A 461,373-nucleotide genomic window follows, 5' to 3' on the forward strand; every position below is an offset into this window, starting at 1 on the left:
CACCGCAAGTCGGTCGCGGACCTGTTGTCCTCGCCGGGTGTTCGGCACATGCGCGACAACGGCCGCGTCACCGAGACCATCGGCGGCCAGCAGGTCGTGGTCACGCCCAACGGCGCCCCGCAGGTGAGCCTGCTCGGCCCGTCCAACAAGGTCGACGAGCAGCGCACGGGCACCGCGCCGTCGTCGGTCATCAACAAGGGCAGCGACATCACCGCCGCCCTCGGCATGGCCGCGGGCATGGACACGAGCGACTTCCAGTGGTTCCTCGGCCTGTTCAGCGACTTCGCCAGCCAGCGCACCGGCGGCTACACCCGCGGCAACGAGTCCGCGGTCGAACGCAACGCCACGCAGCCCGAGCTGGTCTACCAGGTCACCCGCACGCTCGACGTCGCGGTCGGTGCGAACGCGCCCACCCAGGGCACGGTCACGGAACTGGTCACCATTCCCGTTCCCGTGGCGCGGGAACTCGGTTTGCCCATCCCGCAACACCTCTCGCCGACAAACTCCTCGCCGCGCACCGCGGGCAACCAGCCCTACCGGATCGGCACCGACGACATCACCGCCGTGCCGCGCAAGAACGACATCGTCACCTTCATCACCAACGGGCTCGACCAAACGGGCCAGGACGCGGTCAACGAGAAGTTCGACAGCGACCCCAAGACGGTCACCGCCCTCTACAACGCGCTGCACGGCGGCGAGGAGGTCAACTGGATCTCCGGCGGCTTCCAGCACACCCTCGAGATCTACGCTTCCATCACCCCGCCCGCCGGGAGTTTCCCCTCCGGGCAGGCGAAAGCGACCGTGCAGGACCACGCGACCTCGCAGCGCAGGCGCAACGACCAGCTCAGCCGCAACGCGCGTCTCGGCCTCGGCTTCGAGTTCCGGCCGATCTTCAAGGACCGCCCGTCCGGCAAGCCCGAGGGCGGCGGTACGCAGTCGTCCGCGCTGCCCAGGTTCGTCGTCTCCGGCACCTGGGAGCGGAGCCGCGCGTCGATCGTCGGCACCAACGGCCGCGACGGGCGCGTCACCGCGTACGGCGGCGAGTACCGGGGCTTCGACGGCACCATGGAAATCGTCGTCGTCCACCGGCAGACGGTGGAGCCCAACTGGTTCCGCCGGGTCTTCATGGGCGGCAAGATGACCCTCGGCCCCAACTCGGCCGACAGGCTCACCGAACCGACCGCCGCCGAAATCACCAACGCGCTCACGCAGAACGTCAACCTGGCCGCCAACACCCCGCAGCTGAGCAAGCGCACGTTCCACAACGCCGTCACGGTGTCCGCGCCGGTCGACAAGTTCGCGTGGTCCGACCAGCCGGTCACGGCGAGCACGATGACCCCGGGCCTGTTCGTCGGCACCCCGCCCGCGTTGGCCAACGGCACGGTGGTGGTCGACCCGGAGCTGTTCGGCGAGTTCGCGGGCATCGAGCACGTGCGGGTCACGCAGAACAGCGTCGACGCACTCGACATCGTGCTCGCCAAGAGCGTGGAGACGCTGCCCGTGCCCGCCCCGCCGCCCAACATGCCCGCGCCGGTCACCCGGCGTTCCCCGTGGGCGGGCGGCATGTGGCCGTCGTGGGGCACGCGCACCGTCACCGAGACCAACCGCGGCGGTGGCCTGCCGAACCGGCAGATCCGCTACAAGCTCTCCAACCTGACCCGCCCGGGCACCGCGGCGGCCAACGCGGTGCGCGGGTTCGTGTCCCAGGTCGGACGGCGCGGGTTCAGCGTGCTGGGCCTCAACGGTGAGGTCGGCGGCCCGCACAAGCTGGTCGAACCCGGCCGGTTGACCGACATGAACGGCTCGTTGTCCGCCACCGCGGCCTATTCCGCGCCGCGCGTGGTCGATGTGCGCAAGGACGGCCAGTTGCAGCGCAGGCAGGACGGCGACCTGGTCGTGAACAACACCAAGCACCGCCAGTTCGGCGCCGAGGCGGAACTGGCCTTCGACGCGATGCCCCGGCGCGTGTCGCCGTGGGGCGCCCGGGTGCGGATGGTGTTCGGCGGGAACAAGCGCTGGGGCAGGGGAAAGACGAGCGAACTCACGCCCGGTGGCCGTCAGCTCTACAACTACAAGGGCCCGACGGTGTGGGTGGCGATGGACGTCCGCTACACCTACACCGGCGACGTCAACATCCGCAACAGCATCAAGACCGCGACCACGGAAACCGTGCCGGTCACCGTGGACGAGCCGGATGGCGTGCTCGTGCAGCTCCCCGCGCGCACGGCGGCCGAGCTGTTCACCCAGAGCGGCCTGCCGGTGCCGCCGGAGATCACGGCCGTGCTGCCGAACGCGCCCGCCCCCACCGGCGCGACGCAGCACCTGATCAACGGCGGCCCGGGCTACGTTTCCCACGGCACGACAACGGTCTTCAACTCCCGCATGCACGGGCCGGACCCGCTCGTGGGCGCGCGGGCGCGGCTCGACGAGCTCGGCGTGACGGGCAAGTGGCAGCGGGACGTGCTGGAGCGGCTGACGGAGCTGTTCGGCAGTCCACGGGGGATGTTGTCGCTCAAGGACGTGCTGAGCGACAGCGGCATCGTGTCCATCCCGAACAACGACCCGTTCTACCAGGACGTCGTGGACATCCGGATCGTCGCGACGCCCACGGCCCAGCCCGCGCCCCCCGCGGTGGTCCGGCCCGCGTCGCGGATCACGCCGCTGGTGCCGAACTCGCAGACCACCTACTCCTACATCACCACCACGAACGCCCAGCAGAACACCGGCTCCTACCAGCTCTCCGCCGGGTTGCAGACCGACGCGCTGCACCGCACGGCCGCGCCGCGCACCACCAACCCCGACGGTTCGGTCACCGTCGGTCCCGGGTCGAAGCTCGGCATGTTCGGCGCGCTCACCGGTGTCAGCAGGCAGGTCGCGGAGTCGGAGGTCGCGCCGGGCAGCAAGACGCTCAAGCCGATGCGGCTGCTGACCTTCGACCAGCTCGACCGCGCGTCCCACGACGTCACGTACTCGCTGGAGATCTCCCGCGTCCGCACCCCGCTGCCCGCGGCGGACACGATGACGCTCAACATCACCCGGTTGTTCAACCGCAGTGACATGGCCACCACGCCGGTCACGGTGAACGGGTCGGTGGACCTGGTCGCGCCGGACCCCCGGTCGTCGCCCGCGATGACCGCGCCGACCACCGCGCCCACCTTCGACGTGCTGGCGCAGAACCCGCTGAAGCTGCCGCCGACCGACGCCAACCACGTCCAGCAGCAGACGCTGGACCCCGATGCCCAGTGGCACATCGAGTCCATGGGTTCGGACACGGTCAAGGCGATCCGCGAGGCGGTCTTCGCGCAGATGTCGAACCAGCCGGTGGGGAACGGGAACAACCTGCCGCGCAACAACTTCACCACCGCCGCCGCGAACCGGTCCACCTACACCAACAAGGGCACGACGTCGGAGTACGCGCTGCACTCGCTGACCACCGGCACAGCCCTGCACAACGGTGGCTGGTCGCTGTTCAGCGGCCCCACGTACACGACGAGGGGGATCGTCGGCGCCAAGCACGCCCTGTACGACGACCTGGTCGACCTGTCGATCGCCGGGCGGTTCGTGCCGGGCACGTTCCGGCAGGTGCAACTGCCCGGGGGCGGCGGCAAGGTCGACCACGGCCGGGAAACCGAGGACGTCAGCCTGAGCGGGTCCTCGCGCACGGTCACCTGGACGCGGGGCATCACCGCGGCCGGGCAGGGCGGCGGCACCGTGCTGAACCCGAACGACAAGCTGACACCCGGCCCCGCGAACCTGTCGACCGCCCCGACCGCCGGTACCGACAGCGGCATCGCGAACCCGGACGCCAGGACGAACGGCCGGTTCGACCTGACGGTCGAGTCGCAGGGCGGCCGGTCGTACCTGTTCGACGTGACCACCGAGTTCTTCGTGGACGTCAAGCCGCGCAACACGAACTGGGTCCCGGCTCTCGGCCGCAAGATCAAGGGTTGGTTCGGCGGCGGCACGACCCCGCCGGGCACGGTGAAGGTCACGACCACCGACGACGTGCGGGTCCGGGTGTGGGAGGCGGACGCGCTGCGCGAGGGCCTGATCACCATCGCGGACGTGTGGACCGGCACGAACACCGCGCCGCCGACGGGGTTGGGGATCACCCGGGCCGGCGACGGGGCGACCCTGCACCCGAACGGGACACCGGCGCCCGCACCGCCCGCGCCCGCTGTCGTCGGTCGCGACGACCAGGGCCGGACCCTGCACGTGGCGCCCGGGGTGGCGCTGAACCAGGTGGTCGACTTCGTGGCCGGGTTGGGGCTCGACGTGCGACCGCACAACTTCACCGTGCCGAACGGGAGTGCTTTCACCGCAAGGGACATCGCCGACGGGGTGGCGGCGCGGACGGCGGCGCCGGACATCCAGCAGCCCGCCGTGCGACCTGATCCGGTGGTGCCGCCGGAGGGCGCGCCCCGGCCGGTTCGGGTTCCGCCGACCACGTCGAACCTCGGCTCGAGCTCCCGGACCGGTGGGCTCAGCACGGTTCAGGAGGACCAGGCTTGGGAGGCGGATCCGAACAACGCCGGGAGCAGCCAAGGGATCCCGTTGCGCCGGTTCGGGGTGGACGAGGTCACCGGCCCGTGGGCACCGTCGACGCCGAAGGCCACCCCGACGTCAGGTCCGGGCCCGGCGGACGGCCCGCGCGGGACGAAGCGCTCTCGGGACGACTTCGAGGCCGACTCCGGTCCGGTGACCCAGCCCGAGCCGCCCGGTCCCCGTGCGATCCGGGACGTCCTGGCCCCCGCCACGCCGTCGGAAGTCCACGCCCTGGAATCCGTGGTGCCGCCCGGAACCCGCTTCAGCGACCCGAACACCTGGGTGGACCTGGTCAACGGCGTCCGCTCCGACCCGGGCCGCGACATCAACTGCGTGGACGCCGTGGTCTCCTTCCACTCCACCTACCACGGCGTGCCCCGGGTGGCGGGCATCGGCACCCCCGGCCAGGCCCCGCGCGGGGCGGTGACGCAGGCGGCGGAGTGGACCTCGTACGCGCCTGAGTTCATCGGCACCGGCCCCCAGGCGTTGGCGGAGGTGATCGAGCGGGTCACCCGCGCGGGCCACGGCGCCGACGCCATGGTCATCGCCTTCGGCGCGGGCGGCGGACGGGGACACGCGTGGAACGTGGTCAACCACGAGGGCGTGGTCTCCCTCGTCGACCCCCAACAAGGCACGATCGTCCCCGCGACCCCCGACGCCATTCCCAGCCTCGGCCGGGTGCACGCGATCCCACTGGACGCCCAGAACCGTTTCATCCCGGGCGATCCGGTACCGGGCGCACCCCGCGGCCTACCCCACGGCATCGCGACCGACTACGCGTCACTATCCACTTCGGACAATCCGGATTGGCTGTCCCACGTGGACGAGGTAGGCGAGGAACTGGACACGGCCCTCGAATCCGCCGACGACACCCCAGGCGCGAAGGAGCGCGCGGAAGCCCTGGCCCGCCACCTCCGCACCGCCGACGCCCAACGCATGCGCGACCTGGCCCGCCGCGGCGAACCCATCCCCCTGCTGGGCACCGACATCGTCATGGACTTCACCGGCGGCCGCTACCGAGTCATCACCGACGGCCCGGTGGACGCGGGCTTCATCGCGGAGATCGCCGCCGCCATCGGCACGTGGAACATCATCGCCCTGGTCATCGGCTCCGACGCGGAGGAACCCCGGGTCCTGGAGTTCCCACCCCGAGGCCGCCCCTTCCCCCCGGCCTCGGTCGAAGACCCCGACCCGGACAACGAGAACCCGACCTGACCCACAGCCGGAGACCTCGCTCACACCTGCCTGCCGGCAGGTGCGAGCGCCAGGCCGACCTGATGCCGCTCGCTCGCGCAGGGGTCCCCCGCCAGGGGCACCCCTATTTCTTCAGTCTATTCGGCGCAATTGGTCACTGGGGTGGTCGTGGTCGGCCTGTGGACAACTCAGGTCTCGGCGTCGCCACGGAGTTGGTGGCAGGAGCAGCCGAGGTCCTGGCCGTGGCTGTTCTGCTCAGGAAGGCAGGCAGTTGGCCTCGCTGAGCAGTGCGTCGCGGCTGTGGTGCCGGGGAGGTGGTGGCTGAGGCCACCGAAAGTTCACCGACGGTGGTGAACCGCCGGGGGCCGCCCGGCCGTGTGGTGGGTGCGGGGCAGGTGCCCGGCGGGAAGTTCCGGCGAGGAGGGTGTCGTGGCGGTCGCGGTGGAGCGGGCGGGGCACGCGGTGGTCGTGCGCGAGCCGGGTGCGGACGAGCAAGCCGTGGCGTACGCCGCCGCCCTGGCACCGGAGCCCGACCGCACGTCGGTCGTCGTCGGGGAATCGGCGCGCGAGGCCGTGTCGCGGTTGGACCCCTGGGTCGTGGCCGACCTGGACGACCACGTCGGACCCGCGATCCGCCTGCACACCCCCGCCCACCCCGCCGACGGCGTCGTCCCCCTCGCCCGCAGGCTGGCCGACCGCCTCGGCATGGAGGTCACCGCCCCCGACGGCGACCTCGTCACCCTCCCCGACGGCCACGCCTTCGCCCCCACCGGCTGGACGACCCACGGCGACGACGAACCCCGCCCCGCGGGCAAGCGCTTCCCCGAGCCGCCGTGGCAGGCGGACCTGCCCGACGACCTCCCCGCCACCGTCGAGGAGATCCCGGTGGGGCTGTGGATCCGCGCCACGACCGCGCCCCGTCCCGCCGACCCCATCCGGCAGGCGGTCCCCGACCCCGACCGGCCCACACTCGTCGTCGGCGCCCCCGGTGAACCCACCCCCACACCCCGTGCCGTGGCCAACGTCCTGCGCCGGTTCCCCGACGACGTCCGCGTGCGGACCGTCCTGACCCACTACGGCGAACGCGACGAGGTCGACATCGCCCAGGCCGTGGCCTTCGAACTGCGCGCCGCCGTCCGGATGCGGCACGGCGCCCCGGTGCGGCCCACGTGGGAACCGTTCGTGGTGGAGAGCGTCTACCGGCCCGCCTGCGCCCCGGTGGTCGACCGCTGGTCCGCCCCGGTCACCGGCCTGGCGCAGACGGCCCCCGCCCGCTACCGCCTCGCCCCCGGCTGGTCCCTCGACGTCATCGCCCGCGGCCTCCTGGCCCGCCCCGACACCACCGTCCTCGACGCGGCCCTGAACACCCCGACCGGCCCCTACCCCGAACTGCTGGTCGCGGCCGACGAGCTGCCCGCCCCCGTGTTCGACGCCCTGTGCGCCCTGGTCGCGGACCTCCCCGCCGACCTCCGCGCCACCCTCCTCGTCATCGCCGCCACTCCCGGCGCGGTGAAGGCCACCCGCGCCCTGGCCGAACGCCTCAAACCCCCGACGAAGTCCGAACGCGCCCCGTCCACCATCACGATCGACCGCGACGGCGTCCTTTCCGTCATCGAACTCCCCGACGACGTCGACCCGTCCGCCACCGCGCGCGTCAGCCGAGATCAGGTGGCGGCGCTCGAGCGGACGCCGGGCGACCCGGCGGTCACCACTCGGGTGCGCCAGGAGGAAGCATCCGCTGCCAAGGAGTTCCGACGGTCGTTCGAGGCGGCAACCGGAGCGCGTTCGACTCGGCTCGGCGATCAGCTCGCTGTCGCCCCGGCCACCACTAGGGGCAGCCAGGCTCCGCTGCCTCCCCTGCACCGGAGGCCGAGCGAGCCGCCCGCCACGCGGGTGCGCCGGGAGGAAGCGGCCCGGAGGTCGACCGACTCGGAGACCGCCACCCGGGTGAGCCGGGACCAGGTCGTGTCCTTGACCAGGGCCGAGCCCGCGCCGCCGGTCATCGAGCCGTTGCCCGACCTGCCGCAAAGCCCCCAGCGTCCGCCGACCGGGCTACCCCTCGTGACCACCGCCAAGTCGGCGGCGCCGACCACCAGCGCCCCGCCGCCCCTCACCGAGACCGCCTCCGCCACCGCGGGCGACGTGTTCACCCCGCGTCCAGTGGAGGTGAAACCTCCCGTCCCGACCAAGGCGCCCGCGGTCACGGCAGCCCCGACTCCCACGAAGGTGCCCAGCGTCGTGCCCGCCGGGGCCGTGAGCACCGAGGCGCAGCGGCGGCAGGTCCGTGCCGCGCTCGGCACGCGCTACGACTCGGCCACCCAGGCGGTCGTCCGGCTGCTCGCCGAGCGACCGGGCCTCAGGGCCGCGGGCGAGCACGCCGCGCTGGTGACCGAACTCGCCGTCGTCCGCGTGTTCGCGGAGGAACCCGGCAGCTACGACACCGCCTTCCACACCTGCCTCGCCGCGGGCCTCCGGCGGTTGCCGACCTGGCGCGGCGTCGTCGTCCGGGGCGCCGAGCGGGGCGAACGGCGCGAAGGGGAACTCCTCAACCTCCCCGAACCCATGCTCGCCGTCGCCACCGTGGGCGCCGCCGTGCCGGGCGACGTCGAGCTGCTCATCTGGAGCGCTACCGCGCGCAGGCTCGACGGGCTCCTCGACGACGACCGCGGGCACGACGTCGTCCTCCCCGCCCACACCGCGCTGCGGGTGCTGGCCGTGGAGGCCGATCGCGTGCTGCTCGCCGAGGACGGCGCCCCGGTCGAGCGGGCCCTCACCGCCCTGCGCGCCGCGGCCGAGGCGCGCTCTGCCGTCGAGATCCCGCACCACCCCGACGCCGCGCACTGGTTCGGCGCGCTTCCCGCGGCGTGAACCGCACCCCAGGTACCGAGGAGAGCCGATGAGCCAGCGACCCCCCACCCCCACCGAGCACGCCGTCGCCGATGTCCGGCGGGTGGTGGCCGGTGTCGACGAGCGGCAAGGGCTCCTGGACTACCTGGGCGGCAACCCCCACCGCCCGGACACCGACCAGACGGGAGCGCCGGGATGGCTGGACGCGTGAGCGGGACCCGGTCCGTGCTGGGCGTCTCCGCCACCGACGCCGACTGCTTCCGCACCATCAACGACGCCATCGCCGCCGCCGTCGACGGTGACGTCATCTCCGTGCGGCCCGGCGTCTACCGGGAGTCCGTGGTCATCGAGCGGGAGATCACCCTCTCCGGCGCGGGCGCGGCGGGCGAGGTCCGTATCGAGTCGACCGGCGAGCCCGCGCTGAACCTGGCCGCCGAGCACGCGTCGGTGTCGGGTGTCGTCATCGCGCACCGCGACGGCGAGGTGGCCGTCGACCTGCGGGCCGGGGCGCTGCGGATGGAGGAGTGCACCGTCGCCGCCGAGTCCGGCGTCGCGGTGGCCGTGCGCGGCGGCGCCGAACTGTTCGGCCGCGACTGCGTGGTCACCAACCCCGGCGGCGCGGGCGTGCTGGTCTTCGACGGCGGCGGCGCGGAGCTGCGCGGGAGCGAACTGCGCGGTATCGCCACCACCGCCGTGGTCGCGCGGTCCGGCGGCGCGCCCCGGCTCATCGACTGCGTCGTCACGGAATCGGCGGGTGCGTTCCTCGCCGCGGACGGCGGTGGCGGCACGCTGCGGGACTGCCGCATCAGCCGGATCTCCGGGCCCGCCATCGTGGTGGAGGAGAACAGCACGCTGTCCGTCGGCAGCACCACGCTGTCTGAAGTGGACGCTGTCGGTGTGCTCGTCGGAGCGGGCTCGACGCCGTCCCTCCACGACTGCGTCATCGACCGCCCCGGCGCGCAGGGGATCGTCTTGGTCCAGGGCGCCACCGCGACCATCGAGCGCACCCAGGTCCGCGGCGCGCGTGGCCACGGCCTGCACATCCTCGACGGCTCGCGGGCCGAACTCACCGACTGCGCCTTCACCGACTGCGGCCTCGACGCCGTCCTGGTCGGCGGTGGGGGATCCGCCCGGCTGACCAGGTTCGCCGCCACCGGCGGCGCCGGAACCGCCGTCACGGTCGAGGAAGCGGGCGAGGTCGCCCTGGTCGAACCCCGGGTCGAGCGGGCCAAGTCCGCCGGGTTGCGCGCCCGGGGCAACGCGCGCCTGCTCGTCGAGGGCGGCTCGGTGCGCGAGTGCGCGACCGGTGTCGTCTGGGAGGGCGCGGCGTCCGGTGGGATGACCGGCTGCGTGGTCGAGGGCAACTTCGGCGACGGTGTCGTGCTGCGTTCCCAGGAACAGGTCGACGTGCGCGGCTGCCGCGTCGAGCGCAACCGGGGCAAGGACATCCGCGACGAGTCCGAGAAATCCACAGTGGACTCGGTGGCGCCCGCGGCGGGCATCCCGGCGCCGCGGCACGCCGAGTCCGGCGCCATCGCGGACCTGCTGGAGGAACTCAACGGCCTGGTCGGGCTCGACGGCGTCAAACGCGAGGTCGAGACCCTCGTCCGGCTGCACCAGATGGCCGAACGCCGGGCCGCCGCCGGGCTGCCGTCGCCCCCGCTCGGCCGCCACCTCGTGTTCACCGGCTCCCCGGGCACGGGCAAGACCACCATCGCCCGCCTCTACGGCCGGATCCTCACCGCGCTCGGCGTCCTGCGCACCGGTCAGCTCGTCGAGTGCGCCCGTGCCGACCTGGTCGCGGCCGTTGTCGGTGGCACCGCGCTCAAGACCCAGGAGAAGTTCGACGAGGCGCTTGGCGGAGTCCTGTTCGTCGACGAGGCGTACACGCTCTCCGCGGGCTCCGGCGGCAGCGGTCCCGACTTCGGCAGGGAGGCCATCGACACGCTGGTGAAGCTGATGGAGGACCACCGCGACGACGTCGTGGTCATCGTCGCCGGGTACACCAACGACATGCGCGCCTTCCTCGCCGCCAACCCCGGGCTCTCGTCGCGATTCACCCGCACCATCGAGTTCGCCGACTACTCCGCGCCCGAGCTGGTGACCATTGTGGAGGGACTGTGCCGGGCGCACGACTACCGGCTGGAGTTCGAGACCCGCGCCGCCGTGCACGCCTACTTCACCAAGCTCCCGCGCGACGCGTCCTTCGGCAACGGCCGCACCGCGCGGAAGGTGTTCGAGGAGATGGTCGGTCGCCAGGCGTACCGGCTCGCCGAAGACGAGGAAGCCTCACCTGTGGCCCTGACCCGACTGCTGCCCGACGACCTCGGTCCGCTGCCGGGCAGCGGGGTCGGCGCGGGCGCGGGCCGCGTCGACGAGGAACAGGTGGAGCGGTTGCTGTCCGAGCTGCGCGGACTGGTCGGACTCGATGACGTCAAACAGGAAGTGGCCAGCATGGTCGACCTGCTGGCGTCGGCCCGCAGGCGGCAGGAGGCCGGTCTCCCGGTACCGTCGCTGAGTCGTCACCTGATCTTCGCCGGGCCGCCGGGTACCGGTAAGACGACCGTCGCCCGGCTGTACGGGTCGGTGCTCGCGGCGATGGGGGTGCTGGCGCAGGGACAGGTCGTCGAGGTCAGTCGCGCGGACCTGGTGGGGGAGTACATCGGGCACACGGCCAAGCGCACCACCGAGTCCTTCGACCGCGCCCGCGGCGGCGTGCTGTTCATCGACGAGGCCTACACGCTCTCCAGCCGCCCCGGCGGCGGTCAGGACTTCGGGCGGGAGGCCATCGACACGCTCGTGAAGCTCATGGAGGACCACCGCGACGAGGTCGTGGTCATCGCGGCGGGGTACGCCGACGAGATGACCGGGTTCCTCGCCGCGAACCCCGGTCTGTCGTCGCGGTTCTCCCACCACGTGCACTTCGCCAACTACACGGCCGATGAACTGGTCACCATCGTCAGCCAGCACGCCACCAAGATCGGTTACGAGTGCGCGGCCGCCACCGTGGTGTCGCTGCGCGAGCACTTCGCCACCATCCCCCGGCACGCGTCCTTCGGCAACGGCCGCTACGCCCGCCAGGTGCTCGACGAAGCCGTCACCCGGCACGCCCGCCGCACCCGGTCCATCCCCACGCCGACGATCGCAGACCTGTGCGTTCTGTTGCCTGAGGACATCCCCGCGGCGAGTCCCTCGGGCAAACCACCCGGACAGCGGTGAACGCTTGATGTGACTATCGGGCAACGGTCCTGCTCCAGGGGGAGGAGCTGGTCCACACCAGTCGGAGATCCGGATAGAGTGCCGTACCGGAGCGGGCGGCAACTCCTTTCGGGAGAACTTCATGGGCTACGGCCTCGGTATCGACCTGGGCACCACCTTCACCGGGGCGGCGGTGGCGAAGGGTGGTCGCACCAGCATGGTCTCGCTGGGGCGGCAAGCGGTCGTCGAGCCGTCGGTCGTGTACGCCGGGGTGGACAAGGCGTTGCGCACCGGTGACGCCGCGGTGGCCGCCGGGGGTGGGGAACCGCACCGGCTCGCGCGGGGGTTCAAGCGCAGGCTGGGAGATCCGACGCCGTTGGTCGTCGGCGGCGCGGCCTACTCGCCCGCCGCGCTGCTGGCCGCGCAGCTCAAGGACGTCCTCACGCGGGTCACCACCACCCTCGGCGGCCCGCCCGAGTCGATCGTGCTGACCTGCCCCGCCGTCTGGGGCCCCTACCGGCGCGAGCACTTCGACGAGGTGCCCCGCCTCGCGGGCGTCACCGGCGCCGTGCTGGTCACCGAACCCGAGGCCGCCGCCACCCACTACGCCGCCGAACGAAGACTCGGCGACGGGGAACTCGTCGCCGTCTACGACCTCGGCGGCGGCACCTTCGACACCACCATCCTGCGCGCCAACAACGGCGGCACCGAGATCGTCGGCACCCCCGAGGGCATCGAACGCCTGGGCGGCATGGACTTCGACGAGGCGCTGTTCGCGCACGTCGACGCCGAACTCGGCGGCGCGCTGTCCGCATTGGACCCGACGGACGAGTCCGCCGCGGGCGTGCTGACGGCGGCGCGGCTGGAGTGCGTGCGCGCCAAGGAGTCGCTGTCCATCGAGCCGGACGTCATCATCCGCGTCGGCTTGCCCGATGGGGCACGCGAGGTCATGGTGACCCGGCTGGCCTTCAACGACATGATCCGGCCGTCGGTCGAGCTGACCGTCGAGGCGCTGCACCGCACGATCGCCTCCGCCGGGCTCACCCCGCGCGACCTCGCCGCGGTGCTGCTCGCGGGCGGCTCCTCCCGGATCCCGTTGGTGGACCAGGTGGTCTCCGCGGCGTTCGGACGTCCAGTGCGGACCGGTCTGCACCCCAAGTTCACCGTCGCGCTCGGGGCCGCCGCCATCGCCGCGCGCGGGTTGAGGGCGCCCGTACCGCCGCCGCCACCCGCTCTGCGAAAGCGCTTGCGCGCCAAGGTTTTGGTCCCGCTCGCCGCGGTAGCGCTCGTCGGTGTCGGGATCGCCGTTGTGGCAAGCGGCGGCGAACCCTCCGGCCCACCCGGCGTGGACGCCGCGGTCCAGCCCTCCCGGCCCGGCGCGAGCCTAGACAAGCCCGCGGTGGTGGGCAGCGTCACCGGGTTCGGCAAGCGACCGCGCGGCGTCGCGGTCACCGTCGACGGGTCCAAAGTGTACGTTCCAGGTGGCGCGTCGAACTCGATCGCCGTCGTCGACCGCGCCACGCGCAAGGTCGTGCGCACGATCAGCACACCGGCGCCCGCGCAGTACGCCGTCGTGGTCCGCGACAAGGTGTACGTCACCCTCGACACGCCGAGCAACGCCGTCGCCGTCATCGACACCACGCGCGACGAGATCACCGCGACGATCCCGGCGGGCCACGCCATGTTCGCCCCTGGTACCGACGGCTACCGCGTCTTCATCCCCGACCACGACGCCGGTCAGGTGCTCGCCCACAGCGCGGGCGAGCCGACCGCCGCGCCGTTCGCGAACGTGCCCGAGGGCCCGCGCGGGGTCGTCGTCGCCGACGGCAGGCTCTGGGTGGTGAGCGCCGAGGCCGGGCAGGTGACCGCGCTCGACGCCGCCACGCGCAACGTGCTCGGCACCGTCGAAGTGGGCGAGGGCGCGGTTTCCCTTGCCGTGGCGCCCGATGGGGAGACCTTGTACGTGGTCAACAACGACGCGGGCACGGTGCTGTTCGTCGACGCCGACACCTACAAGGTCACCGACACGGTCAAGGTCGGCGGCAGGCCGCTCGCCGTCGCCACCGCCCCGGACGGCAGGCACGCGTACGCGGTCAACAACGCCGACGGTACCGTCACCGTGATCGACACGCTGTCCGCCAAGGTCACCGCCACCGTGCCGGTCGGCAGGGAACCGTGGTCGATCGCGGTCACCCCCGACGGCGCCGAGGCCGTGGTCGCCAACGCCGACTCCCTGTCGGTGCTGCGCGTGGGCAGCGAGCGGTGAGGGGTAGGGATATCCCTACCCCGGTCGGGGGTTGGCCCCGTTGCCCGAGCCGGTCGCGCGCGAGCACGATTAAGCGATGAACGGCATCAGGCGGGACGTCCGGCTCCGCCCGGTCGACCCGGGCACCTGCGCGCTGCGCCGGGGCCTGGAGCGCGACCTCAACGACGGGCCCGCGCAGCGGGTGGCCGCGCTGTCGGTGGAACTGGGCCTGTTCGCCGCCGACCTCACCGACCCGGCGCTCGGCGCGCGCGTCGCCGGGTTGCAGGCCGCGCTGGCGGTCGTGCTGGCCGAACTGCGCGAGATCGGCGGCGCGCTGTACCCGCCGGTGCTGGCCAGCGACGGGTTCGAGCCCGCGCTGCGCGCCGTGGCCGAGCGGCACGGGCTGGCCATCGCGGTGCGCGGCGAGCAGGTGGCGCACCTCGACGCCGACACCGCGGACGCGACCTGCCTCGCGGTCGCCGACCACCTCAGGTCCGTGCCACCGGAGACCAAAGTGGACGTTCAGGTGCGGGCGGCGGCGGGCGGCGTGCGGGTCGACGTGACGGAGGAGCGGGTGCGGTGCGGGTAGCCATCGCCGACGACGGGGCGCTGTTCCGCGAGGGGCTCGTCATGCTGCTGCGCGCCGCCGGGCACGAGGTGGTCGCCTCGGTCGCCGACGGCGACACCCTGGTCGAGCGGGTCAGCGCCGACCCGGTCGACGCGGTCGTGCTCGACATCCGGATGCCGCCCGAACCCGACGGCGGCCTCGCCACCGCCGAACGCCTGCGGGCGCTGCGCCCGGAAACCGGGATCCTGCTGCTGTCGCACTACGCCGAGACGCACTACCTGATGCGGGTGCTGGAGATCGGCACCGAGGGCATCGGTTACCGGCTCAAGGAACGCGTCGCGGGCGTCCAGGTGCTCGACGACACGCTCACCCGGATCGCGGGCGGCGAGATCGTCATGGAACCGTCGCTGGCCAAGCGGTTGGTGCAGCGGCCCGCCGGTGGTGGCGGCCCGGTCGGCACGCTGACCGAGCGCGAGCACGACGTGCTGCGGCTGATGGCCGAGGGGCGCACCAACGCCGCCATCGCCAAGGAACTGTTCGTCTCGGCCAAGGCCGTGGAGAAGCACGTCGCGGCCATCTTCGGCAAACTCGACCTGCCCGGCGACCAGACCGTGCACCACCGCCGGGTCCTCGCGGTGCTGGCCTACCTGCGGGCCGGCCGGGTCGACGGGTAGCGGCGGGGTGGCGCGAGGGCCGGTGGCCGCGCTGGTCCGTGAACTCGCCGAGAGCACGGGACTCGGCGCCGTCTACTACACCGAGGGGCCGGACGGTCTGTCCGTCGCCGCCGCGTGGCCGGAGCACCCTTCCGGCCCGGTACCCGGTGTCGCGGTACAGGTTCCCGGCGGTGGGGTGCTCGTGCTCGTCGCGGTCTCCCTGGGGAGCGCGGACATGGACCGCCTGCGTCGGTTCGCGGATCGCATCGCGCTGGCCGCGGCGGGGGAGCGGCTGCGCGCCGAACAGGACCGGCAGCGGTCGCGGACCCGCGCGCTGGAACGGGAAGTGCTGACGGCCCGGGAACGCCTCGTCCACGTCCGGGACCTCGAGCGGCGCCGCATCGCGGGCGCGCTCACCGGCGTGATCGGCCGCGACTTCGCCCAGCTGCGCTCGCGGCTGGAGGCGGGAGAACTGGCGGAGTTCCGGACGACGCTCGACGACGTGATCGACCGGTTCCGCACCGTCGTGCGGGGCGTGCACCCGGCGATGCTGCCCGAGCGCGGACCGCTGGCGGCACTGGAGGAACTGGCCGCGACACTACCGCGCCCGGTCCGGTTCGCAGGCGACCTCGGGCGCCGAGCGGGCTGGGAGGTCGAGTCCGGCCTCTACCACGCGGCGGCGGCCGTACTGGCACTCCTGGCCGAAAACGCTTGCGTCCAGCCGGTCCAGGTCTCCTGTTCACGCGAGGACGGGCTCCTGTCACTGACCTTTGTGGACCCTTCATCCGCGGTGGTGGACCTGCGATCGGCACTCCGCGACGACGCCGCCCGCCTGTCAGCCTTCGGCGGAACCCTGGAAACCTGGGACGAAGGCGGAACCGCGACCATACGAGTCCGCCTGCCGGAACGTTTCGACGTCGCCGCAATAGAGCCCGTGGGCCTACTCGCCCGGGTACGTGAAGTCGTGGCCGCCGGTGTGCGCGCGTCGGTGGCAGGATGGTCGGAGCTCGCCGAGCTTCTGGACCGACCGCCGGTGGTGGCGTTGGTGGGCCCGGGAAGCACCGCCGCGGTCGAATCACTGACCGGCCACGAAGTACTACGGCACCTGACCCTGACCGACACCCCGGCGGAAGCCGACGTCGTGCTCGCCTTGGACTCCACTATGGACTTGGTTCACCCGACCGTGAGCCACGTAGACGACCCGTCACCCGCCCTACCGGACTTGCTGTACCGGCGAGTGGTCGACCGAGCCGACCTACTAGCAGCCCGCGGGGTGTTGACGGCGGCACGCCAAACCCCCCAACCGGAGCCGCTGGCCCGCCTGCTGGACCAGGTACTGGCAGACGCACACGAGCTGGTGGAACTGGACCTGGTCGACGCCCTGGAATCCGGCACCACCGCACTACACGCCCTGACCACCGAAGCCCTGCGACTCCTGGGCGCCTCCGGCCGCGCCCCCCACACCCGCCTGGGCCTACCCCGCCACGCCCCACCAGCAGACATCCGCACCGCCGCGGCCACAGCGACCACGGCGTGGCGCACCCACGCGGGCAACCCGGCGCTGAGCACCCGCGCACACGAGGCGTGTTTGACAGTGGTACGAACCTGCGAAGGCTTGGCGATGGGTTAGCGGTCGCGCGGCCCGGCCCGATGTTCCCGATGATCATCCGCGCGCCTTCCGCGCCTGGCCGCCGGTCGTTCCTCGGTGGTGGTGGGCCGATCGGTCATCCCGCCCGCTACGGCGTGTCCGACGCGAACAGGCCGGACCGCGCCGCGGACTTTGTGCGGGTCGCGCACCGGCAACCCCGTGCCACGGCACCGTGTCCGGGCGCCGGGGACCGGTTCGGCGGGAGTGCGGCGGACCTGGGCATAGCTCGTCAGGGAGCGCTCAGTCTGCCGATGCTGATGGCGCGTCTTCCCCTCGGGGACTCGGAATCTTGCCAGGACACCGCACTAGGCAGGGGACCGATCCCGCTGTCCGGCCCTGTCGCGGCAGGCGGTCGCGGTCTGGGACGCTCCTCGACCCAGGTCGACCGGCGGCCTATCGCCGTATGGTCCCGACGGCCAGGCGTCGGGTGCTGGAGGTTCCATGCTCGGTGTTCCCGATGATGGCAGCCGCGCCCTCTGCCGGGGTGCCGAATCCCCGGGCTGTCCCACTGGGCTGCGAGACGGGCTCGCGGCGGTTCTGGCAGTGCCTTGACCCGCGGCGATTGGATGGTCTCACCGGGCGGGGTCGCAGTGGCCCCGCCGCGCACCAGGAGGTGGATCGTGTGGTGGAGCGGGCATAAGAGATCGGCAAGGGGAATGCTCCCCTTGCCGATCCGGGTCCTGCCTGGCCTAGTCCGTGCCGAACTCCATGGCCGCCCGGTCGAGGGCGTCCGGGGTGTCGTCGGCCCCGCCGTCGGCGGCGGCGATCTCGGCGGCGCCGCCCGGGGGCAGCTCGCCGATCAGGCCGTCCCACGGCGTGAGCTGGCCGTGCGCCGCGTACTGCTCCAGCTTGCTGCGCGAATCCGCGATGTCCAGGTTGCGCATCGTCAGCTGGCCGATGCGGTCGTCCGGGCTGAACGCCGGGTCGCCGGTGCGCTCCATCGACAGCTTCTCCGGGTGGTAGCTCAGCAGCGGACCCGTGGTGTCGAGGATCGAGTAGTCCTGGCCGCGGCGCAGGCGCAGGGTGACGCTGCCGGTGATCGGGAAGCCGATCCACCGGTGCAGGCTCTCGCGCAGCATCAGGGCCTGCGGGTCGAACCAGCGGCCCTCGTAGAGCAGCCTGCCGAGGCGGCGCCCCTCGCCGTGGTACATGGCGATGGTGTCCTCGTTGTGGATGGCGTTGAGCAGCCGCTCGTAGGTGATGTGCAGCAGCGCCATGCCCGGGGCCTCGTAGATGCCGCGGCTCTTGGCCTCGATGATCCGGTTCTCGATCTGGTCGGACATGCCCAGGCCGTGCCTGCCGCCGATGGCGTTGGCCTCGTGCACCAGGTCGACCGGGGAGTCGAACTCGCGGCCGTTGATCCGCACCGGGGTGCCGTGCTCGAACTCCACGGTCACGTCCTCGGTGGCGATCTCCACCTCGGGGTCCCAGTACGCCACGCCCATGATCGGGGAGACGATCTCCAGCGACGTGTCCAGGTGCTCCAGCCGCTTGGCCTCGTGGGTGGCGCCCCAGATGTTGGCGTCGGTGGAGTACGCCTTCTCCGCCGAGTCGCGGTACGGCAGGCCGCGTTCCACCAGCCAGGCCGACATCTCCTGCCTGCCGCCCAGCTCGGTGACGAACGCCCGGTCCAGCCACGGCTTGTAGATCCGCAGGCCCGGGTGCGCCAGCAGCCCGTACCGGTAGAACCGCTCGATGTCGTTGCCCTTGAAGGTCGACCCGTCGCCCCAGATGGACACGTCGTCGGCGCGCATCGCCTGCACCAGCAGGGTGCCCACGACCGCGCGACCCAGCGGGGTGGTGTTGAAGTACGTCTGCCCGCCGGTGCGGATGTGGAAGGCACCGCAGGCGAGGGCGGCCAAGCCCTCCTTCACCAGCGCCGCGCGGCAGTCCACCAGCCGCGCCCGCTCCGCGCCGTAGGCCAGGCCACGGTCCGGCACCGCGGCCAGGTCGGGCTCGTCGTACTGGCCGATGTCGGCGGTGTAGGCGTACGGGACCGCCCCGCGCTCGCGCATCCACGCCACGGCGACAGAGGTGTCCAACCCGCCGGAGAACGCGATACCGACTCGTTCACCGACCGGGAGTTCACTGAGGACCTTCGACATGCGCCAGAGCCTACGGTCGGTGCTCGTCCCCGGCGCGGGAGGGTCCACAAGACGCGGCCACCCGCGCGCACTCCCGCCACACCGCCGCGCACGTGTCCGGGTCGGTGGCGAAAGCGGGCCATTCGGTCGGCTCGCCACGGCGGTCGTAGTAGCCGCCAGCGCGCCCTTCGACGCCCGGGTCCGTGGCCAGGAACACGCTGGAGCGGGACGCGCGGGCGATCGCCGCCGGTCCGGAGAACACCGGCAGCAACAGCTTGAGCAACGGAGCGAACGGCCGGACGGCCAGTGGGAAGGAGGTGGTGGTCAGCGCGCGGTTGCCAGGGGTGTAGCCGTGGCCGGGTTAGGCGGCGTTGATCGTGGCCGCGGTCGCGGGGACGCGCCGGGCGAGGTCGCGGGTGAGGGCGAGGACGATCCGCTTGGTGTGGTTGTACTGCGTGTCGAGCACGCCGGTGTAGGACTTCTCGCCCTGCGGGTTGGCGAGGTCGACGCGGCCCTTCGGGACGCCGCCGGTCAGGTTGATCACCCGACCGGGGCCCGCAGAGCAGCTCGAGGGTGAGCAGGTACGGCGCGACGACGTTGGCGGCGAACGAGGTCTCCACGCCGTCCTCGGTCAGCTCGCGGCGGGGCCGGTTGGCGGCGGCGTTGTTGACCAGCGCGTGCAGGGTGCCGAGGCGGTCGGTCACCTCGCGGGCGAGGCGGCGCAGGTCCCGCTGCCGGGTGACGTCGGCGATAAGTGGGTGCACGTCGTCGTTGCCCGTGTCCCGGGCCGGCTCCTCGGCCGCCTCCGCCGCTCGGCCCGGGTGCCGTCCCACGACGAGCACACGCGCCCCAACCGGGCGAGGGCCCGCGCGGTCTCCTTGCCGATCCCGCCCGTCCCGCCGGTCACCAGCGCGGTCTTGCCGTCCATGGTCGCCTCTGTGTGTCACTCGGTGTCGACTTCGGCATCTAGTGTCCGAAGACACACTGGGTGGCGTGGACGGGTTGCGGGACCGGACCAGGCGGGCTGTGCGGGCCGACCTGGCGGAGCGGGCGATGGTGCTGTTCCGTGAGCGCGGCTTCGACGAGACGACCGTGGACGACATCGCCCGGGCGGCGGGCATGTCCAAGCGCAGCTTCTTCCGCTACTTCGCGACCAAGGAGGACGCCGTCCTCGGGCTCGTGGACGAGTTGGGGGAGCGGGTCGTCGAGGACATCCGCGCCCGCCCGGCCGACGAGCCGCCCTGGGAGTGCCTGCGACAGGTGCTGCGCCAGTCGGAGGAGCGCATCCGAACATCAGCCGACGCCCTCCGGCTGATCGAGTCGACCCCCGCGCTCCGCGCCGCCCACCACGGCAAACGCGATCAGACCCGGGCCCTGATCGCCACCGCGCTCCGCGACCGGCCGGGCTCGACCCTCGCCCCTTTCGCCGCGGACCTGCTCGCCACCGCGGCGGGCGCTGCTCTGGACGCCGCCGCCCGCGAATGGCTCCGCACCGGCGGCACCGCCGACCGCGCCCACCTGCTCGACCAGGCTTTCGCCGCGCTGCGCCCCAAGCTCGCCTGAGTCGCCCCGCCCCGCCGCCGCGCGGAATCGCGTCCACTCGTAGTGTCCGCGATGTGCGTGCGGCCCACCGCGCAGCGCTTCTGTTTTTACCGGCATCCAGCGAAGGGCCTGTCTTCGCGGTCATCGACGCGACCATGGACAACCCGTCCGAATCTCCACGTTCTGATCGCCGAACGTCGCCACCAACGGCCGGGCAACTACGACCCGTTCTTCCCGTTCGGGGTGTCTGGCGCGTTCACCGGTGCCGCCACGGTGTTCTTCGCGGTTTTCGGCTACGACGCGATGAGCACGGCTGCGGAGGACTCCAAGGACTCGGTTGGCACGACTGATTCACCGTCACCACCGGCTTCTCCGACGGCGTCGCCGCGACCAACGCGACCGTCAGCGCCACGACCTTGAACGGCACTACGCAGCTGTTCACCACTGCCCCCGACGGCCGCGTGATCTCGACCTTCTGGTCAACCGACACCGCCGCCAACGGTGGCTGGCACGACTGGTTCGGCATTCCCGGCGGCACCGGGAACGGCCTGGTCCGCATCTGATCACCCCAAGCCCGGAGCGGGTCCAGCAGCTCCGGGCTTTCCCCATCCCAAGGCGAGCAGCGCCGACTATCGCGGCAGGCGTTGAGCCGATCCGCGCGGCGCACCCGGTGTCGATTCCGGGTGAACCCGCCGGTTTCATGCCAACTCTGGTTTGCATGTGCTTGGCCGCGCTATCATGGTGGGGTCATGGAGACCGAAGGCGTTCCCGGGGACGAGTTGGGCCAGGTGCTCGCCACGCTGGCCAACCCGCACCGCATGCGGGTGATCGCGGCGTTGGCCGGGCGGCGGGAGTACGTCAGCGGGCTGGCCCGCGAGCTGGGCATCAGCCGTGCCCTGCTCCAGGTGCACCTGCGCAAGCTGGAGGCGGCGGGCCTGGTCGCCTCGACCCTGGAGTTCTCCGCCGACGGCAAGTCGCTGAAGTTCTACGAGGTCGTGCCGTTCCGGTTCGTGCTGACGCCGGAGAGCGTCACCGCGGCCGCGCGCACGCTGGGACCCGCTGGGGGAAGGGAAGACTGACGTGGAGGTTCGCGACTGGCAGGAGGTCTTCGGCGTCATCGGCGTCTTCGTCCTGCTCACCTGCGTGATCACCGTGACGATCTGGCAGGTCGCCGTGACGGCGCGGGCCAAGGCCGCCATCGCCCGCGAGGCCGCCTACCAGGACCTGGCCCAGCGGTCGGTGCGGGCGCAGGAGGACGTGGTCCGCGAGCTGGTGGAGACCCGCGAGCAGCTGGCCGACCTGCGCGCCAGGATGGGCGGCGTCGAGCACGTGCTCCGCGAGGTCGAGTAGCCCGGGATGCGGTCCGCCGGAAGTCGAGTAGCTTGACGGCATGGCCGCATCGGACGTTCAGTACGACGCGTTGGCGCAGCAGTACGAGCGCGCCAAGCACATCCCGACCGGTCTGGCTGAGCGGGCCACGCTGCTCGCCGCCCTCCCGGACCTGACGGACCGCTCGGTGCTGGACGTCGCCTGCGGCACCGGCTTCTACGCCCGCCTGTACCGCGACCGCGGCGCCACCCGGGTGGTGGGCGTCGACTCGTCGGCGGAGATGGTGGCCCACGCCCGCGACGTCGAGGAGCGCGAGCCGCTGGGCATCGAGTACCACCACCTCGACGCGACGAGCCTGCCCGTGCTGGGCTCCTTCGACGTGGTGACCGCCGTGTGGCTGCTCGGCTACGCCGCCGACCCGACCGCGATGGCGACCATGGTCGCGAACCTGCGGGCCAACGTCGTCCCCGGCGGCCGGGTCGTGGTCCTGGTGCCGAACCCCGACGTCGACTGGGACGTCATGGACGGGTACTTCCGCTACGGCTACGTCGTCCACCGATCGGGCGCCGACCGCGTCCCCCAGCCGGTGACCGTGCACGTCCTCGGCGACCCGCCCTTCGACTTCGACTCCTTCTTCTGGCCCCCGGGCACCTACGAGACCGCCCTGGCCGAAGGCGGCCTGACCGGCATCTCCAGGCACCCCACCGTCATCCCCGCCGACGACCAGTCCGAGGCGTTCTGGGAGCCGCTGCGCCGCAGCCCCAGCTTCGCCGTGTACAGCGGCACCACCTGAACGTGGTAACCCGAGTGGGTGAAACTGGCTGCGCAGTGTACAAGCCTTGGGGTGCAAGAGATCGCAACCGCGGTTGCGCGACGGGTGCGGCTCGGGGGCTGTGCCGGTGTGGCTCGAGACAAGGCCCCGCCGGCCGGGCAACCTTGGTGGTGTGACCGCAGCCACCCCGACCCGGGAGCCCAGGATGACCGAGACCGTCCTCACCGCCCTCCGCGACATCGCCGACGAGTCCGTCCTCTTCCACAGCGGACTCTGGGGCGGCCCGAGCGGGTACCGCTGGGCGTCCGCCGAGGGCACCGCGTCCGGGCACGTGCCCCAGTGGGAGGCCGACGCCATCGCCCTGCTGGTGCGCCGCGGGCTCGTGCGGATCGAGAAGGCGGCGGGCGCCCAGGACGACCGCGTCCGCCTCACCACCCGCGGCGCCGGGATGCTCGACTACGCCCTCGCCGCCTGACGGCCCCTCAGTGCGGGAAGACCCGCCGCGGGCGGGTGGTGACCTTGTACCGGTGCTCTTCGATGATCATGGCGACCTCCACCATCGTCCCCGTGTCCCGCAACCGATCCAGGTAGCCGACCGACGCGGCCAGCAGCATGAGGTCGACCGAGAAGTACACCCCCATCAGCGGGTTGACGAACAGCTCGCTCCCGCCGGTCCGCTCGGTGATCGGCACGTTCCCGAACTCCCCGCGCAGCGCCGCCGCGATCTGGCCGTTCACGATGCTCGGCCGCGTCGGCGTCGACGCCGCGGCATCCGCCACCGCCGCCACGTAGTCGCGGGCCTCGGTCGAGTTCGACGGGATCGACAGCGCCCCCAGGTACCCGCCGACGCGGTCCAGCGCGGCGAGGTTCTCCAACACGTGCGAGTGGCAGACGCCGTGGTAGAAGTCGATGCCGAAGCCGAGGGACGCCACCAGCTTCTCGACGCCCGCCAACTCGAACACCGCCGCCAGGCTGGTCATGTCCTCCTCCGGCGTGCCGACCCCCGCCTCGTCGCCGCGCATCAGGATGTCTGTGCCGCCGTCGACCAGCACGACCGCGTCCACCTCAAGGTGCTCCACGAGACGCCGGTATGCCTCCGCCAGCGGGCGGACCCCGACGCGGGAGAACGCGTAGACCGTCGACGGCAGCCCGCGCCCGGCCAACCAGCGCGCCAGCGTGCGCTCCGGGAAGTACGTGTCGCTGCCCGCGCTCTCCGGTCCGACCGCGGCCACCTCGGGCGCCAGCCAGTCGTCGAGGTCGAGGCGGCTCAGGTCGCTGAACGCCAGGTTGGCCAGGTGTACGCGCTTGCCCAACCCGCGCAGCGCCGAGGCCAGCGGCAACCCCGCGTAGACGTCGAACCCGCCACCGGCGCCCGCCACCAGGACGTTCGACGCGTTCGCGAGCCGGCTGAACAGGGGCGGTTGGGCCAGGGAGAACATGCGGAGATCATATGGTGATCCGCCCCGCACCCAAGCGCTTCCGCCCCCAGGCCGGGCAGACTCGGGGCATGCGACTGGGGGGAAAGTGCGGTGTGGTGGGCGCGAGCCTGCTCGTCATGGTGTCCGCGTGCGGACAGGCGTCGGCGGCGTCGGACGGGGGAGTGACCTCCCGCGTGCCACAGCCGAGCGCGGTGGCGTCCGGGTGCCCGGCGGAGGGCGTGCGGATCACGCGGACCTCCTACGACGGCGCGATGGGGCTGCGGCTCGCGGGCTTCGAGATGGCCAACTGCGGCACCGAGCCCTACGAGGTGCGCGGCTACCCCGACGTCCGCCTCTACGACGCCGACGGCGAACCGGTCACCGTCGAGGCGGGCGGCGGTTCCCTGGGCATCGCGGTGCTGCCCGACTTCGACGCGCCGCCCACGACCGTACTGCTGCAGCCGGGCGAGATCGCGTCCACGGCGCTGTTGTGGCGCAACCTGGTCACCGACAGCACGGTTGACGCCACCCTCGCCGAATCCCTCGACATGGCGCCGCTGGCGGGAAGGTCCTCCCAGCACCTCACCGCGCACATCGACCTCGGCAACACGACGAAGCTCGGCGTCAAACCGTGGGTCGAGGAGGCCAGGTCGAACCGGTCCGCCCCGGACGAGTCCACTTCCAACAAGGCCTAGGCGCGGGCCGGGTCTGCCGGACAGCGGCTAGCCCGGGACGAAGCCCTCGACCGTGGTGCCCGTGCCGAGGGCGGAGTCCACGCGGAGGGTGCCGCCGAGCGGGGTGAGGCGCGTGGTCAGGTTCGCCAGGCCCGTGCCGGTCGCGGTCGGTTCGAAGCCGGGACCGTTGTCGGACACGGAAAAGCTCAACCCGGCCGCCGAGCCCCGCAACCGGACGTCGATCGACGCGCCCACCGCGTGCTTGTGCGCGTTGCCCACGGCCTCCAGGCACACGAAGTACACCGCCGTCTCCACCGGCGCCGGGTAGCGCGGCAGGTCCGCCGCCAAGTCCAGCCGGACATCGGTGTGCGTGCCGAGTTCGGCGCCCAGCGCCGCGGCCAGGCCGTCCGCCAGCGGCTCCGGCAGCACGCCCGCCGCCGTCCGCACCAGGGTCGCCTCGGCCGCGTCGAGCCGGGGCCCCAGGTCGGCCGACGCGGGGTCGTGCTCGGCCAGCGCGACCGCCAAGCGCAGTGCGACGAGGTGGTGCTGGGTGCCGTCGTGCAGGTCCCGCTCGACGCGGCGCCGCTCGGTGTCCATCTCCGCCGCGGCGCGCCAGCGGGTGTCGGCGAGTTCGGCCGCCGCCTCGGTACCCGCGCGCCGCAGTTCGTCGACCGACAGGGCCAGCCGCACGAGGTCCGGCACCGGTCCCAGCGCGTCCGCCACCGCGCCCAGCCGCCGCGCCGGTCGCACCCGCAGTTCCGCGTGCTCGTCGAGGCGGGCCCGGCTCCACGCGCCGGTGCTCTCCGCGCCCCAGCGGTGGGTCACGCCGTCGACGACCAGCTCGCACTCGGCCGCGCCCAGCGCCGCGCCGATCGCCTCGGCGACCAACGCGGGCCGGGGGGCCCGGTCGGCGACCAGTCGCGCCACGGCGGCGAGCACCGCGTCCGCCCGCTCCTCGCGATCTCGTTGCCGCACGGTCCGAACGGTACCGCTAGACGCCCCGGCTGCTCACGACCGTGACCTGGTCGATCTTCCATTGACCGTCCAGGTTCACCACGACGTAACGGTGCTGCTCCTGGATCGCGCGGCCGTCGGTGAAGACGTAGTTGACCGTCGCGTTCACCACCGTGCCCGCGTCCGCGACCACGTTCGACGTCTTGACCGAGGTCACCGACGCCCAGAACCTCCGGTAGCTGTCCATGCCCTTGGCCGGGTAGCCCTGGAACCTCGGGGAAAGCCTGCTCCACGCCTGCTCCACGCCGCCGGGCATCATGGCGTAGTAGTCCGCGACCGCGGCCTGCTTGGCCTGCGGGCTGTCGTCCGCGGGCCGGTTGACCGGCGGCGCGGCGGGCGGTGCCGTGGTGACCGGCGGGTTCGCCGTGGGCACGGGCTGCTCGGTCGTCGCCTGCGGTTGGGTCGACTGCGCCGTCGTCGGCGCGACCGTCTCCACGGTCGTCTCCACCACCGTGGAGGGCGCCGCGCTCGGCGTGACCGTCCCGGCGTCCTGCTCGCCGCTGCCGCGCAGCGCGACCGTGAACAGCACGCCCGCCACGGCGATCAGCAGGGCGAGGGTCGCGACGAGGTAGGCGGTGCGCGGACGCTGCCGCTCCGGCTCGACGGACGGCAGGTCCGCCGTCGCGGCGTCGACCGGCGCCCCGGTCGGGCCCGCTGCGAGTTCGTCGCGGACCTCCGCCATCGTCGGCCGCGCCTTCGGGTCCGAGGCGAGCATCCGCTCCAGCAGCGGGGTCAGCACACCGGCGCGGGTCGGCGGGTTGTGCTCACCGGTGGACACCCGGTACAGCAACGCGATCGGGTTGTCGTCGCGCCCGAACGGCGGCACGCCCTCGGTCGCGGAGTAGAGGGTGGCACCGAGGGAGTACACGTCCGACGCGAACGTCACGGGTTCGCCGCGGGCGATCTCCGGCGCCAGGTACGCGGGGGTGCCGCGCACGGTGTTGGTGACGGTCCCGGTGAGCGTGCCCGAGACGTCGATGGCGAGCCGGGAGATCCCGAAGTCGGTGATCTTGACCTGTTTGCCGCCGACTCCCAGGAGCACGTTGCCCGGCTTGACGTCGCGGTGCACCACACCCGCCTCGTGCGCGGCGGCCAAGCCCTCCGCCACCGCGGCGCCGATGCGGACGACCTCTGCCGGGTCGAGCGGCCCCTGCTCGGCCAGCACCTCCGCCAGCGTGGTGGAGGGCAGGTACTCCATGACGAGGTACGGCGCGTCGTCGGAATCGCCGTCCTCGGCGACGTCGAAGACGGTGATCGCGTGCGGGTGCTGCAACTTGGCGGCGATGCGTCCTTCCCGGACCGCCAGCTCGCGCACCCGATCGGCCTCGGGGCCGGGTGGGGTGCGCAGCCGCTTGAGCGCGACGGTCCGGTGCAGGCGCTCGTCGTAGGCCTCCCAGACCTCGCCCGCCCCACCGCTGCCGAGCCGGGCGACCAAGCGGTAGCGGCCGGACACCAGGTCCCGCTCGGAAGCCCGTTGCTCTGTCACATCGAGGTAACTTACCCGAACGGGCGATGTCTGAAACGCAATCAGTTGTGGGTCATGCCCGGCGTGTTGTTGTGCGTCATGCCGGGGTCGGTCCCGGCGGAGGCCGGGGAGGCCAGTACCGCGCCGGTGACCAGAGCGGCGGCTGCGAGCAGGGCGGCGATGATCGAACGCTTGGTGCGCATGGGTTCTCCGTCGATCGGCCGCGCGGGCCGGTGCGGCCCGGGCGGGCTCGTGCACGATGGTCGGGCGGTGCCGATCGTGGCGGGGGCCGACGACGGGGCGGGGAACGTACAGTGAACGCCTGGCCAAACCCAGTGGAGGAATCGCTCACCCACAGTGGTGAACCGGTCAACTCCGCTGCGCCATTGGGCTCATTCTTGCTGTACACCCATTGTTTACCTGCGATTCACGTCCATATCCTGCTTCGATGCCCGTTCCGCTCATCGGTCGCACCGCCGAGCGGCGCCGCCTCGACGCCGCGGTCGACGGCCTGCTCGCGGGCCGCGGCCGGGCGCTGCTGGTGGAGGGCGAACCGGGCATCGGCAAGACCGCGCTGACCCGGGCCGCCGCCGACCGGGCCGCCGGGCTGGGCGCACCGGTCCGCTGGGGCAGCGGCGACGAACTCGGCAAGGCCCTGCCGCTGCTGCCGGTCCTCGACGCGCTGCGCGACGACCGGGACCCGCGCCTGGACGCCGTGGACCGGTTGCTGCGCGGGGAGACCGGCGCGGCGGATCCGGTCGCCGCCGCGTCCCGCCAGCTGCTGGCGCTGGTCACCGACCTGTGCCGGACCGGGCCGCAGGTGCTCGTGGTCGACGACCTGCAGTGGGCCGACCGCGCGACCGCCGCGCTGTGGTGCGGGCTGGCCCGGCTCGCCGGGACGCGGCCCCTGCTGCTGGTCGGCATCGCCCGCCAGGTGCCGCGCAGGGACGAGCTGGTCGCGCTGCGGCGCAGCGTCGAACGGTCCGGTGTGCTGACCGTGGACCGGTTGTCCGACCGGGCCGTGGCCACCCTCGTCGGCCAGCTCGCGGGCGGCCGACCCGGCGACCGGCTCCTCGCGCTGGCCGACGGCGCCGCCGGGAACCCGCTCTACCTCACCGAACTCGTCGACGCCCTGCGCCGCTCCGCCGCACTCGTGTCCGCGGCGGGGCGCGCCGAGCTGACCGGCGACCCCGCCCCCGGCTCACTCGGCGCGGCCATCGCCCACCGGCTCGACTTCCTGGCCGAACCCGTGCGGGCCGTGCTGCGCGCCGCCGCCCTGCTCGGCGTCGAGTTCGACCCCGCCGACGCCGCCGCCGTCCTCGGCACCCGGGCGGGCGACCTGGTCGGCGCGCTCGAGGAGGCCCGGGCCGCGGGCGTGCTGCGGGAGAGCGGTGACCGCCTGGCGTTCCGGCACCCCCTGATCCGCTCCGCCATCCACGACGACGTGCCCGCCGCCGTCCGCGCCGTCCTGCACCGCGACGCCGCCGTCGCCCTGGCGGGCTCGGGCGCCCCGATCCGCCGCGTCGCCCGCCAGTTCCTGCGCGCCGTGGAACTCTCCGACACCGCCCACCTCGACGCGTGGTCGACCGCCTGGCTGGCCGACGCCGCCCCCGCCCTCATCGCCCAAGCCCCCGCGCTGGCTGTGCGGCTCTTGGACCGAGCGCTCCGCGACACCGGCCTCTTGACCGCCCAAACCGAGTACTGCCCGAGCGAGCAGCCGGTCGCCGAACCGGTCCGCGCGGCCCATCGGGGCCGCCCCACCGCCGAGCACCCAGGAGCCGCCGTTGACGGCGGTACCGCTCGGGCGGCCATTGGGTACCAGGCGTCTGCGGAACGGCTTCCGTTCCCTGCCGACGCGGCAGATCCGGCGACTGCCGGTTCCCGACCGAGCGAGCAGCCCGCCGCCGAACCGGTCCGCGCGGCTGATTTAGATCGCTCCGTAGCCGAGCTCCCGGGCGCCGCCGCTGACGGCGAGGGCGGTACCGCTCGGGCGGCCACCGGGTTTCAGGCGTCCGCGGAACGGCTTCCGTTCCCTGCCGACGCGGCAGATCCGGCGACTGCCGGTTCTCGACCGGGTGAGCTCGCGGCTGCCATCGGCCGTGACGGCGGCCAAGCGCAGACCGAGTGGGTCGCTGCGGGTGATCCGCTCGACCGGGGGCCGAACGACTCCACGGCTGCTGCCGCTGTCCGCGCGACCCCCACCCACCGGGCGGGCGCCGCGCAGACCGCCGCGAGCGCCCTGGCCGCGCGGCTGGCCGACGCCCGGTACCGCACCGGTGACCACGCGGGCGCCGAGCAGGTCGCCGCGAGTGCCCTGGCCGTCACCACTGACCCCGAGCTGGTCGTCGACCTGCACTGGACCCTGGCCCAATCCCGCGCCATGACCGGCCGCGCCGCGCTGACGCTCACCACCCTCGCCGCCGCCGCCCCCGGTCTGCCGCCCCGGCACCGGGCCCGGCTGCTGGTCCTCACCGCCCGCGCGCACCGCGACGTCGGCGACGTCGACCGGGCGGGCGCGGTGGCCGCCGAGGCACTGGCGTGCGCGGGCGACGACCGGTGGACCGTGGGGTGGGCGTTGCACGTGCTGACCGTCGTCGCGGTCATGCGCGGCGACTGCGCCACCGCCCTCCCGCTGTTCGACCGGGCGCTCGCTGTCACCGCCGCCGACCCCGCGCTGCTGGACCTGCGGCTGCTGCTGCAGATCAACCAGGCCGTCGCGCTCGGCGACCTCGACCGCTACCCGGAGGCCGTCGCGGCCGCCACCGCCGTCCGCGCGCTCGCCCAGGAGTCCGGCGGCCTGGTCCGGCTGGCCCAGGCGCACAGCGCCCTCGGTGAACTGCTCTTCGACGTCGGCCGCTGGGACGACGCCACCGCCGAGGTCACCGCCCTGCCCGACGAGGTCAAGGACCCGGCCGTGGCCTGCTGCGACCACGGCGTGGCCGCCCTCATCGCCTTCCACCGCGGCGACCCGGACGCCGCGGTCGGGCACCTGGCCGCGGCCAAGCCCCTGGCCCGCCACCTCGGCAACCGGGTGGTCGGCTCGCTCGCCCTGGCCCGCGCCCTGGACCTCGAACGTCGCGGCGCCGCCCGGCGGGCGCTCGCCGCACTGCTGACCCGCCTGTCGGGGCCCGAGGAACTGGAGGAGATGGAGGACCTGCTCCCGGAGACCGTCCGGCTGGCGCTGGACCTGGGTGACCCGGGGGCCGCCGAGTACGCGGCGGGTCTGGCGGAGAAGATCGGGCCACCGGTCGCCCACCGGCGGGGCGCGGCACTGCTGTGCCGGGGCCTGATCAACGAAGACGTCACCTTGGTGGCTGCCGCCGTGGAGCACTTCGCGACGGCGGGCCGCCCGCTGGCCCGGGCCCGCGCACTGCACGCGGCAGCGGTGCTGTTCGCGAAAGCCGGGGACGCGGTCTCGGCCCGAACCGCGTTCACCGCGGCCGACGACGTGTACGACACGCTCGGCGCCACCTGGGACGCGGCTGGTCTGCGCGCGGCGCTGCGCCCCCACGGGATCCGGCGCGGCCCCCGCGCCCGACATCGCGCGGAGCGCTCCGGGTGGGGCAGCCTGACGCCGACCGAAGTGCGGATCGCCGCACTGGTCGCCGAGGGCCTGTCGAACCCCGCCATCGCCGCGCGGCTCGTGCTGTCGCCGCGGACGGTCGCCACGCACGTGTCGCACATCCTGGCGAAGCTGGACATGGCCTCCCGCACCGAGATCGCCCGCGAAGCCGCCACCCGCTTCCGCGAGTCCGGCTGACGGGGCCCGCCGCGCACGGCGGACCCCGCGTCCTCACCGGTCCTCTTCGCTCCGCGTCCCGTGCCGCCTGCTCCACAGCGGCGCCGCGAACCAGAGCCCGGCGAACCAGGTGATCGTCCCGCCGGAGAGCCACAGCGCCTGCCTGGTGCCCAGCACCACGTCGAGGATCAACAGCAGCGACGCGCCGAGGGACAGCATCAGGAAACCCAGGCCGCACAGGGTGAACCACCCCGTCGCCGCCACCAGGTGCCGCTTGAGCCTGCGCCGGAACACCAACCGGTGGAACGGCGCGGGCGCGATCAGCAGAGCGGTGGCCGCGGCCCCCAACAACAACGCGATGACGTAGATGTCCCGCTGGAACACCGATATCTCGGCGAAGCGCGGCGTGAAGGCCAAGGCGAGCAGGAAGGCCAGGAGGAACTGCACCCCGGTCTGCGCGACCCGGACCTCTTGCAGCATCTCGCCGTAGTTGCGGTCGAGGCGCTGCCTGGGGGTTTCGGTGCGGGGTTCGGGGGTGGGGGTGATGTCGGTGATCATGTGTGTGCTCCAGTCGGTCGAACTGGAACCAACTCTGCTCGCCACGCCGCGCGGAGACATCGGTCCACTGACGGATGTCCGAAGCCCCGGCTCACCCCGTCCGCGGCACGAAGATCAGGAAACCCGGGAAACTCGGACCCGCGAGTTCGCGGAACTCCGCCGGGAACCGTTCGTGCGCGGTGGGCGCCGGATCCGGCTCGCTGATCACCTCGATCCGGAACCCCGCTGTGGCGAAGGTAATCGGTCATCGCGCGCAACGGCCGGTCCCAGAAGCGCATCGAGACGGTGTGGCCGCCCGGGGTCCACTCCTCCGTTCGCTCCCCGATCGCGGAGTAGTCGGGGCGGTCCCCGGCCAGCCGCCGCATGAGGTGGATCGCGAAGGGGTGTTCGACCGAGACGAGGAGCCTGCCGCCGGGCACCAGGATGGCCGGACGGAAAGCCCCGCGGTCAGCGGCGGGGTTCGTGGGTGATGTCGACGACCATGGCCTCCGGGATGGTGATCGCGGCGTCGTCCCAGTCGTAGTCGAGGAGGGTGTGGACGTCGACCACGCCGTCGATCTGGCGGGTCAGCGCGTCGGCCACGGTGGCCCAGCTGCGGCGTTCCACCCGACCCTCCAGCGTGACGATGCCCCCGGCCAGGGTGATCCGCACGCCCTCCGTGCCGATGCCCAGCCCGCGCATGAACACCTCGTCCGCGATCTCCGTGAGGATCTCGGAGTCGGGGCGGCTGAACATCTTCAGCAGGTCCGACCGGCTGACCACGCCGAGCAGGCGGGCATCGGGGTCGATCACGGGCAGTAGCTTCACCCGGCGGTCGACCATCATCCGGGCGCCATGCGGAATGGTGGCCTCCGGGGCGATGGTGACCGCCGGTGACGACATCAGCTCGCCCGCCGTCGTGCCGCGGGCTCGGACCCGCTCGGCGTGGCGGCGCAGCAGCGCGGAGATGGCGTGCGGCCGCTCCTGCACGCTCTCCTTGGCCAGCAGGTCGGCCTCCGACACCACGCCCAGCACCCGGCCGTCCTCGTCGAGCACCGGCAGCGCGCTGACCGACCGCGCGGCCATGAGCCGCACCAACTCGGCGAACCCCGTGTCCACCCGCGCCGTCGCGGGGTCGCGGGACATCACTTCGGCGATCGTGTGGTGCCGCATGGTTCCTCCTCAGGTGACCGGGCCGCACTCCAGGATTACCGCCCCGCGCCGGGAACACACCGGCTGGGGCGGGAATCCATCCGACCGTGGCACGGTTTTCAGCGGAGCCAGCGATTCCGGCCGACCAACCGGGCCCACCGGCGGCCCAGGCCCCACGTGTCGCCCGCGGCCAGCACGGCGAGGACGACCAGCGCGGCGGCGTAGACGACGTGGTAGTCGACGAGCGGGTTCGACGACCGGGTCAGCTCGCCGACGTCGGTGTGCCGCGCGAGCGGCCACTCGGCCACCCACATCAGCGCCATCATCAGCGTCCCGCTCACCGCCGCGATCCGCAGGCCGATGCCCAGGACCAGGGCGAGGCCGACGCCGAGCAGACCGAGCATGAACAACGCGTCCGCGACCGGGTTGCCCGCGATGCCCCGCAGCGCGTCGGCGAACGGGCCGTGGTCGAGTCCACTGAGGAATCCCCTGGTCGGCGCACCCCCGTCGAACCAGCCCTTCCCGCCCGGGGTGGCGTAGCCGAGCCCGAACGCCTTGTCCAGGAAGGCCCACAGGAAGACGAATCCCAAGAGGACTCTCGTGACGGCGAGCACCCGGCCGCCCACCGGGCCGTTCGTGGTCGTCGGGGTGTGTTCGCGGATCGTGGGGCGGGTCTTGGTGACCATCGGAGCCTCCTCGGGCTGTCGCGTTCCCATGGTGGTCCCGACGCGGGGGCGTTGTCCGGTGCCCAAGGTCCCGTCCGGGCGGGCCCAAAGCGATCGGTGGGGTCCGCGCCGCGCGGGTAGCGTGAATCGTGTCGAACCGTCGAGAGGAGACACCCGATGAGTGAGCAACTGCCCGTGCTGGTCGCCGTCGACGGGTCCGAGGAGTCCGACGCGGCGGTGCGCTGGGCAGCCGAGGAAGCCCTCCGGGCGGGGGTGGGGTTGCGGATCGTCACCGCGTACCCGTGGCCGATCGGTGGCTACCCGCAGACCGTCGTCACCGTCGACCAGATGCGCGACAGCCTGCGCGCGCAAGCCGTCGAGCGGCTGGCGCACGGGCGGGAGGTGGCCGAGCGGGACGGGCTGGAGGTGCACACGTCCGCCGTCGAGGGACCGGTGGTGCCGAGCCTGGTGGAGGTAAGCCGTGACGCTCGGCTGACGGTGGTCGGCTCACGCGGCCTCGGCGCGTTCGAGGGCATGGTCCTGGGGTCCACGGGCGTCGCGCTGGCCGCGCACGCGCACAGCCCGGTCGTAGTGGTGCGCGGCGAGGTCGACACCGACGCGCGCAAGGTCGTGGTCGGCGTGGACGCGGAAGAGGACGCCGCCCTGGAGTTCGCCTTCAAACACGCAGCGGCCATCGACAGCACGGTCGTCGCCGTCCACGCGTGGAGCGAGTCCCTGGTGGAAATCGCCTACCTGGGCGAGTTCAGCGCGGTGGACTGGACCCCGCTGGGCGACCGCGCGGGTGAAGACCTGGCCAAGCGCCTGGCAACCTTCCGCGAGCGCTACCCGAACGTGCCGGTGGAACAGGTGGTGGACCGCGCCCGAGCCACCCGCCTCTTGTTGGACAACGCCAAGGACGCCACCCTCCTCGTCGTAGGCACCCGAGGCCACGGCGAGTTCACGGGCCTGATCCTCGGCTCCGTAGGCCAAGCCCTCATCCGCCACGCCCCCTGCCCGGTAGCCATCATCCGCCCCACCACAAGTTGATCACCACCGAGTTGATCACCGCAGTCCGTCCTCCGTCCCCCATACCCCGAAGTTGTCCACAGGCGACTCCTGACCACTCCGATTCGCCCGCCGCCGCGACTACTGTTGTAGACAAGGGGTTCCCCTTCGCGGGGGACCTCTTGGGGCCGTTGGAACGTGCTCTGGTGGAGGTCGTATCGGCGGCACTCGCGGATAGCGACGGCGGGAGGCTCGCATCCCGCTGGCCTCGGGTGGGGGTGTGAGCTACCAGGTTTCGTCGAGGGTGTGGTCGCGGTGGAGGAGGATCTCGGCCCAGACGACCTTGCCGTCCGCCGTGGGCCGGGTTCCCCAGCGGGTCGCGAACGACTCGACGATGTGCAGGCCGCGGTGGTGTTCGTCGGTGGGGGCCGCCGGGATGGGGTGCGGGACGGTCGGGTCGCGGTCGCCGACGCCCATGGCGAGGCGGCTGCGGTCGGCGTGCAGGCGCAGCGTCGTGGGGCGGCCGGTGTGGCGGACCGCGTTCGTGACGAGTTCGCTGGCGATGGTCACCGCCCGGTCGACCAGCGGACCCAGCCCCCACGCCGCCAGGTGCTCCGCGGTGAACCGGCGCGCCGTGGCCGCCGCGGCGCTGTCGGTGGTCAGCGGTAGTGTCGCGACGCGGCGGTGGGTGCCGGTGTGGTGGACGTGCAGCACCGCCACGTCGTCCTCGTGCCTGCCGCCGGTCAGGTCGGCGATGAGGGCATCCAGGGCAGAACCGTCGGGCGGCATCTCGGCCAGCCCGCGGACGAGCGCGTCCACACCGTCCGGCAGGTGCCCGCCGCGGGTCTCGACCAGCCCGTCGGTGTAGAGCACGAGCCGCGAGCCGGGCGGGAAGGCGACCTGCCGCTGCGTGAACACCGTGCCCACCCCCAGGGGCATGCCCATCGTCTCGGCGATCAGGCGGGCCGCGCCGTCCGGGGTCAGGTGCACGGCGGGCAGGTGGCCCGCGCCCGCGAACGCCAGGGTGTCGTCGGCCGGGTCGTGCACCGCGTACAGGCAGGTGATGAAGTCCGCGTCCGGGGTCGCCATCGCCAGCTCGGACGCGTGCCGCAGCACCTCCGACGGCGGCAGGTCCAGCAGCGCGTACGACCGCACCGCCGTCCGGATCTGCCCCATGACCGCCGCCGCGGCCACCCCGCGCCCGGCCACGTCGCCGATGACGAACGCGGTCCGGCCGACGGGCAGCGCGATCACGTCGAACCAGTCGCCGCCGACCTCGGCGCCGGTCGCCGCGGGCAGGTACCGGGACAGCACCCGCAGGCCGGGCGTCTCCGGGATGGTGGGCAGCATGCTGCGCGCCAGCTCGGTGGCCATGGTGCGCTGCCGGGCGAACAGCCGCGCGTTGTCCAGGGCGATCGCGCTGTACCCGGCGATGCCCTCGGCCAGCGCCTCGTGCCGCCCGGTGAACCGGCCCGGCTCGGGGTGGCCGAAGAAGAAGCCGCCCAGCACCTCGCCGGACGACGGCGAGACCACCGGCACCGCCAGGTAGCTGCGCACCGGCAGGTGCCCCTCCGGCATGCCCCGGTACGGCGGGTTGTGCCCGTAGCGCTCGTCCGCGGTGATGTCGGCCGACCGCACGGTGCCCACGCCCTTGAACGTCGGCGCGAACACCCCGGTGTTGCGCGGCATGGGGAACCGCTCGAACGCCGACCGCGGCACGCCGGACAGGGTGAACAGCGTGTACGACTCGCCGTAGTCGTTCACCAGGTTGTAGAAGAACGCCCCGAACGCCGCCCCGGTCGCCTTGGTCGCGGCGTCGGTCGCGTCCTGCACCAGGGTGTCGATGTCGAGCTGCGCGGTCAGCCGCCGCCCGACGACCTGCAACGAGTCCACCAGGTCCGCCTCGGCCCGCAACCGCGCCACGGCCTGCTCGAGCGCGGTCGCCTGGCGGCGCGACGCCTCCTCCAGGACCGCCAGGTGCGCCCGCACCGCGTCCCGCTCGGCGGGCAGCGACGCGTCGCCGCGGAAGTGCGCCAGCAGCCCGACCCGCACCCCGATCGACACCGCCTGGAACTGCTCCGCCGTCTCCGCGGGCACCGCGACCCGGGAGAACAGCAGCACGCAGAACGCCGTCCCACCCGGCAGCACCCCACCGAACCCGACCACCGACGCGATCCCGTGCTCGACGACGAACCGCTGGTCGGGCACGAACGCGCTGCCCAGCGCGTCGGGCACGTGCACCACCCCGAACCCGCCCGAACCCGGGAGGGGCCCGGAGATGACGTCGTCGATGGCGAGGCCGAGCCTGCTCGCCATGGCCGCCACCATGGGCAGGGTGCTGGGGGAGGGCACCGGGATGATCCGGCTCCACCGGGCCGTGCCCGGGTCGTTCCACGCGGGCAGCTCACCCGCGCTCGCGGCCAGGACCAGGCAGCGCGCGTCCGTCTCGCCGTGGTGGCGGGCGACGTGGGCGCGCTGCCGCGGGGTCAGCTCGGCGTGGTCGCGGGTGGTGTAGAGGCGCACGAGCGGCAGCACCGGGGCGCCTGCCGCGTCGGTGAAGCTGTCCCGCAGGCCCCGCACCAGCGACTCGACCGCGGCGGCGAAGTCGGGCGCCTCCTCGGCGCGGCGCCGCAGGTCGGCGGTGGTGCGGACCATGTCGGAGAGCCCGAAGCGGGCGATGTCGTAGGTCCGCGCGTCCGGTCGGCTCACCGCGAACCGGCGCCGTCGTCGCCGGGCAGCGTGGCGCGGATGGTGAAGAGGCGGTCGAGGGCGGTGGCGGCGATGGTGGCGGCCACCTGGGGGCGCGGCCGGGCCAGGGTCAGCGAGCCGCCCGCCGCCGCGGCGGACTTGTGCAGCCGGACCAGGGCGCTCAGGCCGCTGGAGTCGCAGAAGGACACGGCGGCCAGGTCCAGCACCACCGGGCGGGCCGACTCCGTCAGCGGGGTGGCGACCCTCAGCAGGTGCGGGGTCGTGCCGAAGTCGAGCTGGCCGTCGACGACCACCACCGCGGCGCGGTCGGGTCCCCGCTCGTCCACCGTGATCGTCAACAGCTCCGGGTCACCCAAGGCAGGCTCCTTCCGCGAGCGTGGCCCGGAGATCGTAACCGCGCGCGGCCCGGGTGTCCCGCGGCACAGCGGGGTTGACGGCGGGGGCGGGGGTCCGGATACTCGGTGTCACTATGGTGATCTGACCTCGCGTCCTGCCCGCGTCCGCGGCGTGTTCCCCGTGCTCGTCAGTCGGGGGAACCGGTATGCCCGGCGGGCCTTCCGCACGATTTCAGCGGACAGGTGTCGTATGTCAACCCTCCTCGCGCATGACCTCGTCAAGATCTACACCGACCGGCGAGTCCTCAATGGAGTGTCACTGTCGGTCGCCCCGGGGCGGCGCGTCGGCTTGGTCGGCGACAACGGCGTCGGCAAGTCGACGCTGCTGCGGCTGCTCGCGGGCGTCGAGGCGGCCGACTCCGGCAGTGTCGCCAGGCCACCGGACTGCGGGTTCCTGTCGCAGGAACTCCCGTATAGCGGCAAAACCACTGTCGCGGGGGTGGTCGCGGATGCGCTGGCCGACGTGCACGCGGCACGTGCGCGACTTGACGACCTCGCCGCGCGCATGGCGACCGATCCGGAAGCGCCTGCGGCGTACGGGGATCTGCTGGAGTGGGCGTGTGACCACGACCTGTGGGACGCGGATCGCCGTGCGGACAGGGTATTGGATGGTATCGGACTGGCCTCTGTGGACAGAGAGCGGCCGATTTCGGCTTTGTCCGGCGGTCAGCGCTCCCGACTGGGCCTGGCGGCGCTGCTGATCCGCAGGCCGAGCGCGCTGCTGCTCGACGAACCCACCAACCACCTCGACGACGAGGCCGTCGCGTTCCTGGAAGAGCAACTCGCCGCCCTGCCCGGCGTGGTCGTCCTGGCCTCCCACGACCGCGTCTTCCTCGACGCGGTGTGCACCGACATCATCGACCTCGACCCGTCCCGCGACGGCGTCACCCGGTTCGGCGGGGCCTACACGGACTACCTGTCGGCCAAGCGCGCGGAGCGGGCGCGGTGGGAGTGGCAGTGGGCCGAGGAGCAGCGGGAACTGGTCGAGCTGCGGGAATCGGTCGACGTGACGGCCCGGGCCATCAACCACAACCGGGGCATCCGGGACGGCAACAAGATGGCCTTCGGCCTGCGCGGCAACCGCGTCGAACAGCAGATCTCCCGCCGGATCCGCAACGCCCGGCACCGACTGGACGAACTGACCCGAACCCAGATCGCCGAACCCCCGGCCCCCTTGCGATTCGCGGCGGACCTGACCGGCCAAACCACTTCCGACCACCCCGCGATCTCCCTGCGCGACGTCCACCTGCCAGGCCGATTGCGCGTCCCGGAATTGGAAATCACCACCTCCGCTCGCCTGCTGGTACGCGGCGGCAACGGCGCGGGCAAGTCGACGCTGCTGGCCGTACTGGCGGGCAGACTGAAACCCGACCACGGCGCGGTGACCCGAGCCGACGACGTACGGGTGGGCCTGCTCGAACAGGACGCGGTATTCCCAACCCCGACCCGCACCCCGCGAGAGCTGTACCAGCGGACGGCAGCCGAAGAAGCGATCCCCTTGGTGCAACTGGGTTTGCTGGCCGAACGCGACCTGGACCGCCCAGTGGGCCACCTCTCGGTCGGCCAACGCCGCCGACTGGCCCTGGCGTTGTTGATCGCGAGCCCACCGGAAGTCCTCCTACTGGACGAACCGACCAACCACCTCTCCCTCGCCCTGGCCGAGGAACTGGAGGAAGCCCTCCACACAGCCCCCGGAGCCGTCGTGATAGCCACCCACGACCGCTGGCTCCAACGCGGCTGGACCGGCCCGGAACTACACCTCGCCGACGGCGAGGTCGTAACCGCCACCGCTTGAGGGGTGCGCGAGGTAGAGGTCGAGTTGGCCTGCCGCGCGCAGCATGGCCAGGGAGCGGGTGGTCAGGGATTGTTGCCAGTCCGCCAATGCGGAGGACAGGGCGTCGGTGCCGCCTGCCGTGCGGATTTGGTGGATGACGGTGGCGACGCGGTCCAGTGGGTAGCCGCCGCGGCGGAGGAGGTGGGTCAGGTCGGCGTCGCGGGTGTCGGTGGGGTGGTAGAGGCGATGGCCGGTCGGGGTGCGGGTCGGGGTGAGGATGCCCGCGCTCTCCCAGTTGCGCAGGGTCGCCGGGGTGACGCCCAGGCGGTGCGCCAGTTCGCCGATCGTGCGCGGGCTGCCCGCGGCGAGCGGGGTGTGGGGGAGGTGCGCGATGGCCTCGCGGACCGACGCGAGGGTTTCGCGGTCGTTGAGGAGTTGGGTGTGGCCGCGGTCGATGAGCGTCAGCGCGCGGTCCAGGTCGTTGTCGTGGACGGCGGTCATGACCTGTCCCGCCGCGCGGTGGCCGTGGGCGGGGATCAGGGCGAGGTAGGCGCGTAGGGCTGCCGCGTGTCGGGGGGTGTAGACGCGGTAGCCGGTGGGGGTGCGGTCGGCGGGCGGGAGGAAGCCGTCGCGTTCGTAGTTGCGGACGGCCTGGGTCGAGAGGCCGTGTTCGCGGGCCAGGTCGGCCGGTCGGAGGGTGCTCACTGGTTTGAGACTTTTCCGGGTGTTTGCGAGGTCGAGAGCGTGAAACTGTCAACTGCTGTTTCAAGGATACGGTTGAGACCCATGACCCAGCGCATCCAAGACGTCCTGACCCCCACCTGCGAGCTGCTGGCCCTGGGCGAACCGACCCACCAGGAGGCGGCCTTCCCCATGGTCCGCAACGAGCTGTTCGCCCAGCTCGTCGACCTCGGCTTCCGGTCGATCGCACTCGAAACCGACCGGGTCTCCGCCGTCGCCGTGGACAACTACGTCCGCCACGGCGTCGGCAGGCTCGACGACCTCACGCGGTCCGGCTTCACCCACGGCTTCGGCGCGATCGACGCCAACCGCGGCCTGGTCGCGTGGATGCGCGACCACAACAAGGACCTGCCACCGGCCGACCGCCTGTCCTTCCACGGTTGGGACATCCCGACGGAGAACTTCACCGCGCCCAGCCCGCGGCCCTACCTCGCGCACGTCCGCGACTACCTGGGCCTCGACATCGACATCCCCGGTGACGACGACCCGTGGACCCGCACCGAGGCAGTTATGAACCACGCCGAGTCACCCGGTGCCACCCCCGAGGCCGACCGGCTGCGCGAAATCGGCGGTGCACTGCTCACCGCTCTCGACGCCGGAACCCCCGACCAGACCGCCACCGCCCGCTGGGTCGAGGCCAGGACCCACCTCACTGCGGGCCTGGGCCTGCTGCGCTACCACCGCCAGTGCGCGCAACCCATCGACGACCAGGACACCCGCGTCGCCCGGCTCATGGCCACCCGCGACGCCCTCATGGCGCGGAACCTCCTGGACATCCACACCCTGGAAGCCCGCCGCGGCCCGACCCTGGTCCACGCGCACAACCTCCACCTGCGGCGGAACCCGGGCACCTACGGGAACCACCCCTTCGTCGGCGCGGGCGCCATCGTCGCCGCCCTCCTCGGCGACCGCTACGCCTTCATCCCGGGCAGCCTCGGCCGCGGCGCCACCCTCGGCCTGGCCGAGCCCGCCCCGAACACCTACGAGTCACACCTCCAGCCCCGCGTCGACACCTGGGGCCTCACCACCCCCGACCTGCCCGCGTCCGCGCAGACCCGAACCGACACGACCCCGCGCATGGGCTACTTCCCGCTCGAGCCCGCCACCTTCGACCCCGCCGACGCCATTCTGCACATCAGCGACACCGGCGCCGTGTAGGCCACGGCCCGTTCCGCTCAGAGCAGCGTGCTTGGCGGCAACACACGCTTCTGTGATTACCTGGCTACGCGTTGAACTCTCACAGCGACTGGCGTGCCTGCCTGCCGCCGTATCCGGGCGCCCCGACGGAAGTCGGCATGGCCCACCGGGACTCACCTTCGTCGCTCCAGCGGTGCATCCCGCGCGGGGCTCGGTGAGCGGCGTGTTCGGCCAAGTCCCGATCCGGCATGGCCCATCCAGTCGACCGCCGCGTGCCAGTCTCCCGCGACCCCGCCATCGCGCGACGGCGACAGCGGGGTCGGCGGGCGGCTCAGGGGTAGTGGCGGGGCGTGTAGACCACCTGGCCGCCGTCCGGCTTCGTGACCACCCGCGTGCGGGAGGAGCCGACCAGGACGAGGCAGCGCATGTCGACGGTGGTGGGGTCCAGGTCGGCCAGGCGCACGACGCGGATCGACTCCTCCGGCCCCCCGACGTCTCGGCCGATCACCACCGGGGTGTCCGGGGCGCGGTGGCCCAGGAGGATGCCGCGCGCCTCGCCCAGTTGCCAGGTGCGGGACTTCGACGCCGGGTTGTACAGCGCGATCACCAGGTCCGCCGCCGCCACGGCGGCCAGGCGGGCCGTGATGACGTCCCACGGCTTGAGCCGGTCCGACAGGGACAGCACGCAGAAGTCGTGCCCCAGCGGGGCGCCGACCCGGCTGGCCACGGCCTGGGCCGCGGTCAGGCCCGGCAGCACCCGCACCGGCACATCCGTCCACTGTGGATCTTCCGCGACCTCCAACACGGCCGCCGCCATGGCGAAGACGCCCGGGTCGCCGGAGGACACGACCGCTACTCGGCGGCCGCGGCGGGCCAGGTCGAGGGCGAACTCCGCGCGTTCGGCCTCCACCTGGTTGTCCGAGGCGTGCCTGCGCTGGCGCGGGTTCACCGGTACCCGGTCGAGGTACGTCTTGTACCCCACCAGGTCGTCCGCCTCCGCCAGCGCGGCCACCGCCTCCGGCGTCATCCACGGCCGACCCGCCGGACCCGTGCCGACGACCACGACCTCGCCCGAGCCAGAGCCCAAAGCCGGGCCCGAGCCGGAGCCGGATTCCGAGGCCGAAGCCGGGGCGGAGTCCGAAACGGCGTCGGCAACGGCGTCCGAAACCGAGCCCGGAGCCCCAGCGGCGGCGGGCGCTGTGGTGGAGGACAGCGTGGTGAGGCCGTCGTTGCTCGGGCTGGTGAGCATGGCCAGCGAGAAGTACGGCACCGATTCCGGATCCACTTCGGACAGCGGCAGACTGCGCCCCTCGCCCCACGTGGCGCGTTCCACGTAGAGGGCGCGCTCCAGCTTCCCGGCGGCCTCGAAGGCCGCCCGGACCTTGGTGAACGTTCGGCCCAGCTTCAGCACCGCGGCGGAATCCGCGCGGGTGAGGTGCTCGGTCAACACCTCTTCCGGCAGGGTACCGGGCAGCACCGACAACACCTCCTCGCCTTCCACAAGCGGCTTGCCCAGCACCGCCGCCGCCGCGCTCACCGACGTCACACCCGGCACGACCTCCGTCGGGTACCGGTCGCACAGCCGCTTGTGCATGTGCATGTACGAGCCGTAGAACAGCGGGTCGCCCTCGGCGAGCACCACCACGTCCCGGCCCGCGTCGAGGTGCGCGGCCAGGCGGGCGGCCGCGTGCTCGTAGAACTCGGCCATCGCGCCCGCGTACCCGCCCGGGTGGTCGGTGGTCTCGACCGTCAGCGGGTAGACCAGGGGTTCCTCGATCTGCCCTGCGCGCAGGTACGGCGCGGCCACACCGCGCGCGATCGAGCGCCCGTGGCGGGCCGAGTGGTACGCGATGACGTCCGCCGCGGCGATCAGCCGGGCTGCCTTGACGGTCACCAGGTCGGGGTCGCCGGGGCCCAGCCCGACGCCGTAGAGGGTGCCGGTCACTCGTCCTCGCTCGCGATCGCGTTCACCGCGGCCACGGCCATGGCGCTGCCGCCCCGCCGCCCGCGCACCACCAGGTACGGGATGCCGCCGCCGTGCGCGGCCAGCAGGTCCTTCGACTCCGCCGCGCCGATGAACCCCACCGGCAGGCCCAGGATCGCGGCCGGTCGCGGGCCGCCCGCGTCGATCAGGTCGAGCAGCGCGAACAGCACCGTCGGCGCGTTGCCGACCGCCACCACGGCGCCCTCGAGCCGGTCGCGCCACAGCTCGACCGCCGCCGCGCTGCGGGTGTTGCCGAGTTCCTCGGCCAGACCGGGGACGCGCGGGTCGCCCAGCGTGCAGACGATGTCGTTGTCCGCGGGCAGCCTGCGCCGGGTGATGCCGGAGGCCACCATCTGCGCGTCGCACAGCACCGGCGCGCCCGCCAGCAGCGCGGACCGGGCCGCGCGCACCACATCGGGGGCGTAGGCCACGTCCTCGACCAGGTCGACCATCCCGCAGGCGTGGATCATGCGCACCACCACCCGCGCCACGTCCGCGGGCAGCCCGGCCAGGTCGGCCTCCGCCCGGATGGTGGCGAACGACCGGCGGTAGATCTCCGCGCCGTCCCGGATGTAGTCGGTCACCGCTGCTCCTGCCTGCCCAGGGCGACCGCCGTGGTCACCCGCTCGCCGGACACCGCCCGGCCGTCGACGAGGTAGCCGTCCTCGGTGGCCACCACGTCCAACACCTCTCCCACCGGCCGCCCGCACCGCCGCCCGCAGCCCGACCAGTGCACCGGGCCGCCCGGGGCCGTAGTGGCCAGCGCCATCGCGCGCACGTCGGCCAGCGCCTTGCGGCACTGCGGCTGCCCCGCGCACGCGGTCACGCCGACACCGGGCGCCGACGGGTCGGTGAGCAGTCCCAGTTCCGCCAGGCCCGCGCCGTCGCCGCTGACCACCAGGCCGCGCCACGGCGTCAGCACCACGTCGCGCCCGGTGGCGGCGAGCGCGCGCGCCTGCGCGGCGGTGAGCCTGCCCAGCGGGATAGCGACACCGAAACCGGGTTCGCCACCGGCGAACACCACGGGACCGATCGGACCGGTGGTCGACGGACGTCCCGCCCGCACCCGGTCGGGGCGGAGTTCGCGGTGCGTGGTCGCCGCGACGCGCCGCGCGATCTCCCGAGCTCGATCGCCCAGTTCCGCGACCCGCCACTGCCCGTCGCGCACCGCCAGGAACTCCCGGGCGCAGGCGAGCGCGACGGCGACCACCTCGTCGCGATCCGCGCGCAGCCCGTGGTCCACGCCGCCGAGCAGCACCGCGTAGCGGAAATCCGGCCCGCGCCGTCCACACAGTCCGGAACTGTCCACAGGAAGCCGCTGTCCCGCCCGGTTGTCGGTGGGCCCCGATAGAATTGCCGTGCGCTGTACCGCTGTTTTCTGGTTTGCTGGATGTGGCACCACGGTCCCGGTCGTCCGGGAATCGGACGTCGGCGAACCGCCGAACGGGACAGCGTGGTCGCCTTGGTCGCGTACGGGAACGGCTCGGTCACCGAGGGCAGCCTCGGGTGCTCGTGCTTCCTCGACGACGACCGGGGAACCCGCGGTCGGGGGTCCGGGGAGTGGACCCACCGCGCGGGGTGAGGGGGATGACAGGTGCGCGGCCGCGAGGCGGGCGCCCGGCTCAGCTGCCGGGGCGTCGCCGTCGGGGACCGCGCCTCGTGTGGGGGTGACAGTGATGGTGTTCGTGATGAGTGGATCAGGTCGGGGGGACGCGTCCGCCTCGGACGACTCCGCCGGTAAACAGGTGGCGCCCGCCGCCCCGGTCGCGTTGGCGGGCAAGGGGAACGCGTCCCCGCGAGGCTGGACGGATCGCGTGGTGGGGGGTGTTTCCCTGCTCGTCGCGCGGGCTTCGGGGGTGTCGCGCGGGCCCGGGTTCTCCTGGTAGCGCGTCGGGTGTGGTCGAGCAGTCACTGCGACCTCGGCCACACCCGGCGGCTCCGCCCCGGTCGGCACTGAGAGGACGGTCACGTCCGCGCCGAGCCAGGCCACGTCCCCGCCGCCGTCGTCCACGCAGAACAGGAACCGACCGGGCAGGTCGGCCAGCTCGGGCGCCGCGCACAGCGCCGCGTCCAGCTCCCGCGCCAGGTCCGGCGGGCCCAGCGGCGAGGCGACGATATTGCGCACCTTCTCGTGCGCCGGGGAGGGGAAAAGTCCGGCCGCCGCCAGCGCGGCGGCCAGCTCCAGCTCGGCTCCTTCTGGCAGCCCGCGGATCTGGAGGTTCGCGCGGGAGGTCGCCTCCAGCGCGCCGTCGCCGAGCGAATCGGCCAGCTTCGCGAGGACGGCCAGGTGAGCGGTGGTTAACCGGCCGCCGGGCACCCGGATCCTGGCCAAACCGCCGTCGGCCGCCCGGTGCACGTCGAGTGCGCCCGGGCAGGCGTCGGCACCTGAACGGCGCAGCGGTGAAGGCTGGGAAGCGGCCACCCCTGGAATATAGGGTGAGCCGGAACGAGCGATGGCACGCGGAGGAAGCCGGTGTGAGTCCGGCGCGGTCCCGGCAGTTGGCGGGAGGGCGGGTCGGCAAAGATCAGCCACCGGGGAGCGGACCCGGCCACGGCGCGAGCCGGAAGGCCGAGGGAGCGGTGATCCGGGAGTCAGGACACTCCGGCCACCGCACCCACGACCCGGGGCGAGGACCCCAGGAAGGGCCTCATGATCCTGCTCTTGTCGACCTCGGACACCGACCTGCTCTCCGCTCGCGCGAGCGGGGCCGACTACCGCCTGGCCAACCCGGCCCGGCTGCCGTTGGACGACCTGCCCGGCCTGCTGGACGGCGCAGACGTCGTCGTGGTGCGGCTGCTCGGCGGCCGTCGCGCGTGGGAGGAGGGGCTCGACGCGCTGCTCGCCGGGCCGCGCCCCGTCGTGGTGCTCGGCGGTGAGCAGGCCCCCGACGCCGAGTTGATGGAGTGCTCCACCGCCCCGGCGGGCGTGGTGGCCGAGGCGCACCGGTACCTGGCGTTCGGTGGTCCGGACAACCTGCGTGAGCTTGCCCACTTCCTGTCCGACACGCTGCTGCTGACCGGCACCGGCTTCGCCCCGCCGGTCGAACTGGCGCCGTGGGGCCACTTCGAGCGCGCTCCCCGCAACACCGAGGGGCCGCGCGTCGGCGTGCTCTACTACCGCGCCCACCACCTCGCCGGGAACACCGCGTTCGTCGCCGCCCTGGCCGACGCGGTCGAGGACGCGGGCGGCGTCGCCGTGCCCGTGTACTGCGCGTCGCTGCGCACCGCGCCCCAGGAACTCCTCGCCGTTCTGGGCACTCTCGACGCCCTCGTCGTCACGGTCCTCGCCGCGGGCGGCACGCTGCCCGCCGCCGCGAGCGCGGGCGGCGACGACGGCGCGTGGGACGTCGGCGCGCTCGCCGACCTCGACATCCCGATCCTCCAGGGCCTGTGCCTCACCTCCGACCGGTCGGCCTGGGAGGAGAGCGACGACGGTCTGTCGCCTTTGGACACCGCGACCCAGGTGGCGGTGCCCGAGTTCGACGGTCGGATCATCACTGTCCCGTTCTCCTTCAAGGAACAGGACCGCGACGGCCTGTCCGTCTACGTGCCCGACCCCGAGCGCGCCGCCCGGGTCGCGGGCATCGCCGTCGCGCACGCCCGCCTCCGGCACACCCCGCCCGCCGAGCGCCGCGTCGCCCTCATGCTCTCGGCCTACCCCACCAAGCACTCCCGCATCGGCAACGCCGTCGGCCTCGACTCCCCGGTCAGCGCTATCCGCCTGCTCAACGCACTACGCGACGCGGGCTACGACCTCGGCGCGGAAGACGCCCTTCCCGGTCTCGCCGCGGACGACGGCGACGCGCTCATCCACGCCCTCATCGAGGCGGGCGGCCAAGACCCCAACTGGCTCACCGAGGCCCAGCTGACCGGCAACCCCGTGCGCATCGGGGCCGCCGAGTACCGCGCCTTCTACGACACCCTCCCCGCCGACCTGCGCGAGTCCATGGAGGAGCACTGGGGACCGGCCCCCGGCGAGCTGTTCGTCGACCGCTCCCGCGACCCCGAGGGCGAGATCGTGCTCGCCGCGCTCCAGGCGGGCAACGTCGTGCTGATGGTCCAACCGCCGCGCGGGTTCGGCGAGAACCCCGTCGCCATCTACCACGACCCGGACCTGCCGCCCAGCCACCACTACCTGGCCGCGTACCGGTGGATCGCGGGCACCTTCGGCGCGCACGCCATGGTCCACCTGGGCAAGCACGGCAACCTCGAGTGGCTGCCCGGCAAGAACCTCGGCCTCTCCGCGTCCTGCGGCCCCGACGCCGCGCTCGGCAACCTGCCGCTGATCTACCCGTTCCTGGTCAACGACCCCGGCGAGGGCACGCAGGCCAAGCGCCGCGCGCACGCCACCCTCGTCGACCACCTCGTCCCGCCCATGGCCCGCGCCGAGAGCTACGGCGACATCGCGCGCCTGGAGCAGCTGCTCGACGAGCACTCCAACATCGCCGCCATGGACCCGGCCAAGCTGCCCGCGATCCGCGCGCAGATCTGGACCCTCATCCAGGCCGCCAAGCTCGACCACGACCTCGGCCTCGACGACCGACCGCACGACGCCGAGTTCGACGACTTCCTGCTGCACGTCGACGGCTGGCTCTGCGAGATCAAGGACGTGCAGATCCGCGACGGCCTGCACACCCTCGGGGACGCCCCCACCGGCCCGGCCCGGGTCAACCTGGTCAACTCGATGCTGCGCGCCCGCCAGATGTGGGGCGGGCAGGCCGCCGCGCTGCCCGGCCTGCGCGAGGCCCTGGGGCTCAACGAGGACGGCTCCGAGCGCCGGACCCGGGTCGACGAGGTCGACGCGACGGCGTTGGCGCTGGTCCAGGCCATGGAGGACGCGGGTTGGGGCGACGCGCGTCCGGTCGTCGAGTCCGTGCTGGGTCGCGCGGACGAGGCCGTTACGGAGGTGCTGACCTTCGCCGCCACCGAGATCGTGCCGCGCCTGGCCCGCACCACCGACGAGATCGGCCACGTGCTGCACGCCCTCGACGGCGGCTACGTCCCGGCCGGTCCCAGCGGTTCCCCGCTGCGCGGCCTGGTCAACGTGCTGCCCACGGGCCGCAACTTCTACTCCGTCGACCCGAAGGCCGTGCCGAGCAGGCTCGCCTGGGAGACCGGCTCGGCGATGGCCGAGTCGCTGGTCGCCCGCTACCGCGCCGACACCGGCGAGTGGCCGCGCTCGGTCGGCCTGTCGGTGTGGGGCACCTCCGCCATGCGCACCTCGGGCGACGACATCGCCGAAGTGCTGGCGCTGCTGGGTGTCCGCCCGGTGTGGGACGAGGCGTCCCGGCGGGTCAGCTCGCTGGAGGTCGTGCCGCTGGCCGAGCTGGGACGGCCGCGCATCGACGTCACGGTCCGCATCTCCGGGTTCTTCCGCGACGCCTTCCCGCACGTGGTCTACCTGATCGACGACGCCGTGCGCCTGGTCGCCGGGCTGGACGAGTCCGAAGAGGACAACTACGTCCGCGCGCACGCCACCGCCGACGCCGAGCGCGGCGAGCGCAGCGCCACCACGCGCATCTTCGGGTCCAAGCCCGGCGCGTACGGGGCGGGTCTGCTGCCGCTGATCGACAGCCACAACTGGCGCGACGACGCCGACCTCGCGGAGGTCTACGCGGTCTGGGGCGGTTTCGCCTACGGCCGCGACCTCGACGGCGTCGCGGCCCGCGCGGACATGGAATCGGCGTACCGGCGGATCAACGTTGCCGCGAAGAACGTCGACACGCGCGAGCACGACATCGCCGACTCCGACGACTACTTCCAGTACCACGGCGGCATGATCGCCACGGTCCGCGCGCTCACCGGCCGCGCGCCCGCCGCGTACATCGGCGACAGCACCCGCCCCGAGTCGGTCCGCACCCGCTCGCTGGCCGAGGAGACCAACCGCGTCTTCCGCTCCCGCGTGGTCAACCCGCGCTGGATCGAGGCCATGCGCAGGCACGGCTACAAGGGCGCGTTCGAACTGGCCGCGACCGTCGACTACCTGTTCGGCTACGACGCCACCACCGGAGTCGTCGCGGACTGGATGTACGACAAGCTCGCCCAGACCTACGCGCTGGACGAGGAGAACCGCAAGTTCCTCACCGAGTCCAACCCGTGGGCCCTGCACGGCATCGCCGAGCGGCTGCTGGAGGCGGCCGAGCGCAAGATGTGGGCCGAGCCGGACCCCGCGACGCTGCAGGCGTTGAAGGAGCTGTACCTGCAGGTCGAGGGCGACATCGAGGCCGGGAGCGAAGAACGCTAACCAGCCAGTGAAGGCATCCGAACTGGTCCCGCCCACCCGCGGCGGGCCAGGCTCGGGGGCATGTCACTGCTGGTACCGCTGATCACCCCGTTCACCGCCGACGACCGCGTCGACACCGCCGCGCTGGCCCGGCTGGCCCGCGAGGTCCTCGACGACGGCGCGGACGGCCTCGTCGCGCTCGGCACCACCGCCGAGGCCGCCACGCTGACCCCGGACGAGCGCGCCGCCGTCCTGGAGGTCTGCGCGGCGGCGGGTGCGCCGCTGGTCGTCGGCGTCGGGTCCAGCGACACCGCCGCGACCGCCCGCGCGCTGGAGGCCCTGCCCGCGGGCGTCACGGGGGCGCTGGTGCCGGTGCCGCCGTTCACCCGACCGTCCCCCGACGGCGTCGTCGCCCACTTCGCCGCGATCGCGGGCCTGGTTCCCCTGATCGTGTACAACGTGCCGCAGCGCACCGGCACCGTCCTGTCCGTCGAGACGCTGGCCCGGCTCGCCGCCATCCCGGGTGTCGTGGGCCTCAAGCACGCCGTGCCCGTCCTCGACGCCGACGCCGTCGCGTTCCTCGCCGACCGGGAGGACTTCGCCGTCTACGCCGGTGACGACGTCCTGGCGCCCGCGCTGCTGGCTCTCGGCGCCGACGGCGGCATCCTGGCCTCGGCGCACGTCCACACGCGCCGGTGGGCCGACCTGGTCGGCGCGTGGCGGTCCGGCCACCAGGCTCGCGCGCTCGGTCACCGGCTGTCCCGGCTCGCCGCCGCCCTCTTCGCCGAACCCAACCCGGCCGTCATCAAGGCCGTCCTGCACGCCGAGGGCCGTATCGCTACACCTGCCGTACGGCTGCCGTTGCTGCCCTCCTCCTCCGAGGCGCTGGCGCGCGTGACCGCCGAGACGGCCCTACCGTGGCCGCGGGAGGGGTTGACCGCGCTCCGCGCCGGGTAAGACCCAGGCGACTGAACGCACCGAGGAGGGTTGGGTTGTCCAACGACGTCATCGAGCTGATCCTGGCTGACCACCGCCGCTTCGAAGACCTGTTCCGGAAGCTGCGGGACAACTCCCAGGACCGCCCGGCCGCACTGCGCGAGCTGGCCCGGCTGCTGGTCGCGCACGCCGAGGCTGAGGAGTCCGAGGTCTACCCGGCGCTTCGCCGATTCCACGACGTCGACGACCACGAGGTCGAGCACGGCGCGGAGGAGCACGCCGAGGGCCACCAGGCGCTGCTCGCCCTCATGGAACTCGACGGTCCCGAGTCCGACGACTGGGACGACAAGCTCGAAGAGCTGGTGAAGGCGATCAACCACCACCTCGACGAGGAGGAGCGGACGATCCTCAACGCGGCCCGCGACACCGTGCCCGAGCAGCGGCGCGCGGAGCTGGGCGCGAGGTTCGTCGAGGTGCGCGACGAGCGCGTCGCCGCCGGGTGCGGGGACCTCGCGCACGTGCGTGAGCTGGTGGAAGCGACCAAGGACCGCGTGGACTGATCTTGAGGAAGGACGTGGAGCGATGATCCTGCGCAGGCTCGCCCGGCCCATGCTCGCCGCCATCTTCATCAGCGGCGGCATCAACGCGCTGCGGTCCGCGGAGGCCCACGCGGAAGCCGCGAAACCGCTGCTCGACCCGCTCGCCGAGCGCTACGGCGACAAGCTGCCCGGCCAGGTGCCGACTGACCCGGTGACGCTCGTGCGCATCGACGGCGCGGTCAAGGTCGGCGCGGGCATCGCGCTGGCCCTGGGCAAGTTCCCCCGGCTGGCGGCGCTCGCGCTGTCCGGCAGCCTGGTGCCGACCACGCTGGCCGCGCACCGGTTCTGGGAGGAGAAGGACCCGGCGGTGCGCCAGCAGCAGCAGATCCACTTCGTGAAGAACGTCAGCCTGCTCGGCGGGCTGCTGATCGCGGCCGTCGACACGCACGGCAAGCCGTCGGTGGCCTGGCGGGCGCGGCGGGCCGGCCACGACCTCGGGGACTGGATCTCCGACACCGGTGGCCACGTCGGCCACGCGGTCGCCGTCGCGCCGCGCAAGGCGCGCAAGGCCGTGGTCGGGGTGCTGCCGGGCTGAGGCGGGAATCACCGGGAGCGGCTGGTTGTCCACCTTGGTGGATAGGTTTGTGCCAGTCGCTCCCTGGAGGTGTTCGTGACCGTGCCCGCCGAGTCGGCGATCCGCCGTGCCCTGCGCCGCGCCCGCGACGGTGTCGCGCTGGACCGGACCGAGGCCGAGGTCCTGCTGCACGCGCGCGGTCCGCACCTGGCGGACCTGTTCGACACCGCGTCGCGGGTGCGGGACGCGGGCCTGGTCGACGCGGGACGACCGGGTGTGATCACGTACTCCCGCAAGGTGTTCATCCCGCTGACCCGGCTCTGCCGCGACCGGTGCCACTACTGCACGTTCGCGACCGTGCCGGGCAGGCTGCCCGCGTCGTTCCTGAGCCCGGACGAGGTGCTGGAGATCGCCCGCCAAGGCGCGGCGCTGGGCTGCAAGGAGGCGCTGTTCACCCTCGGTGACCGGCCGGAGGACCGCTGGTCCGCGGCCCGCGAGTGGCTGGAGGCGGCGGGCTACCCGGACACGCTGTCGTACGTGCGCGCGATGGCGATCCGGGTGCTGGAGGAGACGGGACTGCTGCCGCACCTGAACCCGGGTGTGCTGGGGTGGCAGGACTTCCAGCGGCTCAAGCCGGTGGCGCCGTCCATGGGGATGATGCTGGAGACGACGTCGACGCGGCTGTGGTCGGAGCCCGGCGGGCCGCACTACGGGTCGCCGGACAAGGAACCGGCGGTGCGGCTGAGGGTCTTGGAAGACGCCGGGCGCTCGTCCGTGCCGTTCACCACCGGGGTGCTGATCGGCATCGGGGAGACCCTGGCGGACCGCGTCGAGTCGCTGTTCGAGATCCGCCGGGTTTCCCGCCAGTACGGCGGGATCCAGGAGGTCATCATCCAGAACTTCCGCGCCAAACCGGACACCGCGATGCGCGGCATGCCGGACGCGGAAGCGGAGGAACTCGCCGCGACCGTCGCTGTGGCCCGGGTCGTGCTGGGTCCGCGCGCCCGCGTCCAGGCACCCCCCAACCTGATCGGCGGCGAGTTCGACCTGCTGGTGCGCGCCGGGATCGACGACTGGGGCGGCGTGTCGCCGCTGACCCCGGACCACGTGAACCCCGAGCGCCCGTGGCCGCAGATCGAGACCCTGGCGGAGCGCACGGCGGCGGCCGGGTTCCGGTTGGCGGAGCGGCTGACGATCTACCCGGAGTACCTGCGCGAGCCGTGGCTGGACCCCCGGTTGGCGGCCCACGTGTCGGCGTTGGCCGATCCGTCGACGGGGTTGGCCGTCGAGGACGCCCCGGTGGTCGGGCGGCCGTGGCAGGAGCCCGAGGTCGCCCTGGTGGACTCGGGTCGGACCGACCTGCACGCGTCGATCGACACCGTCGGCCGCACCGCGGACCGCCGGGACGACTTCGACTCCGTCTATGGTGACTGGGAAGAACTACGCGGCCAGGTCGCCGCCCCCGCTTCCGCGGTCGGCTCCGGCGGCGCCATCCGCCCCGAATTCCTCACCGCGCTGCGCCACGCCGAGAGTTCTCCCGCCGGACTGTCCGATTCGGACGCGTTGACCCTGCTGTCGGCGGGCCCCGGCCCCGAGATCGAGGCCCTCGCCTCCTTCGCCGACGCCCTGCGCCGAGACGCGGTCGGGGACGAGGTGACCTACGTCGTCACCCGGAACATCAACTTCACCAACGTCTGCTACACCGGCTGCCGCTTCTGCGCCTTCGCCCAACGCCGCACCGACGCCGACGCGTACACGTTGTCGTTGGCGCAGGTCGGCGCCCGAGCCGAACAGGCCTGGGGCGTCGGTGCCACCGAGGTCTGCATGCAGGGCGGGATCCACCCGGACCTCCCGGGAACCGCGTACTTCGACATCGCCGCCGAGGTCCGCAAACGAGCCCCGGGCCTGCACGTCCACGCGTTCTCCCCGATGGAGGTCGTCAACGGCGCCTCCCGGACCAATCTGTCCATTGAGGACTGGCTTACCGCCGCCCGAGAAGCAGGCGTGGACTCGCTCCCCGGCACGGCCGCCGAAATCCTCGACGACGACGTGCGGTGGATCCTGACCAAGGGCAAACTCCCCACGGCCACGTGGATCGAGGTCGTCACCACGGCCCACCGTCTGAGCATCCCGACCACATCCACAATGATGTACGGCCATGTCGACACCCCGGCTCACTGGGTGGCACACCTCAAACTGATCGCCTCCCTCCAGTCGGAAACCGGCGGCTTCACCGAGTTCGTCCTGCTGCCCTTCGTCCACACGAACGCGCCCCTGTACCTGGCAGGAATCGCCCGCCCCGGCCCCACCCACCTGGAAAACCGCGCCGTCCACGCCCTGGCCCGGATCCTCCTGCACGGCAAGATCTCCAACATCCAAACCAGCTGGGTCAAACTGGGCGACCAGGGAGTGGTCGACGTCCTCCGCGGCGGCGTCAACGACCTGGGCGGCACCCTCATGGAGGAAACCATCAGCCGCATGGCGGGCAGCGACAACGGCAGCTACAAAACCATCGCCGACCTCGAAGTCCTGGCCACCGCCGCGGGCCGCCCCTCCCGCCAACGAACCACCACCTACGGTGAAGTCCCACCCGAACGCCGCACCACTGCCCTAAACCACGACGGTGTCTGGCGCCCGACCCTGCTGCCGTTGACAACGTAACGCCGTACGGGACCGCCGCGATAAGTTGATCACGCCCGGCGGTCCCGACCTCCTCACCCGGTTGTTCCCCTACGGCGTGGTGGTCGCGGTCACCGCCGTACTCCTCTTCGCCACCCGGCGCTTCCTGGGTGAATACCTCAAGAAGTCCGGGGCCAGTGCCTTCGAGCGCTCGTCCCGCTGGTACTCGCGCCGGGCCAAGTTCGGCAGGCGCCTGGCCAGCCGCTACGCGGAGGTGGTCGAACAAGACTTCTCCCGCCACGCCATGGGCTTCGTGATGGACGCGGTGGTCGACATCGACCAGGGCAAGTCGATGCTGCTGAAGAACTCGATGCTGGTCTGGGCGCGCCAGGTCCGCGCGGGCCGCGCCGCCAAGGTGCCGGTCTTCCTCGAACTCCACCGCTGCACCGGGTCCACCGACACCCTCGTTGACCTCATCGTCGCCGAGCGCGCCCGGTCCCGGGTCGACCGGGAGGGTCGCCCGGACCGCATCCGGGACCTGACCCTGCGCGGCCTCCGCGACGGCGCCTTCGCGCTGTTGCTCGACGGCCTCGACGAAGTGGGCCGCGACGACCGGCAACGAGTCTTCGCGGCCCTGCTCGACATCGCCCGCGAGTACCCGGGGTGCCAGTTCATCGTCACCTGCCGGGACGTGGTCTACCAGGGCCAACCGATGGGCGCGGGCTTCGCCCACGTGGTCCGGGTGGCCGAGTTCGACGACGCCGCGGTCATCCGGTTCCTGGGCAATTGGCGCGGCCTGGCGGACCGCGCGGAGGTCGCCGAACTGTTCACCAGCCTGCGCAACAACCCGGCGCTGATGCGCGTGGCGCGCAGCCCCCTGCTGCTGACGATGATCGCCTACCTGCACACCGAGGTCTTCACGAAATCGGGCAGGCGCCTGCCCACCTCCCGCTCGGCCTTCTACCAGGAGGCGATCACCCACCTGCTCGGCCGCGACACCGACCTCGGCCGCGCCGGTTCCCTGGCGGTCTACGAGGTGGGGGAGAAGCTGGCTGTGCTGCAACAGGTCGCGCTGCGGTCGATGGTGTCCGCCGACCGCCTCACCATCACCCGCCGCGACCTGGAGGCCACCACCAGGGAACTGCTGCCCGACCTCGACCTCGACGCGGGCCTCGCCAAGAACGTCCTCGACGAGATAGTCACCCGCAGCCAGATCATCACCGCCACGGACAAGAGCCGCACCGCCTACACCTTCCGCCACCTCACGCTGCAGGAGTACCTGGTCGCCGCCGAACTCGCCGGTGCCCCGGACGACCTGTTGGCCCACTACGCCGCCGATCCCCCGGCTTGGCGGGAGACGGTGAAGCTCTGGTGCGGCACCACCACCCGCGACTGCACCAGGGTCGTCGCCGAGATCTTCGGCGCCGCGGACCCGGCTCGGCGGGTTCTGGCCCTTGAGTGCCTCGCGGAGGCCCAGCGCGTCGACCACGACTTCGCCGACCGGGTGATCGAACACTTCGCGGGCAGCCTCGGGCAGGGGGATCCCCATCGAGAGGCCATCATCGCGGCCCTCGGTTCGGTCGCGGCGGACAGCCGACCTCGGGGTCGGCGGGTGATGGCCCTGCTCTCCGACTTGGCCGCGGCCGGTGGCCGGGCCAGGGTGGACGCCATGCTCGCCCTCTCCGCCTCCGGGCGCGTGGAGGCCGCGCACACCCTGGGCGGGAGCGGGCGCGGACGACGACGCGCGAGCCGCGTTGCGCGGAATGGGGGAGTTGGCGTTGCCCGCCCTGACCGCCCAGGTCACCCGGGGACAGCTCTGGGCGGTCGACGACCTCGCGGTGGTGGGCACCCCCGCGGCGGCGGACGCGCTGGTGCGGGTGATCTGGACCAACGACTGGACCGCGCACCGCGCGGCCTGGCGACTCGCCGAGTTGATCAAGGCCCCGCTCATCGAGCGGCAACTCGGCCTCTGCACACCGCCCGCGGCAGCCGAGCCGCGGATGACCTGGGTGTGGCAGCCGTTCGCCGCTGGGCGCCACGACCCCCTGCTGGTGATCTGCGGTCGGATCGCGGACCTGGTGCGCGCGGCCCCGCCCGGTCCGGAGGAGATCAGCGCGGACCAGCGCCTGGCCATCCCGATCGCGGTCGATTCGTTGCGCCGCAACCAGGGTGACAACGGGCAGCGGCCGACCGGAGACGACCACCGGCGCTGTGTCGCGCTGCTGGACGATCGGGTGAGAGCGGCCTTCGACCGGGAAACTCGCGGCCCGATCCCCACCTCGGAGATCAGGATCGCGGACTGGTCGAAGACGCGGGACACCAGGCCGCCAGGCGGGGGCGCGCGGGTCGCCGCGTTCCTGGTCCTGGCGCTGTTGGGCGCAGCGGCCGGATTCCGCTTCCTGGCGAACGTCAGCGTCGACCCGGCACTGGGTCCACTGTGGTTGAACTACCTGTTGCTCGGCGTTGGTGTGGCCGCCGTCCTGGGCGCGACCAAGATGAGCGGGATGCACATGTTCTCCCGACTCCTCCTCCTGACAGGCATGGGCGCCCTCCCGGGGCTGTGGCTCGTGGCCATCGTCGAGGGGGAGTACAGCCACGCGCTCGCTGGGGTCTCGCTCGCGACGGTGGCGATGCTGGTCACCGCCGTCGTTCTCCTCCTGGAGGCGGAAGAGCGGGAGCTGCCCCGGTTCAACGTGTTCCGCAGGTGCTTCGACGCGGCCGAGATCCAGGTAGGGGACCGGACCTCGGTCATCGGCGACTGAGTCAGGCGGGTTTGGCTTCCGGGCTCTCGGTGGAGAAGGTGATCACCACGCACAGGGCCAGGGCCGTGACGTGGGCCACCAGGAGCGGCCAGCTGACGCCGAGGGGTTCTTCCTCCGCCGCCGGGAAGATCAGCGCCACCAGGTCGTAGACCGTGAAGCCGAAGAAGGCCAGGCCGAGGATTTCGGCGAAGATCCGGCGCAGCGGCGGGTGGAGGGCGGCCACCAGTGCGAACGCGCCGAAGGCCAGGTGAAGGACGGCGGCCAGTGGGTTGCCGAAGGCGCCTACCGTTCCGTCGTCCGAGGCGCCGGGCATGATCGTGGCGCCGGTGGCGTAGGTGATGATCGCGATGGTGATCAAGCCCGCCGCGAGGAAGAGGCACTCCGCGGCACCCGCGACCGGGTGGGCTTGGTGGTGGCGCTGGGTGGGGACTAGTCGGAAGTGGTGGGCGTGGGTCGACATGGCTCCTCCCGAGGTGTGCTCTGGCTCACCCCGGCGTACCCGGCCCCGACCCGCGCAAACTGCGACCGCGCCGGCGGCGCTGGCGGCGCGGTGCACGGATCGATCTACTCTCCCGCCGCCTGCCAGCCCAGCAGAGCCGCGCCGACCCGGCCCGCGTCCTGGCCAAGGGCGGCTCGGACGACCTCCGGTCGCCGCTGGAACTTGAGGCGGCTGAGGAGTTCGTCGCGGACGGGCCCGACGAGAGCTTCACCCGCTTCAGCGACACCGCCGCCGATGACGATCACCGCGGGGCCGAACAGGGTGACCGCCATCAGCAGGGCGGTCGCCAGGGCGTCCACGGCGTCCCGCCAGACGGCGCGGGCGTCGGGGTCGGTCGCCAGGAGCGCGGCGACTTCGGCGGCGTCGGCGATGGTGCGGCCGGTGCGCTCGGCGTAGCGGCGGGCGAAGGCGGGCGCGGCGGCCAGCGTCTCCAGGCAGCCGCGGGTGCCGCAGCCGCAGACCGCGCCACCCGGGTCCACCACCACGTGGCCGATCTCACCCGCGTAACCGGACGCGCCCAGCATGCGGCCGTCCACCTGGACCGCCGCGGCGATGCCCGTGCCCAGCGGCAGGAACAGCGCGTCCGCGGCGCCCTTGCCCGCGCCGACGGTGAACTCCGCGAGACCGCCCGTCCGCACGTCGTGGCGCACCAGCAGGGGCACGCCGGTCGCCTCGACCAGCCGGTCGCGCAGCGGGACGTCCACCCAGCCCAGGTTCACCGCCGCCCGCACCAGGCCCAGGTCGTCGTCGACGATGCCGGGCACCGCGATGCCCGCGCCCACCACGTCGTGGCCCTCACCGAGGCGGTTGACGAGCTCGGCGATCTGCGCGACGTCGACGGTCTCCCCGGTCCGTCTGGTCGGCTCGCGCAGCACCTCGACGGCGCGCAGGTCCCGGTCGACCAGTGCCGCCTTGATCGAGGTGCCTCCGACGTCCACGGCGACCACGTGCCGCTCCGCTGTCATGCGTTTCCTTCCCCTGAGGCCGGTCAGTGCGCTCGAATCTGCTCGCACGCGCCACGAATACTGCGTGATCGGTCAGCCGATGCCAAGCCTGTCGGTCGTTGAATGTGCCTCGACGGGGCGATACTTTGCAACGCCGCGCATGCGCGCGGGGAACGCGGAGGTGGCGACGGGTGGACCGGTACGAGCGGCTGAGCGCGCTGCTGGACATGCTCGGTCAGCGCGGCAAGGTCGACGTCGACGACTTGGCTGGCGAGCTCGACGTGAGCTCGGCGACGATCCGCCGTGACCTCGACCACCTCGCCGAGCAGCAGTTGCTCACCCGCACCCGCGGCGGCGCGGTCGCCAACAACGTCGCGTACGACCTGCCGCTGCGCTACAAGACCGCCCGGCACGCCTCCGAGAAGGAGCGCATCGGCAAGGCCGCCGCGGCGATGGTGGCGCGCGGCGGCGTCGTCGGCCTCAACGGCGGCACGACCACCACGGAGATCGCCCGCGCCCTGGCCATCCGCCCGGATTTCAGCCAGACGGATGAACCGGCACTCACGGTGGTCACCAACGCGCTGAACATCGCCAACGAACTCGCCGTTCGCCCGCACGTGAAGATCGTGGTCACCGGCGGTGTCGCGCGGCCCCAGTCGTTCGAGCTGAGCGGCCCGCTGGCCACCCGGATCCTGGACGAGATCACCCTGGACGTCGTGTTCCTGGGTGTCGACGCGATCGACCCGCTGCACGGCGCCTACGCGCACCACGAGGGCGAGGCCAGCATCAACCGCCTCATGGCCGAGCGCGCGCGGCGGGTGGTGGTCATCGCGGACAGCTCGAAGCTGGGTAGGTACGCGTTCGCCCAGATCTGCCCGGTGTCGGCGGTGCAGCTGCTGATCACCGACTCCGCCGCGCCCGCCGACGCCATCAAGGCGTTCCGCGACGAGGGTGTCGAGGTCCGCACGGTCTAGTCGGCACGGACACCTGTGCCCGGTGAGGATGCCTCCGGCCCCCGGAATCAATTTTGCCGGCGCACCGACAGAACCGGAGGATCGACGGCGGGGCTGTGCACAACTCGCGGTCTTGGGGCGAGAGGGGCGGGGTGTGGTCCGATCAGGGCCTGGGGGCGGGGTTGCCGCTGGTGGGTGAGGTCGGCGAGGCGCGGGGCGGCTCGATCGGGTGAGCGGCCACGGGTGCCGCGCCGAGGTCGCGTCGGTGGTGGGGTGGTCGTTCAGCCCGGGTCGACGGCGGCGGTGCGGATCTTGGACATCGCCGCGCCCACCGAGGTGAGTTCGTCCGGGGACAGCACGTCGACGACCAGGCGGCGGACTTCGAGGACGTGGTCGCGGGCCGCGGCCTCCAGGACGGCGCGGCCCTTGTCGGTCAGCGAGGCGTGCACGCCCCGCCGGTCCTCCGGGCAGGCCGAGCGGACCACCAGGTCGGCGCGCACCATCCGGTCGACCGTCTGGGTGACGCGGGCCCGGGAGTGGCTGACCTGCGCCGCGAGCTCCGACATGTGCAGGTGTCCCTCGGACAGGTGCACCAGGATCTCGTACTCCGCCAGCGTCAACCCGTGGGTGTCGCGCAGGTGGCGGTCCACCCGTGCGAGTAGTCGACCTGCGCCCTCGACCAAGGCGCGCCAGGCTCGTTGTTGCGCGGGATCCAGCCACGGTGTCACCACCGCAGTCTAGGCACCCCGGGCCACTTGTTGACACGACAACTACGGCGGGCTAGGGTTCGACTAGTTAAGCCATTAACTACTTGGAGGACACGGTGAGCGATCAGGTCAAGGTCGCGGTCATCTACTACTCGGCCACCGGCAGCGTGCACGCGCTGGCCTTGGCCGCCGCCGACGCGGCGACCGGGGAGGGCGCCGAGGTCCGCCTGCACAAGGTCCGGGAACTGGCCCCGGACGCGGCGATCCAGTCCAACGAGGTCTGGGCGGCGCACGCGGAGCAGACCGAGTCCGTGCCGGAGGCGTCGATCGACGACCTCGAGTGGGCCGACGTCATCCTGCTCGGCAGCCCGACCCGCTTCGGCCTGCCCGCCGCGCAGGTCAAGCAGTTCATCGACCTCGCGGGCCCGCTGTGGGCGCAGGGCAAGCTGGTGGACAAGATCGCGTCGTCGTTCACCTCCACCGGCACCGCGCACGGCGGCCAGGAGACGACGATCACCGCGATCAACAACACCTTCTACCACTGGGGCGCCATCATCGTCGCGCCCGGCTACGCCGACCCGATCCAGTTCAAGTCCGGCAACCCCTACGGCACCAGCCACATCTCCAACAACGGCGCCAACCCGCCGGGGGAGACCGAGCTGGCCGCGATCGCCTTCCAGGCCCGCCGCGCCGTCCAGGTCGCCGCCCGGCTCAAGCGCGGAACCCAGGCGTGACGCTCTCCGGCACCCAGGTCGGCGAACTCGCCGCCGCCCGCGACCGCCTGCGGACCGAGCTGATGGTGGCGCGGGCGGACCGCCCCGCCAGCACCGCGCGCGGCATCCACCACACGGCGCTGCTCTCGGGTGACGTCCGTCGGACGGTCGAGTTCTACCAGGGCGTCCTCGGGTTCCCGCTGACCGAGGTGCTGGAGAACCGCGACTACCCGGGGTCCACGCACTTCTTCTTCGACGTGGGCAACGGCAACGCCATCGCCTTCTTCGACCTGCCCGGCCTCGACCTCGGCCCGTACGCCGAGGTGCTGGGCGGGCTGCACCACCTCGCGGTCTCCCTGGAGCCGGAGCAGTGGCACGCCGCCCGCGCCCGCCTGGACGCGGGGGGCGTGCCCTACCTCGAGGAGAGCGGCACGTCGCTCTACCTCACCGACCCCGACGGCGCCCGCATCGAACTCATCGCCGACCCCCTCGGCGAGATGTACGGGGAGAAAGTGACATGACGGCTGTGATCCCGGGCGTCGACCTGCGCCGCGCCACCGACCGCTTCGCCACCGACATCGGCTGGCTGGACTCCAAGCACTCCTTCTCCTTCGGCCGCCACCACCACCCCGACAACACCCACTTCGGCCTGCTGCTGGTCAACAACGACGACGTCGTCACCCCCGGCTCGGGGTTCGAGACGCACCCGCACCGGGACATGGAGATCGTCACCTGGGTGCTGCGCGGCGCGCTGGTGCACCAGGACTCCGAGGGGCACAACGGCATCATCTACCCGGGCCTGGCCCAGCGGATGAGCGCCGGGACGGGCATCCTGCACTCGGAGAAGAACGACTCCTGGCGGCTCTCCGGCGGCCCGCGGCACGACGACCCGGTCCACTTCGTCCAGATGTGGGTGGTGCCGGACGAGGCGGGCAAGGCGCCCGGCTACGAGCAGTTGGAGATCGACGCGGAACTGCTCGGCGGCGGCCTCGTGCCGGTCGCGTCGGGGATGGCCGAGCACGCGGGGGAGTCGGCCATCACCATCGGCCAGCGGCACGCCGCCCTGTACGCGGCCCGGCTGGCCCCCGGCGGTTCGGTGGCGTTGCCGGACGCGCCGTTCGTGCACCTGTTCGTCCCCCAGGGCGCGGTGACGCTCGAGGGCAGCGGCCTTCTGTCCACAGGGGACGCCGCCCGGATCACCGCCACCGGCGGCCAACGCGTGACCGCCGGACCCGAAGGCGCCGAGATCCTCGTGTGGGAGATGCACGCCACACTCCGGATCGGCTGAGCCCGCGCGTGGGCGGCACCCCCTCCGCCCACGCGCTTCCCCTTATGCGGTGGACGTTCTCCACACCCGCCCCCTAGCGTTCGCCCCATGACAGAACGACGCGCCATCCTCAGCGGCTCGACCTTCGAGGAACGGATCGGCTACGCCCGCGCCGTGGTGGACGGCGACCGGGTGCACGTGTCCGGCACGACCGGCTTCGACTACACCACGATGACCATCGCCGACGACGTGGTGGCCCAGGCCGAGCAGTGCCTGCGCAACATCGCCGCCACGCTCACCGAAGCGGGCTGCGGCTTCGCCGACGTGGTGCGGGTCCGGTACCTGCTGCCGGACGGCGCCGACTTCGAGCCGTGCTGGCCGGTCCTGCGGGAGTGCTTCGGGGAGGTCCGCCCCGCCGCCACCATGTTCGTGTGCGGCCTGATCGACCCCCGCGTGAAGATCGAGATCGAGGTGGACGCCCACCGCCCCACCGAGTAGCCCGCGCCGATCGCTGTCCGCTCCGGGCCATGTGGATAACTCGCGAGTAGCGGAGTGTGGGCGCGCTGACGGGGGCGGGTTCGGGTTAGCCGAGGAGGTCGATCAGCGGGGCCAGGGTGGCGCGGTGCATGCCCGGCGTGCCCAGGGCGATCTCGTTCGCCTTGGCGCGTTTGAGGTAGCGGTGGGCTGGGTGTTCCCAGGTCATCCCGATGCCGCCATGCAGTTGCACGCATTCCTCGGCGGCGCGGACCGCGACAGTGGCGCAGAGGGATTGGGCCAGGGAGACGGCCACGGCGGTGTCGACGCCGGTGGTCAGGGCGTCGGCGGCGTTGCGGGCGGCGGCTCGGGCCAGCACCAGCTCCTGCCACAGGTCCGCCAAACGGTGCTTCACCGCCTGGAACGAACCCACCGGACGCCCGAACTGGACCCGTTGGCGCACGTACGCGACCGTCGTGTCGAGGCACCACTGCGCCACCCCCACCTGCTCCGAAGCCAGGATCCCCGCACCGACCAGCAGGGCCCGCCGGACGGCGTCCAGGCCCGCGAGTCGGGTACCGGGGGCGGCGGAGAACTCCAGGTCGGCAACCGGGCGGGTCTCGTCGAGCGACGGCACGGGGGACACCCGCACATCGGCCGCCTCGACCAGGTACAGCCCGTTGTCGGCGGGCACCAGGAACCGGTCGGCCGCCGCCGCGTCGGCCACGCTCCGGATGGACCCGGTCAGGCCCCGCACCCCGACGACCGCGCCCCACGACGACAGCGGCACCGCCAGCACCGGCGTCCCCGACAGCGCCAGCCGAACCTCCGGTGTGTCCCCCGCGTGCAGCAGCGCCGCCGTGGCCAGCACCGCGCTGCCCAGGAACGGCACCGGCGCCACCGACGCCCCCAGCTCCTCCGCCACCACGGCCACCTCCCGGTAGCCCGCCCCCTGCCCGCCCAGCCCCTCCGGCACCGGCAGCGACGTCACCCCCAGGCCGACCAGCTCCCGCCACAGCCCCGCGCCCGCGCGGGCGGTGAGCAGGGCGCGGACGCTCGAGCGCAGGTCTTCCTCGACCTCGCTGTACCGCAGGTCCGGCTCGGTCATCGCGGGAGGTCCTTCCACGGCAGGTCCTTGTCGGCCCGGGGTTCGGCGGGCAGCCCGAGGACGCGTTCGGCGATGATGGTGCGCAGGATCTCGGAGGTGCCGCCCTCGATGGAGTTGCCCTTGGCGCGCAGGTACCGGTAACCGGCACCCCGCCCCAGGTAGTCGACGTGCGCGGGGCGGCGCTCGGTCCAGTCGTCGTAGCGGAGGCCGTCTTCGGCGAGCAGTTCGACCTCCAGGCCCGACAGGGCTTGGGCGATGCCCGCGAACGCCAGCTTCATCGCCGACCCCTCCGGGCCCGGCGACCCGGTCCGCAGCCGGATCCCCGCCAGCCGCAACGCCTCCGCGCGCACCCACAGGGCCACCAGCCGGTCGTGCAGGTCCGGGGTGCGGCGGTCGGGGTTGTCCCGCCACGTCCGCGCGACGACACCGACCATCCCGCCCTCGCGCGGCACCGGCCTGCCGCCGATCGCGACGCGCTCGTTCATCAGGGTGGTACGCGCTACCCGCCAGCCATCGCCCACGTCGCCCAGGCGGTCCGTGTCGGGGACGCGGACCTCGCTGAGGAACACCTCGTTGAACTCGGCCTCGCCGGTGATCTGGCGCAGGGGGCGCACGTCGACACCGGGGGCGGTCATGTCGCAGACGAAGTACGTCAGGCCCGCGTGCTTGGGCACGTCGGGGTCGGTGCGGCCCAGCAGGATCGCCCACCGCGCGTTGTGCGCGGACGACGTCCACACCTTCTGGCCCGTCACCACCCAGTCGTCACCGTCGCGGCGCGCCCGGGTGGCCAGCGCGGCCAGGTCGGAGCCCGCGCCGGGTTCGCTGAAGAGCTGGCACCACACCTCCTCACCGGTCCACAGTGGACGGAGGAACCGCCGCCGCTGGTCCGCCGTGCCGTGCGCGAGGATCGTGGGGGCCGCCATGCCCAGCCCGATGCCGATGCGCCGCGGGTCGTTGTCCGGTGCCCCGGCGGCCGAAAGCGCCGCGTCCACCTCCCGCTGCGCCTCGCGCGGCGCGGCCAGACCGCCCAGGCCCTCGGGGAAGTGCACCCACGCCAACCCGGCGTCGAACCGCGCGCGCAGGAACGCCGCGCGGTCGGTGGTGGCCGGGTCGTGCGCGGCCACCAGCGCCGCCACCCGGTCGGTCCACTCGCTCATCACGCCTCCAGTTCAGGGGACCAGCAGGACAACGGCCTCCGCGACGCACCCCGGTCGCGTCGACCCCTCGACCTCGACGGTGTAGGCGAACACGGCGATCACCCCGCGCCGGTCCGCCGCTGCCGACCGCAGTTCCACGCCGACCCGCACCCGCGACCCGACCCGCACGACCCCGGGGAACCGCACCTTGTTCAGCCCGTAGTTGACGCCCATCGAGAAACCCGCGAACCGGTAGACGCCCCGCCCGAGCGCGGGCAGCAGCGAGAGCGTCAGGTACCCGTGCGCGACCGTGCCGCCGAACGGGCCGTCGGCCGCCCGCTCGGCGTCGAGGTGGATCCACTGGTGGTCCCCGGTCGCGTCGGCGAACGCCCGGACCCGCTCCTGGGTGACCTCGACCCACTCACCGAACCCCAGGTGCGTCCCGACCGCCGCGGTGAGCGCGGGCAGCCCGTCGAACACGATCACGGCGTCAGTCCCTCGGCCCGCCCGCGACGTAGATTACCTGCCCCGACACGAACCCGGCCTCCTCGCTGACCAGGAACGCCGCGACCGCCGCCACGTCCTCCGGCTGCCCGATCCGCCCGACCGGGATCGCCGCCGCCGCACCCGCCTTGAAGTCCTCGAACGGTATCCCAACCCGTTCCGCCGTGGCCGCGGTCATCTCCGTCTCGATGAACCCCGGCGCGATGGCGTTGGCCGTGACCCCGAACTTGCCCAGCTCGATCGCCAGGGTCTTGGTGAAGCCCTGCAGCCCCGCCTTCGCGGTCGCGTAGTTCGACTGGCCCCGGTTGCCGAGCGCGGACGTGCTGGACAGGTTGACGATCCGCCCGTACCGCTGTTCGGTCTGGTACCGCTGCACCGCCCGGGTCATCAGGAAGGCGCCCCGCAGGTGCACTCCGATCACCGAGTCCCAGTCGTCGTCGGTCATCTTGAACAGCAGGTTGTCGCGCAGGATGCCCGCGTTGTTCACCAGCACCGTCGGCGGGCCGAGCCGCTCGGCGACCTCCGCGACCGCCGCCTCGACCTGCTCGGCGTCGCGCACGTCGGCGCCCACCGAGATCGCCGTGCCGCCCGCGGCCTCGATCGCGGCGACTGTCGCCGCGCCCGCGTCGACCGTGAGGTCGACCACCGCGACGGCGAACCCGTCGCGCCCCAACCGCACGGCCACGGCCGCGCCGATCCCGCGTCCCCCACCAGTCACCACCGCGATCCGCCGCGCCACCGCTCACCTTCCGCCTGGTCCGGACCTCATCGAGCAAGCACCCGGAACCTACCGCCGGAGCGGGGTGGTGGGGTAGCGGTTCGCGGGAGGAAACTCACCAACCGGGTGGCCCCGGTTGTTCCCCTAGGGGGTCGCTGGCTCGCCTAGGGGACCGACCCAGGTCGAAGATCCGGGTTGAGACCTGATTCGCCGGGGCCGCCGCGCTGACAACCTTCTCCCCAACACACGTTGAGTCCATTTCGTCCAGTGGGGGGAAATCCACTATGGCTAGGCAGATGTTCACCGTGCGGGTCGCGAGGTGGAGTGCTGAGCACCCCTGGCGATCCATCGCCGCGTGGGTGGTGTTCGTCGCGTTATGCATCGGCGTTGGGGGCGCCGCGGGGACCAAGACGGCCGACTTCGACGACAACGTCAAGGGCGAGTTGGCGGTCTACCAGCAGATCGTCGACGACGCCGGGTTCGACCGGCCGTCGACCGAGAACGTGCTCATCACCGCCCGCGAGGGCACCCTCGACCCGGCCGAGGGCGCCGCGGTCGCCGCCGAGGTCCAGCAGCGCATGGGCGCGCTGCGCGAGGTCGCGAAGGTCAGCGACCCGGTCCCGTCGCCCACGGGCACTGCGACGCTGGTCAGCGTCGACATCGCCGGTGACCGCGACACCGCGGACGAGCGCGTGCAACCGCTGCTCGACGCGACCGCCGCGGTCCAGGCCGCGCACCCGGACCTGCGGGTCGAGCAGGTCGGCGGCCAGTCGCTGAAGAAGGCGCTGTCGGACACCGTCGGCAAGGACTTCCAGCGGGCCGAGCTGATCAGCCTCCCGGTCACCCTGCTGATCATGCTGGTCGCCTTCGGCGCGATCATCGCCGCGGGCGTGCCGGTGCTGCTGGCCATGTCCGCGGTCGGCGCCGCGATCGGACTGTCCTCGCTGGCCTCGTACCTGGTCCCGGCCTCGGACAACACCTCCAGCATGATCCTGCTGATCGGCATGGCCGTCGGCGTGGACTACTCGCTGTTCTACGTGCGCCGCGAACGCGAGGAACGGGCCAAGGGCCGCACCCACCTCAGCGCCGTCGAGGTCGCCGCCGCCACCTCCGGTCACGCGATCGTGGTCTCCGGCATCGCCGTCGTGGTCGCCATGTCCGGCATGTTCGTGGCCAACGACGCCATCTTCTCCTCGATGGCCATCGGCTCCATCCTGGTCGTGCTGGTCGCCGTGCTCGGCTCCATCACCGTGCTGCCCGCGCTGCTGGCCAAGCTGGGCCGCTGGATCGACAAGCCGCGCGTCCCGCTGATCTGGCGGCTCGCCGCCCGCTCCAACGGCGAACCCCGGGTGTGGAAGGCGATCCTGCGCCCGACGCTGCGCCGCCCGGCCGCCGCGCTGCTGATCGCCGTGCTGGGCCTGCTGGCGCTGGCCTACCCGGCGCTGTCGATGAAGCTCAACTCGCCGTCCGAGGCGGACCTGCCGCGCAGCATCCCGATCATGCAGTCCTACGACCGGATGACCGAGGCGTTCCCCAGCACCGGCGCCGTGCACGCCATCGCGGTGCGCCTCCCGGCGGACAAGGTGGCCCAGGGCGAGGCCGCGGTCACCGCACTGACCGACCGGATCAAGGCCGACCCGGCGTTCGCCCACGACCGCGAGCCGGAGGTGACCCGGGCCAAGGAGGGGCGGATCGTGCTGATCAGCGCGCCGATCCCGGTCACCGCCAACGACCCGGCCGCCGACTCGTCGCTGACCTGGCTGCGCACCACCGCGCTGCCGCAGACCATCGGGACCGTCGCGGGCGCCGAGTTCGCCGTCAGCGGCCAGACCGCGGGGGAGAACGACTTCGTCGACTCGATGAACGAGTCGCTGCCGTGGGTGATCCTGGTCGTGCTGGTGCTGACGTTCATCATGATGACCTGGACGTTCCGCGCCCCGATCATCGCGCTGTCGTCGATCGCGCTGAACATGCTCTCCGCCGGTGCCGCCTACGGCGTGCTGGTCCTGGTGTTCCAGAACACCTGGGCCGAGGGGCTGCTCGGCTTCACCTCGACCGGCGGCATCACCGCGTGGCTGCCGCTGATGCTCTTCGTCGTCCTGTTCGGACTGTCGATGGACTACCACGTGTTCGTCGTCAGCCGGATCCGCGAGGCGCGGCTGGCCGGGCTGGACAACCGCGCCGCGGTCGCCAAGGGCATCACCTCGTCGGCCGGTGTGGTCACCAGCGCCGCGGTGGTCATGGTGGGCGTGTTCTCCGTGTTCGCCACGCTGAGCACCATCGACATGAAGCAGATGGGCGTCGGCCTGGCCACCGCCATCCTGCTCGACGCCACCCTGATCCGCGCGGTCGTGCTGCCGTCGCTGATGGCGGTGCTCGGTGAGCGCAACTGGTGGACGCCGCGCTTCCTGCGCCGCGAGGACGGGCTCGTCCCGGTGTCTGCGGAGGAGGAGACCCGCCAGCTCGACCCGGTTGGCTGAGTCCACTTCGGATGTCCGATCCGGACAGAGGAACGCCCCGCTCCGATGAGGAGCGGGGCGTTCGGCCCGTGGTGGGAGGAATCGGGCTCCCTCGTGGTTACCGGTGCACGTGGCGACGGCCCTTGACACCGGAAACCAGTGCCACGCCGATCGCCGCCAGGCCGACCTGGAACGCGATCTCGATCCAGTCGATGCCGTCCGTGGTGGCCACCCCGACGGCCCGCGCCAGCGCGGTGCCCAGCAGAGCCGCCACGATACCGACCACGATGGTCAGCCAGATCGGGATCGACTGCTTGCCGGGAACCACCAGGCGTCCCAGGGCGCCGACGATCAATCCGATGATCAGCGCGGTGAAGATGCCGGTGACGGTCATGACCTCTCCTAGCCTGTCGGTGGGGCCCCTATGGGTCTCGCTCACCCGGTAGATACCCCGTTTCGCGGGCACTCACGCATGGGCCAGGTCACGGTTCGGCGGCACGGTCCCGACCGGACACGCCCCCACACGTGTCACCAGCTCCGGAGCGCCTCCGCCGTGGCGGTGTCGGCGGGGAAGAACGACTCGATCGCCAGTTCCGCGACGGTGATGTCGACCGGCGTGCCGAACGTGGTGACCGTGCTGATGAACGCCAGGTCCCCGGTCGGGCCGCGCATCCGCAGCGGGATCACGACGTCGGCGGTGTGCGGGTCCAGGTCCGACACGGGGTCGTCGCACGGGTACGCGACGAGTTCGTCGTGCAGGTCGGTCAGCGCCGCGTCGGCGGTCAGCGCGATCTGCGCCCGCAACCGGGCCAGCAGGTGCGCCCGCCACGCGCCCAGGTTGGCGATGCGCGGCGCCAGGCCGTCCGGGTGCAGGCTCAGCCGCAGCACGTTCACCGGCGGCACCAGCAGCCCGGGCGCCACCCCCGCCAGCAGCGGCGCCAGCCCCGAGTTGGCGTCCAGCAGGTGCCAGCCGCGGTCCACCGCCACCGCCGGGTACGGCTCGTGCCCGGTCAGCACCTGCCGCACGGCCGCGCGCACGGCCACCATCCGCGGCGAGTCCAGCGGCTCCGCGCCGAACACGGGCGCGTACCCGGCGGCCAGCAGCAGGTGGTCGCGCTCCCGCAGCGGCAGGTCGAGGGTGTCGGCGAGCAGCAGCACCAACTCCCGGCTGGGCGCGGACCGACCGGTCTCCACGAAGCTCAGGTGCCGTGCCGAGATGTCCGCGCGCAGCGCCAGCGCCAGCTGGCTCAGCCGCCGCCGCTCGCGCCACCCCCGCAGCAGGGTGCCTACCGAGCTCTCGCGGGAAACCGACCGGGTCATGCCTCCACACGCTACGGGCGGCCCGATCGCCGGGCGATTACCCGGGAGGTAATCCAGACTGGTGGGCATGCGCTACGCCGACCGCGCGGAGGCCGGTCGGGTGCTCGCCGGGCACCTGGCCCACCTGCGCCGCGCCGACCCGGTGGTGCTGGGCCTGCCGCGCGGCGGGGTCCCGGTGGCCGCGGTCGTGGCCAGGGCGCTCGCCGCCGAGCTGGACGTGGTGCTGGTCGCCAAGGTCGGCGCCCCCGAGTCCCCGGAGCTGGCCGTCGGCGCGGTGGGGGAGGGCGGGGTCGAGGTGCGCGCCGACCGGGTGCTGCGCCTGCTGGCACTGTCCTGGTCGGACGTGACCGGTGTGGCCGAGCGGGCCCGGGCGGCGGTGGCCGACAAGGCCGCGCGGCTGCGCGGTGGCGCGCCGCCACGCGGGTTGGTGGGCCGGGTGGCGGTCGTCGTCGACGACGGGGTGGCGACCGGGTCCACCGTCGAGGCCGCCATTCGGGTGGTGCGCGGCCTGGGCGCCGCGTGGGTCGTGCTGGCGGCGCCGGTGGCGCCCGCGTCGACGCTGGCGCGCCTGCGCGAGATCGCCGACGAGGTGGTGTGCCCGCTGGCGCCGCGCGAGTTCACCGCCGTCGGTGCCTTCTACGACGACTTCACCCAGGTCACCGACGCTGAGGTCCGCGCGCTGCTCGATCGCTAGCGCCGCAGGGCGAAAACCGTCTCGGTTATCGCTTTCGTTCACCGGCTTGACGATTGCTCGATGGTGACCCCGGAGTCGGCCACGGCGGGCCCCAGCAGCTCCACGATGCGGTGCAGCGACGCGGGCGGGTTGCGCAGCACCAGCCTGCTGTCGCCGGGCAGCGTGCCCGCCGCGCGCAGCAGGGTGATCACACCGGACACGTCGATGAAGTCGAGTTCGGCGAGATCCAAGTGGACGTCACCCGAGGCCTGGCGGCACAGCGCCAGCAGCAGCTGCTCGAAGTCCGGGCGGGTCCGCAGGTCGGCGGGACCGGTGAACCGGGGTGCGGGGGACGGGTCCACGCTCGGCGCGGACACCGGTGGCTGCTCAGCGATCGCGGCCACCACCCCGGGTGCCGCGGTACGGCTCGGCGGTCGGGTTCGCGCGACGGGGCGACCTCGTGTTCTGGAGCACGGCCAGCCCTCCCAGCGCCGTCGGAACCGAGTGGACGGGAGCCTACGCGGCCCCGACGGCGCTGTCCTGAGGTCCAAAGACCTCACCCGAGCGGCGCGCCCAGGTCGTACACCGTCTGACCGCCGATCGTGACCTGAGCGAAGTTCTCCCGTACCCAGCTCGCGATCTCGCCACCCCCACCGCGGCCACCGAAACCGCCGCCACCGCCGCCACCACCGATGTAGTAACGAACCTGTCCGGACGCGACATACGCCTGGAACCGCGCCAGCGTCGGGGCCGGGTCGCCGCCGTTGAAGCCGCCGATCGCGATGACCGGACGACCCGAGGCCAACTGCAGTTGCGCGGCGCCCTGCGACCCGGTGCTCGCGGCGGCCCACGTGCCGGTCGTCTCCCGCAGCGCGGCAACCAACTCGTCACTCACGGTACCCATACCGGGACCCCCTATGCCGCCGCGACCTTGGCCGGAGGGACCCGAAACCGGGATCGATCCCGCGTGCGGGGTCGACGCGGTGGCCACGGTGAACATCGCCGTCGCGCCGAAAGACGCCACCAGCGCGGCCACCGCCACGCCCGCCGCCGCCCGCCGGAACCGGTGCGCGCCCACCGCGACGGCGGTCGCCGCGAGCACGCCCGAGACCGCCACGACCCAGCGCAGCCACGGCAACCAGTCACCCGTCCGGTCGAGCAGCGCGAAGCCCCAGATGGCGCTCACCGCCACCATCGCGGCCAGCACGACCCGCGCGGGCCGGTGCTCGCGCCCCTGCCACAGCCCCGCCGCGGCGACCCCGACCAGGGCGGCGGTTCCCGGGGCCAGCGCGATGGCGTAGTACGGGTGCACCGTGCCCTGCATGAAGCTGAACACCAGACCGGTCACCACGGTCCAGCCGCCCCACAGCAGCAGCGCGGCCCGGGTGCGGTCCGTGCGCGCCGCCCGGCGGGTGAACCACAGCCCGGCGACCAACCCGATCAGCGCGGCGGGCAGCAGCCAGGACACCTCCTGGCCGAACGCGGCGCCGAGCATCCGGAACAGCCCGGTCTCCCCGCCGAACGACGTGTTCCCGCCGCCCATCGGACCGCCACCACCGCCGCCGTTGCCCGCGCCGCCCAGGATGCGGCCGAGGCCGTTGTACCCGAGCGCGAGGTCCAGCTCCGTGTTGTCGGTGGAGCCGCCGATGTAGGGGCGCGAGTCGGCGGGCCACAGGTCGACCACGAGCACGTACCAGCCTGCCGACACCGCTACGGCGACCGTGGCGCCCAACAGGTGCAGCGCGCGCCGCAGCGGCGAGGTGGGCGCGGCGACCGCGTAGACGAGCGCGAACGCGGGCAGCACCAGGAACGCCTGGAGCATCTTGGTCAGGAACCCGAACCCGATCGCCGCGCCCGCCAGCGCCAACCACCACGGATTGGCCCGCTCGGTGGCCCGCACGACGCAGTACGCGCCCGCGACGAGCAGCAGGACCAGCAGCGCGTCGGGGTTGTCGAAGCGGAACATCAGCGCCGCCACCGGGGTCAGCGCCAGCCCGGCCCCGGCCAGCAGACCCGCGACCGGACCGGACCAGCGGCGCACGGTCCGGTACAGCAGCCACACCGACGCGACGCCCGCCAGCGCCTGCGGCAGCAGCAGACTCCACGCCGAGAAACCGAAAACCCTTCCGGACAGCGCCATCAGCCACAGCGCGGCGGGCGGCTTGTCGACGGTGATGACGTTGCCCGCGTCCAGCGACCCGAAGAACAACGCCTTCCAGCTCTGCGTGCCCGCCTGCGCCGCGGCGGCGTAGAACTGGTTCGCGGTGCCGGACGCGCTCAGGTCCCACAGGTACAGACAGGCGGTGGCGGCGAGCAGCACCAGCGCCGACGGCAGCTCCCAGCCGGGTCTCCGCGCGGCGGCGGACGCGCGCGCGGCGGGCCGCTCCGGGGCGGCGACCGCGGTCATCGCGCGCCCTCCAGCACCGGCTCGTCGGCGCGGCGGAACACCCAGCCGCGCAGCAGCAGGAACCGCAACACGGTCGCCAGCAGGTTCGCCGCGACGAGCACCACGACCTCGGTCGTGCCGCTGGGCGCGGTCAGGCCGTGCAGCAGGGCCAGCGCGCCGCTGGTGAGACCGAGGCCGAGGGCGAACACGAGCAGGCCCTGGAACTGGTGGCGGGCGGCGCCGCCCGCGCCCCGCACACCGAAGGTGAGCCGCCGATTGGCCGCGGTGTTGGCGACCGCGGTCACCAGCAGCGCCACCAGGTTCGCCGCCTGCGGGCCGGTCTGGCCGCGCAGCAGCACGTACAGCAGCAGGTAGGCCAGCGTGCTGACCACGCCGACGGCGGCGAAGCGGACCAGCTGCCGCAGCAGTCCACTGGGGACGCCGGGCGGGTCGGGGGTGATGGTGCCCCGGGCCAGTTGCGCGCGCAGCTCGGTGATCGGCAGCCGTCCGGTGGCCAGGCCGCGGCCGAGCCGGGCGATGCCGCGCAGGTCGGCGACGGCGGTCGAGACGATGTCGACCCGGCTGTCCGGGTCGTCGACCCAGTCCACCGGTACCTCGTGGATGCGCGAGCCCGCGCGCTGGGCCAGGACCAGCAGCTCGGTGTCGAAGAACCAGCCGGTGTCGGCGACGTGCGGCAGCAGCGCGCGGGCCACGTCGGCGCGGATCGCCTTGAACCCGCACTGCGCGTCGGAGAACCGGACGGCGAGGGTGCCGCGCAGGATGAGGTTGTAGCAGCGGGAGATGAACTCGCGCTTGGGACCGCGCACCACCCGGGCGCCACGCGCGAGCCTGCTGCCGATCGCCACGTCCGAGTGCCCGGAGATGAGCGGGGCCACCAGCGGGGACAGGGCGTTGAGGTCGGTGGACAGGTCGACGTCCAGGTACGCCAGCACCTCGGCGTCGGAGGCCAGCCAGGTGGCGTGCAGCGCCCGGCCGCGACCCTTCTGCGCGAGCTTGACGGCCCGCACCCCCGGCAGTTCCCCGGCCAGGCCCTCGGCGACCGCCCAGGTGCCGTCGGTGCTGGCGTTGTCGGCGACGGTGATCCGGAAGCGGTAGGGGAAGTGCTCGCGCAGGTGCGCGTGCAGCCGCCGCACGCACGGCTCCAGGTCGCGCTCCTCGTTGTGCACCGGCACGACCACGTCCAGGACGGGGGCGGGACCGGTGGTGCGCACGGGACCGCGCGGGTCGGTCTGGGTCGCTGTCATGGTGCCGACGATCGGGGTCCGCGCTGGGTGGGTCGTGTGATCCGCCTGTGCGGGAGCTGTGCGGGTCATCGGCTCAGGTCGTACAGGGTGACCCCGCCGACGGTGGTGGACTCGTAGTTGGCGGCGACCCACTTGGCGATCTCCCGGGACGCGTCGCTGCCGGAGTCGCTGTTCATGAGGGTGCCGCCGATGAACCAATGCACCTTGTGGTCGGCGACGAGCTGCTGGAACCCGGCGAGGGTGGGGGCGGGGTCGGTGCCGTTGAAGCCGCCGACCGCGAAGACGGGGACGCCCGCGGCGAGCTGGTACCCGGCGGCGTTGTTGGAGCCGACGACCGCGGCGGCCCAGGTGTAGTCGTTGGCATCGGTGGCGAGAAGCGTCGAGACCTCGGCACCTGGGGTCGGGGCACCCAGGAGCCCGCCCATCCCGCCGCCCCGGCCGCCCGTGCGCGGTCCACCTTGGCCGGGACCGCCTTGGCTCGCGGGTCCGACGGACGGGAGGGCGCCGGAATGGGTTTGCGCGGCGGTGGCGACCGAGTACGCGGCGGGTGCGAGCAGCGAGATGACGACGGCGAAGGCGGCGACGTACCGACCGGCGGACCAGGGGAGTCCGGGGAGCAGCAGGATGAGCACGGCGGCGGCGAGGGCGCCGAACATGACAACCGGTCGCAGCCAGGGCAGCCAGTCGGATTCCCGGGACAGCAGGAGGGATTGCTCAACGGCCGTAGTCGCCACGGCGGCGGCCAGCAGTCCCGTGGCGGCGGGGTTCGACCGCGCGCGCCAGGCGGTGACCGCGCCGATCCCGACCAGCGCGCCGATGGCGGGGGCGAGCGCGACGGCGTAGTAGGGGTGGATGATGCCGTCCATCAGGCTGAAGGTGGCGCCGGTGACGACCAACCAGAGCCCCCACAGCAGCAGCGGTGCCCGCGTGCGGTCGGTGCGCGGGGCCCGTCGGGTCAGCCACAGGCCGGTGAGCAGGGCGAGGAGCGCGGCGGGCAGGAGCCAGGCGATCTCGCTGCCCATCTCGGAGCCGAAGAGCCGCGCCCAGCCGGACTCGCCCCACCCGGCGCCGCCGCCGACGCTGCCGACCTCGTCACCGGTCAGCCTGCCCAGACCGTTGTAGCCGAGGGCGAGTTCGAGCACGCTGTCGTTCTGCGAACCGCCGATGTAGGGCCTGCTGCCCGCCGGGACGAGCTCGACGACCAGCACCCACCACCCACCCGCGACGACCATCGCCCCGAGCGCCGCCCCGAGGTGTGCGAGGCGCTTGCCGAGCCCGGTGGGGGCCGCGATCAGGTAGGCGAGTCCGAGCGCGGGGAGCACGAGGAAGGCTTGGAGCATCTTGGTCAGGAACCCGAAGCCGATGAACGCACCGGCCAGCACGAGCCATTTCGGACTGGCCTTTTCCAGCGCCCGCACGGTCGCGTAGGCGGCGGCGGTGAGCAGCAGGACCAGCAGCGCGTCGGGGTTGTTGAAGCGGAACATCAACGCCGCCACGGGAGTCAGCGCGAGCGTCGCCCCGGAGATCAGCCCGGCGGTGTGCCCGGACGTCCGCTTGACGGCGGCGTAGAGCAACCACACCGCGCCAACCCCCGCGAGCGCCTGCGGAACCAGCACACTCCACGAACTGAGCCCGAAGACCCGCACCGAAAGCCCCATGACCCACACCGCCGCGGGCGTCTTGTCGACGGTGATCCCCCCGGCGCTGTCGGTCGCCCCGAAGAACCACGCCCACCAGCTCTCCCCACCGGCCTGCGCGGCGGCGGAGTAGTAGGCGTTGGCCCAGCCGGAGGCGCCGAGGTTCCAGAGGTAGAGGGCTCCGGTGCCGAGGAGCAGGAGGGTGAGGGAGATCCGTTGGGGGCGGAACCGCCGCCCGGGAACCCGTTCCGCCACGACCACATCGGAGCCGCGCTCCGCCACAAGTGCCATACCGCAAACACTCGCGGCCCTGACTGGGCAGACAATATGTCCACCCTGTGCCATGGCTGTGCTCCCGGGCTCAGGCCGCCGCGGGGAGGCGGACGGTGACGACGGTGGCGCCCGGTGCGCTGTCCACTGTGACCTCACCGTGGTGGGCCTGGACCACGGCCGCCACGATCGCCAACCCCAGTCCCGTGCTGCCCTGCGCGCGCGACCGCGAACTGTCCCCGCGCGCGAAGCGTTCGAAGACTTCCGGTTGGAGTTCCTCGGGGATGCCCGGGCCGTCGTCGGCGACGGTGAGGACGGCGGTGCCCGCGTCCAAGCGCAAGGTCACCGTGATGGTCGTGCCCGGGGGAGTGTGGGTGCGGCCGTTCGCCAGGAGGTTGGCCAGGACCTGGTGCAGGCGGGCCTGGTCGCCGACCGCCTGGACCGGTTCCTCCGGCAGGTCCATGCGCCACTTGTGTTCCGGGCCCGCGACCGTGGCGTCGCTGACGGTGTCCAGCACGAGGCGGGACAGGTCGACGGTCTCGTAGAGCAGGGGGCGGCCGGAGTCGAGGCGCGCCAACAGGAGCATGTCCTCCACCAGCGTGGTCATGCGCTTGGCCTCGGACTCCACACGGGACAGCGCGTGGGCCACCTCCGGTGGCACCTCCGCGTCGCGGCGGCGGGCGAGTTCGGCGTAGCCGCGGATCGCCGCCAACGGGGTGCGCAGCTCGTGGCTGGCGTCGGCGACGAACTGGCGGACGCGGGTCTCGCTCGCGTGCCGCGCGGCCAGGGCGTTGCCGATGTGGCCCAGCATCCGGTTCAGCGCCGAGCCGACCTGACCGACCTCCGTGCGCGGATCGGTGTCCGCCTTGGGAACCCGCACCGACAGGGCGACCTCGCCGCGGTCCAGCGGCAGTTCCGCGACCCGCCGGGCGGTCGCGGCCATGCGGTCGAGCGGGCGCAGGGTCCGGCGCACGATGAGCACACCCACGACCCCCGCCACGGTCAGACCTATCAGCGACACGCCGCCCAGCACCAGGCCGGTGGTCCACAACGTGTCGTTGACCATGTCCAGCGGCAGACCGGCCACGACGACGGCGCCCTGGGGGGTCGGGAACGCCATCAGCCGGTAGTCCCCGTAGTCATCGAGGCCGCGGGTGCGCGCGCCCTCGTTCACCGGCAAGGAGGTGAACGTGCCGTACAGGCTCTCCGGGATCGCTTCCTGCTCCCCGTACCTGGTCGACCGCTGCGCCAGGGTGACCTTGCCCGCGCTGATGACCACCCGGATCGCGCCGGGTGCCTGACCCGGCCCCCGGGGGGAGTCCGGACCGTTCATGCCGCCGTTGGGCGGCCGGAAGCCCTCGACGCTCCTGATCGCGCCGACGCCCGCGTCGGCCAGCTGCTGGTCCAACTGGTTCACCAGGAACGCCCGCAGACCCACGATCGTCACCACGCCGATCACCACGCACACCATGCCCAGCAGGGCGACCTGCTCGGTGATCAGTTGCGCGCGCAGCGAAAGCGGGCCGCGCTTACCCCGCCGGTTTGAGGACATAGCCCGCACCCCGCATGGTGTGGATCATCGGCTCCCGGCCCGCGTCGATCTTCTTGCGCAGGTACGAGATGTACAGCTCGACGATGTTGGCCTGGCCGCCGAAGTCGTAGTTCCACACCCGGTCGAGGATCTGCGACTTGCTCAGCACGCGGCGCGGGTTGCGCATCAGGAACCGCAGCAGCTCGAACTCGGTGGCGGTCAGGGTGATCGCCTCGCCCGCGCGGAACACCTCGCGGGTGTCCTCGTCGAGGGTGAGGTCGCCGACGACCAGGGACGCGCCCGCGCCCGCCTCGGTCACGCCGGTGCGGCGCATCAGGGCGCGCAGCCGCAGCACGACCTCCTCGACGCTGAACGGCTTGGTCACGTAGTCGTCGCCGCCCGCGGTCAGGCCCGCGATGCGGTCCTCGACGGAGTCCTTCGCGGTGAGGAACAGCACCGGCAGCGAGTCGACCTCGGCGCGCAGCTTGCGCAGCACCTCCAGCCCGTCGAAGTCGGGCAGCATCACGTCGAGCACCACGGCGTCCGGTTTGAACTCGCGCGCGGTCCGCACCGCGGTGGCGCCGTCGAGCGCGGCGCGCACCTCCCAGCCCTCGTAGCGCAGGGCGAGCGTCACCAGCTCGGCCAGCGTCGGCTCGTCGTCGACGACGAGCACGCGGACGGGCAGGCCATCCGGCCTGCGCAGCTCGGGACGGGACGCGGCGTTCACGGTCATGCCCCCGATCGTGCCGGTCGCCCGTGGGCGGTTGCTGTGCCGATCCTGTGTATCACCTGTGCGCCCGACCGTCCTGTCGGGTTCATGGTCATAGCCGGCGCCCAATCACCGCACAGGGCGCGCACAGGGTCGGTGCCGATCGTTGGGTTACCGGCGGCACGGTGCCGCGGGGACACCAGGAGGAACGATGGCCGAGCAGACGACCGGACAGCACGACGCGCCGACCGGGCAGCCGGGGGAGTCGGGTGCCTGGGGCGCGCCGGCGAGTTTCGCGCCGCCCGCGGGCAAGCCGCGGTGGACGTGGCAGAAGACGGCCGCGGCGGCGGCGATCGCGGCGGGCATCGCGGCGGCGGGCGGGTTCGCCGTGTACGCGGCCAGCGGCGCGACCGCGGACAGCTCGAACAGCCGCGGCGGGCCCGGTGGCATGGGCGGGATGGGCGGCGGCATGGGTGGCCGCGGCGGTGCGGGCGGACTGATGAACGCCCTGCACGGCGAGTACGTCGTCGCGGCCGAGGACGGCAGCTACCAGACGAAGGTCATGCAGACGGGTGAGGTCACCGCCGTGAGCGACACCTCGGTCACCGCGAAGAGCGCCGACGGCTACACCAAGACCTACACGATCGACTCGGATACCGTGAAGTCCGCGATCGAGAACGGCGACACCGTCACGATCGTGGCTACCCCGTCGGGGGGCACGGCGAAGGCGGACTCGGTGTCCGAGCGCGGCACGGGCGGCGGGCCGGACGGCGGCATGGGCCCGGGCGGGGCGGACGGCGGACAGCAGGGCGTGATGCCGCGCCGTGACGACACCGACAGCGCTCCGCCGACCCAGTGACCCCGACGGTGGACCCGGCTACTTGTCGACCGGGTCCACCACCTTCGACGCGGCGGTGATGATCGACCACAAGGGACTGCGGGTGCGCTCGTAGTAGACGCGGCGGTTCGCGGGCTCGCGGTGCTCGGTCAACATGCCGAGGTCCACCATCCGGGTCAGCTCGACACCGCACGCGCTCTGCGCGATCACCGTCTTGGGTGGCTCGGACTGGAAGAACCGGGGCCCGGCGTGCTGGTGGATCCACAGCGCCAGCCGCAACCTGCTCGGCCGCCCGAACATCAGCCGCCCGACGTCGCCCGCGTCCATGGTGTGCTCCGAATGAGTCGTAGGCAGTATCCGGTATCAAGATAGCGCGGGTGGGTGGGGGAGATCAACAGGAGGTGTGGGTAGGTGTCGTCGCGCGGGTAGGAGTGGCGGCAGGAGTGGGGGTGGCAAGGGCGGGCGCGGTGGCGGGAGCAGGCGGGGCGGCGGGAGCAGGCTGGGTGGTGAGAGCGGGAGCGGGCGGGGTGGCGGGAGCGGGCGGGGTGGCGGGAGCAGGCGGGGTGGCGGGAGCAGGCGGGATGGTGGGAATGGATGTGGTGGCAAGGGGGCGTCGGCGGGAATGGATGCCGTGGCCGGGCCGCTGTCGTGGTGTGGCGCCGCCTCGTCGCGCGGCCCGCGTGGTTCAGCGGGCCGGCGTGCCGTGACCGGGCGGCGTGCCGTGGCTCGGCGCAGACCCATGCGGCGGTCGCGGCGGGAAGGGGGTGCGGCGGCAACCGACGCCGCAGTCGTGGCAGCCGAAGGGCTGCCGCTGTCGTTGTGGGGCGAGGCGTTCGGACCGGGCGTCCGCACGCGCACCTGACGGATTGTGGGCGGGCAGTCCACGTTGCCCGGAGCGCGACTTGACTACCTCACACCGCGCGGGCGGAACTGGGCGCTGATGCGCGGTCCCACCGGCTTGCGGGTCTTCGGGATCGCGTGCTCCCAGGTGCGCTGGCAGGACCCGCCCATCACCAGGAGGTCGCCGTGGGACAGGGGGAAGCGCAGGGACTCGCCGCCGCCGCGCGGGCGCAGCAGCAGGGGGCGGGTCGCGCCGAGGGACAGGATCGCGACGAGGGTGTCCTCGTGGGCGCCGCGGCCGGAGTTGTCGCCGTGCCAGGCGACGCTGTCGCCGCCGTCGCGGTAGTGGCACAAACCGACCGTGGCGAACGGGATGGGGTAGTGCGCGGTCAACGCCTCCCGCGCGTTGACCAGCGCGGGGTGCGGCAGCGGCGCGCCCTCGGCGTAGAACTTCAGCAGCCGCGGGACGTCCACGACCGCGTCGTACATCGCGCGCCGTTCGGCGTACCACGGAACCTCGCGCACGAGGGTGTCGAACAGCGCGTCCGGCTCGGGCAGCCACCCGGTGAGCACGTCGACCCACGCCCCGTGCGCGAGGTCCGTGCGCGCCGCGCGCGCGAGCGGGACCGGGCCGGGCTCCGGGTCGCGGAAGTCCAGCGCGCCTTGGAAACCTGTGGTCATGTCCACATGGTACTCGAACACCCGTTCGACGGGGTGGGGTTGTGCCGGTCTGGCAGACTGTGACCCGGCGATGGCGTGCGCCGCGAGCCCGCCGGTGTCGGTCTTGTCGTTCACCCACCGGGGTTTGTCGCCGCCGCGTTCGGGGTACCCGTTGTCGCCGCTCGAGTTTCCGCCGCCGAAGATCCGAGGTTGCCCCATGGCCACATCTGTCGCGCCGACTCCCTTCCCCACCGCCTTCGACCGTCCGCGTCCCCGGCGCGCCGCCACCGCCGCGGTGCGCCCCGCCACGCCCGTGCGGATCGGCCTGCGGCTGCGGTCGGCGATCGAACGGGTGCTGCCCGCCATCACCGCGCCCACCGCGGCGGCCGAGCTGCGGGCCGGGCTCGCCTGGACGGCGGCCTCCGGGGAGACCTGCCGGATCACTCGACCGGTCGATGAGGTGCGGTCGGCGATCACCGCGCTGCGATCGGGCGACGTCGACACCGCGCGCACCGCGCTCGACCACGCCCTGGCCGCGTTGCTGGAGGCGCCGACGCTGCCCGCACCCCGCCCGGCGACGTCGTTCGAGCGCCGTTCGATCTAACCGGGTTCATCCGGTCGAGTGGACCCTGCGTCTCCGAGTTCAGCCCCCGGCGCCCGAAGGGGCAATCTCAAGCGACTGGCTCAACGAAGCGCCGGACAACCAGGGAGACGTCCATGACCCGACAACTCGACGCGCTGCCGTATCCCGGAATCCCCTCCCCGGGGCTGGAACTGCGGCGCGCGGTCGACTCCGCACTCGCCGCCCTGCTCACCCCGCCCACCGCCGCGGCGGCCCGCGCACTCGCCGACGACCTGCTCGGCGCGCTCGCCCGGACCGCCGCCGCGGGCGACACCTGCCTCGTGCTCGCCGCGGCCGAGGCCGTCGGCCAGGCCCGCGCCCACCTCGTGGCCGGGCGCGGCGTCGAGGCGCGCGCGTCCCTCGTCGCCGCCCGCGGCCTGCTCGACCGCCGCGAACGGTGATTGCCCGGCGGGCGAACCGGGTACTGAGGTCCCTGTGACGCACTCCGAACACCACCGCCCGGACGGGACCGACGACGCGACCGTCGCCGCGGTGGGCAAGCTGACCGAGGCCCTGGAAACCGTCGAACGGGCCCGGGGTCACCTGTACTCCTTCCACCAGCTGACCGGCTCCGCCGATTTCGACCTGGGCGACGCCGCGGAACTGCTGGAAAAAGCCGGGCACCACCGGGCGGCCGACCGCGTGCGCGCGGAACTGGTCGGCCGGAACGTGCTCGAGGGCCGCTGGACTTTCCAGGTGGTCGAGGAATACGACGACGGCTACTACGGGGTCGTCAAGGCGGCGGAGCGCGACATCAGGAATGAACTGGTGGCCGGGCGCAGGCACGTGTACGAGGCGGAGCTGAAGGAAGCCCGCCGCACGCACGGTCGACCCGGCCACGAAGCCACACCCCACCAGGCGGTGTCGAACGAAGCCACACCCCGGGAGTAAGTCCCCACTCCGTGGACGGCCCCGCCTCCGCGCGGGGCCGCCCTCCTCCTGGGATTCGAGCAGGGCACGCCTCCGGCCCAATGCCACTAACTTACGGAGCATCGTTGCAGGTCAACGGCATCTTGAGGGTGCCGTGCGAGAGGCAGGCGGCACGTGCGACGACGCCCTGCGGCACACCATAGTTCCATGGCCCGCATTGGGGCATCGAGCGAACACGCAACCCACTGTCGCAAGTGGACTTGATCCGAGTGTTCCAGAGGTCGATCGCCAATCGCTTAGACCGATACTGGCCAGCGAAAACGCGCTAAGTTAGTGGCATTGCGCCTCCGGCCCCCGGAATCAATTCTATCGGCGGGTGCCGACATCTACCGTCGAGTAGTGATCTTCCTGTGGACAACTCCGGGGCGGTCGCATACCCCGTGGCATACCCCGTCGCGGGGGTAGGCTGCGGCCATGGGGAGCATCCCGGTGGTCGACATCGGTCCGCTGCGCGACGGCGACGGCCGCGCCGTCGGGGCCGCCATCGGTGCGGCGTGCCGGGAGCACGGGTTCTTCCACATCACCGGCCACGGCGTCGACGACGGTCTCCAGGCGGACCTCGAACGCCACAGCCGCGCCTTCTTCGCCCAACCCCTCGCCACCAAGCTGCGCGTCGCCATGCCCCTCGCGGGTTCCGCCTGGCGCGGGTACTTCCCGCCCGGCGGCGAACTCACCTCCGGCGTGCCCGACCTCAAAGAGGGCTACTACTTCGGTCAAGAACTCCCGGTCGACCCGCGTCCGCTGCATGGCCCAAACCTCTTCCCCCAAGAGCCAAGCGGACTCCGGGAAACCGTACTGGCCTATATGGACGCTCTTACCGACTTAGGCCAGGTAGTCCTACGCGGCATAGCGCTCAGTCTTGACCTGGACGCCACCTACTTCGAAGACCGCTTCACCGCGTCTCCCTTGACCCTCTTCCGAATCTTCCACTACCCCGCGCAACCGGCGGGCACCGCCGGATGGGGAGTCGGTGAGCACACCGACTACGGGTTGCTCACCATCCTCAAGCAAGACCACAACGGCGGCCTGGAAGTTCGCGCCCCCGCAGGGTGGGTTTCCGTCGACCCGATCCCCGGCACGTTCGTCTGCAACATCGGCGACATGCTCGACCGGCTCACTGGTGGCACCTACCGCTCCACTCCGCACCGCGTACGGTCCGGGGCGCGCGACCGGTTGTCGTGGCCCTTCTTCTTCGATCCCGCATTCGACGCGGACGTCACCCCGGTCGCCGACGCCGTCTTGGCCGACGGTCCGCGTTGGGACGGTGTGAGCCCTCACGAGTTTCGCGGCACCTACGGCGATTACCTGCTCCACAAGGTCGGGAAAGTCTTCCCCGACCTGAACGAAGGACTTCCGGACTAGCGAGAGGCACACCCATGGCCCTTGTCGACCACGCGCGGATACCCCTGACCTTCGGGCCGTCCCCCGTGCACCCGCTCGCGCGGCTGAGCGAGCACCTGGGCGGGGCGGCCGTGTGGGCCAAGCGCGAGGACTGCAACTCCGGGTTGGCCTTCGGCGGCAACAAGGTGCGCAAGCTGGAGTACCTCGCCGCCGAGGCCGTCGCCACCGGCTGCGACACGCTGGTGTCCGTCGGCGGCGTGCAGTCCAACCACACCCGCGCGGTCGCCGCCGTCGCCGCGCGGCTCGGGTTGCGGTGCGTCGTGGTGCGCGAGTCCTGGGTGGACTGGCCGGACTCCGTCTACGACCGGGTCGGCAACCCGCAGCTCACGCGGCTGCTCGGGGCCGAGGCGCGGGACGTGCGCGGGGAGTTCGGGCTGGACGCCAAGGAGAGCTTCCTGCAGGTGCTCACCGAACTCGACCTGCGCGGCGGCAAGCCGTACCCGATCCCCGCGGGCGCCTCGGACCACCCGCTCGGCGGGCTCGGGTTCGCCCGCTGGGCCGAGGAGCTGGTGGCCCAGGAGCGCGAGCTCGGTGTCCGGTTCGACACGATCGTCGCCGCCACCGGGTCCGGCAGCACCCAGGCCGGGATGGTCGCCGGGTTCGCCGCGCTGGGGGAGCGGCGGCGCGTCATCGGCGTCGACATCACCGGCAAGCCCGCCGACAGCCGCGCCGTGGTCGCCCGCGTCGCCCGGCGCACGGCCGCGCTGCTCGGCGTCGAGCGGGCGCTGGACGAGGACGAGATCGTGGTCGACGAGCGCTACCACGCGGGCGCCTACGGCGTCCCCGACGAGGAGACGCTCTCCGCCATCCGGCTCGGCGCGCGGACCGAGGCGATGATCACCGACCCGGTGTACGAGGGCAAGTCGCTGGCCGCCCTGGTCGACCTCGTCTCGACCCGTGAGATCCCGGCCGACGCCACCGTCCTGTACGTCCACCTGGGCGGACAGCCCGCGATCAACGCCTACAGCGCGGTCCTGTGACCAAGGCCCCCGGGCCCGCGAGTTGGTCAAGCCCGCCGACCGCGCCACGGCTACGATCTGGCGACTGAATTCCCGCCGGTGAGCGCGATGGAGCAGGTGTGCATGGATGCTGTCGTGGCATCGCAGGACGTGGTGCGCGTCCTGCTGGTCGAGGACGACGCGGGTGACGCCCTGCTCGTCGAGGAGTTGCTCGCCGAGGTGTCCGCGCCGATCCAGCTGACCAGGGCGCACAGCCTGGGGGAGGCCCAGCCGCTGCTGGCCGGGCAGGACTGCGTGCTGCTCGACCTCGGCCTGCCCGACGCCTCCGGGTTGCAGGCGCTGCGCAGGCTGGAGCAGGCCGCGGGAGACGTGGCCGTGGTGGTGCTCACCGGCCTCGCCGACGAGCAGCAGGGCGTGGCCGCGGTCGCCGCGGGCGCTCAGGACTACCTGGTCAAGGGGCAGGTCGACGGCGACCTGCTGAGCCGGGTCATCCGCTACGCCGTGGAACGCGCGCGCACCGAGGAGATCCAGCGGCAGCTGCACGAGGAGCGGCTGTACGCCAAGGAGAAGGCCCGCCTCGAACGCGGCCTGCTGCCCAAACCGGTGCTCTCGGACCCGCGCCTGGCCCGCGACTTCGCCTACCAGCCCGGCAGGCAGCGGATGCTGCTCGGCGGCGACTTCTACGACCTGGTCGAGGCCGACGACGGCACCGTGCACGCGGTCATCGGCGACGTCTGCGGCCACGGCCCCGACGAGGCCGCGCTCGGCGTCCACCTGCGCGTGGCCTGGCGCGCCATGGTGCTGGCGCAGCGCCCGGTCGAGGAGGTGCTGTTCACCATGCAGCGCATCCTCGCGCACGAACGCCACCTCGACGGCCTGTTCGCCACCGTCTGCATGCTCTCGGTCGCCCCCGACCGCCGCACCGCCCGGCTGCGGCTGGCCGGGCACCCGCCGCCGGTGCTGGTCACCGCCGACCGCGCCGCCGGGCTGCTGTCCGCGCCCGTCGGCGTGCCGCTCGGGGTCACCGGCAAGGCCGACTGGCCCGCCGCCACCGTCGAGCTCGGCGAGTCGTGGTCGGTCCTGCTCTACACCGACGGCCTGATCGAGGGCAGGCTCGACCGCTCCGCCGAGCGGCTGGGCCCGACCCGGCTCGCCGACCTGGTCGGCACCCTCGCCGGGCACCACCCCGACTGGCGCGCCACGGTCCTCGACGACCTGATCCGCGAGGTCGTCGACCTCAACGCGGGCGACCTGACCGACGACGTCGCCGCCATGCTGCTCACCCGCCTACCGGAAGGTCCGAATGCCTGACGAGGTCGCCCCCCGCTGGTCCCGCAGTCGTCGCGGCGCGCGCTGGCCGCTGCGCCGCTGGCTGACGCTGGCCGTCGGGCTCCTCGTCGCGGTGTTCGCGGGCGCGGTGGTGGCGGGCTCGCTGGCCATCGCGGGGCTCTCCGACGCCCGCACGACCATCGTCGACCGGATCGACCCGGCCGTGCAGGAGGCGCTGCGGCTCGACACGGCCCTGGTCGACCAGGAGACCGGGCTGCGCGGGTACGCCCTCACCGCCAACCCCGAGTTCCTGGCGCCGTACACCTCCGGCGTCGACCGGCAGGGCGCGGCGATCGGCCGGTTGCGCCAGATCATCGTGACCCGCACAGACCTGCTGGACCGGATCGCCGCCATCGAGACCGAGGCGCAGCGGTGGCGCGCGGACTACGCCCAGCCGACGATCGCCCGCATCCAGGCCACCGGGGCGCTGGACGCGGCGGGCACCGAGGACGGCAAGCTGCGCTTCGACGCGGTGCGCGAGGCCGTGGCCGGGCTGCAGGCCCAGCTGGACGCGGCGCGGGAGGCCGGGCGGGCCGACCTCGCCTCGTCGGCGAACACCCTGGTGTGGGTGTGCGTGGCCATCGCGGTGGTGCTGCTGCTGGTGTTCGTGCTGGTCACGATCGTGCTGCGGGCCGCGGTCGCGGGCCCGCTGGCAGGCCTGGCCCGCGGCGTGCGGCGGGTCGCCGACGGAGACTTCCAGCACGAGCTGCGGGTGACCGGCCCGCACGAGGTCACCGAGCTGGCGGGCGACGTGGACTCGATGCGCCGCCGGATCCTCGACGAGGTGTCCGTGCAGCGGCAGATCAACGCCGAACTGGACGCGCGCACCGAGGACCTGAAGCGGTCCAACGGCGAGCTGGAGCAGTTCGCCTACGTCGCCTCGCACGACCTGCAGGAGCCGCTGCGCAAGGTCGCCAGCTTCTGCCAGCTGCTGGAGCGCCGCTACAAGGGGCAGCTCGACGAGCGCGCCGACCAGTACATCGGCTTCGCGGTGGACGGCGCGAAGCGGATGCAGGTGCTGATCAACGACCTGCTGGCGTTCAGCCGGGTCGGCAGGCACGCCCGCGACCGGGAGCCGGTGCGCATCGCCGACCTGGTCGCGCAGGCCCGCGCCAACCTCGCCGAGGCGATCACCGACGCGGGCGCGGAGGTCGAGGTGGGAGAGCTGCCGACCGTGCTGGCCGAGGCGCCGCTGCTGACCGCGGTGTTCCAGAACCTGATCGGCAACGCCATCAAGTTCCGCGGCGCCGAACCGCCGCGGGTGCGCGTCGAGTCCGAGCGCGACGGCGACACCTGGCTGTTCACCGTGACCGACAACGGCATCGGCATCGAACCCGAGTTCGCCGAGCGCGTGTTCGTCATCTTCCAGCGGCTGCACGGCAAGGACGCCTACCCCGGCACGGGCATCGGCCTGGCCATGTGCCGCAAGATCATCGATTACCACGGCGGCCGGATCTGGCTGGACCCGGAGCCGGACGCGGCGGGCACCCGGTTCCGGTTCACCCTGCCGGTCATGACCCCGGCTACCCTGGCCGAAACCGAACGCGAGAGAGTCGAGACATGACCGGACCCACCGACATCAAGGTCATCGACGTCCTGCTGGTCGAGGACGACGACGGCGACGTGCTGATGACGCGGGAGGCGTTCGAGCACTACAAGATCCGCAACCAGCTGCACGTGGTGCGCGACGGCGAGCAGGCCGTGCAGTTCCTGCGCCGCGAGGGCCAGTACGCCGACGCCCCCCGCCCCGACCTGATCCTGCTCGACCTCAACCTGCCCCGCTTCGACGGCAGGCAGGTCCTGGCCGAGATCAAGGCCGACGCCGAGCTGCGGCTGATCCCGGTGGTCGTGCTGACCACCTCGGAGGCGGAGGAGGACATCCTGCGCAGCTACGAGCTGCACGCCAACGCGTACGTGACCAAGCCGGTCGACTTCGACCGCTTCATCGAGATCATCCGCAAGATCGACGAGTTCTTCGTGACCGTGGTCAAGCTGCCCCGCTGAGGTTCGCCCGGACCAGGCGTGATCACCTCGGGTGACCGCGGCGTCAGCCGAGCGCGCTATTGCCCCACCCTCCTGCCGGACTACGGTCGACAGCCGTGCTGGAAGAACCCCGCGGAATCACCACGGACCCGCCCGACGACCGCTTCGTCGTGTCGAAGCGGCGCGGGGACGAGTGGTTCCCGGAGTTCCTGGCCCAAGAGCGGGTCGCCACGCGGATCGTCGACGGCTGCCCGCTGGTCCTGCCGAGGCTGTTGCAGACCGCCGACTACGCCCGCGCCGTGCTGACCACCAAGGACGACCTCGACGCCTGCGTGCGGGCCAGGTTGGGGCGCCAGTCGGTGATCACCGGCGCGGACGGGCCGACGCCGTACACCGCGTACCTGTACTGGACGGTGTTCGAGCGCCCCGTCGTGCCCGCCGCCGCGATGGCCGCGCAGGCCAGGCACGTGGTCGCCCTGGCCGCGCGCGACAACATCACCATCCGGGTCCTGACCCGCGACAGCGGCTACACGCCGCTGCTCGACGGCGCGTTCACCTACCTGGAGTTCCGGGCCGCCACCCCGGTGACCCAGTTCGAGCACCTGACCTTCGGACTGGCGTCCTGGCACAGCCGGGTCATCGGGGGGATCCGGGACACCCTGGAGGCGGCCGACCGCGCCGCGCTCGACGCGGCCGCGTCGGCGGACTTCATCACCCTCGTCGCCGAGAAGTGGGACCGCCAGGCCTGAGCGCGTCAGCGGGTCGCGCGCGGCGTGGGGGCGGTGTTGGTGGTGGGGCTGGAGCCGAAGGCGCCACGGGTGCCCAGCCTTCGCGGGCGGTGCCTGCGGTGGGGCTTGTCGTGGTCGTCGGTCGCCGTAGTGGTGGGGACGCGGGGGCGGAGGCTGGCGGCGAAGCAGGCGACCCCCACCCCGCCCAGCAGGGCGGCCATGACCGTCCACAGGGTGGCCGACATGTGGGTGGCCACGGCCGCGCACGCGGCGGCGCCCGCGATGGCGAGGAAGCCCTCCAGGAAGTACTTGCGCACGTTGACCACCGACCTCCCGCTCGTTCTCACCGGTGAGGTACCCGTTCTCGCCGACTTCACGCGCGCCCCGGCCACCCGATCGCGGGATCCACTGTGGAGAGTGGTCACGCTGGCGTGTTGTTGGTCGCGCTGACGCTGATGCTCTGCGACACCCCGTGCACCCCCTTGGGCCACACGGTGTAGGTGTGGGTGGTCTTGCCGGGCGTGGTCTCGCACGGGAACGACAGCTCCAGCTGACCCGAGGCCGGATAGTCGCTGCCGTACGAGCCGTACATCGACGGGCTGTCGACCGAGACCGCCGCCCCCTCGGCACCGGTCACCTTCCACGCGATCACCACCGGCGCGCCGGGCGACGAGAACGGCGCCCCCGGGCTCGCCTGGACCGGGCACGCGGGCTTCTTCACCACGGTGAGGCTCACGACCTTCGCGCCCGTGGACGCGGGCTTGGTCGTGGTCGTAGTGGTGTCCGTGTTGTTCTTGCGCGTCGTAGTAGTGGTCGTCGCCGTGGTGCGGTGCGTGGATTTGTTGCTCGCGTTGGCTTCTGCGGTGTCACCGCCCGCGGACGGTTGCGCGGTAACGGTTTCCGTCACCGTCGACGGCGATTTGGTCGTGTTCGGGTCGCCACTCGCGTCCGCGGTGCGCACCGTCGTGCAGCCGACCGCCCCCACGGCCAGAACCGCGCCCAATAACAGCCCCTTGACCACATTCGCCCGCATTGTCCCCACCCGTCCCCGTTAGCTGTTTCTCTCACGCACAGAGACGCGGGGCCAGGGGGAAGGTTGCTGCTTGTGGTCGTCGCCGAGATCACCAGGCGGCGGGCGCGTAGTCCTTGAGGAAGCAGCCGCGGATGTCCTCACCGGCTTCGCCGCGCACGATCGGGTCGTACACCCGCGCCGCGCCGTCGACCAGGTCCAGCGGGGCGTGGAACCCCTCGTCGGCCAACCGCATCTTCGTCGGGTGTGGACGCTCGTCGGTGATCCAGCCGGTGTCCACGGCGGTCATCAGGATGCCGTCGGCGGAGAGCATCTCCTCAGCGCTGGTGCGGGTCAGCATGTTCAGCGCGGCCTTGGCCATGTTGGTGTGCGGGTGGCCGGGGCCCTTGTAGGCGCGGCCGAACTGGCCCTCCATCGCCGAGACGTTGACCACGTACTTGCGCCGCGCCGCGGCCGCGGCCAGCGCCGGGCGCAGCCTGCTCACCAGGATGAACGGCGCGGTCTGGTTGCAGAGCTGCACCTCCAGCAGCTCCATCGCGTCCACCTCGTGCACGCGCTGCGTCCAGCTGTTCACCGGGTGCAGGTCCGGCACCAGCCCGCCCGCGTCGATCGCCGTGTTGTCCGCGATCCGCGCCGGGCTGGCCGACCCGGCGGTCAGCGCGAGCGCCGTCAGCGGGTGCACGTCGTGCGTGTGCGCCTCCACCGCGCCCACCAGGGCAGCCGGGTGCGCGGCGCTGGCGCGGCCGAGCGTGAGCACCTCCGGCAGCGGCCCGGGCGGCAGCGGCGCCGCCTCGGCGTCGGCCAGCGGCGCGTACGCACCGGGCGACCGCCGCACGGTCTGCGCCGCGTTGTTGATCAGGATGTCCAGCGGCCCCTGCGCGGCCACCGCGTCGGCCAGCTCCACGACCTGCGCCGGGTCGCGCAGGTCGATGCCGACGACCCGCAGCCGGTGCAGCCAGTCGGCGGAGTCGGGCATCGCGGCGAACCGGCGCACGGCGTCGCGCGGGAACCGGGTGGTGATCGTGGTGTGCGCGCCGTCGCGCAGCAGCCGCAGCGCGATGTACATGCCGATCTTGGCCCGACCCCCGGTGAGCAGGGCGCGGCGCCCGGTCAGGTCCGTGCGCGCGTCGCGGCGGGAGCGGTTCAGCTCCGCGCACGGCGGGCAGAGCTGGTGGTAGAAGGCGTCGACGACGTGGTAGCGCTGCTTGCAGGTGTAGCAGGAGCGGGCGCGCAGCAGCGTGCCCGCGCTGGCGCCGGGGGTGGCCGAGACCAGCGGGATGCCCTGGGTCTCGTCGTCGATGCGGTTCGGCGCCCCGGTCGCGGTGGCGGCCGTGACGGCCTCGTCGGCCGCGGTGACCGCCGCCCTCTTCGCCGCCTTGCGCCGCTGCCGCACGGACTTGTAGATGCCCGCTGTGGCCCGGCGCACGGCGACGGCGTCGGGGTGCTCGGTGGGCAGGTCGTTGACCTCGGCCAACACCGCCAGACAGGCACGCATGCGCTCGGGGTCGATCCCGGGCCCGTACTCCTCGTCCTGGTCCGCCGCCGTGTCCTGAACCGCTGTCATGCCGCACTGCCCCCTGGTCGGTGAAACCCCATCACTGTAGATGCCGCCGAGGTGGTACCCATGCCCCGGGACCGACGAGGGGAGTGGCCGTGACCGAGGTGCGGGTGGACCGGGTGGGCGGGGTGGCGGTGCTGACCGTCGACGCGCCGTCGCTGAACCTCTACACCGCCGAGCTGCACGAGGACTTCGCCCGTGCCCTCGACGCCGTCGAGGCGGACCCGCCGCGCGCGGTGCTGGTCCGGGCCGAGGGCAAGGTCGTAAGCGGCGGGGTCGACGTGGCGCTGTTCGCGGCTCGGGGTCGGTCGAGGCGGCGCGGGCGCTGTTCGACACCATGATCGAGCTGCCGAACCGGATCGCGGCGCTGGACTGCCCGACCGTGTTCGCCGCGCACGGCCTGTGCCTGACCTGGGCGTTCGAGGTGGCGCTGGCCTGCGACCTGATCCTGGCCGCCCGGCAGGCCCGGTTCGGGCTGGTGGAGCGCGTCATCGGCCTCACCCCCACGATGGGCGGCACCCAGCGGCTGGCGGCCCGGGCCGGGGTGGGGCGGGCGAAGGAACTGGTGCTGACCGGCGACAAGTACGACGCGGACACCCTGGCGGGGTGGAACGTGGTCAACGAGGTGCTGCCGGAGGACGGGTTCGCCGCGGTGGCGCTGTCGTACGCGACGCTGCTGGCCGAGGGGCCGACGCGGGCGCACGCGGCGACCAAGCGGGTGATCCGGCACTTCGAGGCGGGCGGGGTGGGGGAGGCGAACGCGCGCGTCGCGGGGATCGCGGCTGACCTGTTCGCGACCGAGGACCTGCGGGCCGCGGTGGCCTCGTTCCTGACAGACGGACCGGGCCGGGCCACCTTCACGGGCCGCTGAGCCGGGTTGGCGCGTCCGGCCCCGGAGCCCGGCTGTGGTGCTCGCGGATGCTGAGCCGTTCGGATCGGCGCGAGCTGCGCGGGCCGGGCGGGTTGATCTTGGCATGCCTCCGGCCCCCGAAATCGATTCTACCGGCGGCTACCGACGATTCGGCGCGGAGATGATCAAGGCTGTGGACAACTCGGTTCCGACGGGCGCGGAGAGGGCGCGGGGCGCAGTGGCGCCTCGGAGCGGTGGGGAGTGGGCGGTGCGCGTGGGGCAGGCAGTGCTGCGGGCGCGGTCAGAGAGGGGAAGCGCGGTGGTCGGGCGACATGCGCGGTGAAGGTGGGTCAGGGGCGTTGAGGTGGTGGGCGTGCGGTGAAGGCCGTGTTCGGGGAGACGCGAAGTAGGTGAACGGGGACGGATGCGGCCGGGCGATGCCCTGAACGCCGCGTCGAAGGGCGGGCGCGAGTGGGTGCGGCAGGGGGCCGGACAGCGCGAGGGCCGCCGTCCCCGGGAGTGGGTGCGGCGGCCCCGACGCGGGTGCGGCTCAGCCCTCCTGGAGCTCGGCGAGCGCCGCCTTGACCTTCGACAGCTCGGCCTCGAGCTCCTCCATCCGCGCCCGGTGCTGCTCGCGCGCGGTGTCGAGGACGGTCTCGATGGCCTTCGAGATGTCCTCGTGCAGCTCGGCGGCGGCACGGGACACCGCGGCCGCGGGGACCGTCAGGCCCTGCAGCAGCCGCTTGCCGCCCTGGGTGAGCTCGGCCTGCCACTCGCCCTCGGCGGTGCCGGTGACGGTGAGGGTCAGCTCCACGGTGCGGGTCTTCTTCGCGGTGCTCTGGGTGCGGGGCGCCCTCGGCTTCTTGGCGGGTGGCGCGGCCTGCTCCTCGGCCGCCTCGGGCTGCCCGGCCTCGGGGACCAACGGGGCGGCCGCCGAGGTCTCCGCCTGCTCGTTCTCAGTCTCGGTGGACAAGATCCACTCCCTCTCACGACGCCTGGTGAATCCGCTGAATTAGAACACTCGTTCGCCTGTTCGACGCGGCCGGGGCAGGCATAGTCGATCGTCACCTGATCGGGCGTACCTCCCGTCAGGAGCCGAACCCGCAGGTCAGCGCCGTCTGATACTCGGGGGGTGACCACGGTGGGATGGGATTCGGAGATCCAGCGGCTCGCGGCGGTGCGCGCGCTGCGGCTGCTCGACACACCGCGCGAGGAGCGCTTCGACCGCATCACCCGGCTGGCGCAGAGACTGCTCGGCGTGCCCATCGCGCTGGTGAGCCTGGTCGACGTGGACCGGCAGTGGTTCAAGTCCTGCGTGGGCCTCGAGGGGGAGAGCACCCCGCGCGACGTCTCCTTCTGCACGCACGCCGTCGCTGCGGGCACCCTGCTGGAGGTGTTCGACGCCACCGAGGACCCCCGGTTCGCCGACAACCCGCACGTGCTGGGCGACCCGTACATCCGCTTCTACGCGGGCCAGCCCATCGCCGCCCCCTCCGGCCACCTGGTCGGCACGCTGTGCGTGGTCGACCGGGTGCCGCGCAAGCTCACCCCCGCCGCCCGCCAGGACCTGCGCGACCTGGCCGCCTGGGTGGAGCTGGAGTGCACGGTCGTGCAGGCCCAGCAGTGGGAGACGACCCGCAGGGACTTCGTGTCCATGGTCAGCCACGAGCTGCGCACCCCGCTGACCTCGGTGAGCAGCTCGCTGGAGATGATCCTCTCCGGCGACTTCGGCGAACTCGACCCCGACATGCGACCCCTGGTCCAGATCGCGGCCCGCAACGCCGAGCGCCTGGTCCGGCTGTCCACCGACGTGCTCGACCTGCAGCAGATGCGCCGCGGCCAGCTGCGGCTGCGCCTCGACGACATCGCGGTCATGGACGTCATCGAGTCCACGGTCGCCGCCGTCGCGCACGCCTCGCTGGAGGCCCGGGTGCGGATCGAGGTGGTGTGCGCGGACCAGGCGTACCTGCGCGGCGACGCCGACCGGCTGGTCCAGGTGCTGACGAACCTGCTGGCCAACGCGGTGCGGGTGTCGGCGGCCGGGTCGCGCGTCGAGGTGAGCTGCGAGCTGGTGGGGCAGTGGGCCACGATCGCCGTGCGCGACTCGGGGCCGGGCGTGCCGCCGGAGCGGCTGGAGGCGATCTTCGAGCCGTTCGTGCAGTTCGACATGCCGGTGCAGCGCACGGCGGGCAGCGCGGGCCTCGGCCTGGCGATCACCCGCGGCATCGTCGAGGCGCACGGCGGCCGGATCACCGCGTTCCCCGCGGTCGGTGGCGGCAGCGTGTTCGAGGTGATGCTGCCCGCGAACGGCCCGTCCGACGACAAGCCCTGGTGGTAGCTACTCGGTGTCCCTGAGCACCGCCCGCGCGGCCCGCCTGCCGGACACCAGCGCGCCCTGGATGGACGGGGTGTCGCGGTGGTCGCCGCACACGTAGATGCCGTCGCCCAGGGCCACCGGCTTGCGCAGCGACCCGTTGGCGACCGGGAGGGCGTGCGGGACGCGGTAGGTGCGCACGTGCCGCCACGCGCTCGTGTCCTGGTGGTACAGCTTCGCCAGGTGCGCCCGGACGGCCTCCTCGCCCGGGTCGTCCGGGCCGATCGAGGTGGACGAGACCAGCACGCCCCGGGGCGCGTACTCCGGGGCGGCGTTGGTGAGCACGACGGAGTTGGCCACGGGCCCGCGCCGCTCCGCGTCCACCACCAGCGCGCCGTCGGCGACCGGCGGGAAGTCGGCCAGGTGGTAGTGCGTGACGCAGCCGCGCGTCGGCGTGTTCGGCACCCGGTCGCCGAGCAGCGACGCCGCCACGTGCCCGCCGACGGCGACGACCACCGACCGGGCGGTGACGGTGCCGAAGTCGCCGGTGACGCGTCCGGGGGCGACCTCCCGGATCGGGTAGCTGTACTGCACCGAGTCCGCGGGCATGCCCGCCGCGAGCTGGTCGGGGATGGCCCGCATGCCACCCGCGGGCACGCCGATCTCGCCGCGCGCGAGGCTGCGCACCACGAACTCGGCGAACCGGCTCGGCACGGTCAGGTCGGGGTCGAGGAAGACACCGGAGAGCAGCGGCCGCACGAACCGCTCCAGCACCGGCCCGGTGATGCCGTAGTTGGCCAGGCGGACGCGGAACGGGCGGTCGTCGCGGCCGCGCAGCGTGCGGGCGGAGGCAGCGGCCAGGGCGGCGGCGTACGCGCCGAGCATGGCCTTGCGCGGCAGCGAGCCGATCGGCGCCCTGAGCGTCTCCCGGAACCGGGCGGGCAGCCTGCGCGGGTCGGCGACGATGTGCAGGCCGTCGCGGTCGCTGACCAGCACCGCGGGCAGGAACGGCCGCAGGCGCAGCGCGTCGATGTCCAGCAACTCCCGGGCGGCCGGGTAGGCGGCGTTGAAGACCTGGAAGCCGCGGTCGAGCAGCAGCCCGTCCACCCGGTCGGTGCGGACCCGCCCGCCCGGGGCCTCGTCCGCCTCGACCACGACCACCTCGCGGCCCGCGTCGAGCAACGTCCGCGCCGCGGCCAGCCCCGCCAGCCCTGCCCCCACCACGACGGTGTCGGTTTCGATCGCCACGGGCGCAACCGTAGTTGAGCGGTGTGGTCCGGGTGGCCGTCGACAGGCCACCCGTCCGGGGCTCACGGCAGCGCGGCGACGATCTTCGCGGTGTCCTCGGCGGAGAGCCGCAGCCCGAAGCGCTCGCGCAGCAGGGCGGGGACCTCGGCGTCGGTGACCTCCGAGCGCTCCTCGGCGCCGTCGGGGCGCACGAGGGTCAGGACCCGGTCGTTGAGGTTGAGCCGCCAGTCGTCGGTGATCCGCCCGAGGTAGACGCGGCCGACGAACGGCGAGCGCGGGTGCGTGGAGATGAAGTGGTTGGCGACCACGACGTCCACCTGGTGGTGGGGCTCGTCGGTGAACCGGTAGAGCGGGAACCAGTGGTCGACGCGGTGGCGGGCGAGCAGCCACCGGCCCGGCGCGGGTTCGCGGGTGACCCGGTAGCGGGTGCCGCTCTGCACGACCTCGGCGCCGTCGACGAGCGGGACCGGCTCGGTCGGGCCGTCGTTGCCGAAGCCGACGTCGGTCAGGTAGGTCCCGCCGTCGAGGTGGACGAGCAGGGTCATGTGGGTGCGCGGCCGGGGCCGGGGCGCGTCGAGGTCGGTGCGGGCGATCAGGCGGGTCACGGTGAACCCGAGCCGCTCCACGGCGGCGCCGTAGAGGAGGTTCTGCTCGTAGCAGTAGCCGCCGCGCCCGCCCCGGACGAGCTTGGCCTGGATCGCGTCGAGGTCGACGTCGACACCGCGGCCGAGCACGACGTCCAGGTTCTCGAACGGGAGGCTGAGCGCGTGCGCGCGGTTGACCCGCGTCAGCGTCGCAGGCGACACGGGGAGGTCCCCGGTCACCCCGATGCGCTCGAGGTACGCGTCGAGATCGAGCCGGTCACTCTGCCATTCGTCCACGTGCGTCCCCCAACCCAGTGACAACCCATACCTAAAGTAGTGATCCTGGGCCGTGGTGCCACCAATGGGCGACGCAGATCTCAGGTGGGCAGCGTGATCCGGATGCGGCAGCCGCGGGACGAGTCCACCACCGCGATGGTGCCGCCGTGCAGGTCCACCACCCAGCGGGCGATGGACAGGCCCAACCCCGTGCCGCCGCCCCGGGCGCGCTCGCCCCGGGTGAAGCGCTGGAAGACCAGGTCGCGCTCGGCCACCGCGATGCCCGGGCCGTCGTCGCGGACCTCCAGCAGCACCCCGGCCTGCGAGCGGGCGGCGACCAACCGGACCTCGCCGTCCGGCGGGCCGTGCCGCACGGCGTTGTCGACCAGGTTGACCAGCACCTGGTGCAGCCGCTCCCGGTCGGCCACGACCAGCTCGGCGTTGTCCGCGACCCGGGTGCTGAACCGCGCCGAGCGGCCCGCCGCGACCGCGTTGACCTTCGCCTCGGCCACCACCTCGGTGAACAGCTGCCCGACCGCGACCGGCTCCTGGTCGAGCTGGTGGGCGCCCGCGTCGATGCGCGAGAGGTCCAGCAGTTCGGTCACCAGCCTGCCCAGCCGCTCGGTCTGCGCCAGCGCGGTGCGCATGGTCGCCGGGTCGGCCTCGCTGATGCCGTCGACCACGTTCTCCAGCACCGCCTGCAGCGCCGCGATCGGGGTGCGCAGCTCGTGCGAGACGTTGGCGATCAGCTCCCGGCGGTGCCGGTCGGCGGCGTCGAGGTCGGCGCTCATCTGGTTGAACGCCCGGCCCAGCTCGCCCACCTCGTCTCGGGCGGTCACCCGGACCCGGCGCGAGTAGTCGCCGCGGGCCATCGCGCGGGCCGCCGCGGTCATCTCGCGCAGCGGCCGGGTCATGCCGTGCGCCAGGATCTGCGAGACGACCAGCGCGCCGACGATGGCGGTGATCGAGGTGTTCGTCGGGATCCAGCCGATCATCAGCCAGAAGTAGGACAGCCCGGCGCTGCCGGAGAACACCAGCAGGATGCCCAGCTTCAGCTTGATCGAGCGGACCGGGTCGAGGGGGCGCGGCAGCCAGTCGGCCAGGGTGCTCAGCCGCGCCCGCAACCCGCTCACTCCGGCACCTCCAGCGCGTAGCCGACACCGTGCACGGTGCGGATCAGGTCGGCGCCCAGCTTGCGCCGCAGCGCCTTGACGTGGCTGTCGACGGTACGGGTGCCCGCCGCCTCGCCCCAGCCCCAGATCTCGGCCAGCAGCCGCTCGCGGGGCTGCACCGCGCGCGGCCGGGCCGCCAGGTACGCCAGCAGGTCGAACTCGATCGGGGTCAGGTGCGCGGGCGTGCCGCCCCGGCGGACCCGGCGCTGCACCGCGTCCACCTCCAGGTCGCCGACCACCAGCGGCGCCCCGGCCGGGTCGGCGTGCGCGGCCCGGTCCACCCGGCGCATCAACGCGTGCACCCGCGCCACCAGCTCGCGCGGGGAGAACGGCTTGGTCATGTAGTCGTCGGCGCCGACGCCCAGGCCGACCAGCAGGTCGGTCTCGTCGTCACGCGCGGTGAGCATGAGCACCGGCACCGGGCGCTGCGCCTGCACCCGGCGGCACACCTCCAGGCCGTCGAAGCCGGGCAGCATCACGTCGAGGACCACCAGGTCGGGCCGGTGCTCGGCGGCCGCGGCCACCCCCGACGGGCCGTCGTGGGCCAGGTCGACCTCGAACCCCTCCGCGCGCAACCGCGCGGCCACCGACTCGGCGATGGTCTGCTCGTCCTCGACCACCAGCACCCGACGCTTGTTCCCCATGGGTGGTGACTGTAAGCAATCGGTGTGCGTTTCGGTGGTGTCCGGTGTGAACGTTGTGTGGAGGTGCACAGCTCACCGGGCACGGGGAAACCGGGATGAAGCGCACCGGGGGCATTGCCTACGCTGGTAGGGAGATGAGCAGCACAGACACCAGCGCGGGCCCGGCCGACCTGCGCGCCGCCCTGCCCGACTTGACGCTGCGCGACGAGCAGCGGCTCGGCCGCAGGCTCGAGGGCCTGCGCAAGACCCGCGACCCCAAGCGCAGGCAGGCGGCCCGGGAGAAGATCGCCGAGGAGATCGAGGCCGCCAAGCGGCGCGTCGACGCGCGGCGGGCTTCCGTGCCCGAGCTCAAGTACCCGGAGGAGCTGCCGGTCAGCCAGCGCCGGGAGGACATCCTCGCGGCGATCCGCGACCACCAGGTCGTCATCGTGGCCGGTGAGACCGGCTCCGGGAAGACGACCCAGCTGCCCAAGATCTGCCTGGAGCTCGGCCGGGGGATCCGCGGCTTCATCGGGCACACCCAGCCGCGCCGGATCGCCGCGCGCACGGTGGCCGAGCGGGTCGCCGAGGAGGTCGGCACGCCGCTGGGGGAGACCGTCGGCTGGAAGGTCCGGTTCACCGACCAGGTCGGCGACCGCACCCTGGTCAAGCTGATGACCGACGGCATCCTGCTCGCCGAGATCCAGAACGACCGGCTGCTGTCGGCCTACGACACGATCATCATCGACGAGGCGCACGAGCGCAGCCTCAACATCGACTTCCTGCTCGGCTACCTGGCCCGGCTGCTGCCCCGGCGCCCGGACCTCAAGGTCGTCATCACGTCGGCGACCATCGACCCCGAGCGGTTCTCCCGGCACTTCGGCGACGCGCCGATCGTCGAGGTCTCCGGCCGCACGTACCCGGTGGAGGTGCGCTACCGGCCGCTGGTCGACCCGGAGGACCCCGACGCCGACCCGGACCGCGACCAGACCCAGGGCATCCTCGACGCGGTCGACGAATTGTGCGCCGAGGGGCCGGGCGACGTCCTGGTGTTCCTCTCCGGCGAGCGCGAGATCCGCGACACCGCGGAGGCGTTGTCCGCGCGGAACCTGCGCGGCACCGAGATCCTGCCGCTGTACGCGCGGCTCTCCAGCGCCGAGCAGCACCGGGTCTTCCAGGCGCACAGCGGTAGACGGGTCGTGCTGGCCACCAACGTCGCCGAGACGTCGCTGACGGTGCCGGGCATCAAGTACGTCGTCGACCCCGGTACCGCGCGGATCTCCCGGTACAGCAACCGGCTCAAGGTCCAGCGGCTGCCGATCGAACCCGTCTCGCAGGCCTCGGCCAACCAGCGCAAGGGCCGCTGCGGCCGCACCTCCGACGGTATCTGCGTCCGGCTCTACAGCGAAGCGGATTTCGAGTCCCGGCCCGAGTTCACCGACCCCGAGATCCTGCGCACGAACCTGGCGTCGGTCATCCTGCAGATGAGCGCGGCCGACCTCGGCGAGATGGCGGACTTCCCGTTCATCGACCCGCCGGACCGCCGCCACATCGCCGACGGCGTGCAGCTGCTGCAGGAACTGGGCGCGCTCGACCCGGCCGAGAAGGACCCGGCCAAGCGGCTGACACCGTTGGGGCGCAAGCTGGCCCAGCTGCCGGTGGACCCCCGGCTGGCGCGCATGGTCATCGAGGCGGACCGCAACGGCTGCGTCACCGAGGTCATGGTGATCGCGGCCGCACTGTCCATCCAGGACCCGCGCGAGCGGCCGCAGGAGAAGCAGCAGGCGGCGGCGGAGAAGCACGCCCGGTTCGCCGACCCGGACTCGGACTTCCTCAGCTTCCTGAACCTGTGGGAGTACGTGCGGGAGCAGCAGAAGGAGCTGTCCGGCAACCGGTTCCGCCGCCAGTGCAAGGCGGAGTTCCTGAACTACCTGCGGATCCGCGAGTGGCAGGACATCCACTCGCAGCTGCGTCAGATCGCCAAGCAGCTCGGGATCACGCCGAACGACGTGCGGCCCGACCCGCGCAACATCCACATCGCGCTGCTGTCGGGTCTGCTGTCGCACATCGGTTTCCGCGACCCGGCGGGCAAGGACTACTTCGGCGCGCGCAACGCCAAGTTCGCGGTGTTCCCCGGCTCGGCGCTGTTCAAGAAGCCGCCGCGCTGGGTGATGGCGGCGGAGCTGGTGGAGACCACCCGGCTGTGGGCGCGGATCGCGGCCCGGATCGAGCCGGAGTGGGTGGAGCCGCTGGCCGAGCACCTGGTGAAGCGGATCCACAGCGAGCCGCACTGGGAGGCGCGGCAGGGGTCCGTGGTGGCGACCGAGCGGGTCACGCTCTACGGGCTGCCGATCGTCGTGGACCGCAAAGTCCACTACGGACGGATCGACCCGGAGATGTCGCGGGACCTGTTCATCCGGCACGCCCTGGTCGAGGGCGACTGGCAGACCCGGCACCACTTCTTCCGCGACAACCGAGCCCTGCTGCGCGAGGTGGAGGAGCTGGAGCACCGCGCCCGGCGGCGCGACATCATGGTCGACGACGAGACGCTGTTCCGCTTCTACGACGAGCGGATCCCGGCGGAGGTCGTGTCGGGGCGGCACTTCGACACGTGGTGGAAGAAGACCCGGCACGAGCAGCCGGAGCTGCTGAACTTCTCCAAGTCCATGCTGGTCAACGACACCGCGCGGGACATCAGCGAACAGGACTTCCCGGACACGTTGCGGCAGCAGGGGTTGTCGCTGCCGCTGAGCTACCGGTTCGAACCGGGCCGCGCCGACGACGGCGTGACGGCGCGGGTGCCGATCGCGGTGCTCAACCAGCTGTCGGGGGACGGGTTCTCGGTGCAGGTGCCGGGGCAGCGGGAGGAAGTGGTGACCGCGCTGATCCGGTCGCTGCCGAAGCCGCTGCGCCGCAACTTCGTGCCCGTACCGGACTTCGCCAAAGCCGTTGTGGCGCGGTTGAAGGAGGCCGAGGAGTCGCTGCCGGACGCGGTCGGGCGCGAGCTGCGGGCGCTGACCGGTGTGGTGATCCCGCGGGACGCCTGGCAGCTGGAGTCCGTGCCGGACCACCTGAAGACCACGTTCCAGATCGTCGACGGCGACCGCACCCTGGCACAGGGCAAGGACCTGGGCGCGTTGAAGGAGCAGCTGAAGTCGCAGCTGCGGGCCTCGCTCGCCGAGGCGACGGTGGACCTGGAGCGGCGCGGCCTGACGTCGTGGACGATCGGGACGCTGCCGAAGGTCGCCCGGACGGAGCAGAACGGGTTGGTCGTCACGGCCTACCCGGCACTGGTCGACGAGGGCCAGTCGGTGGCCGTCCGGATGCTCGACACCGAACCGGACCAGCGCGCCGCGATGTGGACGGGAACCCGGCGGCTGGTGCTGCTGATGGTCCCGTCGCCGGTGAAGCACGTGGTGCGGAGCCTGTCGAACCAGGCCAAACTCGCGTTGTCGCACAACCCGCACGGCGGAGTCCCGGCCCTACTGGCCGATTGCGTCGAGGCGGCGGCGGATTTCCTGATCACGCGGGCGGGCGGGCCCGCGTGGACCGAGGCGGACTTCGACCGGCTCAAGGAAGCGGTGCGAACCCGGCTGAACGAGACGACCGTCGAGGTGCTCGACCGGGTCCGCAAGGTCGTGATCGCGTGGAACGACGTGCAGAACCGGCTTTCCCGGACGAAGGGCCCCATCTTCGTGGAGCCCTTGGCGGACATCCGCGAGCAACTGGCTGGGTTGATCTTCCCGGGATTCGTGGCGGCGACCGGTGTGCGGCGGCTGGGCGACGTGGAACGGTACCTGCGCGGTATCGAGCGGCGGTTGGACAAGTTGCCGGAGCGGCCGGATCGGGACCGGACTTGGATGCACGTGGTGCAGGACCTGGAGGACTCGTACCACGAGGCGGTGGAGCAGTTGCGGCCCAGCGCGCGGGATGCGGAGGTCACCAGGTCGGTGCGGTGGATGATCGAGGAACTGCGGATCAGCTACTTCGCGCAGACGTTGGGGACTCCGGGATCGATTTCCGACAAGCGGATCGTGAAGGCTATCCAGCAGTTGAATCCCTGAGGTGTGCTGGTCCTTGCCGCCTGGGAGGATTCTGTTGGTGCGGAGTTGTCCACAGAGGCTTATTCACGCCCCGGGATGATCACCCCGATGTAAGAGGCGGCGGCCCGTTTGAGAGAATTCAGTTACCACACATTATTCTCGAAAACGGACCGCCTCCATGTATCATGCCGCCGGCCTCACTCGGGACCGTGTCGAGGAATTATGTGCCCTGATCGGCGAAGCGACCGGGGAGTCGGTTCGCCGGTGGCCGCCGGTTCTGGGTTTGTACCGCTCCGTGGTGGTCACGTTGGCGTACTTGCGGCGGAATCGGGTTCAAGCGGAGTTGGCGGAAGCGTTCGAGGTGTCACAGCCGACGCTCGGTCGGGCGATCGCGGCGGTGACACCATTGTTGGCCGGCGTGCTCGAACAGTGCGTTCCCGCGGCCGACGATCTCGACGACCGCAACTCCCCCATAGTGGACGGGACACCGCTGCCGTGCCGGTCATGGGCTTCCCGCCCGGAGTTGTCCTCCGGGAAACACCGCACGACCGGGCTCACCGTCCAGGTCGCGTACACGCCGGACGGACGTCCGAGATGGGTGTCGGATCCTAGGCCGGGATCCCGTAACGACATCGTCGGCCTGAACGCCTCGCGGGTTCTCGACGGACGAGAGCCCAGCACCTGGCTCGGCGACAAGGGCTACATCGGTAGCGGTATCCTGACCCCGATCAGAAAACCCAGAAACCGAGAACAACCCGACTGGGAAGTGGAGTTCAACCGACACCACAACTCCATCCGTGTCGTGGTCGAACGCGCCATCGCCCAACTCAAAAGACGGCGTGTTCTCCACACCGACTACCGGCGTCCCATCGACACTTTCACCGACACCATATCGGCCGTTATCGCCCTCTACTTCTACGCCGCTGAATAAGCCTCACAGGCTTGATCGTCTTCGCGCGGTTCTGTCGGTGCTCGCCGGTAGAGTGAATATCGGGGCCGGAGGCGTGCGTTGATCATCTTGTGGTCTGCGCGGTGCCGGTTGGGATCGTGGCTGGGTTGATCGGTCCGGCTGTTCGCGGAAAAAATGTGGGGCCTCGATTGAGTGAACTTGCTTTACGCGGGGCCCCTACGAGCCTGCGGTGGGGAAGAGCGGTGGGATGGGCAAGCCCACCCCACCCGCGGTAGAGCTTGGCAGGCTCGTCCCCCCACGCAAAGCAAGTCCACCCAATCAAGGCGTATAGCGGGGGCGCGTTGCGTTCGGTGGGGGAGGGGATCCTGCGGCGGTTTCGGGGTGGTTCGGAAGGAAACGAAACGGCCTGAGATGTGGTGGGGACCGTTGCGTGGGGCGGGGTTGGGTTTCTGTGGTGGTTTCGGGGTGGTTGAGGAGAAGCCGAAATGGCCGGAGGGGTAGGGGCGCGTTGCGTTCGGTTGGGGCTGGGCTCAAGCGGCGGTTTCCGGGGATGGCTTGTGAGGGCGGGACAGGTGGTCTGCCTGCTGCCGTGAGGGGGATGAACTCGTCGCCCGAGTGGAGATCGTGTTGTGCGGGCGGGGAAATCAGCTTATCGGCGGACGTGCAGGCGGACCATCGTCCCCGTGGCCGGGGTGGAGCGGATGCGCACCAGGTCGCACAGCTGGTTGGCCAGCCACACGCCCCGACCGCCCTGGACCGAGGGGAGGGGGGCGACGCGGCCGACCATGGGGTCGGTGATGTGGCCGCTGTCGGTGATCTCGCAGACCAGGGACTCGCCCTCGGTCCACAGGCGCAGGGTGCCGCGTTCGCCGCCGTGGCAGATGCTGTTGGTGACCATCTCGTTGGTGGCCAGCGTCAGGTCCAGCGCCCGGCCGCGCGGGAGGCCGAACTGCCTTGCCCGCACCGCCACCAGGTCCCGCAGTTCGGGCAGGTCGTCGAGGCAGAAGTGGACCATGTCGCTCACCTCGCCCGGGTCGGGCAGCGGGGTGGTGAACAGGTCCAGCGCGTACTCGGGGTCGTACGCGCCGGGGACGTGCGCGCCGCCGAGCAGGCACGGGTGGGTGCGGCGCGCGGTCGCCATGACCGACGGGGGCACGTCCGCGTCGAAGGCGCAGCGCAGCGTCAGGTTCGCGGCGTCGGCGAAGGCCAGGTTGATCAGGGCCTCGTGCAGCGCGACCTCCGCGAACTCGTCGGCGGTGCGGCCCAGCCAGGCCGATTCGCCGATGCCGCGCACCCCGCGCCCGTCCGCCTCGGCCAGTTGCGCGCGGACCGCCGGGATGAGCCGGGCCGGGTTGCGACCGATCTCCACCACGTCGAGGAAGTGGACCTCCTCGGCCCGCGCGCCCAGCGCCTCGCGCAGCAGCTTGGCGGGGTGCGGTGGCAGCACGGCGAAAACGGACTCACCCGCCAGCAGGCCGTCGCGCACGAAAACCGCCGCGCCGTCGACGAAGGAGGACGGGTCGCGGTAGACCAGTGCCTCGTGGGCGAACCCCGGTGCGCTCATGCGGTCACGTCCTCGAACCTGGAATGGGGGCGGTGTCCTCGCTCTCCAGGACGCGGAGGGCCCGAGCCAGTTCCGACCGCCCGCCGATGAGGCCAGTCACATACCGGGCCGAATCCTACCCTCGCGCCACGCGCGCGGCGACCGCTCCGCCGCCACTGCCGCGTGGTGAACACCAACGGCCCAAGGGGGTTGTCGGTTAACCGGGAACCATACTCCGTCCTATGTGGACTGATCGATCCCGTCCACCACCAGTCGTGCGCGGTCGGGGTAGAAGCAGAGCAGTCCCGCGATCTTCTGGCTCTCCGCGAACGGGGCCGGGTAGCACCACACGAGATCGCGGTGCGTGACGCCGTTTACCACCGCGTCCAGGTACGTCGCCGTCCCCTTGTACGGGCACATCGTCGTGGTGGCCGACGGGCGCAGCAGGTCCAGCCGCGCGTCCCGCGCGGGCAGGTAGAAGCGCGGCGGCAGGCCGGTCTCGAACAGGACCCTCGGCTGCCCGCTCTCCGCCAGCCGCACCCCGTCCAACTCGACCACGACGTGCCGCGACGAGGCCAGCACGTCGACCCGGGTGCACGGGTCGCGCGCGTGGACGTACACCGGTTCGTCCTCCTCGTACCACTGGTCCACCGCGCCCCAGTCGACCCCGACGAGCCCCGGCAACCCGGGCGAGGTCCGCACCGCCCCCGCGGGCAGCAGGTCCGCGCGGACGTCGGCGTCGGGGAACCAGTACGCCGGGTACGGGCGGTCCACCCACACCAGCCGCACCTCGGCGGAGTCGACGACGTACGCGCCGCCGAGGGTGGCGCGCACGTGCTTGGGGGAGCGCTCCACGCGCCGCGGCTGGTCCACGCCCCGACGCTACCGGCCCGGCGAGTGGCCTCCGCCCCGGTGCCGTGAAAGGTTCTGCCCATGGTCATCTCCCTTGCCCCGCGGCCGCGGCACCGGGTGAGCCTGGACGACTGGCTGATGCTGGCGCTCGCGGTCGTGGCGGTCGGCCTGCTGGCCTACCGGGTGTTCTGGCACCCGCCCGCGGACACCGCCCGGCTGGTCGTCTGGCTCGACCGCGGCCTGTGCGCGGTGTTCGCCGTCGAGTTCGCCTGGCGGTGGGCGCGAACGGGGTTCAGCCGTCGCTTCCTGTGGGTGAACTGGTACGACCTCGTCGGCCTGATCCCCCTGACCCACCTGTGGCTGCGCGCGTTCCGCCTGCTGCGGGTGGTGCGGATCGGCGTGCAGCTCGCCCGCGTCCACCGGCCCGTGGACCGGTCGGTGGGGGAGGAGTTGGCGCACCGGGCGATGGCGCGCTTCGGCGGCGTGCTGATCGACGTGATCAAGAAACCGCTGACCGTGGCCGTGCTCGAAGAGGTCGTGTCGGTGCTGCGCACCGGCCATTACGCGCGGAACATGGCCAGCGCGCTGGAGGAGAACCGGGCCGAGATCCGCGCCATGGTCCTGGAGAAGATCCGCGACGACCCCCAGGCGGGCAGGCTCCGCAGGCTGCCCTTCCACGACGAGATCGTCGGCGCCGTCACCGACACCACGCTGCGGGTGGTGCTGGAGATGCTGGCGGACCCGCGCACCGACGAGCTGATCTCGGACCTGCTGCGGGAGAACATCGACCAGATCCGGGAGGCCGTGCGCACCGACGCGCACAAGAACCTGCCCGACCCGTCGCCGCCGGACCGACCGGCGCCCGCGTGAGCGTTCGGGCAGGTGGATCTGCCCGAACGAGCTCCACCGGATCGCGGGCCGGGTGCGTGAAATCCTGACAGAATCCCTCCGGTGATGATCTCCGACTTAAGCGCGGACCCCGCCTTCGACCTGGACCCCGGGGTCGTCCACCTCAACCCCGGCGCGTTCGGCGTGGTCCCGCGCGCGGTGCTCCGGGCGCGGAACGGCTACCAGCGCAGACTCGAGGCCAACCCGACGCGCTTCCACCGGGTGGAGCTGTTCGACCTGGTCAACCGGGCCCGCGCGGCCGCCGCGGGGTTCCTCGGCACCGACGGCGTGGCACTGGTGCGCAGCGCGTCGGAGGCGATCGCCACGGTGCTGGCGGCCATCCCGTTCGCCGAGGGCGACGAGATCCTCACCTCCGAGCACGCCTACCAGACCGTGCTGTTCGCCTGCCGCGAGCGCGCCCACGTGCGGGCCGCGCCGTTCCCGCTCGACGCCGGGCCGGACGAGGTCGCCGCCGCGTTCGTCGCCGGGCTGCGGCCGACGACCCGGCTCGTGGTCGTCGACGCGATCACCTCCGCGACGGCGCTGGTGCTGCCGGTGGCGAAGGTGGCGCGCGTGTGCCGCGAGCGCGGGGTGCCGGTGTTCGTCGACGCCGCGCACGTGCCCGGCCACATCGACCAGCGGCCCGCCGACCTCGGGGTGGACTTCTGGGTCGGCAGCTTCCACAAGTGGGCCTACGCCCCGCGCGCGGTGGCGGGGCTGTACCTGGCGCCGCGGTGGCGGGAGCAGGTCAAGCCGCTGGTGCCGTCGTGGCTGCACCCGAGCGCCTTCCCCCGCTGGTTCGACCACGCGGGCGGCGACGACTACTCCGCCTGGCTCGCCCTGCCCGAGGCCATCGACTTCTGGCACGACGCGGGCGGCTGGGACGCGGTCACCCGCAGCGCCCTCCTCCTCGACCGCGGCGTCCGGCTGGTCGCCGACGCCATCGGCGTGCCCGGCCCCGTCACCCCGCGCCACGCCCCCCTGATGCGGCTGCTGCCGCTGCCCCGCCACTGGGCCCCGGACGTCGCGGGGGCCCGCGCGCTGTACGAGGAACTGAGCACCCGCCACCGCATCGAGGTCCCGGTGGTCCGCTGGCGGGACGACCCGTACCTGCGCATCGGCGCCACCATCGTCAACCGACCGGCCGACTACCAGGCCCTCGCCTCGGCGCTGTCCCAACACCGCTCGCACCTCAGCCGAACCAGCTGACGCGGCCATCTCGCGACTCGGCTGCCCCGCCACCCGCCCCGGGGCGCTGCTGCCGCGAACGCGATTTCGCATGACGCCCGCCCAGCCGGTGGCCGCGAGGCCCTCCCGACCGGAATGCCACGGCCGGCGCCGAGGAACCGAGCAGAACGCGGACCTGAGGCCCGCGCGGCTGTCGTGTCCGCGCGGCAGGTGGCCACCGCGGCGTGCTTGAGGTCGAGCTCGCCCGTCGCGGTCGAGGAGCTCGGACCCTTGGTGAACCGGCGCCCGGGCCGCCCAGCCGCGGCGGCGTCGGCTCAACGCCGCCGCGAAACTCGACGGATCCAACCGGCCGCCGCCTCGTCACCCGGCCGCCGTGAACCCGTCGTCGCACGACCCGCACCCGCCCAATGCCCGGCGAGAGGTCCCCGGGACCGGAGAACCCCCTGGTCTCAATTCTCTCGCGGCGCGGCCGGTGATCGGCGGTCCTCCGGCGGGCCTGTGGACAACTTCCGGAGATGTGGACAGCGGTGTCGGAAAGCGCGTCGAAGGGCGGACTACTGGACCTCGCTGTCCGGTGGTGGGATGCCGAAGTCGCCGCAGGCGGGCTCGACTTTGTCCACTCCGGACACCGCGCGCAGGGTTCGGATGGCGCCGGTGGGGGCCGAGCCGGTGATGGTGCCGATCTCCGCGAGCACGTGCTCCACCCGCAGGCCCGCCGCGGTCAGGTCCGCGACGACCTCCGGCAGGCGGGACGCGGCGTCGGCCGACACCACCACCAGGACCGGTTCGCTCACGGGGATTGGACCAGGCCCGCGCCGACGTCCGTGCTCGGCAGGGGCAGCCTGCGGGCGGACTGGGACAGGCGGGCCCACAGCTCCCACCCGCGCGCGCCGGTCGCCTGGGCGATCAGCGCCGCGACGCCCGCGACGTGCGGGGTGGCCATGCTGGTGCCGCTGATCCGGTTGTAGTTCTTCGGCCGCGGCCACGACGAGTACACGTCCAGGCCGGGGGCCACCACGTCCACCGCGCCGATCTCGTCGACGGTGCCGCAGGAGAACCACGCCAGCGCGGACGCCACGTCGATGGCGCCGACGGCCAGGACCGACGGGCAGTTCGCCGGGTGCCCGACCGGCCAGATGACGCCGTTCTGCCGCTTCGAGTCGTTGCCCGCCGCGGCCACGATCAGCGTGCCCTGCGCCAGCGCGCGGTTGGCGACGGTCTCCCAGGTCTGCGAGTACGGCGTGCCCGGCCGCACCGTGGCGCCCAGCGACATCGACACGATCTGGCAGTTGTTCGACACCGCCCACGCGATGCCCGCCAGGATGCCGCCGTCGGTGCCGGAGCCCTGGTTGCTGAGCACCTTGCCCGTGAAGATCTCCGCCTTGTACGCCACGCCGTACCCCGGGCCCGTGCCCGGCTCGCGCGGACCGGCGGCGCTGCCCACGCAGTGCGTGCCGTGCCCGTGGCCGTCGTCGGGGGACTCGCCGGGGACGAACGAGATCCGGGTGACCGCGCGGCCCGCGAAGTCCGGGTGCTCGACGTCGAAGCCGGTGTCGAGCACCGCGATCCGGATGCCCTCGCCGGTCGCCGCGCTCAACTGGGCGCGCACGGCCTGCAGGCCCCAGGTGAACCGCGACTCGTCGGCGCCCGCGGGGGCGGCCACCTCGGCGTCCGGGGCCTCGGTGCTGATCGCGTACACCCGGCGTTCGGCCTCCAGCGCCACGATCGGGCCGGGTTCGTCGACCGCGCGGGCCAGCGCCGCGGCCTGCTCGGTGTCGGCGTCCACCACCGCGACGCCGAGCCGGTCGTAGACCAGGTTCTCGGCACCGGCGAAGTCGACCCCCGCGGCCTCGGCGGTGCTCGCGGTGCTGATGCCCGCGACCCGGCGCAGCTCGTGGGTACCGGCGGCCACCGCGTCGTCGGCCAGCAGCACCAGGTACCGGCCGGTCGTCTCGGTCTCCGCCGGGGAGTCGTCTGGGGTCGTTCCTGGCTCGGACATCGCATCCGCCCTTCGTCGCGGCTAGCCCACCTGAAAGTGTGATCGCAACCCACGCTTGGGTGTAACGCTCATCACACTTTTGCCGTAACTGCGACCATCGGGTGACAGGGGCCGGATCTGTTCCCGGCGGTCCACCCCGTGGCACACCCCGAAGTGGTCGGCCCGTGCGTTTACTGTCGGAGCATGCAGACCTGGCAATCCCACCCGGTGCCGCGGGTGGAGGGCACACCGCGCCCGCTGCGGTTGTTCGACACCGCCGCGGGCGAGGTCCGGCCTACGGCCCCCGGACCGACCGCCACGATGTACGTCTGCGGGATCACCCCGTACGACGCCACCCACCTCGGGCACGCGGCCACCTACCTGGCCTTCGACCTGGTGCACCGGCAGTGGTTGGACAACGGCCACGAGGTCCACTACGTGCAGAACGTGACCGACATCGACGACCCGCTGCTGGAGCGGGCCGCGCGCGACCGGGACGACTGGGTGGTCCTGGGCATGCGCGAGACCGCGCTGTTCCGCGAGGACATGACCGCCCTGCGCGTGCTGCCGCCCCGGGAGTACGTCGGCGCGGTCGAGTCCATCCCGGAGATCGTCGAGGCGGTGGCGAAGCTGCTGGCGGACGGCGCCGCGTACCGCGTGGACGACCCGGAGTACCCGGACGTCTACTTCGACCACAACGCCACCGGCCGCTTCGGCGGCGAGTCCAACTACGACGAGTCCACGATGAACCGGTTCTTCGCCGAGCGCGGCGGCGACCCGGACCGCCGGGGCAAGCGCCACCCGCTCGACGCGCTGCTGTGGCGCTCGGCCCGGCCGGGCGAGCCCAGCTGGGACAGCGAACTCGGCGCGGGCCGCCCCGGCTGGCACGTCGAGTGCAGCGTCATCGCGCTCAACCGGCTCGGCATGACCTTCGACCTGCAGGGCGGCGGGTCGGACCTGATCTTCCCGCACCACGAGTACAGCGCGGCCCACGCCGAGGCGCTGACCGGCCAGCACCCGTTCGCGCGGCACTACACGCACGCGGCGATGATCGCCCTCGACGGCGAGAAGATGTCGAAGTCGCGCGGCAACCTGGTGTTCGTGTCGCGGCTGCGGGCCGACAAGGTCGACCCGATGGCGGTCCGGCTGGGCCTGTTCGCGGGTCACTACCGCACCGACCGGGCGTGGACCGACCAGGTCCTGGCGGACGCCCAGACCCGACTGGCCACGTGGCGGGCGGCCGTGGTTGCACCGGCGGCGGCCGACGCCCGACCGCTGGTCGCGGCCCTGCGCGACCACCTCGCGAACGACTTGGACACCCCGAAGGCGCTGGCCACGGTCGACGCCTGGGCCGCCCGCACCCTCGCGGGCGGCGAATCGGACGCGGAGGCCCCGGCCTTGGCCCGCGACGCGATCGACGCCCTGCTCGGCATCGCGCTCTGACGCGGGCGGTGGTGGCGGTGCCTCGGGCGGAGGTGCCGCCACCACCGACGAAGTGGCGATGCCTGCCGAGCGGGCGCTGTGGATCGACGCTGTCGCGTGGACGGTCGTTGGCTCGTGGCCATCACGCGGGTGGGCGGGGCATCGGCCTTGGCATTCCCCCGACCGGCGCGACCCGATGGCGCGGCGCGCGTGCCTCCGGCCCCCGATATCCATGCTACCGGCCGGGGCCGACAGTGCTCGGCGGAGATGATCATGCCTGTGGACAACCGCCGGGGGTGTCCACAGGGGAGTGGTCCGGGGGAGTGGTCCGGAGGGGAGGGCTACGGCCCTTCGGGGGCCGGATCCGGTTTGCGGGGGCGGTGCAGGGCGAGGGTCAGCGGGGCGTTGACCGCGACCAGGGCCGCCGGGATCAAGAAACCCAGGGCCGGTTCCGCTTGGTACAGCGGCGTGAAGGCCAGCGGGGACACCGCCGCGCCGGTGAAGCGGAGGGATTGCACCACCGATACCGCGCCCGCGCGGTTCGGGCCCTCCCCGCCGAGCACCAAAGCGTTGACGCCCACCAGGACCAGTTGGGCGGTGATGCCCGTCAGTGCCCAGAGGACGGTCACCGCCGGCAGCCACGGCAGGGTGCCCACCAGCGCGATCGGCACGGCGCCGACCACCGAGCCGATGAGGACCGCCCGGCGCGCGCCGATGCGGTCGATGGACCTGCCCACGTACCTCGCGCTCAGCAACCCCACCACGCCGAAACCGGTCAGCACCAGGCCCCTGGACGCCGCGCTCAGGTTGAAGACCTCTTCGGCGCGCAAGGCCAGCAGGACCGACATGCCGCCCAGGCACGCCCAGCCGACCAGGGCCAGCCAGCCCGCGCGCAGGACCGAGGGGCGCCAGGCCGAGCGCAGGGTGGCGGTGGTGCGCTGCCGTTCGCGCATCTGCTCCGGCAGGCCCGCCATGGCCAGCGCCAGGGACACGACCGCGACGCCGACGAAGGCGACGCGCCAGTTCACCTCCGCCGCCACGCCGCCCAGCAGTGGGGCGCTGGTCTGGCCCGCCGCCTGCAGCGAGGCGAACAGGCCGAGGGTGCGGCCCAGGCGCTCCGGCGGCGTGATGGTGGCTATCGCGGCCAGCAGCAGGGGCGTGGTGAACGCGTTCGCCCCGCCCTGGACGGCGCGGGCCGCGAGGAACAGCGGGTAGTCACCCGCCACGGCGCACAGCAGCGACGCCGCGACGTACACCAGGTACGCGACGCGCACGCTGCGGGACGCGCCCCAGCGCGCGCCCAGGGTGCCCGAGAACAGCATGAGGGCCGCGAACGGCACCAGGTACGCCGTCAGCGAGTACGACGCCACCTGCGGTGACACGTCGAAGTCCCGGCCGAGCTCGGGCAGCATGGCGGTGGTGATCCCGCCCGCGAACGGACCGAGGAAACCACCCGCGTAGAGCGCGGCCAGGGTGAGGCGGGGGTTCACACCCCGGTCGGGCCGGGACCCGGGCCACCGCGGCCCGGGCGGCGCCTGCGCAGGTAGCGCTCGAACTCCGCGGCGATGGCGTCACCGCTGGTCTCGTTGAGGGTGTTCTCCGCGTCGCCGCGCTCCTCCAAGGCGCGCACGTAGTTGCGCACGTCCTCGTCCTCCTCGGCCATCTCGCTGACCGTCTGCTGCCACTCGTCGGCCTGGTCGGGCAGCGTGCCCAGCGGCACCTCCACGTCCAGCACCTCCTCCACCCGGTGCAGCAGCGCCAGCGTGGCCTTCGGCGACGGCGGCTGCGACACGTAGTGCGGCACCGCGGCCCAGATCGAGATCGCGGGCACGCCCGCGCGCACGCACGCGTCCTGCAGCACCCCGACGATGCCCGTCGGCCCCTCGTACCGGGAGCGCTCCAGGCCGAAGCGGGCCGCGGAGGTGGCGTCGTAGGCCGTGCCGGTCACCGGGACCGGGCGGGTGTGCGGGGTGTCGGCCAGCAGCGCGCCCAGGGTGACCACCGTGGTGATGTTCAGGTCCTCGATGTGGCCCAGCAGATCGGCGCAGAACCGGCGCCAGCGCATGTTCGGCTCGATGCCGTGCACCAGCACGACGTCCCGGTTGGACCCCGGCGGCCTGCACAGGTAGAGCCGCGTGGTCGGCCACTCGACCCTCCGGCTGACACCGTCCACCATGCGCACCGTCGGGCGGGTGACCTGGAAGTCGTAGTAGTCGTCCGGGTCGATCTCCAGCAGCGGGCTGGCGTCCCAGGTGAGTTGCAGGTGCTCGATCGCGGTGCTGGCCGCGTCCCCGGCGTCGTTCCATCCCTCGAACGCGGCCACCATGACGGGGTCGACGAGGTGTCTGGGCTCCGGAGCGGGCTCGTCCAGAGGTGTCGGCTCGGGGGTGGGCAGGTCGGTCACCGGGTTAGCCTACGGCCCGGCTCGGACAGGCGGAGATCGTAGGCTGGGGACAGGCCGGTGCGGCCCGCTACGCCGATGGCGAACCGGGCAAATCGGGTGAACGCGAAACCTGGGGGAACACCTTGACCGGACCGTCCACTGCGGATGGCCTGCCCGCCGCCGTGCTCTGGGACATGGATGGCACGCTGACCGACTCCGAGAAGCTGTGGGACATCCCGCTCTCGGAGTACTCGCTCAAGCTGGGCACACCGCTGGGTGACGACACCCGCACCGCGATGATCGGCTCCAACATCCCCACCAGCATGGCGCTGCTGTTCGGCCAGGTCGGCCGGGTGCCGACCCCGGACGACATCGACGAGGCCATGGGCTGGATCAACGAGCGCATGGTCGAGCTGTTCCGCACCCGCCTCGTCATGCGGCCCGGCGCCCGGGAGGCGCTGCGGCTGGTCCGCGACACCGGCGTGCCCACGGCCCTGGTCACCTCCACCGAACGGCACCTGACCGAGGTGGCGCTGGACACCATCGGCCGCGAGTTCTTCGACGTCACGGTCTGCGGCGACGAGGTCGACGGCCGCAACAAGCCCCTGCCCGAGCCCTACCTCAAGGCCGCCCGCCTGCTCGGCGTCGAGCCGACCCGCTGCCTGGCCATCGAGGACTCGCCCACCGGCACCGCCGCCGCCGAGGCCGCGGGCTGCGCCGTGCTGGTGGTGCCCTGCGAGGTCGCGGTGCCGGAGGGTCCGGCCCGGGTGCTGCGGTCCTCGCTGGTCGGCTTGGACGAGGCCCTGCTGCGCGAACTGGTGGCGGTGTCGGCGAGCGCGGGCGCGGGTGGGAGGATCGGTGCTCGTGAAGACCTTCGATGAGCTGTTCGCCGAGCTCACTGACCGCGCCAAGAACCGGCCCGAGGGGTCGGGCACCGTCGCCGCCCTGGACGCGGGGGTGCACGCGCAGGGCAAGAAGGTCCTGGAGGAGGCGGGCGAGGTGTGGATCGCCGCCGAGTACCAGAGCGACGCCGAGCTGTCCGAGGAGATCTCCCAGCTGCTGTACCGGGTGCAGGTCCTGATGCTCGGCCGCGGCCTCACCCTCGACGACGTCTACAAGTATCTGTGACTAGCCCTTCTCGGGCTCCCGCTTCCGGACCATGAGTGCTTGGGCGCCGCGCGCCGCGGCGCCCTGTTCGTCGTGCAGGGTGGATAGCGCGAGACCGGTCCCGGAGGGGCCGAGGATCGAGTGCGCGTCCAGGCCGATCCATTCGCCGACCGGGTGCCGGGTGAGGTGGACCGTCAATTCCGTGTTGATGAACCACCATTCCCGGGGGTCCAGCGAACCCGACGCGCCGCTGCCCGAATCGGCGACCGTGAGCAGCCGCTGGAGACCGGTCGGCGTTTCCCCGGGCACGAGCGGCACCAGTTGCCGCGCCCATATGGTGGCCGGGCCGGGCTCGCCGAGCGAGCCCTTGAGCGAACGCCATTCCAGCGCGTCCAGGTAACCGGGTCCCCACCCCTCCGGCCGCGAAATCGGCGTCCCGGATTCCGGCGGGGCCAGCGGCGGGACGTCGTCCCCGGTGGCGACCGCCGAGGTGTCCGCCGTCGCGACCCGCCAAGCCGCCGCGCGGGCGGCCACCCGGTCGTTCGCCCGCAGTTCGGCGCGCAGCAACTCCACCGACCGCCCCGGCCGCTCGATGGCGGCCGTGACCTCCACGTCGGCGACCGGCACCGGACCCAGGATCTCCACCGTGACCCGGGTGATCAGCGTCGGCACCGCTGACGGCAGCGCCTCCAGCGCCCGGGCCAGCAGCGCCGACGGCGGCCCCAGGTGCTGGCTGCGCGCCGTCCACGGACCCGCCGTGTGGGTCGTGGACCAGTACCGGTCGCCCCCAAGGGGCTCGTAGAACGACACTGCGACATCTCCTCCCACCACCCACCCCCGCTTCCCCGCCCGGCTCGGCAGGTCCGGGGCGCCCACGCCGGTGGGCGACTCGGTCAACGGTCAGTCGGCCCGGTCCAGTGCGCTCTCCTCGCCGGGGTCCGGTTCCGGCCAGCCCGGGTACTCCGGGGGCGTGCCGCCGAACTCCGGACAGTGTTGCTGGTACGAGCACCAGTCGCAGAGCCTGCCGCGGTTCGGGCGGAAGTCGCCGGTGCGGCCCGCGCGCAGGATGGCCTCCCAGATGGCCTCCAAGGTGCGCTCGAACCGGGCCAGCTCGGCCTCGTCCGGGGTGTAGGCCAGCGACTGCCGGTCCGCCAGGTACATCAGCCGCAGCTGCCGGGGCACCTCGCCGCGCAGCCGCCACACGGCCAGCGCGTAGAACTTCATCTGGAACAGCGCCTTGGCCTCGCCGATCTCGCGCGGCGCGGCGCCGGTCTTGTAGTCCACGACCCGGATCTCGCCGGTCGGGGCGACGTCGAGGCGGTCGATGTAGCCGCGCAGCAGCACCCCCGACGGCAGCTCCGTCTCCACCAGCAGCTCGCAGGCCTGCGGCTGCAGCCGCCGCGGGTCCTCCAGCTCGAAGTAGCCGTCGATCAGCTTCGACGCCGACGCCAGCCACTCGCCGGGGTCCTCGCCCTCGGCGAAGATCTGCCCGAACTCCGGCCGCTCGGCCAGCAGCGCGTCCCAGGTGGGGGACAGCAGGTCGTGCGCGACCGCGGGCACCCGCTCGCCCGCGGGCAGGCCGAACAGCCGCTCCAGCACCGCGTGCACGACCGTGCCCCGCACCTGCGCCTTCGTCGGAGTCTCGGGCAGCCGGTCGACGGCGCGCAGCCGGTACAGCAGCGGGCACTGCTTGAAGTCCCCGGCCCGCGACGGCGACAGCGCGGGCCGCCGCCGCGCCTGCCTGGGGGCGGTGGCCTGGTCGGTGCCTGCCTGGTCGGTGCCTGCCGGATCGGTGCCGGACTCGGCCGTGGTGGTGTCGGTGCTGGTCGGGGCGGTACCGGGAACGGGGACCATGGTCAGCACAGTAGTGACCACCACCGACACTCCCGCCCGGGACACGGTCACGCCCCGTGCCGGACCCGTGCTACCACCCGACCGGCCTGCCAGGCAGGATCACCCGAACCCCACAGCGACACCGTTACGCTGTGCGAGGTGTCGACCGACCCGCCCACCGCGCACGGCGGCGGCCTGCTGCTGTTCCGCTACAGCGGCGTGCCGGTCGTGCTCGCCCACTCCTGGTGGCTGGGCGCGCTGGCCGTGGTCGTCTTCTACGCGCCGCTGGTCGGGTCGCTGCTGCCCGGCGCGGACACCACCACCTCGATCCTGCTCGCCGCCGCGTTCGCCGTGCTGCTCGGCGTCTCCGTGCTGGCCCACGAACTCGGGCACTGCGTGGTCGCGCTGCGGCTGGGGCTGCCGGTGCGCAGGCTGCGGCTGTTCCTGCTCGGCGGCCTCGCCGAGATCTCCCGCACCCCGCGCCGACCTGGCCACGAGGGCGTGGTCGCGGCGGCCGGTCCGGCGGTGTCGATCGCGCTGGCCGGGGCCTGCGGGTTGGGGCTGCTGGTGATGCCGTCCGAGGGCCCGGTGTGGCTGCTGGTCCTCGAGTGCGCCTTCGCCAACTCCGCCGTCGCCGTGTTCAACCTGCTGCCCGGCCTGCCGCTGGACGGCGGCCGGATGCTGCGCGCGGGCGTCTGGGCGTGGACCGGCAGGCGCGGCGCGGGGACCAAGGCAGCGGTGGTCGGCGGCTGGGCGGTCGCCGGGCTGCTGGTGCTGTGGGCGCTGTGGGGCCTGGCCGAGGCCAGCCCGGACCGCTGGCTGCGGCTGGGCGTGTGCCTGCTGACCGCGTGGTTCGTCGTCGCGGGCGCCTCCGGTGAGCTGGCCGCCGAGCAGCGCCGCTCCTGGCCCGCGGGCCTGACCCTGGCCGACGTGGTGCGGCCGGTGCTGCAACTGCCCGCCGAGAGCCCGGTCGCCGACGCGCTCGCCGCCGCGGCCGGGCGCGGGGTGGTGCTGGTGCGCGCCGACGGCGTGGCCGCCGGGCTGCTCGACGAGGTCGCCGCCCGGGCGCTGGCCGCGCGTTCCCCGTTCTCCCCGGCCGAGCAGGCCGCCGAGCCGATCCGGCCCGAGTCGGTGCTGCTGTCGTCGGAATCCGGCGAGGACATCGCCGAGCGCGTGCACGAGACCCCGGCCTGGCAGTTCGTCGTCGTCGACGACGAGGGCCGCCCCTCCGGCGTGCTGCACCGCGAGGACCTGAAGGCCGCCCTGCGGGCCCGCGGCGCGGGCTGACCCGGGTGCGGTGCCGGGCACCGGCCTCTGCGACGATTCCCCGTCGGTTGACGGAGCAGGTGGAAGGCGAGGCGCGGGTGTCGGCACGCAAGGTCAGCGGTCCCTTCGAGGCGGGGGACCGGGTGCAGCTCACCGACCCCAAGGGCAGGCACTACACGCTGGTGCTGACCGCGGGGGAGAAGTACCACACGCACCGCGGCGCGCTGGCCCACGACGACATCATCGGGCAGCCCGAGGGCTCCATCGTCAGCTCGGTGGCGGGCACCGCCTACCTGGCGCTGCGCCCGCTGCTGTCGGACTACGTGCTCTCCATGCCCCGCGGCGCCCAGGTCATCTACCCCAAGGACGCCGCCCAGATCGTCATGCAGGGCGACATCTTCCCCGGCGCGCGGGTGCTGGAGGCGGGCGCCGGGTCCGGCGCGCTGACCTGCTCCCTGCTGCGCGCGGTCGGCCCCACCGGCACCGTGACCTCGTACGAGATCCGCGACGACCACGCCGAGCACGCCGAGCGCAACGTCCGCGAGTTCTACGGCGAGCACCCCGAGAACTGGACCCTGGTCGTCGACGACCTGGCCAACCACACCGGCGAGGTCGACCGGGTCATCCTCGACATGCTCGCCCCCTGGGACGTGCTGCCGATGGTTTCCACCAACCTCATCTCCGGCGGCGTCCTGGTCGTCTACGTCGCCACCACGACGCAGCTGTCCCGGGTCACCGAGGCGCTGCGCGAGCAGACCTGCTGGACCGAACCGCACGCCTGGGAGACCCTGATCCGCCCCTGGCACTCCGTCGGCCTCGCCGTCCGCCCCGAACACCGGATGATCGCCCACACGGCGTTCCTCATCACCGCCCGCCGCCTCGCCGACGGCGTCGTCACCCCGCGCCCCCAACGCCGCCCCAGCAAGGGCTAGACGCACGGCGCCCGGGTGACCACACGGGTCACCCGGGCGCCGGGCACGTCAGGTCAGCGGGAACACCAGGTCAGAGGGTGACGCACCAGCCCTTGGACCCCTTCTGGAACACCACCGGGAAGCTGATCGGGTCGGTCCCGCCGAAGGTCACGTTCAGCGGCACCTGCCCGGTCGCGTTGTCGGCGTAGACCGTCGGCTCACCGGCCACGGTCACCTCGCCGCCGTTGGGCGCCACGCTCGTGTAGAGGATGCCGGGGTCGGTGCCGTCGCAGGTCAGGCCCTTGGCCGCGGCCTCGTCCTTGGCGTTGACCGCGTCCGCGTACGCCTTGCCCGCCGCCTTCAGGTCGGCGCCGCCGCCACCCGAGCCGCTCGAACTGCTCGGCTCCTCGGAGGGCTCCTCCGACGGCTCCGACTTCTTCGTCGTCCGCGTCGACTTCTTCGTGGTGGTGGTCGGTTCCTCGCTGCTGCTCTCGCCGCCGCCCGCACCGCCGCCGGGGTTCGCCGAGGTGGAGCCGCTGTCGCGGGTCATGAAGTAGATGCCGACGCTGGCGCCGCCCAGGACCAGCACGACGATGGCCACGATCGCCACGATCTTGCCGACGTTGCGCTGCGGCGGCTCGCCGCCGGGGCCGCCGAACCCGCCCTGGTAGTAGGGCTGCGGCTGGCCGTAGGGGTCCTGGCCGTAGGGCTGCTGGGGCTGCTGCCCGTAGCCCTGGTACGGCTGCTGCTGCTGCTGGCCGTACGGGTCGGGCTGCTGCTGGTAGGGGTCAGGCTGCTGGTACGGCTGCTGCTGGCCGTAGGGGTTGGGCTGCTGACCGTACGGGTCCTGCCCGTAGGGCCCCGGCTGGTTCGGTGGTTGGGTCATTGCTCCCAGGCTCCCCTGACTCCTCAACGTGTCCCCGGTCGGTTTCCCACCCGGGACTCCTGTACCCGACGGGCCGCCCCGACGCGGTGACCCGGTCAGGCCGACGCGGCGTGGACATCCGGGGAGGATACGCGGCCCCCACCGGCCCCTTTGGGGGTGTGACCCGCGGACCGCCCGCGCGCGGGGCCGCTCAGCGCGGCTGCTCCCCGCAGAACCGCCAGCGGCCGTCCTCCTTGACCATCTTGATCTCGATGTGCGCGTTCTTGGTGCGACCGCCCTGGTCCAGCACGAGCGCGATGCGCGCGGTGGCCTTCTCGCCGTCCACCTTGGGCTCGCCGTCCGCGCGGGCCGTGACGTCGTAATCGGCCAAGCCGCGCTCGAGCTCCTCGGCGGTGGTGCCGAACCTGGTGCGGTACGCCTCGCACGCCTCGGCCAGCACGTCGTCGAAGTGCTTGGCCTCGTAGGCACCCATGTACATGTCCCGGACGGTCTCCGGGCCGCTCGCGCGCTCCGGCTCGGGTGGGGCGCCCCGGTCGCGGCTGAGGTAGTAGACGCCCACCCCCGCGCCGACCACGAGCACCAGCGCGACGGCCGCGATCAGCAGGACCCGGAGAGCGCTCCGGCGGCGCGGTGGGGGTGTGGCACCCGGGTACCGCGGGTCGCCATCGATCGGCGGGGTGGGGGGCTGCGGGGGGTGCGTCATGTGGCCTCGGCTCCCTCGCTCGGGTCGTCCGGCGGGCCGCCCGCCGCCGCACTGTTCTGGCGCCCGCCCATCCTATTGGCCCAGGTACCCGCCGCCGCGTCCGACCACGGGTCCGGTGGCGGGCACCGCCACCGGACCCGACCGGCTCAGATCCCGATCCGCTCCACGCACCAGGTGTCGCCGGACTTCTTCAGCCGGGCCCGGGCGGTCTGCTCCTTGTCCTCGACCGTGATCTTGATCTCCGCGATCGCGCTGTCGCCGTTCTCGGTGACCTTGTCCACGTGCACGTTGGTGAACTTGGGGGTCTTCTCGGAGTCCACCTGCTGCTGCGTGACCTGGTCTTCCTTGTCGCACAGCAGCTTGTTGTAGGCGTCCGCGTCCTTGTCGCCCAGCGCCGAGGCCACCAGCTCCGCCGTGCCCTGGGCCGAACTCGTGCTCCCGCCGCCGGTCAGCACCAGGATCAGCGTCACCACCACGGCGATGACCACCAGGCCGCCGCCCGCGAGCAGCAGCGGCTTGCGGTTGGTGCGCGGCGGCTGCGGGTAGGGCTGGCCGTAGGGGCCGTAGCCCGGCCCCGGGGGCTGGCCCTGGCCGTACTGGCCGGGCTGCTGGGGGTAACCCGGTTGGCCGTAGGGCTGCTGCCCGTACGGCTGGCCGCCCTGCGGGGGCTGCTGGCCGAACTGTCCGGATGGTGGGAACTGGTCGGCCGGGGGGACCTGGCCCGCGGCGGGGTCCGGCGCGCCCGGCTGGGGCTGGGGCGGCAGCTGCGGGTACGGCGCGAACTGCGTCGGGTCCTGGCTGCCACCGGGCTGCGGCTGCCCGAACGGCCCCGTGCCGGGTGCCTGCCCCGGCTGCGCGGGGTATCCGCCCTGGTCGGGGTGGGGGCCGGGCTGCCCGGGCTGCTGCCCGTACGGGTCCGGTTGCTGCGGTGGCTGGGTCATCGTCCCCCGGCTTTCTGGCTGCGGTGGGTGGCTTGAGGGGTACTGCTGGGCGCGCGCGGTCGGCCTAGTACACGGACGCACCGTAATGGCCGGCCGGTTCCCGCCGGCACCGGGATGGCCCATTCGGTGCCGCCGTTCCGGTGTTGCACTTCGGTGACACGCGGGTTCCTGGCCGTTCATGCTCTGTCCTTGTCGGTGATCGCCGGTACCGTAGGGGTACGAGTTCGGGAGGAGGTGCCGACGTGCAGCACGATCGTCCCGGCAGTCGGCCGGAAAACGCCGACGGTGAGCACGGAGGCTCGGCGGACCAGGGGCGCGAGCGCCCGGATCGGTCCGATGCCGCGCAGATCCGTTTCCTCGAAGAGGAAGTCGCTCTGCTTCGCCGGAAACTGACGGAATCACCACGGCATTCGCGACTGCTGGAGCAGCGGCTGGCGGAGGCGTCCGAGCGGGTGAGCCAACTCACCGAGCGGAACGCCAAGCTGGTCGACACGCTCCGGGAGGCGCGGGGCCAGCTCCTCGCCCTGCGCGAGGAGGTCGACCGCCTCGCCCAGCCGCCCAGCGGCTACGGCGTGTTCCTCGAAGGACACGAGGACGGCACGGTCGACGTGTTCACCGCGGGACGCCGCATGCGGGTCTCGGTGTCGCCCGCGGTGGAGGGCGAGAGCCTGCGCCGCGGCCAGTCGGTGCGCCTCAACGAAGCCCTGACGGTGGTCGAGGGCGGCGGCTTCGAGCGCACGGGTGAAGTGTCCACACTGCGCGAGCTGCTGGTCGGTGAAGGCGAGGAGGTGGCGAGCCGGGCGCTGGTCGTCGGGCACGCCGACGAGGAGCGCGTGGTCTGGCTGGCCGACCCGCTGACCGCCGCGCCGCTCAAGCCCGGCGACTCGCTGCTGGTCGACGCCAAGTCCGGCTACGCCTACGAGCGGGTGCCCAAGGCCGAGGTCGAGGACCTGGTGCTGGAGGAGGTGCCCGACGTCGACTACGCCGACATCGGCGGCCTGTTCCGGCAGATCGAGCAGATCCGCGACGCCGTGGAGCTGCCGTTCCTGCACAAGGACCTGTTCGCCGAGTACGAGCTGCGCCCGCCCAAGGGCGTGCTGCTCTACGGCCCTCCCGGCTGCGGCAAGACGCTCATCGCCAAGGCGGTGGCCAACTCGCTGGCGAAGAAGGTGGCGGCGGCGCGCGGCGACCAGGCCCCGAAGGACGCCAAGTCCTACTTCCTCAACATCAAGGGCCCCGAGCTGCTCAACAAGTTCGTCGGCGAGACCGAGCGGCACATCCGGCTCATCTTCCAGCGGGCCAGGGAGAAGGCCTCCGAGGGCACCCCGGTGATCGTGTTCTTCGACGAGATGGACTCGATCTTCCGCACCCGCGGCAGCGGCGTCTCCTCCGATGTGGAGACCACCATCGTCCCGCAGCTGCTGAGCGAGATCGACGGTGTCGAGGGCCTCGAGAACGTCATCGTCATCGGCGCGTCCAACCGCGAGGACATGATCGACCCGGCGATCCTGCGGCCGGGCAGGCTCGACGTGAAGATCAAGATCGAGCGGCCGGACGCGGAGGCGGCGCGGGACATCTTCTCCAAGTACCTCACCCGCAACCTGCCGATCCACGCGGACGACCTCGCCGAGTTCGGCGGCGACAAGTCCACCTGCATCGACGCGATGATCCAGCACACGGTCGAGCGCATGTACGAGGAGACCGAGGAGAACCGGTTCCTCGAGGTCACCTACGCCAACGGGGACAAGGAGGTCCTGTACTTCCGGGACTTCAACTCCGGCGCGATGATCCAGAACATCGTGGACCGGGCCAAGAAGGCGGCCATCAAGTCCGTGCTGGAGACCCAGCAGCCCGGTCTGCGCGTGCAGCACCTGCTGGACGCGATCGTCGACGAGTTCGCCGAGAACGAGGACCTGCCCAACACCACCAACCCGGACGACTGGGCGCGGATCTCGGGCAAGAAGGGCGAGCGGATCGTCTACATCCGGACACTGGTCACGGGCAAGAACCAGGAGTCCGGCCGGGCGATCGATACGGCCACCAACACCGGCCAATACCTCTGAGTGCCCCACCCCGTCCCGCGCGGACGGGCGGAATGGACAGTGCACAGTGGCCCCCGACCGACCGGTCGGGGGCCACTGGCCGTTCGGTCGGTTCTTTTCCCCCGCTTCCCCTTCGCACATTTCTTTCGGGCGGGGAAATGACGGAGTGCGCGGGAAATCGGTCGGCGGAACCGGTTTCGGAGAGTGACCGCGGCTGGGCGAGCCCCCGGAGCGGGGAGGGGCGCGGTCACCGGTACGGTCCGAGTCGATCACCCGGAAGAGTCGAGACGAAGGACGACCGTTGCGACGCGTCCACGCCGCCGCCATAGCCGCCATTCTCCCCGCCACCCTGGTCGCGGCCTGCTCCAACCGCCCCAACGACCTCTACACCTACTACGACGACCCCACCGCCACGACGACCACCGCGGACGCGCCCCAGCCCGCCGCCATCGCCTCCACCCCGGCCGCGGCCCCGACCTCGACCGCGTCGAGCTCGGAGGGCCTGGTCGCCGCCGCCGCGCTGACCCCGGCGGACCTGGCGGAGGAAGAGGTCACCGCCGCGCCGGACCAGCCGGTGGAGTCGTGGGAGCTGCCGTGCGCGGTCACCGTCGGCGCGGGCCGCGACGCGGGGACCGCGACGGCGTGGCGGTACGCCAGCGGCGCGGAACTCGTCCAGTACGTCGCGCACACCCGCGAGGCCGTCTCGGCGACGGCGGCCATCAAGGTGGACAAGGCGCGGTGCGAGCGGCGGCCGTCGACCTCCTCGGCACCGACCTCGACCCCGGCTGCCCCGTCCGGCTACCGCCTCGACCAGCCCGCCGCGCTGCCCGAGTTCCCCGGCGTGGACGCCAAGGCGACCTGGTGCGCGGGCACGGCGAACCGGGCCACCTGCGCCGTTGTGCTGGCCAGTGGCGAGGTCGTCTCGGCCGTCGCCGTGACCGCGTCCAGCGCGAGCCGCGCCCGCACCGCGCTGACCCGCGTGTCGGCGAAGGCGTACGCGGCGCTCACCCGCGACGCCTGAACCACTCCTCGACCGCCAGCCGCCCGTCCGGCACGAAACCCCACGACGGGTCCGCCAGCCGGGCCCGCAGCTCGGTGAGCGTCAGCCACCAGCCGTCGGCGACCTCGGACTCCTGGTGGGTGATCGGGCCGTCCCAGCGGGCCTCGTAGGCCCACAGGTGCTCCCGCACGGGCGGGTCGGCCAGTTCCATCGGAAGGGTGAACAACGGCGTCAGCGGCACGCCCGAGATCCCCAGTTCCTCGGCCAGTTCCCGCTGCGCGCACACCTCGACCGGCTCGTCGGCGGCCACCACGCCACCGGCCCAGCAGTCGTGCAGGCCGGGGTAGACGTCCTTGCTCTCGGTGCGCCGGTGCACGTAAACCCGCTGGCCGTCGCCGGAGAGCACGAGCACCGACGCGCACGCGTGCCACAGGCCCTCCGCCCGCATCCGGTCCCGGGGCACCGCGCCGATCCGCGCGCCCGCCGCGTCGTAGAGCGCCACTTGTTCCACGCCCGCCACGTTAGCCCCCGGTGAGCGGTACGTGTCCCGGCGAACCGGACGGTTCCCGCCCCGTAGGCTGGGCGCATGCGGCGGATCATGGGAACCGAGGTCGAGTACGGCATCGCGGTGCCGGGCGACGCGACGGCCAACCCGGTGTTGACATCGACCCAGGTCGTGCTGGCCTACGCGGCGGCGGCGGACATCCCCCGCGCCCGCCGGGCCAGGTGGGACTACGAGGTGGAGTCGCCGCTGCGCGACGCGCGCGGCTTCGACCTCGGGGTGCCCGGCATGGCGCCCACCGACCCCGACGTCGAGGACCTGGGCGCGGCCAACGTCATCCTCACCAACGGCGCCCGCCTCTACGTCGACCACGCGCACCCCGAGTACTCCGCGCCCGAGGTCACCAACGCCCGCGACGCGGTCATCTGGGACAAGGCGGGGGAGCGGGTGATGGAGGAGGCCGCGCTGCGCGCCGCCACCGTGCCCGGCCAGCCCCGGCTCCAGCTGTACAAGAACAACGTCGACGGCAAGGGCGCCAGCTACGGCACCCACGAGAACTACCTGATGGCCCGCAGCACCCCGTTCGTGTCCGTGATCGGCGGCCTGACCCCGTTCTTCGTCTCCCGCCAGGTGGTCTGCGGCTCCGGCCGGGTCGGGCTCGGCGCCTCCGGCGAGCACGCGGGCTTCCAGCTCTCCCAGCGCGCCGACTACATCGAGGTCGAGGTCGGCCTGGAGACCACGCTCAAGCGCGGCATCATCAACACCCGCGACGAGCCGCACGCCGACGCCGACAAGTACCGCAGGCTGCACGTCATCATCGGCGACGCGAACCTGGCCGAGACCAGCACCTACCTCAAGGTCGGCACCACGGCGCTGGTCCTGGACATGATCGAGAGCGGGGTGCGCTTCGACCACCTCAAGCTCGCTGACCCGGTGCGCGCGGTGCACGTGCTCAGCCACGACCCGACGCTCAAGGCCACCGTGGAGCTGTCCAACGGCCGCAAGTTCACCGGCCTGGACATCCAGCACGCCTACCACGAGATGATCGCCGAGCACCTGGACCGGGTGGACGTCGACCGGGTCCAGCTCGACGTGCTCAGCACCTGGGGCGAGATCCTCGACGCGCTGCGCCGCGACCCCATGGAGTGCGCCGACCGGCTGGACTGGCCCGCGAAGCTGCGGCTGCTGGAGGGCTTCCGGGCCCGCGACGGCCTGGCCTGGTCCTCGCCCCGGCTGCAACTGGTCGACCTGCAGTACTCGGACGTGCGGCTGGACAAGGGCCTCTACAACCGGCTGGTGGCCCGCGGCTCGATGAAGCGCCTGGTCACCGAGGAGGAGGTGCGCGCCGCGGTCACCAACCCGCCGCTGGACACCCGCGCCTACTTCCGCGGCCGCTGCCTGGAGCGCTACCCGAACGCCATCGCCGCGGCGTCCTGGGACTCGGTCATCTTCGACCTGGGCCGCGAGTCGCTGGTGCGCATCCCCACCCTGGAGCCGCTGCGCGGGACCAAGTCGCACGTCGGGGCCCTGCTGGACGCGGCGAACACGGCCGAGGAACTGGTCGACGCGCTGACCGGCGCCGCCCGTCGCTGAGCGCGACGCCCGACGGGCGGAGATTCGATCTTGTCCCCGGCGCGGCCCGCGACGAACAGGGGTTCGGCTGGGTAGTGTTCGTGGCAGGGCCAAGCCAACACCGGGAGGCGACATGTCCCAGGAGCAGACGCAGCGGCAGGGCGGCGGCGACGGCGACGACGGCGTCGAGGACAGCACCGCGGCCGGGCAGGAGCGCCGGGAGAAGCTCGGCGACGACACCGACGCCATCCTCGACGAGATCGACGACGTCCTCGAGGAGAACGCGGAGGACTTCGTCCGCGCGTACGTGCAGAAGGGCGGCCAGTAGGCGCCCCGCGCCACACCGGTCGAAGATCGCGTCCGCCACCGACAGGCAGGATTGACAGCAGGTATGGAAAACACCCCGTCCCGCGGGCAGTGGGCGCCCGGGCTCCCGGCCGCCTACCTGACGGCGGGCACCTCGTCGTTCACCGACTTCCTGCGCGCCCAGGCCCCCGAGCTGCTGCCCGGGGGTCGCGGCGCGGGTGACCAGCGGCCGGTGGTCGCTGGCCAGCGCTCGGCGGTGGACGCGGTCCCGCACGGAACGACGATCGTCGCGCTCACCTTCCCGGGCGGCGTGCTGATCGCGGGCGACCGGCGGGCCACCTCCGGCAACGTGATCGCCCAGCGCGACATCGAGAAGGTGTTCGTCACCGACGACTACTCGTCGGTGGGCATCGCGGGCACCGCGGGCCTGGCCGTGGAGATGGTCCGGCTGTACGCGGTCGACCTGGAGCACTACGAGAAGATCGAGGGCGTCGGGCTGTCCCTGGACGGCAAGACCAACAAGCTGGCCAGCCTGGTGCGCGGCAGCCTCGACATGGCGATGGCAGGCCTGGCCGTGCTGCCCCTGTTCGTCGGCTACGACCTGCACGCCGAGGACCCGGACAGCGCGGGCCGGATCGTCAGCTTCGACGTCACCGGCGGCCGCTACGAGGAGCGCGCCGGGTACCACGCGATCGGCTCCGGTTCGGTGTTCGCCAAGTCCGCGCTGAAGAAGCTCTACCGCCCCGACGCCGACCGCGAGACCGCGCTGCGGGTGGCCGTCGAGGCGCTCTACGACGCCGCCGACGACGACTCGGCGACCGGCGGACCGGACCTGGCGCGCCGCATCTACCCCAGCATCGTCACCATCACCGGTGCCGAGGGCGCGGTGCGGGTGTCCGAGGACGAGGCCGCCGCCGTGGCCGCCGCCGTCGTCGCGGCCCGCGCCGAGCACCCGCGCGGCTGAGCCGTGCCCCCCGAAGCCCCGTCGCCAGACCCGAATGAGCCTGCCGTGAGTGAGGAGCCCGCCCCGTGACGATGCCGTTGTACGCCTCGCCCGAGCAGTTGATGCGCGACCGCTCGGAGTACGCCCGAAAGGGCATCGCCCGGGGCCGCAGCGTCGTCGCGCTCAAGTACGCCGACGGCGTGGTGTTCGTCGCGGAGAACCCGTCGGCGACGCTGCACAAGGTCTCCGAGATCCACGACCGGATCGGCTTCGCCGCCGCGGGCCGCTACAGCGAGTACGAGAGCCTGCGCCGCGGCGGCATCCGGCACGTCGACCTGTGGGGCTACTCCTACGACCGCCGCGACGTCTCCGCCCGGCAGCTGGCGAACGTGTACGCCCAGACCCTGGGCACCATCTTCACCGAGCAGGTCAAGCCGATGGAGGTGGAGCTGTGCGTGGCCGAGGTCGGCGCCACGCCCGCCCAGGACCAGCTCTACCGGCTCACCTACGACGGCTCGATCGTCGAGGAGACGCAGTTCCTGGTGATGGGCGGGCAGACCGACCCGATCGTCGCCTCGCTCAAGGACAGCTACGCCGACGCGCTCGCGCTGACCGACGCCATCCGGGTCGCGGTGAAGGCGTTGGGCGCGGGCGCGCCCAACGGTGCCGCGGACGGCCCGGCGCTGGACAAGCTGGAGGTCGCGGTGCTGGAGCGCACGCGCCCCCGCCGCGCGTTCCGGCGGATCCAGGGTGCCGCGCTGACCGCGCTGCTGCCCCCGGTCGACGCCGAGCCCGCGAAGCCGGTCGAGGACGTCGAGCTGCCCCCGGACGGCGCGGGGGGCTGAGCTGCCAGGAAACCCCCGAGAAATCCACTGTGGACTTGGTCTCGTCCGCAGTGGATTTTTTCGTCTACGGGTGCATTCTTGGTTTACCGGGATGACCCGCCCACTCGTGGTGATCATCCGTCTACGCCTGGTGGCCGACCCGGGCGCGGAGGCGCTACCCGCCGGTTCCACACGCCGCGTGGCGAAAATGTGCCTTTCTTCCCAGCGGGGTCCGCGGGGTTTGCATAACGTGGCGTTAGCGGGCATAACTCAGATGTGAGTGAGTTGGAACTCCGTCATCTGCGCGTCATCCGCGCGGTCGCCGACGCGGGCAGCCTCTCCAAGGCCGCCGTGCGGCTGGGGGTCTCCCAACCGGCGCTGACCGCGCAGCTGCAACGCCTGGAGCGGCGCATCGGCGGCCTGCTGTTCGCCCGCACCGGCACCGGCGTGGTGCCCACCGACCTGGGCGACTACGTGCTGGCCGCCGCCCGCGTGCTGCTCGACGAGGTGGACGAGCTGATGGCGGGCGTCCGGGCCAGGACCCAGGCCGCCACGCTCAGCGGGCAGGTCCGGGTGGGCGGTCCGCCGGGGCCGATCGTGCCGCTGCTGGCCACCGCCATCGCCGACCGGCTCGGCGGTGCCGAGGCGTCCATCGACATCGACATGCACCCGGCGGAGCTGGTCCGCAAGGTGCTCGACCGCAAGGTGGACTTCGCGTTCCTGGAGGAGAACCCCGGGTTCCGCACCCCGCTGCCACCGGGCTTGCTCAGCCGCGTCGTGCTGCGCGTCCCGCTGTTCGTGGCCATCGCCGAGGACCACGAGTTCGCGGGCAGGCGGGAGATCGCCCTGGCCGAGCTGGCCGGGGCCAACTGGGTGATGCCGCCGGTCGCCGAGGGCACGGAACAGCTGGCGTTCACCCGGGCCTGCGCCGCCGCCGGGTTCACCCCGACGATCAAGCACCAGCTGTCGGACTCGACCACCATCCGCACCCTGGTCCAGAACGGCTCGGTCACCCTGGCCAAACCCGTGGCCAGGGAGAACGGCGGCGTGGTGATCCGGGCCCTGGAGGGCGCCCCGCTGCGCCAGGAGATGGTCCTGGTCTGGCACGAGGAGAGCGCCTTCACCGGCGCCGCCGACCACGGCCCCGACGCGCTGCTGCACGCCTTCGGCCAACTGACCGACACCAACCCGCTGTTCGCGCGGTGGTGGGCGGAGTTCGGCCCACCCGAGTCCCGCTGAGCGGTCACACCCCTACGAAGATCAGCGTGCCGATCGAGATGAGCGCGACCGGCAGCGCGAAGCGGCCCCAGCGGGCCAGCGCCCGCGCCACCGGCGGCCTGCTCGCCAGGAACCAGCCGAGCGCGCACCAGACGGCGGTACCCGCCAGGAAGACGGCCGAGTAGCCCGCCATCCCGCCGATCCCGGTGACGGCGAACACCGGCACGTACACGCTGATGTTGTCGCCACCGTTGGCGAAGGTCACCGCGGCCACCGCGAGAGCACCCGCGCCGCGGTCGGGTTCCTCCTCCTCGACGTGGGGCCTGCCGCGATCGCACCACAGTTGCCAGGCCGCGCGTCCGCCGATCATGAGCGGCAGCAGGCCCAGGACGGGAAAGACCGACTCCGGCAGCAAGCCCGCACCCAGCGCGCCGACGATCGACACGGCCAGTATCGCGCCCATGCCCAGGAACTGACCGACCACCACCCGCCACCCGGCCGCGCGGTCACCGCCCGCGCGGCCGAAGTACAGCGCGAGCAGCAGCAGGTCGTCCACGTTGGTCACGACGAACATGCCCGCCGCCTTGCCGAGCAAAGCCAGGTCCACGGCGGCGGACCCTACCGGCCACTACCCCCGGTAGATCGACAGGGCGCCCGGCTCCGCGCGGAATTCGAAGCGGTTGCCGAGGGGGCCCACCTCGCCGTCGGTGGCGATGCGGCGGTTGCCGTCCAGCAGCCGCACGTCCAGCGAGCGCACGTCCCGCTGCCGGTACACGTGGCTGGTGGACAGGGTCCTGGTCAGGGTGCCGATGACGAACCGGGCCCGCGAGTACGGCACGTCCGCGCGCAGGTAGCGGACGTCGAGCAGGCCGCTGTCCAGGGCCGGGCGCCGGGTCGGCGCGAAGCCCTTGGGGGTGTAGGTGCCGTTGCCCACGAACAGCATCCACACCAGGTGCGGCTTGCCGTTGAGCGCCAGCCGGATCGGCTGGGCCGAGCGCAGGCTGCGGATCAGCGCCACCGCGCCCGCGGGCCACTTGGGCCACCCGAGCGACCCCAGCTTCTCCCGCATCCGCACCATCTCCGGGTAGCCGCCCAGGCTGGCGGTGTTGACGAACCACCGGTGCTCGGTGCCGTCCGCGCCGGTGATGGTCACCCCGCCCAGGTCGATGCGCTGCCCGGTGCCCTCGTCCACCGCGGCGACCGACTCGCCGACGGACTCCACGCCGACGTCGCGGGCGAAGTGGTTGAGCGTGCCCGCCGGGATGAGCACCAGCGGCAGCTTGAACTCCGCCGCGACCGTGGCCACCGCCGCCACCGTCCCGTCGCCACCGGCGACCCCGACCGCGCGCACGTCGTTGGGCGGTGCGCTCAGCTCCTCGGTGAGCTGCGCCACCAGGTCGCGGCCCGGTTCGGAGTAGACGACCGTCGCCTTCGGCCAGTGCGCGCGGATCTCGTCGCCGGGGTCCACTCCCGACACGCCCGAGTTCGGGTTCACCAGCACGAGCAGCCCGTCGCCGCCCTCCAGCGCGGGCAGCGCGGCGCCCTGGGCGGTGTGCGCGGGCCCGTCCACGGTGCGCGGCCACCAGTGCCGGGTGGCGTACGCCGCGCCCGCGCCGATGGCCGCGCCCGCCGCGATGTCGGTGGGCCAGTGCACACCGGTGTGCATCCGGGAGTACGCCACGGCCGCCGCCAAGGGGGCCAGAGCGATGGCCGCAGCCGGTGACTCCATGGCCACCGCCGCGGTGAACGCCACCGCGGAGGCCGAGTGCCCGGACGGGAACGACGAGCTGGTCGGCCGCTTGGTCAGCCTGCGGTGCTCCGGCAGCAGCTCGGCGGCCGGTCGCCTGCGCGGGAACAGGTTCTTGCCGACCAGGTTCGCCGAGGTGCTGGCGAACCCGATGGCCGCGACACCGCGCAGCGCGGCCCGCCGGTTGCGGCCCTTCACGCTGGCCAGCGCCGCCGCGACGCCGAACCACAGCAGGCCCTTGTTGGCTGAGCGCGACAGCTTCTTGAGGGCCTCGTCCGCGCCCGTGCGCGGCAAGGCCGCCGAACGCCGCATCAGCTCCTGGTCGAACCGGCCCACCTGGCGGCCGGTTCGCCGGACATGTCCGAACATGATCGTAGATTCAACCCGAAACCCGACCCGTCCGCCGCGCGGGCCGTCCCTGGTGAACGCCCGGTTACCGTCCGCTCGATAACGGAATGTGGACCACCCCGAACGGCGCACGGTCCTGGGAGCGCTTTGCGCCTACGCTGAGAGGATGCAGCGGCGGATCTTCGGCATCGAGACCGAGTTCGGCGTGACCTGTACGTTCCACGGACAGCGGCGGCTGTCGCCGGACGAGGTCGCGCGGTACCTGTTCCGGCGGGTGGTTTCGTGGGGGCGTTCCTCGAACGTGTTCCTGCGCAACGGTTCACGCCTCTACCTGGACGTCGGATCGCACCCGGAGTACGCGACCGCGGAATGCGACGACCTCGTGCAACTGGTCACCCACGACAAGGCGGGGGAGCGGATCCTGGAGGACCTGCTCGTCGACGCCGAGCGCAGGCTGGCCGACGAGGGCATCGGCGGTGACATCTTCCTCTTCAAGAACAACACCGACTCGGCGGGCAACTCCTACGGGTGCCACGAGAACTTCCTGGTCACCCGGGCAGGCGAGTTCTCCAGGATCGCCGACGTGCTGTTGCCGTTCCTGGTCACCCGGCAGCTCATCTGCGGGGCGGGCAAGGTCCTGCAGACCCCGCGCGGGGCGGTGTACTGCCTCTCGCAGCGCGCCGAGCACATCTGGGAGGGCGTCTCCAGCGCCACCACCCGGTCCCGGCCGATCATCAACACCCGCGACGAGCCGCACGCCGACGCCGAGCGCTACCGGCGGCTGCACGTCATCGTGGGCGACTCGAACATGTCCGAGAGCACCACGCTGCTCAAGGTCGGCACCGCGAACCTGGTGCTGGAGATGATCGAGGACGGGGTGCAGTTCCGGGACTTCAGCCTGGACAACCCCATCCGCGCCATCCGCGAGATCAGCCACGACCTCACCGGCCGCAAGCCGGTGCGGCTGGCGGGCGGGCGCGAGGCCTCGGCGCTCGACATCCAGCGCGAGTACCACGCCAAGGCCGTCGAGCACGTCGCCCGGCGGTCCCCGGACCCGATGGGCACGCGGGTCGTGGAGATGTGGGGCAAGGTGCTGGACGCGGTGGAGGCCCAGGACCTGTCCCGGATCGACCGCGAGATCGACTGGGCGATCAAGCACCGGCTGGTGGAGCGGTACCGGGCCAAGCACGACCTGGACCTGTCCAGCCCGCGGATCGCGCAGCTCGACCTCGCCTACCACGACATCCGCCGCGGCCGGGGCATCTTCGACCTGCTCCAGCGCAAGGACCTGGTCGAGCGGGTCACCGACGACGGCGAGATCGAGGCCGCGAAGGACACCCCGCCGCAGACCACCCGGGCCAAGCTGCGCGGCGACTTCATCGCGGCGGCCCAGCAGGCCGGGCGGGACTTCACCGTGGACTGGGTCCACTTGAAGCTCAACGACCAGGCCCAGCGGACCGTGCTGTGCAAGGACCCGTTCCGGGCCGTGGACGAGCGCGTGGAGCGGCTCATCGCGTCGCTGTAAACCTGTTGCTCGCGGGCGGGCCGGGTCGGGACCATCCCGGCATGGCCCGCCCGCTCTTCACGCCCGCGACCCGTCCCCCCGAACTGCTGGTGGGGGAGGGCTTCGAGCTGCGGCGCAAGACCCCGGACTCGGCCGCGGACCTGGTCCGGGTCGTCGCGGAGGCGCGCGAGCACCTGCGGCCGTGGATGGCGTGGGCGCAGGGGGACTACGACCTCGGCGCGGCCCGCGAGTACCTGGCCGCGATGTCGCGGTCGTGGGAGGCGGGGTCGGAGTTCGAGTACAGCCTGTTCGTCGGCGGGGAGCTGGCGGGCGGGTGCAGCCTGATGGCCCGGATCGGCCCCGGCGGCTTGGAGGTCGGCTACTGGCTGCACCCGGCCCACGTGGGCGCGGGCCTGGCCACCCGCGCCGCGGCGACCCTGGTCGAGACGGCGTTCGCCATGCCGGACGTCGACCGGGTCGAGATCCTGCACGACACGGCGAACGAGCGCAGCAGACGAATCCCGCGGCGCCTCGGCTTCCGCGAGGTGGCCCGCGAGCCGCAGACCACGGAGCCGCTGAGCCCCGGCGAGGACGGCATCGACATCCGCTGGCGCGTGACCCGGTCGGAGTGGCGCGCCCGCACGGCCTGACGTCCTGATCACCTCCCCTGGGTCGTCATGCTCAGTGAGCCATGTAAGCAAAATCAATTATCGGCTATCCAGATAATGGGTATGGGTGGAGGTGAGGAGGAGTGGTCGGGTGGGGGCGGTGGTGGGTAGACGGCGGTGTGCTGTCGGAGGAGGTGTTGTGGCGGTTGGGTGGGTGGTGACTGCAAAGCGCCATGAAGACGGGGATTTGACTACTCGGCGTCACTTGAACCCCACCCTTCGAAGTTGTCAGGATTTCGCACGTGTGTTCGGGTGTGGCGGGTGTCGGTCGCGGGAGCTGGGGCGTTATGGTGCGCGGGTGTCCGTCGCACGCGCCGAGCGCCTTGTGAATCTGGTGCTGTGCCTGCTGTCCACGCGCCAGTACCTCAGTGCCGAGCGGATCCGGGGCATCGTGCCCGGGTACGCCGACGCCCCGACCGACGAGGCCTTCTTCCGGACCTTCGAGCGGGACAAGACCGAGCTGCGGGAGCTGGGGATCCCGCTCGAGGTCGGCCGCACCTCGGCGTTCGACGCCGTGGACGGGTACCGGATCGCCCGCCGGGACTACGAGCTCGGGGAGATCGACCTGGAGCCCGACGAGGCCGCCGCCGTGGCGCTGGCCGTCCGGCTCTGGGACTCCCCGGAGCTGACCGGCGCCGCCCACGGCGCCCTGCTCAAGCTCCGCGCGGCCGGGGTCGACGTCGACCAGGCCGCCCCCACCGTGGTCGAGTCCAAGGTCCGCACCACCGAACCCGCCTTCGGCCCGCTGCTCGCCGCCGTCCAGGCTGGGCAGGCCGTCGCCTTCGACTACCGCCGCCCCTCGCCCGCCGAACTGCGCGAACGGGTCCTCGAACCCTGGGGCGTCGTGTCGTGGCGCGGTCGCTGGTACGTCGTCGGCCACGACCGCGACCGCCGCGCGCCCCGCTGCTTCCGCCTCTCCCGCGTCGTCGGCGAGGTGCGCAAGCTCGGCAAGCCCGGGGTGGTCCGCAGACCGGACGACGTCGACCTGATGGCCTTCGTCGCGAACACCAACACCGTCGGCGGTGAGCCGCCGCAGGCCGCGCCCGCGCTGCTCTGGGTGGCCGACGGCCGCGCCGCCGGGTTGCGCAGGCGCGCGAAGGTCGTCGGGGTCCGCGAGGTCGACGGCGTCCAGGGCGACCTGATCGAGATCGACCTGCTCTACCCGGACAGCGCCGCGACCTGGATCGCGGGCTACGGCGCGGACGCGCTGGTGCTGGAGCCGGAGATCCTGGCCAAGTCGGTGCGCGAGCGGCTGATCGCCGCGGCGGAGGGGGCGTTGTGACCGCGGCGCAGGAGCGGCTGCCGAGGCTGCTGGCACTTGTGCCCTACCTGCTCGCCCACCCGGGCGTGCGGATCGACGACGCCGCCGATGACTTCGGGGTGCCCGCCAAGCAGCTGCGCAAGGACCTCGAGCTGCTGTGGATGTGCGGTCTGCCCGGCTACGGCCCCGGCGACCTCATCGACATCTCCTTCGACGAGGACACCGTCACCGTCGCCTTCGACGCGGGCCTGCGCAAGCCGCTGCGGCTCACCGGCGCCGAGGCCACGGCCCTGCTCGTGGCGCTGCGCGCGCTGCTCGACGCCCCCGGCGTGGCCGACGCGGACGCCATCCGCCGCGCCGTGGCCAAGATCGAGGCCGCCGCGGGCCAAGCGCGCCCCGGCGGCGTCGCGGTCGGCCTGGGCGTGCGGGAGGGCGAGAGCGCGGCGCGGGTGCGCGGGGTCGCGCAGTCCGCGTTGCAGTCGCGCAAGGCGCTGCGCATCACTTACTACACCGTCTCCAAGGACGAGGTCACCGACCGCGTGGTCGACCCGATGCGGGTGCTGATCGTGCAGGGCCGGGCCTACCTGGAGGCGTGGTGCCGCCGGGCCGAGGCGGTGCGGCTGTTCCGGCTCGACCGCGTGGACGAGGTGGAGGTGCTCGACGAGCCCGCCGCCCCGCCGCCGTACGCGCGGCCCATCGACACCACCGACGGCCTCTTCCAGGCCACCCCCGACCAGCGCTCGGCGGTCCTGGTGCTGCACCCGGACGCCCGCTGGGTCGCCGAGTACTACCCCGTCGAGGACGTCGAGGAACTGCCCGGGGGCAGGCTCCGGGTCCGGATGCGCTACTCGGACACCTCGTGGATCGTGCGGTTGCTGCTCGGCATGGGCGGTGACGTGCGGGTTGACGAGCCCGCGGAGCTCGCGGCGACCCTCCGCGAGCAGGCTGCGGCGGCGGTGCGGCGGATCGACCGCCACCTCGCGGACATCTGAACACCACTTTTCCCATGCCCGTGGCTCTGTGCCCGGTTACCCACCGGGAGGTAGAGTCCGCTCGTGCCTTACCTGCCGAGTGCGGCGCTGCTCCTGATCGGGTTCGCGCTGCTGGGGTTCTTCCTGGCGCGCACCGCGCGTGGGCTGGGCCGTACCCGTGCCGTCCTCGCGGCAGCGAAGGGCGCGTTCGGTGCCGAAACAGGGCTGCTGCGTGCGCGTTCCGCCGCCGTGCGGATAGCGGTGGCTGATCGAATGCCCGCGCGTCGCGTAGAATCGGCGGCGCGAGGCGAGACTGGAGGACGGTCGTGAACCTGGGTCCATGGGAAATCCTGATCATCGCGGTGGTGGTCGTGCTGCTCTTCGGCGCGCGCAAGATGCCGCAGATGGCGCGGTCCCTCGGGCAGTCGATGCGCATCCTGAAGGCCGAGACCAAGGGCATGCGCCACGACGAGGACGGCAACGAGGTCGCCGAGAAGGCGCAGCCCGCCGCGGCGCAGGCGCAGCTCAACGCCGCGAAGCCGGAGCAGACCCCCGAGCAGATGCGCGCCGAGATCGATGAGCTGCAGCGGAAGCTGAACCAGCAACAGGCGCAGAAGAACGCGGGCTGAGAGAGGTCCGGTCCCCACGGTGGCTGGCGAAGAAGCCCAGCGCCGGGTCGGTGGCACTCGTCGAGAGCGCCGCAGGTTGCACAGCCGTCGGCACAACCCCGACGGCACGATGTCCCTGCGCGATCACCTCTACGAGCTGCGCAACCGGCTCGGCTGGGCAGCCCTGTTCATCATGCTCGGCAGTGTGTTCGGGTTCATCTGGTACGCCGTGCCGATGGGTCCCGTCCCCTCGCTGGGCCGCATCCTGCTCGACCCGTACTGCGCACTCCCCCCTGAGGTCCGGTTCTCCCCGAACGGCAAGTGCCAGCTGTTCCAGTCGCAGCCGTTCGAGGCGTTCATGGTCAACTTCAAGGTCGGCGTCGCTGCGGGCATGGTGCTGACCGCGCCCCTGTGGCTGTACCAGGTGTGGGCGTTCATCACGCCCGGCCTGTACGCCAAGGAGAAGCGGTTCGCCTCGACGTTCGTGGTGTGCGCGTCCCTGCTGTTCATCACCGGCGGCGTGCTGGCGTTCTTCGTCATCCCGCAGGGCCTGTCGGTGCTGGTCAGCTTCGGCGGCGACACCTTCATCACGGCGCTGAGCGCGAGCTCGTACATCTCGTTCGTCCTGGTCATGCTGTTGATCTTCGGCGTCAGCTTCGAGGTGCCGCTGCTGATCGTCATGCTGAACCGGGTCGGCATGCTGACCTACGAGCTGCTCAGCAAGCACCGGCGCGGGATCATCTTCGGCTTGTTCGTGTTCGCGGCGTTCGCCACGCCCGGCACGGACCCGGTGTCGATGGTCGCGCTGGCGGTCGCGATGACGGTGCTGGTGGAGTTCGCGATCCAGCTCGCGCGGGTCCACGACAAGCGCAAGGCGCGGCGCGAACTGGCGGACGACCCGTCGGCGGGCCTGTCCGACGACGAGGCCACGCCGATGACCTTCCACACGGAGCCGGTGGAGCGCTCACCGCTGCCGGTGGATACCGTCGTCGGTGACTCGACACCGGAGAGGCCTCCGGCCGACAAGCCCGAGAAGAGCGGGTTCGACGACGTGACGTGACCTGACGGCCCGCCGGGTCGGATCGGTCGAGATGACCGGTTCGGCCGGGCGGGAGTTGGGTTCATGGGCGTTCGGGCCGCGCTGGCGGTGCACCCCGGTTCGGGCCACGGCGCCGCCGCGCGCGCCGCGGCGGAGGTCGAGGCGCGGATCCGCGAGGTGGCGGACCACCTCACGGTCGTCGCGGCCGACACGGTCGCCGAGGCGCGGTCGCTGATGGTGCGGGCCCGGGACACCGGGCTCGACGTCCTCGTGGTGCTCGGCGGCGACGGCTCCGTCCACCAGGGTGTGCAGTTCTGCGCCGACCACGACGTCGCCTTGGCCGTGGTGCCCGCCGGAACCGGCAACGACCTGGCGCGGGCCCTCGGCGGCCCCGTGGAGCCGCTGGCCGCGGCGGACGCGGTGGCGGCGGCCATCGCCTCGGGCGCGCGGCGCCGGATCGACCTCGGTCGGGTCGCGGGCGGGCCCTGGTTCGCCAGCGTGCTGTGCGCGGGCTTCGACTCGGCGGTCAACGAGCGCGTCAACCGGATGCGGTGGCCGCACGGCAGGCGCCGCTACGACCTGGCCATCGTCGCCGAACTGGCCCGGCTGCGGCCTCGCGAGCTGGGCGTCGAGACCGAGACCGAGCGGCTGGAGCTGGAAGCGACCATGGTCGCGGTCGGCAACACCCGCTTCTACGGCGGCGGCATCCCCGTCTGCCCCTCCGCCGACCCCGCCGACGGGTTCCTCGACGTCACCCTGGTCGAGCGCGCGAGCAGGCTCGACCTGCTCCGGATCCTGCCGACCCTGCGCACCGGCGACCACGTGCGGCACCGCTTCGTCCGCACCCTGCGGGCGCGCCGGGTCGAGCTGGGCCCGGACAACGGCTGGGTGGCCTACGCCGACGGTGACCGGATCGGGCCGCTGCCCGCGGCGGTGGATTGCGTGCCGGGAGCCGTCGAACTGATCGGCTGAGGCACCGGCGGCAGGCACATCTCGAAAAGATCGCGCGACGGCTGTCGGGGTGATGTGGAAGTCTTGGGGACGTGTCCGCCAGTTCCCCCCACTCCGGGGCCGACCAGCACGAAACCGAGGGGCGCCCGGTCAGTCCGGCCGAGGCCTACTCCGCGGCCCGGAGACGATCGGCCAACCCCAAGCTGGCGGAGTTCACCGCCGAGCTGTCCTTCGACCTCGACCCCTTCCAGGCGAACGCGTGCGCGGCGCTGGAGGACGGCCACGGGGTCCTGGTTTGCGCGCCCACCGGCGCGGGGAAGACGGTGGTCGGCGAGTTCGCCGTGCACCTCGCCCTGTCCGAGGGCCGCAAGTGCTTCTACACCACCCCGATCAAGGCGCTGTCGAACCAGAAGTTCGCCGACCTGACGGCCCGCTACGGGCCCAAGGCGGTCGGGCTGCTCACCGGTGACACGGCCGTCAACGGCAACGCGCCCGTGGTGGTCATGACCACCGAGGTGCTGCGCAACATGCTCTACGCGGAGTCCGCCGCGCTCGAGGGGCTCGGCTACGTGGTCATGGACGAGGTGCACTACCTCGCCGACCGCTTCCGCGGCGCGGTCTGGGAGGAGGTGATCCTGCACCTCCCGGAGTGGGTGAACCTGGTGAGCCTCTCGGCCACGGTGAGCAACGCCGAGGAGTTCGGCGAGTGGCTGCTGGCCGTGCGCGGCGACACCACCGTGGTGGTCGACGAGCACCGGCCGGTGCCGCTGTGGCAGCACATGCTGGTCGGCGGCCGGATGCTGGACCTGTTCGCGGGCGAGGGCCCGGACGGCGAGGCGCGGATCAACCCGCACCTGGTGCGCCGCACCGAGGAGGTCGGCCGGGTGCACGCGCCGTGGCACAACCCGCGCGCCAAGGGCGGCCGCGCGGCCGGTCCCCGGGGGCCGCGGTTCAAGCCGCCGTCGCGGGTCGAGGTCATCGAGCGGTTGGACGCCGCCGGGCTGCTGCCCGGGATCGTGTTCGTGTTCAGCCGCGCGGGCTGCGAGGCCGCGGTCGCCCAGTGCGTGCGGTCCGGGCTGCGGCTCAACTCCGAGGACGAGGTCGCCGAGGTGCGGCGCGTCGTCGACTCCAAGACCAGGGACCTGCCCGACGCCGACCTGACGGTGCTGGGCTTCTGGGAGTGGCGGGAAGCGCTGGAGCGCGGGTTCGCCGGGCACCACGCCGGTCTGCTGCCCGCGTTCAAGGAGACCGTGGAGGAGCTGTTCGTCCGCGGCCTGGTGAAGGCGGTGTTCGCCACCGAGACGCTGGCCCTGGGCATCAACATGCCCGCCCGCACCGTGGTGCTGGAGCGGCTGGTCAAGTACAACGGCGAGGCGCACGTCGAGCTGACGCCGGGGGAGTACACCCAGCTCACCGGCCGCGCCGGGCGGCGCGGCATCGACGTCGAGGGCCACGCCGTGGTGATCTGGCAGCCGGGCGTGGACCCCAAGCAGGTCGCCGGCCTGGCCTCGACCCGCACGTACCCGCTGCGCTCGTCGTTCCGGCCCGGCTACAACATGGCCGTCAACCTGGTCGACCGGCTCGGCGCCCGGCAGGCACGTGAGATCCTGGAGCAGTCGTTCGCCCAGTTCCAGGCCGACCGGTCGGTGGTCGGCCTGGCGCGGCGGCTGGAGCGCAACCAGGAGGCGCTGGCGGGCTACGCCGAGTCGATGACCTGCCACCTCGGCGACTTCACCGAGTACGCGACGCTGCGCCGCAAGATCTCCGACCGGGAGAAGTTCCTGTCGCGGCAGAACAGCGCGGTGCGGCGCTCGGAGGCCGCGCGGTCGCTCGAGGCGCTGCGCAAGGGCGACGTCATCGCGGTGCCCGCGGGCCGCCGGTCCGGGCTGGCCATCGTGATCGACCCGGGGCTCGACCCGATGGGCGAGCCGCGTCCCCTGGTGGTCACCGAGGACCGCTGGGCCGGGCGGCTGTCGGTGTCGGACTTCCCGGCGCCGGTCACCGCGCTCGGCCGGGTGCGGCTGCCCAGGCAGGTCGACATCCGATCACCGAAGTCCCGCCGGGAACTGGCGGCCACGCTGCGCGCCACCGGCATCGAGGTGCCCGCCCGCGAGCGGCGCCGCTCCGGTTCCGACGACGACGCCGAACTGGCCGCGCTGCGCCGGGCCATGCGCGCGCACCCCTGCCACGGCTGCCAGGACCGGGAGGCGCACGCCCGCTGGGCCGAGCGCCACCACCGGCTGCTGGCCGAGACCGAGCAGGTGGAGCGCAAGGTCGCGGCGACCACGCACTCGCTGGCCCGTTCGTTCGACCGGATCCGGGCGCTGCTGGCCGACCGCGGCTACCTGGCGCCGGGCACCGGGGACCAGCAGGGCGAGCAGGTGGTCACCGAGCACGGCAGGCGGTTGGCCCGGCTCTACAGCGAGTGCGACCTGCTGGCCGCGGAGTGCCTGCGGCACGGCGTGTGGGCGGGGCTGGGCCCGGCGGAGCTGGCCGCGGTGGTGTCGTCGCTGGTCTACGAGGCGCGCCGGGACGGGCCGATCGAGGCGCGGGTGCCCGGCGGCGCGGTCACCGACGCGTTGACCGCCACCGCGCGGCTGTGGGCCGACCTGGAGTCCGACGAGCGCCACCACCGCCTGGAGGACCGCACCCGCCAGCCGGACGCCGGGTTCGCCTGGACGGTCTACCGGTGGGTGCGCGGCGAGTCGCTGGAGAAGGTCATCACGGCGGCGGACTCGGCCGGTCAGGAGCTGTCGGCGGGCGACTTCGTGCGCTGGTGCAGGCAGGTGATCGACCTGCTGGACCAGATCCGGGACGTGGTCGCGCCGGGCGACCCCGTCGGCAAGGCCGCGGGCGAGGCGGTTCGCGGCATCCGGCGTGGCGTGGTGGCTTTGGCCACCGCGTGACCCGGTTCGGTGGGAACATCGGTGGGAATCCAACGGGTAAGACACACCGACCGGGTTGGGTGTGGCGGTGCTGTCAGACTGTGGTTGGATCGCGCCCAATGGTGTGCAAGGCGGCGGTACCCCTATTTGGCGGAGGCGTGAAATGAGCAGCCCCTACGGGCCGTCCGGCGGGCAGCAGGACCCGCAGCAGCAGTGGGGCCAGCAGCCCTACGGCGGACCGCCCACCGGGACCCCGTCCGGGGGTTTCCCCGCGCAGGGTGGACAGTACGGTGCCCCCGGGTACGGCCAGCAGCCCTACGGCCAGCCGGACCCGAACCAGGGCTACGGTCAGCCCGATCCCAACCAGCAGCAGTACGGCCAGCCCGACCCCAACCAGGCGTACGGGCAGCCGGACCCGAACCAGCAGTACGGCTACGGCCAGCCGCAGCCCACCCAGCAGTACCCGGGCTACGGCCAAGACCCGAACCAGGGTTATGGCCAGCAGCAGCCGTACGGCCAGTTCCAGCAGCCCGGCTACCAGGGGTCGCCGCCGGAGGAGAAGAAGCGCGGCGGCGCGTGGATCTGGATCCTGGTCGCGGTGCTCGTCGTGCTGGCGGGCGCGGGCGCGGTGCTGGGCTTCGTCACCCCGGGCTTCCTGAACAAGAAGGTCTTCGACAACGCGGCCGTGCAGACCGGCGTGAAGTCGATCCTGACCGAGAAGTACAGCATCGAGAACGTCGACTCGGTCACCTGCCCGGCGAAGCAGGAAGTGAAGAAGGACAACCACTTCACCTGCGACGTGGTCATCTCCGGTGAGAAGCAGACGGTGAACATCACCGTCCGCAACGACAACGGCGAGTACGAGGTCGCCCCGCCGAGCAGCAAGTAGCGGGCGACCACAGAGGACGGACGGGCACGGGCGCGCGGGTCGGAAATCGACTCGCGCGCCCGTCGCGTTCGAGGGCACGATGCCCGGATGGGTGACATCGAGATCCGCCGCGTGCCCGACGCCGACCTGCGCGCCGCCGCGACCCTGTTCCGGGGCGCCGTGCACTACGCGCCGCCCACCGAGCAGGAGTGGGAGTGGGTGGCCGACTCGTACGAGCCGGGCCGCACCTGGGGCGCGTACGCCGACGGGCGGCTGGTCGGCACGACCATGGCGTGGTCGTCGGACCTGGTCGTGCCCGGCGGGCGGGTGTGCCCGATGGCGGCGGTCACCCGGGTCGGGGTCAGCTCTGATTTCCGCAGGCGCGGGGTGCTGCGCCGGCTGATGACGGCCCAGCTGCGGGAGTGCGCCGAGCGCGGTGAGCTGTTCGCCGGTCTGCGGGCCACCGAACCGGGCATCTACGGGCGCTTCGGCTACGGCGTGGCGTCCCGGTTCGTGAAGTACGCCTTCGACGCCCGGCAGACGAGCCTGCGGCCGGAGGTGCCGTCCGGTGGCGAGGTGCGGATGCTGGACATCTCCGTGCCGGAGGCGGTTCCGGCGGTGGTGTCCGCGATCTACGAGCGGGTCGGGCGGGGCCGCGTCGGCACGATGGCCAGGCCGCCGCAGTGGTGGCGGCTCAACTACGACCGGCCGTTCCGGGCCGGTGAGTTCCTGCGCGTCGCGGTGCACCGGGGTCCCGACGGCGACGACGGTTTCGTCGCGTACCGCACCACCGCGGGCAGTCCGGGCGAGGGCGCGCGGGTGTCGGTGGAGGACGTGGTGTCGGCGTCCCAGGAGGTCGCCAACGCGCTGTGGCGGTACGTGCTGGGCATCGACCTGGTGGCCGAGCTGGTGTTGTGGGCGCGGCCGGTGGACGAGCCGGTCCCGGCGATGCTGGTCGACCCGCGCGGGATCACCGCGACCGAGATCCGCACGGACCTGTGGGTCCGGCTGGTGGACGTGCCCGCGGCGCTGGCCGCGCGCACCTACGGCCCGGGTTCGGTCGTCGTGGAGGTCGATGACCCAGTGCTGCCCGCCAACTCCGGGCGCTACCGGGTCGGCGCGGACGGTGCGGTGCGCACCGAGGAGCCCGCCGAGATCGCCGTGGACCTGGAGGTGCTCTCGATGCTGTACCTGGGCGGCTGGCGGGCGGGCGCGCTCGCGGGCATCGGCCGGGTGCGCGAACGGGTGCCGGGCGCGGCGGCCAGGGCGGATGTCGTGTTCGGGACGGCCGGGGAGCCCTGGAGCGGGACGTTCTTCTGATCGGGTTGGTCCGGCTGCGCGTTGTTTGCGCGGCCGTTCGAGTGCTCCTTGGTGTCGTGGGAGGCGCAACCGGGGTAACCGCAAGCGAATCCGCCGTCCCGTGATCTTCGCCAGACCTAGCCTTCGGCTCGTTGTCCACAGACACGGGCAGGGAGGTCCCTCTATGCGGGCGAAGTTCAGACCCGGGGCTTGGTTAACCGTGACGGCGCTGGTGGCCGGTGCGACGGTGGGGGTCGCGCCACCGGCCATGGCGGAGGTGGTGGGCGCGGGTACGCCCGGCGCCGTCGCGGGTAGTTACATCGCGGTGTTCAAGGACGGGGTGGCGGCGGACTCGGACCGCTTGGCGCGCAAGTACTCCGGGACCGTCACCCACCGGTACGACCACGCGCTGCGCGGGTTCGCCGCGAAGCTGGACGAGCGGTCGGCGCGGCGGCTGGCCGCGGACCCGGCGGTGGCGTACGTGCAGCAGAACCGGGTGGTGCGCAAGGCCGACGAGCAGGACCGGCCGTCGTCGTGGGGGCTGGACCGGATCGACCAGCGTTTCGGCCCGCTGGACCACACGTACCACTACTCCACCAAGGCCACCGGCGTCACCGCCTACGTCGTCGACACCGGCATCCGGATCACCCACGACGACTTCGGCGGGCGGGCGGTCTGGGGCACCAACACCATCGGCGACGGCAAGGACGAGGACTGCGACGGCCACGGCACGCACGTCTCGGGCACCATCGGCGGCACCGAGTACGGCGTGGCCAAGGGTGTGAAGCTGGTCGCGGTCAAGGTCCTCGACTGCGACGGCTCGGGCACCAGCGAGAGCGTGGCGGCCGGGCTGGACTGGGTGGCGGCCAACCACGTCTCCGGCCCGGCGGTGGCGAACATGAGCCTCGGCGGGGACGCGCCGGACCTGGTGATGGAGAACGCGGTCAAGCGGGTCATCGCCGACGGCGTGCTGGTGGCGGTCGCGGCGGGCAACCAGGACGAGGACGCCTGCCGGCATTCACCCGCGCTGGTGCCGGAGGCGTTGACTGTGGGCGCGGTGAACGACGGCGACCAGCGCTCGTCGTTCTCCAACTACGGGTCCTGTGTGGACCTGTTCGCGCCGGGGGAGTACATCTGGTCGGCCAGTTCGGGCTACAACCAGGACTTCGACCTGCTCAGCGGCACGTCGATGGCGACCCCGCACGTGACGGGCGCGGCGGCGCTGCTGCTGGCCCGCGACCCCGGGCTGACGCCCGCGCAGCTCTCCGCCGGGATGCTGATCGACGCGACCAAGGACGTGGTGACCGACCCGCAGGGGTCGCCGAACCGGCTGCTGGTCGTCAACACCGGGTACCGGCCGGGGTACCCGTTCGTCAACGACCCCGGGGTGCGGGCGGGTCGCGTGGGGACGCCGATGAGCACGCAGCTGTCGGTGGTCGGCGGCACGGCGCCGTACACGTGGACGACGACCGCGCTGCCGCCCGGTCTGACGCTGAACGCGACTACCGGGCTGATCTCGGGGACCCCGACCACGACCGTGGTCAACCGGTCGGTGAGCGTGACAGCCAAGGACAAGAACAACCGCACGGGTGCGGTGACGTTCCGGATGTTCACCACGCCGCCGGGGTGGCAGTGCTCGTCGAAGGGGCAGAAGTTCCGCAACCCCGGGTTCGAGGACGGCCGCGAGGTCGGCAACGGCTGGGACAAGAGCCGGACCCTGCTGATCACCACGAGCTCCGGCGACGACAAGCCCCGCACGGGCACCTGGGCGGCGTACTTCGCCGGGGCGGGTTTCTCGTGGGACGACTCGCTGTCGCAGGAGGTCGCGATCCCGGCGGACTGCCCGTACACCACGTTCTCGTTCTGGGTGCGCACCACGACCGCGGAACCCGCGTCGTCGGGCCCGGTCGACACCCTCACGGTCACCGCGGGCACCAAGCGGCTCGCCGTGATCTCGAACCTGGACGGCAAACCGGGGTGGGTGCAGCGCACCTACGACGTCGGCTCGATGGCCGGGCAGACGGTGCGGTTCTCGTTCTACAGCGGTGAGAACGACGGCGGCCCCACCGCGTTCGACCTCGACGACACGGCGTTGAACGTCAGCTAACCCAGGGCCTTGAGCAGCCGGTCCACGGCCGAGCCGAGGGCCCAGCGCTCCTGCAGGTGCCGCACGCGGTCGAGGTCGACGGCGTGCGGCACCTCGGGTGTCCCGGTCGCCTCGATCTCGATGTCCGTGGCCACCCGCACCACCAGCGGCGCCTTGGACAGGTAGTCGGCGTCGGCCTCGAAGGCCAGCCGCACCTTGGGCGGGACGTCCTTGGAGCCTGCCTGGGCGGCCTCGACGAGGGCGGCGAGGGAACCGAACTTGGTGATGAGCTTGGCGGCGGTCTTCTCGCCGATGCCGGTGATGCCGGGCAGGCCGTCGGACGGGTCGCCGCGCAGGACGGCCATGTCGGCGTAGGCGAGCCCCTCGGCGGGCAGCCCGTAGCGGTCGGCCAGTTCCTGGGGCCCGACCACCTCGGCCTTGGCCCACCCGCGCCCGACGTAGACCACCCGCACGGCCGTCGGCTCGTCGCGGACGCACTGGAACAGGTCGCGGTCGCCGGTGACGATCTCGACGGCCGCCCCGGCCTCGCGGTGGGCGAGGGTGCCGATGACGTCGTCGGCCTCGTAACCCCGCGCCTGGGCCGTCGCGATGCCGAGGGCGTCGAGCAGGTCGAGGATGATCGGCACCTGCGGGGTCAACGTGTCCGGCACGACCTCGACATCACCCGCGGGCGCCTCCTCGGCCACCCGCTGCGCCTTGTAGCTGGGGATCGCCTCAACCCGGAACGCGGGCCGCCAGTCCGCGTCCAGACAGGCCACCAACCGCCCGGGCCGCCGGTCGGCGAGGATCTGCGCGATCATCCCCGCGAACCCCCGAACCGCGTTGACGGGCACACCGTCGGGCGAGGTCATCGACTCGGGCAGCGCGAAGAACGACCGGAAGTAGAGACTGGCCGAGTCCAGGAGCACAAGTGGTCCACTCACAACAGTGAGCCTCCCACACCCCTCCGACAGCCCCCACCAGCCACGCCGCCCCGGACGGGCCACGGTGCGCCGGCCGGAATTCGTCGGCGAGCGGTCATGGGCGTCGCGCGTGGTCACCCGGCGCGTCTCCCCGGTGTCAGGGCAACGCACCAGCGGAGGCGTCATGACCGACGAAGTGGCATCCAGTGGCTCTGCCGGGGGTTCACCGAAATCGGAGCCAGATCGCCCACCCGTCAACTTCTCCCCGCTCGGTCTTGTCGGAGGTATCGCCAGTACCGTGTCCCTGCTGGCGAACTCGCTGGCCAATTCGGTTGTCGCGTTGCTCATTTCGCTGGTGGTGGTGTTCGCGTCGCTCTTCGCGCTTCTACATCTCTACCGGCGCGACCCGGCGCACTACACGAGTTCGTGGCGAAACGTCTGGCGGGTGGTGCTGGACCTGGGGCTGGTCGCGACCACCCTCAGCACCACCCTGCTGGTGACGGCTCAGCCCGCCACCTCGTCCGGCGCGTCGAGCCGGGCAACGGCGACCGGAATCGTCGCTCCTGCGGACGGTCAGGCGGTCGGCAGGTGTGTCGGTGTGCTGGCGAATGCCATTCCGAAGGCGGGCGAGAAGATCGCGTTCGGAGTGGGGATGATGCGTCCAGACGGCATCTTCCACTACATTTCCCGGGAAGCGATTGCGGAGGGCGGCCAATGGAAGACCGGTGCCCCTCTCGTGCTGGGGACATCGGCGGACGAGGCTGCCTACGTCCTGTTGTACGTGTATTCCATCCCCGGCGACCGCCGGATTTCGGACTTCGTGTCCCACGGCGAGCCCGAGGCGCTCAGCGTGGAGCGTCTCCGGGCGGAACGCGTGACGCCCCTCGCGAAGGTGGTCGTGCACCGCCTCGGCGACGGCACCGGCTGCTCCTAGTCCCTGCCGGGAGCGGGCCTCTGCGGACGCGGTGTCCGTGGTCGGTGGGCCTTGTCGCTGCTTTTGCGGCTCAAGGACGGGGTGGGGGCTCGTCCGAACGGCCGTGGCTGGTGGGACTTGTGGGCTTGGTGGGGTGTGGGTGGGTGATTTGCTCGGGTTGACGGCCGGGAACCGGGGGTGGTCCGGCAGTTGTCCTTGATCGTGCCTGCCGGGTTTGGTCTGTTGGACCCCGGACGCTTTTCGTTGCGGCAAGGGGGAGTGGTGAGTCGGGGTCCGCTGATTGCCTTGCTCAGCGCCAATGCGCTGTCGTTGTGCGGGTCCGCCATGTCGGTGCTGGCGGTCCCGTGGTTCGTTTTGCAGACCACCGGCAGCGCCGCGAAAACCGGGTTGGTCGCCGGGGTCGAGATGGCGGGCACGGCCGCGGCCGCGCTCCTGGGCGCCCCCTTGGTCGACCGGCTCGGGCGCCGGGTGAGCTCGGCGCTCTCCGACCTCTGCGGCGCGGCCGCGGTCGGCGCCATCCCGTTGCTGTGGGCCACCGTCGGCCTGCCGTTCGGCGTGCTGCTCCTGCTGACCGCACTCGTCGGTCTGCTCACCTCACCCGGCACCATGGCCCGCGCGTCGATGATGCCCGCGCTCGTCGCCCGCGCGGGCATCCCCGCCGAACGCGGGGCGGGCGCCTACGACGGCGCCTCCAGGGGCGCCCGGATGCTCGGCGCGCCACTGGCGGGCGTGCTCATCGCGGGCTTCGGCCCGGGTGCGGTCCTGATCATCGACGCGACGACCTTCGTGCTCTCCGCCGTCCTGGTCGCCGCCCTCGTGCCCTCCTCGCCGGGTGGCCGCGCCGCCACCGGGTACCTGCACCGGTTGCGCGGCGGACTCGACTACCTGCGCGACGACCGCCTCATGCGGGCCATCCTGTGGCTGCTGGTCCTGCTCAACCTGCTCGACGCCGCCTGGATGTCGGTGCTGCTGCCCGTCTACGCCCAGCAGGTCTTCGACAGCAGCGTCGCGCTCGGCCTCATGCTCGGCTTCTTCGCCGCGGGCGGGCTGGCGGGCACCGTCGCGTTCGCCTGGATCGGCGCCCGGCTGCCCCGCAGGCAGACGTTCCTGCTGGCCTTCCTGATCAGCGGCGCGCCCCGGTTCGCCGTCCTCGCCGTGCAGACCAGCCTGGCCACCCACCTGGTCGTGCTGACCCTGTGCGGAGTGGCGGTCGGCGCGCTCAACCCGATCCTGTCGGTCACCCAGTACGAACGCGTCCCCGACGAGATGCGCCCCATGGCCATCGGCGTCCTCAACGCCGGTGCCCTCGGCGGGATCCCCGCGGGCGCCCTGCTCGGCGGACTCGCCGTGGAGACCGTCGGCGCCTACTCGACCGCCGCCGCCATCGGCGTGCTGTACCTGGTCATCACCGCGATCCCGTTCGTCCTCCCGGTCTGGCGCGGGCTGGACCGCGCCGCGGTCCCGGCGTCGGCGTGAGCGGGACAACGCGCCCGGGGGGCGCGTTGTCCCTTGTGGAGCTAGCGGAAGGCGACGGGGACGTCGCCCTGTAGACCCCACTGGGTCGACGAGGTGGTGCCGGAGGCGCTGTCCTTGACGTACCAGACGCCGTTGGACGGCCGCCAGACCGTGTAGTCGTCGCGGGCGTCGTCGGTGAAGTCACCGGAGACCGGGACGTCGCCCGCGAGGCCCCACTGCGTGGCGGTGGTGTTGCCGGTGGCGCTGTCGTAGACGTACCAGACGCCGTTGGAGGGTCGCCAGACGGTGAAGTCGGCGCGGCCGTCGCCGGTGTGGTCGCCGGGGACGGGGATGTCGCCGACCAGGCCCCACTGGGTGGCGGTGGTGGCGCCGGTGACGGCGTCCTTGACGTACCAGGTGCCGTTGCTCGGGCGCCAGACCACGTAGTCGGTGGCGCCGTCGCCGTTGACGTCCTCCGCGGCGGGCACGTCGCCGCCGGTGCCCCACTGGGTCGACGACGTGGCGCCGGTGACGCTGTTCTTCACGTACCAGACCCCGTTGGAGGGTCGCCAGACCGTGTAGTCGCCGCGCCCGTCGTTGGTGTAGTCGCCCGCGGCGGGCACGTCGCCGCCCAGGCCCCACTGGGTGGCCGAGGTGACGCCGGTGATCCGGTTCTTCACGTACCAGACGCCGTTGCTGGGCCGCCAGACCGTGTAGTCGCTGCGGCCGTCGCCGGTGTAGTCGCCGCTGACCGGGACGTCACCCGCCAGCCCCCACTGGCTCGACGCGGTCACCCCCGACTGGGTGCGGCGGTACCAGGTGCCGTTGGACGGCCGCCACACCACGAAGTCGTTCTGCACGGCCGTCGTGCCGACCTCTTCCGCCGCCGCGGGCGCGCCCGTCAGCGCCACCGCGCCCGCCACGAGGGCCAGCGCGCCCGCCACCGAGATGGATCTGAGTCGTCTCATTTCTCGCTCTCCGTGCTTATCGCCGGATGTCCGGTGAATCCGGACGGCACGAAGATAGGGGCGCGGGAGTCTCGGTGGGCCACGGTCGAAATGCCCTAACACCACCGTGTCCGCTGATTCCCCCGAATATCGCAGCGGTGGCGCACACCCTGTTCCCGGTCGCTGCCTCAACCGGGTGGGGTGGGCGGCCGTCCGTGATGCGGTGTCTTTCCTCCCTGGTGGGCGGATTTGATCACCCACTGTGGACTCTTGATCGGCTCCCGTGATCCGCTCACCGGTCCTTTCCTTGGGGATTCCGCAATTGTTGCGGTGACGGAGATACTCCGCGATCGGGTCGATTAGGCGGAATCCCGCCCGCCTAAAGGGTCGTGCGCTATTTTGCCCCTATCGCCGAATGTGACACCGCTCCACTGTGAATTCCCGTTTTCCGCGACGAGAGGAACACCCGGTGCGACTCCCCGCCAAGACGTATCTCCCGGCCGCGCTCGGACTGGTCGGGGTGACCCTGCTGGCCCTGCTGGTGCCGTCCGCCACCGCCGACCCCCGCGCCACGGGCGCGGCCGACCTCGCCGCGAGCACCCCGAGCCCCGGCAACCCCGACCCGACGGTCCCCACCACGTCGAACCCCACATCGACCTGGATCCCCAACACCACGTGGGCACCCAACCCGCCGTGCACCACTACGACCACCCCGACCCCGCCGCCGCAATCCGGCCCGACCGGCCCCCGCCCGACAGCTCCCACGCTGCCGCCGACGACCCCCACCGCGCCCACGCTGCCCCCGTCAACCCCGACCTTGCCGCCGTCGACCCCCACCCTGTCGACGACCACCCCGCAGTCACCGACGGTAACCAGCGTCCCCCACCCGCCGGGTGAGAACATCGCCCGCGGCGGCTACGCGGCCGCCTCCTCGAGCTTCCCCGGCTACCAGCCCGCCCGCGTCAACGACGGCAACACCGACACCGCCCTCAGCTGCCTCACCAGCTGGACCAACGACGCCGCCCAACCCGTCACCGACTTCCCCGCCTGGGTCTCCGTCCGCTGGTTGTCCCGCCGGTCGGTGAGCCGTGTCGTGCTCTGGACCACGGTCAGCTACGAGCTGCGAGACTTCGACGTGCAGGTCCTGAACCCGAGCGAGACCTGGTGGGACACCGTCGCCACGTACAACTACAACCGGGCGACCCTGCTCACGGTCCGGTTCACGGCCCGCGAAACCCGCGGCGTCCGCGTCCTCGCCAAGGTGGGCCCCTCCCACCAGCCCGCCTTCGCTCGGATCAACGAGATCCAGGTCTTCAGCCGCTGACCCCCGTGGCACCCGACCCCGTCGGGTGCCGCTGTCCCACCGATCGACCAACGCCGGTTCCCGTGCCGAGGCCCGCTCGGTCGTGCCCCGGGTCCTTGGTTGGTTCGCTGGTGGCGGTTCACCCGTGCCCGGGCCTTCGACCGTTGCCGGGCCGCGCACCTCTCGTGCGCGGCCCGGCAACGACCGTCTAGGCCTCGGGCGCGGTGTCGCCGCGGGCCTTGCGGCGCTGCTCCTCGGCACGCTCACGGCAGCGGCGCAGGAACTCCTCGTCGGACGCGGCGTCGGTGGCGGCGAAGCGGCCGGGCCGGTCGTACTCCGGGAAGGACGATGCCTGCCGTTCGTACGCGCCGCGCGAGCGGTACACCGTCGGGCGTTCGGTTTGCGGTCTGCCCGCGACGAGCCAGAGCACCGACCCGACCAGCGGCAGGATCAGCACGATCAACAACCAGCCTATCTTGGGCAGGTTCCTGGTCAGCCCCTCCGGTGTGGTGATCACGTCCACCAGGCAGAAGATCCACAGCCCCATGGTGAACAGGCCGAAAAGGCCCCCGAAGTACAACATCGAACATCACCCCCATGATGGATAGCGCGGCACATCGTAGGGCAGGCCCACGCACCCCCGGCCGGCGGTTGCCGGTCGGGAGCGGCCGAGGGGCTCTCCAGGTGCGCGCGGGTGCAATCGGCCGTTGTGGCCCGACTCTTGTGAGTACGAGCACAACCCCCCGGCGCACCCTTGGAGGCCACGATGACCGAGAACGAGATGTCCGCCCTGCGTGACGTGGCCGACCGCGCCGTCCTGTTCCACGCCGGCGTGTGCGGCGGGCCGACCGGCTACCTGTGGGCGTCCGCCGAGGGAAGCCCCGCGGGCCGATTGCCCCAGTGGGAGGCCGACGCCCTCACCCTCCTCGTCCGCCGCGGCCTCGTGCGCGTCGAGGCCAAGGCCGGTGCCACCCGCCCGGACCCGGTCCGCCTCACGCCGACCGGCGCCCGCCTGTTCGCCGCCTGAGACCCACCGTCGGGCCGGTGCCCCTCGCGTCGGGGGCGAGGCGCACCGGCCCGACGGTCCACCAACCCAACCCACCCCCACACCTCCCCACGAACGGTGACGTACGGTCACCTGCCTTACCGGGCCAACCAGCCGCTACTGGCACCCGGTCCGCTTGCCGGCAGATCGGGCTCGGCCCGTTCAAGCACGTCGCCCGCCGGACCTCCGCCCGACCCGCCGCGGAAGCGGCCTGTCCAGCCGATCGCGGAGCCGTGCTCGATCAATCCCTTGGTGCCGGGTCGACCGGCTCGCCGCCGGCCCTCGGTTCGCCACTCCGTGCGGCCGCCCCCGCCCAACGCGGAGCCCTGCGCGATCCACCCCTTCCTGCACCGGCTCGCCTGCCGGTATCTCCGCCCTGCCGGTATCTCCGCCAAGCCCGCCATCCGAGCGCCTGGCCCAGCCACTCTCGCGATGGCCCTCGGTCTTGTGCCGGGTCCACCGGTTCGCCGCCACCACTCGGGCGATTAGCCCTGTCCATCACGGGCCCAGCTCGGTCTCTCTTCTTGTTCTGTGGCTCGCCCGCCGGTATCTCCCAAGTCCGCCGCGCGAGTGCTTGGTCCAACCAGTCGCGCGGTGGCGGTCGGTCCTACCCTTCGTGTGCCGGGCCCGCCGGTTCACTGCCGGCGGATCGTTCTGTTGCCACCGGGGTGGCTGGCTTGGCCGATCGTTGAGGCCATGGTCTGCCCGTGCTGTTCGTGTGTCGGGCCTGGCGACCCGCCGCAGGCCCGGTCGTCCAGCTCGCTGGTTGAGTGGCCAGTCAGCTGATCGCGTGGTCGTGTTTCGTTCTGGGCTATCGGTTCGCCGCGGCTCTGTCGTTCTGTCTGCCGCTCGGGTGGCAGGTCTATCCGATCTCGGGGTGGCGGTCGGTCTTGGCTGCTGCGCGTAGGTTCCGGCTCGGTTCGCTCTGCGAGTGGGTGGTGGCCTGCTCCGAACGTGGCCGGTTGGCCGGAACCGGTGGACCGGAATGTCGTGCTGGGTAGTTGGTCTGGTCCATTGTGGCTACCGTCAAACCGCCTACCGTGTGAACGTGGTGGGGTGGTTCTGTGGTTGGTGGGGTGGATCTGCTGGAGGGTGCTTGCCTTTGGGGGCGGTCGACCCGGCCCGGCGATGAACCACTGGGGCTCGGTTCGCCGGGACAGGTCCGGCCACCTTGGCGGGGGCGGTGCACCCCGGTCGACACAGCGGGGCGGTGTCGCGTCGACCGGGGGCTCCGCTACGGCCCGACCACCGGATGGGGGTAACTCAAGGGGCGCGGTGGTCGAACCGTTCCCGACCACGACAGGCGTGGCCGGGGGTCCACGCCGTACCCGCCGCCGGGCTCTCCGACGTCGTTGGCAGAGAGCTCGGCGGCGTGGTCGTGGCGGCCGTTGGTGGCAGGTCGTCGACCGCCGGGCATGCCCGCGCGGCGGCTGCCGACAAGTTGCCGCACAACCGGTCCGCGCACGGGTCCGTGCGATCACCCGATGACCGCCGGGAGGCGGGGCATCGACCGAATCCATGGTGATCGCGGCGGTCTGGACCACGGCACGCGCTCGGCCCGACGTGGTGGTTGAGACCGGTTCTCGAGGTCCGTGTGCAGCGGACCCCGGCCAACTGGTCCAACCAGTGGTCCGGCCACAGCCGGACCACGGCGATCGAGCCGACCACGCGGAAACCGGTTGGTCTGCTCACGAGCCGGGTCGATCGCGAACCGCGTGGTCGGGACGGTCACGGGTCTTGTGCGCCGGGCCGAACCCGAGGCTGCTCAGCGGTCGTTCGAGGTGGGGGACGGCGGTCTGGACCACCGCTTGGGCGCGGGTGATGGTGTGTGGCGGCGGCGCGCACGGGTGTGCTCCGGTGTGCCGCAGGCACCCTTGCCGATCGGCTCGCCCTGCCCGGGTGTCGGCTCTTGTCCTCCTTTCGCGGTCGGTCGTTCGAGTTCCGAGGTGAGCAGGAAGTACTGCTGCGCCACGACCCACACCGTGCAAGCGCCCCCGCGCAGCCCGCGGCCGCACAGCGGGCACCGGCCCCGGTGGTCCGGGCGGTGCAGTGCCAGCAACGCCCGCCACGACGCCGACAACCTGCTCACTTCCACGTCGGCCAGCGACATCCGCGAGCTCAGGTCGCCGCGGGCCACCACGGTGTCGAGCCGGTCGAGGTGCGCCACCGCCGCCCGCCAGATCGCGTCGCGCCGCCCTCGGGCGCGCCCGGCCCTCATGAGCCCGACCTGACCGACGGCCACAGCCGCGGCCGCAGGTCCGGTGGGATCAGGTCCTCCAAGCGCACGTCACCGCTGACGGCGAGGTCGGCGGCGGCGCGGAAGCGGGCGCACGGCCACTTCTCGGTCGAGCACAACGGGCAGATCATCGGGCGGTCACGGGTGGGGAGGTGCGCGGACAGCTCGTCGACGGCGGTGGACACCGTGCCCACGGGGCTCTCCACCGCCACGATCACCGCCCGCGTCTCTCGCCTCATGGTCATCTCGTCTCCGTGTCGGGGGTTCCCGGTCGGTGTGGGGAGTTTCCGGTTGCGGTCCCTCGACTTTGCGGTAGCCGGGCGGTGTCCGGGAAGCGGCAGACCCATCGCCTTGACCGATCGCTGCGGTGATCGGCGGGGCCGATCGGTTTGACCGATCGGTCCAGTGCGTCGGGCCGATCTGCCTACTACCGTGGCGGAAGACCGGTCTGGAGGACACATGAACGTCCTGCCCATCCCGCACCCGATAGACCCGGCGACCTGGGAGCGGCCCGCGATGCGGGACGCGCTCGCCCGACGGGACATCGGCGAGGTCTTCCGGCTGTTGGGGACCAGCGGGGTGTCCCAGCGTCGCATCGCGGCGCTCACGGGGCAGAACCAGTCCGAGGTCTCCGAGATCGTGAAGGGCCGCCAGGTCCAGTCCTACGACGTGCTGGCCAGGGTCGCCGAGGGGTTCGGCATCCCGCGCGGGCACCTGGGCCTGGCGCACACCGACGACACAGCCTTCCGCCCCGTGGGGCGGCAGACCCCGCTCGGCGGAAAGGAAGATGACCCGATGGAGCGTCGCGCCTTCCTCGGTCTGGTCAGCAAAGTGGTGGTGGGTGCCGGTCTCACGCCCGCCGAGCACGACATGCTGTCGATCTCCCCCATCGATACCCCCACACCCCGGCGCGTCGGCACCACCGACGTCACCAGATTGCGCGCGCTCACCGGGTCCCTGCGCGCCTACGACGCCGCGCACGGCGGTGGCTCCTGCCGCGACGCCATTCTCGCCCACACCCGCTGGGCGGAATCGCTGCTCGACGCCACACACGCCGACCACGTCCGGCCGGAACTGCTCTCCGCCGTGGCTGAGGTGAAGACCCTCGCGGGCTGGGCGGCGCACGACCTGGGCCGCCCGACGGAGGCGCGCCGCTACCTGTTGCAGGCGGTGCAGGACACGCAAGCCGCGGACAACACGGGCCACGCCGCGATAGTGCTCTACCACCTCGGGCGCGTGCCGCTCGACAACGGCGACCCCGGCGACGCCCTCAAGGTGTTCCAACTCGCGCAGATCCCCGCGAAGGCGTCGCGCTCCGCCGCGACCGTGGCGCTGCTGCTGGCCAACGAGGCCCTCGCCTACGCCTCGCTCGGCGACCCCGGGCAGGCGATGACGGCGCTGCGCCGCGCGGAGGACGAGTACGCGCACGCGACGGACCACGAGCAACCGGAGTACCTGGAGTTCTTCGACCAAGGCGCGTTGCAGACCCACATAGCGCGCACGCACACCATTCTCGGCCTCACCGACCCGACGCACCGGGTCGCGGCCATCGACCACCTGCACGACGCGCTCGCCCAGGCGCCCGCCGACCGGTGCAGACAACGCGCGTTCAACCTGTCCTGCCTGGCCACCTGCACCCTCGCCGAGGGCGACCTGCCCGCGGGGGCCGCGATCGGCCGGGAGGCGTTGGACGCCATCGCGGGTCTGCACTCCCCACGCCTGCTGGCCAGCCTGCTCCCACTGCACGCCCAGGCCCGGCGCCACCCCCACCACAGCGACCTCCGTCAACTCGCCCACGATATCCACCGCCTCCGCACGGCCGTCTGATGTCCTTTGTGCACTGACGCGTCGCCGCGCGCTAGCCCGCCCGCCGGGCCCGCGCGTCGGCCTCCCGAGCCGCGTGTTCCAGCCTGTCGCGGTAGTCCCGCCACCAGTCCGGGTCGCCGCCGGGCATGTTGTCCCGGTCCACCTGCAGGCCGACCGCGCCGTCGATGGTCTCGCGCAGGATGTCGGCGTGGCCCGCGTGCCGCTGCGTGTCGACGATCATGTGCACGAGGACGCGGTGCAGGCTGGTCTCCGCGCGGTCGGGGGACCAGTGCGGCACGCGGCCGAGGGTGTCGAGGTCGTTGGTCGCGATCGTGACGTCCGAGTGCGCGGTGACCGCCTTGTAGAGCCCCACGATGTCCGCGCGGGTCTCGTCCGGCGTCGCCCACATGTCGGCGTTGTCCTCGTACTCCTCGGTGAGCCACGCGGGGCCGTCGAACGGCCTGCCGAACGTGGCGCCGAAGTACGCGGACTCGCACGCGGCGACGTGCTTGACCAGACCGAGCAGGTTCGTGCCGGTGGCCGTCATGGGGCGGCGGACGTCGTACTCGGACAGCCCGTCGAGCTTCCACAGCAGCGCGTCGCGGCCGTCTTGCAGGTATCGCTGGAGATGTGCCTTCGTCTCGTTCATGTTCGAAGCGTCCCACCGGGCGCCGACACTTTTCCACAACGTATCGGTCACGGTGCCTGTTCAGTCCTCAGTGGATAGTCGTTCGGCGGGTCCGCTCGATGCCTTCATCGTGGGGATCCGCGTTGCCTTGTCACCCGGTCGAGTGGACCTTGGCCGCGGAACGCCCTGATGGGTGGCAGCCGGACCCGGAACTGTCGGTGCCCTCGGCCACCCTGGCACCAACGAAGACGAAACGAGTTGGGGGAACCCATGACCATGACCAAACCCCGAGCCGGGGCCAGACGCGCCGAGCCGCTGGCGGAGCTGTCGGCGCCGTCCTGGTTCGGCCACGCCGACGAGGTGATCGGCGCGAGCCTGGGGAAGTTGTTGCGCTCCCTGCCCGCCGCGATGGCGATGGTCGGCCGCACCGCCTGGCGCGCGGACCGGCGCGCGGTGCTGCTCGGCTTCGGCGCGCAGGTCGTGTCCGGGCTGGTCACCGCGCTCGGCCTGCTCGCTGTCACCGGCGTGCTCACGTCCCTGTTCGTCGCGGGGCCGACACCGGACCGGCTCTCGGCGGCCGCGCCGTCCCTGGCGGTGCTGGCGGCCGCGTACGCGCTGCGCGGCGTGGCTGATACGGCGGTTTCCGCGGCCACCATGCGGTTGCGGCCGAAGGTGCGCCACCAGGTGGAGCGGGACCTCGCCGAGGCCATCTCGCGGATCGACCTCGTCACCTTCGACGAACCCGACTTCCACGACGACCTGGCGCGGTCCCGCCACGGCGGCATGGACGCCGTCGACACCGCCACGCTCCAGGCCGTCGCGGTGGTCGGCGGGCTCGTCTCGCTGGCGTCCACGGCGGCGACGGCGGCGTTGCTGCACCCGTTGCTGCTCCCGGTGTTGCTGCTGTCGGTGGTGCCGGAGACCTGGGCGACGGTGCGCACGGCGCGGTTGGAGTACGAGTTCGTCGCCACCATGATCGAGACCCGGCGGCGGCGGTCGCTGATCACGGACCTGCTGGCGTACAAGGAGTCCGCCGCGGAGGTCCGGGTGTTCGGCGCGCAGCCGTTCCTGCTGGACCAGCACGACCGGCACTCGCGCGTGATGGAGCGCGCGCAGATCGAGTTGGGGGCCAAGGAGACGCGGGTGGCGTTGGCGGGCCGCGCGTTGTCGGGGCTGGGGATCACGCTCGCGTACGTGACGTTGGGCTGGCTGCTGTACACGGGCGCGACGCCGCTGGCCGTGGCGGGTGCGGCGCTGTTGGCGATCCGCACGGTGCGCGCGTCGTTGACGCAGGTGGTGCTGGCGGCCAACCGGTTGTTCGAGAAGTCGCTCTACATCTCGGACCTGCTCGCGTTCTTCGCGCGGGCCCGGCGGCGCACGCCCGAGGTCACGGGCCGGTCCGCGCCTGTCGACCCGGAGGTCGTGTCCCTGCGCGGGGTGTCGTTCACGTACCCGGGTGCTTCGCGGTCCGCGCTCGCGGACATCGACCTGACCATCCGCCGGGGAGAGGTGGTGGCCTTGGTGGGGGAGAACGGCTCCGGCAAGTCGACACTCGCCAAGGTGCTGGCCGGGCTGTACCAACCGACAGCCGGGGCGGTGTGCTGGGACGGGGTAGACCTGTCCACGGTCGACCGGGGTTCGGTGGCGGACAACGTCGCGGCGGTCATGCAGGAGCCGACGCGGTGGCCGCTCACGGCGCGGTACGCGGTCACCCTGGGGAGGCCCGACCGACCCGACCCAGGGGACCGGTACCTCGACCAGGTCGCACGGGACTCGGGTGCGGACGCGGTCGTCGACACGTTGAGCGACGGGTGGGACTCGTTGTTGACCACGAGGTTCCGCAACGGCCACGACCTGTCCGGTGGGCAGTGGCAGCGCCTCAGCGTCGCCCGCGCCCTGTACCGCGACGCGCCGATCCTGATCTGCGACGAGCCGACAGCCGCACTCGACGCCCGCGCGGAGGCAGCGGTGTACGAGTCTTTACGCACACTGCAATCAGGGCGCACGGTCGTCCTCATCACCCACCGCCTGGCATCGGTCCGCCACGCCGACCGCATCGTCGTCATGCACCACGGCCGCGTCTTGCAGGTGGGCACCCACACTGAACTGATGGCGTCCAACCCCCACTACGCCGACCTGTACAACCTCCAAGCCGACTCTTACCGCGACGACCCGGCAGGCGAATCGGCACTCGGAGGGCAGACAGTGGCCTGAGGACGACCCTGTCTTAAGAGAGCGCCGCTATGCCGGGACTCGCGTAGTGGCGCGTGTGTGCGGTAGGTGGTGGCGGACTAAGACCGTGTCCTATATGGCGATTTTGAGGAGTCGTTTCCAGCGGAGCATGGCGGCGGTAAGGTCGAGGTAGGCGAGGTGGTTGCGTGGAAGCCTTTCGTGGCACGGGGAGCAGTCGTCGGTGGCCGGTGAGCCGGGACGGGGTGCGTTCGATGGCCCAACGGTGTCGGCCCAGGCGCTGGGAGGACTCGACGCCTTGGCGGGCGATGCGCACCCCGATCCGCTTGCCTCGTAGCCACATGAGCGGTGTCCAGCAGTACCCGGGACAGGTCGATCAACCCGGTCTCACCCGTTGTGTCGAGCACCGCTCGATGCGGACGAGCCCACACCCGCCCGAGCCCAGATCACGAACCTGCGGCGCACCGTCGACGTCGACGCCCTGAAACACGGCGGCAACGCCCGCCACGCACACCCCGACACCAACACCTACACGATCGCCGCGAACACGTCCTCATCATCGATGTTCTGCGTCCCACCACCTTGCGGGCGCACTCCCGAGGGCGGCAGCAACGGCCGCGCCACCTCCCACGACCCCTCCGGAACGATCCACGACCACCGACCCTCAACCATGATCAACTCACGGCGTGCCGCCACGTAGGACGCGGTCTAAGACCGTGTCCAACATCGTGGTGTGTCGTTGAGTTGATCATGGGTTCTTGAGGGATCGTTTCCAGCAGAGGATTGCCGCGGCCAGGTCGAGGAAGGCCAGGTGGTTGCGGGGATGTCGTTCGTAGCGGGGTGTGAGGCGGCGGTGGCCGGTCAGCCACGACATGGTGCGTTCGATGGCCCAGCGGTGACGACCAGTCGTTGGGAGGAGTCGATGCCGCAGCGGGCGATGCGTGCCAGGATGCGGTGGCGGCGCAGCCAGTTCCGAACCTCGGCACTGTCGTATGCCTTGTCCGCGTGGAGTTTGCGGGGTTTCCAGTGTCGACCGCGGTCGGGGCGGTGCCGCGACAGCAGGGCGGTGATCATCGGTTTCAGGCCGTCGATGTCCGGGGTGTTGCCACCTGGGACAGCGGTGACGAGAGGCATTCCGGTCCGGTCGGACAGGATGTGCACCTTGGTGCCGGGTTTGCCTCGGTCCACGCATTCTCTCCAGGATTTCCGGTGCAGGCGCGCGAACACCTCGGTCCTTGCCCAGATCGTGAACCGGCGGTGCGCCGTCGACCTGGCCGCGCCGAAACACGGCGGCAATGCTCGCCACGCACACCCCGACACCAACACGTACACAATCGCGGCGAACACCGCCTCATCATCGATGTTCCGCACCCCACCACCCCGCGGCCGCACCCTCGCCGCGGGCAGCAACGGCCGGGCCACCTCCCACCACCCCTCCGGAACAACCCACGACCACCGACCCTCAACCATGATCAACTCAACGACGTGTCGCCATGTAGGACACGGTCTAAGGCGGCGGTCAAGGTGAGAGGAGCCCGTGTCTCATTCAACGTGGTGGCAGCTCGTTGGGATGACTCGTCGGTCGGCTTTGGATCGTCCTGTTGGGATTGTGGGCCAGCGCAGCCGCTGTCTCACGTAGCCGTGTCCGGGGGTGCCGTCTCCGGGTCGGTTGTGGGCTGTTCCACTGTGGAGGAAGTGTCGACGGCGGGGAGGGTGAAGACCATGCGGGTGCCCGGGGTGTGGGCGGTGTCGAGGTGGATGGTGCCGCCGTGGTGTTCGATGATCTTGCGGCACATGGCCAGGCCGATTCCCGTGCCCGGGTAGGTCTCCTTGGTGTGCAGGCGTTGGAAGATGGCGAAGACGCGGTCGGCGAATTGCGGGTCGATGCCGATTCCGTTGTCGGTCACCGAGAAGGTCCAGTGGTCGGCCTCGCGGGTCGCGGAGAGGTGGACTTCCGGGGCGGTGGTGCCGCGGAACTTGACGGCGTTGCCGATGAGGTTCTGGAACACCGAGGTCAGCAGCGGGGACTCGCCGCGGATGGTGGGGAGTGGGTCGATGGTGACCGTCGCGCCCGCGTTCTCGATGCTGTCCGCGAGGTTGCGGGTGGCCTGGGTGGCCAAGGTGGTGGCGTCGAGGTCGCGGTGCTTGGTGGTGTGCCTGCCGACGCGGCTGAAGGCGAGGAGGTCGTTGATCAGGCCCTGCATGCGCTTGGCGCCGTCGACGGCGAAGCCGATGTACTGGCGGGCGTTGTCGTCGAGCTTGTCGGCGTAGCGGCGCTCCAGCAGCTGGCAGAAGCTCGCCACCTTGCGCAGCGGCTCCTGCAGGTCGTGCGAGGCGATGTAGGCGAACTGCTCCAGTTCGGCGTTCGACCGCTCCAGTTCGCGGCGCGTGGCGTCGAGTACGGAGTTGCGCTCGTTGGCCTGGTCGAGTTCGTCGACGATGCGCCGCCGCATCGCGTCGACGTCGTGGCCGAGCGAGGCGATCTCGCGCGGTCCCGCCACGGTGACCTCGTGGCCGAACTGGCCGTCGGCGACGCGGCGCACCTGGTCGGTCAGCCTGCTCAGCGGGCGCACGACGGTAGTGGTGAACGAGATGACCGCGCCTACCACGACCACCAGCAGGGTGCTCAGCGCGATCACGCAGGTCAACGCCAGGCGGGAGGCGGAGTCGTTGAGCGCGCCCCTGGCCTCCGCCCTGGTCACCTCGATGTCGCCGACCAGCCGCGACAGGGCGGCGCGGACGTCGTCGAACCGCTGTCGCCCGGTCTCGGCGGTCGGGACCGGGGCGCCGCTGCCCACGGCCGCGATGGCCGGGTCGGCGTAGTCGGCGCGCCACCGGTTCAGCGCGCGGTCGACCCCGGCCAGGTCCTCGCCCAGGTGCGGGATGTCGGTGACCGCCCCGGCGACGAGGTCGCGGGCGGCGCGGTAGCGGGCGAAGCCGTCGCCGTACGGGATCAGGAACTCGTCGCGGCGGCTGAGCACGAAGCCGCGCAACCCGGTCTCCTGGTCGACCGCCGCCGTCTCCAGTCGCTGGGTGGTCACCACCGCGGGCCCGATCCGGTCCAACAGCCGCGCCCGGGCCGTGCTCAGGTCCGCGATGGCGATGGCGACCCCGACGATCGACCCGATGAGCACCAGCACGACCACGACCGACGCCGCGACCCACCGCTGCCGCAGCGACCACCGCCCCTGCGCGACCTCCGGTACCGGCGGCACCCCCACGGACTCCACGACTGGCGACTCGTTCATCGGCTCCGACTCCCCGGGCGGACAGGTTCGGCATAGTTGATCACGCGAACGGCACCGCCGCCCGCACCGTCGCGGGATCGTAGTGCCACGGGGCGCGAGGTGCGCCCGCGTCTGCTGGGTGGCGGGCCGGACTGTCCGGTTGCGACGGTGCCGGGCCGGGTATTCCCTGGTCGTCGCCGGCGGAAGGAGTCGACCATGCGCAACCGGGCGCGGTTCGCGGCGCACCCGATGCTCATCGTCTTCCCACTGGGACTGCTGGTCACGGCCGTCGTCCTCGACGCGCTGCACTACGTCACCGGCGGCCACGACTTCGCCGTGTCCGGCGCCTACACCACCGCCGCCGGGGTCATCGGCGGCTCGTTCGCCGCGATGTTCGGCTGGGTCGACTGGTTCTCCATCCCACCCGGCACCCGCGCGCGGCGGGTCGGTCTGCTCCACGGGCTGATCAACGCGGCCATGCTCGCGCTCTTCGCGGTGAGCTGGATCCTGCGGCTGAACGAGGGCACCTGGCAACCGACCGGCACCTCGGTGATCCTGGCCCTGGTCGGCCTCGTCCTAGCCGTCCACGGCGGCTGGCTAGGCGCCGAACTCGTCGAGCGGCTGGGTGTCGGCGTCGACGAGGACGCCGGTCTCGACGCCGCCAGCCCCCTCAAGCACACCGCCCGGCCGTCTCCCCGCCTGAGCGGCACCTGACGGGGCTAGCCGCGCGCCGGATGGAGAACTCGCCGCAGAGCGCTCGAACGTCTTGATCATGGGTTCGAGCTGCGGATGTGGGCGCGGGTCGGATAGATGATCTTGACGAGGTCGGCCCTCGGCCCCCGACTTCCATGCTAGTGGCGCGCACCGACAAATCGGTGGGTTGATCTTGGGGGCCTGTGGACAACTCGGGGACGCGGTGAGGCTAGGTGGCCGTGGGGAGTTCGACGCGGACCAGGGCGCCCGTCCCGTTGGGTGGGTCTTCGAACCGGACGGTGCCGCCGTGGGCGGTGATGGTGTCGGAGACGATGGCCAGGCCCAGGCCGGAGCCCGGTAGGGCTCGGGCGTGGGGTGAACGCCAGAAGCGGCCGAAGACGAGCGGCCGGTCCGTGGGCGGCACCCCTGGCCCCTCGTCCGCCACGGTGAGCCAGCCGGGGGCCGAGCGGACCGTGATGCGGGTGTCTTCGGGGGTGAACTTCACCGCGTTGTCCAGCAGGTTCAGGACCGATCGCTCCAGCGCTACCGCGTCGCCGACCACCGTCCACGGGCGTACGCGGACGTCCAGCACGCGGTCGCCCGCTCGCACCGCCGCTCGTTGGACCGCTCGGTCGATCACTTCGGCGACCGCCACGGGTTCGGCGCTGAGTTCTCGTTCGTCGCGGGCCAGGACGACCAGTTCGCTGACCAGGTCGCCGAACTCGCGGGCCTGGGCCTGGATCCGGTCCAGGACCCGGGCGCGTTGGGCCGGGACCAGTGGTCGGCCGGTGCGTTCGCTGCGGACCAGCAGGTCGATGTTCGTCCGCAGGCTGGTCAGGGGGGTGCGCAGTTCGTGGGCCGCGTCGTCGACCAGGGCTCGTTGGCGGCGGCGGGACTCGGCCAGGGCGGTGGTCATCCGGGTGAACGCGCGGCCCAGTCGACCTACCTCGTCACGGCCTGACACCGCCACCGGGGTGGTCAGGTCCTCGGTGCGCGCGATCTCCTCCGCCGCGCTCGTCAGGCGTGCCATCGGGGCCAGTGCGCCGCGGGTCAGGAGGGCTCCGGTAGCGGCGACCATGGCCGCGCCCAGTACCGAGACCACGATCAGCACGTTGCCCAGGTTGGTCAGCGTGTTTTCGATCTCGACCAGGTCGCGGCTGAGCAGCAGCACCTCGCCGTTGCCCACCGGGTGCAGCAGCACCCGCACCCGGGCCCCCGAGCGGGTCACGCCGTCGCGCAGGCGGTCGGCGCCGCCGTCGCCGTCGCCCGGTTCGGTCACCACCGCGTCGGCGCGCGATGGCGCGCAGGTGGTGCCGTCGGCTCGGAGCAACTGGATGTCGCGCATGAAGCTCTGCGGGTCGCCGCCCGCGCACAGCCGGTGGAAGTCCGGCCGCGGCGGTGGTGGCGCGGCCGGCGGGGGCAGCCGACCCAGCAGCGTGTCGTCCACCTGGGCACGCAGGTTGTGCCGGGTGGTGAGCCACACGACGACGCTGATCGCGGCGATGGCCAGCGCCATCACGCACGCCGTGCCGAGCGCGATCCGGGTGCGCAGCAGCAGCCGCCGCTCACCGGTCACGGCTGCGTGCGCAGGATGAAGCCGACACCGCGCACGGTGTGCAGCAGCCTGCTCTGCCCGCCCACCTCCGTCTTGCGCCGCAAGTAGCCGATGTAGACGTCGAGGTTGTTGGTACCGGGGTCGCGCCCCCACACCGCCCGCTGCAGGTGCGCGCGGGTCAGCACCCGGCCCGATGCCTCCAGCAGCACGGCCAGCAGGTCGAACTCCGTCGGTGTCAGGTCGATCGGCCGACCGGACCGGCTCACCTCGCGGGTGTCCAGGTCCAGCCGCAGGTCGTCGCACTCGTGCGCGCGCGGCGGCCGGGCCGGGCCGCGGTTCTGCTTGAGCAGCGCCCGCACCCTGGCCAGCAGCTCCTCCAGCGCGAACGGCTTGACCAGGTAGTCGTCGGCGCCCGCGTCCAGGCCGGTCACCCGGTCGCCCAGGCTGTCGCGGGCGGTCAGCATCAGCACCGGCATCCGCTCCCCGGCCGCGCGCAGCCGACGGCACGTCTCCAGCCCGTCCACCTCGGGCATCATCAGGTCGAGGATCGCCAGGTCCGGTCTGCGCGCGGTCAGCACCAGCCGCAGCGCCTGCGCGCCCTCGGCCGCGGTCACCACCTCGTAGCCCTCGAACTCCAGGCTGTGCCGCAGGCTCTCCCGCACGTCGGGGTCGTCGTCCACCACCAGCAACCGCATGCCATCGCCCTTCTGCGTGGCTTAACAGGCTACTGATCGACCGGCGGCGGGCGGAGGGGGTGGTTTTGCCACGGGGGACTGGGATGGGCTCTCACGAATCTCTCAGCGGGTGCCAAGGCCGTTCTCATGCGGTCCGGGCCACCGTGAGTGACGACCGGTCACGATCCGGCAGAACCAGGACGGCAGGGAGACATCGACGTGTCGGTGGCGGCGAGCCCGGGACGGCCGAGGGCGGGGACCCCGCCGGTGCTGTCCACAGTGGACATAATGGTACCGGTGCACAACGAGGAACGCGCCTTGCCCGGTTGCGTTCGGGTGCTGCACGAGTACCTCACCGAGCACTTCCCACACGACTGGACGATCGTGGTGGTCGACAACGCCAGCACCGACGGCACCCGCGCGGTCGCGGTCGACCTCGCGGTCAGCCACGACCGCGTCCGCGTGCAGCACCTCGACCGCAAGGGCCGCGGCCTGGCGCTGCGCGAGTCCTGGGGGGCGAGCAGCGCGGACGTCGTCGTGTACATGGACGTCGACCTCTCCACCGGCCTCGACGCGCTCGCCCCGCTGGTGGCGCCGCTGCTCAACGGGCACTCCGACATCGCCATCGGCTCCCGCCTCGCGGCGGGCGCGCGGACCGTGCGCGGCCCCAAGCGCGAGTTCGTCTCCCGCTGCTACAACAGGGTCGTCCGGCTCACCCACGGCGCCCGCTTCTCCGACGCCCAGTGCGGTTTCAAGGCCGCGCGCACCGCGGTGCTCCGCCCGCTGCTGGACCGGGTCCGCGACGACGGCTGGTTCTTCGACACCGAACTGCTCCTGCTGGCGCAGTACAACGGCCTGCGGGTGCACGAGGTCCCGGTGGACTGGGTCGAGGACGTGGACAGCCGGGTCGACGTGGTGGGCACGGCGCTTGCCGACCTGCGCGGCCTGGCTCGCGTGGCGCGCGCCAAGGCCACCGGCGCGGCCCGGGTCCCCGGCCTGCCCACCCGACCGGCGCCCAGCGCCGCGCACCCGGACGCGGTGCTGGGCCGCCGCACCGGCGCGCTCTCCTGGCAGCTGCTGTCGTTCGCGGCCGTCGGCGTGGTCTCCACCGTCGCGAACCTCGCGCTGTACAGCGCTTTCCGGCTCTGGTGGCCGGTGCTGGTGGCCAACCTGGTCGCGCTGGTGCTGACCACCCTGTTCAACACCGAGGCCAACCGGCGCTACACCTTCACCGGAACCGTCAAGGGCCGCGGCCACGCCCACCTCCAGGGCTTCGCGGTGTTCGGGTTGTACTACGCGTTCACCTCGGGCGCGCTGCTGGCGCTGCACCACGTCGACCCCAACCCGCCGCGGTTGCTCGAACTGGTGGTGCTGCTGGTGTCCTCGGTGCTGGGCACCGCGGGACGCTTCCTCCTGCTGCGCGGCTGGGTATTCCGCGCGCGTCAACGAAAAGGATCGACGATGAAGGACGAGTCATGACCGTCACCACCCCCACCGAGGCGCCGCAGCCGGACGAGGCCAGGCCGGTCGCCGAACCACCCGGGGAACCCCGGCGCGCCCGATGGGCGGTGTGGACGCTCGTGGCCGTATGCGCGGGCGCGGCGGTGCTGTACGCGTGGCGGATCGGCGCGGGGCAGATGGGCAACACCTACTACGCCGCCGCGGTGAAGTCGATGACCCACGGGTTCGGCAACTTCCTGTTCGGCTCCTTCGACCCGTACGGCGTCGTCACGGTGGACAAGCCGCCGATGTCGTTGTGGCCGCAGGCGATCTCGGTGCTGATCTTCGGTTTCCACGGCTGGGCGCTGCTGCTGCCGCAGGTCGTCGAAGGCGTGGCGGCGGTGTTCCTGCTGCACCGCGCGGTCCGGCTGTGGGCGGGGGAGAAGGCGGCGCTGCTGGCCGCGCTGGTACTCGCGGTCACCCCGGTCACCGTCGCGATCAACCGGGACAACAACCCGGACACCCTGCTGGTCCTGCTGCTCGTGGCCGCCGCCTACGCGTTCACCCGCGCGATCAAGTCGGCCGACAGCGGCGCCCGCACCCGCTGGTTGCTGCTGTGCTCGTCCTTGATCGGCTGCGGCTTCCTGACGAAGATGTTGCAGGCGTGGATCCTGGTGCCCGGACTGGCGGTCGCCTACCTGGTGTTCACCGCGGTCCCGTTGCGGCGCAGGCTGTTCGACCTCGCCGCGGCGGCGGTCGTGCTCGTCGCTTCGTCGTTCTGGTGGCTGGCGGCGCACGCGCTGTGGCCGGGCCGCAAGCCCTACATCGGTGGCAGCACCGACGGTTCCGCGTGGGACCTGGTGATCGGCTACAACGGACTCGGCCGGGTGTTCGGCGGCAGTGGCAACATGTCGCCGGGCGCCGGTCCACCGCCGGGGTTCGACCCGGGGAACGCGCCCGGTGGCGGCCCCGGCGGTCCGGGTGGCGGGCCGGGGTTCGGTGGGTTCGGCGAGACGCCCGGCGCGGGCCGGATGTTCAACGACTCCGTCGGCGGCCAGATCTCCTGGCTGCTGCCGCTCACGCTGGCGATCCTGGTCGGCGTGGTGATCTTCGCCGTGGCGCGGCGCACCACGGGAACCCCGGCGGAGCGCGCGTTGTGGGTGCTCTGGGGGAGTTGGCTCGTAGTCACCACGGTTGTGTTCAGCTTCGCACAAGGCATCTGGCACCCGTACTACACGACGATGCTCGCACCGCCCATAGCGGCCATCGTCGCCGTTGGCCTGCGGTGGTTGTGGCGTGTTTACCGCGACCCGGAAGGATTCGGCTGGACGCTGCTGCCGCTCGCCGTGGCCGGAACCGCGATCTGGGCCTCGGAATTGTCACTGCGCGCGAACTGGAACGGCTGGACGTCGTGGGCCGTTCTGGTGGTGGCCGCCGTCGCGGTCATCGGGTTGGTGGGCGGTCGGTTCGTGCCCGCGTTGAGCGGTCCTGGGCTCGCCGCGGGACTGCTGGCGTTGCTGCTGGTGCCGGTGGTGTGGAGTGTCGGAACGGCGGTGCAAGCGTCGGGGAACGGGGTGATGCCCGCCGCCGGACCGTCCGGTGACTTCGGTGGCTTCGGGATGCGCGGCGGTCCCGGTGGTCGCTTCCCCGGTGGAGGTGGCCCCGGCGGACAGTTCCCGCCGGGAGGCCAATTCCCCGGTGGTGGCCGGTTCCCGGGGGGCGGCATGCCCCCGGGTGGACCGGGCGGCGGTCAGGTTCCCCGCGGCCAGTTCGCGGGTGGTCGCTTCCCCGGTGCGGAGACCGGACTCACCGCCGAGCAGCGCAAGGTCCTCGACTACGCCAAGCGCAACTCCGGTGGTGCCGCGATCACACTGGCGGTCAACGGCCCGTCGATGATGGCCTCTAGTTTCATCTTCGGCAGCGACGAGGTCGTCATCGGTATGGGCGGCTTCATGGGCGCCGACAACGCCCCGTCGGTCGAGCAGTTGCGCACCTGGTCCGCCGACGGCACCCTGCGCTACGTCCTCGGTGGTGGCGGTGGTTTTCCGGGGGGCGGCCGAGGCGGACCCGGTGGTCCGGGTGGGTTCGGCGCCGCGACGGGCAGGCAGCAGTGGATCGACCAGAACTGCCGCGAGGTCCCAGCGACCGAGTACGGCGGCACGACCGCCCCGACCGAGTCCGGCGGCTTCTTCGGCGGCGCACAGGGTCTCTACGACTGCGCGCCCAGGTAGCCGGAGGGCGGGTCCCGGTCGACGCCGGGACCCGCTCAGCGGCAACTGGTGAGTCTGCGCTCCACCCGGTGCGCCGCCGCCAGCAGGTCGGGTTCACGCAGGTGGTGGGCGCGCGCGTTGGCCGAGTCCGGCCCCAGGCGGGACAGCATCTCGGTGAACCGGTCACGCAGCGAGACGCGCGTGCCCCGGTTGTCCACCGTCTGGTCCGCGTAGGTCAGCGCGTCCGAGACGGGGGAGTCCTCGTACGGGTAGGTCGCCATCTGGCGACCCAACCCGAGGAACGGCGCGGTGAAGCGGGCGCCGGAGTGGTGCGCGACGAGTGCCGCGATCCGGTCCGGCCAGCCCGCGCGGGTCAGGTACCGGGCGCCGTCGATCGGGTGGAAACCGGTCTCCACCAGGTCGGGCGCGTAGCCGATGTCGTGCAGCCACGCGGCGCTGACCAGGACGGACCGCTCCGCCCGCGACACCGTCACGGCCAGCTCGGCCGCTCGTCCCGCAACCGCCACGGTGTGCCGCCAGCGGTTCCCGAGGGAACCCAGCAGCGCCGCGGCCAGTTCCGCCGCCCGGGTGGGCCCGGCTTCGTCGTACACCGCACCAGCCTGACCGGCCCGGCCGACGCGGTGGCGCACCGGTCGTGAACGGCACCGTCCGACCGCGTGAACCCGGCCCCAACAACAGTTCTTTCCCAGTCCGCAGTGGACCTTCAGTCGAGCAGTCCCGAGATGATGTCGGCGAGCGCCTCGCGGTGCCGGTCCGCGCGGGCCACCGTGGCCCACTCGGCGGCCAGCGAGGTGATCCGGGGGAACCGCGCCGGGTCCAGCTCGGCGAACACCCGCCGCAGGTGCTTGGGCTCCCCGGCCGCGGCCTGGCGACGGGTGCGCTGGTAGCCGATGTGCAGGTCCCCGGCCGTGTAGTACCAGATGACGCGGTAGGCGTAGACGGCCCGCTCCGGGGACAGCCCGCACGCGATGGCCGCGTCGAGGATGTCCTCGACCAGCCACAGCGCGGACGGCGCCGCCAGGTCGTCGGTGGCCAGCACCTCCACCACCCACGGGAACCCGGCCAGCAGCTCGTACATCGTGGTGGCCGCGGCCAGCAACCGCGCGCGGGGCTCCGCGGGCAGCTCGGGACGGGGCAGGTCGCGGGCGTACTCCTCCAGCACCAGCATCAGCAGCTCGTCCTTGTCGCGGACGTGGTGGTAGAGCGCCATGGGCGTCGACGACAGCTCCTTGGCCAGGCGGCGCATCGAGAGCCCGTCGACGCCCTCGGCCGCCACGATCCGGGTCGCCGCCGCGGCGATGGCCTGGACCGACAGCCGCGCGGGTCGCCCGACCTTGCGCTTGCCCGCGTCCTCGCCAGCCATGGTCCCCCCTCGACCGGCCAACCCTAATCCCCTGTCGCGCGCCCCCGCCCGCGCGGACCCCCAGGACCGCGCGGGCGGGTCACGCGTCCACCGCCGTCCGAGACGCGCGCGGCAGCACGACCGCGCCGACCACCGCCGCCGCGAGCAGGCAGGCGCCCGCCAGGACCAGGCCGACGCCGTAGCCGTCGGTGGTGGCGGAGACCTCCTCCCGGCCGCCGGTCACCGCCACCTGCGCGGTCACCAGCGCGGCGAGCCCGATCGCGCCGCCGATCTGGCGGGCGCTGTTGAGCAGCGCCGACGCGGTGCCCGCCGCGTGCCGGGGCAGGCCACCGGTGGCGGCGGCGGTGAGCGGCACGAAGCACAGCCCGATGCCCAGCCCGGTGGGGACCGACGGCGCGAGCACGGCGGCGGCGACACCGCTGTCCGGGCCGATCGCCAGACCCAGCCACAGGAACCCGGCCGCGGCGAGCAGGCCACCGGCGATCAGCAGCGGCCGGACGCGCACCCGGCGCAGCAGGCGCGTCGAGGCGGCGATCCCGATCACCACGGCCAGGCACATCGGCAGGAACGCCAACCCGGCTCGCGCGCCCGGCAGGCCGAGGACCTGCTGCAGGTACAGCGACACGAAGTAGAACGCCGCGAACTGGCCCGCGCACAGCAGCAGCATGAACAGGTTCGCGCCCGACACCGAGCGGTGGGCCAGCAGTTCCAGGCGCACCAACGGCTCGGGAGCACGGCGTTCCCACCACGCGAAAGCGATGAGCAGCGCCACCGCGCCGGCCAGCGTCAGCAAGGTCGTAGTCGACGTCCACGGGTGGCCCTCGGTACGCGTCACACCCAGGATCAGCGCGCCGACACCGGCGGTGGCCAGCACTGCGCCGACCGCGTCCAACCGCCCTCGCACGCCCGCGAACGCGCCCGGGGGCACCGCGCGCACGGCCAGCGCGACCACGGCCACCGCGAACGGCACGTTGACCAGCATGACCCACCGCCAGCCCGCGTACTCGGCGAGCAGGCCGCCCGCGAGCACCCCGAGCGAGCCGCCCACCGCCGACACCGCCGCGTAGACCCCCAGCGCCCGCGCCCGCTCCGGGCCTTCCCGCTGCGTCAGCGTGAGCAGCGCCAGCGCGGCCGGTGCCATCAGCGCCGCGCCGAGTCCTTGCAGCGCGCGGGCGCCGATCAGCTGCCACGGGTCCCGCGCCAGCCCGCCGACCAGCGACGCGGCGGCGAACACGGCGGTGCCCAACACCAGCAGCCGCCGTTGCCCGAACACGTCCGCGGCACGGCCGCCGAGCAGCAGGAACCCGCCGAAGAACAGGGCGTAGGCGTTGACCACCCAGGGCAGTGCGGACGGGTCCACGCCCAGGCCCGCGCGGATGGCGGGCAGGGCCACGTTCACGATCGACATGTCCAGCGTCGCCATGAACTGCGCCAGGGCCACGGCGGCGAGCGCGCGCCCTCGATCCGGATTCCCCACGATGGCATCCCCCATGATGCTCGGCAGTTTGTATACGCGTATACAATCATGGTCGCGCGGTCGTCGTCCACCACGTCAGCCGTGCCATCTGACAGAAGCCGGCCAAACGTCAGCCCGATCGGGTGGTCGTTGCCAAGATCGCGGATCGCGGGCCGTGTTCTCCATACCCTGGAATCCCCGGCGGTTCAGGAGTGGACGGTGGAACAGGACCGAACGGTCTCGAAGTCCGTGTCGCGCAACGAGATGACCGGTGTCGTGTACGGCACGGCGATCCAGGCCGCCCATCTCACGCAAGTGGGTGGCGACCAGCACCTGTACTACGACGACGGCGTGCCCGCGCAGCGGCGCGCGGTACCGGGACGCGTCGAATCGGACTGCCCCTACCCGGGTCTGGCCGCATTCGGACCCGAACAGGCCGCGTGGTTCTTCGGGCGGGAGCGGGTGGTCGCGGACCTGGTGGCGCACCTGGACAGCAGGCAGACGGCCGGTGGCGTGCAGGTCGTGGTCGCGCCGTCGGGTGCCGGGAAGTCGTCGGTGCTGCGCGCCGGGCTGCTGCCCGCGTTCGCCCGCGGCGCGGTGCCCGGTGCCAGGCGGCCGTCCGTGGTGCTCACCCCGACCGCGGAACCCATGCGCGCGTTGGCCGCGCACATCGCCGCGTTGACCGGATCCGGCTCGCTGCCGGACAACCCGGCCGACTGGGTGTCCCTTGTGGACTCGGTCCGTCCGCTGATCGTGGTGGACCAGTTCGAGGAGCTGTTCACGCTGTGCCCGGACCTGGCGCAACGCCGGGCCTTCATCGAACTCCTGGTGCGGCTCGCCGCCGCGCCGAACCCGGCCGCGCTCGTCGTGTTCGGTGTCCGGTCGGACTTCTACTCGGCGTGCGTGGACCACCCCGAGCTGCGCGTCGCGTTGCAGGACAAGCCGCTGGTGATCGGGCCGATGGCGGAGGCCGAGCTGCGGCAGGCCATCGTGTTCCCGGCGCGCGCGGCCGGTCTGCGGGTCGAGGACGGGTTCGTCGAGGTGCTGTTGCGCGATCTCGGCGCCTCGGGTGGTGACTACGAGGCCGGTCGGCTGCCGCTGCTCGCGCACGCGCTGCGCGTTGGTTGGCAGCAACGCCACGGTCACCTCCTCACGGTCCGCGGGTACCAGGACACCGGCGGCATCCGGTACGCCTTGGCCACCTCCGCCGAGCGCGTCTACAGTGGACTCGATCCGGCCGGGCGGAACGCCGCCGCCTGGCTGTTCCCGCGCCTGGTGCGCGTCGGCGACGGCACGGAAGACATCCGGCGCAGGCTCTCCCGCGACGAACTGCTCTCGATGAGCATGGACCCGGCCCGCGTGGCCGCCGTCGCCGACGCCTTCACCCAAGCCCGGCTGCTGACCCGGCGCGCGGACACCGTCGAGATCACCCACGAGGCCCTGCTGCGGCACTGGCCCCGGCTGCGCGGCTGGCTCGACGCCGACCGCGCGGGTCGGTTGCTGCGCCAAGACCTCGAGGACGCCGCCGTCGCGTGGGTTCGCGGCGGGCGCGACGGCGCGTTGCTGTACCGGGGAAGCAGGCTGGAACAGGCGACCGGGACCCACCCCGGCGAGCTGAGCGCGACCGGGTGGGCGTTCCTCGACGCCGGGGTGCGGGCGCGGCGGCGCGCGAGCGGGCTGCGCACCGCGGTCATCGCGGTTCTGGGCGTGTTGGCGCTGGTGGCGTCCGGCGCGGCGGTGTGGGCCGCGCAGAGCAGGCAGGACGCCGTCGAACAGCGCGACCTCGCCGTCTACCGGCGCGTGGTGTCGGAGGCGGACCGGCTGCGGCCGGTCGACCCGTCGCTCTCGGCTCAGCTTTCCCTGGTGGCGCACCGGATGCGCCCGAGTCAGGACACGTACTCGCGGCTGGTGGTCGCGGGCAACGGGCCGTTGTCCACACCGCTGACCGGCCACACGGATGGCGTTTGGGGGCTGGCCTTCAGCCCCGACGGCCGCACCCTCGCCTCTTCGGGGGCGGACCAGACGGTCCGGCTCTGGGCCGTCGGTGATCCACGGCGCCCGGTCGCGCTCGGCGGCCCGCTGATCGGGCCGGAGGGGCAACTCGGGTCCGTGGCGTTCAGCCCCGACGGCCGGGTGCTCGCGGCCGGGAGCTCGGACGGCAAGGTCTGGTTGTGGGACGTGTCGAATCCGGCCCACCCGGCCCGCCTCGGCGCACCGCTGGCGGTGGCCACCAGGGGAGCGGTGCCGGTCGCGTTCAAACCGGACGCGCCCGTGCTGGCGACCGGCGGCGCGGACCACCGCGTGTTGCTGTGGGACGTCGCCGACCCGGCGCACCCCCGGCCCGCGGGTCCGCCGATCGCGGCGCACGACGGGCCGGTCGGCGCGCTGGCGTTCGGCCTCGGCGGACAGGCGCTGGTCACCGGCGGCGACGACGGCGCGATCCGGCTCTGGCGCGTCGCCGACCCGGCGGCACCCGCGCCGCTGGGCGGGGTGGTGATCGACAAGAACGTCCGGGTGACCTCGGTGGCGTTCAGCCCGGACGGGCGCCTGGTCGCCACGAACGGCGACACCAAGCTGCGCATGGTCGACGTCACCGACCCGACCGCGCCGCGACCGCTCGCGGAATCGCCGCCGCGCCACACCAACGCGGTCAACGGCGTCGCCTTCAGCCCGGACGGCGCGACGGTCGCCACCGCCAGCACCGACCAGTCCGCTCGGCTGTGGAACGTCGCGGACCCGGATCCACCTGTCGCGGTGGGGGAACCGTTGACCGGACACACCCGCGCGGTGCACACCGTCGCGTTCGGACCGGGCGGGCACACGCTCGCCACGGCGGGTGCGGACCGGGTCGTGCGGTTGTGGGACCTGCCGCCCAGTTCCCTGGACGCGGGTCTGGGCGTGGTCGCGTCGACAGCCGTCAGCCCGGCGACGGGGATGCTGGCCACGGGTGGCGTGGGCGGTGGGGTGCGGCAGTGGTCGATGACGGAACCCGCCCAGGTCCGGCAGGCGGGGCCACCGCTGAAGGGGCACACGGAGATCGTGTACGCGCTCGCCTACCGGCCGGACGGTCGGGTTCTGGCGTCCGGCAGTCAAGACCACTCGATCCGGCTGTGGGACGTCTCCGATCCCGTGCACCCCAGGCAGTTGGGGGAGCCGGTCGTGGGGAGCGAGACGGTTTACACCTTGGCGTTCAGCCCGGACGGGCGCACGTTGGCCTCGGGGGCGGGCGACGACAGCGTCGCGGTGTGGGATGTGGCAGATCCGTTGCACCCCAAGGTTCTCCGGTCGATCACGGAGCACAGCAGTCCGGTGTACACGGTCGCGTTCAGCCCCGACGGGCGCACGCTGGTGTCCAGCAGCTTCGACAAGTCCGTGCGGCTGTGGGACGTGTCCGACCCGGCGCGGCCGACGGCGCTGGGGGAGCCGTTGGTGTACGACTCGCCGGTGTACGCGGTCCGGTTCAGCCCGGACGGTCGGATCCTGGCGACCGGCGACTACTCGACCGTGCGGCTGTGGGACGTCACGGACCGCGCGCGTCCCGTGCGGCTGCCCGAACCGCAGGCGGGGCACACCGACACGATCTTCACCATGGCCTTCAGCCCGGACGGCCGCACGTTGGCCACGGGCGGTTTCGACCAGGCGGTGCGGTTGTGGGACGTCTCCGACCCGCGCGCGCCGGTGTTGTCGGAGGAGTCGCTCGGCGGCTACGGCGCGGGCGTGCTGTCGGTGTCGTTCAGCGCGGACGGGCGGACGCTGGCGACGGGGAGCATGGACCGGACCCTGCGGCTGTGGAACCTCGACGTGGTGGGCGATGCCCGTCGGGTCTGTGACACCACCCGCGGCACTCTGACCCCGGACAGCTGGCGCGCGCACGTCGGCGAGGACGTGCCGTACGCGCCGCCCTGTCCGTGACGGTACCGAACGGTACCGTTGTGGGTGCTATCCTCGTCCGATGCCGACCCATGCCCGCGAGCGCCTCCTGCGCGCGGCGCAGGAACTGTTCTACGCGGAGGGCATCCGAGCCGTCGGCGTCGAGCGGCTGTTGACGGTGTCGGGTGTCGGCCGGGCGTCGTTCTACCGGCACTTCGCCAGCAAGGACGACCTGGTCGTCCTCACGATCCGAACCTTCAGCGACACCTGGCTCGCCTGGCTGTCCGACGCCGTGGCAACCCGCGGCGGTCCCCGCTGACCGTGTTAGACGCCCTGGCGGAGCGCTTCGTGGCCGATGACTACCGGGGGTGTGCCGCCATTCACACGATGGTGGAGTCGGCGGATCCGGAGAGTCCGGCTCATCAGGTCGCGGCCAGGCACGAACTGGCCACGATCGCGTACCTCCGTGACCTGCTGGTGGCGGCTGGGTACAACGATGCTGATGGCCTTGCTGAGACCCTCAACCTGTTGGCGGATGGAGCGATCATTACCGCTATCCGGCTGCGGAATGCTCGTCCTGCTGAAATGGCCAAGGGCATCGCTGCCGACCTGTTGGCCCGGGACAAGGCGGGTGCTGCTTCCGCCGGGCAGTGAGTTGTCCACAGGCTCGCTGTTGATCTTCCGGTTCTGTCGGTCCTTGACCTCAAGGAGTCGATGCGCCAGGCATGAGATGATCTCGGGGATGAGTGATCAGAGATCATGCTGTGGCGTGTGGTGTTGAGTTCCGAGGAGCGGGAAACGATTTCGCGGGAGTTGAGAGCGAGGCGGTCTTTCAGGTTTATCGGGCGGGCGCTGGTGCGGCGTCATTCGGTGATCGCTCGGGAGGTAGCCCGTACTGGTGGGTGGCTGGCTTATCGAGCGGTGAAGTCGGGGAAACGCGCTGCGGCGATGCGTGCCCGACCGTAGTCGCGCAAGTTGGAACGCGCGGGCGGGTTGCGGGCCATGACGCACAAGGCTTTGCGATCCGGGTCGCGCGAAACGTGTGTCACCGTGACGGAAGCAGCCTCGACATGACCTGATCGTGGGCATGGTCAACATCGGCGAACGCCCGAAAGAGGACGAGGACCGGGCCGTGCCCGACTTCCGGGAAGGCGATCCAATCCTCGGGTCCGCGTGCAAGTCTCAGATCCCGACCCTGGTGGAACGCCAGACCCGGTTCGTGATGCCACCGGCGAACAAGATGACAACAACGAACTTCTGGTCAAACACCGTGTCGCAATGACCCCTTGAGGTCAAGGGCCCCTACGAGCCTGCGGTGGGGCAAGAGCGGTGGGGAGGGGCAAGCCCACCCCACCCGCAGGAGAATTTGGCAGGCTCGTCCCCCCACGCAAAGCAAGTCCACCCAATCAAGGCGAATGGTGCGGGCGCGTTGCGTTAGGCGGGGGGGCTGGACTCAAGCGGCGGTTGTGGGGTGGGTCCGGTGTTGCCGCGTTGCGTTGGGTGGGGCTGGGATCCTGCGGCGGTTGTGGGGTGGCCGGTGCTCGACCGTGTGGGAGCGGGATCCGTTGTGTGGGATTGGGGGAGTGACTCCCTCCCACTTCAACATATAGCGCACTGGGGGGCTTGTGGCAAGGGCTGGGTTGTGGTCCAGAATTGCCCGCCGTAGTGGTTGGGGCCTGTGGGTGTGGGGGTGTGCTTAGTGGATGGGCGGTTCATGTTCGACGTGGTCATTGTCGGGGCTGGTCCGACCGGCTTGATGTTGGCGGGCGAGTTGCGGTTGCACGGTGTGCGCGTGCTGGTGCTTGATCGGGACGTGGAGCCGACGCCGGTTGTTCGGGCGTTGGGGTTGCATGTGCGCAGCATCGAGTTGATGGATCAGCGTGGTTTGCTGGACCGGTTCCTTGCCCTCGGGACCAAGCATGCGGTGGGGGGATTCTTTGCGGGGCTTGGCAAGGGGTGGCCGGAGCGGCTCGACACCAGTCACTCCTATGTTCTTGGTATTCGGCAGACTGTTATTGATCGGTTGCTTGCCGAGCGTGCTGTTGAGATGGGTGCCGAGGTTCGTCGTGGTGTTGAACTCGTTGGGCTCACTCAGGATGGCGGGGTTGCGGCTGAGCTTGCCGATGGGACTTGCTTGCGGGCTCGGTACCTCGTTGGTTGCGATGGTGGTCGTAGCACGGTTCGCAAGCTCGTCGGTGTGGACTTTCCCGGTGAGCCCACCACCGTGGAGACGCTGTTGGGGGAGATGGCCATCGCGGAGTCGCCGGAGGTGGTGGCTGCTGTGGGGGCTGAGGTTCGCAAGACGCAATCTCGGTTTGGGACCATGCCGCTCGGCGAGGGGTACTACCGGGTCATCGTCCCGGCGGACGGGGTGGCGGAGGACCGTGCGATCCCGCCGACCCTCGACGACTTCAAACGGCAACTCCACGCTTACGCGGGAACGGACTTCGGTGTCCACTCCCCGCGCTGGCTGTCCCGGTTCGGTGACGCCACCCGTCAAGCCGAGCGCTACCGGGTGGGCAACGTCTTCCTGGCGGGCGATGCCGCGCACATCCACCCGCCCACCGGTGGGCAGGGGCTCAACCTCGGCATCCAGGACGCCGTGAACCTCGGGTGGAAGCTCGCCGCGGCGGTCGCGGGTTGGGCGCCGGACGATCTGCTCGACACCTACCAGGCCGAACGCCACCCGGTGGCCGCGGCCGTGCTCGACAACACGCGGGCGCAGATGCACCTGATGTCGACCGATCCCGGCCCCCAGGCCGTGCGGCGGCTGTTGGCGGAGTTGGTGGACATCGACGAGGTGAACCGCAGGCTCATCGAGAAGATCACCGCTCTCGACATCCGGTACGACCTCGGTGAGGGCCACGACCTGCTGGGCAAACGCCTGCGGGACGTGACGCTCAAGACCGGTCGTCTCTATGAGCGGATGCGCGGTGGTCGGGGTCTTCTGCTCGACCAGACGGGTGGGCTTCAGGTGGCGGGCTGGGAGGACAGGGTGGATCACGTGGCGGAGGTGACCGAGGAGTTGGACGTGCCCGCGCTGCTCCTGCGGCCGGATGGTCACGTCGCCTGGGTCGGTGGCGACCAACGGGAACTCCAGGTGCACCTGACCCGCTGGTTCGGCGCCGCCACGTGACCGACTCGAGCCGGTCGTCGTGGCAGGAGGGGGTCGACACCGCGGTGTGACCGGGCGGTGGCGGGTGTCCGAGATCGTCCGGCTCGGCTGGTGCGGTCGCGTGGTTCGGCGATCAGACCGCGACCGCGCAGGTGTCCGATGCCGAGCCGCCGTAGACGCTGACTATGCCGGTCTTCCCGTCGGCGTAGAAGCGGGTCATGATGCCCGCCGGGTGGGAGCCGAAGAGGAGGGGGCCGAGTACCGGGGCGACTTCCGCCTGGTGGGCCTCGTCTCCCTCCTCCGGGATCACCCACAGGGAGCAGGTTTGCGGGGTGACGTGTTCCTGGACGACGCTCGTCCCCACCTCCGCCGCGGCGGTCACCGCCGACTCCCACTCGCCGGGGGCGGTGTCGCGGCCGATCATGACCTGTTCACCACTCATCCCCAGCCCCGCCTTCAACACCAACCGCTCCTGAGTGTCCACTGTGAAGCGGAGCAGGTCTACCTCGCGGTCCTCCCAGGTTGTTCGGCGGTCGGTCAGGACTCGGGTCCACGGTAGGTACTTCGCGACCAAGGCGCGTTCGGCGGTGGTCATCCACGGCCGTCCTTCCGACAGCAGGCCCATGGTCACCTTGCTCGACAGGAAAGTCGACGTCTGCGTGCCCACCAGCAGGCACCCGTGGTCCAGCGCCTCCTGCACGGGTGCCATGTCGATCCCCAGGCCCTCCCAATCCGGGATGGTGAAGTTGCGCAACCCCACCCCGTACCGCGACTCCGGCGCGCAATCCCAGGCTCCGTGCAGATCCTCGGGCTCGAAGAACCGCGCGTGCAGGCCCAAGGCGCCGAAGTACTCGGACTCCAGGTCGAAGTACCGCGTCGACGACACCCCCTGGTCCCGCGCACTTCCGACGATCGCCACCCTCGGCGACACACCGAGTTCCACGCACAGGTCCCGGAACATCGCGGCCCGGGCGCCGAACGGGCTCAACCCGTCGATGCCGTAGAGGTCACGCCACACCGCCATCCGGCAGTGCGTCTCGATCGGACCGCCCAGGGCGCCGCTGACGTTGAACTCGAGGAACTTCGGGCCGTCCGGGCCGATCACCACGTCCGGGCGGGCCACGCGGTCGGCGTAGCGCTCCTCCAGGAGTTGGTCCGCCACGAACAGCCGGTGCTCGCTCTCCGGCATCCGGTACGCCTTCAGCCGACCCTCGGTCGTGTCCGCCGTCTCCAAGGCCGTGCGCCGCACCAGGTCCAGCAGTGCCGAAGCGGCGCGGAACAGCTCGGCGTGGGAGGCTCGGGGCAGGGCGATCGGGGCGGCGGGGAGGAACGGCTGGTACGGCCAGCCCGTGTCGCGGATCTCGTAGTGCAGCCGCTCGCGGATGACGGGGGCTGGTGCCGTCGGCGCGAAACTGTAAGCTCCGAACCAGGGGTGCGTGGTCATCGGTGAGCACTTCCTTTGCAAACCAACGTGAAGGGGCGGGCATGACGCTGCGGCAGGTGGGGGACGACGAGTTCGTCGAGGAGCACGGGGGCGACTACGAGGACTTCGAGCCCGGCATGGTGATCCGGCACTGGCCCGGTCGGACGCTCACCGAGACCGACAACACCTGGCTCACCCTGCTGACCATGAACCAGCACCCCCTGCACTTCGACCGCGCCTACGGCGAGGGCGCCGAGTACGGGCGGATCCTGGTCAACAGCGGCATCACGCTGTGCCTCGTCGGCGGCATGACCGTGCAGGCCCTCTCCGCGCGGGCCGTGGCCAACCTCGGGTGGGACCGGGTCCGGCTCAAGGACCCGGTCTACGTCGGCGACACCCTCTACGCCACCAGCCGGATCCTCGGCAAGCGGCTCTCGAACTCCCGGCCCGGCAACGGGATCATCACCGTCGAGACCACCGGCACCAAGTCCACCGGTGAGACCGTCATCGTGTTCGAGCGCTCGTTCATGGTCCGCTGCCGCACTCACCCGGACGCCTCGTAGAGCGCCGCCGCGGCAGCGGTGTCCTCAATGGCCATACCGACACCGCGGAACACCGTGGTGCCAACGGGTCGATCCGTCACGGTGCCCAGGTCGTGCAGGTCCGCCTCGGTGATCAGGCCGCGGGCCAGCGCGGCCCGCACCTCACCGGCGTCCTCGACCGCCGCGGCGCGCTCCTCGACCACGACGAAGGCCGCCGCGAGCAGCGCCGGGTCGACCTCGACGGCATCCTCGTGCGTGCCGCCGATGACGTTGACGTGCGCGCCGCGCGCCACCCAGTCGGCCGCCACCAACGGTTCCGAGCCCGAGGTCGACGTCGCGGTGCAGATGATCGGGGAGTCCACCACGGCGTCCCGCACCGAGGCGCACACCGACACCGGCAGGCCGTGGCTCTCCCGAACCCAGGACGCGAACTCCCCGGTCCGCGCCGGGGTCCGGGAGAACACCCGAACAGTCCTGATCGGACGTACGGCCGACACCGCGTTCACCAACGCCCTTGCCTGAACTCCAGCCCCGACAAGGGAGAGTTCGTCCGCACCCGGGTCCGCGCACACCCGCGTGGCCAGGGCGGCGACCGCGCCGGTCCGCACGGCGGTCAGTTCGGCGCCGTCCAGCAGCGCGGTGATCCGGCCCGTCACCAGGTCGGTCAGCACCACGACACCGTGGATCAGCGGCAGCCCGCGCGCGGGGTTGTCCGGTGTCAGCGTCGTGATCTTCACGCTGCCCACCCCGCGACGCTCCCACACGGCTGTCCCGGCCAGCAGCTGGCTGTCACCGTGTTCGACGACCGTCCGCGACGGCGAGCGAGTCGCCCCCGCCGCGAGGTCGGCGAACACCTCAGCCAGCGCGTCGACCACCCGCAGCATCCGCTTCGGACCGGACATCCGCGCGGCGGTGACGGTGGTGGTCACGCGACCTCCCGGCGGCCCAGCTCGGCGACCACGTCCACGATCAGGTCCTCCTGGCCCGCGATCGCCTGCCGCCTGCCCAGCTCGAAGAACACGTCGCGGGGGTCCACCCCGGCCCGGCCCGCCGCGTCCAGCACCTGGTGCTTGAAGCCGGAGAACACCCCGGCGAGCCCGCTGACGATGCTCAGCGACCCGGTGACCGGCGGCGCGGGCATCAGCTCGCGCTCGGCGAACTCGGCCGCGTCGAGCAGGCCGTAGAGGTCGATGCCGGTGTCGAAGCCGAGGCGTTCGAGCACCGGCACCAGCACCTCCAGCTGGGTGTTGCCCGCGCCGGCGCCGAAGCCGCGCGCGCAGCCATCGATGATCGTGGCCCCGGCCTGCGCGGCGGCGACCGAGTTGGCGACCGCCATGCCCAGGTTGTTGTGCCCGTGGAAGATGACCGGCACGTCGACGGCGGCGGCGATCGCACCGATGCGCGCGGACACGTCCGGTGGCAGGAAGTTGCCCGCCGAGTCCATCAGGCCGACGGCCCGCGCGCCGTAGCCGACGGCCGCGACGGCGTGCTCGGCCAATTGGTCGGGGGAAGCCATGTGGCTCATCATCAGCACGCAGTGCCCGTCCGCGCCCTGTTCCGCGAGGAAGCCCAGGTGCCGCTCGGCCAGCGAGGTCTCGGTGCAGTGCACCCCGATCCGCACCACGTCCGCGCCGTGCTCGAGCGCCCGGTGCAGGTCCGTGGACGTGCCCCAGCCGGGCAGCATGAACACGCCCATCCGGCTGTGCCGCAACGCCTCCCGGACGGTCGAGAGCATCACGTCGTCGCTCACGGCGGCCCGCCCGACCTGGAGGGACGACGCCCCCAGCCCGTTGCCGTGGCCGACCTCGACCACCGGCACACCGGCCGCGTCGGCGGCCTCGGCGTACCCGCGCAACGCGGCGACGTCGAGCTGGTGGCGCACCGCGTGCTGCCCGTCGCGCAACGTGGGGTCGTGGATGATGACTCGGTTCATCGGTGCACCCCCGGTTCCCTGGACCACGCGTGACAGGCCGTGTGTTGATGGGCGGATATCGGCTGGCGGCGCACTGCCGAGCGGTGGATGGCCATCCGGGTCATCGGTGCACCCCGGTTCTCGCGGAGCGCGCCAAGCGGCCCGCGTGCTGCTCGGCGGCCAGGATGGCGGCCGCGTTGATGATGTCGAGGTTGCCCGCGTAGTGCGGCAGCACATCGCTGTTGGCGGTGACCTCGACCGACACCACCACGCGGTCGCCGGTCACGGTGCAGCCCAGCACCTCGTAGCCCGGCGCGAAGGTGCGCACGGCCTTCGCCGCCGTGGACACCGCGGCCCGGACCTCCTCGACCTCGGCGCCCGGGACGATCGCGCGGACGGCCGTGCGGAACGTCGCGGGTGGGACCGCCGGGCTGATGTTGAGGATCGCCTTGGTGTCGCGCACCCCGGTGAACTCGCTGAGCGCCTGGCGGGTGGTGGCCACGTACTCGTCGAGGTTGATCCGGGTCGCGCGGCCCGCGATCGTGCTGGCCACGGTCGACACGGCCTCCAGGTACTCGACCCGGTACCGGCCCGCCAGCGCGTGCGCCACCGGCACCGCCGCCTGACCGCCGCAGCTGACCAGGCTGATGTCGGCGCACTCCGGCACCCCGGTGACCGTCGGCACCACCATCCGGCCCAGCTTGCTCGGCGTCAGGTCGACCAGCAGCGTGCCCAGCGGCTCCAGCAGCCGCCGGTGCTCGGCGTGCGCGGCGGCGCTGGTCGCGTCGAACACGACCGCGAACCGCTCCGCCGCCAGGATCGCGTCGACGCCGTCCGCGCTGGTCGGGCAGCCGAGCCGGGCCGCGTGCCGCAAGCCCGCGGACTCCGGGTTGCGCCCCGCCACCAGCGCGCAGTCCAACACGGGCGACCGGAGCGCCTTGTGCACCAGGTCCTGCCCGATCGCCCCGGTGCCGAGCACCGCCACCCGCACCGGCGCCACGAGGTCCGTGGCCGGGATCTCCACCGCCGTCACCGCGCACCCCCGCGCCGTCCGACCGCACCGTCCCCATCCGCCGGAGCGATCCGGTCGACCGTCGTCCACGTCGTTCTCACCGCGCACCCCCACGCTGCTCGACCACGCCATCTCCCCCCAGCAGTGCGGTCCGCGCACCTCCGAACCGCGCTGTCCACGCGTCTCCCCGCACCGCCGTCATCTCCGCCAGCCGGGCGAAGGGCGGGCCGACCATCGCGCCGTCCAGCACCGCCACCCCGCCGCCCGCCGCGTGGACCGCCTCCGTCACGCGCCGCGCCCTGGCCAGTTCCGCCGGGTCCGGGCGCAGGGCCGCGTTGATCGCGGGCAGCTCCGCCGGGTGCACGGTCGCCTTCCCGTGGAAGCCCAGCTCCCGGATCCGGGTCAGCTCGTCGGCCAGCACGTCCGGCGCGGACAGCCGGAAGTTGGCCGTGTCCACGCACGCCTTGCCGTGCCGCGCGCAGGCCAGGGCCATCGCCTGGCGGGCGGCGAGCATCCCGGCCCAGGTGATCTCCACGCCCAGCGTCGCGGCCAGGTCGGCCGAGCCGAGGACCAGGCCGTCGGCCGCCGCGGTGATCGCGTCGAGGTCGGCCAGCGCGGCGACGGTCTCGACGGTCACGTAGACCTCCGGCGCGGCCCCGGCGCCCGCCAGGGTGTCGCGCAGCAGGCGCACCTCGACCGCCGACTCGACCATCGTCATCACCACGAACCCGGGCCGCACCGCCGACTCGGCCAGCAGCACCAGGTCGTGGACCGCCTCGACCGTGCCCAGCGGGTTCACCCGGACGGCGACGTTCTCCGGTCTCGGCGCCTTCGCCAGGGCCGCGCGGCACACCTCCCGCGCCGCCGCCTTCTCCCGGGGCGGCACCGAGTCCTCCAGGTCGACCAGGTGCACGTCCGCGTCGTACGACCACGCCTTCACGACCCGGTCCAGCGACAGCGCCGGGGTGTACAGGACGCTGCGCGGGATGGCCCCGGTCACCGCAGCACCCCGCCCGGCACCTCGTCGGCCAGGGTGACCGCGTCGGCGCCGACCTCGACCAGCACCCGGCACAGCGACCGGATCTGGTCGACCGTCTGACCGGCTCGCATCATCACCCGCAGCCCGGCCGTGCCGCGCGGCACGATCGGGAAGAACACCGGCGAGACGTAGAACCCGGCCTCGAACACCCGCCTGCCCGCGTCGATGACGGCGTCGTCGCCCATCGGCACGACCCGGATCGGGAACTCCGCCCCCGACTGCGCGGTCCGCACCAGCGAGTCGAACAGCTCGATGTTGGCCGCCAGCCGGGTTTGCCGCGTGACCAGCTCCGGCGTCCGGTGGATCGCCGCGGACGCCAAGGACGCGCCGACGGCGGCGGTGTTCATCGGCTGCGAGTAGCTCAGCGCCCCGGCGAACCGCTCGATCACCCGCAGCACGGACTTGTCGAAGCCGTCCAGCACGATCGCCGCGCCGCTGGTGCCGAACGCCTTGTTGAGCGTGGCCACGGTGACCGTGCGCGCGTCCTGCAGCCTGCTGTTCTCCCGCACGTACCCCATGCCGCGCTCGCCGTAGGCCGACACGGAGTGCGAGTCGTCGAAGTAGACCAGCAGCCCGTACCGGTCCTGGAGGTCGTTGAGCTCCTTCACCGGCGCGTACCCGCCGAGGCTGTCGGCACCGTCGACGACGTAGCAGACCCGCTCGTAGCGCTTGCACATGTCTTCCAGGAAGCCGAGGTCGTGGTGGGCGCAGGTGACCACCTCGGTCTCGTCCGCGCACGCGGGCTTCGCGTTGGCCATCGACACGTGGCAGTACTTGTCGAACACCATCAGCGGCCGGGTCCCGTCACCGAGGTGCCCGGACGCGACCAGCGGCAGCAGTCCCGCGCTGGCCACCCCCGCCGAGATCGCGGACACCACGTCGGCGTCCCACAGCTCGCCCAGCGACGCCTCCAGCTCCAGCAGCGCCGGGATCTGCACGCGGCTGCGCGGGATGCAGTGGTCGAGCACGCCGAAGCGGCGCAGCGCGGCCACCGCGCCCTCGATCACCTCGGGGTGCGAGTCGAGGTCGAGGTAGGAGCAGCAGGTGAAGTTGACGAACTCGTGCCCGTCGGCGGTGCGCAGCAGGCCGTCGTCGAGCTCGGCGACGATCCCGGCGAGACCGTTGCGCTCGGACATGTCCCAGAACGCGTTGCCGATCCCGACGGCCTTGTCGTTGTCCCGGTACCGGTGCGGCGGGGTGATCGACTCGCGCCCGGTCACGACTGCGACTCCGCGGGCTGGTAGTTGTAGACGCCCTTGAGCTTGCGGTAGAGCGCGGTGTAGAGCGCGACACCGAGCACGTACGGGCGGCGCAGGATCTTCGTGTCGCGCAGCCAGAAGTTCATGTTGATGTTCATGTCGGCCAGCGACTCCGCCTGGTGCCACCAGCCCAGCGGCAGGTACAGCATCTGACCGGGCTCCAGGACCAGCTCGCGCCGCTCGGCCAACCGGCCCACCAGCTTGGGGAACCGCCGCGCGTCGACGTTGTCGAAGTCGAACGCCTGGGACTTGTCGCCGAAGCCCTTGCGCAGCGAGCGCGGGTAGTAGTCCCACGACCCCGGCGGCGCCAGCACGAACCGCTTGCGGCCCTCCAGCGCGATGTTGAAGTTCTCCAGCTCGTCGAAGTGGCTCTGGGTGAACACGCCCTTGTGGCTGATCCACAGGTTCGCCGCGTTGAGCGAGCGCCGGTAGTCGAACAGCTCCCCGGCGTCGAAGCCCAGGATCGCGTTGACGTCGGCCGGGTTGTTGCGGATGTTGGACACGATCCGGTTCCACGTGCCCGGGTCGGTCAGGTACCGCTCGTCGGCGAAGAACTCGCGCAGCTTGATGTCGCGCGTGGTCCAGCGCGCGGAGTTCTGCTTGTCGCTGGGCTCGGTGAACAGCGTCACCGACATGTCGCCCAGCCGCTCCGCGACACCCTCGCGGCCCAGCCCTTGGACGCTGTCGGGCAGCGTGATCACCACGGGCACGTCCGCCCGGATCAGCGCCTCCCGGCCGAACGCCAGGAACTCGTCGAAACCCAACCGGGGCACCGGGACCCCGCCCAGTTCCTCGGTGACCGGCTCAACCGACTCTGTTGTGCTCATGGTGTTTCCCTCACCTCTCCACGACCGAACCACTACCCGCGGGCACGTCCCGGGTGCCCGCGTGCAACGCGGACTGGCCCAACAGGCTCAACGCCAGCGCGACGACCCCGCCGCCGACCGCGGCCAGCGCCGCGTGCGACGAACCGCCGGACTCGGCGAGCCGCCCGCCCACCGCCGTGCCCGCGGCGATGCCGAGCGCGCCCGCGCTGCTCAGCCACGAGAACCCCTCCGACAGGGAACCCCTGGGTGCCAACGACTCCAACAACGTGCTACCCGCGATCAACGACGGCGACAGGGCCACCCCGGCCACCACCGCCAACCCCGCCATCGCCAGGGACGACCCGGCGAACGCCAGCGGCACCGTGCCCACCGCCACCGTCCCGGCGGTGATCGACAGCAGCCGGGCCTGCGACAGCCGCCAGTCCACCGCCCCGTACACCCCGCCCGCGACCAGGCTCCCCACCGCCGTGAGCGACAGGAACACCCCGGCCATCCCGGGCGACCCCTGCTCCTTCGCGAACGCGACCATGGTCACGTCCACCGCGCCGAGCAGGAAACCCAACCCCGCGTAGGCGACGATCAACACCTGCACGCCGCGCACCGCGATCGCCCGCCGCGGCCCGCTCGGGTCGACCGGCTTCACGCCGGGCTCGGACGGCTTGTGCAGCGCCAGCGCGATCGAGCCCGCGGTGGTCAGCACGACGCACGCCACCAGCCCCGCCGCCGGGTGCGCCGCGGTGGCCAGCGCCGTGGCCAGCAGCGGTCCCAGCAGGAAGATGGTCTCGTCCAACATGGACTCGAGCGCGTACGCGGTGCGCAGCCCGCCCTGGTCGACCAGCGCGGCCCACCTGGCCCGCATGAACGACGTCAGCGACACCGACGAGCAGCCGGTCACCACCGCCGCGACCACCAGCAGCCACAGCGGCGCCCGCAGCACCGCCGCCACCAGCAGCCAGACCAGGCCCAGGCCGTGGCCCGCGCACGCGAGCAGCAGCACGCGCCGCTGGCTGTGCCGGTCGGCCAGCCGCCCGAGCACCGGGCTCGCCAGCCCCTGCGCGACCAGCAGCGTCGCCGCGACCACCCCGGCCTGTCCGAGTGAACCGGTCGCCGCGGACACCAGCAGCAGGCAGGCCAGCGAGCGCATGGCGATGGGGAAGCGCCCGACGAAGCCCCACAGGCCCAGTGCCGCGGCCCCGGGCGAACGCAGCAACGTCGAATACGCCAGAAAGCCGGATTTGGCGCCCCCTGCGGACACAATGCTCCTGTTCTGTGAATACTGGTAATGCCCCGCCGAAAGGCCGAACCGCCGCGCTGCTCGCTAAACGCGGCGACGCCGGGTCACGCTAGGCGGGCTCCCACCTGCTGTCAATGCCCCAAACGCGCCGCGACCCGGGGCTGAAAGGCGCAACCGGGTACGCATTCCGGTATCGCGTTTCGCCGCACGGACAAACGCGAGAACGGGTCGGGTCCAGGGTGCGTTCCGCCCATATTCCACCTCCGGGAAAGCCGCGTCGATCAACCACGATACCCATTACCCCGCCGGGTCGCTTTGTGGTCATCGTGTGGCCAAGGTGGACCGTTAGGGTGGACGGTGTGATCCGGACCGCACTGGGCCGCCGTTCAGCCGGTGGTGTGGTGACCGAGGTGGACAGCCGCCCGCGCGGGCGCCCGAAGGGGCGGGATCAGGCCACGACGGTGGTGCGGCCGTCGCGCCAGACGACCAGGCCGGTGCGGTCGGGCCGGGTGCGCAGCCAGGTGGCGGCGTCGCGGCCGTGCGCGTAGGCGGCGGTGGCGTCGATGTCGGCCCAGGTGAGGGTGTCGGCGACGACGGTCACCGAGGCGACGTCGGCGGGCGGGCGGCCGGTGCGGCCGTCCACGATGTGCTCGCCGCGGTGCGCGGTGCCGGAGGTCGCGACCGCGCCGGAGCGGATCGGGATGACGGCGATGATCTTGCTGGGGGAGCGCGGGTCCTCGACGCCGACGCGCCACGGCGCGCCGTCCGGGTCGAGGGTCCGGCAGACCAGGTCGCCGCCTGCGGAGAGGCAGAAGCCGGTGTCGGGCAACGCGCGCAGGTGCTCGGCGGCGCGCTCGGCCGCCCAGCCCTTGACCACGCCGTTCGGGTCCAGCACGGACTCGCCGTCCGGGCCCGGGCGCCGGACGCGGAAGGCGCCGCCGGAGTCGTGCTCGGCCCACTCGGCCAGTCCGAGCACCTCGGTGACCTCGGGTGGGCAGTCCACCGGGCCGATCTCGCCGCGGCCGAGGCGGGAGATCACCGAGTCCACGCGGAACGTGCTGAACACGCGGTCCACCTCGCGCAACTCGGCCATCACCGCCGCCCACGCCGACCGCGCCGACGCGTCGTCGGTGTGCGCGCCGCGCAGGGCGAGGCTGATCGGCATGCCCATGACGTGCTCGACGTAGCGCTTCGAGTCCGGTGTGGATGGTGCCATCACAGCCCCGCCTCGTCGAGCGCGCCCTGGAGGGACTCGCGGTAGCCCTCGCTGGTCACCGTAGCGCCGCTGACCATGTCGATGTCGGCGCTCTGCGCGTCGAGCGCCTCCTCGGTGAGGATGGGCAGCGCGCGGGCGTTGATCTGCTGGTCCTTGCGGTTGGCATCGGGGGACTGGAGCACGGTGACCGCGGTGACCTTGTTGTCCGCCAGGGTGATCGCGACCTGCACCGCACCCCAGCGGGTCTGCGCCACCGGACCGGTGACCGTCCGGCCACCCGACGACGTGCCGACCGCGACCACCTCCGAACTCGCGGGCAGCGCGGCGGAGGTCGAGGTGTGGTAACCGAAGAGGAGCACGAGGACGGTGAGCGTGCTCAAACCCCACATGACGACGCGTTTCATGACCTCACCACTCGAAGTGCTCGACGTGCAGCCGCGCGGCCGGGAGCCCGGCGGCCTGGACCGTGCGGCACACCAGCGCCGCCCACGGCGCCGGACCGCACACGTACACGTCGTGGTCGGCGATATCGGGTACCAGCGCGCGCAGGACCGCCAGGTCGTCGAGCCGCGCGACGCCGTCGCCGAGCCAGGAGTCGTGGCCGCGGCGGTGGCCCGGGAGGGGCACCACCCGGAGCCCGCGTTGCCGGGCCAGGTCCTGGAACTCGGTCTCGAAGAGGGGGCGGTCGGTGAACCGGTGCAGCACAACGGCTTCGCCCGGCGCGTACGCCATTCCCCCGGCCAGCGCGCGCAGCGGCGCGATGCCGACACCCGCGCCGATCAACGCCACCTTCCGACTCGCACGGGCGCGTTCGGTGAGCCTGCCGAAGGGGCCTTCGAACAGGACCCGGGTGCCGGGTCGCAGCTGTGCGACGCGGATGCTGTTGTCGCCCAACGCTTGCACAGTGATGCGCAGGCCGCGGCCGTCGGGCGCGGCGGAGAGGGAGTACGGGTTGCCGCGTGTCCAGCCCTTCCGGTCGAGGAACCGCCAACCGAGGAACTGACCGGCCTGAGCCGGGAAAAGGCGCAGGTCCCGTCCGGTGAGGTGCACCGAGTACACGCCGTCGCCCTCCGGCACCACGGCGCTGACGCGCAGCCGGTGCCGCAGGTTCCGCGTGATCGGGACCCCTAGCCGCCAGACCAGCACCGCGCCGACGGAGGCGCCCCAGAGGGACCACCAGAACACCGTGGTCGCGGTGGAGGACAGGAAGTCCTGGCCGGTCCACAACTGGTGCGGCAGCGCCAAGCCGACGCCGAGGTAGGCGTAGAGGTGCAGCAGGTGCCACGACTCGTAGCGGATCTTCCGGCGCGCGGCCTTGACGCTGGTCACGGCCGTGAGCACCAGGCAGACCGTGCCCGCGAGCGCCAGCAGCATGCCCGGGTACTCGGTCACCAGCTGCCAGGACGTCGCGGGTGTCTCGACCAGGTCGCCCGCCGCGTAGCCCCAGGTGATCAGGACGACGTGGGCCAGCATGAGGTTGACCGAGGTGAACCCGACGACGCGGTGGTGGCGGACGAGGCGGTCCTGGCCGAAGGCGCGTTCGAGGACCGGGACCCTGGCCATCATCAGGACCTGCGCCAGCAGCAGCACGGACGCGACCAGGCCGGTGAGGCGACCGAGGGAGGTCAGGCCGGACTCCCACTCCGCCAGCGCCCCGAGGCCGCCGCCGGTGGTCCACCAGTACGTGACCAGCAGCAGCGCCGCCCACAGCGCCGAACCGGCGGCGATTCGCACGCCGCGGTCGACACCCGCGGGCGAGGTCGTCGGGACGGTCGCGGGCAGCGTCGGCGGTTCGGTGAGGGCGGTCACGGGCGGTCCTTCCGGTCGACTGCCCCTACCGTCGCCGACGGTTCTGGGAGCGCGTTGGGAGCGACCTGTGCGTCCGCTGTGCGTGGGAGCGGACCGGTGAATGGCGGGATTTCCGCGGTTTTGTACGCGAATGCGAACTGGACAAAAACGGGACGGGCGAGTCTTCCGCGTGGCCGGAAGGTTGCCCACACTTTCGGGTGAATATTGCGCCTAGGGGTGGGCGGAGCGCGGTCGTCTCCGGTATTGATCTTCAAAAAACTTCGTGACATCGCCTGGTCCACTGGCATTTCCCCATGCCGCCAGTGGACTACCGGCGCTCCACCCGATGGGGTGACAGTCAGGCGTTTCCCGGTCTGGGTAAAGTACGCGTGTCATTGCGAGTCGCTTCTCGGTACTCCCACCGTCCCCCCGTTCTCCGCGACCGTTCGGCTCCGCGAAGGAGCGATTCGTCGCAGACTCGGCGGTCGGTTGGAAAACCGCGTGGGGCTTCCTGCATGATTGCCGCGAGGGCGGGATGGACGTGAAAGTGCGGCTCCCCGGTAGGCGCCGGGGAGCCGCACGTCCAGACCGGCCCGCACCTCTGGACCGAGTGTGAAGCGAACAGGAGGCACGAACCAAGTGGTGACCTTACAAGTGTGCGCGGCCGACGAGCCAGGCAGACACGGTCATCTCCCCGGCCGGGGGGAACGCGATCACCCGGTCGGCAGCGGCGGCCGGACGCCGCTCGTGCTCATCGAGTTGGACGGGCGCGGGAGTCGGTCGCCGGAAACCCCGGCGCGGCCGGACAAGGCGGCCGCGCGGCGGCGCGCGGCGGCGCGCGGCGCGGTACGACTTCGCCGTCACCATGGTGTTCATGGTCGCGGTGCTCGGCGCGGTCCTGCTGCTGTTCCACGTGCTGGCCCCGGTCGCGGTGCCGACCGTGGGAGTGGTCGCGGGCGTGGCCTTCGTCGGGGAGTTCGTCCAGCAGTTCCGACGCAGGCGCGTCACTCCCTGAGGGAAAACCTTTCCGGGCAAGGGAACGCGCCCGGGAGGCGGGGGCGGAGGCTGATGATGCTGACACCAGCCTCCACCCCCTGTTCGGAGACGGCGGCCCGCCTGGTCCGGGAGCACCTCGCCCCGGCGGGCCGCCGTTGCCCTGCACGTGATCATGCACGTGCAGCACGGTCTTCCAGTAAACGACAGCTGTTCGCGATCGGTACCGATCGCCACACGATAGTGTGGATCTTGCCGCGTGCACCTTGCCCGCGGGCGTCTCAGTCGTCGGTCGCCACCCAGAGCACGCCGCGGCTGTGGGGCTCGGTCGTGGAGTAGGCCTGACCCGCCGCGGAACCGCGTTCGTTGGTGTACTCGGGCGATTCGTAGCCGGTTCCGGGCAACAGGGGCAGTTCGGCGATCCGCCCCGAGGGGGACCAGCGCACCGTGCGGGTCTCCGTGCGGTCCGGGTTCGTCGAGGTCCCCACGGCCGCACCGGATCCGTTGATGGCGTTCGCGGTCGCCCAGTCGTCGCCGGGGAGCGGCGCGAGTTCGGTCGGTTTGCCCGATCTGTTCCACCGAAACGCCTTCTGGTGGCGGTCCTCGAGACCTTGCCCGCTCCCGAGGGTCTCGCCGCGCGCGTTGACGCCCCAGACGTACGGCCACTCGAACCCCTCCGGCTCGAGGACGGTCACCGTGGTGGCGTCCTCGCGCAGGTTCCACCGAACCGCGGCGCTGCGACCGTTCGGGAGGCCGACGCTGCCGTAGGCGAACCGGCCGCGGAGGCCGCGCAATTCGGACCCGGTCGCCCACGACGGCACCGGCAGCGCGGTGGGCGTGCCGTCCGGGCCCCAGCGGACAGCGGCGGACGGGGCGCCGGTCGCGCGCTTGCGCGCGGAGAAGCCATAGGCCACGCCGTCGTCGGTCAACCCGGTGACCGAGCTGTGCTCGTCGCCGGGCAGCGGCTCGAGTACCTCGATGCCACCCGCCGGGTCCCACCGCACCGCGTGCCACGGGTGGGCCGGGAGCCGGTCGTTGGTCGCGAAGCCGCCCACCCACCCGCTGTCGGTCACCCTCATCGCGGCGGTCTCCGGGAACCCCGGTGCCCCGGGCAGTTCGGTCACCCGCCCGTCGAGATCCCACCGCGCGGGTCGCTGGACGAGCGTGGCCTCGCTGTAGACCATTCCCGCACAGGTACCTTCGTTGTTGATGCCGTACGCGTACCCGGCGTCGGCGTCCTCGGGCAGCGTCAACCGGGTCAACCCGCCATCGCGCCCCCACCGCACCGGTATCGTGTCCCACGGGTACTCGTCCGGTATGAGCACCCCGACCGCCATGTCGGAGTCGTTGAGCCCCGTGACCCGACTCACCGATCCCGGCGTCTCCAACGCCACAACCGTGAACCCGCGCGCCTCCGCGCCCGCGGCCACCGCCGGGATCGACACCGAGAGCAACAAACCGACAGCAGTGCACACCATTCCCTTGCGCAGCAACATATCTCCCTCCCCGGTACGCCCCGCGCAAGTGTGCCGCCCCGGCGTGCGCGCACATCAGGGCCATGCGGCTGTGACCTGTCCTCGGTTCCACCGGGACGGGACAGCGGTGTGCCCTCCGCTCACCGGTGGGTCGGCAGCCAGAGCTCCGCGCGGCTCCAGAAGCGGTCCCCGTCCGCGAGGTAGCCCTGCCCGGCTATCGCGCCCCGGTCGCTGATGTGGAAGGGGGTGTTCGTCGTCGTGCCGCGCAGCGTCGGCAACCGGGTGGGGGTGCCCCCCGGGTTCCAGCGCACGGGTTCGAAGTTCTCGTTGGTGTAGCGGTATGACTGGCCCACGGCGGTGCCCGAACCGTTGATGGCGTACACGTACGTGTCCAGGTGGCCGGGCAGCGGTGCCGGCGTTGTTCACATCCGCGACCGCGCTCCACACCCCTGGCGTCTCAAGGCCGACGACCCGGTACCCGCCCACCTCGGCCGCCGCGGGCACGGCGGTCAGCAGGCAGAAGACCCCGCAGAGCACGATCGTCCGATACGCACACGACCTCCCCGATCCCGACGCCCGCCCCCAGCCTGTTGCCCCGGCGGCGGGCCACGTCAGGGCCGTACGGCCGCGACACCGCTCACCAGGTGACCGGCATGGTGTAGAGCCCGTAGATCGTGGCGTCGTCCTTGTACGGCAGCTCGTCCGCCGGGGTGGCCAGGGCGAGGGTGGGGACGCGGCGGAAGAGGGTGGCGAAGACGGTCTCGAGTTCCAGGCGGGCGAGGTTCTGGCCGAGGCACTGGTGCGGGCCGTAGCCGAAGGCCACGTGGTGGCGGGCGTCGCGGTGGACGTCGAAGGTGTCCGGGTCGGGGAAGGCGGCGGGGTCGTGGTTGGCGGCGTGGCCGACGGCGAGGACGCCCTCGCCCTCGCGGATCGGGGTGCCGCCGATCGCCAGGTCCGCGGTGGCCACGCGGGACAGGGCGCTCTCCACGACGCTGAGGTAGCGCAGCAGCTCCTCGACCGCGCCCGGCACCAACCCCGGGTCCCGGCGCACGGCGGCCAGCTGGTCCGGGTGCTCCAGCAGGGTCATGGTGCCCAGGGAGATCATGTTCGCGGTGGTCTCGTGGCCCGCGATCAGCAGCAGGGTGGCCAGCGACACCAGCTCGGCGTGGTCCTCCGCGCCCGCCGCGCGCTGCCGCCGGACCTGCCTGCCCAGCAGGTCGTCGCCGGGGTCGGCGGCCTTGGCGGTGATCAGCCCGCTCAGGTACTCCTGCAGCTCCCGGATCGCCCGGTCGCGGTCGTCCGGTGCGGTCGACCGCCGCACGACCGCCGCGCTGCGCTCCTGGAAGAACACGTGGTCGGCGTAGGGGACGCCGAGCAGCTCGCAGATCACCAGCGACGGCACCGGCAGCGCCAGCGCCGCGACCAGGTCGGCGGGCCGGGGACCGGCCAGCAGCGCGTCGACGCACTCGTCAACGACTCGCTGGACCCGCGGCCTCAGCTCGCGCATGCGGCGCACGGTGAACTCACCCAGCACCGCCCGCCGCGCGGGGCCGTGCTCGGGCGGGTCGAGCGACAGCATCGGCACCCGGTCCCGGAAGGTCAGGTTCGGCTTGGCGCGCAGCAGGAACGGGAACCCGGGGGCGCGCCGGTCGGAGCTGAACCGGGTGTCGGCGAGCAGCGCCCGCACCTCCGCGTAGCGGGTCACCAGCCACGCGGGCTCGCCGTTGGGGAGCCGCACCCGGGCCACCGGCTCCCGCTCCCGAAGCCGCGCGTACTCCGCCGACGGGGTGTACGGGCAGGTCCGGGGCACCGGAACCGCCAGTAGGGTCTCGTCGGTCACGTCGGCCATCGCCCGCCCCTCCACCTCGACTGAACCACTCACGGTAATCGGGCGGTGGCTCCGCGTCTACATCGGCTGGTCAGGGGGCGGGTAGCCGGAACGCGGCGGTCGCCTCCGCGACGGTCGCCGTGGTCGCCAGCCCGCGCTCGACCGGCCCGACGGCGTCGATCGGGTCCTGGACCCGCAGCAACCGGGTGAACCCGAGCCCGGTGACGTTCTGCCAGGCGGTCGTGACCTCCGCCGCGCCCGGCCACGTGATCGACGCGGGCCTGCCCGCGAGCCCGGCCGCCGCGTCACCGGTCGACACCGCCTCGGCGACCTGGTGGGTCAGCCGCCGGGACAGCGGCCCGGCGGCGGCCAGCGACACCCGCACGTCGAAGGCGCGGTCGGCGTAGCGGTCGACGGCGTCGGCGAACAGCGGGACCGCGGCCGCGGCGAAGTCGTCCGGCGCCCGCCTGCGGCCGAACACGCTGCCCGTCGGCGAGGGGCCGGAGCGGGACAGCTGCCGCAACCGCTCCGTGTGCCCGGCCAGCAGCGACTTCAGGTCGTCGTCGACGCGGAACGGGCGCAAACCGGTGGAGACCAGGACCGGCACCGGCTGCGCCACCAGCTCTGTCCACAAGCGACGCCACGTCATCGGCGTCGAACCCCGCCACGGTGTCACGGCCGCGATCCGGGGCGCGTCCGTGTCGCCGCCCGCGCCCGGCCGGGCGCTGATCGTCTTGCCGATCTCGACGATTCCGTTGGGGTCCAGGGGAAAGGGCAGGAGAATGCGCTTCAGGTCCGACTCGGCGGTGATGACCGTTGCGGTCAGCCCGGGTGGGACGCGGTCGGCGATCCGGGACACCAACTCGGCGGCTCCCGGCGCGCGGACCAAGAGGTAGGTGTCCACGCGGTGCTCACGGGGGTCGGTGACGTGGCGCAGTTCCAGCCGCGCGCCAAGGCAGGTCTCCCAGAGCGAACCCAGCCAGTCCGCCTCGGTCAGCTGCTCGGTCGTTCGTTCGGTGAGGACGTCCGTGCCACCCGCGCGCGCGGCCAGTCCGGTCGTCGCCGCCGAAACGTCCGGAGTGGATACCCCGGCCCTGGTGAGCACCAGCCCGGCGATGCTGTCGTCGTCCTCGGTCGACACCACGGCGACGCCCATGAGACCCCCTCGCGACCCCGGGCTCCGCAACGCCCGGATCGCCCTTGAGGTCGCGACGCGGGTGGCCGCTGTTACCCGTGATCGAGAACTTGTCCGATCACGACCATCCCACCCGCCGGGCGGCTCGGTGAACGCCGAGGGAGCGAGCGGAAAGGATGACCGACCGGTCCGGTCGGCCCGCACCGACCCACAAATGGTCCTTTGTGGACATATTTGGCCCGTGGCGAACCCGCGGGTGTGGCCGCGGCGAGATCGGTAACCCTGTTCTTGTCGACCGGGGCCCGGTGGCGACCGTTCGATCGCCGAGTACTTGCGCGAGCGGCGCGCCGGAGCTACCGTGACTGAAAGGAGTGTCTTCACTACTCTGAGTGTCGAACGTGCCGTGTTCGGGGATCACGACGAAGAGAGGTGCGGGGATGGTCGACCGTTCGAACAGCAGCACCGAGAGCGACGTGGAGCGGCTGAGGCGGGGCGAGGCGGCGGCGCGGATGCGGCGCGCCGACCGCAACGCCCCCGACCGCTCGCGCCGCATGTCCGATGTGGAAGCCGTGCGCTGCGGGGTTTGGCCGCCGCTCAACTGGGTCCGGTGAGTCTGGGTCCGGTGAGTCTCGGTCCGGCGGGCGCCGCATAGCGAAAAGCGCGGTCTCGGCCAAGCCGAGACCGCGCTCGTTCGGGTCCGATGTGGACTCAGTCGTCGGCCAGCACCGCCTCGATCTGCCCCATGGCCCGCCGCAGGCCGTCCTCGATGCCCATCTCCGACAGCTTCTCCAGCTGCTCCACCGAGGCGAAGGTCGTCACCGACACCACCCGGGTGCCGCCGCCCGCGGGGGAGAGGGTGACCGAGGTCCGCGTGGCGCCCATCGCCTCGATCGGCTGGCCGGCGTCGTCGGCGAAGCCGTCCTCGAACTCCAGCCCGGTGGGCGGGGTCAGCGCGGTGATCTTCCACCAGCCGTGGTACTTCTCGCCCTCCGGGCCGCTCATGTAGTACGCCGACCGGCCGCCGACGGTGAAGTCGTGCCGCTCGAAGGTCGCGGGCCAGCCCGGCGGCCCCCACCACCGCTCCAGCCGCCGCGGGTCCGACCACACCCGCCACACGCGCTCCACCGGCGCGCCGAACTCCGCCTCGAACGTCAGCGTCAACGCCTCGATGTCCTTGTGCGAGTTGATGACCACCATCACGCGTCCTCCTTGTCCTCGTCCTCGGCCAGGATGTCCTCGATCGCCAGCGCGCGGTGCCGCCAGATCCGCTCGTACTCGTCGAGCAGTCGCGCGGCCCGCCGCAGCCCGTCGGGGTTGCCGGACACCAGCCGCTCCCTCCCGTGCCGCTGCTTGCCGACCAGACCGGCCCGCTCCAGCACCGCCACGTGCTTCTGCACCGCGGCGAAGCTCATGTCGTACTCCCGGGCCAACTCGGTCACCGACTGGGCCCGCCGCAACACCCGCGACAGCACGTCCCGCCGCGTCGCGTCGGCCAACCCGTGGAACAGCCGGTCGATCTCGTCCGCAGTCGCCTTATCTACAACCACATGGTTGTACGTTAGTGCCGTCCGGTGGTTCGCGCAAGTGGCCCACCGACCCTGCGGCGGCGCGCCTGATCGGGCCGTTCCACCGGGTGCGCGGGCGTTCGCGGTGGGCCGTAACGGGTGCGCGGACCGTGCGATGTACCGGGCGACTCGATCTTCGGCGGAGGGGTGGCGCGTGGCTTTGTCGCCAGGGGGGTTCCGCGACGGGTTCGCCGAGCTGGCGGACAACGTCGAGAAGCACATCCACGGCAAGCCCGACGCCGTGCGGCTGGCGCTGGTGTGCTTCTTCGCCGAGGGCCACCTGCTGATCGAGGGCGCGCCGGGGGTGGCGAAGACGTCGTTGGCCAAGGCCATCGCCGGGTCGGTGCACGGCGGTACCGCGCGCCGGGTGCAGTTCACGCCGGACCTGCTGCCCACCGACATCACCGGCGTCGACGTGTTCAACGAGCAGACCCGGCGGTTCGAGTTCCGCCCCGGTCCCGTCTTCAGCAACGTGCTGATCGGCGACGAGATCAACCGGGCACCACCGCGCACCCAGGCCGCGCTGCTGCAGGCCATGGCCGAGCGGGAGGTCACCGCCGGGCTCACCACCCACCCGATCGACCCGCCGTTCTTCTGCGTGGCCACCCAGAACCCGTACGAGCACCAGGGCACCTACCCGCTGCCGGAGTCGCAGCTCGACCGCTTCCTCATGCGCATCCGCATCGGGTACCCCGACCCGGTGGCGGAGAAGGTGATCGTGGCGCAGGGCATCGCCAACGGGCACGTGCTGCCCGTGAAACCGGTGCTGTCCCTCGACGAGGCGCGCCGTCTGCTCGCCATGCCCGCCACCGTGGAGGTGAACGAGCCGCTGCGCGACTACCTGGTGGGGATCGCCGCCGCGATCCGCGCGCACCCCAAGGCGCTCGGCGGCATCAGCCCGCGCGCCACCATCGCCTTGGCGCGCGCCGCGCAGGTGGTCGCCGCGGCCGCCGGACGGCCCTTCGCGGCACCGGGGGACGTGAAGGACGTGGCCGTGCCCGTCTTGGCGCACCGGCTGCCGCTGAGCCCGGCCGCCGCGCTCGCCGGTACCTCCGCCGAGGACGTGCTCGCCGAGGTGCTGGACGCCGTGCCCGTACCGAGGCGAACCGGGTGAGCGCCCGGCCGACCGGCGCGGGCTGGGCCACGGGCGGCACCGCGGGTGTCCTCGTGGCCCTCGGCGTGCGGTTCGACTACCCGGAGGCGGTCGCGCTCGGGTTCTGCGCCGCCGCCCTGCTGGCGTTTTCCTCGGTGTGGCAGGCGGTTGGGGCCCGGATACGGGCCACTCGCGTGGTCGAGCCGAACCGGGTCACGGCTGGCAGGTCGGTGGAATGCCTGCTGCGGGTGCACAACGCCGGTTCCCGCACGGTTCCCGCGCTTGAGGTCACCGAGGTGTTGGACGGGCGGGAACGCCGGTTCGCGCTGCCGCCGTCGCGCGGTCGGTCCACTACCCGGGTCCACGGCTATCACCTGCCCACCGACCGACGCGGCGTGTACCGGCTCCCGCCGCCGGTGCTGACGGTCCACGACCCCGCCCGGCTCATCCGACGCCGGTTCGCCACCGAGGGCGACACCGTCATCCACGTGCACCCCGATCACCACCCGCTCACCTCGCCGTGGCCCGGCGGCGAACGCCTCACCGTCGACGGCGTCGCCGCGCGGCCGCGTGGCACCGGGATGGCCTACTACGGCCTGCGCGAGTACGTCGTCGGCGATGACAGCAGGTACATCCACTGGCCCGCCACGGCCCGCATCGGCACGCTCATGGTGCGCCACCACGGCGTGCTGGACACACCGGGCCTGTTCGTGCTGCTCGACACCACAAATCTTGCCGTGGGGGAGGAGTTCGAGGACGCGGTCCGCGTTGCCGCGTCCCTCGCGGTCTCGGCGCTGCGCGCGGGTGCCCGGCTCACCCTCTGCACCACCGACCTCGGCCACGTTCCCGATCTCGGTGCCACGCCCGAGGCGCGGGTGACGGCGGTCCTCGACTTCCTGGCAGGCGTCGAACCGTCGGAAACCGTGCGACCGCCGAGGTTCCGTGCTCCGGGCGCGGAGACGGCGACCACCGTCGTTGTCACCACCGGGCCGAATGCCGCACTCAGTCCGGGGGCTTTGGTCGTGCGGGTAGATCCCGACACCACAGGCCCCGAGGTCGATGGCGTGCTGACGGTGGCGTCCAGCGCGGACTTCGCCGCCAAGTGGAACAACCGGTGACCGGCGCCCGCGGTGTCGCCGCCGACCTCGGGCTGGGGCTGCTCGCCTTGGTGCCGTCGGTGGTGCTGTACCGCGGGTTCTTCGAGTCGGCGGCGTACTGGCCCGTGGCCGCGGTGGCCGGAATCGTGGGAACGGGTTGTGCGGTGGCGGCGTTCGGGTGGCGGTGGTCTCCGCTCGTCAAGGTCTTGTCGGCGGTCGCGGGGTACGTCGTGGTGGTCCTGCCGGTCGTGCTGCTCGCTCGTGGCGGTGAGCCGTGGACGTGGGCCGGGGCCGCTCGTGAAGTGGCGACGGGGACCGCGCGTGGGTGGGTGACGGTGCTGTCGGTGGGATTGCCCGCCCCGGTCGATCACCGCGTGCTGGTTCCGTTGGCGTTGGTCACGTTCCTGGCCGCCTACGCGTCGGCCGGGCTCGCGATCGGGTCGCGTTCGCCTGTGGCGCCTGCCGGGCCGCCGGTTCTGGCGTACGGGATCGGGTTGGTTGTGGTCGCCACGGTGCCGGGGACGTCCCTGGGGCTCGCCGCCGCGCTCGCGGCTGTCGTGCTCGCGCAGGTCCTGTACCGGGCGCGGCCCGCGTCCGAGGTGTCGGTCCGCTGGGGCGCGGTCGCCTGCGCCGTTGTGGTGGTGGCGGTCGGTTCCGGGTTCGCGGTCCGCGCGACCTCGGTGTTCGGCACCGGTGCCCTCCGCGCCGACCCGCGACCGCTGGACCTGCGGGCCGCCGAGACGCCGCGCGTGCTCACGCCACTCGCCGATGTCCGGCCGCAGACCGATCTCGACCCGCCGCGGCCGGTGTGCGCGGTCACCTTGGCCGCTGACGCGCCCGGGCTGCCCGGTGTCGCCATCGCCGTGCTGGACCGGTTCGACGGCACGATCTGGACCACCGGTGGCGAGTTCCGGGCCGCCGGGCAGCGGCTGGCGGGTGCTCCTGGCGGCCCCGCGTCGCGTCGGGTGAACGCGCGGATCACCGTGGCGCGCCTGCGGTCCCCGTTCGTGCCGGTGCTCGGCCAACCGGTCCGGCTCGACTTCCCCGGTGCGCGCGCGGCTGTCGGTTTCGACGAGGCGTCCGGTTCGCTGTACTCTCCGGACATCGCGCGCGGCGGAGCGGTGTACGACGTCACCGCCGAACTGCTGTCCGCCGACCCGCCAAGCCGTGCGGTCCGCCCCAGCGAGAACCCCGACGACGAGGTCTACCGGAGGCTCCCGCCGGGACTTCCGCCCGTCGTCCGGCAACTCCTGCACGAGGTGACTGACCCGGAGCCGACGCCGACCGGCAAACTGGCCGCTCTCAACACCTTCCTGCGAGGGCTGCCCTACAACCGCGACGCCCGACCCGGGCACAGCTACGCCGACATCGCGCGCGTGATCGCCGCCCGCCAGACCGACGACGACGGGTACGCCGAACAGCACGCCGCCGCGTTCGCCGTCATGGCCCGCGCGCTCGGCTACCCGGCCCGAGTCGTCGTCGGCTACCGGATCCCCACCACCGCGGGTGTGCACCTCGTATCCACAAAGGACGCTACCGCGTGGGCGGAGGTGCGTTTCCCCGACGCCGGTTGGGTTCCCTACGACCCCACCGACCCGACACGCACCGAGCGCCGCACACCGCCGCGCGCGGTGTCGAACCCGACCCCCGCCGACGAGCCAGGGCCCCCGGACCTGGCCTCTGCGGCGAACCGCCCCGAGTCGCCACATCAGGACCAGCCGCCGGGTGCGCCGTGGTCGGTGGTCGTGGCGACGGGTGCGGGTTCGGCGGTGTTGGCGGCCGCGCTGGTGGTCCTCGGCGCGAAGTCGTGGCGCAGACACCGGCGCAGGCGCCGCGGCGACGACGCCGACCGGGTCATCGGCGCGTGGGCGGAGTGCCTCGACCTGCTGACGGAGTTGCGCGTCCCGGCCGCCCGCCACCGCACACCGGGGGAGGTCGCCTCGGACGCCGTGACCGCGCTCGGCCCCCGCGTGGCGCCCCTCGCCGACCTCGCCGAGGCTGCCACCGCCGCGGTCTTCGGTCCACGCCACCTCGGCCCCGACGACGTCCGGCTGGCCTGGGCGACTGAGCGGGGACTGCGCCGCGCGCTGTACCGGGGTGCCCGCCTGCCGCTGCGGCCGATCAACCGGCTGAACCCGCGTCCACTGCGCAAGCGCTGGCGGTACTGATGCGCGGGACGCCGACCAGTGCTCAACGGGCCGTCGCCTTGGCCTGCCTGACGGTCCTCGCGGCCGCGGCGGTGATCGCGGGCGCGGACCCGGCGCCGCCGGTCGTCCGACCGGACCTGTTCGCGGGCAAGGTGTGGCTGCCGTCCCGGGCGGTGGGCCAGGCGACGCTGGTCGACGGGGTGGCGGTCCAAGTGGTGGCCGGTGTGCCGGTCGCGGGCGTCAACGGCAGCTTCGACACCGACCAGGTCGGCGGCGACGGCTACGCCTTCGACGCGGCGACCGGGCAACTCGTGGGGATCGACGGCGCCACGCGCGAGAAGCGGGCGACCAGGTTGTCCGGCCGCGCCACGGATCTCCGCTACACCGCGACCGGCGTGTTCTCGCTCGACCGCGAGCGGGGCGTGCTGCGGGCACTGGACCGCCACACCCTCCAGCCGACCGGCGACGCCCTTGCCCTGCCCCGAACGGTATCCGCCGACACCACCGACGACCGGGCCCTCTGGGTAGCCGACGGCTCCGACGGTTCGATCACCGCGTACACGCTCGGCGCGACGGGCCCGACCGGTCGCCGGACGGAGCACGTGTTCCCGGGCGAGCGCTCACCCCGCCTGACGTCAGCTCAGGGCGCGCCGGTCTTGGTGGCGGCGGGAAGGGCGATGTTGCTGACGTCGACCGGTGCCGTGGCCCGGACGCTGTCGGTCGAGATAGGTGCGGGTGACGTGGTGCAGGGCGCGGTGGACGCCCCGGCCTTCGTGGTGGTACGCGGCGGGTCGCTGACGGTGTGCGATTTCGAGGCGCGCGCGTGCGGCCCGGAGATCGCGGTCGGCGCGCACGGGTCGGCGAAGCCGGTTCTGCTGGGCGGCAAGGTCTTCCTCACGGACGGAGACGGCAACCGCGTGCTGATCGCCGACACCGCGACGGCATCGGTCAACCGGACGGAACCGCTCTCCGACCACGTCCGCCGCTTCGACCTGGTGGAACACGACTGGATCGTGTACTTCAACGACCCGGAGACCCGATTCGCGGGGGTCATCTCCCCGGACGGAACGGTCCGGAGGCTGGAGAAATACCAGGACGACCCGCCCGCCACCGCTGTGACACCGGGACCGACCCCCACCAGCGCGGGACCGACCACGCGCACCGGACAACCCGGTACCAGCACGGGGAAACCGGCCCGCGCGCGGACGACGGGTGGCACGATGGCGGAGTCGATCAAGCCCTCCGGCCCGCGGCTGCCGGAGTTGCGGGTGGAGGAGATCGTGACGAACCCGGCGACCCCGGAGGTGCTGGTGCCGGTGGCGTTCAGCGCACGCGTGACGGGGGCGCCGACCGCGTGGCGGTGGACGGTGTCGAAACCCGACGGGACAACGGAGGCGACGAGCACGGGGGCCGAGTTCAGCCACTGGTTCAGGTTTGTGGGCAAGTACCGGGTCAGCCTGGCGGTGAGCGCGGGGAGCCGGAGGGACGAGCAGACGGTCACGCTGATGGTGATCAATCCGCCGCTGCCATTGCATTGTGGGGACGTGGTGCGGCAGAGCACGGTCCTGCGCGCGAATCTGACCTGCGAAGGCCCCGCGCTGACCATCGGCGCCCACGACGTGTTGATCGACTTGGACGGCCACACCGTCGTGGGAGACATCAAGGTCGACAACAACGACGGCTCGGTCTTGCGACGGGGCACAGTGCAAGGCCAGATCAAACTGGACGGGGCAGGCGCCCGGATCGAGGACTTGACACTGATCTCGCTCCAGGTTTCCGGTTCCGATACCCGGGTCACCCGGAGCCGCGCGGAGCACATCTCGATTGTGACCGGCGGAAGCGACTATCGGATCTCTGATTCCGTGATCACCGGCAGCTTCTCCGCAGGAAGTTCGAAACCTTCGGTCGGTGAGATGGTCGGTTGTGAGCTGATCGGTGCGCATGTCGGGTTGCCCGGACGGACTCACTCCGTCTTCCGTAGCAACGTCTTCCGCTCCGCTACCGTCCTGCTCAGCCAGTCAGGTGGTACGGAGATCACGAACAACATCTTCGACGCGAGCACGGTCGAGCTGAGAATCAGCAGCGGTGTCATTCTGGCCGGTAACTCCTTCGGTGGTGCGGATGTAGCGGTCACCATTGACGCGTCCCCAGCCCAAGGCATCTTGATCGAGCGGAACACCTTTGAAGGCAACAAGGTCGGCCTCCATTTGGGGAGTTCCGTCCCCCAAGGCTTGCGGGAAACCAGGGTTTCCGGGAACCACTTCGAAGGCAATGGTGCTGCCGGGGCGACTGTATCGCTGGGCAGTCCCGGACCGGAGTCGATGACCATCGAGGGCAACACCTTCGTCGGCAACGGTCACCGGTCCGATGGCCTGGTTGACCGCCACGGCCTTGCCATCGATGACGGGCTGCACATCGACACCGAGGTGGGCGGCGGGGTCGAGATCGCGAGCAACTCAACTCGCAACAACGCGGATCACGGGATTGAGGCGCCGCGCGGCGCGGTGGTCGATCTCGGGGGGAACACCTCGTCCGGTGACCCGGCGGGGTGTACCGGGGTGGTGTGCCGGTGAACCGAACAACCAGAGGAGGGTGAGCGTGGCGCTGGTCTACGTGCACGGGATCGGCAACCGGCTGGACGGGGGGTATGTCGAGGCACAGGAGCTTCGGGACGGGTTGTTCCGGGGGCACCTCGTGTCGACCGCCTTCCCCGAGCGGCCGGACACCCGGATCCTCTCGCCGTACTGGGGTGCGCACGGCGGGGCACTCCACTGGGGCCTGGCCAGCGCCGACCTGGACGGCATCGAACGCCTCGGCGGATCCGACGACCTCGCCGAGTCGATCGCCGCAGGCGGCGAAGGCTCCGCCGAGGCGCGGCTGCTCTCCATCGCGCGCACCTCCCTCCCCGACGCGGTCGACGCCCTCTACACCGTCGCCGAGGACACCGGCGGCACCGAGGACGCGATCGGGTTCGCCGCCGCGGTCCTCGACTACACCGCACTACGGGAGTCCCTGTACCCCGACTCCCCGGAAACCGAGCGCTACCCGTGGCTCGCCGAGGTCCACGACGACCTCGCCCTGGTCGACCGACTCGTCGCAGAGGTCGGGCCACCGGCCGACGACGAGGTCGAGACACTCGGCGGCCTCAGCACCGTCCGCGAGTGGCTCGCCTCCGGCGCCAACAGGCTCCGCCGCGCGGCGGTCACCGCGGTCACCGTGCCGCCCGTGCACCTGTTCCGCCGCCACCTCGGCCCGTCCATCGCGCGGACCTTCGGCGACGTCCTCGCCCACCTCGCCCACCGCGGCACCCCCGACCGGCCCGGGCCGATCGTCCAGGTGGTCGCCGACGCCGTCGAACGCGCCGCCGCCGACGGGGGACCGGTGATCGTCGTCGCGCACAGCATGGGTGGCAACATCGTCTACGACCTGCTCAGCCACTTCCGCCCCGACCTCACCGTCGACGTCCTGGTCACCGTCGGCTCCCAGGTCGGCCTGTTCGAGGAGCTGAAGCTCTTCGCGGCCAGCACCCCCGCGAGCCCCGTCGTGCCCGACAACATCCGCTCGTGGATCAACGTCGTGGACCGGGCCGACCCGCTCGCGTTCCGGGTCGCTCCGATCTTCGACCGCGCCACCGACTACCTCTACCCCTCCGGCGCGGTCTGGGCGCACGCCGCCTACCTGCGCCAGCCCCACTTCCACCGGCGCATCGCCCACCGCGTCGCGGAGGCACTGGCGTGACCTTCTTCGACCAACCGGGCGACGGCCCGCGCACGCACGCACTCGTCATCGGCGTCGGCCGCTACCCGCACTGCGAACCGGGCAGCGGGCACGCCCACCTGGAAGCCGCGCTGGCCCGCCGGTTCGGCGGCCTCACCGCGCCGCCCGCCTCGGCGGTCCGGGTCGCCGAGTGGCTGGTCACCGCCCAGCGCGCCGACCCCATCGCGCCGCTGGGCAGCGTCGAACTGCTGGCCTCCGACACCCCGGGCACCGACGCGCCGACCTTCGAGGCCGTCCGCGCGGCCTTCGACCGCTGGTACGCCAGGTGCGACTCCCACGAGGACAACGTCGCCCTGTTCTTCTTCAGCGGCCACGGCTGCGCGGGCACCCACCAGTTGGCCCTGCTCGAAGACCTCGGCGCGGTCTCGCACCGGTTCTTCGCCAACGCCATCGACATCGACCGGTTCGTCGACGCCATGGCCAAGTGCCGCGCCCGCACCCAGTGCTTCTTCGTCGACGCCTGCCGCACCACACCACCCGAGCTGCTCACCATGTCCGGTGTGGACACCAATGTGTTGTTGCAGCCGAGCGTGCACCGCCGGGCGCGGGAGATGTGCACCATCTTCGCCACCGAGCCGCAAACGGAAGCGCTGGGTGTGGCAGGCGGTACCACGATCTTCACCGAGGCCCTGCTGGCCGCCCTGGACGGCGCCGCCGCCGTGCGACGCGACGCCACCGGACCGTGGTGCGTCGAGACCGGGCGGATCGCGCCCGCCGTCAACAGCCTGCTGGCGTGGCAGGGCGAACGGCGCCAGCGCTGCTCCCCGCGCACCGAGGGCACCGGCAGCCAGATCCGCCAACTGCCCGCGGACCCCCGGGTGCCCTTCCAACTCGGCTGCGACCCCAGGGAAGCGCTGGGCGTGGCCGAGCTGTGCCTGCGCGACCCGCGCGGCGGACCGGAGCAGCGGCGCGGCCCGCGACCCGCGCTCTGGCAGGGCACCGGGACCGCGGGCATCCGCACCCTGTGCGCCGAGTTCCCCGGCGGCGAGTACGAGCCGACGGTGGAGTACTTCGCGCTCGCCCCACCGCACCTGCGCTTCGACCTGCCCGTGACGCGCCGGGAGGAGCACCATGGCCACCGCTGAGCTGCGCTACGCCGACGAGCACGCCCTCCCCGGCGCGGTCGTCGGCGCGGTCGAGGTGCTCGACGAGCACCTCGCGACCGTGGCCGCCACCGTGGTCCGCGCGGACCACGCGGTCCCGGTCGAGCTCCCGCCCGGCCGGTACGTGGCCCAGGGCTGGCTGCCGTCCGGGGAGCACGTGCGGGCGTCGTTCGTCATCTCCGCCCCGGGCGACACCGCCGCCGTGGCGCTGCGGCCTCAGCACACCGAGCCCGACACCGACCCGGTCGTCCCCAGCGACGGCTGGCTGCGCGGCTGGCGGTACACGGGCCGGGTCTGGCAGACCGGTGTGGACGTCGAGGTCGAGGGTGTCGTCGCGGCGACCGCGTCGGTCGTCCTGCGCGACAGCCGGAGCCCGAGCCACGCGCTCCAGGTCGGCGGCCAAGGTACGTCGCTGATCACGGTCGTGCCGCCGGGCACCACCGTGTGCGTGGAGGCCGCGCTCGACAGCGGGTGGCGGGTGCGGCTCCCGGCCGGACTGGACGCCACCCTGCTCGGCTACCTCGACCGCGGCGACCTCGCCGCGGCGCACACCGTGGCGGCCGAGGCACTGATCGAGCCGCTGTCGCCTCTGCGGGCCCTGGTCCTGGGCTACTACCTGGTGCGCGCCGAGGACGCGCGGGCCAGGTCGTGGGTCGACGACCTGCTGTGGGCCCAACCGGACTCGCCCGACGCCGCCGTGCTCAACGCCTGGCTGTGGCGCCGCGACCTCGCCGTCGAGCCAGCCGAGATCGCCGCCGAACTGCGGCGCGCCGTGTCCTGCGGACCGCCGGTGCTCGCCGGGGTCCTGCGCCTGCTCGTCGACAGCCTGCGCGCGACCGGGCAGGTGGACCGGGTCAAGCGGATGGCCGAATACCTCGGCGCCGCCGTGGCGGGTTCGCTGACCGCGTTCACCGGCCGCTCCCCGGGGTACCCGGAAGTCGCCCCCGAAGGCGCGGACCGGCTGGGCTTCCGCGCGCGGCCGCTGACGACCTACCCCGAAGGTCCCCCGTCCGGCCTGTTCGGCTCGGCGGCTCCGTTCGGGAACGGAGTCCCCTTCGGCAACGGCTTCCCCAATGGCGTCCCCTGGGCACCTGAAGGGGTCTTCGGTGGGGCCTTCGCAGGTGCGGAGGAGGCGGCGGACGAGGAGACGGACATCGACCTCTCCGCGTACCTGGATGACGACGGCTCCGCCGCGGCGCGGCTCCCCGTATGGCACGAGGTCGACGCCCACACGACCGAGATCGACGACGAGCTGTCGCGGCCGCGGGTGACCATCAGGTCCAACGGTCCGCATACCGCGCACCTGGACCTGTTCGCGCCCAACGGTTCCCCGCCACCGAACGTCGTCGTCGCCTTGAGGGTCGATGACGTGCAGCACTTCCTCGGCACCTTCGACGCCAACGGCCGGTGCACCCTGTCGTACCTGCCGAACGGCCGCTGGGCGCTGGCCCTCCTCGACCGCGCGGGGCCGGGTGCCCCGCTGCCCGTGGCGGACGCGCCCGCGGTCGTCCGGGCGGCCCAGGAAGACGAGCAACCGGAAGTCATGCGCGTGCTGCTCCCGAACACCACCGGGACGCTGGTGCTGAGCCAAGATCGCCTCGGCCGCCACACCGCCGAACTCATCACCCACGCCTTCCGAGAGCGGTACCTGGGGATCGCCTACCGGGCGGTCGACCGGTCCCCACGTTTCGCGCCGTTGGAGAACTCCGCGCGAGTGGGGGAGACGATCAGCTGGTCGGTCCCGCTGCCGGGCTTCGACCCCCGGTCGCCGTGGTACCTCGTCCCCCGTGGCGCGGTGTGACCGGGGCCGCGCTCGCGGAGTTGGACCGGCTGCTGGCCGGGCTCACCGCCGGGCGCTCGGACGCGCCGACCCCGGGTCGGCTGCGCGCCCGCATGGTGCGGGGGCTGTGGTGGCGGGTGTGCGCGGAGGCCGCCACCGCCGACCCGGCGCGGCTGCGCGCCTGGTACGCCGACGACGACCCGATCACCGGTCTCTTCGGCGAACACCCCACCGACCCGACCAGGTCCGCCGCCCGCGCCGTCGCGGCGGTCGCGCTCGCGGCGGCCGGTGAGCACGCCGCGCGGATGTCCGCCGCCGAGCACTGGGCGGGCACGGGCGTGCTGACCGGGACCGAGGCCATCCCGCCGACCGACCTGTTCCCGCGCACCGACCTGCCCGCGCCGGTCCGCGCCGTGCTCGGACCCCTGACCCGGCGCGCCGCGTCACCCGCGGAGGCGTACGCGGTCATCGCCGCCGTGCTGATGGCCACCGACCCGCCCCGGTCCGCACCGCGGCCGGTGGCGCTGCTGTTCGACGCGGTGGGCACAGACCCGGGGGCCACCGGCACCCTCGAACTCACCGTGCTCCCGGGTGGCCCGCCAGGGCTGTACCCGGACCCCCGGACGATGGCCTTCCTGCGGGTGGACGCCGACTTCGCGCCCTCCGCCGCGGCGGCCTGGCGGCGGTACGGCCGCCCGGGCGACTGCGTGCTGTGGTCGGTGGCCGTGCACGACACCGAGGACCTGCCGCGCATCCACGGCGGCTCCCTCGGCTTGGCGTTCGCCGTCGCGCTGGCCGACCTGCGCCGCTCCCGCGCGGCCCGGTTCGTGCTCGCGCACGACTCGTCCTGCGCGTTGACCGGCACCGTCACCGCCGACGGCGCGGTAGGCCCGGTCGGCGGCCTCGATGGCAAGTTCGCCGCCGCGAAGCGCCGGGGGTGGCGGGTCGTCGCGCCGTCGGACGACCGGGCGGGAGCCGAGTGCAAGGCGGCGGGCACACGCGTCCGGTGGGTCGACACCGTCGACCAGGCGTGCCGCGCGTCCCGCCGCGCCGTGCGCGGGGTGCTGGTGTCCTGCCTGGCCTTCCTGCTCGTGGCGACGGGCGCGGTCGTCGCCGTGTCCCGGATCTCGGCGGAACGCGCGGCGGCGTCCGAACACCTGCGGGACCGGGTGGTGCGGAACCTGCTCGCGGACGCGGACCGCCAGCGGCCGCTCGACCGCGAGGGCGCGTTGCGCGCGGGCTTGGCCGCCGTCGCGCTGCGCGACGACTCCTCGACGCGCGCGGACCTGACGGCCAGCCTGGTGACCGATCGGCCGGTCACCAGGTTCATCGAGGGGCGGGAAGCCGTGTCCGCCGCGGCATTCGGTCCACAGGGGACGATGGTGACCGGCGACGACCTCGGCGTGCGCTTGTGGGACGCGAGCCGGGTCACCGCCCCCGCGCTGCGGCGCGTGCTGTCCACCGGGACGAGGTCGACGGCCGTCGCGATCTCGTCCGACGGACTGCTGGCCGCGGCCCTGCTCGAAGACCAACCGGGCAGGCGGTACGCGCGGCTGTGGGACACCAACGGGGTCGACGACAACGGACGCGAGGTCGAGGTGCCGCCCGGCTGCGCGCCCGTGTCGTTGGCGGTCGCGCCCCGCGAACGCGTGCTGGTCGGTTGCGAGAACGGCACCGTCGCGCTGTCCGACGGCGCGGGAGCGCGTCCGCTGCCCAAGGGGCACAAGGGTTTGCGCTCGGTGGCGTTCGGCGCGGACGGCGCGGTCGCGGTCGTCGGCGCGGACGACGGCCTCGCGGTGTCGGACCTCGCCGACCCGCGCGCGCCCCGCGACATCACCGGTACCTACACCTTCGGCAACGACCCCAGGGCAGAACCGTGGGGAGTGCGCGCCGCGGCGGTCTCCGCGGACGGTCAGACCCTCCTCCTCGGCGGTCAGGCGGGCGAAGCCCAGGTCCTGCGGTCGCGCGGTACGCGGCGCGAGAAGGAGCCGAGTCGATTGACCGTGGTGGACGTGCCCGAGGTGGTCTCCGCCGTGGCGCTGAGCGCGGACGGGACGATCGCGATCACCATCGGCATGCGGACCGGGAAGCGCAAGGGCGTCGCCCGCGTCTGGCGCCGGTCGGACGACCCCACCCGGGGCTACGTGCCGGTGCTGGCGCTGGACCGGCACGACGACGCGGTGCTGTCGGTGGCGGTCAGCCCGGACGGCCGGATGGCGGTGACCGGCGGTGCCGACGGTGCCGCGGTCCTGTGGGACCTCTCCCTCGACGGCATCGTCGAGAGCAGCCAGACGACACCGCGCACGTCGGGGGAGGGCGGGCGGCGGGAACGGGAAACCTGCCACGCGGCGCAACCGCTCTGCGTGCTGGTGGGCGCCGACGGGCAGGCCGTGCTGTGGGACGTGACCAGCCCCGGCTCCCCGCGGCGCGCGGCGGGCCTCGCCCGCGGCGGCGCGATCGCCTGCTGCGTGGCGTTCGCCCCCGTCGAGCCCGTGGTCGCGGTCGCCATGGCGGACGGCAGGGCGGTCCGCTGGGACGTGCGCGACCCCGACGAACCCGTCCAGCTGCCCGACATCCCCACGGCAGCGGCGGAATCCACCGCTGTCGCGTTCCTCGGCCCCACCGTCCTCGCGATCGGGTCGAACGACGGCGCGGTCGCGCTGTGGGACCTCACCAACCCGGACCACCCGACCCGCCGGACGGTGATCCACTCGGCGGCGCACGCGGTCAGCGCCCTCGCCTACCACCCCCGGTCCGCTGTCCTCGCCGTCGGTCACGCGGACGGGGCGATCACCCTCTACGACGCGCGCGACGTCGCCGCCCCCGCGCGGCTCGGCGTGCTCCCCCAACGCGCTGGTGCCGTCCTCGACCTGGCCTTCCACCCCTGGGAACCGACCCTCGCCGCCGCCGACGCCAGCGGCAACGGACCCACCCTCTGGGACGTCACCGACCCCGCGAGCCCGGTCGAGTCCGGCAGGCTCGACGGGCACACCGACATCGTCGAGTCCCTCGCGCTGCACGCGGGCACCGAGCTGGCCGCGACGACCAGCCAGGACGGCACTGTGATCATCTGGAGCCTGCGCGACCCCCGGCGCCCGGTCCGCCTCACCCGCCTGGCTGGTCACACCGGCACCGTCCACACCGCCGCGTTCGTCACCGACGGCACCACGCTGCTCACCACCGGTGGCCCCACGACCCTCGCCTGGGACACCGGCGAGATCGCGGGCATGGCAACGGATCCGGTGTCGGCCGCCTGCGCCAAGGTGACCCGTCCGCTGAACCGCCAGGAATGGGAGTACCGCGTCGCCGCCGAATTTCCCTACCGGCAGAGCTGCTGATGGTCTTTCCGGGCGGGGGGAAGCAAATCACGTTGACCGCGGTCGGGGGCGTGAGTCAGGATATGGGTGTTCAAGCGACAGGGGAGAGGGTCATGAGCGCGGTGCGACGACGAGTGCAAGGCCGTTACTCGGCGCTTGCCGCCGTTGGCGCGCGCCGACAGCAGGCCCGCCGCTGTGGCTTCCTCCCGTGACGTGAGTCGCGTCCGGTGTGGAGCCGCCCGTCGGGAAACCGACCCGGGCGGTTTTTCCTTTGGGCTGCCGATTTTCTGATCGGCGTCTCATTTTGCCCTTGTAGCTCAGTGGATAGAGTGCCGCGCTACGAACGCGGAGGCCCAGGTTCGAGTCCTGGCAGGGGTACGTCCCATTCCCGGTTGGTGTAGTGGCAGCACGGCGGATTTTGGCTCCGCTCGCCCAGGTTCGAACCCTGGACCGGGAGCGCGCGAGGGGGCTCACCGCGGATGGCGGTGAGCCCCCTCGGCGGGTCAGGCGCCCAGCAGGGCGCGGATGCGGTCCGCGCCGACGGCCAGGAGCAGGGTGGGCAGGCGCGGGCCGGTGTCACTGCTGACCAGGAGCCGGTACAGCAGCACGAAGAACGCGCGCTGGGCAGTCTTCAGCTCCGCGGTCGGCGCGGCGTCGAAGGTGAGGCCGGCCTGGAGCTTCGGCACGCCGTAGACCAGGGTCGTCAGGCCCGCGAGGGACCAGTGCTCGTCCAGGCCGTCCAACAGGACGCGCAGCGACTCGCGCTGCGTGTTGTCCAGGCCGCCCAGCAGGTCCGCGTCCGGTTCGGTGCGGACGTGGGTGCGCTGCTCGGCGGGCATCCTGGTCTCCACCCAGGTCTGCGCGCGGTCCAGCCGGGGCCGCAACTCCTCCAGACCGGACAACGGGTTCTCCGGCTCCAGGTCCCGCGCGATGCGCAGGGTCTGGGTCGGGTCGCCGGTGGTGACGTCCACAATGGACGCCAAGGTGCGGTACGGCAGCGGGCGCGGGGTCTGCGGCAGCGGGCCGGCCGCGGTGCGCACCGAGCGGTCGTGCGCGGCCAGCTCACCGGCCTGCGCGGTGCCGTCGGCCACCTTGCGGCGCAACGTGTCCCACTCGTCGTAGAGGCGGTGGATCTCCTGGTCGAAGGCGATCTTGAAGGACTGGTTCGGCTTGCGCCGGGCGTAGAGCCAGCGCACCAGCGGGGCCTCCATGATGGCCAGCGCGTCCGCCGGGGTCGGCACGCCGCCCTTGGAGCTGCTCATCTTCGCCATGCCGCTGATCCCGACGAAGGCGTACATCGGGCCGATCGGCTGGGCCGCGCCGAACACCTCCGCCACGATCTGCCCGCCGACCACGAACGAAGACCCCGGCGACGAGTGGTCCACACCGGACGGCTCGAACACCACGCCCTCGTGCGCCCACCGCATCGGCCAGTCGACCTTCCACACCAGCTTGCCCCGCCGGTGCTCGCGCAGCACGACGGTCTCGCCGTGGCCGCACGCGCAGGTGTAGGCCAGCTCGGTGGAGTCGTCGTCGTACGCGGTGACCGTCGTGAGGTCGCGGTCGCACACCGAGCAGTACGGCTTGTACGGGAAGTAGCCGCTCGACCCCGCGCCGTCGTCCTCGCCCGCCGCGCCGGAACCCTCCACCGCCGACTTCTCCGCCTCGTCGGCGTCCTCGGCGGGCGCCTTGCCCCGGCCCTTGGTGCGGTACCGGTCGAGGATGGCGTCGATCTTCCCGCGCTCCCGCATCGCCAGCAGCGTCTGCTCGACGTACGCGCCCGAGGTGTACTGCTCGGTCTGGCTGATCGGCCGGTACTCGACCCCCAACTCGGCCAGCGCCGCCACCATCGGCGCCTTGTAGTGCTCGGCCCAGTTCGGGTACGCGCTCCCCGGCGGCGCGGGCACCGACGTCAGCGGCTTGCCGATGTGCTCGTTCCACGCCTCGTCGACCCCGGCGGGCACCTTGCGGAACCGGTCGTAGTCGTCCCAGGACAGCACGTGCACGCAGTCCAGCCCGCGGCGCCGGATCTCGTCGGCCACCAGGTGCGGGGTCAGCACCTCCCGCAGGTTCCCCAGGTGCACCGGCCCGGACGGGCTCAACCCGGACGCGCACACGATCGGCTTGCCGGGCGCCCGCCGTTCGGCCTCGGCGATGACCTCGTCTGCGAATCGTGAGACCCAGTCGGCCTCAGGGCGCTCTGCCACGGGAAAAGCCTCTCCAGATGCGTGCGGTGTGGGACCAATTGTCCCGCAGCAACCCTCGCCCGCCGCGACCGCCCCTTACAGTGCGGCCCATGACCGAACGACCGCCGTTCCTGGTGCGCCTCGACGCCGGGATGAGCGACCTGACGTGGTGGATCCACGCGGACTCCCCGGAGCAGATCGCGCAGACCCTCGCCGAGGTCGAGGTGCTCACCGACGCGCCCGCGGGCGATGTGCCGGAGGCCATCGCCTTGGCCGACGTGGGCGCCGTCCCCGCCCTGGCCCGGCTGCGGGAACAGCGGGACCGGCAGCGGGCCCGCCCCGAGTTCGGCGCGCTCCTCGGCCGCGAGCGGGTCTACCTGAGCCAGCGCGACGAGGAGTGCGGAGACGACGGCACCTACCTCGTGGAGGTCGACAGCGGCGGTTGGCGCCTGCGGCAGGTGGGACGGCGCCCCGACGGCGCGTCCTACCGGACCGGGCCCGACGACTGGGCCTTCAACTTCCGCCAGGACCTCTACGACCCCGACCTGGTCGAGGACGAGATCAGCGCCGAGGAGTTCGAGGAGGCGTGGGCGGGGGCGTCGCCCGGTCCGGGGCCTGACCCGTTCGGGTGAGCCCCGGTGCCGCCGGGGATGACCGGCGGGGGAGCAGCGGCACCGTCGCGAACATCAGCGCGCCCGCCGCGAACAACCCCTGCCGCACGCCGACCAGGCTCGCCAGCAGCCCCCAGCACACCGTCAGCGCCGCGATCGCCAGGCCGCTGGAGATGGACCACGCGGACAGGACCCGGGCGACCCGGTCGGTGTCGGTCTGCTCCAGCCGGACGGTGACGCACAGCGGGTTGAACACCGAGATGCACGTGATCAGCCCGAACTGCAGCCCGAGCACCAGCAGCAACCCGGCCGTCCCCGGCGGGGTGAACGCCAGCCCGACCGGCCAGCAGACCCGCAGCACCCCGGCCGTCCGCAGCACCCGGTGCGCCCCGAACCGCGCGACCAGCGGTTTCACCAGGCGCGCGCCCAAGAGGCCGCCGAGGCAGGGGAGGCCGAGCGCGAGGCCGTAGTGCACGGGCGTGAAGCCCAGTTCACGCAGGAACAGGGTGGCGAACAGCGGCGCCGTGGCCATGATCAGGCCGTTCACCAGGGTCATGTTGAGGAACAGCGGCCGCAGGTACGGGTGCCGCAGGATGTGCCGCCACCCGACCCCGATCTCGGCGAGGGTGAGGCGACCGGCGCGCGGCGTCGGCGTGGGCTCGGCACGGCCCATGGCCCGGACGCACAGCGCGGACAGCAGGTAGCTGACCGCGTCGGCGACCGTGGTGGCGACCGGCCCGAACAGCCCGATCGCCGCCCCGCCGACCGGCGGCCCGAGCGCCGTCGTCGTCCAGGTCGTCGCCTCGAACCGGCGGTTGGCGGTCAGCAGGCGCTCCGGCCGCACGACCGCCTTGAGGCAGGCGCCGCTCGCCGCGCCGAAGACGATGTTCGCCGCGCCCACCGCCACCGCGACCACCACGAGCTGAGTGAAGGTCAACCACCCCAGCGCGTACGCCGCGGGCACCGACGCCACCGCCGCGAACCGCGCCAGGTCCATGGCCACCATCACCGGCCGCTTCCGCCGGAACTCCACCCACGGCCCCAGCGGCACGGCGACCAGCGCCCCGACCGCCCGGCCCGCGGCCGCCAGCAGCGCCAGCTCGACGGTCCCGCTGCCCAGCACCAGGATCGCGATGAGCCCCATCGAGTCCAACGCCACCGTCGACCCCACCGCGCTGACCGTGAACGCCGCCCACAGCCACCCGAACTCCCGCCCCATCCGCCCCCCAGCGCTCGTGTGCACCGGGTGATCCTGCCGCCCCGCCCGCGCCGGGGTTTTGCCGGGTCCGCGCGCGGAATCGAAGATCTTCGGTAAATAGGATTGACGCCCGTTGGTGGGTGGGCAATGATGAGCACATCAAACCGAACGAGGAGTGAGTCATGGCGAGCAAGTGGCGGGGAGAAGCGGGGCGGTTTATCGCCGTCGCGAACTCCCGCACGTGCCCGATGGCCTGGTCCTCGATCCGGCATGCGGTCGTGATCAAGGCCATGACCTGCGCGGACTCTCCGCCCTGACGCCGATGAGCGTCTAGGAGACGGATGAGCCGCCCCTCGGAGAGCCGAGTCGGGCGGTTTTTGTTTTCCCGGTCAACACAAATCGGCGAGCTTGGGAAGCGGAACGGACTCCAAACCCGTGTCCCGGGGGTTCGACTCCCTCCGCCGGTGCTCGGCGCTGCCCTTTTTCGGAAAGGTGCGGCGTGTTCATTGAAATCTGCATAGCGGAGCACAGACTATTTCCCATGCGCTCGTCTCGGTCGTCGTTCGGGCGGTCGACGCGAGCAGGGGCGTGGCGCGGGGTGACCCGTGTCCGCCACAGGTCGCTAGCTCAATGGTCAGAGCAGTCGCCTCTTAAGCGACGGGTTCGGGGTTTCAGTCCCCGGCGACCTACTGGCCCCGGTGCGCCGGGGCCGTGCGATGTCCCCCCACGGGGTGTGGGGGACTGCTTCGGAGGCGGCCCGTTGCGCAGGCGAGGGTTACTCCATCACTTAAATGGGCAGGTCGCGGGTTCGAATCCCGCCCGAGCCGCCACCTGGCTCGGTAGCTCAGTGGCCAGAGCGGCTAAACCTTCACCGACTCCATCTCGGGCCTCCTCCGAAGCGCGCGCACCGTCGCCAGACGGCAACTTCCTCGACAGAGCGCACCGACTACCCCCGCTCCCGTTGCGAAGCCCACGGTTACTTCGCTTGGAAATCGATCACAGCCGTGCGCACCCAACGACCTCGGGAGCACCGAGTGACCCCGCTGCGAAGCCGAACGGTTACTTCCTGAACAGAAGCCCAACCGTACGGCGCCAACCACCTCGGGAGTCACGACCGGCCACAGCAGGCCACCGGGTTCCCCCGACACGAAGAGAACAGCCATGCCCAAGTTCAACCTCCGACGCGCGCGACCGGCGCCGACCTCCCCGGTCACCGGTGAGGCGGTCGCGTCCGGTCGCACCTTCGAGGGTGGCCCGGGCTACGTGCGCGACACCCGTTCCGAGCTGTTCCTGCTCGCCGTCACCAACATGGTCGGTGAGCACACCTACTACGAGTCCGCGGACCGCCGCGACACCCGCTACGCCAACCTGGTCCGGGCGGCGGCACTGTCCGATCCGGACTGGACCGCGCAGTTCCTGCGCTGGCTGCGCACCGAGGCGAACATGCGCACCGCGTCCCTGGTCGGCGCGGCGGAGTTCGTCAAGGCGCGGCTGGACGCGGGCGTGCGCGGTGGCCCGGTCACCAACCGCTCCGTGATCGACTCCGTGCTGCGCCGCGCGGACGAGCCGGGTGAGCTGCTGGCGTACTGGACCGCGCTGTACGGCCGGGCGCTGCCCATGCCGGTCAAGCGCGGTGTGGCGGACGCGGTCCTGCGGCTGGGCACCGAGTTCAACTACGTGAAGTGGGACTCCGAGGGCCGCGGCTACCGCTTCGCGGACGTGCTGAACCTGACCCACCCGGGTGACCGGAGGGGCAGCGCGCAGCGCATCCGCGGCCAGTGGCAGCACGACCTGTTCGGCCACATCGTCAAGCGGCGCTACGAGCCGGGCCTGGCACCGCCGGAGACCCTGCCGCTGCTGACCCGCCGCAAGGCGCTGTTGGCGCTGCCGGTCGACGAGCGCCGACAGGTGCTGGAGAACCCGGACCTGCTCGCCGAGGCGGGCATGACCTGGGAGGCACTGGCGGGCTGGCTGCAGGGCCCGATGGACGCGGCGGCGTGGGAGGCCGTCATCGGGTCCATGGGTCTGATGGCGCTGGTGCGCAACCTGCGCAACTTCGACGAGGCAGGCGTGTCCGACGAGGTCGCGGCGCGGGTGGCCGAGCGGATCTCCGACCCCGAGCAGGTCGCGCGGTCCAGGATGCTGCCGATGCGGTACCTGTCCGCGTACCGGGCGGCGCCGTCGGCGCGGTGGGCGTGGCCGCTGGAGCGGGCGTTGACCCACTCGCTGGCGAACGTGCCGACCCTGCCGGGTCGGACCCTGGTGCTGGTCGACACGTCCGGTTCCATGCACGTGCCGTTCAGCAAGGACGGCACCCTCGCCAGGTGGGACGCGGCGGCGGTGTTCGGCATCGCGCTGGCGAGCCGGTGCGCGTCGGCCGACGTGGTGTCCTTCTCCGACGACTGGCAGGGCCGCCCGCCGAGCCGCGTGTTCCCGCCCCGCAAGGGCGAGTCCCTGCTGCGCGCGGTCGACCGCTGGCGGAGCGACGGCTACTTCATCGGCGGCGGCACGGAGACCGCGGACGCGGTGCGCGCGAACTACCGCGCCCACGACCGGGTCGTCATCCTGACCGACGAGCAGGCAAGCGCGGGCGACGTCGACAAGGCGCTGCCCCGCGACACCCCGCTCTACACCTGGAACCTGGCGGGCTACCAGTACGGCCACACCCCCAGCGGCGGCACCAACCGCCACACCTTCGGCGGCCTGACCGACCAAGCCTTCACGATGGTCCCGCTGCTGGAGGCAGGCCACAACGCGAGCTGGCCGTTCTGACGCGGTGGTCATCCCGGCAACGGGATGACCACCCGGCGGACGGCCGAGGGGGACGCGCCGGTGCGCAGGCGATCCTTGCAAGATCGCCGTGGAGGGTTCAACACCCTCGTTCTCCACGTTTCCCGCTGACCGAACCCGTGGCCGCCGTCAGTTCGGCGCCGACACCGGCAGAACCCGTTTGGCTATGGACGTCAACTTCGCTTCCACCAGGAACACGTCGACCCGGTTGAACACCGGTATGGCGATTTCTCGCGGTCCCCGCGGGTTCATCGGCGTGAACTCCTTGATTCGAACGACGACGCTCCCCGCGGGCTTCTTCTGCTGCTTACGTGTCACCCACGCACTGGTTCCGGTCCCAGGATTCGCGACCAACCTTCCCCTTGCCCTTGACGCGTGCGTCAAGGCTTACCGTCCGGGCTGGAGAGGGTCGAGGTCGGGAAGGGGAAGCCATGAGCGTCGCCGTGCACCGTGAGGTGCGGTTGGTCGGTAGGCCGCAGGGGGTGCCCGGGCCCGAGCACTTCGCGGTGGTCGAGGTGCCGGTGCCGTCGCCCGGCGTGGGGGAGTTGTTGGTGCGGAATCGGTTGATGGGGGTTGCCGCGGCGATGCGGACGCTGATGGGGCCGGACGTCGGGTTGCCGATGCCGGGCTACTCGCCGGGGTCCGTGTTGTGGGGGCCCGCGTTGGGGGAGGTCGTTGAGGGGGACGGGTTCGAGCCCGGCACCCTCGTCGCCCACAACCTCGGGTGGCGTGAGTACGCGGTCGTGCCGCGAGATCAAGCCCGGGTGGTTGAGCCCGGGTTGCCGGAGGCCGCGCACCTGTCGCAGGTGTCGACGGCGTGGTTCAGCGTCGAGCGCGCGGCGCGGGTCCGGGAAGGCGACACCGTTTTCGTGACGGGTGCGGCGGGTGGCGTCGGCACGCTGGCCGGGCAGTTCGCCCGGGTACGCGGCGCGGGGCGGGTCATCGGGAGCACCGGGTCCGCGCACAAGGCGCGGTACCTGGTCAACGAGCTGGGGTTCGACGGCGTGGTACTCCGTGGCGCCGAACCGATCGAGACCCAATTGCGCGCACAGGCGCCCGAAGGCGTCGACGCGGTGATCGACAACGTGGGTGGTGAGCACCTGGTCGCGGCACTCGCGGTCGCTCGGCGCGGCGCGCGGATCGCGCTCGTCGGATCGCTGTCCACCCAGGTGGGCGGCGGGTTCAGCGCCCCGGTGCGGATCGACGCCGCCAGCCTGATCCTCCGGAGCATCACCCTCACCGGCTTCTCCGGCGCCGACCACCTCGACGCCCGCGCCGAGGCCATCACCGCGTTCGCCGCCGCCCTGCGGGCGGGCACGGTCGTGTTCCCGCATACCCGGTTGTCCGGCCTCGACCAGGCACCGCGCGCACTGTGGGAACTGCTTGAAGGCCGCCACACCGGTGCGGTAGTCGTGGAGGTGTGAATCGAGGGATGCGCATCGGGGACGCGGCCGCCGCCGCGGGCCTGACACCGCGCGCGCTGCGCTACTACGAGCAACGCGGCCTGGTGGCGGCCCGCCGGACCCCGTCCGGTCAACGCGAGTACGACGAGGCCGACCTGCGCCGCCTGGGCGCGATCCGCGAACTCCTGGCCGCGGGCCTGACGATCGCCGACGTCGAGGCCCTGGTCCGACTCATCGACGACGGCCCCCGGGAGTGCGGGGCCGCCGTCGCCGTCACCGCGGGCCGCCTGGCCGACCTCGACGACCGCATCGCCCGGCTGACGGCCACCCGCACCCGGCTCGCCGACACCCTCGGTCACCGGTTCGCCGCCCTGATGGGCCACCTCGCCGATCCGGTGACCTGACCGCGCGTGGCCCGGTGGCCACTGGGAGCTCATATCTCCCGGGCGCCTGGTTCGACCCCAGGACGCGCGACTCTCCGCTATGCCCCGACCCGGGCCGTCTCCTCCTGGGACTCGGGTGTCTCCGCCTTCCACAAGGGATACCGCACGCCCACGGCCCGGTTGAACACCGCGCCGAGCACCAGCAGCACCACCACACCCAGCAGGATCAGCCCGAGTTGCTTCGGCGTGTGCAGCACCCCCAGCGCCACGATCAGCGTCGTGGCCCCGGCAGGCGGGTGGGGTAGACGCGACAACGCCATGCCCGCGCAGGTCAGCGTGAGCGCCATCGTGGCCGCGCCCGCCCGCGCCCAGTCCATGTGGGACAGTGCGGCCTCGGTGTGCCAGAGGCCGAACGCGGTCAGACCGGCCGCCCCTGCCGCCACACCGATGAGGTGGCCCGCCAACGTATTGCGCGGGCTCGCCGCCGGGTGGGTGGGGGTGGCGAACAACAGGTACGCGGTAGGCCCCAGCGACGGGAACAAGAGGGGTTCGCTGGTACCCACCGCCAACCCGGCGATCGCCAGGGTGACCAACAGCGCGCCGAACCCGCAGCGGGCGATCACGCGTCGTCCCAGCCGCGGCGGGGCGCTCGGGCGGCCAAGCGCCGGTCGTCGCGCGACCGGTAGACCACGTACGGGCGCGCCAGGTAGCGGACGGGCGCGCTGAAGGCGTGGACCAGGCGGCTGAACGGCCACAGCATGAACAGCGCCATGGCGAACAGGGCGTGCAGGCGATACGGGAGCGGGACACCGTCCATCAAGGACGGGTCCGGTTGCAGGAAGAGGATTCCCCGGAACCACGGGGAAATCGTCGCTCGGTAGTCGTAGCCACCGCCCAGGCCGTTGGTGAGGACCGTGGCGGACATGCCCAGCAGCAACGTGCCGCCGAGGGCGAGGTAGGTCACCCGGTCGTCCGACGTGGTGGCGCGGCGGACGGCCGGGGTGCGCAGGCGGCGGTAGAGCAGGACGCCGAGTCCGGCGATGGTCGCCGCGCCCGTGACCGTGCCCGCGGTCAGGGAGAGCAGGTGGTACAGCTCATCCGGCACCCCCAACCACCGGGTCACCGACGCCGGGACCAGCAGGCCCGCCACGTGCCCGCCGATCACGAACAGCAGTCCGAAGTGGAACAGCGGACTCCCGATCCGCAGCAGCCGGGACTCGTGCAGCTGCGAACTCCGGGTCGTCCAGCCGAACCGGTCGTGGCGGAAGCGCCAGGTGAGGCCGAGGGCGAACACCGCGATCGTCAGGTAGGGCAGTACCGCCCACAGCAACACGCCGGTCATCGGTGTGACTCCGCGAAGGTCGGGTAGCCGAGCAGGACGGGTTCCAGGCCGACCCGCTCCACCGGCGCGGCTCGGGGGACGGGGGTGGCGTCGTCGCGTTCCGGCACGTCGCGCAGCACGTCGGCGACCACGGCCGCGTACGGCGTGCCCAGTGCCACGAGGTTGCGGTGCAGCATCGCCACCGACGGCCGGAACCTGGTCAGCAACCGCTGCGAACCGGTCAACGCGGCGAACTCCAACAGAACCGGGAGGTAGTCCGGCAGCTCGTCCGGCGCGAGCGCGTAACCCCGCTGCCGATACTCCGCCTTGATCGCGGCCAGCGAACCGCCGCGGTTGCGGGTGTCGCCGTCCGAGTACCACGTCAGGTGCAGGCACCGGTTCGCCTTGGTGTCGAACACCTCCACGTAGTGCCGTGCCGCCGCTACGGGCGAAATACCGTCCACATAGTCCAGAACGGCCTCGACCCCGGGCGCCGACACCTCCGCCAGACATCGCCGCAGCAGCGGCACCTGCGGTATGAGGTCATCGGGGTAGTGCAGGCAACACGACGCCAACCGGTGCCGCAGCCGAGTCTTCCGGTCCACGGGTCACCCCTTCCCCGGCAGCGTCGGGAACAGCCCCGAGGGCCGCTCGTCGTCCCGCCAGGTGAACAGCTCCGTGCGGCCGTCCAGCATGCCCGGGCCGCCGTAGGTGTCGAGGCTGCACGTCGTCGCGATCCCCTCCAGGTCGTGCGCGCGACCGATCCCGGAGGTCGGGATCACGTACCGGTCGGCGTACTTCGCGACCGCCAGCAACCGGTACATCGACTCGATGGACTCCGCTGTCATCCCCACCCGCGACGGCCCCCGGGGGTCGTGGGGCTCGCCGAGGTTGATCGACCGCATGTGCGACCTCATCGCCGCCAACCGCCGCAACGCCAGCCGAACGGGTTCCTGGTCGCCCGCCGTGAACAGCCCGGCCAGGTAGTCCAGGGGGATGCGCAGCGTGTCGATGGCCCCGAACAGGTTCCCGGCGTCCTCGCCGTCGAAACCGGTGCCGGACAAGGCGTCCACGACCGGCGACAGCGGTGGCACGTACCAGACCATCGGCATGGTCCGGTACTCCGGGTGCAGCGGCAGCGCCACCCGGTGCCGCATGATCAGCTCGTACACCGGTGACCGCCGCGCCGCGGTGATCCAGTCGTGCGGGATCCCCGCCCGCTCCGCCGCCGCGGCGACCTCGGGGTCGTGCGGGTCGAGGAACACGCCGAGTTGCGCCTCGTAAAGCCCCTGTTCGTCCGGTGTGCTCGCCGCCGCCGTCACCCGGTCCGCGTCGTAGAGCATGACCCCGATGTACCGCAGCCGCCCGACGCACGTCTCCGCGCACACCGTCGGCTCCCCGACCTCGAGGCGCGGGTAGCAGAACGTGCACTTCTCCGCTTTGCCCGTCTTGTGGTTGAAGTACACCTTCTTGTACGGGCACCCCGAAACGCACATCCGCCAACCACGGCACTGGTCCTGGTCGACCAGCACGATCCCGTCCTCGGACCGCTTGTACATCGCGCCCGACGGGCACGACGCCACGCAGGACGGGTTCAGGCAGTGCTCGCAGATGCGCGGTAGGTAGAACATGAACGACTGCTCGTACGAGAACTTGACCTCACGCCCCAGTTTCCGCACCACCGGGTCGCCCGCCGCGTGCTCCGGACCGCCGCCGAGGCTGTCCTCCCAGTTGGGCCCGTACCGGACCTCCGTCGGCGCGCCCGTCACCGCCGACACCGGCCGCGCGGTCGGCACGTCGTCGCCCAGCGGCGCCTCGGTCAGGTTCCGGTAGTCATACGTCCACGGCTGGTAGTAATCGTCCAATTCGGGCAGATCGGGGTTGGCGAAGATGTTCAGGAGCTTCTTGAGCCGACCACCGGCCGCCGGTTTCAACCGGCCGCGCTTGAGCGCCCAGCCGCCCTTCCACTCGTCCTGGTCCTCGTACCGGCGCGGATAACCCTGCCCCGGCTTGGTCTCGACGTTGTTGAACCAGGCGTACTCCACACCGCCCCGGTTGGTCCACGTCTGCTTGCACGTGACCGAGCACGTGTGGCAGCCGATGCACTTGTCCAGGTTCATGACCATCGCCAGCTGCGCCATGACGCGCATCAGTAGTCCACCTCCTGCGAGCGGCGGCGCAGCACCGTGACCTCGTCGCGCTGGTTGCCGGTGGGGCCGTAGTAGTTGAGCGCGAAGCTGAGCTGCCCGTAGCCGCCGATCAGGTGCGTCGGCTTGATCTGCAAGCGGGTCAGGGAGTTGTGGATGCCACCGCGCTTGCCGGTGGTCTCGCTGCGCGGCACGTTCACCGTGCGTTCCTGCGCGTGGTAGAGGTACACGGTGCCGGTGGGCATCTTGTGCGACACGATCGCGCGGGCCACGACCACGCCGTTGCGGTTGACGGCCTCGATCCAGTCGTTGTCCGACACGCCGATCGCCGCCGCGTCGGCCGGGCTGATCCAGAACGCCGGGCCGCCACGGGACAGCGTCTGCATGATCGGGTTGTCCTGGTACTCGGAGTGGATGGACCACTTCGAGTGCGGCGTCAGGTACCGCACGGTGACCTCCGGGCCGTTGGGGCCGATCCGGGGTTCGCCGAAGAGCCGGTGCAGGTCCAGCGGCGGCCGGTAGACGGGGAGCTGCTCGCCGATCTCGGCGACCCAGTCGTGGTCGAGGTAGAAGTGCTGGCGCCCGGTGAGGGTGTGCCACGGTTTGAGGCGTTCGACGTTGATGGTGAACGGCGCGTACCGGCGACCGCCGGACTCGTCGCCGGACCACTCCGGGCTGGTGACCACCGGCGCGGGCCGCGAACGCGTGTCGGCGAACGTGACCCGGTGCGCGCGGTGGTGCTCGACCAGCGGCCGCAGCGGCTTGCCGACCCGCTCCTCCAGCCACCGGAATCCCTCGTCCGCGATCCGGCCGTTCGTGGTGCCGGACAGCGCCAGCACGGCGTCGGCGGCCTTGCGGTCGGTGTCCAGCAGCGGGCGGCCCGCCGCCGGGCCGGTGCGGGCGACGCCGTTGGACTCACCCAGCCAGGCCACTTCCGGGGCCACCTCCGCCGTCCACCCCTTGGTCGTGACGCCGAGCTTGTCGACGAGCGGACCGAGGGTGGACAGCTTCGCGGCGATGGCGGTGTGGTCGCGCTCGACGACGGTCAACACCGGGAACGTCCGCCCGGGAACGGGTTCGCAGTCGCCGTCCCGCCAATCCCGCACCACACCGCCGGGTTGCGCGATTTCGCCCGGGGTGTCGTGTTGCAGCGCGGTCGCCACGACGTCGCGCCGCGTGCCCAGGTGCGTCTCCGCCAGCTCGCTGAGCTTGCGCGCGATGGCGTGGAAGGCGTCGAAGTCGGTGCGGGCCTGCCAGGGCGGGTCCACGGCCGCGTTGAACGAGTGCACGAAGGGGTGCATGTCCGTGCTGGACAGGTCGTGCTTCTCGTACCAGGTCGCGGCGGGCAGCGTCACGTCGGCGAACAGTGTCGTGCTGGTCATCCGGAAGTCCAGCGCCAGCAGGAGATCCAGCTTCCCCTCCGGTGCCGCGTCCCGCCAGCGCACGTGCCGCGGCCGCTGCTCGGGCGGTGTCTCCTCGGCGCGCGGGTTCCCGTCGGCGCCGAGCAGGTGGCGCAGGAAGTACTCGTTGCCCTTGGCCGACGAACCCAGGAGGTTCGCCCGCCACACGGTCAGCACGCGCGGCCAGTTCGCCTCCGCGTCCGGGTCCTCGCAGGCGAACCCCAGCTCGCCGGAGCGGACCTGGTCGAGGACGTGCGCGACCGGGTCGCGGCCCGCCCGTTCCGCCTCGTCGGCCAGGTCGAGCGGGTTGCGGTCGAAGGTCGGGTACGACGGCATCCAGCCCAGCCGCGCCGAGTCGGCCAGGCAGTCGGCGACGCTGTCGCCCGCCAGCGCGCCCGCCGAACCCGGCCAGGTCAGGGCGTCGGTGGTGAGGCGGTCGTAGCGCCACTGGTCGGTGTGGGTGTACCAGTAGCCGGTGCCGATCATCTGCCGCGGCGGCCGCTGCCAGTCGAGGCCGCCCGCGAGGGTGGCCCAGCCGGTGAGCGGGCGGACCTTCTCCTGGCCGACGTAGTGCGCCCAACCGCCGCCGTTGCGGCCCTGGCAGCCGGTGAGCAGCAGCAGGGTCAGGAAGGCCCGGTAGACCAGGTCGGAGTGGAACCAGTGGTTCGTGCCCGCGCCCATGATGATCATGCAGCGGCCCTTCGAGCGGACCGCGGTGTCGGCGAACTCGCGGGCGATCCGGGTGATCCGGCCCGCGTCCACGCCGGTGAGCCGCTGCGCCCAGGCCGGGGTGCCGGGGGAGTCCGGGTCGTCGAAGCCGGTGGCCCAGGTGCCCGGCAGCCCGGGGCGGGACACGCCGCGCTGGGCCAGGAGCAGGTCGAACACCGTGGTCACCGCGCGTCCGGCGATCCGCCGCACGGGGACGCCCCTGGTCACCGCGTCGCCCCGGCCCTCGGGGTTGTCGAAGCGGGGGAGCAGGACCTCGGCGGTCTCGGACTGTCCGGTGTAGAGGGTCAGGCGGGGCGCGCGGCCCTCCAGGTCGAGGTTCCAGCGGCCGGGTTCGGCGGTCCAGCGGAAGCCGAGGGTGCCGTTGGGGGCGAAGGGCTCGTCGGTGGTCTTGTCCAGCAGGACCGGCTTCCACGGCCCGTCGGGGGACGTGTCGCCGAGGTCGGCGGCGGTGAGGAACTTGCCGGGGACCAGGGTGCCGTCGCGCTCGTCGAGGGAGACCAGGAAGGGCAGGTCGGTGAAGCGGGTGACGTAGTCGGTGAAGAACGGGACCTGGTCGTCGACGAAGCACTCCCGCAGCACGACGTGCGCCATCGCGATGGCGACGGCGGCGTCGGTGCCCGGGTGCGGTGCCAGCCACTCGTCGGCGAACTTGGTCGCGTCCGAGTAGTCCGGTGAGCACACCACGACCTTCTGGCCCCGGTAGCGCGCCTCGGCCATGAAGTGCGCGTCCGGGGTGCGGGTCACCGGGACGTTGGAACCCCACAGCACCAGGTACGCCGCGTCCCACCAGTCGGCGGACTCCGGCACGTCGGTCTGGTCGCCGAACACCTGCGGCGAGGCGGGCGGGAGGTCGGCGTACCAGTCGTAGAACGAGAGCATGGGCGCGCCGATCAGCGCCATGAACCGGGAACCGACCGCGTGCGACACCATCGACATGGCGGGGATCGGGGAGAACCCGGCGATCCGGTCGGGACCGTGGCGGCGCAGCGTGTGCACGTGCGCGGCGGCGACCATCTCCACCGCCTCGTCCCACGTGACCCGCACCAACCCGCCCCGGCCCCGGGCCCGGTGGTACGCGCGGCGCTTCATCGGATCATCCACAATAGACGCCCACGCGCCGACCGCGTCGTCGTGCGCCCGGCGGGCCTCGCGGTACATCTCCACCAGTACACCCCGCGCGTACGGGTAGCGCACGCGCAGCGGCGAATAGGAGTACCAGGAGAACGAAGCGCCGCGCGGGCAACCGCGTGGCTCGTACTCGGGGCGGTCCGGTCCGGTGGAGGGGTAGTCGACGTCCTGGGTCTCCCAGGTGATGATGCCGTCCTTCACGTAGACCTTCCACCGGCAGGACCCGGTGCAGTTGACCCCGTGCGTGGACGGCACGACCTTGTCGTGGCTCCAGCGGTCGCGGTAGAACGCGTCGCCTTCGCGACCGCCGCGGTGGTAGGCGGTGCGCAGGTCGGTCGAGACCTCGGCGGAGGTCAGGAACCGGCCCGCGGCGAGCGGCAGATCGCTCGCTCGATCCCCCGCGGACCCGATGTCCGCAATGCCCGGAAAAGCCGCGCACATACGTGTTCCTCCCCGACTAACGAGATCCGATGGCGCGAGTTGAACCTATTGAACTCTTCGAGAATACGCCAATCCAAGGGCGATGTGATCCACGACACGTCATTGCCATTCACTTTACTTGTCCATTTTGGACTGTTGGCTGCGAGCTTGGGATCAAGGATTGTGCCTGATCTCCAAAAGTTCACTCGATTCGGGGAAGTGGTGATTGTCCACCGTTCCCCTATGGTGAGAGAACCGACGAGAAAAGGATGGCCCGCCCATGAGCGCCGACGCGCGTTTGTTGGTACAGGCGGCGGTCTGGGGCGGTGGCGACAACCGCGTCGCGGTGCTGCTCGTCGAGGGGCGCGGCGGATCGGCTCCCGCGCTCACCGCCGCACTGCTCAACAGTGGCCTGGTCCTGGTCACGGAACTGGACCGGGTGGCGCTGCCCAGGGCTCGCGGGTGGCGGGTGCGGGTGGCCCGCGACCGCCGGGTCAGCGTCACGTGGCCGTTTCGCGGTCCATTGCTGCGCGCCGCCGACCTGGAGCTGCCCGGCGTTTGGCGCTGGGCCGCGCGGGAACGCGGTGCGGTGGTCCTGTTGGCCGGTTCGCGTTTAGGGCTCGCCGAATCGGACGCCGGGCGCAGACGGGAGTTGTTGCGCGTCGCGGCGGAGAGCGGAACCATCGCGGGCGCGGCCGTGCCATTTGTCGAATTTGATCACGGAAAAGAGGTGGCGTGATCGCGTTAACGGTGAATAGGACCTGAACGGGGATCGCGGGCGCCGCTGAGCGGTGTCCACAACCGCTCGTTGTGTGCGACGCGTGTCTTTTGTTTGACGCCGCCGCCCACCCGGGGCTGCAATGGGTGCACGACCCGTTCCGCGGCCACCCCGGGAGGTGCCGGTTGTCCTCGTTCGTCCACCTCCACGTGCACACCGAGTACTCGATGCTCGACGGTGCCGCGCGGGTCGGCCCGCTCGTCGAGGAGGTCACCAGGCTCGGCATGTCCTCCGTCGGCCTGACCGACCACGGCAACCTCTACGGCGCCGACGAGTTCTACCGGCGCACCACCGCCGCGGGCGTCACGCCGGTCATCGGGATCGAGGCGTACGTCGCGCCGTCGAGCAGGCACCACCGCAAGCCGGTCTTCTGGGGCGGTCGCGGCTCGGCGGGCGACGTGTCCGGCGGCGGCGCGTACACGCACCTGACGATGTTCGCCGAGAACGCCACCGGACTGCGCAACCTGTTCCGGCTGTCGTCACTGGCCAGCATGGAGGGCTTCTACCGCAAGCCGCGCGTCGACCGCGAGCTGCTCGCCGCGCACGCCGAGGGGATCATCGCCACCACGGGCTGCCCGTCGGGGGAGGTCCAGACCAGGCTGCGGCTCGGGCAGCGGGCGGAGGCGCTGCGGGCGGCGGCCGATTACCGGGACATCTTCGGCGCGGGCAACCTCTACCTCGAGCTGATGGACCACGGCCTGACGATCGAGCGCGCGGTCCGTGCCGACCTGCTGTCACTCGGCCGTGACCTCGGCCTGCCGCCGGTGGCCACCAACGACTCGCACTACGTGTCCCGCGAGCACGCCGACGCGCACGCCGCGCTGTTGTGCGTGCAGTCCGGCAAGACCCTCGACGACCCCACCCGCTTCCGCTTCGACGGCGACGGCTACCACCTCAAGCCCGCCGCCGAGATGCGCGCGTACTGGGACCCTGAGGTGCCCGGGGCCTGCGACAACACGCTGCGGATCGCCGAGCGGGTGCGGCCGTACGACGACGTGTGGCGGCACCGCGACCGGATGCCGGTGTACCGGGCACCCGAGGGGCACGACGTGGACTCGTGGTTGCGCGCCGAGGTCGAGCGCGGCCTGCGGTGGCGGCTGCCGGGCGGCGTGCCGCCCGAGTACACCGCTCGGGCGGCGTACGAGGTGGACGTCATCACCGGCAAGGGCTTCGCCGCGTACTTCCTCATCACCGCCGACCTGATGAACCACGCCCGCGAGGTCGGCATCCGGGTCGGCCCCGGCCGCGGCTCGGCCGCCGGGTCGCTGGTGGCCTACGCCCTGGGCGTCACCAACCTCGACCCGATCGCGCACGGCCTGCTGTTCGAGCGGTTCCTCAACCCCGAGCGCACCTCGATGCCCGACATCGACATGGACTTCGACGACCGCCGTCGCGGCGAGATGGTCCGCTACGCCACCGAGCGCTACGGCGCCGACCGGGTCGCCCAGGTCATCACCTTCGGCCGGATCAAGACCAAGGCGGCGATCAAGGACGCCGCGCGCGTGCGCCTCGGGCAGCCCGGGTACGCGGTGGCCGACCGGATCACCAAGGCGCTGCCGCCGCCGGTCGCCGCGCGGGACATCCCGCTGCGGGGGATCACCGACCCGACCCACGAGCGGTACCCGGAGGCGGCGGAGGTGCGGGCGCTGATCGGGGCGGACAGCGCGGTCGCGGGGATCGTGGAGACCGCGCGCGGCCTGGAGGGCCTGGTCCGCAACGCCGGGGTGCACGCCTGCGCGGTGATCATGTCCGCCGAACCGCTGCTCGACGTGATCCCGCTGTGGCGGCGCGACGACGGCGCCGTGATCACCGGGTGGGACTACCCGTCGTGCGAGTCCATCGGCCTGCTGAAGATGGATTTCCTCGGCCTCCGCAACCTGACCGTGATCGGCGACGCCATCGCGAACGTCGAGGCCAACCGGGGCGAGACCATCGACCTCGACACCCTGCGCACCGACGACCCCCGAACCTACGAATTGCTCGCCCGCGGCGATTCCCTCGGCGTGTTCCAATTGGACGGCGGCCCCATGCGCGACCTGCTGCGGCGACTGCGGCCGACGGGTTTCGAGGACATCACCGCCGTCAACGCGCTCTACCGGCCGGGCCCGATGGCCATGAACACCCACAACAACTACGCGGACCGGAAGAACGGCAGGCAGGCCGTCGAACCGATCCACCCCGAGCTGGCCGACCCCTTGGCCGACATCCTCGCCGAGACCCACGGACTGGTCGTGTACCAGGAACAGATCATGCAGATCGCCCAACGCGTCGCGGGTTTCTCCATGGGCCGCGCCGACGTCCTGCGCCGGGCGATGGGCAAGAAGAAGAAAGAGGTGCTGGAAGAGGAGTTCACCGGCTTCCGCGACGGCATGCGCGCGGCGGGTTTCTCCGAAGGCGCGACCCGGTCACTCTGGGACACGATCCTCCCGTTCGCGGGCTACGCCTTCAACAAGTCCCACGCGGCGGGCTACGCGCTGGTCGGTTACTGGACGGCGTACCTGAAGGCGAACTACCAGCCGGAGTACATGGCCGCGCTGCTGACCTCGGTGTCGGGCAACAAGGACAAGTCGGCGGTCTACCTGGCCGAGTGCCGCGCCCTCGGTATCCGGGTGCTCCCGCCGGACGTCAACGAATCCGCACCCCACTTCGCCGCCGTCGGCCCCGACATCCGGTTCGGCCTGGGCGCGATCCGCAACGTCGGCCTCCCCGCCGTGGAGTCGATCATCGCGACCCGCCGCTCCCAAGGCCCCGCCACCTCGTTCGCCGACTTCCTGACCAAGTCAGAACTGTTGTGCTGCAACAAGAGACTGGTCGAGTCATTGCTGAAATCCGGCGCCTTCGACTCTTTCGGTCACACCCGGCGTGGGTTGTCGATGGTCCACGAGGAGGCGGTCGACGCGATCGTCGCCTTGAAGCGACGGGAGGCCGAGGGGCAGTTCGACCTGTTCGTGGCGGAGTCGCCGTTGGCCCACCTGCGGATCGACCCGGAGGAGTGGCCTCGTGATCGGCTGCTCGCCCAGGAACGGGAGATGCTGGGCCTATACGTGTCCGGGCACCCCCTGGACGGTGCCGAGTCCGTCCTCCGCCGAGCGGCACCTCGATCATTGGGCACGGTGCTCGCCGACCCGCCCAGATCCGGAGACCTGGTCATCGCGGGCCTGCTGTCCTCCGTGGAGCGAAAGGTGACCAGAAAGGGCGAACCCTGGGCGGTTGCCGTCCTGGAGGACTTGGACGGTAGCGCGGAGGTGTTGTTCTTCCCCCGCTGCTACGCGGCCGTCGCCGCCGACCTGGTGGAGGACACTGCGGTCGCCATCAAAGCTCGCCCGAACCGCCGCGAGGACAAGATCTCCTTCTTCGCCGCCGACCTGGCCCCCTTGGCACTCGAACCGCCACTAATCCTCGAACTGGCTACAATGGACACCCGGAGCGTCCTCCAACTCCGCTCAACCCTCCGAGCCCACCAGGGCCACACCCCGGTCCACGTCCACCTCACCACGGGAACGCGCCCCATCCCACTGGCCTTGGACGACTTCCCAGTGGCGGTGACCCCGGCACTCTTGGTCGAACTCCGCTCCGTAGAGGGCATCCGCATCCACCACCGGCGCTGACCGAACGGCTATTCGGAGACCACCGCACCCCGCAGCCCGCATCGCAGGACTTCCCAACCGTTCCAGGGGACCGTGCGCCCTCGACGGTCGTAATGCGCCCCACAGTTCTCCAGCCAGGCGGCGAGCGCGTCCAGGTAGTCGGGGAGGGTGAGGGTGTCCCAGTTCGCAGGCGACCCATCGGACCACTCCGCGCGCAACGCCCGGATCGCGGCAACCCGCCGGCCCCTGTGTCGGATGGCGGAGGCTGAGGGGCAGCCGAGAACGCCGCAGTCGTCATCGGGTCGGCGATCCCGTGCTCGAAGGCGTAGTGGAAGCGCACGTAGTGCATGCGCTCGAACACGTCGTAGGAGTCCCGACCCAACCGCACCGGCTGGTCACACCGACCACAGATCAGACCACCACTGTCCTCAGCCACCAGCACACCATCGCAGCCCACCCCGCAGACCCCGAGCCGTTTTCACACACGCGCCCCCGCTCGGGCCGGGTTGTCCACAGCCTTGATCATCTTCGCTCGGAATTGTCGGACCCCCTCGCTAGAATGGATATTGGGGCCGGAGGCACGCGTTGATCATCTTGCCGCCCTTCCTGCCCAGGCACACCACCCACCCCGGGAACCTGCGCCCGAATCCCAGGCACACCCAACGCACTTCCCTCCGAGCCACCCCCCCCGCGACCGCCGCAGAAGCCCAACCCACCACTCAACGCAACGTGCTCCCGCCACCCAGTCCAGCAATTTCGTTCCTCCTCGCACCCACCCCTCAACCGCCGCTTGAGCCCAGCCCCCCACAGAACGCGACGCGCCCCCACCATTCGCCTTGATTGGGTGGACTTGCTTTGCGTGGGGGGACGAGCCTGCCAAGCTTTCCGGCGGGTGGGGTGGGCTTGCCCATCCCCACCGCTCTTCCTCACCGCAGGCTCGTAGGGGCCCCGCGCAAAGCAAGTTCGCCCAATCGAGGCCTCCCAGCTTTTCCGCGAACAGCCGGACCGATCAACCCGGCCACGACCCCGACCGGCACCCCGCAGACCACAAGATGATCAACGCACGCCTCCGGCCCCCACTATCCATCCTAGCCAGGGCGAGCGACAGAACCGGAAGATCAACAGCGAGCCTGTGGACAACTCGAGGGCAACCAGCGGCATCCCGATCGGCCGCCCCGCTCGCCCCCGCGAACCCGACGAGGGCGGTGTCGGCGAGGAGGCGGTGGGCGGCGACGATCCAGCGATGATCAAGTCCAGGCCTCCGGCCCCCGGTATCCATTCTAGTGATGGGGACCGACAGTTCCGAGCGAAGACGATCAAGCCTGTGGACAAGTGTTGGTGGGGCGGGGAGGCCGGCCACGCGGTAGCAGGCAGTCGGACGACGAGAGGCTTGACCAACGCGCGGGATCCAGCGAGGTGCAAGGCGAGATCCGGTCGGCGAGCTGGAGAGGTGCCAGGAGCCTTCTAAGCTCTTGGTCGCAGGCTCGAGTCCCGTCTGGGAGTGGGATCGGAGCGTGGGTCCGGGCCGGTACGCAGCGGCAACGGCCATGCCGAACGATCCACGCTGGATGCCCGAGTTGTCCACAGGCTTGATCGTCTTCTCCGAGGAGTGTCGGTAGGCCCCGGTAGAATGGACATCGGGGGCCGGAGGCGCACCTTGATCATCGCCGCCAACCCGATCCCCACTGCTCAACGGCGCAGGAACTCGCGATCAGCGGTGGGCAGCCACACCTCCGCCGGGTTGTACGGCCGGAACCGCGTCCGCACGTGCGTGATCAGCCGAGGCAGCGCGGTGTGCGGGTTGCGCCGGTGCCACAGCAGCGACCACGGATACGCCGGTCTCGGCGGCGCCACCGCCAGCCGGACCACGCCGGGATGGGTCGGGACCTGGCAGCGCTCGCCGATGAAGCCGATGCGGTCGGTGGTCGTGCCGATCTCGCGGACGAAGTGCTCGTACCCGAAGTCCGGGCCGGTCGTGTCGATCCGCATGCCGAAGGCCGCGCCCGCCGCGTCCCAGAAGTCGGCCCATTCGCTGTTGGGGGCGTTGCCGGGCATCCACGCGGTGGCGCCCGCCAGCTCCGTCATGGTGACCCGCTTGCGCCCGGCCAGCGGGTGCCGCGCGCCGACCAGCACCACGGCGGGTTCGAGGAACGCCGGGATGCTCGCCAACCCGTCGTCGGCCAAGGGGCTGGTGACCCGGGCGAAGGCGGCGTCGACGGTGCCCGCCTTGAGGGTGGCGCGGGCCGCGCGCAGGCCGTTGGAGGTCACCACGTCGACGGACAGGCCGGTCGTGGTGGCGTAGAAGTCGCGGATCAGCTCGGCGCCCATGAGCCGGGTGTCGAGCACGTCGACGCGCAGGGGGCGGCCGTTGCGCAGCGAGCGGGTGGCGCGGTCGGCGGTCGCCAGCAGGGCGCGGGCGTGCGGCAGGAACACCTCGCCGTCCGGGGTGAGGTGGGTTCCGGAGCGGTGGCGCGCCAACAGGACCGCGCCCAGGTCGCTCTCCAGCTTGGCGACCCGCTTGGAGACCGCCTGCTGGGTGATGCCCATGTCCACCGCCGCGTCCCCGAAGTGCCGGTTGTCCGCCACCGCGACGAAGGCCCGCACCGCGCCGAGATCCAGCTCTGCCACCCGCGCAGCCTACCGCGCCGACCCGCTATTCCACTGTGGACTGTGTCAACCAGGCGCGCAGCGCGACGGCGAGGTCGCCGACGGTGTCCGCGCGGGCCGTCCCGTGCGCGGTGAAGTACGCGATCACCGCCGCCGCGGCGGGGGAGTCGCGGTCGCAGCGCGGGCAGAGCCCGACGGTCCGCGAGCCGGTGACCCGGTGCCCGTCCGCGCGGGCGAACGAGTGCGGGACGCGGGCCGCGCACACCAGCTCGCCCGCGCACCGGTGGCACGTCAGGTCCGAAACCAAATCCACTTCGCATTCACCGTTCATAGTGCCGCGCAGTCGACCGCGGGCCCGGCGCCGCCGTCCAACAAGCGACACGCGCCGCGCACAACCCACCGTTGTCCCTCACCCGGGTGGGTGGGTCACGATCGTGGGGTCGACGCGCGTCCCGGCGTCCGCGCAGAATCGGAGTCTGTCCGCACGCGACACCGAGGAAACGGAGAACAACCAACATGCGCGGCATCCCGGCACTCCTCGCAGGCGCCACCGCACTGGCCGCGAGCGTGGTGTCCCCCCAACCCGCCGCGGCCGCTGTCGGCGACTTCAGCTACTACACGACCGCGGGTCAGGTCACCCTGATCGACCCCCCGGACGGCTCCTGCGACCCGCTCCAGGACCTGTGGCTCGGCCAGATCATCGAGAACAACACCAACTCGACGGCCCTGCTCTACTCCGTCCCCAGCTGCGCGGGCAGCCCCCAGGTCATCCCACCCAACGGCTGGCTCCGCACCTACCGCCCCGTCCGCGCCGTCCTCTTCGTCCCATCCTGACCCCGCGGGTCGCCGCTCACGCTTCCCTGTCGGATCCGCCGGAGATCGACGCCTTCCCCCTAGTGGACGGCCACCTTGCGCTGATCGCCCACGAATAACGCTGAGATGGCCCCCGCGCGCAGCCCGCGGGACATGATGGGGCGTGGCGTTTACGCGGTGGCGCGGAGCGAGCGGGCGCGGGTGGATTTCACCCTGGACGTGGCCGAGGTGCAGTCGTTGCGGCGGGAGGTCGTGACGCGGACGGCGGTGGCCAGCGGGCTCGTCGTGGTGGAGGTCGTGGGGCTGGTGCTGGGGGCGGCGCTGGTCGAGCGGGCGCCCGGGGTGCTGGTCGGGTTGGCGGTGGTGTCGAGTTGTTTGTGGCTGCTCTGGCTCGACCACGCGATTCACGCGCAGAAGGTGATGGCCTACCTTGAGGCCGAGCTGGCGCCCCGACTGAGCCAAGTCGCCGGGCGGCCGGTGCTGGGGTGGGAGAGCTACCGGTACCAGCTCGACGGCTCCGGCTCCGCCCGAACCCCCCGCTCACCCGACGGCCGGGGCATCGAGCACACCTTGCGGCCCGAGTGGCACAGCCAAGTGCTGTTCGGCCTCGCGCCGCTCGCGCTCGGGGCCACCTACGCGGTCACGAGCCACAACGGCTCGATGTGGCTGGCGGGCCTCGGTGCGTAGGCAGTGGTGTGGATACTCGCGCTCGTGCGATTCCGCGACTACCTCAACAACGCCCGCGCGGTCCGGAGAGCCATCGTCGCCGCGGCGGTGTGCGGGCCGGTAGCCAAGGATGTGTCCAATAAGGACTGATGTGGCGGTCGAGCAGCAACGACCGCACGCCGAGCCGACGCCGGGCCTGGTTGTCGGACAGGGAATCGACGATGACGGCGGCGCCCAACCACCGGGCGCCCGCCGCGGTGACCAGGCTGTGCGCGCCCGCCGCCTGGCCGCCCGTCGCGATCCAGTCGTCCACCAGCAGCACGCGGTCCGCCGGTCCCACGAGTCGCCGGGGGAAGCCGAGGTGTAGTTGGCGGTCGCGGTAATCCGGTGGCGTCGTGCACCGGTACCAGGCGTCGCTGTCGCTGAGTTGCCTCGGGTCTTTGCGCACCTCGACGAATCCGATACCCAGCGCCGCCGCCACGAGGGGGCCGATGATGAACCCCCGGGACTGCAACCCGAGCACCACGGTCGGCTCGGTGTCGGCGAACAGGCCCGCCAGCGCCGGGCCGAGGTCGCGCAGCAGGTCGGGGTCGCGCCACCAGCCGGTGAGGTCGGCGAAGACGGAGTCGTCGGTCCGGTCACCGCGCCAGGCGAACCGGTCGCGCAGGCGCGTTCGAAGCTCAGGTGACACCGGGCCAGGGTGCTGCGGCGGGCCTGGTAGGTCAACCGAGTTCGCGGTGGGTACAGCGAGAGGGCGTCCCCGGGCATTGACGGCGCCGGTCGCCGGACCCTAGCGTCGTCACCCTCGGTGAGGAGGGGCGCGGTGGTGGCTGGCTGGTGGGACCTCGACGGGGCCGAACGCGCCCGGCGGGTGGGCGAGGCGGCGGCGCAGGCCCGTGGCTCGGCGCACGGCGACTGGATCGAGGTGGCCAAGGACCTCGCGCCGGGGGAGGGGGTCCTCGCGGGAATCCCCTTCTCGGTCAAGGACAACATCGACGTCCGGGGATTCCCGACCACGGCCGGGAGCAGGCTGATCGACGATTCCCCCGCGGCCGTCGACGCCGCCGTGGTCAGCGCTTTGCGGGACGCGGGCGCGGTTGTGCTGGGCAAGACCAACCTGCACGAGCTGGCGTTCGGCATCACCAGCAACAACGCGGCGTTCGGGCCGGTGCGCAACCCCGCCGACCCGACGCGGTCGGCGGGCGGGTCCAGCGGCGGCAGCGCGGTGGGCGTGGCGCTGGGCGTCGTGCCGTTCGCGCTGGGGACCGACACCGGCGGATCGGTGACGATTCCCGCCGCCTACTGCGGTGTCGTCGGGTTCCGCCCGACGACCGGTCGGTACCCCGGTGACGGTGTGGTGAACCTGTCGACCAGCCGCGACACCATCGGCATCCACGCCCACGCCGTCCTCGACGTCCGCGTCCTCGACGAGATCATCACCGGCGACCGCGGCGCTCCGGCGTCCCTGGAGGGGCTGCGCATCGGCCTGCCCCGGCACCGGTTCCTCGACCTGGAACCGGAAATCGCCGACCGCGCCGCGACCGCGGTGGCCGCTCTGGAACGCGCTGGTGCCGTGCTGGTCGACGTCGAGCTCGACGACGACGTCTCCGGCGACGACCTCGTCTTCCACGAAACGCCGCGCCTGCTCGCCCGCCGCACCGGGATCGCCCCCGCGAAGTGGCCCAAACACATCGCGTCCCCCGACGTCCGCGCCATCATCGCGCGCATCCTCGACTCGCCGATCACCGCGGACGCCTACGAAGCCGCCCGCGCCGCCCGCTGGCGCCTCCGCCGCGACTACTCCGACCTCTTCGACCAGGTGGACCTGCTCGCCTACCCCACCTCCCCGGTGCTCCCGCCCCTTCTCGGCCAAGACGACACCATCACCCTGAACGGCCGCGAACTCCCCGTTTTCCCCACTGTCACCCGCAATGTCAGCCCCGGAACCGTCGCGGGTCTGCCCATGATCTCCCTGCCCGTCTCCGCGACCGCAGGCATCTGCCTCGAATCCCGACCGTTCACCGATGCCCGCCTCCTCGGTGTCGCCGAGGTGGTGCAGTCGCTGCTTTCCTAGGCGCGCAAACCGATCCGGCTCAGCACAGCTCGAAGCGACTCCACCGGGCTGTCCACTCCGGCCTGTGTGCGCCACGCGACGAAACCGTCGGGGCGGACAAGGACGGCGCCGGACGGGGTCACGCCGTAGGTGGCGGACCAGTCCGGGATCGGCGGTTGGTGGATCTGGAGCCGCAGGGACTCGGCTGCTTCCCACCAGGGTGCTGCGTCGGGGCCGACGACGAGGGTGAACCCCGGGCCGTAGTGGTCCAGAGTGGACTCTCCGTGGCCGAGGTTCACGTGCGGGGCGCGGGTTCCGGGGGTCGCGGTGAGGTGGTGCGGGTCCAGGAATGGTGTGTCCGTCGCGGATCGTTCCTCGATGACAGCGGCCGAGTGGTAGCGGTAGCCGAACATGACGGCGTTGTCGTCGTGGATCCGGGGCTCGGTGTCGCCGTCGAACCACCGGCGCAGGCGGGCCAGCGCCTGGTCCATGGTGTGCAGGGCGACCGGGCGGCGTTCCTGCTCGTAGGTGTCCAGCAGGGCCGGGTCGGCCTCGCCGCGCAGGACCGCGGCGAGCTTCCACGCGAGGTTGTGCGCGTCGTGGATGCCGGTGTTGCCGCCGAAGCCGCCGGTCGGGGGCATGACGTGGGCGGCGTCGCCGACCAGGAACACGCGCCCTTCGCGGAAGCGGTCGGCGACCAGGGCAGCCGACTGCCAGGGCAGGGCGTCGACGAGGTCGACCTGCGCGTCAGCGCGGCCCAGTGCGGCTTTGATCAACTCGACGCATCGGTGCTCCGGTAACCCTTGGCTGTCGCACGGCACGGTCATCATCCACAGTCCGTTGGCGCGCGGGATCAACGTTGCGCCGGTGTCCGTGATGATGCACGCCGTGACCTGCCTGCCGCGCAGTTGCGGCGCCACGTCCGTCTTGAACAGCACGCTCATCCGGTGCTCCAGCACGCCTGGGCCGCTACGCCCGATGCGCAACGTGTCCCGGATCCGGCTTCGCGTGCCGTCGGCGGCGACGAGGTAGCGGGCGTGCACGGTGTGGCGCGCACCGTTGCTCCGGTCCTCGACGACCGCGCGCACCCCGTCGGCGTCCTGCTGCCACTGGATGAGTTCGGTGCCGAAGCGCGTCTCGGCACCGGCCCGGACGGCGTGGTCGCGCAGGACCGGTTCGAGCTGGTCCTGGTCGCAGGTCGTGTGGGTGCTCGGGCTGAACGCGGAGATGTCCGCGTCCCACGGCGTCGGCAGCCAGTTCACCTCGTCCGCGGCGAAGTTCGCCGCGCGGCCGACACCGCCGAGGCGCTGGTGCTCGGTCGCGGCCCCGGCGATGGCGGACTCGGCACCCGCGCTCCGGTACAGCTCCATCGACCGCGCGGAGACGCCGCGGAAGCGGAAGTGCCGGGACGTGTCCGGGTGCCGTTCGACCACCAGGCAGGCGACGCCGTGGTGGCTGAGGAACACGGCGGTGGACAGGCCGTTGAGGCTGCCGCCCACCACCAGGACGTCGGTCGTGAGTTCCACCGTTCCCCCTTAGTTCATTGCTATGAATCATTCACTGCCATGAACTATACACGGTGGCCTATCGTTGTGCGCATGACCGCTTTCCTGCTCGCCCAGCTCGGCGCCCACGCGGCCGACCGCTTCGCCGAGCGCATCGCGCCGCTGGACCTGGCGCCGCGGCACGTGGGCCTGTTGCGCTGGATCGCGGCCCACCCGGGTGCGAGCCAGCGGGAGATCGCCGCGGCCTTCGGCGTGCAGCCGAGCCGCGTCGTCGTGCTGGTCGACGAGTTGGAGCGGCGGGATCTCGTGCAGCGGCACCAGGACCCGGGGGATCGGCGGAGTCGGAGCGTGCGGCTCACGGAGCGGGGGGAGCGGATGCTGGCCGAGGTGGGGCGGGTGTTCCTCGCGCACCAAGCGGACCTGCTCGCGGCGCTGACCGAGGAGGAGAGCGCGGTGCTGGGGGAGTTGCTGGGGAAGGTGGCGGCGGCGCGGGGGCTGACCGACGGGGTGCACCCGGGGCACGCGGCGGCCGACTCCGGGGCGTGAGTAGATCTTGGTGACGCCTCCGGCCCCCGGAATCCATGCTACTGGGAGGGGCCGACAGTCCGGAACGAAGACGATCAAGCCTGTGGACAACTCGGGTCCGAGCCGAGCCGAGCTGGGTCGAGCCGGGTCGAGTTGAGTTGAGCCGAGTTGAGCCGAGTTGAGTTGAGCGGCGCAGGGGCGGTCTGGCCGGGCCGGGCCGAGTTGAGCTGGGCGGGGCAGGGCAGGGCAGGGCCGAGTCAAGTTGAGCTGGGCTGGGCAGGGCAGGGCAGAGTCGGGCCGGGCCGAGCAGGGGCAGGGTCGAGCGGGCACGGCCGCGCAGGGGCGGTCTGGCAGGGCGGGGTCATGAGGAGTTGGGCGGGGTCGGGCGGAGTCGGGCGGGGCATGCGGTGTGGGCGGGTCGGGCGGGTCGGGTGGCGCTGGTCAGGCGTCGTCGGCGCGTAGGGAGCGGATCATGCTCCGCAGGATTCGGGACGCGGCCGATCGCTCGGCGTCGGTCATGTCCGCCAGCATCCTGACCTCGACGGAGCGGACCGCGACGGTGGCCTTCTCCAGGCTTCGGCGTCCGCGCGGTGTGAGTCGCGTCGGAAGGACCTTGCCGACCGGGGCCGCCGCGGGTCTGGTCACGTAGCCGTCTCGTTCCAGGGCTTGGAGCAGGACGTTCATCGTCTGCCTGGTCACGAACGCGCCCCGCGCGAGGTCGGAGTTGGACAAGCCCGGTCGTTGTGCCAGCAGTTCGAGGCAGGAGTAGTGCGTCACGTTCATCCCGAGCGGCCTCAGCACCTCCTCCATCGCCACGCGCAGGGCGCTCGACGCCTCCTTCAGCAGGTAGCCCAGGGACGTGTCCAGGTCGATGCCCGCGCCGTCTTGACTCATGTCAGCATTCTGACATAGCTTGGTCTGTGTCAGAAGACTGACATGAAAGAGAGGATGCCCGCGATGCCCGTCACCGGACCCGACTTCATCTCCCTGCAAGCCCGCGACCTCGACGCCTCACGCGCGTTCTACGAGCGGTACCTCGGCCTCGTCCGCTCGCCGGTCGGACCGCCGCACGCCGTCGTCTTCGACACGAAGCCGATCGCGTTCGCGCTCCGCGACGTCGTCCCCGGTACCGACCTCGACTCCGCCGCCCACCCCGGGGTCGGCGCCGCGATCTGGTTGCGCGCCACGGACGTCCAGGCCATCCATGACGCTCTCGCCGCCGACGGCCACGCCATCGTCGCCGAGCCGATCGACGGCCCCTTCGGCCGGACGTTCACCTTCGCCGACCCCGACGGCTACCGGATCACCCTCCACGACCGCGCCTGACCGGCGGTCGCTCAGTCCCAGGTGAGGGGGAAGCGGGCCGGCCCCCGGGTGGAGACGCCGCGCTTCCAGTCGATGGGGGCGTCGGCGGCGCGGAGGCCGGGTAGGCGTCGGAGGAGGGTGCCCAGGGCCACCTGCAGTTCCATCCGGGCCAAGGGGGCGCCCAGGCAGTGGTGGGGGCCGTGGCCGAAGCCGACGTGACCGGTGCCCGCCCGGGTGAGGTCCAGGTGGTCGGCGTCCGGGTAGACCGACTCGTCGCGGTTGGCGGAGGTCAGGGCGGGGAGGACGGCCTCGCCCGCGCGGACCAGGACGCCGCCCAGTTCGACGTCTTCCGTGGCGTAGCGGGGGATCCCGCCGCCGACGCCGAGGGGGACGAACCGCATGAGCTCCTCGACGGCCTGGGGGAGCAGAGCGGGGTCGGCGCGCAGTTTCGCCAGCTCCTCGGGGTGGTCCAAGAGGACGTAGACGAAGTTGGGGATCTGCGACGCGGTTGTCTCGTGGCCCGCGATCAGCAGGCCCATGGCCAGCGAGACGAGTTCGTCCTCGGACAACCGGTCCTCTTCGTCCCGTGCGACGACCAGGGCGCCGATGAGGTCGTCGGTCGGGGTTTCGCGGCGTTGGGCGATCAGGCCCGCCATGTACGCCATCATCCGGTCGGTGTGGTCGCGGACCTCGTCCGGCGTGTACTTCGTCGTCGACAGGAAGGCGTCGGACCAGACGCGGAAATCGACGCGGTCCTCGAAGGGGACGCCGAGGAGTTCGCAGATCACCGTGATCGGCAGGGGGAGCGCGAACAGGTCCACCAGGTCGGCGGGCGGACCGGTGGCGATCATCTCGTCGACCAGCCGGTCGGCGATCTCCTGCGCGCGCGGGCGCAACTGCTCGACGCGGCGGACGGTGAACGCCTTCATGACCAGCCTGCGGAGGCGGGTGTGGTCGGGCGGGTCGAGGCTCAGGATGCTGCCGGGCGGGTTGAGGTGCGGGCGCAGCCGGGGCTCGTCGCGGCCCGCGCTCGCGGCGCGGCTGAAGCGCGGGTCGCCGAGGACCGTCTTGACGTCCTCGTAGCGCGTGGCCATCCAGGCGGGTTCGCCGTAGGGGAGGCGGACGCGGATCAGCGGGTGCTCGGCGCGCAGCCGGTCGAACAGCGGCTCGGGGTCCAGCCGCTCGGGTTCGCTGAACGGGTAGGTCACGGGGTTGGTCATCGTCATGGTGACTCCTCGCCACGTGGAGACTTGTCCGTTTGGTTACGTTCAGTACTCAGACGGTTGTCTTAGGCCACCATAGCGCGGTTACCCCCACCGGCGTCTTGCGGCGGTTTCGGCCCACGCTCGCCCCGGGAGGGCCAAGATGACCGACATGAGCACCGAGACAATGGCGTCGACACGGGGTTCGGTGAGCGCCATGGACGGACGTCCCTCGCCGCGCCGCGGCCAAGCCGAGGCGACCCGCGCGCTGCTGCTGCGCACCGCCGAGCGCCTGTACGCCGAGCGTGGCCTGGCCCAGGTCTCCAACCGCCAGATCGTCGAGGCGGCCGGGCAGGCCAACAACTCCGCCCTCACCTACCACGTGGGCACGCGGACCGACCTCATCCACGCCATCACCCACGCGCACGGCCAGCCGATCGCGCACCGCACCAGCGAGATGGTGCGCGCCGCCCGCGGCAGCGCCGACCCGCGCGTGCACGTGGCGAGCCTGGTGCTGCCGTACACCGAGCACCTGGCCACCCTCGGCACGCCGAGCCACTACGCGCGGTTCACGGCCCAGGTCACCGCCGACCCGGCGTTCGCGGGCGGCATCCTGGCCGACCCGCTGCTGGCCCCCCACTTCCAGGAGGGGTTGACCGCCGTCTGGTCGCACGTGCCGGACCTGCCCCCGGCCGAGGCCGCTCTCCGCAGCCAAACCGCCCGACTGGCGATCATCCACACGTGCGCGGAACAGGAGCGAACCGCCGCCGAAACCGGCACCCCCGCCGACTGGCTCCTCATCGGTCACGCCCTCACGGACGCCGTGACCGGCCTTCTCCTCGCCCCCCGGCACACCCCGGGAACCTGACCCGATCGCACCCGCGCGATCCGCGCCGCGGTGGTGGACGCGGCAGCGGCGTGCGCTGGGTTTCAGCGGGTGTGGCTAGGCCTCTTCGGTGCGGGTCCAGGTGACGACGAGTTCCTTGCGCTGCCCGAACCGCTCCAGGTGGGAGCCCAGGACGTGCTCGACGCGGGCGATGCCCTCGGGGTCGGTGCCGGTGGCGGTGAGGGTCAGGACGCCGTCGCCGATGATGACCTGGCCGGTGGTGTCGGCGATGGTGGTGGTCGAGGTGGGGCCGTCGGTGCTGAACTCGATCTTGCGGCTCAGGTGGGCGACCAGCTGCTTGGCGTAGCGCTCCGGGCTGTCGGTGGCGACGTCGGCGCGTGAGGTGTAGGTCGGCAAGGGGATGTCCTCCAGGCATGGCGGATGGGCTTGTTCGTTCAGCTTCACCAGGTTTAGGTGAAACCTCAACCAACCCGGCCTGTGGCTTGGGTCATACGGATCGTGCACCGACCGCGCGGAAGCCGCACGCGGTCACGGTGTGCCGATCGCGGTAAGAGGGTCGGTCCTGGCTGCCCGGCGCGCGGGCCAGAGCGCGGCTACTACGGCGAGCACGACCATCCCGGCCAAGGACAGCGCGATGACGCCGTAGGGGACGGTGAGATCCCACAAGCGTTGACCGAACATCGCGTGCTGCAGAACGGCCCCCACGACCAGACCGACCACAACCCCCAGCAAGGCGCCGAAGAGCGAGATGACAACGCTTTCCGCGCGGACGGTGTCCCGGACCAGCGATCGCCGGGCGCCGACAGCGCGCAGGACCCCGATCTCCCGCGCGCGCTCCATGACCGACAGCGCCAACGTGTTCACCACGCCGAACACGGCGATCACGACGGCCAGGCCGAACATCGCGTACATCAGCGCGAACGCGGCCCGCTGGGCGGCGATGCCCTGGGCAGCCAAGCCCTCCCGGTCGGTCACGGTCACGTCCGGGCGCCCGGCGAACGCCGCCGTGACACCAGCCCGCGCCGCCGCCGGGTCGGGGCCGGTGGCGTAGATGGAGGTCTGCCGGTCGCGGATGGACCGGGGGGCCAGCGCGACGTCGTAGTAGATGCTCGCCTGCAACTCCGTCGCGTCGTAGATGCCCACTACGGGACGGGAAACCGGATGCTCCGAGACGAGCGTCACGACGTCCCCGAGGCCGAGTCCCAGCATGTCCGCCTGGTTCCGCGAAATGACCAGGCCCGCCCGTAGATCCGCCACCCCGGCGGTGATCCTCGGCGTGAGCACCGTGCCCAGCGCGTCCGGTTCGATCGCCGACGCCTTCCGCTCCGTCTCCCCACCCGCGTACCGGACGCCGACGACCACCTCCCGGCTCGCCGCGACCGCGGACACCCCCGGGGCCGACGCCACCGCGGCGAGATCGCGGGGCGTCAGCACCGCGCCGGGAGCGGGCTGCGCGACCGTCGTCGACGGCGGCACGGTGGCCAGGGTCGTCGACGCGATCAGGTCCGTGAACGTCGCGCCGACCGTGCCGAACGCGACGACCAGCCCCAGGCCGACGGTGATCGCCGACGCCGTGCTCGCGGTCCGGCGCGGGTCGCGGGCGGCGGCGCGCACCCCCAACCGCCACGCCGGACGACCCCGCGCGGGCAAGCGCCGGAACAACGCCGATGCCATCACCGGAGCCAGCAACAGCACCCCCGTCGCCCCCACGAGCGCCGCTCCGATCCCCACGAGCCGAGGCAGCGTCTCCGCGCTCGGGTCCGCCGTCGCCACCACCGCCACCACCGCGGTAGCCACCAGCGCGAGCCCCACCACCGTCCGCCCGAGCACGACGCGCGTCGGCTCCACGGCGTCCGTGCGCAGCGCCGCCACCGGAGGCACCTTCGCCGCCCGACGCGCTGCCCCGTGCGCCGCCGCCACCGTCACCAGCAGAGCGAGCCCGTATCCCAGGGCGATCGCGGTGAACGACACCGAGTAGGTCATGTCGTCACCCGGGCGCATGGCCGCCAGCACCAGTGGACCGAGACCCACCCCGAGCCCGCAGCCGACCGTGCCACCGGCGAGACCGAGCACCACCGCCTCGCCCACCACCGCCATCCGCACCTGGCGGCGCTTCGCCCCGACTGCGCGCAGCAGGGCGAACTGGCGGGTCCGCTGCGTGATCAGGATCGTGAACGCGTTGGCGATGACGAACAGGCCGACCAGCAACGCGACCACCGCGAACGGCAGCAGCGTCGCCCGCAGGTCCGCCGCGTCCTCTCGGGCCTGCGCCCGCCCGGCTTCCGCCACGTCGGCGCCCGCGCGGACCGCGGCACCCGGCGCCGCCTGCCGCACCCGCTCCAGGTCCAACCCGGGCCCGGTCAGTTCCACGCGGTTGACTTCGCCCAGCAGCACACCTGGACCGTCGAACGCGACCGCGGGTTCGGGGTCCTCGTCGCGCGGCCCGAGCGGCGTGTAGTCGAACACGCCGGACACCTCGAAGACCCGACGGCGTCCCTCCGACAGCAGCACCTCGACCTTCGCGCCGACCGCCACCCCGAGGGACCGGTCGACCGCCACCTGCTCGGGCCCCACCGGGCGCCGACCGGCTGGCAGGTGGAACCGCGGCGAGTCCGACCACGTCGTGCCTGCCTGGTCCAGCGCGGTCTTCGTCGATATCAGCTTCCCGTCGCGCCCCAGCGGCCCCGCGCGCCCGACCACCACCTCGTCTACCCGCACCACCCCCGGCAGCGCCCGCAACGCGTCGGTGGCCACCGGCCCACGCACGACGGCACCCACGTCGTCGCGCGTCGTGGCACCCGCCAGCGTGGTCGCCACCGAGTCCGACACCACCCAACTCGCCACCGCGGCCGCGACCCCTAGCGCGATGGACAGCAACGTCACGACCAGCCTGCCGCGGTGGGACAGCAGGTCCCGCACCATCGCCTTGCGCATCAGCGCCGCTCCAAGGCGCGCATGCGGTCGATGACGTCGTCGGGGGAGGGCGCGCGCAGTTCGTCCACGACGCGACCGTCGGCGAGCAGCACCACCCGGTCGGCGTACCCCGCCGCCACCGGGTCGTGGGTGACCATGACCAGCGTCTGCCCCAGCGCGTCGACGCTGCCGCGCAGGAACCGCAGCAACTCGCCCGAGGTCGCCGAGTCGAGCGCCCCGGTCGGCTCGTCGGCGAACACCACGTCCGGGCGGGTGACCAGGGCGCGGGCACAGGCCACCCGCTGCTGCTGCCCACCGGAGAGCTGGCTCGGCCGGTGCCGGACGCGGTCCGCCAAGCGCAGCGTCCGGATCACCCGGTCCAGCGTCTCCTGATCGGGCGAGCGGCCCGCCAGGTCGAGGGGGAGGGTGATGTTCTCCAGCGCGTTGAGCGTGGGCAGCAGGTTGAACGACTGGAAGACGAAGCCGACCCGGTCGCGGCGCAGATCGGTGAGTCGGTCGTCGGGCAGACCGGTCAACTCGGTGTCACCCAGCCAGACCCGGCCCGCGCTCGGGCGGTCGAGCCCGGCGGCGCAGTGCACCAGGGTCGACTTGCCGGAGCCCGAGGGGCCCATGATCGCGGTGAACCGGCCGCGTTCGAACGCGACGTCCACGTCGTCGAGCGCGACGACCTCGGCGTCACCGCCGCCGTAGCGCTTGGTCAGGCCCGCCACCCGGACGGCGGCCGTGTGTCCATCCATGATCACCAGCGTGGTCGGCGGTCGGGGCGGGCGCGTCGGCCGGACGTCGACGGTCGCGGTATCGAAAGTGACGGCCCGGGCCCTACCGGGGACGGATGTCGGCCGGTCCGCCGATCACTAGCCTGGGCGCCGTGTCCAGGTCGAGGGGGATCGAGCCGGTCGTGCTCGGGGCGGTCGCCGTGCTCGGCTGCTTCCTGCCCCGCGACGCGCCCAGCCGCCACATGTGGGAGTGGGCCGGGATCGGCACTGTGCCGCCGCTGGTGTCCTCCGCTGTCCTGGCGGCGTTGTGCCTGGTGGCGTTCGTGGTGCGGCCGCGGTGGCCGTTGTACGTGGTGGCGGCGGTGGCGTGGTCGCTGCGCTCGCTGTGGCCGCCGTTGGTGGTGGCGTCCTATTCGGCCGCGGTGGGCGCACGGCGACCGGGACACGTGTTCGCGCTGACCGTGGCTGGGACGGCGCTGGCGGTGCTGCCGGAATACGTCGGCGTCGGGGTATCGGACCTGCCACCGTCGATGCTGGTCACGTCGTTCGGCAGTGCCGCCCTGTTCGTGTGGTTGCCCGCCGCGGTAGGGTTGTGGGTGTCGGCGCGGCGGCAGGCGGTGGCGGCCGCGCTGGAGGCCGTGCGCCGTCAGGCCACCGAGTTCGCGGAGAAGGTGCGGCGGGTCAGGGGCGCCGAGCGGGCTCGGATCGCGCGTGACCTGCACGATGTGGTCGCGCACCGGGTGTCGCTGATGGTCCTGCACGCGGGCGCGCTGGAGGTGAACGCCCGGGACCCGGAGACCGCCGACGCCGCCGGGCTGATCCGCTCCACCGGCCGGGAGGCGTTGTCGCAGCTGCGGGACGTGCTCGGGCTGCTCAACGCGGACGACGAACCGGGGGAGCGCCGACCGGCCGCGACCCTGTCCGATGTGGACGAACTGGTGGCGCGGTCGCGGGCGGCGGGGGTCCCGGTGACCCGGCGGGACGAGGGAGAGCCGCGGGACCTGCCGTTGGTGGTGGAACACGCGGGTTACCGGGTCGTCCAGGAGGCGCTGACGAACGTGCACAAGCACGCGGGTTCGGCGGAGACCGAGGTCGTGCTGCGGTACTCCGCGGCGGCGTTGGAGATCGAGGTGGGCAACCGCGCGGGCGAACCCGCGGACCCGCTGCCCGGCAGCGGACTCGGGTTGGTCGGCCTGCGCGAGCGGGTCGAACTCCTCGGGGGCGAGTTCACCGCGGGGCCGCGACCGGACGGGTTCGTGGTGTCCGCCCGGATCCCGGTGCGCGCCCGGTGATCCGACTGCTGCTCGTGGACGACGAGGAACTGGTGCGGGCGGGGCTGCGCATGATCCTCACCTCGGCCGACGACATCACCGTCGTGGCTGAGGCCGCCGACGGCCGCGCGGCGCTGGACGCCGTCGCCGCGCACCACCCCGACGTCGTGCTCATGGACATCCGGATGCCCGGCGTGGACGGGCTCACCGCGCTCACCGAGCTGCGTCGCGCGGGGAACTCGGTGAAGGTCGTCGTGCTGACCACCTTCGACCTCGACGACCACGTCCACCACGCCTTGTGCGCCGGGGCGTCCGGGTTCCTGCTCAAGGACGTGCCTCCCCGCGACCTGATCACCGCCGTGCGCACGGTGGCGGCGGGCTCGGCGATGCTCGCCCCGACGGTGACCAAGCGGCTCATCGCGGCGTTCGCCGAGCGGCACCCGGCCCGCGCGCGCGAGGCCCGGCACCGGCTCGCCGTGCTGACCGACCGCGAGCGGGCCGTGGTCCGACTGGTCGCCCGGGGCCTGCCCAACGCCGAGATCGGCCGCGACCTGGCGATGAGCGAGGCGACCGTCAAGGCCCACGTCAGCCGCGCCCTGGCCAAACTCGGCATGACCAACCGGGTCCAGGCCGCGATCCTCGCCCACGACGCGGGCCTGGACGCCTAGTGCCGCATCTCGGAAGGTTGACCCGTTGATCGGTGTGGTGGTCCGGGCTGGTCCTCTCGTGTCGAGCGGGTGGTGGTCGTGGGTGTTCGTCCGGGGTGTTGGTCGGGTCGTCGTCCACACTGCGCGACCATCCGCCCGCCGACGGCCGGGCGATCCGTGTCGACGAGTTCGGGCCGCTCACCCTCGCGCCCCGCAAGGGGCACGGCATGGCGACCGAGTGGACCACTGCGGCGATTGCGCGCCACCTACAACCGACGGCACGGCGTCACGCACCTGCTCGCCGCACTCGACCTGACCACGGGGCTACCTCACCCTCAACGGCTCCGATCACCACAGCCACCCCGAGCAGAACGCCGCGATCGCGGCCTACATACGCCGACGCAACGCCCGAGCCAGACCCAAGACCGGCCTCGCCACCGACTCACCCATCCGCACCGGGACCCACTACCCGATCAAGGTCGCGTGACGCGGCACTAGCGGTCACCGCCCAGCCGCGGTTTCGCCTCGAGCCGACGAATCTTCGCCACTGCACCCGGATTGGTGCGCCGCTCCTGCCGTTGCTCCGTCGGTTCCGTGCGTCGATGCGGCATCGTGGCGATCGACGTGGGTCCGAGGGGCAGGCCGCGTGAACCGTGAGCCCACAACGTGAAACCCGAGCCGGGAAAGCGGTTGCGGGAGCGGCGGGTGACGGTTACCCGGGCTAGGTCGGGACGCAGACGCCGGTTCGCCAGGCCCAGGCGGCGACCTCGACGCGGTTGCGGGTGCCCAGTTTGCGTTGGGCGTTGGACAGGTGGGTCTTCACCGTCGCCTGGGTGACGTGCAGGCGCGTGGCGATCTCCTCGTTCTGGTGGCCCTTGGCGACGAGCCGGACGACGTCCAGTTCGCGTTCGGTCAGCGGTTCGGTGGGGTCCGGCTCCGGGGTGGTCTCCGTGGTGCGGCTCGGGGCGAGGTGAGCGAGCAGGCGCACGGTGACGGCGGGGGAGACCAGCGTCGTCCCGGCCGCGGCGGCGCGGACGGCCTCGACCAGCAGCGCGGGGGACATGTCCTTGAGCAGGAAGCCGCAGGCGCCGTTGCGGAGCGCGCGGTAGACGTACTCGTCGAGGTCGAAGGTGGTGGCGATGAGGACGTTGAGCGGGGCCCGCACCCCGGCGCCCGCCAGCAGCCGGGTGGCCTCGAGACCGTCGAGGTGGGGCATGCGGATGTCGAGCAGGCACACGTCCGGGCGCAGCCTGCGGGCCTCGTCCACGGCGGCGCGGCCGTCGGCGACCTCGGCGACGACGGTCATGTCGGGCTGCGCGGCGAGGATCATCCGAAAGGCGGAGCGGACCATGTCCTGGTCGTCGGCGATGAGGATGCGGATGGTCACGGCGCGCTCACCATGGCCGGGAGGACCGCCCGCACCCGCCAGCCGTCGGTGGTCGCCCCGGCGGTAAGGCTGCCGCCCACCGCGGTCACCCGTTCGGTGAGGCCGACAAGGCCGTGCCCGTCCTGGGGCCGCGGCTCGTCGGGCTGGCCGCCGTCGTTGGTGACGCTGAGTTCGAAGCGGCTCTCCGGTCCGGGGCGGGCCACGATCTCGACGCGGGTCGCGGTGGGGGCGTGGCGCAGGACGTTGGTCAACGACTCCAGCACGACGTGCTGGGCGGCGTTGACCGTCGGGTGCGGGAGCATCAGATCGGCCACCCCCGGGTCGAGCGCGGTGGTCGGGGTCGGCCCGGCGAAGCCCGCGACGGCGGCGGCGACGACCTCGGTCAAGGTGGTCACGGGGTGCTCCGGGGCCTTGCCACGCATGACCGTGACCATGGTGCGCATGGAGGCCAGGGCGCGGGAGCCCGCCTGCTCGATACCGGCGAGCATGGCGTCCAGGTCTTCCGGGTCGGGTGGCACGCCCGCCGCGGTGACGTAGCGGACGGCCTTGGTCTGGGCGACGATCGCGGTGACGTGGTGGGCGACGAAGTCGTGCAGGTCGCGCGCGTAAGCCAGGCGCTGGGCCTGGCGGGCGAGCTCGTAGGCGTCCGCGCGGCGCCGGTCGTGCAGCCGCAGGTACAGGCCGAGCAGGCCGATGAACCAGATGCCGACGCAGAGAATGCCGATCAGGACGCCCTTGTGGTGGGTCTCCGCGGGGTCCAGCCGCAGGGGCAGGGTGGCGATCACCGTGGCCAACCCGAACGCGAACCCCGCCGCGCGCAGCGGCGCGCACTGCACGATGACGCGCGCCAGCAGCCAGTACAGCGCGGCCGCCTCGATCGTGCCGAACGTGTTGTCCGGCCGCGCGGAGACGAACAGGCAGACGGTGGTGAACGTCCCCGACGCGCCCACCACCGTCAGTACCTGACCCGTGCGCGCGGTTGCCGACATCAGGGCCAGTGCGGGTAGCACCCCGCACACCACGAGCCCCACCCCGATGGGGACCGTGGGCGCGGACAGCCCTTCGATGATCAGCGCGAATCCCGCCGCGGCCAAGACGACCGCGATCGTGATCCGGATCCACACCTCTCGCACACGGCCAACGCTACGGCGACCAGTGGTGCCCCCACCTCCTTCTTTCGGCTGACCCTTGGCGAGTGACCGCGGCGTCCTCAGCGGGCCCGGCGCCGGGCCGCCGCGCCGGGATCGGGGGAGAACAGCAGGTGGCGGGGCGGTCGGCGGTGTCCGGTGTGGACTGCCTCGCCTCATTCGATCGGTCGAGTGGACGGTTGTCCCGGCCGGGTGGATCGAGTCCCGGGTGCGCGTCTCGGCCATTCGGTTGAGTCGGGCCTCCGAAGATCAGCGGTGTGGAGGAGGTGGCGGGACGGCGGGCCGGTGGATGCTCGCCAGGCACAACCGAAACGACACGGGGGAGCGGATGAGTGACGTGGTGGCCGAGGTGCACGACCTCGGGAAGGTGCACGGCGGCGGATCGGCGCGCGTCGTGGCCCTGGACGGGGTGACGGCCGCGTTCCGGAAGGGGGAGTTCACGGCGGTCATGGGGCCGTCGGGGTCGGGGAAGTCGACCCTGCTGCACTGCCTGGCCGGGTTGGACACCCCGACCTCGGGTGCCGTGCGGGTCGGCGGGACGGACCTGTCCACCCTCGACGACGACCGGCTCACCCGGCTGCGGCGGGAGCGGATCGGGTTCGTGTTCCAGTCGTTCAACCTGGTGCCGACACTCACCGCCTGGGAGAACATCACCCTGCCGCTGACCATGGGCGGGGTGCGACCGGACCGGGACTGGGTCGAGGGGATCGTGGCCGCGGTCGGGCTGTCGGACCGGCTGCACCACCGGCCCGCGGAGCTGTCCGGCGGGCAGCAGCAGCGCGTGGCCTGCGCCCGGGCCATGGCGACACGGCCGGACATCATCGTGGCCGACGAACCCACGGGCAATCTCGACACCCGCTCCGGCGCCGCGGTCCTGGGCCTGCTGGCCGGCTGCGCGCGCCAGTGGAACCAGGCGGTCCTCATGGTCACCCACGACCCTATGGCCGCCGCCCACACCGACCGCATCCTGTTCCTCACCGACGGCAGGCTCGCCGACGAGATGCCCGCGCCGACCGCGGACCGCGTGCTCGACCGCATGCGCGACCTCGACCCGGAGGCGGCTCATGGCTGAGCTGTGCCGTCCACCGGGTTCGCGTTGTCAGGCGGGGGAGTGATGATGAGGTACGCGGTAAGGGCCGTGGTGGCGGCCAAGGCGCGGTATGTGTTGCCCGCCATCGGGATCGTGCTCGGGGTGGCGTTCGTCGTGTCCGCCCTGGTGTACGGGGAGGCCGTTCGCGCGATGGCCGAACGGGACGCGGCGCTGGCGGACGTGTCCGTCGAGGTCGGTCCCGATCGGACCGAAACTCCACTCGACTCGGCGTTGGTGCGCAGGTTGGCGCAGGTGCCCGGGGTCGCTGGTGTGCGGCCGATCGCGCGGGGTTGGGCGTTCCTGGTCGACCGCGAGGGCGGTACCGACCGGGCGGCGGCGACCAACTACCTGCCGTCCCGACACACCCTCGACGCCGGGCAGGCTCCCCAGGGCGCCAACGAGGTCGTGCTCGATGACAAGGCCGGGTACTCCGTTGGTGACCGCGTGCGGATCGTGGTCAACGGGGTTGTCCGCGATGTTCGGGTCTCGGGGACCACCGCCGCGTCGCGGTCGCTCATCGTCCTCGACACCGCGACCGCGCGGAAGGACTTCGCGGCGGCGCCGGACGCCTACACCGAGGTCGACCTCGTGGCCGCTGCGGGGACCTCGGAAAGCGCGCTCCTGGCCGCGGTCAAGGAGGTGTTGCCGGATGAGTTCGGTGCCGTGTCCGGGACGGAACTCGCCGCGTCCGCGCAGGCCGACGCGGAGAAGATCACCGAGATCCTCCTCGGGTTCGCCGCCATCGCGCTGTTCGTGGCGTGCTTCCTCATCGCCAACACGTTCACCATGCTCTCCACCGCGCGCGCACGGGAGAACGCCCTTCTCCGGGCGATCGGCGCGTCCCGGCGCGCGGTCTTGCGGCGGGTGCTGGCCGAGGCCGCGGTGCTCGGGGTCATCGCCACGGTTCCCGGCTATGTCGTCGGCATCGGGGGAGCCGCGCTCCTGGGGAATCTCTTCTCCGACGGACCGCCGCTGCAAGCCCTGGCTCTGACGCCGATTCTCGTGGCCCTGTGCGTGGGGCTCGGTGTCACGGTCGTGGCCGCCTACCTGCCCGCGCGTCGCGCCGCCGCCATCCCGCCGATCGCCGCACTCCGCACCGGGCTGCCGGTCGACCAGCGGAGTCTCAACCGCAGGTCCGTTGTGGGCGCCATCAGCACGGCCGCCGGTCTTGCCGCGATCTGTGCCACGCCCCAGACCTGGGAGCTGATCTACCTTGGCGCGCCGCTGCTCATGCTCGGCCTCATCGCGCTCACCCCGTGGCTCGGTCTGCGCCTCACCGCGCTCATCCGGCGTCCGCTGACCCGGCTCGCCGGGCCACGGGCGACGCTGGCGGTGGAGAACGCCCGCCGGGTCCCACGACGGACCGCGGCCACGGCCAACGCGCTGATGGTCGGCTTGGCCATCTGCGCCGCCGCCACCGTCCCGCTGGCCTCGCTCGCCGCCGAGGCGGAGCGGGCCGCCGACACCGGGGACACCGCCGACCTCAGGATCACCCCGGTCGACTTCGCTGCCCTGGCACCCGACACGGCTGCCCGGGTCGCGGCGGTGCCCGGGGTCCGGCTGGTGTCGCCGGTCGGGAACGCCCACCTGGACCTCGGGGGTGGGCGGGCGCTCGACGCCGCGGTGGTCGACCCGGTGAGCCTGCCCCAGTTCGTTCCCGTCACCGTGCGCGCCGGGGTGTTAGGCAGTCTCGACCACGCCATCGCCGTCACCACCGAGACCGCGACGCGACGCCAGTGGGCTGTTGGTACACGGGTTTCCACGTACACCGTGGCCGCGATCGTGGACCTGCCCGCCGGGTTCGGGCACGACGCGTTGGTCGCGAGTGATCCCGACGGACAGCCGCCCGCCTCGATCCTCGTCCGCGCCGATCCGGGCCAGGCCGACGCCGTCCGCGACCGGATCCGGGCCGCGCTGGACAACCCGACGGTACGGGTGCACACCCGCACCGAGTACCGCGAGGCCGCGGCCGAGCCGTACCGGCGGTTCCTCGGGATCCTCTACGCGCTGCTCGGCGCCGCCGTGCTCATCGGCGCGCTGGCGGTGGCCACCACCATGACAATGTCCACAGTGGAGCGAACCAGGGAGGTCGGGTTGCTCCGCGCCATCGGTATGACCCGCGCCCACGTTCGCGCGGCGTTCCGGTGGGAGTCCGTCGTGGTCGCGCTCCTCGCCGCCGTTGTGGGGTTGCCCGCCGGGGTGCTGATCGGCTCCTCCGCCGTCTGGGGACAGGACAGCGTCGCGCTGGCGATCCCTTGGCCGACGCTCGGGTTGTTCGTAGTGCTCACCGCCATCATCGGCGTGGTCGCAGCAGCGTGGCCAGCCTGGCGAGCGAGCCGGTTACCCGTGCTGGACGCCCTGCGCTCGGACACCGAGTGAACGAGCGGGCGCGCGCCGGGCGCCTTACCGCGGTCCCGACCATGGTCGCGGTGGACGGGGGCGACGATGGCGGGCCGGTTCTGTGGCGGGTCGTTCGGTAGCGGGTCGGGTGTGTTCCGGCGCAAGCCGATCGACCGGATCGAGGGCGAGCCCGGTGGCGGGCTGACCAGGTCGCTGGGGCTGTAGCAACTCACCGCGATCAGGGTGAGCGGCATCATCGGCGTGGGGGTGTTCTCGCTGGCCGGCACGGTCGCCGACAAGACCGCCGGGCCCGCGGTGGTGCTGTCGTTCCTGATCGCGGGGATCGCCAGCGCCGCCGCCGCATTCTCCTACGCCGAGTTCGCGGGCCTGATCCCCCGGGCACGGGCAGGGTCGGCCTACACCTACGGCTACGCGGTGCTCAGCGAGATCGTCGGCTGGTTCATCGGGTGGGACCTGCTGTTGGAGTACACCGTGATCGTGCCGGTCGTGGCCATCGGCATCAGCGGATACTTCTCCAACACGCAAACGCGGGATCCATCCCCACTCGGAGTATGACGCTCCGTGGGCCCGCACCGTACTGGCACTCCTACTCCTACGATGCTGTCTCGGCAGCCGCACCTCCGAGGTCCTGCACGCCACGGGAGGCGACACCACCCGCACCTACACCTAGCCCGCCGCCGGGCAACCGCGACGGAACAGCCTGACCCAGGTCAGCACCACGAAGACCGGCCAGCCCACCGCAACCGACTCCTTCACCTCACCCACCTGGGTGCCCGGGAGTACGACTCGACCACCGGCCGGTTCGTCTCGGTGGACCCGGTGCTCGACACGTCGAACCCGCAGCAGATGCAGGGCTACACCTACGCCAACAACAACCCGGTCACCTACGCCGACCCGTCCTCTCTTCGTCGATTGCGGTTGCCCATCCGACAAGTACGGCGCCGACAACATCCTCTACGAGGCCAATGGCAACATACCGCTCACCGCCCAGGACGCGGCCAGGTTGCTCGCGGTCAAACAGCAGAACCGATGGCAGAAGGCTGCGAAAATATCAGGTAAGGTGGCAAGCGGAAGTCGCCAAACTGCTCCAGGAGTGCACGAAACTCAGCTCGAAGTGCCCCGCCTCCGCCAGAAAAGCTAAGTCCAACGCCGCTGCTTCGAGACCCCGATCCCGCCCACCACCATGAAGGACGTCGTCGCTTCGTGGGCAGGCATCCCCAGGGTGATCCTCGACTGGACCACCCCGATCTTCGACGTCGCCGACTGTGTCGACGATCCCGGGGCCATCAGTTGTGCGGCGGCTGGAGCGGCCTTCCTCCCAGGTGTGGGCAAGCTGCTGGGCGAGGGCGGCAAGAAGGTACTCGAAGCCAGCGAAGTGGTCGCCGAGGACACGATCAAGGCCGATAATGTTCCTGCGGTCAAGCTGCACTCCGATCGAGTAAAGGGAGCGGAGTCGGCGACCATCGACTCTCGTAAACTCACTGAGTATGCGCTCAACCCCGATCACCCGGTCGGTGGGAATAAGGCCAGAGTGTTCGAGAGTGCCCTTGGCTTCAACCTCTCGAACGCCGACGACCTCATGAACCAGTTGAAGCGCGGAGTGCTCGAGAACCCCGCAGTCGCAGGTAAGGCGGATCAATACGGCTCTCGGTGCACCGTAGAGATTCCTGTGGTCGGTCCGAAGGGCAACGGTAGGGTGGTCACTGGATGGATGGTGCCCGCCAACGGAGGTCCGACGACCTCGAATACCTTGTTTGTGAAGTGATCATCATGTTCAGACAGCTTGATGTGGTTCGCATCAAGACGTCCTCGCCAGAGCATGGCCTCGACGCGGGCGCCCGTGGTGTGGTCGTGCAAATCTACGAAGCTCCGGGTCTCGGATACGAGATCGAAGTCGCCGATGAGGACGGACGTACCCGCTACCAGGGGGCCTTCGCGCCTGAGGACCTTGAGCCTTGGTGACATCTCGATGAAGCCGAGCGCCTGGTAGTCCGTGCCACGCCGGTTCGTCAGAGCCGCCCGCCTGTCAGAAGTTCATCGACGGTGGGCGGCTCCGGCGCGATCGGCGCCTTCGGCCCGGATGTGGGTGAGTTGCTGAGGTGGAAGGTCTTGAAGGCGCGGGCAAGGCCGCAGGGCGGTTGATGAGGCCGCGGGCAAGGTCGACGAGGGTGCCGAGGGCGAGTCCATGGCGGCGCGTGGTGGGCGGCCTCGACCGTCGATGACATCGACCGACCTGGTGGCGAGCTGATCGGCCAGGCCGGGAGCATGGCGTCGATCCGTGAGGTCAAGGGCGGCATGGCCGAAGCCGAGGCGATGTTCCAGCAGTTGGCCCGAAACGGTACCGGGGTGGCCCAGAACGACGATTTCATTTGAGTCAAACTGGACGATGGTGGAATCGTTCAACTCCGCTGGGTCATGTCACGGAGTCCGAACTCCGCGGCTACCATTGATGTGAATATCGCGGGCCTGCCCATCGAGAAGGTGAAGTTCAACCCATGATCGAGTCGGAGTTGATAGCGGTGATGTCCGTGGTCGTGGACATCAGTCGAGAACTCGAGGACGATCACGTCGAGCTGTGGAAGCTGCCCAAGAACCTCCGCGCGGTGTTGCCTTCGGCCGATGACGATCAGATCCAGGGGATCACCCGCGCCATGCTGATCGCCTTACTGGACAGCAATGTGGTACTGGGCGATCTCAGTGGCAAAACCGGACTGTTCGAGCCATGGCCCGAGCCCGTGGCGTCGATTGACATCGCGATGGCGATGTGGCGTGACCTAGGACGTGATCCGAACATAGGCGATGTGGCCTGGCTGTCGCGACTGCCCAGAGCTGATTGAGAACATCTTGAACGCACGGCGCGACCACAACCTGACTCGGCTTGAACTCGGCCGCTTTCCTGCCTGTAGAGCTGAACGTCACCGAACCGAGAGGGCGTGGGAATGAACACACCCATGGAGGCGACCCGGTCCGCGGTCGCGCAAGTATGGCAGGGCGTGCTGGACGGCACCATCAGCCGCGACGAAGCCCACCGGTGGGCCGCGCCGTGGGTGGAGGGCGATTCAGGCGTGGAGGATCCGATGACCAACTCGGGCTTGCAGCACTTGCACGGGTTCGACCTGGTGTGGGTCGACGACGCCCGTACAACCGTCCGGCACGGTGGTGGCGGGCTACCCGCGCATACGCGGACGGATGTCCAGCAGGCGTTCGCGGCCTGGCGCACGGCTTGCGACAGCTATGACGCCGACCCGGCGGGGTACCTCCGCCGGGTGAAGGCGGCGGCGTTGGCTGCCCTGTCGGAAGAGTCGCGCTGACCGCGGCCGCCCGGGACGGATCCAGTCTCTCGACTCGCCGGTCACGCGAACCGGCTGCGAGATGAAGCGAAGGCTGCCGGTTCTGCGAGGCTGCCACCACGTGGGAGATAGTCGATGACTGTCAAGGGCGTGTAGAGCGGGGCGACGGGATCATGTCGCGCCAGACTGTCAACAACCCATGTCAGTTTCAGACTCGGAGTGTGGCACTCCGTGTTGGGATGGTCATCACCGAATTGTTGGACCTGCTCGGTGTGCACCGTGGATGCTCGGGGCGCCCGGTACCGAGGGCGCCGATGAGGGCGCCGGGCAGCTACGTGGTGAACCTGTTCGCCGCGCTGCTGTGCCTGCTGATCGCGTTCGTGCTCAACCAGGGCATGAAGAACGCCGCGCGGTTCGAGACGGTTCTGGTCTACCTCAAGGTCGCGGTGGTGCTGTTGGTGATCGTGGTCGGTGTCTTCCACATCGACGCGGGCAACTACGACCCGTTCTTCCCGTTCGGGGTGTCCGGCGTGTTCACCGATGCCGCCACGGTGTTCTTCGCGGCGTTCGGCTACGACGCGATGAGCACGGCTGCGGATCACCTTGTTGCTGGGTGGCGCGGCGGCGGTGATCGTCGGGTTCCTGCCGATCGGGGAGGCGGCCGAGCTGACCGACATCGGCATCCTGCTGGCGTTCGTCGTGGTGTGCGTGGCGGTGGTCGTGTTGCGGTACAAGCGGCCCGACCTGCCGCGCACCTCCCGGACCCCGGGGATGCCGGTGGTGCCGATCGTGGGTGTGGTGTTCTCGCGGTGGCTGATCACGTTCCTCCAGGTCGAGACCTGGCTGCGGTTCGTCGTCTGGTTCGCGATCGGGCTGGTGGTGTACTTCGTCGCCTACGGCAGGCGGCACTCCGCGCCGGCCCGATCGGCTGCCGAGGACGAACAGGGCACCGCCGAGCAGTTGTAGCGCGACCATGCCGACGATCGTCGTGCGGTCGCCGAGCGCCGCGTACGCGACGCCGCCCGCGACGAGGCCGAGCATGCCGCCGACCAGGATGATCGCGGAGATCAGGGACAGGGTGTGCGTGCGGAGGCCGGGTGGGACGCGGGTGAGTTGCACGGCTCCCGCCGGGCCGTTGGTGAGGCCGTTGAACACGCCCGCCACGCCGAGGCACGCGATGAGCAGGGTGGGTGTCAGGTCGATGAGGAGTACGCCGAAGAGGAGGGCCTGCGCCAGTTTGCCCGTGGTCGTCAGCGGGATCAGCGGGTAGCGGCGGACGGCGCGGGTGGCGGCCAGGCTGCCGACCAGCGCGCCGCCGCCGAAGGCGCTCAGCGCCGCGCCCACCACGGTGACGTCGCCGCCGAAGCGGGTCGCGGCGAGGACGGGGATGCCGACGAACAGGGTCTGCCAGGCCATTTCGGTGAGCACGGTGGCCGCGGTCCAGCAGAGCAGCAGCCGATCCGCGCGCAGGCAGCGCCAGCCGTCGGCGGGTTTGGTGGGTGCCGTCGGGCGCGGCACCGGGGCGGGGACGCGGCGCCAGAGGATCGCGGCGGTGGTCAGGTGGGCCGCGGCGGCCAGGTAGAGCACGGACGGGGTGCCGAACAGGGTGATCAGCGCCGCCGCCAGCGGGGGACCGGCCAGCAGCGCGGTGCGGACGGCGCCCTGGAGCAGGGAGGTGGCGCGGCCCAGGGCGATCTCGTCGGTGCCGATCAGGTCGGCGACGATCGTCTGCTGCGCGGCCAGGTAGGGCGCCGTGCCGACGCCGATCGCGAAGACGAGGGCCAGCAGGACGGGGAAGGCGAGCAGGTCCAGCGAGTGCAGGGTGGCGATCGCGGTGACGAGCCCGGCGCGGCTCAGGTCGGCGCCGATCATCCAGCGGCGCGGGCCGACCCGGGCCGCCCACCCGCCGCTGACCACGCCGAGCAGGGCGATCGGCAGGACCTGGGCAGCCAGCACCCAGCTCATCCGCGCGGGGGAGCCGGTCGAGGTCAGCACCAGCCACGGCAGCGCCACCAGCGCCAGCTCGGCGCCGGTGGTGGCCACGACCTCGGCGGTGAGCAGGGGGCGCAATCCGGGGGTCGACACCGAGCCAAAATAACACGAGCGCTCGTTTTAGATAGCTGATCGCTCGGATAGGCTGTTCGCATGCCCCGCACGACCCCCGAGTACGCCGAGGCCCGGCGCGTCCAGGTCCTCGACGGCGCCCGCCGCTGCTTCGCCCGCCACGGGTACGAGGGCACCACCGTGCGCGTGCTGGAGTCCGAGATCGGCCTGTCGAGCGGGGCGATCTTCAACTACTTCCCGAGCAAGCTGGACCTGTTCGTGGCCTTGGCGGAGCAGGACACCGCCCGGATCGCCCGGCTGTGGTTGTCGGGCGGCCTGCGCGCGGTGGTGGAGACCTTCGCCGAAGTCGGCCAGGAACTCTCCGGCAGCTACCTCGAACTCGGCCGCCGCGTCTGGTCGGACCCCGAGTTCCGGGAGAAGTGGGAGACGCGGGGCGCGGAGCTGGCGGCCGCCATCGATGAGGGCATCGCCGCCGGGGTCCGCGAAGGCCGGTTCCGCACCGACATCCCCGCCGCCGCCCTCGCCGACTTCGCCACCATCGTTCTCGACGGCTTCATGCTCCGCATCCGCATCGGCGGGCTCCCCGCCCACCGCGAACAGCTCTACGTGCTGTTCGAAGACGCGCTCGCCGCCCTGCGCGCACCCGTGAGCTGACCGTCGCGGCGGTTGGTGGTGGACGGGCGGAGCGGCTTCGGCGTGAGTCCACACAGGACTAATCCGTGCGTTGTCACACCTGGGATCTCAGCACGTCGACCTCGCAGCCCGGCGCGGCCGGGTCGAAGCCGTGCTCGAGCAGCCAGCGGACGCCGAGCTGGCAGCGCGCGGACCGCCACCCGCTGATCACGTCCAGGTCGACGTCGGTGCCGTAGCCCTCGATGACGTCATCGAGGTGTTCCCGGTGCCCCGAGGTCAAGGAGGCCAGGTCGAACAGCGGATCGCCTTGGCGCGCCTCGGACCAGTCGAGCACGCCGGTGACCTCGTCGCCGTCGACGAACACGTGGGCGAGCTGGAGGTCGCCGTGGGTGAACACCGGCGTCCACGGGCGCAGCGCGGCGTCGGCGATTCGGCGGTTGCGCGCGACCAGGTCGGCGGGGAGCACGTCGTTCGCGACGAGCCACGCGCACCCCTCGTCGAGGTGGGCCGCGATCTCGTCGAGGCTCGGGCCGCGACGCCTTCAGGAACACGTCGCCGACGCGCAGGGTCGCGCGCTCGCGCTGGGCCACGACGACCTCGACCTCCGCCACGCCCGCGAGTATCGCGGGCCTGATCACCCGCTGTCGCGCGGGTTATCGCCGCCGCGGTGGTCGGAGGAACACCGTTCGCCGTCGGGGCTTGCCGCATTCCGTCTCCCGCACCCGATCTACCAGGCGGTTTCAGCCATACCCACGGTACGCCGGGGTCTGGCGCGTTCTCTCCATGCCGACCGCGTGCCGACGCGGGAACTGGGGGGAACGAAACCGATGCTGCGAATACACTTCGACTCCGACGACCTGGCCAGGGTGCGGGTCGCGGACGCGCCGGATCTGCTGTGGGAAACGCTGCTGAGCCTGCACGTGCTGCAGGGCACGATGGGCGAGGTGGTGTTCGGGGCCTGGCGCTCGCGGGTGCGGGGCAGGCTGGACCAGTCGGTGCGGATGCTGATGGCGTTGACCCCGCCGCGCGGGTACTCGCCGGACTTCCTCACCCCGTGCACGGGCGCGACCGAGTTGGCCGCGGCCGTCGACGCGCTGCTGACCACGCCGAAGTCGGCGCTCTGCACCGACCTGACGCTGCTGGCCTGCGAGCAGCGGCTGCCCCCGTGGGCGTCGTCGCTGGCCCGCGGCGACGTGGACACGCTCAAGGAACTGGGCGCCGCGCTGCGCCGGTACCACACCGTCGCGCTGGAACCGCACTGGTCCGCGATCTCCAGCCAGGTGCGGGCCGACCGGCTGCGCCGCGGCGAGGACGTGCTGCGCGGCGGCGTCGAACGCCTGCTGGCGACCCTGCACCCGTCGGTGCGGTGGCGCTCGCCGGTGCTGGAGGTGGCCTACCCGGTGGAGCAGGAACTGCACCTCGGCGGGCGCGGGTTGCTGCTCGTGCCGTCGATGTTCTGCTGGCAGGCGCCGATCACCCTGCTCGACCCGGCGCGCCAACCCGTGCTGGTGTACCCGGTCGAGCGCAACCCGAGCTGGTCGACCGGCGTCGGCGGCGCGCGGTCGACGACGGCGCTGCTGGGCCGCACCCGCGCGGCCGTGCTGGAGGCCATCTGCGGCAGACCCGAGCTGACCACGACCGAACTGGCCAAGGAGGTCGGCATCTCGCTGGCGGGCGCGAGCCAGCACGCGACGGTGCTGCGCAACTCGGGCCTGATCACCACGGACCGGGCGGGCGGTACCGCCCGGCACCGACCGACGCCGTTCGGGATGACTTTGCTGACCGTCGGTGCCACGTGACCCGAAAGGGTCGTTGTTCGTTCCCCTGAAGGGGCGGCGGTCTCTCGGGTCGTGACTGCCTACCCTGGAAGCACAGGCGATCGGGCGGGGGCGCGCGCGTGGTGGACGGGGATGGATCGAGCGGGGACGGGACCGATCAGGCGGGCCGGGCTGGACCGACTGACCGGGCCGGGGACGGCGCTGGAGTGCGCAACGAGCTGAGCGGCACGGTGGTGGGGCAGGCGATCCTGGCGGGCAGCCTCACCACCGTCGGCGGCGACCAGCACCTGCACTTCACCGACGGCGTGCACGAGCTGCGCCGCGTCCTCCCCGGCGCCATCACCCGCGACTGCCCCTACCCGGGGCTGGCGCCGTTCGGGCCGGAGCAGGCCGAGTGGTTCTTCGGCCGCGACCGGCTGGTCGCCGACCTGGTGCGCCGCCTCGACCGGCGGTGCGCCGACGGTGGCCCGCAGGTCGTGGTCGCGCCGTCCGGCGCGGGGAAGTCCTCGCTGCTGCGCGCCGGGCTGGTGGCGCGGCTGGCTCGGGGCGCGCTGGCGGGCTCGGACCACTGGCGGACGCTGGTCTGCACCCCCACCGCCACCCCGCTGGCCACGCTCACCGCCGCGCTGGCCCAGATGACCGGTGCCACCGTCACCGACCCGTCCGAGTGCGTTGCCGCGCTGCGCGAGGTGGTGCCCGACGGCGACCGGGTCGTGGTGGTCGTCGACCAGTTCGAGGAGCTGTTCACCCTCTGCGCCGACGAGGACGAGCGCCGCGCGTACACCGACCTGCTCGCCGAACTGTCCCAGCCGCCGATCGGCCTGGTGGTGCTGGGGATCCGGGCCGACTTCTACGCCGACTGCGCCGACCACCCGGCGTTGCGCGCGGCGCTGCAGGACGCGCCGCTGGTCGTCGGTCCCATGTCCGTGGACGAACTGCGCGCCGCCATCCTCTTCCCGGCCCGGTCGGTGGGGATGATCGTCGACGAGGGCGTCGTCGAGGTGCTGCTGCGCGACCTCGGCGCGACCGACGACCGCTACGAGGCCGGTCGGCTGCCGCTGCTGGGCCACGCCCTGCGGGCCAGCTGGCAGCACCGGTACGGCACCCGCCTGACCGTGCGGTCCTACGAGATCACCGGCGGCATCCAGCACGCCATCGCCCGGACCGCCGACGAGGTCTACGAGAGCCTCACCGAGGCGGAACAGCGGTTGACGCGGTCGCTGTTGCTGCGACTCGTGCGCATCGGCGACCGCGAGGAGACCCGTCGACGGGTCCCGCACACGGAACTGGCCGCCCTCGCGGACCCGGCCGCGGTGGCCCAGGTCGTCGACGCGTTCACCCAGGCCCGGCTGCTGACCCACCACCAGGAGACCCTGGAGATCACCCACGAGGCGCTGCTGCGGCACTGGCCCTGCCTGCGCCGGTGGATCGACGGTGACCGCGCGGCCCGGCTCACCCGCCAAGGCGTCGAGGAGGCGGCGACGGCGTGGGTCGAGCACGACCGCGACTCGGCCATGCTGCACCGCGGCAGCCTGCTGGACAACGCCGTCACCTGGGCCGCGACGGCCGAGCCGGACGAGCTGAGCCCCCTGGCACGGGATTTCCTCCTCGCGTCCAGGCGCTCCCGGCGGCGCACCACCCGCGTCCGGACCACCGTCATGGCGCTGCTGGCGGTGCTGGCGGTCGTCGCGTCCATCGGCGCGGTCACCGCCTACGACAAGGCGGCCGAGGCCGAGGAGCAGCGGGACCTGCTGCGGTACGGGCAGGTCGTGACCGCGGTGGGCGACGCCGAGAAGGTCGACACGGCACTGGCCGCGCGGCTCGACCTGGTGGCCCACCGGATGAAACCCGGACCGGACACCGAGACCCGGCTGATCAACGCGGCGGGCTACTTCCCCCTGTCGGCGCCGCTGGCGCCGGAGGTGAAGTTCACCGGCGCGGTCGCCGTGCACCCCGGTACCGGGCTGATGGCCGCCGCCACCGACGACGACAGCGTGCGCCTCTGGGACCTTTCCGACCCCCACAAACCGCGTCCGGTCGGCTCCCCCCTGCGCGGCCTGGAGTTCGGCCGCACCACGCTCGCGTTCCGCCCGGACGGCAAGGTCCTGGCCATCGGTGGCAAGTACGGCACCAGCTACGCGATCCGGTTCTACGACGTCTCGGACCCGACCCGCCCGCGCGCGCTGGGCGCCCCGGGACCCGCCGCCCCGCAGGAGTTCGGGCGGGTCACCCCGGCCACCGTGGAGCGGATCACCACCATGCGGTTCAGCCCGGACGGGCGGATGCTGGTCACCGCGGCCGTGCACCCCCAGGGCACCGAGCGCGCCGCGCTGGTGCGGTTGTGGGACGTCAGCAACCCGGAACTGCCCGTGCTGCTGGTCGACCCGGTCGCGGAGGAGTCGGGGGACGTGAACGCGGTCGCGTTCGGCTCCGGCGGGCGGCTGCTCGCGGCGGCCGTGCAGGGTCAGATCCGGTTGTGGGACCTGGCGGACCCGCGGAACCCGACGCCGCTGGGGACACCGCTGGGCGGCGCGGAGACGGTCTACGCGTTGGCGTTCGGCCCGAACGACCGCTACCTGGTCAGCGGCGGGGACAGCCAGGTGGTGCGGTTGTGGGACCTCACCGACCCGGCGCGCGGCAAGCCGTTGGGGCAGCCGCTGCCCGGGCACTTCCGCGGCGTGGTGTCGATGGCCATCAGCCCGGACGGGCGCGCGCTCGTGACGGGTGGCGCGGACGCGGTGGTGCGCCTCTGGAGCGTGGCCGTGCCGTCGGCCGTCACGCCGCTGGCGTACGCGCCGGGGCACGCGAACACGTGGGTCGACTCGGTGGCGTTCGCCCGCGACTCCCGGACCGTGGTGAGCGGGGGCGTCGACGGGGTGCGGGTGTGGGACATGCCGTCACCGTGGGTCACCGGGGCCACCAACGGGGTCTCGAACTCGATGAGCGCCATGGCGTTCAGCCCCGACGGGCGGTGGCTGGCGACGGGGACCGTGGGGCCGGTCGTCCGGTTGTGGGACGTGGCCGACCGCGGCCGTCCGGCCGTGGAACTCAAGGGGCACACCGAGGAGGTCTGCGGGATCGCCTTCGGCGGCACCCTGCTGGCCACCTCCGGCGGCGACGAGTCGGTGCGGCTGTGGGACGTGTCCGAGCCGACCCGGCCGAAGGCGCTCGGGCCGCTGCTGGGCCACGGCTCCCGGGTGTGCGCGCTGGCGTTCAGCCCGAACGGCCGGGTCCTGGCGTCGGGGCGTGAGCACATCCAGCTGTGGGACGTCGCCGACCCGGCCCACGCGGTCGCGCTCGGGTCGCCGATCGACGTGCAGCGCAACTACGTCAACGCGGTGGCCTTCAGCCCGGACGGCCGCCTGCTCGTCGCGGGCGCCAAGGACTCGACGATCCGGGTGTGGGACGTCGCCGACCCGGCGCGCCCGGCAGCGCTCGGGGGACCGGTGGTGGGACACACGGACGAGGTCACCGACGTCGCGTTCAGCCCGGACGGCCGCACCCTGGCGTCGAGCGGCAAGGACCGCTCGATCCGCTTCTGGGACTTCACCGATCCCGCGCACCCCCGTCCGCGGGGAGCCCCGCAGACCAACCACACCGGACAGGTCAACTCCATCGCCTTCAGCCCGGACGGCCGCTTCCTGGCCTCGGGGAGCACCGACATGACCGTCCGCCTGTGGAACGCGGACGACCCGTCGCCCTACGGCCTACCACTCGGGGGCAACGTGCTCAGCGTCGCCGCGGTCGCGCTCAGCCCGGACGGCCGGTGGCTCGCGTCCGGCGCGGACCAGACGGTGCGGTTGTGGGACAGGGACGTGGGTCACGCGTTCGACCGGATCTGCCCCAATACCAAGGGGGTGCTGACCCAGGAGTCGTGGAACCGTTCCGTCGGGCCGGGGGTGGACTTCCTGGACCCGTGCTAGCCGGAGAGCAGGTTGACGGCGAACACGGCACCGCAGGCGATCACCACACCGATCAGCGCGACGATCGTCGAGTCCGGTGTGGACCGCGCGGCGAAGCTCATCGCGGCGAAGATCCCCGCGCGCGCGATCGCGGGCGCGCCGACCCGTTCCCCTCTGCCGAGGCAGCCGCAGACGACGGAACCCTTGGTGTTCAACAGGACTGTGAGGTATCCGGCGAACACGACGTAGAGCAGCCCGACGGCGGTCAGCGCCCCGGGGATCGGGGCGCCGAACACCGCCGCGGCACCGGCGACGCCGAGTACCACCTGCGCGACCTCGATCAACGCCGCCGCGGCAGCCCCCCGCGCCCAACGGGGCGCGACGTCGTGTGCCGCCAACGCCGACCGGAGCGGGGGTCCCCACAACACCCGCCGCGCGACGGCCAGTACCAGCAGGAGGCAGCCCGCCAGCGCGAACCCCGCCACGATGATCACTGCGGGCATCCGACCGAGGTGCTGCCCCGCTTCGGCGTACCCGCGCCAGTTCCCCGCATTGGCCGAAGATAGCAAGGCTCCGTCCCGGTCGACCTCGGTGCTCGCCAGGGCGGCCGACTCGCCCGTGGATGCGCGGAAACCGCGCCGTGGAAACGACTTCACTCGATCAGACCAGTCTCGGTCGGTTGACACGCGATCACGCTCCTGGTTCAGTCTGGGTACTCGTGAATCACTGTGAATCACCGGGTTCTACGCGTTAGGGGGCGGCACATCTCAGCGCTCGAACGCGGGTCAGCGCGCCATCTGGTAGCGGAGGAGTTGAAACGCCTGCGGTCGCGGTCCGGGCTCTCCGGTCGTGAACTCGGCAAGCGGATCGGCATCAGCCAGTCGAAGGTGTCCCGGATCGAGTCGGCGGTGAGCCTGCCCACGGTGCCGGAGGTCGAGGCTTGGGGCACGGCGGTGGGGGTGACTCCCGAGGGAGTGCGCGGGCTGGTCGAGTTGGTCGACCGCGCTTTCCGGGAGGGTCGGTCGTGGCACACCGCGCTCGCGGGCCGAGCGCACCTGCAGGATGAGATCCGGCAGCGCGAAGTCGCCGCGACGCGGGTGGCGACGTACCAGCCGTCCGTCGTGCCGGGTCTGCTGCAGACGGCGGACTACGCGCGCCGGGTGTTCTCGTTGCCGTCGGCCCACTACGACGACGAAGCGCTGGCCGCGGCGATCGCGGCGCGGATGGACAGGCAGTTGGCGATCTACCGAGGCGGCAAGCGGTTTGATTTCCTCATCACGGAAGCAGCACTGCGCTGGCGCCCGGGCAGGCAGGAAGACCTGCGCGCCCAATGGCATCGTCTCGCCTCCATCAGCACGCTGGACAACGTGTCACTCGGTGTCATCCCGCATGACCAGGAGGCGGTGACAACCTATTCACACTCATTTGTCATCTATGACGACGAAGAAGGTGGTTTCGTGACGGTGGAAATGGTGCACGGCCCGCTGGTCCTGGAGGACGACGCCGACGTCGTGGCCTACCGCGAACGCTGGTCGTTGCTGTGCCGCATGGCCTTGTTCGGTGACCGGGCGCGGGACTACCTGGCGACTCGCGTCGGCCAGGCAGTCCCGGCGCCGTCCGCGGACTAGCTCAGGCCGAACTCGCCCGCCAGCACCCCGTACAAGAACGCCACCCACTCCATCCTGGTGAACCACAGAACCGGTCCCGCCGGGTTCTTGGAATCGCGCACCACGACCCCGTTGTCCGCCATGGCGACCTCGACGCATTCGCCGAAGCTTTCGCTGAACGTGCTCTTGCGCCACTCGTATGCGTTGTTGTCCATGGCTTCTCCTTCGTTTCGGCGACCTGTTATCGCCGTTGGTGACAACCATGGATTGGGGGACTGGGTGGGTTGATGGGTGCGGAACGCCGTCAGGTGGGCATGGTGGTGGGTGTCCAGGTGGGGACGGATCCGGAACCGAAAGGAGGACCGCTGGAAATGACTCATGGTTCGACCGGCGCCAAGGAGTCGGAACCGATTTTCCGGCTCTGGGACGAGGTAGGGATCTTCCGCGACGGCGTTCGGGTCGGCCCCGAGCGGCAGTTGGAGCGCCGGCTGTTGGCGGCTTTGCTCCTCGAGGGTCGGATCCCGAGAGGTGGGGTCGTCGATCGCGTATGGGACGATTCGCCCCCGGCCAGCTCCGCGGGCGAGTTGTCGAAGTTCAACTCGAACCTGCGCACGCATCTCGGAAAAGCCTGCCGCGGAGCGAAGTTGGACACTTCGGGCGGCATGTGCCACCTGCTGGTTCCGGACGACAGCGTCGACCAGCGCCGCTTCACCCGGTTGGTCAGGAGCGCCCGATCATTCGGCTCGGCCTCCCCTGAAGGAGTACGCGGCGCTTGGCCGCTGCTGGTGGAGGCGTTGGACCTCACCGCAGGCGCACCGCTGGGCGGTCTCACCGGCTTGCGTGTCGAGACCCAGCGGCAAGCCATGAGGCAGGAACGGTTCGCCGCCGAACTGCGCTTCGCGCGGACCGCGATCGAGCTGGGCAAGTCCGAGGAGCACCTCGCCCTCGTACGGCGCCTGGCGCGCGAGTCGCCGGAGAAGCCCGAGGTCACCTGCCTCGCGATGCGTGCGCTGTACCTGACCGGTCGGCAAGACGAAGCGAACATCGTCTACCACGCCCACCGGGAAATCCGAGACGAAGTGACCGCGTCTCCGCCGAGCCGGGAGGTCCTCGATATGCAGCAGAAGATCTTGACTGATCACCCGAGCCTGCGCCCGATCGCCGACGAGGCGCCTGGCTCCACGTCCGCGAACCGTGAACTCGTCTTGGCCTTCATGCCGGAGGCAGGCGATCCGGAGGCGCTGCGCGAACCGGTCGCCGAGGCGTTCGCCGGGCGGCGGATCGATGTGGACGTCGCAGACGGGGCGCTGCTGTGCGTGGTGCCGTCCGAAACGGAAGCGCTGGACGCCGTGGGCGTGGGTCTCGACCGGCTCTCCGGCCGGTTGGCGCACCGGGTGCGCGTGGGTGCCGCGTTCACCGACCGCCGCCGCGCCATCGCCCTGGCCGAATCGGAAACGGCGTTGCGCGTGCTGTGGAACGCGGCGTCGAAGTCGCTCGTCGTCACCGTTGCCGAGGAGCTCTACCGCATGGTCAACCGCTACGACACCGGCGCTTACCGACCAGCCGAAGACGGGACCGGTGGCTGGATCCGCGTTCCGGGCTACTCGATCCCGCCGGGGCCTGACCAGCGTGTGCCGCCACGCCCGGACCAGGCGCGAGGACCCATGACCATCGCACCCACGATCATCCTCAGCGGCAACTCCCGAATCGACAACCAGAGCATCGGGGACGTCGTCAACAACAACCACTACGGCAACGTCATCAACCTGCCCGGGGGAGGCCCCCGATGAGTTCCGACGGCGCCACCGAGGGTGGGGCACCCGCAGCCGACCAGCAGGCGGCGAGCGCTGCCGCTCCAGAGGGAGACGGTGGCGGCGCGGGCAGGGAAGGCGAGCAGGCGTCGGCGGCCAGGGATGAGCCGGAGAGACAGCAGTTCAGCGAGGCGTACGAGCGCGGGCGGAAGCTGACCGCCGACGGACCCATGGCGTTCATCCGCGACTCGGTCGTGGAGGACATGCACATCGGCGACCGCAACACCTACTACACCTTCGCCTCCGGTGGCCGCGCTTTCCGTACCGGTTCGGTGCGCAAAGAGGTCCTGGACTGGGTACGCGCTCGCTACACACCGGTTCGCGGGTATTCGCGCATGCTGGCCACGTTGCGCGAGCGCAACGTCCTGGTGTTGTACGGGCGCCCGGACACCGGCCGCGCCACCACGGCGCTGCGCCTGCTGGACGAGGTGGTCTCGGGGAAAGTCTCCCGCTTCGACAGCGGCAAGGGCCTGTCCGCCTTGACGGAGCAGAGCTTCACAGCGGGTGATGGGTACATCACCGAGATCCCCCGCGCTGCTGTGGCCGATTTGACCGAACTCGAACTCGACCGCGTTCACGACATCGCCATCGAACAGACGGCTTACCTGGTGGTGATCTGCGGCGATAGTGACCTGGATCAGGCCATGACGGCTCCTGCCGACTTGGAGGTGTCCGCGTTCGATCCCTCGGTGCCGCGCGATGCACCGGACGACACCGACGACGTCTCCGAGGTACTGGGTGGCTACGCGATCGTGTGCCCACCGCCGGAGACGACTTCCCTGCTGCGGAGCCACTTGATCGCGGAGTTGGCCGAGGGCCCGGATGTCGTCGACCCGCTGCTGGACCGGGTGTTCGTCGAGCGGAGACTGCGCGATGCCATAGGTCCGGCGCCGCTGCCCTGGGAGACCGCGCGGATGGCCAAGCTGGTCGCCCAGTGGCACCGGGGCGAGATCGACCTGCCGGAGGTGGAGACCAAGGCCGCGCAGCTGCTGCAGGAGCAGGTGGCGGAGTGGTTCTCCTGCCTGTCCGACTCCTCGTCACCGCGCAGCGCGGAGTTGCTGCGGATGACCGCCTTCCGGATCGCGCTCGCGGTGTTCGACTCCTCTCCGTACGAACTGGTGATGGACGCGGGCAACCGGCTCGCGAAGCTGCTGTTGGAACGGACGGGTGAGACCGGCAAGAAGGAGAAGGGAGCGCTGGTCGTCGACAACCACGCCATCACGCTGCCCGCCTCCCGTGGGCGCATGTACGAGGGCGGCCTGACCTACGGGGTCGCGGTCATCCGGGAGGGCTTCGCGCGGTTCACCGACGACCGGTTCCCGATCACGTTGCTCGCCAGGCTCTGGCGGCACCACCACAACATGCATGATGTCGTACTCCTTTGGCTCAAGGACCTCGGAACCGACGGCCGCCCCATGGTGTGGGTACGGGCAGCGCAGGCGACCGGGCTGTTCTGCTCGTTGTCGTTCGTCAAGGTCTTCGAGAAGACGATCTTGCCTTGCGCGTTGGCCGAAGGTCGGGGACACGAGCGGGAACGGCAGTTCGCGGCGGTCGCGCTCGATCACGCCGCCCGGTCCCCCCGGATAGCCGACGTCGTCTACGAGCGGTTGCGTTCCTGGCGCCGCCAGGGTCCCGAGCCACTCCGGTACACCGCCGCCATGGCGCTCCGCTATGACTTGGGGAAGCAGGACATCTCCCGTGCGCTCGAGGAGCTGCGGGTGTTGGGGACGCCGTCCGAACTGCGCCCGGTGCTGGAGGATTGGCAGGACTCCGCGCTCGTCGAGGTCGCGGCGGGAAGCCTCGCGAACCTGCTCGCGTTCGGCGCGGTCAAGCCGGTGCTGGCCAAGCTGGCCGAGTGGAGCGGTGGCGACCGGCAGAGCCTGCGCGAGTTGGCGCTGCGGGCGGTGCTCGAACTGGTGCGACTCCGGGGATTCGACCTCACCTACCTGGACCGCTCGGCAGGCCGCACCGATCACACCATCGGCAACCGGCGCGCGCAGTGGCCGCTGTTGCTGGTCCTGAGTGCGCGGGACGGCGCGCTCACCGGCCTGATCGTCGAACTGCTCATCTGGGCGTTGCGGGGACGCCGCGGTGACGTGGTGGCGACGAGCCTGCTGCGCACCTGGTTGCGCGCGGTTGAGCACGACGCGGCGTGCCTGGTGCCGATCGTCGACTTCCTGCCGCACCTCGTGCGGGACCACAGCGACACCCGGCGGCTGCTGCACGTGATCAGCAGGCTGCGCCACGACTGGTGCGACCCGCTCGACGACGTCACCGCCACCGCCCTCGAACAAGCCATCACCGCTACCCGAACGGAGCAGGAAGCCTCATGACACGCCGCTTGGTCGACACCGACCGCGATGACGACGCCCCGGTGCGCGAACCACGTCCGCGGGAGTCCGGACCGGGGACGGACCGCCCTCGCGGCAAGGCGCGATCCCCGCGGCCCAGCGCGGCCGACGGGGTTCGCTTACCGGGCAACGACTTCACGCCCGTGGTCCGGGAGCAGCCGTTGAGCCAACGGGACCTTCTGGCCGTGCGGCTACCGATCGATGCGCGCTTGGCGCGGGTGTTCGTGACGCGCGCGGGTGAGAACCTGCTGTTCCCGCCGGAACGCCAACCCACGAAGGGGGAGCTGCTGTGGCGGCGCGCGCGCCGGGTGTACGAGGTCGACACCGGGACCCACATGACCCACATCGAAGCCGAACTCCCCAGCCGGGGTGATCGGTTCGCCTTCCGCGCGGTCATCGATCTGCGTTGCCAGGTGGTGGATCCGGTGCTCCTCGTCACGAGCGGGGTGCGTCGCCTGCGCGAGATGGTGGCGCCCGCGCTGCTCGCCCGGCTGCGGGCCGTGACCCGGGGGTTCGACATCGCCGAGGCACACCGCGCCGAGGACGCCGCCACGCAGGAGTTGGGCAGCGGCCCGTTGGGAGGCGAGTACGGGGTGCGGGTGGAGGTGTTCATCCGCTTCGCGCCGGACGCCTCCTCGCTGGAGCACGCCGCCGTCCAGCGCCGGGTGGAGCAGTTCCGCGAGATCATCGCGGCGGGTGACTTCCAGCAGTTCGCGCTCCAGCTCGCCATGCGGCCTGAAGACATCGGCGCGGTCGTCGAGAAGCTCGCCGACGAACGGGACAGCAGCCGGGCGGCGTTGTTCGACTTCGTCACCAAGATGCTCGAGTCCGACGCCTTGGAACGGTGGCAGGTGGAGGAGCAGTTGCAGTCCGTGCTGAAGTGGCTAGCCGAGTCGAGCCACAAGGTGCTCACGGGGACCGACGAGGCCAGGTCCGTGTCCTTCGGCACCGCGTCCTTCGGTGACAAGCGAACCGGTGTGCGGTGAGCGATGGTCCCGCGCTGCTCACCACCTTCCTGCTGACCACCGGCACCTGCGTCGTCGTCAAACCCGCCCTGCTCGGGGCGTTGCGCCTGACGAACCGGTTCGTGTGCGGCGGGTTGCTGATCGCCTGCGCCTTGTTGACGTTCCCCGAATACGCGCTCAGCTCGACGATCAACCAACCCGACCGTCATCCTCCGCGCATCGCCTATGCCTACAGTGACGCTGTCGCGTGGATCGTCGCGGTGCTCGACCGATTGACCGCGGCACTCCTGCGCGGCGTCGAAAACCTGGTTCGCGCCATCCCCGCTCCGGGGTTGGCGCTCGCGGCGGAGGTCGTTTCCGTGGTGGTGTTCCTGATCTGACACCGGACACAGTGGAGGGCAAGGCGAGTCGCGGGCCCGCCCTGTTCACTTGCCCGCACAACTAGACTTCGCTGACGCGCGGTTCATCCCGGTTTTCCGGTTTCCGGTCGCCCGTCGGGTTCCCCATTCACCAGTCGGTGGTGTTCACCTCGGGTGAATGGTGGATGAATGTTCTTGTTCCGCAACGGGTTCGTCGCCCCGGGTGCGGTTTTCCCGCTGGCGGACGGGGTGTGTCCGACTGCGTGCTCGGCGTGAACGATCACAGGTCGGCGGGTGGGAACGAACTGTCGTTGTTCCGCGTGGAAACCCCGCGCAACGGTAGTGGGCGAGCCGGTCCGCAGTTCCCGGCCCGTGACCGGCGGGTTTGTCCCGTTTCCTTCCCTGCAAGGAGAACACTCGTGGATCGGACATCCATCAGGCGCTGCCTGCCCGGCGTGGTGGCGGTGGCCGCCGCGTTGGGCGCGGTGGTCGTCATGCCGTCCGCGGACGCGGCCACCGGTGACCCGGCGGCCCTTCCGCACGGCCTGATCAAGACCGTGGACCACTACCAGGTCAAGGAGGTCACGCCGGTGCGGGCGCCGCTCGACGCGGCCCCCTTGGCGGCGAAGAAGCTCAACTTCACCGAACAGGTGCAGCAGCAGGACCAGTGGTGCTGGGCCGCGACCGGCTCCAGCATCGAGCGGACCCTCGGCGCCACCGTCTCGCAGGCCGCGTTCTGCGCGGCGGGCAAGGGCGGCTCCGGTGGCTACTGCCGCAACGAGGGCGCTGAGATCCCGGAGATCGTGCGGGCGTTCCAGGGCACCGGCTTCAACGCCCAGGACGCGGGCGGCGCGATCAGCTTCGCCTCCGTGCAGAAGCAGATCGACTCCGGCATCCCGCACCTCACCGGCATCTACTGGACCTCCGGCGGCGGCCACGCCAACGTGATCTACGGGTACGACGCGACCAACAAGTCGATCATGGTCGGCGACCCGTGGCCCTCGTACCAGCGGTACCAGACCTGGGCGTACACCCAGTACCGGTCCAACGCCCGGTTCCGCTGGAACGACACCGTCGTCAACATCGCGAAGCGATAAGGGGCGACGGTGCACACCTGCCGGAAGCTGGTCACCCTGACGATCGTCACGTTGATCGCGGTGTTCTGCTGCGGTGCGGCCTCCGCGCGCGAAGGGGTGGCGCGCCCGTCCTCGGCGGAGTACGCGGCCGCGCTGAACGCCGCGCGGGACCCGTCGGCGATCGGCTTCGCGAAGACCAACTTCCGGCAGGTCACCGGCGCCGACCCGGCGTCGGTGACCGTCGCCGACCACGGGGTCGCCGCCTACGTCCTCAACCCGGACTTCGTCCGCGGCGACGCCGACGCCCCGGCGGGCGTGCTGCAGTACATCGCGGTGACCGCCACGGCCGACAACGGCACGCGCGCCACGCTGCGCGCGACCCCGGACGCCCCGGGAACCTGGGTCGTCGGCAGCGTGTTCTCGGGGGATGACGAGGACGTGATGAGCAAGCGGCTGTCACCGGACTCGGTGCTGCTCAACGAACCCCAGATCAACGGGTGGTACGAGCTGCGGCCGACTGGGGTGGTGCTGTTGCAGGCGAGCCTGCCGCAGAACCCGGTCGGCGCCCTGATTCCGCTTGCCGAGTACCAGAAGCAGGTCAACCACCGGTACGGGGACAAGTTGCCGGGCTCGGACTACGAGAAGCGGAAGGGCATCGGCTTCGACCGGACCCCACCGGCCGAGGGCTGGTCCACCGCCGCGGTGGTACTGACCACAATCGGCGCCGCCGTCGTCCTGGCCGCCACCTTCTTCTTCTGGCGCCGCCGCTACCTCGCCCGCCACCGGGCCAGCGCCACTCCCACCGAGTAGCTCGACTGGTCGGTGGAGCCGCCTCCGTGACCTCTTCGATGGTTGCCTTGAGGTGCCCGCCGACTGCTGTCCTGGCCGCTACGGACGTCATGCGACCGTGCCGCTGCTGAGAATGACGGCTGAGTTGGCCGACCCCGCCGCGAGTGAGCTGCCGAGTTCGCCTGCGTTCTCAACGGGCACGGCTCACGGTCTACCGCGAAGGCGCTGCGGTTTGCCACATAGGCGTCAGTCGAGCTTCTGGCCGTAGACGTGGTCGACCGCCAAGGTCAGCAGGACTCGGCGGTCGGCGACCATGACCTCGCGGTACTCCGCCCAGTCCGGGTGCTCGCCCGCGGCCGCTCGGTAGTAGTCGACCAGGGCTTCCACCTCCGGACCGTGTGGGTCGGTGCCCGGGCCCGTCACCGTCACCGTGCCCTCCGCGGTGGCCCAGGACAGGCCGTTCGCGCTGGTGACCTCCAGGGCCGCGCGTGGGTCTCGGCGGAGGTTGGCCGTCTTGGCGCGTTTGTCCGTGGCCGAGATGTAGATGATCCCCGCCGCCCGGTCGTAGTACGGCTGGATCGGGGACAGTTGGGGGCGGCCGTCCGCCTTGATGGTGGCCAGGACGCCGATGCGGCTCGACGCGAGCAGGGCGTGCGGGTCGAACGTCATGCCCCCATCCTCGACCCTCACGCCGTGTCAAGGTCAAGGGTCGCCTGTGGATGGACCACCGCGCACTGTCGGACCACCCCGCTAGCCTTCTGCTCGTTCACCGAGACAAAGGGGCAGGAGGGGACCGTGGGCTGGCTCGACGCCGCGGCCGGGTACCAGGTGCGCGTGGGGGAGAACGGGCGCGTGCAGTGCCGCAACGCCAAGGGCAAGGTGCTCGGCGCCGTGCCCGCGGCGCTCAAGGAGGACCCGGAGGTGGTCCGGCTGCGCCAGCTGGTGGAGTGGCTCGACCGGCACCGCGCGGAGTGCCTCTCCACAGTGGACGACTGGCTGGTCCGCTCCTTACCGGTGCCCACGACCCTGCTCGCCGAGGTCTGGCCCGACACCGCCTGGTCCGACGCGCTGCGCGACCTCGTCGTCACCGCCGGTGCCGAGACCGGTTTCCTGCGCGACGCCGACCCCGAGCGCGGCGTCGGCCTGGTCAACCTCGACGGCGACACGGTCTGGCGCCACCCGGAGACCGTCTCCATCCCGCACCCCGTGCTCCTCGACGACCTCGACGACCTGTGCGAGTTCGCCGCCGAGCTGGGCGTCGAGCAGCGCGCCCAGCAGCTGTTCCGGCAGACCTCCGCGCGCCCCGCCGAGCCCCCCGCGGGCGACCACGTGAGCGACTACGCCGACGGCCGCTTCGAGCAGCTCAACCACGCCATGGCCCGCTGCCGCGCGCTCGGCTACCCGGTGCGCGGCGGCGACGCCGTCTACTCCGCGTACGAGGGCGGCGAGGTCGTGCAGGCCCGGTTCTGGATCGGCGCCGACTACCCCGAGGGCGAGACCTGGACCGGCGACCTGCGCTGGGTCCGCGCCGACGGCACCACCATCCCGCCCGCCGAGGTCGGGCCGGTCGCCTGGTCGGAGGGCATGCGCATGGCCGCTTCCGTGTACGCGGGCCGCGTCGTCGAGGAGGTGGCCGCGTGAGCAACCACAGTGTGAGCGCCGACAACGCCCTGCTCGCCGCCGGTGCCGTGCTGCCCGAGACGGACCTGCCCGGCGACGACCGCGACACCCTCGTCGCCCGCCGCTACGCGCACCCCGGCCTCGACGACCGCGTCGTGGTCCGGCTGGTGCCCGCCGTGCTCGGCGCGGCCGAGGACCTCACCTGCGAGTACCTGGGCTTCGACGCCCCCACCCGCACCGAACCGGTCGGCACCGCCAAGCGCGCGGCGCTGGGCTTCCCGGCCTGGGCGCTGATCCACGACCCGACCAACGCCCACCACGCGCTCGCCCTGGTCAAGGAGATCGAGCGGTTGGCCCGGGTCGCGAAGTCCCGGGCGGGCGCGGCCCGCGAGGGCTTCACCGAGCTGGCCGACATGCTCGGCCGCGCCGCACCGCACTTCCTGCCCACCTTCTTCGAGGAGGCGGGCCGGATCTTCCTGCGCCACGGCAACACCACGTACGCCACCAGCATGTTCGGCAAGGCCCGCGAGGCCGAGGAGGTGCACGGCCTGGCCGTGGACCCGGACCGGGTGCGCGCGGTCTTCCTGGAGTTCGCCTTCGCGGGCGCCCTCTCGGCCAAGGCGCTCACCGCGTACGCCAAGGACCTGGCCCGCCGGTACCCGGCCGAGGAGGCGTACGAGCAGTTCCACACCCTCTGCGTCGAACGCGTCCGCGGCGGGCTCCCGCCGCACGCGGGCATGCCGGAAGACCTGCGCAGGCTGGCCAAGGCCGCCGGTCGGGACGCGCGCGCCGAGGACGAGCGCACCCTGCGCGGCGTGCTCGACGCGTCGGCCATCGGCCGGGCTGCGGGCACGTTCTGGAAGTCCTACCGCGCCGTGCTCATCGCCATGGCCACCGCGGACGCGGAGCTGCGCGCCCGGCTGCTGGAGTTCGTCCCGGTCCAGACCGGCGCGCTCGACCTGTGGCTCGACATCCTCGGCTCCAGCGGCGCCACCGCCGCGCTGACCGGCCCGGTCGACCCGGCGGTCAGGACCACGCCCGCCGCGTGGCTCTCGGCCGTGATCACCACCCGCAACAGCGGCTGGGGCCGGGTCCCGCGCTCGTCCGGGCTGCTCGACCTGGTCACCGCCATGGTCGACCGGCTGACCGCCGACGCCGCCCCGGTGTCCGGCCCGGGCCGCTGGCGGGACCGCGAGATCGACCTGACGGACCTGCTCTACCACCACGGCATCCCGATCGCCGACCCCGAGCACGACTACCGCAACCCCGATGTCGACGACTGGCTCGCCGACCCCGGTCCCGGCCGCCGCGACCTCGTCGCGCTGGCCGCGCACGAGCCCGCCGTGCTCGGCGAGGGCGTGGTCCGCCACCTGTTCAGCCAGTCCGGTGACGACAACCTGGCCCGCCCCGAGACGGTGCGCGAGGTCCTCGCCGTGCCCGGGCTGCGCACCGCGCTCAACGCCTGGCTCACCACCCACGCGGGCGCGTTCGCCGCGGCGGGCGGCGGCGCGAGCCTGGTCGACCTCGGCCGCAACCTGCGCGAGCTGGCCGTGGTCCGGCTGCCCGAGGTGTTCGTCGACCAACCCGGTGCCGCCGTCGACGTGGCAGGCGTCGACGTCGCCGCCGCGCTGCGCCGCACCCTGCGCGCCGGGTTGTTCGACGAGCTGGGCTGGCCCGCGCTGGAGGAGGCGGTGTCCCGCTTCCCCGCCAAGGCGCGCGAGGACCTCGCCGTGCGCGGTGAGGGCTGGCCCGCGCTGGTGCTGGGCGTCAAGGACCACTTCGTCGTGGTCGGCCCGGAGGGCGTGCTGGCCGAGCACCACGCCCAGGTGCCCGCGAAGCTGCGCCACCACTGGCACAACGACCTCGGTGTGGCCTGGTACGACGGCACGCTGCTGGTCAGCTGGTTCGGCGAGGACGAGCGGTACGGCTACTGGAGCGGCGACCCGCGCCGCCACCACGAACTCGGCGGCGGCAACCCGTGGCAGGTGCGCGAGTTCCACCCGTCGATCCCGATGCCCGACGGCGGCCGGTTCACCGGCAGCCGGGTCGTGCACCCCGGTGACACCGCCGTTCCCGTGCCGCGCACCGCGCACGGCGACGGCCAGTCGGTGTGGTCGGGCGAGTACCGCAGCACGTCGTCCGGCGGGTCCTGGGTCTGGCACGAGATCGACCCGGCCACCGGCGAGAAGGGCCGCGCGGGCGTCCCCGCGTTCCTCGACGACTTCGCCGCCGACGGCGCCACCCTGGACCTGCGCAACTGCGACCTGCGCCCCACCACCCCCGGCACCGAGGCCAGCCCGCTGGGCGCGGCGGGTGGGCTGCACGGCTGGCGGGTCCGCCAGGAGGCGGACGGCACCTGGACCGGTGAGGGCATCGACGGCCGCCGGGCGACGGCCGCCCAGGTCGTGGTCGGGATGGTGGACGTGCCCGGCGCCCGGCTCACCATCGCCGAGCACTACTCCGGCCCGCACCTGCTCGACGCCGACGGCGTGTCCGTAGCCGAGCTGAGCGCGTCCGGCAGCCACGACGACTTCGCCGCGGGCACCCCGCTGATGCTGTCGTCCGCGTGGTGGCACGCGCTGCGGCCGCGTGACGAGGCCGGGTCGGCCGCCCTGCGCGCGGTCAGCCTGGAGTCGGCCCGGGAGATGGTCGAGGCCGCGACGGCCGAGATGCCCGCGCCGGACGGCAGGCTGGACTGGCGCGACCTGGACCGCGACACCGACGTCAACCAGGTCACCTACGACCGGTTGCAGCGCGGCGACTACACCGCGCTCGACAAGGCGGTGCTGGCCGCGCTACCCGGCCTCACCCACCCGGCGCTGCTGGCAGGCGTGGTCGGCGTCGTGCGCCGCGCGGCCTGGCTCGGGCTCGCCGTGCGGGAGTTCGCCGAGTTGGGCGCCGCCGCCGAGCACGTGACAACCCCGGCCGCGGCCAGCGGCACGGCGGTCACCGAGGGCGAGGTCAAACTCGCGCTCGACTGGGTGCGCGCGGGGCGCAACGACGACGGCTCCCAGGCCCGGTCCACGCTGCCCGCGCTCCTCGCCGCGCTGCGGTCGGCGGGCGAGCGCACGGCGGGCGGGGCCGACCTGCCCGCCGAGGACCTGCCCGAGTGCGACAGCGCCGAGCGCTGGGTCGACCTGGTGCCGCACCTCGGCGCGGTCGCCGCGCGCGCCGCGTCACCGCTCACCCCGGACACCGAGCGCGCCGCGCTGGCCGAGGTGCTGCGGTGGACCGCGGACAGCGGCCTGCTCGACGGCGCGGGCCACTGGCGCGTGGTCGTCGTCCAGTCGCCGAAGGAACGCCCGGCCCGCCGCTTCCAGCTCGTCCCGGTGGCCGACGGCTTCTTCACCTCGCTCGCGGGGAGCTGGTGGGGCCCTGGCCGAACCGGCACGGGCTTGCAATACACCCGGACAGCGGGGGTCTTCGCCGCGACCGGCGACTGGACGCTCAACCACCACTACGACCTGTCCGACCGGATCGACGGCGCCTGGGTCACCCGGTTCCTCGACCTGCTGGCCGAGCGGGGCCCGGCCCAGTGGCGGCCCGAGGCCGTGGCCGACCTGGTCGCGCGCACCGGCATGAGCACCGCCGACGCCGCGTACCTGCTCGCGGGCACTCCGGGGCTCTCGCGGTGGGGCGCGTCGTTCATCAGCACCGCGGACCGCGCCGTGCTGGGTCTGTCGCAGACCGGTGCCAAGGCGGCCAAGGAGCGCATGCGCCAGCTGAACGACCCGCTGCGCCGGGCGCTGACCGCCGCGGCGGCACCCGTCGACCCGGAGGCGCTGTGGACCACGGGGCCGGACACGACCGCGGTGGCCGCGGTGTGGACCGAGCGGTTCGGCGCCGTGACCCCGGTCGAGGACAGCGTGCTCCTCGACGCCGCGAAGCTGGTCCCGGTGCGGGGTTCGGCGGCGTACGTCACCGCCGTGCTCAGCCCGACCGCCTGCGAGTGGTTGACCACCGACGCCGAGTACCGGCTGGAGGACCGCAGGCTCGTCGCCAAGCACAAGGGCGGCTTCGACGAGTCGGACCTGTACGCGGTGGCCGTCGTCCTGCTGTGGCTCGCCCAGCGGCTGCCCGCCGGGTCGCCGCACCGGGCCGCGCTCGGCGAGGCGCTGGCGCTGGCCAGGCAACGGGTCGCGCACCCGGACTTCGCGATCGACGTCGGCGGCTGGCTCGACCCGGAGGAGGTCCAGGCGCTGGGCCTGGAGCCGCGCACCGAGGTGGGCAACGCCAAGTACCGCGACTGGCTCGGCACCTACTTCGACGGCCACCACCAGCGGTTCTACCTCTGGCCCGCGCGCATCGGCCCGCACGACGGCGACCTGCTGTCCGCGGTCATGGAGGTGACCCACTCGCACACCATCGAGGAGACCCTGGCGCTGCTGGCCTCCGACGGGCTGACGGCGGCCTGCGCGGTGGAACCGCTCGCCGAGGCCGACATCTACCACCAGGACCCGACGCGGTCGGTGCCGCACCTGGTCGAGGAGGTCGCCGCGCGGCACGGGCTCGACCCGGACGCCGCCGCGCTGTACCTGCAACTGCTGGCGCTGCCCGACCCGACGGACGCCAACGTCGCCCGCTGGACCGGGTGGAAGCCCGCGCGGCTGCGCAAGGCCCGCGCCGCCCTGGCCGAGTCCGACCTGGTGATCAGCGCCAAGCGGGCCCGGGCAGGACGGTCGCTGTTCCTGCCCGGCGGCTGGCTCGCGCTGTCCGCCCCGCACCTGCCCCTGGAGACGTGGAAGACCACCATGTTCGGCTTCGAGGCGCACCCGATGATCATGGTCGTCGCCCGGGAACCCGTCGCCGAGCTGTTCACGCGCGCCTGGCGGCGGGTCCTCGACGGCGACGCGCCCGCGTACGAGAAGCTGGAGACGGGGCGGAAGCGATGACGGTCAAGCAGGCACCGGGTCGGCAGGTCGACCCGGCGGAGGACGCGTACCGCGACGAGTTGGCGTTCCTGGCCGCGTACGACGACGGGCCCCGGCCGCCGGGGTGGCGGCTCACGCCGCGCGCGGTGGTCACGTTCGTCGTGGGCAGCGACGCGCTGGCCCTGCCGTCCCCGGTGGACGGTCTGCCCGCGCGGCTGGCGATCAGCCCGAAGTTCGTCGGCGAGCGGGCGCTGGTCGAGCGGGCCGTGATCACCCTGGCGGGGGAGCGCGGGCTGCTGCTGGTCGGCGAGCCCGGTACGGCGAAGTCGATGCTGTCGGAGCTGCTGGCGGCGGCGGTGTCGGGCAGCAGCCAGCTCGTCGTGCAGGGCACCGCGGGCACCACCGAGGACCAGCTCCGCTACGGCTGGAACTACGCGCTGCTGCTCGCCGAAGGCCCGAGCCCGCGGGCGCTGGTGTCCTCGCCCGTGCTCACCGCGATGCGCACCGGCGGGGTCGTGCGCGTCGAGGAGGTCACGCGCTGCCTGCCGGAGGTGCAGGACGCGCTGGTGTCGATCCTGTCCGACCGGCGGATCGCGGTACCGGAGCTGTCCGGCACCGACGACGCCACCGTGCACGCGGCCCCGGGCTTCACCGTGATCGCCACGGCCAACCTGCGCGACCGCGGCGTGTCGGAGATGTCGGCGGCCTTGAAGCGCCGCTTCAACTTCGAGGCCGTCGGCCCCATCGGCGACCTGGCCGCCGAGACGGCGCTGGTCCGCAGGCAGGCCACGGCGGCGCTGGAGCGGGCCGCGGCCCCGTTCGCCATCGACGACGTGGTGCTGGAGGTCCTGGTCACCGCGTTCCGCGACCTGCGCGGCGGGGTGTCGGTGGAGGGCTGGGCGGTCGAGCGGCCGACGACGGTGATGAGCACCGCCGAAGCCGTCTCCGTCGCGACCTCCCTCGGCCTGGCCAACGCGTACTTCACCGCCGACCGCGACCCCCTGTCCCTGCTGCCGGGCCACCTCCTCGGCGTCGTCCGCAAAGACGACCCCACCGACGCGGCCCGCCTGTTGGCCTACTGGGACAGCACGGTCCGCCGCCGCGCCGAAGCGGGCACCCACACCTGGCGCCGCCTCTGGGACCTCCGCGATGTCCTCGAAGCCTGACCCCGCACCGGCTGCCGGGTTGTCCGAAGTGGACAATTCGGCAGCCGCGGCGGCACACCGCTCGTCTGGCGGTGCGACCGGCCAGGGCGCGAGGTGGCGCGCGGGCGACGACACGGGCCTGTTCCGACCGCTCGGGCAGGCGCCGGTCACCAAGCAGGTGTGCCGGATCGCCCTCGCGGATGGGCGCACCGAGCAACGGTTCCCCGAGTGGGGAACCCCGCCGACCTCCGATCTCACCGGCGAGGCCACCGTCTTCTGCCAACAACCCGCACAGGTGCCGACCGGGCCCACGCTCACCCAACCCGTCACCGGGTGGGCGCGTCGCGGACCGAGTGGCGGCCGAGCGGAGTCGGCTGAGCCGGTCTCGTCGAGGCTTGATGGGCTTTCCGGCGGGCGGGGTGACCGAGGCATGAGGTTCGGCGCGGGCAGGGCGGCCGGGCTGGAGCGGTCGGCCGCGCGTGCGGTGCGGGTCGGTCGGCGTGGACGTGCGGGGTGCGGGGTGGTCTCCGGTCGAGGGCCAGTGCTCGGCGCGGCTCCGGGCCGGTCGAGTTGGGACATGGCAGGCCGTCTGACCGGTGGGTCGGTGGGGTTGGGGGCTGGGGCGTGAAGGCCGAGACGGACATCTCGACGGTGGACCGGGTGGTGGCGCACCGGGAACCGTTCCTGATTGGGGTTCGGCATCATTCGCCTGCGGTGGCTCAGGTGGTGCCTGCCTTGTTGGGGGCGGTGGAGCCCGAGGTGTTGTTGGTCGAGTTGCCCGAGGAGTTGGGGGAGTGGTTGCCGCACCTGGCCGATCCCGGGTTGGCGGCGCCGGTGGCGTTGTCGGGGGTGGCGCGGGACGGGAGTGGGCTCGCGTTCTACCCGTTCGCCGATTTCTCGCCGGAGTTGGCGGCGATTCGGTGGGCCTTCGCGGCCGGGGTGGAGGTGCGGACGTGTGATCTCCCCTTGGCGTTGCACGGCGCCGACCGGGGAGAGCCGGAGTCGACAGCCACGCCGTTGGCGGATGCCTTGCGCGGCAAGATGACCGGGCGCGACGAGGAAGACCTCTGGGATCGGCTGGTGGAGGCCGCCGCGCCGGGGCAGACACCGGAGGCGATTCGGCGGGCGGCGCTCTACGTCGGGTGGGCGCTGCGCGCGGATGGTCGGGTCAGTGCGTTCGACGAGCGGCGTGAGGCGTGGATGCGGCGGGTCATCGCCGAGCACGCCGGGCGCCGCACGGCCGCGGTCATCGGCTCCTACCACGCCGCCGCGCTGCTCCAGCCCGCCGCGGAAGTGGAGGCGGTGGCGAACGGCTCGGACATCGTGACTTCCCTTGTCCCGTATGCCTTTTCGATGCTGGACGCGCGTTCCGGCTACCCGGCGGGCATTCGCGACCCCGAGTGGCAGCAGGCCGTGTTGCAGGCGGACGGGGATCCCGCGGCCGTGGAGGCCGCGGCTGCCGCGGTCATCGTGCGGATCTGTGCCAAGGTCCGCGAGTTCGGCCACCCGGCAGGCCCGGGGGAGGCACGGGAAGCGTTGCGGTTGGCCGTCGACCTCGCGCGGCTGCGGGGGCTGCCCGCGCCCGGACGCGGTGAGGTGGTCGAGGCCGTGCAGACCGTCCTCACCCACGCCGAACCCCTCGGCCGCGGCCGGGTCGTCGCCAAGGCGGCCGGGGAAGTGCTGGTCGGCAAGCGAACCGGCGGACTCGCGCCGGGGACGCCCCGGTCGGGGTTGGCGCCGTCGGTGGAGGAACTGCTCCACCGGGTGCGGTTGCCGGGCCCGGGCAGCCGCGACCCGGCCGATCTGCGCCTCGACCCGCTGCGCTCCGACCTCGACGCGGAACGCGAGGTGACGCTGCAGCGGTTCGTGCTGCTCAACATCCCCTACGCCGAACCGACCGCCACCACCGGCGTCGGCGGCGGCGACGCCATCACCACCCGCTGGACCGCCGCGTGGACACCGGCCACCGCCGCCACCCTGCCGGTCGCGGGCCTCTGGGGCCCCACCCTGCCGCTGGCCGCCGCCGGGCGACTGCGGGCGCGGCGGGCCGAGCGCGACGGGCACACCGCGCGCGACGTCATCGCCGACCTCGCCGCCGCGGCCCGCTGCGGCTTCCCCGACCTGGTCGCCGAGGTACTGGCCGACGCCGCGACCGTGCTGCCGACGTCGGCGAGCCTGCCCGACCTGCTGGCCGCCCTCGACCTGCTCGATCGCCTGCGCGCGGGCCACCTGCCCGGAGTTGGCGCCACCCTCGTCGACGACGACCTGACCGTCCGGCTGGAAACCGCCGCCGTCGCGCAGGTCGAGGCGCTCGCCGGGTCCGAGAGCCGCGACGACGCCCGGTCGCTGGTCGAACTCGGCCAGCGGCACGACACCCACGGCACCGGACTGCGCCTCGCGGCGGCCCTGCGCGACCTCGCGGAACGGGGCGCGCCGCTCATCGCCGGTGCCGCCGGTGCCACCCGCGTGCTCCTCGGCCTGCTGCCCCCGGCCGAGTTCGGCGCGCGCGCCGCGTCCCTGCTGGACACCGCCACTACGACGCCCGGTCGCCAGGCCCTGCGCGGTTACCTCACCGGTGCGCTGGCCGCGGCCGGTCCGCTGCTGGAGACCCCGGAGGCCATCACCCCGCTGGTCGACCGCGTGATCGCGGTGACCGACCGCGACTTCCTCGACCGCCTCCCCGCGCTGCGCGGCGCGTTCGGCACCGTCGGCCCCATCCCGCGCAGGCGAATCGCCGACGTCGTCGAACACCACACCGGCACCCGCGTCGACCCGACCGTGACCCACGACCCGCGGGTGCTCGCGCTGTGGCTGGAGGCCGAGCGCGACGCCCTGGCCACGCTCGCGGCCCACGGACTCCAGGCGCCCGCGCTCACCGACACCCTTGCCGTGCCCGGATCGCCGACGCCTCCACAGTCCACATCGGACATCGCGCCCGCCGTGCGGTGGCGGCTGGTGCTGGGCTCGCGCGACGACCAGCTCGACGGCCGGTCCCGGCGCTACGCCGCCGCGCTGGACGAGCTGTACGGCGCGGGAACCGGGGAAGGTGCCGCCAGTGCAGGGATCGGGGGCGGTCGCGGGCTGTCCTTTCCGGACACTCGTGACTGGTCGGAAGAACTCGCCGCGCTGTTCGACGACCGCGTCCGCGAGGAGGTGTTGGCCGCCGCGGTCGACGATGGCCGGATCGACGCGGCGCTGCACCTCGACCCGGAGGCGGTGCGGCCGTCGGTCGACCTGCTGCGGGCCGTGCTGTCGCTGGCGGGTGGCCTGTCTGAGTCGGCGCTGGCCAAGCTGCGGCCGCTCGTCGAGCGGATCGTGCGCGAGCTGACCGCGGAACTCGCCGTCCGCCTGCGCCCGGCGCTGACCGGCATCACCACACCGTTGCCCAGCAGGCGCCCGGGCGGCGGCCTCGACCTGCGCCGCACCCTGCGCGCGAACCTCGCCACCGCCCGCAGGCAACCGGACGGTCGGGTGATCGTGCTGCCGGACCGACCCGTCTTCCGCACCCGCGCCCGCCGCTCCAGCGACTGGCGCGTCGTCCTGGTGGTCGACGTCTCCGGGTCGATGGAGTCCTCGACGGTCTGGTCCGCGCTGACCGCCGCCATCTTCGCCGGCGTCCCCGCGCTGACCACGCACTTCCTCGCGTTCTCCACCGAGGTCATCGACCTCACCGACCACGTCGCCGACCCGCTGTCGCTGCTGCTGGAGGTCCGCGTCGGCGGCGGCACCGACATCGCGGGCGCCCTGCGCCACGCCCGCACCCTGGTCACCGTCCCCGAACGGACCCTGGTCGCGGTGGTCAGCGACTTCGAGGAAGGTGGCCCGGTCGCCCCCCTGCTCGCCGAAACCCGCGAACTAGTGGCGGCGGGCATCACCACCCTCGGCTGCGCCAGCCTCGACGACACCGGCACCGCCCGCTACAACGCGGCCACCGCCCAGGCCCTGGCCGCCGCGGGCATGCCGGTGGCCGCCCTGAGCCCCCTCGAACTGGCCCGCTGGGTGGGGGAGAAGGTGCGCGGATGAGTTCGGGGACGGAGGACCGGCGCTTGTCTGGTGGTGCGGGCATCGTGGTGGTCGAGGCGGAGGAACCGCGTGCCACTCATGCTTTCCGACGGGGTGGGCTGGATTTCGGTGCTGGTGGCCGTGGTCCGGCCGTCCGCGCCTGCTCGTTGGAAGGTGCGCGGATGAACTTGGCGTCCAGGGGGATGGCGGACCGGCTCCTGCCTGGCGGTGCGGGCGCCGTGGTGGTTGAGGCGGCGGTACCGCCTGTGACCTGTGCTCTCCGGCGGGGCAGGCGCGCGGTGGGCCGGACTCTGGTGGCCGCGGTCCGGCCCGCGCTCGGCGAAGGGGAATGAGGATGAGCCAGGTCCCGCAGGTCACACCGAACGTGCCGCCTGCCGTCCTCGACGAATTGCCGCCCCGGTTGCGCAAGCGGGTCGACGCGGCGCTCGATCGGGTCAAGGAGTGGGTGATCACCCGGGACGGTGATACGGCCCAGGCGGTTCTCGACGCGGACACCACCGTCACCTGGGTGTTGCGTGGTGGAACGCTCACCGGCGCCGACGACCTGACCTGCAGTTGTCTCCTGGCGCCCAAGTGTCTGCACCGCGCCTTGGCTGTCGCCACCGCGCCCGTCGCGCTCGGTGGACCGGAGCCGGAAGCCGAGGTCGGCGCCGAACCGGAGGCTGTCGACGAGAGCGCGCGGGCCGACGAGGTCGCGGCGGCGGGTGCGCTCTGGGCGGCGTGTGCGGAGGTGTTGCGCGTCGGCGCCACCGGGAGCGGGGCCGTGGTGCGTGGCGAGGTGCTGCGGGCCGTGCACTCCGCGCGGGTCGTGGGGCTGCACCGGGCGGCGGCCGCGGGGGTGCGGGTGGCCACCGGGCTCGCCGACGCGCGGGCCGGGTCCGGGGAGTTCGACCGGGCGGTCCTGGCCGAAGACCTGGCGGAGGCCATGGTGGTCTGCCACGACCTCCGCACCGGCACCGGTGACCTCACCACCCTGCGCGGCACCGCCCGACGCGAGTACCGGCCGGTCGGGTCGCTGCGGCTGTACGGGTTGTGCACGGAAGCGGTCGTCACCTCCTCCGGGTACGCGGGCGTCGTCACCTACCTCGCCGACGACAACGGCACCCTCTGGACGGTCCTGTCCCTGATGCCCGGCGGCCCCGAACGGGTCGCCATCGCCGCCGAGGGCCCGGTCGCGATCGGCGAGTCGGGCTTGACCCACCGCGCGCTCGGGAAGTCCGGGCTCCTGCTCTCCGGCGCCACCGCCTCCCCGGACCGCAGACTGGGCGCGGGCAAGAAGGTCCGCGCGGTCTCCGCGAAGGGCGCCGCCTGGACCGACCCACCGCTGGACGCGCTCTGGGCGACGCCGTTGGCCGAGCAGGTGGAAAGGGCCTTCGCCGCCGACCCCGCCTCCGGGGCCGACCTCCTCTTCCTGACCGGCACGGTCCTCGACGCCACCCCCGCCGCGCTCCGGCTCCAATTGCCCACCACCGTGGTCAACCTGGTTGGCGACACCACCTGGGCCCGGGACAACCTGCGGCTGCTGGCCGACCGCCCCGGACTCGAACTGCGGGTCATCGCCCGCCTCGTCCCCGACCGACCCGAGACGGCCACCGCCCTCGCCGTCCTCGGCGACCTCGCCACCCCCGGCCCGATCGACCTCACCCTCGACCGCCTCCAGCGATCCCACCTACCCGCCGCGCCTGCCGAATCGGTGCCGACCCTGCCCACGACACCGGTTGGGACGGATACGCGGGCCGAGTCCGCCCTGCCGACCGAACCGGCTGTGCCTGCCGTGCCGGCGGAGTCGGTGGAGCTTGCCGCGCAGGTCGAGCTTGCCCAGTCGGCTGAGCCTGCCGCGCCCGCCGAGCTTGCCGCCTTGGTGGAGCCTGCTGCGCCAGCTGCGCCCGCCGAGCTGGCAGAGCCGGTGGAGCTTGCCGCGCTCGCTGAGCTTGCCGCCCTGGTGGACCATGCTGCGCCGGTCGAGCTTGCCGTGCCGGTGGAGCTTGCTGCGCCGGCTGAGTCTGGCGGGCTGGCTGAGCCTGCCACGCCGGTCGAGCCTGCTGGGTCGGGTGAACCTGCCGAGCGGGTGGAGCTTGCCGAGTCGACTGAGCTTGCCGCGCCGTTGGAGCTTGCCGGGTCGGCGGAACTAGCTGCGCTGGCGGAGCCTGCTGGGTCGGTTGAGCCTGCCGGGTCGGGCGAACCCGCCGAGCGGGTGGGGCTTGTCGCGCTGCCTGCGCCTGCCGAGCCGGCGGATCTTGTCGGGTCGGTCAAGCCTGCTGCGCCGGCTGACTCTGGCGGGTTGGCTGAGCGTGCCATGCCGGTCGAGCTTGTTGAGTCGGTTAGGCCTGCCATGCCGGTCGAGCCTGCCATGCCGGTCGAGCCTGCCGGGTCGGGTGAGCCTGCCGGGCCGGTCGGGACCTTCGCGGTCGTCGAGGACGCGGTGCCTGCCGCCGCGCCCGTGTTGCGGGCCGCGTCGACGCCTGCCGGTTTGCTGGCCGCCGTGGTGTGCCGTGTCGTGGTGGGTGGGCGGGCGGTGGTCGCGTTGCCTTCGGCCGGGCGCGATATCGCCGCCCTCAGCCGGATCGGGCTCACCGGTACCGCCGCGCTCCTCGACGCCCTCGTCGGCTCCGCGCGGGATCGCGGGCGGGACCACTTCGGGCGCGTCATCACCGACACCGACGACGCGTTCCCCCTCGCCTGGCTCGCGGCGGCCCTGCACGCCAAGGGGTTCGCGTCGGCGGTGGTGCGCCGTGGGTGGCTCGACGAGCCGGACGGGGGCTAGTCCGGGCTCGCGGTGCGTTGGTGGCCGTCCCAGGTGAAGCGGGCGGTGGTCACCGCGTCGTCGCCGTCGGTGGCGGTGATGAGTTGGTGGATGGCGATGCCGTCCAACTCGCGGTACTGGCACCACTCGTGGTCCGAGGTGAGGACGAGGTCCAGGTCCAGGGCGGCCAAGAGGCCGAAGACCTGGCCGCGGTTCACCGTGTCCACGCCGACGAACACCTCGTCCAACAAGATCACCCGGGGCGCTTCGGGGACCGCCTGGTAGTGGGCGGCGACGGCGGCGAACAGCGGCAGGTGCAGCGCGATCGCCTTCTCCCCACCGGAGAGGGCGCCGTGCAGGCGCTTGGTCAGCACCTGCCAGCCCGCGCCGTTGGCCCGGTCGAGCTTGACCACGAACTGGTGCCAGCGGGTGTAGTCGAACACCTCCGCCAGCTGCTGCTCCCAGCTCGCCGCGCTGTCGTTGCGCCGGGCCAGCTCCACCTGCTCCCGGAAGAACCTGTGCAGTGCCTCCCGGTCCTCGTCGGACAGTGAAACCGGGTTCTTCAGCAGCAGGTCCCGCGCGGCGCGGGTGCCCGGTGGCTGGTCGGTGGCCACGTCCCAGACCAGTCGCACGGCCACGTTCGACGCGGTGCGCACGAGTTCGAGCCGCGCGTTCATCGCGTCCACCAAGTCGTTCGCCTGCCGGATCCGGTCGGCCAGGTGCCGTCGGGTGTCGCCGGTCAGGGTGCGGTCGAACAGGTCGCGCTCGTGCTCGGTGATGTTCTCCCGCGCGCTCACCGCCTCCCGCTCCAGCAGCGCCGACAGCTCCGCCGCGCCGATCCGGGCGCCGTCGACGACCGCGGTGAACACCGCCACCTCGTCCCCGGTCTCCACCTCCAGGTCCGCGCGGTCGCCCAGCCGGGCGCGGCAGGCGTGCAGGGTCTCGGTCAGCTGGTGCAGCGAACTCGCCACGTTGCGCGGCTCGTGCGGCACCGTCGGCCAGTGCGCGGCCAACCCCCGCGCGGCGTCCACGGCGGGGCGGACGGCGGCGGTCGTGCCCAGCGCCTCCCGGAACTCCACCGGCGCGCCCGCGTCCTCGGGGAACGTCCCCGCGCACAGCTCCCGGAACCGCTGGGCCCGCGCGGTGCGGGCCGCGCCCGCCTCGTCCCGCGCACGCGAGTCGTCGGCCCTGCGCTGCCGCAGTTCCCCGAGTTCGCCCGCCAGCGCCTGGATCCGGGTCGTGGCGGCGCGTTCCTCGACGCGCCACCCGTCCCGGTCCGCCCGCAGTCGGGCCAACCGGTCCAGCAATTCCCGGTACGGCGCGTCGACCGACTCCCGCGCCGCCTCGTGCGTGGCCGAGAGCCGTTGGTGCGCCTGTTCGGCCTCGACCGCGACGCCCTCCCGCTCCGCCGCGTCGGCCGCCGAGCGCTCCGCGACCTCCGCGCGTTCGGCGGCCGTGGTCTCACGCACCCGTGCGGCGTCGTGGTTGTCCACCCACACCTCGGCGAGGTCGCGGAACCGCTCCACCAGCTCCGCGACGCGACCCAGCGCGTCCCCTTCGGTCGGCAGGCCGTGTTCGGCGGCCAGCGCGGCGAGGTGCCGCAACGCCTCCGCCACCTCGCCCTCGGCGTCCCGCGTCGCCACGACCGCCCGCGCCACCGCGTCGTCGCGCGCCCGGGTCAGGGATTCGGCCTGGCGCAGTCGCCGCGCGCACTCGTCGACCGCGTCGTGCGCCGGGCGCGCCTCGCGCTCGGCGTCCAGCACCGCCGTTCTGGTGTCCAATTCGGACAGACGAGACGCGGTGGCGACGAGTTCGGCGTCCACCTCCGCGAGTTCGGCGGTCAACTCCGCGATTCGCCGCTGCCTGGCCAGCTCCCTGGCGTGCGCGCCGATGTGCTCGGCCCGCGGCTTGTGCCAGCTGCCCGTCAACGGCCCCAGTCGCCAGGCGCCGCCGGACGAAATCGCCGCGATGTGCACCGCGTCGAGCGCGATGACCTCCAGCAACCGCCGCACCGCCTCGGCGGGCACCGCGCCGTCGGACTCCGGGACCAGCACGTCCGCCAGCGAGCGCCCGGGCGCGGGCGGCAGCGACGACGGTTCGGCGAACGTGTCGTGCCCCTCGACCTCGCCGTCCGCGCCGACCCAGGCGTCGAGCAGACCGGCTGCCTGCAACGCCGCCTCGATCGGGCCGTGCGTCGCCGGATCGGTGTCGTCGGCGAAGCGCACCAGCCGCCACAGCGGCGCGCCCACGCGCCCCGCCCGGTCGGCGGTCCGGGTCGACGGGGGCGCGGGCGGTAGGTCCCGTTCCCGCGCCAGCCGCTCGACCTCCGCCGCCAGTTCGTCCTTTGTGGACAAGAGGGTGTCGCGTTCGGACTCCGCCACCGCGGCGGCCCGCGTGATCTCCCGGGACACCGCGGCCGCGGCCTCGATGACCAGCCGCAGCACCGCCGACTCCGACTCGACCGCGTCGGCCAGCTGCTCCGGGTCGGCGAACCGCAGCTCCCGGCAGTCCCGCGCCCACCCCACCAACCGCTCCGCCAACACCGCGGCCTGTTCGCCGTGCTCGTCGCGGCGCTCCCGCTCGACCCGCGACGCACCGGTCAGGGCCGTGCGGGCCTCGTCGAGCTGCCGCTCGTGCATCAGCCGCCGGTCCACCGCGCGGCCGTGCCCGGCCAGCGCCGCTCGCACGGCGTCGATCCGCGCGAACCGGTTCTTCACCGCCGCCCGCAGCAGCGGCTTCGGCTTTCGGTCCAGCGCGTCGGCCAGCTCCGCGTGCGTACCGGACATCGACGCGCGCGCCGCCGCCTGCCGCGCCTCGACCAGCAACCGGTCCGCCTCGGCCCGCTGCGCGCCCGCCCCTTGACGTGCCCGCTCCGCCGCGTCCGCGTCGAGTTCGGCCGACCGCCGCGCCCGCTCGGCGACCTGGCGCTCGCGCGCCGCCTGCCGCGCCGCCCCGTCGACCCGGTCGCGGAGCTGGTCGAGTTCGCGGCCCCGCTTGTACTCCTGGCTGTCCCGGATCCCGTCGATCGCGCCGTCGGCGGTCAGGACCCGTTCCGACAGCAGCTCCACCTCGGACTCCGCCGCGGCCCGCGCTGCCTCGATCCGCGCGTACGCCTCCTCCGACGCGCTCGCCTGCCTGCTCAGCCGGTCCACCTCGGCGGTGGCCGCGACCAAGTCGGCGGCGGCGGCGCGCAGCACCCGCCGGGCGTAGGTCCGTTGCCGGGCAGCGAGTTCGCCTGCCGCAGTGACCTGCTCGTCGAGCCGCACCAGCTGCTCGCGCTGGCGGTCGAGCCGTTCGAAGCCCTCGGCCAGCTCCGAGATCTCGGACTCGCCCAGGGGTGGTAGGGCGGCGGAGAGCAGCTTGGAGAGCATGCCCGGGTCCAGGTGTTGCGACAGCTTGGGCATGCGCAGCTGCAGCAGGGCGGTGATCAGCGAGTCGTACCGCTGCGCGCTGATCCCGCCGAACAGCGCCGCCCGCACCGCCGCCCGGTAGTCGCCCGCGTTGCCGTGCAGGGTGCCGCGCTCGCCCAGTGCCCCGGTCAGCGCCTGCCGGGTCAGCGGCTGGCCGGACGACGTGGTCAGGTCCAGGTCGGTCCCGACGCGGCGGTCGGTGGTGAAGTAGTCGGCGTGCACCTGGGTGGTGTGCTTGCTCGCCTGCAACCGGGCGCCGCAGGTGAACCACGCGCCGTCGCGGCCGAACTCCAGCCACACGTAGCCCACGCGCGTGGTGCCCCGGGCGCCCTCGCCCATCAGGTTCCAGTGCATGGTGCGCTCGCTGGTGCCGAACGTGGACAGCCGGTTGGCCCGCAGGTTCGCGTCGAACAGGAACGGCAGCAGCAGCTCCAGCGCCTTCGACTTGCCCGTGCCGTTCGGGCCGCGCAGCAGCAGCCTGCCCCGGTGGAACTCGAACACCTCGTCGTAGTAGCGCCAGACGTTGAGGATGCCCGCGCGCACCGGGTGCCAGCGCGTCTCGTCGGACTCGTCCGGCCAGGCGACGGCCGTGGGCAGTTCGGTCACGGTCACGTCCGGTCCTCGCTGGTCCTGGTGCCGGAGAGGGCGTAGCGGTACCCGGCGGGCCGCGCGGTCACCACGCCGCCGTGGTGGGTGACGAGGTCGAAGGACACCAGCACGGCCAGCGCCTCCCGCACCAGCGCGGCCGGGCCGTCCTCGCCCTGGTACGCCTTGGCCCAGTTCGGATGCGCGCGCAGGACCTCCGCCGCCGTGGTCGCCAATCGTTCCTCCGTTGTCGTGCCCGCGGTGTCGGCGGCCGTGATCGCGTCGAGCAGCAGCAGCGCCGCCACCTTCGCCGTGCCGGAGTCGTCGGGGAAGCGGGTGTCGGTGGCGATGCCGTCCGGGTCCACGAACATGATCCCGTCCGCGCGCTCCTCCAGCGCGAACCCGCCCTGCTCGGCGGCCTCCCGCAGCAGCCTGCGGCCGGTCGGCGAGGCCAGGTAGGCGCGCTGCTCATCGGTCAGGTCGGCGAGGTGGACCACCGGGTCGTCGACCAGCCGCCGGAACACCGAGTGCCGGTGCCACAGGTTGCGCCGCGCGTCGGTGGTGGTCTCGGACTCGGTGCCGTAGCGGCGTTCCCGGGAGATCTCCGCCAGCAGCTCGGGGAACCGGGACGCGATCCGGTTCGCCGCCGCGCGCCCCGGGTCGGCGGACTCCCCGGTCGCCACGCGCGACGGGCCGACCGGCGCGGCCAGCAGCCGCATCAGCAGCGCCGCGTCCACCCGGTAGAGCACCTTCGCCTCGGTCGAGTCCACGAACGCCTCGGTCGCCCCGTCCAGCACCTCCACCGCGCCCAGCCGCTCCAGCAGCGTCAGCGCGTCGGCGAAGGCGCGCCGCTCCGCGCGGGCCGCGGTGTCGAACCGGGGCAGGTCCGGCTCGGCGGCGGTGGCGTGCACGACCCGGTCGGCGAGCAGGCCGATCGTGGTCAGCGGCACCGCCAGCAGCTCCGCGGCGATCACGCAGAACAGGCTGTAGCGGCGCCGGTCGAACGCCGCGCGCCCCGACCGGTCGCGGCGCGCGGGCCGCGTCGGGTCGGCCCGGGTGCCGACCTTCGCCAGCCGCGCGTACCCCAGCCGCGGCTCGACCAGCAGCGACCAGCCGCAGTAGCGCTCGAACCACTCGGCGACCATCCGGTGCCTGCGCCGCACCACGTCGAAGCCCTCCGGGTCGGCCCGCTCGGTGACCAGCGGCGTGGCCAGCAGCAGCCGGATCGCGCGGGCGATCTCCTCGCGTTCCCTGGCCGCGGCCAGGTTGCCCAGCGTGCTCACCGCGCCCGCCGCCGCTGCCGACGACCGCCACCGGCCTCCACGGCGGTGATCTCGACGTTGTAGTCCGGACCGGAGAACACCCCGTGCGGGGTGCGCAGCCGCGCGGTCGCGTCCGTGGCGGGTGGCCGCAGGACGATCTCGACGCGGCCGTCGGCGGTCACCGCGCGCCGGGCACCGGAGCTGTCCGGCGCGGTCGACAGCGCGCGGCCGAGCAGGTCGAGGAAGCGGGTGAACACGTCGTACGGCAGCTCGCCGATCCGCGACAGCCACACCGGGCCACCGGTGTCGAGCATGTCCCACGCCGCCTGCACCTCCAGCTCCTGCCGCAGCGCCTCCCGGGCCCGCTCGGCGCGGATCTCGGCGACGTCGCGGACCCGGCCGGTGCGGGTGAACCGCTCGGCCCGCCCCGACGAGCGCAGCAGCGCCGACACCGGGACCGGGTCGCTGCCGCGCCAAGCGGCGGTGCTCGCGTGCAGGTCCGGGTCGGGGTGGAGCAGGTGCGCGTGCCGGGCCGAGGACAGGCCGAACGCCGTCGACCACAGCCGGTGCAGGTCGTCCTCGGTGGGGGCGTGCGCGAACCAGCGGGCCAGCTCGCGGAAGTCGGCGGCGGCGCTGCTGGCGCGGCGCCGCGACTCGGTGATCCGGTCCAGCACCTGCAGCAGCGTCACGATCGCCCGCCGCGCCTGCCGGTGCAGCCGGTTCACCCTCGGGTCCGGGCCGTGGAACCAGTTCCGCAGGCCGTCCCAGCGGGCCCTGCGGTGCGCCAGCCACGGCGGGCCGGGGTCGCCGTCGCTGACCGGCGGCAGCTCGGCGCCGTGCAGCGCGCGGTGGTGCAGCAACCCGAGACCGAGGTCCTCGACCAGGTCGATGCCGGAGCGGATGGCGTGCGCGCGCTGGTCGAGGTTGATCAGGAACTCCTCCAGGTAGGCCACCGTGGCGGCCTTGACCTCCCGGAACGTGGCCAGCTCGGCGCCTTCCGCGCGCAGCAGCCGGTGCAGCTCGGCGGTGAACCGGGTGGTGTTCGACCGCAGCGCGTCGAGGTGGCCCTCCAGCTCGGTGAGCGCGGTGAACACCTTGCGGTCGGTGCCGGGGGAGCCGGTCAGCAGGCGGTGCAGCTCGCCGAGGCGGTCGGCGATGGCGTCGAGCACGGCGGTCTGCAGGGCGCCCGTCGCGGTGAGCACCTCCATCGCGCGCACCGCGCCCGCGAAGGCGGCCTCACCGCGCTTGGTCAGCGAGTACTGCAGGTTGCGGCGCTCGTACTCGCGGGCCGTGCGGTAGTTCTCGGTGTGGTTCTGCACCACGTCCACGAGCTGCCACGCGCGCAGCTGGTCCAGCGCGGCGGCCAGCGCGTCCTCCGTCGGCTCGCCCAACCAGCCGACGGACCGCAGCCCACCGAGCACGTCGTCGAGGCCGAGCGCGGTCTCCATCCGCTCGGTGGCGTCGGCGAACACGGTGAGCACCGCGGTGTGGAACTCCGCCGACTCGCCCGTGGTGAACCGGAACATCTCGGGCGGGACCCGCACCCGCTCGGACGCCCCACGTGCGGGGTGGTGCTCCACGCGACCTCCGTTCGGACCTGACCGCGCTGTTCATCTCCGCGCGGGCCCCGGGTGTTTCGTCAACCGGCGTCGATCTCGTCAAGTAGGACGGTCGCCACCCGTTCCTCCGGCACCGCGACACCGCGCGCGGTGAGCGCGGCGGCGAGACCGGGGTCCCAGGGCGCGTCGGTGACCCGTCCGACCGGGGGGCCGGTGGGGCCGACGGCGGCGAGGTAGTCGGCGGTGGTCATCCGCCAGGGGACCGCGCCGGTCCGGGCCATGACGTGCGCGGCGATGCGGAGGCCCTCGCCGTCGAAGTCGCCGTGGTAGCGCAGGGTGTGGCCGGCGTCGGCGAGGAGGCGCAGCAGTCGGATCGCGGCGCCGTTGGGCCAGCCGGAGACGCAGACGATCGGCGGGCAGTCGCGGCCGAAGCGGGTCAGGGCCAGGGCGAGGACGGTGGGGTTCTCCACTGTGCAGACGGTTCGTGGTGGGCCGTTGAGGTCCGCGGCGGCGCGGAGGTGGCCGAGGGTGAGGCAGGCGGCTTGACCGGCGTCGGCGCAGGCGCGCAGGAGGGTGGCGGTCAGGTGCTCGTCGGTGGGGCGGAGTCCGGCGGCGAGGACGGTGGAGGACAGTTCGTCGTCGGCGACGCCTGCCTTGGCCCAGAGGTCGCGGCGCGCTTGGGCGTCGTTCGGTGGGTCGACGGTGTGGATGGCGGCGAGGGCGCGGAGGACGAGGGTCGAGTGCGCGGTGCCGTCGTCGAGGGCGTGGGGGTCGTGCAGGAGTTCGTCGGCGAGGGCGGGGAGCGGGGTGCCTGGGGCGGGGAGGTGGTCCAGCACGCGCAGGACGGCGTCGAGGCGTGTGCGGGTTTGTGCGATGGAGCCGTTGACCAGCCCGGCTTGGCGGACGGCGCGCGTCCAGTCGTGGAGGGCGGGTTGGGCGGTCACGACGGGGTGCGCGGCCAGCCAGGCCCAGAGGTCGGCGACGTCGTCGCGGCGTTGGGCGCGGTTGGCGAGCGGGCCGAGGAGGTCGGTGACGAACTCGCTGGTGGTGCGGCCGGTGGCGGCGCGGATGGCGGTGTCGAGGTCGTTGAGCGGGACCGACGGGGTGGGGCCGGGGAGGCGGTCGGCGCCGAGGAGGTCGGCCAGGGCGGATTGCTGAGCGGGACTCAGCGGACCCAGCCGGATCCGCGCCACGGCACGTCCGGAGGACAGGCGGTGGTGGACGGATTCCCAGACGGGGACGAGGTCCCGGGGGAGTTCGCTGTTCACCATCGCCGATCTCGCGCCGTGGGGGACTGGGGAACCCAACCTAGCAAGGGGGAGAGAAGACTGGGAACAGCGTGCTGACCGTGCCCGGCCGGGGTCGCCTGTCCGTGCCCGGTTGCCGGGCGGTTCTGTTCGCTCGGCGTGGCGAGGGTGTGGTGGCGGAGAAAGGAAAACCGGGCGCGGACATGGTGGCCGCGCCCGGTTTCCGGTCGGATCTGTTCGCTCAGTGCGTTTGTCAGCCGGTGAAGCCGACGGTGATGCGGGTGAAGTCCCAGTTGGGACGGTCCCGGTTGACGGCCCAGAAGGACAGGCGGCCGATGTGGTTGGCGTTGGACCAGTCACGGATCTGGGTCCAGATCGCGGTGGTGGTGTTCTCGTTCGAGTCGCTCATGTTGTTCATGCCGGAGATGCCGACCTTGGCGTAGGCCTCGGCGTCGGTGAGGCCGAAGACCGACTTCACCTTGTCCTTCAGGCCGTTGGTCGACTTCACCGTGTTGCCGTACATGTCGGCGCCGCCGCCGAAGTTGAACGGCATGATGGTGAAGTTGTCGATGTCGGCGTTGAGCACCTTCGACTGCTCGATCAGCCGGTTGCCCCACGAGTTCGGGCCGGTGTTGAGCGTCGGGAAGGTCAGGATCGTGCGCAGACCCGGGTTGTTCTGCTTGACGATCTTCAGCGCGGTCAGGATCCGGTCCTGCACCGCGGCGCTCTCGAACTCGTCGGTGTTCTCGATGTCGACGTCGATCGCCTTGAGGCCGTAGGCGGTGATGACCTTCTGGTACGCCCCCGCCAGCGCCTCCGCCGTCGAGCAGTTCGGGCCGAGCTTGTTGCCGCTCCAGCCGCCGATCGACGGGACGACGTCACCGCCCGCCGCGCGGATGGCCTTGATCGCGGACTCGTCGGTGCCGCCGAGCAGCGGTCGCTGGCTGTCCCACGCGGGGTTGCAGCCGTTCTGCGCCAGGATGAACGCCATGGTGAACCACTTGACGCCCGTGGCGCGGATGACGTCCGCGGGCGCGGGCGGGTTGCCCCAGCCCAGGTAGAGGTACGGCGCGGCCTGGATGAACCGGCCGGGGCCGGGGCCACCGCCACCCTCGGTGGTGGTCGCCGTGACCGGCGCGGACGCGGGGGACAGGTTGCCCGCCTTGTCCTTGGCGCGCACGGTGAAGCGGTACTGCGTGCTCGCGGACAGGCCGGTGACGGTCGCGCTGGTGCCGGTCACCGAGGTGGTGGCGCCGCCCTCGCGGATCACGTCGTAGCCGGTCACGCCGACGTTGTCGGTCGAGGCGTCCCAGGACAGCGACACGCTGTTCGCGGTGGCGCCGGTGGAGCGCACGTTCCCCGGGGTGGTGGGAGCCTGGGTGTCGCCGCCGGGACCGCCGCCGGGGCCGTCGAGGCTGAGGTCGTCGGCGTAGTAGGTGCCCTGGCCGTACCAGCCCTGCACGTACACCTCGGCGGAGTTCTGGCTCGCCGCGGTGGTGAAGCTGATGGACACCCGGGTGTAGTTGCCCGCCGACGACGTCCAGGTGGACGTGCCGCCGTTGACGCCGAGGTACACGAAGTTGCCGCGCAACCACCCGGAGAAGGTGTACGCGGTGCTGGGCTGGACCGCGACGGTCTGCGCGCAGCGGGCGATGTTGCTGCCGGACGCGGCACCGGCCAGCGCGTTCGAGCCGCCGTGCACCGGGGTGGACACGATGGACCCGGAGCCGGCCGCGCAGTTCCAGCCGGAGAGGGTGCCGGTCTCGAAGTCGGGGTTGGTGAGCAGGTTGGCCGCCTCGGCCGTGCCCGCCGCCATCACCACCCCCGCGGTGGCCAGCGCGGCGGCGCTCAGACTGGCGAGCAAGCGATGTCGGGTACGCACATGGACTCCCGGTGCGGATCAGGGGGACGGCAGGGTGCGGCCCGGACCGGTCGCCCGCCGGGGACACAGCGCGGAATTGGTCCAGACCATAAGCGGATTGAAGTGCACCCCCGCCGGGGTGTCAATAGCCCACCAGACGTTGTCCGCACTGGGAACATGGCAACAAACAGCACCGTCGAGACACTTGACGAACGGGTCGACGCGGCGGTCTACCGGAGCGCGTCGGCCAATTCCGTTGGTGTTCCGGTGAATCGCGGCGCGGGCGCGCCGAGCGCGGCGGCGAGGTCGGTCAACGCCTGTTGTTCATCGGTGGGAACGTGGTAGCCGATGATGCGGAAGTCGAGGGAAACGCCCGAATCCCGCGCCTTGTCCGCGACGGCGCGGTGCACGGCGGATTGGTCGGTCCGGCAGCGGTCGACGCCGCGGGTGGTGACGAGCACGATCCGGTTCCGCTCGCTGCCCGGCAGCGGGAACCAGCTGTCGAAGTCGTCGATGGCGGCCAGCAGCCCGCTCTCCAGCGTCGCGGCGCCGCCCGGGGCCAGGTTCCGCAACTGCTCGGCGAGGAACTCGGGGCTGTCGCCGTTGACCATGAGCGAGGTGTTCGCGCCGTCGCACGGGCCGCTGAAGCCGCGCAGGGAGAGGTACTCCTCCTCGCCAGCGTTCCGCGCCGCCGCGCTGACGGCGTCGGCCACCCCGACGAAGTCGGCGCTGATGTTGCTCACCGAGGTGTCGACGACGAACGCCGTCCGGCTGTCCGGGCGCTGCAGCCACGGTTGGGCGGCCGCGCTGATGATGAGTACCGCGAGCAGCGGCGCCCAGCGTCGGAGTTTCACCCCAGATCTCCCCATGGCGCCGAGGATAGCGGTGTCACCCTCGGCGACGGCGTTTTCCGGGCTTGGCGGCGGCGGTCTTTCCGCGACTCGTGGGTTTCGGTTGCGGCTTCGTTCTCGGTGTTGTCGTCTGCGGTTTCGCCGGGGTGCGGCCGCGGGTGCTGTTGGGGGTGCGGCCGCGGACGATGCCGATGAAGTCGTCGATGGGGTCGGTGGTGCCGTCCTCCAGCCAGGACAGGGCGACGGTCGACTGGGGGGCGTCGGTGAGCGGGCGGTAGGTGAGGTCGCGGCGGTGGTGCAGGCGGGCCAGGGACTGGGGGACGACGAGCAGGCCGACGCCGGCGGCGACGAGCTCGATGGCGTCACCGGTCGTATCCGGACGGTGCAGCGCCGCTTGGCCCGGGGGACGCTCCCAGCCGAGGGTGTCGTCGTGGGGGTGCAGGAGGACCTCGTCGACCAGGTCCGAGGTGGACAGTTCGTCGGCGTCGGCGAACAGGTGGCCCTTGGGCACGACCACGACCGTGACCTCGGTGTACAGCGGGATGGCGTGCAGCCCGTCGCGGTCGGTCGGCAGTCGCAACAGGACGGCGTCGACCCGCCCGTCGCGCACCAGCCCGGCCGCGTCGGCCGCCGCCACCTGCGTCAGGTCCAGCGGGGCGGCGGGGAAGCGCTCGGTCCAGCCGGTCACCCACTTGGCTGGCGTCACACCCGGGACGTACCCGAGTCGGAAGGGGGCGGGCGCGTCCGGGCTGGTCACGGACCCAGGTTACTGGGCGTGAGCGGATGGCCGCCCGGTACCCTCGCCCGCATGACCTCGCCGCGCAAGAGCAGCCAGACGATGAAGCCCGCCACCGCGGCCAAGAAACTCGGCGTGTACCTGGAGGCCACCCCGGCGGAGTTCCGCGACGGCGTGGTCTCCCGGGACGAGCTGAACGCCCTGCAGACCGACCCGCCCACCTGGCTCCGCGACCTCCGCCGCGACGGCCCCCACCCGCGGCAGGTGGTGGCCGCGAAACTGCGCGTGTCGATCGGTGGGCTGACGCGGGCCGGGGTGACGGAGGCGTTGACGACGGAGCAGATCGAGGCGATCAAGACGGAGAACCCGGATTGGTTGCAGCGGGAGCGGGCGTTGCAGGTGGAGGTCCGCAAGGAGGAGACCCGCTTGCGCGGGGCCCGCAAGCCGGACTGAGGTCGGGCTCGCCGGCTGCGTGGTCAAGCGGCTCGAGTGGTCGCTGGGGACCGGTCTGAGCGGGGCGGGCTGTGGCTTGTTGATGAGCCCGTGGTCGCGGTGGTGAAAGTCCGGTTTGGTCGGCGTCTCGCAACTTCGCCCCCACCGAGCGTGGCGTCTGGTCGGCCACGAGTCGGTTACTACGGCCCCGATCTGTGCGACGCCCATCTCGCTCTGGGGCGATGCCATCTCGATTGGTCGGTAGATCGCGCCATCGCGGACAAATTGCTCAATTGTTGAACAATGCGATCGGCGGGGTTGTCCACATGGCGCCGACCTGTCCACAGCTTCTTCGGTCACCGCCGAAAGACCTTGCTCCCCCACTAAGGGATGTCACGTAACTGATCTTATGGTTGGCGGCTCGGGTAATTCTTGGCCAGCCGGTGAGGGTGAGGTTGTGGAGGTGGGCGATGTCTGAGGCGGTGTCGCGCAGGGTGTGGGCTGCGCGGCGGTAGTCGCGCAGGATGGTCCAGTTCTTCATGCGGGCCAGGGCGTGTTCGGCGCGGGCCCGGATCGAGCGGTGGACGGTGTTGAGGTCTTCCTGCCAGTCGGCGAGTTCGCCGCTGTCGCGGGGTTTGCGGTAGGGCCCGATCACTTCGGGGTTGCCCTGGTAGCCGCCGTCGGCCATGACGGGGCGGCCGTCGAGCACGTCGGCGATGCCGGAGTCGCGATAGACGGTGCAGTCGTTGCGGTTGCCCGGCTTCGGCTCGCCGGTGGCGATCACCAGGCGGGTGTCGGCGTCGATGGCGACCTGCGGGTTGGTCGAGTAGCGGTGGTTCTTCGACCTCGCGGCGAGGCGGTGGTCGCGGGTGGGCACCCGGGTGCCGTCCACGATCGCGACCTGGCCGACCCCCGAGGTGGGTTGGGGGCCGTGTGTGGTCTGAGCGGGGTTGGCGGGAACAGTGTGCGGGGTTGGCGCGAGTCGGGCTCCGGTGGCGTTCTGGCTGGTAGGACATGTGGTCGACGAGCGAACTGGGCTTGTTGGGGGGGCGCGCCGCGCGACTTGGGACCGAGCCGTCCGCCGTGAGTTCTGGAGCCTCCGGTGGACGGCTGTCGGTCTTCGGTCGTGTTCGGTTGTCCCTCGCCCGGGACGATGTCCCGGGCGAGGGAGTGGGGGCGAGTGGGGTCAGCCGGCGCGTTGGGGGGTGTCGGCGGTCAGCAGGTAGGCGATGGTGCCGCTGATCAGGAGGCCGTGGTCGTGGTGGTCCACGGTCATCTCGCCGCCTCTGGTCTGGACCCGGATGGGGAACGGGAGTTGCCAGACGGTGTTCGCCACGTAGGCGGCGCCGCCCACGCCGGTGCCGCAGGCGAGGGTTTCGTCCTCCGTGCCCGGTTCGTATGTGCGAATGGCGATGTGGTCGGCGTGGCGTTGGACGAAGTCCACGTGCAGGCCTTGGTGGCCCAGGTGGGCGGCCAGTTTCTCGTCGAAGCGCAGGGTGGCGCCCTCGCGTTTGACGTCTACGGCGGCCAGGTCGGGGACCTCCACCACCAGGTGGGGTAGGGCGCTGAAGACGAACCAGCGGTCGGCGTCCACCTGCTGGAACTCGCGGCCTTCGCCGAGGGCTACGCGGACCTCGCCGCCCGCGGCGGAGACCCATTTCGGGCCGTCGTCGGTGGCGACGAAGTCCTGGTCCGCGGGTAGGTAGCCGCGGTCCACGCAGTACCTGGTCAGGCAGCGCAGGGCGTTGCCGCACATCACCGAGTGCAGGCCGTCGCCCTCGAAGTAGGTCATCTTCACGCCCGCGTCTACAAACGACAGGAAGGCGATGCCGTCCACGCGGATGGCGGTGAAGGTCTGGCAGATCTCCTTGGCCAAAACACTGTCCACATCGGACCGTTCAAGTCCGCTGCGGTCGGTGTCCACGACCAGGATGACGTTGCCGTTGCCGTGCATGAGCGCGAACACGAGCCCGTCCAGCCCCACACCGCGCACCGCTCGGCGGCGCAGGCGGTCGTGGTCCGAGGCGAGCACCCGCGGGTCGACGTCCATCGTTTGCCCTTTCCCTGGGAGTGGCGGCTAGAGCGGTCGGGCCGGGATGCCGCGCCAGCCGCTGGTGTCGGGCAGCACCTCGCCCTTCATCACCAGCGAGTCGGCGTCGAGGAACGACCCGGCGGACACCTCGGCGTCGTAGAGCACCACCGCGTGGCTGCCGACCGTCGAACCCGCCGACGCCTTGGAGTACGACATCTTCATGACCCGGTCCTCGAACAGGTGGGTCTGCAGGTCCGCCTCTTCGCCGACCGCCGCGTCGTCGCCGACGCGCACCAGGTCGAACTCGGTGAACGACACCGTGTTCAGCCACACCCGGCGCCCGACCCGCACGCCGAAGAGGCGGACCAGCGGCACGATCCACGGCGAGCCGACGAAGTTGCCGATCAGCCGCGGCACCGCCACCGCCTCGTACAGGCCGGTGATCAGTTCCGTGCCGCGCACCCAGGTGCCCCAGTACGGCTCCGTGCGCGGCCGGTACACCCGCATGACCAGCCACTTCAGCACGACCACGACCACCGTCTCGGCCAACCCGACGCCCAGGGTGATCGCCGGGAGCATGGTCACCAGGACGAACGGGGAGAAGTGGCCGAGCAGGTAGACCATCGCGTAGATGCCCGCGAACGTGCCCGCGGTGGTCAGCATCGTCGGCAGGAACACCCGGAACAGCTCCAGGAACAGCCGCACCGCGACCATGGTCGGCGTCGGCCGGTAGGTGAACTTCTCCGGGAAGTCCTGGCTGGTCTGCCTGCGCGGCAGGAAGAACGACGGTGAACCGAGCCAGGTCGTCTCCGGGTCCATCGGCCGGTCGGCGGGCGGCACCGACATCACGCCGAGCAGGCTGTTCGAGCCCATCCGCGTGCCGCCCGGCACCAGCGCCACGTTGCCGATGAAGCTGCGGTCGGACATCTCCGCCATCCGCAGCGCCACGAGACCGCGGTGGTGCACCGGCGGCGACACCAGGATGCCCGCGGCGAGGAAGCACTGGTCGCCCATGGTCGTCATGTCGACGTTGATGTGCGTCGGGATGGCGATCTCGCACCACTTGCCGACCCGCAGGCCGAGCCCGCGCAGCAGCGGGATCGCGTAGAGCGTGCAGAAGATCGTCCGGACCTGGGCGACGACCATGTCCAGCAGCCGGTGCGCGAACCACAGGCGCAGGCCGAAGAAACCCTTGTCCGAGTAGATCCCCGGCCGCGCCCGGAACAGCACGAGCCGCTTCAGCGCGGTCAGCACCAGGCACGTCGTGAACACGAACACCGGGCCCGCCGCGACGGCACAGCCCACGATCCACCCGACCGTGCCCTGGTTGATCCCGTAGAAGATCACCGCGCCGCTGGGCACGAGCAGCGCCAGCGGGAGGACGATCAGGAACAGCAGACCCACGAGGTAGCCGAACAGCACGGTGACCGGCCAGCGGCGGGTGTCGGCGCGGTCGGCCATCTCCCGCAGCTGCTGCGGCATGGCGGGCAGCTTGCGCAGCGGCGAACCGATCCAGTGCTCACCCCCGGGGACCCGAGCCCCCGCGTGCACCAGCGACTGGTGACCCACCGTGGCGTTCGCGCCGATCTCGGCACCGGCCATGACCGCGGAGTTCGCGCCGACGTGCGCGCCGTCGCCGATGCGCACCCGCGCCAACCGCAGCCAGCCGTGCTCCACCGCGTACGTCTCCACCCGGGCCCGGTCGCCGATGCTGACGCCGTCGCCGATCTCGACGAACCGCGCCAGCCGGATCAGCGGGGTGGAGAGCTGGCAGTCGCGGCCGACCTTCGCGCCCATGAGCCGCAGGTACAGCGGCAGCAGGGGAGTGCCGGACAGCAGCGCCAGGGGCGCCAGCGCGGCGACCCTGGCGTGGAACCAGAACCGCAGGTACGTCCGGCCCCACAACGGGTACCAGCCCTCGCGGACCCGCAACATGACCAACCTGCTGGCGATGATCGGCAACCCGAAGCTGGTGAACAGGAACCACGCCACCCAGACCGGGATCAGGACCCCCAGGCTCGCGCTCTCCGCGCCGAGGACCGCGCCCGACGAGGCGCCCTTCGCCCGCACCGTGACGACGTACGCCAGGGCCAACACCGGGGAGGCCAACAGCGCCAGCCAGGTGTAGAGCAGGACCATCTGCGCCACACCGCACGCCCACACTCGCAACCCGGAGTGCTTGCGCGGCTCGGGCTTCGCGGTGTCCACGGCCGTGTCCTCGGTGGGCGCGGCGGTGGACTCGACGTGCTGGGCGAGCGCGCGGACCGTGGGGTTGGCGTAGAGGTCGCCCATCGCCAGGCCGCGCAACCCGGGCAGCGCGCGCAGCCGGGAGACCACGCGCGCGGCGGTCAGCGAGTGACCGCCGAGGTCGCAGAAGAAGTCCGCCTCGGCCGAAACCTGCTCGACCTCGAGGATCTCCGACCACACACCGGCCAGATCTGTCTCAAGTGGACCCTCTGGTGGGACGTGTGGTCCCGTGTTCGCGCCCAGTGGCGGTGACGTGGGGGCGGGCAGCGCGGCGCGGTTGACCTTGTCGGCGGCCAGCAGCGGGAAGCTGTCCAGTACCTCGAGGTAGCTGGGCACCATGTAGGGCGCCAAGCGCCTGCGGAGGGTGGCGTGCAGGCGGTCCCGCAACTCGGCCTCGTCGGCGTCCGCGACGGACAACGTGAGGTAGGCGACCAGGTTCGGCACCCCGTCACGGTCCAAAGTGGTCACGACCGCGTTCTCGACGGCCTCGTCCTCGCGGATCACCTGCTCGATCTCGCCCAGCTCGACCCGGTAGCCGCGGATCTTGACCTGGGTGTCCATCCGGCCGAAGAACTCGTACTCGCCCGCCGGGGTGCGGCGGCCCAGGTCGCCCGTGCGGTAGACGCGCGGCACCTCGGCGCGGTCGCGCTCGACGGGGTTGGTGACGAACCGCTCGGCGGTCAACTCCGGGCGGTTGAGGTAGCCGATGCCGACGCCGGGACCGCCGATGCAGATCTCGCCGGTCTCGCCCTCGGCGACCTCACGCAGTTGGTCGTCGAGGATGTAGAACCGGTACGTGGGGAACGGTGTGCCCAGGGTGACCGGCTGGTCGGCGACCAGTTCGGCGCAGCTGGAGGACACCGTGGTCTCGGTGGGGCCGTAGCAGTTGAGGATCCGCCGGTCCGGCCCCGACCACTTGCGCACCAGGTCCGGCGGCATCGCCTCGCCGCTGACCAGCAGGCAGCGCACCGTCGGCGGCACGTTCTCCACCGTGGTCAACAACGTCGGCACGCTGCACAGCACGGTCACGCGGTGCTCGGTGAGGAAGTCGGTGAGGCCCTGCCCGAAGCGGCGGGCGTCGTTGGGGCCCGCGACGAGCGCGGCGCCGCCGACCCAGGCGGGCCACATCTCCTCGAGGTGGAAGTCGAAGCTGATCGACATCCCCTGGTAGACGCGGTCGTCGCCGGTCACGCCGTAGATCGGGGTGGCCACGTCGAGGAAGTTGACGATGCTGGCGTGCGAGATGGCCACGCCCTTGGGTTTCCCGGTCGACCCCGAGGTGTAGATGATGTAGCACGGGGTGTCCGGGTCGATCTCCAGGTCGAGCCGGTCGCCGGAGCGCGCGGCGATCTCGGCCGCGGACTCGTCGAGCGCGAGGACCGGGCAGGCGAGGTCGGCGGTGCGGTCTGCGGCGCCGGACCAGGTGACCAGGTGGGTCAGGCTCGCGTCCTCGGCCATGAACCGCACGCGGTCGGCCGGGAAGGACGTGTCGATGGGCACGTAGGCCGCGCCCGCCTTCATCACGCCGAGCAGCGCGACGTAGGTGTCCGTGCTGCGCCGCAAAAGGATCCCGACGTTGTCGCCCGGGCGGACACCGCGCTCGCGCAGCAGCGCGGCCAGGCGGTTCGCGGCCCGGTCGAGCTCGCGGTAGGTCAGCCGCTCGCCGTCGCACTCGACGGCGGTCGCGTCCGGGGTGCGGTCACAGGTCAGTTCGAAGCACTCGGGGAGCACCCGCGCCCGCGTGCTCCCCCGCTTGTCGAATACCGCAGTCCGACCATTTGCGCTCGCCATATTCCGTCCTTTGACCAAACACGTCGGGCCGGTGCCCGTGCCACATCGTCACGACGCTCGAAATAACTGGCGGAGTCGCCACTGGAGGGTCTACGCGTCGTGGGAACGACACCAAATTAGTTCGGGTACCTATGGGTTGCTACCGCCGTACGCGCGCCTGGCTTGAGCTGAAGGCAGGACATAATCGCCGAACATAATATGTGCCGATGTAGGCGGCCGATCGCGGCCGGGATGCGAAGTTTCCTCCGATCGTAGGGCGTTTATCTGTGAACATTCCTTCTGTAGATGTGAACGCACCGACAATCGGCCGGGTTCAAGTGGGTGACGTGGAATGGAAAACTGTTTATGAAAGAATGTCGCTATCGGGCCTTTCGGCGATCGGCACGGGCACCCGGCGGCCGGTAGGATGACATCGCATGACGCATTCGCCCACTGTCGCGTGGGGTCACTGCGGCGTTCGAGTGACCCGGCGTTGCGACATCCGAGTGGCGGTCGACCGGTGAGCGAGGATTTCACCGTCAACGTCGTCGTCTTCCGGCTCCGCGCCCCCGCCGGTGCGGTGTTCGCCAGCACCCCCACCCGCGACGACGCCGCGATCCGCCGCGCGTGGCGCAGCGCCACCCGCCACCGCCGGGTGGACCCCACCGAGGTCGTCGCCGTGCACAGCGAGTGGGAGCCCTCGTCGGCCGACAAGGACTACCTCGCCACCACGTTCCCCGCCGCCCACTGCACCCACCGCTTCCCCCGCCCCACCGCCGAGGGCTGGGACCAGGCCTTCGCCCGCGCCCGGCACGCGGTCGCGGAGGTGGTCCGCCTGCGCGCCGCCGACCGCGGCGCCGAGCTGCTGCCGCTGCTGTGGAGCAGGTCCGCCCCCGCGTCCGCGGCCCTGTCGCGGCTGCCGCACGCCCCGCTGGTCCCCGGCCGGGTAGCGGTGTCCCTCGCCTGGCTCGACTGGGCGGGGGCCCCGGCCGCGCCCGACCACGTCACCACCGACGACTACGACGAGATGGGCGCACCGCCGTTCGCCGAACTGCTCGCCACCGCGGGCCGCAACCTGACCCAGGGCCTGCGCGTCGACACCCAGCACTCAGACCATGGCGACCTGCTCACCCTCACCCGCCAACCGCGCCTGGCCGCGTCGGCGGTGGCGGTCGAGGGCTTCCACGCCCGCATGGCGCGCCGCCTCGCCGACGACCGGCTCGTGGTCGGCCTGCCCACCCCGGACTACCTCCTCATCGCGGGCGCCCGCTCCGACTGGCTGGACCTCATCCGTGAAGAGGTCCTCACCACCACCCCCCGTGCGGCGGATCCCCTACTCCCCACGGTCCTGCTCGTCGAACCCACCGGCATACGCGTGGTAGCCGAGCGGATCGGCTGAGTAGACCCGCGCTGTCGTCCCTGCCCGCGAGGCGGTGTCGAAGCCGTCGGACACGGGTGGTCGGGAGTCAATCGGTGACTAAGAGTCCCCGAGCGTTCACCCCGGGGCTAAGGTTGGTGTAACGCGGCGGCCGAATGGGCCTATTACCTGCGGTGTAAGCACCAAACGAGGGGGCGGGTACCGAGTGACGACGGCCGAGTGGACTGTGCGCGTTCCCACCGAGGGGAGTGTCGAGCTCCCACCCGATTCACGGACGATGGAGGCCATCGGTCGCAACCACTCGTTCGAGACGGCGCTCGCCGATCTGGTCGACAACTCGATCGACGCCGACGCCACGAACGTCCTGATCCGGTTCGTACGCGACCGGGGCCGCCTGTGCTCGCTCTATGTCGTGGACAACGGGCGCGGGATCGCCCCGGATCGGATCGACGACGCGATGACCGTGGGCGGTCGCCGTGCCTACGGTGACGCCGACCTCGGGTGGTTCGGGTTGGGTCTCAAGGCGGCTTCCTTCAGCCAGGCCCGCGAGCTCACCGTGCTTTCGCGGGCGCCTGGCGCGCCCGCGGTCGGGCGGCGTTGGCGCCTGGACGAGGCCCGGACCGGTTTCCTCTGCGACGTCGTCCCGGAGCTCTTCGCCGATCGGGAACTCGCTCAGGACCGCGGCTTGCCCGCTACCGGCGGAGGCACCATCGTTCGCTGGGACCAGGTCGGTGGGTTTCCCGCCACCACCGATGAGCGCCTCGTCGAGCGGTTCGTCACGCAGAAGGTCACCACCGCGTGCAACCACCTCGGGCTGGTCTTCCACCGCCTCATCGAGCGCGGACGCGTCACCATCGCCTTCGACGTCCACGAGGCGGGTTCCGCGGCTTCCACCTCTCCGGTCACCGTGGAGCCGATCAACCCGTTCCACTACCACCGCACCGGTGCCACTGGCTTTCCCAAGGATCTCAACGCGACCGTCGACGGCCGCTCGCTGAGCTTCCGCTGCCACATCTGGCCACCGCGCTCGACCGCTCGTCAGTTCAAGCTCAACGGCCGCCCCGCCGACCACCAGGGGATGTACTTCTACCGCCGGGACCGACTCCTGCAGCCCGGGGGGTGGGAGGGCGTCCACGCGCCCCACCCGAAGCTCCAACTCGCCAGGGTCGAGGTCGAGATCGACAGCGACGTTGAGGCATTCTTGCGGATGAACCCGGAGAAGTCGCGGGTCCAGGTCCGCCCGGAGTTCGGCCAGGCCTGTGAGTCGGCCCGTGCCGACGACGGGAGCACCTTCGCCGACTACTTCTACCAGGCCGAGCAGGTCTACCAAGCGGGAAACAAGCGCCGGACGAGCCGCAAGCCGATGATCCCCCCGGGTCGTGGGTTCACCCCCGGGCTCAGGGACACACTCGAGTCGGAGATCGAGGCGCTCAAGGCCGACCCGGTGGACATCCGCTGGCGGGATTTCGACGACGACCAGTTCTTCGACATCGACAGAGATGAACAGACGATCTGGTTGAACAAGCGGTATAGAAAGATGCTGCTTGGTGACCGCCACGGCGGTCTCAACGACCTGCCGCTCATCAAGACGCTGATCTACCTGTTGATGGAGGATGTTTTCCAGGGCGAGTACCTCGGCTCTCGCGACAAGGACAACATCGAGCTCTGGAAGTCGGTACTGACCACGGCCGTGCGGGCGGAACGACGGTGACCGCCACGCCGCGTCCTGAGCGGCACCTCGTACCTGGACATCTCGATCGAGTTCTAGCCGAGGGCGTGCCGTATCTTCGGCCCATCGCGGGCGATCCGCCTGCCTGGCTGTTCGTAACCCCTTCATCAGGCCATATGGGTCTACGGGTGCATGTGCCGGAGATCGAGTCCGCGCCTCCCACTCGCCTGCGGCACGTTGTCAGCCGTGTGACCCACCACGGCGAAGGGCGAGCCTTTGAGGTCGTGGTCACCGTCCCCGCGCTGTTCCAGGCCGCGTATCCGTTGCTGTGCTCGATCGCTGACCGGGTCCAGCTCGATGGGATACGACCCGCCGACGCCTTGGCGCTCACACTGCGCGAGTTCGCGGCCCTGCTCAGACGCGAAGACGCCTTCCCGAGGGAACGTGAGATCGGACTGTTCGGGGAACTGCTCAGCCTCGCCGGGCTTGTCTGCACAGAGGGCGTGGCGGCCGCACTAGCCGCTTGGCGGGGGCCGGGGCGCGAAGAGCACGACTTCGGACTACCGGGGCATGACCTGGAGGTGAAGACCACCAGTGGTGAGCGGCGCACACACTGGGTCGAATCGTTGACCCAGCTTGTGCCTACGCGGGACCGGCCACTATGGCTCGTCTCACACCAGCTCACCCAGGCGGGGGTCGGGACAGGTGCGCGGTTGCCCGAGCTCATCGGGCGGGTGCGTGGCCTCGTCGGGGCCGGTGCCAGCCGCGACGACCTGGAGTCCGGTCTGGTTGCTTGGGGGTGGGACGACGACTTGACCGATCGATGCGAGACCGGGTGGACCCGTCGCACCTCGTCGGCGGTGTACTCGGTCGATGAGTGCTTTCCCCGGCTGACGCCGGATTCGTTGGCGAGCGCGGGTGTCGCGCTCGATCGACTGGCCGAGGTTCGCTACCGAGTCGACCTCACCGGACTCGCCCCAATCGGCCGTCCGGCGCGGTCGCTGGCGGCCGCTGCGGATTTCGAGGAGGGATGATGACGATGTCCGACTCCATGGCGAAGTCCTATCTGGCAGCCCTGGACGCCATGAACCGCTCCGGTCCACGTGATTTGCGACGCAACGCGTTGGTGCAGGCGGAGGAGTTCGGTAGCGACATTGAGGTCTCCGACGCGGCGCTCCGCGCCTACCTGGCCGCCTCGTCGGCCTCGGACGACGAGCTGCGCAACGAGTTGCACATCAAGCTGGCCAAGTGGGACAACGCCCGCCCCGAGGACGCGGACTGGACCGCGGGCACGGGCGCCAACACTCCTGAGCGCCGCGCGGTGGTCCTGGCCAAGCTCGGTGTCGAACTGGAGACCGCCCAGTTGTTCGGCTCGTTGTTCCCGGTGCATGGCGGCGACGGCACCGTGGTGATCGCCAAGGAGTGGAATCCCTGGTACAGCGAGGAATTGATCCGCGCGCGTGACTTCTATTGGAGTCACTACGCCAACCACCTGCGTACTCGGCGGGGGTGGGACGAGCGCGCGATCACCAGCCTGCACAACGCGACCCGTCACGTGGTCGAACGACTCAGCGAGCCCACCCGGTCCGAGCCCTACCAGGCCAAGGGATTGGTCGTCGGGTATGTCCAGAGTGGCAAGACAGCCAACTTCACCGGGGTCATCGCCAAGGCCATCGACGCGGGCTATCGGCTGATCATCGTGTTGACCGGTACGACCAACATGCTGCGTGAGCAGACCCAGCGCCGGGTTGACATGGAGCTGGTCGGTCGGGAGAACATCCTGCGCGGCGTGGATATCGACAGCCCCGAGGCGCTGGCCGCCGTGGACTACCAAGAGGACGAGGACTGGCGGGACGGCAAGTTCGTCGAGCATGGCTGCAGGCCCGCCGACGTCGGCAAGCCCGACATCCACCGGATGACCACTCGCCGGTTCGACTACCAAAGCCTGCGACAGGGCATCTCGGCCCTGGACTTCGATCGACCGCACCGGAGCAAGCCGCTCAACCACCCCGATAACCTGCTGGCCACCGACGCCCGCCTGATGATTGTCAAGAAGAACGGGCCGGTGCTGACCAAACTGGTCAAGGACCTCAAGAGGATCACCGCCCGACTGCACCAGATCCCAGCGCTGATCATTGACGACGAGTCCGACCAGGCCTCGGTGAACACGACCAATCCCAAACGCTGGCAGGCGGGGAAGAAGAGCCGGACCACGATCAACCGATTGATCTCCGAACTGCTCGGCATGCTCCCGCGCGGGCAGTACGTCGGCTACACCGCGACCCCGTTCGCCAACGTCTTCATCGATCCGAGCGACGCGCAGGACATCTTCCCTAAGGACTTCCTCATCTCGTTGGAACGTCCGCCCGGCTACATGGGCGCGGAGGACTTCCACGACCTCGATTCAGACGTCCCACTCGTGGACCGGACGTTCGAGAACTCGAAGGAGCGGGCTCATCTCCGGCTCGTCGACGACCCGGACTCCGACGGCGACCTGCGCCGGGCAATCGACATCTTCGTACTTGCCGGTGCTGTGAAGCTCTACCGCCAGGACCGTGGCTACCCCCGGTTCAAGCACCACACCATGTTGGTCCATGAAGCCATGCACACCGACATCCACAGGACGACGGCCGAGCAGATCCGGCGGATCTGGGACGAGGCGGGGTATTACTCCTCGGCCAGTCATGCAAGATTGCGCGCCGCGTTCGAGAACGACCTGTCACTCGTCTCGTCGGCCTTGGTCGGCGAACTGCCCACTCCGGCGGCGTTCGAGGACCTGATCCCCTACCTGGGAGAGGCCACGCGTCGGATCAGTCCGGCGGGCAACCCGGTGCTTGTGGTCAACAGCGACCAGGATATCGAGCAGGATGAGGTGAACTTTGACCACTACTCGGTCTGGCGGATCCTGGTCGGCGGCAACAAGCTCGCCCGGGGATTCACCGTCGAGGGCTTGACCGTGTCCTACTACGTCCGTGCGGTGAAGAACGCCGACGCGCTTATGCAGATGGGTCGGTGGTTCGGTTTTCGCGAGGGCTACCGCGACCTGGTTCGACTGTTCCTCACTCCCGATCTCAGGGACGCCTTCGAGTCGGTGTGCCTGGACGAGCGGAGTTTCCGTGAGGAACTCGAACTCTATGCCGCGGCCGACGAGGATGGTCGCCCGAGGCTCACCCCGGCTGAGGTTCCGCCGCTGGTGAGCAGTCACGGGATCCGTCCAACGACCGCAGCGAAAATGTACAACGCGGTACTGGTCGAACGCCGTGGCGGCAACATCAGTGGCAACATCGAACGCAGTTCCGGCTACCCTCCGATGAGCGAGAAAGCGGTGTTGGAGCGCAACGTTGACGCTTGCGTACCGCTCATCGCTGCTGCCTCGGAGCTGGAGACCTTGTCGGATAAGGGAAAGCCGTCTTTCGACGCGTTGATCGGTACGGTGAGTCACGACCGGATGGTTTCTGTGCTGGGCGAGCTGACCTGGGCCACGCCATCCACGTTCGCGCCTGATCTGGAGTGGATTAGAAAACTGGGCCCCGATGTGATCACGGACTGGCGCGTGATCCTTCCGCAGCAGAAGAGGGGCAGGCGGGCCAGCCTGCGGGCACAACGACCTGTGAGCTTGCACGGACGCGCGGTGGACAGCAATGACAAGGTACGTGGCAACTCGACCAGCGCGCACCGTGAGGTGATCCACAATCTCGAAGTCGGTGCCACGACGGGCAAACTGATCCTCTATCCGGTGGTGGACCGGAAGCGGGAGATGGTCGCGGGAATCGTGGAGAACGACCCGCCCGGTGTCGTGATGGCGGTTGTCTTGATGATGCCCCGCACCGTGTCGCGTTTGGCGAAGACGAAGACTTCGGGCGTGCTGCAGTGGCGGACTGTGGATTCGAGCAAGCCGCCGTACGCCCTGGTCGATGGCTGACGCCGCGGTCCGGACAGGTGCCTGGTCACCCTGTGTCGTTGATGGGACCACGGTCGGCGGTGCGCTAGGCTCCCGCCGACGCCTGAAAGTATGGAGACGAGACGATGACCGACCGTACCTCGGTGGAACTGTTCGCCGGGGGTGGCGGGCTGGCGATGGCGGTGCACAAGGCGGGCTTCCGCCCGCTGTTGCTCAACGAGTTCGCTCGACACGCGTGCGACACGCTCTTGGCGAACAACATCGAGCTGCGTGGTGAGGAAGAGCGGATACCGGAGCGTGGTGACAAGTGGCCACTCGTTCCCGGAGACGTGCAGGACTTGAAGATGGGGTACCTGCAAGGCAGGGTCGACGTCCTCGCGGGTGGGCCACCCTGTCAGCCGTTCAGCCTCGGAGGGGTCGCCAAGGGTGACGAGGACAAGCGGAACATGTTCCCGGAAATGTTCCGAGCGGTTCGTGAAATCCAACCCAAGGTCGTGATCTGCGAGAACGTCAGGGGGCTGCTCCGCGCGTCGTTCAAGCCCTACTTCGACTACATCGTCCGTGAACTGGGGTTGCCGTTCCTGGAACGTGATCCGGAGTCGAGCTGGGAGTCTCATGACAAGGCGCTCCGCGAGACCGAGATCGCGTCGGTTGACCCGACCAAGCGGTACGACGTGGTCATGACCCCGGTCAACGCGGCGGACTACGGCGTCCCGCAGATCCGCAACCGAGTGATCATCGTGGCGTTCCGGGCGGATCTGGGCGTCGACCTCGACACGTTCAAGGCACTGATCCGACCGACGCACTCCGAGGCAGCCCTGCACGGGTCGATCCGTGACGGCCGGTACTGGAAGCGCCATCCCGGGGTACCCGATCACGTCCGCGCTCGTGTTGAAGCAGCTCTCCCGGATGTACTCCCCGGAGTGAACCCGGATGACGGGTTGTTGCCATGGCGCACGTTGCGTGACGCCTTGAAGGGTGGGAAGGGCGAGAAGAGCTTGCCTGATATCCCCGAACATCGCCTCGATCGGCAAGAGTTCGACGAGGAGAAATACACCTACCACGTCGGCTGGCCTGATGCGCGGATCTACCCCGGCCACACGCCCAATGTGCTGGACCGCCCAGCGAAGACGGTCAAGGCGGGCGTACACGGTGTTCCTGGTGGGGAATCCGTGATGCTCACCGACGAACTGGTCAAGGATCCGACCAGCAGCCCGGACGGCTACCGCTACCGGCACCGGTACATGACCGTGCGGGAGACCGCGAGGGTGATGACGTTCCCCGACCGCTGGAAGCTCAGCGGACCGCGCGGTGAGAAGATGCGCCAGCTGGGCAACGCGGTGCCCGTCGCGCTCGGGAAGGTGTTCGCCGACGCGGTGGCCAAGTGCCTGGACGGGGTCGCTGCGGAATCGTGAGCGTCGGTGACCGGGCATGGAAGCCCAAGCCAGGTCGTACCGCAGCCGAGACGATCGCCGAACAGGACCGGGCCGCGGGCGGCAGGCACCTCCGGATGGTCGATCTCGGCGCGGATCGCTACGCGCGAGCGTCGGTCGACCTGCGGGTGAACCGGTCCGACTCGGAGGTGACCGCTCGCTTGCGCTGGTCGAACCGGGGCAAGGTGCACACCCATGATCTCGGAGTGGTGCCCCATCCCACCCGCGCTCGCAACCTGGTCGAAGCCTGGACGATGGCTCGTAGAGCTGGACTCGTCACGCCCGAACGGTTGCCCGAAGGGTCGTGGGCGTCATCCGCGGGTGTGCGTGCCTCAATGCGGGGAAACCGCGGCCGTGACACCGCTCCGGAGTTGGCTTTGCGTACCCTCTTGCACGCCCGCGGACTGCGGTACCGGGTATCCGCCCGTCCTTTGCCCGGGTCTAGGCGCACTGCCGACGTCGTCTTTCCCAGAGCTCGCGTAGCGGTCTTCATCGATGGTTGTTATTGGCACGGTTGTCCAGAACACCACCGGCCGTCGACGGTGAACTCGGCTTTCTGGCGAGACAAGATCGAGGGCAATCGCAGGCGTGACGCGGAGACGACCACCCTGCTGGAAACCGCGGGGTGGTCCGTCATCCGGGCTTGGGAACACGACGACCCGAAGGTGACCGCGGACCTGGTTGAGGTCGCGGTGCGTGCTCGGGCGACCAATGGCTAGGGAGGCATGGTGGCGAAGGAGAGGTTGCCCGCAGCGGTGCGCGAGGCCGTCTGCCGTGAACTGTACCGGCAGGTGGTCGAGTTAGACTGGGAGTCTTTGAAGGACTCGCAGCGGACCGCACAGTACTCCCGCTGGGTGGATGACGCGGCGATCGGTGGTGAGTTGGCCGACTACCTCACCGCCGAGGGGATGCGCGTGTGGTTGAAGGACGGCCCGATGAAGGAGTACATGCGCGCGCTCGAAGGGGTTGGGCAGTACGCGCAATACGCGACGAAGCGGTTCGTCGACATCGGTGAGACCATCCGTGAGGCGTTGGGCCCACGGTGGCGCACCGTGCCCGGGACTCTGGCCGAGAAACCAATGCACGTTGACATCACTGACGGTGACGCCGAGCGGTATGTGTGTTGGGGGCAGCCGCACACGTTCCGTGACCTGCTCTGGGCGGCGGTCGGCAAAGCGATCGACGCCCGGGTGCCGCCCTTGATCCTTGTCGTACTGCGCGGTGGCAAGACCTTGACTTCCGGTGAAGAGGTCTTCCAGGACAAGGTCGCCCAACACTGTGGGCTTGATCTGATTAGGGTCACGCGCCACTTGGTAGACCGGGTCTGAGAGTCGCGAGCATCCGTTTGAGAGCCACGCGAACGACATCGTTCCTGGACCGGTGAGATGATCCCGCCATCACCGGATGAAGGGGAGTGGCTGATGTACGACGAGCGAATCGGGGAGTTCCTCGAGCGGTTGGCCGATCGGGTGCCCGCGCCCGGGGGTGGGGCTGCCGCGGCGTTGCAGGTGGGGTTGGGGGCGGCTTTGGTGGGGATGGTGGGGCGGTACTCGTTGGGGGAGAAGTACGCCGCGCACCGGGATGTGGTGGAGCGGGTGGTGGGGGAGTCCGATCGGCTGCGCGTGGCGGCGTTGCGGTTGGCGGAGGAGGACGCGGTCGCGTTCGGGGCGGTGGCGGCGGCGTACGGGTTGCCGAGGGACGGTGCGGAGGCGAAGGCGGCGCGGTCGGCGGCCATCGCGGAGGCGTTGGTGGGGGCTGGACGGCCTCCTGTGGCTGTGGTGGGGGTGGCGCGGGAGGTTGTGGGGCTCGCGGAGGAGCTGCTGCCCATCGGGAATCGCAACGTGATCACGGATGTGGCGGCGGCGGTGGAGGCCGCTCGGGGCGCTGCCGCGTGCGGGCGGGTGAACGTGGAGATCAATCTCGGGGGGATCAAGGACGAGGCCGCCCGGGCGGAGTTGGTGGCGGGGTGCGCCGATGTGGACGAGATCCTCGCCCGCTGCGACCGGGTGACCGCGGCGGTGCGCGAGCTGATCGCGTGGTGAGTGGAATCATCGGCTGAGCCTGCGGTGGAGTTCCGCGGCGTTGCGGACTATGTGGCGGCAGGGCGCCGCGACTTTGTGTTGTGGGCTGTGTGTTGTGGGCGTTCGCGGGTGGAAAGGGTGTTCTGGTGAGTGCGCTGGTGTTGTCCGGAAAGGAACTGGCTTCGGCGATTCGGGCCGATGTCGCCGAGCGGGCGAGTGCGTTGGCCGCGGCCGGGGTACCGCCGCGGCTGGTTGTTGTCGTGGCGACCGCGGACGAGGCCAGTGCCTGGTATGTGCGGTCCATCGCCAAGGCGGCGGGGAAGGTCGGGATTGTGTGCGATGTCGTCGACCTGGGGCCGGACGCGACCGCTGAGGTGATTCGGGGGCGGTTGGGGGAGTTGTCGGCAGATCCGGCCGTGCACGGGGTGATTCTTCAGACGCCGTTGCCTGAAGGGTGTTCGGTGGAGGAGTTGGCGGGGGATATCGCGTTCGAGAAGGACGTGGATGGGGCGAATCCGTTGTCGCTGGGGCGGTTGGCGGCCGGACTGCCCGCGTTCGCGCCCGCCACGGCCGAGGCCGTGGTGCGGTTGCTGGAGCACCACGAGGTCGAGCTCGCCGGGCGGCACGTGGCGGTGGTGGGACGGTCGACCGTGGTCGGGAAGCCCGCCGCGCACCTGCTGCTGGACCGGAACGCGACCGTCACCGTCTGCCACTCGCGCACGCGGGACCTGGCCGCCGTCACCTCGACCGCCGACGTCGTGGTGGCCGCGGTGGGCCGGGCCGGGCTGATCACGGCCGCGCACGTGGCCGCGGGCGCGGTCGTCGTGGATGTCGGCACCAACCCGACGGCCGACGGCGGCCTGGTCGGCGACGTCGACGTCGCCTCGGTCGACCACAAGGCGGGCGCGGTCACACCCGTACCGGGCGGGGTCGGTCCGGTGACCACCGCCCTGCTGCTCCAGCACACCGTCCAGGCGGCGTCACACTAGGTCGGACCTGATGTCCCGCAGGAGTTCCCGGCGGCACTCGTCCAGGTAGAAGTGTCCGCCCGGGAACACCCGCAGCCGGAAGTCCGCCGAGGTCTGCACCCGCCACTCGCGGATCTCGTCCACGGGGGTGTAGGAATCCTCGCGGCCCGCGAAAGCCGTGATGGGGAACGACATCGGCGGTGTCGGGCAGTGCCGGTACCGCTCCACCATGGCCAGGTCCGCGCGCAGCGGCCGCAGCAGCGGGCCCAGCAGCCGCCGGTCCTCGGGCACCGCGTCCGCGATGGAGTCGAAGGCGCGGCGGGCGGCGGCGAGCAGTTCCTCATCGGACAGACCGCGTGCCCGGAGCCGGTGCGGGGACGGCAGGTGCGGGGCCGGTCCGGCCGAGACGAACAACCGCCGCGGTGGCCGACCGCGCGCGGCGAGGCGGCGGGCGACCTCGAAGCCGACGAGCGCGCCCATGCTGTGGCCGAAGATCGCGAAAGGCCGGTCGGCCAACGGGAACAGCGCCTCCGCCGCCTCGTCGGCCAGCTCGGCCACCTCGGTGGCGGCGGGTTCGCCGAAGCGCGATTCCCGCCCCGGCAACCGGACCGCCAGCGGGTCCAGCCCCTCCTCCTGCCACCGGTGGTACATCACGCTTCCCTTGCCCGCGCCGGGAAAGCACAGCAGCAGTATCCCCCTGGCGGGCGCCCGGCCCACCCACGGCGTCCCCGGGACGCACACCCGCCAGTCCAGGTCGCCCAGGGTGTCCGCCCTATGCACGGCGAACCCCGGCCGCGGGCGGGAAACCCGAGCACTGACAACCGCGTGCACGCGGCACGAAACCCATGGCGGCGAACACCTTCGACCCCCAGACAATCCCCGTGATCCCCCGGCGACAGGTGCTCGAACCCCCTCGCACCCGTGCCCCGCTTTCCGAAGTTACCACAGCCCGCAAGGCTCGCCGGGGCGTTCGCGCGCCGCCACCGGTATGGCGGCGATTATTCGGAGAGCGCCGAACGGCGCGGGCGAATCGACCGGACCTCGACCGGTACGCCGCCTTTCGGCCACATCGTGGCCACGCCGACGGGCTGGATCGGTGGCCCCGACAGCGCCAGGTCGGTGCCGCGGGCCAGCTCGGCGATCAGCGCGCGCAGCTCCAGCTCGGCGAAGGTGAACCCGATGCAGTGCCGGTAGCCGCCCCCGAAGGGCACCCAGCTGTACGGCTCCGGCTCGCGGTACCCCGGCGCGGACTTGTCCCAGCGCAGCGGGTCGAAGGCCAGGGGGGCGTCCCACAGCGACGGCAGGCGGTGCGTGACGTACTGGGAGTAGAGGACCTTAGTCCCGGCGCGCACCACGTGCCCGCCGAACTCGAAGTCCGCCACCGCCGTGCGGCCGGTCAGCACGCCCGGGGTGTAGAGCCGCAGGATCTCCTGGATGGTCCAGCCGACGTACTCCATCGACTCCAGGTGCGCGTGCGTCAGCTCCTCGTCGCCCGCCACCTCGGCGACCTCCGCGCGCACCCGCGCGTACACGTCCGGCCTGCTCAGCAGCGCGTACACCGCCCAGCCCGCCGCGGCGCTGCTGGAGTCGTAGCCGGAGGCGATCAGGCTGATCACCTGGTCGCGGATCTCCAGGTCGCTGAGCCGGTCGCCCGCGTGCGTGCACGACCCCAGCAGCGCGTCGAGCACGTCCGCCCGCTCGCCCGGCTCGGCCCGCCGCTGCTCGACCTCGGCGCGCACCAGGTCGTCCACCCGCCGCCGGGCCGCCACCGCCCGCCGGTACGCGGTGCCCGGCAGGTCGCGGTCGAACCGCAGGAACGGCGACCGGTTGATGTACTTGAGCGCGGTCTCCAGCTCGCGTCCGATGTGGTCGGTGTGCTCCTGGAGCCGGTCGCCGAACAGCGACCGGATCGCGATGCGCCGGATGCACGACCGGATCGCGGTGAACGCGTCGACGGTCTGCCCCGGCGGCCACGCGGCGAACATGCGGTGGATCTCCTCCACCATGATCGGCACGTACCGCTGCAACCGGCGGTAGGCGAACGCGGGCTGCACGAGCGAGCGCCGCCTGCGATGGTCCGTCCCGTCGCTCACCACCATCGCGCAGCTCCCGACGACCGGAATGAGCAGGCTGAGCACGTCCCGGGACAGGAACCGCGGGTTCTTCGGCGAGTCGTCGAGCAGCAGCTTGTTCGCCTCGGCGCCGAACATCATCACGTAGTGGTTGGACCCGAAACCGAAGTCGCACACCGGTCCGTACTCCTGGTGCAGCCGCAGCAGCGCGTCGTACGGGTCGCCCAGCAGCCCCTTGAAGTACTTGAGGTGGCCCAGTGGTGTCGGGCCGGGCAGGCCGCGCATCACCGGCTCCCGCGGTGCGGCAGCCGCGGCAGGCCCAGGTCGTCGTAGAGCGCGCGGACCAGGGCGTAGCGGCGGGCGAAGGTCTTGACGTCGTTGAGCCGCCCGTTCCAGTACACCGCCACTACGAGGTCGAACAGCGGGTCCACGAGCAGCGTCGAGGTGTTGCCGCCCGCGTGTCCGTAGGTGCGGAAGGAGCAACGGCGACCGAAGACGGACGGCAGCGTCATAATGCCAAGCCCATAAGGGAAATCCGTGTCGCAAATGGACTTCCGGGGCGTTCCGGGCCAGTGCGTCGACGTCAGCGCCTCCACGGTCGCCGACCCCGCCACCGCCGTGTCCCCGTGCTTTCCGCCCGCCAGCAGGACATCCCCGACCACGCGCAGGTCGCTCATCGTGCCCCACACGCCCGCGCCCGGCAGCGGCAACGCGCTGACCAGGTTCATCGTCTGGAGCCCGGCCTCTTGGTCCGCCGCCGCGCGCACGGTGACCCGCTGCTCCGCGGGCAGCGACCAGTCCGCGCCGAGCGTCGCCGTCTTCAGCCCCAGTCGGTCGAACATCGAACGGTAGCTGTCGCCCGAAGCGCTACCACCGACGGCCGCGAGCAGCCTGTCGAGCACGAACCAGTTGGTGATGGCGTTGTAGCTCATCGACGTGCCCGGCAACGTCCGCGTCTCGGCGCTGCGGATCACCGACCACAGCAGGTCTTCGACGTCCTCCCACGAGTTGATCTGCGCACCCGAGGGGTCGACGCTGGTCAGCGGCTCCGGCAGGCCGGTGGTGTGGGTGAGGAGGTCCCGCACCCGCACGGCTTCCTTGCCCCCGCCGACGAACTCCGGCAGCACCTCGTGGACCCGCGTGTCCAGTCCGATCGCCCCGGACTCCCACGCCGCCGCCAGCGCCAGCGCGCCGATCGGCTTGGACGAGCAGGTCCACGGCACCCGGGTGTCGGTGGTCAGCTCCCCACCCGCGCCGTTGTCGCCGACGGCGAGGTCGACGACCTGCCCCGCGTGGCTCACCGACAGCTGCACGCCCGTCTGCACGCCGCGGCCGATCTCCTCCTCGAACAGCCGCCGGACGGTGTCCAGGTCGAGTCCCGCGCGCACGGTCATGGCCGCGTCCCCACTCCGGTGGAAGAGCTTCTCGTAGGCGCCGCGCAAGGAGACCGTGTCCCAGCCGTCCGTCAGGTCGGCCTCGGCCCGCGCCGACGGGTGCTCGGCCATCTCGTCGAGCCAGGCCAGCACGGCGTACTCGCCCGCGGGCAGCGCGCCGAGCGCCGTGTCCGCAGGCGCGCCGCCGGCGACCGGCGCGGCGAACTCCTCGTAGGACGGCGCCGCGCTCACGACGGCGACACCATCGACCGCACGGCCGACTCCAGCGCGCCGAAGGTCGCGAACGTCTCCCGCACCAGCAGCTCCTCCGGGAACTGGGTGCCGAACGTCTCCTCGATGTCCACCACCACCTCGATCGCGGTCATCGAGTCGAGGCCGAGGTCGGCCAGGGTGACCGCGGTCCAGTCACCGTCCGGCGGCAGCCTGCGCAGGTGCCGGGTGAGCACGTCGGCGAGCGCGTCGGACGTGGTGCTGGGCAAGGGTGAACCGGTCATGGTGCTACCTCCCGCGGCGCCCCGCGTCCCCGGCGAGCACGCGGAACCCGATGTAGGGCACGGCGGACAGCTCGTCGGCGGTGAACGCGGTGGTGTTCTCGAAACTCTCGGGGTTGCGCACGGTGTAGGCGCCACCCTTGATCACGCGCGACCCGACCGCGGTCGCGTCCCGGTCGGCGCACCACTCGAAGACGTTGCCGGTCAGGTCGCGCACGCCGTACGCGTTCGGTGGCGTGGCGCCGACGGGACGCGGCCCGGTCGCCGACGGCGGGGCGTAGACCTGCCGGTCGAACACGTCGCCGAGCGCCCAGCGCGACCCGAGCGACCCGCCCGCCGCGTACCGCCACTCGGCGGCCGTCGGCAGCCCGCACGGCCTGCCGACCTGCGGGGAAAGCCAAGCGCAGTAGGCGAGGGCACCGTGCCAGGTGACACCGGTGGCCGGGAGCGCGCCCAGGTCCTCGTCGAGCACGACCCCACCTCCCACCGCGCGCAGGCCGGTTCCGGGTTCGGCCGGGAACCCGTGCAGCCGCGGATCGGGTGCGTCGCGCAAACCCGAATCCACGAGATAAAGCCAGTACTGGAATACCGTCGTCGGCACCACGGCGAGACCGAAACCGGGGGAGTCCGCCCCTTCGGGCAGCGTTCCGGGTGGGATCTCCGCGAATTCGGGTAGTTCGCGCCGGGTGTCGGGTATCGCGCTCACCGGGGCATCGCCACCCGGAAGCCGTAGACCTCGCACTTGGTGTCCTCGAAGGCCGCGAGCCTGCTCGACGGTCCCAGCTCGGCGGCCGGGTCGATGAACGAACCACCGCGCACCACGCGGAAAGCGCCGCGCTGCGCGCCGCGCGGGTTGCGCTGCGGCGCGGACCGGTACGGGCCGTACCGGTCGTGGCACCACTCGCGCAGGTTGCCCAGCATCTCGTGCAAGCCGGCGCCATCGGCGGGCAGGCTGCCCACCGGCACCGGGCCCGGGCTGCCCGGCGGGAAAGCACCCGTGCCGAGCTCACCCGCGCGCAGCGCCCGGCAGGCCGGGCTCGCGTCCGCGCTGTTGCAGGCGGCGGGATCGGGGGCGCCCGCGCGGCAGGCGGCCTCCCACTCGGCCTCGGTGGGCAGGCGGTAGCCGTCGAGGTCGAGGTCGGCCGTGCGGGCGGTGACGTCGTAGACCGCTTCGCGGCCCTCGGTGCGCGACAACCAGTTGCAGTACGCGGCGGCGGCCCAGAAGCTGATCTGGATCATCGGGAAGTCGGCGCACCCGGGCCGCAACGCGAAGCCGTCCGCGCGGTGCACGACGAAGGCCGGATCGATGCAGTCGACCATCGTGTGGTCCACGTCCTGCGGGGCCTCCCGCAGGAAGGCGTGGAAATCCCCGGCGCTGACGCAGCGGTCGGCCAACGCGAACGCGTCCAGGGTGACCTCGTGCGCGGGACCGGCCGAGGGATCGGATGACCCCACCGTGAGCGTGCGCTCGCCGAAGGGCACCAATGCGAACTTCCGGTGTTCGGCCACTCGATTCCACCCCGCGCGCGTTCGTCCACCCCCGAGAATGCTTCTGACCACCTTGCCCGACCGTCGGCCCTTGAGGCAAGGTTCTCGTTGTCCGCTTGATGAGGAGCGTCCTGCCGTGACCGACTGGGATTCGCTGAGCTTCATCGTCCCGCCGCACACCCGGGGTTTCGGCGTCGGTGGCCCGCTGCCGGTCAAGTCCTATCTGGACAGACTGGTGGACTACGCGCGCGCGGCCGAGGACATCGGTGTGACCGGCGCGTTCGTCTACGACTTCCCGGTCGCCATGGACCCGTGGCTGGCCACAGTCGACGTCCTGGCCTGTTCGACCGCGCTGGAACCGATCGTCGCGGTGCGACCGCACCAGGAGGCGCCGGAGTCGGTGGCGCGGCGGGTGGCGGACCTGGCGTACCGGTTCGGTCGGCCGACGCACGTGAACGTGGTCGCGGGGGCGACCCGGTCGTCCCGGGCGTCGGGGGACCAAGGGGACGAGAAGGCGGCCAAAGTGGCGGCCCGCGCGCGGCTGGCGGAGTTCGCGGGTCTGCTGCGGGCGGACCTCGACCGACGTGAAGGGGATTCGCGGGCGCTGGTGGTGACGCCGTCGTCGTCGACACCGGGCGTCGTCCCGGCGGACGCCGTGCTGATGATGGCGCGTCCGCGCGAGACGCTGGCGGCGGACATCGCGCGGGTGCGGTCGGAGCAGGGGGTCGAGCGGGTCTTCCTGTTGGTCGGCCTGGTCGTACGGCCCACGGACGAGGCGGCGTGGACGGTGGCGGCCGAGTCGTACCGGCCGGACCGGCGGCAGGTGGTGGCGGGGCAGCTGTTCGTGTCCCAGGTCGTCTCGAGCGAACACACCGCCAGCTACGCGCTGGTGGAGCGGGGCGAGGTCCACGACGAACGGCTGTGGTACGGCGCGCCCGCGCGCGGGATCGACGCGCCGAAGCTGGTCGGCGCACCCGAACCGGTGCGCCGGTGGCTGCGGTCGTGCGCGGACCTGGGGGTCACGGACGTGATCGTCGACCTGGCCCCGGACCCCGCCGAGTACGCCCACTTCGGCGACGTGCTGTGACCGGCCCGCACCGAAGCCGATCTTGAACGTGGTGCGCTCGCGGGGTTTTCCCCCAGGTGCGGGACTTGTCCACAGGCACGGCTCGACCGCTTCCAGCCGCCCGCTGCGCCGAATAGAATCGGAAATAGGGGTTCCCCTATGGCGGGGGACCCCTCGCTGGCGTTGCGGCGGGGGAGCGACGACGGGGAAGCGGCTGGCGGCTCGCTTAAAGCGGGCGGGTGCGGACGGCCAGGGTGTGGCGCGTGAAGTCGAGGGCCTTGTCGAGGGTGGGAAGGTCCGGGCCGGTGAAGAGGACGAAGATCCGGCGCTGCATGGAGGAGACGGCTGGGGGGACTGTGTCGCCGATGTCGACCAGGACGCCCGCGCGGTCGACGGTCGGGTGTGCGCGGACCTCGTCCAAACCCTCGATGGCGGTGACAACCCCGGGGTCGGTCAAGGGGAAGTAGCCCGCCGCCGGGGTCGGGGTGCGGGGCTGGGCCTCGAGTACCGGCATGCCCAGGGAAAGGCGGACGACCAGCTCGAACCAGTCGCGGTCGTGGCTCAGGCAGATCAGGTCCATCAGGAAGTCGCCCGGCGTGCGCACGGCGACCTCCATCAGGGTTGGGCCGTCCGCCGCGACTCGGTATTCCAGGTGGACTATCCCCGTCCGCATCCCCAGACCCGTGAGCACCCGCGCGGCCAAGTCCTCGACGGCCGCCGATTCGGCGGGGTCGAGCAGCACGCCCGTGCGGTGGCCCGTCTCGATGAACCGCGGCGGGCCCGTGGTCTCCTTGGCGGTCACGTTGGCGCACAGCACTTCCCCGTCGCGCACCAGCGCTTCCCAGCTGTACTCCGGTCCCTCGACCATCGACTCGACCAGCAGCGGCGACTCGCCCGCCCGCCGGGCCGCGGCGTCGGCGAACGCGTCCGCGTCGGCCACCGACTCCACGCCGTCGCTGCCGGTTCGGGAGACCGCCTTGACCACGACCGGGTACCGGGACGCCGCCCAGTCGGCCGCGTCCGCCAACCGGCCGGTGATCAGGTGCTCGGGTTGCCGCACCCCGGCGACGGCGAACCGGCCGCGCTGCAACGCCTTGTCGCGGGAGATCGCCGACGCGCGCAGGGACGGCCCGGGCAGGCCCAGTTCGTCCGCCACCAAGGCGGCGGCCAGCACGTGCTGCTCGGCGAACGCCAGCACCCCGTCGGGCCGCCTGCGGGCCGCGGCGTCGAAGGCCGCCGCGGCCCAGGCCTCGTCCGTGTCGCCCGCGGCGATCGTCAGGTGCTCGACCTCACCCGTCAGCGCCGCCGCCCGGTCCGCCGTCTCGATCGCGTGCACCGCCACGCCCAGCCGCCGCGCGGCCGCCAGGTACGGCCTCCCCATCACGCCCACGCCCACCAGCAGCAGTTCCGGCACCGGGTTCTCCTCCGAGGTCCTTGGGACGGGCGCGCTCCAGCACCACCACGAGCGCGCCCGCGCCCGCCAGCACGGCGGCCAGCGCGCCCCAGCCCGCGGCGCCCGCGGGCAGCACGGCCGTGGTGATCACCCACGGACCGGCGATCATCGCGCCGGTCTGGCCCAGGTTGTAGATCGACAGGAAGTAGCCGCGACGGTCCTCCGGGGACAGCGCGTAGGACAGCCCCCACGCCCCGACGGCCTGGTAGACCTCGCCGACCGTGAGGGCCGCCGTCGCGGCGAGCACCAGTCCGGCGGTCACCCAGGCGGACGTGGAACCCGTGGCGGCGACCAGGAGGCAGCACGCGGCCAACGCGGCTCCCGCGCGCGCCTGCCGCACCGCCGCCGGACGCGCGCCGTCGACACCCCGGCTGAACCGCATCTGCAGGCCCACGGCCAAAACCGTGTTCAGCACCACGATAGCGCCGATGAGCGCCCCCGGGGCCTTCGTGTAGTCCGCCACCCAAAGGGGCAACGCGACAGTCAGGAGAACCGCGTGCAGGTAAAGCAAACCGTTGAGGCAGGCCAAGAACAGGTACCGGGCGTTCGGCCGCACCTTGACCTCGAGGGCCGACTCGGTCCTGGTCGGGACCGGCACGTGCGTGCGCACGCGCAGCAGCAGGACACCGGAGACGAGGAACGACGCGGCGTCGAGGAACACGAGCGTTGTGTACACACCCGCGCCGCCCGCCGCGATGGCCCACGCCGCCGCGGCGGCGCCCGCGGTGAACCCGACGTTGCGCACCAGCATCAGCGCCGACATCGACCGCACCCGCGACTCGGCCTCCACCAACGACCCCACGAACGACTGCACCACCGGCGGCGCCGCCCACTCGCCCGTGCCGCCGAGGATCGCGACGATCAGGAACAGGGTGAGGTTGTCCGCGAACGGGTACGCCGCGAAGCACGCGCCGCGCCACCACTGCAACCCCACCAGCGCGCGGTGCGCGCCGATCCGGTCGGCGAGCCGCCCGACCAGCACCGAGCAGGCGAACCCGGCGATCCCGGCCAGGGACAGGCCGAGGCCGACCTGGTCGGCGGTGAGCCCGAGCGAGCGGGTGAAGAACAGCGCGGACCCGGTGAGGAACAGGCCGGTGCCCAGCGAGTCGACGAACGAGACGCCGAGCAGCATCCGCATCGGGCGCCCCGGCGGCAGCCACGACGTCGCCGCGCGCGCCAAGCGCCCCCCGCTCCGTGCCATGCGGCTGATCCTCCCCGTGTCCGGCCGAACATACCGCTGCGCGTTGCTGAGCGTTCGCCCCCTGGTCAACCCGGCTGTGTGCACCAATGGGCACTTCCTGGACACAGGGGTTGACGTGCGACGTCACCGAGCACGAGCCTGCTCACGGTGTGTGTGGTCGGGGTCACTATTTCACGGACAAGCCCGGGAGTGCGACGAGCATGAGTGACTACATCTACGCGATCGAGTTCAACCTGGGAGCGCGGGGCGACGCCGCCGAGGAGATCCTGGCGGACGCGGCCCGCACGTGGCCGAAGGTCTGGGGCGAGATCCCCGGTGTGACGAGCACGGTGCTGTTGTCGAGCGCGCTGGCGCTCGGCGGTGAGTTCGACTACCAGCTGCGGGTCGGCCTCGAGTCGCTGGCGACCCTGGCCCGCGTCGACGAGGCGATCAAGTCCGGCGCGAACGGGTGGCGCAAGGCGAGCGCGTCGTGGTTCCGGCACCGCACGGCGGCCCGCGCGCACGTGAGCCAGTACGTGGACGGGGACCGGGGCTACAGCCAGGCGGGTGAGGGGCGCGCGGGCGCCATCCACATCGCCTTCCAGGCCGCGGACAGCGGGAAGGCGCTCGACACGGCGTCGCTGGAGTCGGTCTCGGGCGTGGTGTCGACGCAGGGGCTGCGGCCGGTCCTCGGCGGGGCGGGCGCGGAGCAGCGCTGGGTCCGCCTGGAGAGCCTGGAGAGCCTCGACCGGGTGAGCGAACTGCTCGGCGCGGGCACCGCCGCGGTGTTCGGTGAACTCCGCGAGGTCGACGGCGCGTTGTTCGCGGGCGCGTGACCTCGGACCGCTACGACGTCGTCGAGCGCGTTGACGTGCTCGACGACGTCTCCGGCCTGGCCGACCGGCGGGTGGCCGTGATCGGCTGCGGCGCCTTGGGATCGGCGGTGGCCGCACACCTGGTCCGCGTCGGCGTGGGCGCGGTGCGGGTGGTCGACCGGGATGTGGTCGAGGTGCGCAACCTGGCGCACCAGGTGCTGTACACGCAGCGGGACGCCGATGAGGCCCGGCTGAAGGCGGAAGCCGCGGCGGAACACCTCCGCGCGGTGAACCCCGGGTGCTCGGTGGAGGCGGTGGTCGCCGACTGCGCCTCCGGCAACGCCCGGCGGTTGGTGGCCGACTGCGACCTGATCGTCGACGGCGTCGACAACATGGAGACCAAGCTCCTGCTCAACGACGTGGCGGTGGCCACGGGGACGCCGCTGCTGTACGCGGGGTGCGCGGGGACCGAGGGGTCGGTGATGGCGGTCGTACCGGGCCGGACCCACTGCCTGCGGTGCGTGTGGCCGGATCCGCCCGCGTCGGCCGACCGCCGCACCTGCCAGACCCGGGGTGTGCTGCCGGGGACGGTCGCGGCCATCGCGGCGTTGCAGGCCACCGAGTCCCTGAAGGTTCTTCTGGACCTGGACGCCCTCTGCGGCTTGGTGCGCCTGGACATCTGGCAGGCCGTGACCCGACGTGTTCCCCTGCCTGCCTACCGCCCGGACGAGTGTCCCGCTTGTGGGGCTCGCGACTTTGTCTACCTACGCGGCGAAACCGCCACGACGGCCCGAGCCCTGTGCGGCGACGACACGGTACTGCTGGTGACACCGCAACCGGCCGACCTGAACAGGATCCAGGAGCGCCATCGCGACAACGCCACGCTCCAGGCAGGCCCGGAGTCGATCCGCCTCACCCTCGACGGCTGCCGGATCCTGGTCTTCGCCAGCGGCCGCACCCTCATCCACGGCTCCGGCGGCGTCAACCGAGCCCGAGCACTGCACGCCCGTCACCTGCAGGGGTGAGTTGCGCCAAGGGGTCGAAGGGCGAGAAGGAGGCGTGTCGTTGGGGAGCCTGGCGTAGAGGACGTCGCAGCGTCGGCGGGCCAGGCAGATCAGTGCGGCGTTCTGCTCGGCAACCTGCTTGCGTTGCTGGAGAACGATTTTCGGGCTGTCCGCGAGCCGCGGCAGGACGGTGTCCGCAGCGGCGGTGCCCGGGACGGTGACGGTCTGCTTGCCCAGCGCGGTCAGGATCGTCTCCACCAGCCGCTCGCCCATGCGGGGCGCGTGCTTGGTGGCGATCCCGGCCGGACCGCCGCAACGCGAGAGGATCTCCAGGACGGCCGGCTGATCCGCGGGCCGATGGCGTGTTCGAGGGTGGGGTGGATGCCGGTGAGCAGACCCCGGATCCGGTTGGTGATGCGGGTGGCTTCGCCTGCCAGGTCGTCGCCGAACCCGACCAGCACCTCCAGTTCGGCCAGGGTTTCGTCGCCGACATCGACCGGGCGCAGGGGGTGGGGCAGGGAGCGGGCGGCGTCGGCGGTGACGAACGCGTCCCGGGCGTCGGTCTTGGCGCGGCCGGGGTGGAGGTCGGCGATGCGACGCATCGCCAGTCCGGGCAGACAGGCGACCTGATGCCCGGCCGCGCGGGTGACCGCGACCGGCAGCACCCCGATCGTGGCGGGCTGATCGACGACGACCAGCAGCGGTCCGTGCTCGGCGAGCTTGCCGAATGGGTTCGACTGGGGGCGTTGGTCACGCCGGGCCTGGTGACCACAACTCCCTGGTCGGGAGCCACGAAAAGGTAACGGGGGCTTCTTCCGTGCCGGGCTGTTCCTCATCAGCGCCGGGTCGTCCCGTTCTGCCTGGCGGCCGAGCCGTCGACTCGGCGGATCGCGCGCCAGTGCCTGACCCGGCCGGTGACCATGATCGCCCGCGGGCTCGTGGTCGCGGGTCTTCCTGGTCTCCGGAGCGCAAGGAGGACGGCAACCGCGGCGTTGTCGAACGGTCTCCCGTCACCCGGACAGGTGGTCTCGGACCATCTCCGCCACCGACGGACGGTCGATCTTGCCCTGGTTCCCCGTCGACGGCAGCCCTGCCCGCCCCAGCAGGTGCCGGGGGACCATGTGGCTCGGCAGCTCCTTCCGCAGGAAGGCCCGCAGCTCCACCTCGTCCACCCCCGCCGCGCTGCCGTAGGCCAGGGCGATGTCCGCGCCGATCTCCACGTTCGGCACCCCGACCGCCACGCACGCGTCCACCCCCGGGAACCGGCACGCGACCTCCTCCACCTCCGTCGGGCTGACCCGGAAGCCGGAGGTCTTGATCATGGCGTCGCGGCGGCCGACGAAGTACAGGTAGCCGTCGGCGTCCCGGGTGACGATGTCGCCGCTGAAGACGGCGGTTTCGCCGGGGTGGGTGGGGAGTTCGCGGAAGCGCTTGGCGGTCTCGGCGGGGGCGTTCCAGTAGCCCTTGGCGACGCAGCCGCCGCGGTGGACGAGTTCGCCGCGTTCGCCGGGGGCGACTTCGCGCAGGTCGTCGTCCAGGACCAGGAGTTCCACGTCCGGGATGGCGCGGCCGATGGAGCCGGGGCGCAGCGCCAGCTGCTCCGGTTCCAGGAAGGTCGAGCGGAAGGCCTCGGTCAGGCCGTACATGAGGAAGGTCCGCGCGTGGGGGAACGTGGCGCCGACCAGCTTGAGCATCCGGTCCGACACGGGGCCGCCCGAGGTGCAGACGGTGCGGACGGACGAGAGGTCCTCCTCCGGTTGGGACCGCAGCAGCCTCGGGTCGAACATCCGGGTGATGATGACCGGCATGACCGGCAGCACCGTGATCCGCTGCCGGGCCGCGAACTGGAAGAAGCTCATCGGGAACACCAGTTCGTGCAGGCACAGCCGCGCGCCGGTCAGCAGCGACTGCCACAGCTGGTTGAGCCCGTAGTCGAAGTTCAGCGACAGCACCGAACCGATCCGGTCGTCCCGCCCCACCCCCAGGTACCGCGTGGTGATGTGCGCGCCGTGCCACAGGTTCCGGTGCGTGACCATGATCCCCTTGGGCCGCCCGGTCGACCCCGACGAGTAGATGATCGCCGCCAGGTCCTCGCTGATCGCCCGCTGCGGCACCGCATCCCCGGTTCGACCCGACATGGGCAGCACGTCGACCGAACCGGTGGCCGGGGCCGTGCCGTAGAGCAGCGGCACGGCAGGCGCCGCGCCGCGCACCTCGTCCGCGCGCGCCTCGTCGGTGATCACCAGGCGGGCGCCGGAGTCGGTGGTGATGTGGGCGATGTTGTCGTGCTTGAGGCCCGGCAGGATCGGCACGATCACCGCGTCCGCCAGCAGCACGCCCAGGATCGCGACCGCCTGCTCGGTCGACTTGGCCATGCAGACGCCGACCCGGTCGCCGCGCCCCACCCCGCGCTCGCGCAGCGCCCCGGCGGCGGCCATGGCGGCGGAGCGCAGGTCGGCGAAGCTCAGCTCCGTGGTCTCGTCCGTGATCGCGATGTCCGGACCGAACCGCGCGGCGGCCTCGTGGACGAGGGCGTGCACCGTGAACAGTTGAGGCGAGGTCACCCGCCGCAGCCTAACCGCGAACGCGGCGCCGCGGTATGGGCGACAAGGGTCAGCAGAACAGGTCCCACTCGGCGGCGGGCATCGCGCGCTCGACCACCGGGGACTTCGCGGCCAGCGCCGCGCGCATGGCCCGGTTGTGCGCCAGGACGTCGTCGTCGCGGCCGATCAGCGGGCTGCCCTCGGTCAGGTCGAGCAGCCACAGTGGACTCAGCTCGGCGCCGCGGAACGCCTTGCCGTCGGCCGTGCCGATGCCGCAGTGGATGCGGCGCACGCCGGGGAGCCGGGCCGGGACGTAGCAGTGCAGGTTGAAGTACTCGGCCGCGTCGCGCAGTTCGTCGTAATCGAAACCCACCGCGCGGATGTAGACGGTGTCGCCCTCGTGCATGTAGAGGCAGCTGCCCACGGGCTCCTCGTCACCGACCGAGCACAGCAGGACGTGCGCGCGGTCGCCCGCCAGCTCGGCGTGCTTGCGGAACGCCTCGACGTACGCGGCGGGGTCGGCCTCGATGCCGTACCGCCGTTCGGTCTGCGCGCTGAGCCTGCCCACCTCGGCGTAGGCGTCGGGCAGCGTCCGGTGTTCCACGCGGTAGCCCGCCGCCTCGAACTTGCGGACCTCGCTGCGGACCCGGCTGCGCTGGTGCTTGGACCCCGCGGCCAGCCACGCGTCGAAACCGCCGTCCGGGATGTCGATCCACGCGTCGGCGGCCAGCGCGACCGGCGGCGCCTCGACCCCGGCGGCGCGCAGGGCGAGCACGTCCGGTGTGGTCAGGTACAGGGCCACTCGGGCGACATCGTGCCCACTCGGACCGACGGCGCGCACGGCCTCCAGCAAGGTCGAGGTCGCCTCCGCGCGGTCGGCGTCGGGGGTGGCCAGCAGGTGCGCGAGGTAGCCGCGGCGTTGGCCGACGAGCAGGCCCCGGGCCGGGGGCGTGGGGAGACCGCGCTCGGTGAGCAGTTCCGTCCAGCGCAGGTGCGGGTTCGCCAGCTCGGACGCGTCCTCGACGTCGGCGACCGGGACGGCCGCGCTGCCGCCGCCGGGCAGGTCGACGTGCACACCGCCGGACACCGCGCCCGGTTCCAACGCGACCAGGCGCAGCCAGAACGCCGACGAGTAGAACCGGTCGCCCGCGGCGCGGTCCCAGACGTCGTCGGGGACGCCGCCGAGCGGGTCGGTGAAGACGTGACCGTTCGGGTGGCGGATCTGGCTGTGTGAGGCGGGCACTGCGCTAACATAGCCGGTCATGGGGCCGGTTTCCGGAGATGAGAAGTACCTGCTCGTGCTCGGCGCCGCGATGTCCCTGCGGGAGCGCGCGATCGTCGCCGCGCTGCGGGTCTTCGACGGCCCGCTGGTGACGATCGCCCGCGGCCGCGACAGCCGCGCCGCCAAGTTCTTCGACCACGTGCTGGTCGGCGACTTCAGCGACCCCGACGACTCGCTGCGCGCCGTCGTGGAGCACGAGAAGGAAACCGGGCGCGTGCCCGCCGGGGTCGTGCCGTTCTTCGACCCGGGGCTGGTGCCCGGCTGGGCCATCGCCGACCACTACGGCCTGCCGTTCCTGAGCCGGGCGGCGGTCGACGACTCGTCGATCAACAAGAACCGGATGAAGGACAAGCTGCTCGCGGCCGGTGTCGCGACCCCGCGCTACACGCAGGTGGACAGCGTCGAGGCGGCCCTGGCGGCAGCCGGGGGATACGGGTTCCCGTGCGTGATCAAGCCCTCGGCCTTCGGCGGCAGCCTCGGTGTGCGGCTGGTGTCGGACGCGGCGGAGGTCGAGCGGGCGTATTCGTACGCCCGTCGGATCATCGACGAGAACGCCGCAGTGTTCACGGTGAAGAACCGCGAGATCCAGGTCGAGGAGTTCTGCCCGCTGGTCGACGAGGTGTCGGTGGAGGTGCTCAACCACGGCACCGAGCAGGTGGTGCTGGCGGTGACGGACAAGATCCTCGGACCGCGCCCGTACTTCGCGGAGATCGGGCATCGGGTCCCGAGCCGGTATTCGAGCCGTTCGGACGTCGATGACGTCACCAAGCGAGCCTGTGCGGCGATCGGCCTCGACCGGGGTATCGCGCACGTGGAGCTGCGGCTGGAACCGGGGGCGGCCCCGGTCGTCATGGAGGTCGGCGCGCGGACGGCGGGCGACGGGATCCTGGACCAGGTGGAGCGGGTCTGCGGGGTGTCGCCGTACGAGCTGCACGTGCTGTCGTACCTCGACCGGTTGGACCGGATGCCGGAGTTGCCCGCGCCGAGCGGGTTGGCGGGGATTTCGGTGCTGAAGGCGGCCCCGGGTCGTGTGTCGGCGGTGCGGAAACCGTCCTCTGTGGACCCGGCGGTGCGGGGGTACGAGGTGTCGGCTGTCGCGGGGACCCGATCGGGCGCGACCCAGGCCAACTACCTGGATCGTGAGGGGTACGTGGAGTTCGTGTGGCCGGGGGCGGTGCCGGAGGACGTTCCGCTGGACACGCAGACCGTCATCGCCCGCGACCTGTCGGCCCAGCTCTTCGAGGTCGACGATGCGGACCTGCCCGCCGCGCCCTGACCCGAGGTAGGCACTCCAGGAACCGCAAGGCTCGGGCACCCGCACCCTGAAGTCCGCTGGCGCCGAAGGCTCTATCGCCCGCACGACCGCCGCCATGGCGCTAGCCGCTCCCGCTCTGCCGCCCAGCCGGCACCGGGGCCCGGCTTCACCATCTACTCCCGCTCCGCCCCTGACATCCACGGCCTGGTCGGCGCCGCGGAACCTGCCGAACCTGGTGGCCCGTTCTCGCCGCCATCGTCGCTGGGGCTGTCCTCAGCCGCCGACAACTGCCGTCGCGCCTCCCGCGCCGAATGCCAATGCAGTGCCGGGCACCGCTGCGGCCAGCCCCGCTCGTGCCACGACTCTGGCGGCGACTTCTCCCCGCAGTCGCCGCCAGCGCTTCCGTTCCCAGCGCCCGCGAGGGGCCCCGCAGTAGGGGGAACCCCTATTTTCGATCCTATCGCCGGATGGCCAGCGGGCGGGAGCCCGTGAGGCTTGGCTGTGGACAACTCCGGACTATGGGGACGGCATCCGATCGCGCTGGTGATCCATTGCGGGGGCTGTCAGGCCGTGGGTCCAGAATTCGTAGTGGTGGTCCAGGCACAGGTTCCAGTGGGCGTGCGGTAGGCCGCAGGCGGTGGTGGCTACGCGGAGGATGTCTGGGGTGGGGGTTCCTTGCCAGGCGCCGCCGGTGACCAGTAGGGAGGTGAAGTTCTGGGGGGTGAGGGTGCCCTGGTGGGTGAGGCGCCAGAGGGAGAGGTAGAGGCAGGTTAGGAAGGCGGTCTGGGGTGTAGGGATCTTGCCTTCGCTGAGGGAGTGGTAGAGGGATCGGGCTTGGGGTGGGTCGATGGCGGTTGCCAGGTCCATCAGGCCCGTGTGGGTGGCCAGTGCGCGGTGTGGGTTCGCGACACCCAGATCCGTGAAGACGTGGTGGGTGTTGTGGTGGATGGTGGTGGTGGTGCCGCCGATGTCCACCAGGAGGAAGGGGTGGGTGACGTCGGGGAGGAAGTTGTCGCGGGTCAGGCGTTCGGCGGCGACGGTGAGGATGGTGGGGGTAGGCAGGATGGGGGTCTCGGTGGCGCCCGCCAGGGGGCGGAGTCCTTTGTGGTCTACGAGATCGCCGAGGTGGAGGTTGTGGATCAGGTCGGACAGGCCGCCGGGCGACGGGCGCAGGCGGTGGTCCAGGACGTTGGGGGCGCGGTGGTCGACGGGCAGGTGCGCGACCAGGTCCGGATCGTCGGCACCAGCCCAGACGAGGACGTCGTGGGGGTGGTCGGCGAGCCTGGTGCGGGACAGGCACGTCCGCAGGTGGGTGTGGTCGGCGCCGTCCACCCCACCCGCCATGACGAGGATGTCGACGTGGGGGAGCGGCGACGCGGGCCGCTCGCCGAGCAAGTGGGTGTAGGCGACGTTTCCAGCCGCCGCGGCCGGGGCGCTGTGGCCGCGGGTAAGGCCCAGGACGCCGACGCGAGGGGCCGCGTTGGCCGAGCTGCACACGCGCAGGCGGTCCGCGCCGTTGGTCAGTGACAGCACTTGTTCGCCCGGCGAGATTCCCGGGGCCCGCGGCACTACGCGAACGGCGCGCGTGCCCGCCTCGCACAGCTTGATCGTCGTGCTGCCGATGTCGACGAGGAGCGTGGTCACGTCAGCACCCGGATGTCGCGGAGCAGGCCCTCCCACAGGGGACCGTCCTCGGACTTGGGGCCGCGCAGTTCGCGTTCCCGGCGCATGCTTTCCGTCGACAGCGGCACGGAACCCGGCTCCAGGACGCGGATCCGCCGACCCGTGCCGCGTACGGCGATGAGCGCGGCGGCGTTCTGCTCGTGCGGGGCGAACGGCACGTCGATCACCCCGTCGAGGACGGCGTGGTGGACGGCGGACAGGAACGACGGCGCCGGGTGGTCCAGTATCCGGGTCAGCACCTCGGTGACCTCGCGGTCGAGGAGGTCCCGTTCGCACTCCACGACCTCGTTGCTCAACGGCCGACAGGCGGGGAACATGTCGAGCACGTAGCGGACCGCGCGCACGGACGCGGCGTTGTTCTCGATCGAGGGGATCCCGACCGCCTCGTCCGGGGTCTTGACCACCACCTTGTCCGCGCCCACCAACCCGCTGATCGCCGCCGACACCGCGATCAGTTGCCACGCCAGCGAAGGCTCCGCCGGAAACGCGCCCATCCACTGGTGGTACGCCAACCGGACGTCCACGGCGAACCCGAACCGCGCCAGCAGGTCGGCGGCGTGGGCGCGCAGCACGGTGGCGATGGCCAAGTCCTGTTCGAAGCTGCCCGTTTGCCCGTAGCTGACGGTGAAAGCCGTGACCCCCTGCTCGGCCGCCAACAGCAATTCGCACAGCTGCACCACAACGGTGATGACCGGCGGCACCAGGGTCGCCGTCAACGGACCGAACGACTCCCGCTGGACGGGCGCGTCCGCCGGGCCGACCTCGGCACACAGCCGATCCACGTACTGCCAGTGCACCAGCGCCCGCTCGACCGGGAAGGCGCGCGAATAGGGCAGCGAATAGCTCAACCCGCCGCCCTCGATCTCGGTGATGCCCGAGGCCAAGGCGAGTTCGGCCAGGAGCCGTGCGTCCGGTGTGCCGTGTCGCAGGCTGACCGGGCGTTCGATCCCCTCGAACAGCCCTCGGGTCGTCGTGACGCCATGAGCCACCAAGGGGTAGCCGTTGAGCAGGTCGCGGCCCTCGGCCAGGCTCGCGGCGAGGAGGCGGGCCGCTGTGTCGTGGTCGTTGTGGCGGGTGTGGCTGTCCACGGTCAACGGGATGAAGTCCGCGCCCGCCGCGTCGAAGGCCAGGGTGAGGGCGCGTTGCTTCGCCGCGGACGGGAAACCGCCGCGTGGTTGGACGAGCGGACCCGGGCGCCGGTAGGCCACGGACGCGAACCGGGCGCGCGGCAGGGCGGCCAGGTGGTCGGCGGCCGTCGACGGGGTCAGGTCCGGCGCGCCGTACCGCTCGATGAGCCGGTGCCGGTCCGCGGCGAGGTCGCCGACGCGGGCGTGGTCACCGGGCGCCGCCACCGCCGCCCCTTCCGACGAGCGCGGGCCCGATCCCTTCCAGGGCAGAGCGAGCGAGGTCGGCGCGCAGCGCCTCGAACACCGGGTGCAGGCTCGCGGGCCGGTGGAAGACGCGGTGGAAGCCGAAACCGGTGTAGAGCCGCGTCACCTCCGCCGCGGGCCGGTCGCCCAGCGCCAGGTTCCCGCCGACGTACCGGAGCACGTCCGCGAGGCCCGCCGCGGCGAAGCGCGCGCCGAAACCCGCGCAGGACTTCTGGCCCTCGCCGTTGACCGAGGCGACGAGCACCGCTCGCGCCCCGGTCTCCAGCACCGCGTCGGCGAAATCGTCGACGGTGTTGTTCGTGCCCAGGTTGTACGGCCGGAAACCGTGCTCGGCCATACCGATCTCCAGCACCCGGTTGGCCACGACGTGGATGTCGTTGCCCACCAGGCCCAGCACCACGCCGGTACCCGGCGCGCCCGGGCTATTTCCGGACACTCGGCATGGGCAGCGCGGTGAGGCCCGTCTTCTTCTGCGCCTCCGTCTGCCCCGGGAAGTCGAAGTGGCGGAAGCAGGAGAACGTCTGGTCCTCGTGCTTGCTCCGCACGAAAGCCTGCAACCGCGGGCTGTTCTCGTAGATGGCGAGCATGTCCGTGTCGAACACGTTGCCGATGACGTCCGGGTTGCCCAGCTCGCAGATCATCACGTCGCCGTTGGAGTGCAGGTGCAGCTGCGCCTTGCCCTCGATGCAGCTGGCGTAGATGACGCCCGGGTCCTGGAACAGCGGCTGCAGGCGCGCCCAGTGCGCGCTGCCGGGCCGGAAGTAGGCCGACAGGCAGCTGAAGAACATCGTGGTCTCGGGGCGGCGGGCCTGGACGAGCTCCACGATGGAGTCGCAGATCCGGTCGTGGTCCAGGGTGTTCTCGTAGCCCTGGTGCAGGCTCGGGATCTCCATCTGGATCTCGTGCTTGGCGACCCCGAGGTCGGCGGCGAAGCGGTGCACGTCCGCCATCGTCTTCTCGGTTTCGTTGAAGAGGATCGTCTCCACCACTGCGTCGATTGTTGGCGACGCGACAGCCCGCTCGACGGCGTACACGATCTTCGGGAACATCTTCTCGGTGACCTTGTAGAACTCGGCGTGTCGGGCCGCGTCGGTGTGGTTCAGCGAGAAGTGCAGCACGTCGAGACCGGCCGCTTCGAGGCGGTTGAATTTCTCGTCGTTGAGCAGCGTGCCGTTAGAATTGATCTGCGTCGAGATGCCGTGCGCGGTGCAGTACTCGATGATTCCGACGCAGATGTCGAATTCCAGGAGCACCTCGCCGCCGGACAGTTTCACGCGTTCCAGGTCGGGCAGGCTGTCAATCACCCGAGCCACGTCCTCGACCGAGAGGATCTTGCGTTCCAGCAGGTCATACGCACCGCAATAGCTGCACCGGAAGTTACACCGGGACGTCACCCCGATTTCGATGGCCCGCAGGTTGCCTGGACCCAGTTTGCGCATCTCCAGCGATTTGAACGTCAACGGTGCCCCCTGCAACTCGTGACAAGTGACTGATCTCGCAGGCTACACTCAGGTGATTTCGGACGCAAGGCATTCAGGGTCCCCTTACTCGGCGTGATAGTGGAAGGAATCGGGCAATCAGGTGAACCGCGCGGAACTGCTCCAAACGAGTGAACGGTACGGAACCCCGCTTTACCTCTACGACCTCGCGGAGGTTCGGGATCGCGCGAACGAGTTGTTGGCCGCGCTCCCGGGGGGAACGTCGCTGCTCTACTCCCTGAAGGCCAACCCGCTGCTCCCCGTCGTGGCGGAGTTGCGCGGGGTCGGTTGCGGCGCCGAGGTTTCGTCGCTGGGCGAACTGGATGTCGCGGTGGCGGCGGGGTTCCGGGCCGCGGACGTGCTCTACACCGGACCGGGGAAGTCACGCGGTGAGATCGATGCGGCGATCGCGCGCGGCGCGGAGCTGTTTTCCTGTGAGTCGGAGACCGAACTGGACCGGCTCGGCGCGGCCGCGGCCGACGCGGGGCGCCGGGTGCGCGTGCTGCTGCGGTTGCAGCCGGGCGACCGGCCCGCGTCCGGGCTGTCCATGGCCGACGGCAGGCAGTTCGGTCTCACGGCGACCGAGGCGGTCCGCGCCTGGCCCGCGGCGGCGGAGTCGGTGGAACTACTCGGGTTCCACGTCTACCTGGGGTCCCAACTGGGAACGGTCGAGCACCTGTTGACGGGGTTCACGTGCGCCAAGGCCGTGGTGGACGAGGTCGTCGCGGGCACGGGTGTCCCGCCCCGGATCGTCGACCTGGGCGGGGGTTTCCCGTGGCCCTATGCCGCGGAGGGTGTGGGTTGTGACCTGATCGGGTTGCGCGAAGGGCTGACGGACCTGCTGTCGGACTGGGCGGAGTCCGCGCCGCGTGTCTGGTTCGAGACCGGGCGGCGGCCGACGGCGGCGGCGGGGACGCTGCTGACGACCGTCATCGACGTGAAGGAGCGCGAATCCGGTGTCGTCGTGGTGGTCGACGCGGGCATCAACGTGCTCGGCGGGATGGCGGGCCTGGGGCGCGTGTTGCGGCTGAACACCACTGTGGACAACCTGAGTGCCGCGGACGACCGCCCCGAGGTCGCCGTGGACGTCGTCGGTCCGCTGTGCACGCCACTGGACCGGGTGGCCGCCAGAACCCCGGCCCGGAAGCCCGCCCCGGGGGACGTGCTCCGGGTGCACAACGTCGGTGCCTATGGGGCAACGGCGAGCCTGACGGCGTTCCTGAGTCGACCCGGTCCGCTGGAGTTGGTCGTGGACGGGGACGAGGAAGTCGGCGCGTGGCGGATCGACGCGCGGGCGGTGCCGGTCACCGGGTGACCGGGTGACCGGATCAGCCGAGGGCGGCGAGGGCCGCCTCGATGGAGGTGGTCAGCGGCGGGGGCTCGTCGACGGGCTGGAACTGGGCGTTGAGGGTGATGGACTCGGCGGGGCCCTGCATCTCGTAGAGGGGCTTCTTGCTGATGTGCCCCATCTGCGGGTCGACCCAGTAGACGTTGCCGTTGTGGTTGACGCCGTTCACCGCGTGGATGGTGCCCCGGTCGAAGATCACGATGGCGACCGCGCCGTGGCCCGCCGACTTCAACCGGGCCTCGATGTCCGACCAGGTGGGGCCGCGGCCGTTCTCCGAGGTGCGCCACTCGGTTTCCAGCCACTGCTTGGTCTTGCCGCCGCCGTCGCTCTCCAACCCGGGCGCCGGGTCGTGCACCCCGGCCGCGGCGGTCGGCCTGCCGTACCAGGACTTGAGGAAGGCGCGGGCGGCGTCGATGCAGTTGCGCAGGAACGCGGTACCCGGCTCGTCGCGCTGGCTGTTGATGTTGGCCACCCAGTCGGCCGTGCCGTAGGTGTTGGCCGCGGGCCCCTTGGGGGACTTGGCGTTGAGCCAGTGCGCCAGACCGGCCCCCGGCAGGTGCGCCGACGGGTCGGGGAACTGCTGCGGTTGCCCGTTCTCCTGGGGGAAGCTGTTGGCGAGCCGCTGCTCGGCGGCGGTGGAGGCCGGGTCGAGCCCGCCGGGCTGGCCGAACTGGCGGATGTTGTCGAGGTCGTTGAGCGTGGTGTCCATGTCGCGGGTGCGCTGCACCATGAGCCGGTTGACGCCGCTGTTGCCCACCTTCTGCTGGAGGGCGTGCACGGGGTGGACGCGCTCCTTGGGCCGCGCGGTGGTGGGCTGGTCCTTCTCGGGTTCGCCGGGCCGGTGCCGGTGCATGCGTCCACCTCCTCGCCGTCGAGCGTCTCCCGGCCCGGTGGCTCAGGCGAGGCCGACGAGTGCCTTGTCGGGGGCAGGGAAGGTGCCCCGGGTGCCGAGTAGGGTGCCCCGGATGGAGCCGACGCGGGCGGACGCCCGGCGCAACCGGACCCGGGTGCTCACGGCCGCGCGGCAGGCGTTCGCCGCACAGGGACTGCAGGCGCCGCTGGACGAGATCGCCGGCTCGCGGGGGTGGGCGCGGGCACGGTGTACCGGCACTTCCCGACGAAGGAACTGCTCTTCGAGGCAGTGGTCCTGGACCGGATGTCCGCCCTCGTGGACCGGATGCGGTCGGTGGCCGCGTCGGAGCCGGGGGAGGCGTTCTTCTCGGCGCTGACCGCGGTGGTGTCGAAGGGGATGGGCGACCGGGACCTGGTAGACGCGTTGACCAGGACGGCTGTGACACCTGGGTTGACGTCGGCGAACCTGGAGTTGCGGACCGCGCTCGGCGTCTTGTTGGTGCGGGGGCAGGAGGTGGGGGAGGTTCGGGGGGACGTGTCGATCGGGGTGCTGATGACGCTGGTTCGAGGGGTGCTCTTGGCCGCGTATTCCGGGTCGTGCGAGGTTGCCGGGGCGCTGGCGGTGATCGGGGACGGGCTTCGGGAATCCGGTCACCGGTGAAGGGGAAGCCCGAAACGTTCACAGTTGTCGCAGCCGCCGTTTGGCGGTGAGGATTGCGGCCAGAGAGGCGATCGTGGTAACGGCGGTGCCCGCGGTGCCGAGGAGGAGGGCGGCGCAGGTGAGGAAGATGGTGGAGCAGAAGGTGGTGGCTTCCGTTCGCCTGGGCTGAGCACAGGCGAGTTCGCCAGGAGCGGGTCGACCTTGCCGGGCTCGCGGGTGCTCCGCCAGATCGCCTCCCACGCACTCCCGGGGATGCCGTTGACCTCGACCCGGGCGTCTGTGAGGTGGCTGTCCTCGTCCAGCAGCCGCAACTGGATCGTGTTGACCCGTGGGACCACGCGCAGACCCGGGACACCGGGATGATCGCCATCCGAACGCGTCCATGTGAGGAGGGAGCGGAAGAAGTCGTCAACGACCTCGTTCTCCAGATCGACCACCAATCCCGCTGTGCGCGGACTGACCGCGCGGTAGACGCGGTCCGCGTCGCAGTAGCGCATGGTCAACAGCAGGGATGTCTCCAGGACCCGCTGGTGGGGTGAGTGCGCTTCGGGGATCAGTCCGGCGCGCAGGGCAGCGGGGTTCGGGGACTTGGCGAGGTTCCGCAGGCAGTTCGTGGCTGTGTGCTTGGACTCGGCGGTGAAGCGGTAGCGCATGGCGACGAGGTCGTCGAGCTGGATGTGTGAGTGGGCGTTCCCCGCTCCCATGTCTCCCATGCGGCGCGCATCGACCTGGAGCGGTTGTTGGGGCGAGGCGTGTCGCTCTTGCTCAGCTGGCGCAAGCGCAGGCCCTCAACACCGATGGGGGCAGCCGGGTGTTGGAGGGAAGCTGAGACATCGGAGTCGTCGGGGGCACCTCGCCACTCGACCAGTAGGTCGTCCATGTGACCGCCGTCGACCTTCAACGACCACACCTGGCGGAAGAGTCGGATTCTGCGGAGCAGGTCGCTCGCCAAGTGAGCGGGCGTGTACAGGCGTGGGTAGCGGTCCTGGTCAGGGGGTGCTTCGGCATTCGTGGCCGCCACGTACCTGTGCGCTGCGAGCCAGGTCTGTTCGGACACGCCGGTGGCTATCACTCGCGCGCCCGTGGGGTCGTCGACCGGGGAGAACTCGACCTGCTGTGCTCGGTGTCGTGCGTGGACCGGCACCGCGCCGGTCAGCAGTTCCATCAGGAGTGGGCCGAGCAACTGGGGCGCCAAGCGGACGCGGAGCACGTCGGGCTCCGGCCGCACCTCCTCGATGACCTTGTCGAGTCGCCAACTCCAGATGCGGGGGTTGAAGACCAGGTGGTCGAACCCGCGGAGCAGGGCGTTGAGCAGTACCGCTTCCAGTTCCTGCTGACGCTGTCCCGCCGCGCTCGGGAGGATGCGTTGCCGCAGGTCGTGCGGCACGGTGACGTCGTCGCCACGGAAGGCGTGTACCAAGATCTCGCGGTCGGCGGGGGAGAGGTCCCGACGTAGTGTCGTGGCTCATTTGGGTAGACCGCGGACGGATTCGCCCGTGCGGGCGTGGCGGAGGTCGAGCAGATGGGTGGTGAGGTAGTCCTTGCGCACGTCAATCCCGTTCCGCCGCCCGGCACGGCTGACGAGGATGGAGCGCATGGCACTACGTAAGACTGGTCGACTTCTTCGCGCGGGGCGCCCGAGCGCTTGGGAGTGGTGTTCACCCAAGCCGGGAGGGTGGCCACTCAGGCTGGCGGACCGCGCCCGCCGAGGGTGACCGTACCACAGACGCCCCGCGCCTGGGGTGGCGTGGGGCGTCTACTGTGGACTATCAGAACGTGGGTGTGCTGTGTCTGCCCTCGTTGGCCCACCAGCGGCGGAAGTACTCGTTTCGGGAGCCGGTGCGTTGGTAGAGGGCTATCAGCTCCGCGCAGATCTCGCCGATGTGTTCGGCGACCCTGGTCTCCGGGCGGTACACCACCCGCAGGCATTGGCGCAGGGGGCTGCCCACCAGGCCCCGCAGTCGGATGCGGCCCGGGATGTCCTGGCCGGTGATCAGGGCGGGGGCTATAGCGGCCCGGGTGGCCACCAGCTCGTGCGCCGTGGGTGTGTACAGGACCTCGTGCTGCTGGTCCATCGTCACCCCGTGGCGGTGGCACACCTGCCTCAGGTACACCGGCCACTGGCTCATCCCCGGTGGCTCGTCCACCCACGGGAACTCCGCCAGCGCCTCCAACTTGACCGCGTGCTCGTGCGCCAGCGGGTGGTCCGGGGCGACCATGACCAGCACCGGCTCGTCGGGTACCAGGACCTCGCTCTGCACCCCGTCCGGCAGGCGCGGGGTGAAGCCCGGCCACTCGTACACCGTGGCCAGGTCCAGGGCCCCGTTCGCGACTTGGTCGACGGTTGCTTGCGGGTCCGCCTCCTCGGTGAGGCGCACCCCCGGCACCCACTCCAAGCCGGACAACCAGCGGCTCAGGTCCAGGTGCAGGTAGCCGCCGCAGCCGCCCAGGCGGACCGGGGGTGTACCGGCCAGGCGGGCCTGGGACTCGGCTCGCCTGCGGATGCCCTGCAGCCCGCGCAGGACGGCGCGGGCCTCGGCCAGGACGTTGTGGCCGAACGGAGTGGGGCAGGAACCCCGCTCGGCCCGGAAGAACAGCTGGCCGCCCAGGGTGTTCTCGATGCGCTGGAGCTGGCCGGTGAGCCCGGGCTGGGACAGCCCGAGCACCTTGGACGCGCGGTTGAGGCTGCCGGACTCGGCGATGGCCACGATCACGCGCAGGTGGCGGATCTCGACCTCCATGTGGTGACTCCGTCCGCAGGGTGGGGGGCGCCTCGCATCCGGTGCCGGTCGGCCACGACGCACCCGTGGGGTCCACGGCGCCCGCCCCGGGGACTCCCACCCGGCGCGGGCCGGGTGGGCGGGTGGTGCGGATTCGCCGCGCACAGGAGAAATGCGGTCGTGGAGACCGCCAGCCCATTATAGGGCCGGTTGGCGGTAACCGGTCTATCCCACCATTGCATAGCGGACGGCTATAGCGCCGCCGGATCTATGTCCCGGTATTGCGGTGGTGTGAATGTCAGTCTTGGGTCAGTTTGCACGAATGTTCCCAAAAGCTGGTCGATCTGTCCCAGGGTGTCCAAGTCCAGCGTCACCCCGGACGCCCCCGCGTTCTCCCGCACCTGCTCCGGCCGGGTCGCCCCGACGACCACCGTGCCCACCAACGGGTTCTGCAACACCCAGGCCAGGGCCAGTTGCGCCATGGTCAGCCCGCAGTGCCGCGCCACCCCGCGCAGCGGCTCGACGCGGGTGAGCAGCTCCTCGTGCAGCAGCGGCCAGATCAGCGCCCGCGCCAGGTCGCCGCCCGCCGCGACCCGGGAATCCGCTGGGAAATTCCCATCGGCGTAGCGGCCCGCGAGCACGCCCTGGGCGAGCGAGACCGCGGCCAGTTGTCCGATTCCCAACCGTTCACACGCGGGGATCACCTGGGATTCCGGTACCCGCCACAGCATCGAGTACTGCGGCTGGTTGCCGACCAGCGGCACGCGGTGCTTCTCGGCCAGCGGCGCGGCCTGCTGGATCTGCTCCGCGGTCCACTCCGAGGTGGCCACGTAGTGCACCTTCCCCTGCCGCACCAGGTCCGACAGGGCGACGAAGGTCTCCTCCAACGGGGTCTGGTAGTCGTAGCGCAGCAGGTGGTAGAGGTCGATGTGGTCGGTGCCCAGCCTGCGCAGGGAACCGTGCAGCGAGGCGAAGACGCTCTTGCGGCTCAACCCGCCCTGCGTGGTGCCGTCGTCCTCCGGCCAGTACACGCCGGTGGACAGCACGATCGAGTCGCGGTGGGCGCCCTTCAGCCCGCGCGCCAACGATTCCTCCGCCGCGCCGCGGTCCCACGCCGCCGCGGTGTTGAACAGCGTCACGCCCTCGTCGACCGCGGCGCGCACGCAGTCGGCGGCGTGCTCGGTGTCGTGCGTCAGCCAGTTGCCGTAGCCGATCTCGCTCACCACGAGACCGCTGGCGCCCAGGTTGCGGTAGCGCACGGCTCAGCCCCGCCCGTTCGGCTGCCCGAGGCGCACCGGTTGCGGCGCCTGCATTGTCGGCAGCGTGGCCACCGTCTCGCGCAGCCACTCGTCCGGGCACGCGGCCTTGTGCGCGTAGTCCACGCCCGCGCTCGGGTGCGGCAGGATCAGCAGCTTCTCGTGGGCCATCGCGGTGAGCACCGACTCGGCCACCTCCTCGGGCTCCAGCAGCGGACCCATGGACACCACCGCGTTGGCCGCCGGGTGGTTCGCGCGCACACCGTCGACCAGGAACGGCGTGCGGACCCCGAGCGGGCACAGCGCGCTGACCCGGATCCCCCGGCTGCGGTAGGTCACCGCGAGCCACTCGGCCAGTGCCACGGCCGCGTGCTTGGTCACCGAGTACGGCGCGTCCCCCGGCAGGCTCAGCAGACCCGCGCTGGACGCGGTGATCACCAGGTACCCGCTGCGCGCGCTGAGCATCGCGGGCAGCGCCGCCTGCGCGGCGTAGACGTGCTGGAGCACGTTGAGGTCGAAGGAGCGGCGCCAGTGCTCGTCGTCGGCGTGCACGCCGGTGCCGAACGCGATGCCCGCGTTGGAGCAGAACACATCCAGGCCGCCGAACTCCGACACCGCCAGCGCCGCCAGCCCGCGCAGCTCGGCCTTGTCCGCGGCGTCGGCGGGCCGCGAGACCGCGCGCCCGCCCGCCGCGTTGATCTCCTCGGCGACCCCCGCGGCCGCGGTGCCGTCGAGGTCGGACACCACGACGCCGCGCGCCCCCGCCGCGGCGAACCGTCTGGCCATCGCCGCCCCGATTCCGTGTCCCGCCCCGGTGAGCACGGCCACGCGACCGGTCAGCTCCATGAGTTCTCCCCTTGCCTGCCTTGCGAAGTACCTGGGTTGGCGTCCGTGGACCGGTGCGTCGCGAATCGACGGCGATTCACCTGCGCCGATGTCGTCGGAGGGCGCGGGAATTCGCCACTGGAAAGCCCGCGCGACCTCGACGCTAACACGTCCGCGAGCCCCGGGTCGGGCGGCTGAAATCTCGCTCAAGCGACGCTCAAACCCATTCTTCGAATGTGGCGACGCCGGATGGCTCGCGGGCATTGTCACCCGAAGCCGCTCCTGCGGTGTTCACATTTTCCCGGAAATGGCCGTAACCGGCTCGGCGGCCGAGAAGAAGTGCGGAAATAGGAGGCGCGATGTCCGACGCGCAGGTCGGCGCCCGGTGGCGCGTGCTGGGGTGCGGCCCCTTCGACATGCCCGACCCGCGGCTGGCCGCCGCGGTGAGCCGGGGTGGCGGACTGGGTGTGCTCGACCTCGGCGCCGACACCGCCGCGGTCCTGGCCCGCGCGGCCGGGCTCGCCGACCGGATCGGCGTCCGCGTGCGCCCGGGCTGCCCGCTGCGCCCCGCGGACCTGCGCGGGCGCGCGGGCGCCACCGTCGAGGTCGTGCTGCTCGGTCCGGACGCGCCGTGGTCGGTCGCCGAGACCGCCGCGCACCTGCCGGTGCTGGTCGAGGTGACCGACCTCGACCAGGCCCGCGCCGCCGTCGACGACGGCGCCACCGGCGTGGTCGCGGTGGGCGGCGAGGCCGCGGGCGCGGTCGGCGAGCTGACCTCCTTCATGTTGCTGCAACGACTGCTGCGCCTCGGCGCGCCCGTCTGGGTGCGCGGCGGCATCGGCCCGCACACCGCTGTCGGTGCGGTGGCGGTCGGCGCGGCGGGGGTGGTGCTGGACAGCCAGTTGGGCCTCTTCGGCGAGTGCGACCTGCCACCCGCCCTGCGCGCCCGGCTGGCCACGGCGGACGGGACGGAGACGGAGGTCCGCGGCGGTCGCAGGGTGCTGCGCGGAACCGACCTCCCGCTCGGCGAGGACGCGTACCTGGCCGCGGTGTCAGTCCGGCGCCACGGCTCGGCCGAGGCGCTGGTGCGCGGCTTGGTGCGCGACCTCGACACCGCCGGGGTCGACGTGGACCCGCGGGCCCAGGGCGAACCGGTGCGCCGCACCCTCGGCGTCGCGCACGCCGTCGCCCAGGGCCCCATGACGCGGGTCTCCGACCAGCCCGGCTTCGCCCTCGCCGTGGCCGACCGGGGCGCCATGCCCTACGTGGCCGTGGCGCTGGCCGACGGCCCCCGCACCGAGGCGTTGCTGCGCGACACCGCCGAATTGCTCGGTGATCGGCCGTGGGGCGCGGGCATCCTCGGGTTCGTCACCGAGGACCTGCGTGCCGCGCAGCTCGCCGCGATCCGCGCCGTGCGCCCGCACAGCGTGCTGGTCGCGGGCGGTACCCCCGCGCAGGCCGCGGCCCTGGAGGCCGACGGCATCGCCGCGTACCTGCACGTGCCGTCGCCGACGCTGCTCGGCCAGTACCTCGACCAGGGCGCCCGCCGGTTCGTCTTCGAGGGCTCCGAGTGCGGCGGCCACATCGGCCCGCGCACCAGCTTCGGCCTGTGGGAGGCGCAGCTCGGCGTGCTCGCCGAGCGCGCGGACCTGACCGGGGTCGAGGTGCTGTTCGCGGGCGGTGTGCACGACGAGGTCTCCGCCGCCGCCGTGGCCGCGATGGCCGCCCCGGCCGCCCGGCGCGGCGCCGGGATCGGCGTGCTGATGGGCACCGCGTACCTGTTCACCGAGGAGGCCGTGCGGCACGGCGCGATCACCGACCGGTACCAGCGCGAGGTCATGGTGGCCGAGCGGACCGTCACCGTGCGGACCGCGCCCGGGCACGAGACCCGCTGCCTGCCCAGCCCGTTCGTCGACCAGTTCGAGGCCGTCGCCGCCGACCTGACCGCGCGCGGCGTCTCCGCCCGCGACCGGTGGCAGGCGCTGGAGGAGCTCAACGTCGGCAGGCTGCGCATCGCCAGCAAGGGCCTGCGCCGCGACGGCGCGGTCCTCGTCGAGGTCGACGAGGACGGCCAGGTCGCGGAGGGCATGTACATGGTCGGCCAGGTCGCGGTGCTGCGCGACCGGCTCACCGACATCGAGGCGCTGCACCGGCAGGTCACCGAGGGCGCGGCGGAGTTGTTGCGCACCGGGGAAAGCGCGCGGACGCCGACGCGGGCGCGGGACCGCGAGCAGGCGCCGGTCGACATCGCGATCGTCGGTATGTCGTGCGTGTTCCCCGGCGCCGACGACCTCGGCGCGTTCTGGTCCGGCGTGCTGCGCGGCCGCGACGACGTGACCGAGGTGCCGCCGCACCGCTGGGACCCGGCGGTCTACTTCCGCCAGGGCGGCGGCGAACCCGGCACCACACCGTCGAAGTGGGGTGGCTTCCTGCCGCCCGTCCCGTTCGACCCGATGTCCTTCGGCATCCCGCCCGCGTCCATGGGCAGCGTCGACCCGGCCCAGCTGCTGTCGCTGGAGATCGCCCGCCGCGCGCTGGCCGACGCGGGCTACCTCGACCGGGCCTTCGACCGCGACCGCACCGGCGTGATCTTCGGCGCGGAGGCGGGTGGCGACCTGGCCAACGCGAACGTGGTGCGCGCGCTGCTGCCGTCCTGGCTCGGCGAGGTGCCCGACGAGATCCTGGACCAGCTGCCCGCGCTGACCGAGGACTCGTTCCCCGGCACGCTCACCAACGTCATCTCCGGCCGCATCGCCAACCGCCTCGACCTCGGCGGCGCCAACTACACCGTGGACGCCGCCTGCGGCTCCTCGCTGGCCGCGCTCGAACTGGCCTGCCGCGACCTCGCGCACGGCGGCGCCGACATGGTGCTGTGCGGGGCCGTCGACGTGCACAACGGCATCGCCGACTACCTCATGTTCACCTCGGCGGGCGCGCTGTCGCCAACCGGGCGGTGTAGACCCTTCGACCGCGAAGGCGACGGCATCGCCCTCGGTGAAGGCGTGGCCTGCGTGGTGCTCAAGCGCCTGGCCGACGCCGAACGCGACGGCGACCGGGTCTACGCGGTGGTCCGCGGCGTCGGCTCGGCCAGCGATGGCCGTTCCCTCGGCCTCACCGCCCCGCGCCCCGAGGGTCAGCGCCGCGCGCTCGACCGCGCCTACCGCATGGCGGGCATCTCCCCGGCGGCGGTCGGGCTCGTCGAGGCGCACGGCACCGGCACGGTCGTCGGCGACGGCACCGAACTCACCACGCTGACCGACTTCTTCACCACCGCGGGCGCCGAACCCGGCAGCTGCGCGCTCGGGTCGGTCAAGAGCCAGATCGGGCACACCAAGTGCGCCGCCGGGCTCGCCGGGGTCATCAAGTCCGCGCTGTCGCTGTGGTTCGGCGTCATCCCGCCGACCCTGCACCTGTCCGAGCCGGTCGCCGCCTGGGACCGGCGGCACAGCCCGTTCACCTTCAGCACCGCGCCCCGGCCGTGGCTGACGCCGCGCGCCGAGCGGGTCGCGGGCGTCAGCGCGTTCGGCTTCGGCGGCACCAACTTCCACGCCGTGCTCACCACCGGCCCCGGCGCGCCGCTGGAGCGGCACGCGCTGCGGGACTGGGACTGCGAGCTGTTCCTGCTGCGCTCCACCCAGGCGGTGCGGGACCTGTTCGAGCTGACCGGGGGCGAGCACTCGCTCACCGACCTCGCCGTGCTGGCCGCCGAGTGGCCGCGCACGGAACCGGTGCGGCACGCGATCGTCGCGCGTGACCTCTCCGAGCTGGAATCGGCTCTGCGCGCGGCCCTGGACGGCCGACCGGACCGCGCGCTGCACAACGCCGACCCGGACGCCGACCCCGGCAAGGTCGCGTTCCTGGTGCCGGGCCAGGGAAGCCAGCGCACCGGCATGCTCGCCGACCTGTTCGTCGCCTTCCCCGACCTGCGCGCCGGGCTCAGCGGACCCGCCGCCGCGCTCGCGTTCCCGCCGACCGCGTTCGACCCGGACACCGCCGCCGAGCAGGACGCGGCCCTGCGGGACACCCGCGCCGCCCAACCCGCCCTCGGACTCGCCGCGACCGCCGTCGCGGAGCTGTTGGACCGGGTCGGCGTGCGGCCGGACCTGCTCGGCGGGCACAGCTACGGCGAACTCGTCGCCCTGTCCGTCGCGGGCGCCTTCGACCGCGACACGTTGCTGCGCCTCAGCACCCGCCGCGCCGAGGCGATCATGACCGCCGCGGGCGGCGACCCCGGGACCATGGCCGCCGTGCGCGCGTCCGCCGACCGGGTCGCGCCGCTGCTGCGCGACTGGGGACTCGACGGGGACGTGGTCCTGGCCAACCACAACGCACCCGAGCAGATCGTGCTCTCCGGCCCCACCGACCGGATCGCCGACGCGGTCGAGCGGCTGGTCGCGGAAGGCCTGTCCGCCAAGCGGATCCCGGTCGCCTGCGCGTTCCACAGCGCGGTGGTAGCCCCCGCCGCCGCCCTGTTCGCGGAGGCGTTGGCCGACGAGCACGTCCGCCCGCCGGAACTGCCCGTGTACGCCAACCGGACCGCCGACGCCTACTCGTCCACTTCGGACGTCCGGGCCGAGCTGGCGGCGCAGGTGGCCGCGCCGGTGCGGTTCGTCGAGCAGGTGCGGGCCATGCACGCCGCGGGTGCCCGCACCTTCGTCGAGGTCGGCCCCGGCACCGTCCTCACCGGACTGGTCGGCGCGATCCTGGCCGACGCCCAGCACACGGCGGTGGCCTGCGACCCCGGCGCCCCGGGGCTGCGCGGGTTCCTCACCGCGCTGGCCCGGCTGGCCGCCGCGGGCGTGCCGGTCGACACCGACTGGCTGGTGCGCGGCCGGGCCCGGCACCGGGCCGCCGCCGCGCCGTGGACGGTCGACGGCCAGCTGGTCCGCCGTGCCGACGGCTCCATCCCGCGCGGGGCCCTGGTCCCCGCCCGACGAATCACGAGGTCCCTGATGTCCCCCGAGTCCCCGGCCGCCCGCGATCCCCGTGACGAGGTGGTCGCCGCCTTCCTGCGCACCAACCGCGAGATCGTCTCCGCGCAGCGCGACGTGCTGCTCGGCTACCTCGGCTACGCGGGTGCCCCCGCCGCCCCCGCCGCCCCCGCGGCACCGGTGCTGGTCGCCGCCGCGCCGCTGCTGGAGCCGGAGCCGGTCCTGGCGGAGCTGCCCGCGGTCGAGCACGGGACCAACGGGAGCAACGGCGTCAACGGGCACCACCGGCCGGTGCCGGAGCCCGAGCCGGAGCCGACCGCGTCGCCCGCCGACGTGCTCGCCGCGGTCGTCGAGGTGATCGCCGCGCGCACCGGCTACCCGCCGGAGATGATCGACGGCGACCTCGACCTGGAAGCCGACCTGTCCATCGACTCCATCAAGCGCACCGAGATCGCGGGCACGCTGATCGCCAAGCTCGGCGTCGACGCCGAGGGCTCCGTGCACGACGAGCTGCACCGCAGGCGCAGCGCCCAAGCCATGGCGTTCTGGCTGGAGGAGCGGCTCGGCATCATCGCCGAGGAGCCCGCGCCCAGCCAGGACCGGGTCGTCGACGGCGTGCGGCCGCGCCGGTTCCTGCCGGTCACCGTGCCCGCCAAGCCGATCGGCGTGGCCCCCGACCTCACCGGCAAGCGCGTCCGCGTGGTGCACGACCCCGACCGCGCCGAGCACGCCGCCGCGGTCCGCGCCATGGCCGTGCTGCACGGCGCGGTCGACGGCGAGGTCGACGACCCCGACACGCTCATCCTGCTCACCCCGCTCGCCGTCGCCGACGAGCCGGTCGCGCCCCGGGTGTTCGCCGCCGTGCGCGACGCGGTCGGCGCGGGGGTCGACTCGGTGCTGGTCGTGTCGCCGCAGGTGGACGGCCAAGCGCCGTACCACGCCGCCGGTCTGCGCGGCCTGGTCCGCTCGGTGCTCGCGGAGCGGCCGAAGCTCTTCGCCCGCCTGGTCGAGGTGGCCCCCGACATCGCCCCCGGCGCGCTGGCCGACGTGCTCGCCGTCGAACTGGCCGAACACGACGGGCAGCCCGTGGTGCGCCACGTCGGCGCCGACCGGTTCGGCTTCGAGGTCGCCGAGGCCGAGCTGGACGACGCCGTCCCCGGCGCGCTCGGCCTCGACCGCGACTCCGTGGTGCTGGTGCTCGGCGGCGCCCGCGGCATCACCGCCCGGTGCAGCACCGCCCTGGCCGCCGCGTCCGGCTGCCACCTCGAACTCGCGGGCCGCACGCCGTGGCCGCCGGAGTCGGCGCCGCCGCCGGAGCTGGCGAACGCCGACGAGCAGGGCCTGCGGCTGGCGCTGGCCGCCGACGGGCGCCCGCTGGCCGAGGTGGAGCGCGCGGTGCGGTCGATCCTGACCCAGCGCGAGGTCTCCGCGACCGTCGGCCAGATCCGGGCCGTCGGCGGGCGGGTCGACTACCGCTCGGTCGACGTGCGCGACGCCGCCGCGGTCCGCCAGCTGGTCAAGGACGTCTACGCCCGGCACGGCAGGCTCGACGGCGTCGTCTACGCCTCCGGCATCCTCGACGACAAGCTCCTGCTGGACAAGGACGACGACTCGTTCCAGCGGGTCTTCGCCACCAAGATCGATGGCGCCCGCGCGCTGCTCGACGGGCTCACCGAGGCGGGCGTGCGCCCGGCGTTCACGGTGTTCTTCGGCAGCGTCTCCGCCGTGTTCGGCAACCGCGGCCAGGTCGACTACGCGGCGGGCAACGACGCGCTGGAGACCCTGGGCACCGCCTACGCCGAGCGCACCGGCTGCCGGGTCGTGACCGTCCACTGGGGACCGTGGGTGCCCACCGGCGAGCACGGCGGCATGGTCTCCGACGCGCTGGCCCGCGACCTCGACCGGCGCGGCATCGGCATGATCGACCCGGTGGCGGGCACCGAGTGCCTGGTGCGGGAGCTGGCCGCGGGCGGCCGGGACACCCGCGCGGTCGTCTACACGGCCTGGGTGTGAGGCGTGGACGCGAGCCAGGCCCGGGAGCCGGTCGCGGTCGTGGGGATGGCGGTGATGCTGCCGGGCGCCCCCGACCTGGACACCTACTGGCACAACCTGCGCACCGGCCACGACGCGATCACCGACGTCCCGCCCGACCGCCGGGACCCGCACTTCCACGGTGACGTCCCGGACCCGGCGGCCCCCCTGCCGCCGGACCGCACCTACTGCCACCGCGGCGGGTTCCTCGCGCCGTTCTCGCTGGACGCCGCCGGGCTGGGCATCATGCCTAACTCGGTGGACACCATCGAGCCGGACCAGCTGCTCACGCTGCGGGTCGCGTCGGCCGCCGTGGCCGACGCCGGGGGACTGCCCGCGCTGGGCGATGCGGGCAAGGTCGGGGTGATCCTCGGTCGCGGCGGCTACATCGGCCCCCGCATGGTCGGCTTGGAGCAGCGCGTCCGCACGGTGCGGACGGTGCTGCGCGTGGTCGCCGAGCTGAACCCGGGCATGGGCGAGGGCGAGTTGGCCGAGCTGCGCGCGGCGCTGCTGGACCCGCTGGGGCCGGTGCAACCGGAGTCGGCGATCAACCTGGTGCCCAACCTCGCCGCCTCGCGCGTGGCCAACCGCCTCGACCTGCGCGGACCCGCCTACACCGTGGACGCCGCGTGCGCGTCCTCGCTGCTGGCGGTCGACCAGGCGATAGGTGAGCTGACCACGCGCCGCTGCGACGCGGTGCTGGCGGGCGGTGTCTACCACGGTCACGACGACACGTTCTGGGCCGTGTTCAGCCAGCTTCGCGCTTTGTCGCCCACGCAGGGCATTCGGCCGCTGTCCGCCGACGCCGACGGACTGCTCATCGGCGAGGGCGCCGGAGTCGTCGTGCTGCGCAGGCTCTCCGACGCGCGCCGCGACGGTGACCGGGTCTACGCCGTCATCCGCGGCGTCGGCACGGCCAGCGACGGCCGGACGCAGAGCCTGTTCAACCCGGACTCGGCGGGGCAGCGCGTGGCCCTGCGCCGGGCGTGGTCGGCGGCCGGGCTGGACCCGGCCGTACCGGACTCGGTCGGCCTGGTCGAGGCGCACAGCACCGGGACCCCGGTCGGCGACGCGGCCGAGCTGAGCGCGCTCGGCGAGGTGTTCGGCGCCCCGCCCGGGGCGTCGGCGGTGATCGGCTCGGTCAAGTCGATGATCGGTCACACCATGCCCGCCGCGGGCATCGCCGGTCTGGTCAAGGCCGTGCTGGCCGTGCACCACGGGGTGCTGCTGCCGACGCTGCACTGCGCCGACCCGAACCCGCTGCTGGAGCCGACCCGGTTCCACGTCCTCGACGCCGCCAAGCCGTGGGAGGGCGTCGGGCCCCGCCGCGCGGCGGTCAACGCGTTCGGGTTCGGCGGGATCAACGCGCACGTCGTGGTCGAACAGGCCCCGGACACGCCGATCCGCCGCCCCGCGCGGGTGGTCGAGCGGGAGAGGGTGCTGCGCCTCGCCGCGCACGACCCGGCCGAGCTGGCGCGGCTGCTCGACGAGCACGGCGACTGCCCGCCCGACGAGCCCGTCGGCGACCCGACCGGTCGGTTCCGGCTCGGGGTGGTCGGACCGACGGCGAAGCGGCTCACGGTCGCGCAGCGCGTCCTGGCCCGCGCCGACCAGCCCGGCTGGACCTGGTCCTCCGGTGACGTCTGGTTCACCGGGACGCCGCTGCTGCGCGAGCCCGGCGCCAAGACCGCGTTCGTGTTCCCCGGCCTGGAAGCCGAGTTCGCGCCCCGGATCGACGACGTCGCCGCGCTGCTGGGCGAGGAACCGCCGGGTGCCGAGACCGGCAGCGTGCCCGAGCACGTGGCCGCGGTCGCGGACGCCAGCATGCTGCTCGACCGCGCCCTGGCGCGGCTCGGCGTGCGGCCCGACGGCCTGGTCGGGCACAGCATCGGCGAGTGGACCGCGGCCGTGCTGGCGCGCATGTTCACCGGCGACCGACCGGGCATCGGCCTCGACGGCTTCCCCATGCCCGCCGTCGACTACCTGGCGCTGGGCTGCGCGGTCGACGAGGCAGAACGCGGCATCGCCGACGAACCGGATGTCGTTGTCTCCCACGACAACGCGCCGCGGCAGAGCGTGGTCTGCGGGCCGCGCGAGGCGATCGAACGGCTGGCCGAGCGGTTCCGCGCGGCCGGGGTGTTCGCCCGCCCGCTGCCGTTCTCCACCGGCTTCCACACCCCGATGATGGCGCCGTACGTCGACCCCTACCTGCACGCGATCCGGGCGACCGGGATGCGCGCGGGCACGCTGCCGGTGTACTCGGCGACCACCGCCGACCGCTACCCGGACGACTCGGACTCGCTGCTGCGCCTCTCGGCGGACCACCTGGTGAAACCGGTGCGGTTCCGCGAGGTCGTCGCGCGGATGTCCGCCGACGGCTACCGCGTGTTCGTGCTGATGGGCGCCGGACAGCTCGGCTCCTTCGTCAGCGACTCCCTCGACGACGCGCCGCACCTGGTGATCAACGCGGCCTCCTCCGTGCGGCCCGGCCTCGCGCAGCTGCGCCGGGTGGCGACCGCTCTCTGGGTGGAGGGCGCCGACCCGGACCTCGCCGCGCTCGAACAGTCCACAAAGGCCGGTTCAACCGCCTCCCAAAAGGACAATGCCTCGGCGGTGGGGGAGATCCCGGTGCGCGTCACCAGTCCCACCCTCACGGTCGACCCCGAGGCGCGCGGACGGTTCGCGCCGTCGCGCGGGCGCCCGGACCTGCCCGCCGGGCTGCCCGCGGACATCGCGGGGGAGCTGTCCGCGCTGATCGCCGACACCGACGCGACCGTCCGCGCGGTCACCGCGGCCGTCCGGAGCCGCCGCGCCCCGGCGATCCGACCCGCCCCCGCGGCGCTGCCCGCCCAGCGGGCGCTCCCGGCGGCCGAACCCGGCGCGGTGCGCACCACGCTGCTGCGCGTCTCGGTGGCGGACATGCCCTACCTGCGCGGGCACCGGTTCTTCCGGCAGCGCGCGGACTGGCCGGACGAGACCGACCGCAGACCGGTCGTGCCCGCCACCACGCTCGTCGAATGGGCCCAGCGGGCCACCGAACGCGCGTGGCCCGGCGAGTTGGCGGTCGCCGTGCGCGACATCCGGTTCACCCGCTGGCTGATCGCCGCGCCCAGCCAGGACGTGGAGATCACCATGACCCGGCCGGTCCCCGGCGGACCGGTTCAGGTGCGGCTCGGTGAGTTCGCCGCGATGACCGTCGACCTCGCCGACGCCTACCCCGCCGCGTCCGCACCGGCCCCGCACCCCGGCCCGGCCACCGGACCCGCGCTGACCCCGGTGGAGATCTACGGCGGCAGGCAGATGTTCCACGGCCCGCAGTTCCAGGGCCTGACCGAGGTCACCGCGCACGACGGCGACCGCGCCCACGGCCAGATCAAGGTGCTGCCCGCGCCCGGCTGCGTGCTCGACAACGTCGGCCAGATGCTCGGCTGCTGGCTCCAGGCCCGGGTCGACACCAGGATCCTGGCGTTCCCCACCCGGGTCGACTCGATCGTCTTCCACGGCCCGCCGCCCCCGCTGGGCGCGGTCGTCGACTGCCTGGCCGACGCCCGGATCCCGGACGAGGCCGCGGTGGAGATGGACGCCGTGGTCAGCCACGCGGGCCGGGTGTGGGCGACGATCACCGGCTGGCACGACATCCGCCTCGACTGCGACCACACCGACCACGGCGTCTACGCCTTCCCGCGCGACCACGCGCTGTCCCGGCCGCAGGCCGACGGCACCTGGTTGGCGCAGGACCGGTGGACGACCCTGGCGTCCCGCGACGTGTTCGTCGGCGTCTACCTCAGCGCGCCCGAGCGCGCCGCGTACGCCGCCGTGCCGCCGCGCGGGCAGCGCACCTGGCTGCTGGGACGGGTCGCGGCCAAGGACGCGGTGCGCGGCTGGCTGGCCGCGCGCCCCGACGAGTGGGGGACGGAAACGCTGTTCCCCGCCGAGGTCCTGCTGACCGGGGACGGCGAGCGGCTGGTGGTGCGCGGTCACCACGGCCGCGCGCTGCCCGACCTGCGCGTCACCCTCACCCCCGCGGGTCCCACCGCGGTGACCGCCCGAGTTGAGAGGACCACCGGAGATGACTGACACGACCGCGGAGCACTCCACCGACGTGTTCGACGGCGTGGTGGAGTTGATCAGCGGCCTGGTCGGTGACGACCTGGACATCCTGGGTGTCGAGGTGCGCCCGGACACCGCCTTCCACGAGGACCTCGGCCTGGAGAGCATCGACCTGGTGACCCTGGGCGGCCTGCTCGCCGACCGGTACGGGCCCCGGGTCAACCTCGCCGAGCACCTGGCCGAGTTCGACCTCGACGACGTGATCGGGCTGACCGTCGGCCAGATCGCCGACTACGTCGCCGGGGCCCTCCGGGAGGGTGACTGAGGTGCCGGAGCTGAAGGTCAACGGGCTGCGCACGAACTACCAGGTGCTGCCCGGGGCCGGGGCGGGGGCGACCGAGGCGGTGGTGTTCATCCACGGCATGGGCACCGACAGCCTCGCCAGCTTCTACCTGACCCTGGCGCCCCCGGTCGCCGCCGCGGGCATCGACGTGATCAGCTACGACCTGCGCGGCCACGGCAAGTCCGAGCGGCCGGTCAGCGGGTACACGCTGACCGACTTCGTCACCGACCTCGACGAGCTCCTGCGGGCGCTGGCGGGTGACCGGCCGGTGCACCTGGTGGGCAACAGCTTCGGCGGCACCATCGCCTACCGCTACGCGGCGAGCTTCCCGGACCGGGTGCGCAGCGTGGTGTCCATCGAGTCCGAGCCGCCGACGGAGATCTGGGCGGTGAAGATGCGCGCCATCCTCGCCGCCACCCTGGAGATGCTCCAGGTGGAGGAGAACTACGAGTGGATCGAGGCCACCTTCGGCGCCCACCACCGGCGGCTGGCGCGGTTGGCGGCCAAGCGGATCACCTCGACCACCATGGCCGAGGAGGTGCCGACCGGCACCATGATGACCATCGACGACGTGGCCGCGATCGACGTCCCGGTGCTGTCCATCCTGGGCCGCTACGGCTACCAGTCCGACGACCTCGACGCGCTCACCTCGCTGATGCCGCGCGGCGAGCTGTTCGTCTTCGACGACCAGGGCCACTCGGTGCTGGTCGAGCAGCACCGCGCCGTCCGCGGCCTGCTCGTCGACTGGGTGCGCAGGCACAGCGGGTGAGCGCGCGGCGATTACCCGACGCGGAGGGAGGCAGATGAGGAAACGGCTGCTGTTCGTCGTCCCACCGCTGGCCGGGCACGTCAACCCGTTGGTCGGGGTGGCGGCCGCGGCGGTGGCGCGCGGGCACGAGGTGGCCTGGGTCGGCCCGTGCCCACTGGTGCGCGACCTGGTGCGGGAGCGGGTGTACCCCGCCGGGTCCTATTTGGAGGGACGTCCCCCCGGCCTGCGCGCCTTCGCCGCCCTGCGGTTCCTGTGGGCGGAGTTCCTGGTGCCCCTGGCGGACGCGATGGTGCCGGGGGTGCGGGCCGCGGTGGAGGACTTCGACCCGGACCTGCTGGTGGTGGACCAACAGGCGTTCGCGGGCGCCCTGGTCGCGGAGCGGCTGGGGTTGCCCTGGGTGACCTCGGCCAGCACGTCGACGGAGCTGGCGGACCCCCTCGCGGCGCTGCCCCGGATCGCGGAGTGGGTGCGGGAGCAGCAGCGGGGGCTGCGGGCGCGGCACGGCGTCGAGGGGGCGGGGGACCTGCGGTTCTCGCCGTACTCGGTGGTGGTGTTCAGCACGGCGGAACTGGCGGGGGAGCCGGTGGTGGCGGTGTCGGACCCGCGGTACGTGGGGCCGTCGCTGTCCCGGCGCAGGCCGGTGGAGTTCCCGTGGTCTCGGCTGCGCCCGGGGGCGCGGTTGGTGCTGGTGACGTTGGGGACGACGAATTCCGAAGCGGGCGGGCGCTTCCTGGCGGAGTGCGCGTTGGCGCTGTCGGAGTTGCCTGAGCTGCAAGGGGTGGTGATCGATCCGGGCGGGTGCCTGTCGGCTTCGGGGGATGCGGTGGTGGTCGCCTCGGCGCCGCTGCTGGACCTGATTCCCCGGGCGGCGGCGGTGATCTGCCACGGCGGCCACAACACGGTGTGCGAGACGTTGGCGCACGGGGTGCCGTTGGTGGTGGCGCCCATCCGGGATGACCAGCCGGTGGTGGCGGACCAGGTGGTGGCCTCGGGGTCGGGGATACGGTTGCGGTTCGACCACGTGCGGGCGCCGGACATCGCCGCGGCGGTGCGGACCGTGGTGTCGGATCCGTCCTATGTGGAGTCGGCGGGGCGGGTGCGGGCGTCGTTCGAGGAGGCGGGCGGGGCCGAGGCCGTGGTCTCCCGGCTGGAGGAGCTGGCGCAGTGCCCCCGGGTGGCTCGGAGGTAGGTGGGTTCCCGGCAGTCCGGGAATGCGCGGAGGCACCCGGGTGTTGGTGGTGTGGGACCCACACCACCAGGGGGCGAGATGTCCGAATCGAAGCACAAGCCGCGTTCGCGGTCGTTGACCACCGCCGAACGTGAGGAGTTCCTCGCCGTGCCGCAGGTGGCCGTCCTGGCCATCAACGCCGAACCCGGGCGCCCACCTCACGCCCACCCCACCTGGTACTCCTACACCCCGGGCGGCCACATCGGCCTGGTCCTGCGCGCGGGCAAGCGCAAGTCCCGCCTGGCCCGCGCGGCCGGGCTGGTGGCGCTGGTGGTCCAGCGGGCCGAGGTGCCGTACCGGTACGTCTCGGTGGAGGGGACCGTGGTCCGACAGGGCCCGCCGACCGCGGACGACCTGGCCGCCGTCGGCCGCCGCTACCTCCCGGAGGAGGCGATCGCGGGCTGGGTCGCCGGTGAGCTGGCGGGCGACAACCCACTCGGACCACCGGAGTACCTGGAGATCCGCCCGGACCGTTGGACCACCAAGGACTTCTCGGGCGACAGGTGACCGGCCGGTTCACTGGTGTGGAGCCGTGCGGATCGCGGTCTTCGGCGACGTCCTGTCCGGGCTGACCTGACGCGCTAGGTCGACGCGACCTGGCGGGGGCGGCGGTCCGGGGTGGGGGGAGCCCAGGGGCCGGGGGCGCGGCGGGGGGATCTGGCGCAGAGTTCGCGGATCGCCCGTAGGTAGAGGGGGTCCAGGCGGTAGCGGGTGTCCGCTCGGGGGCCTCGGGGCGCTGGGTCGGCCAGGCGCAGGGCGGTGAGGCGGTCGAGGAGTTCCGTCGACGCCGGGACGGAGAGTTCCAGGGCTCGTGCGACCCAGTCCGCGGAGAGGGCTTCCGGGCGGCCTTCGCGGTGGGCGAGGCGGATCAGGGCGGACCACTGGACCCGGTCCAGGCCCGCCGCGCTGCGGGCTACGGCGGCGGGGAGGTCCAGTTTGCCCGCTGCCAACGGGGGATCGGTTGCCAGGCGTTGGGCCAGGCGGCCCAGGGACCAGTGGGGGCGGTAGCGGGCCAGGTCGGCGAGGACGGCGGCCACCAGGGGGAGGCCACCGCAGCGGGTCATGAGGGACCACGCCGCCGACGGTTCTCTGTCCACTCGGGACTGCCCTACCCGGGAGGCGAAGAGAGCGAGCAAGTCCTCGACCGGCAGGCGCGGGAGGTCGACGGCGGGGATGCCGGAGGGGCGAGCGGCGCACCCCAGGAGCACAGTGCTGTCCGGGGACGCGGGGGTGAGGGCGGTCAGGTCGGTGCACTCGACCACGTTGTCCAGCACCACCAGCAGTCGTGAATCCCGGGTGTGGCGGTGGTACAGACGCGCGCGAGCCGAGAGGCCGTCCGGGACGGGGGCGCCTGGGCGCAACGCGCGCAGGAACGAGCCCAGGATCTCGACGGGGGAGTGCTCGGCGAAGTCCGCCAGCAGCCTGCCGTCCGGGTAGTCGCCGCGGGCCTGGTCGGAGACGCGCGCGCAGAAGGTGCTCGTCCCCACCCCGGGCGCGCCGACCACGGCGAGTACCGGGCTCCGCCGCAACTCGGACACCGCGAACTCGAGTTGCGGCCCGTGACCGAACACCGGGCCCGCGGGCAGCACCTGCTCCGGGCGTTGCCGGGTTCCGCGCAGCGGACGCACTCCGGGGGGACCGACGGCGGTGGGCCCGGACCGCCCCGGCTCGTCCCGCAGGGCCCGCTCGAACGCCGATCGCAGTGCCTGCCCCGGCTCCAGCCCGGACTCACGGGCCAGCCGGGTCCGCACCTCGTGGAACAGGTCGGTGGCCCGGGCCCGCTGGCCCGCCAGGGCGAAGCCCAGCAGCAGCGACGCGTACAGCTGCTCGTGCCGCGGGTCTTCCCGCACCACGCGGTCGACCTGGGCCAGCACCGCCTCCGGGTGCCCCAGGTCCAGTTGCACCCGCAGGTACCGCTCCAGCACCCCCACCCGAACCAGGTCCAGCCGCGCCTTCTCCCGGCGCAGCACCGGGCCCAGCGACACGTCCGAGAGGACCTCGCCGCGGCACAGGTCGACCGCCGCGCCGAGGACGTCCGCCGCCGCGCGCGGGTCCTGCGCGCGCAGGTGGGCCTCGGCGGTGTCGCGCAGCCGCAGGAGGTGTTCGGTGTCGAGGTAGTCCGGTGGCGACAGCGCCAGCCGGTAGCCGACCTTGGGGGTGTGCGCGCACACGTCCGAGGTGCCGAAGAGCTTGCGCAACTGGGACACGTAGGTCTGCACGATCCGCGCGAGCTGGGCCGACGGCGGGCCGGACCACAGCTCCTCGGTGATCGTCTCGTGCCGCACCACGGTGCCCGGGTTGGCCGCCAGCAGGGCCAGCAGCCGCCGCAGCTTGGGCTGCGACGGGGTGACGGCCGCGCCGTCGAGGCTGCCGCGCAGGGCGCCCACGATCTCGATCCGGATGGTCATGGGAGATGGGTTCCTGGTCAGGTGGTTGCTGGGCATGGCGGTCCTCGTTCAGGCCGACCGGCGGAAGTTGCGGGCGGCGGCGGCGCCACCGCCGAGCGCGGCCACCATGGCGAGCAGCACCGCGAGCGGCAGCGCCCAGCCGGGGGACCGGCCCAGCGCGAGCGCGCGGGCGGCGTCGATCGCGTAGGTGAGCGGGTTGACCGTGGCCACCGCGCGCACCCACGCGGGCATGTTCTGCAGCGGCATGTAGGCGCTGCTGGAGAACATCAGCGGGTACATGGCGATGAACGACACCGCCTGCATCAGCTCCACGTTGCGCTGCCACGTCGCGATGGCCACGAAGACCCAGCTCAGGCCCCAGCCCACCACGAGCGTCAGCAGCACGGCGGCGGCGAGGCCGAACGGGCCGCCGTCCGGCCGGAACCGCAGCAGCAGCACCGCCGCCACCACGATCACGACCAACTGCACCGCCAACCGGGCGGTGTCGGCGAAGGTGCGGGCCAGCAGCACCGACACCGGGCTGATCGGCAGGCTGCGGAAGCGGCCCACCACCCCGGTGTAGGTCTCGGCGACCAGCCCCGCGCCCGCGCCCATCGCGGTGATCATGGCGATGTTCACCAGGGTCGCGGGCATCAGGTAGTTGATGTACCCGTCGTAGGCGGCCACCCCGGGCAGCGAGCCGACGCCCGAGAACACCTGGCTGAACAGCAGCAGCAGCACGACCGGTTGCAGCAGGCCGAAGAACACCAGCCGGTAGTCGCCGAAGGCCGCCCGCAGCGACCGGGCGGTCAGCACCCACACCTGGGTGCGCAGCGTGCTGCCGGTCCAGCCGGTCCGGTCGTGGGGCTCCGGGGCGCGGGTGGTCCGCGCGTGCCGGGCGTTCACGCCGTGTCCCGTTCCACCGCGGCGGGCGCCGGTGGTTGCTGCCACTTCGCCCGGTGCAGGCTCAGGTAGACCTCGTCGAGCGTGGGCTCGGTGACGGTCAGGTCGGCGAGGTCGAGGCCGTAGCGGTCGAGCGCGCGCAGCAGCGCGAGGATCACCCCGGCGTCGGGCAGCGCCGCGGTCACCGTGTACGCGTCCGGGTCCAGCGTCGGCGCCAGGCCGATCCGCTGGAACTCCTCGACGGCCCAGCGCGCCGACCACTCGTCCCGGAAGGTGACCGTGGTGGTGCGCGCGCCGACCCTGGCCTTGAGCTCGGCCGGGGTGCCGCCCGCGACGACCGCGCCCGCGGCCAGCACCACGATCCGGTCGGCCAGCCGGTCGGCCTCCTCGAGGTACTGGGTGGTGAGCACGACCGTGGTGCCCGAGCGGGCCAGGTGTCGCACCGTGGCCCACAAACCGGTGCGGCTCACCGGGTCCAGGCCGGTGGTCGGCTCGTCGAGGAACAGCACCTCGGGCGAGCCCACCAGGCAGGCGGCCAGGTCGAGCCTGCGCCGCATGCCGCCGGAGTAGGTGAGCGCGGGCCGGTCCGCGGCCTCGGTGAGGCCGAAGACCTCCAGCAGCTCCTCGGCGCGGGCCTTGGCCGCCCGCGCGGGCGCGCCGAGCAGCCGGGCGAACAGCACCAGGTTGCCCCGCGCGGACAGGGTCTCGTCGACCGACGCGAACTGGCCGGTGAGCGCGATCCGCCTGCGCACCTCGTGGCCGTGGGTGGCCACGTCGTACCCGCACACCGACGCCTTGCCCGTGCTCGGTCTGGTCCGGGTCGCCAGGATGTCCACCAAAGTGGTCTTCCCGGCGCCGTTGTGCCCGAGTACCGCGAGCACGCTGCCCGCCGCCACGGTCAAATCGACTCCGGTCAGCGCGGTGACCGGACCGTAGGTCTTGCCGAGTCCGGTGACATCGATGCGCGCGCGTTCCATTTTTCCCAGTTTTCTCACCGTCCCGCCAAAAGAGTGACCCAGTGCATTTGTCCGTTTTTCCGGCACTGGATCGTCCCTTCTGGCGAAATGGTCGGCGGTGGCCGCGAATCACTCCTCGATTGTTGATTGTGAATCACTGACCGGGGTAATCCCATCCACTTATAAGATCGACATCCGGGAGCGCCACCCGCTTGGTGGCGATCCGCGCGCGCGGTGCTTCCCGGGGTGGGGGCGGTGCGGGGGAAGGGGTCCGGCCGGTCGCCAGGTGCCGGGCCAGCGCGACCGGGCTGGGGTGGTCGAACACCAGGGTGGGCGGCAGGTTCTGGCCGGTCGCGGCGCTGAGCCGGTTGCGCAGTTCGACCGCGGACAGCGAATCGAAACCGAGCGCGCGGAACGGTCGCGCCACCTCGACCGCGGTGGGATCGCGGTGCCCGAGAACGGTCGCCACTTCCCGGCGCACGAGCGCGAGCACGTCCGGTGTGGTGTTCTCGGCCGCCGTCGATGGGTAATCCGGGAAAGCAGTACGACGGTGGGAATCTTCGGCCGCTGAGATTTTCATCTCGTTTCCCGGCGCGTATCGCGCCGGGCGCAGCACGGGATCCGGAACGCGCAGCGCCCGGTCGAACAACGTCAGGAAATCCTTTGTGGACACCGAGTCGCCGCCCGTGAGCGACAGCGCGGCCAGCCCGCGGGCGCGCCGGTGCCTGGCCAGCGCCTCGAGGTGGGTGCCCGCCGCGCCGAGCACCCCGTCGGCCGCGGACAGCAGGACGAACAGGTCCAGGTCGGCGCCCGCGGTCAGCTCGTGCAGGTGCCACGCGCCCGCCACCTGGGGGCGCAACGCGCGCTCGACCTCGAGCGGCGTGAGGGTGTCGAGCGCGCCGTCCACGCGGTCGGTCGCCGCGTGCACCACCCCCACCAGGGGACGGCCCGGCGGTACCCGGTCCAGCACGTCCGCCAGCGCCTCGCGGTCGGTGACGTCGCACGGCCGCACGACCACGCTCTCCGCGCCCTCGGCGGCCAGCTCGTCGGCCAGCGGGTCGTCCCGGTCCGCGGTGCGGCTCACCAGTAGCAGGTGCCGCACGCCGTGCGCGCGGACCAGGTGCCGGGCCAGTTCCCGGCCGACCGCGCCCGTGCCGCCGGTGATCAGCACGGTGCCCGCGCCGAGCCGCCGCGACGGCACGGTCACCACGAGCTTGCCGGTGTGCGTGCCCGCGCGCAGGCGGCCCAGCGGTTCGGCGAGTTCGCGGATGTCCCACGCCTGCGGCGGGTGCGGGTCGAGCGGGTCGCGCTCGGCCAGGTCGACCAGGTCCGCGAGCAGCTCGCCGATCCGGTCCGGCCCCGCGGTGTCGAGCGGGCCGTGCCAGGCGGCCAACCACGCCAGGGGAAGCGCGGCCGCCGTCGCCGATGACCAGCCCGCCGGGATCCGGGCCAGCAGCCGCCGATCCGTCACCGCCCGCGTCGCGAAGGACCCGGGTACCAGCCCGAACACCCGCTCGCCCGGCGCGAACCCGGTCACCCCCGGGCCGACGCGGGTCACCACGCCCGCCGCCTCGCTGCCCAACCGCCCCGGTCCGGGGTCGTCGCCCAGCACCAGCGCCAGGTCGCGGAGGCTGACCCCGGCCGCGCGGACCTCGACCTCCACCTGACCCCGGCCGAGCTCGACCGCGTCGGCGGGCTCGGGTACGACGTCGTCCACGCCGCCGGACGGCCCCGGCACCAGCCGCCACGGGCCGCGCGGCAGGCTGATGCCGCGGGGCCGGTGCGGGACGGTGCGCGGCACCAGCACGGTCGACTCGACCGACACCGCCTCGCCGACCGCGGCGGCGGCCAGCGCGGCCACCTCCAGCGGTTCGCGGCGGTCGACCACGGCGAAGCGCCCCGGGTGCTCGGCGCGGGCGGCGCGCAGCAGACCCCACACGGCGGTACCCGGCAGGTCGGTCGGCACCTCCGCCCCCGCCGCGCCGCGGGTCACGACCGCGAGGACGCCCCGCGCCCACGGCTGGTCGAGCCACGCGCGCACGGTCTCCACCGCCCACGACACGGCTTCCGCCACCGCCGCCCCGCGCCGCTCCACCAGGACGAGGTCCGGGACCGGCGCGCCCGCCGCCACCGCGGCCGCCAGCGCGGGCAGGTCCGGGTACCGCGCGCCGCCACCCACCCACGCCGAGTCGCCGAGCAGCGCGACCGCGCCGGGGTCGGCCAAGGGCGCGCCGGGCGACCACTCGCCGGTGAACAGCCCGACGCGCGGCGGGTGCGGGCTCAACGACTCGACGACGACCACGGGGTGCCCGTCCGGGTCGGCGGCGGCGATCGCCACCTCGCCGTCCGCCACGGTGATCCGCAGGCGCAGCGACCGCGCGCCCGCGTGCCGGGACCGCACACCGGTGAAGGCGTGCGGTACCCCGTCGAGGTCGGTGTCGCCGAGCACCTGGAAGGCGGCGTCGAGGAGCGCGGGGTGCACGTCGAACCCCATGACCCGGTCGGCGCCGACGATCGACTCCGCGTAGAGGTGGCCGTCGTCGCCGTGCCAGGCGCGGCGCAGCGCGCGCAGCGACGGCCCGTAGTAATAGTCACGCGCGTCGAGGTCGCGGTAGAGGCGGTCGAGGTCGATCGGGCGGCCCGGCGGCGGCCAGGCGGCGGTCCACGGCAGCGCGGGCACCGGCGCGCCGTCGGCGCGCAGCAACCCGGTCGCCACGGTCGTCCACTGCGCACTCTCCGGGTCCGCGCCCGGCGCGGGCACCCGCGCCTCGACCCGCAACGGCCGGGTGCCGTCGCCCGACGGCCGGGCCGTCAGCCGGATCTCGCCGCCGACCACCGGGACCGGCGCGTGCAGCACCAGTTCCGCCACCACCGGGTGCCGGGTGCGGCGACCCACGTGCAGCGCGCAGTCCAGCAGCGCGGAGGCGGGCAGCAGCGCCACACCGCCGACCTCGTGCTCGGCCAGCCACGGGTGGGCCTCGAACGTGCCCGTGAACACCGCGTCGCCGCTCGCGTCCTCGGACCCGTTGTCCAGCACCGGGTGCCGGGCGGCGGGGGCCCCGGACTCCAGTGGTAGGTGGTCGAACAACCAATACCGCGCGCGCGGGCCGTCCGGGGCGGGCGGCTCGGCGGGCCACGGCGCGTCGCCCTGCTCGAGGACGAGGTGCGCGTTGGTGCCGCTGATCCCGAACCCGGAGACCCCGGCCCGCCGGGGACGGCCGCGGTCGGGCCACGGCTCGTTGTCGCACAGCACCTTGATGTTCCCGGCGGCCCAGTCGACGCCGTCGTTGAGGCCGCTGCCGGACGCGCCCGTGCCGTCTTCGACGTGCAGGCTGCGCGGCAGCACGCCGTGCGCCATCGCGGCCACGACCTTGATGACACCGGCCACTCCCGCCGCCCCGGCGGAGTGGCCGATGTTGGACTTCACCGCCCCCACCCACAGCGGCGCGGTCCGGCCCGGTCCGTAGGCGGCGACCAGCGCCTGCCCCTCGATCCGGTCGCCCACCGGTGTGCCGGTGCCGTGCGCCTCGACCAGGTCCACGTCGTCGGGGCGCAGCCGCGCGTCGGCCAGCGCCCGGGCGATCACCCGCTCCTGCGCGCGGCCGCTCGGCGTCCGCAGGCCCTCGGTGGCGCCGTCGGAGTTCGTCGCGCTCCCGCGCAGCACGGCCAGCACGCGGTGCCCGTGCCTGCGGGCGTCGGAGAGCCGCTCCAGCACGACGACCCCCGCGCCCTCCGCCCACACGGTGCCGTCGGCGCGGTCGCTGAACGTCTTGCAGCGGCCGTCGGGCGCCAACCCCCGCAACTGCGCGAAGTCGACCAGCGCGCCCGGCGTGCACATCGCGGCGACACCACCGGCCAGCGCCAGCGTGCTCTCGCCCAGGCGCAGTGACGCCGCGGCCAGGTGGATGGCGACCAGCGACGACGAGCACGCGGTGTCGACGGTCAACGCGGGACCGGTCACGTCGAGGGTGTAGGCGAGCCTGCCGGACAGCACGCTGCTCACGCTGCCGGTGATCCGCTTGCCCGCCACGAGGGCCGGGCTGTGGTGCAGCGGCATCCCGTAGTCCAGGTACGCGACGCCCGCGAACACGCCGGTGTCGGTGCCGCGCAACGACTCCGGCTCGATCCCCGCGTGCCGCAGCGCCGCGTGGCCGACGTCGAGCAGCAACCGCTGCTGGGGGTCCATGGCCAGCGCGTCGCGCGGGCTGATGCCGTACCGGTCGGCGTCGAACAGCGGCAGGTCGTGCAGGAAACCGGCCTCCCGCGTGTAGGTGCGGCCCGCGCGCCGGGGGCGCCGGTCGTAGAGCGCGTCGAGGTCCCAGCCCCGGTCGGTGGGGAAGGGGCCGATGCCGTCGCCGCCGGAGACCACCAGCTCCCACAGGTCGGTGGCGGAGGTGACGCCGCCCGGGTAGCGGCAGCCGAGGCCGATAACCGCGATCGGCTCGGTCAACGGGGTTTCGGAGTCCACGCGCCGAACATAAGACGCGGTCGGTGTTAATCGCTACCCCGCGTCCGTTGGCAGGGTTATAAGAAACAGTCATAACATGTGTTGGTAATAATTCCGGTAATGTTTGGGACCTTGGCCCCGTGTGCGCACTGTGTCATGCTGGCCCAACTTCCGCCAGGACGGCTCACATGGCGGAATTCCCCTCGGCCATATGGATGTCGGAATGACTCAGTCGACGAAATTCGCCCGTCACCGCCTGCGTTCGGGTTTTATCGGCGCGATTGTCAGCGCTATTGTCGTCGTTATATCCGATTTGCCCGCTCCCGTCGCGTCGGCCACGCCGGTCGCGACCGTGCCGGTGCTGCACACCGCCGCGGACACCGTCGCGGTGCAGCGCTTCCTCTCCCGCCCGGACCTGGTGCCGCCCGCGATCCAGGTGACCACGGCCTCCGCGCCGACCTCGCCCGGCCTGATCCTGCTGACGCCCAAGGCGACCACCAACGAGCAACTGGGCCCGCTGCTGGTCGACGACACCGGCAGCCCGGTGTGGTTCGCCTCGCGCGGGGACAAGCTGCGGCTGGTGATGAACGCGCAGGCCCAGACCTACCGCGGCAAGCCGGTCATGACCTGGTGGGAGGGCGCGTTCATCGAGCTCGGCTGGGGCATGGGCAGCGTGACCATCGCCGACCAGAACTACCGCAAGATCGCCGAGGTGGGCACGGACCGCAGCGTCGACCTGCACGCCATCAAGATCACGCCGCAGAACACCATCATCGTGGTGACCTACCGGACCACGACCCCGGTGCCCGGCCAGGTGAACGTGCGGCCGATCGTGGAGAACGTCGTCCGCGAGATCGACATCGCTACCGGCAAGGTGCTGATGACCTGGAACAGCCTGGAGCACATCCCGGTCGGGGAGTCCTACCTGCGGTCCAACGAGGTCACGGCGTGGGACTACCTGCACATCAACGCCGCCGACCTCGACGCCGCGGGCAACATCGTGATCAGCGGCCGCAACACGCACACCGTGTACACCCTCGAGCGCGGCACCGGAAAGATCCTGTCCCGCCTGGGCGGCAAGTACTCCGACTACGCGATGCCCGCCGACGCCGTCTTCGCCTGGCAGCACAACGTGCGCGCGCTCCCCAACGGGGACATCAGCATGTTCGACAACGAGGCCGCCGCCGCGTTCCCGCCGGTGCCGCCCACCCGACCCGCGTCCCGGGCGCTCATCCTGCACCTGGACAAGACCGCGCACACCGCCACCGTCACGCGGTCGGCCAGCCACCCCGAGGGGATCTCGACCGGCGCGCAGGGCAGCAACCAGCTCATGCCCGACGGGCACATCTTCGTCAGCTGGGGCCAGACCGGCCGGTTCACCGAGTTCGACCAGAACGACAAGATGATCTACGACGCGCGCTTCACCGGCGCCAGCGTCGACACCTACGTGGCCAACCGGGTCGACTGGCACGCCACCCCCGCCGAGCCGCCCGCCATCGCCGCCCGGCGCTCCGCGGACGGCGGCGTGACCGCCTACGCCAGCTGGAACGGCGCCACCGAGCTGCGCCGCTGGCAGCTGCTCACGGGCCCCGACCGCAACCACCTCACGGTGGCCACCGAGGTGCCGCGCGGCGGCTTCGAGACCGTGATCACCGCGCCCGGCGCCGCGTTCGCCGCGGTCCGCGCGCTGTCCGCGGACGGCAAGGTGCTCAAGACCTCCGCCGTCGTCCCGGTGCCCGCGACATGAGCGGCCACGGGGCGAACGGCCGCGCGGTGAACGGTCCGGGCGCGATCGGCTCTGGTGTGAACGGGCACGACGGGTACAGCGTGAACGGGCACGACGGGTACAGCGTGAACGGCCGCGGTGGTGGCGGTCGGGTCGCGGACGGGAGCGGACGGGGCATGGGCGAACCGGCGGGTGAGCGGGAGACCAGGCGCGGCACGGTCGTGTGGCTGACCGGGCTCTCCGGGGCGGGCAAGTCGACCATCGCGCGGCTGCTGGCGGTCGAGCTCGGCCGCGCGGGCACGCCGGTCGAGGTGCTCGACGGCGACGAGGTGCGGGCCGCGCTCGCGGGCGAACTCGGCTTCACCAAGCGCGACCGCGACATCCAGGTGCAGCGCGTCGGCTACCTCGCCGCGCTGCTCTCCCGGCACGGGGTGACCGTCGTCGTGGCGCTCATCTCGCCCTACCGCGAGGCCCGCGACGCCGTGCGCGACGCGCTGGAGTCCGCGCTCGTGTCCTTTGTGGAGATCCACGTGCGGGCGCCGCTGGAGGAGCTGGTCCGCCGCGACACCAAGGGTCTCTACCGCAAGGCGCTGGCCGGGGAGATCACCGGGTTCACCGGCATCAGTGACCCGTACGAGCCGCCGACCCGCCCGGACCTGGTCGTCGACACCGACACCTGCGACCCGCGCACCGCCGCCGCGCGGATCGCCACGCTGCTGCGCGCCGACCCGGCCGAGGCCCGCGACCACCTGCTCGCGGGCGACCTCGCCGCGGCGGCGGGCAAGCGGCTGCTGGACCTGCGCGCCGAGCGCGGGTTCGGCGAGCCGGACGCGCTGCGCGACGCGGGCGACCAGACCTCGCACGCCTACCTGGCCGCGCGCATCGCCGAGCACCGGCCCGGCGACGGGCTGCGCTCCGAGGAGTCCGCGGGCGACGGGCGCGGCGACCGGCTCTGGATCATCGATCCGCTCGACGGCACCCGCGAGTTCGGCGAGGCGGACCGGGGCGACTGGGCGGTGCACGTGGCGTTGTGGTCGGGCGGGTCACTGGCCGCGGGCGCGGTGTCGCTGCCCGCCCGCGGCCTCCTGCTCACCACCGCCGACGCCGTCGCCGCGCCCCGGGCGCCGGGCCGGTTCCGGATCGCGGTGAGCCGCACCCGGCCGCCCGCGCTGGCCGAGTCGCTGGCCGAGGCGCTGGACGCGGACCTGGTGCCGATGGGCTCGGCCGGGGTGAAGATCGCCTCGGTGCTGCTCGGCGAGACCGACCTGTACGTGCACGGCGGCGGCCAGTACGAGTGGGACTCGGCCGCCCCGGTCGCCGTCGCGCTCGCCGCCGGGCTGCACGCCAGCAGGCTCGACGGTTCGCCGCTGGTCTACGGCCGCCCGGACGCGTGGCTGCCGGACCTCGTGGTGTGCAGGCCGGAGGACGCCGACGGCGTCCTGGCGGCGATCCGCGAGGTATCCCAGGCCACCGCCGCCGCACCGGCCGCGGCAGCACACAAGGAGGACGCATGAAGGTCATCGGCGCAGGGCTGGGCCGCACCGGGACGGCCTCGGTGAAGGCCGCGCTGGAGCGGCTCGGCTTCGGTCCCTGCTACCACATGTTCGAGGTGCTGGAGCGCCCCGACCACGCGCGGCGGTGGCTGGGCGGGTTCGAGGGCGAACCGGTCGACTTCGCCGCGCTGTTCGACGGCTTCGGGTCCACCATGGACTGGCCGGGCTGCTCGTTCTGGGCCCAGTTGGCCGACCGGTACCCGGACGCCAAGGTCGTGCTGACCGTGCGCGACCCCGAGGGCTGGTACGAGTCCATGGCCCGCACGCTGCTCCCGGTGTGGCGGATGACCGGCCCCGGCGCGGGCCGGGTCCCCGGCTACGAGTCCTACGGGCAACTGGTCGCGGCGATCGCCGCGCACAGCTTCGACGGTCGCATCGACGAGCGCGCGCACCTGGTCGCCGAGTTCGAGGCGCACAACGCCGCGGTGCGCGCGGGTGTACCCGCCGACCGGCTGCTCACCTACCAGGTCGGCCAAGGCTGGGAACCGCTGTGCGAGTTCCTCGAGGTGCCGGTGCCTGCGGAGCCGTTCCCGCACCTCAACGACACCGCGTCGTTCCAGGCCATGGTCGAGCGCCTGATGGCGGTCTGACCCGGACCCACCCACCGGAACCCACCGACAGCACGACTGAGGTGAGTCGCTCGACCGTCGACGCGCAACCCCCGGCCGCTGCACCGCTCGACGCTGGAAGCAGGCACAACCGATGGACGAGCTCCTTGCCGAGGTGCGGCTGCTGCGCGCCCGGGTAGCCGAGTTGACCGAACCGATCGCCGTCGTCGGCGTCGGCTGCCGCTTCGCGGGCGGCGTCGAGTCGGCGGAAGACCTGTGGTCGGTGGTCGCCGGGGGCCGCGACGCGGTCTCCGGCCCGCCCACCGACCGCGGCTGGGACACGCGCGGCCTGTCCGGCGGCGGGTTCCTCGACCACGCGCTGGACTTCGACGCCGACCTGTTCGGCGTGAGCCCCCGCGCGGCGCTGGGCATGGACCCGCAGCAGCGGGTGCTGCTGGAGGTGTGCTGGTCGGCGCTGGAGGACGCGGGCGTCGACCCGGCGGGCGCGGACCCGGTCGGGGTGTTCATGGGCGTGGCCCACCACGACCACCAGTCCCGGCTGCGCTCGGTGCCGCCCGAGGCCGCCGCGCACCTGGGCCTGGGAAGCGCCACCAGCGTGCTGTCCGGGCGGGTCGCGCACACCTTCGGGTTCACCGGGCCGACCATGACCGTCGACACCGCGTGCTCGTCGGCGCTGGTCGCCGTCCACCTCGCGGCGCAGTCCCTGCGCCGGGGCGAGTCGGAACTGGCTCTGGCGGGCGGGGTGACGGTGATGTCCACGCCCCTGACCTTCACCGAGTTCGCCCGCTTGGGCGCGCTGTCGGCCGATGGCCGCTGCCGCGCGTTCGCCGACGGCGCCGACGGGTTCGGGCCATCGGAAGGCGCGGGGGTGTTCGTGCTCGAACGCCTCTCCCGGGCCCGCCGCCACGGCCACCGGGTGCTGGCCCTGGTGCGCGGTTCCGCGGTCAACTCCGACGGCGCCGCGGGCTGGCTCACCGCGCCGGACGTCGACGCGCAGACCAGGGTGATCGCCGCCGCGCTCGCCGACGCGGGTCTGCGACCGTCCGATGTGGACGCGGTGGAGGCGCACGGCACCGGGACCGCGCTGGGCGACCCGGTGGAGGCGCGGGCGCTGGCCGCGGCCTACGGGCGCGGCCGGACCGCGCCGCTGTGGCTGGGCTCGGTGAAGTCCAACGTCGGCCACGCCCAGGCCGCCGCCGGGGCCGCGGGGCTGGTCAAGGTCATCGGCGCCCTGCGCCACGGCGTGCTGCCGCGCACCCTGCACGCCGAGCACCCGGTCGACGTGGACTGGGGTCCCGTGTCGCTGCTCCAGACGGCCGTGCCGTGGCCGGACACCGGTCGTCCCCGCCGGGCCGGGGTGTCCGCGTTCGGCATCAGCGGCACCAACGCGCACGTCATCCTCGAACAGGCCCCCGAGCAGCCCGCGCCTGCCCTGGCACCCGACCCCGCGGCCGGTCTCGGACTGGTGGGGTCGACCGTGCCGCTGCTGCTCTCCGGCGCGTCGGCCGCCGCACTGCGCGCGCGGGCCGAGTTGGTGCGGGAGTCCTTACCCGGCAACGGCATCGGTGGGGTCGGCGTCGCGCTGGCCCGCGGTCCGGTGCTGGGACACCGCGCGGTCGTCCTCGCCGACTCGACCGCGTCCGCCGACGCCGGGTTGGCCGAGGTGGGGACCGGGGGAGTGGGGGTCGTCGTGGGGCCCGGGGACGTCGGCCGGGCGGACACCGGCGCGGTGCTGGTCTTCGGCGGCCAGGGCTCGGAATGGGTCGGCATGGGCGTTGACCTGCTCGGCTCGTGCGCGGCGTTCGCCGAGCGGATGGCCGAGTGCGCCGCCGAGTTCGGCCGACTCGTCGACTGGGACGTGCGCGCGGTGCTGACCGACCCGGACGCGCTGCGCCGGGTGGACGTGCTGCAACCGGCCCTGTTCTCCGTGATGCTGTCGCTGGCCGCGGTCTGGGAGGCGGCGGGGCTGCGCGTGGAGGCCGTCGCCGGGCAGTCGCAGGGGGAGGTCGCCGCCGCCTGCTTCGCGGGCGCGCTGACCCTGGCCGACGCCGCCCGGGTCGTGGTGGCCCGGTCGAGCCTGGTCGCCGGGCTCGACGGCGGCGCGATGGCCTGGGTGCACGCGCCGTGGGACTGGGTGCACGCGGCGGCGCACACCATCGCGGGCGCCAACGGCTCGGTGTGCGAGCCGGACGGCTGCCCGATCACCGGGATCTGGCTGGCGGCGGTGAACTCGCCGTCGTCGGTCGTGGTGTCCGGCGCGCCGGAGGTGTTCGAGCCGCTGCTGGCGCACTGCGAGCTGCACGGCGTGCGCGCGGGCCGGACCCCGATCGGCTACGCCTCGCACTGCCCGCACGTGGCCGTCGTCGAGGCCGACCTGCTCGACGCCCTGCGCGACATCACCCCGCTGCCGCCGCGCGTCCCCATCGTCTCCACGGTCACCGGCGCCGAGGTCGACCACCTCGACGGGGAGTACTGGTACCGCAACCTGCGCGCCCCGGTCCGGGTCGACCGCGCGGTGGCGGCGCTGGTCGCGCGCGGGCACACCGCGTTCGTCGAGTGCACCCCGCACCCGATCCTCACCCCGGCGCTGCACCAGAACCTGCACGGGTACGGCGTGCACGCCGTGATCCCGAGCCTGCACCGCGATGACGGCACGCCCGCCAAGCTGCTGGCGAACCTGGCGCTGGCGCACGTGCACGGCATCGGCCTGGACTGGCGCGCGCTGCTGTCCGGCCTGCCCGACGCGCCCGCCCGGCTGCCCGGCTACCCGTTCCAGCGGTCCCGCTACTGGATCCCCGCCGAGCGGCACACGCTCGGCGCGCTGATGAGTCCACAGTGGACGAGAGTCGCCGCGGTGCCCGCCGGGGGACCGGTGGTGTGGCTGGAGCACCTGGCCGAGGGGGACGAGCCGGCCGGGGCGCTGGTGCTGCCGGTCACGGCCACCGAACCCGTCGCCGCGCTGCGCGCGGTGTCCGAGCTGCTGACCCGGTGGCGCACCGACCCGGCGTGGTCGGCCGCCCGTCCGGTGGTGCTCACCCGGGGTGCGTCGCTCGACGACCCGGCGTGCGCCGCCGTGTGGGGGTACGCGCGGTCCGCGCAGATCGCGCACCCCGGTCGGATCGGCCTCCTCCACCTCCCCGTCGACGAGCCCGCGGGCACGGTGGCCGCCGTCGCGGGCACCGGCGACCAGGTGGAGGTCCGCGCCGACGGGGTCTACGAACCGCGCCTGGTCGCCGCCACCGGTCAGTGCCCGCCGCCGGACCTGTCGTCCGGCACCGTGGTCGTCGTCGGTGGCTCGGACCCGGACCGCACGGCGTTCGCCGCCGCCATGACCGACCTGGGCGCCCGGGACGTGCTCGTCCTCGGTGACCCGCTGCCCGGGCTCGCCGCCCCGGTCCGGTTCGCCGACCTCGACCTCGCCGAGGCGCTGGCCGGGCCGGTCGCGGCCGTGGTCTACGCGGGTGGCCGCTACGACGAGGCGCTCGTCGTGGACGACCTCGCCGGGTCCGCCCCGCTCGTGCTGTCCGGGTCGATCACCGGCCTGCTGGGCGGCAAGGGCGCCGTGCCCGCCGCCGCGCTCGATGCCGTCGCGCGCCGTCGCGCCGCGCGGGGCCTGCCCGCGCTGTCCCTGGCGTGGGGGCCGGACGAGGAAGGCCACCTCGGCATCACCGTTCTCTCCACAGAGGACAAACGAGCGCTGGTCGCCGCCGCGCTGCGCACCCCCGGTCCGGTGCTGGCCGCGATCGAGCTGGACCCCGCCGCGGTGCGCCTGTGGCCCGCGGTCCCGGCACCGCTGCGGCACCTCGCCGCCGCCACCGAGCCCACCGCCCGCGTGGCCACCGAGAACCTGCTGGACCTGGTGCGCGAGCACGTGGCCGCCGTGCTGGGCCGCGCGGGACTCGACGCCGTGCACGCGGGCGCCCGGTTGCGCGACCTGGGCTTCGACTCGCTCACCGCCGTGGAGCTGCGCAACCGGCTCAGCCTGGCCACGGGGGTCGCGCTGCCGCCCACGCTGGTCTTCGACCACCCCACACCCGCCGCGGTGGCCGAGTGCCTCCGCGTGGAACTCGCATAGCCGAAACCGGTTCGGAGGAACCATGGGTACATCCAGGAGGCGCTCGCTGTCGCGGCTCACCGCCGCGATCGCCGTGCTGGGCACCGTGCTCAGCAGCGCCCAATTCGTCTCCGCGCAGGCGGCGGACACCCCGGTGGTCACCGGCGGCCCGGGCGGGTCGCGCACGGTCACGCTGATCACCGGCGACCGCGTGGACGTCGACGCCATGGGCAACCGGTCCATACGCCCCGGCCCGAACCGCGAGCGGACCCAGTTCTCCGTCTCCGAGCGCGACGGCCACCACTTCGTCATCCCGGTCGACGCGCTGCGCCCGATCGCCGACGGCAGGCTCGACGAGCGGCTGTTCGACATCGACACCCTGCTCGCCGACAACTACGACGACGCGCACACCGCCACCCTGCCGCTGATCGTCACCTACCAGCCCGGACTCGCCCCGGTCGCGCTCGCGGGCGCGCGCCCCACCGCGACCCTGGCCGCCGTCAACGGTGCCGCCGTCGCGGCGAACCGCGACGGCTCGGCGTGGCAGTCCGTGCGCGACCCCGGTGTGCGCAAGGTCTGGCTCGACGGCGTGCGCAAACCGATGCTGGACAAGAGCGCCGCGCAGATCGGCGCCCCGACCGCCTGGCAGGCCGGGTACACCGGCGACGGCGTCAAGGTGGCCGTACTCGACAGCGGCATCGACCAGACCCACCCCGACCTCGCGGGCCGGGTCGACGCGGCCAAGGTGTTCTCCGACGCGCCCGACGGCGTCGACCGGCTCGGCCACGGCACCCACCTGGCGTCGATCATCGGCGGCAACAACGCCAAGTACCGGGGCATCGCCTCCGGCGCCCGGCTGCTCGACGGCAAGATCTTCGACGACTCCGGGGCGGCCCGCGACTCGTGGATCATCGCGGGCATGCAGTGGGCCGCCGAGCAGGGCGCGAAGGTGGTCAACCTCAGCCTCGGCCGCGACGACCTGCCCGAGTCCGACCCGCTGGAGGACGCGGTCAACGCGCTCTCGGCCCAGCACGGCACGCTGTTCGTGGTGGCCGCGGGCAACGCGGGCCCCACCGCGGGCACGGTCGACTCGCCCGGCAGCGCCGACGCGGCGCTGACCGTGGGCGCGGTGGACCGCGCGGACAAGATCACCTCGTTCTCCGGCCGCGGGCCGCGCGTCGGCGACGGCGGCGTGAAGCCGGACATCACCGCGCCCGGCTTGGCCATCGTCGCGGCGCGCTCCTCGGCCTCGCCCGGCGACGGGCCGTACGTGGCCGACTTCGGCACCTCGATGGCTGCCGCGCACGTCGCGGGCGCCGCGGCGCTGCTGGCCCAGCAGCACCCGGACTGGTCCGGCGAGCAGCTCAAGGACGTGCTGATGGCCAGCGCGAAGCCGGGCCAGTCGCAGACCATCTTCCAGGAGGGCACCGGCCGGGTCGACGCGGCCGCGGCCATCACCCAGACCCTGTCGACCTCGCCCGCGTCGGCGCACCTCGGCGTCGAGCGGCTGCCGGACACGGGCGGGCAGACCTTCACCAAGACCGTGACCTACCGCAACACCGGCACGGCGGAGCAGTCCCTCGACCTCAAGGTCGTCCTCCTCGCGCCGGACGGCAAACTGTCCACTGCGGTCTCCGCATCCCCCGCGAAGCTCGTGGTCCCCGCGGGCGGCACGGCGACAGCGACCTACGCGGCCGACGTGAAACTGGCCAACCAGCAGGGGCTCTACGCGGGCATGGTCATCGCCACCGGCACGGGCGCCGCGGTGCGCACGCCGATCGTCTTCGGGCGCTCGGAGCAGACCTACGAGGTCAAGGTGACCCAGATCGGGCTCGACGGCGGCCCCGCGGTCGACAGCTACGCCCGGTTCGTCACGCACGCGGCGGGCGCCCGCCAGTACCAGATCCCGGCGTCCAACCGGCTGCGGCTGCCCAAGGGCGAGTACTCGATCGACGCGCTGCTGGTGGGGGACAACCTGAGCTGGTTGTTCCAGCCGACGTTCACCGTCACCGGCGACACCGAGGTCGTGATCGACTACCGCAGGACCAAGCCGCTGAAGATCACCCCGCCGACCAAGGCGCGCAGCACCTTCGCCGACGTCGCCCTGACCTACGGCGACTTCGCGACCGGCCTCGCGGCCACGGACATCACCCGAACCGCGACCGCGGGCGTGGGCGCGCCCGTGCCCGGGACCGCGCTGACCACCAAGGTGCAGACCCAGTGGCTGGGTGACAACGGTGAGTTCTACGGCTTGGCCTACTTCGGTCACGGTGCCCTGCCGACCGGGTTCACCAAGCACCCGTCCAAACGAGACCTGGCGCACGTGCGGGCCGACCTCCGCTCGACGGCCGCCGGTCGGCTGGGCATGCGCGGCGCGTTCCCGTACCCGACCGAGGGCAGCGTGCTGGACTCCAACGCGGGCTACGAGACGGCCGCGCTGCCCCGGGTCCGCGACGAGTACTACACGACCGAGGCCGACGGCGCGCAGTGGACGACCCAGCTCGTCCAGCTGGGGCAGGGCACCACCGCGGACAGCACGGTGCTGAGCCCGGTCCGGCGCTACCGGGCGGGCCGCGACTACACGGAGGTCTACAACCAGGGCGTGTTCGGCCCGGTGTTCCCGCCGATGCCCAAGGGCCAGGCGTTCCTCAGCCGGACCAAGGAGACGATCCGCGCGTCGATGTCGCTGTTCGGCGACGGTGGCGGCAACGCGGGCGACGCCGCCCCGGCGAGCCGGATCACCACGCTGTACAAGGGTGACGCGAAGATCGGCGACTGGACCGACCCGGCGCCCGCGGTGTTCACCGTGCCCGCCGAGGAAGGGGACTACAAGCTGGTCGCCGACTCGACCCGCGCCCCCGGCACGGCCGACACCTCGACCCGCGTGACCGCGACGTGGACGTTCCACTCCGGCCACACCGACACCCTCCAGCCGCTGCCCATCTCCACGCTGCGGGTGCTCGCGGGGCTGGACAAGGACAACGCCGCGCGCAAGGGCAAGACGTTCCCGGTCCGGTTCGCCCTCCAGGCGCAGGGCGACACGGACACCCGGAGCCCGCGCTCGCTCACGGTCGAGGTGTCCTACGACAGCGGCAAGACCTGGCAGAAGGCGCCCGTCTTCGGCAGCACCGCCGTGCTGTCGCACCCGGACGCGGTGGGCACGGTCTCGGTGCGCGCCAAGTCCGCGGACCGCTCGGGCCAGTCCGTGGAGCTGACGATCATCGACGCCTACAAGCTCCGCTGACCGACGCCCCCGGGGCGGCCCACCCGCGGCCGCCCCGGAGGCGCCCACTTGTCCGCCAGGTGGTTCCGGATCTCCCGGTGCGGGAACCGCACGGCGCTGCCCGAGACCCGCAGCACCAGGTGCGAGCGCGCCCAGTCGAGGAACGCGAGGTAGTCGCGGGGCCCGCGCCCGGTGGCCGCCATCGCGCGGAACAGGGCCCGGTACTGCAAGGTGGGGAAACCGCCGAAGACGAACCAGCAGCACGCCCCGGCGCTGATCGCGAGCGTGAGCGCGTAGGCAGCGGTCGCCGCCAGGCCCCAGGTCGGCACCATCAGCGCCGTGCGGCCGACGGCGATCACCGGGCCGATCGTCAGCGCGCTGATCCAGGCCACCCGCGCGGACCGCCGCAACCGCGCTCCCGGCGGCGCGCCCGCCCGGTTCGGCCTGCCTTCCGCCTCGATCGTGGTCGCGAGGAGCGCGGGCAGGTTCCCCAGGGTCAGCGCGACGCCGGAGAGCAGGGCGCTGTCCGCGACGGCCAACTCCGCGAGGAGCCCGGGGAGCAGCAGCACGACCGCCACGGTGCTGGTCATCATGGCCAGGACGGCGGTGACCCACCGCCACCGCACCCGCCACGTCAGCCGGATGGTGTCCCCGGTCCCGAGGTAGTTCGACCGGACGCTCCACACCGTCATCCCCAGCACCGGCGCGAGGTGGAGCAGCGTCACCTCCGGCAAGATCGGCGCGACGAGCACGGTGACCACCGCCCCGGCGCCCAACCCGAGGAGGAGCGCCGCAGTGACGACGACCCGTAGCCCCGGCCGCCGGTGGAGGCCGTACGGCAGCACGTCGCGCAGCCAGTTCCCCGGCACCCGGTCGACGTAGAACTCGTGCGCGTCGTGCGACCGCATCCACCACGCCAGCCAGGCCAGCCACCGCCGCGCGTCCGCCGCGGTCCACCCCTTCGGCGGACCGCCGCGCCGGGAGATCATCGAGTCGACGTAGCGGCCGAGGATGTGCCCGCGCCTGCGCTTGGCCGAGCCGGAGACCAGTACCGGCTCGTCCGGTGCCGTGGCGGCGAGGTGCGCGATGACCCCCAGCATCAGGGGCTCCCGCGCCAGGTCCCACCACTTGGTGTCCCGCGCGGACACCTCGGCGGCGGTGTCGCCCGCGCGTGTGCCGACGATGCGGAAGTAGTCACGCGCCGCGTCGAGTTCGGGTCGCACCACGCGCACCGCGTAGGTGAACGCGCCCGGGACCGCCAGGCCGGTGAAGTCGTCGGTCCGGCAGCTCAGCACGACCGGAACCGGTCCCGCGTCGAGGAACCGGTCCAGCTCGTGGAGGAACCCGGCCCGCTCGTCGCCCGCCTCGTCGAGGCCGTCGACGAGCAGCACCACCGCGCGCTCGGCCACCCACTGGGCGGCCTTGCGGGGCGGGACGCCGGGGTAGGCGTCGACGATCGCCTCGACCAGCCACCGCTCGAACGAACCGCCCCGCCACGCCCCCGGCGTGACCAGCACCGGCACCACCGGGTCGTCCCGCTCGGCCTGTTCCCGGCACAGGTGGACGCACAGCCGGGTCATGAGCGTGCTCTTGCCGCCGCCGCCGTTGCCCAGCAGCAGCAACGCGCGCCCGGTCGTCTCGTAGACCTCCACGATGTCGGTGTGGTCGCGGGCGGGTGGGGGCCGCTTGCCCGGCGCGGCCAACTCCGGTGCGCAGCGCAGGGTCAGCAGCAGGGGAGGGACGGTGGCGAAGGTCTGCGCCAGCGCGCTCTCGGTGGCCGCGAGCACGCGGGACACGGCCTGCCGCCGCGCCGTCCGCTTCCGCTCCGGGGACTCCGCGCTGATCCACTTGTGCACGCCGGGGTGATCGCCGGGCCGGGCGGCGGCGCTACGGGCCTACCGCGGTCGGCCCGGGGTCCTCGGGGTGCCGGTCCCCGTCTTGCACTGGGCCTTGGAACCGACGACGACCGCCCCGCCGGAGCGGGAACGTTGGAAGCGGACCCACGCGTCACCCGGGGCCGGGGCGGCCGAGCGCGGGCGCAGGACGTTCACCGAAGCACCCCCGCATTCGGCCTTGGCGAAAACGGCAGCGTAGCGGTTGGTCGCGTTGTCGAGTTGGCGGATAGTGAAACCGAGCCGGTAGCAGACATCGTCATCGGGGTCGACGATGCCCATTCCGCCGTCGTTGTCGTAAAAGGTGAAAGTTCCTCTCGCGGCGCTCGCGGGTGGGGTGATCATGACCGCGGACAAGGTGGTGGCGATGGCCACCGCCAGGAGTCGGGTCGTGGTGCGCATGGAGTCCGCCTTCCGCATAGCTCTCCGGTTTTTGATTCTGCTCGCCCCCGGCCTATCGCGCCGGGGGTGATCATCCGTCGACGCCATGGTGCTGCCGATGGGGCGGCGCGGCACGCCCGAAGGGGCAACGAGCCGTAGTACCACTCATTCGTGTGGACCTGGCGCGGGCAATGGGCTGTTAATCTCCAGTCGTTTCTGTCCGCTGTGGAATACTCCGATTGCGAGAAGACAGTGAGATCTCTCTTGCGCAATTCCCTGGCGATTTTCACCACGCTGGTCGCGGTGGGCGCCGCGACCGCCGCCCCCGCCGCGGCCCAGCCCGTGGGCGCGCGGGGGCTGCTCGACAGCTGCGCCGCTCTGCGCGCGGTGCTGCCCGGCGCGCCCGACGGCAACTACATCCTCGCCGGGAACCGGTACCTGCTCGGCGTCTACTGCCACGACATGGCGGGCACCCCGCGCGAATACCTGAACCTGTCCAACACCGGGGCCTCGGCCAACTTCTCCCAGTACACCGCGGGCGGCGCCGCGCCCGGCACCAACGTGCGCTCGTCGTTCACCAAGCTGCGGGTCAACCCGAAGACCCTCGAGGTGGACATCAACGACCTGACCTTCGCCGCCTCCAGCGGCTCGCTCACCCACGGCAGCGAGACCGTGCGGAGCCTGCCCTACGGCGTCGGCATGGCCTGTGCCGGGAACGGCACCAGCGGCATCGGCAACGTCGACCTGCGCGGTACCGCGTTCGCGCTGAACAGCGGGTTCCAGCCCGGCGGCTTCCAGCCGTTCGGCACCGCGACGGTCAGCCCGGACGGCCAGGTGGCGGCCCTGTCCGGCGGCGGCTACTGCGGCTGGATCGCCGGACCCGGCGCGTACAACCCGTTCAACCCGACGGGTGCCAACTACAGCCTCAAGCTCAAGTGCACCTGGGACGGCGTCTTCCGGCCCCAGCCGTGTCTCGACCTGGGTCTCGGCCTGAGCTGAGCCCGGTCGACCCGAACCGGTGGTCCCGGGGCGCGCCGGGGCCACCGGTTTACCCCCGCCGACGATGCGGGTACCTCATCGACGCGACGTGGAGGGGGACCCGGATGGTCGGCACCGACGCCCGGACCATGGGCGTGGAAGAGGAGTTCCTGCTGGTCGAGCCCGCGACGGGGGCTACCGTGCCCGCCGTCGCGCGGGTGCTCGCGGAGGCCGCCGGGCGGTCGCTGCCCTCGGGCGCCATCGTGCAGCGTGAGCTGCGCGCGTCCCAGGTGGAGACCGCGACCGGGGTGTGCGCCACGGCGGGGGAGCTGCGGTCCCAGCTCGCCGCCCTGCGGCAGGCGCTGGCCGAGGTGGCGCGGCGGGCGGGGGTGGTGGCCGTGCCGATGGGCACGCCGCCACTCACACGGGACACGACGACTGACCCGATCGGGGGACCCCGCTTTGCGCGCATCGACGGCGCGTACGCGGGGGTGACCCGCGACTACGAGGCCTGCGGGCTGCACGTCCACGTCGGCGTGCCGGACAAGGACACCGCGGTCGCGGTCGTCAACCACGTCAACCGGTGGTTGCCGACCCTGCTGGCGCTGTCGGTGAACTCCCCGCTGCACGGCGGCCGCGACACCGGGTACGGCAGCTGGCGGGTGGTGCAGCAGTCCCGGTTCCCCGGCTCCGGCCTGGCGCCGTACGCCGCCGACCACCAGGCCTGGCAGGCCGAGGTCGCGCGCCTGGTGGACTACGGCGTACTGGCCGACGAGGACCAGTCGTTCTGGTACGCGCGCCCCGCGCCCCGCCTGCCGACCGTGGAGTTCCGCATCGCCGACACCGCCGCCACCGTCGACGACGCGCTCCTGCAGGCCCTGCTGAGCCGCGCCCTGGTCCGCACCGCCCTCGCCGACCTCGAACGCGGCCGCGAGGCCGCCGCGATCCCACCGTCCGACGCCCAGGCCGCCGTGTGGGCGGCCAGCCGGTACGGTCCCCGAGGCCAAGCCGTCGACCTGGGCAACCGCGTCCCCGCGTCGGCCGTGGTCCTCCTGCACGGCCTCCTCCTCCACACCCGCGACGCGCTGGCCGACACCGGCGACACCGACGAGGTCCGGGCGCTGCTGAGCGGCCAGCCCCGGACCGGTGCCCAGCTCCAGCGCGACCTGGCCAAGGTCGTCGGCGTGGCGGGCGTCCCACGGCGGATGGCGTTGTCGGTGGGCAGAGGACTGGAACCCTCGATCGCCGGGTATGCGGGTGGGGTGACTCAGGAGGGCCCATGACCACCACGCTCGACCGCCCCACCCTGCCCGCCCCGCGCGGCGAGATCTCCGACGCCGTGTCCACCGCGCTGCGCGGCGGGCGCCTGGGAACGCCGTCCCCGGCGGCGGACCCGCTGGGTGACGACGCCCAGCTGGCGCTGCACGTCTGCTACGAACTGCACTACCGGGGCTTCGCGGGTGTCGACCCCGCCTGGGAGTGGGACCCGTCCCTGCTGCGGCTACGCGCCGAACTGGAGCGCGGATTCCTGGACGCCCTGCGGGCGCGGGTGGCCGGTGGCTCCGATGTGGACGGTGAATTGTCGGGCCTGCTGGTGGAAGAGGTACCCGGGGACGGCGTCAGCCACTACCTGCGCGACGAGGCGCGGTGGTGGCAGATGCGGGAGTACTTCGCGCACCGGTCGATCTACCACCTCAAGGAGGCCGACCCGCACGCGTGGGTCATCCCGCGCCTGTCCGGCCGCCCCAAGGCGGCGCTGGTGGCCGTGGAGTTCGACGAGTTCGGTGGTGGACGCGAGGACCGCGTGCACGCCCGCCTGTTCGCCGACCTGCTCACCGCCGCCGGGATGTCGGCGGCGTACCTGGGCTACCTGGAGCACGTGCCCGCCCACGCCCTCGCCACGGTCAACATGATGTCGCTGTTCGGGCTGCACCGGCGGTGGCGGGGCGCGCTGGTCGGCCACTTCACCGCGGCCGAGATCACCACCGGCCCGAGCGCGGCCCGGATGGACCAGGCGCTGACCCGGCTGGGCGCGTCCGCACCGTGCAACCGGTTCTACACCGAGCACATCGAGGCGGACGCCGTGCACGAGCAGGTGATGCGCAAGGACGTGGTCGGCGGTCTGCTCGAACAGGAACCCGACCTCGCCGCGGACGTCGTCTTCGGCATCCAGGCGACGGAACTGCTCGAACAGGACCTCGCCGACCACCTGCTCACCCACTGGCGCGCGGGCGAGTCGACTTTGCGCGAGCCGTTGTGACGCCCGGATCTCAGTCCGCGCGCACCTTGCGGCGGTGGCTGGTGTCACACAGCGGGTAGCGCTTGCTGCGCCGGCACGCGCAGATCGCCACCATGAACCGGTCGTCGCGCACGGTGCTGCCGTCGGGCAGCACCAGGTCGACCGGACCCTCCACGAGGATGGGACCGGCGGGTTCGATGACGACCCGGCGCGTCTCAGGCCCGGGAGGCACGGACCACCACCAAGTCCTCGTGGCGCGTGCCGGGCTCGATGAGGCCCGCGTGCTCAAGAGACCGCGCGCGGGCCCGCATCACCGGGCCGAACGGCACCCGCTGCCGCGCCACCACGTCGCCGCGCAGACCACCGGAGCGCAGCCGGTCCAGTGTCGCGTCCACTCCCGACACGGCGGAGTGGACGAGCAGCATGGTGCCCGTCTCGGTGAGCAGTCCCGGCGCGGCGTCGCACAGGGGGTCGAGGAGGGAGCGGCCGTCGAACCCCGCGTCCCAGCGCGGGTCGCGGTCGACGCGCGCGGGCACGTACGGGGGATTGGCGAGGACGAGGTCGAACCGCCGGTTCGCCATGTCGAGGAAGGACATCCGGTGCACCTGGACCGGAAGGCGGTGCCACCAGGCGTTCGCCTTGGCCGACCACACGGCCGACCGGGAGATGTCCACCGCCGTGACCGCCCCCGCGCCCACGGTCGCCGCGGCCAGGGCGAGCGCGCCGGTACCGGTGCAGAGGTCCAGCACCCGCGTGCCGAACGGCGCCGGGTAGTCGGCGGCGACCGACGCGAGCAGCCTGGTGTCCTCCTGCGGTCGGTAGACCCCTGGCAGCCGGAACAGCACTCGGGGTACCCGGTGCCCCCCGCTCGCAACCACACCAACGGGTTCCCTAGTGGTGGTCATGGCCCGCCCTCCCAATCCAAGTCGGACCGTGGATACCCACTCCGCCGACCCGAAACCACAGCGGACGCACAGCCACCACTTCGAAAACACCCAGGTGCGCTGCCGATGCTCAGAGCGACCACCAGGGAGGAACCATGAACGACGACACCCGGCCCACCCCGGCCGACGAGCCCACCGCGCAGCCCACCCCGGCTGCGCCGCAAGCACCCCAGCCCGCCACCGCGCACGAGGCGCGGCCCGCCGGTCCCCGCGACTGGGCACCGCCCGCGCGGACCCGGAAGCGGCTGTCGTTGCGCGACCTCGCCGTCGCGGGTGTGGCCGCGGCGCTGCTGCTGGTCGGCGGTATCGGCGGGTTCGCCATCGGCCACGGGACCTCCGGGCCCGGCCGCCCCGAGATGACCTCGTCGGACGGCCGCGGCGGCGGTGACAACGACCGCGGCGGTTCCCGGGGTGACGACCGGTTCACCATCCCCGAGCAGGGCGGGCGTCGCGGCACCGCGCCCGAGCAGGGTTCCCGGTCCGGGGACAGCGGGAGGTGAGTGGGCGCGTGGTCCCGGCCGTCGTGGCGACCGGGACCACGCCCGGGTTCAGGCCAGGCCCGCCAGGTACGCGGTCAGCGCCCGCCGGTACGGCTCGACGGTGGTGAGGTCCGCGTACTCCTCCGGGCCGTGCTGGCCGTCGCCGCCGACGCCGAAGATCACCGCGTCCACGCCGCGCTGGTGGTAGAAGCGGGAGTCGGCGGCGCCGTGCTTGCGCAGCGGGTCGCCCGAGTACCCCTGGGCGCGGGCCGCGGCGCGGAGCGCGCGCACGTCCGCGCTCGCCGGGTCGGCGCGGTGCGGCGGCTCCACGCCGTCGACCTCCACCGGCACCCCGGCCAGCCCGCTCAGGTGCGCCGCCACCTCCTCGGCCGTGCGATCCGCGAAGTCGGTGTCCTCGGCCGGGTACCGGACGTCCAGCCAGACCGTGGCCTCGGCGGGGACCTGGTTCACCGCGGACGAGCCGCTGTCGATCCGCGCGACGTTCACCGTCGTGCGCCAAGCCTCCTCGGTGGCCACCGGGTAGGCGGCCAGCATCCGGTCCACCGCGCGCACGGCCTTGAGCACCGCGTTCTCGCCCAGCCACTGGTACGCGCTGTGCGCGCCGCGGCCCCTGACCCGCAGCCGAGCCGTCAGCAGCCCCTTGGACTCGGTCACCAGCCGCAGGGCGCTGTGCTCGCCGATGACGACGAAATCGGTGGCGACCCCCTGCTCCAGTTGGTGCCGCGTCCCGTCCCGACCGCCCACTTCCTCGTCCGTCACCAACTGGAGGCCAACCGCCGCCGACCCCGCGAACTCCCGGAACACCTGGGCCATCACCAGCGCGGACAGCTTCATGTCCTGCGCACCGCGGGCGTACAACCGGTCCCCGACCAGTCGCGGCCGGAACTGGTCGTCGTTGCCCGGCACCACGTCGAGGTGCCCGTTGAGCACCACCCGGAACCGCGGCCGCCGAACACCCCGGTACACCAGCGCGCTCGGCTTCCCGTTCGACTCGAACCGCTCCACGGTGCACCCGGGGCCCGCCTCGGCCAGCGTGAAGTCCAGTGCCCGGGCCAGGTCGACGGGCCGATCGGCCGTCGACCGGATCGCCAACAACTCCTCCGCCACCGCCAGGAACCCCGCCACCGGCCACTCCCTTCCCGCGCGCCCTCGACCGACATCGTGTCAGGCCCTCGCACACCAGAGGCTTCCGGCCCGGGGATTTCCTTGTCCCGGTGGGGCATTCATCGCGGACCGCATGGTCCAATCGCGTGACTTCGGTGCGCGGCAACGGATCCCGGTGTAATGCCGGTGGTCCAGACCGCGATTCCCCCGGTGGACCGAGCTCGCCGGACACGCGTGGATCGGATGGTCGGATGACGGACATGGCCCACCCGGAGGACACCGACACCGGGGCGGCGGTGACCGTCGCGCTGGCCGGGGTGGCCAGGGCCGCGATCGCCGCGGCGGCACCCGGTGAACTCGACTACTTCGACCTGGTGGCCGTCTCGTGGCACGACGGCGGGCGGCGCGGCGTGGCGGGCGCCGCCGCCGGGACGGTCGGGTCCGGTGCCGGTCCCGTGGTCTTCAGCGACGTCGTCTTCCCGCTGCTCACCGGCGCCGTCGCCCAGGTCGTCGGCGCGGCCGCGTTCGCCGGGCTGCGCAAGCGCCGGTGGTGGCGCCGCCGCCGGGAACCGGCCGCGGTGGCGATCCGGCTCGACCAGGTGGCCGCCGTGCGCGCGGCCTGCGTCGCGCACGGGATGACGCTCGGGCTCTCGGAGTCGGAGGCCACCCTGCTGGCCGACGCGATCAACGGTGCCCTGCGCGCCGCCGCGGGCGGGCAACCGGAATGAGTGCCGGGCGGGAGCCCACCGCGTCCCCGCGCCCCGCCGCCGCCCCGGACCGGGTGTGGTGGGTGTACGCCATGATCGTCCTGGCGGCCGCCGCGACGGGTCTCGGGGCCGCGGGCGCGTTCGCCACCACGCTCGGCTTCGGCGGACCCACCCGCGCCGTGGTCGACTGCTTCGCCGCGCGGGGCTTCTCGGTCGCCGACGAGGCGGGCTTCCCCGGGGCGGTCGGCGAGGCCGTCGCCGGGGCCTGCGGCAACGACATCGAGCCCGCCCGGCTGCGGATGCTCCTCGCCGGTGTCTTCGTCCTGCCGGTCGTCGCGCTGCTGCTCATGACCGCGAGCGGCCTGCTCGTCCGGTGGCAGCTGCGCCCGTCCCGGGTCGCCGTGCCCGCCGCGGTGCGGGAGGGGCTGACCGCGCGGTTCGCCGAGCTGTGCGACAGCCAGGGCCTGACCGGCCGCCACCGCCCGCTGCTCGTGGTCGCGCCACCCACCACCGGGGTCCGGGACGCGTTCACCACCGCCCTGCCCGGTACCCGGCACCGGGTGGTGGTCCCGCTCGGGCTCGCCCACGCCGACCGCGCCGCGTTCGACACCGTGGTCCTGCACGAGATCGGGCACGTCCGGGCCCGGGACGTGCGGTGGGCCTCGGCGGCCTGGTGGGTCGGCTGGCTCGTGGTGCCCGCGCTGCTCGTCGGCCTGCTGCCCGTGCTCGGGCTCCCCGCCACGGCGCTGGAGCTGTTCGGCCTGTCCCTGCTCACCGCCGTGGTCGGCGCCGTCGCGCTGCTGGTGCTGCGCGCGGCCCTGCTGCGCAGGCGCGAGCTGGCCGCCGACCGCTACGCCGTCGAGGCCACCGCCGACCCGACCCGGCTGGCCGCCCTGCTGCGGTCGCGGCGGGCGCCCACCGGTCTCCGGCGGCTGTTCGGCCACCACCCGGCACCGGCGCGCCGCCTCGGGCCGGACCCGGTGCGGCGGTGGGGCGGGTTCGTGCTCGCCGCCGCGGTCGGCGTGGTGTCGATGGCGACCACCCAGTCCCTGTACGTGCTGGCCGTGAGCGTGAACGCGGCGGACCGGACGAGCTGGCAGTCCGACCTCGGGGTGGTCGTGGGCGCCTTCGTCTGGGCCTCGGTGACCGTGCCCGCGTGGACGCGGCGGGTCGCCGCGGGCGCCCCCGGCTGGCCCGGTACCTGCGCGGGGGCGGTGGTCGGGCTCGTCGCCGGGTACTTCCTGCCGATCCCCGGCCTGCCGTACGTCGTGCCCGACCTGTACGGGTCGTACGTGGTCCCGTTGGTCGTCGCGCTCGTCGTCGGCGCGCTCGCGGTGTCCGTGTTGACCGCGGCACTCGCGACCCGGCTGGCTGTCCCCGCGCCGAGTGGGCCGCGGGATGTCCTCAGTAGACTCGGGGCGGTACTGGCCGTAGCCGTGACCCTTGCCCTGATGTGGAACGCGACCACCTCGGGGGTGCTGGGGCTGCACATCACGGGCGACCTGCTCGGCGTGCGCACCGGGAACATCCGGAGCCACCTCACGACCGCTGGGTTCACCCGGCTGTTCGACTACGGACCGGCCTTGCTGGTACTGGGTTTGGTGCTCGTGCTCGTCCGGGGGCGCAGGCCGTGGATCGGGTGGACGACCGCGCTCATCACCGGCGTCACGGCCGTGCTGGGTGCCGCGATCGCGACCCTGTCCTGGGAGTTGCGCGTCCAGGAAGGGCTTTCGACCGCGCGGATGAACTTCCTGCTGTACCAGCGGTGGTGGATCTGCGGTATCGCCGGGCTGGTCGCCGTCATCGGGGTCGCCCTCGCCCGGCGGCGGGTGCTGCGCGAGTTGCCCGTCGCTGTCCTGTGTGGACTTGTCAGTGCGGCGGTCGCGGGTGGCGCGCAGCACCTGCTCGTGCTCAACCTCAGCGGTTACGGCAAGCACGCCTATGTCCTGGACCACGTGATGCGTGGCCCGCTGTGGCCGACACTGGTCGCCGCCGTGGTGGCGCTCCCGCTGCTCCTGCCCGTCGCGGCCGCCCTGGCGCGGTGGGTTTCCCGGCGTGGACCGGTGTTCCTCGCGGTCGGCGTCGCCGCGCTGGTGGTCGTGCTCACCGGGCTCCTCCTCGACGGCAGGCTCTCCCGGGTCACCATCAGCGAGGGGGACGGCGAGGTGAGCATGGCGGAGTTGTTCCTCGCCAAGCAGTCGTCGAGCGCCGCGCCGTACACCGTCGCCAACAGCACGGCGCCGCCGACCTCCACACCGGCCGAGGCGCCGCACGGCCGCGTCCTGGACCAGGCCGGGATCGTCGCTGTGCTGGACCGGGTGCCCGCGATGTTGCCCGGCGGGGCGAAACCCGCCGACAAACCGGACTCCGGGCACACCACGGTCACCCCCGCGTCGTGCGACGCCGAGCTGGTGAAGTACGACGCGGTCAAGGACACCTTGCCGCACACCGGGGATCTCGCGCGCGCGTATGAAGTCCCCGCCGCGTCGACGCTCACCGGCATCACCGTGCTCGTCGAACTGACCTCCTACGCCGCCGAGCCGCGGCCGCTGACCGCACTCGACGCCCAGCTCGCCGCCTGCTCCCGCTTCACCATGCCCAGGAAGTCGCCGAGGGGCGGCACGCTCGACGTCCGGATGGCGCCCCAGCGGCCCACGGGCATCCGCTACCCCGCCAACGGGTATTCCCTGGCGGTGCCCAGCAGCCAGGGGAAGACGCGTTTCACCGTCATCCAGCAGCAGCGCGTCGCGGTCGTCGGCCACAACGAGGTCGTGGTCGCCGTCAACTACGCCTACGTGAACCCGCCGCCGCAGGCCACGCTCGACCTGATCGACCGCGTGCTGACCGGCACCGTGAACGGGGTGATCGAGGCCATCTGATCGGCCGGTCCACAGTGGTGTTCCCGTGCTACCTTGGGTTCCGGCCGCCTCGGCGGCCCCGGACGAGCGCGTCGTACCCGGTTACGCCAAGACGACGCAGTGATGTGGTCGACCATTGCTGCGGAGGTTGTCATGGCTTGGGTTGTGCTCGTGGTCTCGGGTCTGTTCGAGACGGTGTGGGCGGTGGCACTCGGTGCCTCGCGGGGGTTTTCCCGGTTGGTGCCGTCGGTGGTGTTCGCCGTCGCGCTGGTGGTGAGCATGTCGGGACTCGCGTACGCGCTGCGCGCGGTGCCGGTGGGCACCGGGTACGCGGTGTGGGTCGGCATCGGCGCGGTCGGCACCGCCGTCTACGGCATGGTCGCGCTGGCCGAACCGGTCGCGGTGGGCCGGGTGCTCTGCCTGGTGCTGATCGTCGCGGGCGTCGTCGGGCTGAAGGTGTTGCACTGAGCGGGAATCGCCCGCTCGATCGTGAAGGTTCTTCGCGCCGCGGTGGACAATTGCTCGACAGCGGCACTTCCGCGCTTTCGCCCGCTGGACCGGCGTAGTGGCGTGTGCCAAGGTTGGGGTCGGCGGTGGGAGGCGGATGCTGGTGTCCTGGCGGTCAGCTCAGCCGCCGTGGGCGGGGGCACGGGGGCGGTCGTGGGCGGTGCGCGACCGCGCGGTCCGGGTGTCGTACGCGGCGTTCCTGCGGATCCCCGACGACGGTTGCTATGTGTTGGTCCACAACCGTTCCCGCCCCGGGGCCTACGGTCCGCCGGGCGGGGTGTTCAAGTTCTTCGAACCCGGCGCTCGGGTGCTGGACCAGCTGGGCTTCCGCCCGGAACGCCCGGCGGCGCGCGGCGCGGGCACCCGGTCGGACGTGCGGGGCCTGCTGCCGCGCCGGTCGCTGCGGGGGTTCCGGGCGTGGTTCGACAGCGGGACCTACCGCGAGGACGCTGTCGAGTGCCTGAACCGGGAGCTCGGCGAGGCGCTGGCCGAGTCGGGGTTCGCGCACGTGGCGTCCGACCTCGGCGGGTCCGCGTTCCGGCCGGTGCGCACGGTCGTCGAGGGGCCGTACGCGGTGCCCGGGGTGTCGTGGTGGCAGGTCCGCCGCTTCGAGATCCACGAGCTGGTCGCGACGACGGCCGCGGCGGCCCGGCTGCGGCACCGGGTGTTGGAACTGGCCGCCGACCCGGCGGTGCCTTCGGTGATCGGAGCCACCACCGAGGACATCATCCACGGCCGCTGCGGACCGGCCCTGGTCGCGCCGCCCACCGCGTACCTGATCGGCGACCGCAGGCTGCACCCGGACCTACCCCCGCTGCGGTGATCGACCCGCGCCGGGGTGTTAGCTTGCCGCCATGGCGGATCAAGCACAGGGCGCGGTGCTGGTGGAGCGGGTGATCGAGGCGGTCCGGGTGAACCCCACCCGCTCGATGCTGAGCTACGCGCGCGAACCGTGGGTCGAGGGCACCCCCACCCCGATGTCGGCGGAGGCGCTGGCGGCGGCCCGGTTCCCGTCCGGGCGCCCGCTGTCCCCGAGCCTGAAGGCGTGGCTCGCCTACGACACCAGCCTGCTGGCCCGCCACGGCTGGTTCGCCGCCGACGGCACCTTCGCCCCGCGCCCCATCGACCGGTTGGTCGGTGCCGAGTTCGGCGACCCGTGGGCACCCGAGTTCGCGCCGCTGAACGACGCGCTGCCCGAGGTGTTCCTGCTCCCCGGTGGCTCCGACTCGCGCCGCGTGCTGGCCGTCGGCGAACCCGACGACCTCGGCGAGTACCCGATCCTCGCGCTGGACTTCGACGACCTGCCGTACCTGGGGCTCATGTACCCGGGTTTCGACGTCTACCTGGCGCACACCGCGGGCCTGCTCGACATCAACTTCGAGACCTACACCGACCTGACCGAGGACGACGCCTACCACTCCCGGTTCAAGCAGCACGCCGCGCACTACCTCAACGGCGAGCGCGAGACCCAGTTCCCGTTCCCCTGGTCCTGATGCTCCTGAGCGGCTATCCGCCCAGGTCGAGCAGCAGGTCGTCGAGCGCCCGCACCGCGCTGTCGGCCGCGTTCACCGACCCGCCGCACGAACTCGCCGACCGCAGCACCCGGTCGACGGCCACCGCGTGGGTCAGGGTCGGGCCGTCCGCCGCCGCGCACACCCCGGTCCCGCCTTCGGGTAGCCGCGACGCCGCGACCGCCGACCTCAGGTCCAGCAGGCGCGGTTCCGGCAACGTGCCCGTCCACATCTCCGAGGTGGTGCGGATGCGCCGCCACCGGCCGCCCGCGTCGACCGCCAGCAACTCCCCGCACGGCTCGCCCTGGCACAGTCCGCCGTTGACGCGCACCGAGGCCAGGAAGCCCGTCGCGGGAGGTGGGCTTTTCGGGGTGGGAGCGGCGGTGGCGCACCCGGCGACCGCCAGCAGCAGAAACGCAACACCCATTCGCATTCCCCCCACCTCCAGCCGGAGGTCGGACAGGCGGTGGGCGGCGTTGTGCGGATCCCGGGACGTGCCCGAAACCCGCGTCGCGGTGTCAGCAGGTCGAGGAACTGGCCAACTGCTCGGGCTCGCCCGTGGACTGGTCGACGTCAACCACCACCGGCGGCTCGTTGTGCCACACGGCCACCCGCACGCGGTGTGGCCCGACCCAGTCGACGGCGAGGCTGCCGCCGAGGTCTTCGAAGACGCAGCCGAGGTCCCACTCGCGCGCCACCAAGCCGTGGCCGTGGCGCACGCGGAGGGAGTAGTTGTGGTCGAACAGCCCGCCCGCCATGCCGGGCTGGACGATCACCTCGTGGTCGCCGGTGGGCGAGGGATACCGCGCGACCACGTCGTCGTCGCCCGCGCCGGCGCCGAAAATGAAGGCCACGCCCGCCCACAGCACGGCGAACACCACCAGCACCGCGGTCGTGAACAGCCGCCAGGCCCCGCTCCGGATGGCGAGGAAACAGGTGAACGCGATCAGCAGGATGAACAGCGTGCCGAGCAGACCGGGGAGGCGCAGGTACCGGAACACCAGGAGGTGGCCGGGTTCGACCACGCTCACCACGAGCAACACCGACACCGGCACGGCACCCGAGGCGGGCCACCCCCACCACCGGCGCCGGTCGACTCGGGTCGACTCGTCCATGATCAGCCGAAGACTACGCCCGGTCCGTCCACTCGGGGAGCGCTTCGCCGCCCTGGATCCGCGGTGATCTCAGGCACCTCCCGGCGGAGTGGCCCCGCGGTGCCCGTCGGGAAAGTTCCGGGGAGGATGTCGAGACGGCGTCGGCGGCTCCGACATGGGGGTAGCGCGCCAGAGGGGCGCGGCCACGAGGAGGACTCTCGGATGAGCAAGGTGACCTGTGACATCGCGGCGTCGGTGGACGGCTACGTGGCCGGTCCGAACCAGAGCCTGGACGCGCCGCTCGGGGAGGGGGTCGAGCAGTCCCTGCACAGCTGGATGTTCGACGCGGCGGAGGACAACGCCGAGGAGATCGCCGCGATCACCGAGGCGGGTGCCTACATCATGGGGCGGAACATGTTCGGCCCGAGTCGCGACGCGTGGGACCTGGACTGGCAGGGCTGGTGGGGTGCCGAGCCGCCGTACCACGCGCCGGTGTTCGTCCTCACCCACTACGAGCGGGAGCCGTTGAAGATGGAGGGCGGCACCACGTTCCACTTCGTCACCGACGGTATCGAGGCGGCGATGGAGCGTGCCCGCGCCGCGGCGGGGGAGCGGACCGTGGCCGTCGCGGGCGGCGCGTCGACGGTCAACCAGTACCTCGCCGCGGGCCTGATCGACGAGCTGCGCCTGCACGTCGCGCCGGTGCTGCTGGGGCAGGGCGAGCGGCTGTTCGAGGGCACCGGCCGGGTGGGCCTGACGCCGGTCTCGGTGCGGCACACGCCGCTGGTCACGCACCTGACGTACGCCGTCGAGCGGGCCGCCTAGGCTGGCCGCGGAAGTTCTCGGAAAAACTTCCGGCCGTGTGTCGATCCGCGACGGTCCCCGTTCGACCTGGGGGTGTACGCGGGCCGAGCGCCGGTCCGCCAGTCGCAGAGGGAGTCACCACCATGAAGTACATGCTGATCATGCGGGCCACCGACGAGGCGTTCGCGGGCATGGTGAACATCGACTTCGGCCAGCTGCTGGAGACCATCGGCAAGTTCAACGACGAGCTGATCCGGGCGGGCGTGCTGGTCGCCGCCGAGGGCCTGGCCGACGCCGCCGAGGGTGTGGTGGTCGACTACTCGTCGGAGCCGCCGGTGGTCACCGACGGCCCGTACGGGGAGACCAAGGAGCTGTTCAACGGCTTCTACATCCTCAACGTGGCCTCCAAGGAGGAGGCCGTCGAGTGGGCCAGGCGGATGCCGGTCCTCGGCGCGGGCGCGGGCTTCAAGACCGAGATCCGCCGGGTCACCACGATCGACGAGTTCCCGCAGGACAACGAGTGGATCCAGAAGGAGCGCGCCTGGCGCGAGTCCACCGGCCAGCTCTGATCCCCCGCCCGCCGGACCGGGCCCGCGGGGGCCCGGTCGGCGCGGGTTAGGGTGGGGGCGATGGGTGAGCACAGCGGTCGCGCGGCGGTGGCCGCCGTGTGGCGGATCGAGTCGGCGCGGATCGTGGGCGCCCTGGCCCGGTACACCGGCGACTTCGCGCTGGCCGAGGACCTGGCGCAGGAGGCGTTGGCCGAGGCGCTGGTGACGTGGCCGCGCGAGGGCGTGCCGCGGGAGCCCGCCGGGTGGCTGCTGACCGTCGGCAGGCGCCGGGCGATCGACGTGTTCCGCCGTCGGTCCGCGTTGGACGACCGGTACGCCACCATGGCCCGCGACCTGGGCGAGGCCGTCGAGGAGTCGTGGGACCCCGAACGCATCGACGACGACGTGCTCGCGCTGATGTTCGTCTCGTGCCACCCGCTGCTGTCCCCCGAGGCCCGGGTCGCGCTGACGCTGCGTGTCGTCGGCGGTCTGACCAGTGACGAGATCGCGCGGGCGTTCCTCGTACCGACCGCGACCGTGCAGGCCCGCATCACCCGGGCGAAGAAGACCCTCGGCGCGGCGAACGTCGCCTTCGAGGTGCCCCCGTCCGAAGAGCGCGCGGGACGGCTGGGCTCGGTGCTCAGCGTCCTCTACGTGATCTTCACCGAGGGCTCGTCGCCGACCTCCGGCGAGTCCGCGATCCGCCTCGACCTGGCGGGCGAGGCGCAGCGGCTGGCCCGGGTGCTGGCCCGGCTGGTGCCGGACGAACCCGAGGTGCACGGCCTGCTGGCGCTGCTGGAGCTGACCGCCGCGAGGTTCCCCGCCCGGACGGACCCCGACGGCGAGCCCGTCCTGCTCGAAGATCAAGACCGCCGCCGCTGGGACCGGTCCGCCATCACCCGCGGTCGCGCGGCCCTGGCCCGCGCCGAGTCGATCGGCCGGGGGTTCGGCTACTACGGGTTGCAGGCCGCCATCGCCGAGTGCCACGCCGTGGCCCCCTCGGTCGCGGAGACGAAGTGGACGCGCGTCGTGGCGCTGTACGAGGCGCTGGGCACGCTGGCGCCGTCGCCGATCGTGGACCTCAACCGCGCTGTGGCGGTCTCCATGGCGCGGGGCCCGGCCGCCGCGCTCCCACTGGTGGACGCGCTGGCCGCCTCCGACGCGCTGGCCCGGTCGCACCTGCTCGCCGGGGTGCGCGCCGAACTGCTGATCCGGCTGGACCGGCGCGCGGAGGCCCGGGCGGCCTTGGCGGCGGCCATCGACCTGTGCGGCAACGACCGGGAACGCACGGTGCTCAACCGCAAGCTCGCCGACCTGGGCTGAACGGCCCGGCTCGGCCGGGCCGTTCACTCACCCCTTGACGCAGACGACCTGCTTGAGCTTCGTGACGATCTCCACGAGGTCGTCCTGGTTGCGGATCACGTCGTCGATGTCCTTGTACGCGCCCGGGATCTCGTCGACCACACCCGAGTCCTTGCGGCACTCGACGCCGGCCGTCTGGGCCTTGAGGTCCTCGGTGGTGAAGGTCTTCTTGGCCTTGGTGCGCGACATCCGCCGACCCGCGCCGTGCGACGCCGACTCGAACGACTCCGGGTTGCCGAGGCCGCGGACGATGTAGGAACCGGTGCCCATCGACCCCGGGATGATGCCCAGCTCACCCCGGCCCGCGCGGATGGCGCCCTTGCGGGTGACCAGGACCTCCTCCCCGAAGTGCACCTCCTCCGACACGTAGTTGTGGTGCGCCGAGATCGGGTCCTCGAAGGTGACGATCGGGAACTGGCGGCGCAGCACGTCGCACACCAGGCGGAGCATGACCCCGCGGTTGCGGCGGGCGTAGTCCTGCGCCCAGTACAGGTCGTGGCGGTACGCGGCCATCTCGGGGGTGCCCGCGAGGAACACGGCCAGGTCGCGGTCGAGCAGCTCGGTGTTGTGCGCCAGCTTGCGCGCGACCCCGATGTGGTGCTGGGCCAGCACGTTGCCGATCCCGCGCGACCCCGAGTGCAGCATCACCCAGACCTGCCCGGTCGTGTCCAGGCAGATCTCGATGAAGTGGTTGCCGCCACCCAGCGTCCCCATCTGCTGCACCGCGCGCTTGCTGTTGGCCTTCACCACCGGGGTCAGGTCGTCGAAGGCGTTCCAGAAAACCTTCCAGTCCCGCGCGTCCCGGCGCGAGAACGCCGCGTCCTTGTGCGCGCCGAAGCCCACCGGCACCGCCGCCTCGATCGCCTTGCGCAGCGGCGCCAGCGTCGCGGGCAGGTCGGCCGCGGTGAGCGACGTGCGGACCGCGGTCATACCGCACCCGATGTCGACCCCGACCGCCGCGGGCGAAACCGCATCCCGCATGGCGATGACCGAACCGACCGTGGCGCCCTTCCCGAAGTGGACGTCGGGCATGACGGCCACGTGCTTGTAGGCCCAGGGCAGGGCCGCGATGTTGTAGAGCTGCTGCATGGCAGCCCACTCGACATCCTCGGGCTTGGCCCAGAGCTGGATGTCGACGTTCTTCCCCTTGAGGGTCGTAGCTGCCATGGGGAGAAGGGTAAGCGCGAAAACCCCATCGCACGAACGCTTTTACCGGGGGGCGTGCCGATCGGTCCGAGTCGGGTGGCCACGTGCTCCCCGGCCGCGGCGGGTCGCTGCTGCCGCCAAGGCGGACTTGGGCCCGTGTCCGGGAGCAACGCCCCGCCCGCTACCTTGTTGGCACGCCACCAGGACCAGCCGCCTCCTGCTGTTGCCACGAACGGCGAACCGGCCCGGGGAAGTCCACTCGCGATAGTCGAAGTGGAGTTCCCCGGGCCGGTCGCGTGGGCCGGGCGGAACGGGGCGGTCAGAACAGGGAGGTCGCCTCGGTCAGGGTGTGGCGCAGGATCCGCTCGATCTCGTCGAACTCGGCCTGGCCGCTGATCAGCGGCGGCGCCACCTGCACCACCGGGTCGCCCCGGTCGTCCGGGCGGCAGTACAGGCCGTTGTCGAACAGGGCCTTCGGCAGGAACCCGCGGATCAGGCGCTCGCGTTCCTCGGTGGTGAAGGACTCCTTGGTGTCCTTGTCCTTCACCAGCTCCACGGCCCAGAAGTAGCCGTCCCCGCGCACGTCGCCGACGATCGGGAGGTCGAGCAGTGTGCGCATGGTGTCGCCGAAGGCACCCTCGTTGTCCAGCACCCGCCGGTTGAGGCCCTCGGTCTCGAAGATGTCGAGGTTCGCCAAGGCCGCCGCGGCGGCGACGGGGTGGCCGCCGAACGTGTAGCCGTGGGGGAACATGACCTTGTCCCGCAGGAACGGCTCCGCGACGCGGTCGGTGGTCAGCATGGCGCCGATGGGGGCGTAGCCGGAGCTCATGCCCTTGGCGCAGGTGATGATGTCGGGCACGTACCCGAACTTCTCGCACGCGAACGTGGTGCCGTGCCTGCCGAACGCGCAGATCACCTCGTCGGAGACGAGCAGGACGTCGTACTTGTCGCAGATCTCGCGCACCCGCTGGAAGTAGCCGGGCGGCGGGGTGAAGCAGCCACCCGAGTTCTGGACTGGCTCGAGTACCACCGCGGCCACGGTTTCCGGGCCCTCGAACAGGATGGCCTCTTCGATCCGGTTCGCCGCCCACAGCCCGAAGGCCACCGGGTCGTCGCCGTGCTCGGGGGCCCGGTAGATGTTGGTGTTGGGCACCCGGAAACCACCCGGGGTCAGCGGTTCGAACTGCTGCTTCATCGCGGGCAGACCCGTGATCGCGAGCGCGCCCTGCGGGGTGCCGTGGTAGGCGATCGCGCGGCTGATCACCTTGTGCTTGAGGGGGCGGCCGGTCAGCTTGAAGTACTGCTTGGCGACCTTCCACGCGCTCTCCACGGCCTCGCCGCCGCCGGTGGTGAAGAAGACCCGGTTGATGTCCCCCGGCGCCGCGGCCGCCAGCCGCTCCGCCAGCTGGACCACCGGCGGCGTCGCGTAGCCCCACACCGGGAAGTAGGCCAGGTCGGCGGCCTGCCGGGCCATCGCCTCGGCCACCTCGCGCCGACCGTGGCCCGCCTGGACGACGAACAGCCCGGACAGCCCGTCCAGCACCTTCCGGCCCCGGTCGTCCCAGATGTAGGTGCCCTCGCCCCGGGTGATGACCGGGGTGCTGCGGCCGCCCAGCCGGGTGAAGTGCGGCCACAGGTTGCCCCAACCCGCCTCGGGCAGGCCGCTCGCGGCGGTGTCGTGCTCGGTGAGCGTCATGTGCCGTCCTTCTCAATCGTTCCGGGGGAAACCGAGGTTGAGGCCGCGGTGGTTCTCGTCGGGCCAGCGGGAGGTGACGACCTTGCCGCGGGTGAAGAAGTGCACGCCCTCCGCGCCGTGCGCGTGCGTGTCGCCGAACAAGGAGTCCTTCCAGCCGCCGAAGGAGTAGTAGGCGACCGGGACCGGGATCGGCACGTTGACGCCGATCATGCCGACCTCGACCTCGTGCTGGAACTGCCGGGCCGCGCCGCCGTCGTTGGTGAAGATCGCCGTGCCGTTGCCGTACGGGTTGCCGTTGACCAGCGCCAGCGCCTCCGCGTAGGTCTCGACGCGGACCACCGACAGCACCGGGCCGAAGATCTCGTCGGTGTACACGGTCATGTCCGGGGTGACCCGGTCGAGCAGGGTCGGGCCGAGGAAGAAGCCGGAGCCGTCGGCGTCGGGCACCACCTCGCGGCCGTCCACCACGACCTCCGCTCCGGCCTCGGCGCCCGCGGCGACGTAGCCCGCCACCCGGTCGCGGTGCTCGGCGGTGACCAGCGGACCCATGTCGCAGCCGCGCCTGCCGTCGCCGGTGCGCAGGCCGCGGGCCCGCTCGGCGATGGCCGGGACCAGCCGGTCGGCGACGTCGCCGACGGCGACGACCACGCTGATCGCCATGCACCGCTCGCCCGCCGAGCCGAACCCGGCGTTGATCGCGGCGTCGGCGGTGATGTCGACGTCGGCGTCGGGCAGCACCACCATGTGGTTCTTCGCCCCGCCCAGCGCCTGCACGCGCTTGCCCGCCGCGCTCGCCCGCTGGTGCACGTACTTGGCGACCGGGGTGGAGCCGACGAACGACACCGCCTTGATCGACGGGTGCTCGAGCAGCCCGTCCACGGCCTCCTTGTCGCCCTGCAGCACGGTGAACACGCCATCGGGCAGCCCCGCGCGCTGCCACAGCCGGGCCATGAACAGCGCCGCCGACGGGTCCTTCTCGCTGGGCTTGAGCACCACGGTGTTGCCCGCCGCGATCGCGACCGGGATGAACCACAGCGGCACCATCGCGGGGAAGTTGAACGGGCTGATCACCGCGACCGGGCCCAGCGGCTGGCGGATCGAGTGCACGTCCACGTCGGTGGAGGCGTTCTCGGTGAAGCCGCCCTTGAGCAGGTGGCCGATGCCGCAGGCGAACTCCACGACCTCCAGCCCGCGCGCCACCTCGCCCGCCGCGTCGGAGAGGACCTTGCCGTGCTCGGCGGTGATGACCGCGGCCAGCTCGTCCTTCGCCTCGTCCAGCAGCTGCCGGAAGGCGAACAGGATCCGGGTGCGGCGCGAGAGCGCGGTGTCGCGCCAGCCGGGGAACGCGGCCGCTGCGGCGCCGATCGCCCGCTCGACCTCGTCCGCGCCCGCGAGCGCGACCCGCCGGGCGAGCTTCCCGGTGGCCGGGTCGAACACGTCCGCGGCGCGGCCGGACCGGCCCGGCACCTCCGCGCCGTCGATCCAGTGGCCCACGATCTCCGTGCTCATCCGCGTCCTTCCCGTAGCTCTGGCGAGTCCAGTACAGCCTCGGCGCCGCGCGGGCCCGTTGCCAGTGACACAGTGCTGGTGATCGGGTCGTGGACCCGACGGTGTGTAAAGGCGCGTGTTAGGGTCCGGCGGTGTACCCGACCGTGGCGGACGTGCTGGCCACGCCCGCCGTGCAGGTGGGCGACCCGAGGGTGCGCGCGGGCGAGGAGCACCTGGACCGGCCGGTGCGCTGGGTGCACGTCAGCGAGATCGCGGACGTCGAGGGCACGCTGGAGGGCGGCGAGCTGCTGCTGTCCACCGGCATCGTGCCGAGGGCCCCCGGCGCCGACCTGACCGCCTACGTCACCCGGCTGCGGGACGCGGGCGCGGCGGCGCTGGTCGTGGAGCTGGGCAGGCTGCTGCCCGCGCTGCCCGAGCCGATGGTCCGCACCGCCCGGCGACTCGGGTTCCCCCTGGTCGAGCTGCGCCGCGCGGTCCGCTTCGTGGAGATCACCGAGGCGGTGCACGCGCGGATCCTGCACGCCGGGCACGAGCGGCTGCGGTTCACCGAGAAGGTCAACGAGGTGTTCACGACGCTGACCGTGGAGGGCGCCCGGGTCGAGGAGATCCTGGCCCAGGCGAGCGCGCTCGGCGGCCACCCGGTGGTGCTGGAGGACCTGGCGCACCACGCGGTCGCGTTCAGCGGGACCACGCGGGCGGGGGAGTTGCTGCGCGACTGGGAGTCGCGGTCCCGGCTGGCCGTGGCGGGTGCGGAGACGGCGGTCGCGGGGCCCGAGCGCTGGCTGTGCGCGCCCGTCGGCCCCCGGCGGGGGCGGTGGGGTCGGCTGGTGGTGCCGTTCGCGGTGGCCGAGTCCGATGTGGACCGCGCGGTGGCCGTGCTGGAGCGGGCGGCGGACACGCTGGCCATCACGCGGATGTTGCAGGGGGAGGGGCGCGACGTCGCGCTCGACGCCCACGGCGGGCTGCTGCGCGACCTGCTCGCGGGCCAGGTGACCGACGAGGCCGCGACGAACGCACGGCTGCGGGCGCTGGGCCTGCGGTCGGGACGCGCCTACGCGGTGCTCGTGCTCGCCGTCGGCGCGCCGGGCTCCCCGTCCGCCGAGGTCGACCAGGCCGCGCTCGGCGCCGCCGCGGCGACCGCGCGCGCCCAGGGCCGCGCGGCGCTGACCGGCGTCACCGCCCCGGGCCGGGTCGCGGTCGTGTTCTCGTGCCCGGCCGAGACCGACGAACCCGCCGCGGTCCGGTCCTTCCTGGCCGCCATGACCCAGAACCCGTTGCTGCCCAAGGGAACCATCGCCGCTGCGGGCACCCCCGCCACCCGCCTCACCGGCCTGTCCGCGGCCCTGGAGGAGGCCACCCACGTCGCCGACGCCGTGGCCGCCGACCCGGCGCGAGTGGGGGAGCGGGACGTGTACCGCGGCCGCGACCTCGGCGCGCGCGGTCTGCTGTGGTCGCTGCGCGCCGACCCGCGCCTGCACCAGTTCGCCGAACTCCAGCTGCACCCCCTGCTCGCCCACCGCGGCGGGGCGGACCTGCTCGACCTGCTCCGCGCGTACCTGTCCACCAACGGCAACATCGCCGACCTGGCCCGCAGGCTGCACGTCAGCCGCCCCGCCGTATACGCCCGCCTCACCCGCCTGACCGACGTCCTCGGCCGCGACCTCACCGACCCGGAGACCCGCCTGTCGCTGTACCTCGCGGTACTGGCCCACGACCAGACCGCGCGCTCGCGGGGCTGACCGCACGAAAACGGGGGTCGAGCAGGACTCGACCCCCGTTCCGCCCCGAGGCGAGGGCTAGTGGGCGGCTTCCGCCGCGGCGGGGTCGTCCGAGGGGCCCTGGAGTTCCCACTGGCCGCGGCGGCGCAGGACCAGCACGTAGTACAGGGCGGCCACCACGCCGACGCCGAGGGTGATCAGCAGGCTCGGGCGACCGGTGGTCGGGTCCTGGGCGTTCTGGATGACCACGTACACCAGCGCGGCCAGGGCCAGCACCGGGGCGACCGGGAACAGCGGCATCTTGTACGCCGCGTGCGCGGTGCTGCCGTTGCGGCGACCGCTGAGGACCGCCAGGCACAGCATCGCGTAGACGACCACGATCGAGGTCGCGGTGACCACGAGCAGGAAGTTCTCCGGCGCGAAGCACAGCGCGGTGCTGATCGCGCCGGTGACCAGCGTGGCGATCCACGGCGTGCCGGTCTTCGGGTGGATCGACGACAGCGCCTTGTTGATCGCCTTGGGCCACACCGCGTCGCGGCCGGTGCTGAAGACCATCCGGGCGGTGATCAGGATGATGGCCAGCACCGCGTTCAGGATCGCCAGGGCGATGGCCAGGCTGATGACCGTGTTGACCGTGGAGCCCGCCGCCGAGGTGACGAAGTAGCTCATCATGTTGTCCGCGCCGAACAGGTCCGGCAGCGACGGCGCGCCGAGCAGCACGGCGGTCACCGGTACCAGCTCCGCGAGGACCGTGATGCCCAGCGCCCACAGGATGGCGCGGGCGATGCCGCGGTGCGCGTCGTTGGTCTCCTCGCCGAAGTAGACCGCCGAGCCGTAGCCGTTGTAGGAGAAGATCGCGACCGCCGCCGCGCCGACCACCAGGCCGAGCGCCGCCGGGCCGACCACCCCGTCGGGCCCCGCCGCCACCGGCGAGCCGAGCAGGTCGCCCATCGGGCGGGCCGGGTCGAAGAAGCCGAGCGCGCTGATCACGACCAGGGCGATCATCTCGATGGCCAGGAAGACGCCGGTGATCCAGGCGTTGAGCTTGATGTCGAAGATCGCCAGGACGGCCGCGCCCGCGGTGGTGACCGCCGCGACCAGCGGGCCGGGCAGGCCGGGGATCAGCACGCTCAGGTAGGTGCCGACGCCCAGCGCGATGACGGCGATGATGAGCACCTGCGTGACCATCAGCAAACCGAGCGTGACGAACCCGGGCAGCCTGCCCAGGGTGCGCGCGACGATCGCGTACTCACCGCCGCTGAGCGGGTACGACGAGGCCAGCTCCGCGTAGACGAACGCCATGAACACGCCGACCACGGCCGCGATCACGAAGCTCCAGAACGCGCCGCTGCCCGCCTGGCCGATGACCCCCGGCGCGATGATGAAGACCGAGGACGCGGGGGAGATCGCCGACAGGGTGATGAGCAGCGTGCCGAGCACCTTCAGGCCCCGGCGCAGCGCCGCTGTGGACGGTGGAGATGTGGACAGTGGGGTGGTCGGGTCCGACATTGCGGTCTCCTCGGGAAGGGACGTCGAGCGCAGCGGTTCTTTGACTGGTCATCAAAGAACTCGGTGTGGCGTTCGTCAATAACTTGGCTGAAAAAGACTGTGTTACGGCTTGGTCGCTTGCGTTCTTTGATGATCAGCTGAACAATCGGGGGTATGCCCAGACCCAGCCGCGCCCATGAGCGCCGCGGCGAGCTGATCGCCGCCGCCCGCCAGGCCGTCCTCGACCGGGGCGTCCTCGACCTGCGGCTGCGCGACGTCGCCGACCAGGCGGCCATGTCCACCGGATCGGTGCTGTACTACTTCCCGACCCTCAGCGACCTGCTCTACGAGGTGCAGCGCGAAGCCGTCGAACGGTTCTGTGTGGACCGCGAGGAAGCGGCCCGCCAGGAGCCGGACCCGAGGCGGCGGTTGGTGCGCACGATCCGCGCCGGGTTGCCCAGTGGTCTGGACGACGAGCTGTGCGTGCTCATCTACGAACTCGGCGCGTACGCCCGCCGCGACCCCGCCTACGCCGCCGAGCACATCCGGCTGTGCGAGCGGCAGGTCGCGCTGTACTCGACGATCCTGGAGACCGGCGCGGCGCTCGGGGTGTTCGAGCTGACCCGCGACGCCACCACCATCGCGCGCAGCCTCGTCGCGCTGGAGGACGGGCTGGGGTTGCACCTGACCCAGGCCGTGCCCACCTTCACCACCGACCAGGCCGAGGCGATGCTCATCGCGTACGCGGCCGACGCCACCCACTGCGAACTGGAGTCCTGATGCGCGCCCGCGACCTCGGCCTGCCCCTGACCGGTGCCACCGGCCCGCACAACGCCATCACCGACGTCCCCGGTGTCGAGGTCGGCTACACCACGCTCATCGAGGGTGACTCGGTGCGCACGGGCGTCACCGCGATCCTGCCCCGCGCCCGCGCGGAGGTGCACGTGCCGTGCGCGGCGGGCCGCTACTCGCTCAACGGCAACGGCGAGATGACCGGCAGCGCCTTCCTCGACGAGACGGGCCTCCTGCGGCTGCCGGTGCTGATCACCAACACGCACGCCATCGGCCCCTGCCACCGCGGCGTGATCGACTGGACCGCGCGCGAGCAGCCCCGGGTCGCGGACCAGTGGCTGCTCCCCGTGGTCGCCGAGACCTGGGACGGGTACCTCAACGACATCAACGGCCCCCACATCCAGCCGTCGCACGCGGTCGCGGCCATCGACGCCGCGGCGGGCGGACCGGTCGCGGAGGGCTCGGTCGGCGGCGGCACGGGGATGAACTGCTACGCGTTCAAGGGCGGCAGCGGCACGTCGTCCCGGGTCGTGGCGTACGGCCAGGACAGCTACACGGTCGGCGCCTTCGTCCAGGCCAACTTCGGCTCCCGCACCGAGTTGACCGTCTGCGGTGTGCCACTGGGGGAGGCCTTGGCCGACGACAACCCCATGGAAGGTGGGGACTGGCTGATCCCGGCGGGGGCGGGGTCGGTGATCGCCGTCATCGCCACCGACGCGCCCATGCTGCCGGGCCAGTGCACGGCCCTGGCCCGCCGAGTCCCCCTCGGCCTGGCCCGCACGGGCACCACCGGCTCCCACTTCTCCGGCGACATCTTCTTGGCCTTCTCCACGGGGAACACGTTGACCCCGTCGGAGTTCCCGGTCGGCGAGCCCGGCTACGACACCCTGCGCACGGTCCCGTGGAACCGCATGGACGACTTCTACACGGCCGTAGTGCAGGCGGTGGAGGAAGCGGTGCTCAACGCCCTGGTGGCCGCCACCGACATGACCGGCCGCAACGGCCACCGCTCACCCGCGCTCCCCACCGACCGCCTGGTGGAACTGGTCGTCAAGCGCTGATGGAGTTGGGGACCAAGGCCAGGTAGGTGTGCTCGGTGGCCGCTTCGAGGACACCCGGCCCAGGCCGGGAGCGGAACCGCACCGGGTGAGCGAGCAGCGTCGCCCAACTCCTTTCGCTCCCGGTCTCGAAGGACGCGGCGACCCCGGCCAGAAAGGGTTCGAGTCGTTCCCGTTCTTGCCGCCAGTAGAACGGGTACAACTGCTCGTGTTCCTTGACGCGGTCGGTGGGGAGCACCGCGGGGTCGGGGGAGTCCCGGTAGTCGGCCACCATTCCGCGCGTCCACGGGTCGCCCTCCGGGGCGTCCAGCGAGTCCCAGTAGTCGTCCTCGATCATCTCGGCGATTTCCCGCTGTGCGGTGGCGAACGCCTCGCACGCCGCGAAGAGCCCGCGTGACAGGCCGACGACCAAGTCGGTGCCGGGAACGGGGCCGGTGAGCATCCACCGCGACGGCCCGCCACCCCGGCTCCCGCCACGGCCGAGATCCGCCCGTTCGCTCGCGGTCGACTCGTCGGCTTCCAGCAGCGTCAGCGAGCTGCCGCCGACACCGGATCCCACGGGCAGCGCTCGGAGGTCTCGCGGCGACAGGGCGCGCAAGGCCAGGTACACCAGCATGTTCTCGCGCACGAGCGCCAAGGTGTCCCCGGCCGGTGGCCGCGGGTCCTGGCCCGCTGACCGCTGCGCGTCGATGGTCATGAACAGCTGGTCGGTGAGGCTCGTGCCGCACAACACCTTCATGTGCCGCGCGGAAACCAGATCGGGACGCGTCAGTTGTTTGGCGCCCTCGGCGAGCATGCTCCTGCCGAGCCGTTTCGAGCCCTTGGCCTCGACCAACCAGAGCTCCTCGGTGTCGTGGTGGCGGCCTACCAGGTCGGGCAGCCCGGGCCCGGTCGACCACCCGGAGCCGAGGTCCGGCGAGGTGAACGCCTCCGCGTGCAGCGTTCGGCCGAGACCCATCAGGCCACGGCAGGCCCACTCGGCCATCGTCATACCGATGCGGTAACCGAACGCCGCCTTCGCCGATACCTCGGTGCCGTGGGTGTAGACCACGTTCGGTTGCACCGCGTAGCCCGTGGTCGTGGGGTGCCCCCGGCCCACCTCGGCGCGGGTGAGGTAGGCCATCAGCGGGGAGCGGCGGGCGATGAGTTCGGCCTGCGCCAGCGCGGGTACGGCGGCCATCCAGCCTGTCGGCTCGCGGCCGACCGAGATGGCCGCCTTGACCACTTCGCGCCAGGTGGTGGGCACCCGGTAGGCGCCCTTCTCGGGGATCTCTTGCTCAGGGGGCCACGCCTTGCGGGCCTGGGTGACCTGCCAGGTCGGCGGCCTGCCCGCCGGGTTCAGCGGATCGGACCACCGCACGAAGACGGGTACGTCGAAGGCGTCGTCGGGGTGGATCAGCGAGCCCTTGGCCCCCGGTGGTGGGTGCATGGGGCGATCGTGCTGGCGGCGGTAACACGGGCGAGAGCGGCATCGACTCTTCGGGTGAACCGGGTGTGGAAGGGGCTGTTGTGCGGGTTCGTCGGGGTGGGCTTGTGGTAGGCGCGATGGCGTTGGTTCTGGTCACGGCCGCCTGTGCGACCGAGGTGCGGGGCATGCCGGTCCCGGTGCGGTCGGCGACCGTGGCGCCTTCCGAGTCGACGCGGCCGTCGCGGGTGCCTCAGACCACGCGGTCCAGTGCGCCGCCCACCACGGCCGAATCGGTGAGCGAACCGCCCACTACGACCCAGGCGCCGACCACCACCACCACCACCACGGCCGCCGCGGAAGGTCCGGCGGCGGTGGTCACGGCGTACTTCGACGCCATCAACGCCAAGGACTACCGGCGCGCCTGGGAACTCGGCGGCAAGAACACCGGCCGGTCCTACGACCAGTTCGCCGCCGGGTTCGCCCAGACCGACCTGGACGTGCTGACCGTCGTCGGCGTCGAGGGCAACGTCGTCACCGTCGACCTGGTCGCCGTGCAGACCGACGGCACCAAGCGGTCCTTCCACGGCACCTACACCGTCAGCGGCGACACCATCACCGACTCGAAGATCAAGGCCACCGGCTGAGGCGCCTAGCGCGTGAAGGCCCGGGTGAAGTCGGCGGTGACGACGGTCCCCGGCGCGTCCGGTGTGCCGCGCGTGATGGTGTGGTGGTGGCAGACCGCGCGCAGGATGGTGAGGCCGCGCCCGCCGATCGAGATGCCGTGGACCTGGTGCGGCGCAACGGGTTCCCGCCAGTGGCCGTCGTCGGCCACGGTGATGCGGATCGACCCCTCGGCGGGGCGGAGTCGGGCGGTGAGGTGGACCGCGCCGGGCGGGAGGTCGCGGTAGGCGTGTTCCACGCAGTTGGCCACGACCTCGTCGACCCCCAGGATGATCTCCTCGGTGTCGGCCGCGGGCACACCGCGCGCCGACAACCACGCTCTCAGCGCCATCCTGATCACCACGACGTCCGCCGCGCGGGCGCCGATCTCCAGCCGCAGTGGGCGTGTGTCCGGTTCGGCAGTCACGTTTTCGACAGGCCCTCCAGTCGGGCCGCCCACTCTATCGCCGGCTGCCGGTCGGCGGTCGCGCGGCACTCGGCAGGTGTGCGAGCATCGTCGGATGATCATCATCCGGGCCGCGCGCTGACCGACGAGAAAGGACGTCCGATGTCGTCATCCCCCGCTGTCCAGGACGTCCTCGCGAGCCGGTACCGGCTGGACGCGCTGGTCGGCGTCGGCGGGATGGCGAAGGTCTACCGCGCCAGGGACCTGCGGCTGGACCGGGCGGTCGCGGTCAAGGTGTTCCGACCGGACATCGACGCCACCGACAGCCTGCGCTTCGCCGTCGAGACCCGCGTGCTGTCCGCGCTCGCGCACCCCGGCCTGATCCCGATCCAAGACACCGGCGTGCACGACGGCCACGGTTTCCTGGTGCTGCGCCTCGTCAACGGCCCCACCCTGCGCCGCGAGATCGCCGACGGCGCCCTCCCCGTCGACCGCGTCCGCCACCTCGGCGCCCAACTCGCCGACGCGCTGGCCCACGTGCACGCCAACGGGGTGGTGCACCGGGATGTGAAACCGTCCAACATCCTCCTCGACGAAGGCGACCGCGCCGTGCTCGCCGACTTCGGCCTCGCGCGCGTGCTGGGCACGACCCGCCTGACCCGCAGCGACCACATGGCCGGGACCGCCGCGTACCTGGCGCCCGAACAGGTCACCGGCACCGAGGTCGACTGCCCCGCCGACATCTACGCCCTCGGCCTGGTACTCCTCGAATGCCTCACGGCCCGCCGCGAGTACGAGGGCGGAGACGTGGAAACCGCCGTCGCGCGACTGCACCGCCCACCGCAGATCCCGCGAACCCTCCCACCCCCACTGGTCCGGCTGCTGCTGCTCATGACGTCGCTGGCGCCCCACCGCCGCCCCACGGCGGAGGCCTGCGCCGAGGCGCTCCGCTCGGACGCGTCCCCGGTCGTGCTGCCGCCCGCGCCGGTCGTCGTGGCCCCGACCAAGCGGTCCCGCACGCCGCTGGTCGTACTCGCGACAGCCGCCACCACCCTCGCGGCGTCGGGCGCGCTGTACTGGGCCTTCAAAACCCCCACCCCGGCGGCGACCCCACCCGCCCTCACACCACCGACGACCTCCACCACGACTACGGCAACCACCCAGGCCACCCAGACCCCCGAACCAACTACGACGACCCGATTACCGAAACCGGTCGCCCGACAACCAGCCTTGGCAACCCAAGCCCAGACGACCAAGCCCTCGGAGGTCGTCGAAACCACCAACCAACCCGTCCCCGAAGCACCCCCCGCGGCGGCCGTCACCCCACCACTGGCGACGACAACCCCGGCCACCGCAACCACAACGTCGGACAAGTCCAAACCCGGCCACACCAAGACTCCGCCGCCCCAACGGCCCAAGTAGCTCCCCGAACGGCCGAACCGCCACGGCGTCCACCCACCGACCAGCCCGGCGACAACCGCGCCGACTCGCCCCGCCGCCAAGCCGAGGTGGTGTGGTCCTGGAGGCCGCCGCCGCTCTGATCGCGCTGGTCGACGGCACCCCGCACCCACCTCGCCCGGCTCCGCGGCGCTGGTCGCCTGCCTGGGATCATCGGATGCCAGCGCTGAGGCATCCTCAGTGGATCGGACTGTCAGTGTCCCCCGATAGTGTGAACCGCAGTTCACCCAAGGGAGGCAACGAGCACATGTCCGCCACGACGACGTACCTGGAGCTGTCCGAGAGCGGGGGCGGCGCGCACAAGTACTACGAGGTGCGGGTCGAGGACGCCGAGGTCACCATCACCTACGGGCGGATCGGGGAGTCGGGGCAGGTCCGGACCGCGAGCTTCGCCGACCACACCAAGGCGCTCAAGGCGGCGGAGAAGAAGATCGGGGAGAAGGTCCGCAAGGGCTACGCGCCCGCGGTCAAGGGGGTGCGGCAGCGGCGGCCGGTCAGCAGGCGGCAGATCGTCAGCACGACCTCGAGCGCCCGCCAGGCGCCGGTGCTGTGGCGGTTCGCCTCCGGTGCGCCCGCGTTCGGCATCTTCATCGGTGAGGACCGCGCCTGGGTGGGCAACGAGAACGGTGACGTCTACACCCTCACCCACGACGGCACCGTCACCGGCCGCTTCGGGCTTCCCGACTCGGTGAAGTGCATCGTCGCCGACGACTTCTGGATCTACGCGGGCTGCGACGACGGCAAGGTCTACGACCTCGGCGCCAAGGTGCCGCGGGTGGCCTACGAGATCGCCGAGGACGTCGACATCTACTGGCTCGACATCCACGACGGCGTGCTCGGCGTCTCCGACCGGCACGGCGGCGTCACGGTCGTCGACCACGAGGACGAGTTCCAGTGGTCCCGCCCCAGCCACGGGGACAGCGCCTGGATGGTCCGCAACAGCGCGGAAGGCGTCTACCACGGTCACTCCGGCGGCGTCACCCACTACTCCGGCCGCGGCGACCGCGTCTGGCACGCCGACACCACCGGCGCGGTGCTGTTCGGCTGGCAGGAGCGCACCGAGGTGTTCGCGGGCACCAGCCGCGGCTGGGTGCACCGGTTCGCCAAGTCCGACGGCCGCGAGGGCGGCGCCTACCGCTGCGACGCCGCCGTGTTCTCCTGCGCCACCTCCCCGGACGGCGAGTTCGTGTTCGCGGGCGACAACCAGTCCTCCGTGTACTGCTTCGCCGCCAACGGCACCCGGCTGTGGAAGCTGGCCACCGGCTGCGGTTCGGCCTACTCGATGCAGTACCGGGACGAGCGCCTCTACCTGGTCACCACCGACGGCTCCCTCGCCTGCGTCGACGCCAGCCCGGCCGCGGTGCGCGCCGCCGAGCAGGGCCAGCTCCCGACCCGCCAGGACATCAAGGCGGGCAGCATCAACCGCGTCGAGGCCACCGCCGAGGTCGAGGTGGTGACCCACGTCGAGACCGGCGAGGGCGTCATCGTCGAGTGCACCCAGGAGGCGGGCCGCGTCCGCGTGCACGTCGTCTCGGACGGCTACGACCGCTCCTGGGGCGTCCAGTTCCCCAAGAACATCCGCGTCCCCGGCGCCCGCTACGTCGTGTCCGAGGTGCTGACCTCCGCCAGCGGCTCGTTCTACCGCGCCCGCGGCGAGATCAAGCGCATCCGCTAGTCGCGCGGGGCGCGGCGGTCGGCGGCCGCCGCGCCCCTTGACCTTTCCCCTTGGGCAAGCCGCAGGCTCGTGGTGTCCACACGAGGGAGGATGTCGAACATGGGCCTGCGGACCATCGGCGCGTTCGCCCGCGCCACGGGGCTGACCCACAAGGCGCTGCGGCTCTACCACGAACTGGGGCTGCTGCCGCCCGCCGCGGTCGACCCCGAGACGGGGTACCGGTACTACCGCGAGGAGCAGGTCGCGCGGGCCCGGTTCATCGCGAGCCTGCGCGGACTCGGCATGCCGTTGGCCGAGATCGGGCCGGTGTCGCGGATGTCGCAGGCGGACGCGGCCGGGGCGGTCGACGCCTACCGGCGGCGCATCTCGTCCGACGCCGCGGCCCGCGACCGTCTGGCCTCCTCCCTCGTGGCACACCTATCCGAGGGGAGTTCCACCATGTCCTACCTCAGCCACGCCACCCGCTGCGATCGCGGTGCGGTTCGCGAGTCCAATGAGGACGCCGTGTTCGCCGGGACGCGCCTGCTGGCCGTCGCCGACGGGGTTCGGGGACCCGGCGGTGCGGCGGCGAGCGCCGCCGCCGTCGACGCGCTCCGGCCGTTGGACCGGGACGGCGACGTCGATCCGCTCACCGCGTTGGCGAACGCGGCGGCCGCGGCCGAGCGGGCCGTCCGCGACCTGGCGACCGAGGACCACGTCCCGCTCACCACCCTGACCGCCGTCCTGGTCACCGACGACCACCTCGCCCTGCTCCACGTCGGCGATTCCCGCGCCTACCTCCTGCGCGACGGTGAACTCCACCAGCTCACCAAGGACCACACCCACGTGCAAACCCTGGTGGACAAGGGAGATCTGACCCCGGCGGAGGCCGCCACCCACCCCGAGCGCGCTCTCCTCACCCGGGCCATCGGCGCGGGACCGCGGGAAACCGACCTGGCACTGCGGACCCCGCAACCCGGCGACCGCTACCTGCTGTGCACGGACGGCGTCTCGGCCGTGCTCGCCCGAGCGGAGATCCGCCAGGCCCTCGCCGAGAGCACCCCCGACCTGGCCGCCCAGCGCCTCGTCGACTTGGCCCACGACCACGGTGCGCCGGACAACGCCACGTGTGTTGTCGCGGACCTCGCCGAGGTGTGAGCGCTTCGAGGCGCTGGGCGTGATCGCTCAGCGCAGGAACTTGACGTGGGCGGTGTGGTCGGTCCCATCATCCAGTCCTGAGTGGAAGGTCCGGCACGTGCCGACCACAGCGGGCTGGTCGCCCAGGTGTAGACGTAGTGGCCGGTCAGCGGGTCGTAGACCAAGGCGCCGGTGATCCGATCGGGGTGAGGGTCGCGCAGTCGACCCGTTGCGAGGTGGGCGATCCGGCGGCGAGGACGCCCAGCCCGTGGTAGCCGACGATGCTGAACCGCGCGAGGACAGGTCGCCCCGGCACGCGGATGTTGAGCGCGGGCGGGTTGCGGACCGGGGCGAAGAACCCGGCGAACGGGTAGGTCGTGTTCGCCGTCCCGGTCCCGAACGCGATCGCGGTGGGCACGTCGAAGCCGCCGAACGTCTGGGTGATCGTGTTCGTCGCCGTGTCGACCACCGAGATCGTGCCGTTGGTGTAGGACGAGACGTAGGCGCGGGCGCCGTCCGGGCGCACGGCCACCGCGGCGGTGTGGACGAAGCCGGTAATGGTGAGGACCGCGTTGTTCGCGGTATCGATCACGGACAGTTCACCGATGCCGTGTGTGACGTACAACGTGTCACCGGACGGCGTCATCGCCATGCGGTAGGGCGTGTCCCCGACGGCAATGGTGGCGGTGATGGCGTTGTTCGTGATGTCGACGACGGACACGGTGTCGGCGTCGCTGTTGCTGACGGCTCCAATCGCACTCAACAATGGTTCACGCGACGATGTCCGGGTGGTTGATATCCCTGCCGGGTGTGGTACGACGAATTCCAGCCAACGGCGCGCTCCCGGTTGGACGGTGGAATTCGGTCCGGTGGAAATAAGATTTCAAATGGTTCGGGGTGCTCCGGTTGCGAAATTCGGCCGGGACTCACTTCGTGTTCGGCGCGGAGTCGGGGTGCCACACGAGCCACTTGCGCTCGACCTGCTCCGCCAGGTCGACGCCGTGGTGGCGGGCCAGCAGCAGCACGTGGCACAGCACGTCGGCCAACTCGGCGCCGAACCGGTCGACCAATTCCCCGGGGGTGTGGCCTTTCGCCCTGGCTTGGCCGGTCCGCATCAGGAATGCCTGCGTCAGCTCGCCGACCTCCTCCTGGAGTTTGAGCAGGAACCAGGTCTCGTCCCGGGTGATCCCGTTCGCGCGGGCGTACCCCTGGGAGATCACTTCGGCATCGTCGCTCAGTCGCGCCAAGTCCATGGGCGCAGTCTAGGGATTACCGGGGGTCGCCCGCTTGGAGCCGTCCGGCCAGCAGTTCGGTTGCCCAGCGGCGGACCTGGTCTTCCGGGTCGTCGCGCGCCAACTCCTCGACCGCGGCCTCCGCCGCGGCGGGCCACGCGGATCGGGGCCAGTGGGCGAGGGTTTCCATGGCCACGCCGCGGTCGTAGACCTCCGGGCCGCGCAGGCTCGCCAGCACCACGTCTCCGCCGATACCGGGAAAGGCACGCAGTCCACGCGCGCGAGCGGCGATCGGGCCGGGGAGTGCGATGAGGCCGCGAGCCCGGTCGGCGTCCGCCTGCTCCCACGCCCCGACCCACCAATCCGCGCCAGGCTCGGCCCAGATCCACCGCACGTGCTCCTCGAACGTATCGATCCCTTTGCCGCGCGCGACTCGCGCGGCGTCCCGGAACACCAGTGGATCCGACGACGACAAGCCTTCCGCGATGAGCCGGTCCCACCGGCGATCCGCCAGGATCCGCGCGCACGCCTTCTGGCCGTCGAGGCCGCGAATCGCTTCCACGCAAAGAAAATCAATCAAGGCCGGTGCGTACTCCTCGACCACCGCGAGGTACGAGTCGATCGCCTCGGACGCCTGCCCGTAGTCGCGGATCCCGTCGGCGGGACCGACCTCGATCAACGCCAACAGGATCTCACCCGCCGCCGTCAGCAGGTCCCGGTCGACCGGCCCGCGCAACGCCGCCGCCAACCCACCCGTCTCCGCCGCGATCAACGCCAGATACCCGTGGGAGACCGTGTTCCGGAACCCGCCCCGCAGGATCCACTCCCGGATCTCCGGGTCTCTCGTCCCCCGAAGCCGCTCCACGCAATGAATCCGCCCCCACCCGCGCACCGCCAAGGCCATGCGCCACAGCTCACGCTCACCCGCCGCGCAATACAGGGTGAACTCGTCGTGCGCCGCGAAAACCCGCACCACGTCCGGGTCGCTCCCCGCGATCCCCAGCAGCACAAGCCCGACCTTGACCGCCCCGCGATCCGCCGCCGTCGTGGCCAGCCAACGCCCGACCGCCCCGACCTCCGCGTCCGCCAGCCGAGGTGCCAGACCCTCGAAGTACCGCACCACATCGTCCGCGGCGACAACCTCATACAGCGCGGGCAATCTCGCGCTGCCAGCACATGTCGCGCGCACGGCCTCCGCCACCTCGTCCGCCCGCGCCTCGTCGACCGCCCGGTGGCCGTGGTGGACGAGCACCCCGTCCCACCCGCCATCCGGCAGTTCGAGCCCGTCCGGCCGCTGCCGGAGGTGGTCGTAGAGGGAACTCATCAGCTCACCCCCGCAAGTAGGCCAGCACCGCCAGGACCCGGCGGTGGTCGTCGCCGTCCGGTGGGAGGTCCAGTTTGGCGAGGATGTTCGCGATGTGCTTGGCGACGGCGGCATCCGTGACGACCAGGTGCCGCGCTATGGCCGAGTTCGAGCGACCCTCCGCCATCAACCCCAGCACCTCGACCTCCCGGGGCGTCAGCCGCCGCAGGGGAGTGGACCGCTGGTGCACCAGCTGCCGCACCACGTCCGGGTCGATCACCGTGCCGCCGCCCGCGACCCGCGCGACCGCGTCCACGAACTCCGCCACGTCACCGACGCGGTCCTTGAGCAGGTAGCCGACCCCGACGCCGCCGCGCGAGTCCAGCAGCTCCGCCGCGTACGTCCGCTCCACGTACTGGCTCAGCACCACCACCGGAACCGGATCCGGTCCGGACCGCAACGCCACCGCGGCGCGGATGCCCTCGTCGGTGAACGTCGGCGGCATGCGCACGTCCGTCACCACCACGTCCACCGGTTCCGCCGCCACACCCGCCAACAGCTCCGCCGCGTCGCCCGCCGACACCACGACCCGGTGCCCGAACCGGGCCAGCACCTCGACCAGACCCCCGCGCAACAGCGCGCCGTCCTCGGCGATGGCCACACGCAGACTCACGGACAAGGCATCTCCACCCGCAGCACGGTCGGCCCGCCGGGCGGGCTGGACAGGGCCAGTCTGCCATCGACGACGGCCACCCGGTCGGCCAACCCGGTCAGCCCGCCACCCGCCGGATCCGCCGCCCCGACCCCGTTGTCCCCGACCCGCAAGGTGAGCACCCCTCCACGTAGTTCGCCAGTTATCCAGCACCGCGTCGCGCGGCTGTGCTTGGCGACGTTCGCCAACGCCTCCGACACCACGAAGTACGCGGCCACCTCGACCGCCTCCGGCAGCCGCGGCAGATCCAGTTCGACGTCCACCGGCACCGGCGAGCGGTCTGCCGCCTCCGCCACCGCAGCGGCCAACCCCCGGTCGCTGAGCACCTTCGGGTGCACGCCGCGGATCAGCTCCCGCAACTCCACCAACGCCTCTTTCGCTTGCCGGTGCGCTTCCTCGACCCGGTGCGCCGCGACCGAACCCGGTTCCAGGTCCAACCGGGCCAGACCCAGGCTGACCGTCAACGCGACGAGCCGCTGCTGAGCGCCGTCGTGCAGGTCCCGCTCGATCCGCCGACGCTCCACTTCGAACACGTCGACCAGCCGCGCCCGCGACCGCTTGACCTCACGCAGCTCGGCGTCCAACGACCCGCCCATCGCCGCGCGCATGCCCGCCCACGCGGTGACCGCGTAGGCCAGCAGCGGTATCGCCACCACACCGGCGAACGGACCGGCGAACCTCATCCACAGACTCGCCCCGGGGTTGAGCGGCGCGGTCAGCAGCACGGACGGCACCAGTGCCGCCAACACCGCCACCGCGACATCGAGCCACGACAGGACCAGCGCCGACACAAGGGCGAACACCATTTCCCGCGCGGTGACGGGACCCGTCCGCGGCTCTCGGTCGACCAGACGCCGCCGCACGCGATCGAAACGCGGCAGCCCCACCCCGGCGGCGACCAACGCGACCACCCCGATCGAAGCGACCGCCACGGGCCCGAGCGAGTCGTAGCCGAGCACCAGCAGGCAGCCGACCGCGGGCAGCAACCCCAGGACCAGGCTCGACGCCAGGTAGATCAGCGACCGCGAGGGCCACGCCGATCGGAGGAACCGCCCGGGCGGCAGGGTGAGGGCTTGCAGCGACGTCCGGATCACCCGGCCAACCTAGCCGGCGCGGTGAGCAGTCGGCACTAGTGCGGGCACTACCTTCGAGTGTCGCGCTGGCGCCCGTGTTCCGGGTGTCGGTGAACGGTTGAGTTCGTGCCATGACGGAACACACGAACACCGCGGCGGTCGAACTCCGCGCGGTCCGCAAGACCTATGGTTCCGGCGCGCGGGCAGTGGCGGCACTCGACGGCGTGTCCCTGGACTTCGCCACCGGCACCTTCACCGCGGTCATGGGACCGTCCGGCTCCGGCAAGTCGACCCTGCTGCACTGCGCGGCGGGCCTGGACCGACCCGACGACGGCACGGTCCGCATCGGCGGCGTCGACCTCGGACCCCTCGACGAGACCGCGCTGGCACTGCTGCGCCGGGAGCGGATCGGGTTCGTGTTCCAGGCGTTCAACCTGGTGTCCGCGCTGACCGCCGAGCAGAACGTCGGGCTGCCCCGGCAGCTGGCAGGCAAGCGGGCGGACAGCGACGAGATCCGGGCGGCGCTGACCGCCGTCGGCCTGGCCAACCGGGGAACGCACCGGCCCAGCCAGCTCTCCGGCGGCGAACAGCAGCGGGTGGCGATCGCCCGGGCCCTGATCACCCGTCCCGCCGCGGTGTTCGCCGACGAACCCACGGGCGCGTTGGACTCCAAGACTTCTCGGGGTGTTTTGGAGCTGTTGCGCGGAATCGTGGACCGCGACGGGCAGACGGTGATCATGGTGACGCACGACCCGGTCGCCGCCGCCCACGCCGACCGGGTCGTGCTGCTCGCCGACGGCAGGCTCGTGGACCGCATCGACAACCCCCAGGGCGCGCAGGCCATCGCGGCCCGCATGGCCGTGCTGGAGGCGTCGTGCTGAGCGTCCGGACCCTGCGGCACCGCTGGGTGAGCCTGGTGGGCACGTTCGTGGCGTTGGGCCTGGGCGTGGCGATCCTGGCGATGAGCGGGCTGGTGATGTCGTCGGCGCGGGCGAAGGTGCCTGAGCGGTACTCGGGCGCGGCGGTGCTCGTGGCGAGCCCGGAGGTCAGCCAGGAGGACAACGCGTTCACGCCGAGTAGGCCTTGGTCGACCGAGGTTGGTGGGGACTTGGTCGACCGGGTGTCGTCGGTGCCGGGCGTGGCGCGGGCGGTCGAGGACCGGTCGTTCTACGCGCAGGCGGTGATTGACGGCAGGCCCGTGGGCGGTGCTTCTGCGGAAGCGTTGGGGCACAACTGGAACAGCTCGACGTTGGCGTCCTATCGGGTCGAGGGGGCGGCGCCCGCGCGGGATGATGAGGTTGTGTTGGACCGGTCCCTGGGACTGGCGCCCGGGTCGAGGGTCTCGTTGCTGACTTCCGCCGGTCCCAGCGGTTTCACGGTCAGCGGGACGGTCGACGCGGACGCGTACTTCGTGACGGAGGCCGTCGCCGAGCGGCTGTCGGGCGGGCTGCGGGTGATCGGGCTCGACCTGTCGCCTGGTGCGGACGAGAAGGCCGTGGTGGCCGCGGTGCGCGCCGTGGTGGGGGACCGGGGACGGGTGCTTTCGGGGGAGGCGCGGGCTGAGCTGGAGGTGCGCGGCGAGGCGAAGGTGCGGTGGATCGGGGATCAGGTGCTGACCGCGATGGGCGGGCTGGGGGCGTTCGTCTGCGTGTTCATGGTGGCGTCCACGTTCGCTTTCGCCGTCTCTCAGCGCCGCCGGGAGTTCGGGCTCCTGCGGCTGGTCGGGGCGACCCCCCGGCAGGTGCGGGTGCTGGTGTTCGGGGAGGCGTTGGTCGTCGGCGTTCTCGCCGGACTCGCGGGGGTGGCACTGGGTGCTGCTTCGGCGCCCGTTGTCGGCGGGCTGCTGGTCGACGCGGGGTTGGAGCCCGCCGGGTTCGCGATCTCGTACGGGTTCTTCCCGCTCGCCGGGGCCTCCGGGATCGGCGTGGTGGTCGCGATGCTGGGGGTGTGGGCGGCGTCGCGGCGGGCGGGCCGGGTCCGGCCGATCGAGGCGCTGCGCACGGCGGAGGTTGATCCCAAGCCGATGACGCGGGCGCGGTGGATCGGTGGTGGGGTCGCGATGGCTGTCGGGGTCGGGCTGTTCCTGCTGACCGCGACCGGGGTGGCCGAGGATCTGCTGAACGCGCCGCTGTACGCGGCCATGGCGTTGATCGTCGGGCTGACGCTGCTGGGCCCGGTCGTCCTGCCGCCCTTGGTGCGGCTGGTCCCGGCCACCCTGGTGCGGGAGAGCGCGCTGACCGCTATCCGCCGGACCACGTCGACGGTGTCGCCGGTGCTGATCACGGTGGTGTTCGCGGTGCTGGTCTCGGGGATGTTCAGCCTCACGGTGACCGGTGTGTCGCTGGAGAAGTCCATGGCCATCGGACCATCCACAGTGGTGTCCGCTCGCGACACACCTGGCCTGTCCGACGAGGTAGTGTCCACAGTGGGCGGTGCCTCGCTGCTGCCGACGACCCTGTACACCGGGTCGAACGACCACCTCGATGCCGTCGGCGTCTCCCCGGAGGCTTTCGCCAAGGCGCACCAGGGTTTGAGCGTCGTCGAGGGCTCTTTGAACGACCTGACCGGGACCGACACCATGGCCGTCAACTCGCCCACGGCCTCCCGCATGGCATGGCACCCCGGCAGCACCGCCGACATCACCTTCGCCGACGGCAGCACGACCAAGCTCCGAGTGGTCGCCGTGTTCTCCAAGACCTCGGCGGCGGCCAGCGCCCTAGTGACCAGGGAGACGGTCCGCACACACGACCCGTCCGCGCTGACGTCGGCCATCTACGTCGACCACCCCGTCGTGGGCGCCGACTGGCCCGCGTTGGGCGCCCAGGTGATGACCCGGGCCGAGTACGCGGAGTTCACCGAGGCCGAGGACAACCGCCTGGTGGGGATCTTCGTGACCCTCCTGCTCGCCATGTCCCTCGGCTACTCCGCGCTGGCTATCGTCAACACCCTGGTCATGGCCACCGCCGACCGCGCCTCGGACTTCCGGGTCCTGCGCCTCGCGGGTGCCACTCGCCGCCAGGTCTTGGGGTCCGTTGCCGCCGAATCGGCCTTGGCGGTCGCGATCGGCAGCCTCCTGGGGGTAGTCGTCGCCTTCGCGACCCTGGCCACCCTGACCTCCGGGGTCGCCCACAACCTCCCGGACGCGGACGTGTCCTTCTCACCGCCGTGGGGAGTCCTCGCCGGAACCGTTGCCTTGTGCTTGGCCCTCGCCGTGGGCGCGGGCTTGTTCTCGGCCAACTCGGCGCTGAAGGCCGACCGCGCCGTCCACCGGATGCGTAGTTTCGGGCGCGCGTCGCGGGGAAGACCGCTGGGGTGATCGGACGACTGCGCACCATCGTGTTGGACACCAGGGACCCGCGGGGCTTGGCGGAGTTCTACGCTGCGTTGCTGGGCGGTGAGGTTGTCGTGGACGAAGGGGATTGGGTTGTGGCCACCGACCCCGACGGGCGGCGGATCGCCTGCCAGCTGGCGCCGGAACACCGCGCCCCGGAGTTCCCGGACCCGACCGGGTCGCAGCAGGTGCACCTGGACATCGAGGTCGACGACATCGACGAGGCCAGTCGGCGTGTTCTCGGGATCGGCGCCCAGCGGGTGACCGAACTCCACCCGGAAACCGACTTCCGCGTCTTCCGCGACCCCGCCGGACATCCCTTCTGCCTCGTCTACGGGGTCATCCCGGAGCCTTCGTAACTTGTCTGGATGAGTGCGCAACAGATCGCGGGCTGGTGTAGATGTCTTCGGCATGAGCCGTCGTGTGAAGGTCGCCGGACTGATTGTCGTGGTGCTCGGTGCTGCGGCGGCGGTGGTGACCAACTACGCCACGGCGGAGGTGCCGGAGTTCTTCCGGGATCAGTGGCGAGTGTGGCTGGTGCTGGCGGTGTTGGTGCTGCTGGTGGTGGTCGTCACGCTTCTGCAGGGTCGCGGTGACGAACAGGAACCAGTGGTTCCGAAGTTGTCGGTGCTGGCGCCGGCGTCGTTGCGGCCCCCTGCGGGGAGTGTGGAGGTGTTGCGCGGTCGAGAGACCGAGCTGGCTCGGGTGATGGAGTTGGTGCGTTCGCCCGGAGGACGGTTTGCGGTGGTCTCGGGTGCGGGCGGGATGGGCAAGACGACCTTGGCGCGTATCGCCGCCGAGCAGGCGCAGCAACGGGGAGTTGCGGTGTTCTGGATCCGTCGGCGCGATGAGGAGTCGTTGGCCGCGCAGATGGTCGAGGTCGGGCTGACCTTGGGGCTTGCCGGTGGCGCTGTGGTGGCGGCGCAGCAGTCGGGCGCGAGCGTGGCGGATGTGGTGTGGCGCCATCTGGAGACCGTGGAGCGGTGGCTGCTGGTCTTGGACAACGTCGATCAACCTGATGCGCTCGGCGCGGGCGACCCGGTGGCCTCCTACCGAGGGTGGGTGCGGCCGGGCGGGGGCGGCCTGTTGCTCGTGACCAGCCGTGACCGTGCGACCGAGACCTGGGGACGTAACGCTGAGCAGATCGAACTCAGGGCGTTGACGCCGCAGGAGGGCGGGCAGGCGCTGCTCGACCTCGCCCCCGGAGCGGGGACACCGGAGGACGCCGAAAAACTATCCGCGCGACTGGGCGGGTTCCCGTTGGCGCTGCATGCCGCTGGTACCGCGCTGGCGTCACCTACCGCCCGATCGCGCACTTTCACCGCCTACCAACAGGCCCTGCTGGACAAGTCCGCACAGGTATTGCCCGAGCACCCCGACATCACCGACCGCGACACCGCCCGCACCCTCATCGGGCACACCTGGGAGGTATCCCTGGACCAACTAGCCGACGAGGGCCACCCGCTGGCCCGACCACTGCTGCGCGCCTTGGCGCTACTCGCGGAGGCTCCCATCCCGCTGCCCCTGATCACCCCGGCCCTGATCCACGGCACCACCGACGACGCAGCCGGGCGCGCGGCCGTGGATGCCGCGTTGGCGCAACTGCACCGTTATGGCCTCCTGGATGACCACGAAACCAGTGACACTGCCACCCTGCCCACAGTGGCGCTGCACCCCTTGGTCCGCGAAACGAACACCCTCCTTCTAGAGCGCCACCGCGAAATAGCCCAGTGGCGGGCCACCGCCGAAACTGCCGTGCTCGACCTCGCCGATGCCTGGGCCCCTAAAGGCCGCCCCTCATGGACCCTGCTGCATCTGCTGACCCCGCACCTGCTCGTACTCTGCACACTCGAAACCAAGGGCGACCTCGCGGCATTTACCGCCACACGCGACACCCTCGACGCAGCCGCCCGACAACTCCGCGCCAGCGGGGACGCCGCCACAGAACTCGCGCTGCGGTACCACGTGTTCAACGCCGAGAAGACCGCCCTCGGCGCCGAGCACCCCGATACCCTCAGCAGTCAGAGCAATCTTGCCATCGCGCTGGGCAGCGTGGGGCGTTATGGCGAGGCCGTGGAACTGCATCGCGGCACGCTAGATATCCGCACCCGAGTTCTTGGTGCCGAGCATCCCGACACCGTCAGAAGCAAGAACAACCTCGTCGCAGTATAAGAAGTATTGGGTAAGCGAGGGGTGGAGGCAATTTATTGCGCGCGCTTGTAAGCGTCTGACGAGGTAGCGCAGCTCCTTGTGCGGCCCGACTGTCCGCACCTCTGCCATCGCGGCGGGTACGGCGGTCTGCGGGCCTTGGGTGAACCGGGTCAGGTTCGGGGGCCGACCCCGTGGAGAAGGGTGTTCAGGACGAGGGTGGCGAGGGTGTCCGGGTCTGGGATGTCGGTGGGGGTGTGGGCGGCTTCGCCGAGTAGGGCGTAGTAGACGCGGCGGGTCCAGGGGAGGTCGGTGTTCGGGGGGAGGTGGCCGTCCGCCTGGGCGCGGAGGAGGAGGGCGTCGCAGCGGGTCGCTATGCGGGCTTGGCCCTCCGCCAGCGGGGAGGTCGGGTCCATGGACCAGGCCATCGCGAAGGGCCAGGCGAGTTTGACGCGCAGGACGCCTGCCGTGATCCGGTGCAGGGCGACCAGGGGTGGTGCCGTTTCCGGGCGGGCCTCGTCGATCAGGGCGTCCAGTTGGCGGACGACGTCGGTCGCCATCGCGTCCAGGAGGGCTTGGCGGGTGGTGAACCGGCGGTGCACGGTCGCCCGCGCCACCCCCGCGGCCTCCGCGATCTGCTCCATCGACGCCGCCGGGTCGCGGGACAGCACGCGTTCCGCCGCCTCCAGGATCGCCCGGACGCTGCGTTCGGCGTCGGCGCGCAAAGGGCGCTGCGTGGTCACGACACCTATCCTCCCATCCGTGATCTGAGACAGTAGTGTTGCAGTTAGGACCGTAATCGTGTCTACTCTGTCTCAGATCGACCCTAAAGGAGAACACATGCGACCCGTAGCCCTCATCACCGGCGCCTCGGCTGGCCTGGGTGTCGAATTCGCCGACCAGCTCGCCCGGAGAGGTCACGACCTGGTCCTTGTCGCCCGCTCCGCGGACCGCCTGCGCCAGGTCGCCGACAAGGTCACCGCCGCGCACGGCGTCACCTGCACCGTCGTCCCCGCCGACCTGGCCGACCCCGCCACCCCGGCCCGGATCGCGGAGGACCTCGAAAGACGCGGCATCGCCGTGCACACCCTGGTCAACAACGCGGGGTTCGGCTCGGTCGGGCGGTTCGAGGACATCGCCGCCGGTGTCGACCAGAACCAGGTCATGGTCAACGTCGCCGCCCTCGTCGCGCTGACCCGCGCCCTGGTCCCCGGCATGCTCGCCCGCGAGGACGGCGCGGTGATCAACGTCGCCTCCACCGCCGCCTTCCAGCCGTCCCCCTACTTCGCCACCTACAGCGCGGGCAAGACGTTCGTGCTCAACTTCAGCCTCGCCCTGCGCCAGGAGTACCGGGGGCGCGGCGTCAAGGTGCTGTGCCTGTGCCCGGGCGCCACCAAGACCGAGTTCTTCGACGAGATCGGCACCAAGGCCGCCGTCGGTCGGATGATGCCCGCCGCCCCGGTCGTGTCCGCCGCGCTCAAGGCCCTCGACCGCGACCGCGCCTACATCACCCCTGGTCTGCGCAACGCCTTCAACGCCCACTTGCTCCCGCGGCGCCCCCGCGCGTTCGTCGCCGCCGTCGCCAAGATGGTCACGCGATCTGCGGCCTGACCTGCTGATTATTTTCTGTTATGCCAATTGATACAACAGGAAGTCGGCGGCTAGCGTTCCGACCATGACCGAGGGCAGGGGCCGCGGCAGGCCCCGCAAGGACGCGGACGCGCTCGCCAGGTGGACGCCACCGGAGGGCTGGTCGCGGCTGGTCGCCTGGGTGTCGCCGGAGGAGAAGAAGGCGCTCAAGCACGTCGCCGTCGAGGCGGGCGTCTCGGTCGCGGATCTGGTTCGGTCGCTGGCCGCCGGGCTCACCGCCGGGGTCGTCTCGGCCGAGGAGCTGGTGGGTCAGGTCGTGAAGGGCAGGCACGTCATGGAGAAGATCCCCACGCTGTTCGAGCGGGACGACCGGTTCAAGGTCGTCGACCGCCCGCGCGCCGAGTGCGCGTGGGTGTTCGACGGCGCCGGTGTCGGCACGGAGAAGCTGGACGGCACCAACACCCGCCTCACCACCCGCGCCGGGCACCTCGTGCGCGTCGAGAAGCGCCGCAACCCCGGCAAGGACCACAAGGCCCGGGGCATCGTCGACGGCTGGTACGTCGACACCGACCCCTCCGCCGCAGACGACAAGTGGATCCTCGCCGCCGCCCACAACACCGACGTGTCGGCGTGGCCCGACGGCGAGCACTCCTGCGAGGCGCTCGGTCCCCGGATCCAGGGCAACCCCCTGGGCCTGGACGACCACTTCTGCCTGCCCTTCGACCTCCAGGCCCCGCGGTACCCGGAGGTCCCGCGCACCTTCGAGGGCCTCCGCGGCTACCTGTCCACCCTGGACAGCCGGTTCGCGCCGGGGCACCTCGCCGAGGGCATCGTCTTCCACCACCCCGACGGCCGCCGCGCCAAGATCAAGCGCAAGGATTTCGCCTGACCGGCACGGCGCGCCACCCGAGGGAGTCCGGATGTCGCAGTACGTCGTGGTCGCGGCCACGATGACCATCGCCCAGCCCCGGCTGCGGTCCTACCTGCGCGCGCCGGTCGCCCCGGCTTCCACCTGGTCCGAACAGGACTGGGCGGGCGTCTGCGACCCGTGGCCCCGGTACCGGGCGGAACTGCCGTCCGCCATCGCCGAGTGCGACCGCTGGATCAAGGGCGACTACGCGGACCTGCTGCGTGACTTCGACGAGCTCACGCTGCGCCACGACGACGCCACCGACTCCCTCCTCCTCGAATTCGACACCCGAGCCGACTTCCAGCTCCCCACCCTGATCTGGGCCTGCTGCGTCCTGCGCGGCGTCACCCCGTTCATGGCCGACGACGACTCCGGCTGCGCCACCATCACCACCGACTGGGACGACGACGCGGAATTGCGCCTGCGCCTGTCCCCGAACCGTTCCGCGTTCCTCGACCCCGATCGGGACCGCGCCGCCATCGCCAAGGCGAAAGACGCCGATTTCGACGTCCGCCTCGCCATTTCCGACGCCGACCCGGACGAATCCGGCGCCGACGTCCTCGACCGCCTGACCTGACCTCCACCGCGCGCCGCAGGCTAGGGTCGGAAGGGACGAGGGGAGACGTCCGTGGACGGGATCAGGCGGCGGATCGCGGCGCAGGTGTTCGAGCGGGTGGCGGGTCCGGAAGGACCCGAGAACCGCAGGCGGATCCACGAGACACCGGGGGAGCGGTGGTTCGCCGAGGACAGTCCCATCCGCGTCGTGCACGGCGACGCGTCGATGTTCGTCGGTGGGCTCCGGGCCCTGCTGCTCCAGTCCCTGCACCCCGTGGCGATGGCCGCCGTCGCCGCCCACTCCGGCTACCGGGGCGACCCGTGGGGCCGCCTCCAGCGCACCAGCACCTTCCTCGCGACCACCACCTACGCCACCGCCGAGGACGCCCAGGCCATCGTGGACAAGGTCCGCCGCATCCACACCAAGGTGCGGGGCACCACCGACGAGGGCGTCCCCTACGTCGCCGCCGACCCGCACCTGCTGACCTGGGTGCACATCGCCGAGATCGACAGCTTCCTCCGGGCCCACCGCCAGTTCGGTGCCCACCAGCTCGACGAGGACGGCTACGACGGCTACGTCGCCGACACGGCCAAGATCGCCACCGCCCTCGGCGTCCCCGACCCGCCCACCACGCAGAAAGAACTCGCCGACCGCCTCGCCGAGTACCGCCCCCTGCTGCGCTCAACGCCCGCAGCCCGCGACACGGCCAAATTTCTCCTGCTCACCCCACCCGTCCCGATCCCGATGCGCGTCCCCTACGCGTTCCTGGGCGCGACCGCAGTCGCGATGCTGCCCACCTGGGCCCGCAAGGAACTGGGCATCCCACACGTCCCCGGCCTCAGCAGCCGCGTCGGCATCTTCGCGGGCCACGGCATCGTCCGCACCATCCGCTGGTTCATGACCGCCCCCGCCAACGGCTGAGGGCCGGTCCGAAGACCGGCCCCCAGCCCACTTGGTATCGGGATGCGCCAACGTCGCGTTGCGACATTGTGGTGTCGCCATCGACGCACCCCGAGTCTTCAGAGCGCCCCCGGTGGCACCGTTTCCACCTCGTCGGCCACCACCCGTTCGGTGACCCCGGGGGACGCTGGCCGCCTGCGCAGCTTGGGCAGCACCGCCCACCAGACCAGGGCCGCCGCGCACGTGTAGGCAGTCGCCATGGTCATGCTCATGGTCAGCGCGGTGGTGCCGCCCAGCGACACCAGCGGCGCGACCAGCGGGCCGACCGCGAACCCGGTCGTGCCCAGCAGCGCCGCCGCCGTGCCCGCCCGGTCCTTGTGGTCGGCCAGGGCCAGCGCCGTGCCGTTCGACTGCGCGCCGCCGCTGAGGAGCATCAGCAGCGCCAGCGCGACGAGCAGGGCGACCAGCCCCGCGTCGAACAGCACCGAGGCCAGCATGGCCACCGCGGCCAGCGCGGTGATGGCCGTGCCGATCGAGTACATCCGGGCCGGTCCGGCGCGGCGCACCACGACCCGGTTGATCTGCGCGCCCACCACCGACATGACCGCGTTGGCGGCGAAGCACACGCTGAACAGCTGCGGGCTCAACGAGAAGCCGTCCTGCAGCACGAAGCTGATCGAGGCCAGGTAGGTGAAGAACCCGATCCCGCCGAACGACCCGACCAGCAGGAAGCACAGGAACAGCTTGTCCTTGAGCAGCACCCCGAACTCGCGGACGCCGTCACCCTTGGTCCGCCGCCCGTCCGGCGGCAGGCTCTCCGGCAACGCCGCCCAGGCGAGCACGAACAGCGCGACCCCGATCCCGGCCAGCACGGCGAAGATGCCCCGCCAGCCCATGACCGGCGCCAGCTGGCCGCCGACCACCGGCGCCACGATCGGCGCGATCGCCCCGACCGTGGTCAGCATGGCCAGCAGCCGCACGAGTTCCACGCCGTCGGTCAGGTCGCGCGCGACCGCCAGCGCGATCACGATGCCCGCCGACCCGCTCAGCCCCTGGAAGAACCGGGCGGCGAGCAGCAGCTCGATCGACGGCGTGATCGCGCAGACCAGCGACAGCACCGCGAACAGGCCGACCCCCACGAGCAGTGGGGGCCGCCTGCCGTAGCGGTCGCTGAGCGGGCCCACGAGCAGCTGCCCGAGGGCCAGCCCCAGCATGCAGGCCGACATCGTCGCCTGCGCCAGGCTCGAACTGGTGTGCAGATCGCCCGCTAGTTCCGGTAGCGCGGGCATGTACAGGTCCATCGAGATGGGCCCGAACATCTCCAGCAGGCCGAGCACGACGGCGACGCGGCCCAGCTTCACGGTGTGCCGGTACCTTCCGCCGGGCGCTCCGGGCCGAAGATCCGGCGCAGCCAGGACAGCCGCGTCGCCTCCGCGGTGCGCGACACCTCGGCGTCGGGCGAGAAGCCCGAGAAGCCGTGGTAGCCACCCGCCCAGATGTGCAGCTCGGCCTGGCCGCCGGTCGCCCAGATGCGCAGCGCGTACTCGGTCGCCTCGTCGCGGAAGATCTCCGCGGCGCCGACGTCGATGAACGCGGGCGGCAGGTTCGACAGGTCCGCCATCCGCGCGGGCACCTGGTACGGCGACGCCTCGTCGGTGAACCGCTTCGAGCCGAGGATCGCGTCCCAGGCCGTGTCGTTGTTGTTGCGGTCCCAGGCACCCCGACCGTCGTACTGGCGGGTGGACGCCGACTCGTTGCGGTCGTCGAGCATCGGGCAGATCAGCCCCTGCCCGGCGATCGCGGGGCCGCCGCGGTCGCGGGCCAGCAGCGCGACACCGGCCGAGAGGCCGCCGCCCGCGCTGGCCCCGGTCACCACGACCCGGTTCGGGTCGATGCCCAGCTCGTCGGCGTGCTCGGCCAGCCACACCAGACCGGCGTAGCAGTCCTCGACCGCCGCCGGGGCCGGGTGCTCCGGCGCCAGCCGGTACTCCACCGACACGCCCACCGCGCCGAAGCGCAGCACGTCGGCGATCAGGCCGGCGATCCCGAAGAACCGGTTGCCCAGCACCATGCCGCCGCCGTGGATGCAGTAGATCGCGGGGGCCGGGGTTGCGGGCAGGTCGCGCGGCCGCACGATCGTCACGACGATGTCAGGCTCGCCCGCCGGACCGGGGACCGTGCGGTCCTCGATCTCGACCGGCTGGTCGCCGACCATCACCTCGACGGGCGGGATGATGGTGGCGAAGTGCTCCCGGTTGGCCAGGATCGTGTCCGCGCGCAGCGGGATCTGCTCGACCAGGTCGAGGAACGCCGCCAGGCCCGGCTCGAGCTCCGGGTCGTAGGGGACCGGGGGCAGTGGCTGGTAGTCGCTCACTCGCCCTCCAGACCCAGCACGCGGCGGAACCAGGAGTTGCGGGTCTCCAGCGCGATCTTGCTGACCGGCCACTCCGGTACGTACATGTCGAAGCCGTGGAACGCGCCGCTCCACACGTGCAGCTCGGCCTGGCCGCCGGTCTCCCAGATGCGCAGCGCGTACTGGGTGTCCTCGTCGCGGAACGGCTCGGCGCTGCCGACCTCGATGAACGCGGGCGGCAGGTTCGACAGGTCGGTCGCCCGGGTCGGCGCCGCGTACGGCGACACCGCGTCGGTGCCGACCTTGTCGCCCAGCAGCGAGAACCAACCCGCCAGGTTCGCCTCGCGGGTCCAGGTGCCGATGCCCTTGTACTGGTGGCTGGCGACCGTGGTGTTGGTGTCGTCGATCATCGGGCACAGCAGCAGCTGACCCGCCAGCGCCGGACCGCCGCGGTCGCGGGCCAGCAGCGCGACACCGGCGGACAGGCCGCCGCCCGCGCTGCCGCCCATGACCACGATGCGGTTCGGGTCGACGTTCAGCTCGGCCGCGTTCTTCGACATCCACACCAGACCGGCGTAGCAGTCCTCGACCGGGGCCGGGTCCGGGTGCTCCGGCGCCAGCCGGTACTCCACGTTGACCGCGACGACGTTGAGCTCGAGCACCAGGGCCAGCAACCTGCCGACGTCCATGTTGCGGTGGCCGACCATCATGCCGCCGCCGTGGATGTTGTACAGGCCGGGCACGGTCCCGGTGAGGCCGCGCGGGGAGATGATGGTGATCTCCAGGTCCGGCGCGCCGTCCGGACCGGGGATGGTCCGCTCGACGACGTCGACCGGCGCGTCCCCGACCTGCACGGCGGCGGGCGGGAACATCGCGGCCATGCCCGCGCGCATGGCGGGGATGGTCTCCGGGGTGAACGGCGGCGCGTCGGGCTGCGTGACCTGCGCCAGCGCGGGCTCGATGTCCGGGTCGAACGGCACGGGTGTGGTGCTCACGGCAGGCTCCTCGCTCGCGGGTAGGGGGGTGCTCACGGACCCTCGGGGTTGACCAGGTCGCGGTCCACCCAGAACGGCTCGACCAGCGCGCGCAGCTCGGCGGCACCGACCTGGGCGACCAGGTCGACGGCGGCCAGGTTGTCCTGCAGCTGCGACATCTTGGTCGCGCCGAACAGCGTGGTGATGTTCGCCGGGTGGGTCAGGGTGAACGCCACGGCCAGCCGCGCCGGGCTGGTGCCCAGGCCCTCGGCGACGGCGGCGAACTCGCCCGCGCGCTCCTTGATGGCCGCCTGCACGCCACCCGGGTCGCGGCCGACCTCGCGGCCGGACGAGCTGCCCACCAGCAGACCACCCTCGAGCACGTCCGAGGACTGCATGGTGAAGCCGTCGGCGAACAGCGCGCCGAAGGGCTCGCCGTCCGGGATGGACCGGCGGGCCACGCTGTACTTGAGCTGCGCGATCGACGGGCCATCGACGCCGGTCTCGGCGGCGATCTCCTGGAGCTTGCGGATGTTGCTCGCCGACCAGTTGTTCACGCCCCACGCGCGGATCAGGCCCGCGGCCTTGAGGTTGGCCAGGTCCGCGACCAGCTCCTCCAGCACGATGTCGTCGCGCCGGATGTCACCGAGGATGACCAGGTCGGCGATGCCGAAGCCGCCGCGCAGCAGCGCGTTCTCCAGCTGCGGGCGGAACCCGTCCGCGCCGAAGCCCTCCAGCCACAGCTTGGCCGAGACCAGGTACTCCTCGCGGGCCACGCCCGCGGCGCGGATGGCCGCGCCCCAGATGACGTCGGTGAACACGGCGGGCATGCCGGGGAAGCCGTACACGCCGACGTCGAACAGGTTGATGCCCGCGTCCACCGCCGCGCGGAGCAGCGCCACGGTGTCGGCGAAGTCCATGCGGTCATAGGTGTGCCACGAGCCGATGGAGAGCTGCGAGATCTCCAGATCGGTGGTGCCGAGCTGCTTGCGGGAAACGGGGGTCATGCTGAGGGCCTCCTGCTGCTTTGGGGGAGACGGATCTGGGGGTGGTGGTTTGGGACTACGGCAGACGCGGGTCGATGACGGCCTTGACCTCGTCGAGCCGGTGCATGGCCTCGATCCGCTCGGAAGCGGCGGAGAGGCCGACGGGCTCGCCGAAGAGGCGGTCCCACGGGAAGCGCCCACCGAACGCGCCGAAGAACTCGATCGCGCGGTGGTAGTCGGAGATGTCGCCGTTGAGCGAACCGGAGATGGTCAGCTCCTTGCCCATCACCATGCCCAGCGGCAGCGGCGCGCCGACCGGGCCGGTGCTGCCGACGATGACGACCTGGCCGCGCTGCGCGGCCATGGCGACGGCCTCGGGGCCCACCGACGGGGCGCCCGCGAAGTCCATGACCAGGTCCGCGCCGCGGCCGCCGGTCAGCTCCTGGACCTTCTCGATGATGCCCTCGGAGCCCGCCGCGATGTCCACGGTGGCGTCGGCGCCGAAGTCGCCCGCGAGGGTGAGCCGGGACTCGGGCGCGCCGACGGTGATGACCTGGGCGGCACCGGAGATGTGCGCGACGGCGGTGGCGAAGATGCCCAGTGCGCCGGAACCCTGCACCACGACCCGCTTGCCGGTCAGCCCGCCGACGTAGGTGAAGGCGCGCAGCACGGTCTTGGCCGCGCAGCCCGCCATCGCGGCCCAGGTGCTCGGCACGGTCTCGGGCAGCAGCAGCTTCGCCGCGCGCGGCACGACGTAGGCGTACTCGCACAACCCGGCGGTGGCGTAGGGCGGAACATCCGACCTCTGGAGGAATCCGTAGCCGCGGCGCGAACAAGCGACAGGTTCGCGCAGGACCACGCAGCCGAAGCACTCACCGCAGGTCGACTCGGACCACCCGATGCGGGCGCCCACCTCGACGTCGCGGCCCAGCGCGTCCTTGGTGCCCGCGCCGACGGCGACGACCTCGCCGACCATCTCGTGGCCCAGCACCATCGGCAGCATGCCGGGGAAGCTCATCTTCCCGGACCAGATCTCGACGTCGGTGCCGCACAGCGTGGCGCAGGAGACGTGCACCAGGGCGGCGCCGGGCTCGATCTCGGTGGGCAGCGGGAGTTCGGTGAGGGTGAGCGGCGCGCTGTGCTCGGTCAGCACCGCCGCGCGGGTGGAGGTCGGGACAGTCATCGGCAAAGCCTTTCCGTGGCGCCGGGCCCGCAGTGGATGTGCTGCCCGTCTCGTTAGTCTACGGATGTCGATTAAAAAGTCGAGAACCCGGGTATCCCGTGCCACCGCAACCGATCCGGCCGGGTGGACGGCCCACCGCTCGTCCACTGTGGTCGATCGGGCCGGGTCGCGCGCGGTGCGCGGCTCCGGCGGGTGGCGCAGGACGTCGGACGTCGGCTGCCCGACGTCCGGTGTCCGGTTCTTCGAGCGGGCGCGGTGCGCGCGCCGGTTTCGGGCCACTGGTGTCGGCTTAGCGGCGGATCACCCGATTTCACCCGGTAAACGAGTGGAGCGGGGCCGGTTTCCCGGCCCCGCTCCGACATCAGACGAGCAGCTGTCCACCGTCGACCGGCAGGCTGGTGCCGGTGATGTGCGCGGCGTCGTCACCCGCGAGGAACACCACGGCGGCCGCGACCTGCTCCACGGGAGCCAGTTGTCGCAGCGGGATCCGGCTCAGCCAGGCCTCGCGCGCGGGCGAGCCCTCGGGCAGGCCCATGGCCAGCATCGGGGTCAGCACCGGGCCGGGGGCCACGGCGTTGACCCGGATCCCGTTCTCCGCCAGCTCGATGGCGGCCCAGCGGGTCAGCGCGTCGACGGCGGCCTTGCTGCTCTCGTAGCCGCCCATGCCCGGCGTGGGCTGGCGACCGCCGATGGAGGACAGGTTCACCACGACGCCGCGCACCCCCCCGTCGATCATCCGGCGGGCGACCTGCTGCGTCATCAGGAATGTGCCCTGCACGTTCACCTGGAGGATGCGCAGCATGTCGGCGGCGGGCAGGTCGAGCAAGCGGCCGTGGATCGCGAGCAGCCCGGCGTTGTTGACCAGGACATCGATCCGGCCGACCTCGTCGAGTGCGCGGGAAATCGACTCGTCGTCGGTGATGTCCAAGGTCACGCCGCGCACACCGAGTTCGGTCGCGGCGTCTTCTACGCCGTGTACGTCGGCGATCACGACCTGGTCACCGGTGGCGTGGAACGCGGCGGCGATCGCGCGGCCGATGCCGCCCGCCCCTCCGGTAACGAGCACGGTGCGGGCAGAGGTCATCGTTGGTTCCTCTCGGCCGAGGCGTTCGGGTCAGTATACAAGCGTAGAAAATAAACCGCCTGATCCACAAGGGGATCCGGTCGGGTCCAGGGTTGCGGTTCGGTTTCGCCCCAGGGTGCGCCCCGGTCGCGACCCGCGCAGGCGGAGGTCGGGTGACCGGGTGTCGGGGCTTCCACGGAAGCACGGGTGGGTGTCATCCGACTGGGTGGATCTTGTCGGTGGCAGGTATCCGACGATCTTGGCTGTAACGTTTTGCGTGCCGCGATGCCGATTCGTGACTTTACTGTTGTCATTCGTGACTTCGTCGCTGTAACACTCGACCTGACCACGGCGAACAGCGGCATAAGACCTGGAAAACCCGTTTCATATACGATTTTCTCCCCACCCCCCGCGGACTGAGGGCCAGTAACCTCCGAGAAAACTCCTGGTCGTCAAACCGTTGATTTTTTTGCCGACGAACGTAGACTATCCCGCACCACGGTGAGCCAGGTCTCACTTATCGATCTACATGCTCGAGGCGAGGACCAGCCCGCGCTAGCGGCGCGTGTCCCCCACCGGCAGTCCATCACCCGAGAGAGGGACTTGATGACGAGGACTCGGACAGCGGCGGCTCTGGTCGCGACCGCGGTCGCGGCAGCCACCGCACTGGCCGGATGTACCGGCGCGACCCCCACCACCTCCGGTGGCGGCACCGGCGGCGGCGGTACCGGCGCCCAGATCAACGACCTTAAGGCGGGCGTCTTCCTCGACGTCACGTCGTGGGACCCGGCCCTGGCCGACATCGGCTTCGACGGTCCGTACCTGTCGGCGGTCTACGACCCGCTGGTGTCGCTGGACAACGCGGCCAAGCCGATCCCGGCGCTGGCCAGCAAGTGGGAGTACTCGGCGGACAAGCTCACGCTGACGATGGACCTGCGCACCGGCGTGAAGTTCGACGACGGCCAGGCGTTCGACGCCAAGGCGGCGGTCGCGAACATCAAGCACCTCAAGGCGGGCGCGCGCTCCGGCCAGGCGTACCTCAACGTCGCCGACGTCACCGCCAAGGACGACGACACCATCGAGCTCAAGCTCTCCAAGCGCGACGACTCGCTGCTGTACTTCATGGGCCTCGGCCGCTCGTGGATGGCCTCGCCCGCCGCGATCGAGTCGGACGCGCTGGCCCAGGGCCCGGTCGGCTCCGGCCCGTACACGTTCGACAAGGGCGCCTCCGCGCCGCAGTCGCAGTACGTGTTCAAGAAGAAGGAAAACCACTGGGACAGCGCGACGTTCCCGTTCCCCAACGTCACGCTGTTCCCGATCACCGACCAGACCGCGAGCTTCAACGCGATGCAGGGCGGCCAGCTGAACATGCAGTTCGCCAACGCGGCGAACAACGCCAAGGCCAAGGAGGCGAACTGGAACATCGCGTCCAAGCCGTCGTCGTGGGTCGGCGTGCAGTTCGCGGACCGCACCGGCACCCAGGTCAAGGCCCTCGGTGAGCAGAAGGTCCGCCAGGCCATCGCCTACGCGTTCGACTCCGCGGGCATCCTCTCCGCCGTCGGCAACAACTCCGGCACCGCCACCAACCAGCTGTGGCCGGTTGACGGCAAGGTCTACGACAAGTCGATGGACGACAAGTACAAGACCGACATGGCCAAGGCCAAGGCGCTGCTGGCCGAGGCGGGCTACGCCCAGGGCTTCAGCGTGAAGATGCCGATGTCGCCGATCTTCCAGGCGTGGCAGCCCGCCGCGAACCAGACCTTCGGTGAGCTGGGCATCAAGGTCGAGTGGGTCGACATGGCCATGCCCGACTACCAGAAGAACGCCCCGACCTACCCGATGTTCCTCGCCGTGATCGCCATGAGCGGCAACGACATGGCCACCCTGTCCGACCAGGTCACCACCTCCCAGTGGTACAACCCGAACCCGTCGGTGGACAAGTTCCCCGAGGTCAAGGCCCTGGTCGACCAGGTGGAGAAGGCCGACGAGGCGCAGCAGACCGACCTGCTCAAGCAGCTCAACACCAAGCTCGTCGACCTCGCGTGGTGGGACGTCTGGTACCAGGCGGACAACACCTACTACAGCGTTCAGGGCATCAAGGTGCAGCCGGTCACCGGCATGATGTTCCCGACCCTGCGGTTCATCCAGCGCGGCTGACCCCACCAGTTGCTCCGGCGGCCCGCCCACCCCAGGGTGGGCGGGCCCGCCGGTGAGGAGCCGAGACTTATGTTTTCCTTCATCGCCAAACGCCTGGTGTCGGGGATCGTCCTGCTGTTCGTCGTCGCGACCGGCACCTTCTTCCTCGCCCACGCGGCCATCGGGGACCCGACCCCCGGTCTGCTCGGCAACAGCGCCACCGCCGTCCAGCAGGACGCGCTGCGCCACAAGATCGGCGTGGACCGCCCGCTGCTCACCCAGTTCTGGGACTGGTTGTCCCACGCCGTCACCGGTGACTTCGGCACCTCGTGGCGCACCTTCACCCCCGTCAACGCCGACCTGGCGCAGCGCCTGCCGGTGACCCTGTCCATCGTCGTGTTCGCGACGCTGCTCTCCGCGGTCTTCGGCGTCATCATCGGCGTCGCCTGCGGCCTGCGGCCCGGCAGCGTGCTCGACCGGATCCTGAAGTTCGCCTCGGTGGTGCTCTTCGCGCTGCCCGGCTACTGGGTCGCGATCGTGCTGGTCAACGTCTTCGCCCTGGGCCTCGGCTGGTTCAACGCGGTCGGCTACGTCGACCCGGTGGTCTCGGTGGGCGGCTGGATCCAGTCGATCACCCTGCCGTCCATCGCGCTGGCGCTCGGCGCGATCGTCATGGTGGCCGAACAGCTGCGCAACGGCTTCCTGGAGATCAACAACCAGGACTACGTGCGCACCCTCCGCGCGCGGGGCCTGTCCAAGGGCCGGGTCACCCGGCACGTGCTGCGCAACGCCTCCCCGGCCGCGCTCACCGTGCTGGCCATGATGTTCGTCGGCCTGCTCGGCGGCGCGATCGTCGTGGAACTGGTGTTCTACCTACCCGGCATCGGCCAGCTGACGCAGCAGTCGTCGCAGAACGGCAACATCCCCGTGCTGCTCGGCCTGACGGTGGTCACCGTCGTGTTCGTCGTCGTCATCAACTTCCTGCTCGACCTCGTGCTCGGGTGGGTCAACCCGAAGGTGCGCGACCGATGACCGCTGCCCCGTTCCCGACCAACCTGGCACCCGTCAAACGGGTCTCCCTGCTGCGGCGCTTCATGCGCAAGCCCGCGGGCGTCATCGCGCTCGTGGTCATGGTCCTGATCGTGCTGTCCGCGGTGCTCGCGCCGTGGCTGGCACCGTTCGACCCCAACCTGGTCAACTTCAAGATCACCAACGCGGGTCCGGGCAACGGCCACCTGCTCGGCGGTGACTCGGCGGGTCGCGACATCCTCAGCCGCCTGCTCTACGGCGGTCAGCTCACCCTCTTCGGCGCGCTGATCACCTGTGTCTCCGCGGTGCTGATCGGTGTCCCGGCCGGTGTGTGCTCGGGGTACTTCGGCGGCGTGACCGACCGGATCTGCACCTGGATCAGCGACGGGCTGCAGTCGATCCCCGGCCTCATCATGCTGATGGTGGTCGCGGCGGGCACCGGGCAGTCGTTCCCGGTCCTGATGGTGGTGCTGGGCCTGTTCATGGCCCCCGGCTACTTCCGGATCACCCGCGGTCGCGCGATGGCGGTCCGCAAGGAGCCCTACATCGACGCGGCCCGCGTCTCCGGCGTGACGAACCCGCGGATCCTGCGCACGCACATGGCGCGCGCGGTGTACCCGCCGATCGTCGTGCAGTCGGCGCTGACCGCCGGTATCGCCATCGGCATGCAGGCCGGTCTGCAGTTCCTCGGCATCGGCTCCGCGCAGACGCCGTCGTGGGGCCAGATGATGGCCAACGGCATGCAGGTCATCCAGAACTACCCGCTGATCCTGCTGTGGCCGTCGATCGCGCTGGGCCTCACCATCGCGGCGCTGGCGTTCATCGGCACCACGCTGGCCGACCTGATCAGCGTGCGCGTCGAGCGGCCCACCCGGCGGATGCGGCTCAAGGCCCGGCAGCTGCTGGTGACCCCGCCCGCCACCGCCGACCTGCCCAACCGGGTCGCCAGCGGCGAGCACGCCCACCGGGTCGAGGACTGCGCGCTGCGGATCGACAACCTGCGCGTCGGGTACCCGGCCCCGGACGGGGTCAAGGAGGTCGTGCGGGGCGTGTCCCTGGACGCCGCCCCCGGTGAGGTGCTCGGCATCGTCGGCGAGTCCGGCTCCGGCAAGACGCAGACCATGTTCTCGGTGCTGGACCTGCTGCCCGCGGGCGGCACGGCCGTCGCCGACGGCATCTACGTCGGCGGCAAGGAGGTGGGCAAGCTGTCCACCACCGCGCGCGCGGCCCTGCTCGGCCGCTCGATCGGCTACGTGCCGCAGGAGCCGATGACGAACCTGGACCCCAGCTACACCATCGAGCACCAGCTCGTGGAGCCGCTGCGGCACGTCCAGGGCATGGCCAAGGAGGACGCGCGCAAGCGGGCCAGGGAGGTGCTGGTCCGGGTCGGCATCAAGGACCCGGAGCGGGTGCTCAAGTCCTACCCGCACCAGATCTCCGGCGGCATGGCGCAGCGCGTGCTCATCGCGGGCGCGGTGTCCGGGCGGCCCTCGCTGCTGGTGGCCGACGAGCCCACCACGGCGCTGGACGTCACCGTGCAGGCCGAGGTGCTCGAACTGCTGCGCGAGCTGCAGCAGGAGTACGGCATGGCGCTGGTCATCGTCACGCACAACTTCGGCGTGGTGGCCGACATCTGCGACCGCGTCGTGGTGATGAAGGACGGCCGGATCGTGGAGAGCGGGCCGGTCGAGCGGATCTTCCGCCAGCCGGAGAACCCGTACACCGCCGAGCTCATCGCCGCGTCCCTGGACGACGCCGAGGGCAGGCACGAACTGGACCGGGCGTGGGCCGGTGCCCCCGCCGCGCACGTCGGCGGAGAGGAGGACGCGCGATGACCGCGCCGAACAACACCGCGCCGCTGCTCGAGGTGCGCGACCTGGTGGTCGACTACCACATCACCCGCAAGGTCAACTTCCGTGCGCTCAAGGGCGTCTCGATCACGGTCGGGGCGGGCGAGTGCGTCGGCCTGGTGGGGGAGAGCGGGTCCGGCAAGTCCACCCTGGGGCGGGCCCTGCTCGGGCTCGCGCCGGTGGCCGCCGGCGCGATCTCCTTCGACGGCAAGGACATCACGCACGCCAAGGGTGCCGCGCGGCGCAAGCTGGGCAACGACATCCAGGTGGTGTTCCAGGACCCGTACGGCTCCCTGGACCCCACGATGACCGTCGGCGAGGTGCTGGCCGAGCCGCTGGAGGTCGTGGGCGCGTCGAAGACGCAGGCCCGCGCCACGGTCGCGGAGATGCTCGACCGGGTGAAGCTGCCCGGCGACGCCGTGCACCGCTACCCGAGCGAGTTCTCCGGCGGCCAGCGCCAGCGCATCGCCATCGCGCGGGCGCTGGTGCGCAGGCCCCGGCTGATCGTCTGCGACGAGCCGGTGAGCGCGCTCGACCTCACCACCCAGGCGACCATCCTCGACCTGTTCATCGAGCTGCAGCGCGAGACGGGGGTGTCGTACCTGTTCATCTCGCACGACCTCGGTGTCGTGCGGCGGGTGTGCCACCGCACCTCGGTGATGTACCAGGGCGAGATCGTCGAGTCCGGGGACACGCACACCGTCACCGAGGAGCCCAACCACCCGTACACCCAGCGGCTGCTGCTGGCCGCGCCCGTGGCCGACCCGGCCAAGCAGGCCGAGCGCCGGGCGGCGTGGCTCGCCCTGCGCGAGTCGGCCTGAGCAGGGTCCTGAGACGGCCTGCACAGGCCATTGGAGTGAGCTGCCATGCCGAAGGTCATCGACCATGATCAGCGGCGTCGGGAGATCGTCGAGGTGTCCAAGAAGCTGATCGCCGAGGGCGGGTTCGAGGCGGCGACGATGCGCAGCATCGTCACCGCCGCGGGCTTCGCCAACGGCGCGCTCAAGCACTACTTCGCGGGCAAGGACGGGATCATCTCGGCGACGTTCCAGAGCGTGCTGGAGGACACCGCGACGCGGATGTCCGAACTGGACCCCGACCTGGGTCCGGTGGAGGCGCTGCACGGGTTCGTCGCGGCCGCGATGCCGCTGGTGCCGGAGCAGATCACCTCGGCGCGGATCCTGCTGGTGCTGTGGGGCCACTCCGTCGCCAACCCCGACCTGGCCCGGCAGTACCGGGAGCTGCTGGTGACCTGGCGCGCCGAGCTGTGCAGGCGCATCGCCGCGGCGACGAGCGAGGACACCGACCCGGAATCGGCCGCGGTCGGGGTGCTCGCCGACGAGATCATCTCGGTGACCATCGGGGCCAACGTGGCCAGTCTGATGCACCCGGTGGGCGCTCTCGTCGAGCGCTACACCGAGTACGTCGACAATCTGATGAAGCGAATCGCCGGATAGGGTGGAAACACTGGACCCATAACGGGTTTTGCGTCTACGATCGTAGAATGACCAGTGTTTCCGCCCTGCCGACCACCCGGACCCAGCCGACCGCCGAGGTGTCCGGCCCGCCCGTGGTGCTGATCCACGGCTTCGCCGCCAGCGGCGAGCGCGACTGGCCCGCCGAGCGCTGGGCCGAGCCGCTGGCCGCCGCCGGTCGCGAGACCGTCGTGGTGCACCTGCCCGGCCACGCGGGCGGCCCGGCCGTCGAGTCGGTCGACGAGGTGACCACCGCCCACCTGCTCCAGCGCATCGCCGCCGCCGTCGGTGACGCCGAGGTGGACGTCGTGGGCTACTCGCTGGGCGGGCGCCTGGCCTGGGACCTCGTCGCCAGTGGCGCGGTGCGGGCCCGCAAGCTCGTGCTGGGCGGCGTGAGCCCGATGGAGCCGTTCGCGGTCGTCGACCTCGCCGCCGCGCGTGCCGCGGTCGCGGGCGGACCGCAGCCGTCGGACATGCTCACCGGCATCATCACCAGCATGGTCGCCGCGCCCGGGCAGGACGGCGAGTCGCTGCTCAAGCTGGTCGAGGGCCTGGCCAGGGAGCCGTTCGACCCGAACGCCACCGCCCCCGCCGTGCCGACGCTGTTCCTCGCGGGCGAGGAGGACCCGATGTCGCAGGGCGTCGAGCACCTGGTCGGTCGGGTCGAGGGCGCCGAGGTCAAGAAGGTGTCGGGCGACCACATCGGCGCCCTCACCGGTGACGAACTGCGTGCCGAGGTTTTCGCTTTCCTCGGGATCTGATGAGGTGAAATACCCACTGACCCCCGCCGGGATTGTCCCGGCGGGGGTCAGTGGTCTTTGTTGCCGGTTACCGGATTACCTCGGTAGCGCGCATCCCGGCAGGGTCAGGTTGAACTGGTTCCCAGTGGTGATGCACTTCGGGATGTCGTAGGTCTCCTGGGCGTACCCGATGCCCGACCGCACGGTGACCTGTCCGGTCTGCGAGACCTCGCAGGGGTTGTTCTGCGTGCAGCGCTGGCCGCTCTCGTTGATCGTGTTGTTCACGCCAACGACCCGGCCGGAGCCGTCGATGACCGGGGAGCCGGAGGTCCCGCCGATCACGTTGCAGGAGCGGGTGTAGCGGATCGAGTCCTTCCACGTCCAACTGCCCTCGCGCAGCGTGTAGGCGAACCCGTCGACGGAGCAGGAGTAGACCCGCTTCCAGTAGCCGGACACGACCTGGATGCTCGCGCCCTGCGTCGGGTGGGTGTCCAGCATCGGCAGCGCCCGGGTGCGGTACTGCGACTGGATCTGCGCGTAGGTGGCGCTGAGCTGGTAGAACGCCGCGTCGGTGTTCTTCATGGTGGCGTAGGCCAGCTTCGTGGCCCGCAGCGTGCCCAGCGACGACCCGGACGGGCCCAGCAGCGTGAACGTGCGGCTGGAGGCCTGGTTGACGATGACCTCGTTGGCCCCCATCAGCTTCACGCAGTGCCCGTTGGTCAGCACCAGCGCCGGGTCGCTGTCGGCGGCGGCCGGGGGCCGCACCACGGACCCGGAGCAGTTGTCGAGCGCCACGATCGCGGAGAAGTCGGCGTACGCCTGCTCCTGCGCCTGCGCGGGAACGGCCAGCGCCGCCCCCGCCAGCGCGGTGGCGACGACGGCCACCATTCTCTTGAGCATGGAAATTCCTTCCGGTAGCAGGGATACCACCGGAAGGATCGACGCCCCTCCATTCACTCACCACCTCCATTCGGGTGGGAATAATCAACCGAGAACGGGCGATTTCGAACGGTTTATCGCCTATTGTTCTTTCTCGTGGATAGGAACCGGGCCGGTCCCCGGGGGAACCGGCCCGGTCGTTGTCCGCCGGGTCAGGGGCAGGCCACCTCGAAGGTGGCCTCGTGCGTGGCGGAGACGCTGCTGCCCCAGTTGCCGAGCACGTCCTTCATCTGGACGCCGTAGTACGAATGCAGCCGCCAGGAACCCGGCTGACTCTTCATCCGGCGGTTCTCGGCGCCGTTGTAGTCCACCCACTCGCCGCCGCAGTGCGGTTCGACGATGGTGCGGGGCGTCGCGGGGCTCTCGGCGCCCGCGGTGGTCGGGGTGAACAGCGCGGCGAGGGCGAAGACGCCGACGGTGAACAGGCGGCGCCAGGGTCGGCGCGAGGGGGTCATGGTCGGATCGTGGCGAAACCGGTGATCCGATGATCTGTCCAAACCGTACAAATCACCGGGATGTGTGATGGGGGACTAGAAGACGGTCAGGGCGAGCCAGTGGTCGAGCAGGGCGCGGTCGCCGGTGACCGTGACGCGGGGGTCGTCGACCGGGAGGCGGCGGTAGAGCAGCCACAGCAGGTCCGCGGTCGGGGCGGTGGCGGTGACGTCGGCTTCCCCGTCCGCGCGGTCGAAGGTGACGCCGTCGGGGGTTCGGGTGATGAGCCAGCCGGTGGTGGTGGTGGGTTTGAGGTGGAGGGTTTGGCCCGTGCCGCGCAGTTCGGCCAGGTTGGGGCGGACCGTGGTGACGGCGGGGTCGGACAGCAGGTCCAGGCACTCGGCGATGGCCTCGGCCGCCAGGTCCGCGGCGACCTCGGGGACCCCGCCCGCGGCGAGGACGGCGTCGGCGTGGTGGACCGTGGTGTCGGCGACCATGCGGCGCAGCCAGAACGCGGCCGGGCGGGGGCCGAAGAACGTCCACACGTCCCGCGGGTTCTCGGCGGCGATCAGGTCCTCCGCGCCGTCGGCCAGCCACCGCGCCCACTCGGCGGGTGGGCCGGGCTCGGCGGGCGGTTCCTGGGTGAACTGCCCGGTGCGCACGATCCCGGCCGCCCGGCGGTGGGCCTGGCCGACGTGCGCGACGAGGTCGCGCACCCGCCACTCGGGGCAGGTCGGGACGGGGGCGTCGGGGTCGACGGCCGCCGCGGCGAGGGCGGCGGTCTGGTCGCGCAGGGCTGTGGCGAGGTCCATGGTGGTGCTCCTCCCGGTTCGGTTTCCCCTACCGTAGGAACTCCACCGGGGTGGAGGTTCCAGTGACTGTGATCGGCGACACGTTGGGCATCGGTGACCTGGCGCGCCGCACGGGCGTGCCCGTCCGCACCATCCGCTTCTACTGCGACGAGGGCGTCTTGGCGCCGGTGCGCAGCGCGGGCGGCCACCGCCGCTTCGCCCCGGACGCCGTCGGCAGGCTGGACCTGGTCCGCCGCTTGCGGGCACTGGGCCTCGGCCTCCCGGTCATCACCGCGGTGCTGGCGGGGGAGCGGTCCCTGGCGGAGGCCATCGCCGCCGAACGGGCCGGGCTGGACGTGGAGTTGGCGGCGATGGCCTGGCGCCGGGCGTCGTTGCGCGCGGTCGAGCAGGCGAGCCCCACCGAGCGCGCCGCCCGGTTGGCACTGCTGGCCGCCGCCCACGACGGCCCCGCCGCGCACGACACCCTGGTCACCTTCTGGCGCGACCGCTTCACCAACCCCCTGCCGAGCGCCGCCATCGAGATGTTCCTCGACGCGAGCGCCCCACCCCCGCCGCCGGAGCCGACCCCGGATCAGGTCGTCGCCTACGCGGGCATGGTCGCGGTAGTCGGCGACCACGCCCTGTCGGCGGAACTGCGCTCCAGCGCCCACGCCAACCGCATGGTCATCACCGACGAGGCCGCGCTCCAGGACGGCGTCGGCCTGGCCTGCAAATCCGCCCTGCCCCGCGTCGTGGCGGGCGAGGCGCCGGGGCCGAGCCCGGAACTGGACCTGTTCATCGCCACCCACGCCGCCACCCGCCGCCGCCGCGACACGGAGTCCTTCCGCCGGGAACTGCTCGCCGATGTCGCGGTGGACCGCCACCCCCGGATGCGCCGCTACTGGGCGAACGTCCGAGTGGTCACCGAGGTCCCCGCCGCCCTCGGCGAGGCCCACACCTGGCTGCTGGACTCCCTGGCCCACACCCTGGAGGGCGACCCGCGCCAACGGGAAGCCAGGTAGTCCCACCGCGACCGGGCTACCACTGTCCCTAGTGGACTCGTGTTTGTTCGGTCCGGTGGCGCATGATCTCGTTGGCCCGGCGGGCGAAGTCGAGCAGCAACGCCTGTTGTTCGACCGGGTACCCCGCCACCAGCGCCGCGTAGGCGGTCCCGAGTTCGTCGAAGACCGCCCGCAGGTGCGCGTACGCGCCGTCGGGGACGAGTTCGACGAGTACCTTCCGTCGGTCCGCGGTGTCCCGTTGGCGTCGGACGAAGCCCGCCTTCTCCATCCGGTCGACCACCGCCGTGATGGCCCCGCCCCGGGACAGGCCCATCCGGGTCGCGAGGTGGCCCGCCGGCATCGGTCCCTCGTTGTCCAACACCGCCAGGCAGTGCACGTCCGTGACGTGGATGCCCGCTCGGCTCGCGACAGCGGCGTGGAACAGCACCGCGTGGTTGGCGGCCAGGCGGTGCTCGGCGCGTAACGCGTCGACCAGGTCGGTGGGTGATGTGAGCATCCCAACCCTCTCTGAGATAGAGAGAGTACAAGGTCGTTCTACTCCCTCGCGGTGACACCGCTCGGCAGCGTAACTCGCGGGTGGGTGCTCAGACGAGCACCGCCTGCCGCGCCGACCCGGCTCGGCGGCGGATGGTCGGGCGGAGCAGCAGCTGCCCGGTGGCGCCCGCCAGGCCCGTGCCGAGGCAGGTCAACCACAGGGTGGTGCTGCCGAAGTCGTGCAGCAGCCAGGTGCCCGCCAGCGGTCCCAGCATGTTGGCCGCCGACCACGCGACACCGTGCACGCCGTTGTAGCGGCCGCGCAGTTCGGGCGGTGACAGGTCGGCCACGATGGTCTGGGCGACGGTCATGAACACCACCTCGCCGACCGTCCACACCGCGACGGACGCCATGTACTGCCACGTCACCCCGGCCAGGGTGGCCAAGCCGAAACCCGCGCCCAGCAGCGCCATCCCGACGGCCACGACCCGGCTGTGGTCGCGGGCGGCGAGGGGGCCGACGATGAGGGGTTGCAGGACCAGGACGATCACGCCGTTGATGCCGATCGCGAGTCCGTAGTCCGAAGGGGACAGACCCGTGGCGCCCATGGCCAGGGGCAGGGTCGTGATGGACTGCACGTGGACCGCCGCGAACGCGAACACCACCAGCGTGTACGCGACCATCGTGCCGTCCTTCAGCACGGTCAGGTACGAGCCGGTGTGCGCGGGGGGCCGCGCCGCGGTCTTCGGCACCGCCCGCCAGATCAACACCGCGAACACCAGGCAGGTGAGCGCGTTGGCCAGGAACAGCAGGTAGAAGCCCTCCCTGGCCAGCGCGCCGCCGATCACCATGGCGATGGCGAAGCCCATGTTGACCGCCCAGTAGAGCAACCCGAACGCGCGCGGCTGGTCCCTCGACGGGACGACGTCCGACACCGCCGCGGCCGACGCGGGCCGGTACATGTCCATCGTCGCCCCGACCGCGAACACCGCGACCACGATGCCCGCCAACGACTCCGCGTAGCCGAGCGCGACCAGCGACAGCGCCGCCGCGACCATGCCGCCGGTCAGCGTCGCCCGCCGCCCGATCCGGTCGGCCAACCAGCCGCCGAGCAGGTGCGAGACGAACGACCCGCAGCCGAACACGACCAGCACCACGCCGACGGTGATCAGCGGGAGGTGGCGGACCCCGGTCAGGTAGAGCGCCAGGAACGGCTCCACCATGGTGCCCAGGCGGTTCACCAGCGTCCCGCCCCACAACACCCAGAACTGCCGGGGCAGCCCGCCGACCTGCGCGACCACCCACCCCCGAACACCACGACGCCGCGTGGATTCCCCCGACATCCGCCCCTACTCCCCGGTCACGCGGGCGAACCACTGCCCGCGGTCCGCGAGTGCGGCAGGCGCGGGGCGGTGGTCAGTTCGAAGATCGCGCTGTAGGCGATGTCGAGCGGGTGGAAACCGGTGAGGTTCCAGGGAGTCTTGGCGAACAGGGTGCGCCATTCCTCGATCGACGGGATGTGCTGGCCCATCATGGCGTGGGTGTACTCGAAGCCGAGGGTGAAGATCGGCGTGTCCGGGTGCGTCAGGCGCTCGGAGCGGTAGGTGTCGGCCAGCAGGAACGTCCGGGCGTCCGGGAACGCGGCCCGGATGCCGGTCAGCGCGCGGACGCAGTCGTCCGCGGGCCACAGGTCGTGGCCGAGGAAGAACGAGAACACCAGGTCGTACCCGGCGAACCGGTCCGCGGCCAGCCGGGAGATGTCCTCGTGGACGATCTCGACGCGGTCCTCGACGCCCGCCGCGCGCACCGCGGCGCGGGCGACCTCCACCGCCGCCGGGTTGACCTCGACACCGAGGTACCGGCCCGCGGGCCGGGCCAGCGCCAGGCGGATCAGCCGGTTCGCGCTGCCGCAGCCGAGGTCGGCGGCGGTGGTGAACTCGCACTCGTCCAGCACGGCGTCGAACCGCGGGTCGACGAACTGCGCGCCGTAGTCCTTGCCCGCCCTGGCGATGACCCCGCCGTCGCGCACCGACGTCGACGGGTCCGCCGCGGCCAGGACACCCGCCTCGGACAGCATCCGCCCGTAGCCGCCGACCAGCCACAAGAAGTAGCCCTTGTTCTCCCACACGTCCTCGAACGCCGGTCCGCGCGACACCTGGGTGTCCATACAGGACACAGCGTCGAGGTGGGCCAGCGCGGCGACGATGGCGCGCACCGGAGCCACCCGCACCCCGTGCCGCGCGGCGAACTCCTCGACCTCCACGAACGGGCCGTCCGCCAACTCGCGCAACAGCCCCAGGTCGAAGGCCGCCGCGATCGCCGACGACGCGACGGCGCCGTTGAACGCCTCCCGCGCGGTCAGCCGACTGCCGCGCGCATCGGCGGTGGTATGCGAAAAACTGGTCTGGGTACTCACCGTTCTCCCACTCCACGAAGAATCGTCTCGAGGTCGCGCAGGAACGCGCGCACCTGCTCCACCCGGCCGACCGACACCCGCAGGTGGTCCGCGAGCCCCAGGTCGGCGGTGTCCCGCACCAACACCCCGAGCGCCCGCAGGGCCACCGCGACCCGGGACGCGACCCCGGGCAGCCGGATCAGCACGAAGTTGGTCCGGGACGGCACGTACGCCACCCCCAGGGCGTCCAGGCCCGCGCACAGCACCGCGCGCGTCGAGTCGTTCTCGCGCCTGCTCAGCTCGACGAACTCCTGGTCGGCCAACGCGCGCACGGCCGCCGCCTGCGCGAACCGGTTGACGTGGAACGGGAACGCGCCCTGCAACGCGGTCACCCGCGCCACGACCGCCGGGTCGCCGACCAGGTACCCGACCCGCAGGGCGCCCAGCCCGTACGCCTTGGAGAACGTCCGCAGCACGCACACGTTGTGCCCCGACGCCGCGTGCGGCAGCGCCGACTCGAACTCCCCGGGCGGCACGTACTCCCCGTACGCCTCGTCGAACACCACGACCGCGTCGTACCGCCGAGCCGCCTTGCACAGGGACCGCACCGACGCGGCCGACAGCACGGTCCCGGTCGGGTTGAGCGGGTTGCACACGAAGGCCAACCCGACCCCGTCGGCGAACGACTCGGCCATCCGGTCGGCGTCGAGGTCGTAGCCGCGCAGCGGTTGCGCCACGTACGGGACCCCGGCGGCCCGCAGGCTCCGCGCGTAGCTCTGGAACGTCCGCGCGCTGACCGCCGCCGGACGGGGATCGGCGCGCCACGCCAGCGCCAGCATCAGGATGACCTCGTCGACCCCGTTGCCGACCGCCACCCGGTCCGGTCCGACCACGGCGTGCCGCGCGATCGCCCCGATGAGGTCGGTGTGCGCGGGGTCGGGGTACCGGTTGACCGACCGCAGTTCCGCTTCCACCGCGGCCACGGCCTGCGGGCTCGCCCCCAGCGGGTTCTCGTTGTAGTGCAGGCGGACCGGCTCGGCCGTGACCGCCGGGGACTCGACCGGCATCACGGCTCCATGACCGCGCGCAGGGTCTGCTGGGCGCGCGTCAGGGTGTCCGCCAGGCCCGCGTGGGTGGGGCCGGTGGCGAGGATGTGCGCGAACATCACGCTGGGGTTGCGCGGGAAACCCTCCGGCACGTACTGGCCCTCGCGCATCACCCACCTGATGTCCCGCACCCCGGGCATGGCCCGGACCTCGGCCTCCCCCTCGAAGCGGGCGATCCGGCCGGTCCCGACGACCGGGACGCTGGTGAACCCGGCGTGGCCCGTGGTGGTCGGGTGGGTGGGCGCGGTGATGCCGCGACCGGTCACCGCGCTGAAGTACTGCTCCGGCCCCCACACCCCGCCCGCCAGGTGCAGGGACTCCTGCACGAACAGGCTCGGCCCGCCGATCCGCCCGTTCACCTCGATGATCTTCGGACCGGCCGGCGAGATCCGGAACTCCACGTGCGCCGCGCCGACCGTGGCGCCGCTCGCGCGCAGGGCGCGGACGGTGATGTCCTCCAACTCCCGCTGCGTCGCCGCGGGCAGGTGCGTGGGGCTGACGAACACCGTCTCGGCGAAGTACGGCTCGGCCCAGACCTGCGGCTTGTCGATGTAGCCGAGGAAGGTGTGCGCGTCTTCGGTGTAGACGACGTCGAGGGACAGCTCGAAGCCCTCGACGTACTCCTGCAGCAGCACGCCGTGCGCGCCCGGGTAGAACAGCAGCGAGCCGACGTTGGGCACGGCGGTGTCGCCCGCGCCGAAGGTGGCCTCGGTGAACAGGCCCGCGATCATCCGGTACCCGGCGACCAGGGCGTCCCGGTCGTTGACCTTGACCACACCCTGGCTGGCCGCGCTGGCCTGCGGTTTCATCACCAGCGGGTACCCGATGCGCTCGCCCGCGGCGACGGCTTCGGCCTCGCTGGTGGCCAACGCGGTCAGCGGCACGGGCAGACCCGCGGCGGAGAGGACCTGCCAGCTGCGGTACTTGTCGCGCATGTTCCGCACGGCCTCGCGGGAGTTGCCGGGCAGGCCCAGCTCGTCGCACACCGCGGCGGCGGCGTGGATGCTGCCGTCGAACACGCACGCGACGGCGTCCACCCGGCCACCGTCGTCGAGGTACCGCTTGACCGCGTGCACCACGGCGTCCTCGTCGGTGGCGGACGCGGGGAGGAAGTCGTCGTACAGCGCACCGTCGGCGGGTGGGCGCTCGTCCACCAGGGCCACGCGCAGGCCCATCTTCCTGGGTGTCTCCAGCAGTTCCGGGCGGAACCCGGCGGAGACGACGAGCACGTTGCTGCTTTCCTGCATCAATCCCCCAACATGGTGAACGGTCCATTTTGGACAGATGGCCTCGGCGCGGGAATCCACGCGGCCCCCGGGGAATTCCTACGCCCGGTCCGGTGGGGAGTCAAGCAGTCGTGAAGCAACGCCTTAATCGTCCGATGGTATGAACGATCGGCGCTGGTCACGTCGCCGGTGCTGGAGTATGGCCGTCCGAAAATCGCGAGGTCGAACCCTTTTCGCTGGCCGTGCCCCGGCCGTCGACGTTCCCGAATGGGCAACCCTCGATGTCCATTCCGGCGTCCGGTCGTCGGTATTTGCGGGAATGGACGATCGAATTTGCGCTGACGGGTGAACCCGGTTTGGGCGCACCGCCGGGCGCCGGTGGGGCATGATGCCCGGGTGACCGTGCGCCGAGTCGTCCCCGACCTCGCCAGCGCCTCCCTGGCCGAGGCGACCCGCTTCTACACCCGCGTGCTGGGCATGGAGGTGGTCATGGACCACGGTTGGATCGTGACCATGGCCCAACCGGACAACCCGGAGGTCCAACTGAGCCTGATGACCCACGACGCCACCGCCGGGGTCATCCCCGTGGCCTCCATCCAGGTCGACGACGTGGACGCCGCCTACCGCGAAGCCGTGGCCTCCGGCGCCGAGATCGTCCACCCGCTGACCGACGAGCCCTGGGGCGTCCGCCGCTTCTTCGTCCGCGACCCGGACGGCAACGTCGTCAACGTCCTCAGCCACTGACCACTCGGGCCACCTCGGGCTTGCCGGATCGGCAAGAAGGTTTGCGCTCGTCGCCGGGTGTGCCGCACGGTGGTCGCGGAGGTGGTCAAGGTGACCGAGTTCGAGGTCGTTGTGGTCGGCGGCGGCGCCGCGGGTCTGAGCGGGGCGTTGATGTTGGCGCGGGCCAGGCGCTCGGTGGTGGTCGTGGACGCGGGGGAGCCGCGGAACGCGCCCGCGTCCGGCGTGCACGGGTTGCTGGGATTCGACGGGATCGCACCCGGCGAGCTGCTGGCGCGCGGTCGCGCGGAGGTCCGGCGCTACGGCGGCCTGCTGGAGCGCGGGTTGGTGGAGAGCGCGGTCCGGGACGCCGACGGGTTCGCGGTCGGGTTGGCCGACGGGCGCGTGCTGCGGGCCCGTCGGCTGCTGGTGACCACCGGCCTGGTCGACGAGCTCCCCGACATCCCCGGTCTGCGCGCGCGGTGGGGGCGGGACGTGGTGCACTGCCCGTACTGCCACGGCTGGGAGATCCGCGACCAGGCGGTCGGCGTGCTCGCGACCGGTCCGATGTCGGCGCACCAGGCGCTGCTGTTCTCCCAGTGGTCCGGCGATGTCCGGTACTTCACCCGGGACCAGGCCCTGACCGACGAGCAGGCCCGGCAGTTGGCGGTCCGGGGAGTCCAGGTTGTCGAAGGCGAGGTTGCCGGTCTGGAGGTCGTCGGCGACCGGCTGACCGGTGTCCGGCTGGCGGACGGCACGGTCGTCGCGCGGGACGCCGTGGCCGTGGCGTCGCGGATGGTGGCGCGGGCCGGGTTCCTCGCCGGTCTCGGCCTGCGCGCCACCGAGCACCCGATGGGCGAGCGGGTGGCGGCCGACCAGGTCGGGCGCACGGCCGTGCCCGGGGTGTGGGTCGCGGGCAACGTCACCGACCCGTCCGCCCAGGTCGGCGCCGCCGCGGCGGCGGGCGCGCTGGCCGCCGCGCACCTCAACGCCGACCTGATCACCGCCGACCTGGTCGCGGCGGGCGTCGGCTGAGGCTCAGACCGTGCGCAGGACCGAGACGACCGTGCCGAGGATGACGGCGTTGTCACCGTCGATGACGTCGTACGCCGGGTTGCGCGGCTCCAGGTACACGTGGCCGCCGCGGCGGCGGTACACCTTGACCGTCGCCTCCTCGTCGATCATCGCCGCGACGATCTGCCCGGAGTGCGCCTCCGGGCCCTGCCGCACGACCACCATGTCGCCGTCGCAGATGGCCGCGTCGACCATCGAGTCGCCGCGCACCCGCAGCGCGAACACGGTGCCCCGGCCGGTCAGGTCCCTCGGCAGGGTCAGCACGTCGTCCACGTGCTCCTCCGCCGCGATCGGCACCCCCGCCGCGATGTCACCGACGACCGGCACGCTCACCGAGTCCCCGGACGACGGCTCGGCGGCCTGCCCGAGGAACCCCCGCACGTCGATCGGCCGGGCCACCCCGGCGCCGCGCCGCAGGAACCCCTTCTCCTCCAGGCTGGCCAGGTGCCTGCCCACGGCGGAGGCGGACAGCCCGACGGCCTCCGCGAGCTGCCGCGTGGTCGGGGAGTAGCCGTACTGCACGGCCCAGTCCCGGATGGCCACCAGGATCCCCTGCTGCCGCAACGGCAGCCCGGCCGCGTCCTCGAACTCCTCAGCGATCACCGCGCGATCCTACGGTGTCGTCACCGCCGGTCACCGGGCGCGTCGCGGTGTCCGAAGTGGAGGCTGCGTCGAGGAGCCGGTCCAGCACGTCGAAGTGGCGCTGGCCCGTCCACAGCTCGCGGTTGCCGATGACGTACAACCGGCGCTTGGCACGGCTGGCGGCCACGTTGAGCAGGTTGGGCTTGCTCGCGGCCCACCGCCGGGAGCCCGCGCGGCGCGGGTCGCTGCCGAGCACCAGGACCACGATGTCGGCCTGCTTGCCCTGGGCCACGTGGACGGTGCCCGCGACCAGCCCGGGGAAGCGGCGGGCCCGGGTGCGGACCTCGTCGGCCACCGCGAGGAACGGCGCGATGACCATGACCTGGCCCATGTCCACGCCCAGCTTGTCCAGCGCGGCCAGCACCTGGTCCAGCTTGGCGCCCTCCTCGGGCACCCAGTGCCCGGCCGACCGCTCCGCGCGCACGTCCAGCCACTTCGACTCGGGCAGGGTCGGGAACCGCTGCGCGTAGGCGGCGCCCCCGCGCGCGCCGGTGGCGTGGATCATGAAGCCGTCGTAGGCGATCTCGTTGGCGATGCCGAACATCGGCTCGTCGCAGCGGCGGTGCACGCTCAGCGGCGTGCCCACCCAGATCCGGCCGTCGTCGGTGGGCAGCGACGTGCCCATGGGCGTGAGCCGGTCGGCCAGCCGCTGCACCGAGGTGCGGCGGGTGAGCCACTGCTCGTCGACGCCGACCTCCCGCCGGATCGCCTGCTCGACCCGCAGCGGCACGGTCGTGATCGGCTCCAGTTGCAGCGGGTCGCCCACGATCACCGCGCGCCGCGCCCGCCACAGCGCGCCGACCACGCTCTGCGGTGTCGCCTGGCCCGCCTCGTCGACCAGCAGCCAGCCCAGCGACTCGCGGCCCAGGTGGCTGAACATCCGGGCGAACGACGAGAAGGTGGTCGACACCACCGGGACGACCAGGAACAGCGACTGCCACGCCGCCCGCGCCGCCGCCTCGTCCAGGTTCGACGGCGCGGTCCCGGACAGGATGTCCATCGCGCCCCGCAACGACTGCCGCAACTGCCGCGCGGTGTGGTGGATGAACACCTTGTGCAGCCGCAGCGCGGCCAGGAACAGCTCGGTGCGCGCCCGGTTCCACTCCGCGTCCGTCCACAGCGCGGTCAACTCGCGCCGCGACCGGTCGGTGAACCAGGTGGGGTCGGGGAAGTGCTTGCCGAGCAACTCGTGTCCCCGGGCCAGGACCGCGACCAAGGCGTTCAGCTTGTCGTCGGCGCGCCGCGCTTCCTCGTGGGCGGCGTGGGCGCTCGCGTCGGCGGTGGACGCCTCGTGGGAGAGGCGCCCGGCGGTGGTGCGCGCCGCGTGCAGTTCCCGCTCCGCCGTGGAGATCCCGCTCGCGAGGTGGTCGTCGCGCTCGCGCCAAGCGCGCGTGGCCTTGCCGAACGAGGTCAGCCAGGCCCAGAACCCGGGCTTGAAGCGGAGGTTCTCGGTGCGGTGGCGGGTCCGGGTCGCGTGCTCGCCGGTCCAGCCCCGCACGTGGCCGTCGGCCTCGGCGAACCGGGCCCGGGCGGCGTCCCGGGCCCGCGCGGCCCGGTCCGCCTCCTGGGCGCACCGCCGAGCGTGTTCCTCGGCCCGGGGCTTGGCGAGCAGCGTCCGGTGCAGTTCGTCCCGCTCGGCGCCCAGCGCCCGCGCCTTGGCCAGCGCTCGGTTGAACTCGACGATCGCGCCCGTCCACGAGGGCGGTGTGGATTTTTCGTAGTCCTTGAGGATCGCCATCAACCCGGAGCGGTCGTGCCGCGCCTTGCGGTCCCCGGTCGCGGGGCCGCGCGGCGGTGTGCGGAACCAGAACGCGTCGATGAACCGGGAGCGGTTGGCCTTGTTGCCCAGCCGCGCGGCCAGCAGCGCCCACGCGGTGTCCACCTCGTCGCCGCCCGGCTCGCCCGCCAGCAGCGCGGACCCGACGCCCGCGAAGTAGTCCACCGCGGCGGCGGGTGCCCGCCACCACTCGTCGATGGCGCCGCGGTCGGGGATCTCGTCGGTGACGTTCTCGACCGCGCCGTTGTTGGCCGACGCGACCACCACCTCGAACCCGGCCAGCTCCGGCCGCGGTCCGCGAACCCGCCGGACGTAGTCCTCGACCTTCCACACGTGCGCGTCATCGGTGAACGCGTCACCCGGCACGACCAACGCGGCCAGCGCGCGACCCCGTTCCACCAGCAGCCCCGCGATCAGGTCGCGCAGCATCGTCGTCTTGCCGGTGCCGGGCGGGCCGTTCACGGCCAGCACGGTCCGGTCCGTGCCGCGCGCGGCCAGCGCGTTGTTGACCGCGAGCTGCTGCCCGAGCGCCAGCGGGTGTTCCGGGTCGCTCGGCCACCGGCCCAGCGGCACCCGGTTCGGGGCGGCGGCTTCGAGCACCGCGTCCAACCGGTCCCGGACGTCCACGCGTCCGAGGACGTCCAGCTCGGCGTCGTGGCGCAGGTAGTCGCGCAGCCCGGAGCCCACGTTGGCCGCCCTGACCTCGTCGGCGACCGCGGTCAGGGCGGCGGAGATCATGCTGTTGACGAAGTCCGCGCCGTCGGTGTTGTTGGCGTTGCGCGCGGCCACGATCTGGCTGTGGACCCGGATCTCACCGCGCGGAACCGCGGTGCCCAGCCGCACGACGTCGTTGGCGAGGCGGAAGCAGGCGGCCAGCGCCCGCTCGTCGAGCACCTCCGTCAGCTCGTGCAGCGTGCCGTTCTCCCTGGCCTCCTGCACGGACTCGTCATCCGGGCCGAGCAACGCCTCGAACCGGCCCTGGAACTCGTCGTTCGCCACGTCGAACCCCGTGAGCCACCCGGGCTCGTCCGGTCCGGGGCTCACCACGCGGCTGGTCGCCCACGCGCAGCCGGAGAGCACCTGGGAGTCCAGCAGCGGTCGGCCCTCGGCGTTGACGGTGAACGCGGCGAGGGTGCCGTCGCCCGCCGGGCGCTGGTCGTAGCTGTCCTCGTCGGAGGGGAACACCTGGTGCAGCAGGTCGAACACCGACTTCAGCGGGTGCGCGCCGAGGTAGACCACGTGCCGCCAGGCCTGCTTCGGGCCGAGTTCCCGCCGCGCCAGCGGGTGCCCGGGCTCCCAGGGCAGCGGTTTGCCCGGCTCCACCGTGCACACCTGCTTGCGCGGGTCCGCCTTCGGCGCGGACTGCGGGCTGAACAGCTCGACCATGTTCCAGAACTCGACGACCCGCGCGCGGTCCTCCTCGGGGCCCCGGCTCGCGGTCGCGGTGTCCGGTCGGGCGGCGCGGGTCGGGAAGGTGACCGGGTGCACGACGTTCGCGTCGGCGAGCGCTTGGGCCAGCGGTCCGACCCGGCTGCTCTTCGGGCGCGGCGGGGGCGGGGCGAGGTCCGCGACGGTCGTCGGGTCGACCGCGCCGCCCATGAGGACGAGGTGGTTGGCGGTGTCGGTCGCCCGGCGGTGGGGTTCGGGCAGGCCGAGCCCGCGCAGGTGCTCGCGCACGTGTTCGTGGATGCCGTCCAGCGTCAGCGGTGTGGGGCTGGCGAAGGCGCGGAGCAGGGCGTCGGTGAACGCGGTCAGCCCGGCGTCGGGCGGGGCGAATGACGGCTCGGTGGCCGAGCTGGAGGTCAGGGTGTAGGTGCCGGTGACGTCCAGCTGGCCCGCCACCAGGGCGTCCGGGGCGGACATGGCGGCGATGGCGCGGCCGGAGAAGCAGCAGTCCAGGATCAGCACCCTGGCCCGGGCGCGGGCCTGGCCGAGGTCCTGCTTGATCCGCGAGATCGCGATGCCGGTGTAGCCGACGTTGGCCTGCTCGGTCTCGGACAGCGCCAGGTGCAGGCTGCCGTCGTCGTCGAGCAGACCGTGGCCGGAGTAGTAGACGAGCAGCACGTCCGCGGCCTCGGTGGCGGCGCGGCTGAGCGCGGTGCCGAAGCCCGCCATGGTCGCCGGGTGCGCGCCGTCGCCGACCACCAGGCAGTGCTCGGGCGCGAAAAGACCTGCCCCGGGTGCGGAAAGCGCTTTTCGCATTGCGGTGACGTTGCCCGCGACCGCCGGAATCGACGCCAGCTCGGTCGACCGGTATTCGCTCGCACCGATCAGCACGGCCCGCGACGCGCCGCGCTCCGGGAACCACCGCTCGGTCATCCGCCCACCTTCCCGGGGTGCGGCAGGCGGGTCCATCGGCAGGTCGGGCTCGTGATCAACACAGTCGGCATTATGCAGGTGGGACGGTTGGCCCGTGGCCGGAGGGCACAATGCGAATACTTCTCCGCACATCTGGAACAGTCGACGAACAATCCGCTGGGCCACTCGGGGCAATCGGTCGAACAAATGAGCGGTGCGGAGTCGGGAATCGGAGGGCGGTGTCCGTGAACGGGCGCGTGTCGGGGTTGGACCGCGGGGCGGCGCGCACTCGGACAAAGCGCCTGAACCGGCCGGGGGTGATCCCGTTCGGGGCGTGGTCCGGATCACCGGGCACCGGAAACCCCCTCCCCTCCAAGGCCGGTGTTCACTACTCTCCCCGGGGAAACCAGTCGCGAGTAGAGGGGAACGGGCCATGCGCCAGCACCGCGCCGTTGTTCCCGCCTCGCGCTTCGAGGTGATCCTCGTGTCTTCGCCGCGTCCGGTGTGTGCCGCGCGGCTGCACCGGTCGTAGCGCCGAACTCCCGTAGTCCCGGGTCGTTCGACGCCGGAATCGCGCTGTCCACGACTCCGGACCACCCTCGAAGGGTTCCACCATGCGCACCGACCTGGCCGCTGTTCGCAACCGCGGCATCCTCGCCCACGTGGACGCGGGCAAGACCACCGTCACCGAGCGGATCCTCTACGCCACCGGCACGACCCACAAGCGCGGTGAGGTCCACGACGGCACCACCGTCACCGACTTCGACTCGCAGGAGCGTGACCGCGGCATCACCATCTTCGCCGCCGCGGTGAGCTGCGCGTGGCGCGGGCACCGCGTCAACCTCATCGACACGCCCGGCCACGTCGATTTCGCCGACGAGGTCGAGCGGTCGCTGCGGGTGCTCGACGGCGCGGTCGCGGTGTTCGACGCCGTGGCCGGTGTCGAGCCGCAGAGCGAATCCGTGTGGCGGCAGGCGGATCGGCACGGTGTGCCGCGGATCGCGTTCGTCAACAAGCTCGACCGGCTCGGCGCCGACCTCGACACCGCGGTCGAGTCGATCCGGCGGCGGCTGCACCCGGTGCCGCTGGTCGTCCAGCTGCCCATCGGGCGGGAGGACGCTTTCACCGGCCTGGTCGACCTCGTCCACATGACGGCGTTGACCTGGGTGGACGACACCGTCCACGTGGGACGGATCCCGGACGACCTCGTGGCCGAGGCGCGGCGGCGGCGCGGCCTGCTCGACGAGGCCGTCGCCGAGTCGCACCCCGCCGCGCTGGAGGAGTTCTGCGCGACGGCGACGATCTCCGCCGGGACCATGGAGACCGCGCTGCGGGACCTGACCCGCAGTGGGGACGGACTCGTCGTGCTGTGTGGTTCGGCCTATCGCAACCGCGGTATCGAACCGCTGCTGGACGCGGTCGCCGCGTACCTGCCGTCGCCGCTGGACGTGCCGCCGGTTCGGGGCACGGTCGACGGCGTCGAGCGGGAGCGCCCGGCGGACCCGACCGCGCCGTTCGCGGCGCTGGTCTTCAAGGTCGTCGCGGCGCCGACGGGCCGGATGACGTACCTGCGCGTCTACTCGGGCACGCTGCGCAAGGGGGAGGAGGTGCGGGACGTGGGCGCCCGTCGGAACGAACGCGTCGCGCGGATCCTCCGGATCCAGGCCGACCGCCACTCCGAAGTGGACGAAGCCGTCGCCGGTGACATCGTCGCGGTGTCCGGGCCGAAGTCCGCCCGGGTCGGCGCGACGCTGTGCGCGCCGGGTGCCCCGCTGCTCCTCGAACCACCGGTCGCGGGCGACCCCGTGGTCGCCGTGTCCGTCGAACCGCGTCGGGCGGCCGACAGCGGCAAGGTCACCGCGGCCCTGGCCGCGCTGGTCGAGGAGGACCCGTCGCTGGTGCTGCGGACGGACCCGGAGACCGGGCAGACCGTGCTGTCCGGCCTCGGCGAGCTGCACCTGGAGGTGGCGGTGGAGAAGGTGCGCCGCGCCCGGGGGCTGGAGATCGCCGTCGGTCGGCCGAAGGTGGCCTACCGGGAGACCGTCGAGCGCGGTGTGACGGGCCTCCGTTACCGGCACGTCAAGCAGGACGGCGGCGCCGGCCAGTTCGCCCACGTCGTGCTCGACGTCGAGCCGCTGGCGCCCGGCGAGTTCGAGTTCCGGTCCACTGTGGTCGGTGGCGCCGTGCCGCGCGAGTTCGTGCGCGCGGCCGAGACGGGCTGCCGGGACGCGCTGGCCGACGGCCCGCTCGGCGGCCACCCGGTGACCGGCCTGCGGGTGACGCTCACCGACGGCGCCACCCACGTCAAGGACTCCTCGGAGTTGGCGTTCCGCGCCGCCGGTCGGTTCGGTCTGCGGGAGGCGCTGCGCGCGAGCGCGATGCGCTTGCTGGAGCCCGTGGTCGAGGTCGTGGTGACGGTCCCGGACGACGCCGTCGGCACGGTCCTCGGCGACCTCGCCGCCCGGCGCGGCAAGGTCGTGGCGTCGGCGGTCCGCGCGGGCACCGCGGTGGTCACGGCCACCGTCCCCCTGGCGGAGCTGTTCGGCTACGCGAACCGGCTCCGCGGCCGCACCCACGGCCGCGGCACCTTCACCACCCGCCCGACCGGCTACGCCCCCGTCCCCGACGCGGTCGTGGCCACGACGGTCTGACCCACGCGGATGGCCCCGCCCACCCGGGCAGGGCCATCCCCGCGGTCGGCCGGCCGACAACCTTGGTTGTGCGAATCCACCACCAACGCCGCTAGTGGGGGCACCCGTCCCGCCGGTTAGCTGGTGCCACGTGACACCGGAGCGAAGTGGGTAGTGGTGATCGAAGCGAGTGGGCTGTCCAAGAGGTACGGGTCGACGGTGGCCGTTGACAACCTGACCTTCACCGTGAAGCCGGGAATCGTGACGGGCTTCCTGGGCCCCAACGGGTCGGGCAAGTCCACCACCATGCGGATGGTCCTCGGCCTGGACACGCCGACCAAGGGCACCATCACCGTCGGTGGCAAGGATTACCGGTCGTTGTCCGCGCCGGTCCACGAGGTCGGCGCGCTGCTCGACGCCCGAGCCGTGCACGGCGGCCGGTCGGCGTACAACCACCTGCTGTGGGTGGCGCAGGCCGCGGGCCTCGGGCGGGACCGGGTGGAGCAGGTGCTCGGCGAGGTGGGGCTGGCGGAGGTGGCGGGCAAGCGGGTCGGCGGGTTCTCCCTCGGCATGCAGCAGCGCCTGGGGATCGCGACCGCGCTGCTCGGCGACCCGCCGACGCTGCTGTTCGACGAACCCCTCAACGGCCTCGACCCCGACGGCATCCGCTGGGTGCGCGAGCTGGTCAAGCGGCTGGCGGCCGAGGGGCGGACGGTGTTCGTCTCCAGCCACCTGATGAACGAGATGCAGCAGACCGCCGAGCACGTCGTCGTCATCGGGCGCGGCAAGCTCGTCGCCGACGCGCCGATCGCGGAGCTGACCAAGGCCAACGCCCGCAGCCACGTGCGCGTGGTGACGCCGAGCCCGGGCGACCTGGCGCGGGCGCTGACCCGCGGCGGCGCGACCGTGTCCACCGCGGCGGACGGCTCGCTCGTCGTCGTCGGCCTGGAGGCGGCCCGGATCGGGGACATCGCGCTGGAGCAGCGGATCGGCGTGCACGAACTCACCCCCAAACTCGCCAGCCTCGAGGCGGCGTTCATGGACCTGACCCACGACAGCGTCCAGTACCGCGCCACCGAGGACACCCACGACCGCGCCTTCGCCGGGAAACGGAGCGACACCGCATGACCACCGCACTCGACGCGCCCGCGACCGCGCCCTCGCTGCGGGAGACCACGCGGTCGGAGTGGACGAAGCTCCGGTCGGTGCGGTCCACCTGGCTGCTCCTGCTGATCGCCGCGGTGGTGGCGATCGGGCTGTCGTTGCTGTTCACCTTCGCCGCCACCACCACGTTCGACACCATGACGCCCGAGGCCAGGGCCCAGTTCGACGCCGCGGGCACCACCCGGGTCGGGGTCGACCTGAGCCTGATCCTGTTCGTGGTGTTCGGTTCGCTCGCCGCGTCGACGGAGTTCAGCAGCGGCATGGTGCGGCTGACCCTCACCGTCACCCCCAACCGCCTGCGGGTGGTGCTGGCCAAGGCCATCGTCGTCGCCCTGCCTTGCTACCTGGCGGGCGCGCTGTTCGCCACGGTCGCGTTCCTCGGCGGCCAGGCGATCATCCGGGGCGCCGACCCGACGCTGGCGCTGGACCTGGGCAGCCAGAACGTGGTGACCAGCCTGCTCAACTGGGGCAGCGAGGCCGCGGCGTTCGCGCTCATCGCCCTGTGCCTGACGCTCTTGCTGCGCAGCGCGGCGGGCGCCATCGCGGTGTCGA

Annotated in this window: 374 protein-coding genes, 3 tRNA genes, 13 pseudogenes and 1 riboswitch (2 of these 391 running past the window's edge); of the genes and pseudogenes, 207 read left to right on the forward strand and 183 right to left on the reverse strand. The window is 72.2% G+C overall.

All coding sequences use genetic code 11. From position 1 onward, the window contains the following. From CLV40_RS00515 to CLV40_RS00545, 8 genes are all read left to right on the forward strand, one after another. A protein-coding gene (locus CLV40_RS00515) for a toxin glutamine deamidase domain-containing protein (RefSeq protein WP_104475821.1) crosses the window boundary here: on the forward strand, positions 1 to 5,760 show its 3' portion. 4,824 nt of this gene lie to the left of the window's left edge; only the last 5,760 of its 10,584 coding nucleotides appear in the window; its start codon lies beyond the left edge, outside the window; its stop codon occupies positions 5,758 to 5,760. Positions 5,761 to 6,168: 408 nt separating this feature from the next. Beyond that, a complete protein-coding gene (locus tag CLV40_RS00520) occupies positions 6,169 to 8,607 on the forward strand; it encodes a hypothetical protein (protein ID WP_104475823.1) in 2,439 nt (812 codons plus the stop codon). 28 nt (positions 8,608 to 8,635) lie between these two features. Continuing rightward, positions 8,636 to 8,797 carry a hypothetical protein gene (locus CLV40_RS37640; RefSeq protein WP_181043241.1) on the forward strand — a complete coding sequence of 54 codons (162 nt, stop codon included), beginning with the start codon at positions 8,636 to 8,638 and terminating at the stop codon, positions 8,795 to 8,797. Then, entirely contained in the window at positions 8,794 to 11,805 is a 3,012-nt protein-coding gene (locus CLV40_RS00525) for a right-handed parallel beta-helix repeat-containing protein (protein WP_245930906.1), read from the forward strand. The genes CLV40_RS37640 and CLV40_RS00525 overlap by 4 nt, the downstream gene beginning before the upstream one ends. A 121-nt stretch (positions 11,806 to 11,926) precedes the next feature. Then, positions 11,927 to 14,050 carry an Hsp70 family protein gene (locus CLV40_RS00530; protein WP_104475827.1) on the forward strand — a complete coding sequence of 708 codons (2,124 nt, stop codon included), beginning with the start codon at positions 11,927 to 11,929 and terminating at the stop codon, positions 14,048 to 14,050. A 76-nt stretch (positions 14,051 to 14,126) separates the two neighbouring features. Then, positions 14,127 to 14,618, forward strand: a complete 492-nt coding sequence (locus CLV40_RS00535; RefSeq protein ID WP_104475829.1) for a histidine kinase — start codon at positions 14,127 to 14,129, stop codon at positions 14,616 to 14,618. Then, positions 14,609 to 15,271 (forward strand): response regulator transcription factor, encoded by a 663-nt coding sequence (locus tag CLV40_RS00540; protein ID WP_104475830.1) that lies wholly within the window; start codon positions 14,609 to 14,611, stop codon positions 15,269 to 15,271. The genes CLV40_RS00535 and CLV40_RS00540 overlap by 10 nt, the downstream gene beginning before the upstream one ends. Positions 15,272 to 15,293: 22 nt before the next feature. After that, positions 15,294 to 16,880 (forward strand): hypothetical protein, encoded by a 1,587-nt coding sequence (locus CLV40_RS00545; RefSeq protein ID WP_104475832.1) that lies wholly within the window; start codon positions 15,294 to 15,296, stop codon positions 16,878 to 16,880. 707 nt (positions 16,881 to 17,587) lie between these two features. On the opposite strand, the gene argG is transcribed toward CLV40_RS00545, so the two are convergent. The 4 genes and pseudogenes from argG to CLV40_RS40665 all read right to left on the reverse strand — a co-directional run. Further along, positions 17,588 to 19,003, reverse strand: a complete 1,416-nt coding sequence (gene argG / locus CLV40_RS00550; RefSeq protein ID WP_104475834.1) for an argininosuccinate synthase — start codon at positions 19,001 to 19,003, stop codon at positions 17,588 to 17,590. 10 nt (positions 19,004 to 19,013) lie between these two features. Beyond that, on the reverse strand, positions 19,014 to 19,265 hold the full coding sequence (locus CLV40_RS00555; protein ID WP_104475835.1) for a Rossmann-fold NAD(P)-binding domain-containing protein: 252 nt from the start codon (positions 19,263 to 19,265) through the stop codon (positions 19,014 to 19,016). Positions 19,266 to 19,343: 78 nt separating this feature from the next. After that, positions 19,344 to 19,526, reverse strand: a complete 183-nt coding sequence (locus CLV40_RS00560) for a hypothetical protein (protein ID WP_104475837.1) — start codon at positions 19,524 to 19,526, stop codon at positions 19,344 to 19,346. 79 nt (positions 19,527 to 19,605) lie between these two features. Further along, positions 19,606 to 20,085 (reverse strand): annotated as a pseudogene (locus CLV40_RS40665) (SDR family NAD(P)-dependent oxidoreductase); the annotation flags it as partial. On the opposite strand from CLV40_RS40665, the gene CLV40_RS00570 reads away from it, so the two are divergent. The 6 genes from CLV40_RS00570 (at position 19,976) to CLV40_RS00595 (ending at position 23,100) form a co-directional block, all read left to right on the forward strand. Further along, positions 19,976 to 20,545 carry a TetR family transcriptional regulator gene (locus CLV40_RS00570; protein WP_245930908.1) on the forward strand — a complete coding sequence of 190 codons (570 nt, stop codon included), beginning with the start codon at positions 19,976 to 19,978 and terminating at the stop codon, positions 20,543 to 20,545. The pseudogene CLV40_RS40665 and the gene CLV40_RS00570 overlap by 110 nt on opposite strands. A 395-nt stretch (positions 20,546 to 20,940) precedes the next feature. Beyond that, positions 20,941 to 21,087, forward strand: coding sequence for a hypothetical protein (locus tag CLV40_RS37645; protein WP_181043242.1), 147 nt, complete (start codon positions 20,941 to 20,943; stop codon positions 21,085 to 21,087). A gap of 186 nt (positions 21,088 to 21,273) precedes the next feature. Continuing rightward, positions 21,274 to 21,603: an ArsR/SmtB family transcription factor gene (locus CLV40_RS00580; protein WP_104475841.1), complete on the forward strand. Its 330-nt coding sequence runs from the start codon at positions 21,274 to 21,276 to the stop codon at positions 21,601 to 21,603. Between the two features lies 1 nt (position 21,604). Beyond that, complete coding sequence (locus tag CLV40_RS00585) at positions 21,605 to 21,874, forward strand: hypothetical protein (RefSeq protein ID WP_104475843.1); 270 nt, start codon at positions 21,605 to 21,607, stop codon at positions 21,872 to 21,874. A gap of 40 nt (positions 21,875 to 21,914) precedes the next feature. Beyond that, positions 21,915 to 22,646, forward strand: coding sequence for a class I SAM-dependent methyltransferase (locus tag CLV40_RS00590; RefSeq protein WP_104475845.1), 732 nt, complete (start codon positions 21,915 to 21,917; stop codon positions 22,644 to 22,646). Positions 22,647 to 22,830: 184 nt separating this feature from the next. Then, positions 22,831 to 23,100, forward strand: a complete 270-nt coding sequence (locus tag CLV40_RS00595; RefSeq protein WP_104475847.1) for a hypothetical protein — start codon at positions 22,831 to 22,833, stop codon at positions 23,098 to 23,100. 7 nt (positions 23,101 to 23,107) lie between these two features. Here CLV40_RS00595 and CLV40_RS00600 read toward each other — a convergent pair whose 3' ends face one another. Continuing rightward, entirely contained in the window at positions 23,108 to 24,064 is a 957-nt protein-coding gene (locus tag CLV40_RS00600; RefSeq protein ID WP_104475849.1) for a DUF1152 domain-containing protein, read from the reverse strand. 68 nt (positions 24,065 to 24,132) lie between these two features. On the opposite strand from CLV40_RS00600, the gene CLV40_RS00605 reads away from it, so the two are divergent. Then, entirely contained in the window at positions 24,133 to 24,738 is a 606-nt protein-coding gene (locus CLV40_RS00605; RefSeq protein WP_181043243.1) for a DUF4232 domain-containing protein, read from the forward strand. A gap of 27 nt (positions 24,739 to 24,765) precedes the next feature. Here CLV40_RS00605 and CLV40_RS00610 read toward each other — a convergent pair whose 3' ends face one another. From CLV40_RS00610 to CLV40_RS37650, 3 genes are read right to left on the reverse strand one after another with little or no spacing between them, the layout of a single operon-like run. Continuing rightward, positions 24,766 to 25,692, reverse strand: coding sequence for a sensor histidine kinase (locus tag CLV40_RS00610; protein ID WP_146107867.1), 927 nt, complete (start codon positions 25,690 to 25,692; stop codon positions 24,766 to 24,768). Positions 25,693 to 25,708: 16 nt separating this feature from the next. Next, positions 25,709 to 27,217, reverse strand: a complete 1,509-nt coding sequence (locus tag CLV40_RS00615) for a serine/threonine-protein kinase (RefSeq protein ID WP_181043244.1) — start codon at positions 27,215 to 27,217, stop codon at positions 25,709 to 25,711. A gap of 41 nt (positions 27,218 to 27,258) precedes the next feature. Continuing rightward, positions 27,259 to 27,399 carry a hypothetical protein gene (locus CLV40_RS37650; RefSeq protein ID WP_181043245.1) on the reverse strand — a complete coding sequence of 47 codons (141 nt, stop codon included), beginning with the start codon at positions 27,397 to 27,399 and terminating at the stop codon, positions 27,259 to 27,261. A 245-nt stretch (positions 27,400 to 27,644) separates the two neighbouring features. Between CLV40_RS37650 and CLV40_RS00620 the strand changes: the two genes are divergently transcribed. Continuing rightward, complete coding sequence (locus CLV40_RS00620; RefSeq protein WP_104475854.1) at positions 27,645 to 30,956, forward strand: helix-turn-helix transcriptional regulator; 3,312 nt, start codon at positions 27,645 to 27,647, stop codon at positions 30,954 to 30,956. 33 nt (positions 30,957 to 30,989) lie between these two features. On the opposite strand, the gene CLV40_RS00625 is transcribed toward CLV40_RS00620, so the two are convergent. The 3 genes from CLV40_RS00625 to CLV40_RS00635 form a co-directional block, all read right to left on the reverse strand. Next, positions 30,990 to 31,493 (reverse strand): DUF6328 family protein, encoded by a 504-nt coding sequence (locus tag CLV40_RS00625; protein ID WP_104475856.1) that lies wholly within the window; start codon positions 31,491 to 31,493, stop codon positions 30,990 to 30,992. Between the two features lie 447 nt (positions 31,494 to 31,940). After that, a complete protein-coding gene (locus CLV40_RS00630; protein WP_104475858.1) occupies positions 31,941 to 32,645 on the reverse strand; it encodes a CBS domain-containing protein in 705 nt (234 codons plus the stop codon). 98 nt (positions 32,646 to 32,743) lie between these two features. After that, on the reverse strand, positions 32,744 to 33,310 hold the full coding sequence (locus tag CLV40_RS00635; RefSeq protein WP_245930910.1) for a hypothetical protein: 567 nt from the start codon (positions 33,308 to 33,310) through the stop codon (positions 32,744 to 32,746). A gap of 156 nt (positions 33,311 to 33,466) precedes the next feature. Here CLV40_RS00635 and CLV40_RS00640 point away from each other — a divergent pair, with 156 nt between their 5' ends. Then, a complete protein-coding gene (locus tag CLV40_RS00640) occupies positions 33,467 to 34,336 on the forward strand; it encodes a universal stress protein (protein ID WP_104475860.1) in 870 nt (289 codons plus the stop codon). A 243-nt stretch (positions 34,337 to 34,579) separates the two neighbouring features. Here CLV40_RS00640 and CLV40_RS00645 read toward each other — a convergent pair whose 3' ends face one another. Together CLV40_RS00645 and CLV40_RS00650 are read right to left on the reverse strand one after the other, a co-directional pair. After that, positions 34,580 to 37,003: a SpoIIE family protein phosphatase gene (locus tag CLV40_RS00645; protein WP_245930912.1), complete on the reverse strand. Its 2,424-nt coding sequence runs from the start codon at positions 37,001 to 37,003 to the stop codon at positions 34,580 to 34,582. Beyond that, positions 37,000 to 37,359, reverse strand: a complete 360-nt coding sequence (locus CLV40_RS00650) for an STAS domain-containing protein (RefSeq protein ID WP_181043246.1) — start codon at positions 37,357 to 37,359, stop codon at positions 37,000 to 37,002. Before CLV40_RS00650 ends, CLV40_RS00645 begins: the two co-directional genes overlap by 4 nt. A 229-nt stretch (positions 37,360 to 37,588) precedes the next feature. On the opposite strand from CLV40_RS00650, the gene CLV40_RS00655 reads away from it, so the two are divergent. Next, positions 37,589 to 39,193, forward strand: a complete 1,605-nt coding sequence (locus CLV40_RS00655) for an ABC-F family ATP-binding cassette domain-containing protein (RefSeq protein ID WP_104475864.1) — start codon at positions 37,589 to 37,591, stop codon at positions 39,191 to 39,193. On the opposite strand, the gene CLV40_RS00660 is transcribed toward CLV40_RS00655, so the two are convergent. After that, positions 39,152 to 39,877: a TioE family transcriptional regulator gene (locus tag CLV40_RS00660; protein WP_104475866.1), complete on the reverse strand. Its 726-nt coding sequence runs from the start codon at positions 39,875 to 39,877 to the stop codon at positions 39,152 to 39,154. The two genes, CLV40_RS00655 and CLV40_RS00660, sit on opposite strands and share 42 nt — an antisense overlap. Before the next feature lie 81 nt (positions 39,878 to 39,958). Here CLV40_RS00660 and CLV40_RS00665 point away from each other — a divergent pair, with 81 nt between their 5' ends. After that, a complete protein-coding gene (locus CLV40_RS00665) occupies positions 39,959 to 41,071 on the forward strand; it encodes an erythromycin esterase family protein (RefSeq protein WP_104475868.1) in 1,113 nt (370 codons plus the stop codon). Between the two features lie 310 nt (positions 41,072 to 41,381). Here the strand turns inward: CLV40_RS00665 and cobJ are convergent, their stop codons facing one another. Genes cobJ through CLV40_RS40490 form a run of 3 tightly spaced genes read right to left on the reverse strand, consistent with a single transcriptional unit; the run spans position 41,382 to position 45,456 of the window. Beyond that, a complete protein-coding gene (cobJ, locus tag CLV40_RS00670; protein WP_104475869.1) occupies positions 41,382 to 42,995 on the reverse strand; it encodes a precorrin-3B C(17)-methyltransferase in 1,614 nt (537 codons plus the stop codon). Then, a complete protein-coding gene (locus tag CLV40_RS00675; protein WP_104475871.1) occupies positions 42,992 to 43,618 on the reverse strand; it encodes a precorrin-8X methylmutase in 627 nt (208 codons plus the stop codon). Before CLV40_RS00675 ends, cobJ begins: the two co-directional genes overlap by 4 nt. Continuing rightward, complete coding sequence (locus CLV40_RS40490) at positions 43,615 to 45,456, reverse strand: hypothetical protein (protein ID WP_342752233.1); 1,842 nt, start codon at positions 45,454 to 45,456, stop codon at positions 43,615 to 43,617. The genes CLV40_RS00675 and CLV40_RS40490 overlap by 4 nt, the downstream gene beginning before the upstream one ends. A 228-nt stretch (positions 45,457 to 45,684) precedes the next feature. Between CLV40_RS40490 and cobN the strand changes: the two genes are divergently transcribed. The 7 genes from cobN to CLV40_RS00715 all read left to right on the forward strand — a co-directional run bounded on the left by cobN (position 45,685) and on the right by CLV40_RS00715 (position 56,687). Next, positions 45,685 to 49,278 (forward strand): cobaltochelatase subunit CobN, encoded by a 3,594-nt coding sequence (gene cobN, locus CLV40_RS00685; RefSeq protein WP_104475873.1) that lies wholly within the window; start codon positions 45,685 to 45,687, stop codon positions 49,276 to 49,278. Positions 49,279 to 49,338: 60 nt separating this feature from the next. Beyond that, positions 49,339 to 50,214, forward strand: coding sequence for a dihydrodipicolinate synthase family protein (locus CLV40_RS00690; RefSeq protein WP_104475875.1), 876 nt, complete (start codon positions 49,339 to 49,341; stop codon positions 50,212 to 50,214). 35 nt (positions 50,215 to 50,249) lie between these two features. Continuing rightward, complete coding sequence (locus tag CLV40_RS00695; protein ID WP_104475877.1) at positions 50,250 to 50,753, forward strand: hemerythrin domain-containing protein; 504 nt, start codon at positions 50,250 to 50,252, stop codon at positions 50,751 to 50,753. 22 nt (positions 50,754 to 50,775) lie between these two features. Next, positions 50,776 to 51,327 carry a DoxX family protein gene (locus CLV40_RS00700; protein WP_104475879.1) on the forward strand — a complete coding sequence of 184 codons (552 nt, stop codon included), beginning with the start codon at positions 50,776 to 50,778 and terminating at the stop codon, positions 51,325 to 51,327. A 99-nt stretch (positions 51,328 to 51,426) separates the two neighbouring features. Beyond that, complete coding sequence (locus tag CLV40_RS00705; protein ID WP_425428221.1) at positions 51,427 to 53,967, forward strand: bifunctional FO biosynthesis protein CofGH; 2,541 nt, start codon at positions 51,427 to 51,429, stop codon at positions 53,965 to 53,967. A gap of 25 nt (positions 53,968 to 53,992) precedes the next feature. Then, positions 53,993 to 56,098, forward strand: coding sequence for an NACHT domain-containing protein (locus CLV40_RS00710; protein ID WP_104475883.1), 2,106 nt, complete (start codon positions 53,993 to 53,995; stop codon positions 56,096 to 56,098). 61 nt (positions 56,099 to 56,159) lie between these two features. Beyond that, a complete protein-coding gene (locus tag CLV40_RS00715; protein WP_146107868.1) occupies positions 56,160 to 56,687 on the forward strand; it encodes a hypothetical protein in 528 nt (175 codons plus the stop codon). 1 nt (position 56,688) lies between these two features. Here the strand turns inward: CLV40_RS00715 and CLV40_RS00720 are convergent, their stop codons facing one another. Further along, positions 56,689 to 57,147, reverse strand: a complete 459-nt coding sequence (locus tag CLV40_RS00720) for a hypothetical protein (RefSeq protein ID WP_104475887.1) — start codon at positions 57,145 to 57,147, stop codon at positions 56,689 to 56,691. Positions 57,148 to 57,251: 104 nt separating this feature from the next. Further along, complete coding sequence (locus CLV40_RS00725) at positions 57,252 to 58,151, reverse strand: ROK family protein (protein ID WP_104475889.1); 900 nt, start codon at positions 58,149 to 58,151, stop codon at positions 57,252 to 57,254. A 170-nt stretch (positions 58,152 to 58,321) separates the two neighbouring features. On the opposite strand from CLV40_RS00725, the gene CLV40_RS00730 reads away from it, so the two are divergent. Next, positions 58,322 to 59,104 (forward strand): DeoR/GlpR family DNA-binding transcription regulator, encoded by a 783-nt coding sequence (locus tag CLV40_RS00730; RefSeq protein WP_104475891.1) that lies wholly within the window; start codon positions 58,322 to 58,324, stop codon positions 59,102 to 59,104. Between the two features lie 260 nt (positions 59,105 to 59,364). On the opposite strand, the gene CLV40_RS00735 is transcribed toward CLV40_RS00730, so the two are convergent. Then, positions 59,365 to 59,811, reverse strand: a complete 447-nt coding sequence (locus CLV40_RS00735; RefSeq protein WP_219823866.1) for a MarR family winged helix-turn-helix transcriptional regulator — start codon at positions 59,809 to 59,811, stop codon at positions 59,365 to 59,367. Positions 59,812 to 59,906: 95 nt separating this feature from the next. On the opposite strand from CLV40_RS00735, the gene wrbA reads away from it, so the two are divergent. From wrbA to CLV40_RS00755, 4 genes are all read left to right on the forward strand, one after another. Next, positions 59,907 to 60,524, forward strand: coding sequence for an NAD(P)H:quinone oxidoreductase (wrbA, locus tag CLV40_RS00740; RefSeq protein WP_104475895.1), 618 nt, complete (start codon positions 59,907 to 59,909; stop codon positions 60,522 to 60,524). A 62-nt stretch (positions 60,525 to 60,586) separates the two neighbouring features. Further along, a complete protein-coding gene (locus CLV40_RS00745; protein WP_104476708.1) occupies positions 60,587 to 61,024 on the forward strand; it encodes a VOC family protein in 438 nt (145 codons plus the stop codon). Then, positions 61,021 to 61,791, forward strand: a complete 771-nt coding sequence (locus tag CLV40_RS00750; RefSeq protein WP_104475896.1) for a pirin family protein — start codon at positions 61,021 to 61,023, stop codon at positions 61,789 to 61,791. Before CLV40_RS00745 ends, CLV40_RS00750 begins: the two co-directional genes overlap by 4 nt. 87 nt (positions 61,792 to 61,878) lie before the next feature. Next, positions 61,879 to 62,268, forward strand: a complete 390-nt coding sequence (locus CLV40_RS00755; protein WP_104475898.1) for a RidA family protein — start codon at positions 61,879 to 61,881, stop codon at positions 62,266 to 62,268. Positions 62,269 to 62,353: 85 nt separating this feature from the next. On the opposite strand, the gene CLV40_RS00760 is transcribed toward CLV40_RS00755, so the two are convergent. From CLV40_RS00760 to fabG, 4 genes are read right to left on the reverse strand one after another with little or no spacing between them, the layout of a single operon-like run. Then, complete coding sequence (locus CLV40_RS00760; RefSeq protein ID WP_104475900.1) at positions 62,354 to 63,352, reverse strand: acyl-CoA dehydrogenase family protein; 999 nt, start codon at positions 63,350 to 63,352, stop codon at positions 62,354 to 62,356. Then, positions 63,349 to 64,509 carry an acyl-CoA dehydrogenase family protein gene (locus CLV40_RS00765; protein ID WP_104475901.1) on the reverse strand — a complete coding sequence of 387 codons (1,161 nt, stop codon included), beginning with the start codon at positions 64,507 to 64,509 and terminating at the stop codon, positions 63,349 to 63,351. Before CLV40_RS00765 ends, CLV40_RS00760 begins: the two co-directional genes overlap by 4 nt. Positions 64,510 to 64,521: 12 nt before the next feature. Then, positions 64,522 to 64,974: a MaoC family dehydratase gene (locus CLV40_RS00770; RefSeq protein ID WP_104475903.1), complete on the reverse strand. Its 453-nt coding sequence runs from the start codon at positions 64,972 to 64,974 to the stop codon at positions 64,522 to 64,524. Positions 64,975 to 64,978: 4 nt separating this feature from the next. Then, on the reverse strand, positions 64,979 to 65,731 hold the full coding sequence (gene fabG, locus CLV40_RS00775; RefSeq protein ID WP_104475905.1) for a 3-oxoacyl-ACP reductase FabG: 753 nt from the start codon (positions 65,729 to 65,731) through the stop codon (positions 64,979 to 64,981). Between the two features lie 263 nt (positions 65,732 to 65,994). On the opposite strand from fabG, the gene CLV40_RS00780 reads away from it, so the two are divergent. Then, positions 65,995 to 68,190, forward strand: coding sequence for an MMPL family transporter (locus CLV40_RS00780; protein ID WP_104475906.1), 2,196 nt, complete (start codon positions 65,995 to 65,997; stop codon positions 68,188 to 68,190). A 97-nt stretch (positions 68,191 to 68,287) separates the two neighbouring features. On the opposite strand, the gene CLV40_RS00785 is transcribed toward CLV40_RS00780, so the two are convergent. Further along, a complete protein-coding gene (locus CLV40_RS00785; RefSeq protein WP_104475908.1) occupies positions 68,288 to 68,563 on the reverse strand; it encodes a GlsB/YeaQ/YmgE family stress response membrane protein in 276 nt (91 codons plus the stop codon). Positions 68,564 to 68,697: 134 nt separating this feature from the next. Further along, on the reverse strand, positions 68,698 to 69,489 hold the full coding sequence (locus CLV40_RS00790) for a helix-turn-helix domain-containing protein (protein WP_104475910.1): 792 nt from the start codon (positions 69,487 to 69,489) through the stop codon (positions 68,698 to 68,700). Between the two features lie 67 nt (positions 69,490 to 69,556). Here CLV40_RS00790 and CLV40_RS00795 point away from each other — a divergent pair, with 67 nt between their 5' ends. Further along, complete coding sequence (locus CLV40_RS00795; RefSeq protein WP_104476710.1) at positions 69,557 to 70,183, forward strand: phosphoribosyltransferase; 627 nt, start codon at positions 69,557 to 69,559, stop codon at positions 70,181 to 70,183. A gap of 38 nt (positions 70,184 to 70,221) precedes the next feature. On the opposite strand, the gene CLV40_RS37655 is transcribed toward CLV40_RS00795, so the two are convergent. The 6 genes from CLV40_RS37655 to CLV40_RS00825 form a co-directional block, all read right to left on the reverse strand. Next, positions 70,222 to 70,539 (reverse strand): STAS domain-containing protein, encoded by a 318-nt coding sequence (locus CLV40_RS37655; protein WP_181043247.1) that lies wholly within the window; start codon positions 70,537 to 70,539, stop codon positions 70,222 to 70,224. 179 nt (positions 70,540 to 70,718) lie between these two features. Continuing rightward, positions 70,719 to 72,569, reverse strand: coding sequence for an ArnT family glycosyltransferase (locus CLV40_RS00805; RefSeq protein WP_104475914.1), 1,851 nt, complete (start codon positions 72,567 to 72,569; stop codon positions 70,719 to 70,721). Then, entirely contained in the window at positions 72,566 to 73,813 is a 1,248-nt protein-coding gene (locus CLV40_RS00810; protein ID WP_104475915.1) for a bifunctional glycosyltransferase family 2/GtrA family protein, read from the reverse strand. Before CLV40_RS00810 ends, CLV40_RS00805 begins: the two co-directional genes overlap by 4 nt. Before the next feature lie 65 nt (positions 73,814 to 73,878). Then, a complete protein-coding gene (locus CLV40_RS00815; protein ID WP_104475917.1) occupies positions 73,879 to 75,741 on the reverse strand; it encodes a glycosyltransferase family 39 protein in 1,863 nt (620 codons plus the stop codon). Positions 75,742 to 75,811: 70 nt separating this feature from the next. Further along, positions 75,812 to 77,272 carry a sensor histidine kinase gene (locus CLV40_RS00820; protein WP_104475919.1) on the reverse strand — a complete coding sequence of 487 codons (1,461 nt, stop codon included), beginning with the start codon at positions 77,270 to 77,272 and terminating at the stop codon, positions 75,812 to 75,814. Further along, entirely contained in the window at positions 77,250 to 77,984 is a 735-nt protein-coding gene (locus CLV40_RS00825; RefSeq protein WP_104475920.1) for a response regulator transcription factor, read from the reverse strand. The genes CLV40_RS00820 and CLV40_RS00825 overlap by 23 nt, the downstream gene beginning before the upstream one ends. 187 nt (positions 77,985 to 78,171) lie before the next feature. Between CLV40_RS00825 and CLV40_RS00830 the strand changes: the two genes are divergently transcribed. Continuing rightward, positions 78,172 to 78,819, forward strand: a complete 648-nt coding sequence (locus CLV40_RS00830; RefSeq protein WP_245930916.1) for a hypothetical protein — start codon at positions 78,172 to 78,174, stop codon at positions 78,817 to 78,819. Between the two features lie 18 nt (positions 78,820 to 78,837). On the opposite strand, the gene CLV40_RS00835 is transcribed toward CLV40_RS00830, so the two are convergent. After that, positions 78,838 to 79,125: a hypothetical protein gene (locus CLV40_RS00835; RefSeq protein WP_104475922.1), complete on the reverse strand. Its 288-nt coding sequence runs from the start codon at positions 79,123 to 79,125 to the stop codon at positions 78,838 to 78,840. A gap of 579 nt (positions 79,126 to 79,704) precedes the next feature. Further along, a complete protein-coding gene (locus CLV40_RS00845; RefSeq protein WP_104476714.1) occupies positions 79,705 to 80,319 on the reverse strand; it encodes an alpha-ketoglutarate-dependent dioxygenase AlkB in 615 nt (204 codons plus the stop codon). A 196-nt stretch (positions 80,320 to 80,515) separates the two neighbouring features. Here CLV40_RS00845 and CLV40_RS00850 point away from each other — a divergent pair, with 196 nt between their 5' ends. From CLV40_RS00850 to CLV40_RS00890, 9 genes are all read left to right on the forward strand, one after another. After that, positions 80,516 to 80,902: a hypothetical protein gene (locus CLV40_RS00850; protein ID WP_104475926.1), complete on the forward strand. Its 387-nt coding sequence runs from the start codon at positions 80,516 to 80,518 to the stop codon at positions 80,900 to 80,902. Between the two features lie 113 nt (positions 80,903 to 81,015). Next, on the forward strand, positions 81,016 to 81,321 hold the full coding sequence (locus CLV40_RS00855; RefSeq protein WP_104475928.1) for a hypothetical protein: 306 nt from the start codon (positions 81,016 to 81,018) through the stop codon (positions 81,319 to 81,321). 34 nt (positions 81,322 to 81,355) lie between these two features. Further along, complete coding sequence (locus tag CLV40_RS00860) at positions 81,356 to 81,811, forward strand: hypothetical protein (RefSeq protein ID WP_104475930.1); 456 nt, start codon at positions 81,356 to 81,358, stop codon at positions 81,809 to 81,811. A gap of 453 nt (positions 81,812 to 82,264) precedes the next feature. Then, entirely contained in the window at positions 82,265 to 83,212 is a 948-nt protein-coding gene (locus tag CLV40_RS00865) for an isopenicillin N synthase family dioxygenase (protein ID WP_104475931.1), read from the forward strand. 14 nt (positions 83,213 to 83,226) lie between these two features. After that, complete coding sequence (locus CLV40_RS00870; protein ID WP_104475933.1) at positions 83,227 to 84,231, forward strand: 1-aminocyclopropane-1-carboxylate deaminase; 1,005 nt, start codon at positions 83,227 to 83,229, stop codon at positions 84,229 to 84,231. A gap of 114 nt (positions 84,232 to 84,345) precedes the next feature. Further along, on the forward strand, positions 84,346 to 85,521 hold the full coding sequence (locus CLV40_RS00875; protein ID WP_104475934.1) for a PP2C family protein-serine/threonine phosphatase: 1,176 nt from the start codon (positions 84,346 to 84,348) through the stop codon (positions 85,519 to 85,521). Then, positions 85,514 to 87,103: a sensor histidine kinase gene (locus CLV40_RS00880; RefSeq protein ID WP_104475936.1), complete on the forward strand. Its 1,590-nt coding sequence runs from the start codon at positions 85,514 to 85,516 to the stop codon at positions 87,101 to 87,103. Before CLV40_RS00875 ends, CLV40_RS00880 begins: the two co-directional genes overlap by 8 nt. Continuing rightward, the gene (locus CLV40_RS00885; RefSeq protein ID WP_104475938.1) at positions 87,100 to 87,543 is read left to right on the forward strand and encodes a response regulator; all 444 of its coding nucleotides are present in this window, start codon (positions 87,100 to 87,102) and stop codon (positions 87,541 to 87,543) included. The genes CLV40_RS00880 and CLV40_RS00885 overlap by 4 nt, the downstream gene beginning before the upstream one ends. Before the next feature lie 95 nt (positions 87,544 to 87,638). Beyond that, on the forward strand, positions 87,639 to 88,271 hold the full coding sequence (locus CLV40_RS00890) for a DUF5753 domain-containing protein (protein ID WP_104475939.1): 633 nt from the start codon (positions 87,639 to 87,641) through the stop codon (positions 88,269 to 88,271). A gap of 5 nt (positions 88,272 to 88,276) precedes the next feature. On the opposite strand, the gene CLV40_RS00895 is transcribed toward CLV40_RS00890, so the two are convergent. From CLV40_RS00895 to CLV40_RS00905, 3 genes are all read right to left on the reverse strand, one after another. Continuing rightward, complete coding sequence (locus tag CLV40_RS00895) at positions 88,277 to 88,576, reverse strand: hypothetical protein (protein ID WP_104475940.1); 300 nt, start codon at positions 88,574 to 88,576, stop codon at positions 88,277 to 88,279. A 95-nt stretch (positions 88,577 to 88,671) separates the two neighbouring features. After that, a complete protein-coding gene (locus CLV40_RS00900; RefSeq protein ID WP_146107870.1) occupies positions 88,672 to 89,283 on the reverse strand; it encodes a hypothetical protein in 612 nt (203 codons plus the stop codon). 88 nt (positions 89,284 to 89,371) lie between these two features. Continuing rightward, complete coding sequence (locus tag CLV40_RS00905) at positions 89,372 to 90,844, reverse strand: SDR family NAD(P)-dependent oxidoreductase (RefSeq protein WP_104475943.1); 1,473 nt, start codon at positions 90,842 to 90,844, stop codon at positions 89,372 to 89,374. Between the two features lie 83 nt (positions 90,845 to 90,927). On the opposite strand from CLV40_RS00905, the pseudogene CLV40_RS00910 reads away from it, so the two are divergent. After that, positions 90,928 to 91,709 (forward strand): annotated as a pseudogene (locus CLV40_RS00910) (enoyl-CoA hydratase/isomerase family protein). 529 nt (positions 91,710 to 92,238) lie between these two features. Here the strand turns inward: CLV40_RS00910 and CLV40_RS00915 are convergent. Next, the gene (locus tag CLV40_RS00915; RefSeq protein WP_104475945.1) at positions 92,239 to 92,661 is read right to left on the reverse strand and encodes a DUF6319 family protein; all 423 of its coding nucleotides are present in this window, start codon (positions 92,659 to 92,661) and stop codon (positions 92,239 to 92,241) included. A gap of 159 nt (positions 92,662 to 92,820) precedes the next feature. On the opposite strand from CLV40_RS00915, the gene CLV40_RS00920 reads away from it, so the two are divergent. Continuing rightward, the gene (locus tag CLV40_RS00920; RefSeq protein WP_104475947.1) at positions 92,821 to 94,026 is read left to right on the forward strand and encodes a GAF domain-containing sensor histidine kinase; all 1,206 of its coding nucleotides are present in this window, start codon (positions 92,821 to 92,823) and stop codon (positions 94,024 to 94,026) included. Here the strand turns inward: CLV40_RS00920 and CLV40_RS00925 are convergent, their stop codons facing one another. From CLV40_RS00925 to CLV40_RS00940, 4 genes are all read right to left on the reverse strand, one after another. Next, positions 94,027 to 95,250 (reverse strand): NAD(P)/FAD-dependent oxidoreductase, encoded by a 1,224-nt coding sequence (locus CLV40_RS00925; protein WP_181043249.1) that lies wholly within the window; start codon positions 95,248 to 95,250, stop codon positions 94,027 to 94,029. 62 nt (positions 95,251 to 95,312) lie between these two features. Next, complete coding sequence (locus CLV40_RS00930; RefSeq protein ID WP_181043250.1) at positions 95,313 to 96,131, reverse strand: arylamine N-acetyltransferase family protein; 819 nt, start codon at positions 96,129 to 96,131, stop codon at positions 95,313 to 95,315. 80 nt (positions 96,132 to 96,211) lie between these two features. Then, positions 96,212 to 97,234, reverse strand: a complete 1,023-nt coding sequence (locus CLV40_RS00935) for a HAMP domain-containing sensor histidine kinase (protein WP_104476718.1) — start codon at positions 97,232 to 97,234, stop codon at positions 96,212 to 96,214. A 5-nt stretch (positions 97,235 to 97,239) separates the two neighbouring features. After that, positions 97,240 to 97,926, reverse strand: a complete 687-nt coding sequence (locus tag CLV40_RS00940) for a response regulator transcription factor (RefSeq protein WP_181043251.1) — start codon at positions 97,924 to 97,926, stop codon at positions 97,240 to 97,242. A 134-nt stretch (positions 97,927 to 98,060) separates the two neighbouring features. On the opposite strand from CLV40_RS00940, the gene hrpA reads away from it, so the two are divergent. Both hrpA and CLV40_RS00950 read left to right on the forward strand, forming a co-directional pair. Continuing rightward, complete coding sequence (gene hrpA, locus CLV40_RS00945; protein ID WP_104475951.1) at positions 98,061 to 101,969, forward strand: ATP-dependent RNA helicase HrpA; 3,909 nt, start codon at positions 98,061 to 98,063, stop codon at positions 101,967 to 101,969. A gap of 277 nt (positions 101,970 to 102,246) precedes the next feature. Then, positions 102,247 to 102,879 (forward strand): transposase, encoded by a 633-nt coding sequence (locus CLV40_RS00950; RefSeq protein ID WP_245930918.1) that lies wholly within the window; start codon positions 102,247 to 102,249, stop codon positions 102,877 to 102,879. Between the two features lie 628 nt (positions 102,880 to 103,507). Here CLV40_RS00950 and CLV40_RS00955 read toward each other — a convergent pair. Both CLV40_RS00955 and CLV40_RS00960 read right to left on the reverse strand, forming a co-directional pair. Continuing rightward, a complete protein-coding gene (locus CLV40_RS00955) occupies positions 103,508 to 104,422 on the reverse strand; it encodes a sensor histidine kinase (RefSeq protein WP_104475953.1) in 915 nt (304 codons plus the stop codon). 219 nt (positions 104,423 to 104,641) lie between these two features. Next, a complete protein-coding gene (locus CLV40_RS00960; RefSeq protein ID WP_104475955.1) occupies positions 104,642 to 105,274 on the reverse strand; it encodes a DUF427 domain-containing protein in 633 nt (210 codons plus the stop codon). Between the two features lie 60 nt (positions 105,275 to 105,334). Here CLV40_RS00960 and CLV40_RS00965 point away from each other — a divergent pair, with 60 nt between their 5' ends. Then, positions 105,335 to 106,123: an ion transporter gene (locus CLV40_RS00965; protein WP_104475957.1), complete on the forward strand. Its 789-nt coding sequence runs from the start codon at positions 105,335 to 105,337 to the stop codon at positions 106,121 to 106,123. Between the two features lie 84 nt (positions 106,124 to 106,207). Further along, positions 106,208 to 107,350 carry an aminotransferase class V-fold PLP-dependent enzyme gene (locus CLV40_RS00970; RefSeq protein ID WP_104475959.1) on the forward strand — a complete coding sequence of 381 codons (1,143 nt, stop codon included), beginning with the start codon at positions 106,208 to 106,210 and terminating at the stop codon, positions 107,348 to 107,350. A gap of 533 nt (positions 107,351 to 107,883) precedes the next feature. Here CLV40_RS00970 and CLV40_RS00975 read toward each other — a convergent pair. Further along, complete coding sequence (locus tag CLV40_RS00975; RefSeq protein WP_104475961.1) at positions 107,884 to 108,123, reverse strand: hypothetical protein; 240 nt, start codon at positions 108,121 to 108,123, stop codon at positions 107,884 to 107,886. Further along, positions 108,120 to 109,328 carry a S8 family serine peptidase gene (locus CLV40_RS00980; RefSeq protein ID WP_104475963.1) on the reverse strand — a complete coding sequence of 403 codons (1,209 nt, stop codon included), beginning with the start codon at positions 109,326 to 109,328 and terminating at the stop codon, positions 108,120 to 108,122. The genes CLV40_RS00975 and CLV40_RS00980 overlap by 4 nt, the downstream gene beginning before the upstream one ends. 183 nt (positions 109,329 to 109,511) lie before the next feature. On the opposite strand from CLV40_RS00980, the gene mshC reads away from it, so the two are divergent. Further along, a complete protein-coding gene (gene mshC / locus CLV40_RS00985) occupies positions 109,512 to 110,750 on the forward strand; it encodes a cysteine--1-D-myo-inosityl 2-amino-2-deoxy-alpha-D-glucopyranoside ligase (RefSeq protein WP_104475964.1) in 1,239 nt (412 codons plus the stop codon). Positions 110,751 to 111,070: 320 nt separating this feature from the next. Here the strand turns inward: mshC and CLV40_RS00990 are convergent, their stop codons facing one another. Both CLV40_RS00990 and CLV40_RS00995 read right to left on the reverse strand, forming a co-directional pair. Continuing rightward, a complete protein-coding gene (locus CLV40_RS00990) occupies positions 111,071 to 112,219 on the reverse strand; it encodes an MFS transporter (protein WP_104475966.1) in 1,149 nt (382 codons plus the stop codon). Next, positions 112,216 to 113,133: a PAC2 family protein gene (locus tag CLV40_RS00995; RefSeq protein ID WP_374066150.1), complete on the reverse strand. Its 918-nt coding sequence runs from the start codon at positions 113,131 to 113,133 to the stop codon at positions 112,216 to 112,218. Before CLV40_RS00995 ends, CLV40_RS00990 begins: the two co-directional genes overlap by 4 nt. Positions 113,134 to 113,255: 122 nt before the next feature. Here CLV40_RS00995 and CLV40_RS01000 point away from each other — a divergent pair, with 122 nt between their 5' ends. Then, positions 113,256 to 113,993 (forward strand): HAD family hydrolase, encoded by a 738-nt coding sequence (locus CLV40_RS01000; RefSeq protein WP_342752235.1) that lies wholly within the window; start codon positions 113,256 to 113,258, stop codon positions 113,991 to 113,993. After that, complete coding sequence (locus CLV40_RS01005; RefSeq protein ID WP_104476726.1) at positions 113,977 to 114,240, forward strand: phosphoribosyl-ATP diphosphatase; 264 nt, start codon at positions 113,977 to 113,979, stop codon at positions 114,238 to 114,240. The genes CLV40_RS01000 and CLV40_RS01005 overlap by 17 nt, the downstream gene beginning before the upstream one ends. Here CLV40_RS01005 and CLV40_RS01010 read toward each other — a convergent pair whose 3' ends face one another. Next, positions 114,241 to 115,029, reverse strand: a complete 789-nt coding sequence (locus CLV40_RS01010) for a thioesterase family protein (protein WP_104475968.1) — start codon at positions 115,027 to 115,029, stop codon at positions 114,241 to 114,243. Positions 115,030 to 115,119: 90 nt separating this feature from the next. Beyond that, on the reverse strand, positions 115,120 to 116,073 hold the full coding sequence (locus CLV40_RS01015) for a RecB family exonuclease (protein WP_104476728.1): 954 nt from the start codon (positions 116,071 to 116,073) through the stop codon (positions 115,120 to 115,122). A gap of 138 nt (positions 116,074 to 116,211) precedes the next feature. Between CLV40_RS01015 and CLV40_RS01020 the strand changes: the two genes are divergently transcribed. Beyond that, positions 116,212 to 117,339, forward strand: a complete 1,128-nt coding sequence (locus CLV40_RS01020) for a site-2 protease family protein (protein ID WP_181043253.1) — start codon at positions 116,212 to 116,214, stop codon at positions 117,337 to 117,339. Positions 117,340 to 117,416: 77 nt separating this feature from the next. Next, positions 117,417 to 118,250, forward strand: a complete 834-nt coding sequence (locus CLV40_RS01025; protein ID WP_104476732.1) for a tRNA (adenine-N1)-methyltransferase — start codon at positions 117,417 to 117,419, stop codon at positions 118,248 to 118,250. 70 nt (positions 118,251 to 118,320) lie between these two features. Here the strand turns inward: CLV40_RS01025 and CLV40_RS01030 are convergent, their stop codons facing one another. The 3 genes from CLV40_RS01030 to CLV40_RS38725 all read right to left on the reverse strand — a co-directional run bounded on the left by CLV40_RS01030 (position 118,321) and on the right by CLV40_RS38725 (position 120,759). Beyond that, a complete protein-coding gene (locus CLV40_RS01030; protein WP_104475970.1) occupies positions 118,321 to 119,115 on the reverse strand; it encodes a hypothetical protein in 795 nt (264 codons plus the stop codon). Between the two features lie 190 nt (positions 119,116 to 119,305). Further along, a complete protein-coding gene (locus tag CLV40_RS01035) occupies positions 119,306 to 119,818 on the reverse strand; it encodes a nuclear transport factor 2 family protein (protein WP_104475972.1) in 513 nt (170 codons plus the stop codon). A gap of 146 nt (positions 119,819 to 119,964) precedes the next feature. Further along, positions 119,965 to 120,759 (reverse strand): Rv0361 family membrane protein, encoded by a 795-nt coding sequence (locus CLV40_RS38725; protein ID WP_219823908.1) that lies wholly within the window; start codon positions 120,757 to 120,759, stop codon positions 119,965 to 119,967. 242 nt (positions 120,760 to 121,001) lie between these two features. Between CLV40_RS38725 and arc the strand changes: the two genes are divergently transcribed. Both arc and CLV40_RS37665 read left to right on the forward strand, forming a co-directional pair. Next, entirely contained in the window at positions 121,002 to 122,822 is a 1,821-nt protein-coding gene (gene arc, locus CLV40_RS01045) for a proteasome ATPase (protein WP_104475974.1), read from the forward strand. A gap of 280 nt (positions 122,823 to 123,102) precedes the next feature. Continuing rightward, on the forward strand, positions 123,103 to 123,822 hold the full coding sequence (locus CLV40_RS37665; RefSeq protein WP_181043254.1) for a hypothetical protein: 720 nt from the start codon (positions 123,103 to 123,105) through the stop codon (positions 123,820 to 123,822). Here CLV40_RS37665 and CLV40_RS01060 read toward each other — a convergent pair. Further along, the gene (locus CLV40_RS01060; protein ID WP_104476733.1) at positions 123,806 to 124,249 is read right to left on the reverse strand and encodes an NUDIX domain-containing protein; all 444 of its coding nucleotides are present in this window, start codon (positions 124,247 to 124,249) and stop codon (positions 123,806 to 123,808) included. The two genes, CLV40_RS37665 and CLV40_RS01060, sit on opposite strands and share 17 nt — an antisense overlap. A 138-nt stretch (positions 124,250 to 124,387) precedes the next feature. On the opposite strand from CLV40_RS01060, the gene dop reads away from it, so the two are divergent. From dop to CLV40_RS01085, 5 genes are all read left to right on the forward strand, one after another. Beyond that, the gene (gene dop / locus CLV40_RS01065; protein WP_104475978.1) at positions 124,388 to 125,896 is read left to right on the forward strand and encodes a depupylase/deamidase Dop; all 1,509 of its coding nucleotides are present in this window, start codon (positions 124,388 to 124,390) and stop codon (positions 125,894 to 125,896) included. Positions 125,897 to 126,008: 112 nt separating this feature from the next. Then, entirely contained in the window at positions 126,009 to 126,203 is a 195-nt protein-coding gene (locus tag CLV40_RS01070) for a ubiquitin-like protein Pup (RefSeq protein WP_104475980.1), read from the forward strand. Positions 126,204 to 126,266: 63 nt separating this feature from the next. After that, positions 126,267 to 127,145: a proteasome subunit beta gene (gene prcB, locus CLV40_RS01075; protein WP_104475982.1), complete on the forward strand. Its 879-nt coding sequence runs from the start codon at positions 126,267 to 126,269 to the stop codon at positions 127,143 to 127,145. 65 nt (positions 127,146 to 127,210) lie between these two features. Then, a complete protein-coding gene (gene prcA / locus CLV40_RS01080; protein WP_104475984.1) occupies positions 127,211 to 127,969 on the forward strand; it encodes a proteasome subunit alpha in 759 nt (252 codons plus the stop codon). Positions 127,970 to 128,224: 255 nt separating this feature from the next. After that, complete coding sequence (locus CLV40_RS01085; protein ID WP_104475985.1) at positions 128,225 to 129,187, forward strand: LysR family transcriptional regulator; 963 nt, start codon at positions 128,225 to 128,227, stop codon at positions 129,185 to 129,187. Between the two features lie 4 nt (positions 129,188 to 129,191). On the opposite strand, the gene CLV40_RS01090 is transcribed toward CLV40_RS01085, so the two are convergent. Both CLV40_RS01090 and CLV40_RS01095 read right to left on the reverse strand, forming a co-directional pair. Next, entirely contained in the window at positions 129,192 to 129,773 is a 582-nt protein-coding gene (locus CLV40_RS01090) for a cadmium resistance transporter (protein WP_104475987.1), read from the reverse strand. A gap of 21 nt (positions 129,774 to 129,794) precedes the next feature. Then, positions 129,795 to 131,282, reverse strand: coding sequence for a bifunctional phosphatase PAP2/diacylglycerol kinase family protein (locus CLV40_RS01095; protein WP_104475989.1), 1,488 nt, complete (start codon positions 131,280 to 131,282; stop codon positions 129,795 to 129,797). Positions 131,283 to 131,427: 145 nt separating this feature from the next. On the opposite strand from CLV40_RS01095, the gene pafA reads away from it, so the two are divergent. From pafA to CLV40_RS01150, 12 genes are all read left to right on the forward strand, one after another. Then, positions 131,428 to 132,786: a Pup--protein ligase gene (pafA, locus tag CLV40_RS01100; RefSeq protein WP_104475991.1), complete on the forward strand. Its 1,359-nt coding sequence runs from the start codon at positions 131,428 to 131,430 to the stop codon at positions 132,784 to 132,786. A 41-nt stretch (positions 132,787 to 132,827) separates the two neighbouring features. Next, complete coding sequence (locus CLV40_RS01105; protein WP_104475993.1) at positions 132,828 to 133,415, forward strand: GNAT family N-acetyltransferase; 588 nt, start codon at positions 132,828 to 132,830, stop codon at positions 133,413 to 133,415. Between the two features lie 316 nt (positions 133,416 to 133,731). Next, complete coding sequence (locus tag CLV40_RS01110; RefSeq protein ID WP_104475995.1) at positions 133,732 to 134,715, forward strand: helix-turn-helix transcriptional regulator; 984 nt, start codon at positions 133,732 to 133,734, stop codon at positions 134,713 to 134,715. Continuing rightward, positions 134,712 to 135,686, forward strand: a complete 975-nt coding sequence (locus tag CLV40_RS01115; protein WP_104475997.1) for a helix-turn-helix transcriptional regulator — start codon at positions 134,712 to 134,714, stop codon at positions 135,684 to 135,686. Before CLV40_RS01110 ends, CLV40_RS01115 begins: the two co-directional genes overlap by 4 nt. 63 nt (positions 135,687 to 135,749) lie before the next feature. Beyond that, positions 135,750 to 135,995 carry a bacteriophage holin gene (locus CLV40_RS36960; protein ID WP_146107872.1) on the forward strand — a complete coding sequence of 82 codons (246 nt, stop codon included), beginning with the start codon at positions 135,750 to 135,752 and terminating at the stop codon, positions 135,993 to 135,995. Continuing rightward, positions 135,992 to 136,294, forward strand: a complete 303-nt coding sequence (gene tatA, locus CLV40_RS01120) for a Sec-independent protein translocase subunit TatA (RefSeq protein ID WP_245930921.1) — start codon at positions 135,992 to 135,994, stop codon at positions 136,292 to 136,294. The genes CLV40_RS36960 and tatA overlap by 4 nt, the downstream gene beginning before the upstream one ends. A 109-nt stretch (positions 136,295 to 136,403) precedes the next feature. Then, complete coding sequence (gene tatC / locus CLV40_RS01125; RefSeq protein WP_104476001.1) at positions 136,404 to 137,333, forward strand: twin-arginine translocase subunit TatC; 930 nt, start codon at positions 136,404 to 136,406, stop codon at positions 137,331 to 137,333. A gap of 63 nt (positions 137,334 to 137,396) precedes the next feature. After that, positions 137,397 to 138,284: a YegS/Rv2252/BmrU family lipid kinase gene (locus CLV40_RS01130; RefSeq protein WP_104476003.1), complete on the forward strand. Its 888-nt coding sequence runs from the start codon at positions 137,397 to 137,399 to the stop codon at positions 138,282 to 138,284. Positions 138,285 to 138,355: 71 nt separating this feature from the next. Beyond that, positions 138,356 to 141,169, forward strand: coding sequence for a DEAD/DEAH box helicase (locus tag CLV40_RS01135; protein WP_104476005.1), 2,814 nt, complete (start codon positions 138,356 to 138,358; stop codon positions 141,167 to 141,169). 142 nt (positions 141,170 to 141,311) lie between these two features. Beyond that, the gene (locus CLV40_RS01140) at positions 141,312 to 142,037 is read left to right on the forward strand and encodes a DUF4333 domain-containing protein (RefSeq protein WP_104476007.1); all 726 of its coding nucleotides are present in this window, start codon (positions 141,312 to 141,314) and stop codon (positions 142,035 to 142,037) included. Between the two features lie 87 nt (positions 142,038 to 142,124). Then, positions 142,125 to 143,336, forward strand: coding sequence for a GNAT family N-acetyltransferase (locus CLV40_RS01145; protein ID WP_104476009.1), 1,212 nt, complete (start codon positions 142,125 to 142,127; stop codon positions 143,334 to 143,336). A 199-nt stretch (positions 143,337 to 143,535) separates the two neighbouring features. Continuing rightward, a complete protein-coding gene (locus tag CLV40_RS01150) occupies positions 143,536 to 145,422 on the forward strand; it encodes a S8 family serine peptidase (RefSeq protein ID WP_245930923.1) in 1,887 nt (628 codons plus the stop codon). On the opposite strand, the gene CLV40_RS01155 is transcribed toward CLV40_RS01150, so the two are convergent. Next, a complete protein-coding gene (locus CLV40_RS01155; protein ID WP_104476011.1) occupies positions 145,419 to 146,345 on the reverse strand; it encodes a 5'-3' exonuclease in 927 nt (308 codons plus the stop codon). The genes CLV40_RS01150 and CLV40_RS01155 overlap by 4 nt on opposite strands. A gap of 277 nt (positions 146,346 to 146,622) precedes the next feature. On the opposite strand from CLV40_RS01155, the gene CLV40_RS01160 reads away from it, so the two are divergent. Together CLV40_RS01160 and CLV40_RS01165 are read left to right on the forward strand one after the other, a co-directional pair. Beyond that, the gene (locus CLV40_RS01160) at positions 146,623 to 147,258 is read left to right on the forward strand and encodes a hypothetical protein (protein ID WP_104476013.1); all 636 of its coding nucleotides are present in this window, start codon (positions 146,623 to 146,625) and stop codon (positions 147,256 to 147,258) included. A gap of 285 nt (positions 147,259 to 147,543) precedes the next feature. Next, entirely contained in the window at positions 147,544 to 148,734 is a 1,191-nt protein-coding gene (locus CLV40_RS01165; protein ID WP_146107873.1) for an MFS transporter, read from the forward strand. Positions 148,735 to 148,775: 41 nt separating this feature from the next. Here the strand turns inward: CLV40_RS01165 and CLV40_RS01170 are convergent, their stop codons facing one another. After that, positions 148,776 to 149,681 carry a PspC-like choline-binding domain-containing protein gene (locus CLV40_RS01170; RefSeq protein WP_146107874.1) on the reverse strand — a complete coding sequence of 302 codons (906 nt, stop codon included), beginning with the start codon at positions 149,679 to 149,681 and terminating at the stop codon, positions 148,776 to 148,778. A gap of 448 nt (positions 149,682 to 150,129) precedes the next feature. Between CLV40_RS01170 and CLV40_RS37670 the strand changes: the two genes are divergently transcribed. Next, entirely contained in the window at positions 150,130 to 150,984 is an 855-nt protein-coding gene (locus CLV40_RS37670) for a galactose-binding domain-containing protein (protein ID WP_104476019.1), read from the forward strand. Positions 150,985 to 151,171: 187 nt separating this feature from the next. Here the strand turns inward: CLV40_RS37670 and CLV40_RS01180 are convergent, their stop codons facing one another. Beyond that, the gene (locus CLV40_RS01180; RefSeq protein ID WP_104476021.1) at positions 151,172 to 151,546 is read right to left on the reverse strand and encodes a PLDc N-terminal domain-containing protein; all 375 of its coding nucleotides are present in this window, start codon (positions 151,544 to 151,546) and stop codon (positions 151,172 to 151,174) included. A gap of 183 nt (positions 151,547 to 151,729) precedes the next feature. On the opposite strand from CLV40_RS01180, the gene CLV40_RS01185 reads away from it, so the two are divergent. Beyond that, a complete protein-coding gene (locus tag CLV40_RS01185) occupies positions 151,730 to 151,990 on the forward strand; it encodes a hypothetical protein (protein WP_181043255.1) in 261 nt (86 codons plus the stop codon). Between the two features lie 1,783 nt (positions 151,991 to 153,773). Here CLV40_RS01185 and CLV40_RS36965 read toward each other — a convergent pair. Then, positions 153,774 to 154,226 carry a hypothetical protein gene (locus CLV40_RS36965; RefSeq protein WP_146107875.1) on the reverse strand — a complete coding sequence of 151 codons (453 nt, stop codon included), beginning with the start codon at positions 154,224 to 154,226 and terminating at the stop codon, positions 153,774 to 153,776. Next, positions 154,223 to 154,489, reverse strand: a complete 267-nt coding sequence (locus CLV40_RS01190; RefSeq protein ID WP_146107876.1) for a hypothetical protein — start codon at positions 154,487 to 154,489, stop codon at positions 154,223 to 154,225. The genes CLV40_RS36965 and CLV40_RS01190 overlap by 4 nt, the downstream gene beginning before the upstream one ends. 214 nt (positions 154,490 to 154,703) lie before the next feature. On the opposite strand from CLV40_RS01190, the gene CLV40_RS01195 reads away from it, so the two are divergent. After that, positions 154,704 to 156,071 (forward strand): helix-turn-helix domain-containing protein, encoded by a 1,368-nt coding sequence (locus CLV40_RS01195; RefSeq protein WP_104476025.1) that lies wholly within the window; start codon positions 154,704 to 154,706, stop codon positions 156,069 to 156,071. A gap of 31 nt (positions 156,072 to 156,102) precedes the next feature. On the opposite strand, the gene CLV40_RS01200 is transcribed toward CLV40_RS01195, so the two are convergent. Then, positions 156,103 to 156,699: a DinB family protein gene (locus tag CLV40_RS01200; RefSeq protein WP_104476027.1), complete on the reverse strand. Its 597-nt coding sequence runs from the start codon at positions 156,697 to 156,699 to the stop codon at positions 156,103 to 156,105. A 255-nt stretch (positions 156,700 to 156,954) separates the two neighbouring features. Between CLV40_RS01200 and CLV40_RS01205 the strand changes: the two genes are divergently transcribed. After that, positions 156,955 to 158,892 carry an ABC transporter ATP-binding protein gene (locus tag CLV40_RS01205; RefSeq protein ID WP_146107877.1) on the forward strand — a complete coding sequence of 646 codons (1,938 nt, stop codon included), beginning with the start codon at positions 156,955 to 156,957 and terminating at the stop codon, positions 158,890 to 158,892. A gap of 90 nt (positions 158,893 to 158,982) precedes the next feature. Here the strand turns inward: CLV40_RS01205 and CLV40_RS39225 are convergent. The 3 genes and pseudogenes from CLV40_RS39225 to CLV40_RS01220 all read right to left on the reverse strand — a co-directional run bounded on the left by CLV40_RS39225 (position 158,983) and on the right by CLV40_RS01220 (position 162,116). Beyond that, a pseudogene (locus CLV40_RS39225) lies at positions 158,983 to 159,540 on the reverse strand (transposase). Between the two features lie 76 nt (positions 159,541 to 159,616). Further along, a pseudogene (locus tag CLV40_RS01215) lies at positions 159,617 to 160,338 on the reverse strand (IS5 family transposase). 161 nt (positions 160,339 to 160,499) lie between these two features. After that, positions 160,500 to 162,116: a sensor histidine kinase gene (locus CLV40_RS01220; protein ID WP_104476031.1), complete on the reverse strand. Its 1,617-nt coding sequence runs from the start codon at positions 162,114 to 162,116 to the stop codon at positions 160,500 to 160,502. A 195-nt stretch (positions 162,117 to 162,311) separates the two neighbouring features. Here CLV40_RS01220 and CLV40_RS01225 point away from each other — a divergent pair, with 195 nt between their 5' ends. Then, entirely contained in the window at positions 162,312 to 162,809 is a 498-nt protein-coding gene (locus tag CLV40_RS01225; protein WP_104476033.1) for a DUF2231 domain-containing protein, read from the forward strand. Positions 162,810 to 163,017: 208 nt separating this feature from the next. On the opposite strand, the gene CLV40_RS01230 is transcribed toward CLV40_RS01225, so the two are convergent. Both CLV40_RS01230 and CLV40_RS01235 read right to left on the reverse strand, forming a co-directional pair. Further along, a complete protein-coding gene (locus CLV40_RS01230; RefSeq protein ID WP_104476034.1) occupies positions 163,018 to 164,364 on the reverse strand; it encodes a HAMP domain-containing sensor histidine kinase in 1,347 nt (448 codons plus the stop codon). Next, positions 164,361 to 165,038 carry a response regulator transcription factor gene (locus CLV40_RS01235; protein WP_104476036.1) on the reverse strand — a complete coding sequence of 226 codons (678 nt, stop codon included), beginning with the start codon at positions 165,036 to 165,038 and terminating at the stop codon, positions 164,361 to 164,363. The genes CLV40_RS01230 and CLV40_RS01235 overlap by 4 nt, the downstream gene beginning before the upstream one ends. Before the next feature lie 267 nt (positions 165,039 to 165,305). On the opposite strand from CLV40_RS01235, the gene CLV40_RS01240 reads away from it, so the two are divergent. Then, on the forward strand, positions 165,306 to 166,496 hold the full coding sequence (locus CLV40_RS01240) for a bifunctional glycosyltransferase family 2/GtrA family protein (RefSeq protein WP_104476038.1): 1,191 nt from the start codon (positions 165,306 to 165,308) through the stop codon (positions 166,494 to 166,496). After that, the gene (locus CLV40_RS01245) at positions 166,493 to 168,688 is read left to right on the forward strand and encodes an ArnT family glycosyltransferase (protein ID WP_104476039.1); all 2,196 of its coding nucleotides are present in this window, start codon (positions 166,493 to 166,495) and stop codon (positions 168,686 to 168,688) included. Before CLV40_RS01240 ends, CLV40_RS01245 begins: the two co-directional genes overlap by 4 nt. A 35-nt stretch (positions 168,689 to 168,723) precedes the next feature. On the opposite strand, the gene CLV40_RS01250 is transcribed toward CLV40_RS01245, so the two are convergent. The 3 genes from CLV40_RS01250 to CLV40_RS01260 form a co-directional block, all read right to left on the reverse strand. Next, positions 168,724 to 169,278 carry an HD domain-containing protein gene (locus CLV40_RS01250; RefSeq protein WP_104476041.1) on the reverse strand — a complete coding sequence of 185 codons (555 nt, stop codon included), beginning with the start codon at positions 169,276 to 169,278 and terminating at the stop codon, positions 168,724 to 168,726. A gap of 113 nt (positions 169,279 to 169,391) precedes the next feature. Then, positions 169,392 to 170,051: a TetR/AcrR family transcriptional regulator gene (locus tag CLV40_RS01255; protein WP_104476043.1), complete on the reverse strand. Its 660-nt coding sequence runs from the start codon at positions 170,049 to 170,051 to the stop codon at positions 169,392 to 169,394. A 79-nt stretch (positions 170,052 to 170,130) separates the two neighbouring features. Further along, a complete protein-coding gene (locus tag CLV40_RS01260) occupies positions 170,131 to 171,528 on the reverse strand; it encodes a DHA2 family efflux MFS transporter permease subunit (RefSeq protein WP_245930925.1) in 1,398 nt (465 codons plus the stop codon). A 198-nt stretch (positions 171,529 to 171,726) separates the two neighbouring features. On the opposite strand from CLV40_RS01260, the gene CLV40_RS01265 reads away from it, so the two are divergent. The 6 genes and pseudogenes from CLV40_RS01265 (at position 171,727) to rox (ending at position 178,513) form a co-directional block, all read left to right on the forward strand. Next, positions 171,727 to 175,419: an nSTAND1 domain-containing NTPase gene (locus CLV40_RS01265; protein WP_104476046.1), complete on the forward strand. Its 3,693-nt coding sequence runs from the start codon at positions 171,727 to 171,729 to the stop codon at positions 175,417 to 175,419. 40 nt (positions 175,420 to 175,459) lie between these two features. Continuing rightward, on the forward strand, positions 175,460 to 175,696 hold the full coding sequence (locus CLV40_RS39230; protein ID WP_245930927.1) for a TetR/AcrR family transcriptional regulator: 237 nt from the start codon (positions 175,460 to 175,462) through the stop codon (positions 175,694 to 175,696). Positions 175,697 to 175,725: 29 nt separating this feature from the next. Next, positions 175,726 to 176,031, forward strand: coding sequence for a hypothetical protein (locus CLV40_RS39235; protein WP_245930930.1), 306 nt, complete (start codon positions 175,726 to 175,728; stop codon positions 176,029 to 176,031). 105 nt (positions 176,032 to 176,136) lie between these two features. Next, the gene (locus CLV40_RS40670; protein WP_146107878.1) at positions 176,137 to 176,343 is read left to right on the forward strand and encodes a helix-turn-helix domain-containing protein; all 207 of its coding nucleotides are present in this window, start codon (positions 176,137 to 176,139) and stop codon (positions 176,341 to 176,343) included. A 121-nt stretch (positions 176,344 to 176,464) separates the two neighbouring features. Continuing rightward, a pseudogene (locus CLV40_RS01275) lies at positions 176,465 to 176,602 on the forward strand (IS30 family transposase); the annotation flags it as partial. Positions 176,603 to 177,091: 489 nt separating this feature from the next. After that, complete coding sequence (gene rox / locus CLV40_RS01280) at positions 177,092 to 178,513, forward strand: rifampin monooxygenase (RefSeq protein ID WP_104476737.1); 1,422 nt, start codon at positions 177,092 to 177,094, stop codon at positions 178,511 to 178,513. A gap of 112 nt (positions 178,514 to 178,625) precedes the next feature. Here rox and CLV40_RS01285 read toward each other — a convergent pair whose 3' ends face one another. After that, positions 178,626 to 179,936, reverse strand: a complete 1,311-nt coding sequence (locus tag CLV40_RS01285; RefSeq protein WP_104476049.1) for a hypothetical protein — start codon at positions 179,934 to 179,936, stop codon at positions 178,626 to 178,628. Between the two features lie 41 nt (positions 179,937 to 179,977). Here CLV40_RS01285 and CLV40_RS01290 point away from each other — a divergent pair, with 41 nt between their 5' ends. Then, positions 179,978 to 180,478, forward strand: coding sequence for a MaoC family dehydratase (locus tag CLV40_RS01290; RefSeq protein ID WP_104476051.1), 501 nt, complete (start codon positions 179,978 to 179,980; stop codon positions 180,476 to 180,478). On the opposite strand, the gene CLV40_RS01295 is transcribed toward CLV40_RS01290, so the two are convergent. From CLV40_RS01295 to CLV40_RS01345, 11 genes are all read right to left on the reverse strand, one after another. Then, positions 180,460 to 181,386 carry an ornithine cyclodeaminase family protein gene (locus CLV40_RS01295; protein WP_219823868.1) on the reverse strand — a complete coding sequence of 309 codons (927 nt, stop codon included), beginning with the start codon at positions 181,384 to 181,386 and terminating at the stop codon, positions 180,460 to 180,462. The genes CLV40_RS01290 and CLV40_RS01295 overlap by 19 nt on opposite strands. Further along, on the reverse strand, positions 181,383 to 182,390 hold the full coding sequence (gene dmpG, locus CLV40_RS01300; RefSeq protein WP_104476053.1) for a 4-hydroxy-2-oxovalerate aldolase: 1,008 nt from the start codon (positions 182,388 to 182,390) through the stop codon (positions 181,383 to 181,385). Before dmpG ends, CLV40_RS01295 begins: the two co-directional genes overlap by 4 nt. Positions 182,391 to 182,490: 100 nt before the next feature. After that, positions 182,491 to 183,402, reverse strand: coding sequence for an acetaldehyde dehydrogenase (acetylating) (locus CLV40_RS01305; RefSeq protein ID WP_219823869.1), 912 nt, complete (start codon positions 183,400 to 183,402; stop codon positions 182,491 to 182,493). 76 nt (positions 183,403 to 183,478) lie between these two features. After that, positions 183,479 to 184,381 (reverse strand): HpcH/HpaI aldolase/citrate lyase family protein, encoded by a 903-nt coding sequence (locus CLV40_RS01310; RefSeq protein ID WP_104476056.1) that lies wholly within the window; start codon positions 184,379 to 184,381, stop codon positions 183,479 to 183,481. Further along, positions 184,378 to 185,640, reverse strand: coding sequence for an 8-amino-7-oxononanoate synthase family protein (locus CLV40_RS01315; protein WP_104476057.1), 1,263 nt, complete (start codon positions 185,638 to 185,640; stop codon positions 184,378 to 184,380). Before CLV40_RS01315 ends, CLV40_RS01310 begins: the two co-directional genes overlap by 4 nt. Further along, the gene (locus CLV40_RS01320; protein WP_104476059.1) at positions 185,637 to 186,506 is read right to left on the reverse strand and encodes a cupin-like domain-containing protein; all 870 of its coding nucleotides are present in this window, start codon (positions 186,504 to 186,506) and stop codon (positions 185,637 to 185,639) included. Before CLV40_RS01320 ends, CLV40_RS01315 begins: the two co-directional genes overlap by 4 nt. Positions 186,507 to 186,516: 10 nt before the next feature. Then, positions 186,517 to 187,761 (reverse strand): MFS transporter, encoded by a 1,245-nt coding sequence (locus tag CLV40_RS01325; RefSeq protein ID WP_219823870.1) that lies wholly within the window; start codon positions 187,759 to 187,761, stop codon positions 186,517 to 186,519. A gap of 427 nt (positions 187,762 to 188,188) precedes the next feature. Beyond that, a complete protein-coding gene (locus CLV40_RS01330) occupies positions 188,189 to 188,956 on the reverse strand; it encodes an FAD:protein FMN transferase (protein ID WP_219823871.1) in 768 nt (255 codons plus the stop codon). Continuing rightward, positions 188,956 to 189,360, reverse strand: coding sequence for an FMN-binding protein (locus CLV40_RS01335; RefSeq protein WP_104476060.1), 405 nt, complete (start codon positions 189,358 to 189,360; stop codon positions 188,956 to 188,958). The genes CLV40_RS01330 and CLV40_RS01335 overlap by 1 nt, the downstream gene beginning before the upstream one ends. A 4-nt stretch (positions 189,361 to 189,364) precedes the next feature. Beyond that, positions 189,365 to 190,765: a ferredoxin reductase family protein gene (locus CLV40_RS01340; protein ID WP_104476062.1), complete on the reverse strand. Its 1,401-nt coding sequence runs from the start codon at positions 190,763 to 190,765 to the stop codon at positions 189,365 to 189,367. A gap of 627 nt (positions 190,766 to 191,392) precedes the next feature. Further along, a complete protein-coding gene (locus CLV40_RS01345) occupies positions 191,393 to 191,620 on the reverse strand; it encodes a hypothetical protein (RefSeq protein ID WP_146107880.1) in 228 nt (75 codons plus the stop codon). Here CLV40_RS01345 and CLV40_RS37675 point away from each other — a divergent pair. Beyond that, positions 191,619 to 191,759 (forward strand): hypothetical protein, encoded by a 141-nt coding sequence (locus CLV40_RS37675; protein ID WP_181043256.1) that lies wholly within the window; start codon positions 191,619 to 191,621, stop codon positions 191,757 to 191,759. The two genes, CLV40_RS01345 and CLV40_RS37675, sit on opposite strands and share 2 nt — an antisense overlap. A 259-nt stretch (positions 191,760 to 192,018) precedes the next feature. On the opposite strand, the gene CLV40_RS01350 is transcribed toward CLV40_RS37675, so the two are convergent. The 4 genes from CLV40_RS01350 to CLV40_RS01365 form a co-directional block, all read right to left on the reverse strand. Continuing rightward, positions 192,019 to 193,233, reverse strand: coding sequence for a hypothetical protein (locus CLV40_RS01350; RefSeq protein ID WP_104476065.1), 1,215 nt, complete (start codon positions 193,231 to 193,233; stop codon positions 192,019 to 192,021). Between the two features lie 119 nt (positions 193,234 to 193,352). Continuing rightward, positions 193,353 to 193,595, reverse strand: a complete 243-nt coding sequence (locus CLV40_RS01355) for a hypothetical protein (protein WP_104476067.1) — start codon at positions 193,593 to 193,595, stop codon at positions 193,353 to 193,355. Positions 193,596 to 193,849: 254 nt separating this feature from the next. Next, on the reverse strand, positions 193,850 to 195,061 hold the full coding sequence (locus tag CLV40_RS01360) for a cytochrome P450 (RefSeq protein WP_104476068.1): 1,212 nt from the start codon (positions 195,059 to 195,061) through the stop codon (positions 193,850 to 193,852). A 70-nt stretch (positions 195,062 to 195,131) separates the two neighbouring features. Next, entirely contained in the window at positions 195,132 to 196,196 is a 1,065-nt protein-coding gene (locus CLV40_RS01365; protein ID WP_104476070.1) for a hypothetical protein, read from the reverse strand. Positions 196,197 to 196,612: 416 nt separating this feature from the next. Here CLV40_RS01365 and CLV40_RS37680 point away from each other — a divergent pair, with 416 nt between their 5' ends. After that, positions 196,613 to 196,786 (forward strand): hypothetical protein, encoded by a 174-nt coding sequence (locus CLV40_RS37680; RefSeq protein WP_181043257.1) that lies wholly within the window; start codon positions 196,613 to 196,615, stop codon positions 196,784 to 196,786. Positions 196,787 to 196,883: 97 nt separating this feature from the next. Here CLV40_RS37680 and CLV40_RS01370 read toward each other — a convergent pair whose 3' ends face one another. Continuing rightward, complete coding sequence (locus CLV40_RS01370; protein WP_104476072.1) at positions 196,884 to 197,372, reverse strand: SRPBCC family protein; 489 nt, start codon at positions 197,370 to 197,372, stop codon at positions 196,884 to 196,886. Further along, positions 197,372 to 197,722 (reverse strand): ArsR/SmtB family transcription factor, encoded by a 351-nt coding sequence (locus tag CLV40_RS39240; protein WP_245930932.1) that lies wholly within the window; start codon positions 197,720 to 197,722, stop codon positions 197,372 to 197,374. The genes CLV40_RS01370 and CLV40_RS39240 overlap by 1 nt, the downstream gene beginning before the upstream one ends. 172 nt (positions 197,723 to 197,894) lie before the next feature. On the opposite strand from CLV40_RS39240, the gene CLV40_RS01380 reads away from it, so the two are divergent. From CLV40_RS01380 to CLV40_RS01420, 10 genes are all read left to right on the forward strand, one after another. Next, complete coding sequence (locus CLV40_RS01380; protein ID WP_245930934.1) at positions 197,895 to 198,854, forward strand: AAA family ATPase; 960 nt, start codon at positions 197,895 to 197,897, stop codon at positions 198,852 to 198,854. Continuing rightward, the gene (locus CLV40_RS01385; protein WP_104476075.1) at positions 198,851 to 199,951 is read left to right on the forward strand and encodes a DUF58 domain-containing protein; all 1,101 of its coding nucleotides are present in this window, start codon (positions 198,851 to 198,853) and stop codon (positions 199,949 to 199,951) included. The genes CLV40_RS01380 and CLV40_RS01385 overlap by 4 nt, the downstream gene beginning before the upstream one ends. Beyond that, entirely contained in the window at positions 199,948 to 202,098 is a 2,151-nt protein-coding gene (locus CLV40_RS01390) for a transglutaminase TgpA family protein (RefSeq protein WP_146107881.1), read from the forward strand. Before CLV40_RS01385 ends, CLV40_RS01390 begins: the two co-directional genes overlap by 4 nt. Positions 202,099 to 202,388: 290 nt before the next feature. Then, positions 202,389 to 204,650 (forward strand): right-handed parallel beta-helix repeat-containing protein, encoded by a 2,262-nt coding sequence (locus CLV40_RS01395; RefSeq protein WP_146107882.1) that lies wholly within the window; start codon positions 202,389 to 202,391, stop codon positions 204,648 to 204,650. Between the two features lie 25 nt (positions 204,651 to 204,675). Further along, a complete protein-coding gene (locus tag CLV40_RS37685) occupies positions 204,676 to 205,815 on the forward strand; it encodes a lipase family protein (RefSeq protein WP_181043258.1) in 1,140 nt (379 codons plus the stop codon). Next, a complete protein-coding gene (locus CLV40_RS37690; protein WP_181043259.1) occupies positions 205,812 to 206,939 on the forward strand; it encodes a caspase family protein in 1,128 nt (375 codons plus the stop codon). The genes CLV40_RS37685 and CLV40_RS37690 overlap by 4 nt, the downstream gene beginning before the upstream one ends. After that, positions 206,926 to 208,758 (forward strand): thioesterase domain-containing protein, encoded by a 1,833-nt coding sequence (locus CLV40_RS01405; RefSeq protein ID WP_104476082.1) that lies wholly within the window; start codon positions 206,926 to 206,928, stop codon positions 208,756 to 208,758. The genes CLV40_RS37690 and CLV40_RS01405 overlap by 14 nt, the downstream gene beginning before the upstream one ends. Further along, complete coding sequence (locus CLV40_RS01410) at positions 208,755 to 212,075, forward strand: hypothetical protein (protein ID WP_104476084.1); 3,321 nt, start codon at positions 208,755 to 208,757, stop codon at positions 212,073 to 212,075. The genes CLV40_RS01405 and CLV40_RS01410 overlap by 4 nt, the downstream gene beginning before the upstream one ends. A gap of 285 nt (positions 212,076 to 212,360) precedes the next feature. Then, a tRNA-Arg gene (locus CLV40_RS01415) sits at positions 212,361 to 212,432 on the forward strand. 8 nt (positions 212,433 to 212,440) lie between these two features. After that, positions 212,441 to 212,511: transfer RNA gene (locus CLV40_RS01420), tRNA-Gln, on the forward strand. A 46-nt stretch (positions 212,512 to 212,557) separates the two neighbouring features. Here the strand turns inward: CLV40_RS01420 and lysS are convergent. Next, positions 212,558 to 214,261 carry a lysine--tRNA ligase gene (gene lysS, locus CLV40_RS01425; RefSeq protein ID WP_104476086.1) on the reverse strand — a complete coding sequence of 568 codons (1,704 nt, stop codon included), beginning with the start codon at positions 214,259 to 214,261 and terminating at the stop codon, positions 212,558 to 212,560. A gap of 89 nt (positions 214,262 to 214,350) precedes the next feature. Between lysS and CLV40_RS01430 the strand changes: the two genes are divergently transcribed. Next, the gene (locus CLV40_RS01430; protein ID WP_104476089.1) at positions 214,351 to 214,872 is read left to right on the forward strand and encodes a hypothetical protein; all 522 of its coding nucleotides are present in this window, start codon (positions 214,351 to 214,353) and stop codon (positions 214,870 to 214,872) included. Here CLV40_RS01430 and CLV40_RS01435 read toward each other — a convergent pair. Continuing rightward, positions 214,802 to 216,070, reverse strand: coding sequence for an MFS transporter (locus tag CLV40_RS01435; RefSeq protein WP_104476091.1), 1,269 nt, complete (start codon positions 216,068 to 216,070; stop codon positions 214,802 to 214,804). The two genes, CLV40_RS01430 and CLV40_RS01435, sit on opposite strands and share 71 nt — an antisense overlap. Positions 216,071 to 216,665: 595 nt before the next feature. Between CLV40_RS01435 and CLV40_RS01440 the strand changes: the two genes are divergently transcribed. Both CLV40_RS01440 and CLV40_RS01445 read left to right on the forward strand, forming a co-directional pair. Then, positions 216,666 to 216,738: transfer RNA gene (locus CLV40_RS01440), tRNA-Lys, on the forward strand. 472 nt (positions 216,739 to 217,210) lie between these two features. Next, positions 217,211 to 218,821: a TROVE domain-containing protein gene (locus tag CLV40_RS01445; RefSeq protein WP_104476092.1), complete on the forward strand. Its 1,611-nt coding sequence runs from the start codon at positions 217,211 to 217,213 to the stop codon at positions 218,819 to 218,821. A 147-nt stretch (positions 218,822 to 218,968) separates the two neighbouring features. On the opposite strand, the gene CLV40_RS36980 is transcribed toward CLV40_RS01445, so the two are convergent. Next, positions 218,969 to 219,157: a hypothetical protein gene (locus CLV40_RS36980; protein WP_146107884.1), complete on the reverse strand. Its 189-nt coding sequence runs from the start codon at positions 219,155 to 219,157 to the stop codon at positions 218,969 to 218,971. Between the two features lie 113 nt (positions 219,158 to 219,270). Here CLV40_RS36980 and CLV40_RS01450 point away from each other — a divergent pair, with 113 nt between their 5' ends. Together CLV40_RS01450 and CLV40_RS01455 are read left to right on the forward strand one after the other, a co-directional pair. Beyond that, a complete protein-coding gene (locus CLV40_RS01450) occupies positions 219,271 to 220,263 on the forward strand; it encodes an MDR family NADP-dependent oxidoreductase (RefSeq protein WP_104476094.1) in 993 nt (330 codons plus the stop codon). 8 nt (positions 220,264 to 220,271) lie between these two features. Continuing rightward, positions 220,272 to 220,646, forward strand: coding sequence for a MerR family transcriptional regulator (locus tag CLV40_RS01455; RefSeq protein ID WP_104476096.1), 375 nt, complete (start codon positions 220,272 to 220,274; stop codon positions 220,644 to 220,646). 77 nt (positions 220,647 to 220,723) lie between these two features. Here the strand turns inward: CLV40_RS01455 and CLV40_RS01460 are convergent, their stop codons facing one another. The 5 genes from CLV40_RS01460 to CLV40_RS01480 are packed head-to-tail and all read right to left on the reverse strand — an operon-like array spanning position 220,724 to position 227,791. Further along, on the reverse strand, positions 220,724 to 221,248 hold the full coding sequence (locus tag CLV40_RS01460) for an HPP family protein (protein WP_104476097.1): 525 nt from the start codon (positions 221,246 to 221,248) through the stop codon (positions 220,724 to 220,726). Then, the gene (gene narI / locus CLV40_RS01465; protein ID WP_104476099.1) at positions 221,245 to 221,967 is read right to left on the reverse strand and encodes a respiratory nitrate reductase subunit gamma; all 723 of its coding nucleotides are present in this window, start codon (positions 221,965 to 221,967) and stop codon (positions 221,245 to 221,247) included. The genes CLV40_RS01460 and narI overlap by 4 nt, the downstream gene beginning before the upstream one ends. After that, positions 221,964 to 222,551 carry a nitrate reductase molybdenum cofactor assembly chaperone gene (gene narJ, locus CLV40_RS01470; protein ID WP_181043260.1) on the reverse strand — a complete coding sequence of 196 codons (588 nt, stop codon included), beginning with the start codon at positions 222,549 to 222,551 and terminating at the stop codon, positions 221,964 to 221,966. The genes narI and narJ overlap by 4 nt, the downstream gene beginning before the upstream one ends. 3 nt (positions 222,552 to 222,554) lie before the next feature. Beyond that, positions 222,555 to 224,096, reverse strand: a complete 1,542-nt coding sequence (narH, locus tag CLV40_RS01475; protein ID WP_104476101.1) for a nitrate reductase subunit beta — start codon at positions 224,094 to 224,096, stop codon at positions 222,555 to 222,557. After that, positions 224,096 to 227,791: a nitrate reductase subunit alpha gene (locus CLV40_RS01480; protein WP_181043261.1), complete on the reverse strand. Its 3,696-nt coding sequence runs from the start codon at positions 227,789 to 227,791 to the stop codon at positions 224,096 to 224,098. The genes narH and CLV40_RS01480 overlap by 1 nt, the downstream gene beginning before the upstream one ends. Before the next feature lie 259 nt (positions 227,792 to 228,050). On the opposite strand from CLV40_RS01480, the gene CLV40_RS01485 reads away from it, so the two are divergent. Together CLV40_RS01485 and dnaE are read left to right on the forward strand one after the other, a co-directional pair. Further along, on the forward strand, positions 228,051 to 228,509 hold the full coding sequence (locus tag CLV40_RS01485; RefSeq protein WP_104476103.1) for a hypothetical protein: 459 nt from the start codon (positions 228,051 to 228,053) through the stop codon (positions 228,507 to 228,509). A 164-nt stretch (positions 228,510 to 228,673) separates the two neighbouring features. Further along, positions 228,674 to 232,156: a DNA polymerase III subunit alpha gene (gene dnaE, locus CLV40_RS01490; protein WP_104476104.1), complete on the forward strand. Its 3,483-nt coding sequence runs from the start codon at positions 228,674 to 228,676 to the stop codon at positions 232,154 to 232,156. A gap of 8 nt (positions 232,157 to 232,164) precedes the next feature. Here dnaE and CLV40_RS40675 read toward each other — a convergent pair whose 3' ends face one another. From CLV40_RS40675 to CLV40_RS01500, 3 genes are all read right to left on the reverse strand, one after another. Further along, positions 232,165 to 232,353, reverse strand: a complete 189-nt coding sequence (locus CLV40_RS40675; protein WP_425428220.1) for a DUF7660 family protein — start codon at positions 232,351 to 232,353, stop codon at positions 232,165 to 232,167. 1,471 nt (positions 232,354 to 233,824) lie between these two features. Then, positions 233,825 to 234,763, reverse strand: coding sequence for a LysR family transcriptional regulator (locus CLV40_RS01495; protein WP_245930936.1), 939 nt, complete (start codon positions 234,761 to 234,763; stop codon positions 233,825 to 233,827). A gap of 25 nt (positions 234,764 to 234,788) precedes the next feature. After that, the gene (locus CLV40_RS01500) at positions 234,789 to 235,055 is read right to left on the reverse strand and encodes a DUF6300 family protein (protein WP_104476106.1); all 267 of its coding nucleotides are present in this window, start codon (positions 235,053 to 235,055) and stop codon (positions 234,789 to 234,791) included. Between the two features lie 203 nt (positions 235,056 to 235,258). Between CLV40_RS01500 and CLV40_RS01505 the strand changes: the two genes are divergently transcribed. After that, complete coding sequence (locus tag CLV40_RS01505; RefSeq protein ID WP_104476108.1) at positions 235,259 to 235,576, forward strand: hypothetical protein; 318 nt, start codon at positions 235,259 to 235,261, stop codon at positions 235,574 to 235,576. 156 nt (positions 235,577 to 235,732) lie between these two features. Then, positions 235,733 to 236,242, forward strand: a complete 510-nt coding sequence (locus CLV40_RS01510) for a hypothetical protein (RefSeq protein WP_146107885.1) — start codon at positions 235,733 to 235,735, stop codon at positions 236,240 to 236,242. A gap of 43 nt (positions 236,243 to 236,285) precedes the next feature. Here the strand turns inward: CLV40_RS01510 and CLV40_RS01515 are convergent, their stop codons facing one another. Then, positions 236,286 to 236,912 (reverse strand): phosphoribosyltransferase family protein, encoded by a 627-nt coding sequence (locus CLV40_RS01515; protein ID WP_104476111.1) that lies wholly within the window; start codon positions 236,910 to 236,912, stop codon positions 236,286 to 236,288. Positions 236,913 to 237,047: 135 nt separating this feature from the next. On the opposite strand from CLV40_RS01515, the gene CLV40_RS01520 reads away from it, so the two are divergent. Beyond that, entirely contained in the window at positions 237,048 to 238,295 is a 1,248-nt protein-coding gene (locus tag CLV40_RS01520; RefSeq protein ID WP_245930938.1) for an amidase family protein, read from the forward strand. Here CLV40_RS01520 and CLV40_RS01525 read toward each other — a convergent pair. After that, positions 238,292 to 239,800, reverse strand: coding sequence for an FAD-dependent monooxygenase (locus tag CLV40_RS01525; RefSeq protein WP_104476114.1), 1,509 nt, complete (start codon positions 239,798 to 239,800; stop codon positions 238,292 to 238,294). The two genes, CLV40_RS01520 and CLV40_RS01525, sit on opposite strands and share 4 nt — an antisense overlap. A 72-nt stretch (positions 239,801 to 239,872) precedes the next feature. Here CLV40_RS01525 and CLV40_RS01530 point away from each other — a divergent pair, with 72 nt between their 5' ends. Continuing rightward, positions 239,873 to 240,325: a MarR family winged helix-turn-helix transcriptional regulator gene (locus CLV40_RS01530; protein WP_245930940.1), complete on the forward strand. Its 453-nt coding sequence runs from the start codon at positions 239,873 to 239,875 to the stop codon at positions 240,323 to 240,325. Positions 240,326 to 240,745: 420 nt separating this feature from the next. Here CLV40_RS01530 and CLV40_RS01535 read toward each other — a convergent pair whose 3' ends face one another. Beyond that, entirely contained in the window at positions 240,746 to 241,198 is a 453-nt protein-coding gene (locus tag CLV40_RS01535; protein WP_104476118.1) for a MarR family winged helix-turn-helix transcriptional regulator, read from the reverse strand. 63 nt (positions 241,199 to 241,261) lie between these two features. Here CLV40_RS01535 and CLV40_RS01540 point away from each other — a divergent pair, with 63 nt between their 5' ends. After that, positions 241,262 to 241,630, forward strand: coding sequence for a VOC family protein (locus tag CLV40_RS01540; RefSeq protein WP_104476119.1), 369 nt, complete (start codon positions 241,262 to 241,264; stop codon positions 241,628 to 241,630). A gap of 11 nt (positions 241,631 to 241,641) precedes the next feature. Here CLV40_RS01540 and CLV40_RS01545 read toward each other — a convergent pair whose 3' ends face one another. After that, positions 241,642 to 242,835, reverse strand: coding sequence for a cytochrome P450 (locus CLV40_RS01545; protein ID WP_104476121.1), 1,194 nt, complete (start codon positions 242,833 to 242,835; stop codon positions 241,642 to 241,644). A 148-nt stretch (positions 242,836 to 242,983) separates the two neighbouring features. On the opposite strand from CLV40_RS01545, the gene CLV40_RS01550 reads away from it, so the two are divergent. Further along, entirely contained in the window at positions 242,984 to 243,679 is a 696-nt protein-coding gene (locus CLV40_RS01550; RefSeq protein WP_219823873.1) for a TetR/AcrR family transcriptional regulator, read from the forward strand. Between the two features lie 75 nt (positions 243,680 to 243,754). Here the strand turns inward: CLV40_RS01550 and CLV40_RS01555 are convergent, their stop codons facing one another. The 3 genes from CLV40_RS01555 to CLV40_RS01565 form a co-directional block, all read right to left on the reverse strand. Beyond that, complete coding sequence (locus CLV40_RS01555) at positions 243,755 to 244,102, reverse strand: DUF2218 domain-containing protein (RefSeq protein WP_219823874.1); 348 nt, start codon at positions 244,100 to 244,102, stop codon at positions 243,755 to 243,757. An 84-nt stretch (positions 244,103 to 244,186) separates the two neighbouring features. After that, positions 244,187 to 246,592, reverse strand: coding sequence for an ABC transporter permease (locus CLV40_RS01560; protein ID WP_104476124.1), 2,406 nt, complete (start codon positions 246,590 to 246,592; stop codon positions 244,187 to 244,189). After that, positions 246,592 to 247,329 (reverse strand): ABC transporter ATP-binding protein, encoded by a 738-nt coding sequence (locus CLV40_RS01565; protein WP_104476753.1) that lies wholly within the window; start codon positions 247,327 to 247,329, stop codon positions 246,592 to 246,594. The genes CLV40_RS01560 and CLV40_RS01565 overlap by 1 nt, the downstream gene beginning before the upstream one ends. 131 nt (positions 247,330 to 247,460) lie before the next feature. Between CLV40_RS01565 and CLV40_RS40175 the strand changes: the two genes are divergently transcribed. Together CLV40_RS40175 and CLV40_RS01575 are read left to right on the forward strand one after the other, a co-directional pair. Continuing rightward, positions 247,461 to 248,600 (forward strand): sensor histidine kinase, encoded by a 1,140-nt coding sequence (locus tag CLV40_RS40175; RefSeq protein ID WP_181043262.1) that lies wholly within the window; start codon positions 247,461 to 247,463, stop codon positions 248,598 to 248,600. Further along, the gene (locus tag CLV40_RS01575; RefSeq protein ID WP_104476128.1) at positions 248,597 to 249,247 is read left to right on the forward strand and encodes a response regulator; all 651 of its coding nucleotides are present in this window, start codon (positions 248,597 to 248,599) and stop codon (positions 249,245 to 249,247) included. The genes CLV40_RS40175 and CLV40_RS01575 overlap by 4 nt, the downstream gene beginning before the upstream one ends. Positions 249,248 to 249,947: 700 nt before the next feature. Here the strand turns inward: CLV40_RS01575 and CLV40_RS01580 are convergent. Beyond that, complete coding sequence (locus tag CLV40_RS01580) at positions 249,948 to 250,577, reverse strand: response regulator (RefSeq protein WP_245931003.1); 630 nt, start codon at positions 250,575 to 250,577, stop codon at positions 249,948 to 249,950. A gap of 32 nt (positions 250,578 to 250,609) precedes the next feature. Further along, complete coding sequence (locus CLV40_RS01585) at positions 250,610 to 251,746, reverse strand: sensor histidine kinase (protein WP_181043263.1); 1,137 nt, start codon at positions 251,744 to 251,746, stop codon at positions 250,610 to 250,612. A gap of 343 nt (positions 251,747 to 252,089) precedes the next feature. On the opposite strand from CLV40_RS01585, the gene CLV40_RS01590 reads away from it, so the two are divergent. The 9 genes and pseudogenes from CLV40_RS01590 to CLV40_RS38730 form a co-directional block, all read left to right on the forward strand. Then, positions 252,090 to 252,833, forward strand: coding sequence for an ABC transporter ATP-binding protein (locus CLV40_RS01590; RefSeq protein ID WP_104476133.1), 744 nt, complete (start codon positions 252,090 to 252,092; stop codon positions 252,831 to 252,833). 45 nt (positions 252,834 to 252,878) lie between these two features. Next, positions 252,879 to 255,230, forward strand: a complete 2,352-nt coding sequence (locus CLV40_RS01595) for an ABC transporter permease (RefSeq protein WP_181043264.1) — start codon at positions 252,879 to 252,881, stop codon at positions 255,228 to 255,230. A 66-nt stretch (positions 255,231 to 255,296) separates the two neighbouring features. Next, positions 255,297 to 255,728, forward strand: a pseudogene (locus CLV40_RS01600) (amino acid permease); the annotation flags it as partial. A 240-nt stretch (positions 255,729 to 255,968) separates the two neighbouring features. After that, positions 255,969 to 256,118, forward strand: a pseudogene (locus tag CLV40_RS40680) (RHS repeat-associated core domain-containing protein); the annotation flags it as partial. A gap of 277 nt (positions 256,119 to 256,395) precedes the next feature. Next, on the forward strand, positions 256,396 to 256,977 hold the full coding sequence (locus CLV40_RS36985) for a DUF6883 domain-containing protein (RefSeq protein ID WP_146107886.1): 582 nt from the start codon (positions 256,396 to 256,398) through the stop codon (positions 256,975 to 256,977). 5 nt (positions 256,978 to 256,982) lie between these two features. Continuing rightward, positions 256,983 to 257,174, forward strand: a complete 192-nt coding sequence (locus tag CLV40_RS01610; protein WP_245931005.1) for a DUF4926 domain-containing protein — start codon at positions 256,983 to 256,985, stop codon at positions 257,172 to 257,174. Positions 257,175 to 257,707: 533 nt separating this feature from the next. Beyond that, positions 257,708 to 258,049 (forward strand): hypothetical protein, encoded by a 342-nt coding sequence (locus CLV40_RS01615; RefSeq protein ID WP_104476139.1) that lies wholly within the window; start codon positions 257,708 to 257,710, stop codon positions 258,047 to 258,049. A 102-nt stretch (positions 258,050 to 258,151) separates the two neighbouring features. Further along, entirely contained in the window at positions 258,152 to 258,523 is a 372-nt protein-coding gene (locus tag CLV40_RS01620) for a hypothetical protein (RefSeq protein WP_146107887.1), read from the forward strand. Positions 258,524 to 258,782: 259 nt separating this feature from the next. Beyond that, a pseudogene (locus CLV40_RS38730) lies at positions 258,783 to 259,468 on the forward strand (amino acid permease C-terminal domain-containing protein); the annotation flags it as partial. Here CLV40_RS38730 and CLV40_RS01625 read toward each other — a convergent pair. Beyond that, positions 259,466 to 260,587 (reverse strand): annotated as a pseudogene (locus CLV40_RS01625) (MFS transporter); the annotation flags it as partial. The pseudogenes CLV40_RS38730 and CLV40_RS01625 sit on opposite strands and share 3 nt — an antisense overlap. A gap of 60 nt (positions 260,588 to 260,647) precedes the next feature. Here CLV40_RS01625 and CLV40_RS01630 point away from each other — a divergent pair. Next, entirely contained in the window at positions 260,648 to 261,220 is a 573-nt protein-coding gene (locus CLV40_RS01630; RefSeq protein ID WP_104476145.1) for a TetR/AcrR family transcriptional regulator, read from the forward strand. Between the two features lie 73 nt (positions 261,221 to 261,293). On the opposite strand, the gene CLV40_RS01635 is transcribed toward CLV40_RS01630, so the two are convergent. Then, on the reverse strand, positions 261,294 to 261,713 hold the full coding sequence (locus tag CLV40_RS01635) for a phosphotransferase (protein ID WP_104476147.1): 420 nt from the start codon (positions 261,711 to 261,713) through the stop codon (positions 261,294 to 261,296). Positions 261,714 to 262,026: 313 nt separating this feature from the next. Here CLV40_RS01635 and CLV40_RS01640 point away from each other — a divergent pair, with 313 nt between their 5' ends. Beyond that, a complete protein-coding gene (locus CLV40_RS01640) occupies positions 262,027 to 262,998 on the forward strand; it encodes a winged helix-turn-helix domain-containing protein (protein ID WP_104476149.1) in 972 nt (323 codons plus the stop codon). 185 nt (positions 262,999 to 263,183) lie between these two features. Then, positions 263,184 to 266,900: a WD40 repeat domain-containing protein gene (locus CLV40_RS01645; protein WP_104476151.1), complete on the forward strand. Its 3,717-nt coding sequence runs from the start codon at positions 263,184 to 263,186 to the stop codon at positions 266,898 to 266,900. Here CLV40_RS01645 and CLV40_RS01650 read toward each other — a convergent pair. After that, positions 266,897 to 267,382 (reverse strand): MauE/DoxX family redox-associated membrane protein, encoded by a 486-nt coding sequence (locus tag CLV40_RS01650; protein WP_146107888.1) that lies wholly within the window; start codon positions 267,380 to 267,382, stop codon positions 266,897 to 266,899. The two genes, CLV40_RS01645 and CLV40_RS01650, sit on opposite strands and share 4 nt — an antisense overlap. 309 nt (positions 267,383 to 267,691) lie before the next feature. On the opposite strand from CLV40_RS01650, the gene CLV40_RS01655 reads away from it, so the two are divergent. Then, positions 267,692 to 268,507 carry a helix-turn-helix domain-containing protein gene (locus CLV40_RS01655; protein ID WP_219823875.1) on the forward strand — a complete coding sequence of 272 codons (816 nt, stop codon included), beginning with the start codon at positions 267,692 to 267,694 and terminating at the stop codon, positions 268,505 to 268,507. On the opposite strand, the gene CLV40_RS01660 is transcribed toward CLV40_RS01655, so the two are convergent. After that, positions 268,504 to 268,701 (reverse strand): DUF397 domain-containing protein, encoded by a 198-nt coding sequence (locus CLV40_RS01660; RefSeq protein ID WP_104476155.1) that lies wholly within the window; start codon positions 268,699 to 268,701, stop codon positions 268,504 to 268,506. The two genes, CLV40_RS01655 and CLV40_RS01660, sit on opposite strands and share 4 nt — an antisense overlap. A 72-nt stretch (positions 268,702 to 268,773) precedes the next feature. Between CLV40_RS01660 and CLV40_RS01665 the strand changes: the two genes are divergently transcribed. The 6 genes from CLV40_RS01665 (at position 268,774) to CLV40_RS01690 (ending at position 275,858) form a co-directional block, all read left to right on the forward strand. Further along, positions 268,774 to 270,276, forward strand: a complete 1,503-nt coding sequence (locus tag CLV40_RS01665; RefSeq protein WP_104476156.1) for an AfsR/SARP family transcriptional regulator — start codon at positions 268,774 to 268,776, stop codon at positions 270,274 to 270,276. Further along, positions 270,273 to 272,630, forward strand: a complete 2,358-nt coding sequence (locus CLV40_RS01670) for a hypothetical protein (RefSeq protein ID WP_104476158.1) — start codon at positions 270,273 to 270,275, stop codon at positions 272,628 to 272,630. Before CLV40_RS01665 ends, CLV40_RS01670 begins: the two co-directional genes overlap by 4 nt. After that, positions 272,627 to 273,634, forward strand: a complete 1,008-nt coding sequence (locus tag CLV40_RS01675; protein WP_104476160.1) for a hypothetical protein — start codon at positions 272,627 to 272,629, stop codon at positions 273,632 to 273,634. Before CLV40_RS01670 ends, CLV40_RS01675 begins: the two co-directional genes overlap by 4 nt. Next, positions 273,631 to 273,993 carry a hypothetical protein gene (locus CLV40_RS01680; protein ID WP_104476161.1) on the forward strand — a complete coding sequence of 121 codons (363 nt, stop codon included), beginning with the start codon at positions 273,631 to 273,633 and terminating at the stop codon, positions 273,991 to 273,993. Before CLV40_RS01675 ends, CLV40_RS01680 begins: the two co-directional genes overlap by 4 nt. A 398-nt stretch (positions 273,994 to 274,391) precedes the next feature. Beyond that, complete coding sequence (locus tag CLV40_RS01685; RefSeq protein WP_245930947.1) at positions 274,392 to 275,069, forward strand: papain-like cysteine protease family protein; 678 nt, start codon at positions 274,392 to 274,394, stop codon at positions 275,067 to 275,069. 9 nt (positions 275,070 to 275,078) lie between these two features. After that, the gene (locus CLV40_RS01690; RefSeq protein WP_181043266.1) at positions 275,079 to 275,858 is read left to right on the forward strand and encodes a hypothetical protein; all 780 of its coding nucleotides are present in this window, start codon (positions 275,079 to 275,081) and stop codon (positions 275,856 to 275,858) included. 225 nt (positions 275,859 to 276,083) lie between these two features. On the opposite strand, the gene CLV40_RS01695 is transcribed toward CLV40_RS01690, so the two are convergent. Continuing rightward, entirely contained in the window at positions 276,084 to 276,506 is a 423-nt protein-coding gene (locus tag CLV40_RS01695) for a PPOX class F420-dependent oxidoreductase (protein ID WP_104476163.1), read from the reverse strand. A gap of 126 nt (positions 276,507 to 276,632) precedes the next feature. Between CLV40_RS01695 and CLV40_RS01700 the strand changes: the two genes are divergently transcribed. From CLV40_RS01700 to CLV40_RS01720, 5 genes are all read left to right on the forward strand, one after another. After that, a complete protein-coding gene (locus CLV40_RS01700; RefSeq protein WP_104476165.1) occupies positions 276,633 to 277,478 on the forward strand; it encodes a DUF4132 domain-containing protein in 846 nt (281 codons plus the stop codon). Continuing rightward, positions 277,475 to 282,349 (forward strand): hypothetical protein, encoded by a 4,875-nt coding sequence (locus CLV40_RS37695; protein WP_181043267.1) that lies wholly within the window; start codon positions 277,475 to 277,477, stop codon positions 282,347 to 282,349. The genes CLV40_RS01700 and CLV40_RS37695 overlap by 4 nt, the downstream gene beginning before the upstream one ends. Further along, positions 282,346 to 283,494: an ATP-binding protein gene (locus tag CLV40_RS01710; RefSeq protein ID WP_104476167.1), complete on the forward strand. Its 1,149-nt coding sequence runs from the start codon at positions 282,346 to 282,348 to the stop codon at positions 283,492 to 283,494. The genes CLV40_RS37695 and CLV40_RS01710 overlap by 4 nt, the downstream gene beginning before the upstream one ends. Positions 283,495 to 284,199: 705 nt before the next feature. Further along, positions 284,200 to 287,496: a DUF5682 family protein gene (locus tag CLV40_RS01715; RefSeq protein ID WP_245930949.1), complete on the forward strand. Its 3,297-nt coding sequence runs from the start codon at positions 284,200 to 284,202 to the stop codon at positions 287,494 to 287,496. A gap of 334 nt (positions 287,497 to 287,830) precedes the next feature. After that, positions 287,831 to 290,260: a hypothetical protein gene (locus CLV40_RS01720; RefSeq protein WP_104476170.1), complete on the forward strand. Its 2,430-nt coding sequence runs from the start codon at positions 287,831 to 287,833 to the stop codon at positions 290,258 to 290,260. On the opposite strand, the gene CLV40_RS01725 is transcribed toward CLV40_RS01720, so the two are convergent. From CLV40_RS01725 to CLV40_RS01755, 7 genes are all read right to left on the reverse strand, one after another. Continuing rightward, a complete protein-coding gene (locus CLV40_RS01725) occupies positions 290,257 to 294,261 on the reverse strand; it encodes a TIGR02680 family protein (protein ID WP_104476172.1) in 4,005 nt (1,334 codons plus the stop codon). The two genes, CLV40_RS01720 and CLV40_RS01725, sit on opposite strands and share 4 nt — an antisense overlap. Beyond that, the gene (locus CLV40_RS01730) at positions 294,258 to 295,517 is read right to left on the reverse strand and encodes a TIGR02678 family protein (protein WP_104476174.1); all 1,260 of its coding nucleotides are present in this window, start codon (positions 295,515 to 295,517) and stop codon (positions 294,258 to 294,260) included. Before CLV40_RS01730 ends, CLV40_RS01725 begins: the two co-directional genes overlap by 4 nt. Then, positions 295,514 to 297,022, reverse strand: coding sequence for a TIGR02677 family protein (locus CLV40_RS01735; protein WP_104476761.1), 1,509 nt, complete (start codon positions 297,020 to 297,022; stop codon positions 295,514 to 295,516). The genes CLV40_RS01730 and CLV40_RS01735 overlap by 4 nt, the downstream gene beginning before the upstream one ends. A gap of 113 nt (positions 297,023 to 297,135) precedes the next feature. Beyond that, a complete protein-coding gene (locus CLV40_RS01740) occupies positions 297,136 to 298,326 on the reverse strand; it encodes a TIGR02679 family protein (RefSeq protein WP_104476175.1) in 1,191 nt (396 codons plus the stop codon). A 229-nt stretch (positions 298,327 to 298,555) separates the two neighbouring features. After that, positions 298,556 to 300,118, reverse strand: a complete 1,563-nt coding sequence (locus tag CLV40_RS01745; RefSeq protein ID WP_104476763.1) for a fibronectin type III domain-containing protein — start codon at positions 300,116 to 300,118, stop codon at positions 298,556 to 298,558. Positions 300,119 to 300,393: 275 nt separating this feature from the next. Then, a complete protein-coding gene (locus CLV40_RS01750) occupies positions 300,394 to 301,017 on the reverse strand; it encodes a vWA domain-containing protein (RefSeq protein ID WP_104476177.1) in 624 nt (207 codons plus the stop codon). A 34-nt stretch (positions 301,018 to 301,051) separates the two neighbouring features. After that, positions 301,052 to 301,771 (reverse strand): LysR family transcriptional regulator substrate-binding protein, encoded by a 720-nt coding sequence (locus tag CLV40_RS01755; protein WP_104476179.1) that lies wholly within the window; start codon positions 301,769 to 301,771, stop codon positions 301,052 to 301,054. An 81-nt stretch (positions 301,772 to 301,852) separates the two neighbouring features. Between CLV40_RS01755 and CLV40_RS01760 the strand changes: the two genes are divergently transcribed. Further along, positions 301,853 to 302,203: a DUF5997 family protein gene (locus tag CLV40_RS01760; protein WP_219823899.1), complete on the forward strand. Its 351-nt coding sequence runs from the start codon at positions 301,853 to 301,855 to the stop codon at positions 302,201 to 302,203. A 418-nt stretch (positions 302,204 to 302,621) separates the two neighbouring features. Here the strand turns inward: CLV40_RS01760 and CLV40_RS01765 are convergent. The 3 genes and pseudogenes from CLV40_RS01765 to CLV40_RS01775 form a co-directional block, all read right to left on the reverse strand. Further along, a pseudogene (locus tag CLV40_RS01765) lies at positions 302,622 to 303,092 on the reverse strand (transposase family protein); the annotation flags it as partial. A gap of 276 nt (positions 303,093 to 303,368) precedes the next feature. Further along, entirely contained in the window at positions 303,369 to 304,232 is an 864-nt protein-coding gene (gene dapF / locus CLV40_RS01770) for a diaminopimelate epimerase (RefSeq protein WP_104476183.1), read from the reverse strand. Positions 304,233 to 304,259: 27 nt separating this feature from the next. Continuing rightward, positions 304,260 to 308,252, reverse strand: coding sequence for a Pls/PosA family non-ribosomal peptide synthetase (locus CLV40_RS01775; protein WP_104476185.1), 3,993 nt, complete (start codon positions 308,250 to 308,252; stop codon positions 304,260 to 304,262). 499 nt (positions 308,253 to 308,751) lie between these two features. Between CLV40_RS01775 and CLV40_RS01780 the strand changes: the two genes are divergently transcribed. From CLV40_RS01780 to CLV40_RS01820, 9 genes are all read left to right on the forward strand, one after another. Continuing rightward, positions 308,752 to 309,630: a hypothetical protein gene (locus CLV40_RS01780; RefSeq protein ID WP_104476187.1), complete on the forward strand. Its 879-nt coding sequence runs from the start codon at positions 308,752 to 308,754 to the stop codon at positions 309,628 to 309,630. A 256-nt stretch (positions 309,631 to 309,886) separates the two neighbouring features. Beyond that, the gene (locus CLV40_RS01785; protein ID WP_104476189.1) at positions 309,887 to 311,320 is read left to right on the forward strand and encodes an ATP-binding protein; all 1,434 of its coding nucleotides are present in this window, start codon (positions 309,887 to 309,889) and stop codon (positions 311,318 to 311,320) included. Beyond that, a complete protein-coding gene (locus CLV40_RS01790) occupies positions 311,317 to 312,312 on the forward strand; it encodes a PD-(D/E)XK motif protein (protein WP_146107889.1) in 996 nt (331 codons plus the stop codon). The genes CLV40_RS01785 and CLV40_RS01790 overlap by 4 nt, the downstream gene beginning before the upstream one ends. Further along, positions 312,312 to 315,200 carry a Z1 domain-containing protein gene (locus CLV40_RS01795; RefSeq protein WP_104476192.1) on the forward strand — a complete coding sequence of 963 codons (2,889 nt, stop codon included), beginning with the start codon at positions 312,312 to 312,314 and terminating at the stop codon, positions 315,198 to 315,200. Before CLV40_RS01790 ends, CLV40_RS01795 begins: the two co-directional genes overlap by 1 nt. A 104-nt stretch (positions 315,201 to 315,304) precedes the next feature. After that, positions 315,305 to 316,594 (forward strand): DNA cytosine methyltransferase, encoded by a 1,290-nt coding sequence (locus tag CLV40_RS01800; protein ID WP_104476194.1) that lies wholly within the window; start codon positions 315,305 to 315,307, stop codon positions 316,592 to 316,594. Beyond that, positions 316,591 to 317,331 (forward strand): very short patch repair endonuclease, encoded by a 741-nt coding sequence (locus CLV40_RS39255; RefSeq protein ID WP_342752238.1) that lies wholly within the window; start codon positions 316,591 to 316,593, stop codon positions 317,329 to 317,331. The genes CLV40_RS01800 and CLV40_RS39255 overlap by 4 nt, the downstream gene beginning before the upstream one ends. Positions 317,332 to 317,340: 9 nt before the next feature. Next, complete coding sequence (locus CLV40_RS01810) at positions 317,341 to 317,940, forward strand: hypothetical protein (RefSeq protein ID WP_245930954.1); 600 nt, start codon at positions 317,341 to 317,343, stop codon at positions 317,938 to 317,940. A 93-nt stretch (positions 317,941 to 318,033) separates the two neighbouring features. Next, positions 318,034 to 318,654, forward strand: coding sequence for a cyclodeaminase/cyclohydrolase family protein (locus CLV40_RS01815; protein WP_104476198.1), 621 nt, complete (start codon positions 318,034 to 318,036; stop codon positions 318,652 to 318,654). Positions 318,655 to 318,779: 125 nt separating this feature from the next. Further along, on the forward strand, positions 318,780 to 319,622 hold the full coding sequence (locus tag CLV40_RS01820; RefSeq protein WP_181043268.1) for a bifunctional 5,10-methylenetetrahydrofolate dehydrogenase/5,10-methenyltetrahydrofolate cyclohydrolase: 843 nt from the start codon (positions 318,780 to 318,782) through the stop codon (positions 319,620 to 319,622). On the opposite strand, the gene CLV40_RS01825 is transcribed toward CLV40_RS01820, so the two are convergent. The 6 genes from CLV40_RS01825 to CLV40_RS01850 all read right to left on the reverse strand — a co-directional run bounded on the left by CLV40_RS01825 (position 319,614) and on the right by CLV40_RS01850 (position 325,067). Next, positions 319,614 to 320,381 carry a thioesterase II family protein gene (locus CLV40_RS01825; RefSeq protein ID WP_146107890.1) on the reverse strand — a complete coding sequence of 256 codons (768 nt, stop codon included), beginning with the start codon at positions 320,379 to 320,381 and terminating at the stop codon, positions 319,614 to 319,616. The two genes, CLV40_RS01820 and CLV40_RS01825, sit on opposite strands and share 9 nt — an antisense overlap. A gap of 218 nt (positions 320,382 to 320,599) precedes the next feature. Then, positions 320,600 to 321,958 carry a cytochrome P450 gene (locus tag CLV40_RS01830; RefSeq protein WP_104476201.1) on the reverse strand — a complete coding sequence of 453 codons (1,359 nt, stop codon included), beginning with the start codon at positions 321,956 to 321,958 and terminating at the stop codon, positions 320,600 to 320,602. Further along, complete coding sequence (locus CLV40_RS01835; RefSeq protein ID WP_104476203.1) at positions 321,958 to 323,298, reverse strand: serine hydrolase domain-containing protein; 1,341 nt, start codon at positions 323,296 to 323,298, stop codon at positions 321,958 to 321,960. The genes CLV40_RS01830 and CLV40_RS01835 overlap by 1 nt, the downstream gene beginning before the upstream one ends. Continuing rightward, positions 323,295 to 323,561, reverse strand: coding sequence for a phosphopantetheine-binding protein (locus tag CLV40_RS01840; protein ID WP_104476205.1), 267 nt, complete (start codon positions 323,559 to 323,561; stop codon positions 323,295 to 323,297). The genes CLV40_RS01835 and CLV40_RS01840 overlap by 4 nt, the downstream gene beginning before the upstream one ends. A gap of 4 nt (positions 323,562 to 323,565) precedes the next feature. Then, positions 323,566 to 324,264, reverse strand: a complete 699-nt coding sequence (locus CLV40_RS01845; RefSeq protein ID WP_181043269.1) for a formylglycine-generating enzyme family protein — start codon at positions 324,262 to 324,264, stop codon at positions 323,566 to 323,568. Then, positions 324,261 to 325,067 (reverse strand): formylglycine-generating enzyme family protein, encoded by an 807-nt coding sequence (locus CLV40_RS01850; protein ID WP_181043270.1) that lies wholly within the window; start codon positions 325,065 to 325,067, stop codon positions 324,261 to 324,263. The genes CLV40_RS01845 and CLV40_RS01850 overlap by 4 nt, the downstream gene beginning before the upstream one ends. 115 nt (positions 325,068 to 325,182) lie before the next feature. On the opposite strand from CLV40_RS01850, the gene CLV40_RS01855 reads away from it, so the two are divergent. After that, positions 325,183 to 326,133, forward strand: a complete 951-nt coding sequence (locus CLV40_RS01855) for an LLM class oxidoreductase (protein ID WP_104476211.1) — start codon at positions 325,183 to 325,185, stop codon at positions 326,131 to 326,133. Positions 326,134 to 326,338: 205 nt separating this feature from the next. Here the strand turns inward: CLV40_RS01855 and CLV40_RS01860 are convergent, their stop codons facing one another. Continuing rightward, positions 326,339 to 327,517 (reverse strand): ATP-grasp domain-containing protein, encoded by a 1,179-nt coding sequence (locus CLV40_RS01860; RefSeq protein WP_245931012.1) that lies wholly within the window; start codon positions 327,515 to 327,517, stop codon positions 326,339 to 326,341. After that, positions 327,402 to 328,766: an MFS transporter gene (locus CLV40_RS39260; RefSeq protein ID WP_104476212.1), complete on the reverse strand. Its 1,365-nt coding sequence runs from the start codon at positions 328,764 to 328,766 to the stop codon at positions 327,402 to 327,404. Before CLV40_RS39260 ends, CLV40_RS01860 begins: the two co-directional genes overlap by 116 nt. Positions 328,767 to 328,966: 200 nt before the next feature. Here CLV40_RS39260 and CLV40_RS01870 point away from each other — a divergent pair, with 200 nt between their 5' ends. Further along, positions 328,967 to 329,581: a hypothetical protein gene (locus tag CLV40_RS01870; protein ID WP_104476214.1), complete on the forward strand. Its 615-nt coding sequence runs from the start codon at positions 328,967 to 328,969 to the stop codon at positions 329,579 to 329,581. Then, positions 329,578 to 330,585 carry a ThiF family adenylyltransferase gene (locus CLV40_RS01875; RefSeq protein ID WP_104476216.1) on the forward strand — a complete coding sequence of 336 codons (1,008 nt, stop codon included), beginning with the start codon at positions 329,578 to 329,580 and terminating at the stop codon, positions 330,583 to 330,585. Before CLV40_RS01870 ends, CLV40_RS01875 begins: the two co-directional genes overlap by 4 nt. Before the next feature lie 105 nt (positions 330,586 to 330,690). On the opposite strand, the pseudogene CLV40_RS01880 reads toward CLV40_RS01875, so the two are convergent. The 3 genes and pseudogenes from CLV40_RS01880 to CLV40_RS01890 all read right to left on the reverse strand — a co-directional run. Then, positions 330,691 to 331,292: pseudogene (locus tag CLV40_RS01880) on the reverse strand (IS110 family transposase); the annotation flags it as partial. 282 nt (positions 331,293 to 331,574) lie between these two features. Next, positions 331,575 to 333,128 carry an AMP-binding protein gene (locus CLV40_RS01885; protein ID WP_104476218.1) on the reverse strand — a complete coding sequence of 518 codons (1,554 nt, stop codon included), beginning with the start codon at positions 333,126 to 333,128 and terminating at the stop codon, positions 331,575 to 331,577. A gap of 49 nt (positions 333,129 to 333,177) precedes the next feature. Beyond that, entirely contained in the window at positions 333,178 to 334,350 is a 1,173-nt protein-coding gene (locus CLV40_RS01890; protein ID WP_219823877.1) for a GNAT family N-acetyltransferase, read from the reverse strand. A gap of 19 nt (positions 334,351 to 334,369) precedes the next feature. On the opposite strand from CLV40_RS01890, the gene CLV40_RS01895 reads away from it, so the two are divergent. Further along, positions 334,370 to 335,665 carry an ATP-grasp domain-containing protein gene (locus tag CLV40_RS01895; protein ID WP_104476221.1) on the forward strand — a complete coding sequence of 432 codons (1,296 nt, stop codon included), beginning with the start codon at positions 334,370 to 334,372 and terminating at the stop codon, positions 335,663 to 335,665. 495 nt (positions 335,666 to 336,160) lie between these two features. On the opposite strand, the gene CLV40_RS01900 is transcribed toward CLV40_RS01895, so the two are convergent. From CLV40_RS01900 to CLV40_RS01915, 4 genes are read right to left on the reverse strand one after another with little or no spacing between them, the layout of a single operon-like run. After that, the gene (locus tag CLV40_RS01900; protein ID WP_181043271.1) at positions 336,161 to 337,288 is read right to left on the reverse strand and encodes a glutamate mutase L; all 1,128 of its coding nucleotides are present in this window, start codon (positions 337,286 to 337,288) and stop codon (positions 336,161 to 336,163) included. After that, positions 337,285 to 338,679 (reverse strand): methylaspartate mutase, encoded by a 1,395-nt coding sequence (locus CLV40_RS01905; RefSeq protein WP_104476225.1) that lies wholly within the window; start codon positions 338,677 to 338,679, stop codon positions 337,285 to 337,287. The genes CLV40_RS01900 and CLV40_RS01905 overlap by 4 nt, the downstream gene beginning before the upstream one ends. After that, positions 338,663 to 339,154, reverse strand: coding sequence for a methylaspartate mutase subunit S (gene glmS / locus CLV40_RS01910; RefSeq protein WP_104476227.1), 492 nt, complete (start codon positions 339,152 to 339,154; stop codon positions 338,663 to 338,665). Before glmS ends, CLV40_RS01905 begins: the two co-directional genes overlap by 17 nt. Then, positions 339,141 to 340,178: a radical SAM protein gene (locus tag CLV40_RS01915; protein WP_104476229.1), complete on the reverse strand. Its 1,038-nt coding sequence runs from the start codon at positions 340,176 to 340,178 to the stop codon at positions 339,141 to 339,143. The genes glmS and CLV40_RS01915 overlap by 14 nt, the downstream gene beginning before the upstream one ends. A 121-nt stretch (positions 340,179 to 340,299) precedes the next feature. Here CLV40_RS01915 and CLV40_RS01920 point away from each other — a divergent pair, with 121 nt between their 5' ends. Further along, positions 340,300 to 341,511, forward strand: coding sequence for a type III PLP-dependent enzyme domain-containing protein (locus CLV40_RS01920; RefSeq protein WP_104476230.1), 1,212 nt, complete (start codon positions 340,300 to 340,302; stop codon positions 341,509 to 341,511). A 13-nt stretch (positions 341,512 to 341,524) separates the two neighbouring features. On the opposite strand, the gene CLV40_RS01925 is transcribed toward CLV40_RS01920, so the two are convergent. Continuing rightward, complete coding sequence (locus CLV40_RS01925) at positions 341,525 to 342,397, reverse strand: toxin glutamine deamidase domain-containing protein (RefSeq protein WP_104476231.1); 873 nt, start codon at positions 342,395 to 342,397, stop codon at positions 341,525 to 341,527. Between the two features lie 231 nt (positions 342,398 to 342,628). On the opposite strand from CLV40_RS01925, the gene CLV40_RS36995 reads away from it, so the two are divergent. Continuing rightward, a complete protein-coding gene (locus tag CLV40_RS36995) occupies positions 342,629 to 343,057 on the forward strand; it encodes a TetR/AcrR family transcriptional regulator (protein ID WP_219823878.1) in 429 nt (142 codons plus the stop codon). On the opposite strand, the gene CLV40_RS37000 is transcribed toward CLV40_RS36995, so the two are convergent. Continuing rightward, positions 343,048 to 343,761, reverse strand: coding sequence for a hypothetical protein (locus tag CLV40_RS37000; protein WP_146107892.1), 714 nt, complete (start codon positions 343,759 to 343,761; stop codon positions 343,048 to 343,050). The genes CLV40_RS36995 and CLV40_RS37000 overlap by 10 nt on opposite strands. A gap of 176 nt (positions 343,762 to 343,937) precedes the next feature. Here CLV40_RS37000 and CLV40_RS37005 point away from each other — a divergent pair, with 176 nt between their 5' ends. Continuing rightward, complete coding sequence (locus CLV40_RS37005) at positions 343,938 to 344,513, forward strand: hypothetical protein (RefSeq protein ID WP_146107893.1); 576 nt, start codon at positions 343,938 to 343,940, stop codon at positions 344,511 to 344,513. Between the two features lie 9 nt (positions 344,514 to 344,522). Here the strand turns inward: CLV40_RS37005 and CLV40_RS40180 are convergent, their stop codons facing one another. The 4 genes from CLV40_RS40180 to CLV40_RS01955 all read right to left on the reverse strand — a co-directional run bounded on the left by CLV40_RS40180 (position 344,523) and on the right by CLV40_RS01955 (position 347,879). After that, positions 344,523 to 344,654 carry a hypothetical protein gene (locus CLV40_RS40180; protein WP_281261633.1) on the reverse strand — a complete coding sequence of 44 codons (132 nt, stop codon included), beginning with the start codon at positions 344,652 to 344,654 and terminating at the stop codon, positions 344,523 to 344,525. 172 nt (positions 344,655 to 344,826) lie between these two features. Further along, positions 344,827 to 345,798, reverse strand: coding sequence for a LysR family transcriptional regulator (locus tag CLV40_RS40185; protein WP_104476237.1), 972 nt, complete (start codon positions 345,796 to 345,798; stop codon positions 344,827 to 344,829). 230 nt (positions 345,799 to 346,028) lie between these two features. Beyond that, the gene (locus CLV40_RS01950) at positions 346,029 to 347,036 is read right to left on the reverse strand and encodes an aldo/keto reductase (protein WP_104476239.1); all 1,008 of its coding nucleotides are present in this window, start codon (positions 347,034 to 347,036) and stop codon (positions 346,029 to 346,031) included. Positions 347,037 to 347,039: 3 nt separating this feature from the next. Next, positions 347,040 to 347,879, reverse strand: a complete 840-nt coding sequence (locus tag CLV40_RS01955; RefSeq protein WP_104476241.1) for an SDR family oxidoreductase — start codon at positions 347,877 to 347,879, stop codon at positions 347,040 to 347,042. Between the two features lie 338 nt (positions 347,880 to 348,217). Between CLV40_RS01955 and CLV40_RS01960 the strand changes: the two genes are divergently transcribed. From CLV40_RS01960 to CLV40_RS01985, 6 genes are all read left to right on the forward strand, one after another. Then, positions 348,218 to 354,802: a type I polyketide synthase gene (locus CLV40_RS01960; protein ID WP_104476243.1), complete on the forward strand. Its 6,585-nt coding sequence runs from the start codon at positions 348,218 to 348,220 to the stop codon at positions 354,800 to 354,802. 3 nt (positions 354,803 to 354,805) lie between these two features. After that, positions 354,806 to 358,897, forward strand: a complete 4,092-nt coding sequence (locus CLV40_RS01965; protein ID WP_245930956.1) for a beta-ketoacyl synthase N-terminal-like domain-containing protein — start codon at positions 354,806 to 354,808, stop codon at positions 358,895 to 358,897. Continuing rightward, positions 358,890 to 359,195 carry an acyl carrier protein gene (locus CLV40_RS01970; protein WP_104476245.1) on the forward strand — a complete coding sequence of 102 codons (306 nt, stop codon included), beginning with the start codon at positions 358,890 to 358,892 and terminating at the stop codon, positions 359,193 to 359,195. The genes CLV40_RS01965 and CLV40_RS01970 overlap by 8 nt, the downstream gene beginning before the upstream one ends. 1 nt (position 359,196) lies before the next feature. Continuing rightward, positions 359,197 to 359,982, forward strand: coding sequence for an alpha/beta fold hydrolase (locus tag CLV40_RS01975; protein WP_104476247.1), 786 nt, complete (start codon positions 359,197 to 359,199; stop codon positions 359,980 to 359,982). 34 nt (positions 359,983 to 360,016) lie between these two features. Beyond that, on the forward strand, positions 360,017 to 361,171 hold the full coding sequence (locus tag CLV40_RS01980) for a glycosyltransferase (protein ID WP_104476249.1): 1,155 nt from the start codon (positions 360,017 to 360,019) through the stop codon (positions 361,169 to 361,171). A gap of 78 nt (positions 361,172 to 361,249) precedes the next feature. Next, positions 361,250 to 361,717, forward strand: a complete 468-nt coding sequence (locus CLV40_RS01985) for a pyridoxamine 5'-phosphate oxidase family protein (protein ID WP_104476250.1) — start codon at positions 361,250 to 361,252, stop codon at positions 361,715 to 361,717. Between the two features lie 74 nt (positions 361,718 to 361,791). Here the strand turns inward: CLV40_RS01985 and CLV40_RS01990 are convergent, their stop codons facing one another. From CLV40_RS01990 to CLV40_RS02005, 4 genes and pseudogenes are all read right to left on the reverse strand, one after another. Continuing rightward, positions 361,792 to 363,618, reverse strand: a complete 1,827-nt coding sequence (locus CLV40_RS01990; protein WP_181043272.1) for an AfsR/SARP family transcriptional regulator — start codon at positions 363,616 to 363,618, stop codon at positions 361,792 to 361,794. A gap of 48 nt (positions 363,619 to 363,666) precedes the next feature. Then, positions 363,667 to 364,503 carry an ABC transporter permease gene (locus CLV40_RS01995; RefSeq protein ID WP_104476254.1) on the reverse strand — a complete coding sequence of 279 codons (837 nt, stop codon included), beginning with the start codon at positions 364,501 to 364,503 and terminating at the stop codon, positions 363,667 to 363,669. Beyond that, positions 364,500 to 365,477, reverse strand: a complete 978-nt coding sequence (locus tag CLV40_RS02000) for an ATP-binding cassette domain-containing protein (RefSeq protein WP_104476255.1) — start codon at positions 365,475 to 365,477, stop codon at positions 364,500 to 364,502. Before CLV40_RS02000 ends, CLV40_RS01995 begins: the two co-directional genes overlap by 4 nt. A 133-nt stretch (positions 365,478 to 365,610) precedes the next feature. Then, positions 365,611 to 369,900 (reverse strand): annotated as a pseudogene (locus CLV40_RS02005) (SDR family NAD(P)-dependent oxidoreductase); the annotation flags it as partial. A 316-nt stretch (positions 369,901 to 370,216) separates the two neighbouring features. On the opposite strand from CLV40_RS02005, the gene CLV40_RS02010 reads away from it, so the two are divergent. The 5 genes and pseudogenes from CLV40_RS02010 (at position 370,217) to CLV40_RS02030 (ending at position 381,049) form a co-directional block, all read left to right on the forward strand. Continuing rightward, the gene (locus tag CLV40_RS02010; RefSeq protein WP_181043273.1) at positions 370,217 to 371,650 is read left to right on the forward strand and encodes an arylsulfotransferase family protein; all 1,434 of its coding nucleotides are present in this window, start codon (positions 370,217 to 370,219) and stop codon (positions 371,648 to 371,650) included. Then, on the forward strand, positions 371,647 to 373,143 hold the full coding sequence (cysC, locus tag CLV40_RS40495; RefSeq protein ID WP_104476260.1) for an adenylyl-sulfate kinase: 1,497 nt from the start codon (positions 371,647 to 371,649) through the stop codon (positions 373,141 to 373,143). Before CLV40_RS02010 ends, cysC begins: the two co-directional genes overlap by 4 nt. Then, positions 373,140 to 373,772, forward strand: a complete 633-nt coding sequence (locus CLV40_RS02020; protein WP_104476262.1) for a sulfotransferase family protein — start codon at positions 373,140 to 373,142, stop codon at positions 373,770 to 373,772. The genes cysC and CLV40_RS02020 overlap by 4 nt, the downstream gene beginning before the upstream one ends. 136 nt (positions 373,773 to 373,908) lie before the next feature. Beyond that, positions 373,909 to 377,826, forward strand: a pseudogene (locus CLV40_RS02025) (type I polyketide synthase); the annotation flags it as partial. 22 nt (positions 377,827 to 377,848) lie between these two features. Further along, positions 377,849 to 381,049 (forward strand): S8 family serine peptidase, encoded by a 3,201-nt coding sequence (locus CLV40_RS02030; protein WP_104476266.1) that lies wholly within the window; start codon positions 377,849 to 377,851, stop codon positions 381,047 to 381,049. Here the strand turns inward: CLV40_RS02030 and CLV40_RS02035 are convergent. Then, positions 381,034 to 382,884, reverse strand: coding sequence for an NACHT domain-containing protein (locus CLV40_RS02035; RefSeq protein WP_104476268.1), 1,851 nt, complete (start codon positions 382,882 to 382,884; stop codon positions 381,034 to 381,036). The two genes, CLV40_RS02030 and CLV40_RS02035, sit on opposite strands and share 16 nt — an antisense overlap. A gap of 39 nt (positions 382,885 to 382,923) precedes the next feature. Continuing rightward, the gene (locus tag CLV40_RS02040) at positions 382,924 to 383,322 is read right to left on the reverse strand and encodes a hypothetical protein (protein WP_146107894.1); all 399 of its coding nucleotides are present in this window, start codon (positions 383,320 to 383,322) and stop codon (positions 382,924 to 382,926) included. 243 nt (positions 383,323 to 383,565) lie between these two features. On the opposite strand from CLV40_RS02040, the gene CLV40_RS02045 reads away from it, so the two are divergent. The 3 genes from CLV40_RS02045 to CLV40_RS02055 all read left to right on the forward strand — a co-directional run bounded on the left by CLV40_RS02045 (position 383,566) and on the right by CLV40_RS02055 (position 386,539). Continuing rightward, a complete protein-coding gene (locus CLV40_RS02045; protein WP_245930958.1) occupies positions 383,566 to 384,300 on the forward strand; it encodes a GON domain-containing protein in 735 nt (244 codons plus the stop codon). A gap of 104 nt (positions 384,301 to 384,404) precedes the next feature. Further along, on the forward strand, positions 384,405 to 385,562 hold the full coding sequence (locus CLV40_RS02050) for a carboxylate-amine ligase (RefSeq protein ID WP_104476274.1): 1,158 nt from the start codon (positions 384,405 to 384,407) through the stop codon (positions 385,560 to 385,562). Continuing rightward, positions 385,559 to 386,539, forward strand: a complete 981-nt coding sequence (locus CLV40_RS02055; RefSeq protein ID WP_104476276.1) for an iron-containing redox enzyme family protein — start codon at positions 385,559 to 385,561, stop codon at positions 386,537 to 386,539. The genes CLV40_RS02050 and CLV40_RS02055 overlap by 4 nt, the downstream gene beginning before the upstream one ends. 10 nt (positions 386,540 to 386,549) lie before the next feature. Here CLV40_RS02055 and CLV40_RS02060 read toward each other — a convergent pair whose 3' ends face one another. Continuing rightward, positions 386,550 to 386,750 carry a CDGSH iron-sulfur domain-containing protein gene (locus tag CLV40_RS02060; RefSeq protein WP_104476278.1) on the reverse strand — a complete coding sequence of 67 codons (201 nt, stop codon included), beginning with the start codon at positions 386,748 to 386,750 and terminating at the stop codon, positions 386,550 to 386,552. After that, positions 386,734 to 387,423, reverse strand: coding sequence for a HemK2/MTQ2 family protein methyltransferase (locus tag CLV40_RS02065; RefSeq protein ID WP_104476280.1), 690 nt, complete (start codon positions 387,421 to 387,423; stop codon positions 386,734 to 386,736). Before CLV40_RS02065 ends, CLV40_RS02060 begins: the two co-directional genes overlap by 17 nt. Before the next feature lie 134 nt (positions 387,424 to 387,557). Between CLV40_RS02065 and CLV40_RS02070 the strand changes: the two genes are divergently transcribed. Beyond that, the gene (locus CLV40_RS02070; RefSeq protein ID WP_104476282.1) at positions 387,558 to 387,962 is read left to right on the forward strand and encodes a hypothetical protein; all 405 of its coding nucleotides are present in this window, start codon (positions 387,558 to 387,560) and stop codon (positions 387,960 to 387,962) included. A 48-nt stretch (positions 387,963 to 388,010) separates the two neighbouring features. On the opposite strand, the gene CLV40_RS02075 is transcribed toward CLV40_RS02070, so the two are convergent. Continuing rightward, positions 388,011 to 389,087, reverse strand: a complete 1,077-nt coding sequence (locus CLV40_RS02075) for a M20 family metallopeptidase (RefSeq protein ID WP_104476284.1) — start codon at positions 389,085 to 389,087, stop codon at positions 388,011 to 388,013. Between the two features lie 230 nt (positions 389,088 to 389,317). Between CLV40_RS02075 and CLV40_RS02080 the strand changes: the two genes are divergently transcribed. The 5 genes from CLV40_RS02080 to CLV40_RS02100 all read left to right on the forward strand — a co-directional run bounded on the left by CLV40_RS02080 (position 389,318) and on the right by CLV40_RS02100 (position 394,631). Beyond that, on the forward strand, positions 389,318 to 389,794 hold the full coding sequence (locus CLV40_RS02080) for a hypothetical protein (protein ID WP_104476286.1): 477 nt from the start codon (positions 389,318 to 389,320) through the stop codon (positions 389,792 to 389,794). After that, entirely contained in the window at positions 389,791 to 392,652 is a 2,862-nt protein-coding gene (locus tag CLV40_RS02085; protein WP_104476287.1) for a M48 family metalloprotease, read from the forward strand. The genes CLV40_RS02080 and CLV40_RS02085 overlap by 4 nt, the downstream gene beginning before the upstream one ends. Positions 392,653 to 392,690: 38 nt before the next feature. After that, positions 392,691 to 392,753: riboswitch (guanidine-III (ykkC-III) riboswitch) on the forward strand. A 31-nt stretch (positions 392,754 to 392,784) separates the two neighbouring features. Beyond that, positions 392,785 to 393,099, forward strand: a complete 315-nt coding sequence (locus CLV40_RS02090) for an SMR family transporter (RefSeq protein WP_104476289.1) — start codon at positions 392,785 to 392,787, stop codon at positions 393,097 to 393,099. A 136-nt stretch (positions 393,100 to 393,235) separates the two neighbouring features. Beyond that, positions 393,236 to 393,961, forward strand: coding sequence for an SMODS-associated NUDIX domain-containing protein (locus CLV40_RS02095; RefSeq protein WP_146107895.1), 726 nt, complete (start codon positions 393,236 to 393,238; stop codon positions 393,959 to 393,961). A gap of 31 nt (positions 393,962 to 393,992) precedes the next feature. Then, positions 393,993 to 394,631: a hypothetical protein gene (locus CLV40_RS02100; RefSeq protein ID WP_104476293.1), complete on the forward strand. Its 639-nt coding sequence runs from the start codon at positions 393,993 to 393,995 to the stop codon at positions 394,629 to 394,631. A 13-nt stretch (positions 394,632 to 394,644) separates the two neighbouring features. Here the strand turns inward: CLV40_RS02100 and CLV40_RS02105 are convergent, their stop codons facing one another. Together CLV40_RS02105 and CLV40_RS02110 are read right to left on the reverse strand one after the other, a co-directional pair. Further along, a complete protein-coding gene (locus CLV40_RS02105; protein WP_104476294.1) occupies positions 394,645 to 395,076 on the reverse strand; it encodes a hypothetical protein in 432 nt (143 codons plus the stop codon). A gap of 91 nt (positions 395,077 to 395,167) precedes the next feature. Continuing rightward, a complete protein-coding gene (locus CLV40_RS02110) occupies positions 395,168 to 395,764 on the reverse strand; it encodes a hypothetical protein (protein ID WP_104476296.1) in 597 nt (198 codons plus the stop codon). Between the two features lie 201 nt (positions 395,765 to 395,965). Here CLV40_RS02110 and CLV40_RS02115 point away from each other — a divergent pair, with 201 nt between their 5' ends. From CLV40_RS02115 to CLV40_RS02125, 3 genes are all read left to right on the forward strand, one after another. Then, positions 395,966 to 396,568, forward strand: coding sequence for a dihydrofolate reductase family protein (locus CLV40_RS02115; protein WP_104476298.1), 603 nt, complete (start codon positions 395,966 to 395,968; stop codon positions 396,566 to 396,568). Between the two features lie 122 nt (positions 396,569 to 396,690). Continuing rightward, the gene (locus CLV40_RS02120; RefSeq protein WP_104476300.1) at positions 396,691 to 397,116 is read left to right on the forward strand and encodes a YciI family protein; all 426 of its coding nucleotides are present in this window, start codon (positions 396,691 to 396,693) and stop codon (positions 397,114 to 397,116) included. Positions 397,117 to 397,176: 60 nt separating this feature from the next. Then, positions 397,177 to 398,418 carry an RNA polymerase sigma factor gene (locus CLV40_RS02125; RefSeq protein WP_104476302.1) on the forward strand — a complete coding sequence of 414 codons (1,242 nt, stop codon included), beginning with the start codon at positions 397,177 to 397,179 and terminating at the stop codon, positions 398,416 to 398,418. A gap of 27 nt (positions 398,419 to 398,445) precedes the next feature. On the opposite strand, the gene CLV40_RS02130 is transcribed toward CLV40_RS02125, so the two are convergent. The 3 genes from CLV40_RS02130 to CLV40_RS02140 all read right to left on the reverse strand — a co-directional run bounded on the left by CLV40_RS02130 (position 398,446) and on the right by CLV40_RS02140 (position 402,808). Continuing rightward, the gene (locus tag CLV40_RS02130; protein ID WP_104476304.1) at positions 398,446 to 399,624 is read right to left on the reverse strand and encodes an RtcB family protein; all 1,179 of its coding nucleotides are present in this window, start codon (positions 399,622 to 399,624) and stop codon (positions 398,446 to 398,448) included. 298 nt (positions 399,625 to 399,922) lie between these two features. After that, positions 399,923 to 401,299, reverse strand: a complete 1,377-nt coding sequence (locus CLV40_RS02135; protein ID WP_104476306.1) for an aspartate aminotransferase family protein — start codon at positions 401,297 to 401,299, stop codon at positions 399,923 to 399,925. 12 nt (positions 401,300 to 401,311) lie between these two features. Then, positions 401,312 to 402,808, reverse strand: coding sequence for a CoA-acylating methylmalonate-semialdehyde dehydrogenase (locus CLV40_RS02140; RefSeq protein ID WP_104476308.1), 1,497 nt, complete (start codon positions 402,806 to 402,808; stop codon positions 401,312 to 401,314). 131 nt (positions 402,809 to 402,939) lie between these two features. On the opposite strand from CLV40_RS02140, the gene CLV40_RS02145 reads away from it, so the two are divergent. After that, complete coding sequence (locus CLV40_RS02145) at positions 402,940 to 404,547, forward strand: PucR family transcriptional regulator (RefSeq protein ID WP_104476310.1); 1,608 nt, start codon at positions 402,940 to 402,942, stop codon at positions 404,545 to 404,547. Positions 404,548 to 404,604: 57 nt separating this feature from the next. Here the strand turns inward: CLV40_RS02145 and CLV40_RS02150 are convergent, their stop codons facing one another. Beyond that, positions 404,605 to 406,035 carry an APC family permease gene (locus CLV40_RS02150; RefSeq protein WP_104476312.1) on the reverse strand — a complete coding sequence of 477 codons (1,431 nt, stop codon included), beginning with the start codon at positions 406,033 to 406,035 and terminating at the stop codon, positions 404,605 to 404,607. A 153-nt stretch (positions 406,036 to 406,188) separates the two neighbouring features. On the opposite strand from CLV40_RS02150, the gene CLV40_RS02155 reads away from it, so the two are divergent. Further along, the gene (locus tag CLV40_RS02155) at positions 406,189 to 406,794 is read left to right on the forward strand and encodes a TetR/AcrR family transcriptional regulator (RefSeq protein WP_104476314.1); all 606 of its coding nucleotides are present in this window, start codon (positions 406,189 to 406,191) and stop codon (positions 406,792 to 406,794) included. Further along, positions 406,794 to 407,867: a DmpA family aminopeptidase gene (locus CLV40_RS02160; RefSeq protein ID WP_104476316.1), complete on the forward strand. Its 1,074-nt coding sequence runs from the start codon at positions 406,794 to 406,796 to the stop codon at positions 407,865 to 407,867. The genes CLV40_RS02155 and CLV40_RS02160 overlap by 1 nt, the downstream gene beginning before the upstream one ends. On the opposite strand, the gene CLV40_RS02165 is transcribed toward CLV40_RS02160, so the two are convergent. Next, the gene (locus CLV40_RS02165; RefSeq protein WP_104476318.1) at positions 407,857 to 409,293 is read right to left on the reverse strand and encodes a hypothetical protein; all 1,437 of its coding nucleotides are present in this window, start codon (positions 409,291 to 409,293) and stop codon (positions 407,857 to 407,859) included. The two genes, CLV40_RS02160 and CLV40_RS02165, sit on opposite strands and share 11 nt — an antisense overlap. Before the next feature lie 272 nt (positions 409,294 to 409,565). Here CLV40_RS02165 and CLV40_RS02170 point away from each other — a divergent pair, with 272 nt between their 5' ends. Then, positions 409,566 to 409,916, forward strand: a complete 351-nt coding sequence (locus tag CLV40_RS02170) for a hypothetical protein (RefSeq protein WP_146107896.1) — start codon at positions 409,566 to 409,568, stop codon at positions 409,914 to 409,916. 5 nt (positions 409,917 to 409,921) lie between these two features. Here CLV40_RS02170 and CLV40_RS02175 read toward each other — a convergent pair whose 3' ends face one another. Next, the gene (locus tag CLV40_RS02175; protein ID WP_181043274.1) at positions 409,922 to 410,359 is read right to left on the reverse strand and encodes an ATP-binding protein; all 438 of its coding nucleotides are present in this window, start codon (positions 410,357 to 410,359) and stop codon (positions 409,922 to 409,924) included. Between the two features lie 141 nt (positions 410,360 to 410,500). Here CLV40_RS02175 and CLV40_RS02180 point away from each other — a divergent pair, with 141 nt between their 5' ends. The 3 genes from CLV40_RS02180 (at position 410,501) to CLV40_RS02190 (ending at position 414,608) form a co-directional block, all read left to right on the forward strand. Continuing rightward, the gene (locus CLV40_RS02180) at positions 410,501 to 411,760 is read left to right on the forward strand and encodes a serine/threonine-protein kinase (RefSeq protein ID WP_104476324.1); all 1,260 of its coding nucleotides are present in this window, start codon (positions 410,501 to 410,503) and stop codon (positions 411,758 to 411,760) included. 283 nt (positions 411,761 to 412,043) lie between these two features. Beyond that, positions 412,044 to 413,471, forward strand: coding sequence for a WGR domain-containing protein (locus CLV40_RS02185; protein WP_104476326.1), 1,428 nt, complete (start codon positions 412,044 to 412,046; stop codon positions 413,469 to 413,471). A gap of 99 nt (positions 413,472 to 413,570) precedes the next feature. Then, entirely contained in the window at positions 413,571 to 414,608 is a 1,038-nt protein-coding gene (locus CLV40_RS02190; protein WP_104476328.1) for a MerR family transcriptional regulator, read from the forward strand. A gap of 145 nt (positions 414,609 to 414,753) precedes the next feature. Here CLV40_RS02190 and CLV40_RS02195 read toward each other — a convergent pair whose 3' ends face one another. The 5 genes from CLV40_RS02195 to CLV40_RS37700 form a co-directional block, all read right to left on the reverse strand. Then, positions 414,754 to 415,350, reverse strand: a complete 597-nt coding sequence (locus CLV40_RS02195) for a PxKF domain-containing protein (protein ID WP_146107897.1) — start codon at positions 415,348 to 415,350, stop codon at positions 414,754 to 414,756. Positions 415,351 to 415,513: 163 nt separating this feature from the next. Then, complete coding sequence (locus CLV40_RS02200) at positions 415,514 to 415,840, reverse strand: nucleoside triphosphate pyrophosphohydrolase family protein (protein WP_104476332.1); 327 nt, start codon at positions 415,838 to 415,840, stop codon at positions 415,514 to 415,516. Between the two features lie 16 nt (positions 415,841 to 415,856). Continuing rightward, positions 415,857 to 417,143, reverse strand: a complete 1,287-nt coding sequence (locus CLV40_RS37010) for a hypothetical protein (RefSeq protein ID WP_146107898.1) — start codon at positions 417,141 to 417,143, stop codon at positions 415,857 to 415,859. 4 nt (positions 417,144 to 417,147) lie between these two features. Next, complete coding sequence (locus tag CLV40_RS02210; protein ID WP_219823901.1) at positions 417,148 to 417,789, reverse strand: response regulator transcription factor; 642 nt, start codon at positions 417,787 to 417,789, stop codon at positions 417,148 to 417,150. Positions 417,790 to 417,791: 2 nt separating this feature from the next. Next, positions 417,792 to 418,928: a sensor histidine kinase gene (locus tag CLV40_RS37700; RefSeq protein WP_181043275.1), complete on the reverse strand. Its 1,137-nt coding sequence runs from the start codon at positions 418,926 to 418,928 to the stop codon at positions 417,792 to 417,794. A 110-nt stretch (positions 418,929 to 419,038) separates the two neighbouring features. Between CLV40_RS37700 and CLV40_RS02220 the strand changes: the two genes are divergently transcribed. Genes CLV40_RS02220 through CLV40_RS02235 form a run of 4 tightly spaced genes read left to right on the forward strand, consistent with a single transcriptional unit; the run spans position 419,039 to position 424,410 of the window. Continuing rightward, a complete protein-coding gene (locus CLV40_RS02220) occupies positions 419,039 to 419,788 on the forward strand; it encodes an ABC transporter ATP-binding protein (protein ID WP_104476338.1) in 750 nt (249 codons plus the stop codon). Next, the gene (locus tag CLV40_RS02225; protein WP_104476340.1) at positions 419,782 to 422,223 is read left to right on the forward strand and encodes an ABC transporter permease; all 2,442 of its coding nucleotides are present in this window, start codon (positions 419,782 to 419,784) and stop codon (positions 422,221 to 422,223) included. The genes CLV40_RS02220 and CLV40_RS02225 overlap by 7 nt, the downstream gene beginning before the upstream one ends. Continuing rightward, a complete protein-coding gene (locus tag CLV40_RS02230; protein ID WP_104476342.1) occupies positions 422,220 to 422,597 on the forward strand; it encodes a VOC family protein in 378 nt (125 codons plus the stop codon). Before CLV40_RS02225 ends, CLV40_RS02230 begins: the two co-directional genes overlap by 4 nt. A 52-nt stretch (positions 422,598 to 422,649) precedes the next feature. Beyond that, positions 422,650 to 424,410: a tetratricopeptide repeat protein gene (locus CLV40_RS02235; protein ID WP_146107899.1), complete on the forward strand. Its 1,761-nt coding sequence runs from the start codon at positions 422,650 to 422,652 to the stop codon at positions 424,408 to 424,410. A 149-nt stretch (positions 424,411 to 424,559) separates the two neighbouring features. Here the strand turns inward: CLV40_RS02235 and CLV40_RS02240 are convergent, their stop codons facing one another. Continuing rightward, positions 424,560 to 425,129 (reverse strand): TetR/AcrR family transcriptional regulator, encoded by a 570-nt coding sequence (locus CLV40_RS02240; protein WP_181043276.1) that lies wholly within the window; start codon positions 425,127 to 425,129, stop codon positions 424,560 to 424,562. Between the two features lie 97 nt (positions 425,130 to 425,226). Between CLV40_RS02240 and CLV40_RS02245 the strand changes: the two genes are divergently transcribed. The 4 genes from CLV40_RS02245 to CLV40_RS02260 all read left to right on the forward strand — a co-directional run bounded on the left by CLV40_RS02245 (position 425,227) and on the right by CLV40_RS02260 (position 428,363). Then, a complete protein-coding gene (locus tag CLV40_RS02245) occupies positions 425,227 to 425,997 on the forward strand; it encodes an SDR family NAD(P)-dependent oxidoreductase (protein ID WP_104476348.1) in 771 nt (256 codons plus the stop codon). Between the two features lie 64 nt (positions 425,998 to 426,061). Further along, positions 426,062 to 426,865 (forward strand): RNA ligase family protein, encoded by an 804-nt coding sequence (locus CLV40_RS02250; RefSeq protein ID WP_104476350.1) that lies wholly within the window; start codon positions 426,062 to 426,064, stop codon positions 426,863 to 426,865. 31 nt (positions 426,866 to 426,896) lie between these two features. Further along, the gene (locus CLV40_RS02255) at positions 426,897 to 427,463 is read left to right on the forward strand and encodes a hypothetical protein (RefSeq protein ID WP_104476352.1); all 567 of its coding nucleotides are present in this window, start codon (positions 426,897 to 426,899) and stop codon (positions 427,461 to 427,463) included. 51 nt (positions 427,464 to 427,514) lie between these two features. Next, the gene (locus tag CLV40_RS02260; protein ID WP_104476354.1) at positions 427,515 to 428,363 is read left to right on the forward strand and encodes an oxygenase MpaB family protein; all 849 of its coding nucleotides are present in this window, start codon (positions 427,515 to 427,517) and stop codon (positions 428,361 to 428,363) included. Positions 428,364 to 428,461: 98 nt separating this feature from the next. Here the strand turns inward: CLV40_RS02260 and CLV40_RS02265 are convergent, their stop codons facing one another. From CLV40_RS02265 to CLV40_RS02290, 6 genes are all read right to left on the reverse strand, one after another. Further along, positions 428,462 to 429,703 carry a multidrug effflux MFS transporter gene (locus CLV40_RS02265; protein WP_104476356.1) on the reverse strand — a complete coding sequence of 414 codons (1,242 nt, stop codon included), beginning with the start codon at positions 429,701 to 429,703 and terminating at the stop codon, positions 428,462 to 428,464. Continuing rightward, positions 429,700 to 430,716 carry an alpha/beta hydrolase gene (locus tag CLV40_RS02270; RefSeq protein WP_245930960.1) on the reverse strand — a complete coding sequence of 339 codons (1,017 nt, stop codon included), beginning with the start codon at positions 430,714 to 430,716 and terminating at the stop codon, positions 429,700 to 429,702. Before CLV40_RS02270 ends, CLV40_RS02265 begins: the two co-directional genes overlap by 4 nt. Continuing rightward, positions 430,713 to 431,690: an alpha/beta hydrolase gene (locus CLV40_RS02275; protein WP_104476358.1), complete on the reverse strand. Its 978-nt coding sequence runs from the start codon at positions 431,688 to 431,690 to the stop codon at positions 430,713 to 430,715. Before CLV40_RS02275 ends, CLV40_RS02270 begins: the two co-directional genes overlap by 4 nt. A gap of 32 nt (positions 431,691 to 431,722) precedes the next feature. Next, positions 431,723 to 432,676, reverse strand: coding sequence for an aldo/keto reductase (locus CLV40_RS02280; protein ID WP_104476360.1), 954 nt, complete (start codon positions 432,674 to 432,676; stop codon positions 431,723 to 431,725). 55 nt (positions 432,677 to 432,731) lie between these two features. Beyond that, a complete protein-coding gene (locus CLV40_RS02285; protein ID WP_104476362.1) occupies positions 432,732 to 433,838 on the reverse strand; it encodes a zinc-binding dehydrogenase in 1,107 nt (368 codons plus the stop codon). 361 nt (positions 433,839 to 434,199) lie between these two features. Beyond that, positions 434,200 to 434,922 (reverse strand): SDR family NAD(P)-dependent oxidoreductase, encoded by a 723-nt coding sequence (locus tag CLV40_RS02290; RefSeq protein ID WP_104476364.1) that lies wholly within the window; start codon positions 434,920 to 434,922, stop codon positions 434,200 to 434,202. Positions 434,923 to 435,507: 585 nt separating this feature from the next. Here CLV40_RS02290 and CLV40_RS02295 point away from each other — a divergent pair. From CLV40_RS02295 to CLV40_RS02320, 6 genes are all read left to right on the forward strand, one after another. Continuing rightward, entirely contained in the window at positions 435,508 to 437,058 is a 1,551-nt protein-coding gene (locus CLV40_RS02295) for an ABC transporter substrate-binding protein (protein ID WP_104476366.1), read from the forward strand. 69 nt (positions 437,059 to 437,127) lie between these two features. Further along, complete coding sequence (locus CLV40_RS02300; RefSeq protein ID WP_104476368.1) at positions 437,128 to 438,069, forward strand: ABC transporter permease; 942 nt, start codon at positions 437,128 to 437,130, stop codon at positions 438,067 to 438,069. After that, the gene (locus CLV40_RS02305) at positions 438,066 to 439,901 is read left to right on the forward strand and encodes a dipeptide/oligopeptide/nickel ABC transporter permease/ATP-binding protein (RefSeq protein WP_104476370.1); all 1,836 of its coding nucleotides are present in this window, start codon (positions 438,066 to 438,068) and stop codon (positions 439,899 to 439,901) included. The genes CLV40_RS02300 and CLV40_RS02305 overlap by 4 nt, the downstream gene beginning before the upstream one ends. After that, complete coding sequence (locus CLV40_RS02310) at positions 439,898 to 440,737, forward strand: ATP-binding cassette domain-containing protein (RefSeq protein WP_104476372.1); 840 nt, start codon at positions 439,898 to 439,900, stop codon at positions 440,735 to 440,737. Before CLV40_RS02305 ends, CLV40_RS02310 begins: the two co-directional genes overlap by 4 nt. 45 nt (positions 440,738 to 440,782) lie before the next feature. Then, the gene (locus CLV40_RS02315; RefSeq protein ID WP_104476374.1) at positions 440,783 to 441,373 is read left to right on the forward strand and encodes a TetR/AcrR family transcriptional regulator; all 591 of its coding nucleotides are present in this window, start codon (positions 440,783 to 440,785) and stop codon (positions 441,371 to 441,373) included. 47 nt (positions 441,374 to 441,420) lie between these two features. Beyond that, positions 441,421 to 442,152, forward strand: a complete 732-nt coding sequence (locus CLV40_RS02320; RefSeq protein ID WP_104476376.1) for an alpha/beta fold hydrolase — start codon at positions 441,421 to 441,423, stop codon at positions 442,150 to 442,152. 75 nt (positions 442,153 to 442,227) lie between these two features. On the opposite strand, the gene CLV40_RS02325 is transcribed toward CLV40_RS02320, so the two are convergent. The 3 genes from CLV40_RS02325 to CLV40_RS02335 form a co-directional block, all read right to left on the reverse strand. After that, positions 442,228 to 443,031 (reverse strand): S1 family peptidase, encoded by an 804-nt coding sequence (locus tag CLV40_RS02325; RefSeq protein WP_104476378.1) that lies wholly within the window; start codon positions 443,029 to 443,031, stop codon positions 442,228 to 442,230. Positions 443,032 to 443,222: 191 nt separating this feature from the next. Then, on the reverse strand, positions 443,223 to 443,525 hold the full coding sequence (locus tag CLV40_RS02330; protein WP_104476380.1) for a hypothetical protein: 303 nt from the start codon (positions 443,523 to 443,525) through the stop codon (positions 443,223 to 443,225). A gap of 75 nt (positions 443,526 to 443,600) precedes the next feature. Further along, positions 443,601 to 444,314, reverse strand: a complete 714-nt coding sequence (locus CLV40_RS02335; RefSeq protein WP_104476381.1) for a maleylpyruvate isomerase family mycothiol-dependent enzyme — start codon at positions 444,312 to 444,314, stop codon at positions 443,601 to 443,603. 62 nt (positions 444,315 to 444,376) lie between these two features. On the opposite strand from CLV40_RS02335, the gene CLV40_RS02340 reads away from it, so the two are divergent. Continuing rightward, positions 444,377 to 445,315, forward strand: a complete 939-nt coding sequence (locus CLV40_RS02340) for a MerR family transcriptional regulator (RefSeq protein ID WP_104476383.1) — start codon at positions 444,377 to 444,379, stop codon at positions 445,313 to 445,315. Positions 445,316 to 445,343: 28 nt separating this feature from the next. On the opposite strand, the gene CLV40_RS02345 is transcribed toward CLV40_RS02340, so the two are convergent. The 5 genes from CLV40_RS02345 to CLV40_RS02365 form a co-directional block, all read right to left on the reverse strand. After that, positions 445,344 to 445,811: a MarR family winged helix-turn-helix transcriptional regulator gene (locus CLV40_RS02345; protein WP_104476385.1), complete on the reverse strand. Its 468-nt coding sequence runs from the start codon at positions 445,809 to 445,811 to the stop codon at positions 445,344 to 445,346. 88 nt (positions 445,812 to 445,899) lie between these two features. Next, complete coding sequence (locus CLV40_RS02350; RefSeq protein WP_245930962.1) at positions 445,900 to 447,090, reverse strand: MDR family MFS transporter; 1,191 nt, start codon at positions 447,088 to 447,090, stop codon at positions 445,900 to 445,902. A 59-nt stretch (positions 447,091 to 447,149) separates the two neighbouring features. After that, complete coding sequence (locus CLV40_RS02355; RefSeq protein ID WP_104476389.1) at positions 447,150 to 448,205, reverse strand: class I SAM-dependent methyltransferase; 1,056 nt, start codon at positions 448,203 to 448,205, stop codon at positions 447,150 to 447,152. After that, on the reverse strand, positions 448,202 to 449,251 hold the full coding sequence (locus CLV40_RS02360; protein ID WP_104476391.1) for a pyridoxal phosphate-dependent aminotransferase: 1,050 nt from the start codon (positions 449,249 to 449,251) through the stop codon (positions 448,202 to 448,204). The genes CLV40_RS02355 and CLV40_RS02360 overlap by 4 nt, the downstream gene beginning before the upstream one ends. Beyond that, positions 449,251 to 450,537: an ATP-grasp domain-containing protein gene (locus CLV40_RS02365; RefSeq protein WP_104476393.1), complete on the reverse strand. Its 1,287-nt coding sequence runs from the start codon at positions 450,535 to 450,537 to the stop codon at positions 449,251 to 449,253. The genes CLV40_RS02360 and CLV40_RS02365 overlap by 1 nt, the downstream gene beginning before the upstream one ends. 375 nt (positions 450,538 to 450,912) lie before the next feature. On the opposite strand from CLV40_RS02365, the gene CLV40_RS02370 reads away from it, so the two are divergent. Continuing rightward, entirely contained in the window at positions 450,913 to 451,260 is a 348-nt protein-coding gene (locus CLV40_RS02370; protein WP_104476395.1) for a VOC family protein, read from the forward strand. An 81-nt stretch (positions 451,261 to 451,341) separates the two neighbouring features. Further along, positions 451,342 to 452,271 carry an NAD(P)/FAD-dependent oxidoreductase gene (locus CLV40_RS02375; RefSeq protein WP_374066505.1) on the forward strand — a complete coding sequence of 310 codons (930 nt, stop codon included), beginning with the start codon at positions 451,342 to 451,344 and terminating at the stop codon, positions 452,269 to 452,271. A 3-nt stretch (positions 452,272 to 452,274) separates the two neighbouring features. Here CLV40_RS02375 and lexA read toward each other — a convergent pair whose 3' ends face one another. Both lexA and CLV40_RS02385 read right to left on the reverse strand, forming a co-directional pair. Continuing rightward, positions 452,275 to 452,913, reverse strand: a complete 639-nt coding sequence (gene lexA, locus CLV40_RS02380; RefSeq protein ID WP_104476397.1) for a transcriptional repressor LexA — start codon at positions 452,911 to 452,913, stop codon at positions 452,275 to 452,277. Further along, positions 452,903 to 457,048, reverse strand: a complete 4,146-nt coding sequence (locus CLV40_RS02385; RefSeq protein ID WP_104476399.1) for a caspase, EACC1-associated type — start codon at positions 457,046 to 457,048, stop codon at positions 452,903 to 452,905. Before CLV40_RS02385 ends, lexA begins: the two co-directional genes overlap by 11 nt. Before the next feature lie 593 nt (positions 457,049 to 457,641). On the opposite strand from CLV40_RS02385, the gene fusA reads away from it, so the two are divergent. The 3 genes from fusA to CLV40_RS02400 form a co-directional block, all read left to right on the forward strand. Beyond that, complete coding sequence (gene fusA, locus CLV40_RS02390) at positions 457,642 to 459,678, forward strand: elongation factor G (RefSeq protein WP_104476401.1); 2,037 nt, start codon at positions 457,642 to 457,644, stop codon at positions 459,676 to 459,678. A gap of 156 nt (positions 459,679 to 459,834) precedes the next feature. Beyond that, on the forward strand, positions 459,835 to 460,785 hold the full coding sequence (locus CLV40_RS02395; RefSeq protein ID WP_104476778.1) for an ABC transporter ATP-binding protein: 951 nt from the start codon (positions 459,835 to 459,837) through the stop codon (positions 460,783 to 460,785). Further along, a protein-coding gene (locus CLV40_RS02400) for an ABC transporter permease (RefSeq protein WP_104476403.1) crosses the window boundary here: on the forward strand, positions 460,782 to 461,373 show its 5' portion. 233 nt of this gene lie beyond the right edge of the window; 592 of the gene's 825 nt are visible here — the first part of the coding sequence; its start codon is at positions 460,782 to 460,784; its stop codon lies beyond the right edge, outside the window. The genes CLV40_RS02395 and CLV40_RS02400 overlap by 4 nt, the downstream gene beginning before the upstream one ends.

The sequence above is a fragment of the Actinokineospora auranticolor genome (assembly GCF_002934265.1).
GTDB classification, from domain to species: Bacteria; Actinomycetota; Actinomycetes; order Mycobacteriales; family Pseudonocardiaceae; genus Actinokineospora; species Actinokineospora auranticolor.

What these genes read in the sequence shown, in the direction of transcription:
- CLV40_RS37640 (WP_181043241.1), top strand. Translation starts at nt 8,636, where the DNA reads ATGAGCCAGCGACCCCCCACCCCCACCGAGCACGCCGTCGCCGATGTC.
- CLV40_RS00530 (WP_104475827.1), top strand. Translation starts at nt 11,927, where the DNA reads ATGGGCTACGGCCTCGGTATCGACCTGGGCACCACCTTCACCGGGGCG.
- CLV40_RS00535 (WP_104475829.1), top strand. Translation starts at nt 14,127, where the DNA reads ATGAACGGCATCAGGCGGGACGTCCGGCTCCGCCCGGTCGACCCGGGC.
- argG (WP_104475834.1), bottom strand. Translation starts at nt 19,003, where the DNA reads ATGTCGAAGGTCCTCAGTGAACTCCCGGTCGGTGAACGAGTCGGTATC.
- CLV40_RS00580 (WP_104475841.1), top strand. Translation starts at nt 21,274, where the DNA reads ATGGAGACCGAAGGCGTTCCCGGGGACGAGTTGGGCCAGGTGCTCGCC.
- CLV40_RS00590 (WP_104475845.1), top strand. Translation starts at nt 21,915, where the DNA reads ATGGCCGCATCGGACGTTCAGTACGACGCGTTGGCGCAGCAGTACGAG.
- CLV40_RS00595 (WP_104475847.1), top strand. Translation starts at nt 22,831, where the DNA reads ATGACCGAGACCGTCCTCACCGCCCTCCGCGACATCGCCGACGAGTCC.
- CLV40_RS00600 (WP_104475849.1), bottom strand. Translation starts at nt 24,064, where the DNA reads ATGTTCTCCCTGGCCCAACCGCCCCTGTTCAGCCGGCTCGCGAACGCG.
- CLV40_RS00605 (WP_181043243.1), top strand. Translation starts at nt 24,133, where the DNA reads ATGCGACTGGGGGGAAAGTGCGGTGTGGTGGGCGCGAGCCTGCTCGTC.
- CLV40_RS37650 (WP_181043245.1), bottom strand. Translation starts at nt 27,399, where the DNA reads ATGCGCACCAAGCGTTCGATCATCGCCGCCCTGCTCGCAGCCGCCGCT.
- CLV40_RS00620 (WP_104475854.1), top strand. Translation starts at nt 27,645, where the DNA reads ATGCCCGTTCCGCTCATCGGTCGCACCGCCGAGCGGCGCCGCCTCGAC.
- CLV40_RS00625 (WP_104475856.1), bottom strand. Translation starts at nt 31,493, where the DNA reads ATGATCACCGACATCACCCCCACCCCCGAACCCCGCACCGAAACCCCC.
- CLV40_RS00630 (WP_104475858.1), bottom strand. Translation starts at nt 32,645, where the DNA reads ATGCGGCACCACACGATCGCCGAAGTGATGTCCCGCGACCCCGCGACG.
- CLV40_RS00635 (WP_245930910.1), bottom strand. Translation starts at nt 33,310, where the DNA reads ATGGTCACCAAGACCCGCCCCACGATCCGCGAACACACCCCGACGACC.
- CLV40_RS00640 (WP_104475860.1), top strand. Translation starts at nt 33,467, where the DNA reads ATGAGTGAGCAACTGCCCGTGCTGGTCGCCGTCGACGGGTCCGAGGAG.
- CLV40_RS00655 (WP_104475864.1), top strand. Translation starts at nt 37,589, where the DNA reads ATGTCAACCCTCCTCGCGCATGACCTCGTCAAGATCTACACCGACCGG.
- CLV40_RS00665 (WP_104475868.1), top strand. Translation starts at nt 39,959, where the DNA reads ATGACCCAGCGCATCCAAGACGTCCTGACCCCCACCTGCGAGCTGCTG.
- cobN (WP_104475873.1), top strand. Translation starts at nt 45,685, where the DNA reads ATGATCCTGCTCTTGTCGACCTCGGACACCGACCTGCTCTCCGCTCGC.
- CLV40_RS00690 (WP_104475875.1), top strand. Translation starts at nt 49,339, where the DNA reads ATGTCACTGCTGGTACCGCTGATCACCCCGTTCACCGCCGACGACCGC.
- CLV40_RS00700 (WP_104475879.1), top strand. Translation starts at nt 50,776, where the DNA reads ATGATCCTGCGCAGGCTCGCCCGGCCCATGCTCGCCGCCATCTTCATC.
- CLV40_RS00720 (WP_104475887.1), bottom strand. Translation starts at nt 57,147, where the DNA reads ATGTCGACCCACGCCCACCACTTCCGACTAGTCCCCACCCAGCGCCAC.
- CLV40_RS00725 (WP_104475889.1), bottom strand. Translation starts at nt 58,151, where the DNA reads ATGACAGCGGAGCGGCACGTGGTCGCCGTGGACGTCGGAGGCACCTCG.
- CLV40_RS00745 (WP_104476708.1), top strand. Translation starts at nt 60,587, where the DNA reads ATGGTGGCGCGGGCGGACCGCCCCGCCAGCACCGCGCGCGGCATCCAC.
- CLV40_RS00750 (WP_104475896.1), top strand. Translation starts at nt 61,021, where the DNA reads ATGACGGCTGTGATCCCGGGCGTCGACCTGCGCCGCGCCACCGACCGC.
- CLV40_RS00755 (WP_104475898.1), top strand. Translation starts at nt 61,879, where the DNA reads ATGACAGAACGACGCGCCATCCTCAGCGGCTCGACCTTCGAGGAACGG.
- CLV40_RS00760 (WP_104475900.1), bottom strand. Translation starts at nt 63,352, where the DNA reads ATGACCGAGCCGGACCTGCGGTACAGCGAGGTCGAGGAAGACCTGCGC.
- CLV40_RS00765 (WP_104475901.1), bottom strand. Translation starts at nt 64,509, where the DNA reads ATGAGCGAGTGGACCGACCGGGTGGCGGCGCTGGTGGCCGCGCACGAC.
- CLV40_RS00780 (WP_104475906.1), top strand. Translation starts at nt 65,995, where the DNA reads ATGGCTAGGCAGATGTTCACCGTGCGGGTCGCGAGGTGGAGTGCTGAG.
- CLV40_RS00785 (WP_104475908.1), bottom strand. Translation starts at nt 68,563, where the DNA reads ATGACCGTCACCGGCATCTTCACCGCGCTGATCATCGGATTGATCGTC.
- CLV40_RS00790 (WP_104475910.1), bottom strand. Translation starts at nt 69,489, where the DNA reads ATGACCCGGTCGGTTTCCCGCGAGAGCTCGGTAGGCACCCTGCTGCGG.
- CLV40_RS00795 (WP_104476710.1), top strand. Translation starts at nt 69,557, where the DNA reads ATGCGCTACGCCGACCGCGCGGAGGCCGGTCGGGTGCTCGCCGGGCAC.
- CLV40_RS00805 (WP_104475914.1), bottom strand. Translation starts at nt 72,569, where the DNA reads ATGACCGCGGTCGCCGCCCCGGAGCGGCCCGCCGCGCGCGCGTCCGCC.
- CLV40_RS00810 (WP_104475915.1), bottom strand. Translation starts at nt 73,813, where the DNA reads ATGACAGCGACCCAGACCGACCCGCGCGGTCCCGTGCGCACCACCGGT.
- CLV40_RS00815 (WP_104475917.1), bottom strand. Translation starts at nt 75,741, where the DNA reads ATGGCACTTGTGGCGGAGCGCGGCTCCGATGTGGTCGTGGCGGAACGG.
- CLV40_RS00820 (WP_104475919.1), bottom strand. Translation starts at nt 77,272, where the DNA reads ATGTCCTCAAACCGGCGGGGTAAGCGCGGCCCGCTTTCGCTGCGCGCG.
- CLV40_RS00825 (WP_104475920.1), bottom strand. Translation starts at nt 77,984, where the DNA reads ATGACCGTGAACGCCGCGTCCCGTCCCGAGCTGCGCAGGCCGGATGGC.
- CLV40_RS00830 (WP_245930916.1), top strand. Translation starts at nt 78,172, where the DNA reads ATGGCCGAGCAGACGACCGGACAGCACGACGCGCCGACCGGGCAGCCG.
- CLV40_RS00835 (WP_104475922.1), bottom strand. Translation starts at nt 79,125, where the DNA reads ATGGACGCGGGCGACGTCGGGCGGCTGATGTTCGGGCGGCCGAGCAGG.
- CLV40_RS00845 (WP_104476714.1), bottom strand. Translation starts at nt 80,319, where the DNA reads ATGACCACAGGTTTCCAAGGCGCGCTGGACTTCCGCGACCCGGAGCCC.
- CLV40_RS00850 (WP_104475926.1), top strand. Translation starts at nt 80,516, where the DNA reads ATGGCCACATCTGTCGCGCCGACTCCCTTCCCCACCGCCTTCGACCGT.
- CLV40_RS00855 (WP_104475928.1), top strand. Translation starts at nt 81,016, where the DNA reads ATGACCCGACAACTCGACGCGCTGCCGTATCCCGGAATCCCCTCCCCG.
- CLV40_RS00865 (WP_104475931.1), top strand. Translation starts at nt 82,265, where the DNA reads ATGGGGAGCATCCCGGTGGTCGACATCGGTCCGCTGCGCGACGGCGAC.
- CLV40_RS00870 (WP_104475933.1), top strand. Translation starts at nt 83,227, where the DNA reads ATGGCCCTTGTCGACCACGCGCGGATACCCCTGACCTTCGGGCCGTCC.
- CLV40_RS00880 (WP_104475936.1), top strand. Translation starts at nt 85,514, where the DNA reads ATGCCTGACGAGGTCGCCCCCCGCTGGTCCCGCAGTCGTCGCGGCGCG.
- CLV40_RS00885 (WP_104475938.1), top strand. Translation starts at nt 87,100, where the DNA reads ATGACCGGACCCACCGACATCAAGGTCATCGACGTCCTGCTGGTCGAG.
- CLV40_RS00900 (WP_146107870.1), bottom strand. Translation starts at nt 89,283, where the DNA reads ATGCGGGCGAATGTGGTCAAGGGGCTGTTATTGGGCGCGGTTCTGGCC.
- CLV40_RS00905 (WP_104475943.1), bottom strand. Translation starts at nt 90,844, where the DNA reads ATGACAGCGGTTCAGGACACGGCGGCGGACCAGGACGAGGAGTACGGG.
- CLV40_RS00940 (WP_181043251.1), bottom strand. Translation starts at nt 97,926, where the DNA reads ATGGGGAACAAGCGTCGGGTGCTGGTGGTCGAGGACGAGCAGACCATC.
- hrpA (WP_104475951.1), top strand. Translation starts at nt 98,061, where the DNA reads ATGAGCAGCACAGACACCAGCGCGGGCCCGGCCGACCTGCGCGCCGCC.
- CLV40_RS00955 (WP_104475953.1), bottom strand. Translation starts at nt 104,422, where the DNA reads ATGAGCGCACCGGGGTTCGCCCACGAGGCACTGGTCTACCGCGACCCG.
- CLV40_RS00965 (WP_104475957.1), top strand. Translation starts at nt 105,335, where the DNA reads ATGGTCATCTCCCTTGCCCCGCGGCCGCGGCACCGGGTGAGCCTGGAC.
- CLV40_RS00970 (WP_104475959.1), top strand. Translation starts at nt 106,208, where the DNA reads ATGATCTCCGACTTAAGCGCGGACCCCGCCTTCGACCTGGACCCCGGG.
- CLV40_RS00980 (WP_104475963.1), bottom strand. Translation starts at nt 109,328, where the DNA reads ATGTCCGAGCCAGGAACGACCCCAGACGACTCCCCGGCGGAGACCGAG.
- mshC (WP_104475964.1), top strand. Translation starts at nt 109,512, where the DNA reads ATGCAGACCTGGCAATCCCACCCGGTGCCGCGGGTGGAGGGCACACCG.
- CLV40_RS01015 (WP_104476728.1), bottom strand. Translation starts at nt 116,073, where the DNA reads ATGGTCCCCGTTCCCGGTACCGCCCCGACCAGCACCGACACCACCACG.
- CLV40_RS01030 (WP_104475970.1), bottom strand. Translation starts at nt 119,115, where the DNA reads ATGACCCAACCACCGAACCAGCCGGGGCCCTACGGGCAGGACCCGTAC.
- CLV40_RS01035 (WP_104475972.1), bottom strand. Translation starts at nt 119,818, where the DNA reads ATGACGCACCCCCCGCAGCCCCCCACCCCGCCGATCGATGGCGACCCG.
- CLV40_RS38725 (WP_219823908.1), bottom strand. Translation starts at nt 120,759, where the DNA reads ATGACCCAGCCACCGCAGCAACCGGACCCGTACGGGCAGCAGCCCGGG.
- CLV40_RS01060 (WP_104476733.1), bottom strand. Translation starts at nt 124,249, where the DNA reads ATGCGGGCGGAGGGCCTGTGGCACGCGTGCGCGTCGGTGCTCGTGCTC.
- dop (WP_104475978.1), top strand. Translation starts at nt 124,388, where the DNA reads ATGCGGCGGATCATGGGAACCGAGGTCGAGTACGGCATCGCGGTGCCG.
- CLV40_RS01070 (WP_104475980.1), top strand. Translation starts at nt 126,009, where the DNA reads ATGTCCCAGGAGCAGACGCAGCGGCAGGGCGGCGGCGACGGCGACGAC.
- prcB (WP_104475982.1), top strand. Translation starts at nt 126,267, where the DNA reads ATGGAAAACACCCCGTCCCGCGGGCAGTGGGCGCCCGGGCTCCCGGCC.
- CLV40_RS01095 (WP_104475989.1), bottom strand. Translation starts at nt 131,282, where the DNA reads ATGTTCGGACATGTCCGGCGAACCGGCCGCCAGGTGGGCCGGTTCGAC.
- pafA (WP_104475991.1), top strand. Translation starts at nt 131,428, where the DNA reads ATGCAGCGGCGGATCTTCGGCATCGAGACCGAGTTCGGCGTGACCTGT.
- CLV40_RS01105 (WP_104475993.1), top strand. Translation starts at nt 132,828, where the DNA reads ATGGCCCGCCCGCTCTTCACGCCCGCGACCCGTCCCCCCGAACTGCTG.
- tatC (WP_104476001.1), top strand. Translation starts at nt 136,404, where the DNA reads ATGTCCCTGCGCGATCACCTCTACGAGCTGCGCAACCGGCTCGGCTGG.
- CLV40_RS01130 (WP_104476003.1), top strand. Translation starts at nt 137,397, where the DNA reads ATGGGCGTTCGGGCCGCGCTGGCGGTGCACCCCGGTTCGGGCCACGGC.
- CLV40_RS01140 (WP_104476007.1), top strand. Translation starts at nt 141,312, where the DNA reads ATGAGCAGCCCCTACGGGCCGTCCGGCGGGCAGCAGGACCCGCAGCAG.
- CLV40_RS01145 (WP_104476009.1), top strand. Translation starts at nt 142,125, where the DNA reads ATGGGTGACATCGAGATCCGCCGCGTGCCCGACGCCGACCTGCGCGCC.
- CLV40_RS01170 (WP_146107874.1), bottom strand. Translation starts at nt 149,681, where the DNA reads ATGAGACGACTCAGATCCATCTCGGTGGCGGGCGCGCTGGCCCTCGTG.
- CLV40_RS01180 (WP_104476021.1), bottom strand. Translation starts at nt 151,546, where the DNA reads ATGTTGTACTTCGGGGGCCTTTTCGGCCTGTTCACCATGGGGCTGTGG.
- CLV40_RS01185 (WP_181043255.1), top strand. Translation starts at nt 151,730, where the DNA reads ATGACCGAGAACGAGATGTCCGCCCTGCGTGACGTGGCCGACCGCGCC.
- CLV40_RS36965 (WP_146107875.1), bottom strand. Translation starts at nt 154,226, where the DNA reads ATGAGGGCCGGGCGCGCCCGAGGGCGGCGCGACGCGATCTGGCGGGCG.
- CLV40_RS01190 (WP_146107876.1), bottom strand. Translation starts at nt 154,489, where the DNA reads ATGACCATGAGGCGAGAGACGCGGGCGGTGATCGTGGCGGTGGAGAGC.
- CLV40_RS01195 (WP_104476025.1), top strand. Translation starts at nt 154,704, where the DNA reads ATGAACGTCCTGCCCATCCCGCACCCGATAGACCCGGCGACCTGGGAG.
- CLV40_RS01200 (WP_104476027.1), bottom strand. Translation starts at nt 156,699, where the DNA reads ATGAACGAGACGAAGGCACATCTCCAGCGATACCTGCAAGACGGCCGC.
- CLV40_RS01205 (WP_146107877.1), top strand. Translation starts at nt 156,955, where the DNA reads ATGACCAAACCCCGAGCCGGGGCCAGACGCGCCGAGCCGCTGGCGGAG.
- CLV40_RS01220 (WP_104476031.1), bottom strand. Translation starts at nt 162,116, where the DNA reads ATGAACGAGTCGCCAGTCGTGGAGTCCGTGGGGGTGCCGCCGGTACCG.
- CLV40_RS01225 (WP_104476033.1), top strand. Translation starts at nt 162,312, where the DNA reads ATGCGCAACCGGGCGCGGTTCGCGGCGCACCCGATGCTCATCGTCTTC.
- CLV40_RS01235 (WP_104476036.1), bottom strand. Translation starts at nt 165,038, where the DNA reads ATGCGGTTGCTGGTGGTGGACGACGACCCCGACGTGCGGGAGAGCCTG.
- CLV40_RS01240 (WP_104476038.1), top strand. Translation starts at nt 165,306, where the DNA reads ATGGTACCGGTGCACAACGAGGAACGCGCCTTGCCCGGTTGCGTTCGG.
- CLV40_RS01245 (WP_104476039.1), top strand. Translation starts at nt 166,493, where the DNA reads ATGACCGTCACCACCCCCACCGAGGCGCCGCAGCCGGACGAGGCCAGG.
- CLV40_RS01255 (WP_104476043.1), bottom strand. Translation starts at nt 170,051, where the DNA reads ATGGCTGGCGAGGACGCGGGCAAGCGCAAGGTCGGGCGACCCGCGCGG.
- CLV40_RS39230 (WP_245930927.1), top strand. Translation starts at nt 175,460, where the DNA reads ATGCCGACCCATGCCCGCGAGCGCCTCCTGCGCGCGGCGCAGGAACTG.
- CLV40_RS40670 (WP_146107878.1), top strand. Translation starts at nt 176,137, where the DNA reads ATGCTGTGGCGTGTGGTGTTGAGTTCCGAGGAGCGGGAAACGATTTCG.
- rox (WP_104476737.1), top strand. Translation starts at nt 177,092, where the DNA reads ATGTTCGACGTGGTCATTGTCGGGGCTGGTCCGACCGGCTTGATGTTG.
- CLV40_RS01285 (WP_104476049.1), bottom strand. Translation starts at nt 179,936, where the DNA reads ATGACCACGCACCCCTGGTTCGGAGCTTACAGTTTCGCGCCGACGGCA.
- CLV40_RS01290 (WP_104476051.1), top strand. Translation starts at nt 179,978, where the DNA reads ATGACGCTGCGGCAGGTGGGGGACGACGAGTTCGTCGAGGAGCACGGG.
- dmpG (WP_104476053.1), bottom strand. Translation starts at nt 182,390, where the DNA reads ATGAACCGAGTCATCATCCACGACCCCACGTTGCGCGACGGGCAGCAC.
- CLV40_RS01320 (WP_104476059.1), bottom strand. Translation starts at nt 186,506, where the DNA reads ATGAGCACAACAGAGTCGGTTGAGCCGGTCACCGAGGAACTGGGCGGG.
- CLV40_RS01330 (WP_219823871.1), bottom strand. Translation starts at nt 188,956, where the DNA reads ATGGCACCATCCACACCGGACTCGAAGCGCTACGTCGAGCACGTCATG.
- CLV40_RS01335 (WP_104476060.1), bottom strand. Translation starts at nt 189,360, where the DNA reads ATGAAACGCGTCGTCATGTGGGGTTTGAGCACGCTCACCGTCCTCGTG.
- CLV40_RS37675 (WP_181043256.1), top strand. Translation starts at nt 191,619, where the DNA reads ATGGTCGCGGTGCTCGGCGCGGTCCTGCTGCTGTTCCACGTGCTGGCC.
- CLV40_RS01345 (WP_146107880.1), bottom strand. Translation starts at nt 191,620, where the DNA reads ATGAACACCATGGTGACGGCGAAGTCGTACCGCGCCGCGCGCCGCCGC.
- CLV40_RS01350 (WP_104476065.1), bottom strand. Translation starts at nt 193,233, where the DNA reads ATGTTGCTGCGCAAGGGAATGGTGTGCACTGCTGTCGGTTTGTTGCTC.
- CLV40_RS01360 (WP_104476068.1), bottom strand. Translation starts at nt 195,061, where the DNA reads ATGGCCGACGTGACCGACGAGACCCTACTGGCGGTTCCGGTGCCCCGG.
- CLV40_RS01365 (WP_104476070.1), bottom strand. Translation starts at nt 196,196, where the DNA reads ATGGGCGTCGCCGTGGTGTCGACCGAGGACGACGACAGCATCGCCGGG.
- CLV40_RS37680 (WP_181043257.1), top strand. Translation starts at nt 196,613, where the DNA reads ATGGTCGACCGTTCGAACAGCAGCACCGAGAGCGACGTGGAGCGGCTG.
- CLV40_RS01370 (WP_104476072.1), bottom strand. Translation starts at nt 197,372, where the DNA reads ATGGTGGTCATCAACTCGCACAAGGACATCGAGGCGTTGACGCTGACG.
- CLV40_RS01405 (WP_104476082.1), top strand. Translation starts at nt 206,926, where the DNA reads ATGGCCACCGCTGAGCTGCGCTACGCCGACGAGCACGCCCTCCCCGGC.
- CLV40_RS01430 (WP_104476089.1), top strand. Translation starts at nt 214,351, where the DNA reads ATGACCGAACGACCGCCGTTCCTGGTGCGCCTCGACGCCGGGATGAGC.
- CLV40_RS01435 (WP_104476091.1), bottom strand. Translation starts at nt 216,070, where the DNA reads ATGGGGCGGGAGTTCGGGTGGCTGTGGGCGGCGTTCACGGTCAGCGCG.
- CLV40_RS01445 (WP_104476092.1), top strand. Translation starts at nt 217,211, where the DNA reads ATGCCCAAGTTCAACCTCCGACGCGCGCGACCGGCGCCGACCTCCCCG.
- CLV40_RS01450 (WP_104476094.1), top strand. Translation starts at nt 219,271, where the DNA reads ATGAGCGTCGCCGTGCACCGTGAGGTGCGGTTGGTCGGTAGGCCGCAG.
- CLV40_RS01455 (WP_104476096.1), top strand. Translation starts at nt 220,272, where the DNA reads ATGCGCATCGGGGACGCGGCCGCCGCCGCGGGCCTGACACCGCGCGCG.
- narI (WP_104476099.1), bottom strand. Translation starts at nt 221,967, where the DNA reads ATGACCGGCGTGTTGCTGTGGGCGGTACTGCCCTACCTGACGATCGCG.
- narH (WP_104476101.1), bottom strand. Translation starts at nt 224,096, where the DNA reads ATGCGCGTCATGGCGCAGCTGGCGATGGTCATGAACCTGGACAAGTGC.
- CLV40_RS01480 (WP_181043261.1), bottom strand. Translation starts at nt 227,791, where the DNA reads ATGTGCGCGGCTTTTCCGGGCATTGCGGACATCGGGTCCGCGGGGGAT.
- CLV40_RS01485 (WP_104476103.1), top strand. Translation starts at nt 228,051, where the DNA reads ATGAGCGCCGACGCGCGTTTGTTGGTACAGGCGGCGGTCTGGGGCGGT.
- CLV40_RS01505 (WP_104476108.1), top strand. Translation starts at nt 235,259, where the DNA reads ATGCGCGGCATCCCGGCACTCCTCGCAGGCGCCACCGCACTGGCCGCG.
- CLV40_RS01530 (WP_245930940.1), top strand. Translation starts at nt 239,873, where the DNA reads ATGACCGCTTTCCTGCTCGCCCAGCTCGGCGCCCACGCGGCCGACCGC.
- CLV40_RS01535 (WP_104476118.1), bottom strand. Translation starts at nt 241,198, where the DNA reads ATGAGTCAAGACGGCGCGGGCATCGACCTGGACACGTCCCTGGGCTAC.
- CLV40_RS01540 (WP_104476119.1), top strand. Translation starts at nt 241,262, where the DNA reads ATGCCCGTCACCGGACCCGACTTCATCTCCCTGCAAGCCCGCGACCTC.
- CLV40_RS01545 (WP_104476121.1), bottom strand. Translation starts at nt 242,835, where the DNA reads ATGACGATGACCAACCCCGTGACCTACCCGTTCAGCGAACCCGAGCGG.
- CLV40_RS01550 (WP_219823873.1), top strand. Translation starts at nt 242,984, where the DNA reads ATGAGCACCGAGACAATGGCGTCGACACGGGGTTCGGTGAGCGCCATG.
- CLV40_RS01560 (WP_104476124.1), bottom strand. Translation starts at nt 246,592, where the DNA reads ATGCGCAAGGCGATGGTGCGGGACCTGCTGTCCCACCGCGGCAGGCTG.
- CLV40_RS01565 (WP_104476753.1), bottom strand. Translation starts at nt 247,329, where the DNA reads ATGGATGGACACACGGCCGCCGTCCGGGTGGCGGGCCTGACCAAGCGC.
- CLV40_RS01580 (WP_245931003.1), bottom strand. Translation starts at nt 250,577, where the DNA reads ATGGTCCGCTCCGCCTTTCGGATGATCCTCGCCGCGCAGCCCGACATG.
- CLV40_RS01590 (WP_104476133.1), top strand. Translation starts at nt 252,090, where the DNA reads ATGAGTGACGTGGTGGCCGAGGTGCACGACCTCGGGAAGGTGCACGGC.
- CLV40_RS01595 (WP_181043264.1), top strand. Translation starts at nt 252,879, where the DNA reads ATGAGGTACGCGGTAAGGGCCGTGGTGGCGGCCAAGGCGCGGTATGTG.
- CLV40_RS36985 (WP_146107886.1), top strand. Translation starts at nt 256,396, where the DNA reads ATGAAGGACGTCGTCGCTTCGTGGGCAGGCATCCCCAGGGTGATCCTC.
- CLV40_RS01610 (WP_245931005.1), top strand. Translation starts at nt 256,983, where the DNA reads ATGTTCAGACAGCTTGATGTGGTTCGCATCAAGACGTCCTCGCCAGAG.
- CLV40_RS01615 (WP_104476139.1), top strand. Translation starts at nt 257,708, where the DNA reads ATGATCGAGTCGGAGTTGATAGCGGTGATGTCCGTGGTCGTGGACATC.
- CLV40_RS01620 (WP_146107887.1), top strand. Translation starts at nt 258,152, where the DNA reads ATGAACACACCCATGGAGGCGACCCGGTCCGCGGTCGCGCAAGTATGG.
- CLV40_RS01630 (WP_104476145.1), top strand. Translation starts at nt 260,648, where the DNA reads ATGCCCCGCACGACCCCCGAGTACGCCGAGGCCCGGCGCGTCCAGGTC.
- CLV40_RS01640 (WP_104476149.1), top strand. Translation starts at nt 262,027, where the DNA reads ATGCTGCGAATACACTTCGACTCCGACGACCTGGCCAGGGTGCGGGTC.
- CLV40_RS01650 (WP_146107888.1), bottom strand. Translation starts at nt 267,382, where the DNA reads ATGCCCGCAGTGATCATCGTGGCGGGGTTCGCGCTGGCGGGCTGCCTC.
- CLV40_RS01660 (WP_104476155.1), bottom strand. Translation starts at nt 268,701, where the DNA reads ATGGACAACAACGCATACGAGTGGCGCAAGAGCACGTTCAGCGAAAGC.
- CLV40_RS01665 (WP_104476156.1), top strand. Translation starts at nt 268,774, where the DNA reads ATGGGTGCGGAACGCCGTCAGGTGGGCATGGTGGTGGGTGTCCAGGTG.
- CLV40_RS01670 (WP_104476158.1), top strand. Translation starts at nt 270,273, where the DNA reads ATGAGTTCCGACGGCGCCACCGAGGGTGGGGCACCCGCAGCCGACCAG.
- CLV40_RS01675 (WP_104476160.1), top strand. Translation starts at nt 272,627, where the DNA reads ATGACACGCCGCTTGGTCGACACCGACCGCGATGACGACGCCCCGGTG.
- CLV40_RS01695 (WP_104476163.1), bottom strand. Translation starts at nt 276,506, where the DNA reads ATGACGTTCGACCCGCACGCCCTGCTCGCGTCGAGCCGCATCGGCGTC.
- CLV40_RS01710 (WP_104476167.1), top strand. Translation starts at nt 282,346, where the DNA reads ATGACGGTCAAGCAGGCACCGGGTCGGCAGGTCGACCCGGCGGAGGAC.
- CLV40_RS01720 (WP_104476170.1), top strand. Translation starts at nt 287,831, where the DNA reads ATGAGCCAGGTCCCGCAGGTCACACCGAACGTGCCGCCTGCCGTCCTC.
- CLV40_RS01735 (WP_104476761.1), bottom strand. Translation starts at nt 297,022, where the DNA reads ATGTTCCGGTTCACCACGGGCGAGTCGGCGGAGTTCCACACCGCGGTG.
- CLV40_RS01740 (WP_104476175.1), bottom strand. Translation starts at nt 298,326, where the DNA reads ATGGTGAACAGCGAACTCCCCCGGGACCTCGTCCCCGTCTGGGAATCC.
- CLV40_RS01745 (WP_104476763.1), bottom strand. Translation starts at nt 300,118, where the DNA reads ATGGCGGCGGGCACGGCCGAGGCGGCCAACCTGCTCACCAACCCCGAC.
- CLV40_RS01760 (WP_219823899.1), top strand. Translation starts at nt 301,853, where the DNA reads ATGAAGCCCGCCACCGCGGCCAAGAAACTCGGCGTGTACCTGGAGGCC.
- dapF (WP_104476183.1), bottom strand. Translation starts at nt 304,232, where the DNA reads ATGGACGTCGACCCGCGGGTGCTCGCCTCGGACCACGACCGCCTGCGC.
- CLV40_RS01775 (WP_104476185.1), bottom strand. Translation starts at nt 308,252, where the DNA reads ATGGCGAGCGCAAATGGTCGGACTGCGGTATTCGACAAGCGGGGGAGC.
- CLV40_RS01785 (WP_104476189.1), top strand. Translation starts at nt 309,887, where the DNA reads ATGGAGGCCATCGGTCGCAACCACTCGTTCGAGACGGCGCTCGCCGAT.
- CLV40_RS01795 (WP_104476192.1), top strand. Translation starts at nt 312,312, where the DNA reads ATGACGATGTCCGACTCCATGGCGAAGTCCTATCTGGCAGCCCTGGAC.
- CLV40_RS01800 (WP_104476194.1), top strand. Translation starts at nt 315,305, where the DNA reads ATGACCGACCGTACCTCGGTGGAACTGTTCGCCGGGGGTGGCGGGCTG.
- CLV40_RS01815 (WP_104476198.1), top strand. Translation starts at nt 318,034, where the DNA reads ATGTACGACGAGCGAATCGGGGAGTTCCTCGAGCGGTTGGCCGATCGG.
- CLV40_RS01830 (WP_104476201.1), bottom strand. Translation starts at nt 321,958, where the DNA reads ATGCGCGGCCTGCCCGGCCCGACACCACTGGGCCACCTCAAGTACTTC.
- CLV40_RS01840 (WP_104476205.1), bottom strand. Translation starts at nt 323,561, where the DNA reads ATGACCGGTTCACCCTTGCCCAGCACCACGTCCGACGCGCTCGCCGAC.
- CLV40_RS39260 (WP_104476212.1), bottom strand. Translation starts at nt 328,766, where the DNA reads ATGGCACGGAGCGGGGGGCGCTTGGCGCGCGCGGCGACGTCGTGGCTG.
- CLV40_RS01870 (WP_104476214.1), top strand. Translation starts at nt 328,967, where the DNA reads ATGAGTGACTACATCTACGCGATCGAGTTCAACCTGGGAGCGCGGGGC.
- CLV40_RS01895 (WP_104476221.1), top strand. Translation starts at nt 334,370, where the DNA reads ATGGGGCCGGTTTCCGGAGATGAGAAGTACCTGCTCGTGCTCGGCGCC.
- CLV40_RS01925 (WP_104476231.1), bottom strand. Translation starts at nt 342,397, where the DNA reads ATGCACCGGCACCGGCCCGGCGAACCCGAGAAGGACCAGCCCACCACC.
- CLV40_RS37000 (WP_146107892.1), bottom strand. Translation starts at nt 343,761, where the DNA reads ATGGGAGCGGGGAACGCCCACTCACACATCCAGCTCGACGACCTCGTC.
- CLV40_RS40180 (WP_281261633.1), bottom strand. Translation starts at nt 344,654, where the DNA reads ATGCGCTCCATCCTCGTCAGCCGTGCCGGGCGGCGGAACGGGATTGAC.
- CLV40_RS40185 (WP_104476237.1), bottom strand. Translation starts at nt 345,798, where the DNA reads ATGGAGGTCGAGATCCGCCACCTGCGCGTGATCGTGGCCATCGCCGAG.
- CLV40_RS01955 (WP_104476241.1), bottom strand. Translation starts at nt 347,879, where the DNA reads ATGGAGCTGACCGGTCGCGTGGCCGTGCTCACCGGGGCGGGACACGGA.
- CLV40_RS01960 (WP_104476243.1), top strand. Translation starts at nt 348,218, where the DNA reads ATGTCCGACGCGCAGGTCGGCGCCCGGTGGCGCGTGCTGGGGTGCGGC.
- CLV40_RS01970 (WP_104476245.1), top strand. Translation starts at nt 358,890, where the DNA reads ATGACTGACACGACCGCGGAGCACTCCACCGACGTGTTCGACGGCGTG.
- CLV40_RS01980 (WP_104476249.1), top strand. Translation starts at nt 360,017, where the DNA reads ATGAGGAAACGGCTGCTGTTCGTCGTCCCACCGCTGGCCGGGCACGTC.
- CLV40_RS01985 (WP_104476250.1), top strand. Translation starts at nt 361,250, where the DNA reads ATGTCCGAATCGAAGCACAAGCCGCGTTCGCGGTCGTTGACCACCGCC.
- CLV40_RS01990 (WP_181043272.1), bottom strand. Translation starts at nt 363,618, where the DNA reads ATGACCATCCGGATCGAGATCGTGGGCGCCCTGCGCGGCAGCCTCGAC.
- CLV40_RS02000 (WP_104476255.1), bottom strand. Translation starts at nt 365,477, where the DNA reads ATGGAACGCGCGCGCATCGATGTCACCGGACTCGGCAAGACCTACGGT.
- cysC (WP_104476260.1), top strand. Translation starts at nt 371,647, where the DNA reads ATGAGCGGCCACGGGGCGAACGGCCGCGCGGTGAACGGTCCGGGCGCG.
- CLV40_RS02020 (WP_104476262.1), top strand. Translation starts at nt 373,140, where the DNA reads ATGAAGGTCATCGGCGCAGGGCTGGGCCGCACCGGGACGGCCTCGGTG.
- CLV40_RS02030 (WP_104476266.1), top strand. Translation starts at nt 377,849, where the DNA reads ATGGGTACATCCAGGAGGCGCTCGCTGTCGCGGCTCACCGCCGCGATC.
- CLV40_RS02040 (WP_146107894.1), bottom strand. Translation starts at nt 383,322, where the DNA reads ATGCGCACCACGACCCGACTCCTGGCGGTGGCCATCGCCACCACCTTG.
- CLV40_RS02050 (WP_104476274.1), top strand. Translation starts at nt 384,405, where the DNA reads ATGGTCGGCACCGACGCCCGGACCATGGGCGTGGAAGAGGAGTTCCTG.
- CLV40_RS02055 (WP_104476276.1), top strand. Translation starts at nt 385,559, where the DNA reads ATGACCACCACGCTCGACCGCCCCACCCTGCCCGCCCCGCGCGGCGAG.
- CLV40_RS02065 (WP_104476280.1), bottom strand. Translation starts at nt 387,423, where the DNA reads ATGACCACCACTAGGGAACCCGTTGGTGTGGTTGCGAGCGGGGGGCAC.
- CLV40_RS02070 (WP_104476282.1), top strand. Translation starts at nt 387,558, where the DNA reads ATGAACGACGACACCCGGCCCACCCCGGCCGACGAGCCCACCGCGCAG.
- CLV40_RS02080 (WP_104476286.1), top strand. Translation starts at nt 389,318, where the DNA reads ATGACGGACATGGCCCACCCGGAGGACACCGACACCGGGGCGGCGGTG.
- CLV40_RS02085 (WP_104476287.1), top strand. Translation starts at nt 389,791, where the DNA reads ATGAGTGCCGGGCGGGAGCCCACCGCGTCCCCGCGCCCCGCCGCCGCC.
- CLV40_RS02090 (WP_104476289.1), top strand. Translation starts at nt 392,785, where the DNA reads ATGGCTTGGGTTGTGCTCGTGGTCTCGGGTCTGTTCGAGACGGTGTGG.
- CLV40_RS02095 (WP_146107895.1), top strand. Translation starts at nt 393,236, where the DNA reads ATGCTGGTGTCCTGGCGGTCAGCTCAGCCGCCGTGGGCGGGGGCACGG.
- CLV40_RS02100 (WP_104476293.1), top strand. Translation starts at nt 393,993, where the DNA reads ATGGCGGATCAAGCACAGGGCGCGGTGCTGGTGGAGCGGGTGATCGAG.
- CLV40_RS02105 (WP_104476294.1), bottom strand. Translation starts at nt 395,076, where the DNA reads ATGGGTGTTGCGTTTCTGCTGCTGGCGGTCGCCGGGTGCGCCACCGCC.
- CLV40_RS02110 (WP_104476296.1), bottom strand. Translation starts at nt 395,764, where the DNA reads ATGGACGAGTCGACCCGAGTCGACCGGCGCCGGTGGTGGGGGTGGCCC.
- CLV40_RS02115 (WP_104476298.1), top strand. Translation starts at nt 395,966, where the DNA reads ATGAGCAAGGTGACCTGTGACATCGCGGCGTCGGTGGACGGCTACGTG.
- CLV40_RS02120 (WP_104476300.1), top strand. Translation starts at nt 396,691, where the DNA reads ATGAAGTACATGCTGATCATGCGGGCCACCGACGAGGCGTTCGCGGGC.
- CLV40_RS02125 (WP_104476302.1), top strand. Translation starts at nt 397,177, where the DNA reads ATGGGTGAGCACAGCGGTCGCGCGGCGGTGGCCGCCGTGTGGCGGATC.
- CLV40_RS02130 (WP_104476304.1), bottom strand. Translation starts at nt 399,624, where the DNA reads ATGGCAGCTACGACCCTCAAGGGGAAGAACGTCGACATCCAGCTCTGG.
- CLV40_RS02135 (WP_104476306.1), bottom strand. Translation starts at nt 401,299, where the DNA reads ATGACGCTCACCGAGCACGACACCGCCGCGAGCGGCCTGCCCGAGGCG.
- CLV40_RS02140 (WP_104476308.1), bottom strand. Translation starts at nt 402,808, where the DNA reads ATGAGCACGGAGATCGTGGGCCACTGGATCGACGGCGCGGAGGTGCCG.
- CLV40_RS02150 (WP_104476312.1), bottom strand. Translation starts at nt 406,035, where the DNA reads ATGTCGGACCCGACCACCCCACTGTCCACATCTCCACCGTCCACAGCG.
- CLV40_RS02155 (WP_104476314.1), top strand. Translation starts at nt 406,189, where the DNA reads ATGCCCAGACCCAGCCGCGCCCATGAGCGCCGCGGCGAGCTGATCGCC.
- CLV40_RS02160 (WP_104476316.1), top strand. Translation starts at nt 406,794, where the DNA reads ATGCGCGCCCGCGACCTCGGCCTGCCCCTGACCGGTGCCACCGGCCCG.
- CLV40_RS02165 (WP_104476318.1), bottom strand. Translation starts at nt 409,293, where the DNA reads ATGCACCCACCACCGGGGGCCAAGGGCTCGCTGATCCACCCCGACGAC.
- CLV40_RS02180 (WP_104476324.1), top strand. Translation starts at nt 410,501, where the DNA reads ATGTCGTCATCCCCCGCTGTCCAGGACGTCCTCGCGAGCCGGTACCGG.
- CLV40_RS02185 (WP_104476326.1), top strand. Translation starts at nt 412,044, where the DNA reads ATGTCCGCCACGACGACGTACCTGGAGCTGTCCGAGAGCGGGGGCGGC.
- CLV40_RS02190 (WP_104476328.1), top strand. Translation starts at nt 413,571, where the DNA reads ATGGGCCTGCGGACCATCGGCGCGTTCGCCCGCGCCACGGGGCTGACC.
- CLV40_RS02200 (WP_104476332.1), bottom strand. Translation starts at nt 415,840, where the DNA reads ATGGACTTGGCGCGACTGAGCGACGATGCCGAAGTGATCTCCCAGGGG.
- CLV40_RS37010 (WP_146107898.1), bottom strand. Translation starts at nt 417,143, where the DNA reads ATGAGTTCCCTCTACGACCACCTCCGGCAGCGGCCGGACGGGCTCGAA.
- CLV40_RS02220 (WP_104476338.1), top strand. Translation starts at nt 419,039, where the DNA reads ATGACGGAACACACGAACACCGCGGCGGTCGAACTCCGCGCGGTCCGC.
- CLV40_RS02235 (WP_146107899.1), top strand. Translation starts at nt 422,650, where the DNA reads ATGAGCCGTCGTGTGAAGGTCGCCGGACTGATTGTCGTGGTGCTCGGT.
- CLV40_RS02245 (WP_104476348.1), top strand. Translation starts at nt 425,227, where the DNA reads ATGCGACCCGTAGCCCTCATCACCGGCGCCTCGGCTGGCCTGGGTGTC.
- CLV40_RS02250 (WP_104476350.1), top strand. Translation starts at nt 426,062, where the DNA reads ATGACCGAGGGCAGGGGCCGCGGCAGGCCCCGCAAGGACGCGGACGCG.
- CLV40_RS02255 (WP_104476352.1), top strand. Translation starts at nt 426,897, where the DNA reads ATGTCGCAGTACGTCGTGGTCGCGGCCACGATGACCATCGCCCAGCCC.
- CLV40_RS02280 (WP_104476360.1), bottom strand. Translation starts at nt 432,676, where the DNA reads ATGACCCCCGTTTCCCGCAAGCAGCTCGGCACCACCGATCTGGAGATC.
- CLV40_RS02285 (WP_104476362.1), bottom strand. Translation starts at nt 433,838, where the DNA reads ATGACTGTCCCGACCTCCACCCGCGCGGCGGTGCTGACCGAGCACAGC.
- CLV40_RS02290 (WP_104476364.1), bottom strand. Translation starts at nt 434,922, where the DNA reads ATGACCTCTGCCCGCACCGTGCTCGTTACCGGAGGGGCGGGCGGCATC.
- CLV40_RS02295 (WP_104476366.1), top strand. Translation starts at nt 435,508, where the DNA reads ATGACGAGGACTCGGACAGCGGCGGCTCTGGTCGCGACCGCGGTCGCG.
- CLV40_RS02300 (WP_104476368.1), top strand. Translation starts at nt 437,128, where the DNA reads ATGTTTTCCTTCATCGCCAAACGCCTGGTGTCGGGGATCGTCCTGCTG.
- CLV40_RS02305 (WP_104476370.1), top strand. Translation starts at nt 438,066, where the DNA reads ATGACCGCTGCCCCGTTCCCGACCAACCTGGCACCCGTCAAACGGGTC.
- CLV40_RS02310 (WP_104476372.1), top strand. Translation starts at nt 439,898, where the DNA reads ATGACCGCGCCGAACAACACCGCGCCGCTGCTCGAGGTGCGCGACCTG.
- CLV40_RS02315 (WP_104476374.1), top strand. Translation starts at nt 440,783, where the DNA reads ATGCCGAAGGTCATCGACCATGATCAGCGGCGTCGGGAGATCGTCGAG.
- CLV40_RS02320 (WP_104476376.1), top strand. Translation starts at nt 441,421, where the DNA reads ATGACCAGTGTTTCCGCCCTGCCGACCACCCGGACCCAGCCGACCGCC.
- CLV40_RS02325 (WP_104476378.1), bottom strand. Translation starts at nt 443,031, where the DNA reads ATGCTCAAGAGAATGGTGGCCGTCGTCGCCACCGCGCTGGCGGGGGCG.
- CLV40_RS02330 (WP_104476380.1), bottom strand. Translation starts at nt 443,525, where the DNA reads ATGACCCCCTCGCGCCGACCCTGGCGCCGCCTGTTCACCGTCGGCGTC.
- CLV40_RS02335 (WP_104476381.1), bottom strand. Translation starts at nt 444,314, where the DNA reads ATGGACCTCGCCACAGCCCTGCGCGACCAGACCGCCGCCCTCGCCGCG.
- CLV40_RS02345 (WP_104476385.1), bottom strand. Translation starts at nt 445,811, where the DNA reads ATGCTCACATCACCCACCGACCTGGTCGACGCGTTACGCGCCGAGCAC.
- CLV40_RS02360 (WP_104476391.1), bottom strand. Translation starts at nt 449,251, where the DNA reads ATGCCGGTCGAGTCCCCGGCGGTCACGGCCGAGCCGGTCCGCCTGCAC.
- CLV40_RS02365 (WP_104476393.1), bottom strand. Translation starts at nt 450,537, where the DNA reads ATGCAGGAAAGCAGCAACGTGCTCGTCGTCTCCGCCGGGTTCCGCCCG.
- CLV40_RS02385 (WP_104476399.1), bottom strand. Translation starts at nt 457,048, where the DNA reads ATGACCGAGCGGTGGTTCCCGGAGCGCGGCGCGTCGCGGGCCGTGCTG.
- fusA (WP_104476401.1), top strand. Translation starts at nt 457,642, where the DNA reads ATGCGCACCGACCTGGCCGCTGTTCGCAACCGCGGCATCCTCGCCCAC.